The organism is Cryobacterium zhongshanensis, from assembly GCF_022760445.1.
Lineage (GTDB): Bacteria > Actinomycetota > Actinomycetes > Actinomycetales > Microbacteriaceae > Cryobacterium > Cryobacterium algoricola.
Window position 1 is genome coordinate 1,414,803 of sequence record NZ_JALGAR010000001.1, and the last position, 461,373, is coordinate 1,876,175.

The window sequence follows — 461,373 nt, forward strand, 5'->3', positions numbered from 1 at the left end:
CGGCCGGCCGGATGCGCAAGCACCGGCCGGCCGCCGCGTTCCGGTTTCCGGGGCCCGGGCTTCGTGCCCGGTCCCAGAGCGGGGTCCCCGCACGAGGTCTCAGCGGGGGATTGTTACGGGTTTCCACCGATCCGCGTCGCTTGCACCCCAGTGTCACACCCAGAGGCTAGGCTCGGTTCAGCGAAACAAGCGTTACCAGCACGACCGATGGAGGAGGCTGACGGATGGCCCGAATAGGCGAAAGCGCCGACCTGCTGAAGTGTTCCTTCTGTGGGAAGAGTCAGAAGCAGGTCCAGCAGTTGATCGCCGGCCCCGGGGTCTACATCTGCGACGAATGCGTCGAGCTGTGCAACGAGATCATCGAAGAGCGCCTGGCCGAGGCCGGCGCCGAAGAAGCGACGGGCGAGTTCGAACTCCCCAAGCCCAAGGAGATCTTCGGATTCCTTGAGGAATACGTCATCGGCCAGGAAGCCGCCAAGCGCGCGCTGGCCGTCGCCGTCTACAACCACTACAAGCGCGTGCGCTCCCGTGCGACGCTCACCGCTGCGGATGCGATCCACGACGACGTGGAGATCGCCAAGTCCAACATCCTCCTGATTGGTCCGACCGGCTGCGGCAAGACCTATCTCGCCCAGACGCTCGCCAAGCGCCTCAACGTTCCGTTCGCCGTCGCGGACGCGACGGCACTCACCGAGGCCGGGTATGTCGGCGAAGACGTCGAGAACATCCTGCTCAAGCTCATCCAGGCCGCGGACTACGACGTCAAGCGTGCCGAGACGGGCATCATCTACATCGACGAGATCGACAAGATCGCCCGCAAGGCGGAGAACCCCTCCATCACGCGCGACGTCTCCGGTGAGGGCGTGCAGCAGGCACTCCTGAAGATCCTGGAAGGGACCGTCGCGTCGGTTCCCCCGCAGGGCGGGCGCAAGCATCCGCACCAGGAATTCATCCAGATCGACACGACGAACGTGCTGTTCATCGTGGCCGGCGCGTTCGCGGGCCTCGACGACATCATCTCCACCCGCGCGGGCAAGAAGGGCATCGGCTTCGGCGCCCCGCTGCACAGCAAGGGTGACGACGTGAACCTCTTCAGCGAGGTCCTCCCGGAAGACCTGCACAAGTTCGGGCTCATCCCCGAATTCATCGGCCGGCTCCCCGTCGTCACGACGGTCACCCAGCTCGACCAGGTCGCCCTGATGCAGATCCTCACCGTGCCGAAGAACGCCCTCGTGCGCCAGTACCAGCGGATGTTCGAGCTCGACGGCGTCGAACTCGACTTCGAACAGCCCGCTCTCGAGGCCATCGCAGACCTCGCCGTGCTGCGCAAGACCGGCGCCCGTGGCCTCCGCGCGATCATGGAAGAGGTCCTCGGGCCGATCATGTTCGAGGTGCCGTCCTCGAGCGAGGTCGCCCGCGTCATCGTGACCAGGGCAGCCGTGCTCGACAACGCCGCACCGACCATCGTGCTGCACAAGGCCGCGCGCCGCGTCGAGAAGTCCGCCTAGGCTCAGACGTCCACCTGACGACGAGGGGTCGCCATGTTCCAGCCTGCCGGTGCGGGCATCGTCGCGGCCATCACCGGGTTCGCGAGCTCCTTCGTCCTCGTGATCGCCGGGCTTCGCGCGGTCGGGGCGAGCGACGCGGAAGCCGCCTCCGGCCTGCTCGCTCTCTGCCTGCTCGTCGGCGTGACGTGCATCGCGCTGCCGTGGTACTTCCGGATGCCGATCTCCTTCGCCTGGTCGACGCCGGGAGCTGCCCTGCTCGTGGCTGCGGGCCAGACCACGAAGGACTTCGGCGCCGCCGCCGGAGCCTTCCTCGTCTGCGGGGTCCTGATTGCGCTCTGCGGACTCTGGCCCGCCCTCGGACGGCTGATCACGAGCATCCCGAAGCCCATTGCGAGTGCGATGCTCGCCGGAATCCTGTTTCCGATCTGTATCGCCCCGGTCACCGCGACCGTGCAGCAGCCCCTCCTCGCCGTCCCCGTCGTGCTGGTCTGGCTCGTGCTCTTCCGGCTCGCCCGGCGCTGGGCCGTCCCTGCCGCGATGCTCGTCGCGATCGTCGGCATCGTGCTCACCGCGGGCACCGGCTGGCTCACCGCTGCGAGTTCGGCACCGCAGCTCGTGTTCGTGCCGCCGGTCTTCGACCCAGTCGTGATCGTGAGCCTCGGCTTGCCGCTCTTCATTGTCACGATGGCCGGCCAGAACGTGCCGGGCTTCGTCGTGCTGTCGACCTTCGGTTACCGTGCGCCGCCGCGTCCGATCCTGGTCGCCTCCGGGCTGGCCACGGCCGCAGGCTCCGTGTTCGGCGCCCACGGGGTGAACCTCGCCGCGATCACCGCGGCCCTGATGGCGAGCCCGGACGCGCACCCCGACCGTTCGAAGCGGTGGATCGCGACCGTCACGAGCGGCGTGACCTATCTTCTGCTCGGGCTCGCGGCGGGGTTCGCCGCGGCGCTGGTCTCGGCGTCCCCGCCGATCCTGATCGAGGCGGTCGCCGGGCTCGCCCTCCTCGGAGCCTTCGTCACGAGCATCACCGGCGCGCTCGAGGACGCCACCCACGTGATCACCGCGGCGGCCACCTTCATCGTGACCGCGTCCGGAGTCGTCATCCTGGGCATCGGCTCGGCCTTCTGGGGCCTCGTCGTGGGGGCCGTGTTCCTGGCCTGGCTGGGCTGGCGCCGGTCAGGCCCGGCTCTTTCCGCCTGAACTCTGGCCGCCCGTCAGTTCAGGCCGCGCCGGTCGAGCAGGGGCTGGATTATCGCATCGCGTCCCCGGAAGTCCCGGTACGCCTCGAGCGGGTCGACACTGCCCCCGCGCGCGAGCAGGCGCTCCCGGAACCGCTCGCCATTCTCCCGGGTCAGGCCGCCGTGCTCCGCGAACCAGGCGCCCGTGTCCGCGTCCTGCACCTCGCTCCAGATATACGAGTAGTAGCCGGCGTCGTAGCCACCCGAGAAGGTGTGCGCGAAATAGGTGCTCGCGTACCGGGTCGGCACCGCGGGGTTGTCCAGTCCGGCCGCCTCGAGACACGCGGCCTCGAAGGCGGCGACATCCTCGACGCCGGTGCCGGCATCCGCTTCGATGCCGTGCCAGGCCTGGTCGAGCAGTGCGGCGGCGAGGTACTCGCTCGTCGCGAAGCCCTCGTTGAAGGTCTCCGATGCGTGGATGCCCGCGACGACCTCCGGGGGCAGCGGCTCGCCGGTTTCCCGGTGGTGGGCATAGTTCGCGAGTACCTCGGGGTCGAAGCGCCACATCTCGTTGACCTGGCTGGGGAATTCTACGAAGTCCCGGTACACGTTCGTCCCGGAGAACTTCGGGTAGGTGACCCGAGCGAACAGCCCGTGCAGGGCGTGGCCGAATTCGTGGAAGAGCGTCGTCACCTCGTCGAGACTGAGCAGCGTGGCCTCCCCGTCGGCCGGCTGCGGCACGTTGAGGTTGTTGCAGACGATCACGGGAGTGCCGAGCAGGTCCGATTGCGAGACGAGGGCGTTCATCCACGCCCCGCCGCGCTTGGAATCCCGGGTGTACACGTCGAGGATGTACAGGCCGACGGGGGAACCGTCCTCCTCGCACACCTCGAACACGCGCGCGTCGGGGTGCCACCCGGCGAGCGAGGGACGTTCGGTGAAGGTTACCCCGTAGAGGCGCTGGGCGGCGTAGAAGACCCCGTCACGCAGCACGCTCTCGAGCTCGAACCACGGGCGCAGGGCGGCGGTGTCGACCTCGTACCGGGCCCGGCGCAGCCGCTCGGAGTAGAACGCCCAGTCCCAGGCGGCGATCTCGAAACCCTCGGCGAGCGTCCCCGCGGCGACGTCGGCGTCGACGAGCGCCTGCAGCTCTGCCTGCTCCGCCCGGGCGTTGCGGGCCGCCGGAACGGCGAGACGGTGCAACAGGTCCCCGACGGCGGCCGGCGTCCTGGCGGTCTCGTCGGCGGTGACCGCCGCCGCGTGGGTCGCGAACCCGAGCAGGCGGGCCCGCTCGGCGCGGAGTCGGGTGATCGACAACACCAGGGCGCGGTTGTCGTGCTCTCCGCCACGGATGCCCCGGGCGCGGGAGGCGGCGAGCAACCGTTCGCGCACGCCCCGGTTGGTGAGCAGCGCGAGGTAGGGGTGGCCGGTGAAGAGCACCAGGGTGATCACGAAACGGCCGGGCAGGCCCCGGTCGGTCGCGACCTGGGCTGCGGCGGAGAGCTGGCCGGCGGAGAGACCGTCGAGCTCCGCGGCGTCGTCGACGACGAGGGCGAGGTCGTTGGTGTCGGCGAGGAGGTTCTTCTCGAACCGGGTGGTGGCGACCGAGAGGCGCGTGTTGAAATCGCGGAGCAGCGCCTTGTCGGCGTCGGACAACCCGGCCCCGGCGAGGGTGAATTGGGTGAAGTGCCGCTCGAGGAGGTACCGGGTCTCCGGGTCGAGCCCGAGGGCATCCGCTCGCGAGTGCACGGCAGCGATGCGCGCGAAGAGCTCGGGGCGCAGCCGGATCGCGTCGGAGTGCGCCGCGAGCAGGGGAGCGAGCTCCTCCTCGAGGGCGATCGTGAACGGGCTCGAATCGGAGGAGCTCCGGTTGAAGAACACCGCGGCGACCCGGTCCAGCAGCTGGCCGCTCCGTTCGAGCGGCAGCAGCGTGTTGTCGACCGACGGCTCGGCGGGGTCGGAACAGATGGCCTCGACCTTGGCGAGTTGCTCGGCCATGCCGGCGAGGAACGCGGGCCGGTAGTGCTCGTCCCGAATGGCGGCATACGGCGGGAGTTGGAACGGGAGCGTGCTCGGCCGGGCGAAGGGGTTGTGCTGGTCCATGCCTCAAACCTAGTTCCGAATTCAGGAGCCGGCCCCCGACCGGGTGCCAGGGCCCGGACCAGTGCAGCGGATGCCGGCCAGTGGCGCCCTCCGGGAGTCCGGCTCCTGAATTCGGTACAGGTCCTAGGCTGTCTGCATGACCGACGAGCCAGCACGCGAGCCAGTACGTCCCCAGCCGGACATCGCGAACCCCGACCGGGTCGAGATCGCCCCGTCCGGCGAGGCGATCCGCGACACCTACACGCACGGGCACCACGAGAGCGTGCTCCGGTCGCACACGTGGCGCACGGTCGTGAATTCGGCCGCGTACCTGATCCCGCACCTCACCCCAGGGCTGCGGGTCCTCGACGTCGGCTGCGGGCCGGGCACGATCACCGTCGACCTCGCCCGTCGGGTCTCTCCGGGCACGGTGACCGGAGTCGACGCCTCCGCTGCGATCGTCGCCCAGGCGGCCGGGCTCGCCGTCGACGAGGGCATGTCCAACGTCGCCTTCCAGGTCGGCGACGTCTACGCCCTCGACTTCGCCGACGACAGCTTCGACCTCGTGCACGCGCACCAGGTGCTGCAGCACCTCGCGAACCCGGTCGCCGCCCTGAAAGAACTCCGCCGCGTGCTGAAGCCCGGGGGCATCCTCGCCGCCCGCGACGTCGACTACGGCGGCGTGGCCTGGTATCCCAAGCTCCCCGGCCTCCAGTCCTGGATGACCGCCTACCGGGCGGTGCACTACTGGAACGGTGGTGATCCAGACGCCGGCCGCGCGCTCAAGGCCTGGGCCAGGCTCGCCGGCTTCGACGCCGTGTCGAGCAGCGCATCCATCTGGTGCTTCGCCACGGATGCCGAACGCGACTGGTGGGGGGAATCCTGGGCCCTGCGCGCGACCGAGTCCGATTTCGCCGCGCACGCAATCGAATCCGGGGCCGCCGACCTTGCCGACCTGCGCGCCATCGCCGCAGCCTGGCGCCAGTGGGCGGGCGACCCCGACGGCTGGTTCGGCATGCCGCACGGCGAGATCATCGCGCTCAAGTAGCGCTGGTCCGTCGAGGGGGACTTCGGAAAAAGTAGACTCGAGCGTGCCCTTCCTCGACCGCCTCCAGCACTGGGCCGCCCTGCGGCCGGACGCGAACGCGGTCACGATCGGTGCGGAGCGGCTCAGCTACGCCGAACTCGTCGACCGGGCGAGCGTCCGCGCCCGCGAACTCGCGGGGGAGTCGTCCGGCGGCCCCACCGTGCTCTGCCGCCCCAACGGCCTGGCCTTCATCGTGGACTTCGTCGCCGCGGTCGCACGCACCGGCACCGTCGCCGTGCTCGACCCGGGCTGGCCGGCCCTCCAGCGTTCGGCCGTCGAGCGGATGCTCCAGGGCGCCGGCCCCTCGACGCCACCCGCCGCCGCGCCCGCAGACCTCCGCGACGGGCCCTCGGACTCGATCTTCCTCTACGGCTTCACCTCGGGCACCACTGCGCTGCCCAAGGCGTTCACGCGCAGCAGGGACTCCTGGCAGCGCGCCTTCGCCACAAGTGCCGCCTGGTTCGAGCTCGGCGCCGACGACAGGGTCCTCGCCCCCGGACCGCTGTCGGCGAGCCTCACTCTCTACGCCCTCGCCGAGACCCTCTCCGCGGGGGCGGCGTTCCACACCCTGGAGCGTGTCGACGTCGGCGATGCCCTCGACGCCGTCGCCCACGCCGGCGTCACCCGCATCGTCGCCGTCCCGACCGTGCTCCGGCTGCTCGGCGAGCGGGGCCTGACATCCGGGGTGGACGCACACGCGCTCACCGGGATCGTCAGCGCGGGTGCCCGGCTCGACGGCGCCACCCTCGCGAGCGTCCGGAACTGGGCGCCCGGTGCGACCGTCTTCGACTACTACGGCGCCGCGGAACTGAGTTTCGTGAGCGCCAGGCGGCTCCGCCCCGGCGAGCACCGGACCGGGTCGCCGACCGCCGTCGGCCGGCCGTTCCCCGGCGTCGAGGTGCGCGTCCTCGACGACGCGGGTCGGGCATCCGCCCCCGGAACCACCGGGACCATCTTCGTGAGAAGCCGCCTCGTCAGCGCGGGCTACGCCTGGGGCGACGACGGCTCCGCGTTCGCCCGGACGGGCGAGTGGTGCACGGTCGGTGACCGGGGCCACCTCGACGTCGCCGGGGAACTGCACGTCGAGGGACGCCTGGCTGACATGATCGTCACCTCGGGCAGCAACGTCTACCCGCAGGAGGTCGAGGTGACCCTTCTCTCCGGCCTCGGCGGCGCCGCGGCACAGGTCGTCGTGACCGGCCTCGCGGATGCCCGGCGCGGCACGCTGCTCGTCGCCGCCGTCGTCGAGGAGAGCGGCCCAGACGCCCCCGCGGTCACCCGTGCCGACCTGAGGACGGCCGCGGCCGACCTCGCCGCCCCGAAACGACCGCGCGGCTACTACCGGATCACCGAGCTGCCCCTCACCGGCGCGGGAAAGCTCAGCCGGCGGCTGCTCGCCGCCTGGATCACCGAAGGAGACCCTCGTGTCCACCGCCTCGACTAAGCGCAGCGCCTCCACTGCCCCCACCATCCCGACTGCCGCCGACCGTGAGCCCGTCATCCTCTGGGGGCGTCGCACGGCCTTCGGCCGACGCGGCGGCGCCCTGTCCCGCGTCACCGCCGACCGGCTGCTCGCCCCCGTGCTCTCCGCGGTCGTCGCCGACCTCGGCCTCGATCCCGTGGGCATCGACGACGTGATCATCGGGAACGCCACGGGTGGCGGCGGCAACCTCGCCCGCCTCGCGCTGCTCGAGGCCGGAGTTCCCCTGAGCGTGCCCGGCCTGACCGTCGACCGGCAGTGCGGGTCCGGGCTGGAGGCGATCGTGCTCGCCTGCCGGCTCGTCGCGGCGGGCGCCGGCAGTCTCTATCTGGCCGGCGGTGTCGAGAGCTGCAGCACCGCGCCGCTCCGCGCACACCGACTGAGTTCTGCTCCGGGGGCGCCGGACTTCTTCGACCGGGTGCGGTTCGCGCCGGATTCTGTCGGCGACCCCGACATGGGCGTGGCCGCCGAGAATGTCGCCGCGCACTTCGGAATCGGCAGGGAGCGCCAGGACGCCTTCGCCGCCCGCAGCCACCGTCTGGCGGTCGCCGCCGCCGACGCGGGCGCATTCGAGCCGGAGATCGTCGGGATCGCCGGGAACGACGCGAGCGGCGCACCCGTCACGAACGACCAGGGCCCGCGCTCGACGCTCGACGCGGCCCTGCTCCGTCGCTTCCCGCCGGCCTTCCGCCCGGGCGGCACCGTCACCGCCGGCAATTCGTGCGCGGACGCCGACGGGGCCGTCGTCGTGGTCGTCACGAGCAGGGCCCGAGCCCGGGAGCTCGTGGCGAGCGGCGCGCTGCAGACCGGGACGGGGGGCACCGGCGTCCTCGCCTTCGTCGACGCCGTCGTTGCCGGAATCGATCCGAACGTGCTCGGCGCCGGCGGCGGGCAGGCGGCCGGGTCCCTGCTCGCGCGCACCGGCATCCCCGCCGCCGACCTCGCCCTCGTCGAGGTCGTCGAGGCCTTCGCGGCCCAGGTGCTCGCCTCCCTCGACGTGATCGACGTGGCGGAGGACCGTGCCAACCGGCAGGGCGGCGCCCTCGCACTGGGGCACCCGTTCGGGGCATCCGGTGCCCTGGTCGTGCTGCGGCTGCTGGCCCAGGCCCGTACCGAAGCGGTCGACGGGGCGCACGCCCTCGCCATGGTCAGCATCGCCGGCGGCCTCGGCCTCGCCGCGCTCTTCCGCTGGGAGGGCACGCCCGTCTCAGCGCCCGTCTAGTCGCCCGTCGGGTGGGCGTGCACTTCCCCTCGGCGGCAGGGCAGGCCAGTATGAACCTGCGGACGCCGGCGACGGGAGGACACATGGGCAGGCTGATCTACTCGGGCATCACGTCGCTCGACGGGTACACCGCGGATGCGGCGGGCGACTTCGACTGGGCGACGCCCGACGACGAAGTGCACGCCTTCATCAACGCCCTCGAACGCAAGATCGGCACCTACCTGTACGGCCGGAGAATGTACGAGACGATGGCGTTCTGGGAGACCGCGCGGGAACTCGTCGATCCGCCGGACGTGGTGCGGGAGTACACCGACATCTGGCAGGCCGCCGAGAAGGTCGTCTACTCGCACAACCTCGCGGCGGCCACGACGATGCGGACGCGCATCGAGCGCTCCTTCGACGCCGCCGAGGTTCGCCGCCTGGTGTCGGAGAGCCGGCTGAGCGTGTCCGTCGGCGGGCCGGGGCTCGCCGCGCACGCGCTCAAGGCGGGCATCGTCGATGAGATCCACCGGTTCGTGACGCCGATCATCGTCGGCGGCGGCACCCGGTTCCTGCCGGAGCACCTGAGGATGCCGCTCGAGCTCAGAGGCGAACGGCGGTTCCGCAACGGAATGGTGTACCTGCGCTATGTGGTGCCGCAGGCCGGATCCGTACCCCCGGTGGCTTAGCCCCTGCCGCCGGGAGCCGGGGTGCCGCCGGGAGCCGAGGACGGAGGGCGGGTCGTGACCCGGCAGAGGCGGCAACGGCTGTTGATCGCGCTGGTCCAGGTCCTGGCCATGTCCGCCTGGTTCTCCGCATCCGCCGTCGTCCCCGCGCTGAGCCTGGACTGGAACATCTCGGCGGTCGACGCGGTCTGGCTGACGGCATCCGTGCAGCTCGGTTTCGTGGTCGGCGCCGTCGTGTCCGCGGTCCTGAACGCGGCGGACCGGATACCGCCCCAGCTGTTGATGGCGGGGTGCGCGCTCGGAACGTCCGGTTGCATCCTCGCCTTCACCGCGACGGCGACGGGCCTCGCGACCGCACTGCTCCCGCGCTTCCTGACCGGTGCGCTCCTGGCCGGCGTGTACCCGGTCGGGATGAAACTCACGGCGTCCTGGGCGCCGCCCCGGGCCAGGGGACGGGCCTTCGGCCTGATGATCGCGGCCCTGACCCTCGGTTCGGCCCTGCCGCACCTCGTCCGTGGCCTGCCGAATCTGGCGTGGCGGGACGTGATGAACGTGTCCGCGGTGCTCGCCGCCGTCGCCGCGGTCGTCGCGGCGCTCCTGATCCGGCCGGGCCCGCACGGCGCGTCCGGCAGCACCCCGATCAACGCCCGGTACGCCGTGGACATGTTCCGGGACCGTCGTTCGCGCCTGGCCAATTTCGGCTACTTCGGCCACATGTGGGAACTCTTCGCCCTCTGGACCTGGCTGCCCGCGTTCGTCCGCGCCGGACGGTCGATGGCGGGCGAGCCCGGTGCGGCCTGGGACACCCTCGTCGTGTTCCTCGTGATGGGGGTCGCCGGTGCGGCGGGTGCGCTGCTGGGCGGGTGGGCGGCCGACCGGTACGGCCGCGGCCCGGCGGCCGCCGGAGCCCTGATCGTCAGCGGCAGCTGTGCCCTCGCGTCGCCCGTGTTCTTCGCGTCGGCACCGGTCACCCTCGTCATCGCGCTGACGGTGTGGGGGGCATCCGTCATCGCCGATTCCGGCGTGTTCTCGACGTCGCTCAGCGAGTCCGCGGATCCGCGCTACGTGGGCACGGCGTTGACGGTTCAGACGGCGATCGGTTTCCTGATCACGGTCATCACGATCCAGGTCGTCCCGGTGCTCGCGGGACTCGTCGGCTGGCAGTTCGCGCTGCTGGTCCTGGTGCCCGGGCCGGTCCTGGGCGCCGCGGCGATGATCCGCCTCGCCCGCTCGGCGAGGACGGACCGGCCGGGCGCGACGAATCCCGCGGTCCCGCGGGATTAGACCCCGCGGAACCGTGGGGACTTAGATCCAGTCCTCGTCGTCCTCGACCTCGATCGACGGCTGCGTGATCGTGGCGCTGTCGTCGACCGGGTTGTAGCGGATCACGGTGCCGTCGTCGAGCTCGATCACGGGCTTGGCCTCCAGCCAGGTCAGTGTCCAGCGCCAGGCATCCGTGCCCTCTTTCGGAGCGACCGTGAGGTCCTCCTCGACCGTGCTGACCGCGAGGAGGACGACCTCGGGCAGCCCGGACGGCGCCGTGCCGCCGAACGGCCAGCGGGTTCCTACCTGCATCGGGCTCAGAGCTCGATCTCGTAGGTGACCCAGTCGGTGCGGGTACCGACGTCGTCGTAGAGGCGCTGGGCGGTCTCGTTGTCCGCTGCGGTGATCCACTGCACCGTGGTGAGCTTGTGCTCGACCGCGTAGCCCTTGGCGAACTCGATCAGCGCACGGCCGACGCCGCCCGTACGGTGCTCCGGCACGACGAACAGGTCGTCGATGAAGAGGCCGCGGGTGGCGCTCAGCGTGTTCGGCACCTCCCGGTAGTGCGCGAAGCCCACGAAGTCACCGTCATCATTGACCGCGACCGCGCCGTTCAGTACGTGGTTCCGATCGATGATCCAGCTCCAGACGCGGAGGGCCTTCTCATCGGTCAGTTCGCTCTTGTAAAACTCGCTGTATCCCTCGAAGAGGCCCAGCCAGGCGAAAAAATCCTTGTCGCCCAATGCTCGTACGTGAATAGCCATCTGGTTCTCCCTAACTCTCCGACACCGTGGCGAGCACGATCTCCGTGACGGCCAATTCGCCGCCTTCTGCAAAAACCAACTCCGAGATCCGGCCGACCGCCTGCAGATCTGCGGCAGCCTGCGCGAGCAGGGCCACCTCTGCAGCCGTACCGCTAATTACAGCAGATGCGACGTCGGTTTTCTGGGACGCTTTTGCATCAGTCTTTCCGCGGCGGATGCCGGTGAGCGCGCGGCTGGACAGCTCGAGCAGTGCGGGGTTCCCGCCTGCACCCGCTGCCAGGTCTGCCGCGACCGGCCAGGAGGCCAGGTGCACGGATCCCTCGTTCGACCAGGACCAGGCCTCTTCGGTCGCGAACGGCACGAACGGGGCGAACAGACGGAGCAGGGTCGACAGCGCGGTGCGGAGCGCCGCGACGGCGGAGGCCTGCCCGGCGCCGGCTTCGCCGTACGCGCGTTCCTTGACGAGCTCGAGGTAGTCGTCGCAGAACGTCCAGAAGAAGCTCTCGGTGACTTCGAGGGCGCGGGCGTGGTCGTAGCCCTCGAAGGCGGTCGTCGCCTGGGCGACGACGCTCGTGAGGCGGGCGAGCATGCTGCGGTCCAGGGGCTCGGTGACCGCGGCATCCGCTGCCCCGTCGAAGCCGAGGATGAACTTCGACGCGTTCAGGATCTTGATCGCGAGGCGACGGCCGATCTTGATCTGGGTCGGGTTCTTGGGGTCGAAGGCCGCGTCGGTGCCGAGGCGCGACGACGCCGCCCAGTAGCGCACGGCATCCGACCCGTGCTGCACGAGCATGTCGGCGGGGGTGACGACGTTGCCCTTGGACTTGGACATCTTCTTGCGGTCGGGGTCGACGATGAAGCCGGACAGGGCCGCGTGCTTCCACGGTGACCGGCCGTCCTCGAGCTCGGCGCGGAGCAGGGTGGAGAACAGCCAGGTGCGGATGATGTCCTGGCCCTGCGGGCGGAGCGAGTACGGGTAGACGAGGTCGAAGAGCTGGGGGTCGCGTTCCCAGCCGCCGGCGAGCTGCGGGGTGAGCGAGGACGTCGCCCAGGTGTCCATCACGTCGACCTCTCCGACGAAACCGTCGGCCTGGCCGCGCTGGGTGCTGTCGTATCCCGGCGCGGTGTCGGACGAGGGGTCGACGGGGAGCTGGTCGCGGGTGGCGACGATCGGCTGGTCGAAGATCGGGTTCGCGTCGGCATCCAGCGGGTACCAGATCGGAAGCGGAACGCCGAAGAAACGCTGACGGGACACGAGCCAGTCGCCGGTGAGGCCGTTGACCCAGTTGTCGTAGCGGACCTTCATGAATTCGGGGTGCCACTGCAGGTCGGCACCGTGCGCGAGCAGGCGGGACCGGAGTGCCTCGTCGCGAGCGCCGTTGCGGATGTACCACTGGCGGGTCGAGACGATCTCGAGGGGCTTGTCGCCCTTTTCGAAGAACTTGACCGGGTGCACGATCGGCTTCGGCTCGCCGATCATGTCGCCGCTCGCCGTGAGGAGCGCGACGACGGCCTGCTTGGCTGAGAACACGGTCTTTCCGGCAAGCTCCGCGTAGGCGGCGATTCCGGCGGCGCTCGTAATGACCTCGGGCGCCTCGGCGATGATGCGGCCGTCGAAGCCCATGATCGCGCGGTTGGGCAGGTCGAGTTCCCGCCACCAGACCACGTCGGTCACGTCGCCGAAGGTGCAGATCATCGCGATGCCGCTGCCCTTGTCCTTCTGGGCGAGGTGGTGGGCGAGGATGGGCACCTCGACGTCGAAGAGCGGCGTGCGCACGGTCGTGCCGAAGAGGTGCTTGTAGCGTTCGTCGTCGGGATGCGCGACGAGGGCGACGCAGGCCGGCAGCAGCTCGGGCCGGGTGGTCTCGATCTCGATCGTGGATCCGTCCGGCTTCCGGAAGGAGACCCGGTGGTACGCGGCCGGCATGTCCTTGTCCTCGAGCTCGGCCTGGGCGACCGCGGTGCGGAAGGTGACGTCCCAGAGGGTCGGGGCCATCGCCTGGTAGGCCTCGCCGCGGGCGACGTTGCCGAGGAAGGCGAGCTGGGAGGAGGCGATCGAGTGCGAACCGATCGTGCGGTAGGTCTGGGTCCAGTCGACGCTCAGGCCGAGGTCGCGCCAGAGCGCTTCGAACTGCTTCTCGTCTTCGAGGGTGAGGCGTTCGCAGAGTTCGATGAAGTTGCGGCGGCTGATCGGCACCTGGTCTGCGGCCTTGGTGCTCTTGCCGTCGCCGCCCTCGAAGGGCGCGGTGAAGTCGGGGGCGTACGGCAGCGACGGGTCGCAGCGCACGCCGTAGTAGTTCTGCACCCGGCGTTCGGTCGGGAGGCCGTTGTCGTCCCAGCCCATCGGGTAGAACACGTCGCGGCCGCGCATCCGCTGGAACCGCGCGACGACGTCGGTGTGCGTGTAGGAGAACACGTGGCCGATGTGCAGCGAGCCGGACGCGGTCGGCGGGGGAGTGTCGATGGAGAAGATGTTCGCCCGGGTCGCGGAGTCGCGGTCGAAGCGGTAGGTGCCCTCGGTGTCCCAGGTGCCGCCCCATTTGTTCTCGAGGCCCTCGAGGGCTGGCTTATCCGGAACGTTCGGGATCGTCATGTTTCTCCGATTCACTGTCTGCGGCACCGTGTCTGCGGTGAGGTGCCTGAATATTGGCCTTACCCAACCTACCCGATGCCCCGTTAACCGGCGATTCGGGGGGTCCCGCCCTGCCACCGGTACGTGGGGTGTGCCGAATTCAGGAGTTGCTGCTGTTGTGCGAGGTCGCACCCCCGGAATTCCGGGCAGCGGCAGGCACCGGGGGTCTGAACTCCTGAATTCGGAACAGGTGGGGTCAGGGGGTGGGCAGGCGCGGCACGGCGTCGAGGAGACGGCGGGTGTACGGATGCGCCGGGTCGGCGAAGACCGGCCCGGTCGCGCCCGATTCGACGACCGATCCTTCCTCGATGACCACGATCCGGTCGCTGACGTGCTGCACGACGCCGAGGTCGTGCGAGATGAACACGAGGCTCAGGCCGAGGTCGCGCTGCAGTTCGTCGAGGAGGTCGAGCACCTGGGCCTGCACGGTCATGTCGAGCGCGGACACCGGTTCGTCGCAGATCAGGATCTGCGGGCGGTTCGCGAGAGCGCGTGCGATGCCGAGTCGCTGCCGTTGGCCGCCGGAGAGCTCGAGCGGTCGCCGGCCGAGCACGGAAGCGGCGAGTCCGACCCGATCGAGGAGTTCAACCGACTGATCAGCGGAGCCGACGACGTCCCGGAGGATGGCGCCGGCGGTGAGCCGGGGGTCGAAGGAGGCGAGCGCATCCTGGTAGACGGCGCCGAGTGCCGCACGCCTGGGGCGTCTGGCGCGCTCGGGGACCCCGCTCCAGGCTTCGCCGAGCACACGGACCTCGCCTGAGTCCGGAGACTCGAGCGCGAGCAGCAGCCGGGCGAGCGTCGTCTTGCCCGAGCCGGACTCGCCGACGATGCCGAGCGTGGTGCCGCGGTCGAGCGTGAAGGAGACGTCGTTCACGGCGAGCAGCCGGCTCCGGTCGGGCATCCGGAAACTCTTGACGAGCCCGGATGCCTCGAGGACGACCCGGCCGGCGGCTGCCGAAACGGACGTTGGGGCGGTCGCCGGAACGGACCCGGAAACGATCGCGGGGAGGACCGAGGGATCGATCTCGGGTTCCGGCCGGTGCGGGCGGTCCTGCGCCGAGAGCCGGGTCCCGCGGGGCCGTCCCGCCGGGACCGCGGCGATCATCCGTTTCGTCTCGGCGTGCTGCGGGTCGGCCAGGAGTGCGCGGGTCGCGCCCGTTTCGACGATCCGGCCGCCGCTCATCACCGCGACCCGGTCGGCGATCCGGCTCACGACGGCGAGGTCGTGGCTGATCAGCACGAGGGCCGTCCCCGCCCGCAGCAGTTCCTCGAACAGGTCGAGGATCCGCGCCTGCACGGTCACGTCGAGAGCCGTCGTCGGCTCGTCCGCGATCAGCAGTGGCGGGCGCAGGGCGATCGCGGCGGCGATCAGCGCGCGTTGCCGCTGGCCGCCGGAGAGCTGCCCGGAACGCTGGCCGGCCCGCAGCTCGCCGTCGGGAAGCCCGACCTCGGCGAGGAGCTCGAGCACCCTCCGTGCCCGGGCGCCTGCCGACAAAGACGTGTGCAGGCGCACGGCGTCGCCGATTTCGCGCCCGATCGGCCGCAGCGGGTCGAGCGAGACGAGCGCGTCCTGCAGCACGAGTCCGACATCGCGGCCTCGCCTGCGCCGCCAGCCTGCCTCGCCGAGACCGAGCACGGATGCCCCGCCGAGGCTCAGCTCGTCGGCGTGCAGCCACGAGCCGGCCCCGGCGAGACCGAGCAGGCTGCGCGCGGTGAGGCTCTTCCCCGAGCCGGATTCGCCGACGATGGCGAGGCATTCCCCGGGAGCGACCTCGAAGGATACGTCGTCGACGAGGGGATTCGTTCCGGGGACGTCGCCGAAACCCACACTCAACCCGCGGACCAGCAGGGCGGGTCCGCGGCCGGGCTTCGCGGCATCCGCTCGGGGGACGGTGCCGGAGAGGGTCCCGGGGTCCGTGCCGGTGGAGCCCGAGCCGGTCGGGATCGGACCGGTCCCGCCTCCGCCGGTCACGCGCGCCCCGCTCATGCGTGCCTCAGTCGTCGTTCGACGGCGCGCCCGAGGACGGTCGCGGAGATCGCGGTGAGCACGACGAAGAGCCCGGGGAAGAAGCTCATCCACACGGCGGTGCTCAGGTAGGTGCGGCCAGCAGAGAGCATCGCGCCCCATTCGCCGGCCGGCGGCTTGGCGCCGAGGCCGAGGTAGCTGAGGGCCGCCGCCCAGATGATGGCCTGGCCGATACCGAGGGTGCCGAGCACGAGAAGCGGCGCGAGGGTGTTGGGCAGGATGTGCCGCAGGAGGATGCGGGGGCGGCTGCGACCGAGAACGGTCGCGGCCTCGACGAAGGCCGAGGAACGCACGGAGACGAGCTGGGCCCGGATGATCCTGGCGTAGCCGGGCGCGGTCGCGAGCCCGACAGCGAGGGTCGCCGTCGCGGGCCCCGGCCCGAAGACCATGATGAACAGCAGGGCGAGCAACAGGCCGGGGAAAGCGAACATGACCTCGAGCAGGCGGTTCACGGTGAAGTCGACGACCGAACCGAGCATGCCGGCCACGGTGCCGAGCACGGCCCCGAGCCCGAGGCCGATCAGGGTCGCCGCCACCCCGATCTGGAGCGAGCTCAAGGTGCCGTGGCTGACCCGGGTGTAGACATCACGCCCGGATTCGTCGGTGCCGAACCAGTGCGCCCACGAGGGGGCCTGGAACGCCGAACGCGGGTCGATCGCGAGCGGGTCTCCCGGCGCCACGAGACCGGGGGCGAGGGCTGCGACGAGCAGGAAGAGCACGAAGACGGCGGCGAGGACCTCGGTGACGCCGATGCGGCCGGTGATCCTTCTGCCGGACCGGCGCCGTGCCGCAGCTCCGGCGAGGCCGGCCTGGATCTCGAGATCGCTCATGCGCTCCGCAGCCTCGGGTCGGCGATCCGCTGGGCGACATCGGTCAGCAGGGTCATCAGGATGTACGCGGCGGCGACGAAGAGCACGACGCCGATCACGACGGGCACGTCCCGCACCGTGACGGCGTTCAGCAGGGTGCGGCCGAGGCCCGGCCTCGCGAAGATCGTCTCGACGACGACGGCCCCGCTGATCAGCGACCCGAACGCCCACCCGGAGAGACTGATCCCCGGCAGGCTCGCGTGGCGCAGCACGTGCACCCGGCGGATGCCCGCCTCGCTTTCCCCGCGTGCCCGCGCGGAGACGACGAACGGAGCCTCGAGCGCCGTCAGCATCGACTCGCGCATGACCTGGCCGAGGAAACCGGCGAGCGGGATGGCGAGGGTGAGCACGGGCAGCACCAGGCCGGCCGGGCCGGGCGTACTCACCGGCGGCAACAGGCCGAGCCAGCTGCTGAACACCACGATGAGTGCGCTCGCGAGCCAGAAGTGCGGCAGGGCCGCGGCACCGATCTCGAGTCCGGAGCCCAGCATCCGCCCCCAGCGCCCCGCACGGGTGGAGAACAGGGCGAGGCCGATCGCGAAGAGCCACGCCAGCAGCAGCGAGAGCACGGCGAGGAGGAGGGTACCGCCGAGTTGCCCGAGCAGGAGCGGCGCGACCGGGACGCGGAGGGCGTATGACCGGCCGAGGTCGCCGGTGGCGAGGCGGCCGAGCTCGGCGAGGTACTGCGTGACGATCGGCTGGTCGAGGCCGTACTGGGCGCGCACCGCAGCGAGCGCCTCCGGCGAGGTCTGCGATCCCGGCCCGCCGAGCACGGCCTCAGCCGGGTCACCGGGGACGAGCCGCATCGCGAAGAACGTCACGGTCGCGACAAGCCAGAGCACGAGAACGGCCCCGCCGATCCGGGCGGCGCCGCGCAGCAGGGCGCGCCGCGGCAGGGCGCGCCGCGGCAGGGCTCGCCGGAGAACGGCCGGCCGCGACGGGTCGGCCGGGTGGGTCGACGTTACCGGTTCAGCCACGCGTCGTAGAACGTGGGCGTCGAGACCGTCGGCATCGCCCGGATACCGGAGACGACGGAGGAGAGCAGGTAGTGGTTCTGCTGGTCGTACAGCGGTAGAACGTAGAAGCCCTCGAGGACACGGTTCTGGGCCTGCGCGTAGAGTGCGGCGCGCCGGGTCGCATCCGCCGTCTGGGAGGCCTCGGTGAGCCAGGCGTCGACCTCCGGGTCATTCACCTGGGCGTGGTTGGCGAAGTACCCGCTCGGCGCGGGCACGATGCCGGCCGAGTCGAAGAGGGTACGGAGCACGTCGGGGCCGACCTTCGTGTACGGCGCGCTCACCGCGTCGTAGGCGTTCGAGCCGAGGGCGGTGTACCAGGCCGACAGGTCGAGCGGCGAGAGCACGACGTCGAAGCCCACGGTCTTCGCGGTCGCCTGCACCTGCTCGAACAGGGACTGCTCCGCCGGGATCGACTGGTTGGTGCTCACCGGGAACACGACGGACAGGCGCACGCCGTCCTTCGTGCGGTACCCCGCTGAGTCCCGGCCGGTCCAGCCTGCCGAGTCGAGCAGGGTGCCGGCCGCCGTCGGGTCGTAGCCGAACAGGTCCGGCCGGGACACCCCGAGCGGCTCGATGCTCGAGAGCGCGGAGAACGACCGGGTCGCCGTGCCCTGGAACAGGCTCGAGACGGCGGAGTCGACGTCGGAGGCGCGGATGAACGCCTCGCGCACGAGCGGGTCGTTGAACGGGGCCCGGCTGGAGTTGAGCTCGATCCGGTTCGACGCACCCGGCCGGGGCGCGTCGAGGTGGCGGATGCTGCCGCTCTTCTCCGCCTGCACGATCGTGTCCGGCTGGGCGTTGTCGATCGCGTCGACGGCTCCCGACTGCAGGGCGGCGTAGCGGGACGCGGAGTCGGGGATGAACCGCCAGACGATCGAGTCGAGGTAGGCGGGCCCGGAGTGCGCGGCATCGGCCGGAGGGGAGCTGTACGCGTCGTTCCTGACGAGCGTGATCGCATCCTGCTTGACCCAGGAGGCGACCTCGAACGGGCCGGTGCCGACCGGGGCGGCGCAATTCTCGTCCTGGCTGCGGGCGAGGGCCTTCGGAGACTCCATTGCGAGCCACGGCTGGCTGAGCGACTCGAGAAGGGCGCTGTCGGGTTCGCTCAGGGTCAGGCGCACGACGGTGGGGGACACGACGGTGGTCGACACCACCTTCCGCACGGCGAGGTACCCGGTCGACGAGCCCGTCTTCGGGTCCTGGACGTGCGCGAGATTCGCCTGCACGGCCGCCGCGTCGAAGGGGGTCCCGTCGGTGAAGGTCACCGTGTCGCGCAGGGTGAAGTCCCAGGCGAGGCCATCGGCGCTCTGCGTCCAGCTCGATGCGAGCCACGGGATGATCGTGCCCGCGCTGTCGCGGGAGACGAGCGATTCGAGGAACTGCGTGCCGACGAGGGCCTGCGGGTAGTTGCCGCCGACGTGCGGGTCGAGGCACGTCGGCTCGGCGTCTCCCGAGGCATAGGTGAGCGTGCCGCCGGAGACCGGAGCGGTGTTCTCCGCGGCCGGTGGCGACGCGGAACACCCGGTCAGGATCAGGGCGATGGCGCCAAGGGCGGAGACGACGGCGAGCGCACGCGGCGCGCGGGAGTGGTGAACCAGAGGGGGCATGGGGGGAAGGAATCTCTCTCGGCGTGGCGGGGCCGTACCGGGTCCCATCGTAAAACATCACGGTCCGGCCCGAAATTCCCGCACCCGGTGCTCCGACGGGATAGAATTACCCTCGCATGACAGTGATCCGGCCATCACCGGTGAGTCTTCGGAAGAACGGGAATCGTCGCAAGGCGGGCCCCTGGTAGAACCGAACGGGTCGGGCCCGTCACAGCCTCTGAACAAGCGGTCGTCACAGCACTAAGACGGCAAGCGAGGTGGTACCGCGTCGAATCTTCCCGGAGCCGGCGTCCTCGTGGAACAGGGCCTGTCGGCCCCTTTTGTCCAGGAGATGCACGTGTACCCCAAAGCCCCGCCCGTCCCGGCAGCAGACGCCCAGCCCGCAGCGCACGATCAGGCCGCGCTCGCCGCAGCCGCTCCCCTCGTTCCCTCGCCGAACTTCCCGGCGATCGAGACCGAGGTGCTCGAATACTGGAAGGCCGACGGCACCTTCCAGGCGTCGATCGACAACCGGGCGGATGCCGAGGAATGGGTCTTCTACGACGGCCCGCCCTTCGCAAACGGCGTGCCGCACTACGGCCACCTGCTCACCGGCTACGCGAAGGACCTGTTCCCGCGCTTCCAGACCATGCGCGGCAAGCTCGTGCACCGCCGCTTCGGCTGGGACACCCACGGGCTCCCCGCAGAGCTCGAAGCCGAACGGCAGCTCGGCATCACCGACAAGGCCGACATCGAGAAGCTCGGTATCGCGGCCTTCAACAAGGTCGCCCGCGACTCCGTGCTCAAGTACACCGACGACTGGCAGCGTTACGTCAACCGCCAGGCCCGCTGGGTCGACTTCGAGAACGACTACAAGACCCTCGACATCACCTTCATGGAATCCGTGATCTGGGCGTTCAAGACCCTGCACGACAAAGGCCTCGCCTACGAGGGCTACCGGGTGCTGCCGTACTGCTGGCGCGACCAGACGCCGCTCTCCAACCACGAGCTCGGCATGGACGCCGACGTCTACAAGATGCGCCAGGACCAGACCGTCACCGTGACGTTCCCGCTCGTCGGCACGAAGGCCGAAGCCCTCGGCCTCACCGCCGTGCGCGCCCTCGCCTGGACGACGACCCCCTGGACCCTGCCGACCAACCTCGCCCTCGCCGTCGGCCCGGACATCGTCTACGCCGTCGTCCCGGCCGGCCCGAACGGCACCCCGGACGCGACCGTGCTCCGCGAGGAGGCCGCCTCCGGCAGCGACGCCGCCCGCGTGGACGTCTCCGTCCTCGGCGCCGAGTACCTGATCGCGATCGACCTCGTCGGCAACTACGCCAAGGACCTCGGCTACGACACGCCCGCGGAGGCCTCCGCTGCCGTGTCCCGTACGGTCACGGGGCGCGAACTCGAGGGCGTCGCCTACGACCGCCTCTTCGACTACTACGCCGACGCATCCGTCTGGAACACCCAGAAGGCGTGGACGATCCTGCTCGCCGACTACGTCACGACCGCGGACGGAACCGGCATCGTGCACCAGGCGCCCGCATACGGCGAGGAAGACCAGAAGGCCTGCGAGGCCGCCGGCATCCCCGTGATCATCTCCCTCGACGAGGGCGGCAAGTTCCTCGCCGACGTGCCGGAGGTCGCCGGCCTGCTCTGGTCGGACGCGAACAAGCCGCTCACCCAGATGCTCAAGGCGGAAGGCCGGCTGCTGCGCCAGGCCAGCTACGAGCACTCCTACCCGCACTGCTGGCGCTGCCGCAACCCGCTGATCTACAAGGCAGTGTCGAGCTGGTTCGTGCGCGTCACCGAGTTCCGCGACCGCATGGTCGAACTCAACCAGGACGTCACCTGGGTGCCGGAGAACGTCAAGGACGGCCAGTTCGGCAAGTGGATCGGCAACGCCCGCGACTGGTCGATCAGCCGCAACCGGTACTGGGGATCACCGATCCCGGTCTGGAAGAGCGACGACCCGAACTACCCCCGCACGGATGTCTACGGCTCGCTCGACGAGCTCGAGGCCGACTTCGGGGTGCGCCCGACCGACCTGCACCGCCCGTACATCGACGAGCTCACCCGGCCGAACCCCGACGACCCGACAGGTAAGTCCACGATGCGCCGGATCACCGACGTGCTCGACGTCTGGTTCGACTCCGGGTCGATGCCCTTCGCGGCCGTGCACTACCCCTTCGAGAACCGCGACTGGTTCGACACCCACAACCCGGCGGACTTCATCGTCGAGTACATCGGCCAGACCCGCGGCTGGTTCTACCTGCTGCACGTGCTCTCGACCGCCCTCTTCGACCGGCCGGCATTCACCAACGTCGTGAGCCACGGCATCGTGCTCGGCAACGACGGCCAGAAGATGTCCAAATCGCTGCGCAACTACCCCGACGTCTTCGAGGTCTTCGACCGCGACGGAAGCGACGCGATGCGCTGGTTCCTGATGAGCTCGTCCGTGCTGCGCGGCGGCAACCTCATCGTCACGGAGGAGGGCATCCGTGAGGCCACCCGCCAGGTGATGCTGCCGCTCTGGAGCACCTGGTACTTCTTCTCGCTCTACGCGAACGCGTCGGGGGAGAACGGCTACGACGCCGTCTGGCGCACCGACTCGACCGACGTGCTCGACCGGTACCTGCTCGCGAAGACCCGCGACCTCATCGTCGACGTCACGAGCGACCTCGAGGCGCTCGACTCGACCCAGGCGACCGCCCGGCTTCGCGACTTCGCCGACGTGCTGACCAACTGGTACGTACGGCGCTCGCGTGACCGGTTCTGGACCGGCGCGGTCGCAGGCGGCACCGCGACGGAAGCCTTCGACACCCTGTACACCGTGCTCGAGACCGTGTGCCGGGTCGCCGCCCCGCTTCTCCCGCTCGTCACCGAGCGGATCTGGCAGGGACTGACCGCCGGCCGCAGCGTGCACCTGACGGACTGGCCGGACGCCGACCTCTTCCCGTCGGACCACGGCCTCGTCACCGCGATGGACCAGGTCCGCACGATCAGCTCCACCGTGCTCTCGCTGCGCAAGCAGGCCGGCCTGCGCGTGCGGCTGCCGCTCGCGCAGCTCACCGTCGTCACGAGCGGAACGGCGGCACTCGCCCCCTTCGAGGCGATCCTGCGCGACGAACTCAACGTGAAGAGCGTGAGCCTCGTCGAGCTCGCCGAGGACAGCGCTGCGGACTACGGCATCACCTCCCGGCTCACCGTCAACGCCCGTGCCGCAGGGCCCCGGATCGGCAAGCAGGTCCAGGTCGCGATCAAGGCCGCGCGCAGCGGAGACTGGAGCGAGACGGACGGCGTCGTGACCGCCGGCGGCATCGCGCTCGAGGCCGGCGAATACGAACTCGTGCTCGAGGCCGGCACAGGAGCGGGGAACACCGACGCGGCATCCGCGGGAGTCACGGAGACCGGACCCGCCCTCGCCCTGCTGCAGGGCGGCGGCTTCGTGCTGCTCGACACCGTGACCACGCCGGAGCTCGAGGCAGAGGGCTTCGCCCGCGACCTGATCCGCGCCGTCCAGGACACCCGCAAGTCGGCCGGATTCTTCGTGGCCGACCGGATCCGCCTCGACCTGGTCTTCTTCGACCAGGCCGACCTCGACACCCTGCGCCTCGCGCCGGGCGTCGACGTGGCCGCGGAAACGCTCACCGTGCGCTTCGCCGCGCACGCCCCGACCGAGGTCGACCCGGCCATCCTCACGGGCGCCGTGCCCTCAGAATGGCTCGAACTGCTCGCCGGCGCGCCCGTCGAGCACTACGTGCGTTTCGAGGCCGGCCGCTACGCCAACCGCGGGCCGGTGCTCGTCGCCGTCGCCCGAGAGAACGGAATCGTGAATGTCTGATTCGATGGACCAGAACCTGCCGGAAGACAACGAGTACCGCGACGCCGGCGAGGCCGTCTTCGCCGCCCTGCTCGACCGGGTCGGCGAAGCCGCCCCGCGCCCCCGCCTCGGCCCGACCCGTCGGGTCGTCGAACTCCTCGGCGACCCGCAGACCACGTACCCGGTGATCCACATCACCGGCACCAACGGCAAGACCAGCACGAGCCGGATCACCGAGAGCATCCTGCGCGCATACGGACTGCGCACCGGCATGATGACGAGCCCGCACCTGGTGCGCCTCAACGAACGGATCGTGATCGACGGGGAACCGATCAGCGACCGGGACCTCGCCGCGAACTGGGAGGACATCCAGCCGTACCTCGCGATCGTCGACGCCGAACTCGGTGCCAAGGACGAAGAGCCGCTCACCTTCTTCGAGGCGCTCACCGTGCTCGCCTTCGCCTGTTTCGCCGACGCACCCGTCGACGTCGCCGTGATCGAGGTCGGCATGGGCGGAGAGTGGGACTCCACCAACGTCGCAGACGGCCTCGTCGCCGTCGTCACCCCGGTCGCGCTCGACCACACCAAACGGCTCGGCGGCACGGTCGCGGAGATCGCCCGGACCAAGGCCGGGATCATCAAGCCCGCGGCATCCGTGGTCAGCGCCCGGCAGGCCGAGACCGTGCAGGCCGAGCTGGAACGCGCCGTCGAACTGACCGACTCGACCCTCGCGAGCGAGGGGGAGGAGTTCGCCCTGCTCGACAGCCAGGTCGGCGTCGGCGGGCAGCTCATCACGGTCCGCGGCCTCGCGGCGACGTACACTGACCTGTTCCTGCCGATGTACGGCACCCACCAGGCCCACAACGCGGCCGTCGCGATCGCCGCCGTCGAGTCCTTCCTCGGCGCGGGCACCCGTCCGCTCGACCACGACATCCTCACGGAGGGGCTCGCGACCGCGACCTCGCCCGGCCGGCTGCAGCTCGTCGGCGTCGAACCGACCGTGCTCGTGGATGCCGCACACAACCCGCACGGGGCCGGCGCCCTGGCCGAGGCCCTCGGCACCTACTTCCACTTCGATGAGGTCGTCGCCGTGATCGGAATCCTCGCCGACAAGGACGCCGCGGGCATCGTCGCGGCGCTCGCCCCCGTCGTCACCCGGTTCCACGTCACCCAGTCCCAGTCCGACCGGGCCATCCCCGTCGACGACCTCGCCGACATCGTCGTAGCCGGAACGAACGAGGATGCCGTCAGCCGCTTCGACGATGTCGCAGACGCCCTCGACGCCGCCAGGACCTGGGCCGCGGACGCCCCGCGCCGCGGAGTGATCGTCACCGGTTCGATCACCCTCGTCGGGGAGGCACTGTCCCTCGCGGCCGCCCGCGAATGGCTCAAGAAGTGACAGACGCCCCGCGCGGGCGGCGACCGCGGTCGGTGCGCGAGTCGCTCGCCTCGATCGTGCTCGGCTTCGAGACGATCATCGTGTTCCTCGCGGCGCTGCTGCTCTTCGGGCTCGGCTCGCTGCCGGCCTGGCTCGCCCTCGGCGGGGGAGCGCTGCTCTGCCTCGTGATGGTCGCGACGATCGGCCTGCTCCGCTACAACTGGTCGTACGCGATCGGCTGGCTCGTCCAGGCCGTCATCGTCCTGACCGGGTTCGTCAACCCGGCCATGTTCATCGTCGGCGCACTGTTCACCGCCATGTGGGCATACTGCATGGTCACCGGCTCGAGATTAGACAACAACAAGGAGAATTCATGAGCACCCCGGTCCAAGAAACCCTCGTCCTGGTGAAGCCAGACGGCGTCGCCCGCAACCTCTCCGGAGAGATCCTGCGACGCATCGAGCAGAAGGGGTACTCCCTCGTCGACATCAAACTCGTCCAGGCCGACCGTTCCCTGCTCGCCGAGCACTACGCCGAGCACGCGGGCAAGCCGTTCTTCGAGCCCCTCGTCGAGTTCATGGAGAGCGGGCCGATCCTCGCCATCCGCATCGCGGGCGAACGCGTCATCGAGGGCTTCCGTTCCCTCGCCGGCACGACGGATCCCACGACCGCGGCGCCGGGCACGATCCGCGGAGACCTCGGCCGCGACTGGGGCTCCAAGGTCCAGCAGAACCTCGTGCACGGCTCGGACTCGCCCGAGTCCGCCGCCCGCGAACTGGCCCTCTGGTTCGACTAGCACCTGCCGCACTGCCGAGTGTCGCCGTTCCCGCCGAGAGTAGTCGGCGGAACGGCGACACTCGACGGTTAAGGCGACAGTCGGCATCCGTTCGACCGAGCGGATGCCGCGGGTGGGGCGGGTGCCTGGGCAGTCCGACTAGAGGCGGTGCAGGAAGTCCATCTTGAGCTGGGCGACCGTCGCGGCCACGAGGTAGCAGCCGATCGTGATGACGACGATCCACGAGGACGCGCCGACGGCGAAGCGCCGAACCCCGGCCGGAACCGGGATCGTGCCCGTCCGGAGGTTGTACAGGGTCACGGCCAGGAACATCGGGATCGTGACGACCCAGGTGACCATGCACCACGGGCACAGCACGTCGAGGACGAAGAAGCTCTGGCCCATCAGCCAGATCACGAAGACGAGCGCGAGCGCCACACCGACGTTGAGTCCGATCCAGAACCAGCGGGCGAACCGGGCGCCGGCGAGGATCGCGGCGCCGATCGTGATGACGACCGTCCACGCGATGAGTCCGATCAGCGGGTTCGGGAAACCGAAGAGCGCACCCTGCCAGGAGCCGAGGTTAGTGCTGCAGCCGACGAGCACGCTGAAGTTGCAGGAGAGCTGCGCCTGCGGATCTTCGAGGATGGCGATCTTGTCGAGGGTGAGCGCGAAGGCCGCGGCAAGGGCGATCGCACCCCCGATGATCATGAAGACGGCGAGCCCGGTGGGGCGCTTGATTTGCTCGGTCTGATGCACCTCAGGATTATGTCATGCGCCTCGCACTCGATCCTGAACAATACATGCGATAATCAACGAGGATGCTCGAGCCGCGCTCGAGCACAGCCAGAGAAGGCTTAATGGGCCGTAACAGCCCAGATTCATTGGTCCCACGACCAAAGGTATTAGCAGCCAGAGCCAAGAGCCGGTTGCGAACGAAAAGGATTCCCGAGGTGAACGCGCAAGCGTTTTTCTCGCACGAGAGAGTAGCCGGATGGGTGGCGCGGTCGCCCAAAACGGTCAAGGAGCGCACCAGCAATGGTGGAAGACAACGAAAACACCAAAAAACGCAAAGGTCTGTTCGGATCCCGCCGTCGGCGTGTAGCCGCTGCGGCGATCGCGCCCGCGGAAGCAACGGCCCCGGCGCCCAGCGCCGCGACCGAAACCGTGGAGGCACCGACAGCACCATTCCTCGAGGGGGAGCCCGCACCCTGGGCCTCCACCGCGACGACCCCAGCCGAACAGGACACCACCGTGGACCAGCCGACTCCGCCAGACGAACCCGCACAGCCGGTTCGCAGGCCCTCGACCTCTCTTCTCTTCCAGGCGCCGAACATCGTGCCGCTCCCGGCCCGCGCCGGGGCCAGGCGCGACGATTCACACCCCTACGACGATCGTCAGGACGGCAACCGCTCAGACGGAGACCGTCAGGACAACCGCTCGGGTAACCGCCAGGACGGCAACCGGTCGGACTCCAACCGCCAGGACAACGGCACGGACAATCGTCACGACCGCAACCGGTCGGACAACCGCTCCGAGCGAGACGAGTACCCCGACGAGACCTCGACGGTCCGCCGCCGTGCCCGCCGCCGCCCGGGCGACGAGAACCGTTCCGGTGCGGACGACCCGGCCAACACCGTCGTCAGGGTCCGCGTTCCGCGCGAACCCGAGCTCATCACCGAGCCGCAGCGCATCAAGGGCTCGACCCGTCTCGAGGCCAAGAAGCAGCGCCGCCGCGACGGCCGCGATGCCGGCCGCCGCCGTCCCGTCATCACGGAGGCCGAGTTCCTCGCCCGCCGTGAATCGGTCGATCGCGTCATGGTCGTGCGCGCCAAGCACAACAAGATCCAGATCGGCGTCCTCGAGGACGGCGTGCTCGTCGAGCACTACGTCGCCAAGAACCAGGACGCATCCCTGATCGGGAATGTGTATCTCGGCCGGGTACAGAATGTGCTCCCGAGCATGGAAGCCGCCTTCGTCGACATCGGACGCGGCCGCAACGCCGTTCTGTACTCCGGTGAGGTCGACTGGGAGGCCGCCGCGGAACACGCCGCCAACAGCAACCAGGCCCGTCGCATCGAGCTCGCGCTCAAGCCCGGTGACAAGGTGCTCGTCCAGGTCACCAAGGACCCGATCGGCCACAAGGGCGCCCGGCTCACCAGCCAGGTCTCGCTGCCCGGCCGGTACCTCGTCTACGTGCCGAACGGATCGATGAACGGCATCAGCCGCAAGCTCCCGGACACCGAGCGCGCCCGTCTGAAGAAGATCCTCAAAGAGGTCCTGCCGGACAACACCGGCGTGATCGTGCGCACCGCCGCAGAAGGCGCCACCGACGAACAGCTGACGCTCGACGTCAACCGCCTTACCGAGCAGTGGGCGTCCATCTCACAGCTCGTCGACACCGTCCAGGCCCCTGCGCTGCTGCACGGCGAGCCCGATCTGCTGATCAAGATCGTGCGCGACGTCTTCAACGAGGACTTCCAGAAGATGGTCATCTCCGGGGACGAAGCCCGCGAGACGATCCAGACCTACCTCGGCCAGGTCGCCCCCGACCTCGTCGACCGGGTCGAGCGCTACGAGGGCGAGAACGACGCCTTCGACGAATACCGCATCTCCGAGCAGATCGAAAAGGCCCTCGACCGCAAGGTGTGGCTGCCCTCCGGCGGCTCCCTCGTGATCGACCGCACCGAGGCCATGACCGTCGTCGACGTCAACACGGGCAAGTTCGTCGGATCCGGCGGCAACCTCGAGGAAACCGTCACGAAGAACAACCTCGAGGCCGCAGAGGAGATCGTGCGCCAGCTCCGGCTGCGCGACATCGGTGGCATCATCGTCGTCGACTTCATCGACATGGTGCTCGAGACCAACCGCGACCTCGTGCTCCGCCGCCTGCTCGAATGCCTGAGCCGCGACCGCACCAAGCACCAGGTCGCCGAGGTCACCTCGCTCGGTCTCGTGCAGATGACCCGCAAGAAGCTCGGACTCGGACTCCTCGAGTCCTTCAGCGAGAACTGCGAGGCCTGTGCGGGCCGCGGAGTCGTCATTCACCACGATCCCGTCACCAAGCACCGCCAGACGGCGCAGCCGCCCCAGGAGCGCCGCCCGCGCAGCAAGTCGGGCAACTCCGGCAACGACAACGGCAACGGTGGCAACGGTAACGGTGGCAACAACGGCCACCGCGGCGGGAATTCCGGCGGCAACGGCTCCCAGGCATCCGCGTCCGAGCAGGCGAAGGCCACATCGGGCACGCACGGGATCACCGAGGACGCCAAGCACGCCCTCGCCCTGATCGCGGCGAGGACCATCCCACGCGCGCTGACCGGGTCCATCCCGATCATCCACGTGCCGGATGCCCCCGCGTCGGTGCCCGTGTCCGCTGTGGTGGACGCGAACGAGGCATCCGCCCCGGTCTCGCCCGTCGCCGAGGCTCCCGTCGCTCCCCTGGAGACGCCGAGCGTCACCCAGGCAGTCGCCGCTGACCCGACCGAGGCCAACACCGGTTCCGTCGAGATCCTCGACATCCCGGTGCGGAAGTCGTCCCGCACCCGCCGCACCGTGAGCAAGCAGGTCACCGACCAGCTGCTCGACTCGGTGCTCGAGTCGCTCCCCGAGCCCAAGCAGCCCGGGCAGGGTCGCTCGCGCAGCCGTCGGGTCACGACCGCCGGAGGTTCGACCTCGAACGCGCAGCCCATCGTGCTGCCGGCACGGGAGACGCAGAACTAGTCCAGCGCATTCCGGTGCACCCCGGATGAACGGCGGTCGACTTCGGTCGGCCGCCGTTTTGTGTACCTGCGGCACCAGCGACACGCCGCAGGACCGCCGGAGTTCAGCGCCCGGAGCGCTCGCGTCCCGAAACGCGGAGCCCGCTCGCGCGTAAGCGCAGCACGAGCTCCCTGTTGCCCACCGGACGTGCCCCAGCAGCCACGAGGGCCTCGTAGCGGTGCTCGGGCACGTCGTAGTGGTCCAGGTCGAAACCGCGCCGGGAAATGCCATTCGCAGCGGCGAAATCATGCAATTCTTCCAGCGACACGTCGCTGACGAGGTGCGACCAGACCGTATCGTGCGCGGGCCATGTAGGCTGATCTATCAACACGGTCATCCCAAGATTGTATGTTCTCCGCGGCCTTGTGCCGGGAGAGCCGACGATCCCCGGTCGATCCCAGCCCCAGTTTGACCGGGGCCGGTTGATCAGCTAAACTCGACTGTTGGTGTGCGTTGGGCCTGAGCCCGCGCTGACACCTAAGGTTTTCTGACAGAGACGGGCCGACTTGGCCCGTTTACGCAGTAACTTTCCATCATAGGAATCGGGGCCTCACGGCTCCCCAGAGATAGGTACGTAACGTGGTTTACGCAGTTGTGCGCGCCGGTGGGCGGCAGGAGAAGGTAGAGGTCGGGACCATCGTAACGATGGACCGAATCAAGGCTGACAAGGACGGCAACGTCGAGCTGGCCGCAGTGCTCCTCGTCGATGGCGACAAGATCACCTCTGACTCGAAGTCTTTGGCCAAAGTCACCGTGACCGCCGAGGTCCTCAACGACCTCCGCGGCCCGAAGATCGTCATCCAGAAGTTCAAGAACAAGACCGGTTACAAGAAGCGTCAGGGGCACCGTCAGGAGCTCACTCGCGTTCAGGTCACCGGCATCGCCTAGGCCCGAGGAGCAGAACAAATGGCACACAAAAAAGGTGCGAGTTCCACTCGCAACGGTCGCGACTCCAACGCCCAGCGCCTCGGCGTGAAGCGCTTCGGTGGTCAGGTTGTCGGAGCGGGCGAGATCATCGTCCGCCAGCGCGGCACCCACTTCCACCCCGGCGTGAACGTCGGCCGCGGTGGCGACGACACGCTGTTCGCCCTCGAGGCTGGCTCGGTCGAGTTCGGCGCGAAGGGTGGCCGCAAGGTCGTCAACATCGTGGTGGCTGCCGCGTAGGCATCCACAATCTGTAAGCGTGAGGGCGGGCTTCGGCTCGCCCTCTGCTTGTTTTACGCCACCTGAAAGGGGCACCCCCATGGCCACATTCGTTGACCAGGTCACGCTGCACCTGCGCGCGGGCAACGGCGGCAACGGCTGTGTGTCCGTCAAGCGGGAGAAGTTCAAGCCTCTCGCCGGCCCCGACGGCGGCAACGGCGGAAACGGTGGCGACATCGTGCTCGTCGCCGATCCCCAGGTGACCACGCTTCTCGGCTACCACCGGTCCCCGCACCGCAGCTCCGTCAACGGCGGCCCCGGCATGGGCGACCACCGCGCCGGCTTCAGCAGCGAAATCATGGAACTTTCCGTGCCTCTCGGCACCGTCGTCAAGGACGTCGACGGCAATGAGCTCGCCGACATGACCGAACCGGGTTTCCGGATCGTCGTCGCCCCCGGCGGCCAGGGCGGGCTCGGCAACGCCGCCCTCGCCTCCTCGAAGCGCAAGGCCCCCGGCTTCGCGCTCCTCGGAACCTACGGCTGGGAAGGCGACGTCCAGCTCGAACTCAAGACCGTTGCGGATGTCGCCTTCGTCGGCTATCCGTCGGCCGGCAAGTCCAGCCTGATCGCGGCCATGTCCGCCGCCAGGCCCAAGATCGCCGACTACCCCTTCACGACCCTGTTCCCGAACCTCGGTGTCGTCGACGCCGGCGAGGTGCGCTACACGGTCGCCGACGTTCCCGGCCTGATCGAGGGCGCGAGCGAGGGCAAGGGCCTCGGCCTCGAATTCCTGCGCCACGTCGAACGCTGCACCGCCCTGCTGCACATCCTCGACTGCGCGACCCTCGACCCGGACCGCGACCCGATCAGCGACCTCGACGTGATCCTCGGAGAACTCGCCGCCTATCCGGTTCCGGAGGGTCAGAAGCCCCTCCTCGAGCGTCCGCAGCTGGTCGCGCTCAACAAGATCGACGTGCCGGAGGCCCGCGAACTCGCGGACTTCGTCAAGGCAGACCTCGAAGGCCGCGGCTACCGCGTCTTCGAGATCTCCACCGTCAGCCACGAAGGCCTCCGCCAGCTGAACTACGCCCTCGCCGAACTCGTCGAAGCGGGACGCGTCGAGGCCGCAGCGGCCCTCGCGGCCAAGCCGCGCATCATCATCCGCCCCAAGGCCGTCGACGACAGCGGTTTCGTCGTCAAGGTCGAGGGCGGCTCGTTCGGCAACATCTACCGCATCATCGGCACCAAGCCGGAGCGCTGGGTGCAGCAGACCGACTTCACCAACGACGAGGCCGTCGGGTTCCTCGCCGACCGCCTGGCCAAGCTCGGCATCGAGAACGAACTCTTCAAGGCCGGAGCCGTCGCGGGCTCGACCGTGATCATCGGTGCCGGCAACGGCGTCGTCTTCGACTGGGAGCCCACGCTCACGTCGACGGCGGAACTCATCACGGCACCTCGCGGTACCGACACCCGACTTGACGACTCGAAGCGCCGCACCAGTAGCGAGCGGCGCGAAGAGTACTTCGGCCGGATGGACGCCAAGGCGGCCGCCCGCGCCGAGCTCATCCGCGAGCGCGACGCCGGAATGTGGACCTCCGGTGAGGTCGAGTACAACGGCGAGAGCGCCCCTGCCGGCTCGGAAGGCACCGAGGACGAGTCCGAGTGAGCGTGCTCGGGCGGGGTGACATCAAGACGGCGGCACGCATCGTCGTGAAGGTCGGGTCCTCCTCGATCAGCGGCGCGAACGTGTCGCAGATCTCCCCGCTCGTCGACGCCCTCGCCGAGGCACACGCCCGAGGCGCCGAAATCGTCCTGGTGTCCTCCGGCGCGATCGCAACCGGGATGCCGTACCTCAACCTCGAAGAACGCCCCACCGACCTCGCAACCCAGCAGGCCGCGGCCTCCGTCGGCCAGAACCTGCTGATCTTCCGCTACCAGGACAGCCTCCGTCGCTACTCGATCATCGCCGGACAGGTTCTGCTCACCGCGGGCGACCTCGAGAATCCGTCGCACCGGTCCAACGCGCGCCGCGCGATGAACCGGCTGCTCGGGCTGCGGATCCTCCCGATCGTGAACGAGAACGACACCGTCGCGACCCATGAGATCCGTTTCGGCGACAACGACCGGCTCGCGGCCCTTGTCGCGACACTCATCAGCGCCGACCTGCTCGTGCTGCTGAGCGACGTCGACGCCCTCTACACCCGTCCGCCGCATCTCCCCGGGGCAGAACGCATTCCGCACATCGCAGCGGGGGACCGGCTTCCCGGCGTGGAATTCGGAGCGAGCGCCTCCGGTGTCGGCACGGGCGGCGCGGGCACCAAGGTGTCAGCGGCCCGGATCGCCGCTGAAGCGGGAACGGCCGTCCTGGTCACCTCGACCGGGCTCGTCGCCCAGGCCCTGCGCGGCGACTACGTCGGCACCTGGTTCGAACCGACGCCGCGGCAGTAGTCCGTCCGGTCCCTGCCCTGCGGAGGCGTGGAACGTGCCGTAAACTACCGGCATGTTGCAGTCACCCGTCGACTCCCTCCGGCTCACCCTGACCCTCGATTCGGCGCGGCGCGCCTCGATCGTCCTCGCGTCCACACCGACGCTGCAGAAGAACAGGGCACTCACCGCGATCGCGGATTCCCTGCGCCGCAACACGGCCGACATCCTGGCGGCGAACCGTGACGACCTCACGGCCGGTGCCGCGAACGGACTCAGCGCGGGTCTCCTCGACCGCCTCACCCTCGACGATGCCCGCGTGGCCGCCCTCGCCGACGCCGTGCTCCAGATCGCACTCCTGACCGACCCCGTCGGCGAGGTCGTCCGCGGCAGCAGCCTGCCGAACGGCGTGAAGATCAGCCAGGTGCGGGTGCCCTTCGGCGTCGTGGGCGTCATCTACGAGGCCCGGCCGAACGTGACCGTCGACATCGCCGCCCTGGCGCTCAAGAGCGGCAACGCCGTCGTCCTCCGCGGCGGGTCCGCCGCCGAGAACACCAACCGCGTCCTGGTCGCCCTCCTCCAGACGGCCATCGAATCCGTCGGCCTGCCGGGGGACATCGTGCAGACCATCGATCCCTTCGGCCGCGAGGGCGCGACCGAACTCATGCAGGCCCGCGGCCAGGTCGACGTGCTCATCCCGCGCGGAAGCGCCGGCCTGATCAATGCCGTCGTCACCCAGTCCACGGTCCCCGTCATCGAGACCGGTGCCGGTGTCGTGCACATCTTCCTCGACGAGAGCGCCAACCGGGACTGGGCCGTCGAGATCGTGCACAACTCGAAGGTGCAGCGCCCGAGCGTCTGCAACGCCGTCGAGACCCTGCTCGTGCACGAGGGCGCCGCGGATCGCGTCCTGCCCGCCGTCCTCGCCCGTCTCGCCGCCTCCGGCGTCACCATCCACGGAGACAGCCGCGTCCAGGCGCTCTTCCCGGACGCCGTCCCCGCCGGCGAATTCGACTGGGAGACGGAATACATGAGCCTCGATCTCGCGGTCGCGGTCGTTGCCGGACTCGACGAAGCGCTCGCGCACATCCGCCGGTATTCGACGGGCCACACCGAGTCGATCATCACCAACGACATCGTCAACTCCGAACGGTTCCTGAACGAGGTCGATTCCGCCGCGGTCATGGTCAACGCGTCCACCCGGTTCACCGACGGCGGCGAATTCGGCTTCGGCGCGGAGGTGGGCATCTCCACGCAGAAGCTGCACGCGCGGGGCCCGATGGGTCTCCCCGAACTCACGAGCACGAAGTGGATCGTGCGCGGCACCGGGCAGGTGCGGGCCTAGCCCGAACGGCCCCACTAGAATGGTGCGGTACTGCACGTCTCGCGTGCCGTCCCGCAGAAATGGAGTGTTTATGCCGACGTTCGTCTATGGCCTGATTGCCCTGGTCACCTTCGGCGCCCTCGGCGCGGTCGTCTGGTCCTACCGCGATGTCGCCAACCGCCACGCCGAGAAGGCGCGCGCATACGCCGCAGCCCACGGCCGCGTCGACGAGCACTAGGGACACCGTCTCTGTGACTGCGCGCCGCCCCCGCATCGGCGTCATGGGCGGTACGTTCGATCCCATCCACCACGGCCACCTCGTCGCCGCGAGTGAGGTGGCGCAGAGCTTCCACCTCGACGAGGTCGTCTTCGTACCCACCGGGCAGCCGTGGCAGAAGAGCGACGTGACCGAGACCGAACACCGCTACCTGATGACCGTCATCGCGACGGCGTCGAACCCCCGCTTCACCGTGAGCCGCGTCGACATCGACAGGGTCGGCCCGACGTACACGATCGACACCCTGCGCGACCTGCACGCGCAACGCCCGGACGCCGAACTCTTCTTCATCACCGGTGCCGACGCCATCCGCCAGATCCTGAGCTGGAAAGACGTTCAGGAGCTGTGGGATCTCGCCCATTTCGTCGCTGTGAGTCGCCCGGGACATGAGCTCACCATTTCGGGATTGCCGAACCAGGACGTAAGCTTGCTGGAAGTTCCGGCATTGTCGATATCGTCCACCGACTGCCGTGCACGCGTGAACCGGGGTTTCCCGGTCTGGTATCTGGTTCCCGACGGGGTCGTCCAGTACATCTCAAAGCATCATCTGTATCGGAGTGTGGCATGACGTTGGGTACCAACCCACCGCCACTGACGCGTCGTCAAGCGCGCGAGTTGGCAAACGGGCACCAGCCCGACGCGCCTTCCGCTGCGCAGAAACATTCCCCGCACCACACGCAGCCGGTGGCCCAGGCAGCGGATGCCTCGACGAGTGCCTCCGAGCCCCTTCTGGTCCTGCCAACGACCGGCGAGCCCGTCGCAGAGTCCGGGCCCGTCATCCTCGGTGAGCTCGTCCCTGAGACCGAGACCGAGACCGAGACCGAAACTGAAGCCACGTCTCCGGCCGCGCCGGAGGCGACACCGGTCCTCATCTCGGTTCCTGCTGAGGCCCCCGCCGACGAACCGGTCCGCGAGCGCACCCTGACCCGGCGCGAACTCCGTGCCCTGCAGGCCGCCGCAGCGCCTCCCGCCGAGGATTCCCTGCTCGCGGCCGTCGCGACGCTCACCGCCTCTCGCCCTCTCTCGGACACCGCCGTGCCCGCCGACGTACCGGACGGCATCCGCCCGCAGACCCGCCCCGTCGAACCCCAGCCCATCGCCTTCATGGTCGACGTCGCACCGAGCCCCCTCGGCGAGACCCGGCCCGGAGCCCTGCACCCTCCGGTCGGTCACTGGTCGCTCGACCGCGGCGAGGAGAACGACCTGCTGCCCGGGTTCGAGACCCTCGCACCGTTCGACCAGCTGATGAACCAGGGCGTGAGCGCCGGCGGCATCCCGACCACGACGAACGCCCTGATCCTGCCCTCGATCCCGCACCAGGGCAACACCTCTGGACCGCTCACGAGCACCGGCGAGATCATGATCACGGGCTCGATCGACCTGCCGCGCAGCCTCGGCGAGACCGGCGTGCACCCCAACGTCTACGACTCCTCCGAGATGGACCGCATGCTCGACCAGCTCGACGAGGGTGGTCACCGCAGCGGAATCGCTCCCGTGAGCGCCAGTCGCGCCGTCAGCACCCATGCGTCGACCCGTGGCGTCATGGCCCCGCCGAAACAGCGCGGGCTCACGCTTCCCACCGTTCTCACCGTGACCGTCGGCGTCCTCGCCGTCGGCGTGCTGGCCCTGTTCGCGGTCGGCTACTTCCTCCACATCTTCTAATGCCATTTCACTCGCTTTCACTAACACAGGGATTCATTCGATGACCGCTTCTGCCCACGCTCTCGAGCTCCTCAAGCTGGCCGCCGCCGCCGCAGACTCGAAAGCGGGGGAGGACCTCGTCGCGATCGACGTTTCCAGCCCTCTCCCGCTGACCGACATCTTCCTCATCGTCACCGGCCGATCCGAGCGCAACGTCGTCGCCATCGCCGGCGAGATCGAGGACCAGCTCACCGCAGCCGGCCACAAGCCGTTGCGCCGCGAAGGCCGCGCCGAGGGCCGCTGGGTGCTCGTCGACTTCGGCGACCTCGTCGTGCACGTCTTCCACGAGGAAGAGCGCGTGTACTATTCCCTCGAGCGGCTCTGGAAAGACTGCCCGGTCATCCCGATCGAACTGCCCGTCCACAAGGTCCAGGACTGAGTGGTCACAACAGGCTTCCGCGTGTAGTAGCCTAGAGAAGTTGTTTCGGGGGAAAACCTGAAACACAATCTGGGTCCGTGGCGCAGCTGGTAGCGCACCTGCATGGCATGCAGGGGGTCAGGGGTTCGAATCCCCTCGGATCCACCAATACAGGAAAAGCCCCGACTTCGGTCGGGGCTTTTCCTGTTTCCGGCCGGTCGTCGGTCCCGCTCGGGTGTCAGCCGGCGGCGTCGATCGGGGCGAACCGGGCAACGGTCTGGCCGTCGATGCTGACGGATTCCAGGAACATCGCCAGGGGGCGCACCCACAGCCCGCGTTCGCCGTAGAGCGCCGTGTACACGACGAGTTCTTCCTCGGTCTCAGAATGCCGGGCGACGCCGATCACGTCATAGAGATTGCCCTTGTAGTGGCGGTATCGCCCCGGTGTGATGCCTGTCATCTTTTCTCCGCTTTCCGCACCCAGTATCCGGCATTTCCAGGAGCGGTGGTATTGTTCCCGGAATCTGTGTCGTGACATAGTGTGTTGTAACACCTTATCCGTCGCGACGAATCGAGCTCCCATCACTCCCGTGAAACGCGTTTCCGTGATCAGCACCGGTTCCGTCCGGATCCGACCCCAGCACGAGAAGTCCAACGGGCTCCCGACGATCTGGTGGTTGCTGACGTCCTGGAGGTGGACACCGCCTCGGCCCATCAACGTCTACGTGATCGAGCACGAGCGGGGTCTCGTCGTCTTCGACACCGGACAAGACCGGCGGTCGGTGACCGATCCCGATTATTTCCCGCTCGGTGTGACAGGGTTCCTCTACCGACGGCTCGCGCGTTTCGTGATCCGCGAGCAGGAGACGCTCACGGAGGGCCTGCGCGCACAGGGCTATCGCGCGAGCGACGTGACCCTGGTGGTGCTCTCGCACCTGCACCAGGACCATATCGGCGGACTCGCCGAACTGTCGGATGCCGAGATCGTCGTGAGCGCGGCAGAGTGGGCAACGCTGTCGCATCCGTTCGCCCCCGTCAACGGACTGCTTCGCGAGCACATTGAGCTGCCGGGACTGCGGTGGAACAGGGTAACGCTCGAGGCGACAGCGGATGCCGCACTCCTGCCGTTCCGGAACGCTCGCGACCTGTTCGGCGACGGCAGCCTCGTGCTCGTGCCGACGTCGGGGCACACGCCGGGTTCCCTCTCGCTTCTGGTCCGCCAGGCCGGACACCCGCCGATCCTGCTCGTGGGAGACCTGACGTATGACGTGCGGAACCTCGAGAAGCTCGCGGTGCCCGGGATCGGCCGGCACGCCGCATTGGTGCGTTCCTCCCGCGATGTGAACGATTTCGTCGAACGATGGCCCGGAACCGTGGTTCTCGCCGCGCACGACCCGGCCGCCGCGGGTCTGCTCGAGTCTGCCTGGGCGAGCGTGATCGAGCCGTGAGGCAGGCAGAGCTGATCCGCTACGCGATTCTCGCGGCGCAGCGCGACGGCAATCTCTGGTTCGCGCGCGAGCTTCGCGCACGCGCCCTGACGCCGTCCCAGGCCGAGGTGCTGCGTGTGATCGGCGACGACCCGAACGGAGTGGGCCTCGTGGATCTCGGCCGCCTTCTGGTGTGCGAGAGCGGCACCAATCCCAGCAGGCTCGTCGATCGACTCGTCGCGGCGGGGCTGGTGCAGCGGCTGCACTCCCCGGCCGATCGTCGCCGACTCGTGCTCACCCTGACGAGCGCGGGGGAGGAGGCCGAACGTTTCGTTCGCGGGGTCGAACTCCGGATGTACGCGCAGATCGACGCGGCCTGCGGGGGTGCAGACGGGCGTTCGCTCGCAGCGGTCCTGCTGGCGCTCAGTGCCGGTCAGCCGGCGGGGAGCGCGCTCGAGCGACGTCTGGCGAAAGACCGAGGATGAGTCCCTCGCCCTCGAACCGGGCGAGAAGGTAAGCCTTGCCTAACTTCGGCTAAGCTGAGGGTGAGCGCTCCGCAGTCGGCGGGGAAGCCGGACGCCGAGGAGAACCTGCAGTGCGACTGTCCCGCCGGGTCGATGGATCGCCTGCGGCCGCGGCACCCCGGGTGCCGGGTCCGTGCAGCCTGGAGGAACTCCCGATCGGGGTTCCTGCCCGCATCGTCGACGTGGGGGACCGCGGAACGGCCCCGTACTCCGGCCGCCTCGGCGACCTGGGCTTCGTGGTGGGTGCCACGATCGAACTCCTCCGTCGCGCGCCGCTGGGCGACCCTGCCGTGTACCGGGTGCGCGGCTACGACATCTGCCTCCGCGTGGCCCAGGCCCGCGGCATCCGTGTGACGACCATGCTGTGACGGACGCATTGAGCGGGGCGGACTGCCACGGCGGTCCGGCCGGAGGCACCGTGGTCGCCGGCGCTCCACGCACGGCGCTCGTCGGCAGCCCGAACGCTGGCAAGACCAGCATCTTCAACGCGCTCACGGGACTCCGTGCGAAGACCGGTAACTATCCCGGCGTGACCGTCGGCCGGTCCGTCGGCGTCTTCCGCTCGGCCGGCCAGGACTTCGTCGTCGAGGACCTCCCCGGCACGTACGGGCTCGAGCCGGTGAGCCCCGACGAGCAGATCGTCACCGACCTGCTTCAGGGCCGGCTCACCGGGGTCGAATCACCCGACGCCCTGGTCGTCGTGATCGACGCGACGACGCTCTGGCGGTCGCTGCGGCTCGTGTCCCAGGTGCTGCGCCTGCACCGGCCGGTGTGCGTCGCCGTGACCCTCACCGACGAGCTCATCACCCGCGGCGGCCGCCTCGACATCCCCGGGCTCGAACGGGCCCTCGGTGTGCCCGTCGTCCGGGTGATCGGCAACCGGCGCGTGGGCATCCCCGAACTCCGGACGAAGATCGCCGGCTGGCGGGGCTGGTCCCGGCCCGCGCTCGATCCACCGACGGCCCCTGACGAGCTCGAGGCCTGGACCGAATCGATCCTTCTGGCGAGCGAGTACCGTCCGGCGCAGCCGGACAAGACCACCCAGCGGATCGACGCGTTGCTCCTGCACCCGGTGTGGGGCACCGCGATCTTCATCGCGGTCATGATTGCCTTCTTCCAGATCATCTTCTCCTTCGCGGCCCCGCTGCAGGGACTCGTGGAGACCTTCTTCGGCTGGCTCGCCGACCTGGTCGACGTCTTCGTGCCGGTACCGTGGCTCGCGGGCCTGCTCGGTGACGCGATCATCGGCGGGGTGGGCGCCGTCGTCGTCTTCATCCCGCAGATCATGCTGATGTTCCTGCTGATCTCCCTGCTCGAGGGCGTCGGCTACATGTGCAGGGCCGCGTTCCTGATGGATCGGATCATGTCGAGGGCCGGGCTCGAGGGCCGGGCGTTCGTGGCGCTGATGAGTTCCTTCGCGTGCGCGGTCCCCGGGATCATGGCGACCCGTACGCTGCCCTCCGCCAAGGACCGCATCGCCACGATGATGGGCGCGCCCCTGATGACGTGCTCGGCACGGCTGCCGGTCTACATCCTCCTGATCGGGATGCTCGTGAGCCCGGAGTCCCGCATCGGCCCGCTGCAGACCCAGGGCGTCATCATGTTCTGCCTGTACTTCCTCGGGGCCGTTTCGGCCATGCTCGCCGCCTGGATCGTGAAGACCGTGCAGGACAGGAACGGCCTCCTGATGCCGTTCTACATGGAGATGCCGCCGTACCGGGTCCCGACCCTGCGTTCCATCTGCCTCACCATGTGGGATTCCTCCCGGGCGTTCCTCCGCAAGTGCGGAACGATCGTGATGCTGACGACGATAGTGCTGTGGATTCTCCTGAACTTCCCGCTGCACTCGGCCGACGAGCTGACGGCATCCGGCGTCGATGTGACCGACGAGGGCGCGGTCACCTCCTTCGTGATGGACCACAGCGCGGCGGCCTCGATCGGACGTGCCGTCGAGCCGGTCTTCGCGCCGCTCGGCTTCGACTGGCGCGTCAACATCGGCGTCGTCGCCTCCCTCTCGGCGCGAGAGACGTTCGTGGCCACGCTCGGCCAGATCGCGGCAGCGGACGACCCGGACAACCCCTCAGCTGCCCTCGCCGCCATGACATACACGGACGGCGCCCATGCGGGGCAACGGGTCTTCACCGCCCCGACGATCGCCGCGCTCCTGCTGTTCTTCGTGTACGCGCTGCAGTGCATGTCCACGGTGAGCGTGATGAAACGGGAAACCGGCACCTGGAAGTGGCCGGCCATCGCCTTCGGATACATGTTCGTGCTGGCCTGGGGCTCGGCGTGGGTCGTCCACGGCGTCGTCGCACTCGCGACCGGGACGGCCTGACATGATCCCGCTGCACCCGGAAGCCGTTGACTCGCGCCCCGAGGCGCTCCGCTGGGTGATGCCGGCCGGTACGCTCGCGTTCACCGGCGAGGTTCGGTCGGCACCGGGTGAGCTCGGTCGCCTGGTCGAGACCGGGGTGCTCACCGCACTCACTGTCGAGGTCGCGGCCGTCACGACGTGCCTCTCCGCGACCGGCAGCTGGGCGTCCCAGGGAGCCTTCGTGAGAAGCGCCCTGCACGCCGCCCTCGCAAATCCCGCGGGCTGGGTTCCCGTCCTTCCAACAACGCCCGGCACGCGTGACGCCGACCTCGCCGCATGCGCCCTGACCGTGCTCGCGGGGCGGGTCGGCGACTTCATCCGCTCCCACGGCGGCGTGGTCGAGCTCGTCTCGGCGCATGACGACGTCGTCACGGTGCGCCTCACCGGTTCCTGTAGCGGATGCCCCGCCGTCGGGTTCACCCTGCACGCGCGCGTCGAGCGCGCCCTGCGTGACCTGCACCCGGGCTTGCGCGCACTCGTCGCGGTCTAAGCAGGCATTCTCCGCAGGCTCTGCCGTGTTATTTCGGTGCAGTACCGGCACATAGGTCATTCCCGTTGCGGCATGCGTCGCCGCCCGGCCGGTCCCTGCCCGGATCGGCCCTGTTGCGATCCGCCGCACCGGACCATGATGGTGAACGAATCTGCAGTCGAGGAGGTGGGGGCATGGTCCTGTTCAGTGATCGGGTGGATGCCGGCCGGCAGCTGGCCGAGCGGCTCGAGTACCTGCGGGGTGCCGACACGATCGTTCTCGGACTGCCGAGGGGAGGGGTGCCCGTCGCCGCAGAGGTCGCCAGGGTACTCGGCGCACCGCTCGACGTGATCCTGGTGCGCAAGCTCGGGGTCCCGTTCCAGCCCGAGCTCGCGATGGGAGCGATCGGAGAGGGCGGCGTCCGGGAACTCAACCCGGACATCCTTTCGATGGCCAGCATCAGCGACGAGGAACTCGCGACCGTCGAACGTCGCGAACGGGCCATTCTCGACGCCCGCGTGGCCGAACTGCGCGCGGGCAGGGAACGGATCGACGTGCGCGGTCGCACCGTCGTCATCGTCGACGACGGCATCGCGACGGGTGCGACGGCGCGTGCGGCCGGAGACGTCGCCCGGCTGCACGGAGCGAACCGGGTGATCCTGGCCGTGCCGGTGGCCTCGGCGGAAGCGCTCGTCGACCTCACCGGCTTCGACGAACTCGTCTGCGTCCATGTCCCGCGGCGGCTCGTGGCCGTCGGCAACCACTTCATCGACTTCGCGGCCACGACCGACGACGAAGTGACCGCCCTGCTGGATGCCGCGGCACGGCGGATCCGTACCGGTCGCCACGCCGGTGGGTCGGGCCTGGACCGGGACGTCGAGATCCCGGTCGGCAGCGTCGTCCTCGAGGGACACCTGTACCTCCCGGAGAATGCCCCCGCGGTCGTCGTGTTCGCCCACGGAAGCGGCAGCAGCCGGCACAGCCCCCGCAACCAGTTCGTCGCCGACGTGCTGCATCGCGCGGGCCTCGGCACCCTCCTCCTCGACCTGCTCACGCCCGGGGAGGAATCGGACCGGGCCAACGTCTTCGACGTCGGGCTCCTCGCCGGGAGACTGGCGGCGGCCACCGAGTGGCTCCTCGAACGGCCGGACACCCGGTCATGCCGGATCGGCTATTTCGGGGCGAGCACCGGTGCGGGTGCGGCGCTCTGGGCCGCGGCCGACGCCGACGACCGCCTCGCGGCCATCGTGAGTCGCGGCGGCCGCCCCGACCTCGCCGGAGACCGGCTACCGGAGGTCACGGCCCCGACGCTCCTGATCGTCGGCGGTGCCGACCCGGGAGTGCTCGACCTCAATCGCCGGGCCAGGACCCGGATGCGGTGCCGCAACCGGCTCGCCGTCATCGAGGGTGCGACCCACCTCTTCGAGGAACCCGGCGCGCTGGCCACGGCGGCGAACCTCGCGAGTGACTGGTTCGTTTCCTACCTGCTTCCCGGGCCCGACTCCGGCGAGGCCGGTGAGTCGGCCGGGCTGGTCGGCGTCGCCGAGGGAGACGACGCGACCGAACTGCGTGCCCAACCGGAGTCGGACGTACAGCACTGACCTGGTACTCACCCGCCGCTGATCCGCCGCTGACCCGTCCCCCTGATCCCGTCGCCCGGACTTCTCCCTCCGGGCGTTCCGGGAGCAGCGATAATGGTGCTGTGCCGAATCCCCGTGACCCCCGCGCCGATCCGGCGGCGCAACGACCGGAACGGTGCCCCTGCCTGAGCGGAGAACGCTACTCCGAGTGCTGCGGCCCGTTGCACGCCGGCGTGACCCCCGCACCGACGGCCGAGCGCCTGATGCGATCGCGGTACTCCGCCTTCGTCCTCGGCGACGTCGACTACCTGCTCGACACCTGGCATCCGAGTACCCGCCCGGGGCAGTTCGAACTCGACGACACCCTCCGCTGGACCCGCCTCGACATCGAACGTGTCGAAAGCGGTGGCCCCTTCGATTCGGCCGGCCTGGTCGAATTCACCGCATACTGCCGCCAGGGCGGGGTGCGGAGCGCCCAGCACGAGGTGAGCCGCTTCACCCGCGTCGCCCATCGCTGGTACTACCTTGACGCAGAGGGTTGACCGGAGCCCGTCCCCGGCCAGGCCGGGCCAGGACGGGACGGATCACGCGTCGCGCGGCGGGAGCTCCTGGAGGGTCCAGGCGTTTCCGTCCGGGTCTGTGAAGGTGACGAAGCGACCCCAGGGCTGCTCATCGACGGGGGTGGCGTCGACGCCGTGGTCGTGCAGGTGCCGCCAGGCTTCGTCGGCGTCCGGCACCACGACCTGCACGCCGCGCTGGGAACCTGGCGTCATCTCGGTGATCCCGGTCCCGAACGCGATCGAGCACGCCGAACCGGGCGGAGTCAGCTGCACGAAACGAAGTTCGTCGCTGACCTGGGAATCGAAATCGGCGTGGAAGCCGACCTGATCGACGTAGAACGCCTTCGCCCTGTCGACATCGGTCACGGGGATGAAGATGAGCTCGATCTTCCAGTCCATGGGTTCTCCTCCTGGCAGACGACGGATGCTGACACGATAATGCACTCTGGGCGGAATACCAGCGCGAGTCCGGGGGTTCGGATAATGGATACATTTGCATGGAAACGACAGAGGAGCATGGCATGGCACAGGAGATTCAACTCGGACTCGACACCTTCGGAGACGTGACCTGGGACGCCGACGGCGCACCCCTGCACCATGCACAGGTACTTCGGAACGTCGTCGCGGAAGGCGTCCTCGCCGAGCAGGTCGGACTCGACTTCTTCGGCATCGGGGAGCACCACCGCACGGACTTCGCCGTGTCGGCGCCCGAGGTCGTGCTCGCGGCGATCGCAGGGCAGACCACGCGCATCCGGCTCGGTTCTGCCGTGACGGTGTTGAGCTCCGATGACCCGGTCCGGGTGTTCGAGCGCTTCGCGACCCTGGACGGCCTGTCGAACGGCCGCGCGGAGGTCATCCTCGGCCGCGGTTCCTTCACCGAATCCTTTCCGCTCTTCGGTCTCGACCTCGGCGACTACGAACAGCTCTTCGAGGAGAAACTCAACCTCTTCTCCGAGCTGCTCAAGGAAGAACCGGTGACCTGGGCGGGGGCGACCCGTGCGGGACTCACCGACCAGAGCGTGTACCCGCCGACAGAGTCCGGGTCCATTCGCACCTGGATCGGGGTCGGTGGCAGCCCGCAGTCCGTCGTCCGCGCCGCCCACTACGGCCTCCCGCTCATGCTCGCCATCATCGGCGGCTCGCCCCTCGCCTTCGCGCCCCTCGTCGAGCTCTACCACCGCGCCCTCGGCGAATTCAAGCGCCCGACCCAGCCCATCGGCGAGCACTCCCCGGGGTACGTCGCCGAGACGGATGCACAGGCTCGCGAGGAGATGTGGCCGCACTATGCCGCCATGCAGGAGCGCATCGGGCGGGAACGCGGCTGGGGTCCCGTGAGCCGCGAGCAGTTCGAGCACGATGCCGGGCCGGACGGCGCCCTGTTCGTCGGATCACCGGAAACCGTCGCCGCGAAGATCGTCGCAACGGCACAGGGTCTCGGCCTCTCCCGATTCGACCTGAAGTACAGCATCGGCACCCTGAGTCACGAGCGACTCATGACGAGCATCGAGCTGTACGGCACCCGGGTCGCTCCGCTGGTGCGGGACGCGCTGGGCTGATCTTCCAGCTAGGGACGATCGTGACGCTGTAGCGTACAAGTGGTGCCGCCCGCCCGTTCGGAGGACGGTATCGATCGGAATACAGCATAAGGAGTCCCTTGGAAACCTGGCCAGGCACCGCTTACCCACTCGGCGCGACGTTCGACGGAACCGGAACGAACTTCGCCATCTTCAGCGAGGCGGCACAACGCGTCGAGCTGTGTCTCTTCGACGACGACGGCGTCGAGACCCGCGTCGAGGTGATCGAGTCGAGTGCGTTCATCTGGCACTGCTACCTCCCGCTCGTGCAGCCGGGGCAGCGGTACGGTTACCGGGTGCACGGGGACTACAACCCCGAGGCGGGCCATCGCCTGAACGAGAACAAGCTCCTGCTCGACCCGTACGCCAAGGCCACTTCGGGAACGATCGACTGGGACCCGTCGCTGTTCTCGTACAACTTCGGCGACCCGGATTCCCGGAACGACGACGACTCCGCCCCGCACATGATGCTCGGCGTCGTCGTCAACCCGTTCTTCGACTGGCTCGGCGACCGCCCGCCGCGCACCCCCTACAGCGAATCCTTCATCTACGAGGCGCACGTGAAGGGCCTGACCGAGCTCATGGAACTCGTGCCCGAGTCCCAACGCGGCACCTACGCGGGGGTCGCGCACCCGGCGGTTATCGACCACCTGCAGAAACTCGGAGTCACCGCCATCGAACTGATGCCGGTGCACCAGTTCGTCAACGACGGCACGCTCGAAGAGAAAGGGCTCCGCAACTACTGGGGCTACAACACCATCGGCTTCTTCGCCCCGCACAACGCGTACTCCTCGACGGGCGATCGCGGCCAGCAGGTGCAGGAGTTCAAGGGAATGGTGCGCAGCCTGCACGACGCCGGCATCGAGGTCATCCTCGACGTCGTCTACAACCACACAGCGGAGGGCAACCACCTCGGCCCGACGATCTCGTTCAAGGGCATCGACAACGAGGCCTACTACAGACTGATGGACGACGACAAGCGGTATTACATGGACTACACGGGCACGGGGAACACCCTCAACGTGCGTCACCCCCACGTCCTCCAGCTCATCATGGACTCGCTGAGGTACTGGGCCATCGAGATGCACGTCGACGGCTTCCGGTTCGACCTCGCCTCGGCCCTCGCCCGTGACCTCTACGACGTCGACAAGCTCTCCACCTTCTTCGAACTCGTCCAGCAGGATCCGATCGTCTCGCAGGTGAAGCTCATCGCCGAGCCGTGGGATGTCGGCCCCGGCGGCTATCAGGTCGGGAACTTCCCGGCCCAGTGGACGGAATGGAACGGGAAGTACCGGGACACCGTCCGCGACTTCTGGCGGGGTGAGCCATCGACGCTCGGAGAGTTCGCCTCGCGGATCACGGGCTCCGCCGATCTCTACGAGCACTCCGGCAGGCGCCCGGTGGCCTCGATCAACTTCGTCACCGCGCACGACGGCTTCACCCTCTCCGACCTGGTCTCCTACAACGAGAAGCACAACGACGCCAACGGCGAGGGCAACAACGACGGCGAGTCCCACAACCGCTCCTGGAATTCCGGCGCAGAGGGGCCGACGGACGACGCGGAGGTCCTCGCCCTGCGCGCCAGGCAGCACCGCAACTTCCTGACCACCCTGCTCCTGTCCCAGGGCGTGCCGATGCTCCTGCACGGCGACGAGCTCGGCCGCACCCAGCAGGGCAACAACAACACCTACGCCCAGGACTCCGAACTCAGCTGGATCCACTGGGACACGGCGGACCAGCCGCTCATCGAATTCACCGCGGCGATCTCCCGGCTGCGCAAGGACCACCCGACCTTCCGCCGCAGCCGCTTCTTCGACGGGCACCCCAACGCCCTCGCCGTCGACGGCGACACCCTGAGCGACATCGTCTGGCTGAACAGCGACGGCGAGGAGATGCGCACGGAGGACTGGGACGAGGGCCGGGCCGGCACGGTCGCCATGTACCTCAACGGTGACGGCATCCGTGAACGCGACTCCCGCGGCCAGCCCGTCGTCGACGTCAACTTCCTGGTCTGCTTCAACACGGATGCCGACGACGTCGAGTTCCGGTTGCCCCCGGCGATCTACGCTCCGCAGTGGGAGATCGTGGTCGACACGGCCGGCGAGGGCGCCGACGCGATCCCACGCCCTGCCGGCGCCATCCAGACCGTCAAGTCCCGGTCCGTGGTCGTGCTGCGCGCGTACACGGCTCCCGAAGTCGCGCCGGACCATTCCGTCGCCGCCTCCCTCGCCGGCCTGGCCGGAACGCCGACCGCGCTCGCGCTCAACCCGGACCACGTGGTCGAGCCATGAGGATCCCGCACTCGACCTACCGGCTGCAGATCACGGCGGCATTCGACCTCGACGCCGCGGCGGGCATCCTCGACTACGTCGTCGGCCTCGGCGCCGACTGGATCTACCTCTCGCCGCTCCTCACCTCCGCCGACGGCTCCGACCACGGCTACGACGTCGTCGACCACGCCGCCATCGACCCCGCTCGGGGCGGGCCGGAGGGGCTCCGCCGGCTCGCGGCCGCGGTGGTGGATGCCGGGCGCGGCATCCTCGTGGACATCGTGCCCAACCACATGGGCGTCGACGACCCGCATCGCAACGATTGGTGGTGGGACCTGCTCCGATTCGGGCAGGTTTCCCGCTACGCGGAGGCGTTCGACGTGGACTGGGCCGCCGGAGACGGAAAGATCCTGCTGCCGGCCCTCGGCGACGACACACCGGGAGAGGGCAGCGAGCTCGACCGGCTCGCCATCGTCGGCGACGAATTGCGCTACTACGACCACCGATTCCCGATCCGTCCCGGAACAGCCGAAGACGGTGCGGACGCCAGGACCGTGTATTCCCGGCAGCACTACAGCCTGGTCAACTGGCGGCGCGCAGACCACGAGCTCAACTACCGGCGGTTCTTCGCCGTGAACAGCCTCGCCGGCATCCGCGTGGAGGTCCCCTGGGTCTTCGAGGAGTCGCATCGCGAGATCGTGCGCTGGGTGCGGGACGGTCTCGTTCAGGGCATCCGGGTCGACCACCCGGACGGCCTCGCCGACCCGGGCGGCTACCTCGACCGGCTTCGGGACGCCACAGACGGAACCTACGTGCTCGTCGAGAAGATCCTCGAGGGCGACGAGACGCTGCCGACGAGCTGGTCGACGCGGGGCACGACGGGCTACGACGCCCTCGCCGACGTCGACCGGATCTTCGTCGACCCGGGGGGCCGGCCCGCCCTCGACGCGCTCGAAAAGCGCCTGCAGGACGACTCCCCGGCGCCGGGGGAGCACGGCCGTCCGCAGTCCTGGGCCGAGCTCGTCTCCGAGCGCAAGCGCGGCATCGCCGACGGAATCCTGGGCTCGGAAGTGCGCCGGATCGCCCGGCTCATCCCGGAGGTTCCCGGGCCGGAGGCGGTCGACGCCCTCGCCGAGCTGCTCACCGCCATGCCCGTGTACCGTTCGTATCTTCCGCTCGGCTTCGAGTTGCTCGACGAGGCCGCGCGTCGCGCGTCCGCCCGCAGGCCGGACCTGGCCGGAACGATCGGCACGCTGCTGTCCGTGCTGGCCGACCCGGCGAATCCCGCAGCGGTCCGCTTCCAGCAGACCTCCGGCATGGTAATGGCCAAGGGCGTCGAGGACACCGCCTACTACCGCTACAGCAGGCTCACCTCGCTCAACGAGGTCGGGGCAGACCCCTCTGAGTTCTCGATCGATGCGGACACCTTCCACGCGCGCCAGCAGGCCAGGGCGGCGACCTTCCCCGACTCGATGACGACGCTCTCCACGCACGACACGAAACGGGGAGAGGACGTCCGCGCCCGCATCTCCGTCATCGCCGAGATCCCGGCGGAGTGGGAGGCGACCCTCGACACGCTCCGCGCGAACGTTTCGCTCGGCGACGGGCCCCTCGAGAACCTGCTCTGGCAGGCGGTCGTCGGGTCGTGGCCGGCCGGTCGCGAACGCCTCGGCGCCTATGCGCTCAAGGCGGCCCGCGAATCGGGAACCTCAACGACCTGGAACGCCCCGGACGCCGCCTTCGAGGTGAAGCTCGAGGCCCTGGTCGCAGCGGCGTTCGACGACCGGACCGTCACGGCGGCCCTCGCGGGCTTCGTCGCACGGGTGCAGCAGGCCGGCTGGAGCAACTCCCTCTCGGCCAAGCTCGTGCAGCTCACCATGCCGGGAGCGCCGGACGTCTACCAGGGCAGCGAGCTCTGGGAGACCTCCCTCGTCGACCCGGACAACCGGCGACCCGTCGACTACACCGTCAGACGGGACATCCTCGCCCGACTCGACGACGGATGGCTGCCGCCCGTCGACGAGACCGGCGCCGCGAAGCTGCTCGTCACGAGTCGCGCCCTGCGCCAGCGCCGCGACGCCCCGGAACGGTTCTTCCGCCACGCCCCCGTTGCGGCCTTCGGCGCCGCCGCCGGACACCTGCTGGCCTTCGACCGCGGCGACGCCGTCACGGTCGCCACCCGGCTGCCGATCGGTCTCGCCGCCGCCGGCGGCTGGCGGGACACGACGGTCGTGCTCGCCGGCATCCCGGTGACCGACGTCCTGACCGGGGAACGGTTCGCCGGAGGGACCCTCTTCGTGCGTGACCTGCTGCGCCGCTATCCGGTCGCCCTCCTCGTTCCGGATGACGGCCGGGGAACCGCAGCACCGATCGGCACAGGGGAGGCCGGCCGATGAACACACCAGAGACCGCTCACGAGTACCGGGATGTCGAGGACCGGGATTTCGAGGTCTGGGCGCCGTACGCGCAGGCGGTCGACCTGTTCCTGCGCAGCACCGTCCCCGGCTCCGCAGGGGAACCGGTCACCCGGTCCATGGACCGGGCAGACGACGGCTGGTGGCGCCTGAGATTGCCCGACGGCGGAGCCGAACCACGCGACTACGGATTCGTGATCGACGGCGCTGGCCCGTTCCCCGATCCGCGCTCCCGCCGCCAGCCCGCAGGCGTGCACGCCCTGTCCCGCACGTTCGACCCCGGCGCGCACGCGTGGCAGGACTCGGCCTGGACCGGCCGCCAACTCGCGGGCGGCACGATCTATGAGCTGCACCTCGGCACCTTCACGCCCGAGGGCACCCTCGATGCCGCGGCGGCACGCCTCGGTCACCTCGTGAGCCTCGGAATCGACTTCGTCGAGCTCCTGCCGGTCAACGCCTTCAACGGAACCCACAACTGGGGCTACGACGGCGTGCTCTGGTACGCCGTGCACGAGGGGTATGGCGGACCCGCCGCCTACCAGCGCTTCGTCGACGCCTGCCACCAGGCCGGCATCGGAGTGATCCAGGACGTCGTCTACAACCATCTCGGACCGAGCGGAAACTACCTGCCCGAGTTCGGACCGTACCTCAGCGAGTCCGCGGGGAACACCTGGGGGTCCTCACTGAACCTCGACGGCCCGGACTCGGACCCGGTCAGGCGGCACATCATCGGGAACGCGCTGATGTGGCTCGACGACTACCACGTCGACGGATTGCGCCTCGACGCGGTGCACGCCCTCCGTGACGACCGGGCCATCCACCTGCTCGAGGACATGGCAGGGGAGGTCGCCGCGCTCAGCGCATTCACCGGTCGCCCGCTGACCCTGATCGCCGAGTCCGACCTCAACGATCCGCGCCTGATCACCCCGGCGGAAGCGGGCGGCTACGGCCTCGACGCCCAGTGGAGTGACGACTTCCATCATGCCGTTCACGTCGCCCTGACGGGGGAGACCACCGGCTACTACGCCGACTTCGCCCCGCTCGGCGCCCTGGCCAAGGTCCTGACGCACGGGTACTTCCACGACGGCACGTTCTCGAGCTTCCGCGGCCGCACGCACGGTCGTCCCATCGACAGGCAGCGGATGCCGGCCTGGCGTCTCGTCGTCGGCAGCCAGAACCATGACCAGATCGGAAACCGGGCCATCGGCGACCGCCTGACCGGCACGCTCGACGCCGGCCAGCTCGCCATTGCCGCGACGCTGACCCTGCTCGGTCCGTTCACCCCGATGCTCTTCATGGGGGAGGAGTGGGGCGCAACCACCCCGTGGCAGTTCTTCACCTCGCATCCGGAACCGGAACTCGGCGAAGCGACCGCAACCGGGCGGATCGGCGAATTCGCCCGGATGGGCTGGGACCCCGCGGTCGTGCCCGACCCGCAGGACCCGGCGACGTTCACGAGGTCGCGGCTCGACTGGGATGAATCCGAACTCCCGGAGCACGCGAGGCTTCTCGGCCTCTACCGGCGGCTCGCGGACCTCCGTCGCGCCGTGCCGGATTTCACCGATCCCCGTCTCGACCGGGTCGGCGTCGACTACGACGCCGACGAGTCCTGGCTGCGCCTCTGCCGTGGTTCAACGGAGATCCTGGTGAATTTCGCAGCCGATGCCCGGACCCTGCCCGCGGGGACCGGTGCCGTGCTCCTCGACTTCGGGACGGACGGGCCTGCGCTCCTCTCCCGCGAGGATGACGGGTCCGTCCTGCTGGCGCCGCACGCCGTCCTCGTCCTCGCAGGGACCACCGCGTGATGAGACACGGTGGCTTCCTCTCCGCGGAGACCGGAGCAGCCCTCGACGCACTCGCGGCCCTCGACGCCGCAGCGGACCCGCTCGACCGCGTGCGCGGCATCCGCCGGCTGCAACTCGCACTCGACGCCGACCCGGCGACCCTTTCCGCGGTGCGGAATGCCCTCGTCTCGGGGATCGGCTGGGATGCCATCTCGGAGGCGGCCGGGCTGAAACCACCGGCGGCCCGGTGGCGGTGGAGCGGCTCCGACTCCGAGATCGCCGCCCGGCTCGAGGCCGGTCGCAAGCGGTCTGCTCGTCCGAGTTCGGTGCCGACCGAACTCCCCGGATACTCGGTCGCCGAGGCCGCGACAAAGCTCGGTCTGACCGTGCAGGCCGTCTATCTCCGGGTCAGCCGGGGTAAGCTGGCCAGCCAGACCATCGAGCTGCCGGACGGCCGCTCGTACAAACGGGTCTTCCTCGACGCAGCGGACGAGGTGAACGGCCCGCCGGACACGTCCGGCCAGGCTGGCTGAACCGGACCGACTGAATCGGATCGACTGAACCGGACCGGGCGGATGCCCACAGCTTCAGACCCACAGATACGCGCCGAAACCACATACGTGCCGAAACCACAGGGATGACGGAGTACCACCATGACTGATTTTCCGACAGAGAACTTCAACCGCACCACACCGTACAACACGGGTGACAACACGGCCGTGACCCCGGTCGTCAGCACGGAGACCGGGTCCCGGGCGATCTCGGCCCCGCCGGAGAAGCAGCCGAGACCGGCATCCGCCGTCTCGGCCAGCGGCGGCGGAGCGTCGCGCACGGCACTCGTCGTGCTGGCCGCGATCGGGATGCTCGGACTCGCATTCGTCGTGATGATCCTCGTCGGCGTCTCGAGCGAGAGCATCAACGCCCTCGCCGTCTTCGCGACTCCGATCGCCTCGATGGTCGCGGCGTACTACGGAATCACCCTGAGCATCCAGCAGGTCAAGAACGAACGCGCCGAGAAGGAGACCGCGATCAAGCGGGCCGACGTCGCGGACGCCTCGAGCCGGGAGACCGAGGTCTGGGCGGCCCAGATGGAATCGGGACTTCGCGTGGCGATGGCCAAGCTCACCGCGGCACACATCGGCACCGACGAGGTGACCAAGGCAGCGGGAACGCCGGACGGTTTCTTCTAGGCGACTGTTTCTCCCCGGCGTCGGTTCCTTCTAGGCGCTGACGAGGCGCCCTGACCTGATCGCGCCGACGAAGCCGGCATAGTCGTTCGTCGCCTGCTGGGCGTATGCGACCGCGAAATCGGCGAAGCCCCGGTCGGCCTTACCGCTCAGGCCCAGGTAGGTGGCGATGGGCACGGGGTCGCCGGAGCGGGCGTGGGCGCGCGCAAGCGTCGTACCGGTCAGCCGGGCGTATGCGAGGAGCCCTGGCGCGGCGAAGGTGGCAGGATCGGGCGACCATTTCATGTCCCGCAGCTGACGCGCGTAGTATTGCCCGCCGAGCGGGGTCGTCGCCCAGCCGAGGAACACGTCTCCGGATGCCTGCATCAGGCGCTGCCCCTCCACGACGCGCTGACCGGCATGGGCTGGCCCACCGGGTGAGCCCGGCTCCGTGGTGGGCCTCTCGATCACCGATTGCTGTGCTTCCTTGAGCTGCAGCACGAGGACGTCGTCCGGCCCGATGCCCTCGAGCAGGGCGACCCAGGAATACAGGCCGACGCTGCCGACCCCGACGACCTTGTGGGCGAAGTCGATGATGTGGAATCGGTCGAGCAGGCGCCTGCGGCTGTCGTTGAGCGATTCACGATACGCGGAGAAGGTCGATTCGACGATCTCGGCCGTCGAGCCGGCGAGCGGGATCCTGGTCAGCAGGGGCGGCTGGTCGAGGAACTGCCGATGCCCGTCCACAACGCGGGTGAGCTTGCGCACGACGGACCACGTGTCGCGGGTCTCCGCCTTGGCGACGCTGTCCCTGACCGCGCGGCGACCCGTCTTCCCCGTCGATGCGGAGATGATGGCCTCGACGTGGCTCGACTCCATCCGGTCGTACCAGACCCGCATGATCGGCATGCTCGAATAATCCTGGATCGTGCTGCGATAGCTGCGCGCGCTCTCCAGGGCGGCGGCCCTGCCGACCTCGGCCGGCAGGCCGGCGTCGGCCGCCGCGAGGACGAACGAGGTCGCCAGACGCTTCACGTCCCATTCGAACGGCCCACGCCACGTTTCGTCGAAATCGTTGACGTCGAAGACGACACGGCGGTCCTCACTGGCGAACAGGCCGAAGTTGGAGAGGTGTGCGTCGCCGCAGAGCTGGGTTTCGAGACCCGTGTCCGGCAGCGCGGCCAGGTCCCTGGCCATCACGAGCGCGGTTCCCCGAAAGAAGGTGAACGGCGAAACGCCCATCCGGGCATGCCGGAGCGGGATCAGGGCCGGGTCCCGCGTCTGGGCCTGGCCCAACAGGAGGTCGACCGGATCGGCGCGATCGGCCGGAGCCTCCCATCGGGCGAGCGACGAGCGCGGCAGCCGCAGCCGCGCGGCACGGCCGAGCTCTTCGTGCCCCGCCGTCGTGGGGCGAACGGTGTCCGTCGTGCTGTCCATTGCGAGAGTGTATCGCTCCGGCAGGCGCAGCGGGCCAGGTCAGCGAACGCGATCCGGAACGGCCGACCTGGCGGGGGAACCGAGGTAGTGGTCGCGCGGCCAGTGCCGCACCCACCTCGGGAGCAGCGGGTAGACGCGCACGACGATGCGCAGCATCCGATCGAAGCGGCGTTGCTGTCGAAGGGACCAGCTCAGCTCGAACAGGTCGCGCACGGCGGGAGGCAGCAGTCCCACGGTGACCGGGCGGGCGAGGGGCATGGCCAGGCGCAGCAGGAACGGCCCACCGCGGGGGTGCAGGAGCCGCCTGGCGACCGCGCGCGTGGTCTCGTCGGTGCGCAGCCCCTCGAGCCGCTGCTGCCAGTACACGGCGAAAGCCGCCCGATCCCGCGGCCAGAGCGCCTCAGGGACTTGCAGCGCCGTGCCGAGCACCGCGTACTCCCGGTACAGGGACTCGGCGGTGGTGTCGTCGAACGCTCCGAACACCCGCTCGTACATGCCGATCGCCGAGTCGTAGAGCGTCGCAGCGACCCAGAGTTGCAGTTCGGGCGTGAAGGCGTTGTACGCGGGCGCTCCGCCCGCCGCAGCACCGACGACGGGAACGTGGGCGCGGTTCACCCTCCGGACCGCGGTCCTTGCCTGATCGGGAGTGCCGCAGGTCACGGCGTATGCGTAGCTCAGGGTGCCGGCCAGCCGGTCGAGGGGCCGGTTCTCGAAATCGCTGTGGTGGGCGACACCGTGCCCGATCGCCGGATCCGCGAGCTGGAGCAGGATGGAGCGGCCGCCCGCGAGCAGCATGACGGCTTCGCCCGCGATGTCCCGAAGCTGTGGCATGTCGGCCTCCCTGTGCTCGCCGAGTGTAGTCCGGACAAAGTATTTCGGGAGATTCTCTCCGATTCGGAATAAACCCGCTCTCTATGCGCTTGCATGTATCCGAGGGCGGCGATCCATCCGTCACGCAGACTTGAGGAGCATCATGACCGAAACCACCGCGACGACCATCCCGGGCTACAAGGCCGGAACCTGGACCATCGACCCGACCCACTCCGAGGTCGGCTTCAGCATCCGCCACATCATGATCAGCAAGGTCAAGGGCACGTTCGACAGCTTCGCGGCGACTTTCGTCACCGGCGAGAACCCCCTCGACTCCGTCGTCACCGCCTCGGCAGACGTCGCTTCGATCAACACCAACGAGGCCAACCGCGACGGTCACCTCCGTACCGGCGACTTCTTCGAGGCCGAGACCTACCCGACGATCGACTTCGTCTCCACCGGTGTCCGTGAAGTCAAGGGCGAGTTCCTCGTCGACGGCAACCTCACGATCAAGGGCGTCACCAAGCCCGTCACCTTCGACTTCGAGTTCGGCGGCTTCGGCACCGACCCGTACGGCAACTACAAGGCCGGTGCAACGGCCAAGGCCGAGATCACCCGCGCCGACTTCGGCCTCAACTACAACGCGGCACTTGAGACCGGCGGCTTCCTCCTCGGCGACAAGGTCACCATCACCATCGAACTGCAGGCCGTCCTCAACCAGGCGTAGTCTTCCCGGTTCGTGAAAGGGGTCCCACTTCGGTGGGGCCCCTTTTTTCGGCTATTCGCCCTTGATCTCCTCGCGTACCCTGCGCAGGTCCTCCATGAGCGAACCGATCAGGATCCAGTGCTGCGGATGCGGCGTCATGATCAGGAGCGGCTCGGTGAGGGCGGGCGGTTCGACCGCGACCGGCAGGTGATCCCGATCGGGATAGTCGGCCTCCGCGGCGAGCAGTCGCAGGTCGTGCGCCGAGCGGCTGAGCTCGACGGTGATCGCGAGCACGGTCGGCTCGAGGTGCAGCGAATGGTCGTAGTGGTCCCTGAGCGACCTGGTCATGCCGATCGTCCGGGTCACGAGAGAGGTCAGCCGGTTGTAGAACTCCTCGTCCACGTCGAGCAGGCGTCGATTCGTGGTGTGGCGTGGATTCAGGGTCAGGCTCTCCTCCGCGGATTTGAGCGCCTTTTCCGCCTTGTTCAGCATCGGCCGCAAGAGCCGCGCCTTGATCATCATTTCCTCGATCTGGGTCTGCGTCTGCGGGAAGCGCAAGGCGTCGACGATACGGTCGAGAGTGTCCGCGACTTCACGCGCGAGGCGGATGACCGTGTCGTGTGCGGGCGCGAGCAACACCGGCGGCACGATGAGCGCGTTCACGAACAGGGCGGCCGCGGCGCCGATCATTGTCTCGATGATGCGGTCCCTGGCGTATTCCGGGGTCGTGGCCCCGATGGAGAGCACCATCATGGCGCTGATCGGGATCTGGCTCGCCGAGCTCGGGGCCAGTCGGAGCGCCCAGGCGAGCAGGATGCAGAACACGATCGCGAGCAGGACGATCCAGCTCGACTTGCCGAACGCGACGCCGACGCCATAGGCGACGAGCACCCCACCGACGACGCCGAGGCTGCGCTCGATCGCCCGGCCGAGGGTCTGGTTGATGTTCGGCTGCACGACGAGGAGGGCTGCGATCGCGGCGAAGATCGGGAGCTCTGTGTGCAGGAGGCCTTGCGACAGCACCCAGCCGAGCATGACGGCGAGTGAGGTCTTCACAGCCTGGAGCAACGGAATCCGGCTCGAGGATCGAACGCGGGCCGATATTCTCACCCGTTCAGGATATCGTGCCCGCTCCGCCGGGGGGAGCAACCGGGGGCGTGACCGTGGTGGGAATCCCGGTGAAGCGGGAATAGTCGCGGATCGCCCTGGCGAAGCCCGTGGATCGCCGCGCGCTGAGGGTACTGAACGGCGCCGCCTCGACCGCGACGGTCGGTCCCGCTGACCTGGTGCGTGTCGTCTGCTTCCGCCAGGTCCCGATCACGCGGCCGTCCGCGACGATGAGCGGCAGGAAGATCCCGTTGAGACCGGGCACGACCCGCGGGAAGTCCTCGTTCGCCACGACGTACGACCGGTCGCGGTAGCCGAGCAGGTACTCATCGAAGCCGGGCAGTGCGAGTACGGGAGAGCGCTGCGCCGGCCTCGATCCGAGGACCCCGCGTTCCGTCGCAACGGGCAGGAGCAGGGACTCCCCGTCCACCTCGAGCTCCTCCAGCCGGTCGCCGGCTTCCGCGAGAGCGACCCGGGCGTCGGAGACGGTGAGCTGGGTCCACGCGACGAAGTCGCGCAGGGTGGCCGGGCCGTGGCCGTCGAGGTAGCGCACCAGGAATTCGGCGAGTCCCTCAGCGCGATCCAGGCGGCGCTGCACGGGTGCCCACTCGTCGAGCAGGGCGAGGGCCGGCTGGCCGTCCTGGTTGGGCCCCCACGCCACGAGCCCCGCGAGCGCGAGGGAGACGATCAGGTGGTAGCCGCGCTGGCCGTCCGGGTCGATCCCCGCGGACCGCAGCCCGGCCAGGAAGGGGGTGCGGCTGAGGTGCCTGCCGCCGGAGAGGAGGTCGGTGGCGGCCACAGCGGCCGAGGCCACGATGGTGGCGTCGAGCCCGAGTTGCCTCTGCCGGGTCTCCAGCGAGGAGAGCACCCTCTCTGCGGTGAGGTCGAGCAGCCACCGGACGTCGGTCGCCGGGACCAGGTGCAGGGTCCCGCGCATCGGATACGAGCGCACGATCGAGCCGGCATCGAGTGCGGCCGTGACGTCGGCGGCGACGGTTCCGGGGGAGCGCACCCCGATCGCCCAGCTGGCCGCGGGGAGATCCTGGGCCTGGACCGCGAGCATCCGCTCGACCACGGCGAGCGGACCGCCGAGGCCAGCGGTCGCCGTCGCGGTCGCGGAGAGCCCGTGGCTCAGCAGGCGGAGGCGCAGGACATCGGAGCGGGAGGCGCGCGTGGACATGCGGCCAGTATGACGCTGAGCGCGGACACTCTCGAATCGGCCGGTCAGTCGAACGTGCGCAGCAGCACCCAGTCGTCGTCCTCCGCAGCGTGCCGCACGTCGAAGACGTGCGTTTCGCCGTCGTCCGACGTCGCCTGGAACCGCCAGCCGGCGATGCAGAGCGGCGGATGGCCCACACCGAAGGTGTATGGGTCGAAGGGGCGCCACCAGTCGGCGGTACCGACGAGAGCCGTCGGCGTATCCGTCACCTGGAATCGTCGCGCGCGCCAGACGATGCGGCGGGGCTCTCCCGCGTTGTCCGTCGTGACCCTGACGGGTTCAGGGTGCTGCGCGTCGATCGGGACCACTGACCACCTCGCCTGTCGCATCGAACGTATGTTCGATAAAACTATAACAACGCGGCGTGCCGAATACCAGCCACTATGGCGAGGCAAGGTTGAGGGTCGGCCACTTATGCGTGCGGCGTGGACGGCAGGGGAGAATTCGGCTGGGGAAAGTCCGGAGGGAGTGAGCGCTCAGGCGAGGTCGTCGTCGGTGCGGGCACCGAAGACAATCTCGTCCCAGCTCGGCATCGATGCACGTCCGCGCTTGCCGAGGTTGCCGGTGTTCCGCGGCTGCCCGGTCGCGGCCTGGGAGGCCCAGGCATTGCGGGTCGGGTCGGTGCGCGGCGCCTCGACCGGGGTGTCGGCGACGGATGCCTGCGCCGGGTCGTCGATGAGTCGCGGGCCGCTCGGTGCCGGCGTTTCGCTCCGCGGTTCCGGGGTGAGCGCACCGGAACCGAGTACGGCGGCTTCACGCTCACCGCGGCGGCGACGCAGTGACTCGAGCAGGTCGGCGGTCTCGCTCAGGCTCTTGGGCGGTTCCGCGGCGCGCTTGATCGCGGCCTTAGACACGGCGTCCGTCGTTCCGGCGGATCGGGAATAGGGGATCGGGTCCAGTTGGGGCGCGGTGTCGTTCATGAGCTCGTCCGCGAGTGATTCCTTGAACGTGAACGCGCCGCTGTCGAAGCGGGACACGTCTGCAGGGCTCGTCTCCGCACCGACCGCACGGAGACGGGGGATGAGGGCGCCCTTGAGCTCGCCCTGCTGGGAGAGGGCGATGGCCTCGTTGCCCAGCGGGGACAGGGCGTTCTTCTTCGGTTCGAAGGACCAGCGGGCATCGTGGTCGATATCGTCGGCGGTGAAGGCGAGCTTGACGATCCAGCCTGCGCCGGGTTCCTTCCAGCTCGCCCAACGCTCGTCCGTCGCTCCCAGGGACGCGAGGCGCTCGCGGATCACTCCGCCGAACGTCGCGGGGCCCTCTCCGGGATCCGGCTCGATCGCGGTGTGGACGGGCACGCCGAGGGCGCACGAGACGATGTACTCGCGTTCGGCGACCACGGGGCCCTCGAAACGGCGCACGAAGTCGATCGGGGCACCCGTCACGGCGGCGACGTCCTCTGCCGACATTCCGGCGCGGATGTGCGCCTGCACGTCCCTCGGGGACAGCTTCGTCTTCGGGGTGTGTTCTATCTGGCTCTGGCGAAGCCGGGACTGGAGAACCTCGTCGATGGGGATCCGAAAACGGTCACCATCCTCGCTCGCTGCAAGCAGCGCGCCGTTCTCTACTCCGATTACCTTCAAATCCTGCATGGCGAAAGCCCTCTCGCGATCACTGATCCGCCAACACTGTCATGGAACGCCCCTCATTCCGGGGAATACGCCGGGCGTGCCGTAAGTTGACCACTCAGCCGAAGTAATCAGCGGCGGCGGTTTGCTATTCCTTCGGGATTGTTGCAAACTGTGCCCGCTGATTTCGTTAATCGGCATTAAATGAATGGATGGGCATGGCAACCGATTACGACGCACCCCGAAAGTCCGAAGACGACTCTGAGTCGATTGAGGCCCTCAAGGAGCGCGTACCGGACAAGATGTCTGGCGTCGTGGATGTAGACGACTCAGACAACCCCGGTGGGTTCGATTTACCCGGTGCCGATCTGTCCGACCTCGACCTCGATGTCGTCGTCCTGCCCCCGCAGGCCGATGAATTCACCTGCGTAGAGTGCTTCCTCGTGAAGCACCGCTCGCAGATGTCGCACGAGACCAAGCTCGGCCCGGTCTGCCTGGAGTGCGACTCCTAAAAGCGCGTTTTAGTTACTTGATGCCGGCCGTCGTGATCCATTGATCGCGGCGGCCAACGTCGTTGGGTGACGTGTCGAGATGAGCCAGTACGGTGCCGGATCCTGGGGATCCTCGATCGGTACCCGAACAACGGGGCCGATCCAGCCCCTGATCAACAACCAGGCCCGCGCGTCGAGCCTGCGCCCGCGTTCGAGCGTCGCTTCCGAAGCCTCGAACGCAACGGCCTCCCCGACGAGCTCCGTTGCTATTCGCGCGCGACCCGCCGTGAAGACACCGTCCGTCACGGACACGACGGGAGCCGTCAGCAGCAGAGTGAGGACAGCGGCGCCGTAGAGCACGATGGCGACGATGATTCCCCAGAACATCGAGATCGGTGCGAAAACGAGGATGCTCGCCGGTATCAGCAGGGCGGTCGCGAGGAATGGGGCTGGTGAGGCCCAGAGTTTTTCACGATATTCAGGCATGGCTCTATTCGATCAGACTTCTGCACTACCCTCGACACGTGGCAGAAAGCGTCGAAGTGTTGATTACCGCATCCATCGTTCCGCGGTACGCGCATCCGGGCGACGCCGGAGCCGATCTGCACTCTGCGGATGAGCTGGTCCTCGCCCCCGGTGAGCGTGCCTTGGTCGGCACCGGCGTGTCGATCGCCCTCCCGGACGGTTACGCGGCGTTCATCGTGCCCCGCAGCGGCCTCGCGGCCAAGCACGGCATCACGATCGTGAACTCGCCGGGTACCGTCGACGCCGGCTACCGCGGCGAAATCAAGGTGTCGCTGCTCAACACCGACCAGACCGAATCTTTTGCGATCGCCGTGGGCGATCGCATTGCCCAGATCATCGTCACCCCCGTCTCCCGGGCCGCCTTCATTCCCGTCGACCGGCTGCCGGACAGCCAGCGCGGCGAGGGCGGTTTCGGATCGACCGGAGTGCGTGAAACGGGAACCGGCCGGCAGCCCGCCGGCTCACCAATGTCAGGAGACACCCCGTGACCGACGTCGCGAATGCGGACCAATTCCCGGAACCACTGCCGAAGTCGGCGCCAGAGGACCGCGAGACAGAGGGACCCCTCGACGAGAGCGAGGCGAACCCGGTTCGACCGTACGTCGACCTCGGCGGCGTCAAGGTGCTCCCGCGTGAGGGCCTGCACCTGCGCCTCGAGATCGAAGAGGGCAGCAAGCGGGTCGTGGCCATCGGCCTCGACTACGCCGGTTCGACCCTGCAGGTGCAGCCGTTCGCCGCACCCCGGTCCAGCGGCCTCTGGCACGAGATCCGCGACCAGATCGCGGACCAGATCGGCAAGCAGGGCGGCACGACGACCCTGCGCGAAGGCCCGTTCGGACCGGAGCTCGTCGCCGAGATCCCCGTCGCGACCGGCCAGGACGCCTCCGAAACCAGCAGGCTCGCCCGCTTCATCGGCGTCGACGGGCCCCGCTGGTTCCTCCGCGGCGTGATCGCGGGCGAAGGCGCCATCAACCCGGACGCCGCCGCCCAGATCGAGGACCTCTTCCGCAGCATCGTCGTCGTGCGGGGGTCCGCACCGATGCCGCCGCGCGACCTGATCCCGCTGCGCATGCCGGTCACGCCCGCCGGCCCCGCAGAGCCCGCAGACGCCTGACCCGACCGCCAGGAAGATCGCCCCGACATGACGGACAACCCAGCCTCCCGCGACGAGCGGGAGACCCCGCACCCGACCGGGCCGGACCCGACGCAGCCGGATCCTGCGGTGGCCGCGCCGAACGCCGTGTTCGCCGAAAGCATGGCGGCCGCGGCCCGGCGTGCCGGTTTCTCGCCAGCGGCGGAGGGGGCGCCGATCAGCGGCCACGCCCTGCTCGCGGCGATGGGCGGCATCCGCGGCCTCGTCGAGGCAGTGGTGCCCGGACTCGTCTTCCTCGTGACGTACACCCTGACCCGCGACCTCATTCCGTCCCTCGTCGCCCCGATCGTGATCGGCGTCGTGATGGCCGGGCTGCGAATCATGGCCAGGCAGACGGTGACGCAGGCGGTCGGCGGGCTCGTCGGCATCGGCATCAGCGCCGTGCTCGCCCTGCTCTCCGGTAAGCCGGAGGACTTCTACCTCTCGGGCTTCTGGATCAACGGAGCGTACGGCGGAGCTCTCGTGATCTCGATCGTCGTGGGGTGGCCGCTCATCGGCCTCGCCGTCGGCTTCCTGGTCGGTGACGGCGTGAACTGGCGGTCCGACCCGTCGAAGCGCCGGGTGCTGACCCTGTTGACCGTCCTCTGGGCCGGTCTGTTCCTCCTGCGCCTCGCCGTGGAACTGCCCCTCTATTACACGGGGAACGTCGCCTGGCTTGGCGCGACGAAGCTCCTGATGGGCATCCCGCTGTACGCGCCGCTCCTCATCGTGTCGTGGCTCATGGTGCGGTCGGTCTACCGTCCGAACCCGCCGGCCGACGGTGGAACCGGGAACTGATCCATGACTGCCGCAGCGGCGTGACCGGCCTCGAGCAATGAGCGAAACAATCCCGCTCGACGGGCTGAGCACTACCCAGGTCGCCGAACGACTCGCCGACGGCAGGGACAACGATGCCGGCCAGCCCACGTCGCGCACCATCGCCGACATCCTGCGCGAGAACGTCTTCACCCTGTTCAACGCGATCCTCACGGTCTGCTTCATCGCGGTCGCCGTGCTCGGTGACTACCGGGACGGCCTGTTCTACATCATCGTCGTCGCCAACGCGCTCATCGGGATCGTGCAGGAGGTACGGGCCAAGGTCGTGCTCGACCGCCTCGCTCTCCTGGCCATCCCCGAAGTCGCGGTCAAGCGTGACGGCCTGGCGCACATCGTCCCGCTCGGACTCGTCGTCCAGGACGACGTGATCATCCTGCGGCCGGGTGACCAGATCCCTGCGGACGCCGTTGTCCTCCAGGGCGACGATCTCGTCGCCGACGAATCCCTGCTGACCGGGGAGTCCGATCCCGTCGTCAAAGTCGTCGGGGACGAGCTCCTGTCCGGCTCGTACGTCTCGGGCGGCTCCGGGTACGCACGGCTGACGCACGTCGGCGCCGCGTCGTACGCGAACCGGCTCACCGCCGAGATCCGGCGGCACTCCCTCGTGCACTCCGAGTTGCGGGCGGCGACCAACCGGATCCTCGTCGTGCTGTCCTGGCTGCTCGGCCCCGTGATCCTGCTCACCCTGATCGGCCGGATCGCGGCATACGGCGGTCTGGACTCACTCTTCACCGGGATCGACGGGCCGTGGCGGAGCGCCCTGCGGGACTCGGTCGCCGGCGTCGTCGGCATGATTCCCGAAGGGCTCGTGCTGCTGATCAGCCTGGCCTTCGGCCTCGCCGCGGTTCAGCTCGCCAGGCACAAGGTCCTCATCGAGGAACTCGCCGCCGTCGAGGTGCTCGCCCGCGTCGACGTGCTCTGCCTCGACAAGACCGGAACCCTGACAAGCGGCAAGCTCGAGTTCGACCGGCTCGTCGTGCAGTCCGCCGCCCACGAAGCGGATGCGCGGCTCGTGCTCGGCGTCTTCGGCACGGATGACGCCGCCAACCTCACCGCGCGGGCGCTCGGTTCCCACTTCGACCCGGGCCAGGCCGTCGTGAGCGCTCGGCTTCCGTTCAGCTCCGCCCGCAAGTTCAGCGGCCTGACCCTCGCAGGCCCGGGCGCCGCGGCATCCTGGCTTCTCGGCGCTCCCGAGCGGCTGCTCGCGGCGCACCCCGAATCGCTCGCCGCGGCATCCGTCATCGCCGCGGAGGGTCGCCGCACCCTCGCACTCGTGCGCCTGGCCGACACGGCGGCCCTGGATGGCGCGGTCGACCCCGAGGAATGCGTTCTCGAGCCGGTCTGCCTCGTCGTGTTCCGGGAATCCGTGCGACCACACGCCGCGGAGACGCTGCGGTACTTTGCGGCGCAGGGGGTGCGCGTGATCGTGATGAGCGGGGACAACCCCGTGACGGTCGCGGCGATCGCACGCCAGCTCGGCGTCGGCGGTGAGACCATCAACGCGGCGGAGCTCGCCGACGATGAGGCCCTCGCCGCGGCGCTGACGACCGCGAGCCTGTTCGGACGCGTGAGCCCGGAACAGAAACGGACGGCCGTCGCCCTGTTGCAGGGAGAGGGGCGCACGGTCGCCATGACCGGAGACGGCGTCAACGACGCGATGGCGATCAAGGATGCCGACCTCGGCATCGCGATGGGTTCCGCGACGCCGGCGACGAAGGCAGCGTCGCGTCTCGTCCTGCTCGACAATCGCTTCGACCGCCTCCCCGAGGTGCTCGGCCTCGGCCGCCGGGTCATCGCAAACGTCGAACGCGTCGCCAACCTGTTCCTCTCCAAGACGGTCTACGGCATCCTGATCGCGCTCACGACGTCGCTGCTCGCCCTGCCGTTCCCCTTCCTGCCGCGGCAGTTGACCCTCGTCTCCGGCCTCGCGATCGGCATCCCCGCATTCGTGCTCGCGCTCGCGCCCAACCGGCGGATCTACACCCCCGGCGTCCTGCGCCGCATCATCCGCTACGCCGTGCCGACCGGCGCCATCGCCGCCGCGACCGCACTCGTGACCTTCATCGTCCTCCACGGCAGGATCCCGCTCCACGAGGCGCGGAGCGTCACGACCATCTCCCTCTTCGTCGTCTCCCTCTGGATCCTCTGCGTGCTCGCCCGGCCGCTCACCGGGCCCCGCCTCGCCCTCGTCACGGGGATGGCCGCCGCCATGGTGCTCGCGTGCACGATCCCGTTCAGCAGGGTGTTCTTCGTCATCGACGTGCGGCTCGACCTCCCCCTGCTCTTCGGGATCGGCGTCGGAGCCCTCGGAGCGGCGGGCATCGAGCTCATGTACCGGTACGCGCGACGCACCGGCCTCGTCTTCGACCGCGAATAGGGCATTCTCGACGAAGACCGGGCATCGGCTCCCTGCTAGAGTTATCTCTACGTCAAGATAGTTTGGCGTTGGCATCGTTCGGTGACGCCGCCGGTTAGGATACCCTTGCTGGCCTGGCGCTGGTCCGTTCGTCAGGATTGGGGACTGCGGACGGATTCCCGTCAGTTTCCACAAAGGAGAGGGCATCGTGTCTGCGTTAAACAGTTTTGGAGCCAAGGACACCCTCCGCGTCGGAGCGACAGACTATGAGGTCTTTCGCCTGGACTCGGTGCAGGGTTACGAATTGCTGCCGTTCAGTCTCAAGGTGCTGCTGGAGAACCTCCTCCGCACCGAAGACGGCGCCAACATCACGGCCGATCACATCCGTGCGCTCGGCGCCTGGGTTCCCACGAGTGAACCCGACACCGAGATCCAGTTCACGCCGGCCCGCGTGATCATGCAGGACTTCACCGGAGTGCCCTGCATCGTCGACCTCGCGACCATGCGGGAGGCCGTCGCCGAACTCGGCGGCGACCCGAACAAGATCAACCCGCTCGCCCCCGCGGAACTGGTCATCGACCACTCGGTCATCGCGGACCTCTTCGGCAGCGAGAACGCCCTCGAGCGCAACGTCGAGATCGAATACGAGCGCAACGGCGAGCGCTACCAGTTCCTCCGCTGGGGCCAGACCGCCTTCGACGACTTCAAGGTCGTCCCGCCGGGAACCGGCATCGTGCACCAGGTCAACATCGAATACCTCGCCCGCGTCACGATGACCCGCGTCGTCAACGGCGTGCTGCAGGCATACCCGGACACCTGCGTCGGCACGGACTCGCACACGACGATGGTCAACGGCCTCGGCGTGCTCGGCTGGGGCGTCGGCGGCATCGAGGCAGAGGCGGCCATGCTCGGCCAGCCCGTCTCCATGCTCATCCCCAAGGTCGTCGGCTTCAAGCTCACCGGCTCCATCCCGACCGGCGTCACCGCGACGGATGTCGTCCTCACGATCACGCAGATGCTCCGCAAGCACGGCGTCGTCGGCAAGTTCGTCGAGTTCTACGGTGAGGGCGTCGCGGAGGTCCCCCTCGCCAACCGGGCGACCATCGGCAACATGAGCCCGGAATTCGGCTCGACCGCCGCAATGTTCCCGATCGACGACGTCACCCTCGGCTACCTGCGCCTCACCGGCCGCAGCGAGGAGCAGGTCGCCCTCGTCGAGGCATACGCGAAGCTGCAGGGCCTCTGGCACGACCCGGCCCGCGAACCCGTCTTCAGCGAGTACCTCGAGATCGACCTCGGAACCGTGGTGCCCTCGATCGCCGGACCCAAGCGCCCCCAGGACCGTGTCGAGCTCAGCCGCGCCAAGGACCAGTTCGAGACCGACCTGCAGAGCTACGCGACCCAGGACCTGTCCCAGGTCGATGCCGCAGTCGAGGCGACGTTCCCCGCATCCGACCCGATCGGGTTCACCGCACAGGACGAGAACAGCGCCCACGCGATCTCGCACACCCACGTCAGCCACCCGCCCAGGACCATCTCCACCCCGGTCGCGATCGAGACCGCCGCGGGAGCCAGCTACACCCTGGACCACGGGGCCGTCGCCGTCGCCGCGATCACGTCCTGCACGAACACCTCCAACCCGAGCGTCATGCTCGCGGCGGGCCTGCTCGCCCGCAACGCCGTGAAAAAGGGCCTGACGAGCAAGCCCTGGGTCAAGACGACCCTCGCGCCCGGCTCCAAGGTCGTCACGGACTACTACGAGAAGGCCGGCCTCACCGGCGACCTCGAGGCCCTCGGCTTCTACACGGTCGGCTACGGCTGCACCGTCTGCATCGGCAACACCGGCCCGCTGATCGACGAGGTCTCCGCGGCCATCAACGAGAACGACCTCGCCGTCACGGCCGTGCTCTCCGGAAACCGCAACTTCGAAGGCCGGATCAGCCCCGACGTCAAGATGAACTACCTCGCGAGCCCGCCGCTCGTAATCGCATACGCCCTCGCCGGTTCGATGAACTTCGACTTCGAGACGGATGCGCTCGGAGACGACACCGAAGGCAACCCGGTCTACCTCAGGGACATCTGGCCGGATTCCGCCGAGGTGCAGTCGACGATCGACAGTTCGATCGACACCGCGATGTTCACCAAGGAATACGGCGCGGTCTTCGAAGGCGACGAGCGCTGGCGTTCCCTGCCGACGCCCGACAGCGAGGTCTTCGAGTGGGACAGCGAGTCGACCTACGTGCGGAAGCCCCCGTACTTCGACGGCATGACCCTCGAGACCACTCCGGTGAGTGACATCGTGGGCGCCCGCGTCCTCGCGAAGCTCGGCGACTCGGTCACGACCGACCACATCAGCCCGGCGGGCAACATCAAGGCGGACAGCCCCGCCGGCGCCTACCTCGTCGAGCACGGCGTCGCCCGCGGCGACTTCAACTCCTACGGATCGCGCCGGGGTAACCACGAGGTCATGATCCGCGGCACCTTCGCCAACATCCGGCTGCGCAACCAGCTCCTCGACGACGTCGAGGGCGGCTACACCCGCGACTTCACCGTCGAGGGCGCCCCGCAGTCGTTCATCTACGACGCCAGCCAGAACTACCAGGCCGCCGGCATCCCGCTGGTGATCTTCGGCGGCAAGGAGTACGGCTCCGGGTCCTCGAGGGACTGGGCGGCCAAGGGAACCAGCCTCCTCGGAGTCAAGGCCGTCATCACCGAGAGCTTCGAGCGGATCCACCGCTCGAACCTGATCGGGATGGGTGTCGTGCCGCTGCAGTTCCCGGCAGGCGAGAGCTGGGCGTCCCTGGGCCTTGACGGCACAGAGGTCGTCTCGATCGCGGGCCTGACGGAGCTCAACGCCGGCGTCACCCCGAAGACGGTGCACGTGACCGCCTCCCCGAGCGAGAACTCGGCCGCCGGCAAGGCCACCGTCGAATTCGACGCGGTCGTGCGCATCGACACGCCCGGTGAGGCCGACTATTACCGGAACGGCGGCATCCTGCAGTACGTTCTTCGATCACTGGTCGCATAACCCTCAGGGTTGCAGTTCGGGACCGGCGCGTAGACTCAACTGTTGTTGAAGCTACGCGCCGGCTCCGTTCTGCCCGCGACGTCGTACTCGAAAGGTGTTGCCGATGAGCCTGCTGGAGACCATCACGGGTCCGCGTGACCTGGACCGCCTCTCGCTCGACGAACTCGTGCAGCTCGCGGCCGAAATCCGCGGCTTCCTCGTCAGCGAAGTCTCCAAGACCGGCGGGCACCTCGGTCCGAACCTCGGCGTGGTCGAGATGACCATCGCCATCCACCGGATCTTCGAATCTCCCCGTGACGCGATCGTGTTCGACACCGGGCACCAGACGTACGTGCACAAGCTCCTGACCGGCCGTCAGGACTTCAGCGGCCTCCGCCAGCAGGACGGCCTCGCCGGGTACCCGCAACGCTCCGAGTCGGTGCACGACATTGTGGAGAGCTCGCACGCCTCGAGCTCGCTGTCCTGGGCGGACGGCATCTCCCGTGCGTTCGAGATGACGGGACAGAGCGACAGGCACGTGATCGCGGTGGTCGGAGACGGCTCGCTCACCGGCGGCATGACCTGGGAAGCGCTCAACAACATCAGCGACGACAACACCCGCCGCCTGATCATCGTGGTCAACGACAACGGCCGTTCCTATGCGCCGACGATCGGCGGCATGGCCAGGTTCCTCAACACGGTGCGCACCCGCAGCAGCTACCACGCGGCATACCTGAGCAGCCGCAGGGCCTTCGACAACATGGGCGCACCTGCCCGCGCGTTCTTCCGCGGCGTGCGCGGCGGGCTGCACGGCTTCCTCGCGCGCTTCTCCAACAACGAGGCGCTCTACTCGAACCTCGACATCAAGTACATCGGCCCGGTCGACGGGCACGACATGGAGGCGATGCTCGAAGCGCTCCAGCAGGCGAAGAACTACGGGGCCCCGGTGATCGTGCACACGATCACCCAGAAGGGCAAGGGCTACGACCCCGCAATGCAGGACACCGCAGACCAGTTCCACGCCGTCGGCCAGATCGACCCGGAGACGGGGGAGTCGACGGAGACGCCCGGCGCGCCGTCGTGGACCTCGGTGTTCTCCGACGAACTCCTGAACCTCGCCACCGAGAACCCGCGGATCGTCGGGATCACGGCGGCCATGCTGCGCCCGACCGGGCTGCACCGGATGGCGGAACGCTTCCCGAACCGGGTGCACGACGTCGGCATCGCCGAACAGCACGCCGTGACGAGCGCGGCCGGCCTCGCCTTCGGCGGGCTGCACCCCGTCGTCGCCCTGTACGCGACCTTCATCAACCGGGCATTCGACCAGGTCCTGATGGACGTGGCACTGCACAAGGCCGGGGTGACCTTCGTCCTCGACCGGGCGGGTGTCACGGGCCCCGACGGGCCGAGCCACCACGGCATCTGGGACCTGGCCATCCTGCAGGTCGTTCCCGGCATCCGCCTCGCAGCACCGCGCGACTCGACCCGGCTCCGTGAGGAGCTCGGCGAGGCGATCGCCGTCGAGGACGGACCGACCGTGCTGCGGTTCCCGAAGGGCAGCACCGGCGTCGAGTTCGACGCCGTGACCCGCCTGGACGACGGCGTCGACGTCTTGCTCGAATCGGCCCAGAAGGACGTGCTCATCGTCACGGTCGGCCCGATGGCCGCGATGGGCCTCGACGTCGCCCAGCGCCTGTCCGCCCAGGGAATCGGCGCGACCGTCGTCGACCCGCGCTGGGTCGTGCCCGTGCCCAGGAGCCTCATCGGGCTCGCAGCGGAGCACCGCCTCGTCGTGAGCATCGAAGACGGCATCCGGGTCGGGGGAATCGGAACGCGCATCCGCCAGGACCTGCGCGCGGCCGGCGTCGACACGGCCGTCACCGAACTCGGGCTGCCCGACGAATTCCTCGCCCACGGCACCCGCGCCGAGATCCTCGAACGGGTCGGCCTCACGCCGCAGCACATCGCCCGCGACGTCGTGGCGATGGTGCTCGGCAGCAAGCTCCCGCACGCACGGCCCCTCCCCGCCGTGCCTGCGGACCCGAACGACCAGACCGACTCGGCCGTTCAGACGGATACTGGCTCACTGCCGGTTCGCCGCGGCCGCGCGGAGTGACCCGCTCAGAATGAGCACGCGCGAGATCCGGCGAGGAGAGCACGGATGACGGTACTGATCGCGGGCTGCGGTGACCTCGGCACCGAGGCCGGCCTGCGGTTCGCGGCTCTCGGCCACCGAGTCGTCGGGCTGCGCCGGTCGCCGGGAGTGCTTCCCGCCGTCATCGAGGGCCAGGCCGTCGATCTCAGCAGGGAACGGCCCGTCATCCCCGTCGGAACCGACATCGTCATCGTCGCCATCGCCGCGGCCGGCGCGACGGCGGATGCCTACCGCAGCTCATACGTCGACGGGCTGCGCAACCTGCTCGACGCCCTCGACGCGACGGACGCGAGCCCGAGCCGCTTCCTGCTCGTGTCTTCGACCGCCGTGTACGGCGTCGACGACGGAAGCCTGGTCGACGAGACCACGCCGGCGCTGCCGGCGTCGGCGACGGGCGCCGTGCTGCTCGAGGCGGAAGACCTGCTGCGGTCGAGGGTTCCCGGCGCCGTCGTGCTGCGCCTCTCCGGAATCTACGGGCCGGGCAGGGAACTCCTGATCCGGCAGGTCAGGGACGGGACGGCCTCCGTCTCCGGCCTGGCGAGGCATACCAACCGGATCCACAGGGACGACGCGGCCGCGGCCATCGTGCACCTCATGACGATGGCGGGAGAGCCGGCATCTCTGTACCTCGGCGTGGACAGCGCACCCGTTCCGCGGGGCGACGTGCTCGGCTTCCTCGCCGCCGAACTGGGAGTTCCGGATCCGGGTGCCGGCGCGAGCGCGAGCGCCACCGCCGCCGACGGTGGCACACCCGCAGCCACCGTGACCGCGCCCGGTCGCGCGGCCGGGCCGCGCGGCGGCGACAAGGTCTGCAGCAACGCCCTCCTGCTCGCGAGCGGATTCTGCTTCGAATACCCGGGCTATCGGGAGGGTTACCGGGCCATCCTCGCCGGAACCGGCATCCGCCACCCCTGACCGCGTAACTCACCGCGAAACCGACCGCGAACCTGGGCGCCGGCTGGATGAAGAAGATCCCGCTTGACGTGGAGCGCGCTCGAGGTTTTAGGGTTGCAGCAGCCTCGACTCGATCGACTACAAAACCTCTCTCTATTCAGAATCGGAAAGGGTTTCCCCAGCATGAAGAACATCACTCTCGGCAGCACCGGCCTCATCGTCTCCCGGCTCGGACTCGGTTGCATGGGCATGTCCGCCTTCTATTCCGGAGCCGGAATGGACGAGGCGGAGTCCATTCGCACCATCCACCGCGCGATCGACCTCGGCGTCACCCTCTTCGACACCGCGGAGATCTACGGGCCGTACCTCAACGAGGAACTCCTCGGAAAAGCACTCGCCGACCGGCGCGACCAGGTCGTCGTCGCGACCAAGTTCGGCACGATCCTGCACCGGGGCGACGGAAGCAGGGGCATGGACGGCAGCCCGGAGAACGTGCGTCTCTCGGTTCAGGGCTCGCTGGCCCGGCTCGGCACCGACCGAATCGACCTGTACTACCAGCACCGAATGGACCCGGGCGTCCCGATCGAGGAGACCGTCGGCGCCCTGGCCGAGCTCATCGAGGAGGGCGTCATCGGCCACTACGGGCTCTCGGAGGCGGCACCGGAGACGATCCGTCGCGCCCACGCCGTGCACCCCGTGACGGCCCTGCAGACCGAGTACTCGCTGTGGAGCCGCGAACCCGAGAAGGAGATCCTCCCGTTGCTGCGCGAGCTCGGCATCGGCTTCGTGCCGTACTCGCCGCTCGGCCGCGGCTTCCTGACCGGGACCGTCCGGTCGCTCGACCAGCTCGACGCGAGCGACTTCCGTCGCTCGAACCCGCGATTCGAGGGGGAGAACCTGGCCGCCAACATCCGCATCGTCGAACAGGTGGCTGCCGTCGCCGCCGAACTCGACGCGACCCCCGCCCAGGTGGCGCTCGCCTGGCTGCTGGCCCAGGGCGACGATATCGCCCCGATCCCCGGCACCAAGCGGGTTGCCCGTCTCGAGGAGAACGTCGCAGCGGGGGACCTGAACCTCACGGATGCGCAGCTCGCCACCCTCGGCGCGCTCGACGCCCCCGTCGGCGACCGCTACGCCGACATGTCTCCGGTCAACCTGTAGCCCCAGGACTGTAACCCCTGGCGCGTCCCGCCCGAGTTTCCGCACAAGGCACCCTCGCCGATTCGACGAGGGTGCCTTGTGCGTGCTTCGGTCCGGTAGGTAACGCTAGAGCGTGACCGGAACCTCCGAGGCGACGCCGCGGATCATCGGCGTGTGGAACGTTCCGCCGAAGACGCGCTCGCTCGCGCCGACCCTGTCGAGGTAGGGAGTCGCGCCACCCATCTGGAACGGCCAGCCTGCGCCGAGGATCACGCACAGGTCGATGTCCTCCGCGGCGTGCACGACCCCGTCGTCGAGCATCCGCTTGATCTCGTCGGCCAGGCCGTCCTCGATGCGCCGGAGGATCTCCTCGCCCGTCATGGGCGTTGTGCCGCCGGCGACGATCTTCTTCGCCGTCTTGTCGAAGCCCGTGACCTTGCCCTTGGCGTCGCGCTCGAGGATCTTGCCGTGCTCCGCGAGTTTGTGCAGGTTGTCGCTTTCGAAGAAGCGGTCGGGGAACGCGGCGTGGTGCGTGTCGAGGACGTGCGCTCCGACCTTGAGCCCGACGAGTTCGAGGAGCTCGAACGGCGTCATCGGGAGCCCGAACGGTGCGATGGCGCCATCGACGACCTCGAAGGGGGTGCCGGTGTCGACAGCGTGCATGGCCTCGCCGAGGAGCTTCGCGAGGATGCGGTTGACCACGAAACCGGGGGTGTCGCGCGTGATTACGGCGTTCTTCCTCAGCTTGCCCGCGATCACCATCGCGGTCGAGAGCGTCGTCTCGTTCGTCTGCGGCGTGTTCACGACCTCGATGAGCGGCATCACGGCGACCGGGTTGAAGAAGTGGAAGCCGACCAGGCGCTCGGGATGGGCGAGCTTCGCGCCGATCTTCTCGACGGAGAGCGACGAGGTGTTCGTGGCGAGGATGGCTTCCGGCGATACGTACTTCTCGATCTCGGCGAAGACATCCTGCTTGACGCCGAGTTCTTCGAAGACGGCCTCGATGACCCAGTCGGCGTCGGAGAAGTTCGACTTGTCCGTCGTCCCCGTCACGAGGGCACTGAGCCGGTTGCCCTCGTCCGCCGTGATGCGGCCCTTGGACTGCAGGGTCGCGATCTCGCCGTGGATGTACGCGACACCCTTGTCGACGCGGGCCTGGTCGAGGTCGGTGATGACGACGGGCACCTGCAGGCGGCGGACAAACAGGAGCGCGAACTGGCTCGCCATCAGGCCTGCGCCGATGACGCCGACCTTCGTGATCGGGCGGGCGAGCTTCTTGTCCGGAGCGCCGGCCGGGCGCTTGGCCCGCTTCTGGACGAGGTTGAACGCATAGATGCTGGCCTGGAGCTGGTCGCCGGCGATGAGGGCGGCGAGGGAGTCGTCCTCGCGCTCGAAGCCCTCCTCGCGCGTCCCGCTCTTCGCGGCCTTGAGCAGGTCGAGAGCAATATAGGGAGAGAGTGCGACCGTCCCGATCCGGCTTTCGAGCATCCGCCTGGCGATGCCGATCGCGGCGTCCCATTTCACGAGGCGCTCGATCTTGCCCGGCTTGTTCGGCCGTGCGACCGTCGTGGTGCCTGCGATCACGCCGTCGGCCCAGGCGATGGAGTGCTCGAGGAAGGCCGCTGACCCGAAGAGCACGTCGGCGATGCCGAGTTCGACGGTGTCCGTTGCCTTGAGCACGCGGTTCTTGAGCGGGTTCGAGATGATCACCGTGAGGGCGTTCTCGATGCCGATCAGGTTCGGCAGCAGGTAGGAGCCGCCCCAGCCGGGAATGAGCCCGAGGGAGACCTCGGGCAGGGCGACGGCGGCGACGGATGCGTCGACCGTGCGGTAGTCGGCGTTCAGCGCGATTTCGAGACCGCCGCCGAGCGCGAGCCCGTTGATGAAGACGAAGGAGGGCACACCGAGCGTGGAGAGCTTCCCGAGGGCGTGGTGGCCGAGCTGGCCGAGCAGCTTGCCGGTCGCGAGCGAGGGGATCTCGCTGACCTTGCCGAGGTCTGCGCCCGCGGCGAGGATGAACGGTTTGCCGGTGACAGCGACCCCATGGATCTCCCCGCGTGCTGCTCGCTCGGCGAGACCGTCGAGGGTCGCTGCGAATTCGAGGAGGGTGACCGGTCCCAGGGTGTTCGGCCGGGTGTGGTCCCTGCCGTTGTCGAGGGTGACGAGCGCGAGGGTGCGCGACCCGGACAGGGGAACGTCGCGCACGAAGGAATGCGTGACGACCTCGTCACCGGAGAGTGCGACGAGTTCGGAGAAATCGAGTGCGGAGTAGTCGGTCATCGCTTACTTTGCCTTCCGATTGAAGTGCGGGTTTTCCCAGATGACGGTGCCGCCCTGCCCGAGGCCGATGCACATGGCGGTCAGGCCGTAGCGTACCTCGGGGTGTTCGGCGAACTGATGCGCGAGCTGGTTCATCAGTCGCACACCGGAGGAGGCGAGCGGATGGCCGATCGCGATCGCGCCGCCGTACTCGTTGACGCGCGGGTCGTCGTCGTCGATGCCGAAGTGGTCGAGGAAGGAGATGACCTGCACCGCGAAAGCCTCGTTGAGCTCGAAGAGCCCGATGTCGGTGATGCTGAGGCCGGCCTTACGGAGGGCCTTCTCCGTCGACGGTACCGGGCCGAGGCCCATGACCTCCGGCTCGACGCCCGCGAAGGCGAAGCTCACGAGCTTCATCTTGACGGTGAGGCCGAGTTCCTTGGCGGCGGCACCGCTCGCGAGCAGGCAGGCGCTTGCGCCGTCGTTGAGCCCGGATGCGTTGCCTGCCGTGATCCGGCCGAACGGACGGAACGGGGTCTTCAGCGCTGAGAGGCCTTCGAGGGTCGTTTCGGGGCGCGGCGCCTCGTCGCGGGTCGCGAGTCCCCAGCCCTGCTCGCTGCGGATGGCGACGGAGACCAGGTCCGGCTGGATCTTGCCGGCGGCGTACGCCGCAGCGACCTTCTGCTGGCTATGGAGCGCATACCGGTCAGACCGGTCCTTCGTGTACTCGGGAAAACGGTCGTGGATGCGCTCGGCGGTCGCACCCATGTTCAGGGCGTCCTCGCTCACGAGCCGCTCCGAGAGGAACCGCGGGTTCGGGTCGACGCCGGAGCCCATCGGGTGCCTGCCCATGTGCTCGACGCCGCCGGCAATGGCGAGGTCGTATGCCCCGAAGCCGATCGCGGCACCGACCGTGGTCACTGCGGTCATCGCGCCTGCGCACATCCGGTCGATCGCGTAACCGGGCACAGACTTCGGCAGTCCGGCCAGGAGTGCCGCCGTGCGCCCGAGGGTCAGTCCCTGGTCGCCGGACTGCGTCGTAGCGGCGATCGCCACCTCGTCGATGCGCTCCCCGGGAACCTTCGGGTTTCGTTCCAACAGGCCGATCATGGCCTTCACCACGAGATCATCTGCCCGGGTGTTCCAGTACATTCCCTTTTCGCCGGCGCGTCCGAACGGGGTACGAACCCCATCCACAAACACGACTTCTGCTCTATCGGCCACGGTGCCTCCATCAATCAGATCAGGTGTCGGTTGATCCTAGGGTGGCACGATTGGCGGGTCGAATCCTTGGACGGATCCTACGAATCGACCTCGACGGATACGGCGATGGTTTGGTTGGCTTCCACAAAGGCATCCGTGATCTGTTGTGCGGTCAGTTCAATTTGCCAGTCGCGGGCGCCCAGGGCGACGAGCGCCTCGCTTACGGACTCCACGTCGATCGGCTCCGGGGGCGTCCAGGCGATCCGGCGCACGAAATCCGGCGTGACGAGGTTCTCGATCGGGATCGCGAAGGCTTCCGAGATCTGGCCGAGAGCCAGCCGCGCGGCCTTGTACCGCAGGTCGGCCTCGGGGTTCCGGTCGGACCACGCCCGGGGCGGAGGCAGCGCGTCTCCGGTCCCGCGCAGGGAGGGCAGGTCCGTCGCACGGATGCCGTCCTGGATCGCCGTCCACCAACGGTCGAGTTCGCTGCGGCTGGCCCGTCCGCTGAATTCGCGGAGCTCGGCGAGCGCCTGCCTGCTTGCGGGCAACACCCGTGCAGCGGCGACGAGGGACGCGTCGGGGACGAGGCGCCCGGGAGACACGTCGAGGTGCCTGGCGAGGTCGTCGCGGGCGAGCCAGAGGGACCTCGCGACGGCGAGGTTGCGCTGGGAACGAATCGAGTGAACTCCGGACAGCCTGCGCCAGGGCTCCGCGCTGACCGGCTTGGGCTCATGGTCGAGCGTCGCCTGGAATTCCTGGGCGGCGATCTGGGTCTTCTCGTCGGTGGCCAGCATCTCGACCATGCGGTCGCGCAGGTCGGGAAGGAGTTCGACATCGAGGGCGCCGTAGACGAGCCAGCTCTCCGGGAGCGGCCTGGTCGACCAGTTCGCCGCGGAATGCTCCTTGGCGAGATGGATGCCGAGGAGTTCCTCGACGACCGTCCCGAGGCCGACTCTCGGCAACCCGAGCAGCCGCGCGGCCAGTTCGGTGTCGAAGATGATGTGCGGGTCGAGGCCGACTTCCCTGAGGCAGGCGAGATCCTGGCTCGCGGCGTGGAAGATCCATTCGTCTCCCGCGATCGCCGCGTTGAGCTCGGAGAAGTCTCCGATCGCAGGCGGGTCGAACAGGAAGGTGCCCGCTCCGCGCCGGTACATCTGGATCAGGTAGGCGCGCTGCGAGTACGTGAAACCGGACGCGCGTTCGGCGTCGATGCCGATCGGTCCCGTTCCCGCGCTGATGGCCGCGGTGGCCGCCAGATAGGCGTCCCGCGTATCGATCACGTGGTGATCAACCACGACCGGTTCGGCGTGCGGACAACATGCTGACTCCTTCGCCAATGGGGGGAAGACCTGCGAGCATGCAGATCAATTCGCCCCAGCCTTCGACGTGGGCGGTGAGATTGTGGTCCACAGGTGTCCACGAAGCACGCAGCTCAATCTGCGCACCGTCGCCTTGCTTCGCAAGTTCACCGAAGCCTGACGAAATGATCTTAGTCGCGGTTCCGGAAGCCGCGGTGTATCGGGCTCCGTGGGAGTCGAGCGCATCGATCAGCCAGGCCCAGGCGACCTCGGCGAGGAACGGGTCAACACCGATCTCCGTTTCGAGGGGCGCCTGCGCGAAACAGACCACCCGGAATGCCCCACCCCAGGCCTCCGGCTCCTCGGGGTCGTACAGGAGGATGAACCGGCCGGTACCCAGTTCTGAGTTGCCGCCATGGCGTGAGGGGGCGACATCCGCGGACAGGGCGACGGCGTGCGGGGCGAGCTTCCCTGGGGCCGGGATTTCGCTGAGGACCAGGTCGGTTCGGGTGTGCGCTCTGCGGATGGCCGCGAGCGCGGCGGCGAACTCCGGGGGGAGTGGTTCTTGTGTTTCGGGCACGTCTGCAGACTAGAGTTTTTTCCGGGCGGGTCGGTGAGGCACGCCGGGCAGCCGGAGGTACGCGTGCGGGAAAAATCGAGGTCAGGCAGGTCGGGCGGGCTGTTCGTCGCCGTCACCGCGCTGTCCATTGCCGGTGCGGCCACGGTCGTGGCCGCGGGCGTGAGCGTGCTGGCCGCCGTGATGGCGCGCCGCATCGTGACGCCGGCCACCACACGTTCCGATGACACCGACGTTCTCGGCGTCGACCTCGAAGCCTCGACGATCACCCTCGCCGTGACGCCGGACTCCGTGCTTCCCGGTGACTACAGCTTCTGGTTCGAGCGCGAGTCCGGGCACGCCCAGCTCGGTGAGATTCTCCGCGTGACGAAGACGGCGGTCACCCGCCGGATACACCGCGTCGACTACGGGGACCTGAGTGAGGCCAGGAGAGGCCGCCTCGGCGGGTATTCCTATCTGGGGCCCTGGGACCTCGGTTTCCCGTTCGAACAGGTGCACGTGCGGACGGAGGTCGGCCAGGCCCCGGCGTGGCTGATCCCCGCCGAGCGGCCGGACGGCCGCTGGGTGATCCAGGTGCACGGGCGCGGGGTGCAACGCCAGGAAACCCTGCGGGCCGTTCCGGTGTTCCACGACAGCGGCTACACCTGTCTCCTGGTGTCGTACCGTAACGACGGCGACGCGCCGGGAAGCGGAGACGGACGGTACGGACTCGGGGACACCGAATGGCACGACATCGATGCGGCGATCGGGTTCGCCGCCGAGCACGGCGCGACGAGCATCGTGCTGATGGGGTGGTCGATGGGCGGAGCCATCGTGCTGCAGACCGCGACCCGCACGGCGTTCCATCAGTTGCTCTCCGGCGTCGTGCTCGATTCTCCCGTGATCGACTGGGCAGACGTCGTCGCGTTCCAGGGCAGCACGCTGCGCCTGCCCGGCCTCGTTGCGACGGGGGCCATGCAGGTCCTCGGCCGGCGCTGGGGCGGCCGCCTCACCGGCCAGGCAAGCCCGATCGACTTCAGCAGGCTCGACTTCGTCACCCGCGCCGACGACCTCGAACTCCCCGTGCTCCTGATGCACAGCGACGACGACGGCTACGTGCCCTCGAGCCCGTCACGCGCCCTCGCTGTGCGCCGCCCCGACATCGTGACCTTCCTGCCGTTCACGGTCGCCAGGCACACCAAACTCTGGAATTACGACAGGGAAGGCTGGAACGCGGCGATCGAGAACTGGCTCGGTGAACTCGGCTCCCCGGCGGAACCGGCCGAACCGGACCACCCCGAGGGGTGACCGAGCTCAGGGTCGCTCGCGCAGCCTCCGCTTGGTGCGGGCGAGCATCGCAGACATCCCACGGATGCGAAGCGGCGAGACCGCCTGAGTGAGCCCGATGGTCTGCGGGTAGTCATCCGGAACCGCGAGCACCTCGGCGACCGAGAGGCCGTCGAGGCCCTGCGCGAGGATCGACGCGAATCCCCGGGTCGTCGGGGACTCCCTGGGCGCCGTCGCGTGCAGGTGCACCGCGTCCTGGTCATCGACGTCGACGAAGATGAAGACGGGCGACTGGCACTCGACGACGCGTTCGAGCAGGTCCGGATGGTCCCGGTACCTGGCCGGGAGCTCGGGGAGTTCATCGGCGAACTCGAGCAGCAGGAGCAAGCGGTCCTTCTGTTCGAGTTCGAGGAAGTCCTCCTGGATCTCGGCAAGCTTGGCGGGCAGCGCGGCAGTAGTCATCGACACGATCCTGTCACGGTTCAGCGCGGTTCGGGGGTCGAGCCGGCCGCGGCGCCCGTGACGATCGGTACCCGCACGGCGTTGCCCCATTCCGTCCAGGAGCCGTCGTAGTTGCGCACGTCCTCGAAGCCCAGCAGATGGGTCAGGACGAACCAGGTGTGGCTCGACCGCTCGCCGATCCGGCAGTATGCGATGACGGCGTCGTTCTCGCGGAGCCCCGCCTCGCCCCGGTAGATCGCCTCGAGCTCGGCGCGGGTCTTGAACGTCGCATCCGGTGCCGCGGCGCGCGCCCAGGGCACGGAGACGGCGGAGGGGATGTGCCCGCCGCGCAGCGCGCCCTCCTCCGGGTATGCCGGCATCGTGGTGCGCTCCCCGGTGTACTCCTCCGGAGAGCGCACGTCGATGAGCGGGCGGCCGAAGTGCGCGAGCACGTCTTCCTTGAAGGCGCGGATCGGAGCGTCGTTACGGGGGACGACGGGGTACTCGGCGGGAGTAACCGTTGTGGCCTCGCGGGTCAGGGCGCCGCCCTCCGCGATCCACTTGTCCCGTCCTCCGTCGAGAAGGCGCACGTCCGGGTGCCCGAAGAGGCTGAACACCCAGAGCGCGTACGCGGCCCACCAGTTGTTCTTGTCGCCGTAGATCACGACGGTGGAGTCGCGCGTGATGCCCTTCGCGCCGAGGACGGCCGCGAAGGCCGCACTGTCGACGAAGTCGCGCTGTATCTGGTCGTTGAGCTCGGTGTGCCAGTCGATCTTGACGGCGCCGGGGATGTGGCCGCTCTCGTAGAGGAGCACGTCCTCGTCCGACTCGAGGACCGTCAGGCCGGCGTCACCCTGGTGTTCCCGCAGCCAGTCGGTGCTGACCAGCCGTTCGGGATGAGCGTATGCGGCGAACTTCGCGTCCGGATCGAGATCGACGGGCATGGGAACCTCCAGTGGGGCCGGGCTGTGCCCCGGGATCATTTGAACGCGGCTTAGGCTGGTCTTCCGGCCCGCGCTTCGAATGTACGCGGTCCGGCCGGGTGGCGCATTTGTGATGAAATACTTCAACACGGACGCCCCGAAAGCAGTCCATAAGGCCAACCGAGACAGAAACGCGGGTATTCCACGATGGTTCCAGAGGCGTCCCGGGCTCCCAGTCGGCTGCACCGGCTGGCGGAACGCTCTCCCGAGATCACGGGGGCGGAAATCGTCGCCGAACTCGTGCCGCCTCCCCAGTTCGAGCACGCCTCATTCGAGTCGTACCGGCCCGATGTGAACTTCCCCTCCCAGCTCGAGGCCGTCGGCCGGCTCACCGCATTCGCGGAGGCCTGGCGCCCGCAGCGGCCGGGCGGATTCTTCTCCCGCACCCGCAAGGCGCCGGCGCAACTCCCGGGAATCTACCTCGACGGCGGATTCGGCGTCGGGAAGACCCACCTGCTCGCCGCGCTGTGGCACTCTGCACCGGGGCCCAAGTACTTCGGCACCTTCATCGAGTACACCGCCCTCGTCGGGGCGCTCGGCTATGCCGCCGCGGTCAGGCAGCTCTCCGGGGCGAAGCTCATCTGCATCGACGAGTTCGAACTCGACGACCCGGGCGACACCATGCTGATGACCCGGTTGCTCGGCGAACTCGTCGCATCGGGCACCCGCGTCGCCGCGACCTCGAACACGCCGCCGAACTCGCTCGGTGAGGGCCGGTTCGCGGCCATCGACTTCCTCCGCGAGATCCGCGCCATGTCCGCGAACTTCGAAATCCTCCGCATCGACGGGCTCGACTACCGTCGCCGCGACATCGAAGGACACTCCGTCGCCGTCGAGGGGCCGGAACTCGACCGTCTCGTCGCGGCGCTCGTCGCGAGGGGAGCGAACGTGACCGAGGACGACTTCGGTTCCCTGATCCGGCATCTCAGCACGGTGCATCCGTCGAAGTACATCAAGCTGATCGCCGGGGTCGAAGTGATCGCCCTCACCGACAGCTACCTGCTGACAGACCAGACGGATGCCTTGCGCCTGGTGGCCTTCATCGATCGCGTCTACGACGCCGAAATCCCGATCATCGCGACCGGGGTGCCCCTCGCGGAGGTCTTCGACGAGGAGATGCTCGCGGGCGGCTACCGGAAGAAGTACCAGCGCTCCCAGTCGCGGATGGTAGCGCTGACGACGGGTGAGCTTCCGCCGCACGACTGACAGTCGGGTGCTGCGCGGCCGAAAACCCCTCTGACAAGCCTGTTTACCGGATCAGACCGAGTGAATCCGTGACAGAGTCAAGCCGGGAAACGCGGGGTCGGGGGATACCGGGCGTTAGGAAACACGATGTTAACACCGCCAACAATCGCGTAACGCGGTCGAAACATCCCTGAGCGTGTGCGGAAACGTGTGCACTCCACACTGTCTCTGTACCTGCCGATACACGCTTCACGCTCACCCTGTGCACGTCGGCGGTCATCCCTGTTAGTTAGAGAGAGGTAACCATATCCATGGTTGAACTGTCGGTCCTGCTGGACGATACGACTGATGCACTTACCACAAACATCAATTCCCTGTGGCTCCTCGTCGCGGCAGCCCTCGTCCTCCTGATGACTCCGGGCGTGGCCTTCTTCTACGGCGGCATGGTCAAGGCGAAGAGCGTCATCTCCATGATGATGATGAGCTTCGGCGCCATGGGCCTGATCGGTGTTCTGTGGGTCCTCTACGGTTACGGACTGTCCTTCGGTCCGCCCCTCATCGGCGGCTGGCTCGGCAACCCGTCCGAGTTGATCGGGCTGAACGGCCTGCTCACGAGCGGCGCCGACGGCGGCCCCAACCTGAACGCCCTCGCCTTCGCGGGCTTCCAGGCCACCTTCGCGATCATCACCGTCGCCCTCATCTCCGGCGCGATCGCCGACCGCGCCAAGTTCGGCGCCTGGATGATCTTCGCCGGCGTCTGGGCCACCCTGGTCTACTTCCCGGTCGCGTACTGGGTGTTCAACCTCACTGACGGCTGGGCTCCCTTCCTCCTCAAGGTCAACGACTTCGCCGGCGGCACCGCGGTGCACATCAACGCCGGTGCGGCGGGCCTCGCCCTCGCCCTGGTCCTCGGCAAGCGCGTCGGCTTCAAGAAGGGCATCTCCAAGCCGCACAACGTGCCGCTGACCCTCCTCGGCGCCGCACTGCTGTGGTTCGGCTGGTTCGGCTTCAACGCCGGCTCCGAAGCCGCCGTCGACGGTATCGCCGCCATCGCCTGGATCAACACCCTCGCCGCACCCGCCGCCGGTATCCTCGGCTGGCTCATCGTCGAGAAGATCAAGGACGGCAAGCCGACCATGATCGGTGCCGCGTCGGGCGCCGTCGCCGGCCTCGTCGCCATCACTCCCGCGTGTAACATCCTGACCCCGATGTGGGGCATGCTCCTCGGCCTCATCGTCGGTGCCGTCTGTGCCGTCGCGATCGACCTGAAGTTCAAGCTCGGCTTCGACGACTCCCTCGACGTCGTGGGCATCCACCTCGTCGGAGGCATCATCGGCACGCTCTACGTCGGCCTCGTCGGCAACAACATCGGCCTCCTCCAGACGGGCAGCTTCAACCAGCTCGGCGTGCAGGCCCTCGCTGCCTTCGGCATCGGCATCTACTCCTTCGTGATGGCATACGCCATCGGCTGGATCATCCAGAAGACGATCGGCTTCCGCATCACGAACGAAGACGAAGTGGCCGGCGTCGACACCATCGTTCACGGCGAAGAGGGCTACGCGCTCGACGCCGTCTAACCGGCACGTGCTGCACCCGGTTGCTCCATGACCGGGTCAGGAACCACCGAATAGGGGCGCATCCGCGGCAAGCGGATGCGCCCCCTTTCGTGCGCATCCGGCGGCCGTGTCCGATGGGGCGCGGGTCGTGAGCCCAGGGGCGGCCCGCCGGCGCCTGGCGAATCCCGTGCGGTACAGTGTGGCTGTGTCAGGCATCCACGGCTTCTTCAGCGCCCTTTTCGGACTCTTCGCGCCTCGCCGGCGAACCGGCGACAGGCCGACGAGCCAGAGTCCCGGACGCACCGGCAGTGGCGCGACCGTCGAAATCGACCCGAGGAGCCTCCGGGGCGTGCGCCTCGGCTACCGTCCGAGCCGGAATGCGAGTCCGGACCCCGGAGAAGTCGTCTGGACCTGGGTGCCGTTCGAGGAACGCGACGGCCGTGGCAAGGACCGCCCGGTCGTGATCGTGGCCGACGCGGGCAAGGGAGCCGTGCTGGCCGTCCAGCTGACGAGCAAGGACCGGACGGGGCACCCCGACTACGTGGCGCTCGGAATCGGCGACTGGGACAAGAACGGCCGTCCCAGCTGGGTCAACATCGACCGGGTGTTCGTCGTGCACCCCGGGGGCATGCGCCGTGAGGCGGCGCGGGTCGACGCGGCGCGGTACGGCCGCATCGCGACGGTCCTGCGCGGCCGCTACGGCTGGAACTGACGCCGTGCCGGAGCCGTACCCGATCTCCGTCGTCGCGCCCCCGCTGGCCGGCCGCTCCGTGGCGAGCCAGCGCTGGTCGAACCTCTGCTTCGTGCACTGGCGGGTGCCGGCGGCCGCTGTGGCGCCGCTCCTGCCCGACGGGCTCATTCCCGACGAATTCGACGGCAGCAGCTGGGTCGGACTGATCCCCTTCGTCCTGGACCGGGCCACCGTCCTCGGCAGCCCGCCCGTGCCGTACTTCGGGAACTTCGTCGAGGTGAATGTGCGTCTCTACGCCGTCGACGCGGCAGGGCGTCGCGGGGTCGTCTTCGTTTCCCTCGAGGCGTCGCGGCTCGCCGCGGTGCTCGCGGCGCGCGCGCTCTTCGCGCTCCCGTACATGTGGTCGCGGACGCGGCTGACGCTCGCGGCGGGGGAGTACCGCTATTCGTCACGACGTCACTTCGCGGCCGGTGCCCGCACGGAAATGGTCGTGCGTCCGCGGGACGAACCCGTGACCGGGGACCCTCTTGCCGACTTCCTGACGGCGCGCTGGGCGCTCTTCACCAGAGCACGGGGTCGCACGGTCTACCTGCGCAACCACCACGAGCCCTGGGAGCTCGTTCAGGCCGATGTCGTGCTCCTGGACGACACCCTGATGGCCAGGGCCGGGTTTCCGTCGCTCACCGGGCGTCAGCCGGATTCGGTGCTCTTCTCACCCGGCGTCACGACTCGGTTCGGAACCGGTTGAGCTCCTGACCGGTCGACGGGTCGACCGGTTGACCGGTCGATTGGTCGAGCGGATGGCCGGGCCGACCTTGCCGTGCGTCGATCGGATCGGCGGGGAAACGACGAAGGAACCCCCCTCTCCGCCGTTGTGCCGGAAGGGAGGTTCCTTCGAGTGCGGTGAGGCGCCGGTCAGGCCCCGCAGGTGACGGTGACGCCGTTGTTATCGAAGACACCGGCGCCGTGCTCGGTGCAGAACGCCGCGAGGTTGACGCCAGCGCTGACCGCGACGGCGATCACGATGCCGACGACGATGATGCCGACGACACTGATGATGATTCCGGCGAGGGCGAAACCGTTGCCGAGTCCTGCTTTCTTCGACTTCACCAGGCCGATGATGCTGACGATGATGCCGAAGGGCTGCAGCGAGACGATGGATAGCACGAGGCCGACGATGCCGAGGGTCTTGCCGGGGTTGACTGCTGAGGCTACTGGTGTCGTCATGGTGACGGCCTTTCTGTGGGCGCCGGAACCGTTCGGGTACGCGGCAGTGGGTAGGGGAAATCGGGCAGGCCACGGTCCGGTGGCGCTCGGGTGGCCATCGGAGTGGGGCTGCTCGGTCCTGTGCGGCAGCGGGGAGGATCGCGTGGCGGCAGCATGCATTGTGTGCACTGGGCCGTTCGATCGATGCCGGACAAGAAAATGCGCTCTGTCGCAGGAATGCGCCGGAGGGTTCGCTGGGTCAGTCTTCGGGAACTGTAGTTCTTGTCTGGCTTGGGTTGAGCATGGCACAGCGGACGTGCGGAGGGCAAGGAGCATATTCCCTGCTCGCGGAGGCGCGCCGTTCGCGGGACTGCGGGGGTTTCCGGCTCAGCCGGCCAGTCCGAGGAGACCGGCGCCCAGCACCGCACACGCAGTCGTGACGATCAGGAAGACGCCGACCCAGAGCAGGCCGGGGATGTGCGTGAGACGGGCGAGCTGGTCGGCATCCGAGGCCGTGCCGGCGCGGCGGGACCGTGACCGCTGCAGCTCGAGCACCGTGCGCACCGCGCCGAGGAGGAGGAACGTCGTCACGAGCAGGGCGAAAATACTCTGCACGAGCGCAGAACCGAACCAGGTGACCGCGAAGATCACCGCGGCCGTCGCGAGAACGGACCAGAGTCCGAACCAGTTGCGCACCTGTACGAGGAGCAGGGCGAGGGCCGCAAGCAGCAGCCAGAGCAGGCCGACCGAATACCCCAGGCTCAGGAGCCAGGCCGCACCGAGCCCCAGCAGGGCGGGTGCGGAGTAGCCGGCGAGCAGGGTCAGCACCATCCCGAGTCCGCGGGGCTTGCCGCGGCTGACGGTGAGACCCGATGTGTCGGAGTGCAGGCGGATGCCGTCGAGCTTTCGGCCGCCGAGGGTTGCCACGAGGGCGTGCCCACCCTCGTGCGCGATCGTGACCACGTTCCGGCACGCCAGCCACAGCACCGGGACGAGCACGATCGTCGCGGCGGCTGCAACGGTCAGCCAGGCGACGGGCAGGGGGAGCGGCGCCTGGCGCGCGGTCAGGTACGCCCAGAGGCCGAGCAGAAGGTCCATGCTCACAGACTAGGCGGCGAGGTCACGCGGACCCTGACCGGTCGGAGCGCCGGACATGGAAACGTCCCGCTCCCCATCGGTCGGAACCGGCCGGGGGAGCGGGACGCGCGGAGTGCGGGTGCTTAGGCGCTGGGCGTCTGGCTGGCGGCCAACGAGAAGGTGACGACGAGGATGACCACGAAGAGCACGAGGAAGACGGCGCTCAGGATGATGCCGGCCTTGGCGAGGCCGTTGGGCAGGCCGGCCTGCTTGGACTTGTTGAAGCCGAGGATGCTCACGATGAGGCCCGGCAGCTGGAGGTAGGGAACGAAGGCGAGGATGAACCCGACGATGCCGAGGATCTTGCCTGGGTTGACCGTTGTGGTTTCTACGGAAGTCATGGGAATGGCCTTTCTGGCTGAGGAACTACTGCGGGGGACTACTGACGGTGTCTGGAACGGACGACTAAGGACGCGCCGAGGGCTGCCGACAGACGTGCTGACGGCAGATCGAACGCAGCCGGCAGTGCGGCGTTCACGAGTTCAGGGACGCGACCGATGGGGGCTCGGATCGTGTCACGGAACAGGACGGGAGTGCAGCGCTCTTTCGTGATGAAGACGAAGGAGGGTTCGCTGGGCCGGAGAACCAATGGGATGGTCCTGAGGCTTGAAGAAGAGCTTGGCACAGGACGCGCCCAGGTTGGCGGCGCGGGACCCCCCAGTGTGAGGGTACAAAAAAACCCCGCCGAGGCGGGGTTTTGCTGGGATAACCGTGGGCGATACCGGACTCGAACCGATGACCTCTTCCGTGTGAAGGAAGCGCGCTACCAACTGCGCCAATCGCCCGCGGCGAACGAATTCTCTTCGACCGCGACTCTCGATACTAGCCCAGACCGGGCGCCTGTCGTGCACCGACGCGCCACCCCGCCGGTAAGTTCCGCTCGGTTTGTATATCCGGAAAACTACCGGTACAGTCTTCAAAGCACGCAGAAATGCGCGCAGTTGCGGATGTGGCGCAGTGGTAGCGCATCACCTTGCCAAGGTGAGGGTCGCGAGTTCGAATCTCGTCATCCGCTCGAATTGAATCGGCCGAAAGGCCGTTTCTCTTTGGTATGAACCCGAATACGGTGGATTGGCCGAGAGGCGAGGCAGCGGCCTGCAAAGCCGTATACACGGGTTCGAATCCCGTATCCACCTCCAGTCTTGGAGAACACAAGTTCTTGAAGCACTAGATTTGGGCGATTGGCGCAGCGGTAGCGCGCTTCCCTGACACGGAAGAGGTCACTGGTTCGATCCCAGTATCGCCCACAGATAAACCCCCGGCTTACGGCCGGGGGTTTTTTCGTTTAAGCGGACACCGGTTCGAGCGTCCACCGGAATGGGGATACCGGTGCGGGGCAGGGTGCAGCACTCTCGAGGGGGAGGTTCGCCATGAATTCGCACACGGTGACGCCGGGCATCCGGTTCGGCAGACGAGCGACGGATGTCTCCGCTGCAGTCACCGCGGACCTCACCGCCCGCCCACTCGCCCATTCCGTTCCCCGCCGCGGGGTACCGGCAAGCCGGTACCTGCCTGCGCAGGACTGGGACCGCCTGCTCGTCGCGGACGCCGCGGGGCTGCCCACCCTGTACCTCGCCGCCGGCGCCGGGGAACTGTGGCTGACGGAGCCGAGCACCGGCCGGGTCGTCGCGCTCGGCAACCGTCACCTGCGCGGCCTCGGCATCTGGAGCTTCTGGCTGCGCAATGTCGACAAGCGCACGATCGTCGCACGCGAGGGGCTCCTCCAGCCGGGATCGGTTGTCCGGCTCGTCCGCGAGCAGGCGGGCGGTCCCGGCCCGCGTCCGATCGCGGTGCACGCGGCGACCGGGCGCCCGGTCGGTCACGTGAGCCCGCGGATCGCCGCCGGACTGGCGTCGCTCCTCGACGACGGAGCCGGACTGCTGGCCGTCACCCTCGCCTCCGACCCGCCCTCCTTCTCGGATCGACCCGGCCTCGTCAAGGCAATCGCCTGCTCACCGGACGTCCTGGGACATCTGTTCCGCCGGTTGCCGCAGGGCCCACCCGTGACGTCGCTCGCGCGTGACACCGTCCTCGTGGCCTGAGCCGGGCATCCACCGGTGTCCGAACGGGGAATCCCGGTCGCGACCGCGCCGCTAAAGTTGGAGGGGTTCGCACAATACTGAGGAGTACTACACGTGGCTGACGGCTTTGAGCTATTCACCGACCGGTCTGTTGTCGCAATGCGCGTCAACGGTGAACTCAAGGATCTCGCCGCGACGCTGACTCCGACGGATGTCGTGGAGCCCGTGACGATCTCGTCCCCGGACGGTCTCAACATCCTTCGCCACTCGGCGGCGCACGTGCTTGCCCAGGCCGTGCAGAACGTCAACCCGGCGGCGCGCCTCGGGATCGGGCCGCCCGTGACGGACGGCTTCTACTACGACTTCGACGTCGAGGTGCCCTTCACCCCCGAGGACATCAAGGCCCTCGAGAAGGCGATGGACCGCATCATCCGCCAGGGCCAGCGATTCGTGCGGCGCGTCGTGACCGACGACGACGCACGCACCGAATTCGCCGCAGAACCGTACAAGCTCGAACTGATCGGGCTCAAGGGCGGCGCGGTCGCGGCCACGGCGGACAACGAATCCGTCGAGGTCGGCGGTGCCGAACTCACCATCTACGACAACGTCGACCCGAAATCGGGCGAGACCGTCTGGAAAGACCTCTGCCGCGGCCCGCACCTGCCGAACACCCGCATGATCGGCAACGGGTACTCCCTGACCCGGCTTGCCGCTGCCTACTGGCGCGGTTCGGAGAAGAACCCGCAGCTGCAGCGCATCTACGGAACGGCCTGGCCGACCAAGGACGAGCTGCGCGCCTTCCAGGCCCGCCAGGAGGAGGCAGCCAAGCGCGATCACCGCAAGCTCGGCCAGGAACTCGACCTGTTCTCGTTCCCCGAGGAAATCGGTTCCGGGCTCCCGGTGTTCCACCCCAAGGGCGGGATCGTCCGGGCGGAGATCGAGAACTATATGCGTGAGCAGCTGCTCGCGAACGGCTACGACCTCGTCAACACGCCGCACATCACCAAGGCGCACCTGTTCGAGACCAGTGGGCACCTGCAGTGGTACAAGGACGGCATGTTCCCGCCGATGCACCTCGACGAAGAGGTCGACGTTGAGGGGAACGTCACCCGGCAGGGTCAGGACTATTACCTGAAGCCGATGAACTGCCCGATGCACAACCTCATCTTCAAGGCACGGGGCCGCAGCTACCGCGAACTGCCGCTGCGCCTCGCCGAATTCGGCACGGTCTACCGCTACGAGAAGAGCGGGACGCTGTCCGGCCTCACCCGGGTGCGCGGGCTCACCCAGGACGACGCCCACATCTATGTCACCGAAGCACAGGTGAAGACCGAGGTCGCCAGCCAGCTCGAGTTCGTCTTCGAAACGCTGCGCGGCTACGGGCTCACCGACTTCTACCTCGAACTCTCCACGAAAGACCCGGTGAAGTTCGTCGGCACCGACGAGCAGTGGGAGGAAGCGACGGAGACCCTCCGGCAGGTCGCCGTCGAATCCGGGCTCGAACTCGTCAGCGATCCGGGTGGAGCGGCGTTCTACGGTCCGAAGATCTCCGTGCAGGCGAGGGACGCGATCGGCAGGACGTGGCAGCTGTCCACCGTCCAGCTCGACTTCAACCAGCCGGAACGCTTCGGGCTCGAATACACCGCGGCCGATGGAACCAGGCAGCAGCCTGTGATGATCCACCGCGCCCTGCTCGGCTCCATCGAGCGCTTCTTCGCGATCCTCCTCGAGCACTACGCCGGCGCCTTCCCGGTCTGGCTGTCCCCGGTGCAGGTCGTCGGCATCCCCGTTGCGGAAGCATACGAGGACTACCTCGGCGACGTCATCCGCCAGCTGAAGGCACTCGGAGTGCGCGCGGAACTCGACACCTCGAGCGACCGGATGCCGAAGAAGATCCGCACCCACACCAAGGCGAAGGTGCCCTTCCAGCTGATCGCGGGGGAAGACGACCGGGCGGCGGGCTCTGTGAGCTTCCGTTTCCGCGACGGCACCCAGGAGAACGGCATCCCCGTCGCGGACGCGATCCTGCGCATCGTCGACGCGATCGCGACCAAGGCGCAGGTGTGACGTGACTGCCGGAGACGAGACGATCGAATTGTCCGGCGACTTCGCCGCCGTACCGGACGCCTTCCAGCGGCTGTGGACGCCGCACCGGATGGTCTACATCCAGGATGGCACCCAGCCGCACGCCGACGCCTGCCCGTTCTGCCTCGCCCCGGCAATGACCGACGAAAAGGCTCTCATTGTCGCCCGAGGCACGCACGCATACGTGCTGCTCAATCTGTTCCCGTACAACAGCGGTCACCTGCTCGTCTGCCCGTACCGTCACATTGCGACCTATGACGAAGCAACGCCGGAGGAAGTCGCCGAGATCGGTAGCCTGACCCAGGTGGCGATGCGCGTGCTCGCGGAGACGTCCAACTGTGACGGCTTCAACATCGGGATGAACCAGGGCCGGGTCGCCGGAGCAGGTATCGCAGAACACCTGCACCAGCACATCGTCCCACGCTGGGCGACCGACTCGAACTTCTTCCCGATCATCGCGAAGACCAAGGCCATTCCGCAGCTGCTCGGCGATGTCCGCCGGATGGTCGCGGACGGCTGGCCGCGCGACGACGCCTAGCCCGACCCCGTTCACCCTTCCCCTCGTACCACCCGCTCTCGCAGCCGCTGCTCGCGGAGTTCCCACCAGACGCAAGGAATAGAATTCACGTTATGACTGAAACAACATCCATCGAGCAGTTTGGTTCGAGCCGTGTCAAGCGCGGTCTCGCCGACATGATGAAGGGCGGCGTCATCATGGACGTCGTCACCGCAGCACAGGCCCGCATCGCGGAAGATGCCGGTGCCGTCGCCGTCATGGCGCTCGAGCGCGTTCCCGCGGACATCCGCTCCCAGGGTGGCGTCGCACGGATGAGCGACCCCGACCTGATCGACAGCATCATCGCCGAGGTGTCCATCCCGGTGATGGCGAAGGCCCGCATCGGCCACTTCGTCGAGGCTCAGGTCCTGCAGGCTCTCGGCGTCGATTACATCGACGAATCCGAAGTGCTCAGCCCCGCCGACTACGTCAACCACATCGACAAGTGGAAGTTCGACGTGCCGTTCGTCTGCGGCGCGACCAACCTCGGTGAGGCGCTCCGTCGCATCAACGAGGGCGCGGCCATGATCCGGTCGAAGGGCGAAGCCGGCACCGGCGACGTCTCGGAGGCCATGAAGCACATCCGGACGATCAAGGGTGAGATCGGCCGCCTGTCCTCGCTCAGCAAGGACGAGCTCTACGTCGCGGCCAAGGACCTGCAGGCCCCGTACGAGCTCGTCGTGGAGATCGCCGCGACCGGCAAGCTCCCCGTTGTCTTGTTCGTCGCCGGTGGCGTGGCCACCCCGGCCGATGCCGCCCTGATGATGCAGCTCGGTGCGGACGGCGTCTTCGTCGGCTCCGGTATCTTCAAGTCGGGCAACCCGCAGGCCCGCGCGAACGCGATCGTCAAGGCCGTCACGTTCTACGACGACCCCAGCGTCATCGCATCCGTATCGCGCGGCCTCGGCGAGGCCATGGTCGGCATCAACGTGTCCGACCTCCCCGCACCGCACCGCCTCTCCGAGCGCGGCTGGTAGCTCGAACAGGTGACGGTAGGAGTACTCGCCCTCCAGGGCGACTTTCGCGAGCATGCGCAGGTATTGCGCACCCTCGGAGCGGACGTCGTCCTGGTGCGCCGCCCTGAGGAACTCGCCCGCGTCGACGGGCTCGTGATTCCGGGCGGCGAGTCCAGCGTGATGGACAAGCTCGCGCGGGCCTTCGGCCTTGCCGATCCCTTGCGGGCCGCCGTCAGGGCCGGTCTCCCGGTCTACGGCACCTGCGCGGGACTGATCATGCTTGCGGACACCGTCGTCGACGGCATCCGCGGCCAGGAGAGCATCGGCGGCCTCGACATCAGCGTCCGGCGCAATGCCTTCGGCTCGCAGACGCAGTCCTTCGAGACCGATCTGGACGTGCCGGTGCTCGGCGAAGCGCCGGTGCACGCCGTGTTCATCCGCGCCCCGGTGGTCGACACGGTCGGCCCGCAGGCGACGGCCCTCGCCCGGCTCGCCGATGGCCGGTGCGTCGCTGTGGAGCAGGGGCGCCTGCTCGGTACCTCGTTCCACCCGGAGATCACGGGGGAGCACCGCTTCCACGAGTATTTCCTCAGCACGGTCGCTGCGGCCCGCTTCCTCGGCTGAGGACCGGCGGGGTTTCCCGCCTGGCGGGTCCGGGACTAGGGTTTGGGCATGAGTCAACGATGATGCGATACGTAGCCCTGCTCAGGGGAATCAATGTCAACGGCATAACCATCGCCATGAATGATCTCGTCGAGACCTTCCAGGGCCTCGGCTACACCGACGTCAGGACTGTGGTCGCGAGCGGCAACGTCGTCTTCAGCGTCGACGATGCGGCCCAGGCCTCGCCAGGCGCGATCAAGAGCCGGATCGAGGCGGCCCTGTCGGAGCGCTTCGACTACGAAGCCTGGATCGTGCTCATCGACGAGGCCGAACTCACCCGCGAGGTGCGTTCCTTCCCGTTCCCGGAGCGAGAAGGCTGGCACGCCTACGTCATGTTCGGTTCGGACCCGACCCACCTTGCAGAGCTCGCCGGCCACGCCAGGGAACTCGACCAGGCGGATGAACGGATCGAACTCGGCCACGGTGTCCTCTACTGGGAGGTCCGGAAGGCCGTCGGCATCAAGAGCGCCTTCAGCAAGAAGAGCGCGAAGGTGAAATACCGCGCGACGACCACAACCCGCAACCTGAACACCCTGCAGAAGATCATCACGCTCTGACCCGCCCTGGAGCATCAGGGGTCCGCCGCGCTTGCCGGAAGGCTCCGGCAGGGCGGATCGGGCACCTCGGGTTAGACTGGCGAACACCGCATTGGTGCGACGAATTCGCTGTTCTGCCACTGGCGGCAGACGGCCGGCACCACAATCAGACAGCCAAGCACGACAACGGGAGATTCATGTCCGGACATTCCAAGTGGGCGACTACCAAGCACCAGAAGGCGGTCACCGACTCACGGAGGGCCAAGGCCTTCGCCAAGCTGATCAAGAACATCGAGGTCGCCGCACGCATGGGCGGCGCCGACCTGTCGGGTAACCCGACTCTCGTCGACGCGATCCAGAAGGCCAAGAAGACCTCGGTCCCCAACGAGAACATCGACCGCGCCGTCAAGCGCGGGGCCGGCCTCGCCGGCGTCGTCGTCGACTACACCACGATCATGTACGAGGGCTACGCCGCCAACGGCGTCGCCATCATGATCGAGTGCCTCACCGACAACAAGAATCGGGCAGCGGCGGAAGTCCGCACGACGGTCAGCCGCAACGGCGGCAACATGGCAGACCCCGGCAGTGTCGCATACAACTTCCACCGCAAGGGCATCGTGGTGGTGTCCAAGGCGAACGGCGTCACCGAAGACGACGTCCTCGGAGCGGTCCTCGACGCCGGAGCCGAAGAGGTCGTCGACGAAGGGGAGACTTTCGAGGTCTTCAGCGAGGTCCAGGACCTCGTGGCAACCCGTACGGCCCTGCAGGCCGCCGGAATCGACTACAACTCGGCCGACATCGCCTTCGTCCCGCAGCTCACGATCGACGTCGACGCCGAGACCGCGCGCAAGGTCTTCAAGCTCATCGACGCCCTCGAGGAACTCGACGACGTGCAGAACATCTACAGCAACTACGCCGTGTCTGCCGCCGTCTCCGCCGAGCTCGAAGCCGAGAACGAGTAGACACCGGTGGCCGTGCGGGTGCTCGGAATCGACCCCGGGCTCACCCGTTGCGGCGTCGGTGTCGTCGACGTCGCGCCGAATCGCACGGCGACGCTCGTCGACGTCACGGTCCTGCGCAGCTCACCCGAGCTTCCGCTCGAGCAGCGCCTGCTCCTGCTGAGCCGCGGGCTCGAGGAGATGATGGACCGGCACAAGCCGGCCTTCGTCGCCATCGAGCGCGTCTTCGCCCAGCACAACGTGCGCACAGTGATGGGTACCGCCCAGATCAGCGGGGTCGCCCTCCTGCTCGCCGCCCAGCGCGGCCTCACGGTCACCCTGCACACCCCGAGCGAGGTCAAGGCGGCGATCACCGGCTACGGCTCGGCGGACAAGGCCCAGGTCGGCGCGATGGTCGCCCGCGTGCTCGGCCTCAGCGAAGTTCCGAAGCCCGCTGACGCCGCCGACGCGCTCGCGCTGGCCATCTGCCACGCCTGGCGGACCGGGGCGTCCGGGGGAACCCTGCCGACGGCGGACGGACTCGCGGGCGGCGCACTCACGCCCGCACAGGCTGCGTGGCGCGCCGCGGAGCGCGGCGCGGCAGCGTCGGCGGTGCCCCGTAGGCTTAAGCGATGATCTCTTCCGTACGTGGACTCGTCCTCTCCGCCGCCGGCTCGACCGCGGTGCTCGAGGTCGGGGGAGTCGGGCTCGCCGTGCAGGTTACGCCCGCCACCGCCCTCGGCCTCAGGCACGGAACCGAGGCGCGCCTGCTCACCACCCTGCTGGTCAGGGAGGACTCGCTCACCCTCTACGGCTTCGCGTCCGCCGACGAACTGTCCGTGTTCGAGCTCCTCGTCGGCGTCACCGGGGTCGGCCCGAAGTCCGCGCTCGGCGTGCTCGCCGTGCTCACTCCGAACCAGATCGCCCAGGCCGTCGCCGGTGAAGACGACGCCGTCTTCCGCAAGGTCAGCGGCATCGGGCCGAAGACTGCGAAGCTCATCATCCTGTCGCTCGCAGGCAAGGTCGTCGTGTCCGCCGTCGACGGCGCGCCCCGCACCAGGCGGCCGGCCGCCGCGAGCCCCTCCGCCAACGTCCAGGCCGCCCTGATCGGCCTCGGCTGGTCGGAACGGGTCGCGGAGGAAGCCGTCAGGGAGACCCTCGCAGAAGCCGCAGACCCCGACCTGATCGGTGTCGCCGCGCTGCTGAGGCTCGTCCTCGCCCGGCTCGGACCGGCGCACCAGGCATCGGAGGACCGACTGTGACCGCCGAACCGTTCGCAGGGACACCGGACCCGGGCGTCGAACTCACCAGCCCGCTGCTCGAGGGCGAGGCGGAGCTCGCGTTCGAGGGCGCGCTCCGTCCCCGCAGCCTCGCGGAATTCGTCGGCCAGCAGAAGGTGCGCGGCCAGTTGCAGCTCATGCTCACCGCCGCGACGATGCAGAACCGCACGCCCGACCACATCCTGCTCGCCGGCCCTCCCGGCCTCGGCAAGACCACGCTCGCGATGATCATCGCCTACGAGGGCAACCGCCCGCTGCGAATGTCGAGCGGCCCCGCCATCCAGCACGCCGGCGACCTCGCAGCCGTGCTGTCCTCCCTCGTGCCCGGCGAGGTGCTCTTCATCGACGAGATCCACCGGATGGCCAGGTCCGCGGAGGAGATGCTCTACCTGGCGATGGAAGACTTCCGGATCGACATCATGGTGGGTAAGGGCGCCGGCGCGACGTCGGTGCCGCTCGACCTCGCCCCGTTCACCCTCGTCGGTGCGACGACCCGGTCCGGGATGCTGCCGAACCCGCTCCGCGACCGATTCGGCTTCACGGCACACCTCGAGTTCTATGCGAGCCAGGAACTGGAGCAGGTCCTTGCCCGGGCCGCGACCATGCTCGACGTCGAGATCGACAGGGAGGCCATCGCGGAGATCGCCGGCCGCTGCCGGGGAACGCCGCGCATCGCGAACCGGCTGCTGCGCCGGGTGCGCGACTATGCCCTCGTGCACGGCGGAGCAGCCGACCTGGCGGCCGTCCATGCGGCCCTCGAACTCTACGATGTCGACCCGATCGGCCTCGACAGGCTCGACCGCGAGGTCATGAACATCATCCTGACCCGTTTTGGGGGTGGGCCGGTCGGACTGAACACCCTCGCCGTTTCGGTGGGGGAGGAATCGGAGACCGTCGAGTCTGTCGTCGAGCCGTTCCTGGTGCGGATAGGCTTCCTCACGCGCACCCCGCGTGGCAGGGTGGCCACCGCGGCCGCGTGGCGGCACTTCGGGCTCGCCGATCCGAACGACGTCGGCCGCCAACCCGCCCTTCCGATTGATGACCTATAATTCGATGTGGTTCGCTCCGAGCCGCATGTACGCACACGCTTCGGCCACCGCGCCGCAACTGGAAGGCTTTGCCGCACTATGGATCCGTTGACTCTTGTCATGCTCGCCGTATTGGCGCTGCTGGTGTTCTTTATGTTCCGCAACGGCCGCAAGCGCCAGAAGGAGCAGGCGTCGCTGCAGTCGCAGATGGTCGCAGGCGCGAACGTCATGACCAACTTCGGTATGTACGGAACCATTCTGTCGATCGACGAGGAAGCAAACAAGGTCGAGCTCGAGATTGCTCCCGGAACCGTCGTGCAGATGCACCGCCAGGCGATCTCCCGGGTCGTCGAGCCGGCCGTCACCGCCGACGATGCGGACGCCGAGCTCGAGTCGTCCGTCGACGACACCCACACCGCACGGCTCAACGAAGACGACGCGATCGTCATGGGCGAACCCGAGTTCGGCGAGCGCATCGCCGACGATGCCCCGTCAACCGATTCGACCAAGAGCGACCCCACCAAGGGCGACGCGTAACCAACCCTCGCCCGGCTCGCGTCCTTGTGGCGCGTGCACGCGTATAGAAAGCTGAGTTCCAAGGTGGCAAAGTCGACTCCGGCCAAGAAGGCCTGGCGTTCCCTGACGTGGCTGGGGGTGATCGTCATCGGCCTGGTCGCAGTCAACCTCATCGGTGTCCTCACCGCCGGAGGGTCCTGGGCGCCCAAGCTGGCCCTCGACCTCGAGGGTGGCACGCAGATCATCCTCGCGCCGAAGCTCGAGTCCGGTCAGTCCGTCTCCCAGGAGCAGCTGAACCAGGCGGTGTCGATCATCCGGCAGCGCATCGACTCCTCCGGTGTCTCCGAGGCGGAGATCAACACGAGCGGCCAGAACATCGTCGTGTCGATCCCGGGAATCCCGGACGACGCCACGATCAACCGGATCGAATCGTCAGCGAAGCTCGAATTCCGCCCCGTCCTGGTCGCCGCAGCGCCCTCGACGGCCGCGATCGGCGCCGACGGCACCGCGACGCCGACTCCGGCCGCGACGGTCGACCCGACCCTGCCGAGCACGCCGACGGCGGTACCCACCAACGGCAGCGACCTCAGCTGGGTGACCCCGGCGCTCCAGGCGCAGTACGCCGCCTTCGACTGCTCGACCATCGACACCTCCAACGTCGCACCGGCCGACCAGCCGCTCGTGACCTGTGAGACGGACGGTTCGGTCAAGTACATCCTCGGCCCGGTGGAGGTCAGCGGCGAGAACGTCTCCGACGCCACCAACGGCCAGAAGACCACCCAGTCCGGTGCCACCACCGGCGAGTGGGTCGTCAACATCAAGTTCGACGAGCAGGGCACCAAGGACTTCGCAACAGTCAGCACCCGGCTGAGCGGACTCACCGGCGTGCAGAACCAGTTCGCGATCGTGCTCGACGGCAAGGTCATCTCCGCGCCGCGCACCCTCGCCGTGATCACGGACGGCAACGCCCAGATCAGCGGCAGCTTCGACCAGGCATCCTCCAAGGTGCTCGCGGACCAGCTGAAGTTCGGCGCCTTGCCGCTGAGCTTCACCGTGCAGAGCCAGGACACGATCTCGGCGACCCTCGGTTCGACCCAGCTCGTGAGCGGCCTCATCGCCGGCCTGATCGGACTCATCCTGGTCGTGCTGTACTCGCTCCTGCAGTACCGGTTGCTCGGCTTCGTTACGGTGGCGTCCCTCGTCGTCGCCGCAGTGATCACCTACCTCCTGATCACGATCCTGTCCTGGCGTGAGGGCTACCGACTCTCCCTCGCCGGTGTCGCGGGGTTGATCGTCGCCATCGGAATCACGGCGGACTCGTTCATCGTGTACTTCGAACGAGTGCGCGACGAGTTGCGCGACGGCCGTGGGCTGGAATCAGCCGTGGAAGCGGGCTGGAAGCGCGCCATCCGCACGGTCCTCGCCTCCGACGCGGTCAACTTCCTCGCCGCAGGCGTGCTCTTCATCGTCGCCGTCGGCAACGTCAAGGGCTTCGCCCTGACGCTCGGGCTCACGACGATCGTCGACGTCGTCGTCGTGGCGCTCTTCACCCACCCGACACTCCAGCTGCTCGCCCAGACCCGGTTCTTCAGCGAGGGCCACCGCTTCAGCGGCCTGGACCCGAGAGCTCTCGGAGCCACCTACCGGGGGAGGGCGAAGTTCCGTCCGTCAGACGAGGTCGCTTCGGCGAAGTTGTCTTCCGCGAGTCGTGAGGCCGCCAAGCGCCAGACCATCGCCGAGCGCAAGGCATCAGAACTCGTCGGATCCTCCACGGATCGGTCGACCGACGGGAAGGATTCCTAATGGCCAGCTTCTCCCAGTTCGGCAACGACCTGCACACCGGCAAGCGCTCCTTCAACATCATCGGGCGTCGCAAGCTCTGGTATTCCCTGGCCGGTATCGCGATCCTGATCGCGCTTGTCGTGCCCCAGCTCCGTGGCGGGTTCGTCTTCGGCATCGAATTCACCGGCGGCTCCGAATTCGTCGTGAGCGACGTCGCGAACCAGGACCAGTCGCTCGCGGTCAAGGCCGTGACGAGCGTCGAGCCCGCTGCGGTTCCGAAGGTCTCGAACGTCAGCACCACCGGCATCCGCATCCAGACGGACCAGCTGTCGAGCGACGCGACCCGGCAGATGCGCACAGCACTCGCCGACGCATACGGGGTGCCCACCGAGCAGGTCACCGCTTCGTTCATCGGCCCGTCGTGGGGCGCGGACATCACGGGGCAGGCACTTCGCGGCCTCGGGATCTTCCTCGTGCTCGCGGCGATCGGGATGGCCCTGTACTTCCGCACCTGGAAGATGTCGCTCGCCGCGATGGTCGCCCTGCTGCACGACCTCATCATCACGGCGGGGTTCTACGGCATCACCGGGTTCGAGATCACTCCGGCCGCCGTGATCGGGTTCCTGACGATTCTCGGCTACTCGCTCTACGACACCGTCGTGGTGTTCGACAAGATCCGCGAGAACACCCGCGAAGACGGTCCCGAATCGCGCAGGACCTTCGCAGACTCGGTCAACCTCGCGGTGAACCAGACGCTGGTGCGCTCGATCAACACCTCCGTCGTCGCGATCCTCCCGGTCGGCTCGATCCTCTTCATCGGAGCGTTCGTGCTCGGTGCGGGTACCCTGCGCGACATTTCCCTCGCGCTCCTGATCGGAATCGTGGCCGGCGCGTACTCGACGATCTTCATCGCGTCTCCGCTCTACGCCCAGCTCCGCACCAGGGAGCCCGCTGTGCGCAAGCGCGACAAGAAGGCGCTCGCCCTGCGCGCCAAGGCGTCGTCCGCGCCGAAGACGGACGTTCGCGTCACCGTCTAGCTCCGCTGGAACATCCTTAACCGTGCCGCTCCTGCCCATTTCGGCGGGAGCGGCGCGGAGTGGTCGGAAAAGGCGCGATAATTGCTGGATGCCCGGGAATGGCCGGGCGCTCGCGAACGAGGTGTGAGATGACGGAAACGACGACACCGCCACCGAACGCGCCGCTGCCCGCCGCCTCCCTCCGGCGTCTTGTCCCGCGGATCTTCTCCCGCGCCCAGCCGGTCGGCGCAGTGGACACCCTGCTCAGGACCGTGCGGATGCACCACCCGAAGGTCGACCTGTCGATCATCGAGCGCGCATACACCGCAGCGGAACACGCTCACGAGGGCCAGGTGCGCCGCAGCGGGGAACCGTACATCACGCATCCGGTCGCCGTCGCCCAGATTCTCGCCGATCTGGGCATCGGTCCGAAGACCGTCGCCGCCGCGCTCCTGCACGACACCGTCGAAGACACCGAGTACACCCTCGACCAGTTGCGCGCGGACTTCGGCGACGAGATCGCCATGCTCGTCGACGGCGTGACGAAGCTCGACAAGGTCAAATACGGCGACAGCACTCAGGCCGAGACCGTGCGCAAGATGATCGTCGCGATGTCCAAGGACATCCGGGTGCTGATCATCAAACTCGCCGACCGGCTGCACAACGCGCGCACCTGGGGTTTCGTTCCCGCGGAGTCCGCGGTGCGCAAGGCGACGGAGACCCTGGAGATCTACGCGCCGCTGGCGCACCGTCTCGGGATCCAGACGATCAAGTGGGAGCTCGAGGACCTGTCCTTCGCGGTCCTGTACCCGAAGCTCTACGCCGAGATCGAAAGCCTCGTCAAGCAGCGCACCCCGCAGCGCGAGGAATTTGTGCAACACGTCATCGACGCGATCGTCGAAGATCTCAAGGCAGCACGCATCCGCGGCAAGGTGGCCGGACGGCCCAAGCAGTACTACTCGATCTATCAGAAGATGGTCGTGCGGGGCCGTGAGTTCGACGAGATCTACGACCTCGTCGGTATCCGTGTCCTGGTGAATTCGGTGCGGGACTGCTACGCCGTGCTCGGAGCGATCCACGCCCGCTGGACGCCGCTGCCCGGCCGGTTCAAGGACTACATCGCCACACCCAAGTTCAACCTCTACCAGTCGCTGCACACGACGGTGCTCGGCCCGAGCGGCCGCGCCGTCGAAATCCAGATCCGCACCCAGGAGATGCACCAGCGCGCCGAGTTCGGTGTCGCCTCGCACTGGAAGTACAAGGAGCAGACCACCGGCAAGAGCTCGGGGCCTGGCCCGCAGAGCGACACCGACATGGCCTGGCTCGCGCACATCTCGGACTGGCAGGCCGAGACAGCCGACCCCGGGGAGTTCCTCGACTCGCTGCGTTATGAAATCGGTGCGAAAGAGGTCTACGTCTTCACGCCGAAGGGCCGGGTGATCGGCCTGCCGACGGGAGCGACTCCGGTCGACTTCGCATACGCGGTGCACACCGAGGTCGGCCACCGCACCATGGGCGCCAAGGTCAACGGGCGACTCGTGCCGCTCGAGAGCCCCCTGGTCACGGGAGACGTCGTCGAGGTCTTCACCTCGAAGAACCCGGACTCCGGGCCGAGCAAGGACTGGCTCAACTTCGTCAAGAGCCCCAGGGCCCGCAATAAGATCCGGCAGTGGTTCACCAAGGAACGCCGCGACGAAGCCATCGAACAGGGCAGGGACGCCATCGCCCGCGCGATGCGCAAGCAGAACCTGCCCCTGCAGAAGCTGATGAACCAGGACTCCTTCGCCGAGGTCGCAGCGGTGATGAAGTACGAGGACGTTTCCGCGCTCTACGCCGCCGTCGGCGAGGGACACATCAGCACGCAGTCCGTGCTCGAGAAGGTCGTCGCGACGCTGCAGAGCGTCGAGGAGAGCGATGCGACCGATCTGCCGTTCGCGCCGAACGGACGCACCCAGACGCTGCGCAATAGCGACTCCGGGATCCTGGTCCGTGGCGCCCCGGACATCCTGGTCAAGCTCGCCCGCTGCTGTACCCCGGTTCCCGGGGACAAGGTCGTCGGCTTCATCACCCGCGGCGCCGGTGTCTCCGTGCACCAGGCGTCCTGCCGCAACGTGCAGTCGCTGCTCAAGGAACCCGAACGGATGATCGAGGTCGACTGGGCCCCGACGTCCAAGAGCCTGTTCCTGGTCCAGATCCAGATCGAGGCCCTCGACCGCTCCGGACTCCTCTCCGATGTGACCAGGGTGCTCTCCGAGCATCACGTCAACATCCTCTCCGCGACCGTGCACACCTCGAGCGACCGGCTGGCGATCAGCCGTTTCGTCTTCGAGATGGGGGACACCACCCATCTCGACCGGGTGCTCAACGCCGTGCGCCGGATCGACGCGGTCTACGACGTCTACCGCGTCAACGACGGCTAGGCTTCCCCGAGCGCCGTCATGGCCGCTTCCGCGGCCTCGAGGTGCCCGAGCGCCCTGTGGGTGAACGGCAGGCTGTCGGCGGCGCAGGCGCGCCTTGCCGCCGTGGCGTCCGGGTGACCGGCCAGGCGGAGCAGGGTCGCGATCAGGGGCGCCGGCTCAGGGAACTCCGGGGGAGGCCAGCGGGCCAGGTCGAGTGCGGTGCGCAGCGGCCGGGTCACGAGCAGGCCGGCCACCCGGACGTGCGCTCTGCTCACGGTGCCGGCACCGAGGCGGACGATGTGCTCGGAGTCGCAGACGACCTCCCGGACTCCGAACCGCGGTGACGGCGGGAAGTACGCGCGCGCCGTTCTGGGCACGCAGAACTGGTGGCGTTGCGGTTCAGGGGCGAGGCCGTAGATCCACGCGGCGGTCAGCCGTTCCGCGATGGCCCTGACCGGTACCAGGAGGGCAAGGGACCGTGCCCGTTGGTCCCGGTCTTCTGCCAGGTCCACCGGGCTCCAGAAGTCGCCGACACGGAAGAGCTCGCCGTCGAGGCACAGGCTCGAGAGTTCGGCGACGGGAAGATCGCTGGAGGAGAGGATGTCGGGGAGCCGGTCGGACACCCGGACAGGATGCGCCGGGAGGGAACACAGAAGCGACGGGGCCCCGGATCTGTGGACAGAAACCGGAGCCCCGTCGCCTGTGGACGGACTCTGCGGGGGTGCCTGCTACTGGCCGATGGCCTTCAGCCACGCCTTGCGGGCCTCGAGCGCCTCGCGGGCGTCCTTGATCGCGCGGGCATCGGTTCCTGCCTCTGCGGCCGCGAGTTCGGCCTCGAGCTTGGCGATCGCGTCGTGCAGCTGTCCGGCAAGGCCCTCCGTGCGGGCCTTGGTCTCCGGGTTGTTCCGCGCCCAGTGGTCGTCGTCGAGCTTGCGGACGGCCGCTTCGACCTTGCGCATGCGATCTTCGACGAGCTTGACGGAGTCGCGGGGAACCTTGCCGATCGCGTCCCAGCGGCGCTGCACGGAGCTGAGCGCGCTGCGCGCCTTGGTGCGGTCGGTCTCGGTGAGGAGCGCTTCGGCTTCGGTGAGGAGCGCGAGCTTCTCGACGAGGTTCCCGGCGAATTCCTCGTCGTCCTGGGCGTCGATCTCCGACTTGACGGAGTAGAGCACGTCGCCGGCGGCCTTGAACTTCGCCCACATGGCGTCGTCCTGCTTCTTGCCGCTGCGTCCGGCGAGCTTCCACTCGTCGAGCAGCGTGCGGTAGGCGGGGATGCCGTCCGCGCCCTTCGGCGCAAGCGCCTCAGCCTGCTCGATGAGCTGCTGCTTGCGGTTGCGGACGTCCTTGTGCGCCGTGTCGAGCTCGGCGAAGAACGCCTTGCGATTCTGCTCGATGGTGGTGCGTGCCGCGCGGAAACGCTTCCAGAGCTCGTTGGCCTCACCCTTGGGGATGCGGGGCGCATCGTGCTGGTGCGCCTGCCACTTGGCGAACAGGGCGTCGAGGGCGGCGCTCGTCTGCTTCCACTGCGTCTTGGCGGGGTCCTCTGCTGCGAGGGCCTCTGCCTCCTCGACGATCGCGGCGCGTTCGGCGACGGCTGCTACAGCGGCGGCCTTCGATTCGGCACCCTGCTGCTCCGTGAGCTCGCTGACGGCGCCACCGAGGGCACCGAGACGCTCCACGAGGGCGGCGAGGTTGCCGACGGCGTTTGCGGTCGCAACCGTCTTCGCGAGGTGCGAGACGGATTTGGCGATGTCAGCAGCCGGGGCACCGCCCTTGGCACGCTGCTCGAGAAGGGTGACCTGTCCGTTGAGTTCGACGTACTTGCGCTCGAAGTAGGCCAGGGCCTCCTCCGGCGTCGCGTCAGGATACTGGCCAACCGCGCGTTCGCCCGACGCTTCGCGCACGAAAACCGTGCCGGATTCGTCTACGCGACCCCATGGTTGCTGATCTGTCGTAGTCAAGAGTCTCACCTTAGATGTCGATGTGTGTGTGCCCACACTGGGCCAATACCCGGTCAAGCCTATTGCAAGGCCCGGACGGCTGGAACTACTGGACGCTGAAGGCGCTGATTAAGGTCGTGACCTTCGGGGCGCCGTCCGTCGAACCGTCGGCGACTCCGGCATCCGTGATCTGCGCCTTCACCTGGTCGAGCCCGCTCGTGACATGGCCGATCACCGTGTAGCCGCCCGCGGCATCCGACGGGATGGTCGAATCCTGGTAGAGGATGAAGAACTGGCTGCCCTGGCTGTATCCGTTGGCGCTCTGGCGCGCCATCGCGATGGAACCGGCCGGGTAGACGTTGTCGGCGGGCGCATTCTCGACGGGACCATAGCTGTAGCCGGGGCCGCCGGAACCGTCGCCGGCCGGGTCGCCGCACTGGAGCACGTAGATCCCCGAGGTCGTCAGCCGGTGACAGGTCAGGTCGGAGTAGAAGTCGGACTGGACGAGGCTGATCGTGGACGAAACCGCCTGGGGGGCCGCGGCACCGTCGAGTTCGATTCCGAGGTTGATGCCGTTGAGGCCGAGGGTTCCGGTCCAGGTGCGGCCCTCTGCGAGCGTGCTCGGCGGGACGGTCCCGGTGTTCGCGCCGGCGGCGGCGGTCGGGGTGGCCGTGGCCGTTGGCGTGGCCGTCGCGGAGGAGCTCGGCGCCGGAGTGCCGGGGCCCCCGTTGAAGAAGTAGACCTGGGCGACGACCGCGAGCACGGCGACGACGACGACGGCGATGCCGGCCACGACGTTGTCCCTGCGACGACGGGTCTGCTGGTGTTCGTGCACCGCCCGGCGTGCCTGGTACGCGCGAACCCGGATGCGGGCCTCGCGCTCGTCGCGATCCTGCTTCTTGTTCGCTGCCACGGCTGTCCTCCAGGATGCTGTGCGGATGTCTTCCGCGACCAGCTTGAACTCTACAACGCGAGCACTGCCGCTCGAACGCCGGTGTCAGCGGTGCGAACTACGCTGGAGGCATGGTCGATGGACAACCCGGACTGCGCAGCGGCGCAACACCTCTCGCAGTACGGATGCGACCGACGACCCTCGCCGAAGTGGCCGGCCAGCGGCACCTGCTCACCCCCGGTTCCCCCCTGGTCAGTTTGGCCAGCGACAAGTCGGGGGAGCGCGGCGCTGTCTCCGTGATCCTCTGGGGTCCGCCGGGCACCGGGAAGACGACCCTCGCCCAGGCGATCGCGCACAGTTCCGGCCGCCGCTTCGTCGAACTCTCCGCGGTCTCCGCGGGGGTGCGCGACGTGCGGCAGGTGATGGAGGAGGCACGCACGAGCCGCGACCTCTACGGGCTGTCGACCGTGCTCTTCCTCGACGAGATCCACCGGTTCAGCAAGGCCCAGCAGGACGCACTGCTGCCCGGCGTCGAAAACGGCGTCATCATTCTCGTCGCAGCGACGACCGAGAATCCGTCGTTCTCCGTGATCGCCCCCCTGCTGTCCCGGTCCCTCCTGCTCACCCTCGAAACGCTCAGCGACGAGGACCTCGGGGTCGTCATCGACAGGGCCGTGACGGATGCGCGCGGACTGGCCGATCGCTTCGTGCTGGAACCCGAGGCCCGCGCCACCATCATCAGGCTCGCCTCCGGCGACGCCCGCCGTGCCCTCACGGCGCTCGAAGCGGCATCCGTCTCTGCGTTGTCATCGGGGACTGATGACGATGACGAGGTCGATGGCGAGGCCGCAGACGTGCCTGACGCCCGCCCCGTCATCACGAGCGACACGGTCGCCCTCGCCGTCGACAGGGCGCTCTTGCGCTACGACCGCAACGGGGATGAGCACTACGACGTGATCAGCGCCTTCATCAAGTCGGTGCGGGGATCGGACGTCGATGCGTCGCTGCACTATCTCGCGAGGATGATCGAGGCGGGGGAGGACCCGCGATTCATCGCGCGCCGCATCATCGTCCTCGCCTCGGAGGACATCGGGATGGCAGACCCCCAGTCCCTCGTGATCGCGGTCGCCGCCGCCGACGCCGTGCAGCTCATCGGGATGCCGGAGGGGCGGATCCCGCTCGCCCAGGCCGTCGTGCACCTCGCGACCGCGCCCAAGTCCAACGCTTCGTACCTCGCGCTCGACGCGGCGATCGCCGATGTGCGCGCGGGCAAGACCGGCCGGGTGCCGAAGCACCTGCGCGACGCCCACTACGCCGGCGCCAAACGACTCGGGCACGGCAAGGGGTATCGCTACCCGCACGACGACACCCTCGGCGTCGTGCAGCAGCAGTACCCGCCGGACGAACTCGCGGCCGTCCGCTACTACGAACCCACCGAACACGGCAATGAGCGAGAGGTCTCGGCACGCCTCGCCAAGCTGCGCCGGATCATCCGCGGCGAGTGACTCCGGGCCCCCGCGCTGGGTCCAGCCCAGGCATGGCCGGCCGGGTCCGGTGTGGTAGTCTGTTCAGGCCTACAACTGGCATCGGCATGCGGCTGCGTCCGATTCCAGGTTGGAGAGGGAGCCCTGTAGCCGGGCACCCCGTGGCACATCCCTCTGATCTCCCATGACGCCGGCCCACACGCTGGCGCCCTGGATTCCACTTTGTCTGTTGCTCGTTCCATTGAAAGGACACCGTGTCTACCAAGTCACGTACCCGCAGTAAGACCCGCCTGTCGCGGGCCCTGGGCATCGCCCTGACCCCGAAGGCCGCCCGCTACCTCGAGAAGCGTCCGTACGCTCCGGGCGAGCACGGTCGCACCAAGCGCAAGACCGACTCTGACTATGCCGTGCGTCTCCGCGAAAAGCAGCGCTTAAGGGCCCAGTACGGCATCCGCGAAGCCCAGCTCAAGATCGCCTTCGAAGAGGCCCGTCGCGCCCAGGGCCTGACCGGTGAAAACCTGGTCGAGATCCTCGAGACCCGTCTCGACGCCCTTCTCGTTCGCGCGGCAATCGCCCGCACGACCGCGCAGGCCCGCCAGATGGTCGTGCACCGTCACATCCTCGTCGACGGCCAGCTCGTCGACCGCCCCTCCTTCCGCGTGAAGCCGGGTCAGCTCATCCACGTCAAGGCTCGCAGCGAGGGCATGGAGCCGTTCCAGGTCGCCGCAGCCGGCGGACACGTCGACGTGCTCCCGAAGCTCCCGCCGTACCTCGAGGTCGAGATCGACAAGCTCCAGGCCCGCCTCGTGCGTCGCCCGAAGCGCATCGAAATCCCCGTGACGTGTGAAGTCCAGCTCGTCGTCGAGTACTACGCAGCCCGCTAGGTTCCCCTGCCCGCCGTCCGGCGGCATCTGAACTACGCTGGAGAGCGGATCACCCCCAGGGGTGGTCCGCTTCGTGCGTTAACCGGTGCTGTCGGCCGGGAGTCAACGTATGAACCTTTCGGAATGGATGGAGTCACCAGTGTCAGGTGGAGATATCGCGGGCCTCGCTGCCGCCGTCGTGTTTGCTGTTCTCGTCGGGCTGCTCGCCGTTCCGCTGCTGAAGCTCGGCCGGGTCTTCGACGAGACGACCCTCGCGATCCACGAGCTGAGCCAGAACGTCACTCCGCTCCTGTCCGAGACGACGACCACCCTGCAGGAGACCAACAAACAGCTGGCCAGGGTCGATACGATCACCGGAAACGTCGCGGATGTGACGGGTAACGTCTCGGCACTCGTCGCGCTGTTCGCCGCGACCGTCGGCGGACCGCTCATCAAACTCGCCGGCTTCTCCGCCGCCGTGAGGGCGGGTTTTCGCGCAGCATCCCCGACGCGCGCAGGTCGTCGGCGCGGGTAGTCGGCTACGCTGGAAAGAGGCTGGTCGAGTCCGGGATAGGCCGACCGCACCACTCGCGCGGCCGTCGCGCATTTCTATCAGGGTCTCCACACCGTTCAGGGAGCATTTGTCATGAAGAATTTCATCTGGTTGGTCATCGGGGTCGGCGTCGGATTCTTGATCGCGCATGAAGCGAACAACACCCGTCAGGGCAAGCTGTTCTTCAGCGACCTCGACACCAAGGCGCGTGAGTTCGGTGAGGCCATCTCCGATGGCTACCGCAAGCGCGAGGCAGAACTGCGCGACGCCCTCGGCGACGTCGCCGACGCCGGAACCGACGCACTCGGCGGCACGACCCGCCCCTGAGCATCCGCTCGGGCTTCTCTACTTTTTCGCCTATTCATTCTTCAACGAACTACGGAACCCATGCAGACTGCTGAAATTCGCGGGCGCTGGCTCGACTTCTTTGCCGACCGCGGACACACCGTCGTACCGTCGGCGTCGCTCGTCAGCGACGACCCCACCCTGTTGTTCACCGTCGCCGGGATGGTGCCCTTTGTGCCCTATCTCACCGGACTCGTCCCCGCACCGTATCCGCGTGCGACGAGCGTGCAGAAATGCATCAGGACAAACGACATCGAAGAAGTGGGCAAGACGCCGCGCCACGGCACGTTCTTCCAGATGAACGGCAATTTTTCCTTCGGAGACTACTTCAAGGAACAGGCGATCGGCTACGCGTGGGAGCTTCTGACGACCTCGGAGGCCGACGGCGGCTACGGGTTCCAGGAGAAGGACCTCTGGGTCACCGTCTACCAGGACGACGACGAGGCGTTCCGCTACTGGCGGGCGCTCGGCCTGCCGGAGGAGCGCATCCAGCGCCTCGGAATGGACAGCAACTACTGGTCGACCGGCCAGCCCGGACCCGCGGGCCCCTGCTCGGAGATCTTCTTCGACCGCGGGCCCGCATACGGCGCAGACGGCGGCCCCGCGACGGACGACGACCGGTACGTCGAAATCTGGAACCTCGTCTTCATGCAGTATCTCAGGGGCGAGGGCACGGGCAAGAACGACTTCGTCATCCTCGGCGACCTGCCGAAGAAGAACATCGACACCGGCATGGGTCTCGAACGCGTCGCGTTCCTCAAGCAGGGCGTCGAGAACATGTACGAGATCGACCAGGTCCGCCCGGTCCTCGACCGGGCTGCCGCGCTCTCCGGACGCCGCTACGGCGCCGTGCACGACGACGACGTGCGGATGCGCATCGTCGCGGATCACGTGCGTTCCTCACTCATGCTGATGAGCGACGGCGTGACGCCGTCCAATGAAGGCCGCGGCTACATCCTCCGTCGTCTGATGCGCCGCTCCGTGCGCGCCATGCGCCTGCTCGGCGTGGACGTGGCGACGTTCCCCGAACTGTTCCCCGCCGCGCGGGACGCCATGATGAGCGCGTACCCGGAGGTCCACGGCGATTACGCCAGGATCAGCCAGGGCGCGTACGCCGAGGAAGAGACCTTCCTCCGTACCCTCGCGAGCGGCAGCACCGTCCTCGACGTCGCGGTCGCGAAGACCATCAAGGCGAAGAAGACCGAGCTTGCGGGAGACACGGCGTTCCTGCTGCACGACACCTACGGGTTCCCGATCGAGATCACCCTCGAGATGGCGGAGGAAGCCGGGCTGAGCGTCAACCGGTCCGCGTTCGACGCCCTGATGGCCAAACAGCGCTCGATGGCGAAGGCGGACGCGAAAGCCAAGAAGACCCATCTCGCCGATCTCTCCGTCTACAGTGCCTTCCGAGCCTCCGGCGAGACCGTCTTCACCGGCTACGAGGAACTGCAGACCGAATCCAGCGTGCTCGGGATCATCGTCGACGGCGCGTCCGTCACGAAGGCGGTCGCGGGTGAGATCGCGGAAGTGATCCTCGCCGAGACGGCGCTCTACGCCGAGTCCGGCGGCCAGGAGGCCGACGCCGGCCTCATCGTCGGCCGCGGCTACGAGCTCGAGGTCCTCGACGTCCAGAAGCCCGTCAAGGGCCTGATCAGCCACAAGGTGCACGTGACAAGCGGAGAGGTCGGCGTCGGAGACCCCGCGACGAGCGTTGTCGATCCGAACTGGCGCCGTGGCGCCCGCCAGGCGCACTCCGGAACCCACGTGCTGCACGCGGCACTGCGCCAGGTCCTCGGCCCGAACGCGCACCAGTCCGGCTCATACAACAAGGCCGGGTTCTTCCGTCTCGACTTCTCCTGGAACCAGGCGCTGTCGGCCGCGACCCGCAGCGAGATCGAGGAGATCTCCAACAACGCGATCCGCGACAACCTGCCTGTCGTCACCCGGGAGCTTCCCCTCGCGGAGGCGAAGGCGCTCGGCGCCATGGCGCTCTTCAGCGAGAAGTACGGTGACCGGGTCCGCGTCGTCGACATCGGCGGACCCTGGTCCAGGGAACTCTGTGCGGGGACCCATGTGGGTTCGAGCGCCGAGATCGGAATGATCAACCTCGTCAGCGAGGCTTCGGTCGGGTCGACCAACCGCCGGGTCGAGTCCCTCGTCGGCCTCGAGGCCTTCCGGGACCTCGCAGCCGAGCGGGCGATCGTCTCCCAGCTGACCGCCAACCTCAAGACGCCGAAGGAACAACTGCCCGAACGCATCGGCGAATTGCTCACGAGCCTCAAGACCGCAGAGAAGAAGATCGCGGCCTTCGAAGCGAAGGCACTCACCGAACGCGTTCCCGCGCTCGTCGCGACTGCCCAGCGCGCAGGGGCCGTGCGTCTCGTCGCCGAGAACCTCGGCACACTGAATTCTCCCGATGACGTGCGGATGATCGTCACCGCCACCCGGGCCCAGCTCGGATCCGACCCTGCAGTCGTCGCACTTGCGGCCGTCGTCGACGACAAGCCCGTCATCATCGTGGCGACCAATGCGGCGGCACGGGACGGCGGCCAGCGCGCCGGGGCCCTTGCGAAGCTCGTCGCCGGCATCCTCGGCGGCGGCGGAGGCGGCAAGGACGACCTTGCCCAGGGCGGCGGAACCGACGTGAACATGATCGCGGGCGCCCTTGCCGCCGTCCGCACCACGATCGCGGGCTGAAGAATGCGGCATGGCGTGCGGGTCGGAGTCGATGTCGGTAAGGCCAGGATCGGCCTCGCGATGAGCGACCCGCACGGCATGCTCGCGACCCCCGTCGAAACCGTGCCCCGGGACTTGAACGGCGTCACCGACGTGGCGCGGATCACCGCCGTCGTCCTGGGCCTCGGCGCCGTGGAGGTTATCGTCGGCCTCCCGCTCGCCCTCTCCGGCAACCACACCGCGTCGACGAACGATGCCGTCGGCTTCGCTGAAACCCTCGCCCTGGCCGTTCCCGTACCGGTGCGCCTCGTCGACGAACGGCTGTCGACCGTCGCAGCGCAAGGCGTCCTCCGCACCGCTGGCCGCAAGGCGAAGACCCAGCGTCCGGTCATCGACCAGGTCGCGGCGACCATCATCCTGCAGCACGCCCTCGACACGGAACGCGGTCTCGGGCATCCGCCCGGGTCGGCCGTCGTGCCTGCCGTCGTGCCGACGGTTCCCTCCGCGACCACGTCGCCCGCAGCTCCGATCGAAGGGTCCTGATCGTGCCCCATCCCTCGCTCGACCCCCGGGACGACCCGGCAGGAACGAGTTCACCGGCGCCGGACGCGCACGGTAGTCACGCGGCCGGAGCACCCGGTGCACCCGGTGCGGAACCCCCGGTCAATCCCTGGGCGGGCCTGCTGACTCCGCACGACGAGACACCGGCTTCCGGCGATCCCGGCCGGTCAGGGGCAGACGCCGACGGTGCCTTCCCCACCCGCAGGTCCCTCCGCACCACGACCGAGGCTCCGCAGACCTCACGGTCGAGCCGCCGCTCCCAGCTCGGCTCCGAGCCACCACGGCCGGCCAAACGGCGCCGCAAGGGCCCGTGGGGTTGCCTGATCGCCCTCGTCGTGCTCGTGGCGCTCGTTGCGGGCGCGGCTGTAGCGCTGCAGGGTCCGATCGATCAGCTTCGGGCGACACTCGCGGGCCCCGCAGACTATTCCGGGTCCGGCGAGGCGAAGATCGTGGTCATGATCCATGAGGGCGAGACCGGATCCGACATCGCGAACACCCTCGTGGCCCAGGACGTCGTCAAGAGCTACGACGCCTTCTACAAGCTCCTGCTGAAGGTCACCCCCGCACCGGTCTTCCAGCCGGGCGCATACCAGCTGATGACGAAGATGAGCGCGAGCGCTGCGCTCACCGCGCTGCAGGACCCCGCCAGCAAGCTCGAACTGACCGTCGTGATCCCGGAAGGCACGGCGGAGGCCGACATCCTGCAACTGGTCAGCGAGGGCACGAGCATCCCGCTCGCCGACCTCCAGGCGGCCTCCACGGACGTCGCGGCCTTCGGCCTTCCCGCAGAGGCCACGACTCTCGAGGGCTTCCTGTTCCCGGCGACGTACACCTTCGTTCCGGGCGTCACCGCGAAGGACGCCCTCAAGACCCTCGTGGACCGGCAGTTCGAGGCCCTCGACTCCGCAGGGGTCGCACCGGCCGACCGATGGAAGACCATCGTGCTCGCCGCGCTGATCCAGAGGGAGGCCGGCCTCGCCGCCGACTACCCCAAGGTCGCCAGGGTGTTCCTGAACCGGCTCGACCACGCACAGTGGGAGAGCGGGCTGCTGCAGTCCGACGCGACGGTGGCATACGGCACCGGGCACACGAACGTCGTCACTACGACGGATGCCGAACGCGCCGACGCGGGCAACCCGTACAACACCTATGTCCACCCCGGACTCCCGGTCGGCCCGATCTCGAACCCGGGGGACATCGCGATCAAGGCGGCCCTGCACCCCGCAGACGGAACCTGGCTGTACTTCGTCACCTGGAACCTCGACACCGGCGAGACCATCTTTTCCACGACCGCAGCCGAACACGAAGCCGGCGTTGCCCAGTGGCAGGCCTGGATGAAGGACCACCCCGAATATGGTTGAGCGCACGTCAATGACACTGACCCGGCCACTGCCTGAGCGCGTGAGCCAGGGAAAGCCTGTGGAAGGATAGTGGGCATGCTTCGTTGGCTCACCGCAGGAGAGTCCCACGGCCCCGAACTCATCGCTATTGTCGAGGGTTTGCCCGCAGGGATCCCCGTCACACTCGATTCGATCCGCCTCGATCTCGCGCGCCGCAAACTCGGCTACGGCCGGGGTGCCCGGATGACGTTCGAGCAGGACGAACTCACCATTTCCGGCGGCGTCCGGCACGGATTCACCCTCGGCGGTCCGGTCGCGCTGCGGATCGGCAACACCGAATGGCCCAAGTGGTCGGAGGTGATGAGTGCGGACCCCGTCGAGACCGCGCCAGGAGAGGTGCAGAGCACCCGCGGCCGGGGCGCCCCGCTGACCCGGCCGAGGCCGGGCCATGCCGACCTCGTCGGCATGCAGAAGTACGGCTTCGACGAAGCCAGGCCGGTCCTCGAGCGCGCCAGTGCCCGCGAGACCGCCGCACGGGTGGCCCTCGGCGCCGTCGCCAGGTCCTTCCTGGCCGAGCTCGGCATCCGCCTGGTCAGCCACACCCTCTCGATCGGGCCCGTGCGCGTGCCGGAGGATGCCATGCTGCCGCACCCGGACGACCTCGAGACCCTCGACGCCGACCCGCTGCGCTGCTTCGACGCGGCGACGAGCGCGCTCATGGTGGCCGAGGTCGACCAGGCCCACAAGGACGGCGACACCCTCGGCGGCGTTGTCGAGGTGCTCGCATACAACCTGCCGCCCGGTCTCGGGTCCTTCGTACACTGGGACCGCCGACTGGACTCCCAGCTCGCCGCTGCGCTGATGGGCATCCAGGCGATCAAGGGCGTCGAGGTCGGAGACGGCTTCCTCACCACGACCCGCCGCGGTTCGCACGCGCACGATGAGCTCGTGCAGTCCGACGGCCGCATCCAGCGGGTCAGCGACCGTGCCGGCGGCACGGAGGGCGGCATGAGCACGGGAACCGTGCTGCGGGTCCGGGCCGGCATGAAGCCGATCGCGACCATCCCCCGGGCACTGCGCACCGTCGACGTCACGACGAGCGAGGCCGCTCCCGCCCACCACCAGCGGTCGGATGTCTGTGCCGTGCCCGCCGCCGGCGTCGTCGCCGAAGCCATGGTCGCGCTCGTCCTCGCCAACTCGGTGCTGGAGAAGTTCGGCGGAGACTCGATCGACGAGACCAGGCGCAACCTCGAGTCCTACCTCGCGCACATCCCCGGCAACCTCAAGACCGGCGCGTCGAGCGACGCCTCGCTGTGACAACGGCGGGACGGTAATGCCGGAACTGCCTCCGACGCAGGCACAGGCGGGGAACGGTGACCTGCCGGACTTCCCGCTCGTGCTGATCGGGCCGATGGCCGCCGGCAAGACCAAGGTCGGCAAGCGGGTGGCGCGGGTACTCGGCGTCCCGTTCGTGGACACCGACGCACTCATCGTCTCAGGGCACGGGTCCGTCGCGAACCTGTTCAGCAGGTACGGCGAGGAGCATTTCCGTGCGCTGGAACGGATTGCCGTCGGCCAGGCCCTGGCCACCCGGTCGGTCGTCTCCCTCGGCGGGGGAGCCGTGCTCGACGCAGGCACCCGCGCCGACCTCGCCCGCTGCCGGGTCGTGTACCTGAGCGTGACGGAGCAGGCCGTCGCCGGCCGGATCAACGGCGGCAAGCGGCCGCTCCTGGCCAATGGCCTCGCCGACTGGATCCGCATCTACGAACTTCGCCGCCCGCTCTACGAAGAGCTCGCCGGCCTCCACATCGACACCTCGAATCGCCAGATGGACTCCATCGCCGACGATGTCGTGGCCTGGATCCAGAGAGGGCAGAACACCTATGACTGACGTTCCCAAGACAACCGAGACCAGCGACACCACCGAGACGACCGAGACCACCGTCATCACGGTGTCCGGGGTCGACAGCTACCCGGTCATCATCGGCCGCGGCCTCCTCGCCGAAGTTGCCGAACAGCTCGGCCCGAAGGTCGGCAAGGTGCTCATCGTGCACACCTCGACCCTCGGCGCACGCGCCGTCGCCCTCAGGGAGGGCCTGCTCGCGCACTACGAGGTGCTCATCGCCGAGGTCCCAGACGCCGAGGCCGCCAAGCGCGTCGAGGTCGCCGCGTTCTGCTGGCAGGTGATGGGCCAGGCGGACTTCAGCAGGACGGACGCCGTGATCGGCTTCGGCGGGGGAGCCGCAACCGACCTCGCGGGTTTCGTCGCCGCGACCTGGCTGCGCGGCGTGCGCCTCGTCCAGCTCCCGACGAGTGTGCTCGGCATGGTCGACGCGGCCGTCGGCGGCAAGAACGGCATCAACACCGCTGAGGGCAAGAACCTCGTCGGCACCTTCTACGCGCCCGCCGCCGTGATCTGCGACCTCGACACCCTCGACGACCTGCCCCGCAACGAGATCCTCGCCGGCTTCGCCGAGATCGTGAAGGCCGGCTTCATCCAGGTGCCCGAGATCCTCGACATCGTCGAGGCGGATGTCGCCGCCGTGACCGACCCGAAGACGCCGCAGTTCCGCCGCGTGCTCGAACTCGCGATCGAGATGAAGGCCCGCGTCGTCGGCGCAGACTTCAAGGAGTCCGGCCTGCGCGAGATCCTCAACTACGGGCACACCCTCGGCCACGCCGTCGAGCACGCCGAACGGTACGGCTGGCGCCACGGCGCCGCCGTCTCGGTGGGCATGATGTTCGCCGCAGAGCTCGCCCGGCTGAGCGGACGGCTGTCCGACGAGGCGGCAGACCGGCACCGCAGCATCCTCGAATCGCTCACCCTGCCGACCAGCTACCCCGTGGGCCGGTGGAGCACCCTGCTCGCGACGATGCAGCGCGACAAGAAGACCCGCAGCGGCATGCTCCGCTTCATCGTGCTCGACGACATCGGCAAGCCGACCGTGCTCGAAGGCCCGGACGCCTCGCTGCTCTTCGCCGCGTACCAGGAAATCGGGTCCTAGCGCCGTCGTGCAGGAATGGGTCCTAGAATGATGCCCTGAGCGGGCAGGGACCCGGTCGCCGACCAGAGTCGATCGGAGGACACACCGTGAACCAGTGGACCGTGGGGTCGACAGGCGAACCCGTTCGGGACGTCGTGCTGAAGCTGGCCAGGGCGCACGAGACCGCAGTCGGCTCGGCACTCGGCACCGCGTGGGGAACCACCCCCGGTCCGGGACCGAGCAGCATCGTGCCCTTCGACGGGGTGAACCCCCGCACCGATTCGGCCCTGCTCGCGGATGCCCGTGGCGGCGTCCGCAGGCTCGTCCAGGAGTCCTGGGAACGGTCCCTGTCGCTGCACATCGATCCCGCCCGACCGGCACCGGAGCCGGAACTGTCGTCAGACGCCCTCAGGGAATTGCGTGACCGGCATCCGCTCTCCGCGGTTCTCCCCGTCGTCCAGAACCTCCTGATCCGGCATTCCCTCGAGTCCGGCCTCATCGTCGCCATCGGGGACGAGTCCGGCAGGCTGCTCTGGATCGACGGCGACCGTGCCGTCCGGCGCCGGGCGGAGGGCATGCTGTTCGTCGAGGGAGCAGACTGGTCGGAACGCCGGGTCGGGACGAGCGCGCCCGGAACGGCCCTCACCCTCGACCACGGTATCCAGATCCAGCGTGCGGAGCATTTCAACTGGCTGGCGCACTCGTGGAGCTGCACGGCCGTGCCGATCCACGACCCGGACTCGGGCAGCATCCTGGGCGTCATCGACGTGACGGGCGGCGACGACGCCGTCGGTCCCCAGACGCTCCCGCTCGTCGAGGCCGCAGCGTGGGCGATGGAGGCCGAACTGCGCATCCAGCGGCTGCGCGGGCGAAACGACGCCGGCTTCGGCCGCGGCGCCCCACGCGATCACGCGGTCATGCGGGTCGCCGGATTCGCGCAGACACCCGCACCGTCGGCCCAGAGGCGCCCGACGAACGCACGGGTGTCTGTTCTCGGGCGCGACACCGGGTTCCTCGAAAACGGGCTCGCGTCCTTCGAGCTCAGCCCGCGGCACGCCGAGATCCTCACCCTGCTCGCCTGGTACCGGGACGGCCTCACCGCGGACAGACTGTCCCAGCTGCTGAGCGACCAGCCGAACTCCGTCGACAACCTCCGCGCCGAGATGGTGCGGTTGCGCAAGGTGCTGGACGGGACGGAGCCGCCCCTCTCGATCGCCTCCCGGCCGTACCGGCTCGGTTCACCGGTCGAGCTCGACGCCCAGCGCGTGCTCGCGCTCCTCGAACGCGGCGCGCACCGGGTCGCCCTCGGCACCTATCGCGGGCCGCTGCTGCCAGCCTCCGTCGCCCCGGGCATCGTCGAGATCCGCTCGGAGATCAGTTCCCGGCTGCGCCAGGCGCTGCTGAGCGACGCGAGCCCCGACCTGCTCCTCGAATACGCCCGCAGCGACGAGGCCGCCTGGGACGAGGAGGTCTGGCGCGCCTGCCTGGAACTGCTGCCGCCCCGGTCGCCGAAACGGGCATCCGTCGTCGCGCGCCTCGGGAAGATCGAGTCGGACCTCGCCGACTCCGGCGCCCCTGGCGCCGGGCGCAACCTCCCGCAACCCTGACGCAACGGTCTCGCCGCGTACGCTCGGCCCAGGTCCGCAGCAGGCGGACCCCACCGACAACGTCGTCGACGAGGAGAGAAATGACCGTCTATGCCAACCCCGGGACCCCGGGCGCCAAAGTCACCTTCAAGCCCCGCTATGAGAACTGGATCAACGGAGGCTGGGTCAAGCCCGTCAAGGGCCAGTACTTCGAAGACATCTCGCCCGTGAACGGAAAGCCGTTCGCCGAGGTCGCCCGCGGAACCGCGGAGGACATCGAACTCGCACTCGACGCCGCCCATCGGGCCGCCCCGGCCTGGGGCAAGACCACGGCGACCGAACGCGCCGCCGTGCTCAACCGGATCGCAGACGTCATCGACGCCAACAAGGAACTGCTCGCCGTCGCAGAGACCTGGGACAACGGCAAGCCGATCCGCGAGCCGCTCAACGCCGACCTCCCGCTCGCGAGCGACCACTTCCGCTACTTCGCCGCGGCGATCCGTTCGCAGGACGGCGACCACGCCGAACTCGACAACGACACCGTCTCGTACCAGTTCCACGAGCCGCTCGGCGTCGTCGGCCAGATCATCCCGTGGAACTTCCCGATCCTGATGGCGGTCTGGAAGCTCGCTCCCGCCCTCGCGGCCGGGAATGCGATCGTGATGAAGCCGGCAGAACAGACCCCGGTGTCGATCATGGTGCTGATCGAACTGATCGGCGACATCCTGCCGCCCGGCGTGCTCAACATCGTCAACGGGTTCGGTCTCGAGGCGGGCAAGCCGCTCGCCTCCTCCCCGCGCATCCGCAAGATCGCCTTCACGGGGGAGACCACCACGGGTCGCCTGATCCTGCAGTATGCGAGCGCCAACATCATCCCGGCCACGGTCGAACTCGGCGGCAAGAGCGCGAACATCTTCTTCAGCGACGTCGCCCAGGAGCAGGACAGCTTCTACGACAAGGCCCAGGAGGGCTTCGTGCTCTTCGCCTTCAACCAGGGCGAGGTCTGCACGGCGCCGAGCCGGGCGCTCCTGCAGAAGCCGATCTACGAGAGCTTCCTCGGCAGCGCCATCGAGCGCACCCGCAAGGCGATCCAGGGCAACCCGCTCGACACCGACACCCAGGTCGGGGCGCAGGCGAGCAACGACCAGCTCGAGAAGATCCTCTCCTACATCGACATCGGCAAGCAGGAGGGTGCCCGGCTGGCCCTCGGCGGAGAGCGCGTCGACCTCGGCGGCGACCTCAGCGGCGGCTACTACGTGCAGCCGACCATCTTCGAGGGCAACAACAAGATGCGCATCTTCCAGGAAGAGATCTTCGGACCCGTCCTCGCGGTGACGAGCTTCTCCGACTACGAAGACGCCATCTCGATCGCCAACGACAACCTCTACGGGCTCGGCGCCGGCGTCTGGTCCCGGAACGGCAACGTCGCCTACCGCGCCGGCCGCGACATCCACGCCGGACGAGTGTGGATCAACAACTACCACCACTACCCCGCCGGGGCCGCGTTCGGCGGCTACAAGAGCTCGGGCATCGGCCGCGAGAACAACAAGCTCGCCCTCGGCCACTACCAGCAGACCAAGAACCTGCTCGTGTCCTACTCGGAGAAGCCGCTCGGCTTCTTCTAAACGGCACCGGTATCGAGAGGGGCCGTCGGCATCGACCGGTGGCCCCTTTCGACCGTCCCGCACCTCGACTACCGTTGGTGCATCCCGCCCGCTGCCCAGCGAGCGGGTATCGAACCCGAAAGGCCAGGCAATGTCGCCAGCAGCGCCCGCAACGTCCACGGTCATCGCCTCCGTCACGGTTCCGGGGGAGACCACGCCGCGCGTCGAATTCACGCCGGCGGCAGTGGATGTCCTCCGTGAACTCCAGACCCAGTTCGGGCCGCTGATGTTCCACCAGTCGGGCGGATGCTGCGACGGCAGTTCCCCGATGTGCTTCCCGGCGGGTGAGTTCATCACTTCAGACCGGGACGTGCTCCTCGGCGTGCTCGACATCGCCCCGGACGACGAGGCTCCGCAGCCGGTCGAGTTCTGGATCTCGGCGGAGCAGTTCGAATACTGGAGTCACACCTTCCTCACGGTGGACGTCGTTCCCGGACGGGGGAGCGGTTTTTCGCTCGAGGCTCCTCGCGGCGTGCGGTTCCTGATCCGGTCCCGGTTGATGGAGACCTTCGGCTGACTCCGTCGGCGGCCCCGTCCTCAACAAGCCCGTTCACGGCATCCGTCTGTGGACAACCGCCGCGGAGCTGGCTCGGCCGGGCATCCTGTCCGGCATGACCCCTTCTTCCCTCTCCATCGAAGACCAGCCACCCGTCACCTCCCTCGACGAAGCCCGGGAGCGTGTCGCCGACCTGGTCGGCCACGCCATCAGCCGCCAGCTCTGGCTGATGCTCTTCGACGCCGCGGGCCGGCAGCTTCCGCTGGTGATCCCGGTGGGCGGCATTCCGCTGCGTCCCGATCCCGGGGACAGCGTGCAGATGGCCTCGGGCATCACCACGATCCTGGCCGATTGTGCACCGGGCGGCAGCGTCGTACTGACGCTCGAACGACCCGGGGGTGCGGCGCTCACCGCTCCGGACCAGGCGTGGGCCCGCGAGCTGAGGGCGTCCTTCGGAAAGGTGCTGCCGATCCTCGGCCTGTTCGTCGCGCACGACACCGGGGTGGCCGACCTCGCGGAGTGACCCTCGGTCAGCCTTTGGCTGTGGGCTCGCGGGCAACTACACTCGTTTGAGGCCGATTCGGCCGCGCACCTTCCTAACTGAACTGACTGAACGGAACCGCTTTCCATGGCATCAACCGCCGATATCCGAAATGGCGTCGTCCTCAACATGGACGGCCAGCTTTGGGCCGTCACCGACTTCCAGCACGTCAAGCCGGGCAAGGGCGGCGCTTTCGTTCGCACCAAACTGAAGAACGTCGTCACGGGCAAGACCGTCGACCGCACCTTCAACGCCGGAGCGAAGATCGAGACCGAGAACGTCGACCGCCAGGACTTCCAGTACCTGTATGCGGACGGCGACTCCTACGTCTTCATGGACGTGTCCGACTTCGACCAGCTCACCGTCTCCAGCGTCGTCGTCGGTGACGCCTCGAACTTCCTGCTCGAGAACCAGAACGTGACCATCGCCCTCCACAACGGCAACCCGCTGTATGTCGAGCTGCCGGCATCCGTCGTGCTCGAAATCACGTACACCGAGCCCGGCCTGCAGGGCGACCGCTCCACCGGCGGCACCAAGCCCGCCACCGTGGAGACCGGCTACCAGATCCAGGTCCCGCTGTTCCTCGAACAGGGCACCAAGGTCAAGGTCGACACCCGCACCGGTGACTACCTCGGCCGCGTCAACTAGTGAGCGCACGCACGAAGGCGCGTAAGCGCGCACTCGACATCCTGTACGCCGCCGACGTGCGGCAGACGACGATCCCCGAGTCTCTCGCCGCCGAGGCACAGCGCGCCGCGAGCGAGCCCGCCCGGATGGCCTCGTGGCTGTACGCGCGAGAGATCGTCGACGGCGTCGTTGATCACCGCGAGGAGATCGACGAACTCATCGAGACCTACTCGCAGGGCTGGACGCTCAAGCGGATGCCGGTCGTCGACCGGGCCATCCTGCGGATCGGGATCTGGGAGATCCTGTTCAACGACGCCGTTCCGCACGCCGTCGCGATCGACGAGGCCGTCGAGGCCGCCAAGATCCTCTCGACGGATGATTCGGCCGGCTTCGTGAACGGACTTCTCGGCAGGATCGCGCAGACCGCTCCACCGGCGCCCACTGCGCCGGCTGCCTCCTAGGCTCGACCCATACCGTTCCGTCAGCCCGGGGGAAGATCATGAGCAACGACACGCCAGAGCCGTATCCGTCCTACCCGGAACAGCCGGGTCTGCCGGCGACACCGCAGCAGGGACTCCCAGCGCCATCCCCGCAGCATCAGGGCTTCCCGCAGGTTCCGCCGACGAACACGCTCGCAATCGTCTCGCTCGTCTCCGCGTTCGCCGTGTCGCTCGTTGCCGTGATCACCGGGCACCTCGCGCTCGGCCAGATCGCCCGCCGCGGTGAGCGGGGGCGCGGCCTCGCCATCGCAGGGCTCGTGCTCGGCTACGTCGGCCTCGCGTCGACCGCGGTCATCGTCGTTCTGTCGATCGTGTTCGCGGCCGCCTTCGGGCACTTCTTCGTGAACCTGGCCCAGCACGGCGGTTTCGGCGGACCGGTCGCCTCGGCGACGAGCGAACCGGATGCCTCGCAGGGGGTCCTCCCGAGCGGAACGCTCGGTGCGGCCCACTTCGACGACGGGTACCTCTCCGTCGGCACCGGGAGCACGATCGTGGATGAGTACATCGATCCGATGTGCCCGTACTGCGGCCAGTTCGAAGCCACCAACGGCGCACTGCTCGCAAGCCGCGTCGACGAGGGGTCGATCACCCTCCGGATTCACGCGCTGACCTTCCTCGACCAGGCCTCGCAGGGCACGTACTACTCGACCCGGGCATCCGCCGCCCTCACGTGCGTGGCGACGGTCAGCCCGGACGCGACCCTCGACTACCTCGCGGCTCTCTTCGCGAACCAGCCGGAGGAGAACAGCCAGGGTCTGACCGATGGCCAGCTCGCAGCGCTCGCGCCCACCGGCACCGACATCTCGGACTGCATCGCGCGAGGCGAGTACCAGCTCTGGTCGGAGGTGAACACCGACGACGCCCTGAACGGGCCGATCCCCGGCGCGGAGATCGACTCGATCCAGGGCACGCCGACCGTGCTCATCGACGGCGCCCAATACCCGGGTGGACTCACCGACAGCCGTGAGTTCGAGGCATTCCTCGACTCCGGCTCGGGTTCCGGCTCCGGCCAGGCGACGACCCAGGGAACGTCGGGCGCCTGAGGGCATTCCGGCCTAAGACGGCCGGACCGCTACAAGACTGCGTAGAGGCCTTCGAGGGCGCTCGGGATCGAGTCGAAGCTGCCGATCCGCTGCCCGTCTTCGTTCACCAGGAGGAAGCCGCGCGGTGTGCGCTCGAGGATACCCGCGAGCTCATCCGTCACGTCGTGACGGACCTCCCACCGGGCGGGGCCGGCGTCCACGACGGAAAACAACTGAACGAGGTCCGTCCGGTTCATCAAAGTCCTTCATCTGTGCGTGCTTTCGCCAGCGGATGCCTGCCGCGGGACAATCCTGACGTGTGACGGGCCCGACCGCAACTGCTGGTCGGTAAACACCATGTGACGGTGCAGTCGTTGGCGTCAGAGCGAGTTGGCCAGGGCCAGGACCCGTTCTTCGGGTTGGGCGGTCCAGGTTCCGGAGAGCTGCTCCGCGCCGCCGCCAGCTGTCCTCCGAGCGGCGAGCACGCTCGTCTCCGCCTTCGGGCTGCCGGGCGCCCGGAGAATGACGAGACGCAGGGAACCAGTGACGACGACGGTCGAATCGGGCTCGTCGCTGGTCGAGATGTCGCCGGTCGTCAGCAGCACGGGAGCGGGGGCATCCGCCGGGCCGCTGCCGGCGACGGTCGCCGTGGACTCGCGGAAGACGAGGTCCCCCTCGACGTCGACGAATTCGTCGGCCTGGGTGCCACCACAGAAGATCACCGTTGCGAGCGCGGCGATGTAGGCGGGATCCCCGACGGCGTCGTACGTCCAGCGACGGCCCAGGACCGAGTGTTCCATCGTTCCGATCAACCAGGCCTCTCCGCCCTCGAGGGGCGCATCGCGATACGTCAGGGGCACCTGCAGCACGGGGCCGTCGCCGGCGCGCACGAGCAGTGTCTCGATGCCGACCTCACCCGCCGGATCGTCGAAACGGTACGCCCCGGCGGAGGTCAGGGGAGCGGTGGGATCGCCGGCGAACCAGGACCGCGTCCGCAGCCACGGTTCGAGGAGTTCAAGCTTGGACGGCCGAAGCTGGGCGCGGTGGATGAGTGCCATGTCCTCGATGCTAGGGCACGGCCGCATCGCAGAAACGGCTGTCAGACTGGGGAGATGTCCAGAGCAGCAGAGAATTCGATATCGGTCCGCACGTCGTCGACGAAGACATCACTACCGCGGACGATCGGCCGGATCGCGCTCGGCGCCTTCCTGCTGTTCGCCGGCATCAGCCACCTCACCTGGAGTCGCGCGGAATTCCTCGCACAGGTGCCCTCGTGGGTGCCTCTCGACCGGGACGCCGTCGTGCTTCTGTCCGGTGTCGCCGAGGTCGGCCTCGGCGGCGCACTCGTCGCCCTGCCCGGCCGCCGGATCACGGTCGGGTGGCTCGTCGCCGTCTTCTTTGTGGCCGTCTTCCCCGGCAACATCGCTCAGTTCGTGACCAGAACGGATGCCTTCGGCCTCGACTCGGACCGGGCCCGCGGCATCCGGCTCCTTTTCCAGCCCCTTCTCGTGGTCTGGGCGCTGTGGTCGGCGGGCGTCCTGCACCGTCGCCGGCGTTGACGCCACTCCCACACTGTCGGCGCGAGCCGTCCGCTGGCAGACTGGGCGTGTGAGTCCAGAGCCGATCCCATCCTCCGCTGCACCAGACGGCGCCCCCGTGGCGTCGCCCGTGTCGTCGCCCGTGTCGCGAGTCGACCACTATGCCAACGGTCAGACCAAGGCAAGCGGGAGCACCCTCGACGGCGAGCTGCACGGTGAGTGGGAGTGGTTCCGCACTGACGGCACGCTGATGCGTACCGGAGAGTTCGACCGCGGCCGTCAGATCGGCGTCTGGCGCACCTGGGCCAGGGACGGCAGCCTCGTCAAGGAGACCCTTTTCCACTGAGTTACTCACCGAGATACCCGCTGACACACTCACGCACACATTGACTCGATTCCGCGCCTTTCTGACCGGGAAGGACGCTCTCGCACGTGAGCTGCGCGCCGCGGCCGTTCAACACGAAGGTGAGCGTCCCGAATTCAGGAGATCCCTGCCAACGGATGGGATCGGCCGCACTGGTCAGCGGGCCGCTGTCGCTCGTCCGGGCGCGTCTCCTGAATTCGGCACCACGAGTGCGGACACACTCGTCTTCAGCTTTGAATCTCGTGATGAGAAGCCCAAAATTAAGTGAGCAAGTCTCGCATTAGTGTTCGATTCGGGGTAGAATCGGGGTATGGCAGGAGCTTCGGATCCACAGTCACACACCCCGCAGACACCCGGTTCCGGGGCTGCGGGGGATCAGCCCACCACGGCGGGCCGCGCCTCCACCGAGGCGCCGGCTGAGTCGCCGCTCGGGCCTTTGGATGGGGAGGTCGAGTCGGCTCATCCGGTTGCGATTGCTGAGGGTTTCGAGGGTGCGGAGGGGCTGGCTGGGGCTATTCCCTCGGTGCATGCGGATGCTGTCGCCCGGCTCGCCGAAGCACGTTCGGCTCTCGCAGAGGCTCTGGCGGCGATCCCGGTCGGGTTGCTCAGCGATGCGGAAGCGGTCACGGCGCTGAAAGAAGTAGAGGCCATCGGGCGGACGGTGGATGCGGCCCGGGTAAACACCGCCACCGATGTGGACCGGCGGGCGCGGGTGCTCGGCCGGGACGGTCTGGCCTGGAAGATGGGCTGCCGGGGCCCGTGGGATGTGCTCACCCGGGTGACCCGGGTCTCGGCCCGGGAAGTGAAGCGCCGCACCAAGCTCGGCGATGTGGTGCTTCCCCGCCGGGCAGGCCTGACTGTATTGCCGCCACTGTTCCCCGTGGTCGGGGCCGCCCTCACCGCGGGGGACATCGGTGTCGAAGCAGCGGAACTGATCACGACGGGGCTCGGGTTGGTCAGCCACCGGGCAGTTCCGGCGGAGGTAGAGGTTGCCGAACGGGCCCTGGTCGCCACGGCGGCCGGGTGGATCACCCCGGAGACCGAGATACTCGCCGGCGCCGGGGTCTCCGCGGCTGCGGATCTGATCCGGGGCATGGTGCTCCAGTGGCAGGCCTTCCTCGACCCGGACGGCGTGCTACCGCAGGAGGATGTGTTCGAGGCGAAGTCGAACATCGGCTTCGGCCAGTTGAAGAATGGGTTGTATCCGGTGAAGGGTGGGGTGACGCCGGAACTGTTCGGGATGATGAATACCCTCTTCGACGCCTTCCTCAGTTTCCACGCGCGGCCCGCGTTTCCCACCGAAGAGGAACAGGCGCTGATGGATTCGGGGCAGATGATCCCCGGCGCCGAGACCGCAGGCGACGACGACAGCGGCGCCGGCACGGGCCCGGAGCTCGACGTGATCGAAGCCGAACTGCGGGAACGCCGCCAGGACACCCGCACGAGCGGGGAGAAGCGCGCGGACATCCTCCGGGCGTTGATCGAACACGCCGCCCGCGACCAGGACACGCCGTCGATGGGAGGGTCGGCACCGACGGTGATGGTGCACGTGAACGCCGCCGACCTCGCGAGCGGGGTCGGGGTCGGGTGGATCGACGGCGTCGAAGCCCCGGTGTCGCTGAAGACCGTGCGCCAGCGGATCTGCGACGGCGGCTTCCAAGGGGTTCTGTTCGGGGAGAACAACCAGGTCCTCAAGCTCGGCCCGGAGCGGCGGTATTTCAACCGGGCGCAGCGGCGGGCGATCACCGCCCGCGATGGCGGGTGCATCATCCCCGGCTGCAAGGCCCCGGCGCACTGGGCCGAGGTACACCATGTGAAGCCCTGGGCAAAGGACGGACCGACGAACGTCGACAACGGCACAAATCGTAAGTAGTACCCCTAAAGGCGATGTCTCTGAGCTAACCGTGTTGGTAACCTATCCACTGTGATCGCAACGGTCATTACGGGGGGTTGATAGTGCCTGATTGGGTGAACATCGTTAATGGGTGGGCAACCATACCCTTGGCGATCGTGGGCTTCCTCATTGCCCTTCAGCAGATTTCGAAGACACGCGACGCAGCGGAGGCCGCAAAGGATGCAGCCGAAGCAGCAACAAAGCACATAGGGTCCAACCTGCTCTTAGTCGTGTTGCCGCAGCTAGTCCAAATCGAAACCAACCTGGAATGGGCGGTCGGTCGAGGGGATCGAAATGCTGCGATCCATTACCTCGGCGCTTGGCGGTGGCAAGCCGGACAGGTAAGAGGACACTTGATGACAAAGAAGAGTCCTCACGCCGAGTTCTTGGCTCAGTTGCAAACGTCGATTGCTATTGCAGCGGACACAAAACTGGCGTTACAGGATCCGGCTGCCGACATTCCACGGCGAACCAAATCAGTGCAAAAAATGATCGCGCTCGTGACCGGAATGGTTGGCGAGTTGACAGCTAGAAATTCTTTGGAAGGGACCCTTCTCGATGCCCACATCTGACAAGTTCGATCAACTACTTAGCAAATTGGCCCAACGCACGTACGAGGGAAAGGCCAACTGGCGTCCTGGCAGTCGGGATGACACCTATGTGTGGTCCGGATCGGCCGCCTCGGTCGTTCTCCTCACGAAGGACAATGATGGTCTTCCGCCCTACTGGGTTCGGCTAGTCGACGCGGACGGACGAGCGATCGAGGAAGAGATCGTCGAACCTGGCGAGGATTCATTCGACCTCGTGACCCAGCTTTATGTAGCGGCCAGATCAGATGCCCTGGACATCACGAGCACGATTGACCAGCTGCTTGAGGATCTCGGGAACTGATCCTGAGTGGGCGCGCGGAGCGCGCGCTTTACTTGAATAAGCAACGTAACTCGGGAGCGCGGTAGCGCGTCCGAGGGCAAGGAATCGGCCGCGCGCAGCGCGGGTGATTCCGCGGCAGCTAGCAGTTGGCTGTGAACGAATCACAGCGGTGTGATTCGCCTGCTAAACATGGTGTGAGGTTTCAATGAGTCAGCACTCCAGGGGCTCGGAACCGAAACTACCTAATTGATTGAGGGACCCATCTGGAGGGGTCGAGCGGCGCTATAAAGGCCAGTGCCCCCGCTCACGCATAACTATTTTGGAGGCCGCACCGGTGGGAGTCCGGTAGCTGAGGCCTGTGCCGTTTTCGGATCCTGTCGACGACTGAGGTTGTCCGGGTTTCAGCGATTCCCTTGTCGGTTTCGCACGGTAGGCCTCCATGTCATCTTCAGCACCTCACCCATCGCTCCATTTCCTCGCGCGTCCAGATGCGGGATGGCGCTTCACCTTGTACCCCGAAGCGGGAGAGGGCGGCGGGTCGTTCCGTTCCTCCATCCGGCGCGCACCGAGCTATGTGTCTCGCGGCTTCGCGAAGGATCCGGAACGCTCCGCGGCTTCAGCTGGACAGCGCGCGTCAGCGACGTTGCGGCGCTATTGCTCGGCGAACCGGCTCAACCGGCTCGGCACGCTCACGTTCAGAGGGTCCGGATGCCACGATCCCGAACTGCTGCGGCTCTACCTCGCGGAGTTCTTCCGTTCGTTGCGCTCGTCCCTCGGCGGGAAGGCGTTCCCGTATGCGTGGGTGCCGGAATGGCACAAGACCGGCCACGGCCTGCACGCCCACTTTGCCGTGGGCCGCTTCATCCATCGCTCCCTCATCGAGGCGGCGTGGGGGCGCGGGTACGTGCACATCAAGCTTCTGGGCGGTCTTCCGGTCGGGTCGAGCAACCTCTCCGAAGCTCGGATAGCCGCGGGTTACCTATCGAAATACGTGGCGAAGTCCTTCGCGGATCCGTCCGTGCGGGTGCTCGGGTTGCACCGGTATGACGTGGCGCAGAATTTTCGGCCGCGCCCGGTGGCGCTGTCGGGTATCTCGTCCGAGGACGTGCTCAGTCAGGCGTCGATGCTGCTGGATTCGCAGCCGTCGGTCGAGTGGTCATCGTCGTCGGTTGAGGACTGGCCGGGGCCGCCGTCCATTTGGGCGCAGTGGGGCCGGTGAATCGTGATCGATAGGAAGGCGTTGCGTGCGTGGTTGGAGGCCACCTGCGCGGTTCAAGGGGTCCCGGTGGCGGTGACTGACGCCGGGGTTGTTTCCCGGGTTGGCGTGCTGCTGAGAGGGCGGGATGTTGCGGGGCAGCCGCGGAGCGGCGACCGCAACGCCCGCCCCTCACAGCTGCCAGCTGGGAACGATCCGGTTGTAGTCCACGCTCCGGGCACCTAGAACGCCCGGGAGAATCGTTGCCGTGTCCAGAACGGCCCGGATGATGGCGACCTGCCGGTCAAGGTTGAGGGTGTCCCAACTGGCGGACAGCTTCTGACCTTGGCCGACGAGGGCCTCGAGCGTGTTCGTTCCCGCAATCTGGTCCAGCTGCTTCTGCGCGGTGCTGATTCTCGCCTCCAGCGGCGTCCGGGCTGCCTTCCACACGGGACCGGCAATCTCTCCCATTGCCCACATCTCCGCAAGCTCGATCATCTTCGACTGGGCGGTCTGTAACTCACTCATGAGGGCGACCTGTCGCTCGTTGACCTCTGCACGCCCAGCGAGGGCGTCATCCATCGCGGGAGTGTCCAGGCGCATGAGCACTGCTGCGGCAATCCACTCTTCGACCGGCTGAGCCACGATCGTCAGGGCACCGCAGCCGCCGTGATCCGGCCCCGAGGCGCACACGTAGCGGCGTCGTTCGCCCCGTATCGAACTGTAGAGGCGGTTTCCGCACTTGCCGCATCGCAGCATCCCCGACAGGAGATAGCTGCGGGGTGCGCGGCGTCCCGAGACCTTCTTCGTCTGGAACATGGCGAGGATCTGGTCGTGCTTGGCCTCGCTGATGAGGGCCGGCCATGCGGCTGCCCCCGCGGCTTTGCCGTGGTGGTCGCGGAGGCCGGCAATGCGACCGGACATCAGAATGTGCCGCAGGGTCGGCGTGCGCCATTCCGTTGCATCCCCGGTCGTGGGGATGCCTTCCGTGGTCATCCATGCGACGAGGGAGCGCACGGACTCACCCGCCAGAAAGCGATCGACGAGGATCCGGATGATTTCGGCCTCGGACTCGCGCACGGTGATCTTGTCGGCCTCGTATCCGAAGGGGCGCTGTGCTCCGCCGTTCGGTTTTCCCTGCTCGACGTTCTGCTGGATCTTGCGCTTGATTCGCTCCGACTTCCGCGCGGACTCGTTGGCGGCGACGGCTGCCGTGATGCGGGCGACGAGCATCCCGTTGTCGTTACCGAAGTTGATATCGGATGTGACCGTGACGAGCTGCTGCACGCCCGCCTTGTCGCAGAGCTCCACGAACTGTTCCCACTCCATCGGGCGGCGCGTCAACCTGTCCTGATGGTAAGCGACAACGGCATCCACGCGCCCGCCCTCAATGTCCTCGAGCATCCGCGCATACTCCGGGCGCGGTTTGCCCTTGAACGCGGAAATATCATTGTCGATGTACTCGCCGACAACGGGCCACCCCTTCTCGGCTGCGAGCTTTCGGCAGTCCTCCAGCTGGCGTTGCACGCCCAAGCGTTCCCCTGTTTGGTCGCTGGAGATGCGGGCGTAAATCGCGGCTGATCTGACGTTTCCCATAGGGGTCAGATTAGCGAAGTATCGACAACGGGGTCCTCCTGTGCTGGTTCCATCACCACACGATCGATACCTCGGGGTGGGAGATCCGCATGGTGAAAGGATCACCACAAGTGCGGGCCCCGGGGCTGATCGACCCGCAACGGCTCTGGCGGCCACCGAACCGGCACCGCGCCCACCAAGTTCTCACCGGGCCACCCAACCGCGACTGACCGGGCGGCTGCTACGATGGATGACGGTAACAGCCATCCTTTAACAACCGTCCGGTGAGGCGGGGAAGGAGGCCTTCGTTTTGTCACGCATCGTGCTCAACCAGGCTGAAATAACCCGGGCTTTGACTCGGATCTCCCACGAGATCCTGGAGTCCAACCGGGGACCGGACAATCTCGTCATCCTCGGCATCCCGACGAGGGGCGTTGCCCTCGCGCGGCGGATCGCCGACATCATCGAGCGGATCGAACCCGCCGCGGCACCCGTGGCTTCCGGGTCCCTCGACGTCACGATGTACCGCGACGACCTCGCCCACACCCGTACCCGCACGCCGTCCCGCACCCTCGTGCCCGCGAGCATCGACGGCGCGACCGTTGTGCTCGTCGACGACGTGCTCTACTCCGGGCGCACCATCCGCGCGGCCCTCGACGCCCTCGGCGACCACGGCCGCCCCGCGATCGTACGTCTGGCGGTCCTCGTCGACCGCGGCCACCGCGCGCTGCCGATCCGCGCCGACTTCGTCGGCAAGAACCTCCCGAGCTCCACAGAGGAACGCATTAACGTGCACCTCCTGGAGGTCGACGGCGACGAATTCGTGAGCATCGACGGCGGGAGCGCGGAATGAAGCACCTCCTCTCCACCAAGGACCTCAGCCGCGACGACGCCATCACGCTCCTCGACATTGCGGAAGACATGGCGGATGTCTCCGCACGCGAGGTCCGCAAGCTCCCGACACTCCGCGGCAAGACCGTGGTGAACCTCTTCTTCGAGGACTCCACCCGCACCCGGATCTCCTTCGAGGCCGCTGCGAAGCGCCTGAGCGCCGACGTGATCAACTTCAGCGCCAAGGGGTCGAGCGTCTCCAAGGGCGAGAGCCTCAAGGACACCGCGCAGACCCTCGCCGCGATCGGCGCGGACGGTGTCGTGATCCGGCACCCGGCATCCGGTGCCCCCCAGGTGCTCGCGACGAGCGGCTGGATCGACGCCGGCATCATCAACGCGGGGGACGGCACCCACGAACACCCGACCCAGGCGCTCCTCGACGCCTTCACCATCCGCCGTCGTCTGCACAAGGCTGCGTCGCGCGGCAAGGGCCTCGACGGCGTGACGGTGACCATCGTCGGCGACGTGCTGCACTCCCGGGTCGCGCGCTCCAACCTGTGGTTGCTGACGACACTCGGCGCCGAAGTCACCATGGTCGCGCCGCCCACCCTGTTCCCGATGGACATGACCGGTTGGCCGGCCGCCGTGAGCTTCGATCTCGACGACGCGATCGACGCCGGCCCTGACGTGATCATGATGCTCAGGATCCAGCAGGAACGCATGAACGCGGCGTTCTTCCCCAACAGCCGCGAGTACTCGCGGCGCTGGGGACTCGACGATGAACGCTTCGCCCGGCTCGCGCCGACTAGCATTGTCATGCACCCCGGCCCGATGAACCGCGGCCTGGAGATTTCCTCAGCCGCCGCAGATTCGGCCGCATCGACCGTCCTCGAGCAGGTCGCGAACGGTGTTTCGATACGTATGGCGGCACTGTACCTGCTCATGTCTGGCGACCGGGAGGAAAGCTAAATGGAAAACACGGCCACCCGGTACCTGATCCGGAACGCACGCCTCGCCGACGGCACCCGCACCGACCTGTTGCTCGCCGACGGCCGGATCCAGGAACTCGGAACCGCCCTCTCGCACGCGGGCGCCACGGTGATCGACGCCGACGGCCTCCTCGCCCTTCCCGGCCTCGTCGACCTGCACACCCACTTGCGCGAACCGGGCTACGAGCAGAGCGAGACCATCCTCACCGGCAGCCAGGCGGCCGCCATCGGCGGCTTCACGAGCGTCTTCGCGATGGCCAACACCTCGCCGGTGCAGGACACCGCCGGCGTCGTCGAACAGGTACTCGCCCTCGGCGAGCGGGCCGGGTACGTCACGGTCCAGCCGATCGGTGCCGTCACCCTCGGGCTCGCGGGGGAGCGCCTCGCCGAACTCGGCGCCATGGCGACGAGCCGTGCCCGTGTCCGGGTCTTCTCCGACGACGGATTCTGCGTCTCCGACCCGCTCCTGATGCGTCGCGCCCTCGAATACGTCAAGGCCTTCGACGGCGTGATCGCCCAGCACTCCCAGGAACCGCGCCTCACCGAGAAGGCCCAGATGAACGAGGGCGCGCTCTCGAGCGAACTCGGCCTCGCCGGCTGGCCCGCGGTCGCGGAGGAATCCATCATCGCGCGAGACGTGCTGCTCGCCGAGCACGTCGGAAGCCGCCTGCACGTCTGCCACGTCTCGACGGCCGGCGCCGTCGACGTGATCCGCTGGGCCAAGGCCCGTGGGATCAACGTGACCGCGGAAGCCACGCCGCACCACCTGCTCCTGACCGAGGACCTGGTCCGCGGCTACGACGCCCGTTACAAGGTCAACCCGCCGTTGCGCCGCCGCGAAGATGTCGACGCGCTCCGCGCCGGACTCGCCGACGGCACGATCGACATCGTCGCGACCGATCACGCGCCGCACCCCGTCGAGTCCAAGGACTGCGAATGGGATGCCGCCGCCAACGGGATGGTCGGGCTCGAATCCGCGCTCTCGGTCGTGCAGGCATCCGTCGTCGACACAGGCCTGCTCGACTGGCGGGACGTGTCCCGGGTGCTCTCGGCCGCCCCGGCACGGATCGGGCGCCTCGCGAGCCAGGGCCGGCCGCTCGAGGTCGGCGCCCCCGCCAACGTCACGCTCTACGACCCGGCCGCGAGCCGGGAGTTCGGCAGGGACGACCTCGCGGGCAAGAGCACCAACTCGCCCTACCTCGCGATGACCCTGCCCGGCCGCGTCGTCGCCGTCTTCCACCGCGGCACGGCGACCGTGCTCGACGGCGTTCTCCGGGCACCCGCGGAACTCGGCGGACGAGAGGAACCCCAGCATGGATAACACCATCCCCGCCGCACTGATCGGCATCGTCCTCCTGGCCGTGCTCGCACTCATGCTGCGCAGCTGGCGCGCGCGCACCCGGCGCGATGCCGCCCTGGCCGCCGGCTACCCGCTGCCAGGACCGGACACGGCCGACACCGTGCTCGCGACCGCCGAAGCGTTCTACGTCGCGACGACACGGGAAGGCCGACAGCTCGAGCGCCTGAACATCCGCGGCCTCGGCTTCCGGGCCCGCGCCCTCATCACCGTGACGAGGAACGGCGTTCTGCTCGACCTCGTCGGCGAGAACCCGGTCTTCATCCCGATGGGGGCCATCACCGGACTCGAAGACGCCACCTGGACCATCGACCGCGCCGTCGAGACCGGCGGACTGCTCCTGCTCCGCTGGCGTGTCCAGCCGCACGCGGATGCCGCGGGCCAGGTCGTCGACAGCTACTTCCGCATCCTTGACCCTACCGACCGCGCCCGCGTGAGCGCGTCGATCCGAACCGAAGCGGCGGGTGCCCTGCACCCGGCCGCGCACGACGAAAGCGAGGCGTAGCGTGAGCGACACCGAGGCCCAGGCCCAGGCGGCACCCGACGAGACGACGACAGCGACGGCAGCACCGGCAGCACCGGCAGCTCCGACGGCGACGACAGCACCGGCGGTGCTCGTCCTCGAGGACGGCAGGCGTTTCGTCGGCCGCGCATACGGCAGCCGGGGACAGACCCTCGGCGAGATCGTCTTCGCCACCGGAATGACCGGCTATCAGGAAACCCTGACCGACCCGTCGTACGCCGGCCAGATCGTCCTGATGACCGCCCCGCACATCGGCAACACCGGCGCCAACGACGAGGACATGGAGTCCTCCCGAATCTGGGTCGCCGGGTTCGTCGTGCGCGAACCGGCCAGGATCGCCTCGAACTTCCGCTCGACGCGCACCCTCGACCAGGACCTCGTGAACAACGAGGTCGTCGGGATCAGCGGCATCGACACCCGGGCGATCACCCGCCACATCCGCTCGGCCGGCTCCATGAAGAGCGGCATCTTCTCCGGCCCCGCCTTCGACCTCTCCGCAGGGGAACAGCTCGAACTCGTCCGCGGTGGCGCCGCGATGCGTGGCCGCAACCTGTCAGACCAGGTGTCGACGGTCGAACCGTTCCAGATTCCGGCGAAGGGCGAGCGGATCGGATCCGTCGCCGTGCTCGACCTCGGCGTCAAGACCTCGACACTGAACTACCTCGCCGAACGCGGCTTCGAAGTGCTCGTGCTGCCCCAGTCGGTCACGGCGGAGCACGTGCTCTCGCTCAATCCGACCGCGCTGTTCTTCTCCAACGGACCCGGCGACCCCGCCGCGTCCGACGCGCACGTCACCCTGCTCCAGGAGGTGCTCCGCGCCGGCGTGCCGTACTTCGGCATCTGCTTCGGCAACCAGCTCCTCGGCAGGGCGCTCGGCTTCCGCACCTACAAGCTGCCCTTCGGCCACCGCGGAATCAACCAGCCGGTGCTCGACAAGACCACGGGCCGCGTCGAGATCACCTCGCAGAACCACGGCTTCGCCGTCGACATGCCGATCGAAGGCGTCAGCGACTCCCGCACCGGCTTCGGTCGCGTCGAGGTCAGCCACTACAGCCTGAACGACCAGGTCGTCGAGGGCATCCGCTGCCTCGACATCCCCGCGTTCTCGGTGCAGTACCACCCAGAGTCTGCGGCAGGCCCGCACGACGCCAACTACCTCTTTGATCGGTTCAGGGACATGGTGACCGCCCACACGGCGGCCGCCGGAGCAGGAGACGCCCAGTAATGCCCAAGCGCGACGATATCAACAGCGTCCTGGTCATCGGAAGCGGGCCGATCGTGATCGGCCAGGCCTGCGAATTCGACTACTCCGGAACCCAGGCCTGCCGCGTGCTCCGCGCAGAGGGCGTCAGGGTCATCCTGGTCAACTCGAACCCGGCCACGATCATGACGGACCCCGACTTCGCTGATGCGACCTACATCGAGCCGATCACTCCGGAGATCCTCGAGACGATCATCGCCAAGGAACGCCCCGACGCGATCCTGCCGACCCTCGGCGGCCAGACCGCGCTCAACGCGGCCATCCAGCTGCACGAGCGCGGCATCCTCGAGAAGTACGACGTCGAACTGATCGGCGCATCCTTCGAGGCGATCCAGAAGGGCGAAGACCGCCAGATCTTCAAGCAGCTCGTGCTCGACGCCGGCGCGGACGTCGCCCGCTCGCACATCGCGCACACGGTCGACGAGGCCATCGGCTTCGCCGAAGACCTCGGCTACCCCCTCGTGGTGCGGCCCTCCTTCACGATGGGCGGCCTCGGTTCCGGATTCGCGTACACCGAAGCGGAATTGCGCCGCATCGTCGGCGACGGCCTGCACCAGAGCCCGACGACCGAGGTCCTCCTCGAGGAATCCATCCTCGGCTGGAAGGAATTCGAGCTCGAAATGATGCGCGACACGGCCGACAACACGGTCGTCGTCTGCTCGATCGAGAATGTCGACCCGGTCGGCGTGCACACCGGGGACTCGATCACCGTCGCCCCCGCGCTCACGCTCACCGACCGCGAGTACCAGAAGCTCCGCGACATCGGTATCGACATCATCCGCGCCGTCGGAGTCGACACCGGCGGCTGCAACATCCAGTTCGCGATCGATCCGGCCAACGGACGCATCATCGTGATCGAGATGAACCCCCGGGTGTCGCGTTCGTCCGCCCTGGCCAGCAAGGCGACCGGCTTCCCGATCGCGAAGATCGCGGCGAAGCTCGCCCTCGGCTACCGGCTCGACGAGATCCCGAACGACATCACCCAGGTCACCCCGGCGAGCTTCGAACCGACCCTCGACTACGTCGTGGTCAAGGTCCCGCGCTTCGCGTTCGAGAAGTTCCCCGCCGCTGACCCGCGCCTCACGACGACCATGAAGTCCGTCGGCGAGGCCATGGCGATCGGCCGCACCTACGCATCCGCCCTCCAGAAAGCCCTCCGTTCGCTCGAGAAGCGCGGATCGTCGTTCCACTGGGGCGAGGAGTCCCGCAAGCTCGAGGAACTGCTCGAGGTCGCGTCGATCCCGACGGACGGCCGCATCGTCACCGTGCAGCAGGCCCTCCGCAAGGGCGCCACGATCGACCAGGTCTTCGAAGCCACCAAGATCGACCCGTGGTTCATCGACCAGATCGTGCTGATCAACGAGATCGCCGCCGAGGTGGCCGCCGCCGAACGACTCGACATGGACATCCTGCGCACCGCGAAGGACCACGGTTTCTCCGACGCCCAGATCGGCGAACTCCGCGGCTTCGGCGAAGCGGATGTCCGCAAGGTGCGCCACATCCTCGGCGTGCGCCCGGTCTACAAGACCGTGGACACCTGCGCGGGGGAGTTCCCCGCCCTGACCCCGTACCACTACTCGAGCTACGACGAGGAGACGGAGGTCGTCCCGAGCGACCGCCGCAAGGTCGTCATCCTCGGCTCAGGCCCGAACCGCATCGGCCAGGGCGTCGAGTTCGACTACTCCTGCGTACACGCCTCGTTCGCCCTCTCCGAGGCCGGCTACGAGACCATCATGATCAACTGCAACCCCGAGACCGTTTCGACGGACTACGACACGAGCGACCGGCTCTACTTCGAGCCGCTCACCCTCGAGGACGTACTCGAGGTCATCCACGCGGAGAGCCAGAGCGGGGAACTCGTCGGCGTCGTCGTTCAGCTCGGCGGCCAGACGGCACTCGGGCTCGCGAAGGGCCTCGAGGCGGAGGGAATCCCGATCCTCGGCACCTCGCCCACCGCGATCGACCTCGCCGAAGAGCGCGGCCTGTTCTCGAAGATCCTCGACGAGGCCGGCCTGCTCGCTCCCCGCAACGGCGTCGCCACCGACTTCACCGGTGCGGTCGTCGTCGCGGAGGAGATCGGCTACCCCGTCCTCGTCCGCCCGAGCTACGTGCTCGGCGGACGCGGCATGGAGATCATCTACGACTCCCTGTCGCTCGCGGACTACTTCGAGCGGATGCAGGGCCAGGGCATCATCGGCCCGTCGCACCCTGTGCTCGTCGACCGGTTCCTGGACGACGCGATCGAGATCGACGTCGACGCGATCTACGACGGAACCGAGCTCTACATCGGCGGCGTCATGGAGCACATCGAGGAAGCCGGCATCCACTCCGGCGACTCGAGCTGCACCCTGCCGCCCGTGACCCTCGGCCGTGCCGAGATCGACCGGGTCCGCGAAGCCACCCTCGGCATCGCGCAGGGCATCGGCGTGCGCGGTCTGCTCAACGTGCAGTTCGCCATCGGCGCCGGCGTGCTCTACGTGCTCGAAGCCAACCCGCGGGCCTCCCGCACGGTGCCCTTCGTCGCCAAGGCACTCGGGATCACCCTCGCCAAGGCCGCCGCGCTCATCATGGTCGGAACAACCATCGCCGAGCTCAAGGAGAGCGGCAAGCTGCCGCTCATCGACGGCTCCCGGGTCCCGATGGAATCGCCGGTCGCCGTGAAGGAGGCCGTGCTGCCCTTCAACCGGTTCCGCACCCCGGAGGGCAACGTCGTCGATTCCGTGCTCGGCCCGGAGATGCGCTCGACCGGCGAGGTCATGGGCATCGACCGCGACTTCCCCCGCGCCTTCGCGAAGAGCCAGCTCGCCGCATACGGCGGAATCCCGCTGAGCGGAACCGTGTTCGTCTCGGTCTCCGACCGTGACAAGCGTGCGATCATCCTGCCGATGCTGCGCCTCCAGCAGCTCGGCTACGAGATCGCCGCGACGGAGGGCACCGCAGAGGTGCTGCAGCGCAATGGCATCCGGGCCAGGGTCGTCACGAAGTTCAGTGAGAAGCACGACGAGAACGACATGTCGATCGTCGAGCTCATCCGCCGGGAGGAGGTGCAGATCGTCATCAACACCCCCGGCGGTCGTACCGCCCGCGCAGACGGCTATGAGATCCGGGCGGCCGCCGTCGCCGCGGATCTGCCGCTGTTCACCACGATCGCCGAGCTCAGTGCCGCCGTCGCCTCCATCGACGCGATCCGAGGCGGGTTCGAGGTGACATCGCTCCAGGAGTATGCACTCACGCGGGAAGCCCTGCTGTGACCGGCGCCGTGCCCGTTTCGACGTTCGGGGACCGTCTCGACGCCGCCTTCAGCCGGTGGGGCCAGCTGTGCGTGGGTATCGACCCCCACGCCTGGCTGCTGTCCGACTGGAACCTGCCGGACACCGCGGACGGCGCAGAGAGCTTCGGACGCCGTGTCGTCGCCGCGTGCGCGGGCCGGGTCGGCCTCATCAAGCCTCAGCTGGCCTTCTACGAGCGTTTCGGGTCGCGGGGCTACCTCGCCTTCGAACGCGTGCTCGCGGACGCACACGCGGCGGAACTGCTCGTGATCGCTGACATCAAGCGCGGCGACCTCGGAACGAGCGTCGCGGCGTACGGGGAGGCCTGGCTCACCCCCGGCTCCCCGCTCGAAGTGGATGCGATCACCGTGAACGCGTACATGGGCGTCGGTTCACTCGAGCCCGTCTTCGAACTGGCCGCCGCTGCGGGCAAGGGACTCTTCGTGCTGTCCGCGACGTCGAATCCTGAGGCGAGTGCCCTGCAACGCGCCAGAGTCCCCGACGGACCGTATGCCGGTGAGACCGTGGCCCGCGCCGTCTTCGACGACGTCGCAGAACGCAACCTGAGAGCGGGGGCGTCGGGCCGGCTCGGCTCCATCGGCGTCGTGCTCGGCGCGACGCTCGACCTCGCAGACTTCGGTCTCGACCTGTCGGTTGCGCCTCCCGGCGGAGCCACTCCGATCCTCGCTCCCGGTTTTGGTCACCAGGGTGCGCATGTCGCTGATCTGGGAAACCTTTTTGGGGGGTACGCTCATTCCGTAATAGTGAGTGAATCTCGTAGCGTGTTGTCGGCCGGCCCGGACCGGATCGGACAGGCGATCGCACGCCGAGTACTTGAAGCAGGAGCGGCCCGTGGCTGAGAATCGCCCTACCCCACCAGACGTCGATCGGGTTGCAGCATCGCGCGCAGCCGTCGCGGCGCGTCGAGCGCGCGCAGCGGTCAAGGCAGAGATTGCAGCAGGGAAGCGCACACCGCTTGCCGTGCTCGCTGCTGCCATCGAGCATCCGGACGGCGTCGAAGGACGCCTGCGCGCGACGGAGTTCCTCGTGAGCATTCCGGCCATCGGCGTCACCAAGATGCGCCGGATCATGACGCAACTCGAGATCTCGCCGTCCAAACGGCTCGGCGGCCTCGGCAAGCACCAGCGCGACCGGCTGCGCCTGTTCCTCGCGAACCGGACCGTCTCCCGCCGCGGATCCTCCGACGCACACCTCGTCGTCCTCGCCGGGCCGACGGCGGTCGGCAAGGGTGCCGTCGCCGGCTACATCCGCGAGAACTACCCCGATGTGCTTCTCTCCGTGTCGGCGACGACCCGCGCACCGCGGCCGGGCGAGGTCGAAGGCACGAGCTACTTCTTCGTCACCGATGCCGAATTCGACCGCATGGTCGCGTCGGGGGAGCTCCTCGAGTGGGCTGTCGTCCACAACGCCTTCCGCTACGGAACCCCGCGCGAACCCGTGGAGCAGGCACTCGCGAGCGGACACAGCGTCCTGCTCGAGATCGACCTTCAGGGCGCGCGCTCCGTGCGTGCGGCCATGCCGGAAGCGCGCATGGTCTTCCTGCTGCCGCCGAGCTGGGACGAACTGGTGCGCCGCCTCATCGGCCGTGGCACCGAAAGCCCCGCGGAACAGGCACGCCGCCTGGAGACCGCGAAGCTCGAACTCGCGGCCCAGGACGAGTTTGATTTCCGGGTGGTCAACCAGGAGGTCAACGTTGCGGCCAGGGAAGTCGTAGACTTGATGAATCTGCGTAAAGCGCCGTCGCTGCTTTAACGCCCTCCGACTTATCCGTCTATTCGCCGCAAACGCTCTGAAGGAGTGCCACCTTGGCCAACAAGCCCACCGGTATCATTGACCCGCCCATCGACGACCTGCTCACCAAGGTCGACTCCAAGTACGCACTCGTGATCTTCGCGTCCAAGCGGGCACGTCAGATCAACGACTACTACGCCGACCTGCACGAAGGCAGCCTCTTCGACAACGTCGGCCCGCTCGTCGACTCGACCGTCGACGACAAGCCGCTCTCCGTGGCACTGCGCGAAATCAACGAAGACAAGCTCGTCTCCCGCCCCATCGTCGAATAACGCCCAGCACACAGCAAAGCGCGCAGGATGTCGCACGGACGCACGATCGTCGTCGGAATCACCGGCGGCATCGCCGCGTACAAAGCGGTCAACATCGTGCGCGCTTTTGTGCTGCTCGGGGACTCCGTGCACGTGGTGGCGACGCCGGCGGCGCTGCGCTTCGTCGGCAGACCGACACTCGAGGCGATCTCGCGGAATCCGGTGCACACCGACCTCTACGAAGGCGTCGCCGAAGTGCGCCACGTCGCCATCGGGCAGTCCGCCGACCTGATCGTAGTGGCGCCTGCGACCGCGAACACGATCGCCAAACTCGCGGCCGGCCTCGCCGATGACCTCCTCGGCAACACGATCCTCGCGAGCACCGCGCCACTCGTGATCGCCCCGGCGATGCACACGGAAATGTGGAACAACCCCGCGACCGTGCACAATGTGCAGACCCTCCGGAACCGCGGCGTCATCGTCGTCGGACCCGGCGTGGGACGCCTGACCGGATCGGATTCCGGTGCGGGCCGGATGGAGGAACCCGACGTCATCGTCGCGGCGGCCCTCGAAGCCCTGCAACCGGACACGGGGATCACGGCCGCCAGGGATCTCTCCGGCACGCGCATCGTCATCACAGCTGGCGGAACCAGGGAACCCCTCGACCCCGTCCGTTTCCTCGGCAACCGCTCGAGCGGCAAGCAGGGCGTCCGTCTTGCCGAGGCGGCCACCGCGCGGGGAGCTTCGGTCGTCCTGATCGCGGCGAACCTCGAGATTCCGGCGCCTGCCGGCATCGAGACCCGCCTCGTCGGCACGGCACTCGAACTCCAGTCCGCCGTGACCGAGGCGGCAGTGGGCGCGGACGTCGTCATCATGGCCGCGGCAGTCGCGGACTACCGCCCGGCGGCGGTTCGCGGCGACAAGATCAAGAAGGACGAGGCAGGGGACACCCTGACCCTCGAACTCGTCAAGAACCCCGACATCCTCGCCGGCCTCGCGGCGGCCAGGGAGCCCGGGCAGCTCGTGATCGGGTTCGCCGCCGAGACGCAAACGGACCCCGACCGGCTCCTCGCGCTCGGCCGCGAGAAGCTCGCGCGGAAGGGCTGCGACTACCTCGTCCTCAACAGGGTCGGCTGGACCGAAGGGTTCGCCGCGGAACGTAACCAGGTTCGGGTCATCGATTCGGCCGGAGTTATAGTGGCGGAGGCCGCAGGGACGAAAATGTCGGTGGCCGGACGCATCCTTGATGTCGTGGTCGCCGGGCTCGGCTGACCCGCGCCAGCCCCGATCAATACTTCTGTTCCACCCATTCCACCCTCGACACAGAGACAGGCCAGATGAGCGATCTTCGCCTCTTCACTTCCGAATCCGTCACCGAAGGCCACCCGGACAAGATTTGTGACCAGATCTCCGACAGCATCCTCGACGCCCTCCTCACGGAGGACCCGAACAGCCGTGTCGCCGTCGAGACCCTCGTCACGACGGGCCTCGTCCACGTTGCGGGCGAAGTCACGACGGAAGCGTATGTCGAGATCCCGTCGATCGTCCGCAAGTGCATCACCGACATCGGCTACGACTCCTCTGACGTCTGGTTCGACGGCCGCTCCTGCGGCGTCGAGATCTCCATCGGCGGCCAGTCTCCCGACATCGCCCAAGGCGTCGACGACGCCTTCGAGCACCGTGAACAGGCCAGCGCCGATGACTTCGACCGCCAGGGCGCCGGCGACCAGGGCATCATGTTCGGTTACGCCACCCGGGAGACCCCCGAGCTCATGCCGATCCCGATCTGGATCGCGCACCGCCTCGCCGAACGGCTCGCAGAGGTCCGCAAGTCCGGCGAACTGGATTACCTGCGCCCCGACGGCAAGACCCAGGTCACGATCGGCTACGACGGCATCATCCCGCGCACCGTCGAGACCGTCGTCCTCTCCACCCAGCACGCCCCCTCCGTCACGACGGAACGCCTCCGCGCCGAGGTTGAAGAGCTCGTGATCCGGCCGGTGCTGTCCCGTGTCGAACTTGATTCCTCGAGCCTGACCATGTTGATCAATCCGACCGGCCGCTTTGAGATCGGCGGGCCCCAGGGCGACGCCGGGCTCACCGGCCGCAAGATCATCATCGACACCTACGGCGGATCCAGCCGGCACGGCGGAGGCGCCTTCAGCGGCAAGGACCCGTCCAAGGTCGACCGCTCGGCCGCGTACGCGATGCGCTGGGTCGCCAAGAACGCCGTCGCAGCCGGGCTCGCCGAACGGCTCGAGATCCAGGTCGCATACGCGATCGGCAAGGCGGCACCGGTCGGACTCTACGTCGAGACCTTCGGCACAGGGGCACTGCCGGACAAGGAGATCACCGCGGCGATCCGCGAGGTCTTCGACCTGCGGCCGGCCGCGATCATCCATCACCTCGACCTGCTCCGCCCGATCTACCAGAAGACGGCGACATACGGTCATTTCGGTCGCGAACTGCCCGAGTTCACCTGGGAGAGGCTGGACCGCGTCGACGAGCTGAGAAGCGCCTCCGGGATCTGATCATGGGACGCACGGGCCTCGTGGCACGCGTCCTGATCGAGTCGACGCTGCCCCAGCTCGACCACCTCTTCGACTACGGAATCCCGGACGACCTCGCCGCGGCCGCGCGGCCAGGCGTCCGGGTCCGGGTACCCCTGCGGTCGGCGGGGCGCGTCGCCGACGGCTACCTGATCGAGGTCCTGGATGCCGGGGGAATCGTCCTCGCGACCCTGAACGCCCCGGTATCCGGCACCGAACCGGCGAAGGACGCCTCCTTTCAGGGGACCCTCAGCCCGATTGAGACTGTCGTGTCCGCGGCTCCCGTGCTCACGGCGGAGGTGTGGCGTCTCGCCCGTCGGGTCGCCGACCGCGCCGCCGGCAACGCGAGCGATGTGCTGCGGCTCGCGATCCCCACCCGCGCGGTGCGGGTCGAGAAGGCCTGGCTCGCCGCGCAGGAGCAGGCGACAGCGGAGCAGGACGAACCGGCTCCGGAACCCGAACCCGTGCCGGAAACCGAACCGGCGGCATCCGCCGGTTTCGCAGACTACCCGGCGGGGCTGCTCGACGCGGCCCTCGCAGAGCGCACACGCCTGAGCGTGGCCGCCGTGCCTGCCCTCGTCGCCCTGCCCGACGGCCGCACCGTCGGTCACTGGGCCACCACGATGGCCGAACTCGCGGCGGCGACGGTGCGGAGCGGGCGAAGCGCCATCCTCTGCGTTCCCGACTACCGGGACCAGGACCAGCTCCAGGCCGCCCTTGACGCCTGCGCGCCAGCAGCCGCCGTGAGCAGGGTCGACGCCCGCCAGCCCAATCCCGAGCGCTACCGGGCCTTCCTCGCGTGCCTGGAACCCACCCCGCGGATCATCCTCGGCAACCGCTCCGCCGTCTATGCGCCTGCACACAACCTCGGGGCGATCCTGCTCTGGGACGACGGCGACCCCCTGCACTCCGAACCGCTCAGTCCGTACGTCCACGCCCGCGACGCCGCACTGGTCCGCCAGAGCCTGAGCGGATGCGCACTGATGTTCTTCGGGCACACCCGAAGCGTCCCCGTGCAGCGGCTCCTCGAACTGGGCTTTCTCGGCGAAGCGCATCCCCTGAGTCCGCGTCATCCCCGGGTGATTCCCACTGAATTCCAGCTCGCCCCCGACCGGCAGGAGCGGACCAACCGGATCCCCTCCGCCGCCTGGCAGGTGGCCAGGGCCGCCCTCGCGGACGGACCGGTCCTCGTGCAGGTCGCGAGCCCCGGCTACGCGCCGACCCTCGCCTGCCAGACCTGCAAGAAGTCGGCACGCTGCACGCACTGCCAGGGACCGCTCGCCCTCGCGAGCGCGAATGCCGTGCCGTCCTGCCGGTGGTGCGGCCAGCTCGCCGCCGGCTGGAGCTGCGTGCACTGCGCGGGCACGTCCCTGCGGGTGATGTCGCTTGGAACCGGGCGAACCGCCGAGGAACTGGGCAGGGCCTTTCCCGGCGCGCTCGTCCTCGTCGCCGACGGGGAGCATCCGCTGCAGCAGATCGGGGCGGCACCGGCGCTCGTCGTCGCGACGCGCGGTGCCGAGCCGATCCCGACCGGCGGGTACCGGGCGATCCTCCTGCTCGACGGCGAAAAGATGCTCGCCCGCGAATCCCTCGGCGTCGCGGAAGACTGCCTCCGGTGGTGGAGCAACGCAGCCGCCCTCGCGGCACCCGGCGCGTCCGTCATGCTCGCCGGCGTCGGCGGGGCACTCGCGACCGCCCTCAACGCGTGGCAGCCCGGTGCCTTCGCAGCGGCGGAACTCGCGGACCGCAGGCAGCTGCGCTTCCCGCCCGCCGTGCGCGTCGCCTCGGTCACGGGAACCGCCGCCGACGTCGCAGCAGCGGTCGAAGACCTCGCGGACCTGCCCGGGCTCGACGTGCTCGGTCCGGTCACCACCGTCGATCCGCTCGTCCGGGCCGTCGTGCGATTCAACTACGTGGACGGCGACGACGTCGCACGGCTCGTGAAGGCCGCGATTGTGCGCAATGCAGCGCGCCGCCGCCGGCCGAAGGGCGCTGCCTTCCGCCCGGCACCTACACTCAAAGTACGATTCGACGACCCGGAGCTGCTCTAAATGAAACTCGTGTTCGCTGGCACGCCCCAGGTGGCGGTGCCCAGTCTCCAGGCCCTCGCCGACTCTCCGCACTCCATCGCCGCGGTCATCACCCGGGCGGATGCCCCCCTCGGCCGGAAGCGGGTGCTCACCCCGTCGCCCCTCGCGCAGGCCGCTGCCGGGCTCGGGCTTCCGCTGCTCAAGACCAATCGTCTCGACGCCGCGGCGACCGACCGGATCGCGGCCCTCGAACCGGACCTCGGCGTCATCGTCGCATACGGCGGGCTCGTGCGTGAACCCCTGCTCTCGGTTCCCCGCCTCGGCTGGATCAACCTGCACTTCTCGCTGCTGCCGCGCTGGCGCGGTGCCGCACCGGTGCAGCGCGCCATCATGGCCGGCGACGAACGGACGGGGGCAGCGGTCTTCCAGCTCGTCGCCGAGCTCGACGCCGGCGCCGTCTTCGCGAGTTTCTCCGAACCGATCTCCCGGCACGCGACCGCCGGCGGGCTCCTCGAGTCCCTGAGCCACAGCGGCGCCGTGCTCCTCAGGAGCGTCGTCGACCGGCTCGAGGCCGGCACGATCGAGGCGGTGCCGCAGGTGGGCGAGCCGACGACGGCCGCCAAACTCGGCCTCGCCGACGCCAGGATCGACTGGACCGCATCCGCTGAGGCCGTCTACAACCGGGTGCGCGGCGTGACGCCGGAACCCGGAGCCTTCACCATGCTCGGCGACGCGCGCCTCAAGGTCCTCGACCTCGCGCCGACCCACGGCGCCCAGCCGCTTCCGGCGGGCGGGATTCGCGAATTCGACAAGAAAGTGCTGGTTGGAACCGGGACGGAGCCGCTTGAGCTCGTCACGGTGCAACCGGCTGGAAAGACACAGATGAAGGCAATCGACTGGTGGCGCGGCATGGCGGCGACGGACGTGGTCGCCTCATGAGCGTCCAACAGCACCAGGGCTTCGTCCAGCCCGCCCGCCGGGTCGCCTACGAGGTCATCGCCGCCGTCCGCGAGTCGGACGCCTACGCGAACCTGTTGCTGCCGACCCGCATCCAGCGCGCGGCACTCAGCACGGCGGATGCCGCCCTCGCCACCGAACTGACCTACGGCACCCTGCGCATGCAGGGCTACTACGACCTCGTGATCGCGGAAGCGGCCGGCCGGCCGGTCACCGCGATCGACCCGGCCATCCTCGACGTGCTGCGTCTCGGCGCCCACCAGCTGCTCGCGACGCGCGTCGCGACCCACGCGGCCGTCAACGAATCCGTCGAACTGGCCCGCCAGGTCGGCTCCCGCGCCGCGACGGGCTTCACCAACGGCGTGCTCCGCACCATCTCCCGCTCGACCCCGGAGGAATGGCGCGAACGGGTCCTCTCCGGGGCAGGCTCAGCGGACGACCGCCTCGCCGCCGAACACTCGCACCCGGTCTGGGTCGTGCGTGCATTCCGGCAGTCGCTGCGCCTCGAGGGCCGTGAGGCCGAACTCGAAGACCTGCTCATCGCCGACAACGCCGCCCCCCGCGTCAACATGGTCGCGCTGCCGGGCATCACGACAGCGGAGGAGACCGCGGGCCTCGGCCGCCCCAACGAATATTCCCCGGTCGGGTTCGTGCTCGCGGGCGGAGACCCCGTGCACCTCGTCACCGACCACGACGGCCGCATCCGGGTGCAGGACGAGGGCTCGCAGCTCGCTGCGCTCACCCTGAGCCGCGCCCGCCCCGTCGCACCAGGCGAACGCTGGCTGGACCTCTGCGCGGGACCCGGAGGCAAGGCCGCCCTGCTCGCCGCCGAAGCGCTCGCGGGCGGCGCCGAACTCGTCGCGAACGAGCTCGTTCCGGCCAGGGCCACGCTCGTGCGCCGCGCCCTCGCGGCGGTTCCCGGCACCGTGCCGGTCTGGGAACTCGACGGGACCCGCATCGCCGTCAACCACGCGGAGGAATTCGACCGCATCCTGCTCGACGCACCGTGCACCGGCCTCGGTGCCCTGCGCCGCCGCCCGGAGGCGCGCTGGCGCAAGCTCCCGCGCGACGTCGCCGAACTCTCCGACCTGCAGTCCGGCCTGATCGACGCGGCCCTCGGCGCACTGAAGCCCGGCGGCATCCTCGCCTACGTCACGTGCTCGCCGCACATCGCGGAGAGCCGGGGCATCGTCGCGACGGCGCTCAAGAAATGGGGCGACCGGGTACGGGCCGTCGACACCGCCGCGGTCGTGCAGGGGTTTAGCGGCACCCCGCTCGACCTGCCGGGCGACGGAACGAGCGTGCAGCTCTGGCCGCACCGGCATGGCACCGACGCGATGTTCATCACCCTGCTCGAACGCACCGCCTGACGGCACTCGTGAGGTGTCGCAGATCGACGTTCGCCGGGCGGATGAAGGTCGATATGCGACACCTCAGGGGTCTGGGCGGGGCCTGCGACGGGCGCCCGCGGCGCTAGGGTGAAGGCATGCCGATCAGGATCAGTCCCAGCATTCTCGCCGCCGACTTCGCGAACCTGGAGCGCGACCTCGGCCGCATCCGCACCGCCGACCTCGTGCACGTCGACGTGATGGACAACCATTTCGTGCCGAACCTGACCTTCGGGCTCCCCGTCGCCGAGCGCATCATGCAGGTTTCCGCGCTCCCCGTCGACGCGCACCTCATGATCGAGGATCCGGAACGCTGGGCCCCGAAATTCGCCGAGGCCGGCGCGTTCTCGGTGACCTTCCACGGCGAGGCGACGACGAACCCTGTCGCGCTCGCCCGCAAGCTCCGCGCGGCAGGTGCGCGTGCGGGCATCGCCCTGAAGCCGGGCACCGCCATCGAGCCGTACCTCGAATTCCTCGCCGAGTTCGACCAGATCCTCGTGATGACCGTCGAGCCCGGTTTCGGCGGCCAGAGCTTCATGCCCTCGACGATGCGCAAGCTCCGCGCCGCAGCGGATGCCGTCAGCGCGAGCGGCAGGGACGTCTGGCTGCAGGTCGACGGCGGCATCACGGAGGAGACCATCGTCGTGGCAGCCGAGGCAGGCGCGGACACCTTCGTCGCCGGCTCGAGCGTGTTCGGCTACCCGGATCCCGCGGCCCGGATCGCGCTCCTGAGGACGGCCGCGACCGCGCACTCGCACGCGCACTAGTACGCGCACTAGTAGCCTAGGGGTGTGAAAACATTCGACGACCTCTTCGCTGAACTGGGCGAAAAAGCACTCAACCGGCCGGAAGGCTCCGGAACCGTCCGTGAACTCGACGCGGGAGTGCATGCCATCGGCAAGAAGATCGTCGAAGAAGCCGCCGAAGTCTGGATGGCCGCTGAGTTCCAGAGCGACGAGGAAACCGCCGCAGAGATGAGCCAGCTGCTCTACCACGTGCAGGTCATGATGCTGGCGAAGGGGCTCACCCTCGCCGACGTCTACAAGCACCTCTGAAGAGTGCAGCGGCCGGCGCCGCAGATACCCCCGAGACGCCACCCCACGAACTGACCTGCTGAGAGTGTTGAGATGCTGAGAATTGCCGTGCCCAACAAGGGCTCCCTGTCCGAAACCGCGGCGCAGATGCTGCACGAGGCCGGGTACACCGGCCGTCGCGACCCGCGCGACCTCGTCGTGTCCGACCCGCGCAACGACGTCGAGTTCTTCTACCTGCGTCCGCGCGACATCGCCACCTACGTCGGCAGCGGCGCGCTCGACGTCGGAATCACCGGCCGCGACCTGCTGCTCGATTCCGGCTCACCGGCACGCGAGATCGCGAGCCTCGACTTCGGAGACTCGACCTTCCGCTTCGCCGGCCCCGCCGGCCGCTTCGCCGAGCTGAGCGACCTCGAAGGGCTCCGCGTCGCGACCAGCTACCCCGGCCTCGTCGAAGCCTTCCTGGCCCGACACTCCGTCACGGTCACCCTCGTGACCCTCGACGGCGCCGTCGAGTCCGCCGTCCAGCTCGGTGTGGCGGATGCCGTCGCCGACGTCGTCTCGACCGGGACGACCCTGCGCAAGGCCGGCCTCGAGATCTTCGGCCCGGTCATCCTCGAATCGACGGCGGTGCTGATCAGCTCCGAGAACGAGAACACCGGCATCCACACGCTGCTCCGCCGGCTGCAGGGTGTGCTCGTCGCCCGCCAGTACGTGCTGATGGACTACGACATCCCGCTCGGGAAACTCGACGCGGCCTGCCTGCTGGCTCCCGGAATCGAGTCGCCGACGGTGTCGAGCCTGCACGACCCGGACTGGGTCGCCGTGCGCGTGATGGTCCCGCGCTACGACTCGAACCACATCATGGATGCCCTCTACGAGCTCGGCGCCAGGGCCATCCTGATCAGCGCCATCCACAACGCCCGCCTCTAGGGCCCGAACGTGGGCAGAATAGCTCCGGAGGTGCAATCGTGAGTCTTGCCGTGCGGGTCATCCCGTGCCTCGACGTGGCCAACGGCCGGGTCGTCAAGGGCGTCAACTTCCAGAACCTCAGGGACGCCGGCGACCCGGTGGAACTGGCCCGCCGGTACTACGAGCAGGGCGCGGACGAACTCACGTTCCTCGACGTCACCGCGACCGTCGACAACCGGGCGACGACGTACGACGTCGTCCGCGCCACCGCGGAGCAGGTCTTCATCCCGCTCACCGTCGGCGGCGGGATCCGGAGCGTCGAGGACGTCTCCCGCCTTCAGGCCAGTGGAGCGGACAAGGTCGGCGTCAACAGCGCCGCGATCCTCCGTCCAGCACTCATCGGCGAGATCGCCGACCGCTTCGGCTCGCAGGTGCTCGTGCTGTCGCTCGACGTGAAGCGCAGCGGCCGCACGGAGTCCGGGTTCGTCGTGACGACTCACGGCGGTCGCACCGAGACCGACCTCGACGCCCTCGCCTGGGCCAGACTCGCGATCGAACTCGGCGCGGGGGAGTTGCTCGTCAACTCCATCGACGCCGACGGCACCAAGGCCGGATTCGATCTCGAGCTCATCGCCCTGATGCGGGAACTCAGCACCGTGCCGGTGATCGCGTCCGGCGGAGCCGGCAAGGTCGAGGACTTTCCGCCCGCGATCCGGGCGGGCGCGGACGCCGTTCTCGCGGCATCCGTTTTCCACAACGGCGAGCTCAGTATCGGAGACGTCAAACACGAACTCGCCAGGGAAGGACTCGTGGTGCGCTGATGACACCCCTGCAGACCATAGACGACGCTCTCGCGATCGCCGTCTTCAATTCGGACGGCCTCCTGCCCGCCGTGATCCAGCAGTGGGACACCCGGGAGGTGCTCATGCTCGGCTGGATGAACGAGGAAGCCCTCCGGCGGACGTTCACAGAGGGCCGCGTGACGTTCTGGTCACGTTCCCGCCAGGAATACTGGCGCAAGGGCGACACGTCCGGGCACGCGCAATACGTGCACGGCGCAGCCTTCGACTGTGACGCTGACACTTTGCTCGTGCAGGTCGACCAGGTCGGCGGGGCCTGCCACACCGGTACCCGCACGTGCTTCGACGGGCGGGACATCGACGTCGCCCACGGCGCAACGCCCGTCGCGACAGACGGAGAACGCGCATGACGACGGATGCCCCCACGACGACAACGGGAACGACAACGGGAACGACCACGGGAACGACCACGGCCGGAACCACCACGGCCGCACAGTTCGACGCCCTCATGGCCGGGCACCGCGTGATCCCCGTGATCCGCGAACTCTTCGCAGACGGCGAGACCCCCGTCGGCATCTACCGCAAGCTCGCGGCCGGCCAACCGGGCAGCTTCCTGCTCGAATCGGCGGAGCAGGGCGGCATCTGGTCGCGGTTCTCCTTCGTCGGGGTATCGTCCTTCGGTGTCCTCACCCAGCAGGGTTCGGAAACCCGGTGGATCCCGTACGGCGTCGATGCCGCACGCGTCCTCGGCCCGGCGGCCGCCCAGCCGCCGCTCGAGGCCCTCGCCACCCTGTACGCCCGCTGGCAGACGCCGCGGCTCCCGGAGCACCCGCCGTTGACCGGTGGTCTCGTCGGCTTCATCGGCTGGGAGGCGGTCCGCCAGCTCGAACGTCTGCCCAACCAGCCGACGGCCGACTATGACGTGCCCGGCCAGGCCTTCAGCTTCGTTGCCGACCTTGTCGCGATCGACCACAAGTTCGGCACCGTCCAACTGATCGCCAACGTCCTCAACGACGGGATCGATGCAGCGGACACGCTCTGGGCCGCAGCGCAGGCCCGGCTCGACTCGATGCAGGCCCGGCTGGCCGTGCCGGCGGAAGCCTGGCTCGCCGAGGTCGACCTGTCCGCCCCCGCGACCATGCGCGCCCGCACCAGCCGCGACGACTTCATCGCCGCCGTCGACACCGCCAAGCAGCACATCGTCGACGGGGACATCTTCCAGGTCGTCATCTCCCAGCGCTTCGACCAGGACTGCACCGCGGACCCGATCGACGTCTACCGGGTGCTCCGCAGCCTCAACCCGAGCCCGTACATGTACCTGCTCGGCCTCGAGTCCCCGTCCGGCGAGCCGTATTGGATCGTCGGTTCCTCGCCTGAGGCCCTCGTCAAGGTGCAGAACGGGCGCGTGTTCACCCACCCGATCGCCGGATCCAAGCCGCGCGGAAGTACCCCAGAGCAGGACGCCGATTTCGAAACCGAGCTCGCAGGCGACCCCAAGGAGGGCGCAGAACACCTCATGCTCGTCGACCTCGCCAGGAACGACCTGCTCAAGGTTTGCGCACCCGGCTCCGTCGAAGTCACCGAATTCAAACGCATCGAGCGTTTCAGCCACATCATGCATCTCGTTTCGTCCGTCGAGGGCAACCTGCTGCCGCGGAAGACGGCCATCGACGTGTTCCGCGCCACGTTCCCGGCAGGGACCCTGTCCGGGGCGCCGAAGCCGCGGGCGCTGGAAATCATCGACGAACTCGAGCCCACCCAGCGCGGCGTCTACGGGGGAGTGGTCGGCTACTTCGGGTTCGCGGGTGACGCGGATCTCGCCATCGCCATCCGCACGGCCACGATCAGCAACGGCGTGGCCAGGGTGCAGGCCGGAGGAGGCCTCGTCGCGGACTCCGATCCCGCGAGCGAGTTCCAGGAATCGGTCAACAAGGCCGCAGCGCCGCTCCGCGCCGTTGCGATCGCCAACGCCATGAAGCGGGTGCACTAGGTGAAGCGGACCGGCCGCACCCTCAAGCTCCGACTGGTGCTCCTCGTGATCGCCGCGAGCGGGCTCGCCCTCCTCGCCTGGAGCCAGGTCTGGATCGACGTGAGCGTCGTCCAGGGTTCCTCGACCGTCCGGCTCCCGATCAGCGGTTCGACCGCGGCAGGGGCGCTGAGCGCCCTCGCCCTCGCCGGGATCGCCCTCGCCGGGGCACTCACGATCGCGGGCCCCGTGATCCGGGTGGTGCTCGGCGTTCTCGAGGTGCTCCTCGGCTTCTCGGTGTCCCTCGGTGCGGGCCTCGCCATCGGGAATCCCGCCGCCGCGAGCGCGGCCGCCATCACCAAGGCGACCGGCATCGCGGGCAATGCCTCGATCCAGGACGGCGTCACGGCTGCGGCCCTGACGCCCTGGGCCTTCACCGGCTTCGCGGCCGGTGTGATCATGGCCGCAGCCGGTGTCGGCATCCTCGTCACGAGTTCCCGCTGGCCCGGGGCGACGAGCAGATACCAGGCCGTGCGCTTCGAGGCGGCCGACGGTGCACCCGGCAGTCAGCTGGCTGCCTCCGCCGGTGCTGACGAGCGGGAGGATGCCGTCATCACCTGGGACGGGTTGACCCGCGGTGACGATCCCACCACGACGGAGGGCGACCGGTGATCGGCGTCGCCGCTAGACTTGAGCCGCACCAGGACCCACAATCCACGCGTCCGCAGCTGACGCCCCTGCGTACGCAGTTGACGCCCCGCGTATGCAGTTGACGCTAATAAGGAGAACCATGAGCTTCGAGTCGGTAGACCCAGGCGAAGGCCACTCGATCGCGGCCTGGACGGCCGTCATCGTCATGCTCGTCGCGATCACGATCGGCACCGTCGCCTTCTTCCTCGTTGTGCCGTGGCTGGTGTGGGCCTCTGTCGTCCTCCTCGTCCTCGGCCCCATCGTCGGATTCATCCTGAGCCGGCTGGGCTACGGCGTCGCCGACGCCGCTCCGCACGAGAGTCACTAGCCGAGTGCTTTCCGAACTTCTCGCCGGTGCCCTGTCGGACGCCGCAGAACGGCGCCTGACCCGTCCATTCGCCGCCGTCGAATCGGCGGCCCTCGATCGTGCCCCCGCCATCGACGCGCTGCACGCCCTCTCGCCGGCCGACCGGGTCAAGATCATCGCGGAGGTGAAGCGGGCGAGTCCCTCCCGGGGCACCCTCGCCGAGATCTCCGACCCTGCGGCCCTCGCCGTCTCCTACGAGTTCGGTGGGGCGAGCGCCATCAGCGTGCTCACAGAGGGACGTCGTTTCCTCGGCTCCCTCGCCGACCTCGAACAGGTGCGGGCGGCCGTCTCGGTGCCCGTGCTCCGCAAAGACTTCATCGGCGAGCCGTACCAGGTCCTCGAGGCCAGGGCGGCGGGAGCCGACCTCGTGCTCCTCATCGTCGCCGCACTCGACCAGGCCACCCTCGGGTCCCTCCAGACCCTCGTCCGCGAACTCGGCATGACCGCCCTCGTGGAGACCCACAGTGCCGAAGAGGTCGACCGTGCACTGGATGTCGGTGCGAGCCTGGTCGGCGTCAATGCCCGCAACCTGTCGACGTTCGAGCTCGACCAGGAGCTCTTCGGCCGCCTCGCCGACCGGATCCCCTCCGGCGTCGTCCGCGTCGCCGAATCTGCGGTCAAGACGGCCGCGGACGTCGCCCACTATCGTGCAGCAGGGGCCGACGTCGTCCTCGTCGGCGAAGCGCTCGTCACGAACGATCCCATCCTCACTCTCACCGAATTTCTGGCGGTCTAGTCTATGTCTTTGCGTTCTGAAACAGGCCCGTACTTCGGCGACTTCGGCGGCCGGTTCGTCCCGGAGTCGCTCGTAGCGGCGCTCGACGAACTGACGAGCGAATATGCGCTGGCCAGGGTCGACCCCGCCTTCTCGGCCGAGCTGATGGAACTGCACAAGACCTACACCGGCCGGCCGTCCATCATCACGGAAGTGCCGCGGTTCGCCGCGCACGCCGGTGGTGCCCGGGTGATCCTCAAGCGCGAAGACCTCAACCACACCGGCTCCCACAAGATCAACAACGCCCTCGGCCAGGCGCTTCTCACCAAGCGCATCGGCAAGACCCGGGTCATCGCCGAGACCGGCGCCGGCCAGCACGGCGTCGCGACCGCGACCGTCGCCGCCCTGTTCGGGCTCGAGTGCGTCGTCTACATGGGCGAGGTCGACACCGAGCGGCAGGCCCTCAACGTCGCACGGATGCGCCTCCTCGGCGCAGAGGTCGTCTCCGTCCGCACCGGGTCACGCACCCTCAAGGACGCCATCAACGACGCCATGCGCGACTGGGTCACGAACGTCGAGACCACCAACTACATCTTCGGCACCGTCGCGGGTCCGCACCCCTTCCCCGCGATGGTGCGCGACTTCCAGAAGATCATCGGAGAAGAAGCCCGCGCCCAGGTGCTCTCCCTCACCGGCCGGCTACCCGACGCCGTCACGGCGTGCGTCGGCGGCGGCTCCAACGCCATCGGCATCTTCGACGCCTTCCTGGACGACCCCACTGTCGCCCTCTACGGGTACGAGGCAGGCGGAGAGGGCGTCGAGACCCCGCGCCACGCCGCGACCCTGACCAAGGGACGCCCGGGGATCCTGCACGGGGCCCGCAGCCTCATGCTCCAGGACGAGGACGGCCAGACCGTCGAATCGCACTCCATCTCGGCCGGGCTCGACTACCCGGGTGTGGGGCCCGAGCACTCCTGGCTCTCGACCATCGGGCGGGCCACGTACCTGCCGGTCACCGACGCCGCGGCCATGGACGCCTTCCGCCTCCTCAGCCGCACGGAGGGCATCATCCCGGCGATCGAATCGGCCCACGCCCTCGCAGGCACCCTCGAGCTCGGCAAACGACTCGGACCGGAGGCGACCATCCTGGTCAGCCTCAGCGGTCGTGGGGACAAGGACATGGAAACGGCGGGCCGATACTTCGACCTGCTCGACGAGGGTGCGCAGCAGCTATGACCGCAACGACGACTGGAACAATGCCCAACCGCACGAGCAGGGTCGAAGCCACGATCGCCCGGCGCAGGGCAGAGGGCGGCGGAGCCCTGATCGGCTACCTTCCCGTCGGATTCCCCACCCTCGACGAGAGCATCGAGGCGGCCGTTGCCCTCGCGGAGAACGGCGTCGACATCATCGAGCTCGGACTGCCGTACTCCGACCCCGTGATGGACGGCCCCGTGATCCAGGCCGCCACGCAGCAGGCCCTCGCCAACGGTTTCCGGCTCCGGCACGGCATCGAGGCGGTGGCGGCGATCACCGCACGCGTCGACGCCCCGGTCCTCGTGATGACGTACTGGAACCCGATCCTGCAGTACGGGGTCGACCGCTTCGCCGACGACCTGCTCGCCGCAGGCGGGGCAGGCCTGATCACCCCCGACCTCATCCCCGACGACGCGGCCGACTGGTTCGCAGCGAGCGACCGCACCGGCCTCGACCGGGTCTTCCTCGCCGCGCCGTCGTCCTCCGACGCGAGGCTCGCCCACGCGGTCGAGGTCAGCCGGGGCTTCGTGTACGCCGTCTCCACCATGGGCATCACCGGAGCGCGTTCCGACGTCGACTCCGCCGCCCGCATCCTGGTCGACCGGCTTCGGCTCGCCGGTGCCACGAGCGCGTGCGTCGGCCTCGGAATCTCGACCCCGGAGCAGGTCCGCGAAATTCTCGGCTACGCGGACGGCGCCATTGTCGGCTCCGCGCTCGTCAAGGCGCTGTCCGACGGGGGAGTCCCGGCACTCGGGGAACTCGCCGCCCGGCTTGCCGCAGGGGCCAGCGGGATTCGCGCCGCCGTTTAGGGTAAGTTGACCGAGGCAAGCTCCCACGCTTCCCCGCTACGAAAGGTAATACCCAGGTGTCTTTTCTGCTGAGCATTCCGAGCCCAGGCCCCGAGTGGAGCTACTTCGACCTCGGCATGTTCCGGATCCACGCGTACGCGCTGTGCATCCTGGCCGGCATCATCGCGGCGACAGTCATGACGAGCAGGCGCCTCAGCAACCGCGGCGCCGAGCCGGGCGTGGTGCTCGACATCATCCTCTGGGCCGTTCCGCTCGGCATCGTCGGCGCCCGGGCGTACCACGTGCTCACCCACCCGGGTGACTACTTCTTCGCCGGTGCGAACCCCTGGGAAGTCTTCGCGATCTGGAACGGCGGAAACGCCATCTTCGGTGCGCTCATCGGCGGGGCCGTCGGCGCGTACATCGGCTGCCGGATCTCCGGCGTGAAATTCTGGTCCTTCGCGGATGCCCTCGCCCCCGGAATGCTGATCGCCCAGGCCATGGGACGCCTCGGCAACTGGTTCAACACGGAGCTCTTCGGCCTGCCGACGACCCTGCCCTGGGGGCTCGAGGTGCCGTCGACGAACGCGGCGTTCCCGGTCGGGCTTCCCGCCGGAACCCTCTTCCACCCGACCTTCCTCTACGAGATGATCTGGAACACCATCGGTGTGATCCTGATCCTCGTGATCGAACGCCGGATCACGCTCCGCTGGGGACGCGCCTTCGGCGTCTACCTGGTCTGGTACGGCCTCGGCCGCACCTTCTTCGAATCGATCCGCATCGACCCGAGCGAGATCTTCTTCGGCATCCGCACCAACGTCTGGGCCGCGATCATCGCCGTGGTCCTCGGCATCATCCTCATCGTGGTGCAGGGCCGCAGGCACCCCGGACTCGAGGTCAGCGTCTACCGCCAGGGTCGGGAGTGGAAGCGCCCCGTCCCTGAGGTAGAATCTGAAGAGTTTGATACGGATTTCGAGGACCACGGTGATGAGGCCGTCGAACCCGCCGCATCGGGCGACGTTGCAGCCACAAGCACCAGCAACCCGCGCCTCCAGGCCTGAGACCGTACACCCGGCTCCCGCCTCCCTCCCGGTACGACGGGTCGGCGCGCAACTGTACGCAGATGATCTCCACCCCCGCGGGCCAGCGTCGTCCCCACTTGCCAGCTACCTCTGAGGACGGTCCCATGCCGCAGTCACCCCTCTTTTCCCGCTTCAGCAGCGTTCCCCAGCCCCAGGGGCTGTACAACCCTGCCGACGAGCGGGACGCCTGTGGGCTCGCCATGGTCGCGACACTGCGGGGAACCGCCGGGCACGACATCATCACGATCGCCCTCGACGCGCTCCGCAACCTCGAACACCGCGGGGCCGTCGGCTCCGACGCCGGAACCGGCGACGGCGCAGGCATCATCACCCAGATCCCGCACGAGTTCCTGAGCGAGGTCGTCGAATTCGAGCTCCCCGCCGCCGGGCGGTATGCCGTCGGCAACGTGTTCCTCCCGACCGACCCGACCGAGCGCAGCTCTGTCAAACGCCAGATCGGCCGGATCGCCCAGGAGGAGTGCCTCGAGATCCTCGGCTGGCGCGAGGTCCCCGTGCGTCCAGACGAGGTCGGGAACCTGGCCAGGGCCGCGATGCCCGCGATCCAGCAGCTCTTCGTCCGCAGCTCACGCACGGACGACGACGGCGAGCCCCTCGCCGACATCGCGCTCGACCGTCAGACCGTCCGGCTGCGTAAGCGCGCCGAGCGGGAACTCGAGACCTACTTCGCGTCGCTCTCCTGCCGCACCCTGGTCTACAAGGGCATGGTCACGACCCTCCAGCTCGAGCCCTTCTACCCGGACCTGTCCGACCCGCGCTTCGTCTCGAAGCTCGCCCTCGTGCACTCCCGGTATTCGACGAACACCTTCCCGTCCTGGCCGCTCGCGCAGCCGTTCCGGATGATCGCGCACAACGGCGAGATCAACACGGTGCAGGGCAACCGCAACTGGATGCGCGCGCGCCAGTCCCAGCTCGAATCCTCGCTGCTCGGCGACCTGGCCCCGCTGCTGCCGATCGTCACCCCGGGCGGCAGCGACTCCGCCTCGTTCGACGAGGTCGTCGAACTGCTCAGCCTGTCCGGCCGCTCGCTGCCGCACGCGGTGATGATGATGGTGCCGGAGGCCTGGGAGAACCAGACCGCGCTCGACGAGGAACGTCGTGCGTTCTACGAGTACCACTCGATGCTCATGGAGCCGTGGGACGGACCCGCGGCGATCGTCTTCACCGACGGATCCCTCGTCGGCGCGACCCTCGACCGCAACGGGCTCCGCCCCGGCCGGTACCTGATCACCGACGACGGCCTCGTCGTGCTCGCGAGCGAGATCGGCGTCCTGGACATCGACCCCGCCCGGGTCGTCCGCAAGGGCCGGCTCCGCCCCGGCAAGATGTTCCTCGTCGACACCGTCGAGGGTCGACTGATCGAGGACGACGAGATCAAGGCGGAACTCGCCGCGATGGAACCGTGGGGGGACTGGCTCGACGCCGGCCGGATCAACCTCAAGGACCTCCCCGAGCGCGAGCACATCGTGCACCCGCCGGCATCCGTCGTACGCCGCCAGCGCACCTTCGGCTACACCGAAGAAGAAGTCCGCATCCTGCTCGCGCCGATGGCGCGCACCGGAGGCGAACCCCTCGGCGCCATGGGCAGCGACACCCCGATTGCCGTGCTGAGCGACCGGCCCCGGCTGATCTTCGACTACTTCACCCAGCAGTTCGCCCAGGTGACCAACCCGCCCCTCGACTCGATCCGCGAGGAGGTCGTCACCTCCCTCAAACTCGGCCTCGGGCCGGAACGGAACCTCCTGTCCGTCGGGCCGGAGCACGCCCGCCAGGTGGTCCTGGACTTCCCGGTCATCGACAACGACGAACTCGCCAAGATCCAGCACATCGACCCTGCCCCCGGCAGCCGGACGACGTCGACGATCCGCGGACTGTACCGTTTCGACGAGGGCCCCGACGCCCTCGCCGACCGCATCGACGCGATGTGCCTCGAGGTCGACGACGCGATCGAGGCCGGCGCCCGCTTCATCGTGCTCTCCGACCGTGATTCCAACAAGGACATGGCGCCGATCCCGTCGCTCCTGATGATCGCGGCCGTGCACCACCACCTGATCCGCACGGAGAACCGGATGAAGGTCGGCATCGTCGTCGAGGCCGGCGACGTGCGCGAGGTGCACCACGTCGCGCTCCTGATCGGCTACGGCGCCTCAGCGGTCAACCCCTACCTCGCGATGGAGACCTGCGAGGACCTGGTCCGCAGCGGGTACATCACGAACGTCTCACCGGAGAAGGCCGTCCGCAACGTCATCAAGGCCCTCGGCAAGGGCGTGCTCAAGATCATGTCCAAGATGGGCATCTCGACGGTCTCGTCCTATGCCGGCGCCCAGACCTTCGAGGCCGTCGGCCTCAGCCAGGCCTTCGTCGCGCAGTACTTCACCGGCACGACGAGCAAGCTCGGCGGCATCGGTATCGACGTGATCGCCGCGGAGAACGAAGCGAGGCACGCCTCCGCCTACCCGGAAGACGCAGCGGTCACCGCGCACGAACGCCTGAGCACCGGCGGCGAGTACCAGTGGCGCCGCGACGGCTCCCCGCACCTGTTCAATCCGGAGACGATCTTCCGGCTGCAGCACGCGACCCGGACCGGCCGGTACGACATCTTCCGCGAGTACACCAAGCTCATCGACGATCAGGCTGAGAGCCTCATGACGCTCCGCGGCATGTTCACCTTCGACAAGCACAAACGGCACCCCGTGCCCCTCGACGAGGTCGAATCGGTCGCGTCGATCGTCACGCGCTTCGCGACCGGTGCGATGAGCTACGGCTCGATCTCCCCGGAGGCCCACGAGACCCTCGCGATCGCCATGAACCGGATCGGCGGCAAGTCGAACACCGGCGAGGGCGGCGAAGACCTGGACCGGCTGATCGACCCGCAGCGCCGCAGCGCCGTCAAGCAGGTCGCCTCCGGGCGGTTCGGCGTGACGAGCATGTACCTGTCCCACGCAGACGACATCCAGATCAAGCTCGCCCAGGGAGCGAAGCCCGGCGAAGGCGGCCAGCTGCCGCCGACCAAGGTGTACCCCTGGATCGCGCGGACCCGGCACGCCACGGCGGGCGTCGGCCTGATTTCGCCGCCCCCGCACCACGACATCTACTCGATCGAAGACCTCAAGCAGCTCATCTTCGACCTCAAACGAGCGAACCCGGATGCGCGCATCCACACGAAGCTCGTGAGCCAGTCCGGCATCGGAGCGGTCGCCGCCGGTGTCGCCAAAGCGCTCTCCGACGTCATCCTGATCTCAGGCCACGACGGCGGCACCGGGGCGAGCCCGCTCAACTCGCTCAAGCACGCGGGGACGCCCTGGGAGCTCGGACTCGCGGAGACCCAGCAGACCCTGATGCTCAACGGTCTGCGTGACCGTGTCGTCCTGCAGGTCGACGGCCAGCTCAAGACCGGCAGGGACGTCATCATCGGCGCACTGCTCGGAGCGGAGGAGTTCGGCTTCGCGACCGCGCCCCTGATCGTCGAGGGCTGCGTCATGATGCGGGTCTGTCACCTCGACACCTGTCCGGTCGGCGTCGCCACCCAGAACCCCGAACTGCGGAAGCGGTTCACCGGCAAGGCGGACCACGTCGTGAACTTCTTCGAGTTCATCGCCCAGGAGGTGCGCGAGTACCTCGCCGAACTCGGCTTCCGCAGCCTCCAGGAGGCCGTCGGCCACCACGAGATCCTCGACGTCGACGGCGCGCTCGAACACTGGAAGACAGCGGGCCTCGACCTCGCGCCGATCCTCGACGGCCCGGACTTCCCCGACTCCGAGCCGAGACAGTCCGGCCGGCCGCAGGAACACGAACTCGACAAGCACTTCGACAACGAGCTCATCCGGCGCGCCGGAAGCGTGCTCGAACACGGAGGTCGCGTCGAAATCGCCCTGCCGATCCGCAACACTGAACGGGCCGTTGGCACGATGCTCGGCCACGAGGTGACGATCCGGCACGGTGAGAACGGACTGCCCGCCGGCTCGATCGACGTGACGCTCACCGGTTCGGCCGGACAGTCCTTCGGGGCCTTCCTGCCCGGCGGGATCACCCTCAGGCTCGAGGGCGACTCGAACGACTACGTCGGCAAGGGCCTGTCCGGCGGCCAGATCGTGGTCCGCCCCGATCGCTCGAGCATCTTCTCCGCCGAAGAGAACGTCATCGCCGGCAACGTGATCGGCTACGGCGCCACCCAGGGCAGCATGTTCATCCGCGGGATCGTCGGAGAACGGTTCCTGGTGCGCAACTCCGGAGCGACCGCGGTCGTCGAAGGAGTCGGCGACCACGCCCTCGAATACATGACGGGCGGGCTCGCCCTGATCCTCGGCCAGACCGGGCGAAACCTCGGTGCGGGAATGAGCGGCGGAACCGCGTATGTCTACGGACTCCGCACGGAGGACGTCAACAGCCAGGCGCTCGAGTCCGGGGAGCTCACGCTCCTCCCGCTCGGCAGCGCCGACAGGGAGATCGTCAGCGATCTCCTCGAGCAGCACCGAGACCAGACGGATTCCGTGCTCGCCGCGGCTCTCCTGTCCGATCTCGAAACAACCATGTCCACTTTCGTCAAGGTGCTGCCGCGGGACTACGCCGCCGTCCTGGCGACCAGGCAGAGCGCCGTCGCCGAGGGTCTCGACCCCGACGGCGACGTCGTCTGGAACCGCATCCTGGAGGTTACCAATGGCTGATCCGAAGGGATTCCTCAAGACGAAGGCGCGCGAACTGCCGCCACGTCGCCCGGTGTCCGTCCGCCTGATGGACTGGAAAGAGGTCTACGAACAGGGAGACGCCGCCGTTCTCAAACGGCAGGCCGGCCGCTGCATGGACTGTGGTGTGCCGTTCTGCCACCAGGGCTGCCCCCTCGGCAACCTGATCCCCGAATGGAACGACCTCACCTGGCGTGAGGAAGGCAGGCAGGCCATCGAGCGCCTGCACTCCACGAACAACTTCCCCGAGTTCACGGGACGGCTCTGCCCGGCCCCGTGCGAATCGGCGTGCGTGCTCGCGATCAGCCAGCCGGCCGTGACGATCAAGCAGGTCGAGGTCTCGATCATCGACCAGGCCTTCTCCAACGGCTGGGTGCAGCCGCAACCGCCGGGGCGCCTGACCGGTAAGACGGTCGCCGTGGTCGGCTCGGGTCCCGCCGGTCTCGCCGCCGCGCAGCAGCTCACCCGTGCCGGGCACACGGTCGCCGTGTTCGAACGCGACGACCGGATCGGCGGCCTGCTCCGCTACGGCATCCCCGACTTCAAGATGGAGAAGAAGCATCTCGACCTGCGCCTCGCCCAGATGACGGCGGAGGGAACCCGGTTCCGGGCCGGCGTCACTATCGGCGTCGACATCACCTGGGACGACCTTCGGGCCCGGTACGACGCCGTCGTCGTGGCGACCGGCGCGCTCGTGCCCCGCGACCTGCCCATCCCCGGCCGCGACCTCCCCGGCGTGCACTTCGCGATGGAGTACCTCGTGCAGCAGAACCGCGCGGGCGCCGGCGACACGGTCGACAGCCAGATCACCGCTGAGGGCAAGCACGTCGTCGTCCTGGGCGGTGGAGACACCGGGGCGGACTGCATCGGCACGGCGCACCGCCAGCTCGCGGCATCCGTGACCAACCTCGCGATCGGCAGGCAGCCGGGAACGGAGCGGCCGGAAAACCAGCCGTGGCCAATGTCCGCGACCCTGTTCGAGGTCTCGAGCGCCCACGAAGAGGGCGGCACCCGCGAATACCTCGCCTCGACGATCGAGTTCCTGTCGAACGAGGCCGGCGAGGTGCGCGCCATCCGCGTCGCGGAAACCGAGTACCTCGATGGCCGTCGCGTGCCCAAGGCGGGTACGGAACGTGAAATCCCGGCGGACCTCGTACTCCTCGCGCTGGGTTTCACCGGCCCGGAATCGGCGGAGCTCACCAGCCAGCTGCACGTGCCGCTCGATGGGCGGAGTAATGTCGTTCGAGACGGTAACTACCAGACCAGCCGTGAAGGTGTGTTCGTCGCCGGTGATGCCGGCCGCGGACAGTCCCTCATTGTGTGGGCGATCGCAGAAGGTCGCGCTGCTGCAGCGGCCGTCGATCGATTCCTCGAAGGTGAGACACAACTACCTGCTCCGGTCAAACCGACCGACCATGCCTTCGCCATCTAACGGTCCCTGCGAAGTGAGCGATTAGCCGGAGGACGCCTACCAAGCGGCCTCCAGAACCACAGATCAAGAATGCGCCTACCCGGCGCGGAAAACGGAGCACTTTCAGAATGAGACGCGCCAAAATTGTCGCTACCCTCGGGCCGGCAGCCGCCAGTTACGATCAAATTCGAGCCCTGATCGACGCGGGTGTCGATGTTTGCCGGATGAACCTGAGCCATGGTGACTACACCGTGCACGAGGCCGTCTACGCGAACATCCGCAAGGCAGCGAATGATTCCGGTCGTGCGGTTGCCGTCCTGGTCGACCTGCAGGGCCCGAAGATCCGGCTCGGCAAGTTCGAGGGCGGCCCTTATGAACTGGCCGTCGGCGACATCTTTAAGATCACCACGGACGAGATCCTCGGCACGAAGGAAATCTGCGGCACCACGTACAAGGGCCTGCCCATGGACGTCAAGCCCGGCGACTTCCTGCTGATCGACGACGGCAAGGTCAAGGTCGAGGTCGTCGCAACCGATGGCGTTCTCGTCACGACCCGCGTCATCGTCGCAGGCCCGGTCTCGAACAACAAGGGCATCAACCTGCCCGGTGTTGCCGTCAACGTTCCCGCACTGTCCGAGAAGGACGAAGCAGACCTGCGCTGGGGCCTCCGCCTCGGTACCGACCTGATCGCCCTCTCCTTCGTGCGCGACGCGGCCGACATCACCCGCGTGCACGAGATCATGGCAGAGGAGGGCCGCAAGGTCCCCGTCATCGCCAAGATCGAGAAGCCGCAGGCCGTCGAGCACCTCGAAGAGATCATCGACGCCTTCGACTCGATCATGGTCGCCCGTGGCGACCTCGGCGTCGAGCTTCCGCTCGAGGCCGTGCCGATCGTGCAGAAGCACGCCGTCGAGCTCGCTCGCCGGATGGCCAAGCCGGTCATCGTCGCGACGCAGATGCTCGAATCGATGATCCACAGCCCGGTCCCGACGCGCGCGGAAACGTCCGACGTCGCAAACGCCGTCCTCGACGGCGCGGACGCGGTCATGCTCAGCGGCGAGACCAGCGTCGGCGAATACCCCGTCGTCACGGTTCAGACCATGGCGCGGATCGTCGCATCCACCGAAGACCACGGCCTGGAGCGCATCGCGCCGCTCACGAACAAGCCGCGCACCCAGGGCGGGGCGATCACCCTCGCCGCGATCGAGGTCGCGGAATTCGTCGACGCGAAGTTCCTCTGCATCTTCACCGAATCCGGAGACTCCGCCCGCCGGATGTCTCGCCTGCGGTCGAAGATCCCGATGCTCGCCTTCACGCCTGAGCCCGGCATCCGCCGCCGCCTCGCGCTCACCTGGGGCGTGCAGACGTACCTCGTGGACCGCGTCACGCACACGGACTCCATGTTCGGCCAGGTCGACGACATCCTGCTCGGCCAGGGCCTGGCCCAGCTCGGTGACAAGGTCGTCGTCATCAGCGGTTCCCCTCCCGGAATCGCCGGCTCGACGAACGACATCCGGGTGCACCGCATCGGCGACGCCCACAACGAGGTTGCTCCGGCATACGTCAAGCAGTAGTCCCGTTGGAAGGAAAGCCCCGTCGACCGTTTCGGTCGGCGGGGCTTTTCCTGTGTCCGGGCGGGATCAGTCCGTCGCACCCAGGAACGCGATGGCCGCGTCGCGGAAGGCCCGGGAGGTCGGGGCGTTGAAGTGGTTGCGGCCAGGGATCTCGAAGAAGGACCCGGCCGGCGTGGCCTCCGCGAGTGCCCGTGACGCCACGAGGATGCGATCCTCGCTGCCGGTGGCGAACAGCAGCGGTTGCGACGGGGCATTGTCGGGGCCCGGCTGGGGACCGCCGCGCATCCCCTCGACGAGCGCGACGAGCGCCTCGAGGTCGTTGCCCGGCAGCGCCCGCGCCATGGTGAGATAGGCACCGGTGAGCCTGTCGCCGACCTCGGTGCCGTGTTCGATGTGCGCCCGGGCGTCGGCGATCTGGAAGCGGGTGAGCGGGTCACCGTCAGGAATGCCGCCGAGCACCGCGCGCGTCACCCGGCCCTCGAGCTCTCTCGCCGCCTGCCAGCCGACCCGCGCTCCCAGCGAGTAGCCCGCGTACGCGACCTCGTCGAGCAGGTAGGCGTCGAGCACCTGTTGCACGTCGGCGACGAGAGTGTCCATCGTGTACGCGGACGGGGAGTGCGGCTTGTCGCTCAGGCCATGGCCGCGTTGGTCGATCGCGATCACGTGGAATCCGGCGCGCAGGAGATCCCTGGTCCAACCGGTTGCGTGCCAGTTCGCCACGGCGCTCGACGCGAAACCGTGGACGGCGAGAACGGTCGGGTCGGCCGGATCGCCGAATTCGTAGGTCGCGAGGTTGACCCCGTCAGGGGAGTAGACGAAGCGGTGGGGCGGCGCTATTCGGGTGTTCGTGTTCATCACTGACCATTTGACCACGATGGCGTGGCACGGACGGTCGCCGCAGCGGAGTCGGTGGGGTCAGACGTAATCTGGCGACATGAAGACGTACACGGCTGCCCAGCAGCGCGAGGCAGAGCAGCCGTACCTCGCCGACGGGATTCCACTGATGCAGCGGGCATCGGCCGCGCTGGCCGCGGAGACGGCGGTGTTGCTCGTGGCGCGCCGGGGCACGGTGCGCGGCGCCGGGATGCTCGTCCTCGCGGGACCGGGAAACAACGGGGGAGATGCGCTCTTCGCGGCCGCGACGCTCGCGGCGGAGGGTGTCCGGGTCACCGTGGCGCCGACCGCGCGGAGGATGCACGAGGAGGGCCTCGCCGCCGCGGTGGCGGCCGGTGCGCGGGTGCTCGGTCCGGAGGAGTCGCCTGCTGTTGTCGCGCGGGCAGCGGCGTCGTGCGACGTGATCCTCGACGGCATCCTCGGAACGGGCACGAGCACGGACCCAGCGCTGCGCGGCAGGGCCAGGGAGGTCGTGGCTGCGATCCTGGCCGTGCTGCACCCCGGTGGCGCGCAGGCGTCTGACGGAACGGGCAGGGAGCCGGTCGTCGTCGCCGTCGACCTGCCGAGCGGCGTCGGCGTGGACGACGGTGCCGTGCCGGATCCGACGGTGCTGCCCGCGACGGTGACGGTGACCTTCGGCGGCTGCAAACCGGGGCTGCTCCGCCGGCCGGCCGCCGGGCTGGCCGGGCGGGTCGTCGTCGCCGATATCGGAATCGCCCCTGAGCTCGAACGAATCGCGGCCAGGGACCGCGCCGCTACTCTAGACGGGTGAGTGAACTGACAGTGAAATCCGATGCCGTGCAGCCCCCCGAATTCGCGGATGCGGTGCGCCCGGCCCGGTCGCAGGCCCTGCTCGACACGATGCGGGAACGGGTCGTCATCGCCGACGGCGCGATGGGGACGATGCTCCAGGAGCACAACCCCACCCTGGACGACTACCAGCAGCTCGAGGGCTGCAACGAGATCCTGAACGTCAGCCGCCCCGACATGATCGAGGCGATCCACGGCGCGTACCTCGACACCGGCATCGACGCCGTCGAAAGCAACACCTTCGGAGCCAACTGGTCGAACCTCTCCGACTACGACATCGAGGACCGCATCGAGGAACTCGCCAGGCTCGGCGCGGCCATCGCCCGGAAGAGTGTCGAGGACTACGAGGCCCGCGACGGCCGCGTGCGCTGGGTGCTCGGCTCGATGGGGCCGGGAACCAAGCTCCCGAGCCTCGGCCACACGACGTACGCGAACCTCAAGGCCACCTTCGCAGAGCAGGCAGTCGGCCTGATCCGGGGAGGCGCCGATGCCTTCCTGATCGAGACCTCCCAGGACCTGCTGCAGACCAAGTCCGCGGTGAACGGCTGCAAGCAGGCGATCGCGGAGACCGGCATCCGCCTGCCGATCTTCGTCGAGGTGACCGTGGAGACCACCGGCACCATGCTGATGGGCAGTGAGATCGGGGCGGCGCTCACGGCGCTCGAACCCCTCGGCATCGACGCGATCGGTCTGAACTGCGCCACTGGTCCGACCGAGATGAGCGAACACCTGCGCCACCTCTCCCGGTACTCGCACGTGCCGGTGATGTGCATGCCGAACGCCGGCCTGCCGATGCTGACCGCGACGGGGGCGAGCTACCCGCTCACGCCCGACCAGCTCGCGACGGCGCACGAGCAGTTCGTCAAAGAGTTCGGGCTCGGCCTCGTCGGCGGATGCTGCGGGACCACTCCCGCGCACATGAAGGCGGTCGTCGACCGCCTGCGCGGCGCCGCCGTCAGCGTGCGTGCCATCGAAGAGGACGCCGGCGTCGCGAGCCTGTACCAGCACGTCAGCTTCGACCAGGACAGCGCCTTCCTCGCCATCGGGGAGCGCACGAACGCCAACGGCTCCCGGGCCTTCCGCGACGCCATGCTCGAGGAACGCTGGGACGACTGCGTCGACATCGCCCGCGCCCAGGTCCGCGACGGCGCCCACCTGCTCGACGTCTGCATCGACTACGTCGGCCGCGACGGCGTCGCGGACATCCGCCAGGTCGTCTCCCGGCTCGCGAGCGCCTCGACCCTGCCGCTCGTCGTCGACTCGACCGAACCGGCGGTGCTGCAGGCGGGCATGGAGCTCATCGGCGGGCGCCCCGTCGTGAACTCGGTCAACTTCGAGGACGGCGAGGGCCCGGGCAGCCGCTTCGGCCGGATCATGCCGCTCGTCAAGGAACACGGGGCCGCCGTGATCGCCCTGACCATCGACGAAGAGGGCCAGGCCCGCACCGCAGAGCACAAGGTGCGGATCGCGACCCGGCTCGTCGAGACCCTCGTGAACGACTGGGGGATGCGCGTCGAGGACATCATCGTCGACGCCCTCACCTTCCCGATCGCCACCGGCCAGGAGGAGACCCGCAGGGACGGCATCGAGACGATCGAGGCGATCCGGCAGATCAAGGCGAAGTATCCCGGCATCCACACCACGCTCGGCGTCTCGAACGTGTCCTTCGGCCTGAACCCCGCGGCCAGGTCGGTGCTCAACTCCGTCTTCCTGCACGAGGCGACGGCGGCAGGGCTCGACTCGGCCATCGTCAACTCGGCCAAGATCGTGCCGCTCGCCTCCGTGCCGGACGACCGGCGCAAGGTGGCGCTCGACCTGGTCTGGGACCGCCGCGAGTACGACGTCGACGGCAACCTGACCTACGACCCGCTCGCCGCTCTCCTGGACCTGTTCGCCGGCGTCGACTCCGCCGCGCTGAAGGACGAGCGCGCCGCGGAGCTCGCCGCCCTTCCCGTCGGCGAACGCCTCGAACGACGCATCATCGACGGCGAGGCCAAGGGCCTCGAGGCCGACCTCGACCTCGCCCGCGCCGGCGGCATGAGCGCCCTCGACATCGTCAACGTGCACTTGCTCGCCGGCATGCAGATCGTCGGGGCCCGGTTCGGCAGCGGAGAGATGCAGCTGCCGTTCGTGCTGCAGTCCGCCGAGGTGATGAAGGCCGCCGTCGCGCTGCTCGAGCCGCACATGGAGAAGTCGGAGGCCGCGGGCAAGGGCACGATGGTGCTCGCGACGGTGCGTGGCGACGTGCACGACATCGGCAAGAACCTCGTCGACATCATCCTGACCAACAACGGCTACGACGTCGTCAACATCGGGATCAAGAAGACGATCAACGAGATCATCGCGGCGGCCGAGGAACACAACGCCGACGTGATCGGGATGAGCGGCCTGCTCGTCAAGTCCACGGTCGTGATGAAGGAGAACCTGCTCGAGCTGAACAACCGGGGGCTCGCCACGAAGTGGCCCGTCATCCTCGGCGGCGCGGCACTTACCCGCGCCTACGTCGAGGAAGACCTCGCCGGGCTCTTCGAGGGGCAGGTCCGGTACGCGCGGGACGCCTTCGAGGGCCTGAAGCTCATGGAGCCGCTCGTGGCCATCGCGCGCGGCGCCGACCCGGCATCCGTCGGCCTGCCACCGCTCAAGCAGCGGATCCACAAGCGCAGCCTGCTCACCGTCACCGAGCCGGACGCCATGCCGGTGCGCAGCGACGTGGCCGCAGACAACCCGGTGCCGGTTCCGCCGTTCTGGGGGACCCGGATCGTCAAGGGCGTCGCCCTCGCCGAGTACTCGGCGTTCCTCGACGAGCGGGCGACCTTCATGGGCCAGTGGGGCCTCAAGCCCAGCCGGGCGGAGGACGGCGCCAGCTACCAGGAACTCGTCGACACCGAGGGCAGGCCGAAGCTGCGCTACTGGCTCGACCGGATCCTCGCGGAGGGCATGCTCGACGCCTCCGTCGCGTACGGCTACTTTCCGGCATACAGCGAGGGCAATGACCTCGTGGTGCTGCATCACGGCGACGACCCGGACGGGAACCTCGGCACGCCGGGCCTGCTCGCGCCGGACGGCGGTTCCGGCGGACCGGTCGGAACCGAACGGCTGCGGTTCTCCTTCCCCCGACAGCGACGGGACCGGCACCTGTGCCTGGCCGACTTCGTGCGCCCGCGCGAGTCCGGCCAGATCGACGTCGTCGCCCTCCAGCTCGTCACGGCAGGTGCCAACGTCGACAGTGTGACCGCGAAGCTCTTCGCCGCGAACAAGTATCGCGACTACCTGGAGCTCAACGGCCTCACCATGCAGCTCACCGAGTCCCTCGCCGAGTACTGGCACGCCCGCGTGCGCGCGGAGCTCGGCCTCGGCGCCGAGGATCCGACCGACGTGGCCGGCATGTTCAAGCTTGAGTACCGCGGTGCCCGCTTCTCGCTCGGCTACCCGGCCTGCCCCGAGATGGAGGACCGCCGCAAGGTCGTCGAGCTGCTCAGGCCCGAGCGGATGGGTGTCGTGCTCTCCGAGGAACTGCAACTTCATCCCGAGCAGTCGACGGATGCCTTCGTCTTCCACCACCCGGAAGCGAAGTACTTCTCGGTCTAGCGGCGCGCGTCTGCCCTGTGCGCCGTGCGGCGTGCGGCGGGCAGTTTGGCGCGGCGCAGGGCGGCGAGGGCGGCCGGCCCGACCAGGCAGATGCCGAGCACCGTCGTGACGGCGCGCACCGTGTCCCAGGTGAGCGTCGAGGTGACGAGCGAGTAGAGGCCGAATGAGGCCAGGTTCGTGCCCAGGGGCGCTCCGGGGGAGTAGGAGATGCCGGTCCCGGTCCCCACCGCGAACGGCCAGAACCACAGGTTCATCACGAGCCCGAACAGGTAGGACGCGACGACGCCGTAGCCCGCAAGCATGGCGATCTCGAGGCGGGCGCTCGCGCGCGGTCCGAGTCGGCCGAGCACACCGGACCCGCCCCCGGCGCGGTGCCGCGGCAGCAGGGCGGCTCCCGCGCCGACCCAGCCGCAGGCGAACATCTGGAACGGGGTCCAGGGCCCGAACCCGCCCCAGAGCACCGAAGACACGGCGATGGTCAGCAGCCCGAGCAACAGCCCGAACCGGGCGCCGTAGACCCGGCCCGCGAGGATCAGCAGGATGAACACGGCCTCGACACCGCCGACACCCGTGCCCGCGATCCGGACGGCTGCTCCCACGGCAGCGAGCACCCCGAGGAGAGCCACCGTCTTCGCGGTGTACATCTCGCGGTCCACCACGAGGGCGAGTGCGACGATCACGGCGGGCACGAGGGCGAACGCGATGAACGGCACGGCGCCCTGGGCGTCCCTGGGCACGGCGGCCGCGAACAGCGGCCAGGCGAATCCCGCGGCGGCGAGCAGGCTTCCGCTCCACAGCACCGCGGATGTCCAGCGGCCGCTTCTGCGCTTCACTGCGTCACCCGCGGGTCCCGGCCGGGGGCCCCGGTAGTCGGGGTGATACCTGTCGCTGTCTCCGCGCCGCCGTACCCGGCGGCGGTCAGTCGCCCATCCTCGAGGTGCAGCGCCCGGGTGGCGAAGGACCGGGCGAAGTCGTGGTCGTGCGTCGCGAGCAGCACCGCGCATTCCCGGTCGGACACGCGCTGCAGCGCCGCGCCCACGAGCGCACGAGCAGCGGCATCGAGGCCGCGGGTGGGCTCGTCGACGAGCAGCACCCGAGGCGCGGCCGCGAGCTGGATCGCGATCGCGAGGCAGAGCCGCTGGCCCGCCGAGAGGTCCCGCGGATGACGCTCGAGAAGCGGTGCTGCCGCGGCGGAATCGTGGCCGAGAAGCCGCGCGAACGTCCCGGCGGTCGCGCCAGGGTCGGACCTCGCGCTCCGCCCGGCACGTCGGCGAGCACGTCGGTCGGCCGTTCGGCCTGCCGTCGACCGGTCGCTGCGGCGGCACTCGTCCGCGACCGTCGTGGCGAAGAACAGGTCGTCGAAATTCTCCGGCACGAGTGCCACGAGCCGGCGCCGGGTCCTCCGGTGCAGCAGAGCGACGTCCTGTCCGCCGACGATCACGGTCCCGGGGGTCGCGGGCAGCGCGAGCGCAGTGAGCAGGCTGCTCTTGCCCGCCCCGTTCCGGCCCTCGAGGGCGACGATCTCGCCGGCCGCGAGTTCGAGGGACACCGCGTCGACGACGGTCCGGTCGCCGTGTCGAACCGTCAGTCCGTGGATGCCGGCGAGCGGCTTTCCAGCGGCAGGCACCTGAGCAGGTGGCTCGGCGCCTGCACGGGGTCTCGCGATGCTGCGGTCGCCGACCCGGTCCGGCGGCGCCTCGCCGGGGTGCAGCATGCGCGCGCGGTGCCCCTCGAGCACGAGCCAGGCATCCGCGATCGAGGCGAACTCGCGGCTGTTGTGCTCGGCGACCACGACGCAGACGCCGGCTTCGTGGGCGAGCCGGTCGAGCACCCCGCAGACCCTGTCCCGCGCGATGCGGTCGAGTTCGGCGAGCGGTTCGTCGACGAGAAGCAGCACGGGACGGCGGATCAGGGCGCCGCCGAGGGAGACCAGGGTGGCCTCTCCGGCGGAGAGCGCCAAGACGGGGCGAGCGAGCAACTGCGTGATGCCGAGTTGCGCGGCGACCTCCCGCACCCGCTGGTCCAGGATCTCCGCGGCAACGCCCCGCACGGTGAGAGCGAAGCCGATCTCCTCGGCCACGGTCTCGGCGACGAAGGAGAGCCGCACGTTCTGGGGCACCAGTCCGACGAAGCCGGCCGTGTCGCGCGGGGGAGTCTCGGCCCGGTCGGCGCCGCCGATCTCGATCCGGCCGCCCTGGTGGCCGTCGTGGAAGTGCTGGAACAGCCCGCTCATCGCCTGGAGCAGGCCGGACTTGCCCGAACCGGTCGGCCCGACGATGACCGTGAGCGTGCCGGGGGCGAGCGCGAGGTCGAGGTGCTCGAGGCGCCAGTCCCCGTCGAAATCGAGCGTGGCATCCGTCATGAGCACGGGTGCCGCACAGTCACCGTCCACTGGCGTGGTCGACGCGAATCCCCGGGTCTCCATCGATGCCGCAAGGGCGAGGGCACGCTCGATGGTCTGCTCGAAAACCGGGACGAGCAGGGCTGCCATGGTCCGCTCGCCACGGAGGGCGGCGGCCAGGCGCACCCGCCTGACTGAGTCGAGGAGCGCCGGAAACGTGGCCCACGCGATCACGAGGGCGCGGGACACCGTGCGCAACGGCCCGCGGCGGGCGCCGCGGGCGAACAGGCGGCTCACGTCGACGACCGCGTTGACTGCCCCGAAGAAGACGATCACCGCGGCGACCGGGAGCGCGCTCAGTGCGGCGTTCCAGAGTCCGACCGTCGTGACCGGCCCGAACAGCGCTACCTGGCTGAACGGCGCGGCGAGCGGGATCCGGGGCAGGTCGAGCAGGACGGCCCCTCCGCCGCCTCCTCCGCCGAAGACCATCCGATAGCCCACCCGCAGACCGATGAATCCGAGCGCGAGCAGCACGGATGCGCGCAGGGGAGCCGGGCGGAAACGGAACACCGGGGTCGGAGCCTTAGCTGCCGGGTGTCGGAGTCTCGGCGCCCGTTGTGAATACGAGGCCGAGGGACTGGCCCGGCGTCACCTGGAGGCTGCCGAGGCCCTCCTGGGCGTATTCCCAGGCCGCACCGGGGGCGGTCTGGATCCACAGCGCCCAGTAGGCGTACGCGGGCGCCATCGACTGGCACGATTCGACGAACGAGGCCTGGCCCGTGACCGTGACGGTCTCGTCGGCGGCGGGGCGCCCGTTCACACGGCAGACGACCTGGTCGCCGTACTGCACGGTTCCCTCTGTCGCGATCGCCGCGGTCTTCATGACCGCGCTTGCAGCGATCGTGGTCGCCGTCGCTACACAATCGGTGATCTTCGGTGCGGCGAGGGTTCCGAAATCGACGACGACCCGCACCCCGGAACAGGCTTCCGGTGAGGCGGACTCCGTGGCGGCGGCCGTGGCGGCGGTTCCGGGCGTGGCGGTCCCGCTGGTCGCGGTGGACGGGCCGGTGGCGCAACCGCTGAGGGCCAGCGCTCCGAGCAGGGTGAGCGTAGCGAGTACTGGCATCTTCATGCCCCCCAGAATACTGAGCGGCAAGCGGGAATCGGAATTCGTCAGACGCGCGAGGTCACCGTGGGTAGTCTTGGCCTCAGACGCTGAACCCAGCGAGCAACGGTATTCGACGAACCAGGCGCACGTCGTCCAGGAGAGACCATGACCACCCGGGGTGCCAGGCTCGTTCGCGGCTGGCTGACGGCTTCGGTCGCGGTCTTCGTGGCGGCGTTCGCGCACGCCGCCGGCGGGGGAAGCCGGCCGGGGGAGCTCGGAACCGTGCTCGCCCTCGTTGTCTCGGGTCTGGTCTGCACGTTCCTGGCTGGAAGGTCCCTGTCACTCTTCCGGATGTCCGCCTCGGTCGTGGTGAGCCAATTCCTGTTCCACATTCTGTTCGGGCTCGGCGGCGGCACCGCCGGCGCACTGACCGTCGTCGGCGGGTCGCACCACGGTTCGGTGACGGTCGTCTCAGACCCGCACGCAGCGATGGGACCGATGGCGATGGGACCGATGCCGATGGTTTCGATGGGTCTCGGCTCGTCGGGGACGGGCGCCGCGGCGTCCAGCCAGATGGACGCGTGGATGTGGCTCGCTCACGTCGGCGCCGCGCTCGTCACGATCATCGCGCTGCGGCACGGTGAGGCGGCCTTCCGGGTGCTGTTCGATCTGGTGGGCCTGCTGGCGTCGTACCTGAACGCTGCCTGGCACCTCCACGACGACCTCGTCATCGTCGTCCGCCGGGGGCTGGGCGACGGCGTTCCCCGCAGCTGCGCCGCTGCGCTGACCGACTTCGGCGTCCTGCGATCCAGCGTCTGGCGCAGGGGACCGCCGCCGGCTCTGCCGTCCTTCTGATCTTTTTCCTGCGGTAATCGCTGCCGGCTCCTGACTCACGGCCGTCCGGGCACAGGTTCCGCAGCGTGCGTCCGATCACGTGGAACCGTCGAACCGGCCTTCCGTGCTGATCCGGCACGCTCCGTACGCGCACGTCAACTCTCGTGATGAGGCAGAACATGATCCCCTTTCCGCGCGCCCGCTGGGCGATGAGCGCACTTGCACTGGTGACCCTGGTCGCCCTGTCCGTCGCGGCCGGGGCCGCTCCGGCTGCCACAGCTCACGATCAGGTGCTGTCGACCTCCCCGACCACCGGGGAGAACGTGGACACGGCGCCGAAGCAGGTCGCCATGGTCTTCTCAGACGACATCCTCAGCGTCGGAGCGATCATGCTCATCGTCGACGACCAGGGACGGAACTGGGCGGACGGGACGCTGAAACTGGACCGCGCCACGGTGACCCAACCGCTCGCACCGGGCCTCCCGAACGGTGCGTACGAGGTGCGGTGGCGCGTGGTGTCTGCTGACGGGCACCCCATCGCCGGAACCTTCCCGTTCTCCGTCGGCACAGTGACCGCCGGGTCCGGGTCCGCATCCGCCGGGCCGGCCTCATCGGGACCCGCCACCGTGTCACCGCAGCCGGGCGCAGCGGATGCCGGACCCGCGCAGGCGCCGACAGGCGCGATCGGTGGGGGACTTCCCCTCGCCGTGGTCGCCCTGCTGGGCGCCGGCGGCGGTATCGCGGTCCTCGTCGTCGTGTTACTGCTCACGAGTCTCTGGAAACGGCGTCGTTCCGCCTGATTCCTTCTTCCCCACAATTCCCCCTCACTTTGCATGGAGACAACACATGATTCAGAACACCAGCACCCGTGCCGGCATCGCCGGCCTTGCCCTCGTCGCCGCACTGGCCCTCGCGGGTTGCGCCGGAACCCCCGCAACGACCCCGGCAGCGACCCCGTCCGCCGCCACCACCGAAGCGAGCGGCCTGAGCATCACCGACCCGTGGGTGAAGGCCGCAGATTCCGGCATGTCGGCAGCGTTCGGCACCCTGGAGAACGCGGGCGCGAGCGACGTGACCATCGTGTCGGCGCAATCAGCGGCATCCAGCATGCTGCAGCTGCATGAAACCGTGTCCAACGCGGCCGGAGAGATGATGATGCAGCAGAAACAGGGCGGCTTCGTCGTCCCGGCCGGCGGCTCACTGGAATTGGCGCCCGGTGGCAACCACATCATGATGATGGACCTCAGCAACCCGATCAAGGCCGGTGACGAGGCGAAGTTCACGCTGACGCTGTCTGACGGCTCGACGATCGATTTCACGGCCGTGGCGAAGGACTACACCGGCGCCAACGAGACCTACACCGGCGACATGAACATGGAGACCCCGAAATAGTGACCGACAGCCCGGAGCCGGCACCGGCTCGCAGACTCAGCAGGCGGCACCTCCTCCTCGGAGGTGCCGCCGCGGGCATCGGCGCCGCGTCCGCCGTCGGCATCCAGCTGGCCGGACAGGCCGGCGAGCCGAGCGCGTCGCGGCCGGCCGGTGACCCGGAGACGGGACTCAACGGCGCCCTCACCGTGCCCTTCCACGGCGTCCACCAGGCGGGGATCGAAACGGTTCCACAGGGCCACGCGACCTTCGTCGCGCTCACCCTGCACGACACGGTCGACCGCGACGCGGTGCGCAGGATGATGGTGGTCCTGAGCGGCGATGCCGCGCGCCTGACCCAGGGCCTGGCCGCGCTGGCCGACTCCGAACCGGAACTCGCCGTGGTTCCCGCCCGGCTGACGATCACTTTCGGCTTCGGACCCGGGCTCGTCGCCCGGGCGGGCGGGGAAGCGCCCACCTGGCTTCGGCCGCTGCCGGCCTTCGGGGTCGACCGGCTCGAACCGGCCTGGGCCGACGGCGACCTGCTCCTCCAGATCGCCGCAGACGATCCGCTGACCGTCGCCCATGCCACCCGGATGCTCCTCAAGGACACGCGCAGCTTCGCGAGTGTGCACTGGGTGCAGTCCGGGTTCCGCAGGGCACCCGGTTCGGAGCGGCCCGGAACGACGATGCGCAACCTGTTCGGGCAGCTCGACGGCACCGTGAACATGGTGCCGGGGAGCGAGGACTTCGAACACCTCGTCTGGCGACAGGCCGATAATCCCGCCTGGCTCGCGGGCGGGACCGGATTCGTGCTCCGGCGCATCAGCATGGACCTCGACAAGTGGGACAAGCTCGACCGGTCCGGCCGTGAGTCGGCCGTCGGGCGCACCCTCGCGACCGGAGCTCCGCTGACCGGGGTCGCCGAACACGACGAGCCGGACTTCGCCGCGACGACTCCGATCGGCTTCCCGGTCATTCCCGAATTCTCACACCTGCGCCGGGCTCGTTCGGAGAACCGGGAGGAGCGCATCCTGCGTCGCGGCTACAACTACGACGACGCGCCGACCGGTGCGAGCGTGTCGGATTCCGGGCTGCTGTTCGTGTCATTCCAGGCGGATGTCGATGCCCAGTTCGTGCCCATCCAACGGCGGATAGACACCCTCGACCTGCTCAACCAGTGGATCACCCCGGTCGGATCGGCCGTGTTCGCCATCCCGCCGGGCTGTCAGGAGGGCGGGTACATCGGGGACACGCTGTTCTAGCGGCCCAGGCTTAGCGGCCCGGGTTTCGTGCCTTCGGTGTCGTGCTCAGAGGGACGGCACGCGCTCGGCCGGGAGGGGAGGTCCCGGCGGAGTGCCGTCGCCGAACGGACGCCCGCCCAGGGCCTCGCGACCGGATGGTTCGAGCCAGCCACGGGCATCCGGCCCCTTGGGGACGATGCCGCTCGGATTGATGTCGCTGTGCGTGACGTAATAGTGCCGCTTGATCTGCTCGAAGTCGATGGTGTCTCCGAATCCCGGCGTCTGGAAGAGGTCCCGCGCGTATGCCCACAGCACGGGCATCTCGGTGAGCTTGTTCCGGTTGCACTTGAAATGCCCGTGGTAGACGGCGTCGAAGCGCGCGAGCGTCGTGAAGAGCCGGATATCGGCCTCGGTGATCGTGTCGCCGACGAGGAAGCGCCGGGTGGCGAGGCGCTCCTCGAGCCAGTCCAGACGGGCGAACAGAGTGTCGTATGCCCGCTCATAGGACTTCTGGCTGCCGGCGAAGCCGCACTTGTAGACGCCGTTGTTCACATCGTGGAAGATCAGCTCGGCGACCTCGTCGATTTCGGCGCGAAGCGCGACCGGATAGAGATCGGGAGCGCCCGCACGGTGATACTCGACCCATTCGGTTTCGAAGTCGATCGTGATCTGCGGGTAGTTGTTGGTGACGACCCGTCCGCTCGGAACGTCGACGATCGCGGGAACGGTAATGCCGCGCGGGTAGTCGGGGAACCTCGCGAAGTAAGCCTGCTGGAGCCGTTCGATGCCGAGCACCGGGTCGACGGCGCCGGGGTCGAGGTCGAAGGTCCAGCTGTTCTTGTCGTGTGTCGGTCCCGGCAGACCCAGGGAGATGACCCCCTCCAGGCCGAGCAGGCGCCGGACGATCGCGGTTCGGTTCGCCCACGGGCACGCCCGGGCGGCCACGAGCCGGTACCGGCCGGGCTCGACCGGCCAGCCGTCACGCGCATCCCGCGTGAGGCGGTCCTCGATGTAGTGAGTGTCGCGATTGAAGGGCTGTCCCGCTTCGATGTAGCTCGGCTTCAGGTCTGCGCCCTCGGGCTCTGGGATGGTCATCCCTCAACGGTAGCGGTGGCGCGAGATCACACAGCGCGAGAATTTACCTCGCGGTAACGGAGTCGCGTCATTGTGGACGCTGTGCAGCGGCTACTCTCCGAGGAAGGCATTCAGAGGAGATACTGCATGATCGGTCGCGTTGACCCGTTTATCGGCACCGAGGTCACGGACCTTCCTCCCCAGACCGGCCTCGCCGCGACCTGGTGGTGGCCGAAGCCGCAGATCGGGAACACGCACCCCGGCGCCACCTACCCGCTCGGGATGGTGTCTGCCTGCGCGTATTCGGGTGCCTATCCGACCGGGTACGGCCGGTACGACCTCTCGCTCGAAGGCATCCCGCCCCTCCTGCACGAGCGTCACCTCGCTTCGGGATTCGCGCACTTCCAGCAGTCCGGTACCGGCGCCATCCGCAAGTACTACAACTACTTCCGCGTCACGCCGATGATCGAACCGCTCGACGTGCTCGGGCGCACCTGGGAGCTCACCGACGAACAGGCCGAGCCGGGCTGGTACTCCGGAACCCTGGACTCCGGCATCACCGCCGAGCTCACCGTCGGGCCGAAGAGCGCGGTGCACCGGTACACCTTCCCCGCACACTCCAAGGCCCGGGTGGTCATCGACTTCTCGCACGGCGGCCTCTCGATTCCGTATGGCGCCACGATCCCGGTGCGTGCCCACCTCGAGTGCCTCGAGCCCGGAGTCGCCAGCGGCGAGATCGTGGTGGAGGGCGCCCCGCTGTCGGTGTACATCGAGTGCGACAACCCCCAGTGGCGTCAGATGCTCTGGTACGACCGACGCCTGATGCCCGGGGGAACCCGGCTCGACTTCGACCACATCCGGCCGACGACCCTGCGCCCGTTCGGACTGATGTGGGCCGGTCCGAGCGAGGAGGGCCAGACGATCGAGCTGCGGATCGGGTTCTCCCTGCGCGGCGTCGAACAGGCCAAGCGCAACCTCGAGGCGGACTGCGGAACCGGGCCGGCGCAGTTCACGCCCCGCCGCGAGCGCACCCAGAAGGTCTGGCGCAAGAAGCTCAAGGGCATCACGGTCAGGACACCGTCCGCCGCCCGCCAGACGGTGTTCTCGACGGCGCTCTACCACGCCCTGATCAAGCCCTGCCTGGCCCCCTCGGAGAGCCCGTTCTGGCCGACGGACGGGCCGTTCGTCTTCGACATCAGCACGATGTGGGACATCTACCGCACCCAGCTGCCCCTGATCACCGCGCTGATGCCGGAACGGGCCGTCGAACTCGCGAACGCGATGATCACCATCTCGGAGGAGGAGGGCAACTTCCCCATCGGGTACCGGATGGCCCGGGGGAGCGACCGCTTCTCCCGGCAGGCGAGTGCCCTGGCCCACACCTTCCTCTCCGACCTGTGCCAGCTCGGCCTCCCCGGCATCGACTGGGACTGGGCCCTCGTGCACATGTCCGACGACCTGCGCCGCACCTACGGCGAGGAGTTCCTGGTGCACGGGGAGGCGCATCCAATCAGCCACACCCTCGACCTGGCGTTCGGCTACTGGTGCACCGCGAAGGTCGCCGGGCATGTCGGTGACAAGGCCCTCGTCGAACAGTTCATCGCACTCGCTGAGCGCTGGGTGAACGCGTACGATCCGGTGACCGGTCTCCTGAAGGACTCCACGTACTACGAGGGCACGCGGCACAACTACTCGTTCCGGCTGGTGCACGACATGGATGCCCGCATCGCCCTGAGTGGAGGGGCCGAGCGGTTCATCGCCCAGCTCGACGAGTTCTTCGGCTACGGGGCAGAGCCGGTGACGCAGCTCGTCCGGGGCTCCGGCCCGGAGGAAGTCCTCGCCGGCTATCGCCTCGGCCGTTTCGAGGGGCTCAACAACGAACCGGACATGGAAGCACCCTGGTCGTACCACTACGTGGGGCGGCCGGACCGCACCGCCGAGATCGTGCACAACATCGTGCACCAGCAGTTCGGCACCGGTCGGGGCGGGCTGCCGGGCAACGACGACTCCGGCGGACTCAGCTCCTGGTTCGTCTGGGCATCCCTCGGGCTGTTCCCGGTCGCCGGCCAGAACATCTTCCTCGTCAATGCGCCCTCGTTCGAGAAATCGGCGTTTTCTGTCGGTAAGCACTCGTTCACCATCCGTACTCGTGGATTCATTGAACCGACACCCGGCGGACCCGTACAGTATGTGCAGGCCATGGAATTCAACGGCGAACCGCTCGGGCGCACCTGGATCAGTGGGAACGAATTCCACGGGGGTGGCGAACTCGTTGTGGAGTTGGGGCCTGAGCCGAGCGGCTGGGGAACGACGGACCTGCCCCCTTCGGCGCCATCATCCTTGTCACACACACGAGCGTCACGATCCACGGGAGAGACACCATGAATTCTGTTGAGAACCGGCTTGTCATCGTGGTCCGGGCCGATCCGGTCATCTGCGGCCACTCCGTCGAAGCACGCAACCTCGCGGAGACCGCACTCGAGCGCGGCTTCGACGAGGTGCGCATCGTCACGTGGCCGATCGACAAGCTCCAGGCCTCCGGTCTGCCGCTCAAGCCGCTCGATTCCGTGCTGCCGTACAGTCCCGGGATCTTCGTCGACCGGCCCGCACCGGTCGGGGACTACAAGGTGCTCGACGGGCGCCACCTCGCCGGGGTCACCGGCCGGCTGATCGAGCTCTTCACCGACGGCGTGCCGACGGTCTGCCTCTCGCTCTACCTCACGCCGCACACGCTCGCGGTCTCTGACGCCGTCCGTGCTGCCTGGGGGACCGGGCTGCCCGTCAACGTCACCACGATTGCGGAAGCCGTCGGTTCGGACGTCACGAACGTCGTGCGGACTGCGGTCAACGAGGGACGATTCGGCGCCGCAGCGCACATCCTGTCGAGCTATCTCAGCCAGGACTATTGCGTCGCCGTGTCCGAGTACACCCGGCAGCTCATCATCACCGAGGCCGAACTCGTCGACCAGCACCACGGCACCCGGTACGCGGCCCAGTGCCGCGAACGGATCACGATCTCCTACCCGGCGATCGACGCCGACTCCTACCTGCACCTCGACGAGAGCGTGACCGACGACGTCCTCACCGCCCGCGGCCTCGAACGCGACGGCTACATCCTGTTCCTGTCCCGCCTCACGGCCGCGAAGGGCGTCGACGACCTCATCGCGGGCTACGCGCTCAGCGCGGCCAGCCAGGACAAGATCCTCGTGATCGCGGGCCGTGGACCGCAGTCCGAGGCGCTGCAGGCCATCGCGGCTGCCTCACCGCTCGCCGACCGCATCCGGTTCCTCGATGATGTCGGGGATGCGGAGAAGCCGTACCTGATGGCCGGATGCGCCGCCTTCGTGCTTCCGAGCAAGCCTCGGCCCGAGTTCGTGGAGACGTTCGGCATCGCACTGGCCGAGAAGATGCTCGCCGGCGGCGGCCCCGTGATCACCACCGTCACGGGCGGCATCGGCGAAGCGGTCGGCGATCACGCCCTCATCATTCCCGTGGAAGACCCGCAGGCGATCGCGGAGGCGATTGACCGCGCAATTCTCGAGACCACGGCCGAGGAGCGCAGAGACTGGGCTGACCGTGCGCGCGAGTACGCGATGCAGTTCGACCGCCGCAACGTCTTCGACCGGATGTTCGCCCCCCTCCGCGACTCCGCGGAGGTCCCGCACCAGTAGACATCAGGCACCGCGGTGCGTCCAGCCGCACTGCGAGCGAGTCGCAGAAGTTCGAGCCCCCGCCCCGTGGATTGCTAGTCGCTGTCGCTGTCGCTGAGTATCGAACTTGTGCTGGTGAGGGGGATGGGTGTCTGGTCGGGGTCGAGTCGGGGTGGCGGGGTGAGCCAGTAGTGGCCCGCATCGTCCCGGGTGATGCGCCAGTGTTCGTTGTGGAGTCTGAGGTGGTCGGCCCGGCAGAGCAGGATGCCGTCGGCCAGGTTGGTTTGCCCGGTGTCGTCTTTCCAGTGCTCGATGTGATGGGTTTCGGTCCAGGAGGGTGGCCGGTCGCAGCCTGGCCACCTGCAGCCGCCGTCGCGGATGGCGAGGGCCGCGCGTTGGGCGGGGGAGAAGGTGCGTTGTTCGCGGCCGAGGTCGAGGCCGTGTCCGTGGTCGTCGAAGGTGACGTCGAGGAGTCCGCTGTCGCAGAGGTTCCGCTCCAGGGTCTCGGCAGACACCGTGACCGCGGTCCCTTCGATGACGCCGGGCTGGAGCTCGGGCGCCGCGGATCCGGCGCCCGACCCGGCCTCGGCCGCGGGTTTCTCCGCGGCGGGAGTCGGGCCGCCCGGTTCAGTCCCACCGGCTGCGGCCCCGATCGACGCGGTCCCGACCTGAGTGGTTTCGGTCGGTGCGGTGTTTGTGGGTGCGGTCCCGGTCGGAACAGCGCTGGTTGACGCTGGCCCGCTGGGCGACGAACCGGTCGATACGACCCCGGTCGATACCGCCCCGGTTGGTGCGGTGCTGCTCGGGGCGGTGCCGGCGGGAGTGGTGATGGTGGGGCGGATGGTGACCATCCGGACGGCGGGGTTGCGGCCGCCGGCGATGCGCTTGGGGTCGGCTTTCACGCCCAGTTTGGTCAGGGCGAGGAATGCGTCCGCGGTGAGCTGCTCGGTCGTGCGCGGGTCGTCCTGCACCCGCTTGGCCCACGCCGCCTGTTCCTTGTCCACGAACCTGACCCCGCCGCGGCGGGGGCTGGTGATGGCGTCGTAGGTGCTCATCAGGTATTCGCCGTCTTCCGGGGCGAACAGGCCGACCATGCGCACCTGCCCGGTGTGGAGGCGGTAGAACCGCAGGGACCGGTCGTCATAGGCGGCCTTCTCGCGGGCGGCGATGCCGGCCTCATCGAGTACGTCCCGAACCCGGCGGGCCCGTTTGAACAGCTGGTCCGCGTTCAGGGTTCGTGCTTCGGTGAGGAGCCGGGCGAGGGCTGTGGCGAGTTTCTCCGGAGTGATCGCTTTGTCCAGGTCGCCCAGACCCTTCCGGAGCGCGTCGGCTTTCTCCACGCTGAGCCAGCCCTCGCCGAGCGCCCGGCCGATCGGGGCGTGCCAGGGCGCCACAGCGGCGGCCGGCACCGGCGGCAGGTGCGGGGCTGTCCCGTCGAGGGGCGGCTGCCCGCCGGTCCCTGGCTGTCCGTCTGGCACTGCCTGACCGTCGTTCCCGTCGTGGGGTGGGGTGCCGTCGTGTAGTTTCTGCGCCTCGGCGGCTTCCCGGGCGGCTTTCTCGGCGGCATCGGCCTCGACGAGCAGCCGGCCCACGCCGAGCAATTTGACCGCGTCGATCTTGCTCGACCCGGAGATGGCCTGGAGCAGGTCTTCCGGGGTCCGGTACCCCTGCCGGGCGGCGAGGCCCTTCCCGCCGAGTTCGGGCCGGGACCGGCGGGCGAGGGTCGCCGCCATCCACGCGGCACACGTCTCCAGCGCCCGCCGGGAATCCGCGATCAACGCGTGCCCGGCGAGCACCTGCTCGTCGCTGAGCGCGTCATAGGCCGCCGATGACCCGCCCAGCGCCGCGACAGCATCCGGCACCAGCACGGTGAGGGATGCCCGGGGAGATGCACCGCCCTGCGGCTGATCCGGTGAAACGGGCGACTCCGGGAGGTTGCTCATGCCCCCACGTTACGACCGACCACCGACACTCTCTGAGAATGGCTCAGGTCTGTGGAAACTCCTTCTGATCAGGCACCTGTTGAGGAGTGGTTGGCCAGACGCGTGCCCAACTGGCTGGCTGCGGCTGGCCAGGTCGTGGCCAATGGGTGCCCGGCGTGCTCGCCCCGCCGCCGACGAGGGCCGTCTGTGCATGAACTGCACAGCAACTGTTGCTCTACTGGTTCTCGGTATCAGGGCACGCGGATGCGTGCTCGGGCGATAGGGGGAAACGCGTGTCGACTAAGAAACAACTCGGGACCGTTGGCGGGATCTTGATCCTCGGAGTGCTTGCGGCGATGGCGCCGGTGGCCGGACAGGCGCTGTCGATGACCGTCAGCAGTCTCGCCGGGTTTCAGCGAAGCGTGCGCACACGTATCTTCCCCCGGCACAACGTTGACAAGCCAACCCGCGAGGGTGACAGCTCGAATCGCTAATCGCTGACTTCTGATCGCTAATCGTTAATCGCTCATCCCTGATCGGTACGCAGAATCGAGCATGTCGTTCGTCGACCGCTCGCCAGAGGTCGTGGATCACATGCTTGTTCACGTCCTCGCGGCCAGAACCGCGTCACGGACGAGTCATTAACGCCGGAACTCCGCGCTGTCGCCATGATCCGCGCTAACGATTTCTTCCTGCAGGGCTACCCGGTGTGGGACCAGCGTGGCTCGTCCAGCCCGAGATCGCGCGCTGGTCCGGCTCGTAGTTCGACGCCTTCGATTGCGATCGGTTGGCGGAGCCGTAGGGCCGGTCCCCAGCTCGTCGCTTCGTGCTGTGGATCGAAATCATCCTTCGTCAGCGGTGGAAACGGGGTGTGATCGGCTTCGGCTCGGTGTGAGATGAGGAGTTCGGCGGTGCGCGCGAGGGAGAGTCGTGCTGAGCGCCCGATTCCCGTGCTGCGCCGGTGGGTGAGCGCGTTGACCGCTGCGGCAGCGGCGAAGTACCCGGTGGCGTGGTCAAGTGCCTGCACGGGGAGGGGAACCGGGCGAGTCGAGCCCGCCTCCCGCATGCCCGCGTCGGAAATGCCGGTACTCATCTGAACGAGACTGTCAAAGCCCCTGCGGTCGGCGTACGGGCCGCTCCAGCCGTAGGCATCGATGGCAATGTCGATGAGCCCGGGACGGATCTGTTGACGTTCGTGTTCGCCGAACCCGAGTCGTTCAAGTGCGCTCGGTCGGTAGCCGTGAACGATGACATCCGCAGTCGCGAGTAACGCCGTGAACGAAGCGCGATCCTCGTCGTCAGTGAGGTTCAACCGGGTGGTGCGCTTACCGAGGGTAACTTCTGGCAATACGCTCTCGTTCCATTCCGGCGGGTCGACTCGGAGGACATCCGCGCCGAGGAGCGCCAAGAAACGGGTCGCGATCGGGCCGGCGAGCACGCGAGTCAGATCAAGGATCCTGACTCCGGTGAGCGGCCGGAGCATCGTTCCCATCTGACGTGGAGCCGGGCCGGATCCGAGATCTTTCCAGGTGATGAGTGGTTCCGCGGCAACGGCGATGCCCTGAGCGCTTGTCGACCATTCGTCGATCGTGCGCATGACTGCCGCGCAGCCGCCCGCCGCGATGACGGCCGCCTCGAGTTCGTCACCGTTCCAGGACAAGACGGCGGCGGTGACACTCTCCGGCGAGTTGTCGGTGTTGAGCACGGCGAGCGCGGCAGCCCGGTGGTGGGGTGCGTTGGTGTGCAGGCGCACCCAGCCGTCGCGTGTTCGGTAGTCGCCCGCGATCGCATCCCAGGCCGGAGGCAGCGTCCACCCCATCGGTCGGATCGATGTGGCGAACCAGGCCGAAGCGAGCCGGCGATCCACGGTCACGTGCGCGGAGCCGGCATAGTCCGCAGCGGCGAGTGCGGCTGAATGTATCGCGGCGCTTGCGAGCTCGGAGACAGGAAAGGCCGAGGCCAATCCGCCGGCGGTTGTGACGCCGGGGTCGAGTCGAGCGACCCCCGGCAGGGATGCGAGTACTTCGGTGAGCAGGGCGTCTTCAGCCGGCATGGCGGTACCTCCGATTCGAGGCTCCCGTGCGGGGTCCCTGTCGTCAAGCTCGACGAGCAAAATCACCGTGCATTGTTGCGACGAGGCTGATCACTCGTGCTGTGGACACTGCTGACTGCATCGCTCTGTGGACATCATGCCGCCGCCGACCTGCGACCTCGACCCTCACTGCACTAGGTTCAAGGACATGACCTCCCGTGGCGCCCAAGTCATCGTCAGTCGTCCAATCTCTGGACACGCAGTGGTCTCTCTGTTGGTGGCCCTGGTCGCTGTTGCGAGTCTCGCAACGCCGGTCGTTTCTCTCGGCTTCGGCATCGTGGGCTTCGTCATGGCATTGATGTCGCGGCGGCGACTGGTACTGGAACCACGTCTCCGCGGTAGTCGCCTGGCGTTGGCTGGTGCGGTGCTTAGTGGTCTTGCAGTCGTGGTTTCAGCGCCTGGCGTGATTGTGGGCTTCCTTGCGTTCGTCGCGCGAGCAATCCGACTTCAGCTCGGCTGAGTCCGAACGCCCAAAGTGTGGTTCCTCGCTGCCATGGGCGCGGGCAACGGGTGTCTCCTGGCGCCTCGTTTTTGCACAACGATGCGGTAAGTGATTCACTTGCCGGCATGGAAACCGAAACCGAAAGCGCAGCCGATGAGGGTGCGGCTTCAGCGCGTGACGCACTGGCGGCGATTGCCGCCGACCGCCAACGGCTCGGGCGCCGACTGAAATCGCAAACGTGGTGGAGCGCACCGGCACAGGCCCTCGCTGTCGCTGCGGTGATCTACTCGCCAGCGGCTGGCATCGCGCTTCCCATGACAATGGTGCTGTCTCTCGCCACCCTGGCCCTCGTGGCTATCGACTACGTCGTGCGTAGGCGAATGCGCATGGTGGCCGTTCCGGGGCCTACGGGACCGATGAGCCTCGCGATCATCGTCGTACTCTCCGCGGCCATGATCGGAGCATTCGCCCTCGCGGTTGTCTTCGAGGTGAACGAGCAACGCCCGTGGCTGATTGTCACTTCCGCCGCTGGCTTCGCAGTCGCCCTCATCTGCTCAGCCCTCTACGATCTGGCCAACGCGCGGGAACTGCTTCGTGTCCGTTGATGCCCGCTTCGACGAGTCGATCCACGCACCAACCCGGCTGAGGCTCTGCGCGCTGCTCCTCGCAACGGGCACTGCAGAATTCAGCTCGATTGCGAGTCTGCTGGAACTGAGCGAGGCGACACTGTCCAAGACCATTCGAAACCTTGCTGATCTCGGCTACGTCCAGACGTCGAAGCAAGCATCGGCCGCACGGGATGATGCCAGAAGGACCACGACAGTCGCGCTCACGCCGCGTGGCAGCGCCGCAACCGACGGTCATTTGGCAGCGCTCCGCGAAATTGCAGCACCACCGGGGTCCCACTGAGGGAAGGAGCGGTGACTACAAGCGTGGAGTTCCAGTAACGCTTCGCGCTGACCGTTTCATGGCTGCCTGGCACCAGTGCGCAGTCTCCCCGGAAGAGCTGAACGCAGAACCGTGTCAGTGGACCGGAAGGTGACGGGTGGTCGGCCACAACGTGCCAAGAATCAATCGCGGAGGAGCGCTCTGATGTCGGGCCGATCAGCTTCGGCTGACTGAGACCTGACGCCGTTCAAGAGGAACTCCCACATTTCCTCGAGTCGGTCCGAGATGTCCGCCCAGTGTGTGCGTGCCTGGGAGAGCGCCTGCACGCCAGAGAAGGTGGCGATCACGAAGGTCGCGACGCGACTCGCGTCGTGCTGTGACGAGATATCGCCCTCGACCATGGCGCGTCTGACGAAGAGTTCGCAGATGGCGATCCAGTCTTCGTAAGGCTGCTTCGCGGTTTCGGCGAAGACATCGGCCGATTCGGTGCTCAGCCGGAGTCCTGCACGCACAAGGGCACTGGTCGTGATCTGCGATGCGAGTTCACGAGAAAGAGCGATCATGGCGGGGATGCCGCGTGCCGGCATATCGAGGAGGCGCTTGCCGGCTTCGAGAAAAAGCTGATGCTGGCGATCTATGACTTCCTGCGCCAACGCTTGCTTGGAATCAAAGTGGAAATAGAGCGCACCTTGCGTGACTCCGGCCTCTCGCAACACCTCTCCCAGGGTCGCCTGTGCATATGTCTGGTTGGAGAAAACGACCGCAGCCGCCTGCACGATTGATTCTCGTGTGGCGTGGGCTCGAGCTTGTTTAGCCATTACTCTCCATCGCTAGCTACTCGAGAAAGGGTATCCGGTTATCGAATGCCGAGGATCAGCCCGCGATCGGAGGCGAGGCGGAACGCACTCTGCGAGTATCTATGCATGGGGGATACATCGGGCACGGCGCAGCGATCGGTCGTGCACTGGGCGGTTGTGAATTCCGGACTTGTCGGGCTCGCACTTGCCGTGGTGTGGCTCGTTCGATCCAAATCGGTGGTCTGCGCCATTTCCAGTTTTTCAGCCTGTCCTTCGGCGGATGCGAGGCTCGTTCCCGCACTGGTCTCATCCGTTGTGCTCGTGTTGCTGTGGGGTGGCGCACTTGTCGCCGGGTATTTCGTTCCGGCCGCTCAACGTTCCCCGGTGCTGAGCGGGGTGAGCCTGGTCCTGGCCATTTCAGGAATTATTGCCAGTCTCGTTGTCCTGTTCTCTGCTGGCTTCGTCGCGTGGCCGGTGTGGGGATAGCTGATCCGCTCCCACACGCGGCAGCGCCGCACCCGGGGCATCGGCGATTGAAGCCAGTGCTCAGCAGCCGTCAGACCGGTGGATGCTCGCAGTCAGTCGGCGGGACCGCCGGAACCCTTCGGCGCTTCGTACGGCGGAAAAGCTGATGCTCTGACCGCTATCTTCAGTGGAATGGAAACACCGAAAGAAGGAGTCGGGCGATGACCCAGTATCGAGCGGTGTTCGACGCGGAGATCACGTTCTCCAACGAGGGTGGGCTACAGGCGCAGGGCTTTCGAGTCGACGTCGCGGATGCCCACGCGACCGACGAGCAAATCGGTCGCCTGTTCGTCACGTCGCTCGACTTACTGATGACGGAGACGGTGTCTCTCCGCAACGTGCGAATCATCGAAGAGCCGCACAAAGGCACACGCGGCGGTCCGAGCGACCCTCCGCGGTAGGGGAGCGGTACTCGTACGCAGCGGGCGCAGGCGCAGGCGGCGTGCCGGCGCCGGCCACGTCGAAGGCTCCGAACGCCGCGGGGTCACGCGGCGGGAAACGTCACCTTCGTCAGGTTCTCTGACGCCGCCCAGATTCGTCGTGCATCCTCCTGGCTCGTGAGGCGGGAGTAGAGCTTCTGCGCCCCGGGTCCGCCACCGAGGTGTCCCGGCCCGCTCGGACCATAGAACCGGGAACCAGGGGCGTCGGGATTCGTCGCCGCGTACAAGGCCGGAAGGCCAGCGGTTTCCACGGTGCCGACCAGGATGCCCCTCCGGGAGAGAGCGCCGATCACGCGCTTGCCGACGGAATCCTCGGCGCGGCCGAGCTCTGGTCGCGCGGCGAGCAGATTCGTCGGCGCGATTCCGGGGTGGCAGAGGTTGCTCGTGATGCCCCAGCCGCCCGTGCGACTGCGACGGTCGAGTTCGAGGCCGAAGAGCCCGAACGCAATCTTCGACTGACTGTATGCGCGCATCCCGTTGTACGACCGCTCCCAATTGAGATCCACCCAGTTGATCGCCTTCTCGTTCGCCGCGACACTGACCTGGGAGGTCACGCGCGCCCTGCCTTCCCGCAGCAAGGGAAGAAGGTGACCGACCAGGGCGAAGTGGCCGAGGTGGTTCGTGCCGAACTGCAACTCGAACCCATCCGCCGTTGTCTGGCGACGAGGCGGAGTCATGACGCCGGCGTTGTTGATGAGGATATGGATCGGCTCGCCTTCCGCGCTCAGCGTCTCGCCGAGGGCAGCGACAGACTCCAGTGAGGAGAGGTCGAGTTCGCGGAGGGACACGAGCGCGTCGGGCACGGAGCGACGGATGGTCGCGAGGGCGGCCGCACCCTTTGCGGCGTTGCGAACGGGCAGCAGGACATCGGCCCCAGCGGCTGCGAGCCGGGCGGCGATCCCGAGTCCGATTCCGTCGCTCGCGCCGGTGATCACGGCACGTGTACCGGTGAGGTCGGGGACGGTGATGTCGATCGATGTGCGTGGCATGGTTGCTCCTGCTGTCTGGGTCCTTCAGTCTGGCGACGATTCCCGCCGTCATTCAGGGACGGACGATCCCCCCATCGAAAGGAAGGGGGGATTGTCGATCCATGGATGGGGACGGCGCGGAGCGAGTAGAAATGACTCATACCGAAGGAGCACATGGAGATCGACAGGGCGGGTTTGGCGGAGTTCCTTCGCCGACGCCGGGAAGCACTCCAGCCCGAAGACGTGGGTCTGCCGCGCGGCCAGCGGCGCCGCACACTGGGGCTGAGGCGTGAGGAAGCAGCATCGCTGAGTTTCATGTCCACTGACTACTACTCGCGACTGGAGCAGGAGCGTGGACCGCAACCATCCGAGCAGATGATCGCGTCGATCGCGCAGGGTCTGCATCTGTCCTTCGACGAGCGGGACCACCTCTTCCGTCTTGCCGGACATAACCCTCCCGCGCGTGGCGGGGGAGGCGATCACATCGGGCCCGGCCTGCTGCGCATCTTCGACCGGCTGCACGACACCCCGGCGGAGATCGTCACGGAGCTCGGCGAGACACTGCGCCAGACCCCGCTGGGCGTTGCCCTCACCGGAGACCTCACCAGCTTCAGCGGACTGGACCGCAGCCTCGGCTACCGGTGGTTCACCGACCCCGCCACGCGAGAGCTCTACGCACCGGAAGAACATGCATTCATGGCCAGGATGTTCGCCTCCGGGCTTCGGGGTACCGTCACGGTGCGCGGCCGCGGCTCCAGGGCGGCCCACCTCGCTGACGTGCTGCTCGATGTGAGCGAGGAGTTCCGTGACGCATGGAATCTCCATGAGATCGGCATCCGGCCGCGCGAGGTGAAGCACTTCGTCCACCACGAACTCGGCAGTCTGGAACTGACGTGCCAGACGCTGCTCGACCCGAACCAGTCGCACTTCCTGCTCGTCTACACCGCCGTGCCAGGCAGCGAGAGCTACGACAAGCTGCAGCTGCTGTCGGTCATCGGTTCTCAGGCGCTCATCTAGATCGGCTTTGGCCGCCAGCGGAGCGTTGGAAGTGCTCTGCTCTATTAGGTATTCGCTGCCGCGTCGACCCACACTCGGACTGGCAGGTCTCAAGTTCCGGTCCGAGTGGGATGTCACAACTTTCAGTGTCTGCGGACGTCGATTCTGCCGGGTCGCAGCTTCACCGGGCCAGATGATTTCAACCGTCAGGGGCCGGTTGACTGCCGAGGTCCAACGCCAGGACGCTTCTGCACAACGGACCTTCCCGTGCAGGATTGCGCACGAGCTCTGATGCGATCGACAGGAAGCGTCGAAGAAGACGACTGCGACGTCTATTCCACAGTCCCGGACCGGTATCGGGTAGGCAATCGCACAGCGACGGCAGGGGATACTTTACTTCGTGACCAACTCACTGCTGACCTTCAACATCGTCGATGGACGGATTGTGGTGGTTTTCAGCGCACTGAGTATCGCAGCGTTGATCTATCTCATCGTGCGACGGGAACCACGATTGGTCGTTGGAAGGAGAGCGCTTCGACGACGTCCTACTTTCCGACGGGTGCGTACCCTTCTTATTGCCGCTGGGCTCGGGGCGATCGCGGCGGTTGTCACTCTGAGCATCACAGAACTTGGCCTCAACGTGTTCGGGACACCGTTGCAATCCGATACGCGGTACTGGGTAACCGGAGCCTTTGCGGCTGTTGGCGTCGCCATCGCGAGCCTGTGGCGTTCACGAGGGTGGAGAAGAGTCATTGCCGCGACCACGATCCCTCTCGTTCTCGTGACGGCGATGTTCGGTATCAATGCTGGGTATGGGCTCAACCCGACACTGGCTTCCTTGTTCAATATTAACGTCGGGCAACCGCTGACGGTGCCGCCTCAGACCGCCCCGATATCCCAGGTTCCGTCCGAGTCCGCGGCGCCGCTCTGGACGACATGGAAAGCGCCGGCCGGAATGCCAGCCAAGGGCCAGTACGGAACCGTGACGATTCCGAATAAGGCGTCGGGGTTCGCGGCGAGGCCGGCATATTTATACTTACCGCCAGCGGCGCTTGTGCCCGATCCTCCAGTTTTGCCGATTCTGATCATGATGATGGGTCAGCCGGGCGGCCCCGATCAGAGTTCCCTGTTTGTCCAGACCCTTGATTCGATGGCGGCTGCCAACCACGGCCTGTCACCGATCGTGCTCACGATTGACCAAATAGGCAGTCCAGAGAAGAATCCCTTGTGCATAGACTCGCCCGCCGGGCGAGTGTACACGTACGTCATGAGCGACGTTCTCGACTACATTCATGCGACCCTGCACGTGGCCAACGGGCGCCAGAACTGGGCGATAGGAGGCTACTCCAACGGTGGCACATGCGCCCTATCCTTCGGGGCAGAACACCCGGAAGTTTTCGGGTCGCTGCTGGACATCTCCGGGGAGATTGCGCCCTCGCTGGGCTCAGAGAGCGCAACCCTTCGCAACGGCTTTGCAGGAAACCAAGCTGCCTACGACGCCGAGAAACCGCTCAACATTATGAAGGCTCATCACTACACCGACATGTATGCAATCTTCACGTCTGGGGAGAAAGACCCCACGTACACCGCCGAGGCAACGACGGCCGAAGCAGCGGCCAAGACAGCCGGTATGACAACGGTCCGGCTAACCGGGCCCGGGGTCACACACGCAGCAGACGCTGTGAAGTTTGGATTCCCCACAGGACTTAACGTGCTCTACCCCCGATTTGGACTTCAGAAACCCTCCTCGTGAACGCATCGCGACAGGCGGTCACCAACTGCGTTCGCCACGGAGGACCCGGCCCCATGTCGCGGGCCCGAAACTGCCTGGCGTGAGAGAGGAATCGTCACGCGGTTCCAATCAACGCTGAAGTCCTAGGCCGCTCTCGGAGGTTCGCCAAGGCCGCTGAAACGAGCCCACGCCCGCAAATTAGCGAACGCCCAACCTGATAGCTCGTTCAAGCAGCACGTTGGTTCATGCAGCGTCGTCATAGTGAACTCTGACGCCGTGGAGTATCGGCACTTTCGTCGGCAGCACTGTGACCACAACGTTCGTCTGCACAAGGTCATCAAGCTTTGGCCGTTGTCAGAGAGTCTCGACCTGATGTCATCGCGCTGGATTTGATGTTGCCCGACATCCACGGACTATAAATGCTCAGTCACCCATAGGCAAACGGGGATACTGCATGCATGTGGACTTTGACCGCGAACGCTTCGTTAGGTGACCGGATCGCCGTTCTAACTCAGATCTGACTGCTGCCTCCTCCTTCTCCAATCAAACGGACCTCCCGCTCGGAGAGACCAGGCCGTCACGTGGTTGTCAGAATTTGGAAGCGCCCGCATCGTTAGCGCTGCTGCTTCTCGAGGCCGAGGCCGAGGCGCGCGGCAAGAATGTCGAAAGCTTTGGTGAGTCCCCCGACGAGAGCCCCGACCGTATGTCCTTCCCCTGGGACTTCGAATAAGCTGGTTTCCATGCCGGCATCCAAGGCGTCCGAGCTGAGCGCCTTCTGCGCAGGGCCGATGAAGGCATCATCCTCACCGAACGTAAATACGGCATCAGTATCTGGAAAATGCGTGACCGACATGATGGTGGCGGGTTTTGTCGCGTCGTAGGCAGCCTGATCCCCGCCAAAGACGCCGGCGAGTACATCGGGCTCGGACTCGATTCCCGCATACGTAGTTCCGGAAACGCTGATTACGTTGCCCCACGTTCCCGGGAACTTGGTCGCTAGAGATATCGCACACTGCCCACCGTTGGAGAAACCAGCGACCGTCCAGGCAGCCCGATCGCTGCGAAGATTCAAATGGGTACGCGCCCACGCGATGACGTCCTGTTCAAGATACGTTTGAACGTTCCCATGTATCGCCGTGTCGAGACAGAGCGAATCGACATTCGGATCGCCGAGCTGGTCGGCAACGACCACAATCGGCGCCAGACCCTGGTGAGTGGCCGCAAAGGAGTCAAGAACCGAACCGATGTAGGTAGCGTCTGGACTTCCTGGCTGGCCCATCATCATGAGCACAAAGGGCAGTTCTGGGGGGTCGGGCGCCAACGCTGCGGGAGGCAGATAAACCTCGGCATCGCGTGCGACGAATCCGGACGCGGTCGCCGGAATGTGCACCGTTTCGATCGACCCAACTGTTGGGACGACGACCTGGTCCTTCCCCGCTGTCCAAGGAAATCCCGTAAGGGAGATGGCGGCAATCAGGGTCGATGTCGTCACAAGCCCGACCACCAGAGCCGACCGGCGGCCATAACGTGAGAGGCGCATCGTTTGGTCCTGCCTTGGCAGCCAGACTTTGGAGTACCGCACTAACAGTATCGGGAACCCTTCCTCCCATAAACCATCGTCTTGGACCTCGAAACCCTGCACAACGATGAGATGTTCTATCGCCGGACATCGCTGACAGTTCTGCATAATTGGATCGGCGAGCGTCTATGGTGTTCGGTTGTGATCCGGACGTCCTCGTTCACAATTGGGGGATGGGTGCGAGGGGATGTCGCCGTCTGCCTCGAGACCAGGCCGCATATACCCCTGGCTTGCGTGGGAGACCGGGCTGGAACGACTCTCTTGGAGCCGACGATGGCTTTCGGACCTTCCCCCCGCGTCAATGAACCTCGCGATGAGGTGAAACTCCTCCCCTCGAGGGTGTTGTCGACCGCGACCATCTTCGTGAATCCGATCGTTGCTCATCGAGACTCACGGTCGCGACGCCTGTGAGCGCGTCGAACATACTCGCGGAATTGCGCTCTCTGATTGCCCGCGTTACGATCAAGTTTCCGGGGGATGTGCAAGTAGGTGCACCGTGTCAGGTTCGATTTCCTGAATCCTCCACTATCGGTGTTGGGGAACGGTGTGCGTGGACCGTGTCGTACGGGCAACGAGTTTGCTCAAGGGCTCAGCAGGCCTGAGGCTTCTTGGCGTCAGTCCGCTTCAGCAACATCGGCTGCTGTGGTCGTGATCCTCGTCCTCTACCTGCTCGTTCCTGAGGTCGAGCTCATCCCACGTTGGCCGGATCCCCAAAGCACGCGTCGCACGTTCGGCGCCGTACCCCAAAACGATCAGCGAGCCGGCGCAACGATGCAAGGGAAAGTGAAAGCCGATCAAGGCATGCGTGGTCACGCCTCCGCGGCCATGACTCTCGACACCTGCGCGGACCGTTTCGACGACGACTGAGACGCCCTGGCAGACCGCCTCGATCACGCAGTCGCTGCTGCACGTGCGGGAGAAATTTGGGCATACGACGCGTGATTTGCCCGAGTTTCGCTTTATACCTGGCCTGTGCTGGTACCGGTGGTGGGACTCGAACCCACACGTCCTCTCGAACAAAGCATTTTGAGTGCTCCGCGTCTGCCATTCCGCCACACCGGCTCACAACACCTGGTTCAGAATACCGTAGGCTTTGACCCGTGACCGACCAAGATTCAACCCCAGTACCTCCTCGCCGTGTTGTCGTGGCCGAGGATGAGTCCCTCATTCGTCTCGACATCGTCGAAATCCTCCGTGACGCCGGATTCGAGGTGGTCGGCGAGGCCGGCGACGGCGAAACCGCTGTCGCCCTGGCGACCGAGCTCCGACCCGACCTGGTGATCATGGACGTCAAGATGCCGCACCTCGACGGCATCTCCGCCGCGGAGCGGATCACCAAGGCGCACATCGCCCCGGTCGTCCTCCTGACCGCCTTCAGCCAGAAGGAACTCGTCGAGCGTGCGACGGAAGCCGGAGCACTCGCATACGTCGTCAAGCCGTTCACCCCGAACGACCTGCTTCCCGCGATCGAGATCGCGCTGTCGCGGTACAGCCAGATCATCACCCTCGAGGCCGAGGTCGCCGACCTCGTCGAGCGCTTCGAGACCCGCAAGCTCGTCGACCGGGCCAAGGGCCTGCTCAACGAGAAGATGGGCCTCACCGAGCCGGAGTCGTTCCGCTGGATCCAGAAGGCGTCGATGGACCGCCGCCTCACGATGCACGATGTCGCCCAGGCGATCATCGAACAGCTTTCCGCAAAGAAGTAACGCACCAGCAGAAACGAAAGGCGGGTCCGGTCAATGGCGACCGGGCCCGCCTTTGTCGTGCGGCGTGTGGCGTGTGGCGTGCGACGAGCGACGTGCGTGCCGATCAGGCGATGCCGGGGCGGTCGGTGATCAGGTTGGTGATCCGGATCGTGGAGCAGCGCCTGCCCTGATCGTCGTCGATCTCGATCGAGTGCGTCGTGAGGGTGCGCCCGAGGTGGATCGGCGTGCAGACGCCGGTGACCCACCCACTCGTGGCCGAGCGCGTGTGCGTCGCGTTGATCTCGATGCCGACGGCGAGCTTGCCCGGTCCCGCGTGCAGGTTCGCGGACATCGACCCGAGGCTCTCGCCGAGCACGACGAACGCGCCGCCGTGCAGGAGCATCGCCGGCTGGGTATTGCCGAGCACGGGCATCCGTGCCACGGCCCGTTCGAGGCTGAACTCGAGGAATTCGATGCCCATCTTGTCGGCGAGGGCTCCTCCGCCGCGCTGCTGCACCCAGCTGAGGGCGTCTTCGGTCGTCTGGGTCATGGTCGCCTTGGATAGGGCCCTGCGCCGTCGGACGACGCTTGTAGGCTGTCTGTGTGTCGGATTCCGAAAAGCCTACCCTGATGATCATCGACGGCCATTCCCTGGCCTACCGGGCGTTCCATGCGCTCCCGGTCGACAGTTTCCAGACCAGGGACGGCCAGCACACCAACGGCATCCACGGGTTCATCTCGATGCTGCTGAGCCTGCTGCGCACCGAGAACCCCTCGCACATCGCCGTCGCCTTCGACATCTCACGGGCCTCCTTCCGCACCCGTGAGTACCCGGAATACAAGGGCACCCGGGCGAGCACCCCGCCGGAGTTCAAGGGTCAGGTGCCGCTCCTGCAGGAGGCCCTCGCCGCGATGAACATCAAGACCCTCACGAAGGAAGACTTCGAGGCGGACGACATTCTCGCGACCCTCTCGGTCAGGGGCACGAAGGAGGGCTTCCACGTCTTCGTGGTCTCCGGCGACCGGGATGCGATCCAGCTCGTGAACGAGAACGTCACGCTGCTCTACCCGGCCAGCCAGGGCGTCTCTGCCCTCACCCGGTACGACCCCGCCCGCGTGCGCGAGAAGTACGGCATCGACCCCGCCCAGTATCCGGATGTCGCGGCCCTCGTCGGCGAGACGAGCGACAACCTGATCGGCATCAGCAAGGTCGGCGAGAAGACCGCGGTCAAGTGGCTGGGCCTCTACGGCAGCCTCGACGGCATCCTCGAGCACGCCGACGAGATCAAGGGCGTCGTCGGCAACAACCTGCGGGAGCAGAAGGAGAACGCAATCCGCAATCGCCGCCTCAACCGCCTCGTGACCGACCTCGAACTTCCCGTCGAACTTCCCGACCTCGTCCGTGCCCCCATCAACGAGGCCGCCGTGCGGGACGTGTTCGGACGGCTCGAGTTCAAGAGCCTGCTCGACCGCGTGATCAAGCTCGAGGGCGGGGGAGCCGAGGCCACCGCGACCGTCGTCCCGATCGAGCGCGACGACGTCCCCACCGCCCCCGTCGCCAAGGACCTCCTCGACGAGGAACTCGGCGCCTGGCTCTCCCGTGCGACCGCCGCCAACCCGGGCGGACTGGGACTCCAGGTCGAGGTCCAGGACGGCAAGGCGATCGGCTTCGGCGTCTCAGGGCCGCTGGAATCGGTGAACCTGCCCTGGCAGCCCGGACGCACCGACTACCTGCCGTTTGAAGACTGGCTGGCGAGCGACGCGCCCAAGATCATGCACGACGCCAAGCACCAGCTCAAGGCCCTGAGCCGCAGCGGCCTCGGCTTCGGCGGTCTTGCGACGGACACTCTCGTCGCCGCGTGGCTGCTGCGCCCGGGCGGACCGGACAAGACCCTCGCCGACCTCGTCACCCGTTACCTCGACGAGACGCTCGCCGTCGCCGACCCCAACCAACTCGTGCCGGACGAGTCCCAGTCCGGCGGCGTGCCTGCCGAGGCCTGGTACGCCTACCGGCTGTCGGCGGTCCTCGCGTCGAAGCTCGATCCGGGCTCCCAGTCGGTGCTCACCGACATCGAGATACCCACCCTGTTGACCCTCGTCGACATGGAACTCACCGGCGTCGCCGTGTCGCACGAGGAGCTCTCCACCCTGTCGGCCCAGCTCGGCGAGCGGGCGGCGGAGTATGCCGCCGGTGCGTATGCCGAGATCGGCAGGGAGGTCAACCTCGGCTCGCCCAAGCAACTCCAGGAAGTGCTCTTCGAGCAGCTCGGCATGCCGAAGACCCGCGCCAACAAGACCGGGTACACGACGGATGCCGGTGCCCTCGCCGATCTCCAGGCGAGCAACCCGCACCCCTTCCTCGGTCTCCTGCTGCAGCACCGCGACGCCACCAAGCTCCGTCAGATCGTCGAGACGCTCGACAAGGCGATCGACGCGACCGGACGCATCCACACCAACTACGTGCAGATCGGCACCGCGACGGGCCGGATCTCCTCTGCCGACCCGAACCTGCAGAACATCCCGGTGCGCACCGAAGAAGGCCGCCGGATCCGCGCGGCCTTCCACGCCGGCCCGGACGCCGAGTGCCTCCTGACGGCGGACTACTCCCAGATCGAGATGCGCATCATGGCGCACCTCTCCGAGGACGCCGGGCTGATCGAAGCCTTCAACGCCGGAGAGGACCTGCACCGCTTCGTCGGCGCATCCGTCTTCGGGGTCACGCCGGAGGACGTCACGAACGAGATGCGCAGCAAGGTCAAGGCCATGTCCTACGGGCTCGCGTACGGCCTGAGTGCCTTCGGCCTCTCCAAGCAGCTGCGCATCGACCAGAAGGAAGCCCGCCAGCTCATCACGGACTACTTCGCCCGGTTCGGCGCCGTGCGCGACTACCTGCGGCACGTCGTCGAACAGGCCAAGGTCGACGGGTACACCGCCACGATCTTCGGCCGTCGTCGCCCGTTCCCCGAACTGCACAGTTCCAACCGGGTGCTCAGGGAGAACGCGGAGCGGGCCGCGCTCAACGCGCCGATCCAGGGCTCTGCCGCCGACATCATGAAGATCGCGATGAACAACATCGCCGAGGACCTGCGCGAGGAAGGCCTCGAGTCCCGGATGATGCTCCAGGTGCACGACGAATTGATCTTCGAAGTCGCCCCCGGCGAGTGGGACGCCCTCCGCACCGTCGTCACCCAGAGGATGGAGACGGCCGCCGCGCTGCTCGTACCGCTGGACGTTCAGGTCGGCAGGGGAGCGAACTGGGACGCCGCGGCGCACTGAGCCCGGTCCTCTCCCGCTGTGTCGCCGTGGGCGCGGTGATCTAGGCTCGGTCCATGAGCCCAGACACCGTGCGCACGCCCACAGCGATTGACGCGATCGCCGAAGACTGGGTCGACACTCTCGTCGACCTCGACCCCACGATCGGCACCTACATCGGCCGCACCGACGGCGGCGACCGCTACGGCGATTATTCTCCGGCCGGCCTCGAACGGCACCGGCTCGCGTCCCTCGCCACGATCGCACGCCTCGATGCCGCCGTCGTCGTCGACGCGGTCGACGAGGTCACCCGCACCGACCTGCGCAGCGAACTCGCCCTCGGAGTCGAGAGCTCCGATGCCGGCCTGCCGCTGCGGGACCTGAACAATCTCGCCTCACCGGCACAGGACATCCGTGCCGCCTTCGACCTGATGCCGACGGACACCGTCGAGGACTGGCGTACCATCTCGACGCGGCTCGGAGCCGTGCCGGAGGCCGTCGCCGGCTACATCGAGACCCTGCGCCTCGGCATCCGCGAAGGCGTCATGCCCGCGAAGCGCCAGGTGCGTGAAGTCGCCGTGCAGGCCCGCCGCCACGCGGCGAAGACGGGCTTCTTCGCAACGCTCGCCGCCGAGGCGAGCCCCGCGACCGGGAGCCTCCCGGCGAGCCTCGCGACCGACCTCGGCGCCGGCGCCCGCGCCGCCGCCGCCGCATACTCCGGACTCGCCGCCTTCCTCGGCGACGAACTCGAGCGGTCAGCGCCCGAGGCGGATGCGGTCGGCCGGGAGATCTATGCGCTCCAGTCCCGCCGGTTCCTCGGGGCCGCGGTCGACCTCGATGAGACCTACGAGTGGGGGATCGAGGAACTCGCCAGGATGGTCGCCGAGCAGGAGGGCATCGCCAGGCAGATCCTGCCCGGCGCGAGCGTGCGGGAGGCCATCGCCCACCTTGACGCCGACCAGAGCCGCACCCTGCACGGCACGGCGGCGCTGCAACGCTGGATGCAGGAGACGAGCGATCGCGCCGTCGCCGAACTGTCCATCAGCCACTTCGACATCCCGCAGGAGATCCGCGCCCTGGAGTGCCTGATCGCCCCGACCCAGGACGGCGGCGTGTACTACACCGGGCCGAGCGACGACTTCTCCAGGCCCGGCCGGATGTGGTGGTCGGTTCCGGCCGGCGTCACCGAGTTCTCCACCTGGCGCGAACTGTCGACCGTCTACCACGAGGGCGTTCCCGGCCACCACCTGCAGATCGGTCAGGCCGTGCACAATCGCGGCATCCTGAACACCTGGCGCCGCCAGCTCGCGGGCACCTCGGGGCACGCGGAGGGCTGGGCGCTCTACGCCGAACGCCTGATGAGCGAGCTCGGCTACCTCGACGACCCGGCCGACCGTCTCGGCATGCTCGACGGCCAGCGGATGCGCGCCGCCCGCGTCGTCATCGACATCGGCGTGCACCTCGGCAAGACCCTGCCGGACGGAAGCGGCCCCTGGACCGCGGAGCACGCCTTCGACTTCTTCCGCCGCAACGCGAACGTCGACGAGAGCACGGTGCAGTTCGAGGTCAACCGGTACCTGGGCTGGCCGGGACAGGCGCCGTCGTACAAGATCGGCCAGCGCATCTGGGAGGAACTCCGCGACGCCAGCAAGGCCAAAGCCGGTGCGGCATTCTCGATCAAGGACTTCCACAGGAGGGCCCTCGACCTCGGCGGCGTCGGCCTCGACACCCTCCGCACGGCGCTGCTGTTCTGACCGCTCTCAGCGCGCTCGCATCGACACGCGGATGTTGCCGGTCGCCCCTGTAAACCGCTAAGCTTGACTGTCACGTTTGTGACGAACTATCCGCTGCCATGCGCGGAGTTCACAATCCCCACCCGTGTCGCGTATGGCCCGACTTATGTCCATCCTGGAGCAACTACTACATGACAATCGCAACGACCGATAGGGCACCTAAGCAGGTCGCCATCAACGACATTGGATCTGCTGAAGATTTTCTTGCCGCGGTCGAAAAGACTCTGAAATTCTTCAACGACGGAGACCTCATCGAGGGCACCGTAGTGAAGATCGACCGCGACGAGGTTCTCCTCGACGTGGGTTACAAGACCGAGGGCGTCATTCCCTCCCGCGAACTTTCCATCAAGCACGACGTTGACCCTTCCGAGGTTGTCAAGGTCGGCGACCTGGTCGAGGCCCTTGTCCTTCAGAAGGAAGACAAAGAAGGCCGCCTCATCCTCTCGAAGAAGCGCGCCCAGTACGAACGTGCGTGGGGCGACGTCGAGAAGATCAAGGAATCCGATGGCGTTGTCACCGGTTCGGTCATCGAGGTCGTCAAGGGCGGGCTCATCGTCGACATCGGCCTCCGTGGCTTCCTGCCGGCCTCGCTCATCGAGCTTCGCCGCGTTCGCGACCTGACCCCGTACCTGGGCCAGGAGATCGAAGCGAAGATCCTCGAGCTCGACAAGAACCGCAACAACGTTGTGCTGTCCCGTCGTGCCCTGCTCGAGCAGACGCAGTCCGAGAGCCGCACCACCTTCCTCAACAACCTCCAGAAGGGACAGGTCCGCAAGGGCGTCGTCTCCTCGATCGTCAACTTCGGTGCGTTCGTCGACCTTGGTGGCGTTGACGGCCTGGTTCACGTCTCCGAACTCAGCTGGAAGCACATCGAGCACGCCAGCGAGGTCGTCGAGGTTGGTCAGGAAGTCACCGTCGAGATCCTCGAGGTCGACCTCGAGCGCGAGCGCGTGTCGCTGTCGCTCAAGGCCACCCAGGAAGACCCGTGGCAGGTCTTCGCCCGCACCCACGCCATCGGCCAGGTTGCACCGGGCAAGGTCACCAAGCTCGTCCCCTTCGGCGCGTTCGTTCGCGTTGCAGAGGGCATCGAGGGCCTGGTCCACATCTCCGAGCTCTCCGGCAAGCACGTCGAGCTCGCCGAGCAGGTTGTTTCGGTCGGTGACGAGGTCTTCGTCAAGGTCATCGACATCGACCTCGAGCGTCGCCGCATCTCGCTGAGCCTCAAGCAGGCCAACGAGGGTGTCGACCCCGAGGGCACCGAGTTCGACCCGGCGCTCTACGGAATGCTCACCGAGTACGACGATCAGGGCAACTACAAGTACCCCGAGGGCTTCGACCCGGAGACCAACGAGTGGCGCGAAGGCTTCGAAAACCAGCGCGAGAAGTGGGAGCAGGACTACGCTGCAGCCCAGGCTCGCTGGGAAGCCCACAAGAAGCAGGTTGCATCCGCGAACGACGAGATCATCGCCGTCGGCGACGTTCCCTCCGCAGCGGGCAACTCGTTCTCGAGCGAGACGGCCGGAGCCGGAACGCTTGCTGACGACGAGGCACTCGCCGCACTGCGCGAGAAGCTCAGCAGCAACAACTAGCACGCAGCTCCACCGCAACACCAGAACCGGCCGGACCCTTCGGGGCCCGGCCGGTTTTTTGCGCCCTGGCCGCATCGGTAGCATTGCCGGGGTGTACCTCATTGGACTGACCGGCGGGATCGCATCCGGCAAGAGCACCGTCGCGAGCGCCCTCGCGGACCACGGCGCCGTCGTCATCGACGCGGATCTCCTCGCGAGGGAAGTCGTGGAACCGGGCGCTCCCACCCTGACCGACATCGCTCGCGTGTTCGGCTCGGCGCTGGTCGGCGCCGACGGCGGACTCGACAGGGCCGCCCTCGGCGCGATCGTCTTCGGAAACCCGGCCGCCCTGGCCCGGCTCAACGCCATCGTGCATCCTGCCGTGCGGGTCCTTTCCAACGAACGAATCCGCGCCGCGGAGCTCGCGGATCCCGACGCGGTCGTCGTGTACGACGTCCCGTTGCTCGTCGAGGCCGCCGTCGACCACCCCTTCGATCTCGTCGTCGTCACCCAGGCGGCCCCGGAGACCCGGATTCGACGGATGATCGACCTGCGCGGGATGAGCAACGAGGCCGCGGCACTGCGCATTCGCTCCCAGGCAGATGATGCCGAACGGAGTGCGATCGCCGACATCGTGATCGATACCGACGGCACCCTCGAGCACACCCTGCGACAGGTCGACGACCTCTGGGAACGCGTGGAAGCGAGTTAGCCTCGTTGAATTCGCCGGTGAGTGGCTGTATCGTGCGTTTCCCTCTTCCACATCGCGAGTAAACTCCAACGAGGGCGGTAGTCGATAGGACTCCCGGAACACTGTTTCACCGGGGGAACGCTATGCCGAATACTGTCATCGAGCACGTCCAGAAGATCAGCGATGCCGATGCTGCGAGGGCCGGATCTATCATCGCCGGCATCATCTCGACGTATTCGGAAAGGGTCGTCGGCCAGGAACGCTTGCGCGAGAACCTGATGATCGCGCTCCTCACGAGCGGACATATTCTTCTCGAAAGCGCCCCGGGGCTGGCTAAGACAACTGCTGCTCAGACTCTCGCCGAATCAGTCGGGGGAGTCTTCAAACGCATCCAATGCACACCGGACCTCTTACCGAGCGATATCACTGGAACCCGGATTTTTGACGCAAGAACTGGTGCCTTTGAAATTGAACTCGGGCCAGTGCATGCAAATTTCGTTCTGCTTGACGAGATCAACCGTTCGAGCGCGAAGACCCAGTCGGCCATGCTCGAGGCCATGCAGGAACGTCAGACGACGATCGGCGGGCGGGTATTCCCGTTGCCGCAACCGTTCGTCGTCATGGCAACCCAGAATCCTATTGAGCAGGAGGGCACGTATCAGCTTCCCGAAGCCCAACTGGACAGATTCCTCCTCAAAGACGTCGTCGACTATCCGACGCCGGCCGAGGAATACGAGATTCTGGCGCGACTTGATCGGGGCCTGCTTGACACGTCTCGCCATACGCTGCCGGTCGCGAGCATCGACGATGTTCTCTTCCTGCAGAACGTGACGAGACAGGTCTATCTCGATGATTCGATTCGACGGTACATAGTCACGATTTCCCACGTCACTCGCAAACCCAACGAGTACATCGGTGCGGAACTCGGTCGGTACATCGAGTACGGCGCAAGTCCCCGGGCCAGTATCGCTTTCGTTCAAGCCGCACGGGCACTTGCCTTGTTGTCCGGGCGGCGTCATGTCATCCCCGAGGACGTCAAGCACCTTCGGCACGCGATCCTCCGCCATCGCGTTCTGCTGGGGTACGAAGCGGATGCCGATGCGATCTCTCCGGAGATGATCATCGATTCCGTTTTCGATTCCGTCAAGACGCCGTAACGGCCCCGTGCCTTCCCTCCTCCGCAAGATCAAATCCCGGCTCTTCATCCGGTCCCGTCGTCATGCATTCCACCAGCTTGATGGACAATACCGGTCCCAGGCTCGTGGACGCGGCATGGATTTCGACGACCTGCGGGAGTATGCGCCTGGGGACGACGTCCGTGACATCGACTGGAACGCCACAGCACGGAGCTCTGCGACGCTGGTCCGACGCTACCGTTCGGAACGGAAGCAGATAGTTACCTTTCTCGTCGATACGGGCCGATCGATGTCAGCGGTGACGCGACGCCTCGAACCGAAGACGCAGATCGTCGTCGATCTGGTCGGCACCATGGCCTACCTTGCGACCAAACACGGCGACGACGTCGGCCTGCTCTACGGCGATGCGCGTGCACCCCGACGTATTGAACCCGGTCGTTCGGACGCTCACCTCGAGCGAATCCTGCGTGCAATCGGCGAGACTCCGGGGCCGATCGCACCTCGTGGAGACGTGGGTGCGCTGCTGGAGCATGCCGCCCGTACCATCCACCGCCGGATGATCCTGATTTGTGTGACCGATGAGGCCCCTCTCGATGAGAGGACGATCTCGCTTGTCCGTTCCCTTCGAGCCCGGCATGAGATTCTGTGGTTGAGTGTCGGCGATACCCGACTCGAGGTCGGCAGGAAATTCAGGAGCCCGATCGCGTACGACGTCAGTACGCGTCGCTCACTGCCGGCATTCCTGTTATCGGCGCACGGCGTCAGCGCCGAAGCAAGCGCATCACGAGAACGAGAATCGGTGGCTCGAACGGACGTGCTCGAGCGGGCAGGGGTGTCCAACGCGACAATCCACAGCCTGGCGGAGGTACTTCCCGAACTCATCGCGATGTTCAGTAGACGAGGCTACGCACGTGGTTGACCAGCTCGCCGGACCGCTCGGTTATAGCGCCATCTGGGCGTGGCTGTTGGGGGCGATGACCGTTGTGCCGCTTGCACTGTTCGCTGCTCCTCGAATACGCGAAATGCTGTCGCGGCGAGCGAACCGGCCCAAGGCCCTCGACCTTATGCGGTCCCGCTGTCTCCGCGTGATCGCGTGCATCGGGAAGGATCATGCTGCAGGGATCGTGACGGCCCGGGAGGCGCATACACTCATCAGCAGTACCGTTCGTAACTTCGTGAGTGAGCGAACCGGGCAGCCGGTAGAGGCTATGACCCTCGCTGAGATCGAGCAATGGGGTACAGACCCCGCGCTCATCGAACTGATCCGTTCCCTGTACGTCGGCGCGTTCAGCGCCGCGCCGACCGGCACCGTTGCCGATTCCGTCGGTCTCGCTCGTGAAGTGGTGACCGCATGGAGCTGACCTGGCCCTGGCTCCCGCCTCTCCTCTTCGGTTCTGCCGGCGCGGCTGCACTCCTTGTCGTTGCCGTCTCCATCCTGCGGGATCGTGCTCGTCGAAGAGAGCCTCACCGAGGCATTCCGGTCGCCAATCTCTCGGTGATTCGTGTGCAACCCCGTTTCCGGCGGGCGCTCATTGCCTACCGGACTCTTCTGGTCGGTGCGATTGTCATTGCGATGGTGGCGCTCAGTGCCGGTGTCATCACTGCCTCCAGAGTCATGGACACGACCACGGAGACGCCAGAGATTAAGAACAGGGACATTGTTCTCTGCCTCGACGTATCCGGGTCGATGCAGAGTTTCGATGCCGCCCTTCTGGCAAATTTCGCCGACCTTGCCCATGACTTTTCCGGCGAGCGCATCGGACTGGTGCTCTTTGACGGCTCGCCGCTTCAGGTCTTCCCCCTCACCACGGACTACGAATTCGTGCGGGCCCAGATCGCGGAAGTGATGGTCGGACTGAGCCATTCTGCGACAGGGTACTCATACCGTTCCGGTACGAGCGTCGACGGCGGATCCTCCCGCGTCGGTGATGGAGTCGCCGGCTGTGTTCTCCAGTTCGATCGTCCAGGCGTAGAACGTTCACGGACCATTGTGCTCGCCACCGATAACCGCTCCGGTTCCGGCTCCATCGTCACGCTTGACGAGGCGGATACCGCGGCGAGTGCGCGCGGGATAAAGGTGTATGGGCTGAATCCCGACCACCGGGTGGGTGGGGTACCCAGCGTGACGTTCCAGGGCGCGGTCGAGAGTACGGGCGGTCGATATTTCCCCACCACCACAGACGCCGACTCCACCGAAGCAATTCACCGCATCGTGAACACCGTCACAGCGGATCCCGCCACGGCCATCACCGGGACGCCGATTCGCACGAGTCTCGACAAGCCGGACCAAGCTATCTGGGTCTTGACGGCGGCAACCGCCCTGTTGTTGCTGCTGATCTGGAGAGTGAAATTGTGACCTTCCATCCTATGATCGATCCGCTCTATCTCGGCGCTGTTCTGGTCTGTGCCCTGGGCCTGGTCGCTTTCAGGCTCATCCGGGCACGTGATCTTCCCGGAGTCCTGGCTTGGTCCGCACGAGGTCTCATGGTCATCCTCGTGTGCGGTGTGCTCCTGCGTCCCGGTGTTCCTGCGCTCACACAGACGTTGCCCGCGCCTCAGACCGATGTGTTCCTGATCGTTGACACCACGGCGAGCAGCGCTGCCGAGGACGGGCCCGATGGAATTACGCGACTCAGTCAGATCCAGACGGATGTCGCCGCTCTCGTCGGACAATTGGCGGGGGCTCGATTCGAGCTCATCACGTTCAGTCGAGGAGCAGCGATCAGCGTGCCCCTGACATCGGACACCGCATCGCTTATGACCGCGATCGGGATCCTTCAGACCGAGGTCTCGGGATACGCGAAGGGGTCCAGCATCGGAATCGCCGCCGAGCTGCTTCGGGACCAACTTCGATCTGCTAACGCGGCGACACCCGACCGGGCACGGGCCGCGTACTATTTCGGAGACGGTGAACAGACCGCCCCGACGACGCCAGAGTCGTTCGCGGATTCGGCCCAATACCTGGGTGGGGGATCAGTCTTCGGGTACGGCACTGCGACAGGCGGTCAGATGATCGCCAACGCGGGTCGAACTGCGGATGGGAATCCCGGGGCCTACATCGTCGATCAAGGCACCGGAGTAGCCGCCCTTTCCCGAATCGATCCGGCGAATCTGGGCACCATCGCTACCGGTCTCGGCGTGCCGCTCGACATCAGGGACAACGGCGCGGACATCGAGGCCGGTGAGATTCATGGAACGACAGTGTCAGGCGATGGGGAGCTGTCCCGAACCGGATTCACCGAGTTCTACTGGATTCCGTCCATCGGACTCGTGGGCCTGCTCGCGGTCGAATGCGGTGTCCTGATCAGTGCGCTTATGGTCAGCGGACCCGGGAGATTTCGATCATGACAGAGCAGAACATACGACCAATCACCCTGACATTTCGAGTCGTCGCGACAGTGCTCTTCGTGCTCGTGTGGGTGAAGCTCGCGACCATGTTCATCTTTGCTGGACTCGCTGGCACCTCGTGGACCCTGGGCGATTTTGCAGGCACCGAGACATACTCCGGTCTTCTGCAACCGGTGAATCTCATCGAAGCGCATCGTGCACCGTTCAATCTCGGCACGGCCCTCGCTGCTCAAGGCGACCTCAGTGGAGCCCGGAGCGAGCTGTCAACGGCCCTCGAGAAGACGAATGCAGCGGACGAATGCGTCATTCGGCTCAACCTCACCCTCGTGATTGAGGCACTCGGTGCCAATGCAACGGCCGCGTCCGATTCCGTGGGGGCGGCGACTGATCTGACCGAGGCACAGGCCGTCGTCGCAGCAGCGCCGATCGCCTGTCGTACCGGGCCGCTCGCTGAGGTCAACGGACGAGTCGGCGCAGAGGGAAGTCAGGCTGCTGCTGCGGCCGCCGCTGTCGCGGCTTCGGCGGCCTCGTCAGGCGATGGCACGGACGGTCAGGGCGAATCAACCGGCCCGGCACCGCAGGATGCTGCGAGCTCGACAGAGCTTTCGGACGTCTCCTCACTAATGGACCGGGGGCAGGCTCGCCAATACAGTGACGGTCAGTCGCAGGGGACTCCAGCCGAAAACTCGGTCAGCAAACCGTGGTGACGCCTAATTGAGCAAGCGTGTTACCACGATGGATGCGAATGCGCCGATCGACTTTTGAGCGTCCGCAGGGTTAGGGGCCTGTGCGTACGCGCCGGTCATGGCAAAGTCGTCGACCTGGTCGGCCGCAATCGGGCCGACGCCCGTAACGGTGACCGATCCCTGCAACTGGGTCAACAACTGCAGGGTCGCAACGTCTACCGTGATCGTCTGCGGCGCCGCAGCGTCCGGGGCCGCTCCCGTTGTCCCGTCCGTGACATCCGTCACAGCGAAACGGCCGCCTGTCGTCGTGGCATGCAAGTAGGCCACGGTTTCGGTTCTGCCACCCTCGCGCGTGCTTGTTATGACCACGGTCCAGGGACCGCTCGGCTCCGCCCCGTTCAGGGAAGGGACCATGACCGCGATCCCACTCAGACCCGAGGAGGCCCGCGCGAAGCGATCGAGGGAATCCCGGACCAGGGTGAAGCCGTCAGAGACGGGGCCGATATTTCCTTCAGTGTCGACCTCGGTGATCCCGTTCGACGCTGACGCCAGGACCGTGTTGACGTTCTGCAGGGGTGCGATTGCTCGGGTGAGTGCGGCGAGGCGTTCCGCTCGGCTGGCCTGGCGGAACGCACCCAGGTCCACCGCCGCCGAGAGGTCCATGAGCGGCCCGATCCCGTCGGTCGCGACGGTGTTGAGGGCGACGACACCCTCTCGGAGCGTCGTCAGGTTGCCTCCAAGCCACGGCACAAACTCAACGGCTCTCCAGACAGGGTCCCCGGTCAGGTCGACGACTTCGGCCGCTTTGTGCTGTACCTGAATCGCTTCAGTCCGGGCTCCGGCGGCATCGTGGTTGGTAAGTGACGTCGCAAGGCGCGTCGCGGCTCCGGCTCCGTCTGCGGAGGCCGCGACGGCAAGGCCACCGCGGACGCCGATCCAGACGACCGCAAAGGCGACGATCAGGCAGAGTGCGAGTAAGACACGACGGATACGGCGGCCGGTCCTGCGGCCAGGAGGAGTGATCTGAGAGGCGGTTCCTGGTGCCGTTTGGGATGCCTGCACACCGGAACGGGGTGTCCGCGTCCCCCCGCGTCGCCCCTTACGTCCCTCCGTCTCGGGAGGGTCGTCGCGCTCAACGGGTGGCAGGAGAATCGTGTCGTCGTTCACGCTTCAGTAAAGCACTGTTGTTCCGCAGGTGAGGCCGGTTTGCCCCGGCACCGAGAGTGTCGGTGGTCGAATCTAGACTGGAGGGATGGAACCCACGCGATCCGTACATCCCTTTGAGGTCGTGAGCGAATACACGCCGAGCGGCGACCAGCCGACCGCGATCAAAGAACTCGCCGAGCGCATCAACGCCGGCGAAACCGACATCGTCCTCCTGGGCGCCACCGGAACCGGCAAGTCGGCGACGACCGCCTGGCTGATCGAACAGGTGCAGCGCCCGACACTGGTGCTCGCGCACAACAAGACCCTCGCCGCGCAACTCGTGAACGAGTTCCGCGAGCTGATGCCGAACAACGCCATCGAGTACTTCGTCTCCTACTACGACTACTACCAGCCGGAGGCCTACGTCCCGCAGACGGACACCTTCATCGAGAAGGACTCCTCGATCAACGCCGAGGTCGAGCGGCTCAGGCACTCCACCACGAACTCCCTCCTGAGTCGGCGCGATGTCGTCGTCGTCTCCACGGTGTCCTGCATCTACGGACTCGGCACGCCGGAAGGCTACATGGAGGCGATGATCGCGCTCCAGATCGGGCAGAAGGTCGACCGCGACTGGCTGATCCGGAAGTTCGTGGCGATGCAGTACCAGCGCAACGACGTCGACTTCTCCCGGGGTCACTTCCGGGTGCGCGGGGACACGATCGAGATCATCCCCATGTACGAGGAACTCGCGATCCGGATCGAGATGTTCGGCGACGAGATCGAGGCGCTGTACAGCCTGCACCCGCTCACCGGCGACATCGTCCGCAAGCTCGAATCCGTGTCCGTCTTCCCCGGCTCGCACTACGTCGCGAGCACCGAGACCATGCAACGGGCCATCGTCACCATCCAGGAAGAACTCGCCGAACGGCTCGGCCAGCTCGAACGGGAGGGCAAACTGCTCGAGGCTCAGCGGCTGCGGATGCGGACGACCTTCGACCTCGAGATGATGGAGCAGATCGGCTTCTGCTCGGGCATTGAAAACTATTCCCGGCACATCGACCAGCGGTCGCCGGGGGAGGCCCCGCACTGTCTCCTCGACTACTTCCCCGATGACTTCCTGATGGTCATCGACGAGTCCCACGTCACCGTCCCCCAGATCGGGGCGATGTACGAGGGCGACTCCTCGCGCAAGCGCACCCTCGTCGAGCACGGCTTCCGGCTTCCGAGCGCGCTCGACAACCGCCCGCTCAAGTTCAACGAGTTCAAGGACCGGGTCGGCCAGACGGTCTACCTGTCCGCAACGCCCGGAAAATACGAGATGGGCATCGCCGACGGCATCGTCGAACAGATCATCCGCCCGACCGGGCTCATCGACCCGCAGATCATCGTCAAGCCCTCCAAGGGGCAGATCGACGACCTCCTCGAAGAGATCCACAAGCGCGTCGAGCTCAACGAGCGGGTGCTCGTCACGACCCTCACCAAGAAAATGGCGGAGGAACTGACCGACTTCCTCACCGAGGCCGGCGTGCGGGTGCGCTACCTGCACTCCGACGTCGACACCCTGCGGCGGGTCGAGCTCCTCACCGAGCTCCGCGCGGGTGTCTACGACGTCCTCGTCGGAATCAACCTCCTGCGGGAAGGGCTCGACCTGCCGGAGGTGTCGCTCGTCGCGATCCTCGACGCGGACAAGGAGGGGTTCCTGCGCTCCGCGACGTCCCTCATCCAGACCATCGGCCGTGCCGCCCGGAACGTCTCGGGCGAGGTGCACATGTACGCCGACCGGGTGACCGCCTCGATGGAACGCGCGATCGACGAGACCGACCGCCGCCGCGAGAAGCAGGTGGCATACAACACCCTGCACGGCATCGACCCCACCCCGCTCCGCAAACGGATCGCCGACATCACCGACATCCTCGCGCGCGAGCAGGCGGACACCGCGGAGCTCCTCTCCGGGCGCGACGCCCGGCGTAAGGTCGCGGCGACCCCGCTCCGCACCGGCATCGCCGCGAACGGCGCCAACGACCTCGAATCGATCATCGCCGACCTCAGCGGGCAGATGCTCGAGGCCGCCGGTGAGCTCAAGTTCGAACTCGCGGCCAGGCTCCGGGACGAGGTCTCCGAGCTCAAGCGCGAACTCCGCCAGATGGAGAAGGCCGGGCACATCTAGCCGGGCACATCTCGTGCACCCGCGACCCCATCTGCTCCGGAATTCGAACGTGTGTTCGCTCAGGGCGTGCCTCGGGGGCACGAGTGTGTCGGTGGCACTCAATAGACTCGAACGGTGTCAATTTCCAAGGTAACGTCCGGGTCCAAGCTCAGTGTCCGCGGTGCGCGCGTGCACAACCTGCACAACGTCGATTTGGAGATCCCCCGGGATTCCCTGGTCGTCTTCACGGGGCTGTCCGGCTCGGGGAAGTCCTCGCTCGCGTTCGACACCATCTTCGCCGAAGGCCAGCGCCGCTACGTCGAGTCGCTCTCGGCGTACGCGCGCCAGTTCCTCGGCCAGGTCGACCGGCCGGACGTCGACTTCATCGAGGGGCTCAGCCCCGCGGTGTCGATCGACCAGAAGTCCACCAACCGCAACCCGCGGTCCACGGTCGGCACCATCACCGAGGTCTACGACTACATGCGCCTGCTCTGGGCTCGCATCGGGGTGCCGCACTGCGCGGTCTGCGGCGAGGTCATCCAGGCCCAGACCGTGCAGCAGATCGCCGACCAGCTGATGGAGCTTCCCCAGGGCACCCGGTACCAGATCCTCAGCCCGGTCGTCTCCCAGAAGAAGGGCGAGTTCGTCGACCTGTTCAAGGAGCTCGCCGCCGGGGGATACTCCCGTGCCATGGTCGACGGCACCCAGATCCAGCTCAGCGAACCGCCGACGCTCAAGAAGCAGATCAAGCACGACATCTCCGTGGTCGTCGACCGCCTCGTCGCGGCGCCGGAGCTCCTCAGCCGCCTGACCGACTCCCTCGAGACCGCCCTCAAGCTCACCGACGGCATCGTCCAGATCAACTACGTCGACGGGGAGGGCGACGCGGCGTGGCAGAGCTACTCCGAGAAGCTCTCCTGCCCGAACAACCACCCCGTTCAGCTCACCGAGATCGAGCCGCGCACCTTCTCGTTCAACGCGCCGTTCGGCGCTTGCCCCGAGTGCTCCGGCCTCGGCACCAGCATGTCCGTCGACCAGGATCTCCTCCTCGGTGACCCTGAGCTGAGCATCGCGGAGGGTGTCGTCCTGCCCTGGACCACCCAGGGCAAGGGCCTCTTCCAGTACTACGAGAAGCTGCTCGACGGCCTCGCCCACGACCTCGACTTCTCCCTCGACACCCCCTGGGGCGACCTCAGTCTCGACGTCCAGAACGCCGTTCTCCGCGGGGACAACTTCGAGGTCAAGGTGAAGTGGAAGAACCGCTACGGCCGCGAGATGAGCTACACCTCCGGCTTCGAAGGCGTCGTGCCCTACATCGAACGCCAGTACCTGCAGGCGGAGTCCGACACCCAGCGTGCCCGCTGGGGCGAGTACCTCCGCGAGATCGACTGCCCGGTCTGCTCGGGAACCCGGCTCAAGCCCGAGGTCCTCGCCGTGCTGATCCACGGCTCGAGCATCGCGGATGTCTGCAACCTGAGCCTCTCCGACGCCCGGTCCTTCATGGATCTGCTCGAACTGACCGACCGCGAGGCCATGATCGCCGCCCAGGTCCTCCGCGAGATCAAGGCGCGCCTGGACTTCCTCATCCGGGTCGGGCTCAACTACCTGAACCTCGCGCGTGCCGCCGCGAGCCTGTCCGGCGGAGAGGCCCAGCGCATCCGCCTGGCCACCCAGATCGGGTCGGGACTGACCGGGGTGCTCTACGTGCTCGACGAACCGAGCATCGGCCTGCACCAGCGCGACAATCGCCGCCTGATCGAGACCCTCGTCGCGCTGCGCGACCTCGGCAACACCCTCATCGTCGTCGAACACGACGAGGACACCATCAAGATGGCCGACTGGATCGTCGACATCGGCCCGGGCGCCGGCGTCAACGGCGGCCACGTCGTGCACTCCGGCTCCTACGCGAGCCTGCTGGAGAACCGCGAGTCGCTCACGGGAGACTACCTCGCCGGCCGCAAGTCGATCGAGACCCCCGAGACCCGCCGTCCGATCGATCCGGACCGCCAGATCAGCGTGATCGGCGCGGAGGCGAACAACCTCAAGAAGGTCTCCGTCACCTTCCCGCTCGGCACCTTCACCGCCGTCACCGGGGTGAGCGGGTCCGGCAAGTCCTCCCTCGTCAACGACATCCTCTACCGGGTGCTCGCCAACCGGCTGAACGGCGCCCGCAAGCTCCCCGGCAAGCACACCAGGGTCACCGGCCTCGACCAGCTCGACAAGGTCATCCACGTCGACCAGGCCCCGATCGGGCGCACCCCGCGCTCCAACCCGGCGACGTACACGGGCGTGTTCGACAAGATCCGTACCCTGTTCTCGGAGACGATCGAGGCGAAGGCGCGCGGCTACCTCCCCGGCCGGTTCAGCTTCAACGTCAAGGGAGGCCGCTGCGAGGCGTGCTCCGGAGACGGCACGATCAAGATCGAGATGAACTTCCTGCCGGACGTGTACGTCGCGTGCGAGGTCTGCGGGGGCGCGCGGTACAACCGCGACACCCTCACGGTGCACTACAAGGGCAAGAACATCGCCGAAGTCCTCGACATGCCGATCAGCGAGGCCGCCGAGTTCTTCGAACCGATCTCCGCGATCCACCGCTTCCTGAAGACCCTCGTCGAGGTCGGACTCGGGTATGTGCGCCTCGGCCAGAGCGCGACGACCCTCTCCGGAGGCGAGGCGCAGCGCGTCAAGCTCGCCACCGAACTCCAGCGGCGCTCGAACGGCCGCAGCGTCTACGTGCTCGACGAACCCACGACCGGGCTGCACTTCGAGGACGTGCGCAAGCTCCTCCTCGTGCTCAACAGTCTTGTCGACAAGGGCAACACCGTGATCGTGATCGAGCACAACCTCGACGTGATCAAGTCCGCGGACTGGGTGATCGACCTCGGGCCGGAGGGCGGGTCCGGCGGTGGCAAGGTGCTCGCGACCGGAACGCCGGAGCACATCGCGACCGTGAAGAAGAGCCACACGGGCACCTTCCTCAAGGAGATCCTGGCGGGGCGGTAAAATTCTCTTCGGCCGGATTCTGTCCGGCCGGAGGCTGTCAGGCAGGTTTCTGCACGGCACGGGGAAGTGACACGGGGAAGTACCAGGAGAGTTCATGTCGGACGCGTTGAGCTATCGACCCAAGGCGGGGGAGATCCCCACCGTTCCTGGCGTGTACCGCTTTCGCGACGAGACAGGGCGGGTGCTGTACGTCGGCAAGGCCAAGAACCTGCGCGCGCGCCTCAGCAACTATTTCGCGCCGCTCAGCAGCCTGCACGAGCGCACCCGGCGCATGGTCACGACCGCGGCATCCGTCGAGTGGACCACTGTCGGCACCGAGGTCGAGGCCCTTCAGCTCGAGTGGACCTGGATCAACGAGTTCGACCCGCCGTTCAACGTGCAGTTCAAGGACGACAAGTCCTACCCCTACCTCGCCGTGACGCTCGCAGACGAGGCGCCGCGCGCTCTCGTCACCCGCACCACCGGCATCCGCGGCGCCCGCTATTTCGGCCCGTACCCCAAGGTGTGGGCAGTGCACGAGACCATCGACCTGATGCTCAAGGCCTTCCCGATCCGCACCTGCAACAACGCCAACTACAAACGTGCGATGCAATCGGGAAAGCCGTGCTTCGCCGGCCAGATCGGCCGCTGCTTCGGCCCGTGCTCGCAGAAGGTGTCCATCGAGGAACATCGGGTCATCGTCGACGAGTTCGTGAGTTTCATGGCGAGCCAGGACCGCACCATGATCAACCGGCTGACCAACGAGATGAAGGCCGCCGCGCTCAGCCAGCAGTACGAGCTCGCGGCCAAACGGCGCGACCAGGTCAAGGCGCTCACGAACGTGCTCGAGAAGAGCGCGGTCGTGCTGCGCGACAACGTCGACATCGACCTGTTCGCCGTCGAGGAGGACGAGCTCGCGGCGGCGGTGCAGCTGTTCATCGTGCGCGGCGGCCGGATCAGGGGTGTCCGCGGCTGGGTCGTCGACAAGGAACTCGACCTGACCACCGGCGAGCTCATCGATTCCCTGTTGCAGACCGCATACTCGGGGGATGCCCTGCCCCCGAGGGAGATCGTCGTCCCGTTGCTCCCTGACGATTCCGCAGCGCTCGAGGAATGGCTCGGCGGCATCGCCGGGCGCAAGGTGCACCTCGTGGCCGCCCAGCGCGGCGAGAAGGCCGCGCTGCTCGCAACGGCGACGCAGAACGCCCGGCAGGCCCTGATGCTCTACAAGACCCGCCGCAGCTCCGACTTCGTCGCACGCTCCAAGGCGCTCGAAGACATCCAGGAGGCGCTCGGCATGGAGTCGGCGCCGCTGCGGATGGAGTGTTACGACGTCTCGCACCTGAGCGGCACGAACATCGTCGCGTCGATGGTCGTCTTCGAAGACGGATTGCCGCGCACCGACGAGTACCGGCGCTTCAGCATCCCGGAGTCCACGGACGACACCGACTCGATCTACCGCACCCTGAGCCGGCGCCTCGCCTACCTCGTGCCGGAGGACGGCCCGGCAGCGGATGCCGGCACGGAGCCCTCCCTGGACCCGCCGAGCGAGCCCGCAGAGGGCCAGGCCAAGCGGAAGAAGTTCCGGTACCAGCCGAACCTCCTGATCGTCGACGGTGGCCAGCCCCAGGTCGCCGCGGCCGCCAGGGCGCTCCGCGAATCCGGGGTCACCGGCATCCAGCTCTGCGGCATCGCAAAACGGCTCGAGGAGATCTGGCTGCCGGACTCGGACTATCCCGTCATCCTGCCGCGCAACAGCGACGCCCTCTTCCTCATCCAGCGGATCCGCGACGAGGCACACCGCTTCGCAATCACCCACCAGCGAGCCCGCCGCAAACGCGACATCGCGACGGTCCTCGGCGAGATCGCCGGACTCGGCCCGGCACGGGTCAAAGTGCTGCTGCAGCATTTCGGATCCGTCTCGCGGCTCAAAGAGGCCCCCATAGAGGCAATCGCGGAGGTCCGCGGCATCGGACCCGGTCTCGCGGCGACGATCCACCAGCACTTTCGCGCCTGAAACCGATCTCGGTCGGTAGGCTGGACTGACAGGCCCACCACCGACAGAAGGCGCACCCCCAGGATGACGGAGAACGACAAGCAGGAAATGCTTATCGTCACGGGAATGTCCGGGGCCGGGCGTTCGACGGTGGCCAATGCTCTCGAAGACCTCGGCTGGTACGTCGTCGACAACCTTCCGCCGCAAATGCTGCGCCCGCTCGTCGAACTCGCGGGCAAGGCAGGGACGAGTCTTCCCAAGATCGCCGCCGTCGTGGACATCCGTGGCCGTGACTTCTTCGCTGACTTCCAGGAGATCGTGCAGTCCCTCCGGAACAGCTCCCAGCTGCGGGTGATCTTTCTCGAGGCGAGGGACGACGTGCTCGTGCGGCGCTTCGAGTCCGTGCGCCGCCCGCACCCGCTCCAGGGAGACGGCACCATCCTCGACGGCATCGACGCCGAACGCACCCGACTGCGCGCCGTCCGTGAATCGTGCGACATGGTCATCGACACGTCGGACCTCAATATCCACCAGCTCGCGACGACGATCAGCGAACGCTTCGCCGCCGAGGATGCCGCAGGCGTGCACGTCACGGTCATGAGCTTCGGTTTCAAGTACGGTCTCCCCACCGACGTCGACATGGTCGCCGATGTCCGCTTCCTGCCGAATCCGTTCTGGGTGCCCGAACTCCGGGCGCACACCGGACAGGACCCCGAGGTGCGGGACTACGTGCTCGCCCAGCAGGGCGCCCTGGAGTTCATCGAGCACTACTCCCTGGCCCTCGCGCCGGTGCTGGCCGGCTATCAGCGCGAGAACAAACGCCACGCCACCATCGCCATCGGCTGCACGGGCGGAAAACATCGCTCCGTCGCGATGGCTCGCGAAATCGCCCGGCGGATCGGCGATCTCCCCGGTGTCGCGATCAGCCTCAAGAATCGCGACCTCGGCCGGGAGTAAGACCCGCCCGGTGCGCCGCCCAGCGAGCTGCGCCGGGCCACACAGACCACAAACCGGCCCATTTGGGGCCAGTACGAAAGAATGGACAAACGATTGGCACTCACGGCCGACGTCAAAGATGAACTTGCACGGGTTGACGTGTCGAAGACCACGGTGCGGGCGGCGGAGCTCGCGACGATCCTGCGGTTCTCCGGCGGCCTGCACATGATCAACAGCCGGATCGCGATCGAATCGGAACTCGATACCGCACTGCTCGCCCGCCGGGTGCGCAAGGACCTCGCCGAACTCTACGGCGTCCGCAGTGAAGTCTCCGTGATCTCGGCCTCCGGGCTGCGCCGCACGAGCCACTTTCTCGTGCGCGTGCTCGACGGGGGAGAGACCCTGGCCAGGCAGACCGGGCTGCTCGACGCACGGCGTCGTCCGATCCGTGGTCTGCCCAACCGTCTGACCACGGGGTCCAAGGAGGAGATCGCCGCCGTCTGGCGTGGCGCGTTCCTCGCGAACGGCTCCCTGACCGACCCTGGCCGCTCGGCGGCCCTCGAAGTGACCTGCCCGGGAAACGAGGCCGCGATGGCTCTCGTCGGCACGGCCGGCCGGCTCGGCGTCGTCGCCAAGGCACGCGAGGTTCGCGGGGTGCATCGGGTCGTGATCCGCGACGGCGATGCGATCGGCGTCATGCTCGTGCACATGGGCGCTGCGGAGACCGTACTCAACTGGGAAGCGCTCCGGCAGCGCCGCGAGGTGCGTGCCACCGCCAACCGGCTCGTCAACTTCGACGACGCGAACCTGCGCCGGAGTGCCCAGGCCGCCGTTGCGGCGTGCGCCCGCGTCCAACGGGCGATGGAGATCCTCGGAACGGACATCCCTGAGCACCTGCGCTACGCGGGCGAGCTCCGGCTGTCCTTCCGCGATTCGAGCCTCGACGAACTCGGTCACCACGCCGACCCGCCTATGACGAAGGACGCCGTCGCGGGACGGATCCGCCGGTTGCTCGCCATGGCGGACAAGAAGGCCGTGGACCTCGGCATTCCCGGGACCGATGCGAATCTTCCCGCAGACCTCGACGATGTCTGAGTCACCCTCGTCAGCGGGGCATGCTGACCTGAGTAGACTTGAAACGTCGCCCACACAACGGTGGCGGAGCATTTCGCGCCAACTCGACAGAGGAGATATACATGGCTGAATACACCTTGCCCGCTCTCGCCTATGACTACTCGGCGCTCGCGCCCAGTATCAGCGGTACCATCATGGAGCTTCACCACAGTAAGCACCACCAGGCCTATGTGACCGGGGCGAACACCGCCCTCGCCCAGTTGGCAGAAGCTCGCGACTCCGGCCAGCTCGCCAACGTCAACAAGCTCGAGAAGGACCTCGCCTTCAACCTCGGCGGCCACGTCAACCACTCCATCTTCTGGACCAACCTCTCCCCGGACGGCGGCGACAAGCCCACCGGTGAGCTTGCCAGTGCGATCGAGGACTTCTTCGGCTCGTTCGACAAGTTCCAGGCGCACTTCACCGCAGCAGCACTCGGTGTGCAGGGCTCGGGCTGGGCGGTACTCGCCTGGGACTCCATCGGCCAGCGCCTGATCATCCAGCAGTTCTTCGACCAGCAGGCGAACTTCGCCGCAGGGACCATTCCCGTGCTGATGCTCGACGTCTGGGAGCACGCGTACTACCTCGACTACCGCAACGTGCGTGCGGACTACGTGAAGGCGTTCTGGAACATCGTCAACTGGGCGAATGTCCAGGAGCGCTTCACGATCGCTCGCGAAAAGACCAACGGGCTCCTGCTGCTCTCATAGTGCAGCACCAGGACGGGCCCCGCGAGGGGCCCGTCCACCCGGCTAGATCACCCATAAGAAACCGCGCTTCGGCGCACAAGATTAGGAGACATTCGTGTCTGTAAAGATCGGTATTAATGGCTTTGGCCGCATTGGCCGCAATTATCTTCGCGCCGCCCTGGCGCAGGGCAGCGACATCGAGATCGTCGCCGTCAACGACCTGACCGACACGAAGACGCTGGCCCACCTTCTTAAATATGACTCCATCACCGGACGCCTGAACGCCACCGTTTCCGTCGAGGGCGACTCCATCCTCGTCAACGGCAAGCCGATTAAGGTTCTCGCCGAGCGCGACCCGGCCAACCTCCCCTGGGGCGCCCTCGGAGTCGACATCGTCATCGAGTCCACCGGTCGTTTCACCAAGGCAGAGGATGCGCGCAAGCACATCACCGCCGGTGCCAAGAAGGTCATCGTCTCCGCTCCCGCCTCAGGCGACGCCGCCACGATCGTCATGGGCGTCAACGAGCAGGACTACGACCCGGCCAAGTTCGACATCATCTCCAACGCGTCGTGCACCACGAACTGCCTCGCGCCCCTCGCGAAGGTCTTCAACGACAACTTCGGCATCAAGTCCGGTCTGATGACGACCATCCACGCGTACACCGCAGACCAGAACCTGCAGGATGGCCCGCACTCCGACCTCCGTCGTGCCCGTGCCGCCGCGATCAACATCATCCCGACCTCCACCGGAGCGGCCAAGGCCCTCGGCATCGTCCTCCCGGAGCTCAAGGGCAAGCTTGACGGCTTCGCACTTCGCGTACCGGTCCCCACCGGTTCCATCACCGACCTCACCGTCATCGCTGAGCGCCCCGTCACGATCGAAGCGATCAAGGCTGCGTACAAGGCTGCTGCAGAGTCCGGTCCCCTCAAGGGCATCCTGATGTACACGGAGGACGAAATCGTCTCCAGCGACATCGTCACGGACCCGCACTCCTCCATCTTCGATGCCGGCCTGCTGCGCGTCATCGGCGACCAGGTCAAGCTGTCCTCCTGGTACGACAACGAGTGGGGCTACTCCAACCGTATGGTTGACCTCACCGCGCTCGTCGCCAAGAGCCTGTAACCGGGGCCCGCAGTGACGCTTCGTACAATCGAATCGCTGGGGCTGCTCACCGGAAAACGCGTCATCGTCCGCTGTGACCTGAATGTGCCGTTGAAAGACGGCCAGATCACGGACGATGGTCGCGTTCGCGCGTCCCTTCCGACCATCAAGGCGCTGCTCGAACAGGGCGCCCGCGTGGTCATCGTCTCGCACCTCGGACGACCGAAGGGTGCGCCGGAGGACAAGTACAGCCTGGCTCCCGTCGCGGTCCGCCTGGCTCAGCTGCTCGGCCACGACGTCGCCTTCGCCGGCGATACCGTCGGTGACGCCGCCAAGGCCGCTGTCGCGGCCCTCACGAACGGCGACGTCGTCGTGCTCGAAAACCTCCGGTTCAACCCGGGGGAGACGAGCAAGGTCGACGCAGAGCGCGTTGTCTTCGCGACCGAGCTCGCCGCCCTCGGCGACGTGCTCGTGTCCGACGGTTTCGGTGTCGTCCACCGCAAGCAGGCAAGCGTGTACGACCTGGCAGCGATCCTGCCGAGCGCTGCCGGCCTGTTGATCGCCGCCGAACTCGACGTGCTCGACCGCCTCACCGAGAAGCCGGAGGCGCCGTACACGGTCGTCCTCGGCGGCTCGAAGGTGTCGGACAAGCTCGGCGTGATCGGTCACCTCCTGCCGCGGGTCAACTCGCTGCTCATCGGTGGCGGAATGCTCTTCACCTTCCTCGCAGCCCAGGGCCACAAGGTGGGCGCAAGCCTGCTCGAGGCCGACCAGATCGAAACCGTCCGCGGTTACCTGGTCGAGGCCGAGCGTCTTGGCGTGAAGATCGTCCTGCCGACGGATGTCGTCGTCGCCTCGAAGTTCGGGGCAGACGCCGAGCACGTGATCACCGCTGCTGACTCGATCGAGGACACCGCGTTCGGTGCCACCGGTCTGGGTCTCGACATCGGACCGGACACGGCCGCGGCATTCGCCGCGATCATCCGCTCGTCGAAGACGGTGTTCTGGAACGGCCCGATGGGCGTGTTCGAGCTCGCACCGTTCGCGGAGGGCACCCGCGTGGTGGCCGCCGCGCTCACAGAGGTTGACGGTCTGAGCGTCGTCGGAGGTGGCGATTCCGCCGCCGCCGTGCGCACGCTCGGCTTCACGGACGACCAGTTCGGACACATTTCTACCGGTGGCGGCGCGAGCCTCGAGTTCCTCGAAGGCAAGCGTCTCCCAGGACTGGAGGTCCTCGGATGGCAGTAAACACTCAGCGCACCCCGCTGATTGCAGGCAATTGGAAGATGAACCTGGACCACCTCCAGGCCATCGCGTTCGTGCAGAAGCTCGCCTGGAACCTCAAGGACGCGAAGCACGATTTCGCGGCCGTCGAGGTTGCGGTGTTCCCGCCGTTCACCGACCTTCGCTCCGTACAGACCCTGGTGTCGGCCGACAAGCTGCCCGTCGTCTTCGGCGCGCAGGATGTCTCCGCCCACGATTCCGGCGCCTTCACGGGTGAGATCTCCGGTGCGTTCCTCGCCCAGCTCGAGTGCACGTACGTGCTCATCGGGCACTCCGAGCGTCGCACGCTGCACGGGGAGAACGACGAGGAGGTGGCCGCCAAGGTCACCGCCGCTGTCAAGCACGGCCTCGTTCCGATCATCTGCGTCGGCGAGACCGCCGCGGACCTGGAACTGCATGGTCCGAGCGCCGTTCCCGTCGCCCAGCTGCGCACTGCACTGTCCGGCATCGACAGTGCGGCGGACATCGTGGTCGCATACGAGCCCGTGTGGGCCATCGGATCCGGCCAGGCGGCAACGCCTGAGCAGGCCGAGCAGGTCGCAGCCCAGCTGCGCCTGGTCCTCAGCGAAACCCTCGGACAGGATGTGGCCGACAAGACCCGCATCCTCTACGGCGGTTCCGTGAAGGGCGTCAACATCGCGGGCTACATGCGCGAGCCCAACGTCGACGGAGCGCTCGTCGGCGGAGCAAGCCTGGACATCGACGAGTTCTCGAGCATCGTCCGATTCCAGAAGCACGTGGGCGTCTAGCCCGAAGTTCCACCTGATATGACCGCTCCAGCCCGCCACCCCGACCAGGGGAGGCGGGCTGGTTCGTCAGTCAGGCTATGATGATCACTGATCCCGGTGGAGAAACTCCACCATTCTGAAAGGTTTCGCGTGCAGATTCTCCAGGTCGTGTTGCAGGTTGTCCTCGGACTGACGAGCCTCCTGCTCACCATGCTCATCCTTCTGCACAAGGGCCGCGGTGGCGGCCTGTCCGACATGTTCGGCGGTGGCGTCACCTCGAACCTCGGTGCCTCCGGCGTCGCGGAACGAAACCTCAATCGCATCACCGTGATCCTCGCAGTGCTCTGGATCGCGTGCATCGTCGTCCTGGGGCTCATCACCAAGTTCGACACGGCGCTCTAACCCCTCACACCCCTTCGCTTTTCCCACAATCGTGGCCGTGCGGCCGCAAGCACAATCGCCTTTCATGGAGGAACACAATGGCATCTGGTGGCAGCGCAATTCGTGGATCCAGGGTCGGAGCCGGCCCCATGGGGGAGCAGGACCGTGGTTTCCAGGCGGACCGGATCCGCGTCTCCTACTGGGACGCTCTCGGCAACGAGACTGTCCGATACTTCGCGGCCAACCTGCCCGATGACGAGATTCCCGAAACGATCGACTGCCCGTCCTCCGGGCTGCCTGCCGGCCGCGACAAGGAGAACCCGCCGTCTGTGATCAAGCTCGAGCCGTACAAGACGCACCTCGCGTATGTGAAGGAACGCCGCACGGAGGAGGAAGCCGACTCGCTTCTCGAGGAAGCACTGCTGCAGTTGCGCATTCGCCGCGGCAAACTGTCGGCCACCAACTAGCTCCGGTCCATTCGTCCACCGGACTCGAAAAAGCCCCGACCTCGGTCGGGGCTTTTTCGCGTGCGAACGGTGTCAGAACGAGGACGCCGTGAGGTTCTCCGGCACCTCGGCGGCCGCTTCCTGGTCCACGAAGAAGTTCGTGTAGCGGCGTCCCTTGATGCCGGCGACCGGCACCTCGTCCCTGCTCGCGCCCGCGAGTGCGAGCCCGAGGGCGGATGCCTTGTCCGGGCCCGCGAGGACCAGCCAGATGCAGCGTGACGAGTTCAGGGCGGGGCGGCTCAGGGTGAGCCGTTCAGCGGGAGGCTTGGGCGAGTTGCGCACCGTGAGCACGCTCGCGGTGTCCTCGCGGATACCCGGCAGGTGCGGGAACAGGGAGGCGATGTGCCCGTCCGGGCCGACGCCGAGGAAGGTGATGTCGAAGCGCGGCAGGACCGTGCCGTCGTTCGACGCAGCCTCGAGTTCGTCAGCATAGGCAGCTGCGGCCGCGTCCAGATCGAGCGGCCCGTCGGAGGACGCGAAGGGGTGGATGTTCTCCGCGGGGATGTCGAGGTGGTCGAGGAGTGCGGTTCGGGCCTGGAGTTCGTTGCGCTCCGGGTCGGAGTACGGCAACCAGCGTTCGTCGCCCCACCAGAAGTTGACGTGTTCCCAGTCGACGGTGTCCCTGGCCGCGGAGGCGTTGACCGCGTCGAGAACCTCGGTCGCGACGCTGCCCCCGGTGAGGACGACATGGATGTCGCCCTCCTCGTGTAGGAGGTCGACCGCGGTCGTGATGAATCGCGCCGCGACCGATGCGGCGAGAGCCGCGCGGTCGGAATGCACTAGTACGCGTCGTTCGTGGGTCACGGTCGTCCTCCGGTTGTTTCGGCAACCGCGTCCAGGTTCGGCAGTCCGCGGGTGATCACTTCACCATACAACTCGTCGGGGTCGAGCCGACGGAGCTCGTCGCTGAGGCAATCCCGGAGGCTGCGGCGCTTGAGGGTGAGGTCCTGAACGGGCTGGCCGGGCTGGGTGAGGGTTGCGATGCCCGGCAGTTCCCGTTCCAGTGAAATGACACCGGAGGCCCGGGTGAAGTGCACTCCGTGGATTCCGGTCGCTTTTGCTCCACCGGTGAACTCGTAGTCGACGTCCACGGCGAGCTGGAGCTGCAGCCAGGCGGCGAGCAGCGTCGTCGAGGGGGAGTCGGCCGCGCCGGAGACCTGGACGGCCGTGACGGCCTCGTACGGCGGCTGGTCGAGAACGGCGGCGAGCTGTGCACGCCAGAGTGTCAGGCGGGTCCAGGCGAAGTCGGTGTCACCGGGGCGGTACGAGGAGCACAGTCGGTGCAGGGCGGCCTGCGGGTCCGGCTGGGCGGAGGAATCCGTGATCCGTCGGTAGGCGAGGCGTCCGAGCGGAGAATCCGCCGGAACGACGGGGGCGACTCCCGGCCACCACGTGACGACGGGGGCGTCGGGCAGCAGGAGGCCGGTGACGAGGCTCTCGGGGTCGCTCGCGGCGTCTCCGTACGCGCGCAGCACGATGACTTCGCTCGCCCCGGCGTCGCCGCCGACGCGGATCTCCGCGTCGACCTTGGCGTCGACGGGGGTCTTCGATTCGGTTGCCTCCTGGGTGGAGACCACGATGACGCGCATCGGATGTTCACGGGACGCGTCGTTGGCGGCCTCGATGGCCTCCTCCTCACGTCCCATGGTCGACGCGATGATCAGGGTCAGGACCCGACCGAGGGCGACGGCGCCGCCCTCTTCCCGGATGCGGACCAGGGCCTTCGAGATCTTCGAGGTGTTCGTGTCTGGCATATCGACGATCATGGGCGCCTCCATTGACGGCCGTCCCTGGCCAAAAGCTCGTCCGCGGACGAGGGGCCCCACGTTCCGGGGCGGTACTGTTCGGGCTGGCCCTGCTCTGACCAGTACTTCTCGACCGGGTCGAGAATCTTCCACGAGAGTTCGACTTCCTCGTGACGAGGGAACAAGGGTGGGTCACCGAGGAGGACGTCGAGGATCAACCTCTCGTATGCCTCCGGGCTCGCCTCGGTGAACGCGTGGCCGTAACCGAAGTCCATCGTGACGTCGCGCACCTGCATGCCGACACCGGGAACCTTGGAGCCGAAACGGATCGTGACGCCTTCGTCCGGCTGCACCCGGATCACGAGCGCGTTCGCGCCGAGCGCTGCCGTGTTCTCCTTCGCGAACAGATGCTGGGGGGCGCGCTTGAACACGACGGCGATCTCGGTCACCCTGCGGCCGAGGCGCTTGCCCGCGCGCAGGTAGAACGGAACGCCGGACCAGCGGCGCGTCTCGATGGTGAGGCGGAGTGCCGCGTAGGTCTCGGTGAGCGACTCGGGGTCCATGCCGTCTTCTTCGAGGAATCCGAGTACCTTCTCGCCGCCCTGCCAGCCGCCGGCGTACTGGCCGCGGGCGGTTCCGGTCGCGAGGTTGTCCGGAAGCCGGACCGAGGCGAGGACCTTCTCCTTCTCGGTGCGCAGGTCTGCCGCGTCGAAGGAAATGGGCTCCTCCATGGCCGTGAGGGCGAGGAGCTGCAGGAGGTGGTTCTGGATGACGTCGCGTGCGGCGCCGATCCCGTCGTAGTAGCCGGCGCGTCCTCCGACACCGATGTCTTCCGCCATGGTGATCTGCACATGGTCGACATTGTTCGAGTTCCAGATCGGTTCGTAGAGCTGGTTCGCGAAGCGCAGCGCGAGAATGTTCTGCACCGTCTCCTTGCCCAGGTAGTGGTCGATCCGGAACACGGAGTCGGGCGGGAACACGGATTCGACGACGTCGTTGAGTTCACGGGCGGTCTTCAGGTCGCTGCCGAAGGGCTTCTCGATGACGACACGACGCCACTGGCCGTCCTTCTGCTCGGCGAGGCCGGACCGCCGCAACTGCCCGACGACCTGAGGGAACGCCTTCGGCGGGATCGACAGGTAGAACGCGTGGTTGCCCATCGTGCCGCGCTCACGGTCGAGGTCTGCGATGGTGTCCTTGAGTCGTTCGAAGGAATCGTCGTCGTCGAAGGTGCCCTGTACGAAGCGGATGCCCTCCGAGAGCTGCGCCCAGACATCTTCGTTGAACTCGGTACGCGCATATTGCTTGACCGAGTCGTGGACGACCTTCGAGAAGTCTTCGTCGTCCCAGTCGCGCCTCGCGAAGCCGACGAGGGCGAAGCCGGGCGGAAGGAGACCGCGGTTGGCGAGGTCGTAGACCGCGGGCATGAGTTTTTTCCGGGACAGGTCGCCGGTTACGCCGAAGATCACAAGGCTCGAGGGCCCCGCGATGCGATTCAGACGGTAATCGGAGGACGACCGTAACGGATTGAACTCCGGGGTGATTTCCACCGGGGACATGCAACTCCTTTTCAGTGGCGATGAGGCCCGCCGAAGCGGGTCCCGCAGCAGGGGATGACTTCTATTTCAGGGCGCCGAACAGGGCGGCGATGTTCGCCGTCGGGTCGGTGAGGGTCAGGGTGAGCACCGGACGGCCGTGCTCGGCGAGCACGCTCGCGTCGCCGCTGGCCTGTGCCTGGATCAGTTCGCCGAAGGTGAACGGACGATCCGGAATCGAGAGGTCCTCCTGCGGAGTCGCGAGGATCTGCAGGAAGACACCGGACGGCCGGCCGCCCTTGTGGAGCTGGCCGGTCGAGTGCAGGAAGCGGGGGCCCCAGCCGAACGTGACGGGGCGCTTGGAGAGCTGTGCGACCAGGTCACGGACACCGGCAAGCTGCGGCAGTTGGAGGCGGTCGACGTACGCCTGGACGGAGACGTACCCGTCGGGTCCGAGTTCCTCGAGGAGGGCGTCGATTGCCGAGGCGAGGTCGCTCGCCGCGCCGATGACGTGTGCGGTGCCGCGCACCTCGATGCCGGCGGAGATGAACGCTGCGGGTGCCGGCTCCGGCCGGGCGTCGAGAAGTGTGCGGGTGGCGATCTTCGCGGCTTCAACGTCCGGCTGATCGAAGGGGTTGATCCCCAGCAGCCGTCCGGCGACGACGGTCGCGTATTCCCAGACCAGGAACTGTGCGCCCAGAGTGCCGCTCACGCGGATCTCATCGGTGCCGTCCGTGGGGAAGATCGTGGTGCCCGCGTCGTCGACGAGGCGCAGAATCTGCAGGTCCGGGAGGTTCTCGGTGAGTTCGGGGGCATCGACGTCGAGAACGACGGGAAGGATGCCGGTGCCGATCTTGCCCGTCGACTCCGCGATGAGCTGTTCGGCCCAGTCGGGGAACCCGAGGATATGGGTGCCGTCGGAGACGAGAGCGAGCTTGTCGCGCCGGGGCACCGTCGCAGCGATCGCGGCGCCGAGGATCAGCCCGGGGTTCTCGGGGCTGTCGACGGCGACGGCGAGCGCCATGGCCTCGGCCTCGTCGAGCAGCTCACCGATGTCGACGCCGGCGAGGCCGGAGGGGACGAGCCCGAACGCGGTGAGCACGGAGAACCGTCCTCCGACGGTCGGGTCCGCGTTGAAGACGTGGTAGCCGGCGGCGCGAGCGGATGCGTCGAGCGGGGAGCCGGGATCGGTCACGACGACGATGCGGCCGACGGGGTCGATGCCCGCTTCCCGGAAGGCGCGCTCGAACACGCGACGCTGACTGTCGGTTTCCACAGTGGACCCGGACTTCGAGGAGACGACGAGCGCCGTCTCCTCGAGGTGGTCGCCGAGGGCAGCGAGGACCTGGCCGGGGTCTGTCGAGTCGAGGACGGTCAGGGCGACACCGGCCGTGCGGGTGATGACCTCCGGTGCGAGCGAGGAACCGCCCATGCCGGCGAGCACGATCCGGGTGACCCCTGCCTCGTCGAGGGTCGCCCGGAGAGCGAGGATCTCCGGGACGAGCGGGCGTGAAACGGCGACGGACTCGGTCCAGCCGAGTCGCTTCGCCGCCTCGGATTCGGCCTCAGGACCCCACAGTGCGGGGTCGAGGGCCGTGATACCCGAGGCGACCAGGTCTGACACCAGGGTGGGCACGGTGCGGCGTGCCGCGTCGGCCGCCGCCCCGGTCACCGCGATGCGGAAACTCACAGTGCCGACGTGGCTTCCGCGCTGTTCTTGGCTGCGTCCAGGGCAACGGTGACGGTGTCGAGGAGTTCGTTCCACGAGATGATGAACTTCGCAACGCCCTCGGCCTCGAGGACCTGGGTGACGTCGACGTAGGAGACGCCCTCGTTCGCCAGAGCGTCGAGAACGGCGTTCGCCTCGTCGTATGCGCCCGTGATCGAGTCCGCCGGGATCACGCCGTGGTCGAAGGTCGCGTCGAGGGTTTTCTCCGGCATGGTGTTGACGACCTCGGGGGCGACGAGGTTCGTCACGTAGAGGGTGTCGGGGAGCGCGGCATCCTTGACGCCCGTGGACGCCCAGAGCGGACGCTGCTTGTTGGCGCCGGCGGCGAGCAGGCCGAGGGCGCGCTCCGTGGAGAACGCCTGCTGGAAGACCTCGTACGCCAGCTGTGCGTTCGCGACGCCGGCCTTGCTCTTCAACGCGATCGCCGTCTCGGTACCGATGGCCTCGAGGCGCTGGTTGATCTCGGTGTCGACGCGGGAGACGAAGAAGGACGCGACGGAGTGGATCGTGCGGAGGTTGATGCCCGCGGCCTTGGCTTTCTCGAGGCCGGACAGGTACGCGTTGATGACCTCACGGTGGCGCTGGAGGCTGAAGATCAGGGTGACGTTGACGCTGATGCCGAGGGCGATCGTCGCGGTGATGGCCTCGAGCCCCTCGATCGTCGCGGGGATCTTGATCATGGCGTTGGGGCGGTTGACCTTGGCCCACAGTTCCTGGGCCTGGGCGACGGTTCCGGCGGCGTCGTGTGCGAGTCCGGGCTCGACCTCGATCGAGACGCGGCCGTCGACGCCGTTCGTGCGGTCGTAGACGGGACGGAAGATGTCGCTCGCCGCGGTGACGTCGTCGGTGGTGATCTCGAAGACGGCCTCCTGGACGGTGGCGCCGGCCGCTGCGAGGGCTGCGACCTGGTCGACGTACGCCTCGCCCTTGCTGAGCGCGCCGGCGAAGATGGTCGGGTTCGTCGTGACGCCGACGACGTTCTTGGTGTCGATGAGGTCCTGCAGGCCGCCGGAGGCGATGCGCTGGCGGGACAGGTCGTCGAGCCAGATGCTGACGCCGGCGGCGGAGAGCTCTGCGAGCGGAGTGGTAGCGGTCATGGGGATGATCTCCTTGAAATGCGTGGGGTGTGAGGTATGTGGGGGAGTCGAGCGGGGAGCGGGCGCGAGGCGCAGGCTCCCCGCTCGACGGTGAGCTCAGTGCTCGGCGAGCGATTCCTTCGCCGCGGCGACGACGGCATCCGTGGTGATTCCGAATTCGCGGAACAGCGTCTTGTAGTCGGCGGAGGCGCCGAAGTGTTCGATCGAGATGCTGCGTCCGCGGTCGCCGACGTAGCTGTCCCAGGTCAGCGAGATGCCGGCCTCGACGGAGACGCGGGCGGTGATCCCGGCGGGCAGGACCGATTCGCGGTATTCCGCGGTCTGTTCCTTGAACCATTCGAGGCTCGGGGCGGACACGACACGGGCGTTGATGCCGTCGGCCTTGAGCGCCGCACGGGCGTCGACGGCGAGCTGGACCTCTGAGCCCGTGGCGATCAGGATGACGTCGGGGGTACCGTTCGGCGCCTCGGCGAGGATGTACGCACCCTTGGCGACGTTGCGGGCGGAGGCGAAGACCTCGCCGCTCGCGTCGCCGTCGCCGCGTTCGAACACGGGGATGTTCTGGCGGGTGAGGACGATGCCCGCGGGGCCTTCGCGGCGCTCGAGGATCGTCTTCCACGCCCAGGAGACCTCGTTCGCGTCGCCGGGGCGCACGACGTCGAGCCCGGGGATGGCGCGGAGAGTCGCGAGCTGCTCGACCGGCTGGTGGGTCGGGCCGTCCTCGCCGAGGGCGACGGAGTCGTGGGTCCAGACGAAGATCGACGGAGCCTTCATCAGCGCGGCGAGGCGAACGGCCGGGCGCATGTAGTCGCTGAAGATCAGGAAGGTGCCGCCGAAGGGGCGGGTGTTGCCGTGCAGCACGATGCCGTTCAGAATTGCGGCCATCGCGTGCTCGCGGATCCCGAAGTGCAGGACGCGACCGTACGGGGTACCTGTCCACTCGTGGGTCGAGTGCTCGGCCGGGATGAAGGAGCGCGCACCGCCGATGGTGGTGTTGTTCGACTCGGCGAGGTCGGCGGAACCGCCCCAGAGCTCGGGGATGACGGCGCCGAGCGCGGTGAGGACCTTGCCGGACGCGGCGCGGGTGGAGACCTCGGTGCCAGCCTCGAAGACGGGCAGCGCGGCATCCACGCCCTCGGGCAGGTCGCCGGCCAGGATCCGGTCGAGGAGGACCTTGCGTTCGGGGTTGGCGGCGGCCCAGGCGTCGAACTGCACCGTCCACCTGGCGTGCTCGTCTGCGCCGCGGGTGAGCGCCTCGCGGGTGTGCTCGATCACGTCGGGGGCGACGAAGAAGCTCTCGGCCGGGTCGAAGCCGAGGACCTCTTTCACGGCGGCGAGCTCGGCGGCGCCGAGCGCGGAGCCGTGGATCTTGCCCGTGTTCTGCTTCTTCGGGCTCGGCCAGCCGATGATCGTCTTGAGGATGATCAGCGAGGGCTTGTCCGTGACGGCCTTGGCCGCGTCGATCGCGTCGTTGAGGGCGTGGAGGTCTTCGACGTAGACGCCGGTCTTCTTCCAGTCGACGGTCTGCACGTGCCAGTGGTACGCCTCGTACCGGGCGGCGACGTCTTCGGTGAAGGCGATGTTGGTGTCGTCTTCGATCGAGATCTGGTTGGAGTCGTAGATGGCGATCAGGTTGCCGAGCTGCTGGTGGCCGGCGAGGGAGGACGCCTCGCTCGTGATGCCCTCCTGCAGGTCGCCGTCGCCGGCGATGACGTAGACGAAGTGGTCGAACGGGCTTTCGCCCGCCGTGGTCTCCGGGTCGAACAGGCCGCGTTCGAAGCGCGACGCGTATGCGAAGCCGACTGCGGATGCGAGACCCTGGCCGAGCGGGCCCGTCGTGATCTCGACACCGTCGGTGTGGCCGTATTCGGGGTGGCCGGGGGTCTTGGAGCCCCACGTGCGGAGCGCCTTGAGGTCGTCGAGCTCGAGCCCATATCCGCCCAGGTAGAGCTGGACGTACTGGGTCAGGGAGCTGTGGCCGACGGAGAGGATGAAGCGGTCGCGACCGATCCATTCGTTGTCAGTGGGATCGCGGCGCATGACCTTCTGGAACAGGAGGTAGGCGACGGGAGCGAGACTCATCGCCGTACCCGGGTGGCCGTTCCCGACCTTCTCAACGGCGTCCGCCGCAAGAATGCGTGCCGTGTCTACCGCCCTGTTGTCAATCGAATCCCACTGCAGTGCTGCCACTTCGTAGTTACCCTTCGTCAAGCTAGGGCAGGTCTTGGAAAACCCGCACCCGTTGGATTGAGCGCGCCCGTGGACATCGACGTCATCCGGCGTGGCAGGCGAGCGTCTTTTTTCAGGACGCGCCGACACGCGCCGAGATTGGCGAGCACCCCCAAGTATAGGCAGTCGGCATGGCCGGGTAAGGCTGACGGGCGCAAAGCTGAACGATCCTCGATGGCCGTCCGTTCAGCCGGGACTGGTTAGACTCAATCCACTATGCAGATCTCCCAGGACGCGACCCCCGCAGGCGTGCAGGCGCCCGGCGGCAGGGGAGCGCGAGGCTTCCGACGGACATTCCTCGCCTACCTGTCCCTGACCAAGCCGCGCGTCGTCGAACTGTTGCTTGTTGTTACGGCGCCGACGATGCTGCTCGCCGAACGCGGCATTCCGAGCCTCTGGCTTGTGCTCGCGACGCTTATCGGCGGGGCACTGAGTGCGGGGTCCGCCGGCGCATTCAATTGCTACATCGACCGTGACATCGATCGCGTGATGAAACGCACGATGAACCGGCCGCTCGTCACCGGCGAGCTGAGCGACCGGGAGGCCCTCGTGTTCGCGTGGGTGCTCGGAGCAGCGTCGATCGCCTGGCTCCTGGTCTTCACGAACTGGGTCGCCGCAGCGCTGTCGCTCGGGGCGATCCTGCTCTACGTCGTCTTCTACACGATCATCCTCAAGCGCCGCACCGCCCAGAACATCGTCTGGGGCGGCATCGCCGGCTGCATGCCCGTGCTGATCGGCTGGGCTGCCGTCACCGGCGACCTATCCTGGCCCCCGCTGATCCTGTTCGCGATCATCTTCCTCTGGACCCCGCCGCACTACTGGCCGCTCTCGATGAAGTACCGCGCCGAGTACCAGGCCGCCGGCGTTCCGATGCTCGCCGTCGTGCGCGGGCGGGCCCAGGTCGGTCTCCAGGTCATCCTGTACGCGTGGGCGACCGTCGCGTGCTCGCTGCTGCTGATCCCGGTCGCTTCGATGGGTCTGCTCTATACCGGAGTCGCACTCGTCACCGGCGGCTGGTTCATCTACGAGACCCACCGCCTGTACAACCTCGCGATCCGCCACGAGGTGGTCTCGCCGATGCGGGTCTTCCACGGTTCGATCACGTACCTGACACTGCTCTTCGTCGCCGTCGGCGTCGACCCGCTGCTGCCCTTCTAGACCGCTCGGAGGCTTCCGAGCGGAGCCGAGCGGAGCCGAGTCCAGCCGAACCGACCCGAGCCGGGTCGGTCAGCGGGCGGCCACCTGCCGAGTCACCGGGGGAGTTCCGTCGGCGGGCAACGCGACCGGTTCCTTGAGGTGCAGGACGACGGCCGTCATCGCGGCCGCGAGCATGCAGGCGAGGACCATGTGGATTCCGACGAGGCCGGCCGGCAGTCCGGTGTTCGCCTGCACGAGTCCGACGGCGACCTGGACGGCCTCGACGGCGAGCAGGGCCAGGGTCCAGGCGCGCAGCGACCGCCCGAGTCCCCAGGCGCCGATGACGAGGGCGATGGTGAGTGCGACGGTCAGATAGGCGGGCCAGCTGTGCACGTGCTGAAGGAACTCGGAGTCGAGCCCGTTTCGCGGCGCGTTCTCGTCACCGGCGTGCGGTCCGGAACCGGTCGTCAGGATGCCGACGACGATCGTGATCGCGACCACGGCGCTCGTCACGTGGGTCAGCACGGCGTACCAGCGGGGCACGACCGTCGCCCGCTCACCGTTACCCGTGTAGACCCGGTAGACGAAGGCGGTGCAGAGCGCGACGAGCACTGCCGAGATGACGAAGTGCAGTCCGACGATGGTGGGGTCGAGCTGGGTGAGCACGCTGATGCCGCCGATGACCGCCTGGGCGGGAATGCCGAGACCGGCGAACAGCGCGAGGCGGAACAGGTCGGGGCGCTCGCGACGCAGCCGCACGACGGCGAGGAACGCGAGGACCGCGACGAGGCCGAGCACGGCGCCTAGCAGGCGGTTGCCGAACTCGATGACTCCGTGGATGCCCATCTCCGGCGTGTTGACGAGCGAGCCGTCCGTGCACTTCGGCCAGGTCGGGCAGCCGAGCCCTGAGCCGGTCAGGCGCACAAGGCCGCCCGTTCCGACCAGCAGGATCTGCGCGGCGAGGTACACCCAGGCGATCACGCGGACCCGTCGGTCGACGCTCGTGGGCAGCCATTCGGAAATCCGTTTCACGGGTTCTGCTTCCTCTCGGGCCCGTGCATGTGAAATCGCCCGGCGGGCCACTTAACGCATCCGGAACCTGTAGAATTAGGTGTTTCTGGGCGGTGATCACGCGGTTGTTCGAACCGCGGTTCGACACCTCGCCGCCTCTAATCATCTTAGGTACGCAACGTAGCCGCCCACGCAACCCGTTCACCGCACGTCTTCGCCTGAAGCCGCGCGGGAATGACCGGACTAATATCCGGGTTGTCGTGGATGGGAGAAGAGGTAAATATGTCTGACGTCCTGCTTGACCGGCCCGAACTCGCGGGCCTGGGAACGTACGAATTCGGCTGGTCCGATTCGGACGCGGCCGGCGCATCCGCCCGCCGTGGCGTCTCGCCCGAGGTCGTGACCGACATCTCGAAGCTCAAGAACGAGCCGGACTGGATGCTGCAGCGCCGGCTCAAGGCCCTTGAACTCTTCGAGCGCAAGCCGATGCCGACCTGGGGCGCCGACCTGTCCGGCATCGACTTCGACAACATCAAGTACTTCGTGCGGTCAACGGAGAAGCAGGCCCAGACCTGGGAAGACCTGCCCGACGACATCAAGAAGACCTACGAGAAGCTCGGCATCCCCGAGGCCGAGCGCCAGCGCCTCGTTTCCGGCGTGGCCGCGCAGTACGAGTCCGAGGTCGTCTACCACCAGATCAACGAGGAACTCGAAGCCCAGGGCGTCATCTTCCTCGACACCGACACCGCGCTCAAGGAATACCCCGAGGTCTTCAAGGAGTACTTCGGCACGGTGATCCCCTCCGGTGACAACAAGTTCGCCGCACTCAACACCTCGGTCTGGTCGGGCGGCTCCTTCGTCTACGTGCCGCCGGGCGTTCACGTCGAGATTCCCCTCCAGGCCTACTTCCGCATCAACACGGAGAACATGGGCCAGTTCGAGCGCACGCTCATCATCGCCGACGAGGGCAGCTACGTGCACTACATCGAGGGCTGCACCGCCCCGATCTACTCGTCTGACTCGCTGCACTCCGCGGTCGTCGAGATCATCGTGAAGAAGAACGCTCGCGTTCGGTACACGACGATCCAGAACTGGTCGAACAACGTCTATAACCTCGTCACGAAGCGCGCAACGGCCGCAGAGGGCGCGACCATGGAATGGATCGACGGCAACATCGGGTCCAAGGTCACCATGAAGTACCCCTCTATCTACCTCATGGGCGAGCACGCCAAGGGCGAGACCCTGTCCGTCGCCTTCGCCGGTCCCGGCCAGCATCAGGATGCCGGCGCCAAGATGATCCACATGGCGCCGTACACGCAGTCCTCGATCGTGTCCAAGTCCATCGCCCGCGGAGGTGGCCGCTCAGGCTACCGCGGTGAAGTGCGGGTGGATGCCGGTGCGCACCACTCCGCGAACACCGTGCGCTGCGACGCGCTCCTCGTCGACACCCAGTCCCGCTCCGACACCTACCCGTCCATCGACATCCGTGTCGACGACGTGCAGCTCGGTCATGAGGCCACCGTCTCCCGCGTCAGCGAGGAGCAGCTGTTCTACCTGATGAGCCGCGGCATGCCGGAGGACGAGGCCATGGCCATGATCGTCAGAGGCTTCATCGAACCGATCGCACGGGAGCTCCCGATGGAGTACGCCCTCGAACTCAACAAGCTCATCGAAATGGGCATGGAAGGATCCGTCGGCTAAATGTCCGCCGCCCCGACTTCAACAACAGCAGCACTGCCCACCAGCGAACAGCACGGCATCAAGGCCCACTCGGACGGACGCTTCGGCTTCGTCCCCGTGCAGACCAGGAACGACCGCTTCAAGAGCGTCGACGTCGCCGACTTCGCCCCCGTCACGGGGCGCGAAGCCGTGTGGAAGCTCTCCCCGGTCGCCAAGTTCACCGACCTCACGGCCGGCGAGCTCGACGGCGCACCCTATGACGTCGCATCGACCCCGACCGACGGTGTCGCGATCGACTGGGTGGGGCGCGACGACGCCCGGATCGGTTCCGTCGGCGCCCCCGAAGAACGCGCAGCCGCCAACGCCTGGACGAGCTTCGAGAAGGCCCTCGCCATCACTGTCACTGGTGAAGAGGACAAGGAGATCACGATCACCCGGGCGCAGCTCGGGACCGGCCCCCGCGGCGCGCACACGATCATCGAGGCCAGGCCGTTCAGCCGGGCCACGATCATCCTCGAGAACACCGGCGATGCCCGCATCACCGAGAACCTCGAGATCATCGTCGGCGAGTCCGCGCACCTCACGGTCGTCTCACTGCAGGAGTGGAACACCGGTGCCGTGCACCTGGCCAACCACTTCGCATCCGTCGGCCGCGACGCCTATCTCAAGCACGTCGTTGTCTCCCTCGGCGGCAGCATCGTGCGGGTTAACCCCTCCGTGCGCCTCGCAGGTCCCGGTTCGGACACGGACCTCTTCGGCCTCTACTTCGCCGATGCCGGCCAGCACCTCGAACAGCAGGTGTACGTCCACCACGACGCGGCGAACAGCCGCAGCCGGGTTACCTACAAGGGCGCCCTCCAGGGCACGGGTGCACGGACGGTCTGGATCGGCGACGTCCTGATCGGGCGCAACGCCCCCGGGACCGACAGCTACGAACAGAACCGCAACCTCGTGCTGACCGAAGGCACCCGCGCGGACTCGATCCCGAACCTCGAGATTGAGACGGGTGACATCAAGGGCGCCGGGCACGCGAGTGCGACCGGCCGCTTCGATGACGAGCAGCTGTTCTACCTGCAGTCCCGCGGAATCACGGAAGACGAGGCCCGGCGCCTCGTCGTGCGCGGCTTCCTGAGCGAGATCGTGCAGCACATCGGATCCAAACCGCTCGAAGACCGCCTCCAGGCGGCCATCGAAGCGGAACTGCGCAGCACCGACGAGGTCCGCGCACCCGCACCAACCGAGGAGAACTGACCATGGCGTCCACGAAGATCTGCGCCTTCGACGAGCTCGAAGAGAACCAGGCCGTCAAGGTCGAGATCGACGGAGTCCCCATCGTCGTGGTGCGGGACAGCGCCGGCGATGTCTTCGCGATCGGCGACACCTGCACGCACGGCGACATCTCCCTCTCCGAGGGATTCGTCGAGGACGACACGGTCGAATGCTGGGCGCACGGCTCCAAGTTCTCCCTGAAGAGCGGTCGCCCGCTCAACCTGCCGGCGTACGAACCCGTTCCCGTCTTCAAGGTCGAGCTGATCGACGGCAACGTCTACATCGACCCGACCCCCATCAGCGTTCCCGCGTAACGGGTCTCCGACCCTTCGCGTTTCGCCCCACCACGTACCGGCGCCCCGGCGCCGATTGAATGAAAGAGACCAGAAAATTCATGTCAGTTCTTGAGATCAAGGACCTGCACGTCAGCGTCGAGACCGATCAGGGCACCAAGCAGATCCTGAAGGGTGTCAACCTCACGATCAACGAGGGCGAGATCCACGCCATCATGGGGCCGAACGGCTCCGGCAAGTCGACCCTCGCGTACACGATCGCCGGCCACCCCAAGTACCACGCCGACAGTGGCTCGATCCTGCTCGACGGTGAGGAAGTCCTCACCATGACCGTCGACCAGCGCGCCCGCGCCGGGCTGTTCCTCGCGATGCAGTACCCGGTCGAGATCCCCGGCGTCACGGTCACCAACTTCCTCCGCACGGCCAAGACCGCGATCGACGGCGAGGCGCCGGCGATCCGCTCCTGGATCAAGGACGTCCGCCAGTCCATGACGAACCTGCGCATGGACAAGAGCTTCGCCGAGCGCAACGTCAACGAGGGCTTCTCCGGCGGCGAGAAGAAGCGCAACGAGATCCTGCAGCTCGAACTGCTCAAGCCCAAGTTCGCGATCCTCGACGAGACCGACTCCGGACTCGACGTCGACGCGCTCAAGATCGTCTCGGAGGGCGTCAACCGCGCCAAGGCCAACACCGGCCTCGGCATCCTCCTGATCACGCACTACACGCGCATCCTCCGCTACATCGAGCCCGACTTCGTGCACGTGTTCGTCAACGGGCGCATCGCAGAGCAGGGCGGGCCTGAGCTCGCCGACCGGCTCGAGGACGAAGGTTACGATCGCTTTCTCGTCGACTCGAACGTAGGCTGACGGCATGGTTTCAACGCTGTCACCCGAGCGATTCGATGAGATCGAAGAGGCGCTCAAAGATGTCATGGACCCCGAGCTCGGCATCAACGTCGTCGACCTCGGCCTCATCTACGACCTGGGCTGGGATGACGAGAACGACGCCCTGATCATCCACATGACCCTGACTTCCGCGGGCTGCCCGCTGACCGACGTGCTCGAAGAACAGACCGCCGAAGCGCTCGACGGCGTCGTGGACCAGTTCCGCATCAACTGGGTCTGGATGCCGCCGTGGGGCCCGGAGAAGATCACCGATGACGGTCGGGACATGATGCGCGCCCTCGGTTTCGCCATCTGACCCTCGCCCCCGCACCACCCGCCCAGTGTCGCCCCGGATTCCGATCCGGGGCGACACTGCGTTAACCGGCGGATGCCTTCGGCCGGCGGAATCCCGGCGCCCACGACCGGATTAGCACGAGCATCCAGTCAGTGGAACGGTATGCTAATGAAATGGATTCTCCCGGAAAGACGCGGTCGAACCGCCGATCGGTGCAGAGCGAAACGACCAGGACGGTGATCCTCGACGCGGCCGAGCACCTCATGCTCGAGCGCGGCTACATCGGGGCGTCCCTCGCGGCGATCGCCGCAGACGCCGGCGTCGTCGTGCAGACCATCTACAACTCGGTGGGAAGCAAGGCGGACGTGCTCGCGGCTGTGCTCGAGCGCGGCGCGACGGAACCGGTGAGCGAGGCCGTGCCCGCTCGCGAGAACCCGAGGTCCGCGCAGCGGGTGCCGGGCGGGCCCCGCTCGGCGACCGACATCATCCGCCTGCTGGTCGACTGGTGCGTCGAGACGAACGTGCGCACCGCGGCCCTGCGGCGGGTGGTCGGGCAGGCCGCGGGGATCGACGCCGATGTCGCGAGGCTCGAGGTGCGCGATTCGGCACGGCTGCTGCACAACTTCAGCGAGACGGCGACCGCCCTGCGCGACCGGAATGCGCTGCGGAGCGGCCTGAGCGACCACGAAGCGGCGGCCGCGATCTGGGCGCTCGCCCACCCGCAGGTCTACCGCTCGCTGGTCCTCGACCTGGACTGGTCGCTCGGGGCCTACCGAGAGTGGCTCGGGAACACGCTTCGGGCCGCACTTTTCTGAGCGTCCCGTCCCGCCGCCGCGCGAGAATATACTAGATAGCTGGCCCGGTCGGGCCGTACCCCTCCCACGAACCTTCCGAACGGACAATTGCTGTGCTCAGTGTGCAAAACCTCGAAATCAGAGTCGGGGCGCGCGTGCTCATGGAAGACGTCAGTTTCCGCGTCTCCGCCGGCGACAAGATCGGCCTCGTCGGCCGCAACGGTGCCGGAAAGACGACCCTCACGAAGACGCTCGCGGGGGAGACGATGCCGACCCACGGCCAGATCGACCGCTCCGGCCAGATCGGCTACCTGCCCCAGGACCCGCGCTCCGGTGAGCCGACCATGCTCGCGCGCACCCGCATCCTCGACGCCCGTGGCCTCGGAACGATCTCTCTCGGCCTCTACCAGGCCGGCCTCGACATGGGCAGCGACGACCCCAAGGTCGCCGCGAAGGCCATGAAGGTCTACGGCAACCTGACCGACCAGTTCAACGCCCTCGGCGGCTACGCGGCGGAGGCGGAGGCAGCCTCGATCGCGAGCAACCTGAACCTGCCGGACCGCATCCTCGACCAGGAGCTGCAGACCCTTTCCGGCGGACAGCGTCGCCGCATCGAGCTCGCCCGCATCCTGTTCTCCGCGGCGGAGACGATGATCCTCGACGAACCGACCAACCACCTCGACGCCGATTCCGTCGTCTGGCTCCGCGAGTTCGTCAAGAACTACCGCGGCGGCGTCATTATCATCTCCCACGACATCGAACTCGTCGGCGAGACCGTCAACCGGGTGTTCTACCTCGATGCGAACCGCATGGTCATCGACATCTACAACATGAACTGGAAGAACTACCAGCGCCAGCGCCTCGCGGACGCCGACCGTCGCAAGAAGGAACGTGCCAACGCCGAGAAGAAGGCATCCACCCTGCAGCTGCAGGCCGCCAAGTTCGGCGCCAAGGCGAGCAAGGCCGCTGCGGCCCACCAGATGGTGGCCCGGGCGGAGAAGCTGCTCTCCGGGCTCGACGCCGTGCGCGCCGTCGACCGCGTGGCCAAGCTGCGCTTCCCCGTGCCTGCCCCGTGCGGTCGCACCCCGCTGATGGCGAACGACCTGTCCAAGAGCTACGGTTCGCTCGAGATCTTCGCGGCGGTCGACCTCGCGATCGACCGTGGGTCGAAGGTCGTCATCCTCGGCCTCAACGGTGCCGGCAAGACCACGCTGCTGCGGATGCTCGCGGGCGTCGACAAGCCGGACACCGGCACCATCGTGCCCGGCCACGGTCTCCGCATCGGCTATTACGCGCAGGAACACGAGACCATCGACGTCAAGCGCAGCGTGTTGCAGAACATGGTGTCCTCCTCGCCGAACATCACCGAGATGGAGGCCCGCCGGGTTCTCGGCTCGTTCCTCTTCACCGGTGACGACTCCGACAAGCCGGCCGGGGTCCTCTCCGGTGGTGAGAAGACCAGGCTCGCCCTCGCGATGATCGTCGTGTCCGGCGCCAACGTTCTGCTCCTGGACGAGCCCACAAACAACCTCGACCCTGCGAGCCGCGACGAGATCCTCGACGCCCTCGCGCACTACGAGGGTGCCGTCGTCCTGGTCAGCCACGACGAGGGCGCCGTCGAGGCGCTCAACCCGGAACGGGTGCTGATCATGCCCGAGGGCACAGAGGACCACTGGAACAAGGACTACCTCGACCTGATCATGCTGGCCTAGCCAGCGCCGCCACCGGTCGGTCCGCGCTTTCGGCAAGCGCGTCCGTCAGTGCGTCCGGCAGTGCGTCCGTTAGTGCGTCCGTCAGTGCGTGCTGTCGATCAGGTCGTCTTCGACCTCGGCGTCCGTGCGCGGCCTTGCGGCGATCCGGCGGGCGCGTTCCTCCGCGCGGGTGCGCTCCTCGGGATCGTCCGCGTTGAGATTGCGGAATTCCTGACGGACCGCCCAGCCGAGCCCGATGAAGCCGAGCAGGGCGAACAGCATCCACTGGAATGCGTAGGACAGGTGCGAGCCCTCGTCAGCGACCGGCCTGGTCACGCCGGCGGGGCGGGTGGCGGGCGCCGGGTCCTCGGAGGCCATCAGGCCGTACGCACCGGTATATGTGGGTGCGCCGACCCGTTCTGCGACGTCGGCGAGATGGATCGTCGCGATCTGGTTTCCGCTCGCCGTGCGCCCGGGAAGGGTCGGCTCTCCGGCCTTGAGCCTGGCGATGACGGTGACTTCACCGGACGGTGCGGCGGGAACCGGGCCGGGGGCATCCGCTGTCTCACCGGTGGGGACCCAGCCGCGATCGACGACGAAGACGGTGCCGTCGGCGAGGAGCAGCGGTGTCAGCACCTCGAAGCCGGGGTGGACATTCATCGGGCGGTTCCGCACGATCAGCTCGTCCGCGATGAGGTACGTTCCGGTCATCGTCACCGGGAGCCACTTCTGTGACTCGGCGAAGGAGTCGAGGGTGGGCAGGGCTTCCGTCAGGCTCACCGGCGTGTGGTCGTAGTTCGCGTCGACCTTGTTGATTTCGACGAGGGCCTCGTTGCGCCTGGCGAACTGCCACATGCCGAGACCCGCGCAGGCGGCGCCGAAGATGATGGTGAGCACGAGGTAGCCGGCCCACCGGCGGCTGAACGCGAACTTCCAGCCGATCACGACGGGTTCGTCCCGACGGGTGCCTGGGCCTGGGCCGTGCCCGGTGCGGCGTCGAGGGCGATGACGGCCACCGGAAAGTCCCGGGCGGCCAGGAATTCACGCAGGTAGTCGACGTGCTCGGTGCAGGCGAGCCAGGTCTTGACCCGGTCTGCGGCATGGATGCGGGGGTTGCGCCAGTCGATGCGCCACTGGGCGTCCTCCCGGCAGCCGGCCCGCGAACACCGGGGTGTGTCGAGGTCGTCGTCGAAACCGATCATGAGTCGGCGCCGGGGTCGCGGGATGCGTCGCGAGTGGAATCCGGTCGCTCAGAGGCCTGCTCGGGCGGCGACTGGGGGAACGATGAGGAATCCGGCGCGGTCGAGGACTGGCCTGAGGACTGGCTCGAGGACTGGCTCGAGGATTGGCCGCGGTACAGCTGAACGGCTCCCGGGCGGACGACGGTGGTTCCCGCGCCGCTTCCATGGACGTTCGCGACGATGACCGCGAAATACGGGAGCAGGATCGCTCCGGCGGCGCAGACCAGAAGCCACCAGCCGTGCACGAAGAGCATCAGGACGATGCACACCATCCGGATGCCCATGGTGACCGAGTATCTGATCATCCGGGCTCGTCGCTCGTCCTCCGGAGACGGAGGCAGGGACGTGATCGACTGCTGTTTCATACTCTCATCGCTTCGGTCAACCGGTGGAGGTTATGCCTGACAAGCCTACGTCCCGCCCGGTCTGTGGGATGACACCGTAAACTGGAATATACGTGCGTACGGCTGGTCGTTCGCTGGGAATAGATTGGAACCGTATGCCCTCCGTCAGGACCGTTCTCGTGACCGGGGGCAACCGTGGGATCGGCTTCGCCATCGCCGAAGAATTCGTACGCCAGGGCCACCGCGTCGCGGTCACGGCCCGCTCGGGCTCAGGCCCCGACGGCACCCTCACGGTGCGCGCCGACGTCACGGATGCCGCATCGATCGATGCCGCGTTCATCGAGATCGAGGCGGCCCTCGGACCGGTCGAGGTCGTCGTGGCCAACGCCGGCATCACGAAGGACACTCTTCTGATGCGGATGACAGAGGACGACTTCACGTCCGTGATCGACACGAACCTGAGCGGCGCCTTCCGCGTCGTCAAGCGTGCGTCCAAGGGCATGCTCAAGGCCAGGTTCGGCCGGATCGTGCTCATCTCGAGCGTGGTCGGCCTCTACGGTTCTGCGGGGCAGGTCAACTACTCCGCCTCCAAGAGCGGGCTGGTCGGGCTCGCCCGCTCGGTCACGCGCGAACTCGGCGCCCGGGGCATCACCGCGAACGTCGTCGCACCCGGCTTCATCGAGACCGAGATGACCGCAGAGCTTTCCGACGCCGTCCAGGCCGAATACAAGAAGAACATCCCGGCCGGACGCTTCGCATCCGCCGCCGAGGTCGCGAAGGTCGTCACCTGGCTCGCGGGCGACGACGCCGGTTATATCTCCGGCGCGGTGATCCCGGTCGACGGCGGCCTCGGCATGGGTCACTGACCAGGTCAGCGACACGCCCACCGGGACGTGGAGCCCGGCGCGAACCGGTGCGAGACCCGGGTCATGCAGTAGCCCCAGGAGACTAGGGCAGTTCTGGTGTCGAATTCAGGAGATCCCTGCCAACGGATGGGATCGGCCGCACTGGTCCGCGGGCCGGTATCGCTCGCCCGGGCGCATCTCCTGAATTCGGCACCACGATCGCGTACACACTCGCTGTCAGGTATGAATCTCGAGATGAGAAGCCCAAAAATAAGGTGAGCAAGCCTCGCATTAGTGTTCGATTCGGGGTAGAATCGGGGTATGGCAGGAGCTTCGGATCCACAGTCACACACCCCGCAGACACCCGGTTCCGGAGCCGCGGGAGACCAGCCCACCACGGTGGGCCGCGCATCCACCGAGTCGTCGGCTGAGTCGTCGGTCGCATCCGCGGAGTCGTCGGTCGAGTCAGCCCATCCGGTCGCGATTGCTGAGGGTTTCGAGGGTGTGGAGGTGCTGGCCGGGGCGGTTCCGTCGATGCATGCGGATGCTGTCGCCCGGCTCGCCGAGATTAAGACGGCCCTCGCAGAGGCCTTGGCGGCGATCCCGGTCGGACTGCTCAACGATGCGGAAGCGGTCACGGCGCTGAAAGAAGTAGAAGCGATTGGCCGGACGGTGGATGCGGCCCGGGTGAACACGGCCACCGATGTGGATCGGCGGGCGCGGGTGCTCGGCCGGGACGGTCTGGCGTGGAAGATGGGCTGCCGCGGACCCTGGGACGTACTCACCCGAGTGACCCGGGTCTCGGCCCGGGAAGTGAAGCGCCGCACGAAACTCGGCGACGCGGTGTTGCCCCGCCGGGCAGGGCTGACGGTGTTGCCGCCGCTCTTCCCGGTCGTCGGGGCCGCTCTGACCGCGGGGGACATCGGGGTCGAGGCGGCCGAGTTGATCACGACGGGGCTCGGGTTGGTCAGTCACCGGGCCGTCCCGGCCGAGGTGGAGGTTGCCGAGCGTGCCCTGGTCGCCACGGCGGCCGGGTGGATCACCCCGGAGACTGAGATCCTCGCCGGCGCGGGGGTGCCGGCGGCTGCGGATCTGATCCGGGGGATGGTTCTCCAGTGGCAGGCCGTCCTCGACCCCGACGGCGTCCTGCCGCAGGAGGATGTGTTCGAGGCGAAGTCGAACATCGGCTTCGGCCAACTCAAGAACGGCCTCTACCCGCTGAAGGGCGGGGTGACGCCCGAACTCTTCGGGATGATGAACACCCTCTTCGACGCGTTCCTGAGCTTCCACGCCCGGCCCGCGTTCCCCACCGAGGAGGAACAGGCGCTGATGGATTCGGGGCAGATGATCCCCGGCGCCGAAACCGCAGGCAACGCCGACAGTGGCGCCGGCACGGGCCCGGAGCTGGACGTGATCGAAGCGGAACTGCGGGAACGCCGCCAGGACACCCGCACCAGCGGGGAGAAGCGCGCGGACATCCTCCGGGCGTTGATCGAACACGCCGCCCGCGACCAGGACACGCCGTCGATGGGCGGGTCCGCTCCCACGGTGATGGTGCACGTGAATGCCGACGACCTCGCCTCCGGGGTCGGGGTCGGGTGGATCGACGGGGTCGAAGCGCCGGTGTCGCTGAAGACGGTGCACCAGCGGATCTGTGACGGCGGTTTCCAGGGGGTGTTGTTTGGCGAGAACAACCAGGTCCTCAAACTGGGTCCGGAACGGCGCTACTTCAACCGGGCGCAGCGCCGGGCGATCACCGCCCGGGACGGCGGGTGCATCATCCCCGGCTGCAAGGCCCCGGCGCACTGGGCCGAGGTCCACCATGTGAAGCCCTGGGCGAAAGACGGCCCCACGAACGTCGACAACGGGGTCCTCCTGTGCTGGTTCCATCACCACACCATCGATACCTCCGGGTGGGAGATCCGCATGGTGAAGGGGTCACCGCAGGTGCGGGCTCCGGGGTTGATCGATCCGCAACGGCTCTGGCGGCCACCGAACCGGCACCGCGCCCATCAGGTCCTGACCGGACCACCCAACCGCGACTGAAGTGCGCCGCACACGGCGCTCCGACAGTGGAAGCGCTAGCCGCGGAGGCCGAGGAGTGGCAGGACCTGGCTGAGATCGCAGATGTCGATCGCGACATCCGCTTGGGCCCGCACGAGGGGCTTCGCGTTGAACGCGATGCCGAGGCCCGCGACGTGCATCATCTTCAGGTCGTTCGCACCGTCGCCGACGGCAACGGTCCGGGGGAGCCCGACGCCGAGTTCGGCCGCCCACTCCTGAAGCGTGTCGGCCTTCGCGGTCGCGTCGATGATTGGCCCGACGAGGTTGCCGGTGAGGTGGCCATCGGCGACCTCGAGCCGGTTGGCCCGCCAGTGGTCGATTCCGAGGCTCTCCGCGAGCGGGTCGAGTACTTCGTGGAACCCTCCGGAGACGACACCGATCCGACTGCCATGAGCGTGCAGGCCCGCGATGAGCTCGTGGACTCCCGGAGTCGGGCGCACCAGGAGACCGACGTCGGCGAAGACGCTCTCCGGCAGCCCGGCGAGCGTCTTCACCCGGGCACGGAGACTCTGGGCGAAGTCGATCTCACCGCGCATGGCCTGATCGGTCACCGCGGCGACGAGTTCGAGCGACCCGGCGGCATCCGCCAGGAGCTCGATCACTTCGTTTTCAATCAGGGTGGAATCGGAATCGAGGACGACCAGGAAACGAGTGGGACGGGTCACGGGTGTACGTGCACGCCCTTGCCGACCACGGTGATGCCGGACTCGGTGACGCTGAAGCCGCGCGCGAGGTCACGGTCCCTGTCGACGCCGACGGAGGCGCCCGCTGCGACGACGACGTTCTTGTCGAGGATGGCCCGACGTACGGTCGCGCCGGGCAGGATCTGCACCCGGTCGAAGAGGATCGAGTCCGCGATGTGGGCCCCGGAATCAATGGACACCCACGGTCCGAGCACGCTGCGCTCGATGTGGGCTCCCGAGATGACACAGCCGAGAGACACGATCGAGTCGATCATTGTGCCGAGCGAGCCGCGGCCGTCCCTGACGAACTTGGCCGGCGGCGAGTTGAGCTGCTGGCTGAAGATCGGCCACTTCTGGTTGTAGAGGTTGAAGACCGGGAGCGCGCTGATCAGGTCCTGGTGCGCCTCGAAGAAGGAGTCGATGGTTCCCACGTCGCGCCAGTAGTACCGGTCGCGATCGGTGGAGCCGGGTACCTCGTTGCGCTGGAGGTCGTAGACGCCGGCCTCGCCGCGGGACACGAAGTCGGGGATGATGTCCCCGCCCATGTCGTGGCTCGAGTCGGTGCGTTCGCCGTCGCGCAGCACGGCTTCGATCAGGGCGTCGGCGTTGAAGACATAGTTGCCCATCGAGGCGAACACCTCGTGCGGAGCATCGGCCAGGCCGATGGCGTCCTTGGGCTTTTCGCGGAACTCCCGGATGTGGTCCGGCGTTGCCCCGTCGACTTCGATGACGCCGAACTGGTCGGCGAGACCGATCGGCTGCCGGATCGCGGCGACCGTCGCCTGCGCGCCGGAGGCGATGTGGGCCGCGATCATCTGGCTGAAGTCCATGCGGTAGACGTGGTCGGCACCGACAACGACGACGATGTCGGGCTTCTCGTCGTGGATCAGGTTCAGGCTCTGCAGGATCGCGTCGGCGGAGCCGGAGAACCAGCGCTTGCCGAGGCGCTGCTGCGCGGGGACTGAGGCGATGTACGAGTTGAACAGCCCACCGGAGACGTGCCAGGTCTGAGAGACGTGACGGTCGAGGCTGTGCGACTTGTACTGGGTCAGGACGACGATCTGGGTCAACCCGGAATTGATCAGGTTGGACAGCGCGAAGTCGATAAGCCGGTAATTGCCTCCGAACGGAACGGCCGGTTTTGCGCGGTCCTCCGTAAGCGGCATCAGGCGTTTGCCTTCACCGCCAGCGAGTACGATTCCAAAGATCTTCTTCGATGCCATGTCTTTACAGTAGGGGCATCCGGGGCCGGGGGCCACCCGAAAAGGTGTGTGTCTGACGGTGCTGCGCTAGTTTTATTGCATGCGAGTCGATCTGTTGACCAAGGAGTATCCACCAGAGGTTTACGGCGGGGCCGGCGTGCATGTCGCCGAGCTCGTCAAGGCCCTCCGCACTGACATTGAGGTCGTCGTGCGCTGTTTCGGAGCGCCCCGTGACGCACCGGAAACGTTCGCATACGGCGTGCCCGCCGAACTCGCCACGGCGAATGCCGCCCTCGCCACCCTCGGCGTCGACCTGCAGATGGCCCAGGACGTGTCCGGCGCCGACGTCGTGCACTCGCACACCTGGTACGCCAACGGTGCCGGGCATCTCGCGAAGCTTCTCCACGGCGTCCCTCACGTCGTCACCGCCCACAGCCTCGAGCCGCTCCGTCCGTGGAAGGCCGAACAGCTCGGCGGCGGCTATCGGGTCTCGAGCTGGATCGAACGAACCGCGTTCGAGGCAGCGGATGCCGTCATCGCCGTGAGCGGTGGCATGCGCGCGGATATCCTCCGCAGCTATCCGGCACTCGACGAGTCCCGGGTGCACGTCGTCTACAACGGCATCGACCTCGAGGCCTGGAAGCCGACCGCGGACACGGACGTTGTCCGTTCACTCGGCATCGACCCCAGCCGACCGTCCGTCGTGTTCGTCGGCCGGATCACCCGGCAGAAAGGACTGCCGTACCTCCTTCGTGCCGCGGCGTCCCTTCCGCCCGAGGTCCAGCTCGTGTTGTGCGCCGGTGCACCCGACACCGCGGAAATCATGGCCGAGGTCACCGCAGGAGTCCGGGCGCTGCAGGCCGAGCGCACCGGGGTCGTCTGGATCCCCGGGCACCTGTCCCAGCACGACCTCTCGGCCGTCCTGACCGCGGGTACCGTCTTCGTCTGCCCCTCGGTCTACGAGCCGCTCGGCATCGTCAACCTCGAGGCGATGGCCTGTGGCCTCCCCGTCGTCGGGTCGGCGACCGGCGGCATCCCCGAGGTCGTCGACGACGGGGTCACCGGGCGCCTCGTTCCCATCGACCAGGTCAGCGACGGAACCGGAACGCCGATCGACCCTGACCGGTTCGTCGCCGACCTCGCGCGCACCCTGCTCGAGGTCCTCGCCGACCCCGATCGTGCCGCAGAGATGGGCAAGGCCGGCCGGATCAGGGCAGAGGAAAAGTTCAGCTGGAGCCAGATCGCCACGAGCACACGGGAGATCTACGCCGGGTTGCTCTGAGCCCCGCCCGGCGTGCCGACGCCTCGGCGTCGGCAGATAACATGGATGCATGGTCAACGTTCTTCAATTCACCGACGTCTCCGTCGTCCGGGCTGGCACAACCATCCTCGACTCAGTGAACTGGAGTGTTGATGACGATCAGCGCTGGGTGATCCTCGGCCCGAACGGCGCAGGAAAGACCACGCTCCTCCAGATCGCCGCCGCGATGCTGCACCCCACCAGGGGCACCGCCGAGGTGCTCGAGGAGCCCATCGGCGGCACCGACCTGTTCGAGCTGCGTCCGCGCATCGGCTTCGCGTCGACCGCGCTTGCCCGCAAGGTTCCGGCAGGCGAAAAGGTCCTCGACGTCGTCATGACCGCCGCATACTCGGTGACCGGCCGCTGGACCGAGGAATACGAGACCATCGACGAGCGCCGCGCCCAGCGGGTGCTCCAGGAATGGCGACTCGACCACCTCGCCGATCGCACCTTCGGAACCCTGAGCGACGGCGAACAGAAGCGGGTGCAGATCGCCCGCTCGATCATGACCGACCCCGAACTGCTCCTGCTTGACGAGCCGGCGGCGAGCCTCGACCTCGGCGCCCGCGAAGAGCTCCTGCGCCTGCTCGGCGGTTATGCCCTTGAGTCGAGCTCACCGGCCATCATCATGGTCACCCATCACGTCGAAGAGATCCCCCTGGGCTTCACCCACGCCCTCCTCCTCTCGGGCGGCCGCGTCGTCTCGGCCGGCCCGTTCGCGGAGTCGCTGACGGCGGACACCCTGACCGAAACGTTCGGCCTGCCGATCGACCTGAGCGAGGTCGCCGGTCGCTTCACGGCCCGTGCGGCCTGACGCTCGCTTCTGCTAGACTCGACAGTCGGTCCTCGGGCCGTGTAACTTTTTCCTGCCGCCGTTCCCCGGTCCACCCGGTCCGGACCGGCGCACCTCATATAAGGAAGTTTTCATGAAGTCTGACATCCACCCCACCTACACCCCCGTGGTCTTCCGCGACCTCGCCTCGGGTGCGACCTTCCTGACCCGTTCGACGGTCTCGAGCGCCAAGACGATCGAGTGGGAAGACGGCACCACCTACCCCGTCATCGACGTGGAAATCTCCTCCGAGTCGCACCCGTTCTACACGGGCAAGCAGCGCATCATGGACTCCGCCGGACGCGTGGAGAAGTTCAACTCCCGCTACAAGGGCTTCGGCAAATAAGTCCGAACCACCGCACGCGCGTTACACAGAAAAGGCGAGCAGCCACGGCTGCTCGCCTTTTTCGTTGTCTGCTGCGCGCGTTACCGCTCCGGCCATGCACCGCTCGCGACGAACTTCGGGTCGCGTTCGCGGCGCATGTAGTCCTGGAAACGCTCGGCCTGCTGCATCGACCACTGCACCTGCAGGTCGTGCAGCTCGGCGACGGTGCCCGGCAGCACGGCGGCGTGTGCCTTGGCGATGGCCTGGGCGACCCTGCCCGCGGCGATCGCGTCCGCTCCGGCGTCATGGGCGTCGTCGAGGGACACCCCGTAGTACGCGCTCGTGACCTCGAGCGTGCGCTTGCCCTTGCGGTAGCGGTCCACCTGCTTGTCGATGACCAGCGGGTCGACGACGGGCGCGGGGGAGACGAGCGGTGCGACCCCGTAGCGCAGCGCCTCGCGGTTGAGCAGGGAGAGGTCGTACGGCGCGTTGTACGCCACGATCGGAAGGCCCCTGCCGAGCAGGTCGCGGATCGTCGCAACGATCTCGGTGACGCCTTCCCCCGCGACGCGGCCGTTCGCAACGGCCTGGGCGGTCGTGATGCCGTGCACGTTGGTCGCCTGCTCCGGGATGTCAATGCCCGGGTCGAGAAGCCAGTCGACGCGCTCGACGACCGCCCCAGAGACGTCGATCACGGCGACCGTCGCCGACACGATGCGACTCGTCTCCACGTCGATTCCGGTCGTTTCAAGGTCGAAGACGGCGAGGGTGTCACTCCAGTTGCTCATGGGGCCAGCCTAGGGCCGACCGACGACATCCCCGGGAGCCACCGCCGCCTGCCCCGCGCGTCCCCGTAAGCTGGAACGGATGATTGTTCCTTCGCCATACGACGCCCAGCTCGCCCGGATCCCGGTGAGCGTCCACACCGTCCCGGTGCTCGGGACCGACACCCGCTACTGGGAGTACGGTGATCCGGCCGCGACGACGACGATCGTGATGGTGCACGGCTTCCGTGGCGACCACCACGGCCTCGAGCCCGTCGTGGCCCAGCTCGCGGGGTACCGCATCCTCTCACCCGACCTCCCCGGCTTCGGCGAGTCGGCACCTCTCACGACCCTGGCGCACGACGTGCCGGGCTACTCGGAATGGCTCAGGGGTTTCGTCGCAGCGGTCGCCCCGACCGGGCGCACCGTGATCCTCGGGCACTCGTTCGGCTCGATCATCGCGGCGTCCGCCGTCGCGGGCGGGCTGCCCGCCGACGTCGTCGTCCTCGTCAACCCGATCGCGGCTCCCGCCCTGTCCGGTCCCCGCGGCATCCTCACCCGGCTCGCCGTGTTCTACTACTGGGCGGCCGCCGCGCTGCCCGAACGGCTCGGCTTCGCCCTGCTCCGCAACCGCGTGATCGTCCGCGTGATGAGCATCGCGATGGCCAAGACCCGTGACCCCGCCCTCCGCCGCTGGATCCACAACCAGCACGACCGGTACTTCTCCGCGTTCTCCGATCGCCGGGTCGTCCTCGAGGCCTTCCGTGCCTCCGTCGGAAGCGACGTGAGCGAATTCGCCGCGCGCATCCCGCAACGCACCCTGCTGATCGCGGCGGACAAGGACGACATCACCCCCGTCGAGGCCCAGTACCGCCTGCGCACGCTGTTCCCGGACGCCCGCCTCTATGTCATCCCCAACGTCGGGCACCTCATCCACTACGAAGTCCCCGTCGAAGCGGCGGAACAGTTGCGCCGCTTCCTGGACGAAACGCCACCAGCATGAGGATCGTGTTCGACTGCCGGTACACCCGGTTCGACCGGCACGACGGCATCAGCCGGTACACCTCAGAACTCGTCACCGAGCTGAGCCGGCTGCACCCCGTGACGATGCTCATCAGCGACCACCGGCAACTCGCGATGCTGCCCGCACTCCCGTGGCAGCTCGTGAGCGCGCCCACGAGCATCCGTGAGCCCCTCGTCGCCCTCCAGGTCAACCGGCTGCACCCCGACGTCGTCTTCAGCCCGATGCAGACCATGGGGTCCTGGGGCCGCAACTACCGACTGCTGCTCACCGTGCACGACCTGATCTACTATCGCAACCGCACGCCCCCGCGCGACCTGCCCGCCTTCATCCGGCTGCTCTGGCGGCTCTACCACCTCTCCTGGTGGCCGCAGCGGATGCTGCTGAACCGCGCAGACGGCATCGTCACGGTCTCGGAGACGACCAGGGCCCTCATGCTGAAGCACCGTCTCACCCGCAGGCCCATCACGGTCGTCCCCAATGCCGCAGGCGCTCTCGCCGGCGCGGCGGGCGCCGAGACGGGCGTCCGGCGCACCGGCCCGGCCACGGGCAGCCTCATCTACATGGGCTCGTTCATGCCGTACAAGAACGTCGACACGCTCGTGCGCTCCCTCGCCGACCTGCCTGGCCACGACCTGCACCTGCTCAGCAGGATCGGCGACGCCGAGAAGACCCGCCTCCAGACGCTCGTGCCCGGCGCGCGGATCGTGTTCCACGACGGCGTCTCCGACGAGGAGTACGTCGCCCTGCTCGATTCGGCGACGGCCCTCGTGACCGCGTCCCTCGACGAGGGCTTCGGGATCCCCCTCGTCGAAGCGATGAGCCTCGGGATCCCCGTCGTCGTGAGCGACATCCCGATCTTCCGCGAGATCGGCGGGGAGGCCGCGCTCTACTTCGAGCCGCGCGACGCCGCGGGTCTCGCCGCTGCTGTCCACCGGCTCGACGAACCGGGGGAGTGGGCGAAACGGTCGGGGCTCGCCATCGAGCAGGCCGCCCGCTACAACTGGGCCGATTCCGCCGGAATCCTGCTCCGGGTGCTCCGTCAGACGGCGGAGCGGCCCGCTCAGCCCGAGTAGTGCGTGTTCTCCGCGAAGCCGCGGATCGTCGCGTCGAAGTGCTCGAGCTCGAGGCGGCCGTCTCTCCAGAGGAAGTCGTGGACGGAACCGTTCGCGATGATCTCATCGGGGTGCGGGCGCACTCCGTCGGTCAGGTAGCGGATCAGCGTCCCGATCACACCGCCGTGGCAGACCACGAGCACCGCGTCACCGGGGAATTCCTCGGCCACGCGGCCGAGAGCCGGCAGCACCCTGTCGAGAACCTGCTGGCGCGACTCGAGGCCAGGCACCGGCATCCCGTTCGGAAACTGGCGCTGCCGTTCGGCGAAGGTGAGCCCTTCGATGTGACCGTGGTGGCGCTCGGTGAGATCGTCGATGATCTCCGGCCGCGGCAAGCCGAGTTCTCCCGCGATGATGCGGGCCGTCTCCGCCGCCCGGTCGAGGGGGCTCGAGACGATCTTCTCCCAGCCGGACGCACTCGGGGTCAGGCCGCCGTCGAGGCTCGGCGCTGACCCCGCGCGACTCCGCGTGAGCAGCCGCAGGCCGGTCTCGGCCGCCTGGGCCCGTCCGGTCGAGTTCAGCGGGATGTCGGTGCGCCCCTGGATGCGGGTGGCGAGGTTCCAGTCGGTCTGGCCGTGGCGGACGATGGAAAGCCTGGTCTGCAACCGGTGCATGGTCTCGCGTGGCTCCTGTCTGGTGCTGCCTGTTCCGGGCCGGTCCAGCCGTTCGCTGCCCCAGACCGGCGACCCGGACGCCGCTACCCCGCGAGGCGCTCGGCGAGCCCGGCCAGCACCTCGGAGGTGCCGGCTTCCAGCTTAACCAGTGCGCGCCCGTCTCCCTTGGTCACACCCCGATTGATGACGATAATCGGCAGCTTGCGGCGCCGGGCCTGTTCGAGCAGGCGGATGCCCGAATTGACCGCAAGGGACGACCCGGCGATGATGAGCGCCTGGGCCCCCGCGACGAGGGCCGTGGCCTCGATGAACTTGACCGTCGGCACGAGTTCGCCGAAGAACACCACGTTGGGCTTGAGCATGCCGCCGCAGACGGTGCACGCGGGGATGACGAAGTCCGTGAGGTCCGTGACGTCGGCGTCACCGTCCGGCGCGAGGCGGGCGGAGTCCGGCCGCCGGAGCGAGGGGTTGTCTGCCTCGAGCCGGGCCGCGATGCTCTCCCGGTCGAAGGCCTGGCCGCAGCCGAGGCAGACCACGAGGTCCATCGACCCGTGCAGGTCGACGACGTGCCGGGAGCCGGCCCTGGTGTGCAACCCGTCCACGTTCTGGGTGATCACGCCGGAGATGACTCCTCCGGCCTCGAGGGCGACGAGGGAACGGTGCCCGAGGTTCGGCTCTGCGGCGCGGAACCGGCGCCAGCCGAGGTGGCTGCCCGCCCAGTACCGCACCCGGGCCCTGGGGTCGTCGATGAAGGTCTGGTAGTTCATCGGAGTGCGGACGGGGGCACCCTTGCCCCGATAGTCCGGGATGCCCGAATCGGTGCTGAGCCCGGCGCCGGTCAGCACCGCAGCACGCTTTCCCCGCAGGAGATCGGCGACCGAATCAAGGGTGCCGGCCGACACCTCACTGGCGACCGGAATCGTCTCGGTGGTCATAACGCTCCGTCCTGTCCTGTCCGAGTCTAGGCGGGTCAGTTTTCGTCCTTGTTACAGAACCCGGGATGCCGGACCCCGGTTACAGGACCGGGCGGTCCAACTGGCAGGCTGGACCTGTTCTCCCTCGAAAGGCAAATCCCCGTGCAGATCATCCACATCGACTCCCTCGACCTCCCCGGTCTTGCCGATTACTCGCAGCTCACCGACGTCGCACTCCGGCGCAAGTCCGAACCGGCGGGCGGCCTGTACATCGCAGAGTCGACCAAGGTCATCGCGCGGGCCCTCGACGCCGGGCATCGCCCCCGCTCGGTGCTCCTGCAGGAACAATGGCTGCCGGACGCCCTCGAGTTGCTCGCAGACTGGCCGGACGTGCCGATCTACGTCGGCGCGGCATCCGTGCTCGAAGAACTCACCGGGTACAACCTGCACCGGGGGGCACTCGCGGCGATGCACCGGCCCGTGCTCGCGCCGGTGGCCGACCTGATCCGGGGTGCACGCCGGATCGTCATTCTCGAGAACATCGTCGACCACACCAACGTCGGCGCGATCTTCCGCTCGGTCGCGGGTCTCGGCGCAGACGCCGTGCTGATCACCCCGCGCTGCGCCGACCCTCTCTACCGGCGCAGCGTGCGCGTGAGCATGGGAACGGTGCTGCAGGTGCCGTGGACTCGGCTGCCCGAATGGGACGAGGCCGTCCCGCTGCTGCACGACGCCGGCTTCCACCTCGCGGCACTCGCCCTCGCCGACAACGCGGTGAGCCTCGACGACTTCGCGATCGACCCGCCGGAGCGGCTCGCCATCGTGCTCGGCGCGGAGGGCGACGGCCTCAGCAGGCAGGCGCTCGCGGTCGCGGACACGGTCGTCACGATCCCGATGCTGCACGGCGTCGACTCGCTCAACGTCGCATCGGCGAGCGCGGTCGCACTGTACGCACTGCGCTGACCCGCGCGTCCAGCGTTTCCCTGTCCTTGGATCGGTAAGGTGAACGGATGCCTTCCGCGAGTCGTTCCACCATCCTGCGTCGCCGATTCGCCGTCCTCGGGGGACTGCTCGTCGTGATCCTGCTCGGCGGCTACTTCGCGACAACGAGTGCCGCGGCTCTTCCCGCGTCCGCGGCGACGCTCACCCAGCCCGCCGCGCTCACCCAGCCGGCGACGGCGATGGTGTGGCCGGGAATCGGGGAGGGCGCGATCGGCGCCGTCGGTTACGACGGGGTGCTCGGCTCCAGCGGCAGCCAGGCCGCCGTGCCGATCGCGAGCATCACCAAGATGATCACCTCGCTCGTGTTGCTCGACGCGAAGCCGCTCGCGGCCACCGAGGCCGGCCCGGACGTGAAATTCACCGACGCCGATGTGCAGATCTACTACGACGTGCTCGCCCAGGACGGCTCTGTCGCCCCCGTCGTGTCCGGGATGGTGCTGAGCCAGCGCCAGGCCCTCGAGGGCATGCTGCTGCCCTCCGCGAACAACTACAGCATCACTCTCGCGAACTGGGCGTTCGGGAGTGTCGACGCGTATCTGAAGGTCGCCAGGGCCTGGCTTACCGATCATGGCCTTACGGGGACCACGATCGCGGACACGAGCGGACTGTCACCCGGGAGCGCCAGCACACCGGCCGACCTCGTGGAGATCGGCAAGCTCGTGCTGAAGAACCCGGCGCTCGCCTCGATTGTGTCGGAGAAGACGACAGTGCTGCCGACGATCGGAACGGTGACGAACACCAACGAGATGCTCGGTGACCACGGCGTCGACGGCATCAAGACCGGGACGACGGACGAGGCAGGGGCCTGCCTGCTGTTCTCCGCGGACTTCACCGTCGGCGAGACAACCGTGACCCTCGTCGGGGTCCTGCTCGGCGGGACCACCCACGACACCCTCGACGCCGACATCGGGCGCCTGATCGAGAGCGTCAAGCCCGGTTTCCGTGAGGTCACCCTGACCGAGGCCGGTGCTTCCTACGGAGCGTACGCGAGCGTCTGGGGACAGAGCGGGACCGCCGTGGCCGCCGGGCCGGCATCCGCTCTCGTCTGGTCTGACACGGCCGTCACGGGCGTCGCCACGGCCCGTCCGGTCGGGGTCGGTGCCGACGGGGACACCGTCGGGTCTCTCGACTTCACGGTCGGCACGAAGACGGTCAGTGTTCCGCTCGTCCTGGACGGAACGCTCAGCGACCCCGGGCCGGGGTGGCGCTTCACGCACCCCGGCGAACTGTTCGCGTCCCGCTGACCTCCCCTGCTACTTGACCGCCTGGCGGAACGGACCGGCTTCCGGGCGCTTGGGCAGCACGTGGTCGCCGGACGACTGGTGCCGGATGCGGCGCAGCACCCACGGCACGAGATACTCCCGCGCCCAGACCATGTCCTCGCTGCGGGCCTGGCGCCAGGTCTGCGCGGGCAACGGCTCCGGCTCCGAGGGTTCGAGGCTGTTCGGCACGTTGAGCACGTCGAGCACCATCCGGGCGACCGTGTGATGTCCGAGGGCGTTCAGGTGCAGCCGGTCGGGCGCCCACATCCTGGCATCCTGGATCTCGGTGAGTGCCCACAGGTCGGCGACGACACAGTCGTACCGGGCCGCGACCGCGCGGATGTTCTCGTTGTAGATCGCGATCTTGCCGCGAATCCCGCGGAAGACCGGGGCGAACCCGACGTCGGCACCAGTGAAGAGCACGATCGTGGCTCCGTCGCGGCTGAGCAGCCGCACGGCCTCATCGCACCGGGCGGCGATCTCGTCGGGGTCGGACCCCGGACGGATCACGTCGTTGCCGCCCGCGGAGAACGTGATCAGGTCGGGGCGCAGGTCGAGGGCCGGCTCGAGCTGCTCGTCCATGACCTGCCGAATCAGCTTGCCGCGCACCGCGAGATTCGCATATGCGAAGTCCGCAGAACCCTGGCTGAGCACCTCGGCGACCCGGTCGGACCAGCCCCGGAACCCGCCCGGGCACGCGGGCTCGGGATCGCCGACGCCCTCCGTGAAGGAATCGCCGACGGCTACGTACCGTGACCAAGGATGCAATGCGGTTGTCATCAGTCCATTCTCCTCGTTTGCACGAAACTGTCTGTTCACCTTGCTAGGTTCTATTGAAGTGACTATCTCAGCAGCGTTCGAACCGAACCAGGGAACGAGTGCAGCCGAACACCTGTCCCCGTCGTTCCCCGGCCGGGCCGCCTGGGGCACCGCGACCAAGCTGCGCGCCTGGCAGGAAGAGGCCCTCGCCGCCTACTTCGTTCACCAGCCCCGTGATTTCCTCGCCGCCGCGACACCGGGAGCAGGCAAGACCACCTTCGCTCTCCGGCTCGCCGCCGAGCTCCGTGCGCGGCACCTGATCGACCGCATCACCGTCGTCGCCCCGACCGAACATCTCAAGCGCCAGTGGGCGGATGCCGCCGCTCGCGCGGGCATCCGCCTCGACCCCTCGTTCAAGAACGCGGACGGCCGGTACGGCAACCACTTCCACGGGGTCGCCGTCACGTACGCGCAGGTCGCCAGCCGGGCCGCGCTGCACCGCGAACTCACCCAGTCCAGCCGTACCCTCGTCATCCTCGACGAGGTGCACCACGGCGGCGACGCCCTCAGCTGGGGCGACGCGATCCGGGAGGCCTTCGAGCCGGCGACCCGCCGCCTCTCGCTGACCGGGACCCCGTTCCGATCCGATACCTCGCCGATCCCGTTCGTCAGCTACCTGCCGGACGAGCACGGCATCCGCCTGTCGCAGAGCGACTACAACTACGGCTACGGTCGGGCCCTCGCCGACGGCGTCGTGCGACCGGTGATGTTCATGGTCTACGCCGGGCACATGAAATGGCGCACGCGCGCCGGCGACGAAATGGAAGCCAAGCTCGGCGAGGGCAACACCAAGGACATCACGAGTCAGGCCTGGCGCACGGCGCTGGAGCCGACCGGACAGTGGATCCCCGCCGTGCTGCGCGCGGCAGACTCACGGCTCACCCAGGTTCGGCAGGGTATCCCGGATGCCGGTGGCCTCGTGATCGCCACGGACCAGTCGGCGGCCCGCGCTTACGCGACCATCCTCGAGGAGATTTCCGGCGAGCCCGTGACCGTCGTGCTCTCGGACGAGAAGGAGTCGAGCGACCGGATCGACGAATTCTCGAAGAACACCCGCCGGTGGATGGTCGCCGTGCGGATGGTGTCCGAAGGCGTCGACGTCCCGAGGCTCGCCGTGGGAGTGTATGCAACGAGCGCATCGACGCCCCTGTTCTTCGCGCAGGCGATCGGTCGTTTCGTGCGCGCCAGGCGGCGCGGTGAGACGGCCTCGATCTTCCTGCCCAACGTGCCGAGCCTGCTGAGCCTCGCCAACGCGCTCGAACTCGAACGCGACCACGCGCTCGACCGCAGCAACCGGGATGACGGCGACGACGGGATGTACAACCCGGAAGACGCCATGGTCGCGGCGGCGAACCGCGACGAGAAGGGGTCCGACGGTCTCGGCGAGGACGAGTTCACCTGGCAGGCCATCGACTCCCAGGCGACCTTCGACATGGTCATGTTCGACGGCGACGAATTCGGTCAGCTCGCCGAGCCGGGCACCGACGAGGAGTTCGACTTCATCGGCATTCCCGGGCTGCTCGAACCGGAACAGGTGTCAGAGCTGCTCAGGCAGCGGCAGTCGCGCCAGGCCAAACGATCCACCGACCGGCGCAAGAATCCGGTCACAGGGGAGATCGCCCCGGAGGAACCGCCGCCGCTGTACCGCACCCTGAAGGAACAGCGCACCCTGCTCGCGAGTCTCGTGGGCATGTGGTCGAAGCTTGCAAACGAGCCGCACGGAATCGTGCACGCCGAACTTCGGCGGGTGTGCGGGGGGCCGGCGGTCGCCCAGGCGAGCGTGACCCAGCTGCAGAACAGGATCGACCTGCTGCGCCGCCGCCTCGGCCGCAGCTGACGCCGACTTCGACGCCGACTTCGACGCCGACTTCGACGCTGAGGACGACGCTGCCGAACGCGATCGATCATCGATCGTTACCCGTTCAGGACGCAGACCCTTGCGTCATCGAGTGTTCTGTCGCATAAACTCTCAGTGACGAAAGAGTGTGGCTGATGGAACCGAAGAAAGCCGAAATCGACAGGGTCGACCGGGCATTACTGAAGGCCCTTTCGGTCAACGCGCGGGCCTCCGGCGCCGCACTCGCGGCCGAGATCGGCGTCGCCGAGTCGACGGTGTCGCTGCGGCTGCGCCGGTTGCAACAACTCGGGCACATCCGTGGCTACCGCGCGAACATCGACCTTGCCGCCCTCGGTGCGTCCCTGCAGGCGCTCATCTCGGTGCGGCTGGCCAAGCACGCCCGGGTGCAGATCGACGACTTCCGTAACGCCGCCCCGCACTGGCCCGGCGTGATCGGCCTGTTCCACACCGCGGGGGCGGACGACTACCTTCTGCACGTCGCGGCGGCGAACGCGTCCGCGCTCCGGGACTTCGTGCTCGAGCATCTCGCAGAGCATCCGGCGGTCGCCCATACCGAGACCAACCTGATCTTCGAGTACGTCGATGGTGACGGCTGGCAGGACCTCGTCAACTAGGCGCCCTGGCTTCAGCCGTGTCCGAGGCGGTGCCGGAGGTCCTCAGGCGGTCGCCCAGTGGCCAGGACCACGGTGGGCCGCTCTCCGGCCTCCGACCATGGCCCGGTGAAGCTCAGCACGGCGAGGGTGCTCGTCGGCATCGGCGTCCACTGTCCGGTCAGGAGTTCGGCCAGGTCTGCGATCCCGGGATTGTGCACGACGAGCACGACGGTGTGAGCCTCATCGGGGAGTTCCCGGACGACGTCCAGAAGTTCGTCCGCCGAGGCGGCATAGCCGCGGCTGTCGACGCGGGTGGGCGGTGGTTCGGTGAGTTCGGCCTCGGCGATTTCCCAGGTGCTCCTGGCCCGGTGCGCGGGGGAGACGACGGCGAGGTCGATGTGCCCGATATTGCGGGCCAGCCACGCTCCCGCGAGCGGCGCCTGCCGCAGCCCCCGGTCGGCGAGCGGTCGCTCGAGGTCTGACACCTCGCCGGACCAGTCCGACTTGGCGTGCCGAAGCAGGATCAGCGTGCGCTCACTCATACCCAGAGTCTGCCACCGAAGGCGGCACGGGTGACACACCCCGCTCCTGACAGGGCGCGCGGAATCTGGGATGATGCCCTCAGCCCGCGGTGATCGGATGACAGGGACGTGGAGGCACGGTGACCAAGAACAGGCTCGAGGCGTTCAGCGATGGTGTGCTCGCCATCATCATCACGATCATGGTGCTCGAGATCCGGGTGCCGGAGGAACCCACCTGGCACGGGCTCCTGACCGTCCTGCCGACGCTGTTCAGCTACCTGCTGAGCTTCGTCTACATCGGGATCTACTGGAACAATCACCACCACCTGCTGCGCCTCGCCTCCGGCGTGAACGGCGGCATCCTGTGGGCGAACCTGCATCTCTTGTTCTGGCTCTCCCTGTTCCCGTTCGTCACGAGGTGGAGTGACGAGTCGGGGTTCGCCGAGGTCCCGGTCATGGTCTACGGGATCACCCTGCTGCTGGCTGCACTGGCGTTCTACATCCTGGAGCGGGCCCTGATCCGGTATCAGGGCGCCGACGGAGCCCTTGCAACGGCCCTCGGACGAGACTGGAAGGGCAAGGGCTCGCCCTTCATCTACCTCGCCGGGACTCTGGTTGCCGTGGTGCAACCGCTCGCGGCCATGGGCGTGTTCGCGATCGCAGCGCTCATCTGGCTGGTACCGGACCGGCGGGTCGAGCGCTTCGTGGGGGACGGCCGCGGCGAGTGATTCGGCGAGTATTTCGGCGAGTAGTTCGGTACGTGGTGTGGCTTAACGAAGTAATGCCCCCGCCGAAGCGGGGGCATTACTGGAGCTCTCTGGGCGAGTGACCTCAGTCAGTCGCAGTTCAAGCAGTGTGCTGATTCAGCACTGAGCAGAATCAGAGGGCGCGGATGTTCTCGGCCTGGGGACCCTTGGGGCCCTGGGTTACCTCGAACTCGACCTTCTGGTTCTCGTCGAGGGACTTGTAGCCATTGGAAGCGATCGCGGAGTAGTGCGCGAACACGTCGGCGCTTCCGTCGTCGGGAGCAATGAATCCGAAGCCCTTTTCAGCGTTGAACCATTTCACGGTACCTGTTGCCATTTTTGAAACTCCTCCAGGAGTGTTAGACCGACCCCGACTGTCGGGGCCGTTCGTCGCGGTATTCGTCGTCCGCTTCCGAAAGGAATACGCCGCATGGACCGAAGTCCGTGCGTTTTAAGACGTGCAAGCACTACAACTACTGGGACAAGACTAGACCACTTCGCTCGGTAAGAAGCGGATTCAAGACGAATTCGAGTCGTAACCGTTACGTTTTATGAATATTTCGCCCGAACAGGGCTGATTTCGAGTCGTTGGTGCTGGTCAGGCGACTGGGTCAGTCGACGGTGGCGAAGTCGATGAGCTGTTCGACCCTGCCGAGGAAGGCGGCCTCGAGGTCGGCATACGACCGGACCCGGCCCAGGATGCGTTGCCAGGCCCTGGCGATATCGGCCTGGTCCTCGTGCGGCCAGCCCAGGTGCTGGCAGATTCCGTGTTTCCATTCGACCGAGCGGGGAATCGTCGGCCAGCCCGTCATGCCGAGCCGCTCCGGTTTGACGGCCTGCCAGACGTCGACGTACGGGTGCCCGACCACGAGCACGTGTCGTCCGTGCGGACCGCGCGCGACCTGGTCTGCGATGCGGCTCTCCTTGGACCCCGCCACGAGGTGGTCGACGAGGACGCCGACCTTGCGTCCCGGTCCCGGTTTGAATTCGCGGAGGAGTTCCTCGAGGTTGTCGACGCCCTCGAGGTATTCGACCACGACGCCCTCGATGCGCAGGTCGGCTCCCCACACCTTCTCGACGAGCTCCGCATCGTGCCGGCCCTCGACGAAGATCCGGCTGCCGCGGGCGACCCGGGCGGGTGTCGCGGCAACGGCCAGGGACCCGGATGCCGTCCGTGCGCGTTGCTGGGGGGCCCTGGCGGGGACGACGAGGCGGACGGCCTCGCCGTCGATCAGGAACGCTGAGCCGAGCGGGAAGAGCCGGAGTGCGCCGTGACGGTCCTCGAGGGTGACGATCTGCTTCTCGAGGCGCACGATGGCCCCGCAGAACCCGGTCGCGACCTCTTCGACGACGAGGTCGCGGACGGCCTCCTGGGTCGGGATGACCTTCCGTCCCACCTCGCGCCAGCCGGGCCTCAGGGCGTCCTGTCCGTATCGATCGTCATTCACCCGTTCGACGTTAGCCGAACATCAGCGGGAGCGGAGCGGGAGACGACGGGGAGACGAGCGGGCCCTCAGCGGAAGTCCCGGGACGTCGTCGGTGCAGCGAGGGTGAGGGTGTCGAACTTGTCGGCGAGGAGGTTCGTGACGCCTTCCGGTGAACGCTCCAGGATGCCGCGCACGACGAGAGCGGGGGACTCCCGGGCGATCCGACGGTACCGGTTCCAGACGCCGGTCCCGGCGATGACGTTCAGGGTCCCGGTCTCGTCCTCGAGGTTGAGGAAGGTCACCCCACCGGCGGTCGAAGGTCGCTGCCGATGCGTGACGACGCCGCCGACCTGGATCCGGCGTCCGGACTCGACCGTGGCCAGTCGGTCGATCGGCACGGCGCCCCGTGCGTCCAGCCCCGCGCGCGCGTGACCGATCGGATGGTCGTCCGGCGAAATGCCGGTCGCCCAGAGATCGTAGACGACCTGTTCGACGGGGCTGAGGAGGTCGAGCAACGGCGGCTGCACGGTGACCGCTGTGCCGCTGAGGTGGTCGGGTCGCTCGGTCGCCGCCTCCCCGGCCGTCCAGAGGGCAGTCCGCGGTTCGAGCCCGAGACCGGAGAAGGCGCCGGCGGCGGCGAGCGCCTCGAGCTGCTCCGTGTTGAGTCCGACCCTGCCGGCGGCATCCGCCATGGACAGGTACGGTCCGTTCAGGTCGCGCTCGGCGACGATGCGGGGGGCGAGGTCGCCGCCGATGCCGGAGACCTCGGAGAGGCCGAGGCGGACGGCGAAGTCGCCGTCCCTGCGGTGGTCGGCCCAGTCCGGCGGAACCGCGCGGTCGAAGGGCGGCACCGGCGGCTGCTCGGCGCACAGGCAGGCCGCCCTGCGGACCGTCGCGGGAGCCCCGGTGGGCTCGAGGCCGGCGTCGGCACCCGAGCGCAGGATGTCCGGGCGGAGTACGGTAACGCCGTGACGGCGCGCGTCCGCGACGAGAGACTGCGGAGAGTAGAAGCCCATGGGCTGGGCGCGGAGGAGGGCCGCCAGGAAGGCGCCGGGGTAGTGCAGGCGCAACCAGGCGCTCGCATAGACGAGCAGCGCGAAGCTGATCGAGTGGCTCTCCGCGAAGCCGAAGTTGGCGAAGGCCTCGATCTTGGCGTAGATCGTGTCCGCCACGTCCCCGGTGATGCCGTTGCCTGCCATCCCGGCATACAGCCGGCCGCGGAGGGTGGAGATCTTCTCGATGCCGCGCTTGGACCCCATCGCGCGCCGGAGCAGGTCGGCGTCCTCGCCGGAGCACCCGCCGACGGCCATCGCCATCTGCATGAGCTGCTCCTGGAAGAGCGGGATGCCGAGGGTGCGCTCGAGCACGGGCTCGAGTTTCGGGTGCAGGTACGTCACCGGTTCCTGGCCGAGCTTGCGGCGGATGTACGGATGCACGGCACCGCCCTGGATGGGCCCCGGCCGGATCAGGGCGATCTCGACGACGAGGTCATAGAACCGGCGCGGCTGCAACCGGGGCAGGGTCCCCATCTGGGCGCGGCTTTCGACCTGGAAGACGCCGACGGAGTCCGCTCGGCAGAGCTGGTCGTAGACGCCGGCCTCCTCGCGAGGGATGGTCGCGAGGGTCCACGTCTCGCCGAGGTGCAGGGTCGTGAGGTCGAAGGCGTACTGGATGGCCGCGAGCATGCCGAGTCCGAGCAGGTCGAACTTCACCAGGCCCATCCAGGCGCAGTCGTCCTTGTCCCACTGCAGCACGGTCCGGTTGTCCATCCTCGCCGGCTCGATCGGGCAGACCTCGCCGACGGGCCGGTCGGTCAGGACCATGCCGCCGGAGTGGATTCCGAGGTGCCGGGGCGAGCCGAGGATCTGTTCGGCGAGGTCGGTCACGAGCGGGGGGATGTCGTGCTCCGGGCTCGACACGGCCTCGCCCCAGCGCTCGACCTGCTTGGACCAGGCGTCCTGCTGCCCGGTGCTGAAACCGAGAGCCTTGGACATGTCCCTCACGGCGATCTTCGGCCGGTAGGTGATGACGTTCGCGACCTGCGCGGCGTTGAGCCTGCCATAGCGGCCGTAGACGTACTGGATGACCTCCTCGCGCCGGTCGGAGTCGAAGTCGACGTCGATGTCCGGTTCCTCGTCCCGGAGGCTCGACAGGAAGCGTTCGAAGGGAAGCCGGTAGAAGATCGAGTCGACGGCGGTGATGCCGAGCACGAAGCAGACAGCGGAGTTCGCCGCGGAGCCGCGGCCCTGGCAGAGGATGCCGCGACTGCGCGCGAACCGGACGATGTCGTGCACGATCAGGAAGTAGCCGGGGAAATCCTTGGCCTCGATGACCGCGAGCTCCTTCTCGATGCGCTCGAGCACCGACGGGGAGGCGCCCGGGTACTTCTCGGCCACGCCGTCCATCACGAGAGAGCGCAGCCACGTCATCGGCGTGTGCCCGGCAGGGACGTCCTGACGCGGCAGGCGAGGGCGGGCCCTGCGGAGCGAGAAGGCGAGCTCGGCCGCGAGCGGAACCGTGTTCGCGACCGCGCCGGGATAGCGCGCGAATCGGGCGGCCATCTCGGCTCCACTGCGCAGGTGCGCCCCGTCGGAGCCGGCGAGCCAGCCGTCCATCTGATCGAGGCTGCGCCGGGCGCGCACGGACGCGAGCGCCGCTGCGAGCCGGGAGCCCGCCGGGGTGGCGTAGTGCACGGCATTCGTGGCGAGCACCGGCAGAACGGCTTCACCGGCGAGTCCCGCGAGGACGTCGTTGGCGGCACTGTCCGCCGGGTAGCCGTGATCGTACAGTTCCACGAAAACGTTGTCCCTGCCGAAGAGGCGCACGAGCGCGCCCAGTTCCCGTGCCGCGGCAGCGGGGCCCCCCGCGGCGAGCGCCCGGCGGACGGCGCCCTTGCGGCATCCGGTCAGCACGGCCCAGGTACCGTCGGCCCGGGCCGCGAGCTCCTCCAGGTCGTACACCGGGCGGCCCTTCTCCCCGCCGGCGAGATGCGCGTTCGTGAGGGCACCGGAGAGGCGGTGGTAGCCGGCCTGGCCGCGGGCCAGCACGAGCAGGTGGGTGCCGGCCGGGTCCGCGCTGCCGTTCTGGGGCTCGGTGAGGCCGAGGGAGAGCTCGGCGCCGAAGACCGTGGCGATGCCTGGGAAGCTCTCGGCCGTCTCGGCGAGGCGAACGGCGCCGTAGAGCCCGTCGTGGTCGGCCAGGGCGAGAGCGGAGAGTCCGAGTCTCGAAGCTTCCTCGAGCAGGGCCTCCGGGGAACTCGCACCATCGAGGAAGCTGAAGTTGGAGTGCGCGTGCAGCTCGGCGTACGGCACGACGGCAGCCTCGGCGGCAGGGCCCGCGGGCGGCATCGGCGGGGCAGGGGCGTATGGTCGGCGCTTGCTCGACCACGCCGGGCTGTCGCCGCCGTCGGCTCCTGGTGGCGGTCCGCCGGGACGGCGCCGGTCCGAGAGGGCGCGCTCGAGTTCGGACCACGGGATCGGGGGATTGCTCCAGCCCATCAGCCGGCGACCTCAGCCATCGGGTCGCCGGTCATCGCATTCTCAGTCATCGCATCCTTGGTCATCGCATCCTCAGTCATCGGGTTCTCAGTCATACCGGGCCTCCGCGACCCAGCCGGCTGCCTCGAGGAGCAGCAACCACGCCGTTCCCGACGCGTCCACGAGCTGGAGGCGCTGCGAGTGGTGCGCCCTGACGGGATCCCACCAGTGCTCGACGAGAGGCCACGGTCCGGCCCAGGCCGTGACGGCGCCGAGGTCCTCCTGCCGGAGGCCGGGCGAGAAGGACGCCGGGGCTCCGGAGAGGACGCCGCGGTCGTCGACCCCGACGGAGGCGCCGTCCGGCGCGAGGAGCAGGACCGGGGGCGGGTCGGTGAAGACCGTCGCAGGGGAGAGCCCGGGAAGCCGGCCGGGCCAGGGTGCCGCGGCTGCGCGTTCGCGCGCGGCCGCGGGCTGGACCTGGCCGGCCGGGGGCGCGTCGCCCCAGGGAACGAGCACCCGGCGGTCCCTGAGCAGCCGTCCGCCGCCGGGGACCGCGGTGAGCACACCGTCGTGCCCGAGCAGGCCCTGCACGCGGGTGAGCGCGTGGTGGATTCTTTCGTCGGGCCCGGAATCCCAGAGCCCCTGCTCGTGATCGGCGGTCGAGTCCACCCGCTCGGGGATGACCCGGACCCGCGTGATGGCGGCCTCGAGCTCGCTCGCACCGGGGCCAGCGCCCTGCAACTGCCAGCGCACCCGGTCCGCGATGTCGGCGCCGGTGAACCAGCGCGGATGTCGCCACGACCGGGTCTGGACGGCTCCGACTCCCGCTGCGGAGTCGGTGCAGACCTCGATAGTGACCTCCGTGCAGACGAGGCGCGAAGCGGCGAGGGCCCTGACGAAGTCGTCGAGTCCGGCGCGGATGGCGAAGGTGACCTGGTCGACGCGGTCGAGCGGGGGTTCCCAGTCGAAGGCCACCTCCCGGTGCCGGGGCGGGACGCGGGGTACGACCCTGCTGTCATCGGTCGCCCCGGCGATCCGGTGGGCGCGTGCGGCTGCCGCCCCGAAGCGGTGCCGGACCCGGTCGGCGGGGAGCGCCGCGAAGTCCCGCAGGGTGTGCACCCCGAGTCGACGGAGCAGGGTCGCGAGTTCCCCGTCGATGAGACCTGCGTCGACGAGCGTGGTCACCGGACGGACGGCGAGGAAGGCCGCGGAGCCGCCGGGCGGGACGACCCTCACGGGGGCGGTGCCCGCGTCCCTGGCGACCTGTTCCGCGGCGAAGGCGCCATCGGCGATGCCGGCCCGGGCGCCGGGAATCCCGAGTGCGGCGACGCAGGCGATCAGCGTCTCAGCGGCAGCCCATTCGCTCCCGTAGAAGCGGGCCGGCCCGCGGGAGCGGACGGCGCACAGGCCTGGCCGGAGTACCTGCACCCCGGGCGTCATGTCCTCGAGGCGTTCGATGACCGGCTCGAACGCCCGATCGTCGAGCACGCGGTCGTAGCCGAGCGCGATGAGGTCAGGGCAGCGGAACTGGGCCTCACGAACGGTGAGTCCTCGCCGCACCCCGGCCCCGCGGGCGGCCGTCGAGCACGCGAACACGGTTCCCCTGTCGAGGAGCGCGACCGGGGCATCCGCGGGGAGTCCCGCCCGCGCCCGGGCCGCCGTGACCGGCCAGTCCGGGCACCACAGCACGATGGTCCGATCGGGTCCGGATGTTCGCCCGACACCCGGGTCGTTGGCGGGGCCGGTGAGCGAGCCGGTGAGCGAGCCGGTGAGCGCGGTCATCGTCATACCGCCTCGCCGTACCGCAGTGCGGGGAGCTCGACATCGGGTCGGGAGTCCTGGTCGGCCGGGGCATCCGACGACAGGCCGGCCAGCGACATCCGTGCGGTGCGGGGGAGGCCCGAGCGCGCGGATGCGGCGACGAGGACCTCTCGTCCGGTCAGGTGGCCGTGGCCGAACCCGAGCCCGGACCAGGTGTTCGTGCGCAGGGAGAGCCGCGCCTCCGCCTGCGGCCACTCTCCGGCGACGAGGAGCGTGCACCCGCGCTGCCGGAGCCTGGCGCCGAGGCGGGAGGCCTCGGTCTCCGACACGCGCCGCGGCGGCCGGACCGCGACGACGGGAAGCACGTCGGCGAGGGCAGCCGTGACCGTGAGCCAGTGGTCGCCGGGTGCAGGCACCAGGACGAGACGCGCCAGGTCGATTCCCAGGCTCGTCGCCGCCTCGGGACCGAGATCGGGCAGGCCGATGATCCCGCACCACGACCCGGCGACGGACGGCCCGGCGAGCAGGGCGAGGAGGAGGGAGATGGAGCTGTCCACGGCGTAGACCGCGCCGGGCCTGAGCGCCCCTCCGGGCAGGAGGCCCTCGAATCCCGCAGCGGCCGGCCGTGTCTCGAGCCCGAGCCTCGTGGATTCCATCCCGCGGATGCGCGACTGGAGCCCGGCCGCGACCTCTCGCGAGCCGGCTCCGGTGCGGGGGACGGGAAGACGGGACACCTCACTATATTCGAACAGACTTTCGATTAAGTCAAGGGGGTCGGGTGCGGGCGCAGCACCTGGGGGAGCCCCGGGCGAGGGATGTCGGTGGGTCGCGCTAGCCTGAAGTCATGTGCGGTCGATTCATCATCACGGACACGGCGCCGGACCTCGCCGCGATGTTCGACGTCGAGCACGAGGGCGAGAACCTCCCGGAGCCGTCGTGGAACATCGCGCCGACCGAGCGGATTCCGATCGTGCTCGAGTCGGCGAAATCCGGCAGTGTCGTGCGCAGGCTCGAGTCTGCACGCTGGTCGCTCGTGCCCTCGTTCGCAACGGCACTCGTGTCGAAGTTCCCGACCTTCAACGCCCGGTCGGAGACCGTGGGGGAGAAGGCCACGTTCCAGCCGTCGCTTGCGTCCAGGCGCGCCCTCGTTCCGGCCACCGGCTACTATGAATGGCGCACAGAGGGCACCGTCAAGACCCCGTATTTCGTGCATTCGGAAGACGGGCTGCCCCTCGCCCTCGCCGGTCTCTATGCCTGGTGGCGCAACCCGGACCTCGCGGAAGACGACCCGGCGCGCTGGGTGCTGAGCGCGACGATCCTGACCCAGGAGGCGACCGGCCGCCTGAGGGGACTTCACGAGCGGATGCCCGTCGTGCTCCCGGAGGAGACCTGGGACCAATGGCTCGACCCGCACACCGTCGGCGATCAGGAGTTCGTGGACGCTGCTGTCGGCGCCTCTGCGGAGTCGGTGGAGGGACTGCGGTTCCATGAGGTCGCACCGCTCAGCGGCAACGGTCCGGAACTGATCGAACCAGTGGCCTGATCCGGCCGCCGGCCCTCCGGCCGGTGACGATCCGGCCCCCGCGCCCGTACCGCGACCGGTTACGCTCGTGGTGGCGCGGAACGGCCGGGCCGCTCTGGAAAGGACTCTTCCCATGAATGTTGTCGCCTTCATCTTCGCGATGGCCGTGTTCGTCTTCGGACTGTGGCTCTTCGGGTTCGCCTTCACCGTCACCGCCGGCCAGCTGCCGATCTTCTTCGGCGGGATCCTCTGCGTGGCCCTCGCCGTGGCGATTCCCGTCCAGATCCTGCGCGACTGAGCACGAGCCATGCAGGCCGAACAGCGTACCGATCCGCTCGCCTTCCACGGCGAGGGCCCCGTGTGGTCCCCCTCGTGGGGCGGCCTGCGCTGGCTCGATATGTTCGCGGGAGACATCCTCTCGCTCGACGGCGACACCGTGCACCGCAGGCACGTCGGCAGCATGGTCGTGACCGTGCGGCCACGCCGGGCGGGCGGTGCCGTCCTGGCCCTGCAGCGCGGTTTCGCCCTCGAGGACACCGACGGCACGATCACCGAGCTCGGGGAGCTCTGGAGCGACCAGCTCCTGCGACTCAATGAAGGCGGATGCGATCCGGACGGCCGGTTCTACTGCGGATCCATGGCATTCGACCAGCACCCGGGCGCCGGTTCGCTTCGCCGCCTCGATCCGGACGGCTCCGTCGACGTCGTCCTGACGGGACTGACGATCTCCAACGGACTGGACTGGAGCCCCGACGGTTCCCTCGCCTACTACAACGACACCGCGACCGGCCGGATCGCCGTGTTCGACTACAGCGCCGAGACGGGCCTGACCGGCCTCCGCAGCTTCGTCGAGATCCCCGCGGAAACCGGCTTTCCCGACGGCCTCACGGTGGACAGCCAGGGCGGGGTCTGGGTGGCCCTGTACGGCGGGAGTGCCGTGCACCGCTATACGCCGGATGGCAGGCTCGACGCAGTCGTCGAGGTCGCCGCGAGCCGCGTCACCGCATGCACCTTCGGCGGACCGAACCTCGACGAGCTCTTCATCACGACCTCCCGGGAGGGCCTCGACGAGGGAGAAGAGGCCCTCGCCGGATCGCTGTTCCGGGTGGATGCCGGGATCACCGGTCTGCCCGTGCGGGAGTTCGCCGGCTGAACGGCCAGGTCCCCGCTCAGTGCAGCAGCCCGGCGACGAGATTGATCATCGTCGCGAGGATGACGGATCCGAAGAGGTAGGACAGCAGTCCGTGGCGGAGCGCCGTCATCCGGATGGCGTGCGTCTGCAGGTTGGTGTCCGACACCTGGAAGGTCATCCCCAGGGTGAATGCGAGATAGGCGAAGTCCCCGTAGCTCGGCGGTTCGTTCTGGTTGAACTCGATCCCGCCATCCGCTCCCTCGTAGTAGAGCCGGGCATAGCGCAGGGTGAACAAGGTGTGCAGCAGCGTCCAGGACAGGACGACGCTCAGCACGGACACCAGGGCGAGCACGACCTGCGCTGCCCCCGTCGTGGAATGCGTCTCGATGAGGAGGAGGCCGAGGGCGCCGAGGCTTGCGAGGCTGATCAGGAGCACGAGCAGGTCCGATACGCCGCGGGACGGGTCCTCGCGCGTCGCGTGGCTCGCGGTCGTCGCGGCGTCCATCGGCGCGATCACGAGCCAGACCCAGCCGATGAAGGTGACGCACGCGGCCGCCCAGCCCACGATCGGGGTGAGCACCCAGTCGCCCCAGATCGACGTGACGAGTGCCGCGGTTATGCCGATCACGGCCATCACGATCAGGCGGGTGCTCGAGCGACGCACCCGCAGGGTTTCCCAGGTCTTCATGGCCCGATCGTCCCACAGATCCTCCCGGAGTCCGTGAGCGGCACGGGTGGGGCGAGATGCCAGAATCGCTCGATAAGGTGAAGAGAACGTCAGACACAGGTCTGACCGGGTCAGACCTGTGTCTGACCAAGTACAGACCCAGGACTACTGTGGCGTACCGCACCCGATCGAACGAAAGAGACCGCGAGGATGTCAGAGAGCCCGGCCGCGGCATCGCCATACGAGGTGCTGGGCGTGAGCCCGGAGGCGACCAGCGAGGAACTGCGGCGCGCCTATCGCAAACGACTGCGTCTCACGCACCCGGATGTCGGGGGTCGCGCCGCCGACTTCCAGGCCGTCCAGGTGGCCTGGGAACGGATCGGCAACCCCGAGAGCCGGGCGGACTACGACCGGCGCCGGTACCCGGACAACGATCCCGGGACCGTGCACGCCGGTTCCGCCTCATCGCCAGGGTCGCCCCGTGCGTCGTCCGCGGCGACGGGCCCCCGAGCGCGGATGTACGGACATCCGGGCGGGCACGCCAGGCAGCGGTACCTCGAGCTCCTGCGCGAGTGGGTCGGCCGCGGCACCGTCATCGAGGACCCATACGCTCCCCAGCTCGTCCGCTCTGCACCCCGGGAGATCCGGCACTGCCTGGCCCGCGCCCTTGCCCAGGAATCGACGGCCCACCTCGTCTCCCTGCTCGGCATCGGCTACACGGCGTGGCACGACGTGCTCGCGGGTTCGCACCCTGACCCGATCGACCACGTCGTCCTCGGCCCGGCCGGCCTGTTCGCGATCCTCTCCGAGGACTGGGGCGCCCCCGTCGAACTCCGGCGCGGCGAGCTCATCGCGGAGACCCTGCGGCCGGAGGACCGTCCCGTGCACGAATTCGAGGACGCCGCGCGGGCGCTCCACCGTGCCCTTGGCGTGCGCTTCACCGCCCTCGTCGTCGTACTACCCGACGACGCCCTGTCCGAGCCCCTTGCGGTGCCCGGCCGCGGCCGCCGTCCGACGGTCGTCGTGATTCCGCGGTCGCGGCTCGTCGGGCTGCTCCGCGAGGGGTTGCCGGGGATGGATCGCGGCAGCTTCGAGAAGGTGTTCGACCTGCGCAGCCGCCTTCAGGACGGCATCCGCTTCGTCACGGACTAGTCGTTCGGCCTAGCGGAGGCCGAGCTTGGTGACCCAGTAGGCCAGGAACGCCGCACCGGCGGCGTCGTGGATCAGGTCACCCTCGATGATCACGGGGTACGGCCGGTCGAGGACCCCGTCGGACGGGCGCACGTCCACGTGGGCGACCTCGTACCCTGCTGTGTGCAGGTGGTCCGCCATCAGGTAGTCACTGCGGGAGTCGCCGACGGAGCGCCAGACCCGGGGGAGCGGCCCGGACTCGGCGAAGAAGGCGAGGGCCCGTTCGGCGCCGTGGTCCTTGTCGAGCGTGACGGACTCGATGTCCGTCGAGATGATCGTCGGATCGATCCGGAACGGCACGGCGCCGGACGTATCCGGTGCGACCCGGTCGCCGAAGCGGACCCCGAGCCCGAGGCCCGTGAGGATCGTGAAGGATGCCTCGTTGAAGTCGACCGCGGCCGCTGCGTAGTCCGCGTCAGCGGCATCCGTGCGCTGTTCGACGGACACCATGGCCTCCTTGGTCTCGTCGAAGAACATCGTGTCGGCGAAACGGTCGTGCACGAGCGAACGGATCGCGTCGACGGCGGCCGCCGGCAGTGCGACACTCGGGTCGACGACCACCGGGCCCATGCCCGCTGCGGTGATCGGGAACCACACGGCGCCCTTCTCGCAGACACCGTACATGCGCATGGTCTCCGGCAGGCCGGCGGCGAGGAGGGGGGTGATGACCTGCTCGCGGATGAAGAGCGCCGACCGACCTGTGATGAAGGCGATCGGTACGTTCGCGGCGGCGAGCGTGATCAGGTCGGCGATGATGCTGTCCCGCCGGATGGTTCGGGTGACCGGACTGGCGATCGGCCCGTCGACGTCGAGGAGGAGGCCGAGGGAAGGGAGGCTGTCTGGCATGGGTCCATTCTTCCATGGCCCGCTGCCGGTGCCGGCTGCCGCTGCCGCAGCCGGGTCAGCCGGTCGTGACCGTCACGTCTCCGTTGGTGGTCTGGGCGATGACGGTGCGGCGCGCGGAGGGATCGCTCGGGACGGAGCCGGTGTCGACGTTCCCGTTCGTCGTCCGCGCGTCGACGAGGTAGGCGAGTCCGGCTGCCGGCATGCGGACCGTGACCGAACCGTTGGTGCTGCGCGCCTCGACGGCCTCAGGGGCATCCCGGAAGTCGACCTCGACGGCTCCGTTCGTGGTCGTGGCCACCACTCGGCGGGAACCGGTATCGCGCACCCTGACCGCGCCGTTGGTGGTGTGGACCTCCACCCGGCCCAGGGACCCCGTCGTCTCGATGGCTCCGTTCGTGGTCGTCAGCCTGAGCGCGCCGGTGAGCCCGGACACTTCGATCTGCCCGTTCACCCCGTCAGCCGTGAGGGAGAGCCCCGCGGGCAGGGACACCGTCATGTTCAGGGAGCACAGGCCGAACCACTGGCTCGGGCAGCCCCCGGTCACCTCGGTCACGCCGTTCGCCGTGCCGATCGCCAGCGTCGGTGTCGCGCCGAGCGAACTGCCGTCTGCCCGAACGTGCACCTGGGAATCGGGGCTGGGCTCGAAGCGGAGGGCGGCGTTCGGGACCCGGACGTCCACGCTCGACCCGGCTTCGGCATCCGCTGCGAGATGGACGGGTGCGCCGAGCGAGCCGCCGGTGAACAGGGCGATGAGCAGTCCCGCCCCGGTCAGGATGACGAGGCCGAGCACGACGACGGCCACGATGAGGCCTGCCCGGCCCCGGCGGTGCGGGGCCGGCTGCTGCGATGCGGTGGGCCGGGGTGGTCCTGCGGGCTGGGGCGGTACTGGTGGTCGTGCCGGCGGTGTCGCACTCGCGCTCATGGAGCCGACACTAGCCGGGTCCCGCTCTCCCGGTATAGCACCCGCGCAAGTCAGGTCAGCTGACGTGCACCGCCGGCCGGCGCTTGACGTCGCGCTCAGCGACACGGAGCACCTCGCGGGTCACCGGTGCGACCTCGCCGTTTCCGAAGAACAGGAACCTGGCCATGTTGGAAATCGGGCTGCCCTCTGTCCACTCGAAGTAGATCGTGGGGACGACGCCGGTCACGTCGCGGATCTCGAGGAGCACGGAGGCCAGGGTGTTGGGGATGTTCCCGCTGTAGACCTCGAGGACGCGGTAGCCGTGCTTGACCACTCCGCGCACGAGGAGGTCTTCCTCGAATTCGGAGGAGTCTGTCCCGTGTACCTCGAGGAAGATCGTCTGCGAGTCGCGGGGAATGTGCGAGTACCGGCGTTCGTCGAGGTCCTTGTGCCGGTACTCGTGTTCGCTGCCGTCGTCCGGTTCGTTGGCGATGACCCGGACGGCGCCGTCCGCTGCATCCGCCTTGACGAACGCGAGGGCCGTCTCGTCGAGGGCAACGGATGTCGCCCGCAGCTGGAAGGAACGGCGCACCCGGGAGATCAGCGAGATCAGCAGGATCCCGGCGATGAACAGCCCGGCGATGCGCAGGCCGTCCGGGCGTTCGATGACGTTGAGCACGGTCGTGTACGCGAAGACGAGGGCGATGATTCCGAAGCCGATCGTGCGCTTGCGCTGGCCCTGCCGGCGGGCCGACAGAGTCACCGCGGCGGACGCCGAGGTGATCAGCACGAGAACGCCCGTTGCGTATGCGCCGCCCTGGGCGTCGACGCTGGCCTGGAAGACGACCGTGATGATGAACGCGATCGCGGTGAAGACGAGCACGAGCGGCCGCACGGCGCGCGCCCACTGCGGTGCCATGCCGTATCGCGGCAGGTACCGGGGCACGAGGTTGAGCAGGCCGGCCATGGCGGATGCCCCGGCGAACCAGAGGATGCAGATCGTGCTGATGTCGTACACGGTTCCGAACACCGGGCCGAGGAACTCGTGGGCGAGGTACGCGAGCGCGCGTCCGTTCGCCTGGCCGCCGGGCTGGAATTCGGCCTGGGGGATCAGGAACGTCGTCATGAAGCTCGTCAGGATCAGGAAACCGCTCATGATCACGGCGGCCGTGGTCAGCAGGCGGCCGGCCCCTCTGATCCGCCCGGCGGGGCGCTCGGGGGTGTCGGTCGGGTCCCCGGTGATCTGCGGCATCACGGCGACGCCGGTCTCGAAGCCGGAGAGGCCGAGCGCGAGCTTCGGGAAGACGATCAGGGCGATCCCGACCATGATCAGCGGATCACCGTGCTGGGCGTTCAGTGCGCTCCACCAGTCGGTGATCATCACCGGCTGGCTCGCGATCTGAGCCAGGGAGACGAACACCACCACGAGGTTGAGCGCGAGGTAGACGCCGACGAGCACGACGGCGATGCCGATCGCCTCCTTGAACCCCTTGAGGAAGACGATCGCGAGGAGTGAGATCAGGGCGAGGGTGATGCCGATCTCATTGCCGTGGAACCACTCGGGGGCGAACGGATTCTCGATGGCGTGCGCCGTGGCATCCGCAGCGGAGAGGGTGATCGTGATCATGAAGTCGGTCGCCGCGAAGCCGAGCAGGGCGAGGACGAAGAGCTTGCCCGCCCACCAGGGCAGGAGGTGTTCGAGCATGTGGATGGACCCGGAGCCGTTGAAGCTCTCGCGGGCGACCCTGCGGTAGACCGGGAGCGCGCCGAGCAGGGTCAGCAGGACGAGGACGATCGTCGCGAACGGGGACAGCAGGCCCGCCGCGAGTGCGGCGATGGCGGGCTGGTAGCCGAGCGTGGAGAAGTAGTCGACGCCGGTAAGGCACATGACGCGCCACCAGCTGTGCGTCTTCTCCGCGGTGCGGGCGTGCGGACCCTGGTGCGGACGCTCGCTGTCCTGCAGGAGCCAGTGCGACAGGCGGTCCCGCCGGGTGGGAACGGGTCGGGGAGCAGCGGTGGAGCCGGCCTCCGTCGAGGAGTGAGGCATACGAGGGGCCCTTACTGGTCTGGAGGTCGCGCAGTGCAGGGATCAGCATACGCGCACGAGAGGCCCGGCGGCGATTATCCTTGAACACGATGATTACGAGAAGAATGGCCGCACTGCGTCTGGATATTCCGCTCGAGATGGCGCAACGACACGACCTCCCCGCGCGCCTGACCGAGGCCGAACTGGCCGCGATCGAAAGCAACCCGCCGGACTGGCTGGTGCAGTCGCGGGCCAACCGCACGGGCAAGAAGCCGGTCTGGGTCGAACTCCGTTGCGACGTCTGCGGCTTCTCGGAGGCGGCCCGCCCGAAGAAATGGTGGCCGGCCTTCACCTACCTGACCTGCGATGACCACGGCGCGGACGAACTTCCGGACCCCGCTGCCGGTCTCAGCCGCACAGAGGTCGACGGCATCGGTACCCGCTTCATCGGAATCGTCGACGAAACTCCCTGACCTGTCCCCGCCTCACCCGGCGGTGCGCCGGGGCATCGAGACCGCGGCGACCACGGTCAGGGCGGCTGTGATGGCGACCGCGACGAAGACGGCAGCGGATGCCGCCTGCACGCTCGCGGCATCCCGGACGCCCGAAGCCGACGCACCGATGATGGCGTTCGCAACGGCCCCGAAGATTGCCACGCCGACGGCGCTGCCGATGGACCGGGAGAACAGGTTCGCGCCGGTCACGACCCCGCGCTCGTCCCATTCGACGCTCGACTGCGCGGCGATCAGCGTCGGAGTCGCGACGAGGCCGAGACCCAGGCCCACCACGAAACAACTGAGCGCCGTCACGCCGAGAAGCGGCGTACCGGCCGTGCCCACGAGGATCAGCGCGCCGATCAGCACGATCGTGACGCCGATCAGCGCCGTGTTCCGGAATCCGATCCTGAGGTAGAACCGGCCGGACAGTGCCGCGGAGATGGGCCAGCCGACCGTGAGCGCGGCGAGTGCGAGCCCGGCGACGAGGGGCGGAGTGCCGAGCACACCTTCGAGGTAGGTCGGCACGAACGAGGTCAGCCCGATCAGGATGGCTCCGACGCCGACCGAGATGAGCGCGGTGCTGAGCAGCAGGCGTCGGCTGAACGCCCAGAGCGGCAGCACGGGTTCTGCGGCTCGACGCTCCGCGAACCCGAACAGCACGAGGAGCACGGCCCCGGTCGAGAAGGCCGCGATGCTCGGTACGGAGTCCCAGGCCCATGCCTGCCCGCCCTCGAGAACCGCGAGGATGAGGAGCGTGAGCGCGGACGTCAGGAGGATCGCGCCGAGGTAGTCGACCCGGTGGCGCCGGACCGTGACGGTCTCGTGGAAGGTGCGCTGCAGCATCCACGCCGCGATGAGGCACAGCGGGATGTTCACGAAGAAAATCCACCGCCAGGACAGGAACTGCGAGAAAATCCCGCCCAGGCTCGGGCCCACCACGGAGGAGATCGCCCAGACGCTCGCGAGGTAGCCCTGCACCTTCGCCCGTTCGACGACGGTATAGATGTCGCCCGCGATCGTGATCGCCATCGGCTGAACGGCTCCGGCTCCGAGGCCCTGGATCGCCCGGAAAGCGATCAGGGCCGGCATGCTCCACGCCAGGCCGCAGAGCACGGAACCGAGCAGGAACAGGCCGATGCCGATCATCACGATCGGTTTCCGGCCGAGCGTGTCCGAGAGCTTCGCGTACACGGGCACGGAGACGGCCTGGGCGAGCAGGTAGATCGAGAACAGCCAGGGGAACTGGGCGAAGCCGCCGAGGTCGCCGACGATCGTCGGCACGGCTGTCGCGAGGATCGTCGCGTCGATCGCCACGAGCCCCGTCGTCAGCATCAGGGCGATCAGGATCGGGCCGCGCGCGGACCGGAAACCCACTTCAGTCGTGCTCATTCGGCCTCCGTCGTCTTTCGCTACGAGGGATGTAATCGGCGATGCCCGTCCGGCATTCCCATTCCGGCAGAACGGCTCCGGAATGAGAGACGGCCCCCGGACGAATCCGGGGGCCGTCCTGCACTGTCTCAACCAGTGCTCGTCCGGTCGCTTTGGTTATCTGCGAACGGAAGTCTGAGCCGAGTCTAGCCGACGCCAGGCAGAAGGCAGGTGAAACGGATGCGCGGGCTCACGCCCTCCGCAATGCCTCCCCGTCGAGGCGGTAGGTCGTCCACCCATCGAGGGGCCGCGCCCCGAGGGCCTCATAGAAGCCGATGGCGGGCGCGTTCCAGTCGAGGACGTCCCATTCCAGGCGCGCGTACCCGCGCTCGACGCAGAGCGCCGCGAGGCTGGTCAAGAGTGCCGTGCCGTACCCGCCGCCGCGATAGGCCGGGCGCACGTACAGGTCCTCGAGATGGATACCGTGCACGCCCTCCCAGGTCGAGAAGGTGAGGAACCACACGGCCATCCCGGCCAGGGTCCCGGCCTCCTCGCCGTCGACGACGAGCGCATGGACCGCGGGGTCGTCGCCGAAGAGCGCGGCGAGGAATCCGTCCTCCGTCGCCGCGACCGCGTCGGGTTCGCGTTCGTACTCGGCGAGCTCGACGACGAGCCGGAGAATCTCGGGGACATCGGCGGGCACGGCGGGACGGATCGGCTGCATCCGAACAGCGTACGGGACCGTCTCAGGTGACAGGGCCCGTCACTTCCAGGTCCAGCTCTTCGCGAGTTCCTGGATGATCGCGTCGCCGTTGTCCTGGGGGATGACGAAGGAGATGGAGAACACCTGAACGTCGCCCGTCGACGTCGAGTACGGGCTCGCGGCCTGGGTGACGAGGAGCGCCTTCGTCTTCGTGAGCGCCTTCGTGCTCTGCACGCGGGTGAGGTTGGCCGGGGTGCCGTCGAGGGTGACAGGTTCCTTCAGACTGATGACGGTGCCGAGTTGGGGAATATAGCTCTGGTTCAGATAGTCGACGATCCCGTCGACCGAGCCATCGGTGCCCCACCCGGTCGATGTACTGGTGTGGATCGGTTCGATGGTGACGGTGCCGAGGATCTCGCCGACCCCGGTCACCGTCACGGTGCCGTCGGCGTTGTCATCACCCCAGAGCTCGAGCTCGGTGGAGCAGTCGGCGATGGCGGCCGTGCCGATGTCGTTGATATAGGCGCCCGGGCCGGTGAACGAGTAGCAGGGCGTGTCGATCGCCTGGGTGGCGGTACTCGCAGCCCCGGGCGTCGACTGCGCCTGCTGGGCCTCCAGATTCCGGGCCGCGGATTCGGCCGCACGGGTGACCGCCGGTCCGAGGACGACGAGGAGCACAATCACAACGATGTTGGTGAGGGTCGCGAGGGCAGAGAGGATGAGCCCGGTCAGGCTGAATCCCCGGCTCGTGCCCTGGCGGAGTGCGAAGATCGCCAGGCCCAGTCCCGCGAGTCCGAGCACCAGACCGACTCCGACCACGAGTCCGGTGAGGAAGGCGGCGATGCCGACGATGAACGCGGCGATCGCGAGGCCGCTCGCCGAGCGGCGTGGAGGGAGCAGGGGTGGCTGCTGCGGCAGGGGACTCGGGTAGGGCTGGCCGTTCTGGCCGTTCTGGCCGTTCTGGCCGTTCTGGCCGGCGGGCGGGGAGACGAAGGTCATGGTTGGTCCTCTCAGAGAGCTGTGCCAACCCCCGGAACACAATGTACATGTCCAACGACTGCCGTGGGGGCCGGAAAGCGCATGTTGCGAAACTCTTTGCTGACCAGGGTTATTCGTCTGATGGTCGCTGGCGCTGCCGTTTCGTCGCGGCCCGCTGTTCCTTGGCTGCGAGACGGCGTCGGTTCGAGCCTCTCGTGGGTCGGGTGGCGCGGCGGCGGGCCGCATCGGGAGCGAGCGCGGCCGACACGAGGTCGGCGAGCTTGGCCAGGGCGATCTCCCGGTTCCGGAGCTGGGAGCGTTGCTCCGACGCGGCGACGGTGACCACCCCGCCGACGAGTCGGCGGTCGAGTCGCGCGAGGAGCCGGGCCCGCTGGTCGTCGGACAGGGACGGGGACGTCGCGACGTTCCAGGAGAGTTCCACACGACTGTCCGAGGTGTTCACGTGCTGGCCGCCCGGTCCCGGTGACCGCGAGAACCGCCAGCCCAGTTCCGATGCGGGAAGCGTGAGCGCGGGCGACACCTCCAGATCCATGGTCCCAGCGTGTCACAGTGCGGCGGGGAACATACGGTGTGGCACCCCGGGGTCTTCCTTTGCTAGAGTAGCCGCGGGCGCCAATGAGAGCGCTCTCACAAAGTTTGGGTCTGGTTCGTCGATGGCTTCCGATAATTTCGGAGCCCGTCGCCATCCGGTCCTCCGCATATCGCAAAGGTGCACACATGAGGTTCGGTCATTTCGACGACGAGGCCAGGGAATACGTGATCGAGACCCCGCTCACGCCATACCCGTGGATCAACTACCTGGGCAGCGAAGATTTCTTTTCCCTGATTTCTCACACGGCCGGCGGGTACACGTTCTATAAGGACGCGAAGATGCGTCGCCTGACGCGGTATCGCTACAACGACATTCCCACCGACTCCGGCGGACGCTATTTCTTCATCAACGACGGCGGCGACGTCTGGACGCCGAGCTGGCTACCGATGAAGAAGGACCTCGACTTCTTCGAGACCCGCCACGGCATGGGGTACACCCGGATCACCGGTGAGCGCGGCGGACTGCGCGTCTCCACGCTGTACTTCGTTCCGCTCGGCGAGACGGCGGAGGTGCAGAAGGTGACGATCACCAACACCTCGGACCAGGTCAAGACTTTCTCCCTCTTCTCCTACCTCGAGTTCTGCCTCTGGAACGCCCAGGATGACCAGACCAACTACCAGCGCAACCTCTCCCTCGCCGAGGTCGAGGTCGAGGGCAGCACGATCTACCACAAGACCGAATACCGGGAACGGCGTGACCACTACGCCGTGTACTCGGTGAACGCCGAGATCGCCGGTTTCGACACCGACAGGGAGACCTTCGTCGGCCTCTACGAGACGCTCGCGGAGGCCAAGGTTCCGAACGCCGGGAAGGCGCAGAACTCAATGGCGTCCGGCTGGTACCCGATCGGTTCGCACCAGGTCGACTCGACTCTCCAGCCCGGCGAAACCCGCGAGCTCGTCTTCGTGGTCGGCTACGTCGAGAACACCGTCGAGAACGGCCAGGACAAGTGGGCCGACGACGCGAAGCAGATCATCAACAAGACGCGTGCGCACGAACTGCTGGCGCGCCTCTCCACGACAGAGGCAGCGGATGCCGCGTTCGCGGCCCTGGGGGAGTACTGGACCACCCTGCTCTCCGCGTACACCGTGACCTCTCCCGACGACAAGCTCAACCGGATGGTGAACATCTGGAACCAGTACCAGTGCATGGTCACCTTCAACATGTCCCGCTCGGCGTCGTACTTCGAAACCGGAATCGGGCGCGGGATGGGCTTCCGAGACTCGACCCAGGACCTGCTCGGCTTCGTGCATCTGATCCCCGACCGCGCGCGCGAACGCATCCTCGACATCGCCGCCACCCAGCTTCCCGACGGATCGGCGTACCACCAGTACCAGCCGCTCACCAAGCGTGGGAACAACGAGCTCGGGAGCGGCTTCAACGACGACCCGGCCTGGCTGATCATCGGGGTGGATGCCTACCTCAAGGAGACCGGGGACTTCAGCATCCTCGACGAGGTCGTCCCGTTCGACAACAACGACGCGCTCGCGCAGACGCTGTACACCCACCTCACCCGCTCCTTCGAGTTCACCCTCAACAACCTCGGCCCGCACGGTCTGCCCCTGATCGGGCGCGCCGACTGGAACGACTGCCTGAACCTGAACTGCTTCTCGACGACACCGGGCGAATCCTTCCAGACCACGGAGAACCAGGCGGGCGTCGTCGCGGAGTCGACCTTCATCGCGGCGCAGTTCGTGCTCGCGGCGGGACAGTACGCGACCATCGCCGAACGTGGCGGCGACACCCAGCAGGCCGACCGCGCGCGCAAGGCCGCCGCGACCATGAGTCAGGTGCTGCTCACCGACGGCTGGGACGGCGAGTGGTTCCTGCGCGCCTACGACGCCTACGGCAACAAGGTCGGCACCCACGAAGACACCGAGGGCAGGATCTGGATCGAGCCCCAGGGCTTCGCCGTCCTCGCCGGCGTCGGCGTCGAGCACAATGCCGACGGAACCCCGTCCGCCACGAGCCCCGCATTCCGTGCCCTCGACTCCGTGGACCGCCTGCTCGGCTCCGAACACGGGCTCGTGCTGCAGTACCCGGCGTACAAGAGCTACCGGATCGAACTCGGCGAGGTCTCGACGTACCCGCCGGGCTACAAGGAGAACGGCGGAATCTTCTGCCACAACAACCCGTGGGTCATCATCGGCGAGACGGTCCTCGGCCGCGGCGCCAAGGCGTTCGACCACTACCGCAAGATCGCGCCCGCCTACCGGGAGGACATCTCCGAGGTGCACCGCCTCGAGCCGTACGTGTACGCGCAGATGATCGCGGGCAAGGAGGCCTCCCGGCACGGTGAGGCCAAGAACTCCTGGCTCACCGGAACCGCGGCGTGGAACTTCGTGACGGTGTCCCAGTACCTCCTGGGCGTGCGCACCGATTACGACGGCCTTGTCGTCGACCCGCAGATCGGGCCGGACGTCGCGGAATTCACCGTGACCCGGCAGGCCCGCGGTGCGACCTACGTCATCACGGTGGCCAACTCGGGCCGTGAGGGTTCCCGCGCGAGCCTCGAGGTCGACGGAGTGGCCATCGACGGCCGCACTGTTCCGTACGCCCCGGTCGGCAGCGTCGTGCAGGTGCGCGCCACCCTGTAATCCGATTGGAACAGCACGAGCCCGGTGCGCCCGAGACAATCTCCGGCACACCGGGCAGTGCACGCCACCGGGAAATAAACCGTGTCCGACCTCGGAAATTGCCTGACAATCCGTGCCAGGGGTGGTTATATGAGCACGTGAACGAATGGACCGGGGGACTGCCGCCCGCCGCACACGCTCGCATCGCGGCACAGCGGGCCAGTCGAACCTCCGGGTCGCTGCTCTCGGTCGCCGCGGCCGCGAGCCTCCAGAGCGTCGGTCTGACCGCCGTCGGCGAGGTCTTCGGCTGCGCGGTGATGAATCTGGGGTGGACGGGCAGCGGTTGCGCCTGGTGGACGTCGGGGGCGCAAATGGGGAAATCGTCGATCGGCCGGGTTTCGCCCGTGACGACCTCGGGCGGCGGGTCCACGTGGGGCAGCTTCGCCCCATACGTCGGCGCATATGAACGCGGCTGGTACGGCGCACTCAAGCGGATGCGCGTCGAGGCGCAGGCTCTCGGGGCGCACGGAGTGGTGGACATCCGCATCCACCGCACCCGCGTTGAGGGAACGGCCTGGGAGTTCAGCGCCCTTGGCACGGCCGTGCGCTCGACAGATTCCTCTCACTTTCCTTTTCCCGAAGCCGGTGCCGATCCCTGGTACACCAACCTCAGCGGAGAAGACTGCGCGGCGGCCCTCCTGGCCGGATATCTCCCGCACAGTGTCGTTCTCGGAATGTCCGTGTCAACGAAGCACGAGGACTGGCAACTCCAACAGCAGCGCACCAGTTGGATCAACGGGGAAGTGACCGGGATGACCCGACTGGTCCAGGCTGCCCGGCGCGAGGCCAGGGAGCGGCTCGCGCGCCGGGTCACTCACACCGGTGCGGCAGATCTCGTCGTGACCGGTACGACCCTGTCCGAGTTCGACACCCGGTGCGGCGGATCGGATGCCCGCGACCTGCACGCCGAGTTCGTGGTCGTCGGCACGACTCTGGTGGCACTGCCCCGGGCGAACAGGCCGCCCGCCGCACCCCCGCCGCTGACCGTGATGCCCCTCCGCGATTCGCACCACCGCCCCCGAACGCCTGAACATTGATGCCGGCCTCACCCTCGACGAGCGAACGGAGCACCACCCCATGACGGACCCACTCACCGGCGTCTCCCTCTCGGCGAGCGCCCGGGCGCGCCTGGCCGACGGCAAGAAGCATCTGTTCACGTCCGACCTGTCCGTCAACGAGTTCCTCCTGGTGCGGCAGGCCGGATTCCGCCCGGTCGGACTGGTGCTCGGCTCGAGCGTCTACCACGTCGGTATCCAGACACGGCGCTGGGGCCAGAACATGGAGCTCGACAAGCTCAGCGCGGCGATGTATCACGCTCGCGAACTCGCGATGACCCGCATGGAGGCGGAGGCAGACGCCCTGGGGGCCGACGGCATCGTGGGCGTTCGGCTCGAAATCGAGTTCAAGGACTACGGCAACAACCTGGCCGAATTCGTGGCCATCGGAACAGCCGTCGTGGCCGACCACGCTCCCGCGAGTGGTACCTGGCGCAACAACAAGGGTCTTCCGTTCACCTCGGACCTCTCCGGCCAGGACTTCTGGACCCTGATCCAGTCGGGATACGCCCCGCTCGGCCTCGTGATGGGAACCTGCGTGTATCACATCGCCCACCGGGGAGCGATCTCCGCCCTCAGCAACCTCGGGGCGAACATCGAGATCACCCAGTTCACGGAGGCGCTGTATGACGCGCGCGAACTGGCCATGGGGAGAATGCAGACGGAGGCCGAAACCCTTGCGGCCGACGGTATCGTCGGGGTGCAACTCCTGTCGCTGCCGCACCGGTGGGGCGGCCACACCACGGAATTCTTTGCGATCGGGAGTGCGGTCCGCGAGCTGCGCGAGGATCACGTCATCGCCACTCCGAGCCTGGTGCTTCCCCTGACCGATGGTGGCCGCTGGTGACCCTGGCGGACGCCGCGGACGACCCTCAGTCGTTTCTGGCGAGCCTCGTCGACGGGGCCACTCGTGCGCTGTCCGCGCCGGTGGCCGCGAGCGTCCTGACGGTACTGCGGGACCGCTCGCTGGCGGACCGCCTTGCCCGCCGGCCCGGGAATATCAGCGAGATTCGACTTGCCTCGAACGGTGAGACCATCACCCTCACGCTCCTCGCGGGGCCCCGATTCCTCGCCCAGGCCCAGCGGGTTTCCGGCGGCGTCGTGATCTCACGGCGTACCCTGACCCTCGGCGAATGGCTCAGCGAGTTCGCCGGCCGTATCGCCGCCGCCGCGGGGGACGCCGCGGGCGAGGCTTCCGCGTCGGCGCACGCACTCCAGACCCTCGGCCTCGAGTCTGCCGGGTCGGATGTACGGGTTGCCGAGGCGACCCTCGACGGCGATCTGAGACGCCTTCCGGCGCAGGTGGAGTCCCGGCTCCCGCCGGAGGCCGTCGCGGCCGTGCGTCGGATCACGGCCCTGCTGCTGGGGACCCTGCCTAGGCTGGCCGGCAACGTGGAAGCCGAGATGACGGCCAGTCGAACGGCGACCTCGTATCTCCCCGAGACTCTGCGCACGTATCTCGCCCTCCCGGCCGAGTGGGCGCACGACCACGTGTTCGCCGACGGCACCACCCCAGACGCTGTCCTGGTCGCGCAGCTGGCCGTCCTGGAGACCGCCGTCAGAAGAATGCACGAGGCGGCCGTCGTCAATGATGCCGAGGCTCTGCTGGTCAACGGCAGGTTCCTCTCCGCCCGTTTCGCGAGGTCCAGTCTCGATCTCTCCTAGCGCGATGCGTGCGGGCAGGGCGATCGAGGACTAGCTTGGCGGCGTGACCACTCGCGCGAACGACGCACGCACCGCACACGCCGCCGGCGTCGAGCGGCTCCTCGCGAGCTACCGGGCGGTCCCGCCGACGGCATCCGTGCGTCTCGCGAAGCCCACCTCGAACCTGTTCCGGTCACGCGCGAAGCCGGACGCCCCGGGCCTTGACACGTCGGGATTGACCGGCGTGATCGCGGTCGACCCGGATGCGCGCACGGTCGATGTGGCCGGCATGTGCACCTACGACGATCTCGTCGCCGCGACCCTGCCGCACGGGTTGGCGCCACTCGTCGTGCCGCAACTGAAGACGATCACCCTCGGCGGTGCGGTCACGGGCCTCGGCATCGAATCGACGTCCTTCCGCAACGGCCTCCCACACGAGTCGGTACTGGAGCTGGACATCTTGACCGGAACGGGCGAGGTCATCACGGCGTCGCCGACGGAGCACGAGGACCTCTATCGCGCCTTCCCCAACTCCTACGGCACCCTCGGGTACGCGGTGCGGCTGCGCATCGAGCTGGAGCCGGTGGAACCCTTCGTCGAGCTCCGGCAACTGCGGTTCCACTCGCTCCCCGACCTCGTCGCGGCGATGGGCCGCATCGTCGCGACCGGGAGCCTGGACGGCGCCCGTGTCGACTACCTCGACGGCGTCGTGTTCAGCGCCACTGAGAGCTACCTCTGCCTGGGCACGCAGACCGCGGCATCCGGCCCCGTGAGCGACTACACCGGCCAGAAGATCTACTACCGCTCAATCCAGCACGATGAGGGCACCACGGTCGACCGGCTCACGATCCACGACTACCTGTGGCGATGGGACACGGACTGGTTCTGGTGCTCCGAGGCATTCGGTGCACAGCGTCCGCTCGTTCGTCGGCTCTGGCCCAGAGCGCTCCGGCGCAGCAGCTTTTACGGAAAGCTGATGCGTTACGAGCAGCGATTCCACATCGGCGATCGCATCGAGCGACTCCGGAATCGACCTCCTCGGGAACGGGTCGTGCAGGACGTCGAAATACCGATATCGCGATGTGCGGAGTTCCTGAACTGGTTCCTGGCCACCGTTCCGATCGAACCGATCTGGCTCTGTCCGCTGCGGGTGCGGGACGCTGAGGGCTGGCCCCTTTACCCGCTCCGGCCGCTCGAGACGTATGTCAACGTCGGCTTCTGGTCGACGGTGCCGGTGGGGTCCGTCGAGGGGGCGACGAACCGTCTGATCGAGGCTGCGGTCAGCGAGTTCGACGGGCACAAGTCGCTCTACTCCGACTCGTACTACTCTCCGGAGAAATTCGACGAACTCTATGGCGGAGACACCTATCGGAGCGTCAAGAAGCGCTACGACCCCGATTCACGTCTGCTCGATCTCTACGCAAAGGCGGTGCAACGACGATGACCACGTTCCAGCAGCGAACCTCGGAAGACACGCACAACAGGGAAGGGGCTCGCAGCGCAGAGCCGCAGGGGAAACTCACCCTCGCCGAGATCCTCGAGATCCTGGCCGGTGGGCGGCTCCCGCTGCGCTTCACCGCCTACGACGGCAGTGCGACCGGCCCGGTGGATGCGCAGCTCGGACTGCACCTGAAGACACCGCGAGGCACCACTTACCTGGCCACGGGACGCGGCGACCTGGGCCTGGCCCGGGCCTACATCGCCGGTGACCTCGAGATTCACGGGGTTCACCCCGGCGACCCGTACGACCTCCTGAAGGCGCTCACCGGCGACCTCGTCTTCACGCTGCCGTCACCCCGGGTGCTGGCCACCATCATCCGCTCCATCGGGATCGGGAACCTGCGCCCAATCAAGCCTCCTGCGCAGGAGGCGCCGCCGCGCTGGCGGCGCATCGCCGGGGGACTCCGGCACAGCAAGAGCCGGGACGCCGAGGCGATCCACCACCACTACGACGTCTCGAACACCTTCTACGAGTGGGTGCTCGGGCCGTCGATGACCTACACCTGCGCGTGTTACCCGCGCCAGGACGCCTCCCTCGACGAGGCGCAGGAGAACAAGTACCGGCTGGTGTTCGAGAAGCTGCGACTAAAGCCCGGGGACCGGTTGCTCGATGTCGGCTGCGGCTGGGGCGGCATGGTGCGCTACGCCGCCCGACGCGGTGTCCGGGCGACCGGCGTGACGCTGTCGGAACAGCAGGCCGCCTGGGCGCAGCGCGCGATCGCCGACGAGGGGCTGGCCGGACTGGCCGAGGTGCGTTTCGGCGACTACCGCGACATCGCCGAGACCGGTTTCGATGCGGTGTCCTCGATCGGGCTGCTCGAGCACATCGGCGTGCGCAACTATCCCGCCTACTTCGAGTTCCTGCAGTCCAGGCTGCGCCAGGGCGGGCTGCTGCTCAACCACTGCATCACCCGTCCGGACAACCACTCCGAGGCGTCCACACGAGGGTTCATCGACCGGTACGTCTTCCCCGACGGCGAGTTGACCGGCTCCGGCCGCATCATCAGCGCCGCCCAGGACACCGGCCTCGAGGTCCTCCACGAGGAGAACCTGCGCCAGCACTACGCCCTGACCCTGCGCGACTGGTGCGCCAACCTCGTCGAGCATTGGGATGACGCGGTCGCCGAGGTCGGGCTGGAGACCGCGAAGGTGTGGGGCCTCTACATGGCCGGCTCACGGCTCGCCTTCGAGACCGGGGGTATCCAGCTGCACCAGGTCCTTGCGGTGAAGCCGTCGGGCGCTGACAGCCTCGCCGAGCTGCCCCTGCGGCCGTGGTGGACGCCCTGAGCTCGTGAAGCGGGTCCAGTCCCCGAATTGGGGCGCGGAGCATTCTGGCGGGGAACCGTCGACTCGGGAAGAGTGATGTCATGACGCTCGCACAGGAGCTGCGCCGCACATAGTCGGACTTGGAGCGGGGGAGTGCTACCCGTTCAACCCCTCGTATACGTCGCGCCGGTGAGCGACCCGAACCATCAGGATGACGATCTCGTCATCGTTGATATGGGCCAGAATCCGGTAGTCGCCGACGCGGTAGCGCCAGAAGTCTTCATTGACCAGTCGTTTGCCGAGAGCGCGTGGATTGTCCAAGTGGGCCAGTCGGTCTTCCAGGAACGATCGAATGCGCCGTGCAGAGGTCGTGTCGAGTTTCCGTACTTCCTTGGCCGCCTGTGGTGTCAGCCGGATGAGATAGCTCAATCCGGCCAATCGATGTCGGCAAGGTCTATCGCGTTGTCGTCGGACTGGCGGAACTCAGCGAGGGCATCCTTCGCGAGGAAGTAGTCTTCGTACTCCTCGATGTGTTCCTCAAGCGCCTCGACGGCGTAGAAGGTTTTCGAACGACCCGTCCTGGCGGCGAGCGCGTCCAACCGGGCGGACAGGGCATCCGGGACTCGAACGTTGATCTGCTTCATGGCGATCCCCTTTGGACTTTACAAGTATAGAAGTCGGGATGGTCGACCCTCAAGGCCAGCCGCGGCATCCGTGCAGATACGGAAACAGGCACAGATGCTGCCGGGGCAGCCGCAGGATGAGGCCACGACTCCTGCGTCGGATGTCCCCAATTTTCGACAAAAAAACAGGCCGGACATCCGGTGGATGTCTCGACCTATTTCATTTCACAGCGAAGAACCTGAACTACCGGTTCTTCATTCTGTGCCCGAGGGGGGACTTGAACCCCCACGCCCATAAGGGCACTAGCACCTCAAGCTAGCGCGTCTGCCATTCCGCCACCCGGGCTGGTGCTGGCCAGCCGGTGACCGGCTGACGAGTCAATAATCTAGCACGGATTTCGAGGCCCTCCAGCACACCCCGGCCACGCGCCCGACACATGACGGTCATTGACCGCCCACGACCCCCCTCGACGACGACTACCGATAGCGTGAAGTCATGGCTTCCTGGGCAGACGACACCGATCCGGCAACACCCCTCGATCTGACCGCGGAACTCGCCCGCGACCTCATCCGGTTCGACACCACGAACTACGGCGAGGGCCGATCCAACGGCGAAACGGATGCCGCGGAGTACGTCGCCGAGCACCTCAGGGGCCTCGGGCTCGCCCCCGAACTCTTCGACTCCGAGCCGGGCCGCACGAGCGTCGTCGTGCGCGTGCCGGGCCGCAATCGCGAGAGCGGCGCCCTCGTCGTCCACGGCCACCTCGACGTCGTCCCCGCCGATCCGGAGACCTGGTCGGTCGACCCCTTCGCCGGCGTCATCAAGGACGGCCTGCTCTGGGGCCGAGGCGCCGTCGACATGAAGAACATGGATGCGATGATCCTCGCGGCCCTGGGCGACATCCTCGGCGCGGGAGAGGCGCCGGCACGTGACCTCGTCGTGGCGTTCTTCGCCGACGAGGAGGCCGGGGGAGTCCTCGGCTCGCACTACCTCGTCGACACCCGCCCCAAACTCTTCGAGGGTGCCACCGAGGCGATCAGCGAGGTCGGCGGCTACTCGATCACCCTCGGCGGCCAGCGTGCCTACCTGTTGCAGACCGGGGAGAAGGCCCTAATCTGGATCAAGCTCGTCGCACGCGGCGACGCCGCCCACGGTTCCCGGCTGATCAGGAACAACGCCGTCACGAAACTCGCGACGGCTGTCGCGGCGGTCGGAAGCCAGGACTGGCCGATCCGGCTGACCGACACGACGACCCAGTTGCTCGCCGAAATCGCCCGGATCCTCGACGTCGATCCGCAGCGCGTCGGCCCGGACGAACTGGCCCTCGCGACGGGGACCGCGTCCGGCTTCATCCAGGCGAGCCTGCGCACGACGACCAACCCGACGCTCCTCAAGGCCGGGTACAAGCACAACGTGATCCCCGACCGCGCAGAGGCGCTCATCGACATCCGCACCCTGCCCGGCGAGGAGGACGCGGTGCTCGCCGAAGTGGCGAGCCTGGTCGGCCCGGACATCGAGATCATCGTGATGCACAGGGACATCGGCCTCGAGACCGATTTCGGCGGCCCGCTCGTCGACGCCGTCGTCGGCAGCCTGCACCGGCACGACCCGGGCGCCCCCGTGCTCCCGTACCTCCTCTCCGCGGGAACCGACAATAAAGCCCTGTCCAAGCTCGGAATCCGCGGATACGGATTCGCCCCGCTCCGGCTCCCCGCCGAGCTGGATTTCCCGGGCATGTTCCACGGGGTCGATGAGCGGGTTCCGCTCGACGCGCTAGTCTTTGGCAGGCGGGTCCTTACCGACCTGTTGTCGACCTACTAGCAAAGCGAGCCTCCGGTGAACTTCCTCAACGCCATCATCCTGGGACTCGTGCAGGGTCTCACCGAGTTCCTCCCGGTGTCGTCCAGCGCCCACATCCGCATCGTCGGCGAACTGCTCGGCATGGGCGGGGACCCGGGCGCCCGGTTCACCGCGATCATCCAGATCGGCACAGAGGCTGCCGTTGTGCTGTTCTTCTGGCGGGACATCTCGCGCATCGTGACGCACTGGGTCAAGGCCCTGTTTGGCAAGATTCCGCGCAGCGATCCCGACGCGCGCATGGGCTGGCTCATCATCTTCGGATCGCTCCCGATCATCGTGCTCGGCCTGCTCTTCCAGAACCAGATCGAGTCCACCCTCCGCAACCTGTGGATCACGGCGACGGTGCTCATCGTCTTCGGCGTGCTGCTTGGCGTCGCCGATGCGGTCGGGGCCCACCGGCGCCGCCTGAAAGACATGACGGTCCCGCACGGCGTCATCTACGGCTTCGCCCAGGCGCTCGCGCTGATTCCCGGCGTCTCCCGCTCCGGTGGAACGATCACCGCCGGCCTGTTCATGGGCTACGAGCGCCGCGCCGCCGCCCGCTACGCGTTCCTGCTCGCCATCCCTGCTGTGCTCGGCAGCGGCTTCTACGAGATGTACAAGGCCATCGCACACCCGTGCCTCGAAGGTGCCACCAACTGCACCCCGGAGATCTTCGGTCCGGCCGAGACCGTGGTCGCGACCGTCGTCGCCTTCATCGTCGCCCTGTTCGTGATCGGATTCTTCATGAACTACATCTCCAAGCGCAGCTTCCTGCCCTTCGTGATCTACCGGATCGTGCTCGGCTTCGCACTGATGGCCTTGCTCGCGACCAACACCATCGCGGCTTAGGGGTCCCCGAATGCGCGCCTGGCGACACCCCGACATCCCCGTCCTCCCGGGAAACTCCGAAGCACCTCGCCTGTACGACACCGCGACGGAAGCCCTCGTGCTCGCCGAACCGGTCGACGTCGCCCGGCTCTACGTCTGTGGGATCACCCCGTACGACGCGACGCACATCGGCCACGCGAACACCTACCTCGCCTTCGACACCCTGCAGCGGGTCTGGCTCGATGCCGGCTACCGCGTGCACTACGCCCAGAACGTGACGGATGTCGACGACCCGCTCCTGGAGCGGGCGACGGCCACGGGCGTCGACTGGCGCGACCTCGCAGCATCCCAGGTCGACCTGTTCCGCGCCGACATGGAAGCGCTCGACATCCTTCCCCCTGACAATTACGTCGCCGTGACCGAGGTCATCGAGGAGGTCGCCGACGCGGTCGCCCAGCTCTGGGATGACGGCCTCGCCTACGCCGTCGCCGTCGACGCCGCCGAGCTCTCCGACACCGCCGGCCCGGCCGAGTCGGCCGGCTCCGACATCTACTTCGACATCGCTGCCGCTGAACGCGTCGCGCCCTGGCGTCTCGGCGACGAGAGCAACCTCGACCGCGCCCAGATGCTGGCTCTCTTCGCCGAGCGCGGCGGCGACCCCGACCGCGCGGGAAAGCGCGACGCCCTTGACCCGCTGCTCTGGCGTGCCGCCCGGGTGGGGGAACCGGCCTGGGACTCCCGTGTCGGCGCCGGCCGCCCCGGCTGGCACATCGAATGTTCCGTGATCGCGCTCAAAGAACTGGGCACGGACTTCACCGTCCAAGGCGGCGGCTCCGACCTGATCTTCCCGCACCACGACATGAGCGGTGGCCATGCGGCCGCCCTCTCGGGGCATCCGCTCGCCGGCGTGTACAGCCACACCGGCATGGTCGCCTACCAGGGCGAGAAGATGAGCAAGTCGCTCGGAAACCTCGTGCTCGTGTCCGCCCTGCGCGCCGGGGGCACCGACCCTCGGGCCATCCGCCTGGCCCTGCTCGCGCAGCACTATCGCAGCGACTGGGAGTGGACCGCCGCCGCGCTCTCCGCCGCCGAGGCGCGCCTCGAAGCCTGGACGCGTGCGTTCGGCCGCGCAACCGACGATTCGAACGGTGAACCGGATGCCGCCGCCAAGGCGGACGAGGTCGTCGCCGCGCTGCGTGCGGCCCTCGTCAACGACCTGGACACTCCGGCCGTTCTGCGGATTCTCGACGCTGCCGCCGAGGCCGGCTCGGCTGAGCCCGAGCTCGTGGCCCTCGCGATCGACGCTCTGCTGGGTATCACGCTCTAGGGGCCTGCTGAGTTATCTGGTCGTTTAAGGCGGGGTCTGTCAAGTTTTCGGTGTAACTGGGTTTGGTTTTTTAGTTGTCGCGGATGGAGAGTCGGCCGTTGAAGGTGATGTCGAAGGCGTTGAGGGCTGCCTTCCATCGTTGGGTCCAGCGAGCTCGTCCTTAGCCGGTGGAGTCCAGGCTCATCACGGCCAGGTACACGCATTTCAGGGCGGCTAGCTCGTTGGGGAAGTGGCCGCGGGCGCGGACGGCTTTGCGGATCCTCGCGTTGACGGACTCGATCGCGTTCGTCGTGCAGATGACCCGCCGGATCTCGGCGTCGAACTGTAGGAAGGGTACGAACTCGGCCCAGCTCGATTCCCACATCCGAACGATCGCGCGGTATTTCTTCCCCCAGACCTCGCCGAACTCGAGGAAGCGTTCCTCGGCCGCGTCGACGGTCGCGGCGGTATAGACCGGCTTCAGGGCTTTCGCGATCTTGTCCCAGTCCTGCCGTGCGGCGTAACGGAAACTGGCCCGCAACAAGTGCACGACGCAGGTCTGGGTGATCGCTTCGGGCCACACGGCCCCGATCGAGTCCGGGAGGCCTTTCAGCCCGTCGCAGACGACCATGCACACGTCCCGGACGCCCCGGTTCTTGATCTCGGTCAACACCTGCAGCCAGTACTTCGCTCCCTCGCCACCATCCCCGGCCCAGAGCCCGAGGATGTCGCGGTTACCCTCGATCGTCACGGCCAGGGCCACGTAGATCGGCCGGTTCGCGACCTGCCCGTCGCGGACCTTGACGTGGATCGCGTCGATGAAAATCACCGGATACACCGGGTCAAGAGGCCGGTTCTGCCATTCCGTCATGCCCTCGAGCACCCGATCGGTGATCGTGGAGATCGTCGTCTTGGACACCTCGGCCCCATACACCTCGGCCAGGTGAGCGCTGATATCACCGTGAGTCAGCCCGCGCGCGGACAGCGACAAGACGAGCTCGTCCACCCCGGTCAGGCGCCGCTGGTGCTTGCGCACGATCTGCGGCTCGAACGAACCGTCCCGTTCGCGAGGCACCTCGATCGGGACCGGGCCGATATCCGTCAGGACCGTTTTCGTCCGGGATCCGTTCCGTGCGTTCGAGGCTGACCCGGACCTCTCGTGCTTCTCGTCGCCGAGGTGATCGGTGATCTCGCCCTCGAGCGCGGATTCCAGGACCATCTTCGTCAGCTGGCCCAGCAACCCTTTCTCGCCCGTCAGCGCGAGACCCTGTTCCCGGGCCCGCCCGACCAGCTGGTCAACGAGTCGGCCGTCCACCACGTCCTCATGCTTCACCGTCGCCACGGCCTCGTCCTCCACCACGTCAAGAATCACATCAGTCATCAGGCACCTCCATTGTTAGGAGTTACACTGAAAATCGTATAGTCCCGGCCGAGCGTGACCGTGAGCAGCTGCGAAAGTCTGGTGTGGGCGGCCGGGCTAGCACGGCTGAGGAATTGAAAAAGGCCAACGATCGGCCGGCTACGGAGAACCGGGATCGCGACCGCGGTCGCGATCGTGACGGGCACGAGCGCTGACCCCGACACCAAGAACAGTTACCGGGGATACGCGGTACCACCTGTTAAGTGCGTGTGGTGCTTTCTCTATCGAGATACCTTTGGACGGCTTGAGCCACCTGAACGGGGGCATTTCCGTTTACCAGATCTTGTCGACATTTGCCGTTAGCACCTCGAGAGTGAGAACAAGCTGGCTCGCAGCATTGGTCATGACTACCTAGTTGTTTCGTGAGAAGCGTCTCTACCGCTAGGAGCTATTTCTTCTCAATTTGATGTGTTTTCTGCGAAGAAGAATGGCACGCAATAGTCAATCGTTCGATCAGCGCGAGAACGTGCAATGGGGTCAGCACGGTGATGCACAATCATTTATTGGGGGAACAATGAAGCTTTCACGCAAGATTCAAGCAATCGGAATCGCTTGCCTGACGTTGGTGGGAATGGGGTTCGTCGGAGCGGCACCCGCCCAGGCAGCGACGGGGCCCGGCGGTTCGGTCATCACATGCCATCTGGCGGTTCACTACCCGCACAATTCCGGCCATGTGAACGGGACCATCAACGTGTCTTCGGACATTCTCTGCACTTCGTCAGTCGACAAGATCTACTCCGAAACCGGGCTCCGAGGAACCAAGTCTGCAAACGGGTGGGCACAAGCGGTGAACGCGGTCTACAAGGACTCGAATGCGAACACGTCATGCGCGAACGGTACGTATTGGGGCGTGGGTTACGGCACCATCACATTCCCTTCCGGCTACAGTCCCCGCGTTCAGAGCGTGGAAGCTACCGGTGCCACTAAACCCATCAATTGCTCGACTCAGAGCAGGATGAGCCAAGAATCTGACGATGAGTACGTTGTGATCAAGGAATTCTCGGCCACGTGGACTGGCTGAGACCTTGAAGCACTGACCTGGAATCCAATGGCCGAAAGACGATGAGAGAAGCAATGGAGTGAACACGTGAAACCTTCATCGACTTCACGGCCTGCGGAGTGGGTGGTGGCGGGAATGAGTACCTTCGGATCCACGGTGAAGAACCTCGTACCCGCCGCCTACCCCGCGTACGCGAGGATATTTCACCCTCTCCGGACGACCAATGGCGACGATGAGCCGCCGGTGCTCTGGAGTGACATCGCCGCGAGATTTGGGCGAATCTCACATCCCGCTATGCAATGGGAGAGCATTTCCCGGTCTGCTGTCAGCGAGTCCTGGGATCGCCCTGATGAGCCGATGGTTGGATCCTTGCCCTCTGAACCCGCCCGACGCCTCACACAAATCTTGGCGGACCATACAGGCACACCTAGCGACTGTTTCTATGGGTTGTGGGAAGGTTGGGGTGGGGCTCCGTTGGGATCCAAGATCCCAACGTTTGAGATACCGAATCGTGTGATGGGACTCTTTCAAGGTTCAATCGAAGACGCCAACCAGTCGTTCGAGCCCTGGCCAGCGGACCGGCGTGCCAACCTTTGGTGGCCTGCGGACCATGCCTGGTTTGTGGTCTCGGAAATTGACTATGACAGCACGATTGTCGCGGCGTCTCGTGATTGTGTAGATGAGATACTGCGAGCCCGGGGAATAGAAGCGCTCGAAGTCTCGCCATCTACTGACCTTTCAAATCTGGGTGACACTGTCAATATCTAGCGTCTTACGGGTGCGCCGTCCTAGGAGCCTGCTGATTTATCTGGGCGTTTAAGGCGTGCCTGCGAGCGGATTCCATCTGCGTGTTTAAGACTTGATTTATGCAGGGTCGTGATGATGGTCAGCGTCAGTTGTTTGATGTTGGGGCGTTCGCGGGGCATATGTTGCCGGTCGGGTCGGTGTTCGCGTTCCTCGCGGAGCACCGGCACGAGTTGTTCCCCGATGAGGCGTTCGCGGATTTGTTTCCCTCGGGCAGGGGCCGCCCATCGGTCCCGGCGGATGTGATCGCGTCCGTTCTCGTGTTGCAGACGTTGCACTCGTTATCGGACCGGGAAACGGCCGAAGCGGTCACGTTCGATCTGCGGTGGAAAGCGGCGTGCGGGTTCGGATTGACGGAGGCCTCGTTCCATCCGACGGTGTTGACGTATTGGCGGCGACGCCTGGCGGCCAGCACCCGCCCGCACCGTATTTTCGAGGCCGTGTCCGAAGTCATTAACCAGTCCGGCGCTCTCGGGCAGGAAGCGGCGGGCGTTGGACTCGACGATCCTGGACGACGCGGTCGCCCGCCAGGACACGGTCACGCAGTTGGTCGCGCAGGTCGGCCGGGAGGTCCCGGGCGCCGACGTGATCGTGGCCGGCCTGCCCGGCCATGACTATCAGAAGCCGGGCAAACCCGACATCGCGTGGGACGATAAAGCGGCCCGGGATGATCTCGTCTCCCGCCTCGTGACCGACGCCCTGACACTGCTCGCGGGCCTCGACACGGCGTCGTTGTCCGAGCCGCAGCAAGAAACGGTCGCGTTATTGGCCCTGGTCGCGGGGCAGGACGTGGAACCGGCTGAGGGCTCCGATGGCACCGACGGGCGGTGGCGGATCGCCCGGAAGGTCGCCCCGGACCGGGTGATCTCGACCGTTGACCCCGACACCCGGCACGCGCATAAGAGCCGGGAGAAGAAGCAAGACGGGTTCAAAGCCCACGTCGCGATCGAGCCCGACACCGGTCTGGTGACCGCGGCCGCGTTAACGAAAGCCTCCGGGGCTGAGAACAGTGACGCGGCCCGCGGCGCGGAGCTGATCACCGCGGACACGAGTATCGGGTCCGACCCGGTCGAGGTCCTCGCGGATTCTGCCTATGGCAGTGGTGATCTTCTGGCTGAAGTCACCGCGGCAGGGCACGTTCCGATCATCAAGCCGATGCCGTTGAGCCGGGCGGTCCCGGGCGGCTTCACGATCGATGACTACACCGTTGACGAAGCCGCGGGAACGGTCACCTGCCCGGCCGGACTCACCCGGCCAATCAGCCCCAAACGACGCGTCACGTTCGGTGCCGCCTGCACCGGCTGCGCGCTCCGGGCCCAGTGCACGACAGCCGTCGGCGGCCGCAAACTCGAGTTGCACCCGCAACACCAGATCCAACGCGAGCACCGGGCCCGCGCCCAGGACCCGGGCTTCCAAGCCGTTTATCGGCAGCACCGGCCCATGGTTGAACGCTCGATCGCGTGGATGACCCGCGGCGCGAGACGAGTTCCCTACCGCGGCGTTACCAAGAACCACGCCTGGTGGACGCTCCGCGCAGCCTCAGTAAACCTGAAACGGCTCCTGAGCCTCGGACTCACCACAGAGAACGGCAGTTGGGCCCTGGCCTGACGGCCAGAGCCCAACCAACCGGGCCCCTCACGGCGCACGCCCGACCCACGATCGGCCGCCGGACCGCATCGAATCACCGCGACAACGATCCGCCACGCTCGCCCCTCGACGAACGACTGAAATTCAAACTCCTCAGTGCCGCTGAACAACAACTATTCAGCAGGCTCCTAGCCCCGAAGGGTTACGGCTGACGTGGCCCGTCCGGTCCCGGACGACCGTCTGCGCGCCCGGCCTGACCGTCGCGGCCGTCTCCGCGCTTGCGGAGATACTTCTCGAACTCCTGCGCGATCGCCTCGCCGCTCGCCTCCGGCGAGTCGACCGTATCCCTCGCCTGTTCGAGCTGGTTGATGTACGCCGCCATCTCCTCGTCGTCTGCCGCGAGGGTGTCGATGCCGGTCTGCCATTCGTCGGCCTCGGTGACGAGGTCGCCGCGCGGGATGACCACGTCGATGATCTCCTCGAGCTTGTCGATCAGGGCGAGCATCGCCTTCGGTGACGGCGCGTTGTGTACATAGTGGGGGACCGACGCCCAAATCGAGAGGGTCGGGATGCCGACCAGTTCGGCCGCGTGCGAGAGAACGCTGAGGATGCCGACCGGGCCTTCGTAGCTGCTGCGCTCGATCTGCAGCTCGCTGCGCACCTCGGGGTTCTCGCTGGAGACGAAAATGGAGATCGGACGGGTGTGCGGCACGTCTGCGAGCATGGCGCCGAGGAAGACGATCCCGCCGATGTCCGCCGCGAGGGCCGCGTCGAGCACCTCTGCGGTGAACCCCTTCCAGCTGCGGCTCGGCTCCGTGCCGAGCAGGAGGTAAATGTTGCCGGCGTTGCTGCCGCTCACGCGCAGCTGCGCGTCATCGGCGAGTGGCTCTCCGACGACACCCGGCTCCGCGGGGCCGAACAGGGTCGCGCCGGGCCATTCGAGCTGGCGGTGACCCTCGTCATCCGTGGAGATCGTCGGCCGGTTGAACTGGTAATCGAAGTAGACCTCGGGGTCCACTTCGAAGAGGGAGGAGACGTCGAGGAGGTCCCTGAGGATGCCCACGGCACCGGTCGCAGCCTCACCCGCGTCGTTCCAGCCCGCAAACGCCACCACGAGGAGGCGTCCGCCCAGGAATCCATTGCCATCTGTCACTGCGTGAAACCTCGATCTGCCGGGGCGCCCGGAAAAGCACCGTCAGTCAAGGATAAGCGGTGCCCCTTACACTTGGACCCTGTGAACCCGTTCCGTCCGAATTCGCCCCTGCCCGCGGCCGTGCTGTGGGATATGGACGGCACGATCGTCGACTCGGAACCGTACTGGATGCGCGCCGAAACCGAGCTCGTCGAGAGCTTCGGCGGGGTCTGGACGCACAGCGATTGCATGCTTCTCGTCGGCAGTGGCCTGCTGAACTCCGCGGCCATCCTGCAGGACCGCGGCGTCCGCCTTGGCGCCGAGGCGATCGTCGACCGGCTGACCACGCGGGTCCAGGGCCTCCTCGGTGAGTTCGGCGCCCCCTGGCGTCCCGGCGCCCTCGAGCTCATGACCGAGGTCAAGGCCGCGGGCATCCCCATGGCCCTCGTGACCATGTCGGAGCACCGGATGGCGCAGCAGGTGTCCGACCAGGTTGGATTCGCCGCCTTCGACGCGATCGTCGCCGGTGACATGGTCGTCCAGAGCAAGCCGCACCCCGAGGCCTACCTGTCGGCCGCCCGGTTGCTCGGCGTCACGCCCGCCGATTGTGTCGCCGTCGAAGACTCCCTGCCCGGCATTGCGGCGGCCGTCGCCTCCGGCGCCGTGGTCATCGCGGTTCCGCACATGATCGAAATCGAGGCGAGCGCCCGGTACGAGCTGTGGCCGACCCTGAACGGACGCACGCTCGCCGGCGTCCACACTGTCTTTGCCGAACGGCGCGCTGGCGCCGCCGCGGCACCCGCGCGGCCCGGTTCCGGCCCGCATCCGAACGAGGACGACACCCACGCATGAACGACACTGACAGCACGAGCGACACCGGAACCGGCATCACCCCGAACGGCGAGTACACCCAGGTGATCCAGAGCAGCGGACCCTTCCGGGTCGGCGACCGGGTGCAGCTGACCGGCCCCAAGAACAAGCTCAACACGATCACCCTCGAGCCGGGCAAGGTCTTCCACACCCACAGGGGAATCCTTGCGCACGACGACATCATCGGCCTGCCCGATGCATCCGTCGTCGTGAACAACGTCGGCGTCGAGCACCTCGCGCTGCGCCCGCTGCTCAACGACTTCGTGATGTCGATGCCGCGGGGAGCCGCGATCATCTACCCCAAGGATGCGGCCCAGATCCTCGCCCAGGCGGACATCTTCCCCGGTGCGACGGTCGTCGAAGCCGGGGTGGGCTCCGGAGCGCTGTCCCTCTGGCTGCTCCGCGCGATCGGGCCGGCCGGCCACCTCGCATCCTTCGAACGCCGGGCCGAGTTCGCCGACGTCGCGAGGGACAACGTCGCCACGTTCCTCGGCGCCGACCCCACGAACTGGACGATCACCCTCGGCGACCTTGCGGACGCACTGCCGTCCGCGGTCCCGGATCAGACGGCCGACCGGGTCGTGCTCGACATGCTCGCCCCCTGGGAATGCCTCGAGGCCGTCTCCGCCGCCCTCAAGCCCGGCGGCGTGCTCCTCTGCTACGTCGCGACCGTGACCCAGCTCTCCCGGGTGGCCGAGGCCATCCGGGGAACCGGGTTCTACACGAACCCGGATTCGAACGAGACCATGGTGCGCGGCTGGCACGTCGAGGGTCTCGCGGTCCGCCCGGACCACCGCATGATCGGCCACACCGGGTTCCTGATCACGGCACGGCGTCTCGCCCCCGACACGATCCTGCCCGAGCTCAAGCGCCGACCCTCCAAGACCGACTTCTCGGATGCGGATGTCGAGGCCTGGACCCCGGGCGCACTCGGCGAACGCAGCGTGAGCGGCAAGGTCATGCGCAAGCGGGTCAGGATCGCGGAGACCGGTGCGGCCATCTCCAAGGCCAGAGGCCTCGACGGGCGCGGCCCGGTCGTCGCCGCACCCGCTGAGTTGCCCGGAACCGCCCAGACTGCGACCGACGCCGCGATCAGCGGTGCTGCCGACAGCGCAGCCGACGCCGGTTAGGATAGGCTCCGGCCGTGTTCGGCCTCTCGACTCCCGGCGACCAGACGGCGCCGCACGCTGAATTTCCCACACTGAAATGAGATCCTGTGCGTAGAGCTTCTGCCCTCATCGCGACTGCCAGCCTGCTGCTTGCCGCCCTCACCGGGTGCAGCAGCAGCGCGGATGCCGCGTCGAGCTGCGTCGCCCCCATCAGCGATGGCGCCGCCTCGAAGCTCGTCTCCGTCAGCGACAACTTCGGAGCCGTCCCGAAGGTCGACATCCCGACGCCACTCATGACGACGTCGACCCAGGGCCGGGTCATCGTGCCCGGGTCCGGAGACAAGCTCGTCACCGGGCAGCAGGCGAAAATCGAACTGAACGTCTACAACGGGACGACAGGCTCGCCGATCCAGGTCAGCAAGTACGACAGCACGAGCGCGAACGTGCTCACGCTCAACGACCAGACCATCAAGGGCATCACGGACGGGCTCGCCTGCGCCCAGGCCGGCTCGCGTGTCGCCGTCGTCGTCTCCCCGGATGACGCGTTCGGACCGCAGGGCGGCAACCCCACCCTCGGGATCTCCGCGACGGACTCGCTGGTCTTCGTTATCGACGTCGTGAAGACCTACCTGCTCCGGGCCAACGGTGCCGACCAGACCCCGGTGAACGGCCTTCCCGCGGTCGTCCTCGACGCCAACGGCACCCCCGGCATCACGATTCCGGGCGGCACGCCGCCGGCAGACCTCCAGCTCGCCGTCCTGAAGAAGGGAACCGGCGACACTGTCAAGGAGGGCGACAAGGTCACCGTGCACTACACCGGCGTCCTCTGGGCGGACAAGAAAGTCTTCGACTCCAGCTGGACGAAGGGTGCGCCCGCGCAACTGCTCGCGGTCGACGGCTCGAAGACCCAGGGCGGCGTCGTCCCCGGGTTCGCGACGGCGATCATCGGCCAGACCGTGGGTTCGCAGATCCTCACCGTGATCCCGCCGGCGAAGGGCTACGGAGACTCAGCGCAGGGAACCATCCCCGCCGGCTCGACCCTCGTCTTCGTCATCGACATCCTCGGCATCGGCTAACCCCGCCCTCAACTGCTGCACACGTCACCCTCCGTTCTCGAGAGCGGGGGGTGACGCGTGTTTTCGGGCGCCTGTCCCGTATTCTCGCCGCATCGGCACGGTGCGGTTCGGATGCCCCACGAATCTCGGGCCATGACCCCGCGGTGCGTCTGGCCGCGTCAGTGTGCCGAATTCAGGAGATGCCTGCTGCAGGTCGGGATCGGCCGCACTGGTCCGCGGGCCGCTGTTGCTCGCCCGGGCGCATCTCCTGAATTCGGCACCACGAGTGCGGACACACTCGCTGTCAGGTATGAATCTCGAGATGAGAAGCCCAAAAGTAAGTGAGCAAGCCTCGCATTCGTGTTCGATTCGGGGTAGAATCGGGGTATGGCAGGAGCTTCGGACCCACAGTCACACACCCCGCAGACACCCGATTCCGGGGCCGCGGGGGATCACCCCACCACGGTGGGCGGCCAGCAGGTCGAGTCGGCTCATCCGGTTGGGTCTTCGGTCGGGCAGGTCGAGTCGGCCCATCCGGTCGCGGTCGCCGAGGGTTTCGAGGGCGCCGAGGGGCTGGCCGGCTCGGTTGCGTCGGTGCATGCGGATGCTGTCGCCCGGCTCGCTGCAGCGCGTTCGGTTCTCGCGGAGGCCCTGGCCGCGATCCCCGTTGGGTTGCTCAGTGATGCGGAAGCGGTCACGGCGTTGAAGGAAGTGGAGGCGATTGGGCGGACGGTGGACGCCGCCCGGGTCAACACGGCGACGGACGTGGATCGGCGGGCGCGGGTGCTCGGCCGGGACGGGCTGGCCTGGAGGATGGGCTGCACGGGCCCCTGGGACGTCCTGACCCGGGTGACGCGGGTGTCGGCCAGGGAAGTGAAGCGGAGGACGAAGCTCGGGGACGCGGTGTTGCCGCGGCCGTGCGGTGGGAGCAGCTGGTTGCCGCCGTTGTTCCCGGCCGTTGGCGCCGCGCTGACGGCGGGGGAGATCGGGGTGGAGACCGCGGAGCTGATCGTCACGGGGCTGCAGACGATCAGTCACCGGGTGGCGCCGGATGACTTGCTGACGGCGGAGCGGGCTTTGGTCGCCACGGCGGCCGGTTTGATCACCCCGGAAACCGAGAACCTCGCCGGCGCCGGGGTCCCCGCGGCTGCGGATCTGATCCGCGGCATGGTGCTCCAGTGGCAGGCGGCCCTGGACCCGGACGGGGTGCTCCCGCAGGAGGATGTGTTCGAGGCGAAGTCGAACATCGGCTTCGGACAGCTCAAGAACGGGTTGTATCCGGTGAAGGGTGGGGTGACGCCGGAACTGTTCGGAATGATGAACACCCTCTTCGACGCCTTCCTCAGCTTCCACGCCCGGCCCGCATTCCCGACCGAGGAGGAACAGGCGCTGATGGATTCGGGGCAGATGATCCCCGGCGCCGAAACCGCAGGCGACGCCGGCACGGGCCCGGAGCTGGACGTGATCGAGGCCGAGCTGCGGGAACGCCGCCAGGACACCCGCACCAGCGGGGAGAAACGCGCGGACATCCTCCGGGCGTTGATCGAACACGCCGCCCGCGACCAGGACACGCCCAGCATGGGCGGGTCGGCTCCCACGGTGATGGTGCACGTGAACGCCGCCGACCTCGCGAGCGGGGTCGGGGTGGGGTGGATCGACGGCGTCGAAGCCCCGGTGTCGCTGAAGACGGTGCACCAGCGCATCTGCGACGGCGGCTTCCAAGGGGTGCTGTTCGGGGCCAACAACCAGGTCCTCAAGCTCGGCCCGGAACGGCGGTATTTCAACCGGGCGCAGCGGCGGGCGATCACCGCCCGGGACGGCGGGTGCATCATCCCCGGCTGCAAGGCCCCCGCGCACTGGGCCGAGGTACACCATGTGAAGCCGTGGGCGAAAGACGGCCCGACGAATGTCGACAACGGGGTCCTGTTGTGTTGGTTCCATCACCACACGATCGACACCTCGGGGTGGGAAATCCGGATGGTGAAGGGCTCACCACAAGTGCGGGCCCCCGGACTGATCGACCCGCAACGACTCTGGCGGCCACCGAACCGGCACCGCGCCCATCAGGTCCTCACCGGACCACCCAACCGCGACTGACCGGGGACACGGGCAACGTGGCGCATCCGCTTCTCACTGCTCGACACGGGGGTGCTACCGGGGCTCGGTTAGACTCACAGCGTGTCGACCACCCCCGAACCGATCAACCGCATCACGGTTGAAGAACGCCTGTTCAGCCTCGTGCTGGCACTGATAGCGACCGAAATCGGCCTGACGAAGGCCGACATCCTGTCGACTGTTCAGGGCTACCGGCAGCGTTACGTGCACAGCGGCGACAATGCGAGCCTAGAACGGCAGTTCGAGCGGGACAAGGACGACATCCGCGAACTCGGGATCCCGCTCGAGACCGTCGAACAGCCCGAGGATCCAGGGAACAACCGCAATCTGCGCTACCGGATCCCCAAGGGCCTCTACGAACTTCCGACGGACGTATCGTTCTCCGGCGACGAACTGATGCTGCTCAAACTTGCCGCAACCGTGTGGAAGGAGGGCTCGCTCTCGGCGGAGTCCCGGCGCGCCCTGACCAAGCTCAACGCGCTCGGGGGAGCGGACGGCGACCCCGTGCTCGGGTATGCCCCGACCCTCCGGGTCCGCGACGCCTCCTTCGAGCCGCTCAGCAAGGCCATGGACCGCGCGCACGTGGTCTCGTTCCTGTACCTCAAGCCGGGCGAGGCGGCCCCGCGGCGCCGGAAGGTGGCGCCGCGCGCCGTCGTCCAGCACGAGAGCCGCTGGCACCTGTTCGGCACCGACCTCGACGCCGGTGCCACCCGTACCTTCCTGCTCTCCCGCATCGTCGGACCGGTCACGGTCGTCCCGGACCTGATCGCACCCGAATCCGGGCCGGATGCCGGCCAGGCCGCCCTCGCTGAACTCGACGCCCTTTTCACGGCCAACGTCGCTGAGATCGAGGTCCTCCCGGGCACCGATGCCGCCGTCCGCCTCGGCAAGCGGGCAGCGGATGCCCTCGGCGCCGAGCCGACCGGAGCGCTCGTCCTGCACTACACCGACCTGAACATCCTCGCGGACGAACTCGCCGGGTTCGGGCCAGAGGTGCTCGTGCTCTCCCCGCCGGCCCTCCGGGACGCCGTGCTCGACCGACTCCTCCTCGTCCGCGACGCCCACGAACACCACGAACTCCTCGAGCCGCTCGAGGCTCGCTCATGAGCCCCCGCGTGCCGCTCGGCGCCCCAGACAAGCTCACCTTCCTGCTCTCGCTCGTCCCGTATCTCATCGACCACGACGGCATCAGCGTCACCGACGTCGCCGCGCACTTCGGTGTCACGCCCGAGCGGGTACGCGACGCGGTCACCCTGATCGCCGTCTCCGGGGTGCCCGGCGACACGAGCCAGTACCTGCCCGGGGATCTCTTCGACATCGAGTGGGGCCAGTTCGAGTCCGACGACACGATCGTGTTGACCCATCTCGTCGCGATCGAGGATTCCCCCCGGTTCTCCGCACGCGAGGCGGCCGCGCTCATCGCCGGCCTGCAGTACCTCTCCTCGCTTCCCGAGAACGCAGACCGGGATGCGATCGCATCACTGATGGCCAAGCTCACCCGGAGCGCTACCGCCGCGCCGAGCCAGCTCGCCGTGTCCGCGAGCGCCTCGGGAACGGCGATCTCCGTCATCCAGTCCGCCCTGCAGACCGGCGTCCAGGTCCGGTTCGACTACCTGAACGCCCGCGGCGGTCAGGAAGAACGCTACGTCGACCCGCTCCGCGTCGAATCCGTCGACCGGGACTGGTACCTGCGCGGCTGGTGCCACCTGCGCGGCGCCGTCCGGACCTTCCGGCTCGACCGGATGAGTACGCTCACCGCCACCGACCGCCCCGTGACGAGCCGCACCGAAGACCTGATCCTGCCCGACGCCCTGTTCCAGGGCTCCGAATCCGACCTCGACGTGGTCGTCGAGCTCGCGGCCGGCGCGCTGCCGCTCCTGGGCGACTACCTGTCTGGCCGCCCGGTCCAGCAACTCGCCGGTGACCGGGTCAGGGCGACGCTGCGTGTCTCGCACTATCACGCGCTCAAACGCCTCGTCGCGGGTCTCTCCGGGGTCGTCACCGTCGTCGAGCCCGCTGCCGCTCGCGAGATCGTGCGCGCGTGGGCGGATGCCGGTGCGGCGCGCTATCCGGAGCCTGCGGCATCCGCCGCAGCGGCAGGGCCGGGGGAGTAGCCGATGCCGTGGTGGAGCTGGGTGCTGATCTGGACCGGGCTGGTGCTTGTCCTGCTCGGAATGCTGGCCTGGTTCGCCGTGCTGCTGTTCCGGAAGCTCATGGTGCTCGCGGATGCCGTCGGTGCGCTCGGTGACCTCGTGGGAGCGCTCGACGCGGACCCGGAGGAGGAGACGGAGCCGCCGCGGCGTCCCGCGATCTTCGCGGACTGGAACGAGCTCGCCAGGACCGTCGACCTGCAACGCACCGCTCGGGAACGTCGAAGGCAGGAACGGCGGGATCGTCGGATTGCCAGAGGTAAGCTATTGCAACACGGTCCGATCGTCAGACCTGACCCACCGATGAAGAGGACACACCCTCATGCTTAACAACCTGACCGGATGGCACTTCCTGATCATCCTTGTCATCGTTCTGTTGCTCTTCGGTGCGCCCAAGCTTCCCGCGCTCGCGCGCAGCCTTGGCCAGTCGATGAAGATCTTCAAGAGCGAGATCCGCAGCGACGAGCCCGCTGAGACGAAGAGCGCACCGGGGACGGACTCCGCCCCGGGAGCCGACGCGCCCGATCCGACGACAAAGCCGTAACCTCCGTGCCTGGGCGCACTCCTCGGCGCACGACTCGGCGCACGGCCCCTGACGGGAAGATGTCCCTCGGACAGCACCTTCTCGAGCTGCGGAAACGCCTGTTCCTTGCCGCCGCCGGAATCCTCGTCGGCGCCGTGATCGGCTATTTCCTGTCCGATTTCGTCTGGAACGCCCTCAGGGAGCCGATCTACACGATCGCGTCCGCACAGGGGCGTAGCGCACAGCTGAACTACCCGGACATCACGAGCGCCTTCGACCTCAAGCTCAAGATCTCCGTCTACGTGGGAATCGTCATCTCGAGCCCGATGTGGCTGTACCAGGTCTTCGCCTTCCTGATGCCGGGATTGACCCGCACCGAGAAGCGCTACACCTTCGGCTTCTTCTTCACTGCGGTACCGCTGTTCCTGGCGGGCTGCGCCGCCGGCTTCTACGTGCTTCCGCACGTCGTCGAGCTCATGACGGGCTTCGCACCGTCACAGGATGCCGCGCTCATCACCGCCCAGAGCTACTTCGACTTCGTGCTCAAGCTCGTCGTCGCGATCGGGATCGCGTTCGTCCTGCCCGTCTTCATCGTGCTGCTGAACTTCGCGGGGGTGATCAGCGCGACGTCGATCATCAAGTCCTGGCGGGTCGCCATCCTCGTCATCATCCTCTTCACCGCGATCGCGACCCCCGCAGCCGACGTCGTGTCGATGTTCCTCCTCGCCATTCCGATGGTGGTGCTGTACTTCGCCGCGTACGGGGTCGCCCTCCTGCATGACCGGCGTGCCGCCCGGCGCGCCCTCGCCTTCGAACAGGAGCTGGCGCTCTAGGCGTCTCCCATGACCTCTCTCCAGACCCCGGCCGAGCCGACGCCCGCCGAACGCTTCGCAGCGGCACGTGACCGGGCGAGCCGCCCGCGGCTCTCCGCTTTCCGCGCCGGCCTCCGGTTCGACCTCGACCCCTTCCAAATCGCCGCCTGCGCCTCGCTCGAGGACGGCAACAGCGTCCTCGTCGCGGCCCCGACCGGCGCGGGCAAGACCCTGATCGCGGAGTTCGCGATCTACCTCGCGATGAAGCAGTCGACCAAGAAGGTCTTCTACACCGCGCCGATGAAGGCGCTCAGCAACCAGAAGTTCCAGGAACTCGTCGCCGAGTACGGGGCAGACGAAGTCGGACTCCTCACCGGCGACACCAACGTGAACCCGCAGGCCCGCATCGTCGTCATGACGACAGAGGTACTGCGCAACATGCTCTACGCGGACTCGGACCTCCTCACCAACCTCGCCTTCGTGGTCCTCGACGAAGTGCACTTCCTCGCCGACCGGTTCCGCGGCGCCGTCTGGGAAGAAGTCATCATCCACCTGCCCCAGAACGTGCGGATGGTGTCGCTGAGCGCGACCGTGTCCAACGCGGAGGAGTTCGGCGACTGGCTGCAGGCCGTCCGCGGCGAGACCGACGTCATCGTTTCCGAGGAACGCCCGGTGCCCCTCGAACAGCACGTACTCGTCAAGAGCAAGATGCTCGACCTGTTCGACTCCGCGGGAGCCGCGGGAACCCACCGGGTGAACCCGGAACTGGTCCGCCTGGCCCAGGGCGCCGGCCGTGGCGTCACTGACCGCCAGGGAGACCGGCGCGGGGGCAACCGCGGTCGGTCGCAACCCCCACGGTCGACCTTCGAGCCGGGCAGGATGGACCGCGCCGAGATCGTCCGCCTCCTCGGCGGCAAGCACCTCCTCCCGGCGATCTTCTTCATCTTCAGCCGGGTCGGCTGCGACCAGGCGGTCAACCAGGTCCTGCGGGCGGGTGTCCGCCTGACCGATGCCGCCGAACGCGCCGAGATCCGCGCGATCGTGGACGAACGCTGCCGCACCCTGCTCGACGAGGACCTCGGCGTGCTCGGCTACTTCGAGTGGCTCGATGGCCTCGAACGCGGCGTCGCCGCCCACCACGCCGGCATGCTGCCCGCCTTCAAGGAGGTCGTCGAGGAGCTCTTCCAGAAGAAGCTCGTCAAGGCGGTCTTCGCGACGGAGACGCTCGCCCTCGGCATCAACATGCCCGCGCGAACCGTCGTCCTCGACAAGCTCGAAAAGTTCAACGGCGAGGCCCGCGTGCCGATCACGCCGGGGGAGTACACCCAGCTCACCGGACGCGCCGGCCGGCGCGGCATCGACGTCGAAGGCCACTCGGTGATCCAGTGGGCCTCCGGGCTCGACCCTCAGACCGTCGCCTCACTCGCGTCCCGCCGCACGTACCCGCTCAACTCGAGCTTCAAGCCGACATACAACATGGCCGTGAACCTGATCGACCAGTTCGGCCGTGACCGCACCCGCACGGTCTTGGAATCCTCGTTCGCCCAGTTCCAGGCCGACCGCGCCGTCGTCGACATGGCCAGGGCCGTGCGCCAGCAGGAGGAATCCCTCACGGGCTTCGCCGCCTCGATGGTCTGCCACCTCGGCGACTTCACCGAGTACTCGGCGATCCGTCGCCGGCTCACCGAGGTCGAGCGCGAGACGCTCACGGGGGAGACCGGCGCCCGCGCTGCGAAGGAACGTCGCCAGCGCGAACTTGCGAGCCTTCGCAAGCGGCTCCGCGCGCATCCGTGCCACAACTGTCCCGAACGCGAGTCGCACGCCCGCTGGGCGCAGCGCTGGTGGAAACTGCGTCGAGAGACGGATGCGCTCACGAAACAGATCACGACCCGCACCGGTGCCGTCGCGCGCGTCTTCGACCGTGTCACCGAGGTCCTGCTCGGTTACGGCTACCTGCTCGAAGACCAGGCCGGCGCGGTGACGCTGAGCGAGAGCGGCCTCATCCTTCGGCGGATCTACGCCGACAGGGACCTGCTCGTCGCCGAGTCCCTCCGCCGCGGGCTGTGGAACGACCTCGACCCGGCCGGACTCGCCGCGATGGCCTGCGCCCTCGTCTTCGAGCCGCGGCGCGAGGAAGGGCTCATCGACGAGCGGTACCTGCCCCGGGGACCGTTCCGGGCCGCCCTGCACGACACCCAGGAGCTCTGGAGCCGCCTCGACGACCTCGAACGCGACCACCAGCTGCCGGGCAGCAACCCGCTCGCGGTCGGGCTCTCCCTCGCCATGTGGAAGTGGGCCAGGGACGGTTCGCTCATCGACGTCCTCGACGAGGCCGAGATGGCCGCGGGGGACTTCGTGCGCTGGACCAAGCAGACCATCGATCTCCTCGACCAGCTGTCCGTCGTCGCCGATGCTCCGGTCGGCACGACCGCCCGGATCGCGCTCGACGCCATTCGGCGCGGCATCGTCGCCTACTCCTCGTTCGCCTAGGCCGTGCGAGTGACTGGTGTGCCGATGAACAACGTCGAGACGGCTAGGGATCGAGAGGAATTCCGGTTGCCCCTCCCGGCGGCCGTTGTGCTCGCCGCCGCCGCGGGAGCGATCCTCGACGGCGGTTTCCCCGACCGTTCGTGGTGGGTCCTGGCGCCTATTGGGGTCGTGCTGATGTTCCTCGCCCTGCTCGGTCGCCGCCCGGCGCCTGCCCTTCTCGTCGGTATGGTCGCCGGACTATCGTTCTGGCTGATCCACATCAGCTGGATCACCCTCTACCTGGGCCCGGTGCCCTGGCTCGCACTCGGAGGGCTCGAGGCGATCTTCTTCGGCGTCGGCCTCTGGCTCGTCGCCGTCGTCCTGAACCGCGGCCCGCGGGCGTGGCCCACGCGCTGGGGACGCCTGGGCATGGTCCCGTTGGTCGTTGCCGGCCTCTGGACGGCGCGTGAGGCGATTTCCGCCGTCTGGCCGTACGGCGGCTTCGCCTGGGGGCGCGTGGCTATCTCGCAGTCGGAGAGCCCGTTCGCGGGCCTCGTGGCCTGGGTCGGGATGTCCGGACTCAGCTTCCTGATGGTCTGGCTCAGTGCGCTCGCGCTGCAGTTGCTGCGGGAGGTCGGCTGGGGAGTGCTCGCCCGGTGGACGGTGCTCACGGCATCCGTCGCCCTGCTGCTCGTCGTGCCCGCCGTCTCCATCGCCCAGTCGGGGGAGACCAGGATCGCCGCCGTCCAGGGCGCTTCCGATGCCGGGCTGTTCGCACAGTATTCGCCGGGGCAGATCCTCTCCGACCACACCTCGGCGACCCTGCCGCTGGTCGGGGATCCGGTCGACTTCGTCGTGTGGCCGGAAAACGGCAGTGACATCGACCCGACCCGGTCGCAGGACGCCGCACACGTCCTCGACTACGTGAGCCGCGCGATGATGGCCCCGCTCATCACGGGCACGATCACCTACCGGGACGGCAAGTACTACAACACGAGCGTGCTCTGGAAGGCGGGGGAGGGGGCCACGGCCCTCTACGACAAAGTGCACCCGGTTCCTTTCGCGGAATACATGCCTGATCGGGTTTTCTGGCGTCCTTTTGCCCCGGAGTTGATCGACCTGATCTCTCGGGACTACCAGCTCGGCACCCAACCGAACGTCTTCGACGTCAACGGGATACTGGCCGGCATCGCGATCTGCTTCGACATCGCCGACGACCAGCTCGTGCACCAGATGATCGACTCCGGGGCGACGGTCATCCTCGCCCAGACCAACAACGCCGACTTCGGGCACACGGACGAGAGCGTCCAGCAGCTGGCGATCGCCCGGCTGCGCGCGATCGAGGCCGGGCGCACCGTCGTCAATATCTCGACGGTCGGCTCGAGCGCCATCATCGCGCCGGACGGCTACACGATCGACAGCCTGCCGACCTGGGTCCCCGGCTCCATGGTGCAGACCGTTCCACTCAGCACGACGGTGACCCCGGCGATGGCGGCCGGCCGGGGAATCGAGTGGCTCGTCTCCGGACTCGGCCTCGCGGGGCTCGTCTTCTGCCTGGTCTTCGCGCCGTCCACACGACGGCACGCGCGCTGGCGTGCGACCGCGGTGCCGGTTCGACCGGTTCGCCCGGTTAACGCAGAACGCACCCGACAGAATCGGGTGCGTGCGTAGTGTCTGCTCGGCGTCAGGCGCCGATCTTCTGCTGTCCGCGACGTGCGCGCAGGAACGCCAGGCGCTCCTCGAGCAGTTCCTCGAGCTCGGGACGGGTGCGACGTTCCAGGAGCATGTCCCAGTGCGTGCGCGGTACCTTCTCGGCCGAGTGATCGACGATGACGGGCTTGGAATCGACGAGCCGGGTGGCCGTCTGGGAACAGAACCTGCATTCCCACTCGTCGGGGGCTTCCGCCTCCGCCGAAAAGATCATCACCGTCTCTCGTGAGCACGTTGCACACAGATATGTGTGACTAACTCGTGGTGAAAAGGTTACGCCCTCTTCGCTTTGAAGGCTTTGTGCGCCCAACCTCATGCCACGCAAACTGCGATCCGCCATTGTGTGGTCTCCTCTCGCGATGCAACTCTCAGTTATAAACCGTCAAGCTGGGCGTTATCTTTCCGTTATGCCCGTACTCGGTGATAACTCTCAGTTTCGGAAGCGGGATTTATGGCAGCCCGGGCGTGTCGCGCTCGGACCTGCGACCGATCAGCGCAGCGGCGAGGTCCGTCCGGTCGGTCACGAGGCCGTCGATGCCGGTGTCCAGCAGGCGTTCCATGGCCGCGGGGTCGTTGACTGTCCAGACATGCACCTCAACGCCGACCGAATGGACGGCTCGCACGAAGTGGGGGGTCACGACACGCAGCACGGACGCCGTCTCGGGTACCTGAACAGCGACGCATCCGCTGAGAACACGCCGGAGGAGTGCCGCATTCCCGAGCCGGGCGGCGACGACAACCTGCGCGACGATGGCCGCCGAGGCACTCGAGGCCACGCCAGGCAGGAGCCGGACCGTCCGTCTGCGGCGTTCCTCGGAGAAGGAAGTCACGAGGACCCGGTCGGTCGCGCCCGCCGCGAGCACGGCGGCGGCCGTCGCGGCGACGGCGTCCTCTGACTTCACGTCGAGGTTGAATCGCGCCTCCGGGAAGGCGTCGAGCGCTTCCGTGAGAGTGGAGAAGGACTGGCCGAAGCCGAGATCGATCCGTTGCAGTTCGGTGACGCGCAGCTCTTCGAGATGGATGTCCAGCTCGGGCAGGGCAAGGCGGGCGTCATGGCTGAGCACCGCGACCCCGTCCCTGGACGAGTGAACGTCTGTCTCCAGATGGGTCGCACCGTTGTCCAGAGCGTGCCGGAACGCGAGGACCGTGTTCTCCGGTGCGTTCAGCGCGAACCCGCGGTGGGCGAAAATGCGCGGGGGCGGCCCGGCCAGGAACGAGGAGGGGCCGCCCGAGACCACGGGACTACCCCTCTGCGGCGTGCGAGGGTGCGGGCGTCGTGGGTGCAGCCATAGTCGATGCGGCTGCAGGGGGAGTGGCGACCGGGGGAGTGGCGACTTGAGCGGTGGCCTCCGGGGAAACGGCGGACCCGGCGACGGGCCGATCGCCGAACGCGCGGCCGATGCCCTTCATCGCCTCGGTGAGTTCACTCGGCACGATCCAGAGCTTGTTCGCGCTGCCCTCTGCGAGCTTCGGGAGAGTCATCAGGTACTGGTACGCGAGGAGCTTCGGGTCGGGGTCGCCCTCGTGGATCGCCCGGAACACGGTCGTGATCGCCTCGGCTTCACCCTGTGCGCGGAGGACGGCCGCCTTCGCGTCGCCCTCTGCGGAGAGGATGGCCGCCTGGCGGGCGCCTTCCGCGGTGAGAATGGCGGACTGCTTGGTGCCCTCCGCGGTCAGGATCAGCGCACGACGGTCACGCTCGGCACGCATCTGCTTCTCCATCGAGTCCTGGATGGAGTGCGGCGGATCGATGGCCTTGAGCTCGACCCTGCCGACCCGGATGCCCCACTTGCCCGTGGCCTCGTCGAGCACGATGCGGAGCTGGCCGTTGATGTTGTCGCGGCTCGTGAGCGCTTCCTCGAGGTTCAGCCCGCCGACGACGTTACGGAGGGTCGTCGTGGTGAGCAGTTCGACCGCGCCGAGGTAGTTGGCGATCTCGTAGGTCGCCGCCCGGGCATCCGTCACCTGGAAGTACACGACCGTGTCGATCGACACGACGAGGTTGTCCTCGGTGATCACCGGCTGGGGCGGAAAGGATACGACCTGCTCGCGCAGGTCGATGAGGGGACGCAGTCGATCGACGAACGGGATCAGGATGTTGAGGCCGGGCATGAGCGTCTTGTGGTACCGGCCCAGCCTCTCCACGACCCCGGCCCTGGCCTGGGGGATGATGCGGATGGACTTCGCGAGGGTGACGATCACGAAGATGACGAGCGCCGCGACGAAAGCGACGACGATCACCTGCACGACAACCTGGGTCGGATCACTCATGAAATGTTCCTTTCTGCCGGGATGACCACTGCGGTCGCCCCGTCGATGGCGATGACGATGACACGTTCGCCCGGCGCGAAGACGGCCGGTTCGACCAGCGGGGAGAAGCGCGCGGTCCAGGTCTCGCCGTTCGCGAGGCGAACCTGGGCCAACGGCCCGGTCGAGCTCACGATATGACCGTCCTGGCCGAGGAGCGCGTCGACGTTGCTGAGGGTCGGGTCGCCGCCGCGTTTGAGTACCCGGAGCAGGGGTGGGCGGATGCCGAGCAGCAGCACCATGGACAGAAGGGCGGCGATCACGAGCTGGCCCCACCACGGCACACCGAAGAGGCCGGAAACCAGGCCGCCGAGGCTGCCGAGCGAGATCATCAGGAACGTGAGGTCCAGAGTGACCATCTCGATGGTGATGAAGATCAGTATGAGCACCAGCCAGACAACCCACGCGTAATTTGCAGCGAATACGTCCATCGTGACCCTCCCCATTGTGTTCCCCTTCTCAAACTAGCAGGTGTGCCGACACGGGCGGGGGGCGGGGTTCTTGGTAAGGTCTTCTGCTAGACCCAGTTCGTTATTTGAGGAGTTCGTGTGACCAACCCACTTGCCGCAGGTTCACTGAACGGACAGCGTGTCCTTGTCACCGGTTCTTCCCGGGGCGTGGGAGCCGCAACCGTCGGAATCTTCGCGGAGGCCGGAGCGAGCGTCGTCATCAACTTCCGCAACAAGGAGGCGCGGGCGATCAAGGTCGCCGACGCCATCCGCGCGGCCGGCGGAACGGCCATCACCGCGGGCGCCGACCTCACCGATGAGGCCTCCGTTGCGGCCATGATCGAGACGATCCGTGCTGAATACGGCGGACTCGACATCCTCGTGATGAATGCCTCCGGTGGCATGGAAACCGGGATGGCGCCCGACTATGCGATGAAGCTCAACCGGGATGCCCAGCTCAACCTCCTCGCGGCCGTCCGCCCCCTGCTGGGCGCCGGAGCCAGGGTCGTGTTTGTCACGAGCCACCAGGCGCACTTCTTCGAGACCGCCCCGACGATGCCGGAGTACGTGCCGGTCGCACGGAGCAAGCGCGCCGGTGAAGACGCCCTGCGCGCGCTCATCCCCGAACTCGAGTCCGACGGCATCGGCTTCGTCGTGGTCTCCGGCGACATCATCGAGGGCACCGTCACCGCGACCCTCCTCGAGCGTTCGAGCCCCGGAACGATGAGCGCCCGCAAGGTCGCCGCCGGTCGTCTCTACAACGTGAGCGAATTCGCCGCGGAAGTCGCCCTGGCCGCCGTCGAGCCGGTTCCCGCGGGCAACACTCGGTACGTCGGCGACACGACGGACATGGTCACGGACTAGAAAGCGCTACTGGCAAGCGGCGACGCGCACGCGGGCCGGAACGTCAGTCGGTGACGGTGCTCTGCGCTCCACGGCCGAGGGTGAAGGACATCACCAGCTGCACGAGGCCGGAGACGATCAGGAAGACGCCGCCGACGACGACGAGCACCCCCAGTGAATCGACGGGGGAGAGCAGCACCACGATGCCGGCGACGATGCTGATCACCGCGAAGAGGATTCCGAACCATCGGCTGGAATCCGACGCAGTCTCGACGAGCGCCGCGACGCCTTCGATCAGCCACGAGATCCCGATGACCATGCCGAGCACGGCAAGGGACCCGATCGGATTCCGGATCGCGACGATGCCCGCGACCAGCAGCAGGACGCCCAGCAGGATGTTCAGCACGCGGACTCCGGCGCTTCCCCCGGCCATCGCGATGCCGCGAACGATGCGCGCGATCCCGCCGACCAGGAAGTAGAGCCCGAAGAGCACCGCAATGACGTTGAGGGTCGCGCCTGGCCAGACCAGGATCATCACTCCGAGGATCACGGCGACCACACCGCCGATGGCCATGGCCGTTCGGATGGTGGTCACTTCCGACTTGCTCAGGGTCCGTGGATCGATCGTGAGATCGAATACGGCGACGGGGTTCGACATGGCTGCGCTCCTCGGACTCGGGAACCCCGCGAATGAGGGGTTCGGTCACCGAGACTGTAGCGAAGAGGGCACCTCTGGCGCAATGGCCGAGTGGGGGAGTTCCGGGGTTTCTGCACGAGGCCGCCCAAGCGAGCGATGCTGCTTGAATGGAGCCATGACGAGCATCTCCCCGACACCGAACCTCCCGTTGCCGCGTGCGCACGCCGCAGACGTCCACGACCTGATCCGAGTGCAGGGTGCCAGGGAGAACAACCTCAAGAACGTCACCGTCGACATCCCCAAACGTCGACTGACGGTGTTCACCGGCGTCTCCGGTTCCGGCAAGAGCTCCCTCGTGTTCGGCACGATCGCCGCGGAGTCCCAGCGGATGATCAACGAGACGTACAGCGCCTTCCTGCAGGGCTTCATGCCGACCCTGGCCCGGCCGGACGTGGACGTGCTCGAGGGACTCACGACGGCGATCATCGTCGACCAGGAACGGATGGGCGCCAATTCCCGGTCGACCGTCGGAACCGCGACCGACGCGAACTCGCTGCTGCGCATCCTCTTCAGCAGGCTGGGACAGCCGCACATCGGCTCGCCTCAGGCCTATTCCTTCAACGTCGCCTCCATCAGCGGAGCGGGCGCCGTGACGATGGAACGGGCGGGGAAGACCGTGAAGGAACGGCGGAGCTTCACGGTCACCGGAGGCATGTGCCCGCGCTGCGAAGGCATGGGAACGATCAACGACATCGATCTGACGCAGCTCTTTGACGCGGCCAAGTCGCTCAACCAGGGGGCGCTCACCATCCCCGGCTACACGCCGGACGGCTGGGGCGTGCGGATCTTCACCGGGTCCGGTTTCCTCGACGCCGACAAGCCGATCCGCGACTACAGCGCGCAGGAACTGGAGGACTTCCTCTACCGGGAACCGGTCAAGGTGAAGGTGGGGGACATCAACATGACGTACGAGGGCCTCGTGCCCAAGGTGCAGAAGGCATTCCTCTCCAAGGACCGTGAGGCGATGCAGCCGCACATCCGCGTGTTCGTCGACCGCGCGGTCACGTTTACGACCTGCCCGGAGTGCCGGGGGACCCGCCTCAGCGCGGCCGCCCGGTCCTCAATGGTCTCCGGGATCAGTATCGCGGATGCCTGTTCCCTGCAGATCAGCGATCTGGCCAGCTGGGTGCGCGGCCTCGATGAACCGTCCGTTTCGCCGCTCCTGAGCGTGCTGCGCCAGCTCCTGGACTCCTTCGTGGAGATCGGACTGGGGTATCTGTCTCTCGATCGGCCCGCCGGAACGCTGTCCGGTGGTGAAGCGCAGCGCACCAAGATGATCCGGCACCTGGGCTCCTCGCTGACCGACGTCACCTACGTCTTCGACGAACCCACCATCGGCCTGCACCCCCACGACATCGAACGCATGAACACGCTCCTGCTGCAGCTGCGCGACAAGGGGAACACCGTCCTCGTGGTCGAACACAAACCGGAGACGATCGTGATCGCCGACCACGTCGTCGACCTCGGCCCTGGCGCGGGAACGGCAGGCGGAACCGTCTGCTTCGAGGGCACCGTCGAGGAGCTACGGACGAGTGGAACTCTCACGGGTCGCCATTTCGACGACCGCTCCGTCCTCAAAGACACCGTACGCACACCCACGGGGGCACTGGAGATCCGCGGTGCGACGAAGAACAACCTGCAGAACGTCGACGTCGACATCCCGCTCGGCGTGCTCGTCGTGCTGACCGGGGTCGCCGGGTCGGGAAAGAGTTCGCTCGTGCACGGGTCGATCCCGGCAGGGGCCGACGTCGTGTCGATCGACCAGGGCGGTATCCGGGGTTCCCGGCGTAGCAACCCGGCGACATACACCGGAATGCTCGAGCCGATCCGCAAGGCCTTCGCCAAGGCCAACGGCGTCAAGCCGGCCCTGTTCAGTTCCAATTCGGAGGGTGCCTGCGCCAATTGCAACGGGGCGGGCGTCATCTACACCGACCTCGGCGTTCTGGCCACCGTCGCGACGACCTGCGAGGTGTGCGAAGGGAAGCGGTTCGAGGCATCCGTGCTCGAGTACCACCTCGGCGGACGCGACATCAGCGAGGTCCTCGCAATGTCGGTCACCGAAGCCGAGAAATTCTTCGGCGCGGGGGAGTCACGAACGCCGGCCGCTCACGCCATCCTGGTCCGGCTGGCGGATGTCGGGCTCGGCTACCTGAGCCTCGGCCAGCCGCTGACGACCCTCTCGGGGGGTGAACGCCAGCGGCTCAAGCTCGCGAGCCAGATGGCCGAGAAGGGCGATGTCTACGTTCTCGACGAGCCGACCACCGGCCTGCACCTCGCCGATGTCGAGCAGCTCCTGGGCCTGCTGGATCGCTTGGTCGATTCGGGCAAGTCCGTGATCGTCGTCGAACACCACCAGGCGGTCATGGCACACGCCGACTGGATCATCGACCTCGGCCCTGGCGCCGGACACGACGGCGGACGCATCGTCTTCGAAGGAACGCCCGCCGAACTCGTCGCCGCGCGGTCGACCCTCACCGGTCAGTTCCTCGCGGCGTACGTCGGCGCCTGACCGGGATCCCGGTGTTGGCGGTTGCCGTCGAACCGCCTTCGATATCCGGGATCGGTAATGACCGATAATGCACATTATGTCAGTTGGAGTTGCCACAGGCCATGACAGTGGTCAGCCGCGAGCTCAGGTCGGTGGCTCCCACAGCTCGATCGGAAGCCCCTCGGGATCGTGGATGCGCGCGAATCGGCCGTAGTCGGTCGTGTCCCACTCCGGTCGACGCTCGACAGGGACGCCCGCCGCCGTGAGCTCTGCGGCGAGTGCATCGAGGTCCGTGACACGGAGGTTGAGCATGAACGATTGCTTCTCCGAGAAATAGTCACTTTCGGAGGGAAAGGGCGCGAACACAGTCGGGCCCGCCTGCTGCTGCCAGACACCGGCCTGGCCCGCTTCGATACCGAGGTGCTCCCGGTACCAGGCGGCCCGGGCCTCCGGATCAGTGCTGCGGAAGAAGAGTCCTCCGATTCCCGTCACGGCCACTGTTCGCTCCCCTACTCGGTTCCTCGGATGAGACGTGTCAGCAGAGTCGCGGCGACCTCGTTGCCCTCGTCGGCGAGATGGCTCAGTTCGTCGAAGTCCTCCCGCGCGGCGGCGAACTGGGCCAGCTTGTCCGCCGCCAGTTCGTTGCCCTCGTCGACCAGACGGCGCAACTCGTCGATGTCACCGCGCTCCCCCGCGAGCCGCGCGAGCTGTTCTCCGGCGAGTTCACTGCCGGAATCCACCAGGGCGCGCAGTTCGACAAGGTCGCCGCGCTCCGCCGCCAGTTCGACGAGCCGGTTCGAGGCCTCTTCATTGCCCTCACCGGCCAGGCGTCGGAGAGTAGCCAGATCCATTGCGGTCATGCTGCAACGGTAGCGCGCGAGCCGCCCGGTTTCCAGAGTCCCCTTCAGCCGTACAGGCCGTCGAGCCACGCTGTCCATTCGGGCGGAAGGCCCGCAGCATCGTCATCGCCGAACCGGTGCACGGTCAGCCCGACGACCGCGCCGAAGGCGTTTCGGCCGAAGAACCGGTAGAGGGCGTCGTCCGTGCGGAGCCCGATGAAGTGCTCGGCGTTCCAGTCGACGGTGGCCGCGCTGGCAGGCACCCCCGGCAGCGCGACAGTGACCGTCTCCCCCACGACAGAAGCGGGCGTCAACCCGAGGGCGCTCCGGAGCGTCTCGAATCCCTCGGGACCGCCAGAGGCCGCCGGACCCTGTACGTCGGTGAAGACGGCACTGCGGCCCGCGAAATGCTCGAGGTACTCGGACAGGGTGTGCAGGTAGAACACGGTGTGCCTGCTCGCAGCGTCGTACTGGTTGTCCCAGTCGTCCTGGATGACGCCACTGTGCACCCAGCGGAGGAACGAACGGCCTCCGGGACGCGGTTCGATGACCTGTTCGAGCTGGTTGAACCATCCGTCGGTTCCCTCCATGCGGTTCACGTGGTGGGTCGGGCGCTCCGAGACCACGTCGACGCCGGGCATGCCGTCCGTCGGGAACAGCCACGCCGCCGTGTTGTGGGTGACGGCGTCCCACATCTGCTCAGGATCGCCGGGGTACTCCCCCTCGACGACGATCTCGAAGTCCGTGCTCATGTCAGTTCTCCCTGTCTGCTGGCGTGATGGTGTCTGCTGGCGTGGCGGTCTCCGCGGGCCGGGTGATGCTCGGGTGCAGCGCGAGGACGAGCCGGTGGGCGCGGCCACCCTCCGATTGCGGTGAATCGTAACGGGCGACGAGGGTCGCGACCGCGAGGGCGAGTTCGGTACTGAATCCGGCGCGATCGGCCGCGGACGCGAAGCGCAGTTCGCTGTCGATCGTGAATGTCGCGAGCGGACGGTGGGCGCGTGCGGACCGGTCGAGCAGGGTACCGACCTCCTGGACCAGGCGGGCGGCGACGGCGAGCATCCAGCGCGCCGAGAATTCGTTCACCCCGCGCCGCGGGTCCGGAGCCACTCCCCCGAGCGCGGATGGCGAGATCACGAATGACTGAGCCGTCGCCCGCATCACGCGCTCGGTCATGTTCCCCCTGCGGCGCTCGGTGACAAGCTCGATCAGGCCGTGACGTTCCAGTTCGCGCAGGTGGTAGTTGATCTTCTGCCGGGGCAGGCCGAGCCTGGCCGCGAGCGACGTGGCCGAACCGGGCGTGCCGAGCTCGGCGAGCAGTCGGCTGCGCGTGGGTTCGAGCGAGGCAGCCGCCGCGGCCGCGGTGTCGATGACGGCGACTTCAAGCATGTGCCCATGCTTTCACCGACAGTATTTTTTGTCAACAGATCGGATCGCCGGAAAGCGCGGGCGCGATCTCAGTCCCCCGAATTAGCAGATCCGACGCCGGGCAGTAAGTTTGCAGACGGAGGAAAGGAGTTTCGATGAGCAGAATCGTGGTTACCAACAGCGTGACCCTCGACGGCGTGATGCAGGCGCCCGGCCGGGCAAACGAGGATCGCAGGGATGGCTTCGACCTCGGCGGCTGGGCTCAGCCCTATGCCGACTCGGTGATGGGCAGCGTCATGGCCGCGGGAATCGGCGACGCAGGCGCCCTGCTCTTCGGACGCAAGACCTACGCGGACTTCGCATCGATCTGGCCGGCGATGACCGTCGAAAACCCGTACACCGAGGTGATCAACAACATCCCGAAGTACGTGACGTCGAAAACGCTTCCCGGCCCCCTGAGCTGGAACAACTCGATCCTGTTGAGCGGTGAGGCGACGACCACCGTCGCGGAACTCCGCGAGCAGCCCGGCAAGGACATCGTCATCCTGGGCAGCGGCGAGCTCGTGCGGGCGCTGATGCGCTGGGGCCTGATCGACCAGTACACGCTCCTGATCCACCCGTTGGTGCTCGGCACCGGTCGACGCCTCTTCCCGGACGGCGGCCCATCCGCTTCGCTCGACCTCGTCGACAGCCGGACGACGAGCACTGGCGTCATCATCGCGACCTATCGCCCCGCGGCCCCCGTCGCACCGGCACCGCCGGTGCCGCTTCCCGGACTCGCGTGACCGGACTCGCGTGACCGGACTCGCGTGACCGGACTCGTCTGACCGGACTCGTCTGACCTAGAGGTCGAGTTCCGATCGGCCGAACTTCTCGCGCAGGAAGCGGCTCTGGTCTTCGAGCGCTGCGAGATCCTTCGCGTAGAGCGCGGTGCGGATGCGATCGCTCTCGGTTTCGAGGATGTCGAGCTGTTCGATGAGTTCGTCCTGGGCCGTCTTCTTCCCTTCGACCCGGCTCGCGATCGCAAAGCTCCGTGGCAGGTTCACGAACCGTTGGATCGACGTCGGCAGGTAGTCGAGGATCATCTGCTCGACGGTATGGGCCTGGTCCGCCGCTTCGGACAGGTCCGTCCAGCGGGCGACGACCTGATCGAGGGCGTCCAGGATCCGGGCGATCCTGACGCTCGCTTCCTCGGGCAGGCGGCGGTTCTCCGACGTCATCGAACGCCTCAGCACGGCCAACTGGGCTGTTAGGTCTGCCGCTGACGCCACTCCCCCGTTTCCGTGCAGCGGCCCCGGCCGCAGGTCGACACGGTCGCGCGGCGCGACGAGCGCGCCGACCGCGTACATCGCGACGACGAGAACGGGCCACAGCGGGCCGAGACCGACCGCGACATGCGCGCCGAGTGTCGCGAGGCCCAGTGCCGAACCCGCGATGTTCTTGGTCGAGGCAAGCCATCGCGACACGCTACTGGTACCCACGAATGTCCTGGAATGCGCTCGACAGGTCGCCGTTCAGTGCATCGAACGCCTGGCCGCCGGTGAGCTTCGCCACGCTCGTGAGCTCGTCGACGTTGCCATTGCCGAAGAGCACGACGTAGGTCGCGATCGACCGGGTATCCTCGCCCTGCGCCGTGTAGTACGCCGCGAAGTCCTTCGACGTTGGCCCGTCGGTGTTCTCTCCGTCGGTCATGAGCACGATCGAGACGAAGGTGTCAGGTCGCTCGGCCTTCTGCTGCCGGGCGAGTGCATACGCGCGCTCCAGCGAGGCGTAGATCGCCGTGCCGCCGTCCGCGGAGAGCCCGTCCGCGACATCGCGGATCCGTTGCAGGGCCTCGGTCTTGTCCGCCTGCGGCACGTCGACGATCGTCGGGGTATCCGGGGCGGTACTGAACGGGATCAGGGTCACGCGCTCACGGTTGCGGAATGCGGCAAAACCGCCCGTCGTCGAGGAGTCCGCCCCGGCGAGGTTCTTGAGCGCCTGTTGGAGCGCGGTCAGCCGCTCCCCCGCCATCGACCCGGAGGTGTCGAGCACAAAGAGCGTCTGCGCGGGTGCCCTCACCGTGTCGAGGTACGTCCCGATCAGGGTGTTTGCGACCTCCAGGGTGTTCGGGAATGGCGTCTCGAAGAGGATGCCGGCCGGGAAGGCCGAGCCGGTGTCGATCCCGGGGACGCCGGGTCGCCGGTGGGTCTCCGACACGATTCTCCGCTGCACGGCGTCCGTGGTCAGCCAGGCCGTGAGGGTGTCGAAGAGCGGACGCTTGCCCGTGTCGGCCGAGGCCAGCAGGGTGAGCGGATAGTCGCTCGTGACGACTCCGTCGGTCGGCCGGACAATCGTGAGCGGCGCACCCTTGTCGGCGAGACCGAGGAGGACGGACTCGTAGTTGATGACGCCGTCGACGAGGGTGGGGTCTGCGACGAACTTGTCCGCGAGGAACCCCGAGGACCCGGCGGTGAGCTTCTGCCCGGAGAAGAACCGGGTCAGTTCCGGGCTGACCGCGGTCACGTCCGCATCGGTGAGAGCGGTTCCGGTGCCGGACAGCGCCGTTGCGACGGCGACGAGGGCACTGAACCCGGAGTTGGAGGCAGCGGGATTGGTCATGCCATAGGTGAATTCGCCGCCGGCGGCTGCGGCGGCGAGGTCCGCCCAGGTCGGCGGGGTGGAATCCCAGCCCAGCCGGGTTGCAACCTCTGGCCGGAGACCGAGGACGACCGGCGAACTCATGATCTTGACGCTCGAGGAGACGGCCTTGGCGGCCCCGGGAAGCAGCGACAGGTATCGGTTGTTCGGGAACCACGTCGCGTCATAGCGGCCGGCGGCGCGGCCGGAGGCCACGAGTTCCGTGCCGGCCAGGGTGCCGGTGTAGTCGAAGACCACCCGGATTCCCTTGTCCGCTGCGGCGGACTCCAGGATCGGAGCCATGTCCTTGACCTCGCTGCCCGCCAGGACCCGCAGGGTGCTGGCGTCGTTGGGCAGGCCGTCCTGCTCGTTCGGCTGCGCAACCGTGCAGCCGGCCAGCACGAGCGCCGTGACCGTGGCCAGGCCGAGGGTCTTCAGGAGGCGGCGCATGCTCAGTGCGCTTCCGGCCGGGCTCGCTCGAGGTATGCGGTGGCCTCGGCGAGGCGGGTCTGCAGGGTGTCGACCGTCTGGGCCATTGTCGCGACAGCCTTGAGCTTGTAGCTGTCCAGGGCGTCCATGGTCTCGTAGATGTTCTGGAAGGCCGTTTCCAACGATTCGAGACTGATGGTGGCGGATGCCGACTGCTCGCTGATGGCGACGGACTGGGTCTTGAGCATCTGCGAGGTCGACACGATCAGGTTCGAGGTCGTCGTGTTGAGGGCGGTGATCTGGTCGAGGACGAGCTTCTGGTTGGCGAGTGCCTGTGCGACGATCACGGCGGTGCGCAGGGCGGAGATCGTCGTCGTCGTCGCCCGTTCGACGCCCTTGATGAGTTCGACGTTGTTCTTCCGCACGACGTCGAGGGCGAGGTAGCCCTGGGCGCTCACGGCGAGCTGGGTGAGCAGGTCCTGGTGCTTCTGGCGGATCGTGAAGAGGAGGTCGCTCGTGAGCGCATCGGCCCTCGCCGGGTCGGTCGTCCTGACCGTGTCGATCTGTTCCACGAGCTGGGTGTCGAGTGCGCTCGTGAGGACGGCGTACTCCTGGAGCCGGCTCATCGTCTCCCAGAGCCGCACCTTCTCGCCTTCGACCGCTGCATTGTCCTTGAGCAGGGCGTCCTGCCCGTTCTGGAGCGAATGGATGATCTTGTTGAGCTGGCTTTGCGCGGAGGCGTACCGGGCGAAATAGCTGCGCAGCTTGTCCCGGAACGGGATCAGATTGAGGAGGAACTGTGCGACCCCGCCGTCGGCCCTCGACGGGTCGAGGTCCTCGATCGTTCCGCGGAGTTCGACGAGGGTGCTGGCGACCCGCCGCTGCGCGTCGGCCTCGTCACCCTTCCCGCGCGCGGCGGCAAGGGCTGCGACGGGGCGCTGAAGCATCCGGTTGCTGACCTCGGATGCGGCCCGGATCTCGTCACGGCCCATCTGGGCGACGTCGGTGATCTTCTTCTGGAATTCCGGCGCGGACGGGTCACGGTCGATGAGGTCCGCGACGAAGGCGCGCGCGCGTCCCTCGAGTTCCTGAGCGCGGGAGTCGTTGATCGGCATCATCGCGCTGGCCTGGGTGCCACCGATGTCCGGGACCGCGTTCGGCGGCACGAGCACGAGGCCGGTGTCGACGCTCGGGGCCGTTGTCGCACCGGCGGCCGGCCTCTCGCCCGGTGTGGGAGTGCTCAGGTCGAGGGATGCGTCTGCCATGGTGCTCCTTGGTCTCCGGATGAACGTTCAGCGGGAATGGTTCGGGTCATTTGTCGACGTTTGCGTCCGGGGACGCCAGCGGGGTGTCGTACCGCCCGCTGATGGTCGTGATCATCGCCTCGAGCGTCTCGTAGCTGGGCGGGTCGATGACGTTGACCGGACTTGCGGGCACCGTGAGGCCGTTATCGGCGAGGGCTGCCGTGAACACGGCAGGGTCGGCCGGACGGAACCCGTACTGCGCGGCGAGACGGGCGAGGCGAGGATCGGACTGGAGCAGCTCGCCGACCTGGGATCCCTGCTCGGACAGCGGAACCACCGTGTGCTTCGAGAGCACGGTCGGGTCCGGATACATCAGGACCATGTCGGGGGTGATGGCGCTGCGTCCGGTGGCGCTCATCTGCCGGCCGAGGAACTGGGCCTCATAGATCATCACGAGGGGCTTCGATCCGATTCCCTGGGAGAGGTAGTCCTCGAAGGGCGCCTCCGACGAGGAGGCTGAAAAGCCCTGCTGGAGGAAGAGCGCAGCCATCGGATCGATCACGGCGGCCTCCGCGTCCGCTGAACTGATGACGCTCTCCCCGTTGGCGACGTAGGACGCGATCGCGAGGTACATGGCCGCGGAATTCGACTGGCGGATGTCCGTGCTCGAGATCAGGATCGAGCGGGAGCTGTTGTAGCTCGCCGCGGCACCGGGGAGCTGATTCCAGCGGGTTCCTGCGGCGACGGCCTTGAGGTACTCGGCGACGTTCAGGTGCCAGGTGCCCGCGGCATCCTGGTTCGCGATTCCCGCGGATTGCAGGAGCGTCACGATCGGCAGGAAGGTCGCGATCGCGAGCGGCGAGTAGAACGGCGAGAACACGCTCCGCGCCCCGGCTTCACGCCGGATCTTCTCGGCGGCGGGCGCGGACGACGGGAACACGAAATCGACGCCGGTGAGATCGACGGAGGTGGCGATCTGGCGTGATCCCGCCGTGACGACCGCGACGTCGAGCCCCTTCTCGGCGAAGACCGCCCGGACGGCCGGATCGTCGAAGAACGGCTTCTTCTCCGAGCCGATGACCCCGTGTACGACGCGGAGGTCTGTGGCCGCCGGAGCGGTGCCGGTCGTTCCTCCGAACAGGCGTCCGCCGACCACGACGATGACGACGCCCACGATGAGCAGACCCGCGAGGACGAGCCCGATCACTCGCTTGGCTGTGGCGTTCATTCGATGGATACCGTCTGGATTCGGTGGTATGGCGTTGTGCAGGAGATCTGCACTGCAGACAATAGGGCATCCAGGGAAATTTCTGGTGAACTCATGCGCTGATCAGCGGTTGCTGGTACGGGGCTGGAGATTTCAGAGATTTCAGCCGCGGTCGGGCGGGTCCTCCTCGGGGTGCTGGTGGGTGACCATGCCGAATTCGTTCACCGGTTCGAATGCGTCCCTGTCCCACGCGCCCGGATGGGGCACCGGACAGTTCAGGATCGTGTCGTGGGCGCCGTGCACGATCGTGTGTTCGCTCATGGGATGGCCGCACACGGGGCACGGCGCTGTGTTGACCTGGCTCATGCGGCCAGCATAGAACCATTCGGGTTGTGCGGGGCCGAATCTCTCAGAGGCGAAATCCGCCGGCGACACGCCCGCCCCGGAAAGGTCACGCCTCGCCGAACCCCGATTCGATGAGCGTGGCGAGAGCGTCGACCGCCGCGGCCGCGCCGTCACCGGTCGCCGAGAGTTCGACCCGCGCGCCACGGGTCAGCCCGAGGCCCATGATGGCCAGGAGGCTCGCCGCATCGCGACCGTTGACCGTGACGGGAACGCCGAGGGTGGCGGCGAGGGTCACGAACTCCGCGGCGGGCCTGGCGTGCAGTCCGTCCGCGTTGATCAGGGTCACCGTCCGTGTCACTGTCGTGTCGACACCCGCATGACCGGGCCCGGCATCGGCGGCAGGGACCGGCACCTCGCCAGCTGGGGCACCGGAGTGCGATGCCCTCGCCGACCGGGCCGCCGACTCCACGGCAGGCAGATCGCCGCCGATCTGTGCGGCGACGGCGGCTGCGACGGCGCCTTCGACGAGGGGTGCGTCGGCGATGACGACCCGGGATCGGGTTTCATCATCGAGGAAGTCCAATGCCGATTCCGCGGTCAGGATTGCGGAGCCGAGGTCGCAGAGCACGACCACTCCCTTCCCTGCGTCCGCTGCCTCGATACCGGCCGCCACCTTGGCGAAGCTCGTTCCGATCCGGTCGTCGTCGGTGCCGCCTGCCGGCAGCATGCGCACGCTCGGTGCCATCTGGCGGGCGAGATCGACGAGGCCCTTGGCGATCAGCGAGCTGTGGGACACGAAGACGAGGCCGACGAGGGCGACGGTGGCGACAGGCGCCGGATCACTCATCGGCAACCCGCTCGGCGGTCTCGGCTGCGGCACGCAGAAGCAGGGCGCTGGACTGGGCGCCCGGATCGCGGTGTCCGATGGCTCGTTCGCCGAGATAGCTCGCGCGTCCCTTCCGTGCGACGAGCGGCTCGGTTGCAACCGCGCCTGCTTCCGCCGCATCCGCGGCCTCGACGAGGATGGCGACCGGCGTCGCTCCGGCACGTTCGGCAGCCGCCGCGGCGTCCACCGCAGGAGTCCAGGCGTCGACCATGGTCTTGTCGCCGCTCTCCGCCTTGCCCCTGAGCACGATTCCGTCCCGTGCCGCCGTCAACAGTGCGACGACCGCGGCACCGTCCAGGTCAGGCTTCCCCGCCACGGCAACGGCCGCCTTCAGGAAAGCCGTTCCGTAGAGCGGCCCTGCCGCGCCGCCCACCGTGGAGATGAGTGTCGTCGCAACGAGTTTGAGGACGTCGCCGGGGACGGACTCGGCCGGGAGGGTGTCGAGTTTCCCCAGCACAGCCTGGAAGCCACGGTCCATGTTCTCGCCGTGGTCGCCGTCGCCGATGTCCCTGTCGAGGGTGATCAGCTCCACGCGATGGTCGGCGATAACGTCCACACACTGCCGGATCCAGGCTTCAGCCCAGGTGACACTCAGATTCATGGAATCTCCTTCTACCGTCCCCACCGTAGCGCCGCAGTCTGCACCGGCGCATCCCAGAGCGCCGTGAGCTCGTCATCGAGTTTGAGAACGGTGATGGACATGCCCTGCATTTCGAGGGACGTGGTGAAATTCCCGACCAGCGTGCGGGTCACCGTGATCCCCTTGGCGGCAAGGACTTCTGCGGCCCTCCGGAAGACGATGTAGAGCTCGATCTGCGGGGTTCCGCCCATCCCGTTGACGAGGAGGAGCACCGAATCCCCGCTCACGAACGGAATGTCCTCGAGAATCGGGCCGAGGAGACGGTCGACGATGGCGTCTGCGGGCTCGAGCTTGATCCGCTCCCTTCCCGGCTCTCCGTGGATGCCGATGCCGATCTCGATCTCGTCCTCTGCCAGGGTGAAGCTCGGCTCCCCCGCGTGCGGAACGACGCACGGTGTCAGCGCAACGCCCATCGTGCGCACCTGTCCGATGACCTTCTCCGCGACGGCGGCGACGGCCGCGAGGTCGTCACCGCGTTCGGCCGCCGCTCCGGCGATCTTCTCGACGAGGACCGTTCCTGCGACTCCGCGACGTCCGGCGGTGTACAGCGAGTCCTTCACGGCGACGTCGTCATTGACGATGACGGTGCGGACCTCGATGCCGTCCGCGAGGGCGAGGTCTGCAGCCGTCTCGAAATTGAGCACGTCACCGGTGTAGTTCTTGACGATGTGCAGAACTCCGGCACCGCCGTTGACCGCCTGCGTCGCGGCGAGGATGGGATCGGGGGTCGGCGAGGTGAAGACGGCACCGGGTACGGCGGCGTCGAGCATGCCGACGCCGACGAATCCGCCGTGCATCGGTTCATGGCCGCTTCCCCCTCCGCTGACCAGGCCGACTTTGCCGGTCACCGGGGCGTCGGCGCGGACGATGAAAGTGGGATCGCTGGACACGCGCACGATGTCTCCGTGCGCGGCGGCGAACCCGGCCACTGCCTCATCGACAACGTTCTTGGGATCATTGACGAGCTTCTTCATGACTCTTCCTTCGGTCGGACGGGGATGATCGGTCGGCGTCGCATCTTTCCAGTCGATACGGAGCTGTCCTTAACCTACGCGCAGGACGGCGAGGAGGTAAGGGACGAACCAGCCCTCCACCTGCCCATTTCGCTCGGGATATCAGCGCGCTATGGTGTTGCCAGTCGCTCACCGCGACCAGACTGTTCAGCGCTCGAGCCCTACCTAGGAAGGTCAACGTGGACAATATTGGAGTCGTTTTCTTGTCGGAGGTCGTGGGCACCGCGATGCTCGTCCTCCTCGGTACCGGTGTCGTAGCCAACGTCGCCCTGGCCAAGAACAAAGGCCTCGGTGGCGGCTTCCTGATGGTCACCATCGGGTGGGGTTTCGCCGTCTTCTCCGGCGTCATCGTGGCGTACAACTCCGGTGCGCACCTCAACCCCGCCGTCACCCTCGGCCTCGTCGCTTCCGGTGCGACCGAGTTCGGCTCCGGGGTTCCGGTGAACTTCCTGTCGGTGCTCGTCTACATCGCGGCCCAGCTCCTCGGCGCCATCATCGGGGCCGTGTTCTGCTGGCTCGCGTACAAGCAGCACTTCGACCAGGAACCGAACCCGGCCAACAAGCTCGGCGTCTTCTCGACCGGTCCGGCCATCCGCTCCTACGGCTGGAACCTCGTCACCGAGATCATCGGCACCTTCGTGCTGGTCTTCGTCGTGATCGCCTTCGGCGGCGGCCGCCAGGGCACCTCAGGCGGCCTCGCCGCCCTGGGCGCCCTTCCGGTGGCCCTGCTCGTCATTGTGATCGGCACCTCGCTCGGTGGCCCGACCGGGTACGCGATCAACCCGGCCCGTGACCTCGGCCCGCGCATCGCGCACTTCATCCTGCCGATCAAGGGCAAGGGGTCCTCCGACTGGGCGTACTCCTGGGTTCCGGTCGTCGGGCCGATCATCGGCGGCGTCCTCGCGGGATGGGCCTCGTACGCTCTCCTGCCCATCCTCACCTAGCGCGTTGGCCGACCGGCCGGTTCCCCAACCCGGGCCGGCCGGTCGGCTTCTGCATGTCCATCCGTAGCTTCTGAAAGTGAACCACCGGTCAGTCAGTATCAGCACCAGTCAGTATCAGCACGAGTCAGAACAATACAAGGAGGTATTCCATGGCCCAATACGTCATCGCCATCGACCAGGGCACCACGAGTTCCCGGGCGATCATCTTCGACAAGGCCGGTTCGATCGTCTCGACCGGCCAGCTCGAGCACGAGCAGATCTTCCCGCAGGCCGGCTGGGTCGAGCACGACCCGATGGAGATCTGGAACAACACCCGTGAGGTCATCGGGCAGGCGCTGTCCAAGGCGAACCTGACCCGGCACGACATCGTCGCGGTCGGCATCACCAACCAGCGTGAGACCGCCGTGGTCTGGGACCGCACCACCGGGCTCCCGATCTACAACGCCATCGTCTGGCAGGACACTCGCACCCAGTCCATCGTCGACCGCCTCGCCGCCGACGGCGGTGTCGAGCGCTTCAAGAAGCAGGTCGGCCTGCCGCTCGCCACGTACTTCTCCGGCACGAAGATCGTCTGGATCCTCGAGAACGTCGAGGGCGCCCGGGCCAAGGCGGATGCCGGCGAGCTGATGTTCGGCACGACGGACTCCTGGGTGCTCTGGAACCTCACCGGCGGGCTCGAGGGCGGCGTGCACGCGACCGACGTCACCAACGCGAGCCGCACCCTGTTCATGGACCTCGAGACCCTGCAGTGGGACGACGACATCCTCGCCGCGTTCGACGTGCCCCGGTCGATGCTGCCCGAGATCCGCTCCTCCTCCGAGGTCTACGGCACGGTCAACGAGCACAGCCTGCTTCGCGAAGTCCCGATTTCGGGAATCCTCGGCGACCAGCAGGCGGCGACGTTCGGCCAGGCCGCGTTCGACCAGGGCGAGGCGAAGAACACCTACGGCACCGGTAACTTCCTGATCTTCAACACCGGTACCGAGATCGTGCACTCCAAGAACGGGCTCCTCACGACCCTGGGCTACAAGCTCGGCGACGCCGAACCGCACTACGCGCTCGAGGGATCGATCGCCGTCACCGGTGCGCTCGTGCAGTGGCTGCGCGACAACCTCGGCATGATCAGCTCGTCCGAAGAAGTCGAGACACTCGCGAAGTCCGTCGACGACAACGGCGGCGCCTACTTCGTGCCGGCGTTCTCGGGGCTGTTCGCGCCGTACTGGCGTTCGGATGCCCGGGGCGCGCTGGTCGGGCTGACCCGCTTCGTGAACAAGGGCCACATCGCCAGGGCGGCTCTCGAGGCCACCGCGTTCCAGACCAGGGAGGTGATCGACGCGGTCAACGCCGACTCCGGGGTTCCGCTCACCGAGATCAAGGTCGACGGCGGCATGATCGCCAACAACACCCTCATGCAGTTCCAGGCCGACATCCTCGGCGTGCCGGTCGTCCGGCCCGTCGTCGCGGAGACGACGGCGCTCGGCGCGGCATACGCCGCCGGGCTCGCGGTCGGTTTCTGGAGCGGCCTCGACGAGCTCCGCGCCAACTGGCAGGAGGACAGTCGCTGGACGCCGCAGATGAGCGTGGCCGAGCGCGACCGGCAGCTGCGCAACTGGAAGAAGGCCGTCACGAAGACCTTCGGCTGGGTAGACGAGGACGTCCTCTAGCAACACCGCACTGATTCGACGGAGACTCTGGGTCTGCAACACCGGGGAGCGTGTCTTAAGCTCTTTCCACCAGAATCTCCGTCGAATCGGTTCGGGGTACGCTGCTCCGGCCTGGTGACTAGGCGCGGCTGGCCGCGACCCACTCTGCGAGTTTGGCCGCGGCGGCGCCGGAGTCGATGGACTCCGCTGCCACGGTGAGCTTGTCGCGGAATCGGTCGAGGATGCTCGACTGTGCTGACGCCGGATTCTTCGCGAGATCGAAGGCGACCAGACCGGCCGCTGCGTTGAGGAGCACGATGTCCCGCACGGCGCCCGTCTCTCCGGCGAGCGTCTGATGCACGACCGCGGCGTTGTGCGCCGGGTCGCCGCCGAGGAGTTCGCCCATCGTGGCGCGGCGGATGCCGAGATCGCGTGGGTCGATGTCGTGCTCGGTCACGAGCCCCCGGGACACCTCCCAGACGTGACTGTGGCCCGTCGTCGTGAGTTCGTCGAGTCCGTCGTCCCCGCGGAAGACCAGGGCTGCCGCTCCCCGGGTCTGGAAGACCCCGACGATGAGGGGAACGCGGTCGAGGCTCGCCACGCCCACGGCGGATGCCTCCGGACGTGCGGGGTTGCAGAGCGGCCCGAGGTAGTTGAAGACGGTCGGGATTCCCAGTTCGGCCCTGACCGCTCCGGCGTGCCGGAAGCCGGGGTGGAAGGCGGCGGCGTATGCGAAGGTGATTCCTGTCGCCTCGAGGATCGCCGCGACCTTCTCCGCGGAGAGAGTCAGGTCGATGCCGAGGGCGGACAGCACGTCGGAGGCCCCCGATGCCGAGCTCGCTGCCCGGTTCCCGTGCTTGATCACCGGAACGCCCGCGCCGGCACAGACGATCGAAGCCATTGTCGAGATGTTGACGGTGCCGAAGCGGTCGCCACCCGTGCCGACGATATCGAGCGCCATCGGGTCGACCGGGAGGTGCACGGCATGTTCGAGGATGGCGTCGCGGAAACCGACGATTTCGTCGACCGTCTCGCCCTTTGCGCGCAGCGCAACGACGAATCCGGCGATCTGGGCCGGTGTCGCGTGACCCTGCATCACCTGCTCCATGCTCCACGCAGCGTCGGACACGCTCAGGTCCTCCCCATTGAGCAGGGCACTGAGGACATTGGGCCAGGACTGGATTTCGAGCATGGAACCGATCTTAAGCGCATCGGCTCCCGCGTTCCGAATCTGGCCCAACGGCGCTTTCGTTCCAATCTGGTCACCTTTTGGACAAATGCGGGACCCGGATCAGCATGGTGCGCACCCCCGCGATGAAATCGGCCATAATGGACGAGTGACGAGCCCTTCGATAACTTATTCAGCCACAGCGCCCGTGGTAAATCGGCCCAACAGCGTTGCTGTCGGCACCATTGTGTGGCTGGGCAGCGAAGTCATGTTCTTCGCAGGCCTGTTCGCCATCTATTTCACGCTGCGTTCGACGTCGCCGGAACTCTGGCAGTTCGAAGCTGAGAAGCACAATTTCCCCTACGCGCTCGTGAACACCCTGATCCTCGTGTCTTCGTCGATCACGTGCCAGTTCGGCGTGTTCGCCGCGGAGCGTCTCCAGGCCCGCTCAACGGGCTGGAAACCCAGCCAGTGGGGCATGGTCGAGTGGTTCTTCCTCACGTATGCCCTCGGCGCCGTCTTCGTGTCCGGGCAGATCTGGGAGTACGCCACCCTGGTCTCCGAGGGCGTTTCGCTCCAGAGCAACGCATACGGTTCGGCGTTCTACCTCACCACCGGCTTCCACGGCATTCACGTCACGGCCGGACTGATCGCCTTCCTTCTGGTCATCGGCCGCGGATTCGCGGTCAAGAACTTCGGTCACAAGGAGGCGACGAGCGCCATCGTCGTCTCGTACTACTGGCACTTCGTCGATGTCGTCTGGATCGGCCTCTTCCTCGTCATTTACGTCCTCAAATAGAGATCCGGAGCGGACACCTCAGAATGACCAAGACCAACACCCCCAAGCCGGCCCGCGCGCGCAAATCCGGCCGCCGCAGCCCACTTGCCAGTGTCGCGCTGATCGCCATCGGACTGCTCTTCACCGGCGGTGCGTATGCGCTGTTCAGTACGAGCACCGCGAGTGCCCAGACGGATGCATCGTCTCAGCAGACCATCGGAGAAGGCAAGAAGCTCTTCGCCAGCAACTGCGCAACCTGCCACGGACTCTCCGCCGCCGGCACCGGATCCGGACCCAGCCTCATCGGCGTCGGCGCGGCATCCGTGGACTTCCAGGTCGGCACCGGCCGGATGCCCATGCAGATGGATGGTCCGCAGGCCGAGAAGAAGGCCGTCGTGTTCACCGAGGAACAGATTGCCTCCCTCGCCGCCTACGTCGCCTCCCTCGCCCCCGGTCCCGCCGTCCCCGACGCCCGGTACCTCGACGCGCAGGGCGACTCGGCAAACGGCGCCGAGCTGTTCCGCATCAACTGCGCGATGTGCCACAACGTCGCCGGCGCCGGCGGAGCCCTCACCCAGGGTAAGTTCGCACCCGCTCTCGACGGTGTCTCGGCACAGCACATCTACGAGGCCATGATCACGGGACCGCAGAGCATGCCGGTCTTCAACGACATGAACATCTCGCCGGAGAGCAAGCGCGACATCATCACGTACCTCAAGTACCTGGAGAACAACCCCTCCCCTGGCGGCTACGCACTCGGCTCACTCGGACCGGTTTCCGAGGGCCTCTTCCTCTGGATCTTCGGCCTCGGCGCGATCGTCGGTCTCACGGTGTGGATCACCGCAAAATCGAACTGACCCGCATCCGAAGAGGGCGCGGAATCAGAAGAATGCAGCAGACACAACTGCATATGACACAACTGCACGACACACAGCAGACGAAGGAGCACAATGGCCACGGACGATAACAGCGGGAAGGACCTCACCGCTGCTGACTCCGGCACCGGGCACGACCCCGCGAAGGCCGGCACAGCCGTCGTCGTGCGGGACGCAGTTGACAACCCCGGATTCCCGCCGCACCGCCCCCGCGTCACCGACCTGAACCCGAGCGCCGAACGTCGTGCCGAGCGCACGGTCTACACGCTCTTCTACCTGTCGATCGTCGGCAGCGTCTTCGCGATCGCCGCGTACATGGCGTTCCCGATCGTGGAGACCGACCCGGGTTCCGTCCGGCTGAACAACCTCTTCATCGGCCTCGGCCTGGCACTCGCGCTCCTGGCGATCGGCATCGGCGCCGTGCACTGGGGCAAGGCACTGATGAGCGACCACGAAGGCATCGACATCCGCCACCCCGTTCGCGGGTCGGATGAGACCAGGGCCAGGGCCGTCGAGATCTTCGCCGAAGCCAACGAGGAGTCCGGGATCGGACGCCGCAGCCTCATCCGCAACAGCCTCATCGGCGCGCTCATCGCCTTCCCCCTTCCCGCGGTCGTTCTCTTCCGCGGCCTGGGTCCGATGAACGAGAACCCGTCAGCGCTGCTCGAGCACACGATGTGGACGAAGGGGACCCGGCTGGCGATCGACCCGACCGGCACCCCGATCAAGGCATCCGACGTCACCCTCGGCTCCGCGTTCCACGTCATCCCGGAGGGTCTCCAGGACCTCCCGAGCGGTCGTCTGGAAGAAAAGGCCAAGGCGGCCGTGCTGCTGATGCGCCTCAAGCCCGAGGACCTCAACGAACTCCCCGAGCGTGCAGGCTGGTCGTACGACGGCATCGTCGCATATTCCAAGATCTGCACCCATGTCGGCTGCCCTGTCGCCCTCTACGAACAGCAGACCCACCATCTGCTCTGCCCGTGCCACCAGTCACAGTTCGACGTGTCGAACCACTGCGAGGTCATCTTCGGGCCGGCCAAGCGGCCGCTCCCCCAGCTGCCCATCGCCGTAGACTCCGAGGGCTACCTCATTGCGCAGAGCGATTTCACTGAACCCGTCGGACCGAGTTTCTGGGAGCGGCATTGAGTATCACGAAAACGACCACAGGCGTGGTCGAAACGACGAAGACCAGCGGCGGCTTCACGGGCGCGGCGGCGAACTATATCGACGAGCGCACGAGCATCTCCACCGCGGTGAAGGAACTCGGCCGGAAGATCTTCCCCGATCACTGGTCCTTCCTCCTCGGTGAGGTTGCCCTGTACAGCTTTGTCATCATCCTGCTGTCCGGAACGTTCCTGACGTTCTTCTTCAGCGCCTCGATGGCACCCGTCCACTATGAGGGCTCCTACGTGCCGCTCAAGGGCGTCGAGATGTCGGCGGCGATGTCCTCGTCGCTCAACATCTCCTTTGACATCCGCGGCGGACTCCTGATGCGCCAGGTACACCACTGGGCGGCCCTGCTGTTCGTGGCGTCCATCGGCCTGCACATGCTGCGGATCTACTTCACGGGTGCATTCCGCAAGCCCCGCGAACTGAACTGGGTCATCGGCTTCATCCTCTTCATCCTCGCGATGGCCGAGGGCTTCACCGGCTACTCGCTCCCCGATGACCTGCTGTCCGGCAACGGCCTGCGCATCATCGATGGAATGGTCAAGGGCATCCCGCTGATCGGCACCTGGATCTCGTTCCTGCTCTTCGGTGGCGAGTTCCCCGGCGAGGCGATCGTGGGGCGGCTGTACTCGCTCCACATCCTGTTGCTGCCCGCGATCATCATCGCCCTGATCGCGATGCACCTGCTCTTCGTCGTCGTGCACAAGCACACCCAGTACCCCGGCGCCGGGCGCACGAACAAGAACGTCGTCGGCTACCCGGTCCTCCCGGTGTACGCCGCCAAGGCCGGCGGATTCTTCTTCATCGTCTTCGGTGTCGTGATGCTGATGGCGTCGTTGTTCACGATCAACCCGATCTGGAACTACGGCCCGTACGATCCTTCTCCGGTGTCCGCCGGTACCCAGCCGGACTGGTACATCGGTTTTGCCGACGGGGCGCTGCGCCTGATTCCGCCGGGGCTCGAGTTCGTCTGGCTCGACCGCACCTGGTCGTTCAACATCCTGATTCCTCTGGTCAGCCTCGGACTCTTCATCCTCGTCGTGCTGATCTATCCCTTCATCGAGGCCTGGGTGACCGGCGATAAGCGCGAGCACCACATCCTCGACCGCCCGCGCAACGCCCCGACGCGCACGGCAATCGGCGCCGCCGGCGTGACGTTCTACGCCGCCCTGTGGTCGACCGCTTCCTCGGACATCATCGCCACGCACTTCCACGTGACGATGGAGGGTGTCATCCACGCCTGCCAGTTCGCCACGATCGTCGGACCGTTCATCGCGTTCTTCGTCGCCAAGCGGGTCTGCCTTGCGCTCCAGAAGAAGGATCGCGAGATCGTCCTGCACGGCTACGAATCCGGCCGGATCGTGCGTCTGCCCGGTGGTGAGTACATCGAGGTGCACCAGCCCGTCGACGAGTACGAGCGCTGGAAGCTCGTGAGCTACTCGGACTACAAGCCGCTGATGATCCGCCCGAACGACCAGGGCAAGATCACGACGGGACAGCGCCTGCGTGGCGGACTCTCCCGCTGGTTCTTCGAGGACCGGATCGTACCGGTCACGACGACGGAGCTCGAGCAGAGCCACGGAGACCACCACTAACCAGCGGTCGTTCCACCCCCACCACAACACAACATGAACAGATCGGGCATCGATGTCCCTCCAGACCCTGTCGGAGTGGCTTCGGTGCCCGAACTGTTTGTCGCCGCTCACGCCGGCAGGCGGCCTCGTGCTGCGCTGCACTGCGGGGCACTCGTTCGATGCCAACCGGCGCGGCTACGTGTCGCTCCTGGGCGGGCGCAGCCATGTGGTCGGTGACAACGCCGCGATGCTCGACGCGCGCACGGCCTTCCTCGAAGCAGGCTGGTACGACGACCTCCGCACGGCCCTCACCACCCTCGTCGCGGCGGAGGACCCGACCCGAGTCCTCGATATCGGTTGCGGCACGGGCTTCTACCTCCGCGGCGTGACCGACGCGTGCCCCGAGGCCGCGGCTCTGGGCATGGATCTCTCCCCCGTCGCCGTCGCCCGCACCGTGGCCGGCTCGCGACAGGGACACGCTGCCGTCGCAGACGTCAGCCTCCCCGAGCCGGCACAGGCTGTGCACGTCGCGCAGGTGGACGGGCTCGTCGCCGACGTCTGGGCCGACCTTCCGGTCCGGACCGGCGTCGCCGATGTTCTCCTGAACGTCTTCGCTCCCCGAAATCCCGCGGAGTTCCATCGCGTGCTCCGCGACGACGGTCTCCTCGCGGTCGTCGTGCCCCACGACGACCATCTGCGTGAGCTGCGGGATGCGGGCCTGGCCCTCGACATCCCACCGAACAAGGCCGAAGACCTGCGCGTGGCCCTGGAGCCCTGGTTCGCCCTCGAGACCCTGATCGGGGTCTCCGGCCGTCACCGGCTCGGAGCGGGCGACGTGGCCGCTGTGATCGGCATGGGCCCGTCGGCACACCACACGGGCACGGAGACGATCGCGGACCGCTGGCCGGAGACCCGTCCCGTCACCTTCTCCTTCGACGTCCTCGGCTTCCGCCGCCGCGCTGTCCCCCTTCTCCCCCGTTAACGCGAAAGCGGGTGAATCGTCGTTCTCAGGAACTGAGACCGACGATTCACCCGCTTTCGCGAACCAGGATGCTTAGCGCGCGAAGTTACCGCGGTAGTACTCGTATACCCAGCCGATGAGGCAGATCACACCGACACCGACAGCGATGATCGAGATCCAGAACCCGACCGCGAGGCCGAGGAACAGCAACGCCGCACTCGCAGCGAGGAGGATGGGCCACCAGCTCCACGGGCTGAAGAAGCCGACCTCCGGGTCGCCGTCGTCGACGTTGGCGTCGAGGCGGTCTTCCGGCAGCTCCCCGCCCTGGGCGCCGTGCACCCGGGAGAGGTAGAACGCGACGAAGCTCACGAACACCGAGCTCAGCGCCAGGGCGAAGGTGCCCGCCCATTCGATGCTGTGCTGGTGCGGGTCGACGAGGCCCCAGATGATGTACGCGACCGTCACAAGGGCGAAGAAGCCCGCGAGCAGCCAGAGCAGGTTGGTGTTTGCCCTCATTTATTTGACCTCGTTCGTTCCGGCGTCGTAGACGGGTGCATCGGGCGCATCCTTGCCCGGTCCGATTCCGACCGGCATCGCGACCTCGGGGTGGTTGAGGTCGAATGCAGGGCGCTCCGAGCGGATGCGCGGAATCGACGTGAAGTTGTGCCTGGGCGGCGGGCACGACGTGGCCCACTCGAGCGATGCGCCGAAGCCCCACGGGTCGTTGACGGTCACCCTCGGCGCCTTGCGGGCCGTGATGTAGACGTTCAGGAAGAACGGGATCATCGAGACGGCGAGGATCATCGAGCCGATCGTCGACAGCTGGTTCATCCAGGTGAAGCCGTCCTCCGGAGAGTACGAGGCGTAGCGGCGCGGCATACCGACGACACCGAGCCAGTGCTGCACGAGGAAGGTCGTGTGGAAACCGATGAACAGGATCCAGAAGTGCCACTTGCCGAGGCTCTCGTTGAGCATCTTGCCCGTCCACTTCGGCCACCAGAAGTAGAAGCCGCTGAACATGGCGAACACGACGGTGCCGAAGATGACGTAGTGGAAGTGCGCCACGACGAAGTAGGTGTCCGAGACGTGGAAGTCGAGCGGCGGCGAGGCCAGGATGACTCCGGTGAGCCCGCCGAAGGTGAACGTCACGAGGAAGCCGAGCGCCCACAGCATCGGTGTTTCGAAGGTCAGCGACCCTCGCCACATCGTGCCGATCCAGTTGAAGATCTTCACACCCGTCGGAACGGCGATGAGCATCGTCATGAGCGAGAAGAACGGCAGCAGCACCGAACCGGTCACATACATGTGGTGTGCCCAGACCGCGACCGACAGGGCGGCGATCGAGATGGTCGCGTAGATGAGCGTCTTGTAGCCGAAGATCGGCTTACGACTGAAGACCGGGAACACCTCGGAGACGATGCCGAAGAACGGCAGCGCGATGATGTACACCTCGGGGTGGCCGAAGAACCAGAACAGGTGCTGCCAGAGGATGGCACCGCCGTTGGCCGGGTCGTAGATATGCGAGAGGAAGATGCGGTCGGAGGCCGCTGCGAGCAGTGCTGCGGCGAGCACGGGGAACGCCATCAGGACCAGCAGCGACGTGACGAGCGTGTTCCAGGTGAAGATCGGCATCCGGAACATGGTCATGCCCGGGGCGCGCATGGTGATGATCGTCGTGATGAAGTTGACCGCGCCGAGGATGGTGCCGAACCCGGACAGTCCCAGGCCGACCATCCACAGGTTTCCGCCGACGCCGGGCGAGAACGTCGTGCTCGCGAGCGGTTGGTAGGCGAACCAGCCGAAGGATGCTGCTCCCTGCGGGGTCAGGAACCCGCCGACGGCGATGAGGCTGCCGAAGAAGAAGGCCCAGAACGAGAAGGCGTTGAGGCGGGGGAAGGCAACGTCGGGGGCACCGATCTGAAGCGGCATCAGCGAGTTCGCGAAGCCGAAGAACAGCGGCGTCGCGAACATCAGCAGCATGATCGTGCCGTGCATCGTGAAGAGCTGGTTGTACTGCTCCTTCGTCTGCACGACTTCGAGTCCGGGCTCGAAGAGCTGTGCGCGGATGACGAGCGCCATCACGCCGGCGAGGCAGAAGTAGACGAACGACGTGATGAGGTACATGTACCCGATCACCTTGTGGTCGGTGGAGGTGATCCAGCGAACGAGGACGTTGCCCTTGCGCTCGACGCCCGTGGGACGACGGTCAGCGGTCGGGGCGGCCGGCGTCGCAGCTGCTGCGGGTGCGGTTGTGGTCATGGCCTACTTGCCTTCCTCTACCGCCGGGGCGGATGTGCCCGGAAGATTCTGGTTGCGGTTGTACCCGTTGTCGAGCTGGCCCGTGTTCCCGGCCGCCTTGAGCGAGGCCGTGTACGCCTCGTAGTCGGCCTCGGACACGACCTTGACGTTGAAGAGCATGAGCGAGTGGTATTCACCGCACAGCTCGGCGCACTTGCCGGAATACGTGCCGATCCGCTCGGGGATGACCGACATGTAGTTGGTCTTGCCCGGGATCATGTCCTTCTTGTAGAGGAAGTCGATGACCCAGAAGGAGTGGATGACGTCGCGGGACTCGAGCGCGAGTTCGACCTTCTTGCCGACGGGGAGGACGAGGGTGGGCAGCTCGGATTCGACGAGGGAGCCCTTGGGGCCGTCGAGGTTCGGCTGGCCCTGGATCCCGGCGGAGTAGACGTCTTCGTTGACGTAGTTGAAGTCCCAGGCCCACTGCTTGCCGATGACCTCGATCTTGACGTCCGGCGAGTCGAAGCGAGCCTCGATGGCCGCCTGGTCCCGCGCGGTGAACGCGAAGAAGCCGATGACGAGGATGAGCGGAACGATCGTGTAGAAGATCTCGATCGGCATGTTGTACCGCAGCTGGACCGGGAGTCCGGTCTGGCCCTTGCGGCGCCGGTAGACGACCACGGCCCAGATCGTGAGGCCCCAGGTGATCAGCCCGACGATCAGGAGCACGATCCAGGATGTCGTCCAGAGTCCGGCGACACGGTCGGTCTGGTTCGTCACCGCCGGTTCGCCCTCGACGAAGCCGGGCAGGAAGCCGTGGAGCTGGGCTTGGGTGCACCCCGCTAGAACAATGACCAACGACGCTGCGATCGGAATTGCAGCCCATCGGAGACGGTGGTTTTTGCGCACCAGTAACCTTTCGGGGAGTCTCGACATCACTTCATCGGAAGTGCCTCTGTGTGAATGACAGCCTACTGCTCGGGATGGGCTCCGGGGTGCAGCGCAGGCGCTGATCCGGTAACGAATACACCCCGAGGTGCCAGGCGGCTCGCCCGGCACCGTCCGTGATTCCCTAGCTGAACGAATCCCCGCAGGCGCAACTGCCGCCGGCATTGGGGTTGTCGATGGTGAAGCCCTGCTTCTGGATGGTGTCCTCGAAGTCGATGGATGCCCCGTCCAGGTACGGAACGCTCATCTTGTCGACGACGACCTCGACCCCGTCGAAATCGACGAGAGCGTCACCGTCGAGCACGCGCTCGTCGAAGTAGAGCTGGTAGATGAGGCCGGAGCAGCCGCCGGGCTGGACGGCGACGCGGAGGCGCAGGTCCTCGCGGCCTTCCTGGGCGAGCAGGCTTCGTACCTTCAGTGCTGCGGCCTCGCTCAGGCCCACTCCGTGGGCGGCGGTGCTGGTTGTGATGGTGTCGGTCATGACGCTCCTTGCGCTGTGCTCGAATTCTGACAGATTCTACCTGCAGCAACGGTGAGTCCGCCGCAGTAATTCCCGCCTCGCGGATGCTGACCCAGGCGGGTGCTGACCCAGGCGGATGCTCTCACCGCGCGGGAGCGGCCGGAGTGCCGGTGCGGCGGTTGAGCCGGTCGAGCAGGAAGGCCTCGGCGAGGACCGCCCGTTTGAACACGCCCAGGTGCAGGGACTCGTTGGGGCTGTGCGCGCGGGAGTCCGGGTCTTCGACCCCGGTGACGAGGATCTGGGCCTCCGGGAACACCCGGACGAGATCCGAGATGAACGGGATGGAGCCGCCGATGCCGACGTTGACCGGGGGCTTGCCCCAGGCATCCGTCATCGCCCCGAGCGCGAGCGGTACCGCCCAGCCGCTGTCGTCGACGAGGAACGCCTCTCCGGTGTCGACGTCGTCGATCTCGATGCTCGCCCCGTAGGGGACGTGGGCGCGCAGGTGCGCCTCGAGGGCCTGGAACGCCTCCGCGGCGGGCTGGCCGGGAGCGATCCGGGTACTCAACCGCACGCTCACGACCGGCGACAGCGTGTTCGAGGCGTTCGCAACGCTCGGGGCGTCGATGCCCGTGATGGTGATGGCGGGCTGGGACCAGAGCCGGCTGAGCAGCGGACCGTGGCCGATGGGCGTCGCACCGTCGAGGAGACCGGTCTCCAGGCGCAGCTGTTCCTCGGTGTATTCGGGAGCAGGGACGTCCCTGCTCGTGAGACCGTCGACGGCAACGGAGCCGTCTTCGGCGTAGAGGCTCGCGAGGAGGCGCACGGTCGCCATCATGGCGTCCGGCACCGCTCCCCCGTACATGCCGGAGTGGGACGCGTGGTCGAGGGTGCGCACGGTCAGGCGGAACGTCACGTTGCCGCGCAGGGCGACCGTGAGGGCGGGGGTGTCCACATCCCAGTTGTTCGAGTCGGCGACGACGATGACGTCGGCACGGAGCGACTCGCGGTTGTCTTCGAGGAAGGCTGCGAACGAACGACTGCCGAATTCCTCTTCACCCTCGATGAACACGGCGATTCCGAGGTCGAAGTCGGGGCCGGCCGTCTCGGCCAGTGCCCGGATCGATGCGACGTGTGCCATCACGCCGGCTTTGTCGTCCGCCGCGCCTCTGCCGTAGAGGCGGTCTCCGCGAACGGTCGGCTCGAACGGGGTGGATTCCCAGTCGATGTCCTGGCCGGGGGGCTGCACGTCGTGGTGCGCATACAGCAGCACGGTCGGGCGGCCGTTGCGGGCCGGCCGGTGCGCGAGGACGGCAGGCTGGCCCAGTTCCGCGGTGCCGGGGATTCCCGAGCGGGTCACGACGACCTCGTCGAAGACGTCGAGTCCACGCACGAGGGCGGCGACGGCCTCAGCGCTTTCCGCCACCCTGGCCGGATCGAACGCGTCCCAGGACACGGACGGGATGCGCACGAGGGCGCACAGGTCTGCGATGGTCGCGGGGAGGGCGGCCTCGACTGCGGCGCGCACAGGGGCGTCCGCGTTCGCGGCTTCGGGTGCAGTATCTCGAGTAACGGTCATCAGGTAATCTTAAGCCAACTAATTGCAAGGAACTGATGTGGCCAAGCCAGTGAACCCAGACGCACAACCGCCGATTGAATCGATCGACGAGACGAGGGCGCGCCTCGCCGCCGCCCACCCCGCCGGCCACCCGGAAGGGAAGGGCCAGCCGACGCCGAGTCGTAAGGAGCAGGAGGCCGCCAACCGGCGCCCCCTCGTGCCGGACGACCGCAAGCTCGCCGCGCGTCAGGCGCGTGCGAAGTCCGCGGAGACCCGCGACAGGGCCAGGATCGGAATGGCCGCCGGTGAGGACAAGTTCCTCCCCGTTCGCGAACGCGGTCCGCAGAAGCGCTACGTGCGCGACTACGTGGACGCCCGCGTCAACATCGGCGAGTTCATGATCCCGGTGATGTTCCTCGTCATCCTGCTCACCTTCTTCCCCGACCGGAATGTGCAGACCTACGGGATCCTCGCTCTCTGGGCCTTCTTCCTGATCGCCGTCGTGGACTGCACGATTCTCGGTTTCACCCTCACCCGTAAGGTGAAGGCGAAGTTCGGCGATGCCAAGGCGGAGCGCGTGCGCTGGTACGCGGCCATGCGCGCCCTCCAGCTGCGGGCGATGCGCCTTCCGAAGCCTCAGGTCAAGCGCGGGCAGTACCCCGCCTGAGCCTCGATCGGCTGGTCTCAGGCCCGTTCCCCTCTGGGGTGCGGGCCTGAAGTCTTTTCCCCGCGGATGCCGCGGTCAGGCGCCGAAGGCGCCGTCGCGGATCACGGGGACGCGCAGTTCCTCGTCCGTGAGCGAACCGTGCTGGCCGATCATCGACCGGGCAGACTGGTTCGGCTCGCGGGAGTCGTAGTAGGCGACGGCCTTTCGTGCGGCGACGATCACGTCACCGATCCTGGGCAGCACCTCGTCGTCGACGGTCCCGAACAGTCCGGCCGTGACGGCCTCCGCCCGCGTGAAGATCCAGGCGCGGTCGCCCTCGACCTCGCGCCAGGTCTCGGCCAGCGCGGTCGCGGCCTCTGCCTCGGAGTCCCCGGGGGTCTCGTCGAGGTACAGGTAGACGCAGCGCGGGTCTCCCCCGATGTGCCGCACCGGCGCGACGAGTTCCGGAACACTGTCGAAGAGCACGTGTTTCGTGGCGGGCACGTCGAGGACGCCGTGGTCTGCGGTGACGATGAGCCCCTCGTCCCGGCGCAACCCGGAAGCGAAGCGCCCGGCGGCGGAGTCGAGGGCCTCGAGGGCTGCGAGCCACTTCGCGGATTCCCAGCCGTGCGCGTGTGCGGCGACGTCGAGTTCCGGCACGTACAGGTAGACGAGGGCGCGCGGCTCGGTGTCGAGCAGGGCGCGGGCCGCCGCGAACCGATCGGAGATGCTCTCCGCCGGCACGTAGAGCGCACCGCGGAGGGACGCGAGGGTGAATCCGGAGTGGGCGTAGCGCTTGGGGCCGATGGTGAAACTCGGCACACCGTCGGCGGCGGCGCGCTCGAAGACGGTACGCGACCTCTGCCAGGTCTCCGGCGGCATCCCGTCGTCCCAGCCGCTCAGCTGGTTGACGACCCTGTCGTTGGCGGTGTCGAGCGCCCGGTAGCCGACGAGCCCGTGCCGACCCGGTTCGACCCCGGTGGTCAGGGTCGTGATCGCGGCAGCGGTCGTCGCAGGGAAGACGGTGTCGACGACGCCGGCCCTCGTCAGTTTCGACGTGAGGTAGCGGGCATGGCCGGCCCGTGCCCGCAGTGAGCTGACGCCGAGGCCGTCGACGAGCACGACGACGGCCTTGGCGACGACCGCGAGGGCGAGCGCATTCTCCCGGCCGAGGACCGCAGCGTGGCAACTTGACAGGACGTCGGCAAGGCGCAGCGCACTGAATTGGCGGGCCGGTAGCATGGGGGGCATTGGGTCAAGTCTGTCACGGACCGGGCCCTGCACTGGCGCGCAGCCTGCGTGCCCACCCGAACGTGCCGCTGGTCCTGCCACCGGAGCACCCCGAGCAGAATTCACGAATGAGCCGCACACCCGTTACCCCGCCCGCAGCCTTCACCGAACGCATCGAGGACGTCGATGTCTCCACGGAGATGCAGGGATCGTTCCTGGAGTACGCGTACTCGGTGATCTATTCCCGCGCCCTCCCCGATGCGAGGGACGGTCTCAAGCCCGTGCAGCGGCGGATTCTGTACCAGATGGCCGAGATGGGCCTGCGGCCGGACAAGGGCCACGTGAAGTCCGCACGCGTCGTCGGCGAGGTGATGGGGAAGCTGCACCCGCACGGCGACACCGCCATCTACGACGCGCTCGTGCGGATGGCCCAAGCCTTCACCCTCAGGGTGCCCCTCATCGACGGCCACGGCAACTTCGGGTCGCTCGACGACGGCCCCGCCGCACCGCGGTACACCGAGGCACGCCTCGCCGCCCCCGCGCTCGCGATGACGGAGAACCTCGACGAGGACGTCGTCGACTTCGTCCCGAACTACGACAACCAGCTGACCCAGCCGGACGTGCTCCCCGCCGCGTACCCGAACCTGCTCGTCAACGGGGCGGCGGGCATCGCCGTCGGCATGGCGACGAACATGGCGCCGCACAACCTCATCGAGGTCGTGGGCGCGGCCAGGCATCTGCTCGCCCACCCCGACGCGACGCTCGACGAGCTGATGGAGTACGTGCCGGGTCCCGACCTGCCGACCGGCGGCACGATCGTCGGCCTCGCCGGGATCAAGGACGCCTACCTCACCGGCCGTGGCAGTTTCAAGACCCGCGCCAAGGTCAGCGTCGAGGCCATCACGGCCCGGAAATCGGGCCTCGTCGTCACCGAGCTTCCGTATCTCGTCGGCCCGGAGCGGGTCATCGAAAAGATCAAGGACGGCGTCACCTCCAAGAAGCTCAGCGGCATCTCCGACGTCACGGACCTCACGGACCGCACCCACGGCCTGCGGCTCGTGATCGGCATCAAGACCGGCTTCAGTCCCCTCGCAGTCCTCGAGCAGCTCTACCGGTACACCCCCCTCGAGGATTCCTTCAACATCAACGCGGTCGCCCTCGTCGACGGCGGACCGCAGACCCTGGGCCTGCGCGAACTCCTGTCGGTCTATGTCGGCCACCGGATCGAGGTCGTCACCCGGCGCAGCGCCTACCGTCTGGCCAGGCGCACGGAGCGCCTGCACCTCGTGGAGGGCCTCCTCGTCGCCATCGTCGACATCGACGAAGTCATCCAGGTGATCCGCACGAGCGACGACACCGAGCAGGCCCGCACCCGCCTGATCGACGTCTTCGAGCTGAGCCAGATCCAGGCCGAGTACATCCTCGAACTCCGGCTGCGCCGCCTCACCCGCTTCTCCCAGATCGAACTCGAGGCAGAGCGCGACCAGCTCCTCGCCGAGATCGCCGCCCTCGAAAAACTCCTCGGGAGCAAGCAGGCTATCCGCACCCTCGTCTCCGACGAGCTCGCCGCCGTCGCGGAGAAGTTCGGCACCCCGCGCCGCACCCTCCTCACCGAGGCCAAGCCGAGCATCGCCGGCGCCGTCGCCAAGCGCAACGCCCCGGCGCTCGAACTCACCGACACACCCACCCGGGTCTACCTGAGTGCGACCGGCCGCATCGCCAGGGTCGACCTCGCGGCCATCGAGCCCGCCGGTGACATCCCCTTCGATCTCGATCCCCTCCCGGCGGACGACGCCGTGACCGAGACCGGGGATGCGGCATCCGCGCCCCGGACCAGGACCGTGCCCGCCCAGCGCCGCAGCAAGCACGACGCCGTGCTCTCCACCCTGGACACGACGAGCCGTGCCGAGGTCGGCGCCGTCACGAGCCACGGCAGGCTGATCCGGTTCACGCCGGTCGACCTGCCCGTGATGCCTCCCACGTCGATCCAACTCGGGGCCGGCGTGCGTGTGGCCGACTACCTCGGCCTGACCGACAGGTCCGAAACCGTGCTCGCACTCGTGTCCCTCGAGTCGGACCGCTCCATCGCGCTCGGAACGAAGTTCGGCACGGTCAAGCGCGTCGTCCCGGGCGACTGGGCCAACCGGCCGGACTTCGAGATCATCCAGCTCAAGCCGAAGGACGCCGTCGTCGGTGCCGTGCAGGGTGCGGAAGACGACGAACTCATCTTCGTCACGTCCGACGCCCAGCTCCTGCGCTTCCCGGCATCGTCGGTGCGGCCGCAGGGCCGGCTGGCCGGCGGCATGGCCGGCATCAAGCTCGCAGCGGATGCCCGGGCCCTGTTCTTCACGAGCCTCGCGCCCGTTGAAGCGGAGGCCGCCGTCGTCGTCACCGTCGCGGCATCCAGCCACACCCTCGCCGGAACGGACCCCGGCAGTGCCAAGGTCTCCGACTTCACCGAATTCCCCGCCAAGGGCCGGGCGACGTCCGGGGTGCGCGCCCATCGGTTCCTCAAGGGGGAAGACGCCATCGCCGTCGCCTGGGTGGGTCCAACGCCCGCCCGCGCGGTCGGTCCGGACGGAGCCCCGCGCACCCTCCCGGAGACCGGGGCCAGACGTGACGCCTCAGGCACGATGCTCGAGGCCCTGGTCGGCACGATCGGCTCCCGGATCGCCTGAACGGCCCGCACACCCCGCTACAGTGTCGGAATGACTACACTTCCCGGCTCGGTCATTCTGGTCGTCGGCGCAACCGGCGGCATCGGTCGCGAAATCGCTCGGCAGCTCTCCGCGGCCGGCGCGACACTCGTCCTGGCCGGACGTGACGCGGCCAGGCTCGAAGCCCTCGGGATCCCTGGCAGCATCGTCACGGGCGACCTCACCGACGCCGCGGCGGTCGACGCGCTGGTCGCGCGCGCGGTCCAGTCCTCCGGAGGACTCGACGGGGTCGTCAACGCGGCCGGTGTCGTCGCCTTCGGACCGGCTCGTACGCTCCCGGACGACGCCCTCGAGAAGCTCTTCGCCGTGAACGCCCTCGCGCCGATCCGGCTGCTCCGCGCCGCGACGGACAGCCTCACGGCATCCGCCGCTGCAGGCCGGGAGCCGTTCTTCCTGACGATCAGCGGCGTCGTGAGCGAGAGCCCGACCGCAGGCCTCGCGGCGTACTCGGCGTCCAAGGCCGCCCTCGCCGCATTCGGCCAGGCCGCGGGGCGCGAACTCCGGCGCAGCGGCATCCGCCTGATCGACGCCCGCCCCGGGCATACCGAAACGGGCCTCGCCGACCGTCCGATCTCCGGCGTCGCGCCGAGCTTCCCTGCCGGTCTGCAGCCAGGGGACGTCGCCGCGCGGATCGTCGCCGCCCTCGCCGCCGGGGAGCGCGACCTGCCCAGTTCCGCCTTCGCCCCACCGGTCTGATCCCGACAGCGCGGAGCTCTCTAGATCGTCGACCAGCCGCCGTCGGACATCAGGACGGCGCCGTTGACGTTGGGCGAGTCCTCGCTCAGCAGCCAGCAAATCGAGGCGGCGAGATCCTCCGGCTCCGCGGGCGCCGGAATGGTCGTCTGCATGATGGGTCCCAGGCGTTCCGCCGCCCACGCCGAGAGGAACGGAGCCTCGATGTTGGTCTTGACCGCGCCGGGGGCGACCGCGTTGCAGCGCACTCCCTTCGGCCCGTAGAACAGGGCGGTGCTCTTGGTCAGCCCGATCACGGCATGCTTGGACGCGCTGTACGTCGTGCCGGACGCCCCGGCTCGGATCCCCGCCTCGCTCGCGATGTTCACGATCCGGCCGAAACCGGCCGAGACCATGCCGGGCAGCACGGCGCGCATCAGCCGCATCTGCGAGGTCACGTTGACCCGGAAGACCCGTTCCCAGACCTCGTCCGTGATCTCCGCGGTCGGCAGGAACGCATCCATGATCCCGGCATTGTTGACCAGCCCGTCGACAGTCGGCCCAGCGGCGAGGACGAGTGCGTCGACATCGGCCTGCAGGCTCACGTCGCCGGCAACCCCGACGAGCCGCTCGCTGCCGTTCTCGAGCTGCATCGCCGCGAGCCGCTCGGCGGAGATGTCCGCGGCGATGACGCGGGCCCCCTCGCCGAGGAGCCGGAGCGCCGTCGCCTTCCCGATGCCGCTGCCCGCCCCGGTCACGATGATGGTCCGGCCGGTGAATCGTGCCTGCTGGAACGGTGCCTGTTCCGCCTGAGTGCTCATCTCGACTGCCCTCCGCCTGTGCCGGCGCCAGTGCCGGCAGTGTGCGGTGACCATATCACCGTGAACAGGCTCTACACGTCGATGCGGTCCCTGCTGAGCTTGTCGGAGCTGTCGATGATGAATTCCTTGCGCGGGGCGACATCGTTGCCCATCAGGAGTTCGAAGACCTTCCCGGCCTGCTCGGCGTCGGCGACCCGCACCCGGCGCAACATCCGGTGCGATCGCTCCATCGTCGTCGTCGCCAGCTGGTCCGCGTCCATCTCGCCGAGCCCCTTGTACCGCTGGATCGGATCCTGGTAACGCTTGCCGCTCTTCTTCAGGCCCGCGAGCACGCTGTGCAGCTCGGGCTCCGAGTAGGTGTAGATGGTCTCGTTGGGCTTCGACCCCGGATTCATCACGACCACTCTGTGCAGCGGTGGCACGGCGGCGAACACCCGCCCCTCGGTGATCATCGGGCGCATGTACCGGAAGAACAGCGTCAGCAGCAGGGTGCGGATGTGCGCGCCGTCGACGTCGGCATCGCTCATGATGATGACCTTGCCGTAGCGTGCCGCGGAGAGATCGAAGCTCCGGCCGGAGCCGGCGCCGATCACCTGGATGATCGAGGCGCACTCGAGGTTGGAGAGCATGTCGGCGACGGATGCCTTCTGCACGTTCAGGATCTTGCCCCGGATGGGCAGAAGGGCCTGGTGCTCGCTGTCCCGCGCGAGCTTGGCGGTGCCGAGCGCCGAATCGCCCTCGACGATGAACAGCTCGCTGTTGAGCACGTCGTTGCTGCGGCAGTCGACGAGCTTGGCGGGCAGCGAGGAGCTTTCCAGGGCGTTCTTCCGCCGTTGCGTCTCCTTGTGGGCGCGCGCGGAAATGCGCGACTTCATCTCGGCGACGATCTTGTCGAGCAGTACGGCCGCCTGGGCCTTGTCGTCGCGCCGGGTGGACACGAAGCGTTCGTTCATCGCCTGGGCGACGACGTTCGCGACGATCGCGCGTACGGCGGGGGTCCCGAGAACTTCCTTGGTCTGTCCTTCGAACTGCGGCTCGGGCAGGCGCACGGTGAGGACGGCGGTGAGCCCCGCCATCACGTCGTCCTTCTCGAGCTTGTCCGAGCCCATCTTGAGCCTGCGTGCGTTGAGCTCGACCTGGGCCCTGAGGAACTTGATCAGGCCGGCGTCGAATCCGGCCTGGTGGGTGCCGCCCTTGGGCGTCGCGATGATGTTGACGAAGCTGCGCACGATCGTGTCGTAGCCGGTCCCCCAGCGGAGAGCGATATCGACGGCGCAGTCCCTGACCAGCTCGGTAGGAACCATGGCGCCCGTGGGCATCAGCACCGGAACGGTCTCGGTGAAAGTACCCTGGCCGGTGAGGCGCCAGGTGTCCGTGATGGCGGCATCCGTGGAGAGGTGCTCGACGAACTCGGAGATGCCGCCCTCGAACCGGAACACCTCGACAACGGGCTCATCGCCACGGCGGTCGTCGATCGACAGGGCGAGCCCCGGCACGAGGAACGCCGTCTGCCTGGCCCGCTCGAGCAGTTCCTCGGTCTGGAAGGTCGCGCCCTTGGTGAAGATCTGACGGTCGGCCCAATAGCGGATGCGGGTTCCCGTGACACCGCGACGGACCTTGCCGACCACACGGAGTTCGCTCTGGTGCTCGAAGGGCGTGAAGGGGGCGTCGGGGCTCTTCTCCCCCGTGTCGGCGAACATCCCGGGTTCACCGCGGTGGAACGACATCGCCCAGGTCTTGCCGTCCCTGTCGACCTCGACGTCGAGGCGCTCGGACAGTGCGTTGACGACGGATGCGCCGACTCCGTGCAGTCCGCCGGACGCCGCGTATGAACCGCCGCCGAACTTGCCGCCGGCGTGCAGCTTGGTGAAGACGACCTCGACGCCGGTCAGCCCCGTTTTCGGTTCGATGTCGACGGGGATGCCGCGGGCGGTGTCGCTCACCTCGACGCTCGCGTCCGGGTGCAGCACGATGTCGATCCCGGCACCGAATCCGCCGAGCGCCTCGTCGACGGAGTTGTCGATGATCTCCCAGAGGCAGTGCATCAACCCCCGGGAGTCTGTCGAGCCGATGTACATGCCAGGGCGCTTGCGCACGGCCTCGAGGCCTTCGAGGACCGAGAGGTGGCGGGCGGAATAGTCAGAAGAACTCACCATCCCAAGAATACTGGGCCCGGACCGGGGACTACGCTCATGTGCATGAACACGGTCATCGCGTCGTCCCCGAACACCCGCTGAGGCCCACCGGTGCAGGATATCGAAACCGTCACGCTGGTCCTGATCGCGGTGCACGTCGTCGTCGGCTTCACGGCGACCGTGCTGGTGTCGGCGAACCGGTCCCCGTCGAGCGCGATCGCCTGGGTGCTCACGATCGTCTTCATCCCGTACCTCGGAGCGATTGCCTTCCTGCTCGTGGGATTCGGGCGGCTCCCCGCGCGCAGGAGGGAGAAACAACGCGCGGTCAACGAGCTGATCCTGTCCCGAACGGAGGGCTTCCACCAGGTCAGCCACCGCGACCAGTGGCCGCCGTGGCTGCCGTCCGCGGTGCGGCTGAACCTCAACCTGGGTGCGCTCCCCATGGTCGGCGGCAACCGGGCCGAACTGCTGCCGGACTACGACGGATCCCTTGCGGCCATGACGGCGGCCGTCGACACCGCGACGGAGTACGTGCACGTCCAGTTCTACATCCTCGTGCTCGACAGTGTCACGGAGCCGTTCTTCGACGCGCTGCGCCGCGCCATCGCCCGCGGGGTCGCCGTCCGGGTGCTCTCCGACCATCTGTCGGGGTTCCTCCTGCCGCGGCGGGCGGAGACGCTCGCCGCCCTGACGGAGATGGGCGCAGAATGGCACGCAATGCTCCCGCTCCGGCCGTTGCGCGGGCAGTGGCAGCGTCCCGACCTGCGCAACCACCGCAAGCTCGTCGTCGTCGACGGCCGGATCGGGTTCACCGGTTCGCAGAACCTGATCGACCCGACCTACCTGAAGAAGAAGAACCTCGCACGAGGCCTGCGCTGGCACGAGCTGATGGTGCGACTCGACGGGCCGGTCGTGCGCGAGCTCGACGCGGTGTTCGTCACCGACTGGTACAGCGAGACGGATGCCCTGCTTCCGCTCGACACGACGCCGGTCGTCGTTGACTCCCGGGTGGAGAACGTGGACGCGCAGGTCGTTCCGAGCGGGCCGAGCTTCGAGAACGACAACAACCTCAAGCTGTATGCCCTGCTGATCCACAAGGCCGAAAGCCGGGTGAGCATCACGAGCCCGTACTTCGTGCCGGAGGAGTCCACACTCCTCGCGATCCTGACCGCGGCGTCCCGCGGCGTCGACGTCGAACTGTTCGTCTCGGCCATCGGAGACCAGGCCCTCGTCTACCACGCCCAGCGGTCGTACTACGAGGCACTGCTGCGGGCCGGCGTCGCCATCTACCTGTACCGCGCACCGACGGTGCTGCACGCCAAGCACTTCACGATCGACGATGACATCGCCGTGATCGGGTCGAGCAACATGGACATCCGCTCGTTCTCCCTCAACATGGAGATTTCCGTGCTCGTCCACGGACGGGACTTCACCGACCGGATGCGGCTCGTCGAGGACGACTACCGGGCGAACAGCGTCAGGCTCGACCTGGCCGACTGGCTCGCCCGGCCGGTCATTCAGAAAATCGGGGACAGCCTGGCGAGGCTCACCTCGTCCCTGCAGTGAACAATCCGCTACGCGGTAAGCGAAATGTAACCGAATCGACTCCTTATCGGGCGTCGGCCGTGTTTGTATAGGACCAAGTTCAATTGGTATCGCTTGGTATCAGTCTGGAGGAGGAAAATAATGTCCCAGATCGCAGCACATGGTGCCATCGACAACCAGAGCGCCACTCACCAGCTCACGGCCGCCGACAGGTGTGACGCGTGTGGCGCGCAGGCGTACATCCGCGTCAGCGTCAACAACAGCGAACTGATGTTCTGCGCCCACCACGGTCGCAAGCACCAGGAGAAGCTCTCCGCCATCGCGGACAGCTGGCACGACGAGTCCAGCCGGCTCCTCGAAGACCAGCGTTCGTAGCACGGAGAAGTACGACCCGGAAACGGCGTCGACGCGACTGAGGTCGCGGCGGCGCCGTTTTTCTGGTCCGCGCGCCGGTCAGGCGTCTGCGGCGAGGCTGAGGGACGAGACGACGACGGCGGTCGCGGCGTCCGCGATCGCGTCGACGGCTGCCGCGCGCTCCGAACGCACGTACACGCCACCCGCCCTCGTGACGGCCGCCGACAGGATGTGGTCGGCAAGACCGGGGTTCCTGGCGAGGACCGGACCGTGCAGGTGCGTGCCGAGGAAACTCCCCATTCGGAGTCCCTCCGTCTTGGCCCCGTTGCCCACTCCGGTGAGCACCCGGCCGAGAGTGGATGCCTCCGCGCCGACGTAGCCGCGGGCGTGGTTCTCGAAGCCCACGAGTCTGCCGAACCCGGATTCGACGACGAGGTCGTCCGTCGCGCGCTCGGCCAGCGGGACGGCACGACCCGCGACGAGGCCCAGACCGTCGACGACACTGCCGTCAGCGAGCTCGACACCCCAGCTCAGCAGTTCCCAGCCGGTTCCGACCGCGAGCACGGGGACACCGGCCGTCGTCCAGCCGCGCAACGCATTGACGAGAGGCGCGAGGAGATCACGGGCGGCGACGAGGTCGGAGTCGTTTCCGGAACCGATCACGATCGCGTCGACCCGGCTCGGGAGATCGTCGAGGGAGCTGACCGGCACGATGGTCGCCTCGAAGCCGGCCCAGCGGGCGCGCTGTGCGAGCACGCGGGCGTTGGCCGCGTCCCCGTTGGTGTCGAGGAGTTCGGGAAGGACGGACAGGATCGTGAGTGCGCGCATGGCTCAACCCTCCCGGTTCGAGGCGAGGCCGAGGTGAGCGCGGGTACGCCTCATCGAGTCCGCCGAGAAGATGATTGTCTTGATACCGTGCTCCGGATCGGGCAGCGCCAGGAAGTCTTCGAGCGCGCGGCCGAGGTCCGGTTCGATCCGGTCGACCACCACCCCGTCGTACGCGAGCTGCAACGCGATGTCGTGGGCCTTCGAACCGGACGCGATGAGGACCCGGCCTAGGCCGGACGTGTCCACCGGCCAGAAATACGAGGGATCGCGGACGTCGGACCCGATCGCGACCAGGACCTGGTCGAGGCCGGGCTCGAGGCTGTCGACGTTGAGCTGGAAGCTCGCCGGGTTCTGCACGAGCACGAACTCGACGCGGTGGCCGCGGACGGTGACGATCTCCCCCCTGCCGAATACGGGCGGAATCGTGGAGACCGCGGCGCACGCCGTCGCCGCGTCGAAGCGGTCGCCGAGGGCCGCACGCGCCGCCGCGATGGCCGTGAGGGCGTCCACGGCGTAGTGCACGCCGCGCGCAGGCAGGTCGAGGTCGAAGCTCGCGCCGCCGATGAGCACCGAGGCCGAGCGCCCGGAGACGGTCGTGAGCAGGATGCCGTCGGCCGGCGGCATCCGCTCGGACGCCGTCACGCTGTAGCCGAGGCCGCGCGGGTTCTGCGCGAGAATCTCGGCGGTCACGCCGTAACGGGCGACGGCGGCCGGGCCGTCGAGGTGGTCGGCGAGCCCGGTGAGAGACGCGTCGTCCGCGTTGATCACGACGGTTCCGCTCGCTCGGTTCGCGATCCTGGCCAGCATCGCCACGACCATGTCCGAGTCGTGGAAACGGTCGATCTGGTCGACCATGACGTTCGTCAGGGCGACGACGCGCGGATTCAGCGTCGCCGAAATGAGGGCGCCGTGGCCTTCATCCATCTCGAGAACGGCCATGTCGCCGCGGATCCTGCCGGACAGGCTGACCTCTTCGAGCAGGGCGGAGGTCAGGCCCTGGCTGATGTTCGCGGTCGACTGGTTCGTGAACACCGCGACGCCGTGTGCGCGGAGCGCCGCGACGAGCATCTTGGTGGTCGTGGACTTGCCGCTCGACCCGGACACGATCACGAGTCCGTCGGGAAAGCCGTTCAGGACGCTGGACAGGAACCCGGGGGCCAACCTGTTGACGACGAGCCCGGGAACGGCGGATCCCCCGCCCGGCTTTCGCCAGCGCGCGAGGACCCGCACGATTCGTCCGACCAGGATCACCGGTGCATAGCGCACGGGATTCTATTCGAGGTAGTCGCGTAGTGACTGCGACCGCGACGGGTGACGCAGCTTGGCCATCGTCTTGGATTCGATCTGGCGGATGCGCTCGCGCGTCACTCCGAAGGTGTCGCCGATCTGGTCCAGGGTCTTCGGCATGCCGTCGCCCAGGCCGAAGCGCATTCGGATCACGCCGGCCTCGCGCTCGGAGAGCGAGTCGAGCAGGCTCTCGAGCTGCTTCTGCAGCATCGTGAATCCCACGGCGTCGGCGGGGACGACGGCCTCGGTGTCCTCGATGAGGTCACCGAATTCGCTGTCGCCGTCTTCGCCGAGCGGGGTGTGCAGGGAGATCGGTTCGCGGCCGTACTTCTGCACCTCGACGACCTTTTCCGGCGTCATGTCGAGTTCGCGGCTGAGCTCTTCCGGCGTGGGTTCGCGGCCGAGGTCCTGGAGCATCTGGCGCTGCACGCGTGCGAGCTTGTTGATGACCTCGACCATGTGCACGGGAATGCGGATGGTGCGGGCCTGGTCGGCCATGGCGCGCGTGATCGCCTGGCGGATCCACCAGGTGGCGTAGGTGGAGAACTTGAAGCCCTTGGTGTAGTCGAACTTCTCCACGGCGCGGATGAGGCCGAGGTTGCCTTCCTGGATCAGGTCGAGGAACTGCATTCCACGACCCGTGTAGCGCTTGGCGAGCGAGACGACGAGGCGCAGGTTCGCACCGAGCAGGTGGCTCTTGGCCCGCGCGCCGTCCTTGGCGACCCAGAGAAGTTCGCGCCCGAGCGCACTCTTCTTCTCGGCGTCGGTCATCTGGGACATCTTGTCCTCTGCGAACAACCCGGCCTCGATGCGCATCGCGAGCTCGACCTCTTCGGCCGCGTTCAGCAGGGCGACCTTACCGATCTGCTTCAGGTAGTCCTTGACCGGGTCGGCGGTGGCGCCGGTGATGGCGCTCGAGTAGACGGGGACCTCGTCCTCGTCGTCGACGAGGGACAGGACGAGTGCGCCGCTCGGGAGCGGCTCGGTCGGCGTCTTCTTACCGTGGTCGTCATCGTTGTGGTCGTCTTCGACCTCGTCGTGACCGTTCAGGTCGTCGTGGTCGTCGGCGCCGGCCTTGGACTTCGCACCGGCCCGCTTGCGCGGCGAACGGTGCTCGTCTTCGTCATCGTCGTCGTCATGGCCTGAGCCGGCAGCGGCGACGGCTGCGGCGTCGGATGCCGCAGCGGCAGCTGCCGCCTTCGCGACGGCAGCCTTGGTGGGGGCACGCTTGATGGCGGGAGCCTTGGCCGCTGCCTTGCGGGCCGGTGCCTTGGCGGGAGTCTTCGTCGCGGCATCCGTCTCGGCAACGGTGGTCTCTTCGGTTGGCTCGGTCTTTGTGCGGGTTGCCATTCGAACACCTCTCATGCCGTCGGGTGTGCACCGGCGGCGCCGCCCGCCGGTGCGGAGAACCGGGGGAAACGGTTCGTGCGCCAAGCCGGGCAGATATGGATTTTGGGCAGTACTAGGACCCATGTCAAGTCCCGGGCCGCGCACCATCAACTGGTAACGGTGCACCCAGGACCAGAACGGGCCCTATTGACAATTATTGCATGCTTTGTGTATATACCGAGCCAGTGCACGGCCCATTACACACGCTCAGCGCGAACGCGGGCGCCGCAGCGCCCGTGCGGCCGCGATCCAGAGCGGAGCCACTTCGACACCCTCGTCGCGCGACAACAGGAAGCGGGTGCGACGCCGGGCCCGGAGCAGGAACACGACACCGATCCCGACGACCAAGAACTGCACGAGGAAGGCGACCCGGAAGGATTCCAGCGAGTACAGGTTGCTCGGCGCTCCCCCGGCCATCCGCCAGCCGTTCTGCAGGTCGAGCAGGACCCCGATCAGGTACACCATCACGAAGCTCGCGGTGAATCCGCCGACGTTCACGACGCCGTTGGCCGAGCCATGGCTGCGCTTCGGATTGAAGCTCCGGGCGAAGTCGAACCCGATCAGGGAGCCGGGCCCGCCGATGCCGAGGGTTACGAGGAGTACCACGATGAGCCAGAACGGCGGGGTTCCCGGCCAGGCGAGGACGACGGTCCAGGCCGCTGCCATCAGGATCACGACGGCGAGCACGATGTTGCTGCGGCGTTGCGGGAACCGGGCGGTGAGGATGCCCAGGATCGGGCCGAACACCATCCCGGCGGCGACGAGCACCATGAGCATCGAAGCGGCAAGAGCGGGGTCGTAGCCGAGGCCGTAGACCATGAAGGGGAAACCCCAGAGCATGCTGAAGACGGTTCCCGGCGACTGCGTCACGTAGTGCGACCAGAAACCGAGCTGCGTCCCCGGCCTGCGGAAGCTCTTCTTGAGCAGCACGAGCGCCTCCCGCAGGCTCGTCGGCCGCGCTTCGTCCGTCGATCCCACCGGCCGGTCCTCGATGACGACGACCACGACGACGAGCGCAACGACGGCGACGGATGCCGCGGACAGGAAGGCGGGCGTCCAGCCGAAGGTGTGCAGCACCCAGGCGAGCGGAACCGCGGAGAGGACCTGACCGAGCTGGCCGATGTTGCCGAGCCACTGCGACAGCTGCGGTACCAGCGGGCCGTCGAACCAGGATCCGATCAGGCGGATCATCGAGATGAAGATGGCGGCGTCTCCCGCACCGACGAGCATCCGGCCGGCGACGGCGGCGGCGATGTCGGTCGAGAACGCGAGGGTGACCTGGCCGCCGATCATGAGCGTGGTCCCGACGATCACGAGGATTCGGGGTCCGAACCGGTCGATGAGCACTCCGACGGGGACCTGGGCCGCGGCGTAGACCACGAGTTGCACGACGGCGAGGCTCGAGAGCAGGGCGGCGGTGCCGCCGAAGCGCTCAGACGCCGCGACACCGGCTACGCCCAGCGACGTGCGCTGCAGGACGGCCGAAAGGTACGCGAACGACCCGATGGAGAAGATGAGCCAGGAGCGACGGGAGTTCATTGCTCCCAATCTATCCGGTCGGGGCCGTCGGCAGGCCCAGGCTCCCCGGCCGCGCACGGTCGGGTGACAGCGATCCGGAGCTTAGAGGGCGGTGCCGTCGTCGCGGCTGCGGCGGGTTGCGAGGAAATTCTCCAGCTCGGCCGCGATCTCGTCGGCGCTCGGAAGTTCACCGTCCTCATCGGTCAGCGGCGACCGCACGCTGCTGCCTTCCATGTACGTGTCGTAGCGTTCCTCGAGGGTTCCGACGAGTTTCGCGAGTTCCGGGTTCTCCCGCACCTGTTCGTCGATCCGGTTGATGAACTCGCGATTCTGCTCGCGCAGCTGGTCGGTCGGGAAGATCAGGCCCGTTGCGGCGCTCGTGCTCTCGAGGGCGGACAGCGCCGCTGCCGGGAACTCCGTGTCCGCGAGGTAGTGCGGAACCAGGAGGACGAAGCCGGCGACTGCCGCGCCGCTCTCGTGCAGGCGTAACTCCACGAGGTGCAGGACATTGGAGGGGACCTGGGTGTGCGGACGCCAGACGGACATGCTCTCGATCAGGTCGGAGCGGGTGCCGCTCACGGTGACGCCGATCGGGCGGGTGTGCGGAACCGGCATCGGGATCGCGTGCACCCACGTCGTCGCTGCGACGCGGAAACGCTTGCCGATCTCGAGAACGGCGGCGGTGAACTGCTCCCAGCGGAAGTCCGGTTCGAAACCGGACAGCAGCAGGAACGGCTGGCCGATCTCGTCGTGCGCGAGGTAGAGACTCAGCACCGGCGGCTGGTAGCCGGTCAGATGGTCGCGATCGAAGTAGATGATCGGACGCCGGGCCCGGTAGTCGAGAAGGACATCCGCATCGAAGGACGCGATCATCGTGTGGGTCAGGTTTCCGAGCAGGTATTCGCTGAATTGCGCGACCGCTCCCCCGGCATCGGCGAACCCGGTCAGGCCCGCGACGAGGTTCAGGCCCTCGGGCACGGATGCCGCGTCGGCCGTCAGCTCGTAGATGTCACCAGGATCGCGCATGCCGTTAACTCTAGGCTGCGTCATCGCGGGCGGGTGGGAATCCGTGGCACCCCGAGTGGTGCCGTAAGCGAACAGGGGTCACAGCCTGGACGGCCCGCACGGGCCGCACAGGGGCGGCCAGTACCATCGAAGGATGACCGCACCCGTTCTCTCCGTGTCCGCACAACCCGCCATCGAATCAACCGCCGACGTCCTGATCGTGGGCGCGCTCCAGTCCGCGGACTCCGCGGTGCTCTTCGCCGACCCGGCGTTCTCCGCCCTGTCGGCCGTCCTCGCCGACCTCGGCGTCACGGGCGCACGGGACCAGGTGGTCCGCATTCCGGCATCCGTCGGCGGGGCGCGCACGATCGCGATCGTCGGGCTCGGCAAGGACGCCGGTGTCGACGCCCTGCGCGCCGCCGCCGGTTCCGCCGTGCGCCAGCTCACCGGCGTCGAGAGCGTTGCCTTCGCGTTCCCGCTCGAGGGCGCCGCGGAACTCACCGCCGTCGTCGAAGGCGCCGCGCTCGGCGGCTATTCGTACACGGAATACCGCCAGGCCTCCCTCGCCGGCACCCGGTTGCCCGCCGGACACGTGACCGTGCACAGCACGCTCGACGGCGCGGACGCCGTCGCCCACGCCGTCGTCGTCTCGGAGGCCGTCGCACTGGTCAAAGACCTCGTGAACATGCCGGCGTCCGATCTCTACCCGGAGGCCCTCGCCGACCGCGCGGTCGCCGCCGCCGCCGATCTGCCCGTCTCGGTCAGGGTCTGGGACGAGGCGGAACTCGCCGCGGACGGTTTCGGCGGCATCGCCGGCGTCGGCCAGGGTTCGACGCGCCCGCCGCGCCTGGTCAAGGTCAGCTACGCCCCTGGGACGGCAACCCGTCACATCGCGCTTGTCGGAAAGGGCATCACCTTCGACACCGGCGGACTCTCCCTCAAGCCGGCCGGCTCCATGGTCGGCATGAAGTACGACATGACCGGCGCCGCAACGGTGCTCGCCGTCGTGCTCGCCGCTGCCCGGCTGTCGCTCGACGTGCGCATCACGGCGTGGCTCTGCATCGCGGAGAACATGCCGTCCGGGAACGCGATCCGACCGAACGACGTCCTGCGCATCCGCGGCGGCCGCACGGTCGAAGTGCTGAACACGGATGCCGAGGGTCGACTCGTCCTCGCCGACGGGCTTGTCGCGGCGGGTGAGGAAGAACCCGACGCCATCATCGACGTCGCCACCCTCACGGGGGCGGCCATCGTCGCCCTCGGAAGCCGCTACTACGGCGTCATGGGTGAAGACGCCCTCGTCGCCCGCGTGCTCGCCGCCGGTTCCGGTGTCGGCGAACAGCTCTGGGCGATGCCGCTCCCCGACGAGCTCCGCGCCACGCTCAACTCCGACGTCGCAGACATCGCGAACGCCAAGATGGGCTCGAGCGCCGGCGGCATGCTCCTCGCCGCCGTCTTCCTGCGCGAGTTCATCGGAACCCGCGGCACGGGGGACGACGCCGTGACCATCCCCTGGGCGCACCTGGACATCGCCGGACCCGCGCACAACACCGGAGGCGCCTGGGGCTTCACCAACGCGGGTCCCACCGGCGTTTCGGTGCGCGCTTTGCTGCGTCTGGCCGAGGACTTTTCGCGCCCGTAGTACAGTCGAGGTGGCATGGGGAAGAAAGCGCCCGGCTCACGGGCGTCATCGATTCCCGTCCCGCAGACTTTTTGTGCATTTCCGCTTGTGATTACGCGCTTGTGACCAGCGCCCGTATGTGAATAAAAGGGAGTCCCTGAGTGTCGGAACAGAATTTTGACCTTGTCGTTCTCGGTGGAGGAAGCGGTGGCTACGCAGCAGCACTGCGGGCCGTCCAGCTCGGCATGACCGTCGGCCTGATCGAGAAGGGCAAACTCGGCGGCACCTGCCTGCACGTCGGGTGCATCCCGACGAAGGCCCTGCTGCACTCGGCCGAGGTGGCCGATGTGAGCCGCGAGGCCGCCAAATACGGCGTGAAGACCCAGTTCGAGGGCATCGACATGGCGGCCGTCACGGCCTTCCGTGAGGGAATCGTCGCGTCGAAGTACAAGGGCCTCCAAGGCCTGATCAAGGCACGCGGCATCACCGTCATCGAGGGCGAAGGCCGCCTCGTGGCGCCGAACACCGTCCAGGTCGGCGACGACCGCATCGTCGGCAAGAACGTCGTTCTCGCCACGGGCTCGTACTCGCGATCCCTCCCGGGCCTCGAGATCGGCGGCCGCGTCATCACGAGCGAGCAGGCCCTCGATCTGAACTTCGTGCCGAACAAGGTCGCCATCCTCGGCGGCGGCGTCATCGGAGTCGAGTTCGCGAGCGTCTGGAAGTCCTTCGGAGCCGACGTCACCATCATCGAGGCGCTGCCGCACCTCGTCCCGAACGAAGAAGAGTCCGTCTCCAAGCAGCTCGAGCGCGCGTTCCGCAAGCGCGGGATCGAGTACTCGCTCGGCATCCGCTTCCAGAGCGTGACCCAGCACGAGAACGGCGTGGTCATCACCCTCGAGAACGGTTCGACCGTCGAGGCCGAGATCCTTCTCGTCGCCGTCGGACGCGGCCCCGTCACGGCCGGTCTCGGCTTCGACGAGGTCGGCGTGGCCATGGATCGCGGTTTCGTCCTCACCGACGAACGCCTCGCGACGAACATCCCCGGCGTCTACGCCGTCGGAGACATCGTTCCCGGCCTCCAGCTCGCGCACCGTGGCTTCCAGCAGGGCATCTTCGTCGCCGAGGAGATCGCGGGCCTCAACCCGATCATCGTCGAGGACCTGAACATCCCGAAGGTCACATACTCTGACCCCGAGATCGCGTCCGTCGGGTACTCCGAGGCGAAGGCATCCGAGAAGTTCGGCGCCGACCAGGTCTCGTCCTACGAGTACAACCTCGGCGGCAACGGCAAGAGCTCGATCCTCGGCACGAGCGGCTCGATCAAGGTCGTCCGGGTCAAGGACGGACCCATCGTCGGCATCCACATGATCGGCGCGCGCGTCGGCGAGCTCATCGGCGAAGGCCAGCTCGTTGTGAACTGGGAGGCGTACCCGGAGGACATCGCCCCGTTCCTGCACGCGCACCCGACCCAGAACGAAGCCCTCGGCGAGGCATTCCTGGCCATTGCCGGGAAGCCCCTCCACGCGATGTAGCCGATTCCCGGCTACTGACCGTCTATAAGCTAAGAACAGAGCACACAATGGTTTCAAAGGAGACAAACGCATGAGCGAATCCGTTAGCCTTCCGGCACTCGGTGAGAGTGTCACAGAGGGTACGGTTACCCGCTGGCTGAAGAACGTGGGCGACCGCGTCGAGGTCGACGAACCCCTCTTGGAAGTATCGACTGACAAGGTGGACACGGAGATCCCGTCCCCCGTTGCCGGCATCATCGAAGCGATCCTGGTCCAGGAGGACGAAACCGTCGAGGTGGGTACCGCCCTGGTACTGATCGGTGACGGTTCCGCCGCCGCCGCGCCGGCTCCGGCCGCTGCTCCCGTCGTCGAGGCCCCTGCTGTCGTCGAGGCCCCGGCAGCCCCTGCGCCCGTCGCCGCCCCGGTCTACGCACCCGCACCGGTTGCGGCGCCCGTCGCAGCTCCGGTCTACCCACCCGCCCCCGTCGCAGCACCGGCCCCGGTCTTCGCACCGGTTCCCGTTGCGGCACCGGCACCGGCACCGGTCGCAGCACCGGCCCCCGTCGCAGCCCCCGTCGCAGCAGAGCCCGCCGTCTCCCGTGGCTCCCACGCGGGCACCTCCGGCTACGTGACGCCGATCGTCCGCAAGCTCGCGAACGAGGCCGGCGTCGACCTGTCCAGCGTCACCGGAACCGGTGTCGGCGGACGGATCCGCAAGCAGGACATCACGGCAGCCATCCCGGCCGCCGGAGCCGCGGCATCCGCCCCGGCGTTCGAGGTCTCGCCGCTGCGCGGCACCTCGAAGCCGATGTCCCGCCTCCGCAAGGTCGTCGCCGAGCGCGCCGTCATCTCGATGCAGTCGTCGGCCCAGCTGACGACCGTCGTCGAGGTCGATGTCACCCGCGTCGCGATCTTCCGCGACAAGGTCAAGGCGTCGTTCTTCGAGAAGACCGGCAACAAGCTGTCCTTCCTGCCGTTCTTCGCCCTCGCCGCCGCCGAAGCACTCCAGGCGAACCCGATCATCAACGCCACGATCGACGGCGACACGATCGTGTACCCGGCACAGGAGAACATCAGCATCGCTGTCGACACCGAGCGCGGTCTGCTGACCCCGGTCGTGCGCAACGCCGGAGAACTCGACCTCGCCGGATTCGCAGCGGAGATCGCCGACCTCGCCCAGCGCACGAGGGACAACAAGCTCAAGCCCGACGAGCTGTCCGGTGGCACCTTCACGCTGACCAACACGGGTTCGCGTGGGGCGCTGTTCGACACCCCCGTCGTGTTCCTGCCGCAGAGCGCGATCCTCGGAACGGGCGTCGTCTACAAGAAGCCGCTCGTCGTGTCCAGCGGCGGCCTCGACGCCATCGCGATCCGCTCGTCGGTCTACCTGGCGCTGTCCTACGACCACCGCATCATCGATGGCGCGGATGCCTCGCGCTTCCTCGTCACGATGAAGCAGCGTCTCGAGGCCGGCGACTTCGAAGCCAACCTCGGGATCTGAGCCGGCGGCCGGCTCGTCCGGCCAGGCGGCTCGTTCCGCTAACCAGCACGTGCCGCTAACCAGCACTGAAGAACTCGCGTAACCGCCAACCGGCCTCGCCCTTGACCACAAGGACCGAGGCCGGTTTGTCGTTTCCGGGTGCGACTCCCCCGCCGCTCGCTGAGAGGGCGATGAGCGCCAGATTCCCGATCCGGTCGACGACCGTCGGTTCGGAACCGTCGACCGTGACGCTCCCCGGCGCACGCCCCTGCCCGCCGTCCGGCGCTTGTCCGATCAGTGCGCCATCCCCGGCAAGGACCGGAGAACCCGGTTGCGCGAGGTCCGCAAGGCAGTCCCGATCGGCGGCGGCGAGGCAGAGGGCCCTCAGGCGCAGCAGCACCATGGTGGCGGCAGCGGGGTCCTCGCCCTGCAGGGCGTCCTGGTCGGCCGTGGTCGCCGGCGCGGCGGCGGGCGGGTCCGGTGCGGACACCTCTCCGCTCCCGCCGGAGGGCCGGGGAGAAGCCGAGCGGTGCGACGACGGCTCCGGGGCCGGACCGGCTGCCGGCGGGGCGAGCGCCGTCCAGGCTCCGACGAGCAGGACGACGACGAGGAACGTGCCGGACAGGATCAGGCCGCGGCGCCGCCAGCGCGCGGGATCCTCCGCGGCTCTCCACGTTCCCCGCCGCGTCGAGGCCCCTGCCGTCCGCTCACGACCCGGCTTCGGTCGAGGGGGAAGTGCGTGCGCCGCCCGGCCGCGCTTCGCCCGGCCAGCCGGCCCCTCGCGTCGGCGTGCCGTCAGCCGTGCTCCGATGGTTCCGGCGACACGAACCGCCCACCCCCGCAGCAGCGGTCCGGCGCGCGTGTCCAGCGCCGCCTCGAGGCGGGTCAGCGCGTCGGGGCCGGGAGGAAGCCTTCTGGGCGCCGTCGGCTCCGCGTCGCCGGGACCGACCTCGTGCTCGCCGAGCCGGACGGGCGCGGCGGGAGACCACTCGAACAGCGCTCGCTCGAGCCCGGCAAGTGCTTCCCGGTAGGAGCCGGACCGCCAGGCGGCGAACAGCGCCGTTGACGCCGGCTGTCCGCGGTCCGCGACCCGGTCGAGAACGGCCTGCACCAGGTCACCGCAGGCGCACCGGGCCTCCTCGAGCAGTTCTTCCCGGGCCCGGCCCGGCGGCGGCAGATCCCGCAGGCCGCCCAGACCCCCTACGACGGGTCGCCCCGCGCCGTCGAAACGAATCCGTCCGGCACCGATTCCCGGATGCACCCAGCCCCGGTCGTACAGGCGCGCCACCGCCGCGAGCACGGGAGCCAGGATCGTGACCGCCTCCCCCGGGTCCAGCAATCGCTCGCCGGCCAGGATCTGCCCGAGGGATCCACCGCGGTCCTCGGCCAGGACGAGGCAGATCCGCCCGTCCGGCAGCGTCGCAACGTCCAGCAACCGGCCCACCCCGCCGTCCGGGATAGCCTCGAGAGCGCGCACCTCCCTGTCGATGGCCGCGTCGTCGATGGCGGCGTCGTCTGTGCTGCGGCTCCCAGTGCCGTCACCGGTGCCATCACCGGTTCCGACGCCGGGTGCGGAGCGGAACACCTTGAGAACGACGACGTCCCGGTGACCGTCCGTCCCGGCCGCGGCCGACGCCCCGAGGTAGACGTCGCACCGGGCCCCAGCGGCGATGCGCCTCAGGACCCGGAAGCCGGCGACGCTTCCGCCGGCATCCGCTGCCTGCGCCTCCGTGGCTGTCGCCCCGACACCGGACTCCCTGCCGGACGACCTGCGCTTCCGACCTTCCGCACGTCTCATCACGCGCCGATGATCGTCCCGTGGGAGGCGCGGACGGCCCGCTCCGGGCCGGCTGTGCACAGTCCGGCGGATCCGGTCGCTGGTGAGGACGGGCTGACCTAGACTGGCCCCATGCTCGACTTTCTCGTCGCGGGGCTAAGCGCCAACTCCGTGCCGTATCTCGTGGGCCTTGAGCTCCAGCGCACCGTCCATCGTGCCGTTGTTTCCGGGGAACGCCCGGACACCGTCATCTTCCTCGAACACCCCGCCGTATACACCGCGGGCAGACGCACGTCGGCCGAGGAACGGCCGACGGACGGAACCCCGGTCATCGACACCGACAGGGGCGGCAAGATCACCTGGCACGGCCCCGGTCAACTCGTCGGGTACCCGATCCTCCGCCTCGCCGAACCCATCGACGTCGTCGGCTATGTGCGACGCCTCGAAGGCATCCTCATCGACGTCCTCGCCGGGCTCGGGGTCGACGGCCGCCGCGTCGCCGGACGGTCCGGGGTGTGGGTCGGCCAGCCGGGCTTCGAGGACAAGATCGCCGCCATCGGAATCCGAGTCGCCGAAGGGGTGACCATGCACGGCTTCGCGCTCAATTGCAACAACTCCCTCGAACCGTACGAGCACATCATCGCCTGCGGGATCCGCGACGCCGGAGTCACCACGATCTCCCGCGTCCTCGGCAGGGAAGTGACGCCCGCACAGCTGGTGGAACCGATCCGGGCCCGTTTCGCCGCGGAACTGGTGGCCGCCTCATGAGCGCCGTGCCCGAGGGCCGCAAGATGCTCCGGCTTGAGATCCGCAACATGGAATCGCCCATCGAACGCAAACCGGCCTGGATCAAGACGGTCGCCAAGATGGGACCGGAGTACCGCAAGCTCCAGGACCTCGTCAAGGGCGAGAACCTGCACACCGTGTGCCAGGAGGCCGGCTGCCCGAACATCTTCGAGTGCTGGGAGGACCGCGAGGCGACCTTCCTCATCGGTGGTTCCCAGTGCACCCGGCGCTGCGACTTCTGCCAGATCGACACGGGCAAGCCCGCTGACTACGACACCGACGAACCGAGAAGGGTCGCGGAGTCCGTCGTCGCGATGAACCTGCGGTACGCGACCGTGACGGGCGTCGCCCGCGACGACCTTCCCGACGAAGGCGCCTGGCTGTACGCCGAGACCATCCGGCAAATCCACGCCCAGAGCCCCGGTACCGGCGTCGAAATCCTCGTCCCCGACTTCTCGGGCAACCCCGACCTCCTGGGCGAGGTGTTCTCCGCGAAGCCGGAGGTCTTCGCGCACAATGTCGAGACGGTTCCGCGCATCTTCAAGCGCATCCGCCCGGCCTTCCGCTACGACCGTTCCCTCGACGTCATCACGCAGGGCCGCAACGCCGGCCTCATCACCAAGTCGAACCTGATCCTCGGCATGGGCGAGGAACGCGCCGAGGTCAGCCAGGCGCTCCAGGACCTCCACGACGCAGGCACCGACATCATCACCATCACCCAGTACCTGCGGCCGAGCGCCCGGCACCTGCCCGTCGCACGCTGGGTCAGGCCGGAGGAATTCGTCGAGCTCAATGAGGAGGCGGAGGCCATCGGATTCCTCGGCGTGCTCTCCGGACCGCTCGTGCGGTCGTCCTACCGGGCAGGACGCCTCTGGGCTCAATCGATGCTCAAGACGAACCGTGAGGTGCCCGCCGAACTCCGTCACCTGGCGGATGCCTCGCTCGGGTTCGCCCAGGCCGTCGCCCGCCCAGGCGGTATCGTCGCTGACTCGACCGAAAATCGGTCATCGGAGATTCTGGCGACTCGGTAAACTCGACACCATGGCACGCAGCAAGGACAAGACTCCCAAACCCCACAAGGAACCCGGCCGCATCAAGCAGATGTGGCAGGTGTTCCAGATGACCCGGCGGTACGATTCCAAAATCGTCCCGCTCCTCCTCGTGGGCTTCTTCGTGCCGCTCGTGGCCTCGATCGTCGTCGCGATCCTTGCGACGGACGGCAACGTCCTCACGCTCGTGCTCTGGATCATCGCCGGGCTCCTCGCCGGGGTGCTCGCCGTGCTGATCATTCTCGGCCGCCGCGCGGAGAAAGCCGCCTACTCCCAGATCGAAGGCCAGCCCGGCGCCGTCGGCGCCGTGCTGCGCAGTTCCCTCAAGGGCGGCTGGGTCGGCAGCGAGATGCCCATCGCCGTCAACGGCAAGACCCAGGACGCGGTCTACCGTGCCGTCGGTCGCGGCGGTGTCGTCCTGATCAGCGAGGGCCCGCGCACCCGGACCGCGCGCATGCTCGACGAGGAACGCCGCACGGTCACCCGCCTCGGCGGCCACGTTCCCGTCACGGTGATTTCCGTCGGCCCCGATTCCGACGCCGTGCCGCTGCACAAGCTCGCGAGTCGCCTGCGCAAGATCAAGCCGAGCCTGACCAAGGCAGAGGTGCTCGCCGTCAACAACCGGCTGAGCTCGATCACGAAGAAGCTTCCGATCCCGAAGGGCGTCGATCCGACCAAGGCCCGCCCGCAGCGCGGCAACTAGGCTCGTTCCCCCGTCCATTCCGCACGTCCGCAACCCCTCGTCGTCACGACGAGGGGTTCTTGCGTTAAACGGAGCCCGCTCCGCCGAGCGCGCGGCTCAGCCCCGGACGAGGACGGTTCCGGCCACCTTGTCGTGGAAGCCGCGCTGGTCGGAGTCCCAGACCAGCGCGGGGAAGGCCAGGCCGAGCAGCACGGAACGCACGATGGGCCGCCACGGCCCGACCCAGCCGCCCGCGAGAGGGATGACGCGGAGCCCGACGAGGCGGTGGCCGATGCTGCCGCCGATCGTCGGGATGAACAGGACCTGGAGCAGGACATAGGTCCCCGTCACGACGAAGCCGTTGTAGTTGAGGAACGTGTAGCGGAACACCGCGAAGGCCAGCGCCATCGCGAGGGCGTAGTCGATCAGGAGTCCCAGCATCCGGCGCCCGGCACGGCCCACCGACAGCGGGCCCTCATCGGGAAGCCCGAGCCGCTCCCCCGGCCATCTGCTCGGCGGGAGCTGTCCGAAGGTGGTCGGCGGGGAGGCAGAGGGAGGCACGGGACGATCCTAGCCAAGGGCACCGCCTGTAACATGTGAGAAACAAAGTCGTCACAGTTGAGTAATGCCGCCGTAATACTCTCTGGGTAGCCGCCGTGCGCGACTTTCTGTCATTAACGCCCTCGTCGTTTGGAGTAAAACCGCATGTTCCGCGATTCGTCAGAAGTACTCAAGTTCATCAAGGACACTGACGTCAAGTTTCTTGACATTCGCTTCACCGATCTTCCCGGTGTGCAGCAGCACTTCAACATCCCCGCGTCGACCGTCGATGAGGAATTCTTCACGGTCGGGCAGATGTTCGACGGTTCGTCGATCCGCGGCTTCGCGTCCATCCACGAGTCGGACATGCAGCTCATCCCGGACGTGACGACGGCATACGTCGATGCTTTCCGCGCCGAGCGCACGCTGATTATGCTCTTCGACATCTACAACCCGCGTAACGGCGAGATCTACTCCAAGGATCCCCGCCAGGTCGCGAAGAAGGCCGAGAAGTACCTCGAGTCGACCGGCATCGCCGACACCGCGTTCTTCGCCCCCGAAGCCGAGTTCTACATCTTCGACGACGTGCGCTACGAAGTGAACCAGTACTCGAGCTTCTACGCCGTGGACTCCAGCGAAGGCGCCTGGAACTCCGGCAAGAAGGAAGAGGGCGGCAACCTCGCCAACAAGACCCCGTACAAGGGCGGCTACTTCCCCGTCAGCCCCGTCGACCAGCACGTCGACATGCGTGACGACATCTGCCTCAAGCTCATCGACGCAGGCCTGATCCTCGAGCGCAGCCACCACGAGGTCGGCACCGGCGGACAGGGCGAGATCAACTACCGCTTCGACACGATGGTCCACGCGGCGGACGACCTGCTCAAGTTCAAGTACATCGTGAAGAACACGGCGCACGAATGGGGCAAGACGGCGACGTTCATGCCCAAGCCGCTCTTCGGCGACAACGGCTCCGGCATGCACACCCACCAGTCCCTCTGGGCCGGCGGCAAGCCGCTCTTCTACGACGAGGCCGGCTACGGCGGACTCTCCGACATCGCCCGGTGGTACATCGGCGGCCTACTCAAGCACGCCCCGGCCGTCCTCGCGTTCACCAACCCCTCGGTGAACTCCTACCACCGTCTCGTCCCCGGCTTCGAAGCCCCGGTCAACCTGGTCTACTCCGCCGGTAACCGCTCGGCCTCGATCCGCATCCCGATCACGGGCACCAACCCGAAGGCCAAGCGCATCGAATTCCGTGCGCCCGACGCCTCCGGCAACCCGTACCTCGCCTTCGCCGCCCAGCTGATGGCCGGCCTCGACGGGATCAAGAACCGGATCGAACCGCACGAGCCCGTCGACAAGGACCTCTACGAGCTCCCGCCCGAAGAAGCCAAGAACATCCCCCAGGTTCCCGCTTCCCTCGAGGAGGCGCTGCTGGCCCTCGAAGCCGACCACGACTTCCTCCTCGCCGGCAACGTGTTCACGCCGGAACTGATCGAAACCTGGGTCAGCTTCAAGCGCGAGCAGGAGATCAAGCCCCTCGCGCAGCGTCCGCACCCGTTCGAGTACGAACTGTACTACGGGGTCTAGACCGCACCGCGCCTGACCATGACGGGTCGTACCTTCCGGGGTGCGACCCGTTCGTCGTTGCAGCGGTCAGCCGGCGAAAGGCCCCGCGTGCTCGACAGGACCGTAGAAGCGACGCTCGAAGACGGCGCGGGCACGCCGGGTGACGGCGAGGTAGTCGTCCTCAAGCCGGTTGGCGGAGCCCGGCGGGTATTCGAGGATCCGGGCGATGCCCTCGAGCTGGATGCGGTCGGTCGGGAGGGTGTCCGCGGTCCGGTTCATCCACAGGGTCATCGCGGAACGACAGCGGGAGGCGAAGACCCACGCCGCCCGGAGGGTCTCGGCGTCCGCGTCGCTCACGAGCCCGGCGCGCGCGGCCGCGTGCAGGGCGCCGAGGGTCGAGTGCGTGCGCAGCTCCGGGATCGCGGCGGCGTGCTGCAACTGCAGCAGCTGCACGAACCACTCCACGTCGCTGAGCGAGCCGCGGCCGAGCTTGAGGTGCCGGTTCGGGTCCGCGCCCTGCGGTAACCGTTCCTTCTCGACGCGCGCCTTCATCCGCTTGATCTCGCGGACGGCCTGGTCATCGATCGCCAGCGGGAAACGCACGGAGTCGGCGAGGGTCTCGAAGTCGGCGAGCAGCCGGGCATCGCCGGCGACGCCCCTGCCCCTGAGCAGCGCCTGCGCCTCCCAGGTCAGCGACCAGCGCCGGTAGTACGCCTCGTACGAGTCGAGGGACCGGGCGACGGCTCCGTTCTTGCCCTCCGGGCGCAGCCCGAGGTCGAGGTCGAGCGGCAGTCGGCTGTCCTCGGTGAGACGTTTGAGCTCCCGGGCGATGAACATCGCGCGGGCGTGAGCGGCCTCGCCCGTGACGGCTCCCGCCCGGAACACGTACATCACGTCGGCGTCTGAGCCGAAGCCGAGCTCCGCTCCCCCGAACCGGCCCATGCCGATCACCGCGAACTCGATGCCGTCGGCGTCCCCGTCCGGCTCGCCCCGGAGGCCGGTGCCGCGGATCGCCGCGGTGACACCCTCGATCACGGTCGCGGTGACGTCGGTCAGGCCCGTCGCGAGCTGATCGATGCTGATCCGGCCGAGGATGGACGAGAACGCCAGGCGCAGGATCTCGCGACGCCGGGCCGTACGGAGGACGGATGCCGCGGCATCCGGCGTCTGGTGACGCGCCAGGACCGCCCGGGTCTCTTCGCGCAGCACGGCAAGGGGCCGCGGGCGCAGGTCGTTCTCGTTCTCGAGCCACGCGACCGACTCCGGAATCGTCTCGAGCAGTTCGCCGACGAACCGGGACGAGGACAGCACCCGGGTGAGTCGTTCGGCGGCGCCGGAGGAGTCGCGGAGCATCCGCAGGAACCAGTATGTCGAGCCGAGGCTGTCGCTGAGGCGCCGGAAGGCCAGCAGCCCGTAGTCGGGGTCCGCTCCTTCCGAGAACCACTTCAGGAGCACGGGAAGGAGGTGGCGCTGGATCGCCGCCCGCCGGGACACGCCCCCGGTGAGCGCCGCGATATGGGCGAAGGCACCCTTGGTGTCGCGGAACCCGATCGCCGCGAGCCTGGCCTCCGCCTGCGCGCTCGTGAGGACCAGTTCTCCGTCGGGGAGAGCGGCAACGGCGGAGAGCAACGGCCGGTAGAAGAGCCGCTCGTGCAGCCCGCGCACCCGGCGTTTCGTGTCCGCCCAGCGTGTGCTGAGCTGGGCGGCACCCGAGGCGAGCCCGGTCGCACGGGCGAGGATGCGCAGGCTCGCCTCGTCGCGCGGCACAAGGTGGGTGCGGCGCAGCCGGTACAGCTGCAGGCGGTGTTCCATCAACCGGAGGACCCGGTAGTCCTGGGAGAATTCCGCCGCTTCCGCACGCCCGACATAGCCGGACTCGGCGAGGGCGGCGAGTGCGGGGAGCGTCCCGGCCTGTCGCACCCCCTCGTCGGCCTGTCCGTGAACGAGCTGGAGAAGCTGGACGGTGAATTCGATGTCGCGCAGCCCGCCAGGGCCGAGCTTCAGCTGAATGTCGACCTCGTCATCGGGGATGTTGTCGGTCACCCGCTCACGCATCCGCTGCACCGACTCGACGAAGTTCTCCCGGCTGGCGCTCGTCCACACCTTCGGTCCGACCGCGGCGAGGTACCGTTCGCCGAGCCCGGCATGGCCGGCGAGCGGCCTCGCCTTGAGCAGGGCCTGGAACTCCCAGCTCTTCGCCCACCGCTCGTAGTACGCGATGTGAGAGTCCAGGGACCGCACGAGCGCCCCCGACTTTCCCTCCGGCCGCAGGTTCGGGTCGACCTCCCAGAGCTCCGGCTCGAGCGTCGGCTGGTTGAGGCCGCGCATCAGCAGGATCGCAAGCCGGGTCGCGATGTCGACGGCACGGCCGGATTCGAGCCCCGTGTCGGGGTCGGCCTCCGCGACGAAGATGACGTCGACGTCGCTGACGTAGTTGAGCTCCCTGGCGCCGGCCTTGCCCATGCCGATCACGGCAAGCCGGGTGGAGCGTACCTGCTCGACGGGGAAGACACCGGGGGCGGCGACGGGTGCGGACACCATCGTGCGCGCAACGGCGAGGGACCCCTCCAGCGCGGCGGCGGCGAGATCGGACAGCGCCCTGGCGACGCCGTCGAGGCCGGCGACCGGGTCGGCCTGTTCGAGATCGAACGCCGCCACCTCCGCGAGCCTTCGCCGATACCGCACCCGCAGCGCAACCCAGCCGGCGTCGTCGACGAGAGACGCGAAGCCGTCGACGGCCCCGACCGCGGCGAGCAGGTCGGTCGTGAGTTCCTCGGGTCCGGGAAGGGCCGGCGACCGGGCGGCCAGGACCCCGAGCTCCTCCGGGTGGCGCAGGAAGAATTCGGTCAGGCCACGGGACGCGCCGAGCACGAGGAGGAGGCGCACCGGCGCACCCGGGCAGGCCAGGAGCTCCAGGACCTCCGCCGGTGCCTGCCGGAGCAGATTGATCAGGCCGGAGAGCGCTGCGTCCGGGCTCGCCGTGCGGGCGAGCAACGGCAACAGTTCCGCCGAATCCGGCCCACCGCGGCTCGCGACCTCGTCGAGGCACGCCCGGACCTCACCGAGTTCAGCGAAGCCGACCCTCGCGAGTTCGGTGAGGGTCAGCGCCTCTCGCGCCACCGTGCCCTACAACATCTCGAGGTTCTTTTGCAGCTCGAACGGAGTCACCTGGGAGCGGTATTCCTTCCACTCCTGTCGTTTGTTGAGCAGCACATAGTTGAAGACGTGCTCGCCCAGGGTCTCGGCGACGAGTTCGGACTCTTCCATGAACTGGATGGCGTGGTCGAGGCTCGCCGGCAACTGGCGGTACCCGAGGGCGCGGCGCTCGGTGTCGCTGAGACCCCAGACGTTGTCCTCGGCCTCCGGCGGCAGTTCGTAGCCCTCTTCGATGCCCTTGAGACCGGCGGCGAGCATCAGCGAGTAGGCCAGGTACGGGTTCGCGGCGGAGTCGATGGCGCGGTACTCGATGCGGGAGCTGTTGCCCTTGTTGGGCTTGTACAGCGGCACGCGGATGAGGGCGGACCGGTTGTTGTGGCCCCAGCAGACGAAGCTCGGTGCCTCGTCGCCGCCCCAGAGCCGCTTGTACGAGTTCACGAACTGGTTCGTGACGGCGGTGATCTCCGGTGCGTGCTTGAGCAGGCCCGCGATGAACTGGCGCCCGGTGCGGGACAGCTGGTACTGCGCGCCCGCCTCGTAGAAGGCGTTCGTCTCGCCCTCGAACAGGGAGAGGTGGGTGTGCATGCCTGAGCCCGGCTGGTCGGACATCGGCTTCGGCATGAACGTCGCGTAGACGCCCTGCTCGATGGCGACCTCCTTGATGACCGTGCGGAACGTCATGATGTTGTCCGCCGTGGAGAGGGCGTCCGCGTACCGCAGGTCGATCTCGTTCTGGCCGGGGCCGGCCTCGTGGTGGCTGAACTCCACCGAGATGCCGAGTTCCTCGAGCATCCGCACGGAGCGGCGCCGGAAGTCGTGCGCGGTTCCGCCGGGAACGTTGTCGAAGTATCCGGCCGAGTCGACGGGCACGGGCCCGTCCTTGCCGAACTTCGACGACTTCAGCAGGTAGAACTCGATCTCCGGATGCGTGTAGAACGTGAAGCCGCGATCCGCCGCTTTCGCAAGGGTGCGCTTGAGCACGTTGCGCGGGTCGGCGACCGCAGGCTGCCCGTCGGGGGTCGTGATATCGCAGAACATGCGCGCGGTCGGGTCGACTTCGCCCCGCCACGGCAGAATCTGGAACGTTGTGGGATCCGGATGCGCGAGGACATCCGCTTCGAAGGACCGGGTCAGGCCCTCGATGGCGGAGCCGTCAAAGCCGAGACCCTCCGCGAATGCGCCCTCGACCTCGGCCGGTGCGATCGCAACCGATTTCAGGGTGCCGACGACGTCCGTGAACCAGAGACGAATGAACTTGATGCCCCGTTCCTCGATGGTACGAAGAACGAAGTCGCGCTGCTTGTCCATCCACGCCCTTTCTTGTTGATCACTAGGTTACTGGCTGTCGTGACCTCGCGTGCGAAAAGGGCCCCGGTGAGGGGAATCGGTCGCTGGCTACACTGGAGACATGCCAGAGTCGACCGCGTCAGACGCTCCCCGTTCCGTCAATGATCTGAACCCCTTCGTTCCCGCCCCCTCCGGACCCAAGCGGGTGCGCACCAGGCACTTCTCGAACGCGAAACAGCATGGAATCCCGATTACGGGACTCACCAGCTACGACATGCTCACGGCGCAGATCTTCGACCAGGCAGGGATCGATTTCCTTCTGGTCGGCGACTCGGCGGGCAACAACGTCTTCGGCTACGAGACCACCCTTCCCGTCACGGTCGACGAACTGATTCCGCTCACCCGCGCGGTCGCCCGCGCCGTCACCCGCGCCCTCGTCGTCGCGGACATGCCCTTCGGCTCCTACGAGACCGGCCAGACGGAAGCGCTGCACACCGCGGTGCGCTTCATGAAGGAAGCGCAGGCCCACGCGGTCAAGCTCGAGGGCGGGGTGCGCAGCCACAAGCAGATCAAGAGGATCGTGACGAGCGGAATCCCCGTGATGGCCCACATCGGTTTCACGCCGCAGAGCGAACACGGCCTCGGCGGCCACATCATCCAGGGCCGCGGCGACGCAGCGGCGCAGCTTCTCGAAGACGCCCTCGCCGTGCAGGACGCCGGCGCATTCGCCGTCGTCCTCGAAATGGTGCCGGCCACCGTGGCCGCCGAGGTCACCAGCAAGCTCGAGATTCCCACGATCGGAGTGGGGGCCGGACCGGACGTCGACGGCCAGCTGCTGGTCTGGACGGACTTCGCCGGCATGACAGAGGGCCGGGTCCCGCGTTTCGTGCGGCAGTACGCCAACGTGCGCAGCGTCCTCACGGATGCCGTGCACCAGTTCAAGTCGGACGTCGAGTCCGGCGTGTACCCGGGTCCTGAGCACAGCTACGAATAGCGGTCAGCGGTCCTCCGCCGCGTCCTCTGCCGCCCATTTCGCGCTGTTCGCGCGGAGCTTCTCGAGGGCATGGGCTGCCTCCTCGCGGGTTGCGAACGGTCCGACACGATCGACGGCGAGAGAGACCATTCCCTCTTCGACGGCGCCCGTGCGCAGGTTGTACCAGAAGCGGTGCTCAGTATCTTCGGCCATAAGCTAGATCCTATGCCTAAGGATTCCGCCGGTCACCTGCTGCCAGGCCCGGTCTCCCCCACTCGTCCCGTCCCTGCGCGGATCCCCCGTCCGGAATACGTCGGCCGCCCCGCTCCCGCGCGGTTCACCGGCTCCGACATCTACCCCGCCGCCAAGATCGAACTGATCCGTGAGGCCGGCCGGATCGCCGCGGAGGCGATCGAAGCCGTCGGCCGCGGCATCCGCCCTGGCGTCACCACCGAAGAACTCGACCGGATCGGCCACCAGTTCCTGATCGAGAATGACGCGTACCCGTCCACGCTTGGCTACCGGGGCTATCCCAAGTCGCTGTGCAGCTCGGTCAACGAGGTCATCTGCCACGGCATCCCCGACACGACGGTCCTCGAAAACGGCGACATCGTCAATATCGACATCACCGCCTTCAAGAACGGCGTCCACGGCGACACGAACGTCACGTTCATCGTCGGCGAGGCCAGCGAAGCCGTGACGCTCCTCGTCGAACGCACGAAGGAAGCGCTCGCCCGCGGCATCAAGGCCGTCGCCCCCGGACGCCAGGTCAACGTGATCGGCCGGACCATCGAGTCATACGCCAAACGGTTCGGCTACGGCGTCGTGCGCGACTTCACCGGCCACGGCGTCGGCGAGGCGTTCCACTCCGGCCTCATCGTCCCCCACTACGACTCCGCTCCGCAGTACGACACCGTGATGGAGGTCGGCATGGTCTTCACGATCGAACCGATGCTCACCCTCGGCAGCACCGACTGGGACATGTGGGCGGATGACTGGACCGTGACGACCAGGGACAAGAGCATCACGGCCCAGTTCGAGCACACCCTCGTCGTGACCGAACGCGGCGCAGAGGTCCTGACCCTCCCCTAGACGGTAGGTTTTCTACTATGAGTTCTCAGACGGCCATCGGCATTGACATCGGCGGGACCGGAATCAAGGGGGCCCTCGTCGATCTTGCGACGGGAACCTTACTGACCGATCGGGTCAAACTCCCCACGCCCAAGGGCGGCCGGCCTGCCGACATCGTCGAGACGACCCGCGTCATCCTCGAAAGGGTCGGCGCCGCCGCCGGCGTGACGGATGTCCCCGTCGGCATCTGCTTCCCCGCCATCGTCAGGCATGGGCGCACGATGTCGGCCGCCAACGTCTCCAAGAAGTGGATCGGCCTCGAGGCGGCCGCCCTGTTCGCGAGAAGCCTCGGCGCTCCCATCACCTTTGTGAACGACGCGGATGCCGCCGGATACGCCGAATCCCAGTTCGGGGCCGCGCAGGGTGTTGAAGGTGTCGTGATCCTGACCACCCTGGGCACCGGGATCGGCACCGCACTCCTCAACGACGGGGTTCTCGTGCCCAACACGGAGCTCGGCCACCTGCAGATCGACGGCGTCGACTACGAGACCCGCGCCTCGTACTCCGCGCGGGAACGGGAGAACCTCTCCTGGTCGGCCTGGGCGGCACGCCTGCAGAAGTACTACTCGACGCTCGAGGCGCTCTTCTCCCCCGACCTGTTCGTGGTCGGCGGTGGCGTCTCCAAGCACCACGAGGACTTCCTGCCGCTCCTCGCCCTGCACACGCCGATCGTGCCCGCCGTGCACAAGAACAACGCCGGCATCCTCGGCGCGGCAGCCCTCGCGGTGAAGGACCTCGGCTGAACCGAGCTGAGCCGAGCCCGCTCCGAACCGTCGGGTGGCTCCGGTCTCCCCGGAGGGAGACGGGAGAATGGGCCGGCTGGTACGCCGGGTTCTGTCCCGGTTCTCACCGGGGACGGCCATCTATCTCGGGACTACGTTGCCGCAGCCCTCTAGCGGTCTACCCGGAAACTCGGCGAGCCGCCTTAGCGTTTCCTGTGTGACCTTGCTCCGGACGAGGTTTACCGAGCCGACCAGGTCACCCTGGCCTCTGGTGGTCTCTTACACCACCGTTTCACCCTTACCACCGAACGAACGGTGGCGGTCTACTTTCTGTGGCACTGTCTCGCGGGTTACCCCGGGTGGGTGTTACCCACCGCCCTGCTCTGTGGAGCCCGGACGTTCCTCGGCAGCCGATTCCCCGAAGGGAACCGGCTGACGCGGCCGTCTTGCCGACCCATTCTTCTCCTCAGACTACAGGATCAGATTCCGGACTCCTCCGTGCGCACCAGGATCGCGCCGCAATCCGGGCAGAACAGCACCTCGTCGGCCGCGGAAGACCGGACGGACTCGAGATCGCTGCCGGTGAGGGTGATGGTGCAGCCGCTGCAGGTGCGCTGGCGGAGCAGGGCAGCGGCGTTGCCGTGGCCGCTCACGAAGAGCTTCTCGTAGAGGCTCGCCAGATCCGGCGCGATCGTGCCCGCGATCACGGCCCGGTCGCGGCGGAGCTCCTCGAGCTGGCGGTGCAGGGTGGCGAGGTCGGCGTCGCGCGAGATCTCGGTCTCCTCGACCCGGGCGGCGAGAGCGTCCCGTTCGGCCTCGACGACCGCGACGGCCGCTTCCCGTTCCTCGAGGCGTTCCATCACGGCGATCTCGATCTCTTCGAGAGCCAGCAGCCGTTTGCGCAGGGCGGCGAGTTCGGTGTCGAGCGCCTGGACGTCCTTGACCGAACTCGTCGTCTGCAGACGCTCATCGTCCCGCTTGATGCGCTTCTCGACGACCTCGACGTCGGATTCGATCCGGTTCAGCTCGAGGCGGACATCCTCGACCTCTCCGTGCAGGGTCGTGAGACTCATCCGGGTCTTGTCCGCGGTCCCGGCGAGTGCGGTGAGTTCAGCGTGCTGGGCGAGCGCCCTGGTCTGGTGGTCGACCTGCTGGAGCCTGATGTCGAGAGCCTGGAGCCGGAGAAGTTCCTTCTGCTCGATGGGGGATGCCTTCACTTGTGTCCTGACCTTCACGGGTATTGAGTTTGACCGGCCCGGTGGCCGGATACTGTCGGTGGGGTTGTGCAGGCTACTGCACGATGACGAAGTCCCACGGGTCCGTGCGCAGATCGCTCACGTCCACCCGCAGTCCCGGAAAAGCGTTCCGCAGGGCGTCGGCGGCGGTGTCAAGCCACAACCACTCGCTCGCCCAGTGTGACACGTCGATCAGCGCCGGTGTGTTTCCGTCCAGCAGTGCCTGTTCCCGGGCTTCCGAGGCTGGGTGGTGCCGGAGGTCGGCGGTGATGTAGACATCCGCTGCCAGAACGGCCGGATCCTTGAGCAGCGAGTCGCCGGCTCCCCCGCACAGCGCAACCGAGCGCACCGGGGAGTTGTACTCCCCCGAGACACGGATCCCGGACGCCGTCGCAGGCAGGATCGCCGCGAGGCGCCTCGCGAGCTGGCCGAGGGTGGTGGGAGTCGCAAGCAGGCCGACCCGGCCGATACCGGTCCCTGGCACGGTCCCCGCGGTGATCGGCCGCGCGTCGACGAGTCCGAGCCGCGTCGCGAGCACGTCGGAGACGCCGTCGACGACGACGTCCGCGTTCGTGTGCGCGGCGATCAGTGCGCAGTCGGACCGGATCAGCCGAGCCAGAAGGGCACCCTTGTACCGGTCTTCCGCGACGGAGGTGACTCCGCGAAGAAGGAGCGGGTGGTGCACGAGCAGCAGTCCGGCACCGGACTCGATCGCCTCATCGACGGTCGCGGAGACGGCGTCGACGGCAAGGAGCACGGAACCAACCAGGCTCGACGGGTCACCGCTCAGCAGTCCGGGTGCATCCCACGTCTCTGCACCGGACAACGGCCACAGCTCGTGGACGGTCCGGGTTATCTCGGAGAGCGGATAGGACACCCAGCCAGCCTACCCGTGCGCTCATCTCGCGGACGCCGGGGCCAGGAGTCTCTCCTGCCGACGGATCGCCGGGATGCCCGCGAGCAGGGGTGTCGCGAGACCCAAAGTGAACGCGACCAGCACGCCGGGATTCGTCGCCGCGAATTCCCCGCCCGGGTCGATGCCGAGCGGAACAAAGAGGTAGCCCTGCCACGCCGACCAGCCGGCACCGGGAACGAGGAGCCCCCAGCCGATCGCGCTGAAGACGACGAAGGCGGTCAGATTGACCCAGCGCACATCCGCGTACGCTCCCCCACGCTTCAGGAGGCTGTGGGTGTCGAAGCGACTGGCCCGCACCAGGGTCTCGGCGGAGAACAGCCCCGACCATGCCGCGACGGGAATCGCAAGCGTCAACGGAACGGTGAGGAACGCCGCCCGCACCCCGAGTCCGCCGAACGGCAGGAGGAGCACGGCCGCACCGACCGCAGTGAGTACGACCCCGGCGGCCCGTGGCAGCCCTGCCGACAGCGCGGCGGCCGCGAGCCCGCCCGAATAGAGGGTGAGGATCAGTGCGGAGAGCACGGTGACCGTTCCGAGCAGAAGCAACGGCCATTCCAGACCCTCCGGCAGGAGCGCCGCCAGCGCGCCGACCGGGTCGACGGAGAGGTCGGCACCCCGCTGCCGCTGGGACGAGACGAGCACCGCCCCCCAGACGGCGAGGACGAGCGCAGGCACTCCGACCCCCGCGAGGAGCCAAAGCAGCGAGGCCGATCCCTTACCGGACCTGCCCTGGTACCGCGCAAGGTCGGCGCCGCTCGAGGCCCAAGCCAATCCGAGATAGGCGAAGACGAGAGTGACCCCGCCGAATACGGTGAACCCACTGCCGTCGGGCGCCGCGAGTGCCGAATCGAGGTCCACGAGCCCGGCCGAGAGCACCATCATCGCGATCACGAGAGTGGCACCCGCGACGGCGAGCACGGCCTGGACCGACCGGATGAGCGCATAGCCGAAGAGTGCGATCACGGTCGCCACCGCGAGGACACCGAGTGCGGCGAGCGGAACCGACCCGTCGCGCGCGCCTGCTGCGCCCGGCGCCGTCGGGCCCGTTGCCGCGGTCACCGCGCGCCCCAGGATCGCGAGCAGCAGCGCACCCCAGGCCATCCGCACCAGCAGGGCGAACACGGCGGGGACGAGGTTCCCGATCACGCCGAAGGTCGCCCGCGACAGCATCACCGTCGACTGCCCGTTGCGCCGCCCGGCGAGCGTGCCGAGGCCGAGCGGAACAAGGGAGAGCACGATGCCGAGCACGGTGACGAGCACGACCTGGCGGAGACTGAGCCCGAGAGAGGCGAGCCGGGCACCGACCGCGACACTGACAACGGATGCCGTCACCGCGAACCACAGGCCGAAGACCCGGCTCGCCCGCCCGACTCGGTTCACCACCGGGGTCGGCGCCTGCGCATAGCGTTCGATCACGAGCCGCGGCTCGTCGGCGAGGGCGGCATCGACGAGCACGATCTCGTCGTCGGCGACCCGGGGACTCGCAACGGGAGCGGCCACCCCCGTCGGCACGTCGTCGGCATCGTCCGGCAGGTCGTCGTCGATTCCGAAGCCGATGATCTCGGTCGCGGCCGTTCTCGGGGCGCTTCCGTCCAGTGGGCTGATGCCGAGTTCGATCACGGCAGGAGACTCCGCGGTGAGCGCGTCGTCGTCACCGGGGGCGGGTTCGGGTGGGACGGGGCCACCCTGCCCCCTCATGTTCCTGTCGGACATGCCCCGAGTGTAGCCAGATGCCCGAAATCCCGGCAGGCCTACCAGCCGAGGGTGCCCGGCTCCCCTTTGAACGGCCCGACCACCCGCGAGGTGATCCACCCACCGTAGAAAGATCCGGCCTGCGGGAGGACCTCTTCGCCGTCGACAGTGCATCGATCCATGCGCCCCGGGTAGAGTGCGATCCGGCCGGCGAGTGCTTCGAACCCGGGCTCGGGATCAGGGTAGGACCAGGCGGCGCCGACGGACCGGGCAGAACCGGACACGACGGTCAGGTACACGGCGGTCCCCTTGTATTCGCACACGGATACGCCGGGTGCCGGCACGAGGGACCCCGGGAGGAAGGCCTCGGGCGGAAGATAGTACGCGGGCGGATGGCTCGTCTCGAGCACCCGGACTGCGCGTGCGGTGCGCGCGATCTCGCGCCCACCGAACCGGATCACCACTTCCTCGGAGACGGGCTCGACTCTGGGCGGGCGCGGGTAGTCCCACACCGATTCCTGGCCGGGACCAGGAACGATCCTGCCGATGCGTGACGATGTCATCGGGCCATGATAGCCGGGCCGTCCGGCGGCGGGCCCCAGAAGCCCCGAGAGTACACTGCGGGGCATGACGGAGAACGTGATCGTTGCCATTGACGGCGGACCGGCCAGTGCAGCGGCCCTCGATTGGGCGATAACCCGGGGGGTCGAGCGATCGTCCGGCGATTCGACCGCGGAACCGGTCGAACTCGAGCTCACGACCGTTGTCGAACTGGGGTGGTCGCCCCGCGACGTCGCGGTGACCTTTCAGCCGGTCTACGAACGCGCGCTCGCGGCAGCCACCCATGAGGTGGAGCGCCGGGCGCCGGGGTGCCGCAGGACGAGCTATATCCGGCACGGTGCCCCCGTCGAGGAGCTGGTCAGGGCATCCGCTGCTGCGGACCTGTTGGTGATCGGCTCGAACAAGACCGGACTCCTGGCCGGCGCCGTCTACGGGACACTCCCCCTGCGCCTCGCTGCGCACGCGCACTGCCCGGTCGTCGTGGTTCCGGCGACGTGGCGGCCTCGGACCGGCCCGGTCGTCGTGGGGTTCGACAATGACCTCGCCGGCACCGAAGCGCTCGACTGGGCGGCCGGCGAAGCGGTCAGGCTGGGGCGCGGCCTCCGGATCGTGCACTCCTGGTCGATCCCGATGACGATTGCGATCGACCTCGGCGCGGTGGTGCCTGTAGACGCGCTGCGTGAAGCCAATGCCGAAGTTCTCGCAACCGCGGCCCAACGGGTCCGGGACGCGCATCCGGGACTCGACGTCGTTGAGGTCCTCGACACCGGGCCGGCCGCCCTCGTGCTCGTTGATGCGTCCCGCGAGGCGGAGCTGCTCGTTGTCGGCACTCATGGGCGCGGCTCCGTCGGAAGCCTCATCCTGGGCTCAGTGAGCCACGATGTTCTGCTGAACCTGCCCTGCCCGATCGCGGTCATTCCGCGCCGAACCGGCGGGGACCGGCCCGCGGGGACGGAGCATCCGGGACGGGTTCAGTAGTCGAATTCGTCGAACTGGGGCGAATCGAGCCCGTCGCCGGTCCAACCGCCCTGTGGCACCGCCATCGGAGCGAGTGCTTTCCTGCGCAGGCCCGCGGTGATGTCGAGGTCGACGAGTTCGCGGAAACCGGCCGGAGACGTGACGCTCGTCAGCTGGCTCGCCGCACCGATCAGGAACTGGGCGCGCCCCACCTGACCGCTGTCGCCGAGGACGGGAATGTCCACCACCTCGACCTGGCCGCGGGTGCTGAGTCTTTCGGCATACTGCATGACCGCATCGGCAAGGTCACTCCCGGTTACGACGGATCCCCCGGCGTGGAATATGCGCTTCATCGTCTTCCCTCACTGGCTCAGTGAAATGTCCGTGTGCAGCCAGGGTCCGGGGCGCAATCCCAGTATATGCAGATCGGGTTCAGAGGCGAAGGGTTCGATCGACCACGGCTGCGGCGACTTCTGCGAGCGGCCGGCTGTGGTTCCTGGCGTGCCCTCGAAGCATCGTGAACGCCTCGTCCATGTCGACGTTGTGCATGAACGCGATGACGCCTTTGGCCTGTTCGATCACGATGCGGCTGTTGAGCGCGTGCTGCAGTTGCGCTCGCGCGATGTCGCTCTCGCGAATCGCGCGTTCCTGGAGAATTCCGATCGTCGCCGTGTCCGCGAGGGCCTGGACCGTGCGCAGGTCGTGGGCGCCGAGGCCGCCGAGGCGGTCCCAGAAGAGATTGAGTGATCCGATGGTCGTTGCCCGCAGGTGCAGGGGAACGGCGTGCATCGAGAGGAATCCCTGTTCGAGTGCGCCCGCCCGGAAGCTCGGCCACTTCGGGGCCACGACGTCGAGGTCGGGAATGGCGACAGCGGCCCCGGTCATCACGCATTCGACGCAGGGACCGGCGCCCGCTCGCAGCTGGAGGATTTCGACCAGTCGCGTGCGCTCGTTGGTGGAGGCGACAACCTCGAAGTCGCCGTCTCCGGCCGAGAGGATGATACCCACGGCCGATGCCCCGAACAGGAGCGCGCAACGCTCGACGAGGGTCTGCAGGAGGTCGACGACGTCATAGCCGACGACGAGCGTGTCGGCCAGCGTGACGAAGGTCTCGACGAGCTGACCCTCCCGGGATTGTGTGACCATAATGTAATCCTAAGGTGAGAGAACCGTCGAGAAATCTAATTTCCGGGCGACCACATCGTGCGCGACAGACCGCACCGATCGTCCGTTCGAGAAAGCGTAACCGCGGAGCAGCAGCAGCGCATCCGTAGCGGACAGATCGAGCTGGGCGAGGATCATGCCCGTCGCCTGGTGGATCACGCGGCGCGAGAAACCCTCCGCCTCCTCCTCCGTCGGGACGGCCGGATTCGGTCCCGCGATGCCCGTCCCGTATGGATCGTGCTCGGCGGAGACGTTGTCTCGGAGCGCCCTGCGCAACACCACCCGTGCCACGATATCCGCCAGGTACATCGCATCGTCGACGGCCTCTGGCGGCAACGGGCCGGCGGTGGACGAGTAGAGGTCGACGGCGCCGATCTCGAGCGTCCCGATGGCGAGGGGGAAGGCGAACAGTCCCCCGACATCCGTCTCGTCGAGCGCCGCGCGGAACATCGGCCAGGCCGGATTCGGCTCGATCCGGATATTCGGAGAGAGGACGGGGAGCCGGGTCGCCAGCGCCCTCCAGCACGGCCCCTCGCCGAGATCGAACTGGAGCTCGTCGATGCGCGCGGCGAACGCGTCGCTCGCGCTGATCGTCTCAGTGCCGAACGGGGCTCCCAGGGTGGAGATCGAGGCACCGTCGATGGGGAGAACCCTGAGGAAAGGGGCGCAGAGCTCGGTGCCAGAGTCGTCCCACGCCTCGAGTTCCCGGGCGGCCGTGTCGAATACCTCGCGACTAACGGGAAACACGGGACAGGTCCTTCGCACCCGGAATCGGTTCGTACGGGGTGGCCAGCGTGTCCCGGTGCAGATCACTCCACAAGAAGAACACGGGTACACACGACCTTTCGGCTCTGGAAGGAGCGACCGGTTCACACGGGAGTACCGGCATGACCGGCATGACCGGCCGAATCACTCCCAGCGTAGCCCGTGCAGCCAAATGCTGTCCCCACCGGGATTTCGCTCTCACGCCCACCCACGAGCTGATGAGTGCACCTCGTCGTACGTGCTGGTGGGCCCTACCGGGCTCGAACCGATGAAGTCCACGGTGTGAACGCGGCGCGAACTCTGCTTCTGGCCAGACGAATAGCTGCGGATGAGAAAAGTCCAACGACCCGCCTCACCGTGACGGGACGTCCTGCTGGCGGGCCCGATTGAGGGCAGCCGCGTCCCCGGGCACGCACGGCGTGCTGCCGTCCAGGGTCGAGGCCCGGTCATTCACGGTGAACTCGAGACCGAAGCCATCGGCATCGTCCGGAGAAAGTAAACGGATGGCGTTGCTGTCGATCACCGATCTGGTCACGGGGTGGCCACGATCTGTCCAGAGCGCTGCGACCTGATCCGCTGCCGACCCCGGGTCTGCAGACCCCGGCCCGAGACCGACCTGATCGAAGACGACTCCGACCTGACCGGCTTGAGTGGTGCAGTCCCGCGCGCCGTTGAATTCGAGATTCCAGTCACCGACCACAAGCGCCGACGTGGTCGAGAACAACTCGGTCAACTGCTGTTGGGCTTGCTCGGGGGTCATCGTGTGGTCCATCTCTTTGGGGCTGCTCGCACAACCGGACAAAAACAGCACCGGCAGCATGAGGACGGCTGTCAGGATCGAGTGCCGGTACGATTTCGGTGTTCTGCTCGTCACAACGGATGTAGCTCCCCCGGAGTGACGTCCTGCTGGCGGGCCCGATTGAGGGCAGCAGCGTCCCCGGGTACGCACGGTGTGCTGCCGTCCAGGGTCGAGCCACTCCGGTTCGTCCAAAACTGGAGACCGAAGCCGTCGGCGTCGTCGGGATACAACAGCTGAATGACATCCCCATCGATCACCGACCGGTGAGCCGGGTACCCACGATCCGCCCACAGTGCGGCAACCTGATCGGCTGCCGATTCTGGGTCGGCGGACGCCGGCCCGAAACCGACCATCGGAAAGGTAACACCGACCTGACCGGATTGCGTGGTGCAGTCTCTAGGCCCACGCTTTTGGATGTCCCAGTCACCATCCACAAGCGTCGATGTGGCGGTGAATAACTCCATCAACTGCTGTTGGGCTTGTTCCGGGGTCATCGTGGGGTCCGTACCGTCGGGGCTGCTCGTGCAACCGGTGAGCAGAATCAGGGGTAGAAGAACAATGGCCAGCATCTTGGGCCTCGACGGGGTGGGACATGTGCTACTCAAGACCGATGTACCCTTCGTTGTTTCTGGCGACTGTCGGGAAGTAGACAGGAACGTCGGCGTCCCGGCCAGTGGTAAGTAGCGCAATATTATGCAGGGACTCGGTCCGGACATCGAGGTAGCCGTAGCCGCCGGGATGCTCCGCACTCTGCTGGGTGGAATGGTCGGTGACGCCGTGAAGTATCTCACGGGAGCCAGGGTCGATCGTGGTTTCGGAGCTGAACTGACGGGCTCCGAAAGTCCCACCGAGCGGGTCTGCACGCCCGCTGGCCAATTGCCCAGGCCCAGCCCACTGGTCTTGGGCTCCTTGGCTGGCGAAGACTTGCCCGGCCGGAACGTTCAGGGCCGCTGCGTTCGGAATGCTTCTTTCGACGCCGGCGGATCCAATCATGGTCAGCGATCCAGCGGACGCTTCCACAAGCGCATTCGTCGCAACCGTCGACCCGAAAGAATGCGCAACCAGTGCCAGCCGGGCATCCTCGGGCGACCAGCCATGCACCGCGCTGGTTCCTCCCAGCGCAGCAGCCAGCCGGTGGCCGCCCACTCGTGCGAGGTCGCCATTGGCCACCTCGAGCACACCATCCTCATTTAGCCCGACGACCGGCGCCTGATATCCGATCCAGGCAACTGTTGCCAGCTGCGCAGTTTGACCGTGCATAGTCGCCAATTTCTGTTGCTCGTCGTATAAATTTTCGGCGGCGGTCGTCCAAAAATTCATTTGTCCGGCCACCGTCGTACCCATTCCGGGGATCAGATATGTGATCCGCTCGGCCGTGTCGAGGTCGCCGATCGAAATCGACGCTGTGGGGTGCTCGCCCAAGTCCAGTGATAACAACATTCGTGGCGCTCCCGATTCTGCGCGTTCGAGAGTCTCCCGGATCGCCGTCACAGACGATACGGCTTCGCCGAAAGTCACGAAGGAGTACCCCTTTTCGGCCAGCAGACGTCCTGCCGCCGGGGCGTGGCCATCCGCGAGCATTCCGGCGACCGTACGTTTAAGGTTGGTGAGTTCTGTGGCCCGAGCGTTCAAGAGCGACCGGTTGGCCTGATCGCGAGCCCAATATGCGACGCCCTCGAGCGCACCGATGAGGGCAGGCGCGCCGGTTATCAAAGCGAGCTGCGCGGGCGAAGGAACCGCTCCGTCAGGTCCGCTCAGGCTGCGCCACCAGGCGGCCGTCCTGACGGGGTCAGCCTGCAACGCCTGCGTCGTGAGCAACGGATACTGGGCAAGGAGAACAGCTAAATCGATCGCAGACAGGGTTGCCAAGCGGGCTAGTAACTCATCAGCGGGCAGTCCGGTTATCCGCGTCGGGGTGAACGCGTTCAGGACGCCCAGCACCTCGACCGAGCCGAACTGTTGCCCGCACGCCGAGTCTGCGGCCCGCCGACGCGAGACGAGCTCATCCCAACGGATGTCGATCGATTGGAGCACGCGTTTCTCGTCGGACATTGCTTCTTCGAGGTGTGCTCGCTCAGCCCGGCCGGGAGGGTCGGGAAGCAATTCTTCATTCGGAAAGCTCACGGCCAATTCCCGGAAGCGGCGATGGTAGCCGTCCAGGGTCGCCTGCGCATCCGTTCGTTCACGTTCCAACGCACGCTGCTCGTCCTGGATCTGTTCGACCTCGGCCGCGTAGCGGTTCAAGCTCCTCGCTTGGGCGTTCAGGCTCTGGACCAGATACGCCAACTCGGGGGCAAGCGAGTCCAGCTTGGCCACGAACGAATCCCGGGACTTCCCAACCCAAGCGGCGGCGTCCGCCTGTGACCGCGCGGTCACGAGCGTGCTCGACACCGTCTGCATGGACGCCGAACGCATCGTGCGCGCGGTGGCCTGATGACGGATGCCCGACGGCTCACCCGCGCCCGGGTCTTCTCGCGTCCAGACCACAGTCAGCCCACCTTGGCTGCCAGGCGCGCGTCGGCATCCTGCAATGCGGCTGCCGCGTCACTTGGAAAGGACGCGACGGCGGCCAGGCTTTCCTGGACTAGCGACTCCCGGGACACTAACTGTCCAGTCGCCGCGGCGACCGTGTCCGAAACGGCGTCAGACTGGATGACTGGGGCCGCGGAACCGAAACCGGGATCACCGCGCAGCAACCCGACCGCAGTCTCAACCAGGGTAGCCAGATCGAGCAGCTGTGGCACGTTAGCCCGCAGATCAGGCACGACGTTGCCATCCGTTGATGTTCTGAACAAGAACCCTGAGTCCGGCCACGACCAATTCCTCCCCCCAAAGAACTCCGATCACACTTCCGAGCCATAGGCTAGCAGGTGTACAGCGAGGCGTTAAACGGATCTGATCAGGACTTTTACTGGTGGGCCCTACCGGGCTCGAACCGATGACATCCACGGTGTAAACGTGGCGCTCTACCAACTGAGCTAAAGGCCCCTGGGAATCGACTCCCGCCGGGGTGGAACCGACACCACTATACCGGTGGCATCGCCGATCCCGTCACGCAGGCTGCAGTTCACCGATCGCGGCGCGGTAGGCCTCGAGCGAACGAGCCTCGCCGGGGGCCGTGATGAAGCTCGCCCGGATGATGCCGTTCGGGTCGATCAGGAAGGTGGCGCGGTTGGAGAAGCCCTTCTCATCGAGGAAGACGCCGTATTCCTTGGCGACGGCCCCGTGCGGCCAGAAGTCGGCGAGGAGGTTGAAGCCGTAGTTCTCCTGCTCACCCCACGCGCGCAGGGCATGGCGAGAGTCCACCGAGATACCGAGGAGTTCGACACCGCTGTTCTCGAACAGGCTCAGGTTGTCGCGAAGGGTGCACAACTCTCCGCTGCAGATTCCCGAGAACGCGAGAGGGAAGAAGACCAGTGCCACCGATTTGTCACCGCGGTACTGGCTGAGCTGGATGTGCTCGCCGTACTGGTTGACCAGTTCGAAGTCGGGTGCCTGGGTGTCGTTCTCCAGAGCCATAGTGCGTCCTTTCCTGCGTCAACCACCAGTGGCAAGCGCCGGAACAGCCTAGCCCCGGAGAGGGGGGAAACCTAGACAAATCTTTCGCTGACAGCGTTGGCCCAGAAGCTGCCGAGCGTGCGCGGCGCACAGCTGGAATCTGTAGGCTGGCGTGGTGCCAGCGGTCCACAGGGACCGCTTTGCGGCACGCCTAACCAGGCACAGTCGCGTATCACACGACCGTGCCCGATAGAGAGAGGTCGACTGTGACTGTCAACGACCAGGACCCATACTCGGTGAACAGCACGGATGCGGATCCGGAAGAGACGAAAGAGTGGTCCGAATCTCTGGACGCCCTCGTGGCCGCCCAGGGACACGAGCGCGGCCGCGAGATCATGCTGAGCCTGCTCAAACGATCCAAGGAACTGCACCTGGGCGTCCCCATGGTGCCCACCACGGACTACATCAACACGATCGCGGCCGGAAACGAGCCGGACTTCCCCGGCGATGAAGACATCGAGCGCCGCTACCGCGCCTGGATCCGTTGGAACGCAGCCGTGCTCGTGCACCGAGCTCAGCGCCCCGGGATCTCCGTCGGCGGACACATCTCGACCTACGCGTCATCCGCTGCCCTGTACGAGGTCGGCTTCAACCACTTCTTCCGCGGCCAGGACCACCCGGGCGGCGGCGACCAGATCTTCATCCAGGGCCACGCCTCCCCCGGCACCTACGCGCGTGCCTTCCTCGAGGGCCGGCTGAGCGCGAACCAGCTCGACGGCTTCCGCCAGGAGAAGTCGCACGCGCCGCAGGGGCTGTCCTCCTACCCGCACCCGCGCCTGATGCCGGAGTTCTGGCAGTTCCCGACGGTGTCGATGGGCCTCGGCCCGATCAACGCCATCTACCAGGCGCAGACCAACCGGTACCTCACCAACCGGGGGATCAAGGACGCCAGCGACCAGCAGGTCTGGGCGTTCCTCGGCGACGGCGAGATGGACGAGGTCGAAAGCCGCGGCCAGCTCCAGGTCGCCGCGAACGAGGGCCTCGACAACCTCAACTTCATCATCAACTGCAACCTGCAGCGCCTCGACGGACCGGTCCGCGGAAACGGAAAGATCATCCAGGAGCTCGAGAGCTTCTTCCGCGGCGCAGGCTGGAACGTCATCAAGGTCGTCTGGGGCCGCGAGTGGGACGACCTGCTCTCCCGCGACGTCGACGGCGCCCTGCTCAACCTGATGAACGTCACCCCCGACGGCGACTACCAGACCTACAAGGCCGAGAGCGGCGCATACGTGCGCGAGCACTTCTTCGGCCGCGACCCGCGCGCCCTGAAGCTCGTCGAAGGCTACACCGACGACGAGATCTGGAACCTCAAGCGTGGCGGCCACGACTACCGCAAGGTGTACGCCGCGTTCAAGGCCGCATCGGAGCACAAGGGCCAGCCGACCGTCATCCTCGCGAAGACCGTCAAGGGTTACGCCCTCGGCCCGAGCTTCGAGGGCCGCAACGCGACCCACCAGATGAAGAAGTTCACCCTCGAGAACCTGAAGACCTTCCGTGACAGCACCCACATGCCGATCACGGATGCCCAGCTCGAGGAGAACCCCTACCTCCCGCCGTACTACCGTCCGGACGAGAACGACGAGGCGATCCAGTACCTGCACGAACGTCGCCGCGCCCTCGGCGGCTACGTTCCGGAACGCCGGAGCAAGTACACCCAGGTGAACCTGCCGCAGGACTCGACATACGCGCCGACCCTGAAGGGCTCCGGAACGCAGGAGATCGCCACGACGATGGCGTTCGTCCGCCTGCTCAAGGAGTTGCTGCGCGCCAAGGACTTCGGAAACCGCATCGTCCCGATCATCCCGGACGAGGCCCGCACCTTCGGAATCGACGCGTTCTTCCCGAACGCGAAGATCTACAACCCGAACGGCCAGCAGTACACGTCCGTCGACCACGCCCAGCTGCTCGCGTACAAGGAGAGCCCGCAGGGCCAGATCCTGCACGTCGGCATCAACGAGGCCGGCGCGATGGCCGCGTTCACGAACGTCGGAACGTCCTACGCCACGCAGGGTGAGCCGCTCATCCCGATCTACGTGTTCTACTCGATGTTCGGATTCCAGCGCACCGGAGACGCCATGTGGGCCGCCGGGGACCAGATGGCCCGCGGCTTCATGATCGGAGCGACCGCCGGTCGCACGACCCTGACCGGTGAGGGACTGCAGCACGCCGACGGCCACTCGCCCCTCCTCGCATCCACCAACCCCGCCGTCGTGTCCTACGACCCGGCGTACGGGTACGAGATCGCGCACATCGTGCGTTCCGGTCTCGAGCGGATGTACGGCGGACTTCACGACGACCCGAACGTCATGTACTACATCACCGTGTACAACGAGCCGGCCGTGCAGCCGGCCGAGCCCGAAGAGGTCGACGTCGACGGCATCGTGCACGGCATCCACCGGATCAACCACTCGCAGGTCACCGGACCGAAGGCGCAGCTCCTGGCGTCCGGCGTCGCGGTGCCGTGGGCGCTCGAGGCGCAGGCCCTGCTCGCGTCCGACTGGGGAGTCTCGGCCGATGTCTGGTCCGTCACGTCCTGGGCCGAACTGCGCAGGGACGGCATGCGGGCTGAGGAGCACAACTTCCTCAACCCCGACCAGGGCCCCCTCGTGCCGTACGTCACGAAGAAGCTCGCAGGAGCCGCCGGCCCGTTCATCGCGGTCAGCGACTTCATGCACGCCGTGCCCGACCAGATCCGCCAGTTCATTCCCGGCGATTTCGCCACCCTCGGAGCGGACGGCTTCGGCTTCTCGGACACCCGTCCTGCCGCTCGTCGGTTCTTCAAGATCGACGGACCGTCCATGGTCGTCCGCACCCTCGAGATGCTCGCCCGCCGTGGCGAGATCGACAGGGCGGTCGTCGGCCAGGCCATCGAGAAGTACCAGCTGCACGACGTGACCGCGGGCACAACGGGCTCCGCCGGGGGCGAGAGCTAACCCGACTGTGGCCCCGGCACCGAAGACGAAGGAACAGACGCTCGCCTGGTTGCGCACCATCTCTGGGGAGCTGTCCACAGCGACCCTGAAACGACTCGAGGACACGCTGCCCTGGTATGGCGACATGCCGCCAGGGCGGCGATCCTCGGTCGGGCTGGTCGCCCAGGCGGGAATCACGTCCTTCATCGCGTGGTTCGACGACCCGAAATCCACTCCGTGGATCGCGGCCGACGTCTTCGGTGCCGCCCCGAGGGAGCTGTTGCGCTCGGTGAGCCTGCAGCAAACCCTCCAGCTCATCCGGGTGTCGGTCGAGGTCGTCGAGGAACGCGTCAAGGACGGCGGCGAGATCCTCCGCGAGGCGATCCTGCTCTACTCCCGCGAGATCGCCTTCGGGGCGGCGGATGTCTACGCGCGCGCCGCCGAGGCCCGCGGCCTCTGGGACGTTCGCCTCGAGGCCCTCGTCGTGGATTCGATTCTCAGCGGCGAATACGACGACGAACTGCCGAGCCGGATCGCGGCACTCGGCTGGCACGGCCACGGCGAGGTCTGCGTGCTCGTCGGCACCACCCCGAAGATGCTCGACGTCGACCAGTTGCGCCGCTCCGCGCGGCACATGGCCGCCGACGTGCTGATCGGTGTGCAGGGAAACCGGCTCGTCCTCGTGATCGGTCGCGCGCACCCCGCCTCGGCGGACGCCGAGGACACCGTCGGGACGGCATCCGCCCTGACGTTCATGGAGATCGCGGTGCAACTGGAGCCGAGCTTCGGCGCCGGGCACCTCGTGCTCGGACACGAAGTTCCCAACCTCGTCGATGCCTCCAAGAGCGCGAAGGCGGCCCTGGCCGGCTTCGCGGTCGCCCGGTCGTGGCGCAACGCCCCGCGTCCGGTCCAGGCGGACGACCTGCTCCCCGAACGCGCCCTCGCGGGCGACCCCCTCGCCCGCGCCACCCTGATCCACCGCATCTACCGGCCGCTCCAGGCTCACTCGACCGAACTGCTCACGACGCTGTGGTGCTACCTCGACAACGGCCGCTCTCTCGAGGCGACGGCACGGGAGCTCTTCGTGCACCCGAACACCGTGCGCTATCGCCTGAAGCGCGTCTCAGAGGTCATCGGCTACGACGCGACGGGCGCGCGTGAGGCGCTGATCCTGCAATCCGCACTCATCCTCGGCTCGATCAGCGACCACGACGGCTCCACCCGGCGACGCTGACGCCCCTCGTTTCCCCTGTTTCTGCGTTAAGACACAAACGTTTTCCGGATACTTGGTAGATCATCGACACCGCGCGCGGAAATGAGCTTGGGAGACTAGGGGAATGATTGTTGTCGTCTGTCCCGGTCAGGGCTCCCAAACCCCCGGTTTCCTCGTCCCCTGGCTTGAAGACCCCGCGTTTGCGGCCGGACTCGACGCGATGTCCGCCGCGAGTGGCCTCGACCTCGTGAGATACGGGACGGTCAGCGACGCAGACACCATTCGCGACACGGCCGTCGCTCAGCCGCTGATCGTCGCTGCCGGCATCCTCACCCTCCGCGCCCTCTTCGCCGACGGCCGCCGTGACCGCGTCGCGGGAATCGCGGGCCACTCCGTCGGCGAGATCACCGCGGCGGCCGGGGCAGGCATCCTGAGCGATGCCGACGCCCTCGGGTTCGTCCGCGAACGCGGCGCGGCGATGGCCGAGGCCGCAGCCCTCGAACCGTCCGGGATGAGTGCCGTGCTCGGCGGCGACGAAGCCGAACTGCTCACGCTCCTGGCCGAACTCGGCCTCGAACCGGCCAACTTCAACGGTGGCGGCCAGGTCGTCGTCGCCGGAGCGATCGACGCGCTCGCCCGGCTCGCCGCCGCTCCCCCCGCCCGGTCCCGCGTCATTCCCCTGCAGGTCGCCGGCGCCTTCCACACCCGGTACATGCAGCCCGCCGTTGCGTCGCTTTCCACGGTCGCCGCGCGCCTCGCCCCGTCGGATCCGACCCTGCCGATCTGGACGAACCGGGACGGCAGCCAGGTCGCCGACGGCGCGCGGTTCGTCGGATATCTCGTCGACCAGGTCTCCTCGCCGGTACGGTGGGACATGTGCATGCAGTCTTTCGAGGCCGCCGGCGTGACCGGAATCATCGAGGTCGCGCCAGCCGGCGCCCTCGTCGGCCTTGCGAAGCGTGCACTCAAAGGCGTACCCAGCGTCGCGATCAAGACCCCGGACGATCTGCCCGCCGCGTTTGCACTGATCGACCAGCAGTAAGCCCGACGGAAAGAGACCATGACCAAGCCCACACTCAAGCAGTCCCACGGCCCCGCGTTCACGCGCATCCTGTCGGTCGGAGCCGCCCGCGGTGACCTGACCGTTCCCAACGAGGACCTGGTCGGTCCGATCGATTCCTCCGACGAGTGGATCCAGCAGCGCACCGGCATCATCAGCCGCACCCGCGCGAGCCGGGACGTGAACGCCATCGACCTCGCCGTCGTCGCGGCCACCGAGGCCATCGAGAAGTCCGGCATCGACCCGAAGCTGATCGACGCCGTCATCGTCGCCACCATCAGCAACGGCCGCCAGACCCCGTCCATGGCCGCCGTCCTCGCGGACAAGGTCGGCGCCAACCCGGCAGCCGCCTACGACATCAACGCCGCCTGCGCGGGTTACGCGTACGCGGTCGCCCAGGCAGACTCCCTCATCCGCACCGGCGTCGCGCACTACGCGCTCGTCGTCGGTGCCGAGAAGCTCTCTGACCTCGTGGACCCGACCGACCGCAGTATCTCCTTCCTGCTCGGTGACGGCGCAGGAGCCGTCGTGATCGGCCCGAGCGACTACCCCGGAATCTCGAGCACCGTCTGGGGGTCCGACGGCTCCAAGGCCGGTGCGATCCAGATGAACCACACCCTGCAGGAATATCACCGCGGCGAATCCGAGTGGCCCACCCTCCGCCAGGAGGGCCAGACGGTCTTCCGTTGGGCGGTCTGGGACATGGCCAAGGTCGCCAAGCAGGCCCTCGAGGCCGCCGGCGTGACGAGTGAGGACCTCGCTGCCTTCATCCCGCACCAGGCCAACATGCGCATCATCGACGAGTTCGCGAAGCTTCTGAAGCTGCCCGAATCCGTCGTCATCGCGCGCGATATCGCGACGACGGGAAACACCTCGTCGGCATCCATCCCGCTCGCCACGCACACCCTGCTTGCCGAACACCCTGAGCTCAGTGGCGGCCTCGCCCTGCAGATCGGCTTCGGCGCCGGACTGGTGTTCGGCGCGCAGGTCGTCGTGCTCCCGTAGTTTTCCCGTACCGCCTCTAAACTGAATCTCGGTCATACGAGACACCCCAAGGAGAAAAAAATGGCATTGTCCACCGAAGAAGTACTGTCCGGCCTCGCTGAGCTCATCAATGATGAGACCGGCATTGCTGCTGACACGGTTGAGATGGGTAAGTCGTTCACGGACGACCTCGACATCGATTCCATCTCGATGATGACCATTGTCGTCAACGCAGAAGAGAAGTTCGACGTGAAGATCCCCGACGAAGAGGTCAAGAACCTTAAGACCGTCGGCGACGCCGTCGACTTCATCGTCAAGGCCCAGGACTAAAACCACCGAGAACGGGCCGGCCGGCATTGCCGACCGGCCTGGTCTGTGGGCTTCGCCCGCCGTTTTGATGTACCACGGAGAGTTGCATATGACCAAGAAGATCGTTATCACCGGAATCGGTGCGACCTCCCCTCTCGGAGGCACCGCCGCTGAGACCTGGGCTGCGCTGTTGAACGGCGAGTCCGGCGCCACCACCCTCGAGCAGGAGTGGGTCGCCCGCACGTCGCTGCCGATCACCTTCGCCGCACAGGCGAAGGTTCCCGCAAGCGAGGTCCTCGCCCGGCACGAGATCAAGCGCCTCGACCCCTCAAGCCAGTTCGCGCTGATCGCCGGCCGTGAGGCCTGGGCGGATGCCGGGTCCCCCGGAGTCGAACCCGACCGGCTCGCCGTCGACTGGGCCACCGGCATCGGCGGCGTGTGGACGCTCCTCGACGCCTGGGACACGCTGCGCGAACGCGGTCCCCGCCGCGTGTTGCCGATGACCGTCCCGATGCTCATGCCGAACGGCCCCGCCGCTGCGATCGGCATGGACCTCCACGCCCGCGCCGGCATCACGACCGTCGTGTCCGCCTGCGCCTCGAGCACGGAATCCCTCGTCAACGCCTACGACCGGCTTCAGGCCGGCCGCGCGGACGTCGTGATCGCCGGTGGCTCGGAAGCCGCGATCCACCCGCTGCCGATCGCATCCTTCGCGGCCATGCAGGCGCTGTCCAAGCGCAACGACGACCCGGCCCATGCCTCACGCCCGTACGACGTGTCGCGCGACGGCTTCGTGCTCGGCGAGGGCGCAGCAGCCCTCGTCGTCGAAACCGAAGAGCATGCCAAGGCCCGCGGTGCGCACATCTACGCCGAGCTGCTCGGCGGCGCCATCACCAGTGACGCGTACCACATCACGGCTCCCGACCCGGAGGGCTCAGCGGCCGCCCGGGCCATGATCACCGCCATCCGGAACGCCGGAGCCGACCTCAGCGACGTCGCTCACATCAACGCGCACGCGACAAGCACTCCGGTGGGCGACATCGCGGAGTTCAATGCGCTCCGTCGGGTGTTCGGCGACCTGCTCGAGGGCATCCCCGTTTCGGCGACGAAGGCATCCACTGGGCATCTGCTCGGTGGCGCCGGAGCGATCGAGGCGTTCTTCACAGTGATGGCGCTCTCGACGCGGACCGCCCCGCCGACGATCAACCTCGTCGAACAGGACCCGGCCATCCCGCTCGACGTCGTGACCTCGCCGCGCACCCTGCCCGGCGGCAACCTGCTCGCGATCAGCAACTCGTTCGGGTTCGGCGGCCACAACGCCGTCGTCGCGTTCCGCTCGGTCTAGTCGACACTCTCGATCCGACCGGACGTTCGTCCCGGAATCAGGCTCGGCCCCTCGGGGTCGGGCCTGTTCTCGTTTCCGCCCCGGTCTCGTATCAACCCTGACCCGTGTCAGCCCGGCCTCGTGTCAATCCGGATCGGTGTCCATCCGGACCGGTCAGCCGACCTTGTGCAACCAGACCACGGAATTGAAGTCGCTGGCGTGGCGGAATGGCTCGAGTTCGTCGTCCCAGGCCTGGCCGAGGGCCAGTCGCAGTTCCCGGTGGAGTTCGAGGGCGTTCGCGCCCGCGGCTTCCATGGCGTAGCGAATCCTGTCCTCCGGGATCACGATGTTCCCGACGGTGTCGGTCTGGGCGAAGAAGATGCCGAGCTCCGGCGTGTGCAGCCAGCGCCCCCCGTCGACGCCGAACCCGGCGTCCTCGGTCACTTCGAAACGCAGGTGCTCCCAACCGAGCAGGGCGGATGCGAGGCGCGCTCCGGTTCCCGGGGCACCCTCCCAGTAGTACTCGGCGCGCTGGGAGCCGGTCAGCACCGGCTGATCGGACCAGTCGAAGTTCACGGCCTCGCCGAGGGCGCGACCGACCGCCCACTCCACATGCGGGCTGAGCGCCCGTGGCGACGAATGCACCAGGAGCACCCCTCGCGCAGTTGGTGGCTGGCGCGCAGGTATTGCTGTCATCGATTGTCTCCGTTCTGTGAGGTGCGTCTTCCCCAACGACCTCAGAACTGCGGACTCAATACAATGCAAGCGAGTGTGAACTTGTCGATGCGACGGAATTGCTGCCGTCCCTTGGATTATGCCTCAGCCGCCTGTGGGTATTCAAGGAAGATCGGGATATTTGATCACGCGATTCGTCCCCGTTCCCCTGGGCCTTCCGAGGAAGACGTTCGCTATACTCGGTATAGTTATCTTTCGCTTCGGAGGCCCGGTGTCGGTACGCAGTTGTCTGCTCGTGATCCTGTCGATCGGTCCGGCGTACGGATTCCAGCTCCACGCCGAGCTCAGCTCCCGCACGGCCGGACGCCGCGTCGTGAACGCCGGGCAGGTGTATGGCACCCTCGAGCGGCTCGTGAAACAGGGTGCGGTGGAATCGGCCGGAACCACTGACGACGGACTCCCCCTGTACCGGGCGACAGCGACCGGACTGAGCGAAGCATCCGTCTGGCTCACGGCGACCGACAGTGTCGTCGGCGAGGAATGGAACGATCTCGTCGATCGGGTGCTGCTCGCGTCTTCACACCCCGACGCGGATGTTCTCGGCATCATTGCCCGCTATCGACAGCGCTGGCAAGCGGACTTCGCGGGCGCGGGTCCCTCCTCAGGACACGACCCCGCGCTCGCCGGCGCGAACGGCGGCGGGCGCGGGCCCGGGCCTGGCGCCGGACAGGACCTGCTCGGCGCTGCTGCTCGGCGGGCCCTCGCGACCGCGGCACTGGACTGGCTCGACAGCACTGAGCGCGCTCTGGTCGCCGCCGGGCCTGGGCAATTCGGGCACGGCCTCAATCTTCAGAAGCCACGGCGCGGCCGGCGGCCGGCCGTAGCGGCGTAGCTCGACCGGCGTGACGATTCCCGAAAAAGTTGTCCACAGAAACGCTCTTTGATCGGGTTTTCCACAGGTGATTTGTGGGCATGCGGATGCCGGTGGAATGTCGGTGGTGCTCCGTAGAGTGACCGGCATGACAGCTGAAGAACCCTCAGAATCTCATCTGGACAGCCCAATGGACAGCAGTGTGGACAGCAATGTGGACAGCAGTGCGGACAGCACTGCGGAACCCCCTCCCAGGACCCCTCCCGATAACCCTCCCGCCATCCCTCTTGACGTCATTCCTGACGTCCCTCCCGATAGCTACCTGAACGCCTGCCACCTCGGCCTGGTGGAGCCGTCCCTGGCCGAGGTGTATGACGCGATCATGGAGGCGGACCGGGAGATGAACCGGGCCCCTGCTCGCCGGGCTGATGCGATCTATACCGCGCAGCGGGTACTGGCCGACGTCGGCCGGGCCCGCGCGGAGGCCGCCGTGCAGGCCCGGCGGGCGACGCCCGCCGTGGTCGCCGGAGGAGGCCACGAAGGAAGAGTTCACCTGCGAGGTCGGCGCCCTGCTCCGGCTCCCGCGGCGCACGACGGAGACCCTGATCGAAGCCAGCCGCACCCTCGCCGAAGAACTCCCCGCGACCCGGGAAGCCCTTGCAACCGGGGCGATCAGTTACCGGCACGCGCAAGTGATCATGGACCAGGCCTGGGGCATCCGTATGGGGGATGACCCCGTTGCGGCCGCCCGGGCCCGGGCCGTGTTCGAAGACGTCCTCGTGCCCGACGCGGAGTTCCTGACCGTGGCGAAGCTCGCCGACCGGGCCCGCAGGGTCCGGGAACGCACCCACCCGAAAACCATCACCGCCCGACACCAGAAAAGCGTCGAGGACCGACACCTGGTCTTCCAGGCCCTCAACGACAGCATGGCGTCCCTGTATGTGACCGGCGACGCCGAGAAGATCCAGGCCGCCTACCACCGCACCCTCGACACCGCCCTCACCCTGCAACGCCCGGACGAGGAACGCACGCTGACCCAGCTCGCCGCAGACGTACTCACCGACGTGTTGATCGGCGGGGTCACCCCGGACGGGACCGGTGCCGGGGTGGCCGCGCAGGTGAATGTGACCGTCCCCGTGCTGACTCTCCTCGGGAAGAGTGAGGAACCGGGCTATCTGGCCGGGTACGGGCCGATCGACCCGGATACCGCGAGGCGGCTGGCGGCGGGGGCGCCAAGTTTCACCCGGCTACTCACCCACCCCGAGACCGGGGTCGTGCTCTCCATGGGCCGCGACACATACAAAGTCCCCGCCGCGCTCAAGAAGTGGCTCGAGGTCCGGGATGAAACCTGCACCTTCCCCGGCTGCCGCCGCTCCGCCAAACGCTCCGACGTGGACCACAGCGTCGAATGGCAACACGGCGGGCAGACCGACGCGATGAACCTCGCCCACCTGTGCCCGTATCACCACGCGGTGAAGAGCTACACGAGATGGACACCCCGGCACCTGGGTGACGGTCGCATCGAGTGGACCTCCCCGGCCGGGTATCGCTACATCGTCGAACCCTCCGCCGACATGCGACCACCCCGGACACCCAAACCCGCACCCAGACCGCCGGCCCCCGTCGTGGACGTCTGGAACCTCGACCCCAAACCCGACGACCCCGACAACCCGACACCGTTCTGACCGGAGAAGACAACCACAGTTCGTCGGCCCTCGACGCGGGCGCCCCGACAGTCGAGCGGTGGACCCGTCCGCCGACATGCGACCACCCCGGAATCCCCAACCCGCACCAATACCGCCGGCCCCGATCGTCGACGTCTGGAACGTCAACCCCGAAACCAACGACCCCGACAACCCGACACCGTTCTGACCGGAGAGGACAGGCACTGTTCGTCGGACCTCGACGCGGGCGCCCCGACAGCCAGTCGGTGGACCCCTCCACCGACATTCGACCACCTCGGAAGGCCAACCCGGAATCCAGACCAGCGGTCCCGGTCGTCGATGTCTGGAACCTCGACCCCACACCCGACAACCCCGATAACACGTCACCGTTCTGAACAGCGCAAGGACGGGAACTCCTCATCGAACGTCGACGCGGTCGACCCTGAACAGGTAGCCCGTTGGGAGACGCGGCCTGTAACCCACGCAGCCCGTGGACGACGCGGCCAGTAGTCGACGCAGCCCGTGCCTGACGCCGCCCGTTGGAAAATGCGACCCGTGGACGACCTCGCCGAAAGTCGAGTCGACCGCGTCAGTCGTGCAGCGGTGTACCGTCTGCGGCCAGGACCATCCGCTCGCCGGCCTCGATCGGGATGGCGAGACGATTCTGGGCCGGTGCGATGGGGCAGTTGAAGCTATAACTGAAGGCGCACGGCGGCAGGTAGGCCCGGTTGAAGTCGAGGCGAATCGTGCCGTCGCCCTCCGGTGAAACGCGCAGGAACCGGCCGACACTGTAGGTGCTGACCCCGTTGGTCGCATCGGCGAAGACGAGCAGCAGGCTCGGCCCGTCCTCGAAGGCCGCGAGGCTGTAGTCGACACCGTCCCTGGTGAAGGTGATTTCGCCGGGCAGGGCACGCTGGCGGGTGCGCCCCTCGTCCTGCAGGTGCGCGATGCTGACCTCTCCCCGTCCCGGGATCGGCGTGAACGTCGCCTCGACCACCCAGTCCGGATCAAAGGGAAACGCATCGATGCGGCCGAAGTCGCGGATTCCTTCGGAAGCGGCGTCCCAGACCCGGAGGGCATAACCGCCGTCTTCCCCGGCGATCACCGTTCCCGTCAACGTCTCGCTGAAGCGGATGCTCGACGGCTGCATCGCATCGAGTCCGGCGACCAGGACCGAACCATCGACCACGTCACCGTCGACGATGATTCCCTCGCTCGCCGTGGCGGTGAGGGAGAGACCGGATACGCCGGCCGGGAGCGGCGCCCACACTCCGGGGACACCCCAGACCGGCTGCCCGACCGCGGGGTCCCCGGTGATCCACTGGGTGTTCACCAGAGCGAGATTGCCGCGCGGCCCGACGACAGCTCGGGCACGACCGTCCCGGAACTCGGCGAGCTGTGCGCGTGCGGTGTCGATGTCGCCGTGGGCAGCACTGCGGTCGGCTCCGCCGTCCTGCTCTGCCCGCTTGGCCTGCTCTGCGTGCTCTGTCATGCCTGCGCCGTCCCGTCGTGTCGGTGTCTTCGGTACAACCGTCATCGGCCGGGGTTTATTGCCGCAGCGGGCTGCTATTTCGCGTCACCGTAGTTGTCGACGGTGGCAACGGTCAACAGGAAGTCGACAGGGAAGCTGCCGAACAAGTGCCTCCCCGCCGTGGCCGCGGCCTCTTCGATGATGGTCGCAACCCGGGTCGCGAGGTACTCGGGCGTGTGCACGATCACTTCGTCATGGAGGAAGAAGACCAGGTGCGGCACGTCGGCGAACACGGAACCGCCGTCCCCGCTAGGAGAGCCCGACGCAATTGCGGAACCGGCCACAGGCCCAGCACCAACACCAGCATCGGCCCCGGCCCCGGCCCCCGCCTCGACCTCGGCCGTAAGCTTCCGGAGTTCCCTCCGGATCTCCGCCATCCAGCACAACGCCCACTCTGCTGCGCTGCCCTGCACCACGAAATTGCGCGTGAACCGACCCCAGTCCCTGGCCTGGGTGCGCGCCCTGCGCTCATCGGCGTCGCCGGCTCCCTCCGAGGAAGCCAGGGACTGGGCGGCGTACCACGCCTCTCCGGGAGGCGGCGAGGATCGGCCCAGCCTGGTCGTGACCTGGTCACCGCGCTCCCCCGCGCGCGCGGCGGTCTCGGTCAGGGCGAGTGCCCGCGGATACGCTCGCGCGAGCCGCGGCAGCAGCCGGCCGCTCTCCCCTGTCGTCGCGCCGTACATCGCGCCGAGCATGGCGACCTTGGCATGGGCCCGGGTTTCGACGACGCCGCTGGCGACGATGCCGGCGTAGAGGTCTGTGCCGCGCCCGGCATCCGCCATGGCCGTATCGCTCGAGAGCGCCGCGAGGATGCGCGGTTCCAGTTGGGCGGCATCCGCGACCACGAGCTTCCAGCCGGAGTCTGCGACAACCGCGCCGCGCACCTGCTTCGGCAGTTGCAGAGCTCCCCCGCCGCGGGTCGCCCACCGGCCGGTCACGACCCCACCCGGCAGGTACTCCGGGTGAAAGCGGCCGTCGACGATCCAGGTGTCCATCCAGTACCAGCCGTTGGCGCTCAGCAACCGGGCGAGCTTCTTGTACTCGAGCAGTGGCTCGATCACGGGATGGTCGAGTTCCTTGAGCTCCCAGGCCCGCGTCGAGGTCACGGCGAGACCGGCCCGCCGGAGGGCCCGGGTGAGTTCGGGCGGCGAGTCCGGGTTGACGAGGGGGTCGTCGAGTTCGAGGCGGATGCGTCCGACGAGCTTTTCGAGGAGCACCGGGCGGACCCCGGGGCCGACCCTCGGCCCGAGCACCCTGGTCAGCAGCTCGTCGTGCACGTCGGTGCGCCAGGGCAGCCCGGCGAAGCGCATCTCGGCGGCGATGAGCGCACCGGCGGATTCCGCCGCGAGCAAGAGGCGGAGCCGCCCCGGCTCTTCGGTCTCCGCGACGGCCGCGAGCTGGCGCCGGAACTCGGCACCGAGGTCCGCGAACCCCGCGTCCCCGTCCACGTCGGCGTCGATATCGTCTCCGAGCAGCTCGAAAAGGGTCGCGCCGGGATCGCGGCTCTCCGCCACGAAGGCGAGGGCGGCGTCCCACCGGCTCGGCTCGGACCTCGCGAGCTCGCTCGCGGCGGTGAGGACGGAGTGGCGCAGGATCGCGTGGCAGAGCCGCAGGTCGTGGGCACGCTCGACACGCACGCCGGCCTCGAGAAGGACGGGGTAGATGCTCGCGGTGTCCTCCCAGACCCAGCGCGGCGACCCGAGTTCCTCGTGGCGCACCAGACCGGGGAAGTCGCGCGCCGACACCGGGCGGACGGGACCCAGCGTCACGCCCGAGTCGTTGAGGACCTCGACGAGGAACTCCCCGTTGCCCCGTCGACCGACCAGTATGTACACGCTTTCCATTCTGCCAGCGCGCACCGACGGCCTTCGCTGCGACCAGCGACGGTCGGCACCAAGGTGGAGCGCACCGCGCGCAGAGAAACCGTTAGGGTCCGTCGGTGCGCCGTATGGATACCGTGAGGACCCCGTTTTCCGGCCCGAATCGGGCGTAATCCTGTGGAGTACCCCGGTTCCGACCCCGGGGAATCCGCGCCTGCACCGGCGCGGTCACCGTGTGGATGGAGTTCTCCTGTGCCCGACCTCGTGCTTGACATCGTCTACGTTCTCGGCATCATCGCCGTGTTCGCCCTGATCGGCCTCGTGGCCAAGGGAGTCGAGAAACTGTGATCGTCTTCGACCTGCTCGGCGCCCTGCTCGCCGTCGCGGCCCTCGCTTACCTCGTGCTCGCCCTCGTGAAGCCGGAAAGGTTCTGATGGACCTCTGGTTCGCCGTTCTTCAAGCGCTCACCCTCGCGCTCGTTCTCGCCCTCATCTATCGCCCCCTGGGCGACTACATGGCGGCGTTCTACCAGTCGTCGCGTGACCTCCGAATCGAGCGCGGCTTCTATCGCCTCATCGGAGTCAACCCCCGGTCGCAGCAGACCTGGCAGTCCTACCTGCGCAGTGTGCTCGCCTTCTCCCTCCTCGGCGTGCTCTTCGTCTACGCCATCCAGCGCGCCCAGGCGGTATTGCCCTATTCCCTGGGCTTTCCGGCCATCCCCTCGGGCCTGTCGTTCAACACGGCCGTCTCGTTCGTGACCAACACGAACTGGCAGTCATACTCCCCCGACGTGACGATGGGCTACTCGGTGCAGATGCTCGGCCTCGCCGTGCAGAACTTCGTCTCCGCCGCGGTCGGCATCGCCGTGGCAATCGCCCTGGTCCGCGGTTTCGCCCAGCGTCGGACCGGCACGATCGGAAATTTCTGGGTCGACCTGACCCGCGGGGTGCTGCGACTGCTGCTCCCGGGTGCTGTCCTCGCCGCGGTCGTCCTCCTAGCCGGCGGCGTCATCCAGAACCTCACCGGGTTCACGGACGTCACCACCATCACGGGCGCCACCCAGTCCATACCGGGCGGGCCGGTGGCGTCGCAGGAGGCGATCAAGATGCTCGGCACGAACGGCGGCGGATTCTTCAACGCCAACTCGGCGCATCCGTTCGAGAACCCGACCGCGTGGACGAGCATGTTCCAGATCATTCTGATGCTCGCGATCCCGTTCAGCCTGCCCCGCACCTTCGGCACGATCGTCGGCGACAAACGACAGGGCTACGCCATTCTCGGAGCGATGGCCGCGATCTTCGTGGTCTCCCTCACCGCGCTCACGCTCTTCGAACTCGGCGGCGCCGGCACGGCCCCGCTCGCGGCGGGCGGCGCCATGGAGGGCAAGGAACAACGCTTCGGAATTATCGGGTCCGCCCTCTTCGGAACGACCTCGACCCTCACCTCGACCGGCGCCGTGAACTCCATGCACGATTCCTTCACGTCGCTCGGCGGCATGATGCCGATGCTCAACATGATGCTCGGCGAGGTCGCCCCCGGCGGCACGGGGTCCGGGCTGTATGGCATGCTGATTCTCGCGGTGATCACGGTGTTCATCGCCGGCCTGCTGGTCGGCCGCACACCGGAGTACCTCGGCAAGAAAATCGGCCCGCGCGAGATCAAGATCGCGAGCCTCTATATTCTCGTCACCCCGACCCTGGTCCTCGCCGGCACCGCGCTGAGCTTCGCGATTCCTGCCGTGCGAGCGGATGTCGAGAGCACCTCGATCTGGAATCCCGGCCTGCACGGTCTCTCCGAAGTGCTCTACGCCTTCACCTCTGCGGCCAACAACAACGGTTCCGCCTTCGCCGGATTGACCGCCAACACTCCGTGGTTCAACACGGCGCTGGGCGTTGCCATGCTCCTCGGCCGCTTCCTGCCGATCGTCCTCGTGCTCGCCCTCGCCGGTGCGCTCTCCGCCCAGGACACCGTTCCGGCGACACGCGGCACCCTGCCGACCCACCGCACGCAGTTCGTCGGTCTGCTCGTCGGCGTGACGGTCATCATCACCGCGCTCACGTACTTCCCGGTGCTCGCTCTGGGTCCGCTCGCGGAAGGACTGCAGTAGCCATGACCGCAGCAACCCTGGCCGCGGCCTCGGCCACGCCGGCTCCCCCGTTCGTCTCCTCGTCACCACTCACGCCGGACTCCCCGACGGAAGGGCAGCAGTAATCATGTCAACAGTCACCGAAGCATCCACGTCGCCACGGGGCGAGGGGCCGGCGCCCACCCCGGTACGTCAGCCGAAACGCGCGTCGAGCGCGATCAACCTCGCGCAGCTCGTCGCGGCGCTCCCGATGGCCGTGCGCAAGCTCGACCCCCGGCTGATGTGGCGAAACCCCGTCATGTTCATCGTCGAGGTCGGCGCCGCGCTCACCACGCTGCTCGCGATCGTCGAGCCCTTCCTCGGCGGACCCGCCCGTTCGGGCGGCGGCGACGTGCCGGCGAGCTTCACCGTCGGCATCGCCTTCTGGCTCTGGCTCACCGTGATCTTCGCCAACCTGGCCGAGGCCGTCGCCGAGGGTCGCGGCAAGGCTCAGGCCGACAGCCTCCGCCAGACCCGGACCAGCACGAACGCCAACCTCGTGGCCGGCTACGACGAGGCAGCGGATGCCGCGGCCGAACGGGCCAGCGTCTCCGCGGTCTCCTCCGCCGACCTGACCCTGGGCGACACCGTGGTCGTGACCGCAGGGGAGCTCGTCCCCGGAGACGGCGACATCATCTGGGGCATCGCGTCGATCGACGAATCCGCGATCACCGGAGAGTCGGCGCCCGTCGTGCGTGAGTCCGGCGGCGACCGGAGCGCCGTCACGGGCGGCACCCGGGTGCTCTCCGACCGGATCGTCGTCCGCATCACGAGCAAGCCGGGCGAGACCTTCGTCGACCGCATGATCGCCCTCGTCGAGGGGGCATCCCGGCAGAAGACGCCGAACGAGCTCGCGCTCAACATCCTGCTCGCGAGCCTGTCGATCGTGTTCCTCGTCGTGACCCTCACGCTCAACCCCATCGCCGGATACTCCGCCGCCGCCGTGAGCCTGCCCGTCCTCGTCGCCCTGCTCGTCTGCCTGATCCCCACCACGATCGGCGCCCTGCTCTCCGCGATCGGCATCGCCGGGATGGACCGGCTCGTGCAGCGCAATGTGCTCGCCATGTCGGGACGCGCGGTCGAGGCCGCCGGCGACGTCACGATCCTCCTCCTCGACAAGACCGGCACGATCACGTATGGCAACCGGCAGGCACGGGAGTTCACCCCGCTTGCCGGAGTCGACAGCGACGAACTCATCGACGCAGCCGCGCTCTCGTCCCTGAGCGACCCGACCCCGGAGGGCAAGTCGATCGTCGACCTCGCGATCGAAACCGGATTCCGGAATACGGGTACCCTCGACGCCGTCGTCGTGCCCTTCACGGCACAGACCCGGATGAGCGGGATCGACCTGCCCGACGGTTCCTTCGTTCGCAAGGGCGCGGGCTCCGCGGTGCTCGCCTGGGTCCGCGAGACCACACCCGTCGAGCCGGCGGTCCTCGACGACCTGAATGCGACCGTGGAACGGATCTCCGAGCTCGGCGGCACCCCGCTCGTGGTCGCCGCAGGCAGCACAGCGGGCGCGCGACGGATCCTGGGTGTCGTGTACCTCAAGGACATCGTGAAGGAGGGAATCGCCGAACGGTTCGCCGAGCTGCGCAGCATGGGCATCCGCACCATCATGGTGACCGGTGACAACCCGCTCACCGCGAAGACGATCGCGGCGGAAGCCGGCGTCGACGACTTCCTCGCCGAGGCCACCCCCGAGGACAAGCTCGCCCTCATCCGGCGCGAGCAGGAGGGCGGGAATCTCGTCGCGATGACGGGCGACGGCACGAACGACGCACCGGCACTCGCCCAGGCCGACGTCGGGGTCGCGATGAACACGGGCACGAGCGCCGCGAAGGAGGCCGGCAACATGGTCGACCTCGACTCCGACCCGACGAAGCTCATCGATATCGTGCGCATCGGCAAACAGCTGCTGATCACCCGCGGCGCCCTGACGACCTTCTCGATCGCCAACGACATCGCCAAGTACTTCGCGATCATCCCGGCCATGTTCGCGGGCGTGTTCCCCGGCCTCGCCGTGTTGAACGTGATGCAGCTGCACTCGCCCGCCTCGGCGATCCTGTCCGCCATCATCTTCAACGCGATCATCATCGTCGTCCTGATCCCGCTCGCGCTCCGCGGCGTCACCTACCGCCCGGCCGCCGCGGCGAGCGTCCTCAGCCGCAACCTGCTGATCTACGGCCTTGGCGGCGTGATCGCGCCGTTCCTCGGCATCAAACTCGTCGACCTCGTCGTCGCACTGCTCCCCGGTTTCTGACCCCGCCGCACCCCTCTCCACGCTCACTTTCTACGGAACGGACACTTTCATCATGAGTTCCCCTCGCAACTCGGCCCGCCAGTACGGCGTCGCCCTGCGCGCCATGCTCGTCTTCACCGTCATCCTCGGTGTCGCATACCCCCTCGCGATCACGGCCTTCGGGCAACTCGCCCTGCCGAACCAGGCCAACGGTTCACTCATCCACGGCAGTTCCGGAGTGGTCGGCTCCTCGCTGATCGGACAGTCCTTCACGGATGCCGACGGAGCCGCTCGTCCGGAGTGGTTCCAGTCCCGGCCATCCGCAGCGGGCAACGGCTACGATGCGACGGCCTCCAGCGGCAGCAACCTCGGTCCGGAGAACGCCGACCTGATCGCCGCGATCGCCGACCGGAAGTCCGCGATCGAGGAATCCGACGGCGTGACCGCCGCCCAGATCCCCGCCGACGCGCTCACGGCATCCGCTTCGGGTCTTGATCCCCAGATCAGCGCGGAGTACGCCCGAATCCAGGTGAACAGGGTCTCAGCGGCCCGCGGCCTGCCCGTCGCAACGGTCAGCGCGCTGGTCGAGTCTAGGATTCAGGGACGGGACCTTGGTTTCCTGGGCGAACCCACCGTGAACGTTCTCCAACTCAACCTCGCCCTCGAGTCGCTTCCTGACCAGGGCTGAAAGGCGTGACATGAAACGCGGCCGACTGCGGGTGCTGCTCGGTGCCGCACCGGGCGTCGGCAAGACCTACGCCATGCTCGAAGAGGGCAGGCGCCTGCACGCAGAGGGCAAGGACGTCGTCGTCGCGGTCGTGGAGACCCACGACCGCGCTGCGACGGCCGCGATGCTCGAGGGGCTCGAGGTCGTGCCGCGCCTCGTCCGGCGGCACCGCGGGATCGAACTCACCGACCTCGACCTGGACGCCGTCCTCGAGCGCGCGCCCGCGATCGCTCTCGTCGACGAACTCGCCCACACCAACGCCCCCGGCCTCGCCCACGATAAGCGGTGGCAGGACGTCCAGGCCCTTCTCGACGCGGGCATCGACGTCATCTCGACGGTCAACATCCAGCACATCGAGTCGCTCAACGACGTGGTGCAGCAGATCACGGGCGTCCCCCAGCGCGAAACCCTGCCGGACAGCGTGCTGCGGGCCGCGGATCAGGTCGAGGTGATCGACCTCGCCCCGCAGTCCCTGCGTGACCGGCTCGCCGAGGGCCATGTCTATCCCGCCGCCCGGATCGACGCTGCCCTGTCGAACTACTTCCGACTCGGCAACCTCACCGCCCTGCGCGAGCTCGCGCTGCTCTGGCTCGCCGACGAGGTCGACACCGCACTCAAGACCTACCGGGCCGAACACGGCATCGACAGCAAATGGGAAGCCCGCGAACGTGTCGTGGTCGCGCTCACCGGCGGGCCGGAGGGTGAAACGCTGCTGCGCCGCGGGGCACGCATCGCCGGGCGCGCGGCCGGGGGCGAACTCCTCGCCGTGCACGTGATCAGCCAGGACGGACTTCGCTCCGCGCACCCCGGCGCACTCGCCGCCCAACGGGCCCTCGTCGAGAAGCTCGGCGGCAGCTACCACCAACTCGTCGGAGACGACGTCCCGACCGCCCTCGTCGAATTCGCCAGGGCCTCGAATGCGACCCAGCTCGTGATCGGTGTGAGCAGGCGCACCCGCCTCAAGGCGGCCTTCAGCGGGCCGGGCATCGGCACGACGGTCGTCCGGGAGTCCGGGGATATCGACGTGCACGTCGTCACACACTCCGCCGCGGGCGAGCGGATGCGCCTCCCCCGGATCGCCGGTGCGCTCAGCCTCCGCAGGCGCCTGGCCGGCCTCGGCCTCGCCGTCGTCGGCGGACCGTTGCTCACAGCGCTCCTCGTGGCGACCCACAGTGCGGAATCGATCACGAGCGAGGTGCTCAGCTACCAACTCCTCGTCATCGTCGTCGCCCTCGTCGGCGGACTCTGGCCGGCCCTGTTCGCCGCGCTGCTCTCCGGACTCACCCTCGACTACTTCTTCGTGAACCCGCTCTACACCGTCACGATCGCCGAACCCGCGCACGCCCTCGCGCTCGTCCTGTACCTGGCCAACGCGGGCGTCGTGAGCTATGTCGTCGACCTCGCCGCCCGGCGGAGCCGCAGTGCCCAGCGCGCCGCCGGCGAATCGGAACTCCTCGCCACCGTTGCCGGCAGCGTGCTCCGCGGCGAGGACGCCGTTCCTGCGCTCGTCGCCAGGACCCGCGAGGCGTTCAACCTCACCGGGGTGCGCCTGTTCGCGGACGGGAAGCTGTTGTACTCGGACGGCTCGCCCGCCGAGGCCGGTCCGGACACCCCCCTCGCAACGGTCCCGGTCGGAACCCGGGGCACCCTCGAGCTCTCCGGACGCGACCTCGCCGCGTCCGAGCGACGACTTCTCGGCGTGATCGCGACCCAGCTCGACGCCGCGCTCGAACACAGCGACCTCGCGGAGACGGCCAGTGCGATCGGTCCGCTCGCCGAGGCTGACCGGATGCGCAGCGCTCTGCTCGCCGCGGTCGGACACGACCTGCGCAGGCCGCTCTCCGCAGCGACCGCTGCCGTCAGCGGGCTGCGGTCGACAGAGGTTACGCTGTCCCCCGCCGATCGAGAGGAGCTCTTCGCGACCGCCGAGGAGAGCCTTGAGTCCCTGGCCGCGCTCATCACCAACCTTCTCGATGTGAGCCGGGTGCAGGCGGGCGCCCTCGCGGTCTCCCTCGGTCCCGTCGACGCCGCAGAGGTCGTGCTGCCCGCCCTCGACGAACTCGGGGACGGCCCCGACACCGTCGAACTCGATTTCCCGGCCGGGCTGCCGCCGATGCTCGCCGACGCCGGGCTCCTGCAGCGGGTCGTGGTGAACGTGCTCGCCAACGGCATCCGCTTCTCGCCGCCGGGCGAGCGGGTGCTCGTCACGGCGAGCGAATTCGGCGGCGTCGTCGAACTGCGGATCATGGACCGCGGCCCCGGCATTCCCGCCGACCGGCGCGACGAGGTCTTCCTTCCCTTCCAGCGCCTCGGCGACACGGACAACCTGACCGGCCTCGGCCTCGGCCTCGCGCTCGCGAAGGGCTTCACCGAAGGCATGGGCGGTCGGCTCGAGGCCGAGGACACCCCCGGCGGCGGGCTCACGATGGTCATCGCCCTGCCGGCATTCGACCCCGCAGCGGGCGAGACGGTCGCCACCGGCACCGCCGCTGGCACCGCCGCGGGCACTGACGAGGAGACCTGAGTGAAGATCCTGATCGCAGACGACGATCCGCAGATCCTGCGTGCACTGCGGGTCACCCTCGGCGCGCGCGGCTACGACGTCGTGACCGCCAGGGACGGCGCAGAGGCCCTGGCCGCCGCCGCGCACGAGCATCCCGACCTCGTGATGCTCGACCTCGGGATGCCGCACCTCGACGGAATCGAGGTCATCACGGGGCTGCGGGGCTGGACCCAGGTGCCGATCCTCGTCGTCTCCGGTCGCAGCGGGGCCGCCGACAAGGTCGACGCCCTCGACGCGGGAGCGGATGACTATGTCACGAAGCCCTTCTCCATCGACGAGTTGCTCGCCAGGATCCGCGCGCTCACCCGCCGCCTCGGCCCCGTCGATGCCGGCGCCGAACCGGTGATCATGCTCGGCGCGATCGCCGTCGATCTTTCGGCCCGCAGCGTCGTCCGCACGGGCACCGGTTCCGGTTCCGGCGACGAGGCCGGAAAGCCGGAGTCGATCCGGCTCACCCCCACCGAGTGGCGCATCCTCGAGTTCCTGCTGCGCAACCCGGGGAAGCTCGTCTCCCGGCAGTCCCTGCTGACCGACATCTGGGGCCCGCACCACACGACGGACTCCGGCTACCTGCGCCTCTACCTCGCCCAGCTGCGCAAGAAGCTCGAACCCGACCCGGCGCATCCGCGCTACTTGCTCACGGAGGCCGGGATGGGGTATCGCTTCACCCCCGATCCCTGATTACTCCCAGGACGAGGGTGGGCACCACGAGCGTCAGTCTGTCGTGTCGTCGAGGGAGTCGCTCGCGGCGTGCCCACCCGTCAGCGGAATGCGCACGAGCTTCCCGACCGGGGTCGGAGCCCCGTTCGCGTCCGGAGTGATCGCATCCGTCGTGAGGTAGAGCGCACCGTGGCGCAGCTCGATCGCTGCCGGCTGTGACACCGCCACGAGCGCACTCGGCGTGTCCGAACCGGAGTCGAGCACCGACACCTGGCCGGTGCCGCCCGAACCGCCGAAGAGCTCTGCGACGTAGATCGTACCGTCGTCCTGCGAGACCGCGAGTCCCGTCGCACCGACGAAGCCGGTCGCGACGAGTTCGACGTCACCGGAGTCCGGATCGACCCGGTAGACCGAGCCGCGCGCGCCGAGGCTGGCGTCCTCCGGCCCTCCGGGCAGCGACGTGACGTAGAGCCAGCCGTCCGGGCCGAGCTCGACATCCGTCGGAACCGGTTCGAAGCGGTACTCGTGACCGGCGGCGCAGGCCGGGAACCCGATGTCGGCGATCATCGCCGCGTCGATCGTGACCGGGTCGCTCGGCGGCAGCACCGCGGTCGTGGACACCGTGCCGTCCCAGTCGACGTGCAGGATCGCGTTGCCGCCGGCATCCGCGACGTAGACCCCGTTCCAGAGGGCGAGCGAGGCGTACGGGTGCGTGTCGACGACTCCCGTGTACGTCGCCGGGACGAACGGCGGCTGGGTGGGATCGAACTGGGCCGCACACGTGGGGTCGAGGTCGACGAAACCGTAGCTGTTGTCCTGGTCCGGGTTCGCCGACTTCTCGTAGGCAGCGATGTCGGCGAGCTCGGCGTCGGTGCCGTCCGGCGCGATGGACCTGAGGGTGGCCGCACTGTGGTCCTGGGCGACCCTGGCGTAGTACACGGTGCCCTTGCGCGCGGTGACCGCAGAGATCTCCTCTCCCGGAGCGCTCGCAAGGGTCGATGTTGTCCCGTCCCTCGCGACCTTGGTGAGTTCACCCGCGAAATTCTGCGTGACGTAGACGGTGTTGTGCCGGCCGACCTCGAGGCTGAGTGGGCCGAGCAGGCCCTCCGCGAGGGTCACCGGTGTGCCCGCTCCACTCCCGTCCCCGGCGCCGTCGTCGTCTCCGGATTTCTGTCCGGCCGTGGCCGGGGTCGCGCCGAACAGCGCCACCGCGAGGGAGGCACACGCGATACCCGCGACGAGCCCTCTGCGTAGTCCTGTGGAGTGCAGTCCTGTTCCGTGCGATCCGGTTCCGGGCTGTCGTGTTCCGTGCAGTCCTGTTCCTTGCCTTGTCCTGGTCATGATCTCTGTTCTCTTCACGATCGGCTCTCGCTACGACCGAAGAGACAGGGGCGCCGGTGGACAAGCGCCGGCAGCTGCGCCGAGAGCAGATGACGGATACGTGTTGTCAAGCACCGCGGAGAGAACGTGTGGTGGACAGCGTCTCCCGGGGAGGACGGCACACACGAGTGCCGACGGTGGCAGATTAATCCGAAGCCTGTGCGTTGTCTAGGTCTTTGCCATGAATCGACAGGAAATGCCCGATGGGCGGCTCATTGACTTCATCGGGGCCCGGGGCCACTATGTGTGCAACCAGTGCCCCCATTCCGCCGGGCATGTCTCAATGGGGAGGGTCCGTGCAAATTCCGGCACCGTTCGAATACGCCCGCGCCGACACTGTCGACGACGCCATCGCCCTGTTGTCCCGTCATGGGCCGGAGGCCCGGATCATCGCGGGCGGTCACAGCCTGCTGCCGATGATGAAGCTCCGGTTGGCGAGGCCGGAATGGCTCATCGATATCAACGACCTGTTCGAGCTCGACTTCGTGCTCCGCGACGGCGACCGGTTGCGGATCGGCGCCCTCACCCGGCACACCACCCTGCTCGAGTCCGCCGAAATCGCCGCGCTCTTCCCGATCGTCGGCGACGCCGAGCGGGTGATCGCAGATCCGATCGTCCGCAATCGCGGCACGATCGGAGGTTCGCTCTGCCAGGCCGATCCGGCGGAGGACCTCGCGACCGTCTGCGATGTGCTCGGCGCCGAAGCGATCGTCCGCGGCCCTTCCGGCGAGCGGAAGCTGACAATGACCGAGTTCCATCGTGGAGCCTATGAAACGGCGGTCGCACCGGATGAGCTGCTCTGCGAGGTACGCATCCCGATCCGGCCGCGCTCGGGAAGCGCATACGAGAAGGTCGAGCGCCGGGTCGGCGACTGGGCCGTCGCCGCGGCCGGTGCCGCGCTCTCGTTCGCAGAGGACGGCACGATCGCGGAGGCATCCGTCGGACTGACCGCCGTGGGGCTCGACGGCACGGTCGGCGCCGTCACGGAGCTGCTCCGCGGCGAACGCCCCGAGGAGCCCCTCTTCATCGAGGCGGGCCGCCTCGCAGCGCTCGCCGCGGACCCCGTCGCCGACCAGCGCGGACCGATCGACTACAAACGACACCTCGCCGACGAGCTCACCCGGCGCGTCCTGCGCCGCGCGTCGGACCGGGCCGCGCAGTCCGCCGGCGCGACCGGGCACCCCACCACACCGCAGGAAGGCTGAGTCCATGCAGATCACCATGACGGTCAACGGGACCGACGTCACGAACGAGATCGAACCGCGCGTCCTGCTCGTGCACTACATCCGTGACGTGCTCCGGCTGACCGGCACGCACTGGGGCTGCGACACCTCCAACTGCGGCACCTGCGTCGTGCTCATGGACGGGCAACCGGTGAAGTCGTGCACCGTGCTCGCGGCGATGGCCGACGGGCACGCCATCACGACCGTCGAGGGCCTCGCCACCGGTGGAACCCTCGACCCCGTGCAGCAGGGCTTCATGGAGGAACACGGCCTGCAGTGCGGTTTCTGCACGCCGGGCATGATGCTCACCGCCCGTGCTCTCCTCGACGTGAACCCGCACCCGAGCGACACGGAGATCCGCCGGGCGATCTCCGGGCAGATCTGCCGCTGCACCGGTTACGCGACCATCGTGCGGTCGGTGCACTGGGCGGCGGACCACCCGGCGGGCCTGACCGAAGCGGATGCCGCCGGCGGAGACCCCTCCGCCCTCGACGATTCCGCAGGCACAACCACGGAGCCGGGCGCCGCCGCGGCGGAGGCAGCGCAGGCGATCCCGGCCGCGCAGACGGAACCGGAAGAGGTGACCGCATGACCATTCTGCAGGAACACGCGCCCAACCCCGCGGCGGACGACGCCGGCCGCCCGATCGGCTACGGCCGGCTGCAACGCAAGGAAGACCCCCGGTTCGTCCGGGGCCGTGGCCACTACGTCGACGACATCACCCTGCCCGGCATGCTGCACGGAGCGATCCTGCGCTCCCCGGTCGCGCACGCCCGGCTCGTCTCGATCGACACGAGCGCCGCGCTCGCCCACCCGGGCGTCGTCGCCGTTATCACGGGGGCGGACCTGCTCGGCCTCGGCCTCGCGTGGGCGCCAACCCTGTCCGCCGACGTGCAGGCTGTGCTCGTGACCGACAAGGTGCGGTTCCAGGGCCAGGAGGTCGCCTTCGTCGTCGCGGAGGACCGCTACGCCGCCCGCGACGCACTCGAACTCATCGAGGTGGACTACGACGTGCTGCCACCCCTCGTCGACGCCAGGAAAGCGCTCGACCCCGACGCGCCGGTCGTGCGCGACGAGATGGAGGGGCGCACCGACAACCACATCTTCGACTGGGAGGCCGGAAACAAGGCCGAGACGGATGCCGTCTTCGCCGCCGCCGACGTCGTCGTCAGCCAGGAGATCGTCTACCCGCGTTCGCACCCGGCTCCGATGGAGACCTGCGGCGCCGTCGCCGACTTCGACGCGGTGACCGGCAAGCTCACCCTCTACGAGACGAGCCAGGCCCCGCACGCCCACCGCACCCTCTTCGCGATGGTCGCGGGCATCCCGGAGCACAAAATCCGGATCGTCTCCCCCGACATCGGCGGCGGCTTCGGCAACAAGGTCGGCATCTACCCGGGCTATATCCTCGCGGTCGTCGGCTCGATCGTGACCGGCAAGCCGGTGAAATGGATGGAGGACCGCTCGGAGAACCTGATGTCGACCTCCTTCGCCCGCGACTACATCATGCAGGGTGAGATCGCGGCGACGAAGGACGGCAAGATCCTCGCCGTGCGCACGAGCGTCCTCGCCGACCACGGCGCCTTCAACGCCACGGCGCAGCCCACGAAATACCCGGCCGGCTTCTTCCACATCTTCACCGGAAGCTACGACCTCCAGGCGGCCCATTGCTCTGTGACCGGGGTGTACACGAACAAGGCGCCCGGCGGTGTCGCATACGCGTGTTCGTTCCGGGTCACCGAGGCGGTGTACCTCATCGAACGGCTCGTCGACATCCTCGCCGCCAAGCTCGAGGTGGACCCGGCGGAACTGCGGCTGAAGAACCTGATCAAGCCGGAGCAGTTCCCCTATCCGAACAAGACGGGCTGGGAGTACGACTCCGGCAACTACGAGCGGGCGTTGCGACTCTCGATGTCGATGGCCGGGTACGACGACCTGCGCCGCGAGCAGCGGGCCAAGCGTGACCGCGGCGAACTGATGGGCATCGGGATCTCGTTCTTCACCGAAACCGTCGGGGCCGGCCCCCGCAAACACATGGACATCGTCGGCCTCGGCATGAACGACGGCGCAGAGCTGCGCGTGCACCCGACCGGCAAGGCGGTGGTACGCATCTCGGTGCAGAGCCAGGGCCAGGGCCACGAGACGACCTTCGCCCAGATCGTCGCCGAGGAGATCGGCATCCCGCCCGAGGACATCGATGTCGTGCACGGCGACACCGACCAGACGCCGTTCGGCCTCGGCACCTACGGCAGCCGGTCGACCCCGGTCAGCGGCGCAGCCGTGGCCCTCGTGGCCCGCAAGGTGCGCGAGAAGGCCCGGTTCATCGCCGCCGCCATGCTCGAGACCCGCCCGGAGGACCTCGAATGGGAGAAGGGGCGCTGGTTCGTGAAGGGCGACCCGAGTGTCGGCAAGACCATCGCCGAGATCGCGATGGGCGCATACGGCACCGTCGCCCTGCCGGAGGGCATCGACGGCAACCTCGACGCCGAGGTGACCTATGACCCGCCGAACCTGACCTTCCCCTTCGGCGCGTACATCTGCGTCGTGGACGTGGACCCCGGCACCGGGCACGTCGCCGTGCGCCGGTTCGTCGCCGTCGACGACTGCGGCACCCGGATCAACCCGATGATCATCGAGGGCCAGGTGCACGGCGGCCTGACCGACGGCGTCGGCATGGCGCTCATGCAGTTCATCGAATTCGACGAGTCGGGCAACAACCTCGGCGGCTCCTTCATGGACTACCTGATCCCGACGGCGATGGAGGTCCCGGACTGGGAAACCGGGTACACCGTGACCCCCTCGCCGCACCACCCGATCGGCGCCAAGGGCATCGGGGAGTCCGCGACGGTCGGCTCGCCCCCCGCGATCGTGAACGCGGTCGTCGATGCGCTCTCCCCCTTCGGAATCACGCACATGGACATGCCGTGCACGCCGGCCCGGGTGTGGGCGGCCATCCAGGGCCGTCCGCGGCCGCCGATCTGAGTGCCGCACCGATGCCACCGATTCCGGACGCCCTCGCCCGCAGGGCGCACGAGCTGACCGAACGCCGCGAGCCGTTCGTCCGAGCCACCGTCGTGCGTGCGCAGCGTCCGACGAGCGCGCACGCCGGTGACACCGCAGTGGTGGATGCCGCGGGCCGGATCGACGGGTTCGTCGGCGGTGCCTGCGTGGAGGCATCCGTGCGCTACTTCGGGCTCAGGCAGCTCGCCGCACGTGAACCCCTCCTGCTGCGGGTCGTGCCGGAGGAACCGTCCGGCGTGGCCGAGGAAGGCGCTGTCGAGGTGCGGAACCCGTGCCTCAGCGGGGGCGCCATCGAGATCTTCCTCGAGCCGTGGCATCCATCGCCCCGGGTCGTCGTGGTCGGTGCGACACCGGTCGCGCGGGCCCTCGCCGCGATCGGCGTCGACCTCGGCTTCGACGTGGACCTCACCGAGACGATCGACCCGGCGACGGGCACCCCGGCCGGTGGAACCGCACTCACGCTGCGCGCGGACGATGCCGCTCTGATCGTCGCCTCCCATGGTCGGGAGGAGGAACCCGCCCTCGAAGCCGCCCTCCGCGCGGGGGTGCCCTACGTCGCGCTCGTCGCGAGTCCCACCCGCGGCGCGGCGGTACTCGCCTCCCTCAACGTCGACGCAGAGCAACGCGCCCGGGTGTTCAACCCGGCGGGACTCGACCTCGGCGGCAGGACCCCCGGCGAGATCGCGGTGTCGGTCTTTGCGCAACTCGTCGCCGAACGGGCCAGGCTGCGAGGCGCGGGGCTCACCGGAGCAGACCGGCCCGTGCCGCGGGCGGAGATGCCACGGCAGGACGGCACGACTCCGGAGCCGCCGAGCGCCATCGACCCGGTCTGCGGAATGACCGTCGCCGCCGTGCCCACGAGCCTGCACTACGAGTACGCCGGGACAACGAGCTACTTCTGCTCCCCCGGGTGTCGCGCCGCATTCGTCGCTGAGCCCGAACGCTTCGCCCTCGCCCAGACCCACCCCCACACCTCCACCGTGGAACACTGAGCATGGCGCCCGGTGGGGTGGGCCTCCCGTCGAGCCCGGCCAGGGGCGGAGCGACGGCCGAAGTCCGTGCGCTGATCCCCGACGTGGCTGCGCTGCAGGCGGCGCTCGCCGCGGAGGACTACCTTGCCGACGAAGGCCTTGCGACGGCCCTCTTCCTCGCGGTGCGCCTGCCGCAGCCGATCCTGCTCGAAGGCGAACCGGGCGTCGGCAAGACCGAGGCCGCCAAGGCCCTCGCCAGGGCGCTCGACACTCCCCTTTTCCGGCTTCAGTGCTACGAGGGCATCGATGCGGGCGAGGCCCTGTACGAGTGGAACTACCCGCGCCAGCTCCTCGCGATCCGGCTCGCGGAGGCCAGCGGATCGGGAATCGACGAGGATGCGCTGTTCGGGCCGGAGTACCTGCTGCGGCGCCCGCTCCTGCAGGCCATCGAACACCCCGGTCCCCGGCCGGCCGTGCTGCTGCTCGACGAGATCGATCGTGCGGACGCCGAGTTCGAAGCCTTCACCCTCGAACTCCTCGCCGAGGCCGCCGTCACGATTCCCGAGCTGGGCACGATCCGGGCCGCGGTGCCGCCGATCGTGATTCTGACCTCGAACCGCACCCGCGACCTGCACGACGCCCTCACCCGGCGGTGCCTCTACCATTGGATCGATTACCCGAGCCCCGAAGGGATCGCCGGGATCGTTCGCCGCCGGGTGCCGGGCAGCAGCGAGCGGCTCGCCGTCGACACTGCGTCGGCGATCATTCGGTTGCGCTCCCTCGACCTCGTCAAACCACCCGGCATCGCCGAGGCCATCGACTGGGCGGCCGCGCTCGCCGTTCTCGGCGCCGACCGCCTCGATCCACAGCACGTCGTCCAGACCTGGGGGTCCCTGCTCAAGAACCGGGATGACCTCGATCTCGCACTCGCCCGCGGCGCCGACTGGGTAGCCGGGAGCTGACATGGCGGAGCTGACCGAGCGCCCACCGGCGGATGCTGCACCGGCGGATGCTGCCCCACGGGTCGAACCGGCCGCGTTCGCCGCGGGGTTCGTCGCCGCGCTCCGCCGTGCGGGCCTCCCGGTCTCGGTCGATGGGGCCGCGCGGCTCGCCGAGTCGCTCCAGGTGTTGCCCCCTTCCCAGCGGTCGGTGCTCTACTGGACCTGCCGGATCGTGCTGCTCTCGTCGAGGAACCAGCTGCCGGTGTTCGACGCGGTCTTCTCCGCAGTCTTCGACGGGCTGCTCGACCCGGCGGACCAGCGCGGTGACCCGAACGCACCGCCGGCGATCGGCTCGGAGGCGATCACGCGTCCGGCACCGCGCGACGACCTCGCCGGAAGACGGCAGGAACCGCAGGGCGAATCCGGCGCCCGGGCGCCGGCGCCGGCTCCCGCGGCGGGGCCCGCAGACCCCGGCGCCGTCGAACGCGAGACGATCCTGATGTTCGCCTCGCTGGAACGACGACTGCACACCACCTCGTTTGCGCTCCTGAGCGCCGAGGAGACCGAGCAGGTGCGGCACCTCGTGCGCCGGATCTCCCTCTCGACCCCGCTTCGGCGCAGCAGGCGGGTACGGCCGACCCACGCGGACGGCGCCCGGCTCGACCTCAGGCGCACCGTCCGGGCTGCGCATCGCACCGGCGAGGAGCCGATCCTACTGGTCTCCTCCCGCCGCAGGGAACGACCGCGCAGGCTCGTCCTGCTCTGTGACGTGTCGGCGTCGATGGAGCCGTACACGCGGGTGTTCCTCACCCTGCTGCAGGGCGCCGTGGCGGGTGCGAACGCCGAGGCCTTCGTCTTCTCGGCCGGACTGACCCGGCTGACCCGGCAGCTCGCGATCAGGGATGCGGACGCGGCGCTCGCGAGCGCTGCGGCGAGCACCGCGGACTGGGCGGGCGGCACCCGGCTCGGCGACAGCATCCGCCGGTTCATCGACGACCACGGTCGGCGCGGACTGGCCAGGGGTGCCGTGATCGTGGTGCTCTCCGACGGCTGGGCCCTCGACGATCCCGCTGTCGTCGCCGCCCAGATGGCGCGGCTGCGCCGGCTCGCGCACCGGCTCGTCTGGGTCAACCCGCGCACCGTCGCACCCGGATTCCAGCCGCTCGTCGGGGGGATGAATGCCGCCCTGCCCTATCTCGACGCCATCGTAAGCGGCCACAGTTATGCGGCCCTCGGCGAACTCGCCGACCTGATCCGCGCCGAACGGCTCGACCTCCGCAGCCGACCCGGCACCACAACCAGCACCGTACCCGAACCCGAACCGCCGACCAAAGGACATGACCATGCAGCTTGACAGCACCTTTTCCGTCACCGCTCCGATCGACGAGGTCTGGGCGACCCTGATGGACTTCGAACGTGTCGCCGGGTGCGTACCGGGAGCGCAGATCCTGAACCGGCTCTCCGACGACGCGTACCAGGTGGGCATGAAGGTGAAGCTCGGACCGGTGGCCATGCAGTACAAAGGAATGATGAACGTGATCGAGCGGGATGCGGGCGCCCACCGGGCGGTCTTCGAGGGGCGCGCCCAGGAGGCGCGCGGCCAGGGTACCGCGCAGGGCACCGCGACGCTCGTCCTGACCGAGGCGGACGGCACGACCCACGGCACCGTGAACGCCGACGTCGACCTCTCCGGGAAGGTGGCCGTGATGGGCAAGAGCATCATCGGCAGCGTCACCGACCAGATGATGGTCCTCTTCGCCGAGAATCTGCAGGCGATGCTGAGCGAGACCACAGCGCCCGCGGACACCGGAGCCGCCGCCGCAGGTGCCGCGGATGCCCCGGATACCGCCGATGTCGAGACGGTCGAGACTGCGCCGGTCGACGTCGTCCGGGCGGCGGGTGCCGTGACCCGGACGGTTCCCCGGACCCCGCCGCCTCCGGCCGCCGCCGAATCGAGCCTCGACGCCCTCACCTTCGCCAGGACGATGATCATGGAGCGGCTCAGTAACCCGGCCGCGCTCCTCGGGCTGCTCGCCGTCGTCGGTTTCGTGGGCTACCGGCTCGGCAGGCGCGGCGGACACCGCCGGGACGTCGACCCCCGTCAGGGGCGACGACGGTGAAGGCCCGTCGTGCGTGACGTCATCGCTGAACTGATTCCCGGCTGGGACGCCGGCCAGACGGCTGCCCTCGCGACGGTCGTTCGCACGTTCCATTCCGCACCCCGGCCGGCGGGTGCGTCGATGCTCGTCACCAGCGACGGTGCCGTCGTCGGCTCCGTGTCGGGCGGATGCGTCGAGGGCGCCGTCTACGAACTCGCGCAGCAGGTGATCCGGGATGGCCGTCCGGCCCTCGTCCGCTACGGCATCAGCGACGACGACGCCTTCGCGGTCGGCCTCACCTGCGGCGGGATCCTCGACGTGTTCGTCGAACCGGTGTCCCAGGAGACCTTCGCGGACCTCGACTCGGTCAGGACCGACCTCGACGCCTCCGTTCCGATCGGCGTCGTGACCATCATCGAGCACCCGGACGCGCGCCTTCTCGGCCGGCACCTCGTCATCCGCGCCGACGGAGTCACCGGAGACCTGGGGTCCGAGCGGCTCACCCACGTCGTGGGCGACGACGCCCGCGGCCTCCTCGCCGCCGGCCGCACGGCGACGATCGGCTACGGGCCGGACGGCGAACGCGACGGCGAGGGCCTGCGTGTCTTCGTCGCGAGCTTCGCCCCGCGGCCACGGATGCTCGTGTTCGGCGCCGTCGACTTCGCGGCGGCCCTGACCCGGCTGGCCGACTTCCTCGGCTACCGGGTCACCGTATGCGACGCCCGCGCCGTGTTCGCGACCCCGGCCAGGTTCCCCGGCGCCGACGAGGTCGTCGTGGCGTGGCCGCACCGCTACTTCGCCGAGCAGAGCGCTGCCGGCCTCCTCGACGCGCGCACCGTCGTCTGCGTGCTCACCCACGACCCGAAGTTCGACGTCCCGCTCCTCGAGCTGGCCCTCGCCGACGGGACCCTCGCCTACGTCGGCGCGATGGGTTCGCTGCGGACCCACGACGACCGGATGGACCGGCTGCGCGCCGCCGCCGTGCCGGAGGCCGCACTGGCGCGGCTGCACAGCCCGATCGGGCTGGACCTCGGCGCCCGCACGCCGGAGGAGACCGCGGTCTCGATCATGGCCGAGGTGATCGCCGGGATGTGGGGCGGCACCGGTGAATCGCTCGGCGATCGCCGCACCCCGATCCACCACAGCGTCGACGTCCGCGACGACGTCGACTCCGGGGAGCTCGTCTGACCATGGACCAGACACCGGGCCGTGGCGTTCGTCCCGAGATCCCCGCAAGCGTTCCGAGTCCGATCCGGAAGACGGCGACATACGGGCCGCTGGGCCGGTGGCTCCTGGCCAACCGGGTGCAACCGGTGGGCCTGGAAAGCGCGGAGGGGACGACATCCACTCACCCCTGGTGGCAGGTGATGTGCCTCACCGGCGTCGACTACTTCTCGACGCTCTCCTACCTGCCCGGCATCGCGGCGCTCGCCGCCGGCGCGCTCTCACCCGTGGCCACCCTGCTCATCGTCGCGCTCACCCTCCTCGGCATGCTGCCGATGTATCGCCGCGTCGCGAAGGAGAGCCCGCACGGTCAGGGCTCCGTCGCGATGCTCGAGCGACTGCTGCCGTTCTGGCGCGGAAAGGTGTTCGTGCTCATCCTGCTCGGCTTCGTGGCGACGAGCTGGATCATCACCATCACGCTGTCTTCGGCGGATGCGACGGTGCACATCCTCGAGAACCCGTTCGTGCCGGGATTCCTCGCGGGCCAGGCCGTGCCGATCACGGTCGTGCTGCTGCTCATCCTCGGCGGGGTCTTCCTGCTCGGTTTCAGCGAGGCCGTCTCGGTCGCCATTCCCCTCGTCGCGGTGTACCTGCTGCTCAACGGAGTCGTGATCGGCGTCGGCCTCTACGACGCGTTCACCGAACCCGGGGTGATCGCGAACTGGACGGACGCCCTCACCGAGCGCGGCAGTGGCTTCGGCGACATCCTGGGCCCGGCCGTGATCGCCTTCCCGCTCCTGGTCCTCGGACTCTCGGGGTTCGAGACAGGGGTCAGCATGATGCCGCTCGTCGCCGCGGACGGCAGGAGCACGGAGGAGCGACTCGCCTCCCGGATCCGGAACACCCGCAGGCTCCTCACCACCGCCGCCCTGATCATGAGTGTCTACCTCCTCTCCAGCAGCTTCGTCACGACCGTCCTCATTCCGCCCGCCGAGTTCCAGGACGGCGGAGCCGCGAGCGGACGCGCGCTCGCGTTCCTCGCCCATGAGCGGGTCGGGGAGGTCTTCGGCACCGCCTACGACATCAGCAGCATCCTGATCCTCTGGTTCGCGGGTGCGTCCGCGATGGCCGGACTGATCAACATCGTGCCCCGGTACCTGCCGTCCTACGGGATGGCGCCGGACTGGAGCCGCGCCATCCGCCCGGTCGTTCTCGTGTACACCGGAGTGAGTGTGCTGATCACGATCGGTTTCCGGGCGGACGTGAACGCCCAGGCCGGGGCGTACGCGACGGGGATCCTCGCCATGATGGTGTCCGGCGCCGTCGCCGTGACCATCTCGGCCGTCCGCCGCAGGCAGCGCCTCGCAAGCCTCGGCTTCAGTGTCCTGTCGCTCGCGCTCCTCTATGCCCTCGGCGCGAACATCATCGAGAAACCGGACGGGATCACCATTTCGGTGTTCTTCATCGCGGCCATCATCGCCGTGTCCCTGATCTCCCGTGTGTCACGGACGACCGAGCTCCGGGTGGACAGCGTTGAGTTCGATGAGACGGCCCGGACGTTCATTTCCGATTCCCTCGTCTATGACGGTGCCCTGAACATCATCGCGAACAAGCCCCAGACCGGCGCCCGTGCCGAGTACGCGGCGAAGGAGGCGGACCAGCGCGGGATGAATCCGGTTCCCGGCACCGCGGACGTGCTCTTCCTCGAGGTCGAGGTCATCGATCCCTCCGGCTTCAGCAAGATCGTGCACGTCCAGGGCGTCGAGATCGAGGGCTACCGGGTGCTGCGCGCGCAGAGCCCGGCCGCGCCGAACGCCATCGCGGCGGTCCTGCTCGCCCTGCGCGATGCCTCAGGGGTGCGCCCGCACGTCTACTTCGAATGGTCAGAGGGCAATCCGCTCTTCCACCTGATGCGCTACCTGCTGCTCGGCCAGGGCGATACCGCCCCCGTCGTTCGGGAGATCATGCGCGAGGTCGAGCCGGACCCGACGCGCCGCCCGGGCACCCACGTCGGCGGTGGTTGAGGGAGCTGAGGAATCCGACGAGTCCGGAGCCGCCTACGTCGCCGCGAGGATGTCGATCAAGCTGATGTCGGGGTCCCTCACGAGCAGAGCCGGCCCGTGTTCGGCGAGGGCTGCCGGGATTGCCCCGGTGAGGTGCGCCTGACGGTCCTCCTCGGTGTCGAAGGTGTCGAAAATGCCGAACACCTCGTCGTTGACCCGGAAGGCGTACCAGGTTCGCGTTCCGGGCTCGGCGGCGGCGAGATCCTGAGCGCCGGCAAGGAAGTCCGCGACGGCCTGTTCCTGCCCGGCCTTGGCTTCGACAAGGGCCAGCACACCGTATTTGAGTGTCATCGCAGTCTCCTTTGTACGTCGGCTCGCCGGACGGCGACCCTGTCGTGAGCATAGAAAGGGCAGACCGAACCGGCAAGGGGCATCCGCCGGGAGTCAGTGGGTGAACCCCGGATGCTGTCCTTCGACGGGCATGGGCCCTTCCAGCCTGTCGAGGTACTCCGTCTCCTGCTCAATCACCGTGAGCAGGCGCGCGGCGAGGTCCAGGCTCAGCCCATTGCGGACCACGATCCGCTGGACCGTCATATCGGACAGGTCGTCGGGCATCGAGTACGCCGGAACGAGCCAGCCGTGGGCACGCAGCCGGTCCGACAGATGGAAGAGGTTCCAGTTCCGGGTATGGCCGGGGGTGAGTCGCCATGCGAAGACCGGGATGTCCGAACCGTCGTTCCACAGGGTGAAGGCGCCGATCTTCTCGATTCCGCGCGCGAGGTACCGCGCCACGTCCTGGGACGACTGCTGCACAGCACGGTAGCCTTCGAAGCCGAGGCGGAGGAAGAGATAGTACTGCAGCAGCACCTGCGCGCCGGGACGGGAGAAGTTGAGGGCGAACGTCGGCATGCTTCCGCCGAGGTAGCTGACCTGGAAGACCAGATCCTCCGGCAGCAGGTCCTTCGCGCGCCAGACGATCCAGCCCAGTCCGGGGTACACCAGACCGTACTTGTGGGCGGACGTGTTGATCGAATGCACCCGTTCCAACCGGAAGTCCCACTCCAGCTCGGGCTGCAGGAAGGGAGCGATCATGCCCCCGGAAGCCGCGTCCACGTGGATCGGAACGGACACTCCGGTGCGCTCCTGGATCTCGTCGAGGGCAGCGCTGATCGCGGCGACCGGCTCGTAGGCTCCTGTGTATGTCACGCCCATGATCGCCACCACACCGATGGTGTTCTCGTCGACATAGTTCGCGAGGTCGTGCCCGTCCAGGCTGCGGTGCTCCTCACTGATGGGCACGAAGCGCGCCTCGACGTCCCAGTAGTTGCAGAACTTCTCCCAGCACACCTGCACAGCCGAACTCATCACGAGGTTGGGCTGCGCGGTCGGCTTTCCGGCCGCGCGCCTGGCCTGCTGCCAGCGCCGTTTCAACGCGAGTCCGCCGAGCATGCAGGCCTCAGAGGACCCGATCGTCGATGTGCCGATGGTCTCCATCGGCTCGGGCGCGTGCCACAGGCCGGCGATCATCCGCCAGCAGTACTCCTCGATCGCGGCGGTCTGCGGATACTCGTCCTTGTCGACGATGTTCTTATCGAAGGCCTCTGAGTAGAGACGCCCGGCGTGGTCGTCCATCCAGGTACCCACGAAGGTCGCGAGATTGAGCCGGGCGTTTCCGTCGAGCATGATCTCGTCGTGGATGACCTGGTACGCCGTTTCCGGCTCCATCGGGTCCGCGCCGAGGACGTACCGCGGCGCGGCGGTCGCCTCCCCTGGGCGCGCGAAAAGCGGGTTGATGTCGAAGAACTCCGGATCGAACTGTCGGTTGGCCTGCATGGGGTCCATGCTGCCGCATGAACCCGGGATTCGACGGCAATCCCGCCAGCGCAACCCGCTGGTGCTGCTCTAGGCGCCACCAAACGAACCCAGGCCCGCCTGAGCATTCTCTGATAGTCGTTGCAACGGACTATTCAGCGATATATCTTTAAGCCATCGCCGAGCCTCTTGACCGGCGACCACCCACTTTCTCGATTGGATTTCACCATGCACAACGATTTTCGCGAACCCCACACCCACGACTCCGGTGACCGGCACGAGCGCCGCGGCTTCGGCCGGGGCGCCGGACCCGGTTTCGGTGCCGGCTTCGGACCCGGTTTCGGACCCGGCTTCGGCGGCTTCGGCCCGCGCGGCTTCATGCCGCCCGGGGCCCAACGCAAGCTCAAGGGCGACGTCCGCCTCGCCATCCTCTCGCTGCTCTCCGAGGCTCCCTTCAACGGCTACGGCCTGATCAAGGAGATCACCGAGCGCTCGGGCGGCACCTGGCGCCCGAGTCCCGGATCGGTGTACCCGACCCTGCAGCAACTCGTCGACGAGGGCCTCATCGCGCCGACCGGCGACGGCACCGGTACCGAATTCCAGCTCAGCGAGCCCGGCCGCGCCTACGTCGCCGAGAACGCGGACGCCCTCGCCCGAGTCTGGGACAGCTCGACCGCCCGGGTGGAAGCCGAAGCGAACCTGCATGAGAGCGTCGCCAAGCTCATGGGCGTCATCCACCAGCTGCGCTTCGCCGCGACCCCCGAGCAGCGGGCCAAGGCGGTCACCCAGATCGACGACCTCCGCCGTTCGCTCTACGGGATCCTCGCCGACTGACGACGGTATGCACTGCCGGAAGCAGCCACTGACGACAGCGTTCAGTGGCGACAGTGTTCGGTGACGACAGCGTTCAGTCGAGGTACTCCGCGGCCGCGGCACGGATCGCCTCGTAGATCGTCGCGAGCACCGGCGTGTGCAGCGTCCACTGCTGCCAGTAGAGCACCACATCGATGTGCCGACCCGGCGCGAGATCGACGAGCAGCCCGTCGGTCTCGCCGCTGAGGATCTGCTGGTTCGGCACCATGCCCCAGCCCAGCCCGAGCCGCACGGCCTCCGCGAAGTCCGCGGAGCCCGGGATCGAATGCCGGGGTGGGGAAAGCGGCCGACGACTCCGACCCCGGAGGAACCGGTCCTGCAGATCGTCTTTTGCGTCGAAGACCACCATGGGCGCGCGTGCGAGCGCGTCCGCCGTGGGTCCGTCGGCGAACCACCGTGCGGCGAAGCGCGGGTTGGCCATCGGCCGGTAGCGCATGCTGCCGAGCCGGGTCACGGAGCAGCCGTGCACCGGACGCGCATCGGTCGTGATCGCCGCCATCACCGTTCCCGCGCGCAGCAATTCGGCCGAGTGATCCTGATCCTCCCGGCGCACGTCGAAGGTGATCGAGTCGGGCAGGCCGGCGAGGGCCGGCAGCACCCAGGTCGCGAGCGAGTCGCTGTTGACGGCAAGGGGCACGCCCGCACGCGCCCCTGACTCCGATCCGGAGACGACGTCCTGCACGAGCGCGTCGATCTGCCGGGCCAGCCTCAGGTACGGCAGGCCGGCATCCGTGATCTCGGTCGGTTTCGTCCGCCGCACGAGCACCCGGCCCGCGGAGGTCTCGAGGGACTTGATCCGCTGGCTGACCGCGGACGGCGTGATGTGCAGCTGCGCAGCGGCGAGGTCGAAGGAGCCGCGATCGATCGTCGCCGCGAGCGCCCTCAGCTGGGCATTGTCAATCGTCATGATTAGCCAGACTAATGCCTGCTAAGAAAGTTTCGTTGTACTCATCCCACACCGTCGAGGTACGGTCGGAGGATGCTCCTCACCACCCTTGCCGGTCTCGGCTTCGGCCTGTCCCTCATCGTTGCGATCGGCGCCCAGAACGCGTACGTGCTCCGGCAGGGACTGCGCAGGGAACACGTGCTCGCCGTAGTGATCGTCTGCGCGGCCTCCGACGCCGTTCTCATCCTGGTCGGGGTCGCCGGGTTCGGGGCGCTGATCCGCACCGTGCCGTGGCTGCTCATCGTGGTCCGGATCGTCGGTGCCGCATTCCTGCTCGGCTACGCAGCACTCGCTGCTCGCCGGGCGGTGCTGCCGCGGCCGCTCGACACCTCGGTCGTCGGCACGGCCGCGAGCCTCGCGCAGGTACTCGCGACGACCGCGGCGCTCACCTGGCTCAACCCGCACGTCTACCTCGACACCGTGGTGTTCCTCGGCTCGGTTGCCGCCGCCCACGGCGACGAACGCTGGTACTTCGGCCTCGGGGCCGTGCTCGGCAGCATCCTCTGGTTCACGGCCCTCGGCTTCGGCGCCCGGCTGCTGCGCCCGGTCTTCAGCCGGCCCGTCTCATGGCGGATCCTCGACATCGGGATCGCGGTGATCATGACCGTGATCGCGGTGAGCCTGCTGTTCGGGATCGGAAGCTGACGCCCCGAGCAGAAGGCTCCCACGCTCATCCGCTTCACATCGGGTCCCAAGGCAACGGACAGGAACCAGACTTACGGTCGGTTCAGGTCGACGAAAGGACCCATCATGATCGCAGGCACGCTCCAGTCCCGTTCGCCCGGCGACGTCCAGGTGCGCGCGCTGTCGAGAAGGGAATGGCGGGTCAGCGACTCCCGAATCGCGAAGGACAATGCGCTGAGCGTGATCGGCTTCATCGCCAGAAACCGCGACGGCTACGAGGTCATTGAATTCGGCACCCCTGTCGCGCGAATGATCCGGCCGGATCTTGCGAGTGCGATTTCCTGCTTTGTCAGTGAGGCCCCGCCCGCCTAGACCGGCGCCCTCCAGGGGTGTCACGGCCGTCCGGTGACCGCAGCCGCGAAAGCGGGACAGGATAGGGAGATGACTTTTTCCCGCGCGGACCCGGCAACGCTCGTGGAATACGAGCGAACCAGTGCTGGCGGCCGGTCAGAGGTCGAGTCCGGTGCGCTGATCGCCGCCGCTGTGGCCGCACTCGCTGGCCTCCTCGGCGCAGTGGTCATCTTCGGCGGCAACGCCGTCGGGCTCGCCGGCACCGTGTCCGTCGGCGGACTGTCGGCCCAGATCGCCGGCCTGATCGGGTTCCCGGTCTTCGGCTGGTCCTATGTCCGTTTCACCCGGCACTCCGCGAGCTGGAGGAGTCGCGCCCGAGTCCGGCGCATTCTCGACACCCTCGGCCTGTCCCTGACCGGCGCCGCAATGGCCGGCCTCCTGATCAGCTCGGTCTACGCGGTGTTCCAGCTTGCGTTCCGCGAGCTATTGCTCGACCCGTTCGCTGCAACCCTCTTCGTCACGCTCACGGTCGCCGCGAGCACCTTCGCCTTGTTCCTTCTCGCCGCGGAGATCACGACGACCCGGCTCGCCTCCCTGCTGGGGCTGTTCCTCGCCGCCGGCGTCTTCTCGAGCATGCTCACGGCGGCCGACCCACGCTGGTGGCAGGCGAACTTCAGCGCGCTCGGGATGGGCGGAGCCTCCTCCGCGTATGCATTCAACCTGACCATCCTGCTCGCCGGACTCGTGATGACGACGCTTGCGGACTACCTCACCCTGGACCTGCGCTCGCGGCAGAGCGCCGCCGGCAGCGACCTCCGCGGCGTGCCGCTCGTGCGGATCATCATCATCATCGTCGGCGTGGCGCTCATCGGCGTCGGCCTGGTGCCCGTCGACGTCAGCTTCGTCGTGCACAACACCTTTGCCACCTCCGCCGTCGTAGGCTTCGTCGCACTCATCGTGCTGGTCCCGCTGGTGCTGAAGGACCTCCCCCGCAGCTTCGTCGTCACGACGACGGTCTTCGTGCTCGCGATCGGCGGTGCGGTGCTGCTCTGGTACCCGATCGGGTACTACAACCTGACTGCCCTCGAGCTCGTCGCCGTGCTGATCGTGTTCGCGTGGTTCGTGCTCTTCGTGCGGAACGCATCCGTCGTCGACCCGACACCGGATGCCGCGGCGCCGGTGTCGCAGGCGGCTCCGGTGGCCGCGCTGTCGACGGCGGCCTCGGCGGCGCAGCCGTTGCCCGGCATGGGACGCGGAGGACGCGCAGCAGGCTGGGTCGCCGTCGGCGGACTCATCGGTTTCGTCGGGTTCGCCATCGGCCGACTGGGCCGCCGCTGAGGCAGCGCGGTCAGATGGCTGGTGCACGACGAGGAACCCCGCGGGCGCCCCTCGTGCCCCTCGTGGCGATATCAGGCCAGTGTCTGCGGAAAGTCTCCGACCGTGGGTGACGGTGCTGCGGGTGACGGCGCTGCGGGTGGCATCGCTACCGTCACGGCCCGGGTACGCCACGGACGCTGACCGTAGATGGCCAGAAGCTGTGCACCGAGACCGAAGAGCACCATGGCGACCCACACAACGATGTTGAGCCATGGAATGTTCAGGGCGACGATGAGGATCAGGCCACCAACGAGTGCCGTGACGACGGGATGCTGGTTGCCGCGGAAGAGGAGCCGCCCGATGTAGTACGCACCGTACACGAACGTCGCGAGCGTCAGCACGATCCACACCAACAGGACTGCCAGCGCCAGAGGCGCGCCGATGACGGAGACCAGGAGAGCCACAATGGCACCTGGTGCGGCGATGGATGCCACGAACCCCACGAGCAAGGCCTTCCACGGTGACGGCACGAGGTAGTCGGTCACCCGGTGGAGCACGCGCGGAACGAGCAGGGCCGCGGCGATGGTGATGAGACTCAAAGCGACCAGCGCGTAGAGCAACCCGAGGAGCCAGCCGATGAACACTGCCCCGGGTGAGGGCTTCACCTCGGGCGTTTGCTGCCGTTGCACGTGCTCGACGGTGCCGCTGACCGCCCCCGGTGCAATCCGGGCGGCCTTGTCGCTCTCGTAGGTGACGTCGCCCCCGACCGTTCCGTCAATGCTGAGCTGACCGGTGCTGAGGAGCAGGTCCCGACCGACGTCCCCCACGATCGCGACGTCTCCCCCGGCACTGACCAGGTCCTTGCCGATCGATCCGGTGTCGGTGACGTTGACCGTGCCCGCGAAGACTGTTCCGCTGCGCAGGACGTCACCGCTGATGATGATCGTGCCCCCAACGAGTCGCACATTACCGTCAACTTTCCCGGTGATGGTGACGGTCTGGGCCGCGGCGATCACGTCACCGGTGACGGTTCCGCTGATGGTGACACTCTGGCCTGCGGCATACACGTCACCGTCGACCTGGCCCGAGACATCGATGGCGAGACCGCTGTAGAACTGCGGTCCCCGAGTGTCCTGTGCTGCCGGAGCCGGCGTCGACGCGGCAGGCACGTTCGACGAAGCGGCCACTGCGGCCGTTCCTGCCGGGAGAATCAGTAGCCCCGCAGCGATGACAGCTGCGGCGAACCGCCAGGTGTGCGCCAGAACTCTCATGGGAATTCCTCTCTCCAGCCTCGCGTGCGTCCCGGTGACGACGCTCGTCGGTTGTCGTCGTCGGAAGCCCTCGTAGCGGGTCGATTCCTGGATTTGGACCTGGCGGGCCTCGGTCAGCGAGCACGATACACCCGATGCCGACGGTGCCGCGCGACGACGCCGCCCTGTGAGCGGACTCCGCCGACCTGTTCCCGACTCACTTCCACATCAATGGTGGCTCAGGTGATCGTTGTCCTTCCAGATGCCGTCGCCGGGCATGTCGAGCCGGTCGGTGAGCGGCACGCGCCAGAGGGGTGTGTCGGTGGGTTCGCCCCAGTAGTCGGTGACGCGCACGGCCTCCCCGTTCTCGAGTTCGCCGATGGTCACGTTGCGATACAGGCGTCCGTCGCCGTAGTTGCAGGTCCACTCGACGACCAGGACATCTCCGAGGCGCAGGCGTCTGCCGACTTCAAGGGTCAGTTCCGCGAAGTTGCCCTCGATACTGCCGATGAGTGTGCGGGTGCGCACGATTTCTCCCATTTGCGGCCATTGGCGCACGACGCTCGCGGCCAGGGGGACACCAAGAATATAGGCCAGGCGGGTCTCGCCATTGGCCTCCTGATTCGCATTCATTCAGCTACTTTCCTTCCGTGGTTGAGTTCAGTCGGCGCCTCTCACCGCGCCACTTTCCGGTTGTCCGATTAAAGCTCGACCGGGACTGTGAGGGAACGCCACAACAGCGCTGCAGCATATGTGCGGAATGGCCGCCAGCGGCGGCCCGTCTCGTGTGCCGCCGCCACAGCCGGGATCTCTGCGCTCCCGTAGAGACGCTTCAGGGCGTTTCGCAGTCCCACGTCACCGGCAGGGAAGATGTCCGGGCGATGCAGTTGGTGGATCAGGAACATTTCCGCAGACCAGACTCCAATGCCGGTGACCGCCACCAGGGCCTGTATCGCGTCGTCGTCCGAGAGACCACCCATGTTCTCGATGTCCAGGACACCCGAAGCGACGTGGTCGGCGAGATTGATCAGATAGCCCGCCTTCGATCGAGAGGTACCGAGCGCCTTGATCGAGTCCTGACCGAGAGTGAGCACATCTTTCGCCGTCGGGGTATCACCGATCGCATCCCTCAGGCGGTCATAGAGAAGGAAGGCCACGGTGGTGGAGATCTGCTGTCCGAGGATGTGCAGGCTCATGGCGGCGAAGTTGCTGCCGGACGCGCGACCCCCGTCGTGGAACTCGAACGGGTCGGGTGTGCCGTACCGGTCGACGAGGCGACCGAGATCGCGGTCCATCCGGGCAAGGGCGGCGTATGCCTGCTGCCGGGATTCGGTCACCGGAACCGTCCTTGTCGATCGGTCAGCGCGGGGTTGCGTGGAGAGGGTGTGTGAGTGATTTCCCGGGCCGGAAGAATTCGGCCGGCCACAAGTCGTTGCAGTGCGAAGTGAGCAATTCGACCCGTGCGTCCGTCATCTCCAGGCCGACCGGGTTCGCCCCACTCGATCTGGACCGTGCCGGATAGCTGTAGCGACCGACCAGTCGCGAATTCAATGAACAACAGGGAGGCTTCGGGGTTGACGGCGATGTTGCCGAAACTGTTGAAGAGATTATTGCCCGTGAAGTCGGGCCACCACAGCCCGCGCTCGTCTATGCGGACGAACCCGGAGGGACCGCCACGATGGGACGCGTCAGACCCCCGCTCGGGGTTCGCGGTGCCGAGGAAGAACGTGTCTGCGGCACGGATCAGCTCACGGTCATCCGTCGAGAGCGTGCTGCCTTGTCTGACGTAGTCGCCGCCCGCCCCATCGATTTCGCGGGGTACGAGGACACGTGGCTGGATGTACTGCGGGCAGTTGCCGTAGGCCTGCTCGACCTCCACGACGAGGAGATCGCCGTCGCTCACGGTCAGGATGCCGTTGATGCGCACCCGGCGCCGGGTGGCGAATTCGACCGTGACCATCCCGATCTTCTGACTGGCCTTCAGCCCGCGGAGGGGGTCGCCCGCGGGGAGCGCGGCATGAACCGCAACGGAGGTGTCCGACAGCACCTCCAAAAACCCGGGACGTCCGACCAACGGAGACGTCCAGAGACGTCCGGAAGGATCCCTCCCGGAGATGACGAGGAACGTGCGATCCCTGAGGAACCCGGCCATCCCGGCGGTCAGAGCAACGGGCCCGAGCATCCCCGACAATCGGGCTGCGTCCTGCGTCACACCCGCCCTGCGCTGCACGGCCAACTCGCCGGCGTGAAAGCCCACATCAGCGAGCCAGGGTGTTCCAATCATCATTGTGTCCTCTCGCGTGCTAATGCATGAACTCGAGTTCTTCCGTGACAATTACTAGCACGTTCTTCTAACGCATTCAAGTGAATTCATCCGTGATAGTTTGTGCACATGGGAAACAAGAGCTCAGACCGCAGCTGGGTGCTCGCCGACGAGCCGAGGTCGGTCCGCCTGATGGCGACTATCTGGGCAGACACAGACGGGCTGCACGACGACTTCGCGACACCGGTCGCTGTAGACGCCTGGCTGGATGCCGTCGGCATCGATCGGGCAAGCGCCGCAACGACTCGGGACGAGTTCCTGGCAGCGCGGAATCTGCGAGACGCCGTTCGGCGGCTGGCAGCCCACCTCACGGACGATGATCGCCGGAGTGCCGACTCGCCCGTGGCGAGCGTTGAGGAGGCGCTGCTCACTGTCAACGCCGCCGCCAGCCAGCGTTCGATCCCGCACCTGCGACTGAGCGGAGCGACTCTCAGGCTCTCCCCCGCATCCGCTGTGTCTCCGGTGGTTGCCGGCCTGGCCGACGTCGCCTATGAAGCACAGCACCTTCTGGGTGAAAACGGTTCAGCGCTGCGGGCGTGCCATGCACCCGGATGCGTGCTCTACTTCGTGAAGACACACCCCAGGCGGGAATGGTGCTCGGTCGCCTGCGGCAACCGCGCTCGAGCCGCGCGACATTACCAATCAGTACGCTCTGCGCGCACGGCACGTGAATTCACGGCTCGCTGAGGCGTCTGAGCCGAAGACGGCCTTCGACGTGACGAACCTTCCAACTCCCTCCCCTCCTGTGTCCTGAATGGGAAATACGAACATGAGACTCCTCCTCATTTCGGGCAGCACCCGGCGATCTTCAACCAACGGCGCGGCACTGACCACGGTGCGCGACCTGGCTCCCACAGGTTCCAGTGCACTCGTGTACGGGGGTTTGTCATCATTGCCCGCCTTCAATCCGGACGATGATCGCGACCCCATTCCGGGCCCGGTCGCGGAGTTGCGGCAACAGATCAGGACCGCAGACGCGGTGGTGTTCAGCACGCCGGAATATGCCGGGACGCTTCCCGGCAGCTTCAAGAACCTTCTGGATTGGACTATCGGTAGCAGCGTTCTGGCCCAGAAGCCGGTCGCGTGGATCAACGTGGCGACCCCGGGGCGCGGCCACGGTGCACTCGCCACGCTGAGATCCGTACTCGGCTATGTCGATGCACGCATTCTCGACGAGGCGTGCATGGACCTCCCGATCGGCCGGGACCTGGTTTCATCTGGTGCTGTTGCGACACAGCCCGAACGCGAGGCCCTGGCCCGCTGGTGGGCAACAGTGCATGAGCTGTGGCTCGCGAAGGAACCCGACGAGACTCGGTAAGGTTCGGTCCGGCTTGCGCGCTCGACTCCCGCTAGTACGCTGACGAGTGCTCATCGATTCGGCTGGAGCGGGACGGGAACAATGATGTCAACTTTTCGGCAACTCCACTACCGTGAGTCTCCCCTCGTGCTGCCGAACGCCTGGGACGTTGGCTCTGCCCTCGCGTTCGCGGATGCCGGATTCCCGGCCGTCGGCACGACCAGCTTCGGCATCGCGGCCAGCGCCGGAATGCCGGATGGCGGTGGGTCGAGCAAGGCGGCAACCATCGCACTTGCGGCGCGACTGCGCCACCTTTCGGTCCACCTCACAGCGGACGTCGAAGACGGCTACTCCGACGACCCAGCGGAGGTCGCGGAGTTTGTAGCAGAACTGCGGGCGCTCGGGGTCGCTGGCATCAACCTTGAGGACAGCCGGGACTGCCACCTCGTGGCCACATCGACGGCTTCCGGCAAGATCACCGCAGTCAAACGTCTGAGTCCGGACATCTTCGTCAATGCGCGGGTAGACAATTTCTGGTTCGCCGAGCAGGCCACAGTCGAGGAAGTACTGCTCCGTGCACGCGCATATGCCGACGCCGGGGCCGACGGAATCTTTGTGCCCGGCCTTGTGAATCCTGAGGACATCCGGAGGATCGCGGCGGATGTCGCGCTGCCGGTCAACGTGCTCGTACACCCTTCCCTGACTGTGGCCGAACTCGGCGATCTGGGGGTGAGGCGCGTAAGTTCGGGCTCCCTTCCCTACCGAGCAGCCATAGACAGGGCCGTGGACACTGTCACGGCCCTCCGCGACAACCGTCAGACACCGACCGCGACGTCCTACTGGGACCTGCAGGCGCGACTCGTGACTTTCAGTCGGCTGTAGCAGGAACTGATCGGGAATTCAGGTCTTGCTGGCCGTGGCAGGTGCACGAAGCACCTTTTCTAACGACTTTCCCCGTGCAAGCTCATCGACAAGCTTGTCGAGATAGCGAATCTTCTGCATGAGCGGGTCCTCGATGGCCTCCACACGGATGCCGCACACCACACCGGTGATCAGCGACGCGCTGGGATTCATGGGCGCCTCGGCGAAGAACTCCTCGAACGTTGTTCCACCCTGGGCATGACGGCGTAGCGTCGTGTCGTCGAATCCGGTCAGCCACATGATCACCTGATCGAGCTCCGTCGTCGTCCTGCCTTTGCGCTCCACTTTCGCAACGTAGAGCGGATAGACCGCTGCGAACTCGGTACCGAAGATCCTGGTCACGTTGTCAGCGTACGCGCGCGGCCGGTCAGTGCCAATCGCGCACATATTCGTCACCGGGCATTGCCTCAGCGTCGCGGCGTCGGACGTGCACGGACTACAGTCTGTTTTCCGGCTTCTGGAAGGAAGGCAGCGATGACGACGCAGACTAGTGCCACGGTCGAGACCGTCGACCGGTTCGTCGAGGATGAGGGTGGCCGGGTCGCCGAGGAGTGCCACGGCGAGCCCGAGTCGCTGGCCCATGCCGAGTGAGAAGCCACCCACGCGCTTACGCGCCACGGATTCGAGACCGGGGATTCCGATGACTTCGTCGACCCGCCTGGTGCCGATGCGATGGGTCGCCGCGATGGAGAGCAGGTGGTTACGGGCGCTTCGGCCGGCGCGCACGGTTGTGGCGTCGAGCAGTGCCCCCACCTGGTGCCGGGGCGCGCGGTGCTGGGTGTACGGTTTGCCGTTCACCGTCACCGTCCCGCCGGTGGGGCGGTCAAGCCCCACGATCATCCGCATCGTCGTTGATTTGCCGGCGCCGTTGGACCCGAGGAAACCGGTGACCAAACCTGGACGCGCGGTGAAATCGATGGCGTCGACGGCGGTCTTTGCGCCGTACGTCACCCCCGGGCAGGGTCAAGCGCACGGCCGATATCGCCACTATCGGTCAGTCCACAGAGGGGATGATCCCGAATCGTGGGACCCCGTGAACGAACAAACGACCTTGAGGAGACAGACGCGGGGCTCGATATCGTTGATGCATGCAGACAACGCGCGGCCTTGACCGGCTTATCTTCTTCACGGATGCGATCGCGGCCATCGCGATCACGTTGCTGATCCTTCCGCTCGCAGAGCTCGTCCCCGTGACGCCAACGAACGTATTGCCAGGGGACTTCCTTCTCGACCACCTGTCCGAACTCCTCGCATTCTTGCTGAGCTTCGCCGTGATTGCGCGGCTCTGGATTTCGCATCATGCGCTGTTCGAACACGTCTCGACGTACTCACCCGCGCTGCGCAACTTGAGCCTCCTGTGGGCTTTCACGATTGTGGTGCTGCCGCTGCCTACGGCCATGGTCGCGCACTGGTCTACTGATTCGATCGTGGTCGGTTTTTACATCGGGACGATGTTCGTGTCCAGCCTGCTCCTGACGTCCATGACGATACTCACGCACCGCTCCGCGGCCCTCCAAGAGCCGGCTAACCCACTGCCGTCGCGCGCCATCATCGCGAGCACGCTGTCAACTACCGAGTTCCTTCTGGCGTTCATCCTGGGCACGGTCTTTCAGGAGATCAACTATTGGGCACTCTTCGCTCTGTTCCTCTCCGCGCCGGTCTTTCTGATTCTGCGTCGGCACGACCGTCAAATCTTGATGCGAATGGTTCCTCGGTAACTGCCCTTGTCATTGTCGCCGGGCAAGGGGGCCGGCGCGGGCAAGATCGTCTGGCGGTCCATCTCTACCTGCGATTCGTAACGTGTCGGATTGAATACTTCATCGGCGATTGTCATTGACCCGCCTCGACGCTTCTGCTTCCAGGAGAAGTCCACCCACCCCGTACGCTGCCCGACAATGGCTGCAACCGCGATCACGGTTGCGATACCTGTAACAATCATCCAGTTCACCCGTCAAATCTAGTTCGAGAGCATTCCGTCGTCCAGGTGCGATCGGCTGACGTGCACCTGCGTGACACTCAGCACTGCGAACAAGCCGCTACCAGGCCGCTACCAGGCCGCTACCAGGCCGCCAGTGCAGTCGTCACATCCAACGGACCCCGGCCATCCAGCCAGGCCATAAACCGGTGGGCGTTCGACGATCGGACACCGTGAGTTCTGCACGATTGTGAACGTCGCCGTGGGATGCTGATTCCGTGGAGTTGAACACGAGTGTCGATGGGTCGGTCGTTGTCATTCGGCCCTATGGTCACGGAGATGCCGCGGACACGTTGGCCATTTTTCTTGCCGCAGTGACCGAAACCGCCGCAGCCGACTACTCGCCGGAGCAGATTCAGGCGTGGGCTCGGCCAGAATCACGCGAGCTGTCCGCTTGGCATACGGCGATGCAGGCACGGAACAGTTACGTGGCAACCGTAGATGGTGTGCCGGCGGGTTTCTCCGACGTGGACTCTGAGGGTCATATCGACATGATGTTCGTCGCCCCTCGCTACCTACGACGCGGCGTGGCACGTCAACTGATCGGCCATGTGGAAGCCCGCGCGCGCCGGGAGCAGCTGAGGGAGCTGACCGCCAATGTCAGCATCACAGCCCGCCCCTTCTTTGAGCGCTCCGGATTCACCGTCGTGGCTGAACAACATCCGCTGACGGCCGGCGTACAGCTGACCAATTTCAGGATGAAGAAGAAGCTAGTCGGCGGCGAGGAATCCGTGAGAGTCCCGGCAGGCACCCTTCTGCCTGACGCGTGACCATCGGTCCGCGTTTGATGCGGCATCGGAGACGCATGCCTCCGGCCTGGGTCGGGTTTATTAGTTCTGTCGTGGGTCCGCATCAACACGCGACGTCGGTTTTGTGGGTGGGCGGAACACGATAGCGACGATCAAAATGGCAATTAGAGGCAGCAATGCAGCAGAGGAAATGATGATTCCAGACGGTTGACCCCTGACACAATCGCTTTCAACACCAGCCTCACTAGGCGGATACGCGCCCACGACCACGAATGGCAGCAGACAGACCACGAGTGCCGGCACGGTGAAGTAGGTGGCGATCGATATTCCCTGAGCAGCGGCCTGGCCACGAGCGACGATCCTGGCAGCAATCCAGAGCAGGCATCCCCCAATCCCCAGAACGACAGCGACGAACACTGAAGTCGGAGCATCCTCAAGCTGTACCCAGCACGTCGCTGCCCGCGAAACAGGCGAAAGCAATAACCAGCACGCGAAATAGGAAGATACGAACGCGGCACCAACGAGGATTCCGGCGACGACATTGAGTCGCGAGCGAGCGCCCACCTTTGAGTCCATTAGTGTGCGCCGTCAGGTGTCGAAGCTCGAACTGACGCCGAGAGGTTCATGGTGATCCCCGGCGTGCCCGGCGTGAGTAGCGTGAGTGCGATGACCCATGCGTGCATTGGTTGGACTCCTGCCAGGGTTTCGATCCGGACTCTGGTGTGTTGGTTCCACGCAGTGACCAGGGCGGCTCAGGCGCGCCGGGAGCCGTTGCAAACAGCCTGCACTAGGCGGCGGTCAGAGCGGGAAACACGAAGTCAATCAGCAACGGCGCAAGTGGAAACTCCGGTTCGGACGTGGCGGTGGGATCTGCCCATCGCAGTTCCACAATTTCCGCTGACGCTACCGGCGCGATGACAACAGTGCTGAGATAGACGGTCGCGTCGACGAGTGTGTCCAGCTCGTTTGCGGCGGTTCCCGTCCAGCTACCCAGCAAGGCGAGGTCTTCCGACTTGACCGTCACGCCCAGTTCTTCATGAACTTCTCGGAGAGCGGCTGCTTCAGGACCTTCCCCGGGCTCGGATTTGCCGCCGGGCAGCATGAAATAGCTGGTGCCGCGCTTTCGGACGGTGAGTATCCTGTCGGCGTCGTCGCGAAAGCAGACCGCAGCGACAATGAGCGTTTGAGTAGCCATCCGGCCACGCTACCAACCCTCCATCACCCTGGACGCGTCCCGCAGAGGGTTCCCCGTGACTTCGGAACTCCAGCGGATGGGCGCCGGATGTGCGTCCGGGAACCGGCCCTGCGTGCTGAACGTCACCCTCACCTCACCGAACCGGATTCCGGTCAGGGAAAATAGACGGGGTACCCGCGGCGCGGCGCCGCTAAGATCCCTCACAGGGGGTGCGCTATGGGCAGAATCGCAACGGTGTGCGGCGCGGCGGGGGTGCTGGTGCTCCTGGCCGGCTGCACGGCAGGGGTCGACGGCGCCGGGCCTCCCGCTCCGACGCCGGATTCGTCGCACGTTGCCACCGCAACGGACCGTTTGACACCCACGGCACCGATCGGCACCATCGGCAGCGGAAAGTTCACCTCCGACGACGGCGTGACGGGCACGGTGCGCTTCGACTCCGACGGTCAGCTCCTCACGCTGTCACTACACGATCTGGTTCTGCCCAGGCAGACCCAGGTGGAGGCGATGGCGGCGGTTCAGCCGGTCCCGGCCGGGCAGACCTGCTTTGACAGCGGCCCGCGCATGAACTTCGGTCCCGCCGGGGCCGGCACCAGCGCCCAGGATGGGCAAGAGCTGCGCTTCGTCGGGGGCGACCCCACCGCCATTGATCAGGTTATTCTCACGACACCGTACGGCTTGGCCGTCGATGGGGATTGCCTGGCCACCATCGTTGCCCGTGCCGACATCGAGTGGACGTTCGCGCCGCTGCGTCCTAACCTCCGCGCCACCGATTCCGGCGAAACCGGCGGTGCTCGCGGTATCGTCGAGACGCGCGACGGTGCATCCGTTGCCTACGTCGTCGCTCCGGGCGATCTCATCGAGGAAGTCGCCGCCCGGTTGGGCATCACGGTCGACGACATCGGCTACCTCAACACGGTTCGGCTGCCCGAACCCCAACAAGCCGTCCTGCACGACGGCGAACGGCTCAATCTCCTCGTCGCCGACCGCTGAGCCGCAACTCGTCCGCCCGCGTGTCGGACGAGGTAGAGACGACCCGCGCATCGACTTTGACGGCGCAACCGGCGCAGGTCCACCTGCCGCTCTTCTGGTCCGCGATACCCGCACCCGACTCGCCCGCAGCAATGCTGGTCTTAAGGTGAAGCCATGGCTCGCATCCAAAGCACCGCATTCGTTCTCTCAACGATCTCGCTTTTCTTATTGGGCGTTACCGGCTGCGCTTCCCAGTCCACCGATGCCCATGCGTCAGCGGCCGCTGCGTCCGGCGGAACGCTCACTGCGTGGTCGAGCATCAGCGACACGATCTCGGGCTCCGTCCAGCCCACCTTCGCTGCGTTCGAAGGAACGTGGGACGTGCAGCGCGCCGCGCCACGGGAGTCCACCTGCTGGACCGAGTCCGAGGACTTGAGTGGTACCCCGCACTGGGAGAAAAGGTCAGACGGCTACGAAGTCGCCTTTTCCGCAAAGAACTCCTGGTTCGATAGGGACGAGGACCCGTGGACTACCGCTGAACGCTATGCGCGGGTCTGGACGTCGACCTTCCCCGCCACCAGCTTCGACCCGGATCACAACTCGTTCGCCTATGGGGCCCAGCTCGCTGGACTGGTTGACAGCGACCAGCTGCGAGTGACGGGTGGGTTCGACGGCGACAACTGGATCTACCTCGTGGAGGTGTCCTGCGACACCCCCGGGTTCCGGGCTCCAGCGCCGGGGGTATCGATCGAGCCCTTCGCACACCCGTAGGCAGCTGCGTCAGGTCGGAGCGTGGATGGCAACGGGAAGAACCGAGATGCCAGCGATGCGCCGCGACCACAGAGTCCCCGCAGTTGTCCGGCCGGCCGAGGCAATACCGAGAGCGACCAGCAGAATCACGACGTACACACCGAACTTTCGGCGTCACCGACCCAAAGCGATGCGGGTGTGCCCCGTGCTCGGGTCTGACATCCGGCGGCGCGTGGGACGCATCGGGCCGGCCGCGATTGGGATTGCGGCGATCTGCTCCGTCGTGAGCGCCTTGGGTGGGTGAGGGGGTTTCTTCCCAGACGGGCTCGCTACCCACGCGACATACACGGGCGTCTCACACCTCGTCTGAGCCGCAAAACGTTTAGTCGATCCCGAGGAACCGTCGTCGCCCGAGAAGGTATTCCACGACAACAGCACCCGCAACAGCAAGCGTCATCGGGATCAGGATCGCCGGTCCCTGCCCGGTGAATTCGAGTACCAGGACCAGTGCGGTCAGGGGCGCGCGCATGGAAGCGCCGAGGAATGCCGCCGCGCCGACCAGAGCAAAGGCCGCGACCGGTGTACCGGGCCAGAGCAGGTCCCAGAGTCCGCCCGTAACGACGCCGAACGCGGCCCCAATCGCGAGCGAGGGAGTCAGAGTACCTCCGGCAGCACCGCTGCCGATCGTACCGATCGTGGCCGCCACCTTGGCTACGAGGAGCACCGCCACGAGTCCGATCGGCAGCATCGCGTTGAACGCGGTCTGGCCGAGGGAGCGTCCATTGCCGAGGATTTCCGGGAACAGCAGTGCGAGCAGTCCGATGGCGGTGAAGGCGAGCGGCATCACGACGAGGATGCGCCAGCCCTGTGGCCGCCGTTTCTCGGCCGTGTCGGCCAGGCGCACGAAGCCGGCTGCGGCAAATCCGATTACTGGTCCGGCAACAAGGGACCAGACTATGAGCGATGGGGTCTGAGTGAACTGCGGCACGGAGTACAGCGGGGTCGTGGGCACGACGATTTGCGCAACCAGTGTCGCGATCGCGGACGTGGCCAGGGCCGGGAGCACGGTGGCCAGACTGACCTCGGCGAGCAGGATCTCGACGGTGAAAAGCGCGCCCCCGAGCGGGACATTGTAGACGGCAGCGAGTCCTGCGCCTGCGCCGCATGCGACGAGGACACGACGTTCGCGGGTATTGACACCTGCTTTCTCACTGAGCCAGCCCGCACACAGTGCGCCCAGCTCGCGAGGGGCCATTTCGCGGCCGATGGATGCGCCGAGACCGACGATCACGATCTGCAAGCCCGAGTTCACCAGGGTCGCGAGCACGGGCATCCGCTCCCCGGCAACGCTTCGATCCACCGCGACGATGGGTCTCCCCCATCGGCGGAGCGCCCACCAGCCCACTGCACCGATCACGCCCGCAGCGCATAAGGCGATCACCCGCGTTTGCGGCGACGAGTGCGCCAGGCCGTCGAGGTAGGTGCCTTCCGAATAGCCGTAGGCGAGGTGCTGGATCGTTCGAAGGAGCACGCTCACCGCGAGCCCGCCGATTCCTGCCCCGATGCCGACGAGCGCCGTGACCACGACGATTCGGGCGACCCACGACGGAGTAACCGAATTCGACACGGGTCTCACGTTTCGATCGTAGCGTTCGAGATTGCCCCGCTGGGTGCGCCGGCCGTCCAGCAGTCGCAACTTCATGAGAACCCTCCCAGCATCCGCTCTCGAGTGCTGCGCTGGTGCGGTGATTCAAGCGGGCCAGCATAAGCTTTTGGCGGTTCGAGACATCGGACTTCTCCGGGACCTCTGGGAGACCCACGTCTGCCCGCTGCGCACATGCGCACGATCGAAAGGTGAACGCGGTGGTTCACACCAGCATTCCGAGCCCATCCATCAGCTATTTCGATCTGGGGCCCCTGCGCGTTCACTTCTATGCGCTGTGCATCCTGACCGGAATCGTCATCGCCGTCTGGTTATCCTCGGCGCGGTTGACCACTCGCGGCGGCAAGCCGGGCATGGTGATGGACATCGCCATGTGGACGGTCCCGATCGGAATCGTCGGCGGCCGCCTGTACCACGTCGTCACGCATCCGACCGACTACTTCTTCCCCGGTGCGGACCTGTGGAAGGTGTTGTTCGTCTGGGAGGGCGGACTCGCGATCTTCGGCTCGATCCTGTTCGGCAGCATCGGGGCCTACATCGGCTGCCGCCGGGCCGGCATCCGGTTCTTCTCCTTCGCCGATGCCCTCGCTCCCGGTCTGCTCCTGGCGCAGGCGTTCGGCCGCTTCGGCAACTACTTCAACCACGAGCTCTACGGCGGTCCGACGACCCTCCCCTGGGGTCTCGAGATCGAATCGACGAACGTCGCCTTCCCCGCCGGGTTGCCGGCCGGGACGCTCTTCCAGCCGCTGTTCCTCTACGAGATGATCTGGAACACGATCGGTGTCGTCCTGATCATCGTCGTGCTCGAACGCCGGTTTACCCTCCGCTGGGGCAAGGCCCTCGGCTTCTACCTGCTCTGGTACGGCGCAGGACGGGCGTTCCTCGAGTCGCTCCGCCTGGACCCGACCGAGTATTTCCTCTTCGGCCTCAAGATCAACGTGGACATCGCGCTCCTCGCCGCCATCGCCGGGATCGTCCTCATCATCGTCCAGACCCGACGCCACCCCGGACCGGAACTGTCGATCTATCGAAATCCGGAGGAGCCCGCGATCGACGACCTGCCCACGACGGATGCCTCGTCCGGCTCACACGCGGATGTACGCCCAGCCCTTGAACTGCCGAACGGTCAGATGAGCGACAGCCGCAGGGACGACTGACACACTCGGAAGCAGATCAGCAGCATCCAGCCCGACAGACCGCATGCTGTTCTGGCAGGACAGCACCCGCACGGGCGTTGCAGCGAGCTCGGTCAGGGCTGGTTCCAGGACCGATCCCGCGCGCAGGAACAACACGACCGGGCCCTGGACCACGATCTCGATCGCGAGCGTCGGGAGTTGGGCGCGGGCGTTGAGCGCGGATCGGATGCCGCCCTGGATCAGGGTCGCATCGGCGCCGCTGACGTCCAGGACGAGCCCGGTACTGGTCACTGCTTGACCGTGGCCGCCACCGTTAGGCTCCATGTCGTCGGCTGTCCCCGCCTCCGTCACGGACGGCCGCCGGCTCTCGGGAACAACGGGCGGCATGTGGTGCATACTTCGCCATCTTCGGTGCCGTCGATGTCGCCTGGCGCACCTGACCGGCGCTGGCTACGTGTTGCCTTGTGTTCGCTGTTCAGCCGTGCCAGCAAAGCCCAGACCAACAACGCGATCGCCGCGACGCTGACGACAGGACGAATGCCCGGCTCGAGCAAAGGCACGGCGGTGCGCAGATCGGTCGACAGATATAGCGAGATCAGGCCGAGCGCCGGCCAACGCAGGTCGCACAAGGTGGCATCCGCACCGATGGGCGCATCGACGTAACTGGCCACGACCAGACCGATCAGTCCGGCACCCAGGACCGTGACCGCATCCGCCCACCAGGTACCCGGGAACACCAGGGACCCGTCGACGAAAGCCACGGTTCCCGCTGCGAGCGCCAGTCCGACCAGCACCATCCCGGCGACGGCGGCGACGATCAGTCGACGACGGGCCGACCAGCGGCGGAGGGACCTGCCCGCAATCATGACGGAATCGACCAGCCGTCTCGCTGTCCCCCGCTTCGGGTCTGCGCCGACCGTTCGTCTGTTCTGCATAGCTGGCCTCATCACAGTTAGTAAGGGAGATCCGAGAGAACTTCTCTAATACCCTATGGGGTATTTCTATTCGGTACTGGGTATTCTTGTGAGGGGTGTCTTTTTGCAAGGGCGGGCTCCTCCGGAGGCACGCGCGTGGAGCGCTTGACTCCCTTGCAGGCAATACCCTATGGGGTATATTCTCGGTGCATGGCTACCACTGACATCAACGAAAAGACTTTCGACGAGACCATCACCGACAACAGCATCGTGTTCGTGGATTTCTGGGCCGGCTGGTGCGGCCCGTGTCGCATGTTCGCGCCGACCTTTGCCGCAGCTTCGGACAAGCACCCCGAGATCGTCTTCGGGAAGGTCGATACTGAAGCAGAACAGGGCCTGGCCGCTGCTGCCGGCATCCGCTCCATTCCCACCCTGATGGCGTTCCGGGACAAGGTCCTTGTTTTCTCCCAGCCCGGAGCGCTCAACGCCTCGTCGTTGGACGAGGTGATCGCCGGCGTGGAGGCTTTGGACATGGAGGCCGTGCGCGCCAGCATTGCCGCCCGGCAAACCTCGGCGTGAGCTGACGAACGGGGCACTGTTCAACCGCGCCGGCCCTAGCCTGGGGTAGCACCCGTGGCAGGCAGCCGGATGGTGATGGTGGTTCCCCCGCCGGGCTCGGATGCCGCGTGGATGGTCCCGCCGTGGCTGCTGACGATTTCGCGCACCACAGCCAGGCCGATGCCGGAGCCGGTGACCTGCTCCGCCGCACGGCCCCGCCAGAGACGGTCGAAGATGTGCGGGAGTTCGTCCGGCGGGATGCCCGGGCCGGTGTCAGCGACCTGGAGCACCGCGTGACCGTTTTCGACCGCGCTCGTGACGGTCACGGTGTCGCCCGGCCGGCAATATCGGGCGGCGTTGGCCAGGAGATTTCCGATGGCTTGGTGCAGTCGGTCGGCATCCGCTCGCACGAATGCTGGCTCGCCCGACTTGACGGTCACGTTCAGTTCCGCTGCCCGCAGTTGCGGTTCCCGGAGGGCGCATTCGTCGCGGGCGATCTGCGCCAGGTCGATGGAGGCGAGGCGCAGGGAGAGTCCAGCGCTTTCCACCGCCGAGAGTTCGGCCAGATCGGCCACCACCCGGCCCAGGCGCAGCGACTGGTCGTGCAGTCCGGCGAGGCCTTCCGGAGTTGGCTGCACCAGTCCGTCGCGCAGTTCCTCCAGCCCGGCCTGCAAGGCCGCCAACGGGGTCCGCAGTTCGTGAGCCACGTCGGCCGTCAGGTTGCGCCGATCCAGATCGGACCGCACGACAGCATCCGCCATGCCGTTGAATGCAACGGCGAGCTCACCGAGCTCCCCCGGGCCGGGGCCCGTGGCACGCGATTTCCGTTCGCCCGCCGTGAAAGACCGTGCCGCCTCGGTGATCGCCTGGATGGGGCGAACGAGGAGTCGCGTGACCAGGAAGCTCGCGCCGAGTGCCATGACAAGGGCGACGATGGCGGCTACGGCGATCCAGGGCCAGGCCACGTCGATGACCTGCGTTGCGACCATGGCGCCGAAGTTCATCCGGACGGTGCCGACCTGGCTGCCGTCGCTGATGATCGGGGTCGATACGACTGTCTGGCCCATTCCGGAGCCTTGACCCATTCCCTGGCCCATACCCTGGCCCATTCCCGGGCTGTTGGGGTTCCCGCTGTTATCAGCGCTGGACTGCACCGTGGTTCCGTTAGCGTCGAGAATGGCCAGCCGGGCCGATGCCGCTTCGCCGATCGCGAAGGCACGGCCCAGGTCGGCCTGTTCCCATCCGGCTGCCTGCCGGTAGGCGTCGGCGGCCGCCGCGGCCGCGGCCGCAACCACCCGTTCACGGTCGGCCTGCTGGGAGACCTGCACTCCGCGATCGACCCCAACCAGTGCGGCGCCGGTGAGCACGGCCACCGATGACACCGCGACCAGGATGAAGGCGACCAGAAAGCGACGCCCGAGCGGGCCGAGGCCGAAACCGCGGGTCGTCATGACGCATCGTCCCGACGGAGCCCGAGGCGGTAGCCGACGCCGAGAACCGTCTCCAGGACGTCCGCCCCCGATGCACCGAGCTTGCGCCGGAGGTTCTTGATGTGGGAGTCGATGGTGCGTTCATACCCTGCGTACTCGTAGCCGCGCACCCGGTTGACCAGTTCGTATCGCGAGTACGCCCGTCCCGGTGCGGCCGCGACTGCGGCCAGGAGTGCCCATTCGGTCGGGGTCAGGTCGAGCAGGGTTCCGTCCAGCCAGGCTTTGTGGGAGCCCTCATCGATGCGGAGCCGCCGGTTGCCGTAGGTGATCGGGCCGGACTCTCCGGGGAGTCCGGTGTAACGGTGCAGGACGGCCTGAACCCGAAGGACCACCTCGGCAGGGCTGAAGGGCTTGGTCACGTAATCGTCCGCTCCCAGCTCGAGCCCGTGGATTCGATCCTCGGTGGCGCTTCGGGCAGTGAGGACGATCACGGGAAGATTCTGCATTCCGTGGACCTCGCGGAGAATGTCGGTGCCGTCGATGTCGGGCAGGCCCAGGTCGAGGAGTACCAGGTCAGCCGAGTCGAGCAAACTGAGCGCCTCCGCTCCCGACCCGGTCGTGAGCACAGACAATCCGGCTCGTTCCAGATACCGACGAAGCACGTCCCTGATATCACGTTCGTCCTCGACGACCAGCACTGTTGACATGACTTCACACTAAGCGTCAGGACGGCTCCGGAAGCCGTCGCCAAGACTTCTCCACGGGATCTCCACACGCCCGGCAGACCCCCTGCACACCCGGGCGAGAACGTGTACGTAGCAACGATCCACAATTCGAAGGAGCACATCATGCGCAGGAGAAGCATTATCACCACGGCGATCGCCAGCGGAGTGGTCATCACCGCACTGATCGCCACACCGAGCATCGCCGCCATGAACCGCGGCGGCGACGCGCAGGGCACCGGGCCCACCGCATCCAGTAGCCAGCCCTCCACCCACACCGGGAACATGAACCGGATGGGCACCGGAACGGGCACCGTCACCGGAATGGGCGACGGAATGGGCGCAGGCAGCGGTACCGGCATGCAGGGCGGTCCCCGTGCCGGCGAGGGCATGGGTCTGGGCATGGGCAGCGGCCTCGCCGACGTGGCCAGCGGCACGATCACCGATGAGCAGAAGGCCAGCCTCACCGCGATGGCGGCGGAGGAGAAGCTGGCCCATGACCTGTACGTCGCTTTCGCCGAGAAGTACGACACGACGGTCTTCAGCCGCATCGCCCGGTCGGAGACGATGCACCTGGAAGCCGTTCGCACGCTTCTGGAGCGCTACAGCATCACCGACCCTACCGTCGGCCTCGAGGTCGGAAAGTTCCCGACCGACGCCAGCCAGAAGCTCTACGACACCCTGCTCGCACAAGGCTCGGCGAGCCTGGACACTGCCAGGGAAGCGGCCCGCACGGTCGAGACGACCGACATCGCCGACCTGACGACGGCCAAGACCGGAGTGACCGCTCCCGACGTGCTCGCGGTCTACGAGCACCTGCTCACCGCCTCGCAGCACCACCTGACCGCCTTCGGTGGCTGACACAGACAGACGATGGAGGGGCGCCCACGAACCGTGGGCGCCCCTCTCTCCTGCCTGCGATGGGCCGATGGTTTTACTACGGGGTCGTCACGATCGCGAGGCCCGTCGAAGCTGCCGCTGCCGACATGGCACCGGCATCCGTCACCTGCGAATAGCCCAGTTGCTTGAGGCGCGCGGCGGCAGCGGCCGATCGATTGCCCGAGTGGCAGTAGACGACGTAAGCGCCCGACTTCGACAGCGCACCGACCCTGTTGTCGAAGTCGGGTGTCTGCACGTCGATATTGATCGCGCCCGCAAGATGGCCGGCCGCATACTCCCCCGGGGTGCGCACGTCGATGACCACGGAATCCCCGGGAACGGCTGCGGGTGCAGCCGACGAACACGCAGTCAGGCCGAAGAGGGCAGTCAGGACAAGAGCCAGGGTTGTGATCACTGTTTTCATGGTGCCACTTTATACCCCCATGGGTATTTTCTTCGCGTCAAACCAAATACCCCCTGAGGTATAGGAGTATGGTTCAGATCAACAGCATCGAAGCTGGGATTGAGGGGTCTGACATGGCACGAGTCGTCATTCTGGGAGCCGGGGTTTCCGGACACACCGCAGCACTATTCCTGAAGCGGCGCCTGGGCAGGAACCATGAGGTCGTGGTGGTGTCACCGAACTCGAACTGGAACTGGATCCCCTCGAATATCTGGGTCGGTGTCGGCAAAATGAGCCCCGACAAGGTGGTCTTCCCGCTCGCCCCGATCTACCGGCGGAAGAAGATCGTCTTCCGCCAGGCCAAGGCAGTCGCACTGCGGCCGGACGGGGATGCCGACAGTCCCCGCGGAGCCGTGGATGTCGTATACACCGACCCGAAGCGGGCCGGCCAGACCGAGCACATCCGCTATGACTACCTTATTAACGCGACGGGCCCCCGGCTGAACTTCGAGGCGACCCCGGGGCTCGGCCCGGATGCCGGTCACACCGTGTCGGTCTGCACGCCCAGCCACGCGGTCGACGCGGCGAAGCACCTGGCCACCGTCATCGAGACGCTGAAGACCGGCCGCCGGCAAACCCTGGTGATCGGAGTGGGCCACGGCACCTGTACCTGCGAGGGAGCGGCGTTCGAGTACGCCTTCAATGTCGAGCACGAACTCCGCGCGGCAGGCGTCCGGGAACGGGCCGAGGTCATCTACCTGACCAACGAGCACGAGCTGGGCGATTTCGGCGTCGGCGGCATGACCTTCAACCAGGGCGACCACAGGATCACGAGCGAGGCCTGGATGGAATCGCTCTTCCGCGAACGGAAGATGAAGGCGATCACCCAGGCCGCGGTCACCGAGATCGAACCCGGCCTCATCCACTACCGACAAATCGACGGTACGGACAACACCCAACCGTTCGATTTCGCCATGCTTCTCCCCCCGTTCCGCGGCGTGAACCTTGAGGCCTTCGACCGGGACGGAACCGACATCACGGATTCGATCTTCGCCCCCAGCGGGTTCATGCGGGTGGACGCGAACTACGAAGCAAAACCCTTCGACCAGTGGACGGCGCAGGACTGGCCCAGGACCTACCAGACCCCGCTGCACCACAACGTGTTCGGAATCGGGATCGCGTTTGCCCCGCCGCACGCGATTTCCCGGCCGTATGCGACCCCCGACGGCGTACTGGTCGCCCCGGCGCCGCCCCGCACCGGCATGCCCTCAGGCTCGATGGGCAAGGCAGTGGCAATGACCATTTCCGACATGATCCTGCACGGCTCCCCCGAACCGACCCACACGGCCTCGATGGGCGAGATGGCCGCGGCGTGCATCGCCTCGACGGGCACGGGCATGCTCTCTGGCACTGCGGCGGCCATGTCGATGTCGCCCATCGTGCCGGACTACTCCCGGCACCCGGACACGGCCGGCCGGGATCCCCAGGAGACGACCGGTGACATCGGGCTCGCAGCGCACTGGGTGAAACGGATGCTGCACACCCTGTTCATCTACAAGGCCAAGGCCTACCCGCTCTGGTACCTCATCCCCGAATAACCGGCCTCAACGACACGATCAACGGAGACCAGCATGGATAACGCCCAGGCTCGAATCGATATGGCACCGCTTCCGGGAATGCGCGAGCTGCGACGCCGGAGCAACCTCGTTCAGCAGTTCGTTCGCTTCCTGAGCCTGAACTGGACGATGTACCGACTCGCCAAACATCACGGTTAACGAGCCCTGACCCCGGCGGCCCGCGTCGGCAGGGCAACCCTGCTTTCAGCGCGACCGCTCGGGACATTCGGCGAGCAGGCGCTCGACCGCGTCGACCCCGCCGGCAAAGGCGCAGCGGTGTAGCGGCCACGAGAACGAAGGCCCGACCACGGTGGGCTTTTTCGCCCGGTTGTTCTCCGCCCGCTGATTTCGCCGGATTCTGTCTCGAGGCTCTCGGACACAAAGCCCACTCAACGATTGGGGGCGGCGTTCCACTCTGGCTGCATTCCCAGCGAGACAGGAGCCGGGTCGCCGCCGCCCGCGACGTGGTCCGAAGCAGTTGTCGAACCGCGCTCAGAGTCGCTCATCTGTACCGAGTTCCGCCCCGCATCCTTTGCGGCGTACATTGCGTCGTCGGCCTCGGCCAGGAGTGCGGCGAGGTTGGCCTCGGTGCTGCCGTCTCCGATACTGCAGCCCACGCTTACCGTAACTGCCATGCCGCGCTGCGTCTTCTCGACGATGGTCCTGACGTGCTCAGCGAGGGCTGCTAGCTGCTGCCGGTCGGGAACGACGGCGAACAGGGCGAATTCTTCTCCGCCCAGCCGAACGAGCAGGTCGCTTGTGCGCGTGCCCCGCTGGATGGCGCTCACGACGTCCATCAGAACCTGGTCGCCACGTTGGTGCCCGTAAGTGTCGTTCACGGTCTTGAAATGGTCCAGATCGAAAACGAGACAACCGAATTCCTGACCGGTTCGCTGTGCGAGTTCGCTGAGCGAGGGCACCCGATCGGCCATCCCGCGGCGATTGACCGCTCCGGTGAGAGGGTCGGTCAGTGCGAGGTCGATAGCGCTGTCACGCTCGGCCTTCAGGAAACGTCGGAGCATCATCACGACGAGCGTGGCGGCAGCAGTCATACCCAAGAAAGTCACGGCAACCATGACAGCCTCTGACGACCTCAGGAAGATGATCACGATACCCAGTGTCGTCGCCACCGCGCTGTGGATGCACGCAGGAAGTACATCTACCACCGCCGCAACTGCGACGGACAGGATCAGGAAAGTGAATCCGCTCACTGTGGCCAGCGCCACGGATTTCACTGCGAGCCCGGAGATCAAGGAACCCGCCAGCGACAATACGAGCACGGCCGCGATGCTTGGACGGCTCAGAGCGCGCTGTCGAAAGGACAAAAACAGGAGGACGAGAAGTGCGCCAGCGATGATCATCAAGAGCAGCGTGGCGGGCTGAGAGTGTCCGACGAAGAGCCCGGCAATGATCACCGCGCGCACGGCCACTATCACCATCAGCGTGCGCAACACCGTGGCGCGGAATCTCTGGAATGAGGGAGTCTGCTGCATCGGATTGCCTGTCTTCCCTCGCCTCACTGACAAGGTCGTGGTTCAGCTTAGCGATCCACCTCGGAGCGCGGCTCGAGGGCCGCGGCCTAGCCCTCCTCGAGATCACGCTTCTTGATCGCGTAAAAGGTCTTCCGCGAGATCCCGTGCTCAGCACAGAACGTACTGACCGCGCCTCGCGGAGCACCAGGCGGCCTCTGAGTTATGGCGAGACGAACACGGGGATCAACGGGTTCGACACGAGTCATCCCTCAAGTGTGGACGAGGAAGAAGTGTCACCATCAAACACGGCCGAATGGTCACCGATCTATTTGTGGAGTTGATCGCTTCATGGCGGCGTTCTTGAAACGCCTAGTGGCCGCACCGCTGCCTAACGAGTGACCGCCCGCCGGTACAACTGAGGGTTCCAATTGCGGATCCTCGGCGTGCTGACATATGGGCCCGAGGTGTGTGACTCGACCGCGCCCGGTCTAAAGTGATTTGAATGCTCATTCGTTGCGTTGCCTAACCAGCATCCACTCTCGCCGCAGTAGTCCGCTACGCCGTCCAGGGATGGAGATTTTGTGCGCCTTCGAACGGGAACCCCCCTTCGGGTTCCCGCTCGATTCGACCCACACAAAATCTCTCATCTGGAGTATTTAATGACTGTTTTTCTTGTAACTGGAGTAACCGGCAACCTCGGCAGCGCTGCACTGCGCAGCCTGCTCCAACGCGTTCCCGCGTCACAAGTGCGAGTCCTCGTGCGCACTGACCGAGCCGCGGCTCAGTTCGTGGCCCAAGGCCTCACCGCTTGCGTCGCGGACTATTCGGAATCGGCTTCCTTGGACGCCGCCTTCACCGGAGTGGACCGTGCGATCTTCGTTTCGAGCCCTGTTCTAGACCCTGCGGTACGGACAGAGCAGCACCGCACTGTTGTCGAGTCGGCCGTAACCGCCGGGGTGCGTCACGTGGTCTACACGAGCGGAATGGGAGCGCGGCACGATCCGGGCCACTCAGCCGCCGAAGACGCACTCACCGAAAGCCGCGTCCATCATGCAATTCTGCGGAATGCGCTCTACACGGATGCCTTCGTCGACCGCGCAATTACCCAGGCCAGCACTGACGGATTTATTACGTCGGCGAGCAGCGGACAGGGCCTGGCAACCGCAGCGATCGCTGACCTGGGCGAAGCTGCCGCAACTGCCTCTCTCACCGCGCCGGAAAAGACGTTGTGGGAGCTTCGCGGCCCCCGGTGGGATTTCAGCGACATGGCAGCGGCACTGACGGTAGCTCTCGGGAGGCGGATTAGCCACGAGGAAGTCAGCGATGCAGACACCGGACCGTTCGCCATACTCTTTCCGCTTGTTCGGCGCGGCGTGTTCTCGTTCGAGAGCCCAGATCTCGCTGAGCTCTTAGGCCACACACCGGCGAACATCGGAGTCGTTGTGAACGAACTAATAGGCCTGCTTAACAAACACCAGTCCGGGGATGAAGGTCTTATCCCGCAAGAACGGTAGTTGGGCGGAGGCCGGGCTGTGGACCTCGCGGCCCCCACTCTGGGCTCTCCAAAACCCGTTGACCGTTAGCGCGACAACCGGAGAACGATCGAGTTCTCTCGCACTATCGCTGCCTTCGCCGCGTTCAACAATCCCGAATGTCGCGTGCCTCGCCGGACAATATGCCCGATGAGCGGGATTCATGCTGACAGTTGGCGTGTTCAGCTGCGCCACCCTCGATTCCGCTATTTCGGCTCCACCTCGCGAGGCTCGCCCTCTGGACGGTTCGCCGGCGCCCCGACGCTGGAGCAACTGCGCGAAGCGATCGCTGCAGCATAGGCGGCATCCGTCCGGAATGTGGCCTTTTCGTCTTCGGTGGCGAATTGGCCGGCTCCTTGCTTCCTGGATCTGCGGTCGATGACGGACTATCCACGGAGGAAGGCCTGTGCGCGCTGGATCGTAATGTTGCGTCGGGTATCGGCAACCGGGAGCTTCGTGCAGATCCGCACGAGGGAGACGGGATCGATGAGCCCGGCTTCGACGAGCGCATCCACAAACTCCAGGTCCTTTTCGTCACCGCGAACCAGCTTCGCGGCACACAGGTCGTGTGGATCGAGGCATCGGGCCAGTGCGCCGTTGGGACCGTCTGGTGCCAGCTGAACGGTGCGGGTTTCCCAGCCATTCGGGAGCACCGCGGTCGTGACGTTGACACGCGCAGGTTTCACGGAGACTAGGCTCCTGGCGGCGATGGTGGTGGCAGAATCGCTGCAGACGAGCCTGTTTGGCACCACGCCTCGATGGAACAAAGAAAGATTCAAAGCACTCCGCGCAATTGTCGACCGCATCCCTGACGCTCAGCAGCGCGCGTGGGTCCGTGCACGAATCAAGAACGAAACGAGCTTCAGGGAGCGGCTGATTGAACTGGCCTCATTCCCAAATCAACTCGCCGTAGAACTACTAGTCGGCGACGCCGAGGTGTGGGCGAAGAGAGTAGTTGACGCCCGTAACGGCCTAGCTCACAACGGCGCGGATCCGCAGACGAGTGGTGACATCTTCGAGCTCACCGAAGTCACACTCTTCCTCGCGGCCCCGGCACTCATGCAAGAGATTGGGCTGTCCGGGGAAGTTCAGTTGGAGGCGCTCAGGCGATGAGTACCTTTCCGTCATCCGGCACACGTCGCCGGCCGCCACTGGCCAACGCTGACTGACGTCCGAGCAGGTAGAGGGCGACACATTCCGCGGTCTCGTCTGTCGTCAGCGACCCTGCATCAGCCAGAGCAGCCGGAGCCCACCGAGTCCTGGAGGCTCGTATATACAGGTGCTCGGTATCGACGGCAACGCAAGCGGTGGCGGCGTCAGGGTGCTGCGGAGGGCACCGGGACCGACGTCGGTGTAGGCGCCGGGAATGTTCCCGGACCGGTGTCACCGTTGCGGATGCACGATGTGCTGGCACTCACGGCGACTCTGGGCCTTGTGCTGCTTTCAGCATTGAGGAAGACAACGATCGTCATATCGGGCGCGTCGTAGATCAGGTACATTGTGCGGGACTTCTCGATGCTGGGCTTCTTCGTACTGCCAGCGATCGACTGCTCGGGGCGCAGTACCCACTGGTCGCCTGACGGGGTCAGGAGTTTCAGAAGTTCTGCATTGGACATCGGTTCGACCAGATCGAACCCGAGACCATACGTCCACGCCGCGCTTCCCGAGGGACCGGTATCAATGACGCTCTCGCAATACGAGTAGTCGTTGGTCGGGACGTCCGTGGCGTCACTTTTCAGCCACGCCAAAGGGAGGTTCGCGAGAAGAGACGTCACTTCCTGCTGAGTCTGCACGGCCCCGTCCCGCAGTGTCCGGTTGGCGGCGCCGCTCGGAAGCGAACAGCCAAAGAGCCCAACAAGTGACAGCACTCCGATGACCACAACGACCGAAGTACGGACCCCGGAGCGCCTCGTGTTCTTCGAAATGGCCATCACCGCGTTCCTTGTGCATCCGTGATGACGTTGAACATGGCAAACCACCCCGTTGAATTTTCGCTGAATATGCCATCGTGTTCGCCGAAATTCACGAATCCCGTGTCTGGATAACCCGATTCTAAGGGCTTGATACCGGCTAGCCCGTCTGGGTCGGCACCGAGGACCTTTAACGCTTGGACCTTCTGTATCGGATCACCTGGGGCAGTAATTGCGAAACGTTCTGTCTCGGGATGGGCATAGTCCGCGATTGTCTGCACCCCCGGACCGGCACCAGCACTCTCGACGTGCATGACATATGCAGCCGGCATTCCGGTGACTTCTGCACTTCCGACGATTGCCCCGCCCGCGCTATGTCCGACCACTCCAATGGGCGCGGGAGAAAGCTCGTCAATTCCAGCGACAAACCTTGCCAGTCGTGGACCACCTTCAATCGCAAACCGGTCCAGGTCGGGTTGGGCATACGTTTCCCAACCAGGGAAGTCCGTACCCATCCAGGTGATCGTCACTAAGCCATCCGGATCGCTCTTCTCTGAAAGGTCGTAGAACGACTTGGCGCGAAGATCATATTTGAGGACGCTGTCCATGTTCAGTGTGGTTCCGTTCACAATCACACGGATGTTCTCGGTTTTCGCAGACAGTGTGCCGTGGACTTCTGCATAGCGCCCGTTCCCGGCCGGATCGAACAGCAGCACCTGATGATCGTCCCCGGCCATCACCTGATAGGTCAACTCCCGTTTGAGCGCAGCAGCGAGAGCGTTTTGGAGATCCACCCTTTGGGGAGCAAACGACTTGCCTTGCGGAACCGCGGCGATCTGTTCGCGCAGACTCGCGATGGTGGCCGCCTGGTCCTTCCGCGCTTGGGCAATGTTGGTCTTGTTCGCGGTGAACCGTGCCGGCCACGGCACGCCGTCGAGCGCACCGATGATGGCGGGCGCGCCCGCAAGGGCAGCCGGAACACGCTGAGGTCTGGAGGTTGGCATTTACAGGTGCTCGGTATCGTCGGCAACACCGGCGGGTGGCAGCGTCAGGGCGCTGCAGAGGGCCCCGGGACCGACGTAGGCGCCTCGAATGTCTCAGGACCGGTGTCACCGTTGGGGATACACCACGTGGTGGCGTCCACAGCAATTCTGGGCATCGTTTCATTTTCAGCGTTGAGACGAATATGGACCGTCATATCAGGCCCGTCATAGTCGAGGTCAACGATGCTTGGGTCTTTCTCGATGCCTGCGACCGACTGCTCGGGGCGGAGGACCCACTGGTCGCCCGACGGCGCCAGTAATTTCAAGACCTCAGCGTTGGACATCGGCTTGGCTAGGTTGTGCCCGAGACCATACGACCACGCCGCACTTCCCGACGGCCCGGTATCAATAACGCTCCCGCAATAGGAATAGTCGTTCATTGGGACGTCAGTTGCGTCGCCTTGCAACCACTCCGCTGGGATGTTTGAGAGAAGAGATTTCACTTCCTGCTGAGTCTGCACGGCTCCCTCGAGCAATGTGCGGCTAGCTCGCCCACCCGACACTGCGCAGCCTGAGAGGGCAGAAACTAAGATCACCCCGCCGACAACCACCGCAAATCCGCGCACCCCTAGGCGACGGCGGGCTGTGCCAATGGCCATCAGCGCGCTCCTTCTGCAGCCGTAATGACTGCGAACATGGACTTCCACCCCATTGCTCTTTCCCTAAATACGTCCTCGTGTTCATCCAGCCTCACGATCCCCGAGTATCGATACCCCGAGTCTAAATGCCAGATCCCGACCAGCCCGTCCGGATCAGCACCGAGCGCTTGGACGAATTGGACGCCCTGAATCGGATCTTCAGGGGCAGTCATCGAGAATCGTTCCGTTCCAGGATTGGCATAGTCTTCGATGGAACTCACTCCCGGCCCGGCACCAGCGCTCTCGACGTGCATGACGTATTCAGCCGGCATTCCGGTGACTTCAGCGCTTCCGACAATGGCGCCACCCGCGCTGTGTCCGATCACTCCAATGGGTGCTGGGGATTGTGCATCGATCCCGGAAACAAACCTTGCCAACCGTGGCCCGCCGTCAATCGCGAACTGGTCTATGTCCGGATGAAAATACGTTCCCCAGCCGGGGAAGTCCGTACCCATCCAGGTAATCGTCACCAAGGTCCCCGCCTTGTCGTACTCCGCAGCATCGAAGAATGACCGTGCGCGCCGGTCGTATTCCAAGACAGTGTCCATGTTCAGTGTCGTTCCATTGACGATAACTGCGATGTTCGCGGTTTTCGCAGACAGGACGCCGTGGACTTCCGCATAGCGCCCGTTCCCGGCGGGGTCGAAGAGCAGAACCTGATGATCATCGCCGGCCATCTTCTGATACGTCAGGTCCCGGGCAAGCGCCGCAGCCAGAGCATTCTGCAGCTCGGACTTTTTCGGAGCAAACGACTTGCCTTGCGGAACCGCGGCGATCTGTTCGCGCAGACTCGCGATGGTGGCCGCCTGGTCCTTCCGCGCTTGGGCAATGTTGGTCTTGTTCGCGGTGAACCGTGCCGGCCACGGCACGCCGTCGAGCGCACCGATGATGGCGGGCGCGCCGACAAGGAGCGCAGCCTGTTGGCCGGCATCAAGCTCGTCCCACCATTCCTTGACCACAGAAGGCGCGGGCTCCGTGTCTTGGAAGCCGCGCATCAGGTCCGGGTGGGTCCGGAGGAACACCTGCATGTCCTCGGCACTCAGACCAGCGAGTCTGACCAGTATCTCCGTGGTCGAGGCACCTCGGCCGACGGCAGCCGTCACGGCCGACAGGCGACCCAAAGCCGCGACGGAACCCAACTGTTGGGCGCAGAACGAGTCCGCGGCACGGCGGCGCGCGACCAACTCATCCCACTGGGCATCAAGGTTGGTGAGAATCGACCGTTCAGAGTCCATGTGGGCACCCAAGCGCGCACGCTCGACAGGGATGGAGGCGTCTACCGTGAACACAGGATCGTCCATCGGCAGCGCCTGGAGCTGCCTCTGAAAGGCCCAATACCGGGAGTGAGCCTCGCCTCGTCGATACTCCAACGACCGCTGCTCGTCTTGGACCTGTTCGACGTCGGCGCTGTACCGGCGGAGAGCAGTCGCTTGCTCATCCAGGCCTTGAATGAGCAGCGACAGTCCCGGAACCAGACCATTGACCGTCTCGACGAACGCGTCCCGCGACTGCGCCGTCCAATCCGCACTCCCCGCGTCAGCCAGAACGGAAGCCAGCATGCTCTGAACGGTTCGGAGGTCATCCGCCCGTCGTTCACGGATGCTCGCCTCATGACGGATGCCCCATGGCTCTCCAGCGCCGGGTCGTTCCCGCGTCCACACCATTCAGAAGACCGTGCCCGACGCGATGCGCGCATCCGCAGCCTGTAATGCATGCGCTGCCGTCGACGGGAACAACGCGACGTCCGAGGAGACATCGGCTAGAAGCTGACCACGCGCCGAGTACTGGGCCGAACCACCGGCAAGCGCATCCGAAACGACGGCGGATTGCAACACGGCATCCCCGGATCCAAACCTCGGGTCGGCCCGCATCACATCGGCGGCCCGCGACATTGACGTCGTCAAACCTTCCAGCAATGCGACGCTCACCTGCAGATCTGCCATCGACTCCCCCAGTCTCGCGTTCAGCCTAGTGAGAATATGCCAGCGTCTGCAGGAGTTCGGCACCCCCAAGCAAGGGTGCAAGCAGGTCCGAGCACGAGCCACTCTTCCAAAGATGCTCTGGTACCGGTCTGGACTGCCGTGCCGAAGGGATGCACGACCAGCTCAGCCGCGATGCTCGATGTGACCAGTCAATAGGTTCACGACACACTACCCAGCGATCGTCCTCTATGACGCATTCAGCCGAACCTCGACAACGTCGACACTGAATGCGCGGACGTGCAATTGGTCATCGAGTCGTTGACCAGGTCCCATGGGGCGTCTACTCCGCTCGGCGCAGGCCGTCAGGTGAACCTAGAACGGTGGTCGACTACCTGGTCCTTCAGTAAGCAACCCATCAGCGACTGATATCCGCGCTGTCCGGCGGCAGCTGGGTCCGACGCGTCATTGATCACCTAGTCGAGGTTGACATCCGCGTAAATAGCGGCGTGGTCGGAACCCGCCTGCGCAGCGTTCTTCATTGTGGCGTAGTGCTCGAATAGGTCTCCGTTGACGCCGCCCCACGCACCCTTCCGAAAAATGCCACCGCCCGTCACTCGTTGAAACAAGGCAGGCGAGAGCAGGACATAGTCAATCTCTCCGCTCTTCGTGCCATTGCTGTATGTGCCCGGACGCTTCGGATCTGAGGTAAAAAGGGGGTGCGCAGAGATGTCCATGAGGTCGGTGCCGTCCAGGAGCGGTGCCAACGGATCGCTGTCTGGTGTGTCATTGAGGTCTCCGACAAGCACGATCCATTCGTTACCCCGCTCGCGGACATTCTGGTAGATCTCCGCTGCTCGGGTGGCTTGCGCCTTGCGGGTCGCATTGCTGACGCTCTGTTTGCCATAGCCCGTGCTTGTGAAGTGGTTCACAAGCACGACGAGATGCTGGCCAGCCGGCAACTCTGCGGTGTACTCGGCACAGTCGCGACTGAAGACAGGATTACCCTTTTCGTTCAGATCATCGACGTGCGAACGGATCTCAACGATGGGGAAGCCAAGCTGGGTCATGAGTCCAACGTCGATCCCCCGGTCATCGTTGCCGTCGATCACCATGATGTGGGGATAGAGGGGCTGCTCCCTTCGTTGAGAATGCCGGCGTCCGTGAAGTGCTTGAGGGCCACCCGACTTTCAGCTTCGATGACGCCAAGCACGTCCGCGCCGACGTCCCTGATCACACGGGCCGTGTGTTCAGTCGCGAGCTCATTGACGCGTTCTTTCTTAAGGTCCACCCAGCCGATCCAGTCTTCGCGGCCCGAAGCGACAACCTCGATCACAGAGTTCTTATTTGCATCCTTGCTCCGCCTGACGAACGGACCGCGGATCCGGCGGAGAATTGCCTACGGGCCCTCATCAGAGTTCACCATCTCGAGGACGATGAGCTGTGCGATCATGTCAACCTTCATTACCGGCGTATAGATCGGCTCATCGATGACCGAATTGAGACGAGAATGCGCCTCAAGGATCGGATTCCCCGCTGCGGAGATCCCCCGAAGGTGGCCGCTCATAGCCTTGGGACGGTCGAATAGACTCGTTCGCCGGTACAGGAACAACCCTTGAGGCTTGCGCTCGAGCTGGAGTGAGATCGATCGGATTCGAAAAGGATGCCGCTTATTTACCTCTTATCGAACAGCGACTGAGCCACCTAGCTCGATAGAACGGCGACACTTAGGACCCGAGGCAAGGTCTCTGACCCAAAGGGTATTTCCGCCGTTTCAGGTGCCGAATCACTGTGCAAAATACAGCTAGGTAGCTGCGTAGGTAGCTGGATCGAACCGAGAGAAACGTGGCGAGTCAAATTTAGCCCTGACCACCACTAACAGTAGGGCGGCCGGGACTTGAACCCGGGACCGACGGATCCGGTCGGAGTGATACTCGCGTTCGCGATCGACTGGAGCAATATAGATTGATGTCGTTTCGATCAGGGTTTCTTGTTCTTGCTGGGTTTCATTTTATCGCCAGGTCTCGATTGGTCTGGGCCGATCTGGAGTCGATAAACGGTGAATAAACGTGAGCGCATCAAGTCGTCAACAACGCTTTCACAGTAGGTCGGGGCCTCGGATCCCCCAGCGTCAGGATCGTCGCAGTCGGCCAGTGCGCTGGCGTAGACCGCTCGGCGGCGCGACAATATGCAGCCGTCTGGATGACCGCCGAGGAGCTTGGCGTGATCTTGTCTAGTGCTCCGTACTCATTCCGTCGTCAACTCCGCCCGACGGTATGCCGAGCACCTTCAGTTGGGCCCGATATTGTTCTGCGGTCACATCGCCGGCGGCGAAGCGCTCGTCCAGAATCTGACGAGCCTTGCTCGGCTGCACGACTCCTGCACGGGGCAATTGTGCCACCTGCTGGTCGTTGCGCTGTGTCGAGGCGCCGGTAGATCGGACTGCCCAAATGATCAGTAGAACTATGCCAGCGATGACCAGGATTCCAAACGGCCAACCCCACGCCATGTTCATTCCGTTGCCCCACATCATTTTGTCTCCTTCGTTTGGTTGGTTTCGATTGCTTGGGAATTGCTTGGGATCCTTCTGGACCCGTCGCCGTCAGGTCACGATGAGTTCCCGGTACATCCCGGCGGCGTAGTGGCCCGGCAAGTTGCAGACGACTTCGTAGCGTCCCGGTGCGAGGTCGAGGGTCACCCAGCCGGCGCTGCCCGGTGCGATACCGGCACCTTCACCGGCGTTGCAGGTGGCCGAGGCCTCGCCAAGGCTGGCGGTTTCGTCGACTCTGTACTCGCCGGAGATCGACCGGCTGCCCGCGACTTGCGAAGCCGCGAGCGGAAGTATGACGAGCTCGTGGCTGATGCTGCCGTCGTTGATGGCGAGGAAGGAGACGGTTCCTGAACTGACGCTGGACCGGTCGAGGCTCAGATTCATGGCCCCGCGGGGCATGATTCCGTTCCCGTTGTTGCCGCCCAT

At 67.5% G+C, this 461,373-nt stretch carries 427 protein-coding genes, 8 tRNA genes, 1 other RNA gene and 4 pseudogenes (1 of these 440 cut by a window edge); 273 read left to right on the forward strand and 167 right to left on the reverse strand.

All coding sequences use genetic code 11. The features are described 5' to 3' along the window. Positions 1-224: 224 nt before the first annotated feature. Together clpX and MQH31_RS06400 are read left to right on the forward strand one after the other, a co-directional pair. Positions 225-1,508, forward strand: coding sequence for an ATP-dependent Clp protease ATP-binding subunit ClpX (gene clpX / locus MQH31_RS06395; RefSeq protein WP_134532154.1), 1,284 nt, complete (start codon positions 225-227; stop codon positions 1,506-1,508). A 33-nt stretch (positions 1,509-1,541) separates the two neighbouring features. Next, the gene (locus tag MQH31_RS06400) at positions 1,542-2,708 is read left to right on the forward strand and encodes a benzoate/H(+) symporter BenE family transporter (RefSeq protein WP_243011354.1); all 1,167 of its coding nucleotides are present in this window, start codon (positions 1,542-1,544) and stop codon (positions 2,706-2,708) included. 14 nt (positions 2,709-2,722) lie between these two features. On the opposite strand, the gene MQH31_RS06405 is transcribed toward MQH31_RS06400, so the two are convergent. Continuing rightward, a complete protein-coding gene (locus MQH31_RS06405; protein ID WP_243011355.1) occupies positions 2,723-4,789 on the reverse strand; it encodes a M3 family metallopeptidase in 2,067 nt (688 codons plus the stop codon). A gap of 136 nt (positions 4,790-4,925) precedes the next feature. On the opposite strand from MQH31_RS06405, the gene MQH31_RS06410 reads away from it, so the two are divergent. The 5 genes from MQH31_RS06410 to MQH31_RS06430 all read left to right on the forward strand — a co-directional run bounded on the left by MQH31_RS06410 (position 4,926) and on the right by MQH31_RS06430 (position 10,506). Beyond that, positions 4,926-5,816 (forward strand): methyltransferase domain-containing protein, encoded by an 891-nt coding sequence (locus MQH31_RS06410; RefSeq protein WP_243011356.1) that lies wholly within the window; start codon positions 4,926-4,928, stop codon positions 5,814-5,816. Between the two features lie 43 nt (positions 5,817-5,859). Beyond that, complete coding sequence (locus MQH31_RS06415; RefSeq protein WP_243011357.1) at positions 5,860-7,299, forward strand: class I adenylate-forming enzyme family protein; 1,440 nt, start codon at positions 5,860-5,862, stop codon at positions 7,297-7,299. After that, positions 7,280-8,557 carry a thiolase family protein gene (locus MQH31_RS06420; RefSeq protein ID WP_243011358.1) on the forward strand — a complete coding sequence of 426 codons (1,278 nt, stop codon included), beginning with the start codon at positions 7,280-7,282 and terminating at the stop codon, positions 8,555-8,557. The genes MQH31_RS06415 and MQH31_RS06420 overlap by 20 nt, the downstream gene beginning before the upstream one ends. Before the next feature lie 83 nt (positions 8,558-8,640). Further along, entirely contained in the window at positions 8,641-9,225 is a 585-nt protein-coding gene (locus tag MQH31_RS06425; RefSeq protein WP_243011359.1) for a dihydrofolate reductase family protein, read from the forward strand. A gap of 54 nt (positions 9,226-9,279) precedes the next feature. Continuing rightward, on the forward strand, positions 9,280-10,506 hold the full coding sequence (locus MQH31_RS06430) for an MFS transporter (RefSeq protein ID WP_243011360.1): 1,227 nt from the start codon (positions 9,280-9,282) through the stop codon (positions 10,504-10,506). A 21-nt stretch (positions 10,507-10,527) separates the two neighbouring features. Here the strand turns inward: MQH31_RS06430 and MQH31_RS06435 are convergent, their stop codons facing one another. The 7 genes from MQH31_RS06435 to MQH31_RS06465 all read right to left on the reverse strand — a co-directional run bounded on the left by MQH31_RS06435 (position 10,528) and on the right by MQH31_RS06465 (position 19,399). Next, complete coding sequence (locus tag MQH31_RS06435) at positions 10,528-10,797, reverse strand: hypothetical protein (RefSeq protein ID WP_134532144.1); 270 nt, start codon at positions 10,795-10,797, stop codon at positions 10,528-10,530. A gap of 5 nt (positions 10,798-10,802) precedes the next feature. Next, a complete protein-coding gene (locus tag MQH31_RS06440) occupies positions 10,803-11,249 on the reverse strand; it encodes a GNAT family N-acetyltransferase (protein WP_134532142.1) in 447 nt (148 codons plus the stop codon). Between the two features lie 10 nt (positions 11,250-11,259). Further along, complete coding sequence (valS, locus tag MQH31_RS06445; protein WP_243011361.1) at positions 11,260-13,842, reverse strand: valine--tRNA ligase; 2,583 nt, start codon at positions 13,840-13,842, stop codon at positions 11,260-11,262. Positions 13,843-14,077: 235 nt separating this feature from the next. Then, positions 14,078-15,868, reverse strand: coding sequence for a dipeptide ABC transporter ATP-binding protein (locus MQH31_RS06450; RefSeq protein ID WP_243011362.1), 1,791 nt, complete (start codon positions 15,866-15,868; stop codon positions 14,078-14,080). Beyond that, complete coding sequence (locus MQH31_RS06455) at positions 15,865-16,737, reverse strand: ABC transporter permease (protein ID WP_243011363.1); 873 nt, start codon at positions 16,735-16,737, stop codon at positions 15,865-15,867. Before MQH31_RS06455 ends, MQH31_RS06450 begins: the two co-directional genes overlap by 4 nt. Next, positions 16,734-17,687 (reverse strand): ABC transporter permease, encoded by a 954-nt coding sequence (locus tag MQH31_RS06460; protein WP_243011688.1) that lies wholly within the window; start codon positions 17,685-17,687, stop codon positions 16,734-16,736. The genes MQH31_RS06455 and MQH31_RS06460 overlap by 4 nt, the downstream gene beginning before the upstream one ends. A gap of 50 nt (positions 17,688-17,737) precedes the next feature. Continuing rightward, on the reverse strand, positions 17,738-19,399 hold the full coding sequence (locus MQH31_RS06465) for an ABC transporter substrate-binding protein (protein ID WP_243011364.1): 1,662 nt from the start codon (positions 19,397-19,399) through the stop codon (positions 17,738-17,740). 331 nt (positions 19,400-19,730) lie between these two features. Between MQH31_RS06465 and ileS the strand changes: the two genes are divergently transcribed. The 4 genes from ileS to ndk are packed head-to-tail and all read left to right on the forward strand — an operon-like array spanning position 19,731 to position 25,378. Beyond that, positions 19,731-23,225, forward strand: a complete 3,495-nt coding sequence (gene ileS, locus MQH31_RS06470) for an isoleucine--tRNA ligase (protein ID WP_279238338.1) — start codon at positions 19,731-19,733, stop codon at positions 23,223-23,225. Beyond that, positions 23,218-24,603 (forward strand): bifunctional folylpolyglutamate synthase/dihydrofolate synthase, encoded by a 1,386-nt coding sequence (locus MQH31_RS06475; protein WP_243011365.1) that lies wholly within the window; start codon positions 23,218-23,220, stop codon positions 24,601-24,603. The genes ileS and MQH31_RS06475 overlap by 8 nt, the downstream gene beginning before the upstream one ends. Next, positions 24,600-24,959, forward strand: a complete 360-nt coding sequence (locus MQH31_RS06480) for a DUF4233 domain-containing protein (protein WP_241975965.1) — start codon at positions 24,600-24,602, stop codon at positions 24,957-24,959. The genes MQH31_RS06475 and MQH31_RS06480 overlap by 4 nt, the downstream gene beginning before the upstream one ends. Next, positions 24,956-25,378, forward strand: a complete 423-nt coding sequence (gene ndk / locus MQH31_RS06485; RefSeq protein WP_134532129.1) for a nucleoside-diphosphate kinase — start codon at positions 24,956-24,958, stop codon at positions 25,376-25,378. The genes MQH31_RS06480 and ndk overlap by 4 nt, the downstream gene beginning before the upstream one ends. Positions 25,379-25,516: 138 nt before the next feature. Here ndk and MQH31_RS06490 read toward each other — a convergent pair whose 3' ends face one another. Further along, complete coding sequence (locus MQH31_RS06490) at positions 25,517-26,116, reverse strand: vitamin K epoxide reductase family protein (RefSeq protein WP_241975963.1); 600 nt, start codon at positions 26,114-26,116, stop codon at positions 25,517-25,519. 279 nt (positions 26,117-26,395) lie between these two features. Between MQH31_RS06490 and MQH31_RS06495 the strand changes: the two genes are divergently transcribed. Further along, the gene (locus tag MQH31_RS06495; protein ID WP_243011366.1) at positions 26,396-29,080 is read left to right on the forward strand and encodes an Rne/Rng family ribonuclease; all 2,685 of its coding nucleotides are present in this window, start codon (positions 26,396-26,398) and stop codon (positions 29,078-29,080) included. 103 nt (positions 29,081-29,183) lie between these two features. Here the strand turns inward: MQH31_RS06495 and MQH31_RS06500 are convergent, their stop codons facing one another. Further along, positions 29,184-29,456, reverse strand: coding sequence for a DUF4031 domain-containing protein (locus tag MQH31_RS06500; RefSeq protein ID WP_243011367.1), 273 nt, complete (start codon positions 29,454-29,456; stop codon positions 29,184-29,186). Between the two features lie 242 nt (positions 29,457-29,698). On the opposite strand from MQH31_RS06500, the gene rplU reads away from it, so the two are divergent. The 10 genes from rplU to MQH31_RS06550 all read left to right on the forward strand — a co-directional run bounded on the left by rplU (position 29,699) and on the right by MQH31_RS06550 (position 36,514). Beyond that, positions 29,699-30,007: a 50S ribosomal protein L21 gene (gene rplU, locus MQH31_RS06505; protein WP_134447928.1), complete on the forward strand. Its 309-nt coding sequence runs from the start codon at positions 29,699-29,701 to the stop codon at positions 30,005-30,007. Positions 30,008-30,025: 18 nt separating this feature from the next. Continuing rightward, positions 30,026-30,283 carry a 50S ribosomal protein L27 gene (gene rpmA / locus MQH31_RS06510; protein WP_066595878.1) on the forward strand — a complete coding sequence of 86 codons (258 nt, stop codon included), beginning with the start codon at positions 30,026-30,028 and terminating at the stop codon, positions 30,281-30,283. Between the two features lie 79 nt (positions 30,284-30,362). Continuing rightward, the gene (gene obgE, locus MQH31_RS06515) at positions 30,363-31,928 is read left to right on the forward strand and encodes a GTPase ObgE (protein ID WP_134532123.1); all 1,566 of its coding nucleotides are present in this window, start codon (positions 30,363-30,365) and stop codon (positions 31,926-31,928) included. Beyond that, complete coding sequence (gene proB, locus MQH31_RS06520; RefSeq protein ID WP_243011368.1) at positions 31,925-32,710, forward strand: glutamate 5-kinase; 786 nt, start codon at positions 31,925-31,927, stop codon at positions 32,708-32,710. Before obgE ends, proB begins: the two co-directional genes overlap by 4 nt. A 52-nt stretch (positions 32,711-32,762) precedes the next feature. Next, on the forward strand, positions 32,763-34,031 hold the full coding sequence (locus MQH31_RS06525; protein WP_243011369.1) for a glutamate-5-semialdehyde dehydrogenase: 1,269 nt from the start codon (positions 32,763-32,765) through the stop codon (positions 34,029-34,031). Between the two features lie 70 nt (positions 34,032-34,101). Beyond that, on the forward strand, positions 34,102-34,248 hold the full coding sequence (locus MQH31_RS06530; RefSeq protein ID WP_241975962.1) for a hypothetical protein: 147 nt from the start codon (positions 34,102-34,104) through the stop codon (positions 34,246-34,248). A 13-nt stretch (positions 34,249-34,261) separates the two neighbouring features. Then, complete coding sequence (gene nadD, locus MQH31_RS06535; protein WP_255454315.1) at positions 34,262-34,855, forward strand: nicotinate-nucleotide adenylyltransferase; 594 nt, start codon at positions 34,262-34,264, stop codon at positions 34,853-34,855. Positions 34,856-34,971: 116 nt separating this feature from the next. Continuing rightward, positions 34,972-35,949: a hypothetical protein gene (locus tag MQH31_RS06540; RefSeq protein ID WP_243011370.1), complete on the forward strand. Its 978-nt coding sequence runs from the start codon at positions 34,972-34,974 to the stop codon at positions 35,947-35,949. A 40-nt stretch (positions 35,950-35,989) separates the two neighbouring features. Beyond that, positions 35,990-36,367 (forward strand): ribosome silencing factor, encoded by a 378-nt coding sequence (rsfS, locus tag MQH31_RS06545; protein WP_134447942.1) that lies wholly within the window; start codon positions 35,990-35,992, stop codon positions 36,365-36,367. 71 nt (positions 36,368-36,438) lie between these two features. Further along, positions 36,439-36,514 (forward strand) — tRNA-Ala (locus MQH31_RS06550). A 70-nt stretch (positions 36,515-36,584) separates the two neighbouring features. Here MQH31_RS06550 and MQH31_RS06555 read toward each other — a convergent pair. Further along, complete coding sequence (locus MQH31_RS06555) at positions 36,585-36,806, reverse strand: DUF1653 domain-containing protein (RefSeq protein ID WP_134532111.1); 222 nt, start codon at positions 36,804-36,806, stop codon at positions 36,585-36,587. A gap of 130 nt (positions 36,807-36,936) precedes the next feature. Here MQH31_RS06555 and MQH31_RS06560 point away from each other — a divergent pair, with 130 nt between their 5' ends. From MQH31_RS06560 to MQH31_RS06590, 7 genes are all read left to right on the forward strand, one after another. Then, a complete protein-coding gene (locus tag MQH31_RS06560) occupies positions 36,937-37,794 on the forward strand; it encodes an N-acyl homoserine lactonase family protein (protein ID WP_243011371.1) in 858 nt (285 codons plus the stop codon). Then, positions 37,791-38,258, forward strand: coding sequence for a MarR family winged helix-turn-helix transcriptional regulator (locus MQH31_RS06565; protein WP_243011372.1), 468 nt, complete (start codon positions 37,791-37,793; stop codon positions 38,256-38,258). Before MQH31_RS06560 ends, MQH31_RS06565 begins: the two co-directional genes overlap by 4 nt. A 110-nt stretch (positions 38,259-38,368) precedes the next feature. Beyond that, positions 38,369-38,665 carry a FeoA family protein gene (locus tag MQH31_RS06570; RefSeq protein ID WP_243011373.1) on the forward strand — a complete coding sequence of 99 codons (297 nt, stop codon included), beginning with the start codon at positions 38,369-38,371 and terminating at the stop codon, positions 38,663-38,665. Then, a complete protein-coding gene (gene feoB / locus MQH31_RS06575; protein WP_243011374.1) occupies positions 38,662-40,632 on the forward strand; it encodes a ferrous iron transporter B in 1,971 nt (656 codons plus the stop codon). Before MQH31_RS06570 ends, feoB begins: the two co-directional genes overlap by 4 nt. 1 nt (position 40,633) lies before the next feature. Continuing rightward, positions 40,634-41,161, forward strand: a complete 528-nt coding sequence (locus MQH31_RS06580; RefSeq protein WP_243011375.1) for a NifU family protein — start codon at positions 40,634-40,636, stop codon at positions 41,159-41,161. Between the two features lie 173 nt (positions 41,162-41,334). Then, positions 41,335-42,741: a phosphoribosyltransferase family protein gene (locus tag MQH31_RS06585; protein WP_243011376.1), complete on the forward strand. Its 1,407-nt coding sequence runs from the start codon at positions 41,335-41,337 to the stop codon at positions 42,739-42,741. Positions 42,742-42,842: 101 nt separating this feature from the next. Further along, on the forward strand, positions 42,843-43,262 hold the full coding sequence (locus tag MQH31_RS06590) for a YchJ family protein (RefSeq protein WP_243011377.1): 420 nt from the start codon (positions 42,843-42,845) through the stop codon (positions 43,260-43,262). A 42-nt stretch (positions 43,263-43,304) separates the two neighbouring features. Here the strand turns inward: MQH31_RS06590 and MQH31_RS06595 are convergent, their stop codons facing one another. Then, on the reverse strand, positions 43,305-43,679 hold the full coding sequence (locus MQH31_RS06595) for a glyoxalase superfamily protein (RefSeq protein WP_243011378.1): 375 nt from the start codon (positions 43,677-43,679) through the stop codon (positions 43,305-43,307). A gap of 122 nt (positions 43,680-43,801) precedes the next feature. On the opposite strand from MQH31_RS06595, the gene MQH31_RS06600 reads away from it, so the two are divergent. The 6 genes from MQH31_RS06600 to MQH31_RS06625 all read left to right on the forward strand — a co-directional run bounded on the left by MQH31_RS06600 (position 43,802) and on the right by MQH31_RS06625 (position 52,512). Further along, positions 43,802-44,836 carry an LLM class flavin-dependent oxidoreductase gene (locus MQH31_RS06600; protein ID WP_243011379.1) on the forward strand — a complete coding sequence of 345 codons (1,035 nt, stop codon included), beginning with the start codon at positions 43,802-43,804 and terminating at the stop codon, positions 44,834-44,836. Between the two features lie 98 nt (positions 44,837-44,934). After that, positions 44,935-47,145, forward strand: coding sequence for a glycogen debranching protein GlgX (gene glgX / locus MQH31_RS06605; protein WP_243011380.1), 2,211 nt, complete (start codon positions 44,935-44,937; stop codon positions 47,143-47,145). Beyond that, positions 47,142-49,520, forward strand: a complete 2,379-nt coding sequence (gene treY, locus MQH31_RS06610; RefSeq protein ID WP_243011381.1) for a malto-oligosyltrehalose synthase — start codon at positions 47,142-47,144, stop codon at positions 49,518-49,520. The genes glgX and treY overlap by 4 nt, the downstream gene beginning before the upstream one ends. After that, the gene (gene treZ / locus MQH31_RS06615) at positions 49,517-51,343 is read left to right on the forward strand and encodes a malto-oligosyltrehalose trehalohydrolase (RefSeq protein WP_243011382.1); all 1,827 of its coding nucleotides are present in this window, start codon (positions 49,517-49,519) and stop codon (positions 51,341-51,343) included. The genes treY and treZ overlap by 4 nt, the downstream gene beginning before the upstream one ends. Next, on the forward strand, positions 51,340-51,855 hold the full coding sequence (locus MQH31_RS06620; RefSeq protein ID WP_243011383.1) for a hypothetical protein: 516 nt from the start codon (positions 51,340-51,342) through the stop codon (positions 51,853-51,855). The genes treZ and MQH31_RS06620 overlap by 4 nt, the downstream gene beginning before the upstream one ends. 120 nt (positions 51,856-51,975) lie before the next feature. Continuing rightward, positions 51,976-52,512, forward strand: a complete 537-nt coding sequence (locus tag MQH31_RS06625) for a hypothetical protein (RefSeq protein WP_134532082.1) — start codon at positions 51,976-51,978, stop codon at positions 52,510-52,512. Positions 52,513-52,542: 30 nt separating this feature from the next. Here MQH31_RS06625 and MQH31_RS06630 read toward each other — a convergent pair whose 3' ends face one another. Both MQH31_RS06630 and MQH31_RS06635 read right to left on the reverse strand, forming a co-directional pair. Beyond that, entirely contained in the window at positions 52,543-53,925 is a 1,383-nt protein-coding gene (locus MQH31_RS06630) for a DUF2252 domain-containing protein (RefSeq protein WP_243011384.1), read from the reverse strand. 39 nt (positions 53,926-53,964) lie between these two features. Beyond that, entirely contained in the window at positions 53,965-54,756 is a 792-nt protein-coding gene (locus tag MQH31_RS06635; protein ID WP_243011385.1) for an oxygenase MpaB family protein, read from the reverse strand. A 142-nt stretch (positions 54,757-54,898) separates the two neighbouring features. On the opposite strand from MQH31_RS06635, the gene MQH31_RS06640 reads away from it, so the two are divergent. After that, on the forward strand, positions 54,899-55,462 hold the full coding sequence (locus MQH31_RS06640) for a YceI family protein (protein WP_134532076.1): 564 nt from the start codon (positions 54,899-54,901) through the stop codon (positions 55,460-55,462). A gap of 51 nt (positions 55,463-55,513) precedes the next feature. Here MQH31_RS06640 and MQH31_RS06645 read toward each other — a convergent pair whose 3' ends face one another. From MQH31_RS06645 to sepH, 4 genes are all read right to left on the reverse strand, one after another. Beyond that, the gene (locus tag MQH31_RS06645; protein WP_241975958.1) at positions 55,514-56,497 is read right to left on the reverse strand and encodes an FUSC family protein; all 984 of its coding nucleotides are present in this window, start codon (positions 56,495-56,497) and stop codon (positions 55,514-55,516) included. A gap of 58 nt (positions 56,498-56,555) precedes the next feature. After that, positions 56,556-57,728, reverse strand: a complete 1,173-nt coding sequence (locus MQH31_RS06650; protein WP_243011386.1) for a winged helix DNA-binding domain-containing protein — start codon at positions 57,726-57,728, stop codon at positions 56,556-56,558. 44 nt (positions 57,729-57,772) lie between these two features. Then, the gene (locus tag MQH31_RS06655) at positions 57,773-58,075 is read right to left on the reverse strand and encodes a hypothetical protein (protein WP_243011387.1); all 303 of its coding nucleotides are present in this window, start codon (positions 58,073-58,075) and stop codon (positions 57,773-57,775) included. Positions 58,076-58,243: 168 nt separating this feature from the next. Continuing rightward, on the reverse strand, positions 58,244-59,359 hold the full coding sequence (gene sepH, locus MQH31_RS06660; protein ID WP_134532069.1) for a septation protein SepH: 1,116 nt from the start codon (positions 59,357-59,359) through the stop codon (positions 58,244-58,246). A gap of 194 nt (positions 59,360-59,553) precedes the next feature. Between sepH and MQH31_RS06665 the strand changes: the two genes are divergently transcribed. Beyond that, entirely contained in the window at positions 59,554-59,847 is a 294-nt protein-coding gene (locus MQH31_RS06665) for a DUF4193 domain-containing protein (protein ID WP_134447980.1), read from the forward strand. 9 nt (positions 59,848-59,856) lie between these two features. Here MQH31_RS06665 and MQH31_RS06670 read toward each other — a convergent pair whose 3' ends face one another. After that, positions 59,857-60,312 carry a DUF3093 domain-containing protein gene (locus tag MQH31_RS06670; protein ID WP_243011388.1) on the reverse strand — a complete coding sequence of 152 codons (456 nt, stop codon included), beginning with the start codon at positions 60,310-60,312 and terminating at the stop codon, positions 59,857-59,859. A gap of 38 nt (positions 60,313-60,350) precedes the next feature. Between MQH31_RS06670 and dut the strand changes: the two genes are divergently transcribed. The 8 genes from dut (at position 60,351) to MQH31_RS06710 (ending at position 71,893) form a co-directional block, all read left to right on the forward strand. Further along, the gene (gene dut / locus MQH31_RS06675; RefSeq protein WP_241975954.1) at positions 60,351-60,839 is read left to right on the forward strand and encodes a dUTP diphosphatase; all 489 of its coding nucleotides are present in this window, start codon (positions 60,351-60,353) and stop codon (positions 60,837-60,839) included. After that, positions 60,836-61,465 carry a DUF3710 domain-containing protein gene (locus MQH31_RS06680; protein WP_134532064.1) on the forward strand — a complete coding sequence of 210 codons (630 nt, stop codon included), beginning with the start codon at positions 60,836-60,838 and terminating at the stop codon, positions 61,463-61,465. Before dut ends, MQH31_RS06680 begins: the two co-directional genes overlap by 4 nt. A 27-nt stretch (positions 61,466-61,492) precedes the next feature. Further along, entirely contained in the window at positions 61,493-62,281 is a 789-nt protein-coding gene (locus tag MQH31_RS06685) for a DUF3159 domain-containing protein (protein WP_134532062.1), read from the forward strand. A gap of 37 nt (positions 62,282-62,318) precedes the next feature. After that, positions 62,319-64,697, forward strand: coding sequence for an HAD-IC family P-type ATPase (locus tag MQH31_RS06690; protein ID WP_243011389.1), 2,379 nt, complete (start codon positions 62,319-62,321; stop codon positions 64,695-64,697). A gap of 187 nt (positions 64,698-64,884) precedes the next feature. Next, a complete protein-coding gene (gene acnA / locus MQH31_RS06695) occupies positions 64,885-67,704 on the forward strand; it encodes an aconitate hydratase AcnA (protein WP_308196427.1) in 2,820 nt (939 codons plus the stop codon). A gap of 103 nt (positions 67,705-67,807) precedes the next feature. Continuing rightward, positions 67,808-69,799, forward strand: coding sequence for a 1-deoxy-D-xylulose-5-phosphate synthase (gene dxs, locus MQH31_RS06700; RefSeq protein WP_243011390.1), 1,992 nt, complete (start codon positions 67,808-67,810; stop codon positions 69,797-69,799). Positions 69,800-69,844: 45 nt separating this feature from the next. Continuing rightward, the gene (locus MQH31_RS06705) at positions 69,845-70,753 is read left to right on the forward strand and encodes an NAD-dependent epimerase/dehydratase family protein (RefSeq protein WP_243011391.1); all 909 of its coding nucleotides are present in this window, start codon (positions 69,845-69,847) and stop codon (positions 70,751-70,753) included. 162 nt (positions 70,754-70,915) lie between these two features. After that, positions 70,916-71,893, forward strand: coding sequence for an aldo/keto reductase (locus MQH31_RS06710; RefSeq protein WP_243011392.1), 978 nt, complete (start codon positions 70,916-70,918; stop codon positions 71,891-71,893). A gap of 105 nt (positions 71,894-71,998) precedes the next feature. Here the strand turns inward: MQH31_RS06710 and MQH31_RS06715 are convergent, their stop codons facing one another. The 4 genes from MQH31_RS06715 to MQH31_RS06730 all read right to left on the reverse strand — a co-directional run bounded on the left by MQH31_RS06715 (position 71,999) and on the right by MQH31_RS06730 (position 77,212). Next, entirely contained in the window at positions 71,999-74,152 is a 2,154-nt protein-coding gene (locus MQH31_RS06715) for a 3-hydroxyacyl-CoA dehydrogenase NAD-binding domain-containing protein (protein WP_243011393.1), read from the reverse strand. Positions 74,153-74,155: 3 nt separating this feature from the next. Continuing rightward, positions 74,156-75,355 carry a thiolase family protein gene (locus MQH31_RS06720; RefSeq protein WP_134532048.1) on the reverse strand — a complete coding sequence of 400 codons (1,200 nt, stop codon included), beginning with the start codon at positions 75,353-75,355 and terminating at the stop codon, positions 74,156-74,158. A 77-nt stretch (positions 75,356-75,432) separates the two neighbouring features. Next, the gene (locus MQH31_RS06725) at positions 75,433-76,629 is read right to left on the reverse strand and encodes an HRDC domain-containing protein (protein WP_243011394.1); all 1,197 of its coding nucleotides are present in this window, start codon (positions 76,627-76,629) and stop codon (positions 75,433-75,435) included. After that, positions 76,622-77,212, reverse strand: a complete 591-nt coding sequence (locus MQH31_RS06730) for a DUF3000 domain-containing protein (RefSeq protein WP_134532044.1) — start codon at positions 77,210-77,212, stop codon at positions 76,622-76,624. Before MQH31_RS06730 ends, MQH31_RS06725 begins: the two co-directional genes overlap by 8 nt. A 63-nt stretch (positions 77,213-77,275) precedes the next feature. On the opposite strand from MQH31_RS06730, the gene MQH31_RS06735 reads away from it, so the two are divergent. Continuing rightward, positions 77,276-78,496 (forward strand): alpha/beta hydrolase family protein, encoded by a 1,221-nt coding sequence (locus tag MQH31_RS06735; protein WP_243011395.1) that lies wholly within the window; start codon positions 77,276-77,278, stop codon positions 78,494-78,496. Positions 78,497-78,502: 6 nt separating this feature from the next. Here the strand turns inward: MQH31_RS06735 and MQH31_RS06740 are convergent, their stop codons facing one another. Both MQH31_RS06740 and MQH31_RS06745 read right to left on the reverse strand, forming a co-directional pair. Continuing rightward, positions 78,503-78,937, reverse strand: coding sequence for a SufE family protein (locus MQH31_RS06740; RefSeq protein WP_134532041.1), 435 nt, complete (start codon positions 78,935-78,937; stop codon positions 78,503-78,505). Between the two features lie 20 nt (positions 78,938-78,957). Beyond that, a complete protein-coding gene (locus tag MQH31_RS06745) occupies positions 78,958-79,860 on the reverse strand; it encodes a sulfurtransferase (RefSeq protein ID WP_243011396.1) in 903 nt (300 codons plus the stop codon). A 186-nt stretch (positions 79,861-80,046) separates the two neighbouring features. Here MQH31_RS06745 and zapE point away from each other — a divergent pair, with 186 nt between their 5' ends. The 4 genes from zapE (at position 80,047) to MQH31_RS06765 (ending at position 84,079) form a co-directional block, all read left to right on the forward strand. After that, positions 80,047-81,105, forward strand: coding sequence for a cell division protein ZapE (zapE, locus tag MQH31_RS06750; RefSeq protein WP_134532037.1), 1,059 nt, complete (start codon positions 80,047-80,049; stop codon positions 81,103-81,105). A gap of 290 nt (positions 81,106-81,395) precedes the next feature. Continuing rightward, a complete protein-coding gene (locus tag MQH31_RS06755) occupies positions 81,396-82,661 on the forward strand; it encodes an ammonium transporter (protein WP_134532035.1) in 1,266 nt (421 codons plus the stop codon). Between the two features lie 184 nt (positions 82,662-82,845). Beyond that, positions 82,846-83,352 carry a type II toxin-antitoxin system PemK/MazF family toxin gene (locus tag MQH31_RS06760; RefSeq protein ID WP_241975952.1) on the forward strand — a complete coding sequence of 169 codons (507 nt, stop codon included), beginning with the start codon at positions 82,846-82,848 and terminating at the stop codon, positions 83,350-83,352. A 4-nt stretch (positions 83,353-83,356) separates the two neighbouring features. Next, positions 83,357-84,079 carry a YqjF family protein gene (locus MQH31_RS06765; protein WP_243011397.1) on the forward strand — a complete coding sequence of 241 codons (723 nt, stop codon included), beginning with the start codon at positions 83,357-83,359 and terminating at the stop codon, positions 84,077-84,079. A gap of 167 nt (positions 84,080-84,246) precedes the next feature. Here the strand turns inward: MQH31_RS06765 and MQH31_RS06770 are convergent, their stop codons facing one another. The 4 genes from MQH31_RS06770 to MQH31_RS06785 form a co-directional block, all read right to left on the reverse strand. Beyond that, positions 84,247-84,558 (reverse strand): hypothetical protein, encoded by a 312-nt coding sequence (locus tag MQH31_RS06770; RefSeq protein ID WP_134532031.1) that lies wholly within the window; start codon positions 84,556-84,558, stop codon positions 84,247-84,249. A 366-nt stretch (positions 84,559-84,924) separates the two neighbouring features. Continuing rightward, the gene (locus MQH31_RS06775; protein WP_243011398.1) at positions 84,925-85,635 is read right to left on the reverse strand and encodes a M50 family metallopeptidase; all 711 of its coding nucleotides are present in this window, start codon (positions 85,633-85,635) and stop codon (positions 84,925-84,927) included. A gap of 122 nt (positions 85,636-85,757) precedes the next feature. Further along, positions 85,758-86,015: a hypothetical protein gene (locus tag MQH31_RS06780; RefSeq protein WP_243011399.1), complete on the reverse strand. Its 258-nt coding sequence runs from the start codon at positions 86,013-86,015 to the stop codon at positions 85,758-85,760. Between the two features lie 371 nt (positions 86,016-86,386). Beyond that, positions 86,387-86,459 (reverse strand) — tRNA-Val (locus tag MQH31_RS06785). A 158-nt stretch (positions 86,460-86,617) separates the two neighbouring features. Between MQH31_RS06785 and MQH31_RS06790 the strand changes: the two genes are divergently transcribed. The 17 genes from MQH31_RS06790 (at position 86,618) to MQH31_RS06870 (ending at position 101,471) form a co-directional block, all read left to right on the forward strand. After that, positions 86,618-86,689: transfer RNA gene (locus MQH31_RS06790), tRNA-Gly, on the forward strand. Between the two features lie 50 nt (positions 86,690-86,739). Further along, positions 86,740-86,813 (forward strand) — tRNA-Cys (locus MQH31_RS06795). Positions 86,814-86,849: 36 nt separating this feature from the next. Further along, a tRNA-Val gene (locus MQH31_RS06800) sits at positions 86,850-86,921 on the forward strand. 123 nt (positions 86,922-87,044) lie between these two features. Further along, complete coding sequence (locus tag MQH31_RS06805; RefSeq protein ID WP_243011400.1) at positions 87,045-87,716, forward strand: HIRAN domain-containing protein; 672 nt, start codon at positions 87,045-87,047, stop codon at positions 87,714-87,716. 93 nt (positions 87,717-87,809) lie between these two features. Further along, positions 87,810-89,762, forward strand: a complete 1,953-nt coding sequence (gene thrS, locus MQH31_RS06810; RefSeq protein WP_243011401.1) for a threonine--tRNA ligase — start codon at positions 87,810-87,812, stop codon at positions 89,760-89,762. A gap of 1 nt (position 89,763) precedes the next feature. After that, entirely contained in the window at positions 89,764-90,318 is a 555-nt protein-coding gene (locus MQH31_RS06815; RefSeq protein WP_134532021.1) for an HIT family protein, read from the forward strand. Between the two features lie 92 nt (positions 90,319-90,410). Continuing rightward, entirely contained in the window at positions 90,411-91,313 is a 903-nt protein-coding gene (gene pdxS / locus MQH31_RS06820; protein WP_134532019.1) for a pyridoxal 5'-phosphate synthase lyase subunit PdxS, read from the forward strand. 9 nt (positions 91,314-91,322) lie between these two features. Beyond that, positions 91,323-91,916 carry a pyridoxal 5'-phosphate synthase glutaminase subunit PdxT gene (pdxT, locus tag MQH31_RS06825; protein ID WP_134532017.1) on the forward strand — a complete coding sequence of 198 codons (594 nt, stop codon included), beginning with the start codon at positions 91,323-91,325 and terminating at the stop codon, positions 91,914-91,916. Between the two features lie 59 nt (positions 91,917-91,975). Beyond that, entirely contained in the window at positions 91,976-92,512 is a 537-nt protein-coding gene (locus MQH31_RS06830) for a DUF1697 domain-containing protein (protein ID WP_243011402.1), read from the forward strand. 176 nt (positions 92,513-92,688) lie between these two features. After that, positions 92,689-93,453, forward strand: a complete 765-nt coding sequence (locus MQH31_RS06835) for a YebC/PmpR family DNA-binding transcriptional regulator (protein WP_134449445.1) — start codon at positions 92,689-92,691, stop codon at positions 93,451-93,453. Between the two features lie 12 nt (positions 93,454-93,465). After that, positions 93,466-94,065: a crossover junction endodeoxyribonuclease RuvC gene (gene ruvC / locus MQH31_RS06840; protein ID WP_174775017.1), complete on the forward strand. Its 600-nt coding sequence runs from the start codon at positions 93,466-93,468 to the stop codon at positions 94,063-94,065. Then, positions 94,062-94,691, forward strand: a complete 630-nt coding sequence (gene ruvA / locus MQH31_RS06845) for a Holliday junction branch migration protein RuvA (protein ID WP_243011403.1) — start codon at positions 94,062-94,064, stop codon at positions 94,689-94,691. Before ruvC ends, ruvA begins: the two co-directional genes overlap by 4 nt. Positions 94,692-94,744: 53 nt before the next feature. Then, a complete protein-coding gene (gene ruvB, locus MQH31_RS06850) occupies positions 94,745-95,758 on the forward strand; it encodes a Holliday junction branch migration DNA helicase RuvB (protein WP_243011691.1) in 1,014 nt (337 codons plus the stop codon). Between the two features lie 99 nt (positions 95,759-95,857). Continuing rightward, positions 95,858-96,274: a preprotein translocase subunit YajC gene (gene yajC / locus MQH31_RS06855; RefSeq protein ID WP_243011404.1), complete on the forward strand. Its 417-nt coding sequence runs from the start codon at positions 95,858-95,860 to the stop codon at positions 96,272-96,274. 63 nt (positions 96,275-96,337) lie between these two features. After that, positions 96,338-98,056 carry a protein translocase subunit SecD gene (secD, locus tag MQH31_RS06860; protein WP_134532005.1) on the forward strand — a complete coding sequence of 573 codons (1,719 nt, stop codon included), beginning with the start codon at positions 96,338-96,340 and terminating at the stop codon, positions 98,054-98,056. Then, the gene (gene secF, locus MQH31_RS06865; RefSeq protein ID WP_243011405.1) at positions 98,056-99,072 is read left to right on the forward strand and encodes a protein translocase subunit SecF; all 1,017 of its coding nucleotides are present in this window, start codon (positions 98,056-98,058) and stop codon (positions 99,070-99,072) included. Before secD ends, secF begins: the two co-directional genes overlap by 1 nt. A gap of 128 nt (positions 99,073-99,200) precedes the next feature. Next, positions 99,201-101,471 (forward strand): RelA/SpoT family protein, encoded by a 2,271-nt coding sequence (locus tag MQH31_RS06870; RefSeq protein ID WP_134532002.1) that lies wholly within the window; start codon positions 99,201-99,203, stop codon positions 101,469-101,471. On the opposite strand, the gene MQH31_RS06875 is transcribed toward MQH31_RS06870, so the two are convergent. From MQH31_RS06875 to MQH31_RS06885, 3 genes are all read right to left on the reverse strand, one after another. Then, a complete protein-coding gene (locus MQH31_RS06875) occupies positions 101,468-102,073 on the reverse strand; it encodes a hypothetical protein (RefSeq protein ID WP_243011406.1) in 606 nt (201 codons plus the stop codon). The genes MQH31_RS06870 and MQH31_RS06875 overlap by 4 nt on opposite strands. A gap of 105 nt (positions 102,074-102,178) precedes the next feature. Beyond that, positions 102,179-103,411, reverse strand: coding sequence for a DUF349 domain-containing protein (locus tag MQH31_RS06880; RefSeq protein WP_243011407.1), 1,233 nt, complete (start codon positions 103,409-103,411; stop codon positions 102,179-102,181). 85 nt (positions 103,412-103,496) lie between these two features. Continuing rightward, complete coding sequence (locus MQH31_RS06885) at positions 103,497-104,303, reverse strand: peptidylprolyl isomerase (RefSeq protein WP_243011408.1); 807 nt, start codon at positions 104,301-104,303, stop codon at positions 103,497-103,499. Between the two features lie 110 nt (positions 104,304-104,413). On the opposite strand from MQH31_RS06885, the gene MQH31_RS06890 reads away from it, so the two are divergent. From MQH31_RS06890 to MQH31_RS06970, 17 genes are all read left to right on the forward strand, one after another. Beyond that, on the forward strand, positions 104,414-105,787 hold the full coding sequence (locus MQH31_RS06890) for a replication-associated recombination protein A (protein WP_243011409.1): 1,374 nt from the start codon (positions 104,414-104,416) through the stop codon (positions 105,785-105,787). Between the two features lie 233 nt (positions 105,788-106,020). Further along, positions 106,021-106,650: a 30S ribosomal protein S4 gene (rpsD, locus tag MQH31_RS06895; protein WP_134449457.1), complete on the forward strand. Its 630-nt coding sequence runs from the start codon at positions 106,021-106,023 to the stop codon at positions 106,648-106,650. A gap of 139 nt (positions 106,651-106,789) precedes the next feature. Further along, positions 106,790-107,164, forward strand: a complete 375-nt coding sequence (locus MQH31_RS06900; protein ID WP_134449458.1) for a DUF948 domain-containing protein — start codon at positions 106,790-106,792, stop codon at positions 107,162-107,164. Positions 107,165-107,275: 111 nt separating this feature from the next. Then, positions 107,276-107,509 carry a hypothetical protein gene (locus MQH31_RS06905; RefSeq protein ID WP_134531993.1) on the forward strand — a complete coding sequence of 78 codons (234 nt, stop codon included), beginning with the start codon at positions 107,276-107,278 and terminating at the stop codon, positions 107,507-107,509. Positions 107,510-107,569: 60 nt separating this feature from the next. Further along, positions 107,570-110,224 carry an alanine--tRNA ligase gene (gene alaS, locus MQH31_RS06910; RefSeq protein ID WP_243011410.1) on the forward strand — a complete coding sequence of 885 codons (2,655 nt, stop codon included), beginning with the start codon at positions 107,570-107,572 and terminating at the stop codon, positions 110,222-110,224. Positions 110,225-110,227: 3 nt separating this feature from the next. Next, positions 110,228-110,746 (forward strand): Holliday junction resolvase RuvX, encoded by a 519-nt coding sequence (ruvX, locus tag MQH31_RS06915; RefSeq protein ID WP_243011411.1) that lies wholly within the window; start codon positions 110,228-110,230, stop codon positions 110,744-110,746. Positions 110,747-110,748: 2 nt separating this feature from the next. Then, positions 110,749-112,125 carry an endolytic transglycosylase MltG gene (mltG, locus tag MQH31_RS06920; protein WP_243011412.1) on the forward strand — a complete coding sequence of 459 codons (1,377 nt, stop codon included), beginning with the start codon at positions 110,749-110,751 and terminating at the stop codon, positions 112,123-112,125. A gap of 75 nt (positions 112,126-112,200) precedes the next feature. Further along, positions 112,201-113,421: a chorismate synthase gene (aroC, locus tag MQH31_RS06925; RefSeq protein WP_243011413.1), complete on the forward strand. Its 1,221-nt coding sequence runs from the start codon at positions 112,201-112,203 to the stop codon at positions 113,419-113,421. A 16-nt stretch (positions 113,422-113,437) separates the two neighbouring features. Next, entirely contained in the window at positions 113,438-113,995 is a 558-nt protein-coding gene (locus MQH31_RS06930) for a shikimate kinase (RefSeq protein WP_243011414.1), read from the forward strand. Continuing rightward, positions 113,988-115,109: a 3-dehydroquinate synthase gene (gene aroB, locus MQH31_RS06935; protein ID WP_243011415.1), complete on the forward strand. Its 1,122-nt coding sequence runs from the start codon at positions 113,988-113,990 to the stop codon at positions 115,107-115,109. Before MQH31_RS06930 ends, aroB begins: the two co-directional genes overlap by 8 nt. A gap of 86 nt (positions 115,110-115,195) precedes the next feature. After that, positions 115,196-116,695, forward strand: coding sequence for a GAF domain-containing protein (locus MQH31_RS06940; protein ID WP_243011416.1), 1,500 nt, complete (start codon positions 115,196-115,198; stop codon positions 116,693-116,695). 80 nt (positions 116,696-116,775) lie between these two features. Then, entirely contained in the window at positions 116,776-118,299 is a 1,524-nt protein-coding gene (gene exaC / locus MQH31_RS06945; protein WP_134531979.1) for an acetaldehyde dehydrogenase ExaC, read from the forward strand. Positions 118,300-118,429: 130 nt separating this feature from the next. After that, the gene (locus tag MQH31_RS06950) at positions 118,430-118,855 is read left to right on the forward strand and encodes a DUF779 domain-containing protein (RefSeq protein ID WP_243011417.1); all 426 of its coding nucleotides are present in this window, start codon (positions 118,430-118,432) and stop codon (positions 118,853-118,855) included. A gap of 94 nt (positions 118,856-118,949) precedes the next feature. Next, positions 118,950-119,357: a hypothetical protein gene (locus tag MQH31_RS06955; protein ID WP_243011418.1), complete on the forward strand. Its 408-nt coding sequence runs from the start codon at positions 118,950-118,952 to the stop codon at positions 119,355-119,357. A 105-nt stretch (positions 119,358-119,462) separates the two neighbouring features. Further along, positions 119,463-120,023, forward strand: a complete 561-nt coding sequence (gene efp, locus MQH31_RS06960) for an elongation factor P (protein WP_134531973.1) — start codon at positions 119,463-119,465, stop codon at positions 120,021-120,023. Further along, the gene (nusB, locus tag MQH31_RS06965; protein WP_243011419.1) at positions 120,023-120,463 is read left to right on the forward strand and encodes a transcription antitermination factor NusB; all 441 of its coding nucleotides are present in this window, start codon (positions 120,023-120,025) and stop codon (positions 120,461-120,463) included. Before efp ends, nusB begins: the two co-directional genes overlap by 1 nt. 38 nt (positions 120,464-120,501) lie before the next feature. Next, positions 120,502-121,545, forward strand: a complete 1,044-nt coding sequence (locus MQH31_RS06970; RefSeq protein WP_243011420.1) for a thioredoxin domain-containing protein — start codon at positions 120,502-120,504, stop codon at positions 121,543-121,545. Positions 121,546-121,574: 29 nt separating this feature from the next. Here the strand turns inward: MQH31_RS06970 and MQH31_RS06975 are convergent, their stop codons facing one another. Together MQH31_RS06975 and MQH31_RS06980 are read right to left on the reverse strand one after the other, a co-directional pair. Further along, on the reverse strand, positions 121,575-121,781 hold the full coding sequence (locus MQH31_RS06975; RefSeq protein ID WP_134531968.1) for a hypothetical protein: 207 nt from the start codon (positions 121,779-121,781) through the stop codon (positions 121,575-121,577). A gap of 123 nt (positions 121,782-121,904) precedes the next feature. Further along, entirely contained in the window at positions 121,905-122,582 is a 678-nt protein-coding gene (locus MQH31_RS06980; RefSeq protein ID WP_243011421.1) for a CG0192-related protein, read from the reverse strand. Positions 122,583-122,636: 54 nt separating this feature from the next. Between MQH31_RS06980 and MQH31_RS06985 the strand changes: the two genes are divergently transcribed. The 6 genes from MQH31_RS06985 (at position 122,637) to MQH31_RS07010 (ending at position 127,409) form a co-directional block, all read left to right on the forward strand. Next, positions 122,637-123,083: a DoxX family protein gene (locus MQH31_RS06985; protein WP_243011422.1), complete on the forward strand. Its 447-nt coding sequence runs from the start codon at positions 122,637-122,639 to the stop codon at positions 123,081-123,083. 49 nt (positions 123,084-123,132) lie between these two features. Continuing rightward, a complete protein-coding gene (locus MQH31_RS06990; protein ID WP_243011423.1) occupies positions 123,133-123,408 on the forward strand; it encodes a toxin-antitoxin system YwqK family antitoxin in 276 nt (91 codons plus the stop codon). A gap of 328 nt (positions 123,409-123,736) precedes the next feature. After that, the gene (locus MQH31_RS06995) at positions 123,737-125,299 is read left to right on the forward strand and encodes an HNH endonuclease signature motif containing protein (RefSeq protein WP_243011424.1); all 1,563 of its coding nucleotides are present in this window, start codon (positions 123,737-123,739) and stop codon (positions 125,297-125,299) included. 95 nt (positions 125,300-125,394) lie between these two features. Next, positions 125,395-125,892, forward strand: coding sequence for a hypothetical protein (locus tag MQH31_RS07000; RefSeq protein ID WP_243011425.1), 498 nt, complete (start codon positions 125,395-125,397; stop codon positions 125,890-125,892). Then, positions 125,879-126,211, forward strand: a complete 333-nt coding sequence (locus MQH31_RS07005) for a hypothetical protein (RefSeq protein ID WP_243011426.1) — start codon at positions 125,879-125,881, stop codon at positions 126,209-126,211. The genes MQH31_RS07000 and MQH31_RS07005 overlap by 14 nt, the downstream gene beginning before the upstream one ends. A 487-nt stretch (positions 126,212-126,698) precedes the next feature. Then, a complete protein-coding gene (locus MQH31_RS07010; protein WP_243011427.1) occupies positions 126,699-127,409 on the forward strand; it encodes a rolling circle replication-associated protein in 711 nt (236 codons plus the stop codon). Between the two features lie 168 nt (positions 127,410-127,577). On the opposite strand, the gene MQH31_RS07015 is transcribed toward MQH31_RS07010, so the two are convergent. After that, positions 127,578-128,981 carry a recombinase family protein gene (locus MQH31_RS07015; protein ID WP_279238342.1) on the reverse strand — a complete coding sequence of 468 codons (1,404 nt, stop codon included), beginning with the start codon at positions 128,979-128,981 and terminating at the stop codon, positions 127,578-127,580. Between the two features lie 289 nt (positions 128,982-129,270). Here MQH31_RS07015 and pyrR point away from each other — a divergent pair, with 289 nt between their 5' ends. The 29 genes from pyrR (at position 129,271) to pyk (ending at position 163,473) form a co-directional block, all read left to right on the forward strand. After that, positions 129,271-129,813, forward strand: coding sequence for a bifunctional pyr operon transcriptional regulator/uracil phosphoribosyltransferase PyrR (pyrR, locus tag MQH31_RS07020; protein WP_134531959.1), 543 nt, complete (start codon positions 129,271-129,273; stop codon positions 129,811-129,813). Then, positions 129,810-130,760, forward strand: coding sequence for an aspartate carbamoyltransferase catalytic subunit (locus MQH31_RS07025; RefSeq protein WP_243011428.1), 951 nt, complete (start codon positions 129,810-129,812; stop codon positions 130,758-130,760). Before pyrR ends, MQH31_RS07025 begins: the two co-directional genes overlap by 4 nt. Continuing rightward, on the forward strand, positions 130,761-132,101 hold the full coding sequence (locus MQH31_RS07030) for a dihydroorotase (RefSeq protein ID WP_243011429.1): 1,341 nt from the start codon (positions 130,761-130,763) through the stop codon (positions 132,099-132,101). Beyond that, positions 132,094-132,642, forward strand: coding sequence for a PH-like domain-containing protein (locus tag MQH31_RS07035; RefSeq protein ID WP_243011430.1), 549 nt, complete (start codon positions 132,094-132,096; stop codon positions 132,640-132,642). The genes MQH31_RS07030 and MQH31_RS07035 overlap by 8 nt, the downstream gene beginning before the upstream one ends. Before the next feature lie 106 nt (positions 132,643-132,748). Beyond that, positions 132,749-133,885, forward strand: coding sequence for a glutamine-hydrolyzing carbamoyl-phosphate synthase small subunit (gene carA, locus MQH31_RS07040; RefSeq protein WP_134532946.1), 1,137 nt, complete (start codon positions 132,749-132,751; stop codon positions 133,883-133,885). Beyond that, complete coding sequence (gene carB / locus MQH31_RS07045; RefSeq protein WP_243011431.1) at positions 133,885-137,172, forward strand: carbamoyl-phosphate synthase large subunit; 3,288 nt, start codon at positions 133,885-133,887, stop codon at positions 137,170-137,172. The genes carA and carB overlap by 1 nt, the downstream gene beginning before the upstream one ends. Beyond that, positions 137,169-138,050: an orotidine-5'-phosphate decarboxylase gene (gene pyrF, locus MQH31_RS07050; RefSeq protein ID WP_243011432.1), complete on the forward strand. Its 882-nt coding sequence runs from the start codon at positions 137,169-137,171 to the stop codon at positions 138,048-138,050. Before carB ends, pyrF begins: the two co-directional genes overlap by 4 nt. After that, complete coding sequence (gene gmk, locus MQH31_RS07055) at positions 138,043-138,963, forward strand: guanylate kinase (RefSeq protein WP_134531954.1); 921 nt, start codon at positions 138,043-138,045, stop codon at positions 138,961-138,963. The genes pyrF and gmk overlap by 8 nt, the downstream gene beginning before the upstream one ends. 53 nt (positions 138,964-139,016) lie before the next feature. Further along, positions 139,017-139,274 (forward strand): DNA-directed RNA polymerase subunit omega, encoded by a 258-nt coding sequence (gene rpoZ / locus MQH31_RS07060; protein WP_134448746.1) that lies wholly within the window; start codon positions 139,017-139,019, stop codon positions 139,272-139,274. Positions 139,275-139,301: 27 nt separating this feature from the next. Further along, positions 139,302-140,525, forward strand: coding sequence for a bifunctional phosphopantothenoylcysteine decarboxylase/phosphopantothenate--cysteine ligase CoaBC (gene coaBC / locus MQH31_RS07065; RefSeq protein WP_243011433.1), 1,224 nt, complete (start codon positions 139,302-139,304; stop codon positions 140,523-140,525). 65 nt (positions 140,526-140,590) lie between these two features. Continuing rightward, a complete protein-coding gene (gene metK / locus MQH31_RS07070) occupies positions 140,591-141,784 on the forward strand; it encodes a methionine adenosyltransferase (RefSeq protein WP_243011434.1) in 1,194 nt (397 codons plus the stop codon). 2 nt (positions 141,785-141,786) lie between these two features. Next, entirely contained in the window at positions 141,787-143,853 is a 2,067-nt protein-coding gene (locus MQH31_RS07075) for a primosomal protein N' family DNA-binding protein (protein ID WP_243011435.1), read from the forward strand. Next, a complete protein-coding gene (gene fmt, locus MQH31_RS07080; RefSeq protein ID WP_243011436.1) occupies positions 143,854-144,771 on the forward strand; it encodes a methionyl-tRNA formyltransferase in 918 nt (305 codons plus the stop codon). Then, positions 144,768-146,159 (forward strand): RsmB/NOP family class I SAM-dependent RNA methyltransferase, encoded by a 1,392-nt coding sequence (locus MQH31_RS07085; protein ID WP_134531949.1) that lies wholly within the window; start codon positions 144,768-144,770, stop codon positions 146,157-146,159. Before fmt ends, MQH31_RS07085 begins: the two co-directional genes overlap by 4 nt. 116 nt (positions 146,160-146,275) lie before the next feature. Next, positions 146,276-146,944, forward strand: coding sequence for a ribulose-phosphate 3-epimerase (gene rpe / locus MQH31_RS07090; protein WP_243011437.1), 669 nt, complete (start codon positions 146,276-146,278; stop codon positions 146,942-146,944). A 24-nt stretch (positions 146,945-146,968) separates the two neighbouring features. Next, on the forward strand, positions 146,969-147,232 hold the full coding sequence (locus MQH31_RS07095) for a phosphoribosyl-ATP diphosphatase (protein ID WP_134531947.1): 264 nt from the start codon (positions 146,969-146,971) through the stop codon (positions 147,230-147,232). A 72-nt stretch (positions 147,233-147,304) separates the two neighbouring features. After that, complete coding sequence (gene hisG, locus MQH31_RS07100) at positions 147,305-148,144, forward strand: ATP phosphoribosyltransferase (protein ID WP_243011438.1); 840 nt, start codon at positions 147,305-147,307, stop codon at positions 148,142-148,144. A gap of 38 nt (positions 148,145-148,182) precedes the next feature. Further along, complete coding sequence (gene hisF, locus MQH31_RS07105) at positions 148,183-148,944, forward strand: imidazole glycerol phosphate synthase subunit HisF (RefSeq protein WP_243011439.1); 762 nt, start codon at positions 148,183-148,185, stop codon at positions 148,942-148,944. After that, the gene (gene hisI, locus MQH31_RS07110; protein ID WP_243011440.1) at positions 148,944-149,333 is read left to right on the forward strand and encodes a phosphoribosyl-AMP cyclohydrolase; all 390 of its coding nucleotides are present in this window, start codon (positions 148,944-148,946) and stop codon (positions 149,331-149,333) included. Before hisF ends, hisI begins: the two co-directional genes overlap by 1 nt. Continuing rightward, the gene (locus MQH31_RS07115; RefSeq protein WP_279238344.1) at positions 149,330-150,913 is read left to right on the forward strand and encodes an anthranilate synthase component I; all 1,584 of its coding nucleotides are present in this window, start codon (positions 149,330-149,332) and stop codon (positions 150,911-150,913) included. Before hisI ends, MQH31_RS07115 begins: the two co-directional genes overlap by 4 nt. Further along, entirely contained in the window at positions 150,914-151,561 is a 648-nt protein-coding gene (locus MQH31_RS07120) for a Trp biosynthesis-associated membrane protein (protein ID WP_243011441.1), read from the forward strand. A 118-nt stretch (positions 151,562-151,679) separates the two neighbouring features. Beyond that, a complete protein-coding gene (locus MQH31_RS07125) occupies positions 151,680-151,907 on the forward strand; it encodes a DUF6704 family protein (protein WP_134531941.1) in 228 nt (75 codons plus the stop codon). Positions 151,908-151,911: 4 nt separating this feature from the next. Then, positions 151,912-152,682 (forward strand): indole-3-glycerol phosphate synthase TrpC, encoded by a 771-nt coding sequence (gene trpC / locus MQH31_RS07130; RefSeq protein WP_243011442.1) that lies wholly within the window; start codon positions 151,912-151,914, stop codon positions 152,680-152,682. 3 nt (positions 152,683-152,685) lie between these two features. Further along, entirely contained in the window at positions 152,686-153,897 is a 1,212-nt protein-coding gene (gene trpB / locus MQH31_RS07135; RefSeq protein ID WP_243011443.1) for a tryptophan synthase subunit beta, read from the forward strand. Between the two features lie 20 nt (positions 153,898-153,917). Beyond that, positions 153,918-154,727: a tryptophan synthase subunit alpha gene (trpA, locus tag MQH31_RS07140; RefSeq protein WP_134531938.1), complete on the forward strand. Its 810-nt coding sequence runs from the start codon at positions 153,918-153,920 to the stop codon at positions 154,725-154,727. Between the two features lie 56 nt (positions 154,728-154,783). Beyond that, positions 154,784-155,767, forward strand: coding sequence for a prolipoprotein diacylglyceryl transferase (gene lgt, locus MQH31_RS07145; RefSeq protein WP_255454313.1), 984 nt, complete (start codon positions 154,784-154,786; stop codon positions 155,765-155,767). A gap of 125 nt (positions 155,768-155,892) precedes the next feature. Then, on the forward strand, positions 155,893-160,470 hold the full coding sequence (gene gltB / locus MQH31_RS07150; protein ID WP_243011444.1) for a glutamate synthase large subunit: 4,578 nt from the start codon (positions 155,893-155,895) through the stop codon (positions 160,468-160,470). After that, entirely contained in the window at positions 160,463-161,920 is a 1,458-nt protein-coding gene (locus MQH31_RS07155; protein ID WP_243011445.1) for a glutamate synthase subunit beta, read from the forward strand. Before gltB ends, MQH31_RS07155 begins: the two co-directional genes overlap by 8 nt. A 107-nt stretch (positions 161,921-162,027) precedes the next feature. Continuing rightward, on the forward strand, positions 162,028-163,473 hold the full coding sequence (pyk, locus tag MQH31_RS07160; protein WP_134531935.1) for a pyruvate kinase: 1,446 nt from the start codon (positions 162,028-162,030) through the stop codon (positions 163,471-163,473). Between the two features lie 66 nt (positions 163,474-163,539). Here pyk and MQH31_RS07165 read toward each other — a convergent pair whose 3' ends face one another. Next, on the reverse strand, positions 163,540-164,328 hold the full coding sequence (locus MQH31_RS07165; RefSeq protein ID WP_243011446.1) for an alpha/beta fold hydrolase: 789 nt from the start codon (positions 164,326-164,328) through the stop codon (positions 163,540-163,542). 79 nt (positions 164,329-164,407) lie between these two features. Here MQH31_RS07165 and MQH31_RS07170 point away from each other — a divergent pair, with 79 nt between their 5' ends. Together MQH31_RS07170 and metH are read left to right on the forward strand one after the other, a co-directional pair. Then, positions 164,408-165,139, forward strand: coding sequence for an NAD(P)H-hydrate epimerase (locus tag MQH31_RS07170; protein ID WP_243011447.1), 732 nt, complete (start codon positions 164,408-164,410; stop codon positions 165,137-165,139). A gap of 89 nt (positions 165,140-165,228) precedes the next feature. Next, entirely contained in the window at positions 165,229-168,765 is a 3,537-nt protein-coding gene (gene metH, locus MQH31_RS07175) for a methionine synthase (RefSeq protein ID WP_243011694.1), read from the forward strand. Here the strand turns inward: metH and MQH31_RS07180 are convergent. From MQH31_RS07180 to MQH31_RS07190, 3 genes are read right to left on the reverse strand one after another with little or no spacing between them, the layout of a single operon-like run. After that, positions 168,762-169,598 (reverse strand): ECF transporter S component, encoded by an 837-nt coding sequence (locus MQH31_RS07180; RefSeq protein WP_243011448.1) that lies wholly within the window; start codon positions 169,596-169,598, stop codon positions 168,762-168,764. The two genes, metH and MQH31_RS07180, sit on opposite strands and share 4 nt — an antisense overlap. After that, positions 169,595-171,676 (reverse strand): ATP-binding cassette domain-containing protein, encoded by a 2,082-nt coding sequence (locus tag MQH31_RS07185; protein ID WP_243011449.1) that lies wholly within the window; start codon positions 171,674-171,676, stop codon positions 169,595-169,597. The genes MQH31_RS07180 and MQH31_RS07185 overlap by 4 nt, the downstream gene beginning before the upstream one ends. Positions 171,677-171,689: 13 nt before the next feature. After that, a complete protein-coding gene (locus MQH31_RS07190; RefSeq protein ID WP_243011450.1) occupies positions 171,690-172,238 on the reverse strand; it encodes a hypothetical protein in 549 nt (182 codons plus the stop codon). A 141-nt stretch (positions 172,239-172,379) separates the two neighbouring features. On the opposite strand from MQH31_RS07190, the gene MQH31_RS07195 reads away from it, so the two are divergent. From MQH31_RS07195 to MQH31_RS07210, 4 genes are all read left to right on the forward strand, one after another. Beyond that, entirely contained in the window at positions 172,380-173,069 is a 690-nt protein-coding gene (locus tag MQH31_RS07195) for a hypothetical protein (protein ID WP_243011451.1), read from the forward strand. Positions 173,070-173,215: 146 nt separating this feature from the next. After that, the gene (locus MQH31_RS07200) at positions 173,216-173,848 is read left to right on the forward strand and encodes a copper resistance CopC family protein (protein ID WP_243011452.1); all 633 of its coding nucleotides are present in this window, start codon (positions 173,216-173,218) and stop codon (positions 173,846-173,848) included. 46 nt (positions 173,849-173,894) lie between these two features. Next, positions 173,895-174,440 carry a copper chaperone PCu(A)C gene (locus MQH31_RS07205; protein WP_243011453.1) on the forward strand — a complete coding sequence of 182 codons (546 nt, stop codon included), beginning with the start codon at positions 173,895-173,897 and terminating at the stop codon, positions 174,438-174,440. Beyond that, entirely contained in the window at positions 174,440-175,681 is a 1,242-nt protein-coding gene (locus MQH31_RS07210) for a Dyp-type peroxidase (protein ID WP_243011454.1), read from the forward strand. The genes MQH31_RS07205 and MQH31_RS07210 overlap by 1 nt, the downstream gene beginning before the upstream one ends. Before the next feature lie 45 nt (positions 175,682-175,726). On the opposite strand, the gene MQH31_RS07215 is transcribed toward MQH31_RS07210, so the two are convergent. Then, positions 175,727-176,755 (reverse strand): glutathione S-transferase family protein, encoded by a 1,029-nt coding sequence (locus MQH31_RS07215; RefSeq protein ID WP_243011455.1) that lies wholly within the window; start codon positions 176,753-176,755, stop codon positions 175,727-175,729. 126 nt (positions 176,756-176,881) lie between these two features. Between MQH31_RS07215 and MQH31_RS07220 the strand changes: the two genes are divergently transcribed. Continuing rightward, on the forward strand, positions 176,882-179,119 hold the full coding sequence (locus MQH31_RS07220) for a glycoside hydrolase domain-containing protein (RefSeq protein ID WP_243011456.1): 2,238 nt from the start codon (positions 176,882-176,884) through the stop codon (positions 179,117-179,119). Further along, the gene (locus MQH31_RS07225) at positions 179,116-180,405 is read left to right on the forward strand and encodes a glycosyltransferase (RefSeq protein ID WP_243011457.1); all 1,290 of its coding nucleotides are present in this window, start codon (positions 179,116-179,118) and stop codon (positions 180,403-180,405) included. Before MQH31_RS07220 ends, MQH31_RS07225 begins: the two co-directional genes overlap by 4 nt. 74 nt (positions 180,406-180,479) lie before the next feature. On the opposite strand, the gene MQH31_RS07230 is transcribed toward MQH31_RS07225, so the two are convergent. Both MQH31_RS07230 and MQH31_RS07235 read right to left on the reverse strand, forming a co-directional pair. Then, a complete protein-coding gene (locus MQH31_RS07230; protein WP_243011458.1) occupies positions 180,480-182,327 on the reverse strand; it encodes a DUF222 domain-containing protein in 1,848 nt (615 codons plus the stop codon). Between the two features lie 679 nt (positions 182,328-183,006). After that, the gene (locus MQH31_RS07235) at positions 183,007-184,359 is read right to left on the reverse strand and encodes a CoA transferase (RefSeq protein WP_243011459.1); all 1,353 of its coding nucleotides are present in this window, start codon (positions 184,357-184,359) and stop codon (positions 183,007-183,009) included. A gap of 187 nt (positions 184,360-184,546) precedes the next feature. On the opposite strand from MQH31_RS07235, the gene MQH31_RS07240 reads away from it, so the two are divergent. From MQH31_RS07240 to MQH31_RS07250, 3 genes are all read left to right on the forward strand, one after another. After that, positions 184,547-184,858, forward strand: coding sequence for a hypothetical protein (locus MQH31_RS07240; protein WP_243011460.1), 312 nt, complete (start codon positions 184,547-184,549; stop codon positions 184,856-184,858). A 107-nt stretch (positions 184,859-184,965) separates the two neighbouring features. Next, entirely contained in the window at positions 184,966-185,445 is a 480-nt protein-coding gene (locus tag MQH31_RS07245; protein ID WP_243011461.1) for a hypothetical protein, read from the forward strand. Further along, on the forward strand, positions 185,435-185,749 hold the full coding sequence (locus tag MQH31_RS07250) for a transcriptional regulator (RefSeq protein ID WP_243011462.1): 315 nt from the start codon (positions 185,435-185,437) through the stop codon (positions 185,747-185,749). Before MQH31_RS07245 ends, MQH31_RS07250 begins: the two co-directional genes overlap by 11 nt. A gap of 161 nt (positions 185,750-185,910) precedes the next feature. Here MQH31_RS07250 and MQH31_RS07255 read toward each other — a convergent pair whose 3' ends face one another. Then, on the reverse strand, positions 185,911-186,546 hold the full coding sequence (locus MQH31_RS07255) for a ScbR family autoregulator-binding transcription factor (protein WP_134531916.1): 636 nt from the start codon (positions 186,544-186,546) through the stop codon (positions 185,911-185,913). Positions 186,547-186,651: 105 nt separating this feature from the next. Here MQH31_RS07255 and MQH31_RS07260 point away from each other — a divergent pair, with 105 nt between their 5' ends. Both MQH31_RS07260 and MQH31_RS07265 read left to right on the forward strand, forming a co-directional pair. Next, on the forward strand, positions 186,652-187,011 hold the full coding sequence (locus tag MQH31_RS07260) for a hypothetical protein (RefSeq protein ID WP_243011463.1): 360 nt from the start codon (positions 186,652-186,654) through the stop codon (positions 187,009-187,011). A gap of 200 nt (positions 187,012-187,211) precedes the next feature. Further along, entirely contained in the window at positions 187,212-187,451 is a 240-nt protein-coding gene (locus MQH31_RS07265; protein WP_134531915.1) for a hypothetical protein, read from the forward strand. An 83-nt stretch (positions 187,452-187,534) separates the two neighbouring features. On the opposite strand, the gene MQH31_RS07270 is transcribed toward MQH31_RS07265, so the two are convergent. Next, entirely contained in the window at positions 187,535-188,479 is a 945-nt protein-coding gene (locus tag MQH31_RS07270; RefSeq protein WP_243011464.1) for an SDR family oxidoreductase, read from the reverse strand. Positions 188,480-188,632: 153 nt separating this feature from the next. Here MQH31_RS07270 and MQH31_RS07275 point away from each other — a divergent pair, with 153 nt between their 5' ends. Both MQH31_RS07275 and MQH31_RS20855 read left to right on the forward strand, forming a co-directional pair. Continuing rightward, a complete protein-coding gene (locus tag MQH31_RS07275; RefSeq protein ID WP_243011465.1) occupies positions 188,633-189,475 on the forward strand; it encodes a helix-turn-helix transcriptional regulator in 843 nt (280 codons plus the stop codon). Positions 189,476-189,854: 379 nt separating this feature from the next. Beyond that, positions 189,855-191,207, forward strand: a complete 1,353-nt coding sequence (locus MQH31_RS20855) for an alpha/beta hydrolase (protein WP_243011466.1) — start codon at positions 189,855-189,857, stop codon at positions 191,205-191,207. Between the two features lie 592 nt (positions 191,208-191,799). On the opposite strand, the gene MQH31_RS07285 is transcribed toward MQH31_RS20855, so the two are convergent. Continuing rightward, positions 191,800-192,726, reverse strand: coding sequence for an alpha/beta hydrolase (locus MQH31_RS07285; protein ID WP_243011467.1), 927 nt, complete (start codon positions 192,724-192,726; stop codon positions 191,800-191,802). 681 nt (positions 192,727-193,407) lie between these two features. Here MQH31_RS07285 and MQH31_RS20985 point away from each other — a divergent pair. Then, positions 193,408-193,632, forward strand: coding sequence for a hypothetical protein (locus MQH31_RS20985; protein WP_372488121.1), 225 nt, complete (start codon positions 193,408-193,410; stop codon positions 193,630-193,632). A 109-nt stretch (positions 193,633-193,741) separates the two neighbouring features. Here MQH31_RS20985 and MQH31_RS07295 read toward each other — a convergent pair. Then, positions 193,742-193,827 (reverse strand) — tRNA-Leu (locus MQH31_RS07295). A gap of 38 nt (positions 193,828-193,865) precedes the next feature. Here MQH31_RS07295 and MQH31_RS07300 point away from each other — a divergent pair. Next, positions 193,866-194,471 (forward strand): ANTAR domain-containing response regulator, encoded by a 606-nt coding sequence (locus MQH31_RS07300; protein WP_134366651.1) that lies wholly within the window; start codon positions 193,866-193,868, stop codon positions 194,469-194,471. Between the two features lie 103 nt (positions 194,472-194,574). Here MQH31_RS07300 and MQH31_RS07305 read toward each other — a convergent pair whose 3' ends face one another. After that, a complete protein-coding gene (locus MQH31_RS07305; RefSeq protein WP_134531912.1) occupies positions 194,575-195,000 on the reverse strand; it encodes a hotdog fold thioesterase in 426 nt (141 codons plus the stop codon). Between the two features lie 53 nt (positions 195,001-195,053). On the opposite strand from MQH31_RS07305, the gene polA reads away from it, so the two are divergent. The 10 genes from polA to MQH31_RS07355 all read left to right on the forward strand — a co-directional run bounded on the left by polA (position 195,054) and on the right by MQH31_RS07355 (position 206,945). Beyond that, positions 195,054-197,726, forward strand: coding sequence for a DNA polymerase I (polA, locus tag MQH31_RS07310; protein ID WP_243011468.1), 2,673 nt, complete (start codon positions 195,054-195,056; stop codon positions 197,724-197,726). A 53-nt stretch (positions 197,727-197,779) separates the two neighbouring features. Beyond that, the gene (locus MQH31_RS07315; protein ID WP_243011469.1) at positions 197,780-199,456 is read left to right on the forward strand and encodes a DUF885 domain-containing protein; all 1,677 of its coding nucleotides are present in this window, start codon (positions 197,780-197,782) and stop codon (positions 199,454-199,456) included. Between the two features lie 170 nt (positions 199,457-199,626). After that, entirely contained in the window at positions 199,627-201,084 is a 1,458-nt protein-coding gene (gene rpsA, locus MQH31_RS07320; RefSeq protein WP_134448701.1) for a 30S ribosomal protein S1, read from the forward strand. Between the two features lie 91 nt (positions 201,085-201,175). Then, complete coding sequence (gene coaE / locus MQH31_RS07325; RefSeq protein ID WP_243011470.1) at positions 201,176-201,775, forward strand: dephospho-CoA kinase; 600 nt, start codon at positions 201,176-201,178, stop codon at positions 201,773-201,775. 122 nt (positions 201,776-201,897) lie between these two features. After that, entirely contained in the window at positions 201,898-202,911 is a 1,014-nt protein-coding gene (locus tag MQH31_RS07330; RefSeq protein ID WP_243011471.1) for an AAA family ATPase, read from the forward strand. Between the two features lie 115 nt (positions 202,912-203,026). Beyond that, entirely contained in the window at positions 203,027-203,809 is a 783-nt protein-coding gene (locus tag MQH31_RS07335; protein ID WP_243011472.1) for a DUF58 domain-containing protein, read from the forward strand. Next, positions 203,802-204,251: a hypothetical protein gene (locus MQH31_RS07340; RefSeq protein ID WP_243011473.1), complete on the forward strand. Its 450-nt coding sequence runs from the start codon at positions 203,802-203,804 to the stop codon at positions 204,249-204,251. The genes MQH31_RS07335 and MQH31_RS07340 overlap by 8 nt, the downstream gene beginning before the upstream one ends. Then, positions 204,242-205,246 (forward strand): VWA domain-containing protein, encoded by a 1,005-nt coding sequence (locus tag MQH31_RS07345; protein WP_243011474.1) that lies wholly within the window; start codon positions 204,242-204,244, stop codon positions 205,244-205,246. The genes MQH31_RS07340 and MQH31_RS07345 overlap by 10 nt, the downstream gene beginning before the upstream one ends. Beyond that, on the forward strand, positions 205,243-206,238 hold the full coding sequence (locus MQH31_RS07350; protein WP_243011475.1) for a vWA domain-containing protein: 996 nt from the start codon (positions 205,243-205,245) through the stop codon (positions 206,236-206,238). The genes MQH31_RS07345 and MQH31_RS07350 overlap by 4 nt, the downstream gene beginning before the upstream one ends. Further along, complete coding sequence (locus MQH31_RS07355; protein WP_243011476.1) at positions 206,235-206,945, forward strand: hypothetical protein; 711 nt, start codon at positions 206,235-206,237, stop codon at positions 206,943-206,945. The genes MQH31_RS07350 and MQH31_RS07355 overlap by 4 nt, the downstream gene beginning before the upstream one ends. A gap of 3 nt (positions 206,946-206,948) precedes the next feature. Here the strand turns inward: MQH31_RS07355 and MQH31_RS07360 are convergent, their stop codons facing one another. Further along, the gene (locus MQH31_RS07360) at positions 206,949-207,674 is read right to left on the reverse strand and encodes a hypothetical protein (RefSeq protein ID WP_243011477.1); all 726 of its coding nucleotides are present in this window, start codon (positions 207,672-207,674) and stop codon (positions 206,949-206,951) included. Positions 207,675-208,176: 502 nt separating this feature from the next. Here MQH31_RS07360 and uvrB point away from each other — a divergent pair. From uvrB to MQH31_RS07415, 11 genes are all read left to right on the forward strand, one after another. Next, the gene (gene uvrB / locus MQH31_RS07365) at positions 208,177-210,237 is read left to right on the forward strand and encodes an excinuclease ABC subunit UvrB (protein WP_134531908.1); all 2,061 of its coding nucleotides are present in this window, start codon (positions 208,177-208,179) and stop codon (positions 210,235-210,237) included. Between the two features lie 114 nt (positions 210,238-210,351). Beyond that, positions 210,352-213,219 (forward strand): excinuclease ABC subunit UvrA, encoded by a 2,868-nt coding sequence (gene uvrA, locus MQH31_RS07370; RefSeq protein ID WP_243011478.1) that lies wholly within the window; start codon positions 210,352-210,354, stop codon positions 213,217-213,219. 94 nt (positions 213,220-213,313) lie between these two features. After that, the gene (gene uvrC, locus MQH31_RS07375; RefSeq protein ID WP_243011479.1) at positions 213,314-215,215 is read left to right on the forward strand and encodes an excinuclease ABC subunit UvrC; all 1,902 of its coding nucleotides are present in this window, start codon (positions 213,314-213,316) and stop codon (positions 215,213-215,215) included. Positions 215,216-215,278: 63 nt separating this feature from the next. Beyond that, positions 215,279-216,151: an RNase adapter RapZ gene (gene rapZ, locus MQH31_RS07380; protein WP_134531905.1), complete on the forward strand. Its 873-nt coding sequence runs from the start codon at positions 215,279-215,281 to the stop codon at positions 216,149-216,151. 93 nt (positions 216,152-216,244) lie between these two features. Continuing rightward, positions 216,245-217,225, forward strand: coding sequence for a DNA-binding protein WhiA (whiA, locus tag MQH31_RS07385; RefSeq protein ID WP_134532938.1), 981 nt, complete (start codon positions 216,245-216,247; stop codon positions 217,223-217,225). Positions 217,226-217,326: 101 nt separating this feature from the next. After that, positions 217,327-217,953 (forward strand): superoxide dismutase, encoded by a 627-nt coding sequence (locus MQH31_RS07390; RefSeq protein ID WP_134531904.1) that lies wholly within the window; start codon positions 217,327-217,329, stop codon positions 217,951-217,953. A gap of 94 nt (positions 217,954-218,047) precedes the next feature. Next, entirely contained in the window at positions 218,048-219,055 is a 1,008-nt protein-coding gene (gap, locus tag MQH31_RS07395; RefSeq protein WP_134448694.1) for a type I glyceraldehyde-3-phosphate dehydrogenase, read from the forward strand. A gap of 12 nt (positions 219,056-219,067) precedes the next feature. Then, positions 219,068-220,282, forward strand: coding sequence for a phosphoglycerate kinase (locus MQH31_RS07400; RefSeq protein ID WP_243011480.1), 1,215 nt, complete (start codon positions 219,068-219,070; stop codon positions 220,280-220,282). Continuing rightward, complete coding sequence (tpiA, locus tag MQH31_RS07405; protein WP_134448692.1) at positions 220,273-221,067, forward strand: triose-phosphate isomerase; 795 nt, start codon at positions 220,273-220,275, stop codon at positions 221,065-221,067. Before MQH31_RS07400 ends, tpiA begins: the two co-directional genes overlap by 10 nt. A 129-nt stretch (positions 221,068-221,196) precedes the next feature. Further along, positions 221,197-221,448, forward strand: coding sequence for a preprotein translocase subunit SecG (gene secG, locus MQH31_RS07410; RefSeq protein ID WP_134448691.1), 252 nt, complete (start codon positions 221,197-221,199; stop codon positions 221,446-221,448). Between the two features lie 77 nt (positions 221,449-221,525). Beyond that, positions 221,526-221,894 (forward strand): RNA polymerase-binding protein RbpA, encoded by a 369-nt coding sequence (locus MQH31_RS07415; RefSeq protein WP_134531902.1) that lies wholly within the window; start codon positions 221,526-221,528, stop codon positions 221,892-221,894. Positions 221,895-221,966: 72 nt separating this feature from the next. Here MQH31_RS07415 and pgl read toward each other — a convergent pair whose 3' ends face one another. From pgl to tkt, 6 genes are all read right to left on the reverse strand, one after another. Beyond that, positions 221,967-222,737, reverse strand: a complete 771-nt coding sequence (pgl, locus tag MQH31_RS07420; protein ID WP_243011481.1) for a 6-phosphogluconolactonase — start codon at positions 222,735-222,737, stop codon at positions 221,967-221,969. After that, entirely contained in the window at positions 222,734-223,699 is a 966-nt protein-coding gene (locus MQH31_RS07425) for a glucose-6-phosphate dehydrogenase assembly protein OpcA (protein ID WP_134531900.1), read from the reverse strand. Before MQH31_RS07425 ends, pgl begins: the two co-directional genes overlap by 4 nt. Next, positions 223,696-225,237 (reverse strand): glucose-6-phosphate dehydrogenase, encoded by a 1,542-nt coding sequence (gene zwf, locus MQH31_RS07430; RefSeq protein ID WP_134531899.1) that lies wholly within the window; start codon positions 225,235-225,237, stop codon positions 223,696-223,698. The genes MQH31_RS07425 and zwf overlap by 4 nt, the downstream gene beginning before the upstream one ends. 61 nt (positions 225,238-225,298) lie before the next feature. After that, positions 225,299-226,903 carry a glucose-6-phosphate isomerase gene (locus MQH31_RS07435; RefSeq protein ID WP_243011482.1) on the reverse strand — a complete coding sequence of 535 codons (1,605 nt, stop codon included), beginning with the start codon at positions 226,901-226,903 and terminating at the stop codon, positions 225,299-225,301. Then, complete coding sequence (gene tal, locus MQH31_RS07440; RefSeq protein WP_243011483.1) at positions 226,900-228,039, reverse strand: transaldolase; 1,140 nt, start codon at positions 228,037-228,039, stop codon at positions 226,900-226,902. The genes MQH31_RS07435 and tal overlap by 4 nt, the downstream gene beginning before the upstream one ends. A gap of 96 nt (positions 228,040-228,135) precedes the next feature. After that, a complete protein-coding gene (gene tkt / locus MQH31_RS07445; protein WP_243011484.1) occupies positions 228,136-230,229 on the reverse strand; it encodes a transketolase in 2,094 nt (697 codons plus the stop codon). Positions 230,230-230,484: 255 nt separating this feature from the next. Between tkt and MQH31_RS07450 the strand changes: the two genes are divergently transcribed. Further along, entirely contained in the window at positions 230,485-231,426 is a 942-nt protein-coding gene (locus MQH31_RS07450; RefSeq protein ID WP_134531895.1) for a heme o synthase, read from the forward strand. A 69-nt stretch (positions 231,427-231,495) separates the two neighbouring features. Here MQH31_RS07450 and MQH31_RS07455 read toward each other — a convergent pair whose 3' ends face one another. After that, positions 231,496-232,437, reverse strand: coding sequence for a COX15/CtaA family protein (locus tag MQH31_RS07455; protein ID WP_243011485.1), 942 nt, complete (start codon positions 232,435-232,437; stop codon positions 231,496-231,498). A gap of 261 nt (positions 232,438-232,698) precedes the next feature. Here MQH31_RS07455 and sufB point away from each other — a divergent pair, with 261 nt between their 5' ends. The 7 genes from sufB (at position 232,699) to MQH31_RS07490 (ending at position 239,343) form a co-directional block, all read left to right on the forward strand. Continuing rightward, a complete protein-coding gene (sufB, locus tag MQH31_RS07460; RefSeq protein ID WP_134531893.1) occupies positions 232,699-234,117 on the forward strand; it encodes a Fe-S cluster assembly protein SufB in 1,419 nt (472 codons plus the stop codon). Continuing rightward, a complete protein-coding gene (sufD, locus tag MQH31_RS07465; RefSeq protein WP_243011486.1) occupies positions 234,118-235,347 on the forward strand; it encodes a Fe-S cluster assembly protein SufD in 1,230 nt (409 codons plus the stop codon). 2 nt (positions 235,348-235,349) lie between these two features. Further along, positions 235,350-235,679, forward strand: coding sequence for a non-heme iron oxygenase ferredoxin subunit (locus MQH31_RS07470; RefSeq protein ID WP_134531891.1), 330 nt, complete (start codon positions 235,350-235,352; stop codon positions 235,677-235,679). A gap of 80 nt (positions 235,680-235,759) precedes the next feature. Continuing rightward, complete coding sequence (gene sufC / locus MQH31_RS07475; RefSeq protein WP_134448678.1) at positions 235,760-236,524, forward strand: Fe-S cluster assembly ATPase SufC; 765 nt, start codon at positions 235,760-235,762, stop codon at positions 236,522-236,524. Positions 236,525-236,528: 4 nt separating this feature from the next. After that, positions 236,529-236,858 carry a metal-sulfur cluster assembly factor gene (locus MQH31_RS07480; protein ID WP_134448677.1) on the forward strand — a complete coding sequence of 110 codons (330 nt, stop codon included), beginning with the start codon at positions 236,529-236,531 and terminating at the stop codon, positions 236,856-236,858. Positions 236,859-237,010: 152 nt separating this feature from the next. After that, positions 237,011-237,652: a TetR/AcrR family transcriptional regulator gene (locus MQH31_RS07485; protein ID WP_243011487.1), complete on the forward strand. Its 642-nt coding sequence runs from the start codon at positions 237,011-237,013 to the stop codon at positions 237,650-237,652. A 92-nt stretch (positions 237,653-237,744) separates the two neighbouring features. Beyond that, positions 237,745-239,343: an ABC-F family ATP-binding cassette domain-containing protein gene (locus MQH31_RS07490; RefSeq protein ID WP_134448675.1), complete on the forward strand. Its 1,599-nt coding sequence runs from the start codon at positions 237,745-237,747 to the stop codon at positions 239,341-239,343. Positions 239,344-239,424: 81 nt separating this feature from the next. On the opposite strand, the gene MQH31_RS07495 is transcribed toward MQH31_RS07490, so the two are convergent. From MQH31_RS07495 to MQH31_RS07505, 3 genes are read right to left on the reverse strand one after another with little or no spacing between them, the layout of a single operon-like run. Further along, positions 239,425-240,267 (reverse strand): SURF1 family cytochrome oxidase biogenesis protein, encoded by an 843-nt coding sequence (locus MQH31_RS07495; protein ID WP_243011488.1) that lies wholly within the window; start codon positions 240,265-240,267, stop codon positions 239,425-239,427. After that, positions 240,264-240,524 (reverse strand): hypothetical protein, encoded by a 261-nt coding sequence (locus tag MQH31_RS07500; RefSeq protein WP_243011489.1) that lies wholly within the window; start codon positions 240,522-240,524, stop codon positions 240,264-240,266. Before MQH31_RS07500 ends, MQH31_RS07495 begins: the two co-directional genes overlap by 4 nt. After that, complete coding sequence (locus MQH31_RS07505; RefSeq protein ID WP_279238345.1) at positions 240,521-240,928, reverse strand: DUF3099 domain-containing protein; 408 nt, start codon at positions 240,926-240,928, stop codon at positions 240,521-240,523. The genes MQH31_RS07500 and MQH31_RS07505 overlap by 4 nt, the downstream gene beginning before the upstream one ends. Before the next feature lie 134 nt (positions 240,929-241,062). Here MQH31_RS07505 and fabG point away from each other — a divergent pair, with 134 nt between their 5' ends. Together fabG and MQH31_RS07515 are read left to right on the forward strand one after the other, a co-directional pair. Continuing rightward, positions 241,063-241,773, forward strand: a complete 711-nt coding sequence (gene fabG, locus MQH31_RS07510; protein WP_243011491.1) for a 3-oxoacyl-ACP reductase FabG — start codon at positions 241,063-241,065, stop codon at positions 241,771-241,773. Positions 241,774-242,073: 300 nt separating this feature from the next. After that, positions 242,074-243,798 carry an HNH endonuclease signature motif containing protein gene (locus MQH31_RS07515; RefSeq protein WP_243011492.1) on the forward strand — a complete coding sequence of 575 codons (1,725 nt, stop codon included), beginning with the start codon at positions 242,074-242,076 and terminating at the stop codon, positions 243,796-243,798. A 35-nt stretch (positions 243,799-243,833) separates the two neighbouring features. On the opposite strand, the gene serB is transcribed toward MQH31_RS07515, so the two are convergent. Next, complete coding sequence (serB, locus tag MQH31_RS07520) at positions 243,834-244,481, reverse strand: phosphoserine phosphatase SerB (protein ID WP_134531884.1); 648 nt, start codon at positions 244,479-244,481, stop codon at positions 243,834-243,836. Continuing rightward, on the reverse strand, positions 244,478-245,722 hold the full coding sequence (locus MQH31_RS07525; protein ID WP_243011493.1) for a glucose-1-phosphate adenylyltransferase: 1,245 nt from the start codon (positions 245,720-245,722) through the stop codon (positions 244,478-244,480). The genes serB and MQH31_RS07525 overlap by 4 nt, the downstream gene beginning before the upstream one ends. A gap of 79 nt (positions 245,723-245,801) precedes the next feature. Between MQH31_RS07525 and glgA the strand changes: the two genes are divergently transcribed. The 3 genes from glgA (at position 245,802) to MQH31_RS07540 (ending at position 248,179) form a co-directional block, all read left to right on the forward strand. Next, positions 245,802-246,983: a glycogen synthase gene (gene glgA / locus MQH31_RS07530; RefSeq protein WP_243011494.1), complete on the forward strand. Its 1,182-nt coding sequence runs from the start codon at positions 245,802-245,804 to the stop codon at positions 246,981-246,983. Positions 246,984-247,032: 49 nt separating this feature from the next. Then, positions 247,033-247,815: an ABC transporter ATP-binding protein gene (locus MQH31_RS07535; protein ID WP_134531881.1), complete on the forward strand. Its 783-nt coding sequence runs from the start codon at positions 247,033-247,035 to the stop codon at positions 247,813-247,815. Positions 247,816-247,927: 112 nt separating this feature from the next. Next, positions 247,928-248,179 (forward strand): type B 50S ribosomal protein L31, encoded by a 252-nt coding sequence (locus MQH31_RS07540; protein ID WP_134531880.1) that lies wholly within the window; start codon positions 247,928-247,930, stop codon positions 248,177-248,179. Between the two features lie 80 nt (positions 248,180-248,259). Here the strand turns inward: MQH31_RS07540 and MQH31_RS07545 are convergent, their stop codons facing one another. Next, complete coding sequence (locus MQH31_RS07545; protein ID WP_134531879.1) at positions 248,260-248,946, reverse strand: exonuclease domain-containing protein; 687 nt, start codon at positions 248,944-248,946, stop codon at positions 248,260-248,262. Positions 248,947-249,025: 79 nt separating this feature from the next. Between MQH31_RS07545 and MQH31_RS07550 the strand changes: the two genes are divergently transcribed. Together MQH31_RS07550 and MQH31_RS07555 are read left to right on the forward strand one after the other, a co-directional pair. Next, positions 249,026-249,925: an alpha/beta fold hydrolase gene (locus MQH31_RS07550; RefSeq protein ID WP_243011495.1), complete on the forward strand. Its 900-nt coding sequence runs from the start codon at positions 249,026-249,028 to the stop codon at positions 249,923-249,925. Next, positions 249,922-251,019 (forward strand): glycosyltransferase family 4 protein, encoded by a 1,098-nt coding sequence (locus MQH31_RS07555; protein WP_243011496.1) that lies wholly within the window; start codon positions 249,922-249,924, stop codon positions 251,017-251,019. The genes MQH31_RS07550 and MQH31_RS07555 overlap by 4 nt, the downstream gene beginning before the upstream one ends. Here MQH31_RS07555 and MQH31_RS07560 read toward each other — a convergent pair. Together MQH31_RS07560 and MQH31_RS07565 are read right to left on the reverse strand one after the other, a co-directional pair. Beyond that, positions 251,007-251,663, reverse strand: a complete 657-nt coding sequence (locus MQH31_RS07560; RefSeq protein ID WP_243011497.1) for a histidine phosphatase family protein — start codon at positions 251,661-251,663, stop codon at positions 251,007-251,009. The genes MQH31_RS07555 and MQH31_RS07560 overlap by 13 nt on opposite strands. Positions 251,664-251,755: 92 nt before the next feature. Continuing rightward, complete coding sequence (locus MQH31_RS07565; RefSeq protein ID WP_134531875.1) at positions 251,756-252,607, reverse strand: Sir2 family NAD-dependent protein deacetylase; 852 nt, start codon at positions 252,605-252,607, stop codon at positions 251,756-251,758. Positions 252,608-252,748: 141 nt separating this feature from the next. Between MQH31_RS07565 and MQH31_RS07570 the strand changes: the two genes are divergently transcribed. Together MQH31_RS07570 and MQH31_RS07575 are read left to right on the forward strand one after the other, a co-directional pair. Then, a complete protein-coding gene (locus MQH31_RS07570; RefSeq protein ID WP_134531874.1) occupies positions 252,749-253,549 on the forward strand; it encodes a TrmH family RNA methyltransferase in 801 nt (266 codons plus the stop codon). 47 nt (positions 253,550-253,596) lie between these two features. Then, the gene (locus MQH31_RS07575; protein WP_243011498.1) at positions 253,597-254,832 is read left to right on the forward strand and encodes a D-alanyl-D-alanine carboxypeptidase family protein; all 1,236 of its coding nucleotides are present in this window, start codon (positions 253,597-253,599) and stop codon (positions 254,830-254,832) included. Positions 254,833-254,841: 9 nt separating this feature from the next. On the opposite strand, the gene MQH31_RS07580 is transcribed toward MQH31_RS07575, so the two are convergent. Next, positions 254,842-255,630: an SGNH/GDSL hydrolase family protein gene (locus MQH31_RS07580; protein WP_243011499.1), complete on the reverse strand. Its 789-nt coding sequence runs from the start codon at positions 255,628-255,630 to the stop codon at positions 254,842-254,844. Positions 255,631-255,688: 58 nt separating this feature from the next. Here MQH31_RS07580 and MQH31_RS07585 point away from each other — a divergent pair, with 58 nt between their 5' ends. Further along, entirely contained in the window at positions 255,689-257,506 is a 1,818-nt protein-coding gene (locus MQH31_RS07585) for a DEAD/DEAH box helicase (protein WP_134531872.1), read from the forward strand. A gap of 155 nt (positions 257,507-257,661) precedes the next feature. Then, positions 257,662-258,141 (forward strand): Lrp/AsnC family transcriptional regulator, encoded by a 480-nt coding sequence (locus tag MQH31_RS07590; RefSeq protein ID WP_134531871.1) that lies wholly within the window; start codon positions 257,662-257,664, stop codon positions 258,139-258,141. Between the two features lie 11 nt (positions 258,142-258,152). Here the strand turns inward: MQH31_RS07590 and MQH31_RS07595 are convergent, their stop codons facing one another. After that, positions 258,153-258,662 (reverse strand): SixA phosphatase family protein, encoded by a 510-nt coding sequence (locus MQH31_RS07595; RefSeq protein ID WP_243011500.1) that lies wholly within the window; start codon positions 258,660-258,662, stop codon positions 258,153-258,155. Positions 258,663-258,781: 119 nt separating this feature from the next. On the opposite strand from MQH31_RS07595, the gene MQH31_RS07600 reads away from it, so the two are divergent. Further along, positions 258,782-259,369 carry a TMEM175 family protein gene (locus tag MQH31_RS07600; RefSeq protein WP_243011501.1) on the forward strand — a complete coding sequence of 196 codons (588 nt, stop codon included), beginning with the start codon at positions 258,782-258,784 and terminating at the stop codon, positions 259,367-259,369. A gap of 151 nt (positions 259,370-259,520) precedes the next feature. Here MQH31_RS07600 and cspE read toward each other — a convergent pair whose 3' ends face one another. The 5 genes from cspE to imuA' all read right to left on the reverse strand — a co-directional run bounded on the left by cspE (position 259,521) and on the right by imuA' (position 266,785). Continuing rightward, entirely contained in the window at positions 259,521-259,724 is a 204-nt protein-coding gene (gene cspE / locus MQH31_RS07605) for a transcription antiterminator/RNA stability regulator CspE (protein ID WP_035840308.1), read from the reverse strand. Between the two features lie 274 nt (positions 259,725-259,998). Continuing rightward, the gene (locus tag MQH31_RS07610; RefSeq protein ID WP_134531868.1) at positions 259,999-260,835 is read right to left on the reverse strand and encodes a DUF3097 domain-containing protein; all 837 of its coding nucleotides are present in this window, start codon (positions 260,833-260,835) and stop codon (positions 259,999-260,001) included. A 65-nt stretch (positions 260,836-260,900) separates the two neighbouring features. Next, positions 260,901-264,311, reverse strand: a complete 3,411-nt coding sequence (locus MQH31_RS07615) for an error-prone DNA polymerase (protein WP_243011502.1) — start codon at positions 264,309-264,311, stop codon at positions 260,901-260,903. Between the two features lie 87 nt (positions 264,312-264,398). Continuing rightward, complete coding sequence (locus tag MQH31_RS07620) at positions 264,399-266,072, reverse strand: DNA polymerase Y family protein (RefSeq protein ID WP_243011503.1); 1,674 nt, start codon at positions 266,070-266,072, stop codon at positions 264,399-264,401. Between the two features lie 2 nt (positions 266,073-266,074). After that, on the reverse strand, positions 266,075-266,785 hold the full coding sequence (imuA', locus tag MQH31_RS07625; protein WP_243011504.1) for a DnaE2-dependent mutagenesis accessory factor ImuA': 711 nt from the start codon (positions 266,783-266,785) through the stop codon (positions 266,075-266,077). 110 nt (positions 266,786-266,895) lie between these two features. Between imuA' and MQH31_RS07630 the strand changes: the two genes are divergently transcribed. The 3 genes from MQH31_RS07630 (at position 266,896) to MQH31_RS07640 (ending at position 268,726) form a co-directional block, all read left to right on the forward strand. Next, the gene (locus tag MQH31_RS07630) at positions 266,896-267,594 is read left to right on the forward strand and encodes an SOS response-associated peptidase (RefSeq protein ID WP_243011505.1); all 699 of its coding nucleotides are present in this window, start codon (positions 266,896-266,898) and stop codon (positions 267,592-267,594) included. 112 nt (positions 267,595-267,706) lie between these two features. Next, positions 267,707-267,871, forward strand: coding sequence for a hypothetical protein (locus MQH31_RS07635; protein WP_166792511.1), 165 nt, complete (start codon positions 267,707-267,709; stop codon positions 267,869-267,871). 9 nt (positions 267,872-267,880) lie between these two features. Then, entirely contained in the window at positions 267,881-268,726 is an 846-nt protein-coding gene (locus MQH31_RS07640) for an SMP-30/gluconolactonase/LRE family protein (RefSeq protein ID WP_243011506.1), read from the forward strand. A gap of 16 nt (positions 268,727-268,742) precedes the next feature. Here MQH31_RS07640 and MQH31_RS07645 read toward each other — a convergent pair whose 3' ends face one another. Then, positions 268,743-269,393, reverse strand: coding sequence for a DUF1345 domain-containing protein (locus MQH31_RS07645; protein ID WP_134531862.1), 651 nt, complete (start codon positions 269,391-269,393; stop codon positions 268,743-268,745). A gap of 189 nt (positions 269,394-269,582) precedes the next feature. Here MQH31_RS07645 and MQH31_RS07650 point away from each other — a divergent pair, with 189 nt between their 5' ends. Continuing rightward, positions 269,583-270,524, forward strand: coding sequence for a J domain-containing protein (locus MQH31_RS07650; protein ID WP_243011507.1), 942 nt, complete (start codon positions 269,583-269,585; stop codon positions 270,522-270,524). 9 nt (positions 270,525-270,533) lie between these two features. On the opposite strand, the gene MQH31_RS07655 is transcribed toward MQH31_RS07650, so the two are convergent. Genes MQH31_RS07655 through MQH31_RS07665 form a run of 3 tightly spaced genes read right to left on the reverse strand, consistent with a single transcriptional unit; the run spans position 270,534 to position 274,357 of the window. Then, a complete protein-coding gene (locus MQH31_RS07655) occupies positions 270,534-271,409 on the reverse strand; it encodes a hypothetical protein (RefSeq protein WP_243011508.1) in 876 nt (291 codons plus the stop codon). 55 nt (positions 271,410-271,464) lie between these two features. Further along, positions 271,465-272,331, reverse strand: a complete 867-nt coding sequence (locus MQH31_RS07660; RefSeq protein WP_243011509.1) for a DUF4097 family beta strand repeat-containing protein — start codon at positions 272,329-272,331, stop codon at positions 271,465-271,467. 55 nt (positions 272,332-272,386) lie between these two features. Continuing rightward, a complete protein-coding gene (locus MQH31_RS07665; RefSeq protein ID WP_166792510.1) occupies positions 272,387-274,357 on the reverse strand; it encodes an APC family permease in 1,971 nt (656 codons plus the stop codon). Between the two features lie 89 nt (positions 274,358-274,446). Between MQH31_RS07665 and MQH31_RS07670 the strand changes: the two genes are divergently transcribed. Beyond that, entirely contained in the window at positions 274,447-274,809 is a 363-nt protein-coding gene (locus MQH31_RS07670) for a hypothetical protein (RefSeq protein ID WP_134531858.1), read from the forward strand. 12 nt (positions 274,810-274,821) lie between these two features. Here MQH31_RS07670 and MQH31_RS07675 read toward each other — a convergent pair whose 3' ends face one another. From MQH31_RS07675 to arfB, 4 genes are all read right to left on the reverse strand, one after another. Then, positions 274,822-276,222, reverse strand: coding sequence for an MFS transporter (locus MQH31_RS07675; protein ID WP_243011510.1), 1,401 nt, complete (start codon positions 276,220-276,222; stop codon positions 274,822-274,824). 229 nt (positions 276,223-276,451) lie between these two features. After that, a complete protein-coding gene (locus MQH31_RS07680) occupies positions 276,452-276,925 on the reverse strand; it encodes a GNAT family N-acetyltransferase (protein ID WP_243011511.1) in 474 nt (157 codons plus the stop codon). Positions 276,926-276,964: 39 nt separating this feature from the next. After that, positions 276,965-277,903: a hypothetical protein gene (locus MQH31_RS07685; protein WP_243011512.1), complete on the reverse strand. Its 939-nt coding sequence runs from the start codon at positions 277,901-277,903 to the stop codon at positions 276,965-276,967. 109 nt (positions 277,904-278,012) lie between these two features. Continuing rightward, positions 278,013-278,435: an alternative ribosome rescue aminoacyl-tRNA hydrolase ArfB gene (gene arfB, locus MQH31_RS07690; protein WP_134531854.1), complete on the reverse strand. Its 423-nt coding sequence runs from the start codon at positions 278,433-278,435 to the stop codon at positions 278,013-278,015. A gap of 185 nt (positions 278,436-278,620) precedes the next feature. Here arfB and MQH31_RS07695 point away from each other — a divergent pair, with 185 nt between their 5' ends. The 6 genes from MQH31_RS07695 to MQH31_RS07720 all read left to right on the forward strand — a co-directional run bounded on the left by MQH31_RS07695 (position 278,621) and on the right by MQH31_RS07720 (position 286,617). Then, positions 278,621-281,092, forward strand: coding sequence for a glycoside hydrolase family 94 protein (locus tag MQH31_RS07695; protein WP_243011513.1), 2,472 nt, complete (start codon positions 278,621-278,623; stop codon positions 281,090-281,092). A gap of 137 nt (positions 281,093-281,229) precedes the next feature. Continuing rightward, positions 281,230-282,168: a heavy metal-binding domain-containing protein gene (locus tag MQH31_RS07700; protein ID WP_243011514.1), complete on the forward strand. Its 939-nt coding sequence runs from the start codon at positions 281,230-281,232 to the stop codon at positions 282,166-282,168. Positions 282,169-282,208: 40 nt separating this feature from the next. Next, complete coding sequence (locus MQH31_RS07705) at positions 282,209-283,033, forward strand: heavy metal-binding domain-containing protein (RefSeq protein WP_243011515.1); 825 nt, start codon at positions 282,209-282,211, stop codon at positions 283,031-283,033. Further along, on the forward strand, positions 283,030-283,851 hold the full coding sequence (locus MQH31_RS07710; protein ID WP_243011516.1) for a hypothetical protein: 822 nt from the start codon (positions 283,030-283,032) through the stop codon (positions 283,849-283,851). The genes MQH31_RS07705 and MQH31_RS07710 overlap by 4 nt, the downstream gene beginning before the upstream one ends. Before the next feature lie 43 nt (positions 283,852-283,894). After that, a complete protein-coding gene (locus MQH31_RS07715) occupies positions 283,895-285,274 on the forward strand; it encodes an FAD-binding oxidoreductase (RefSeq protein ID WP_243011517.1) in 1,380 nt (459 codons plus the stop codon). Continuing rightward, positions 285,271-286,617 carry a class I SAM-dependent methyltransferase gene (locus MQH31_RS07720; protein WP_243011518.1) on the forward strand — a complete coding sequence of 449 codons (1,347 nt, stop codon included), beginning with the start codon at positions 285,271-285,273 and terminating at the stop codon, positions 286,615-286,617. Before MQH31_RS07715 ends, MQH31_RS07720 begins: the two co-directional genes overlap by 4 nt. Positions 286,618-286,752: 135 nt before the next feature. On the opposite strand, the gene MQH31_RS07725 is transcribed toward MQH31_RS07720, so the two are convergent. The 3 genes from MQH31_RS07725 to MQH31_RS07735 all read right to left on the reverse strand — a co-directional run bounded on the left by MQH31_RS07725 (position 286,753) and on the right by MQH31_RS07735 (position 287,565). Beyond that, the gene (locus MQH31_RS07725; protein ID WP_243011519.1) at positions 286,753-287,025 is read right to left on the reverse strand and encodes a type II toxin-antitoxin system RelE family toxin; all 273 of its coding nucleotides are present in this window, start codon (positions 287,023-287,025) and stop codon (positions 286,753-286,755) included. After that, positions 287,022-287,240, reverse strand: coding sequence for a type II toxin-antitoxin system RelB family antitoxin (relB, locus tag MQH31_RS07730; protein ID WP_134531849.1), 219 nt, complete (start codon positions 287,238-287,240; stop codon positions 287,022-287,024). The genes MQH31_RS07725 and relB overlap by 4 nt, the downstream gene beginning before the upstream one ends. Before the next feature lie 242 nt (positions 287,241-287,482). Next, a tRNA-Leu gene (locus tag MQH31_RS07735) sits at positions 287,483-287,565 on the reverse strand. Positions 287,566-287,715: 150 nt separating this feature from the next. Between MQH31_RS07735 and MQH31_RS07740 the strand changes: the two genes are divergently transcribed. The 3 genes from MQH31_RS07740 to mshC are packed head-to-tail and all read left to right on the forward strand — an operon-like array spanning position 287,716 to position 291,217. Beyond that, positions 287,716-289,041 carry a M20/M25/M40 family metallo-hydrolase gene (locus tag MQH31_RS07740; protein ID WP_243011520.1) on the forward strand — a complete coding sequence of 442 codons (1,326 nt, stop codon included), beginning with the start codon at positions 287,716-287,718 and terminating at the stop codon, positions 289,039-289,041. 15 nt (positions 289,042-289,056) lie between these two features. Continuing rightward, on the forward strand, positions 289,057-289,911 hold the full coding sequence (locus MQH31_RS07745; protein ID WP_134531847.1) for an undecaprenyl-diphosphate phosphatase: 855 nt from the start codon (positions 289,057-289,059) through the stop codon (positions 289,909-289,911). Between the two features lie 10 nt (positions 289,912-289,921). Beyond that, positions 289,922-291,217, forward strand: a complete 1,296-nt coding sequence (gene mshC, locus MQH31_RS07750) for a cysteine--1-D-myo-inosityl 2-amino-2-deoxy-alpha-D-glucopyranoside ligase (protein ID WP_243011521.1) — start codon at positions 289,922-289,924, stop codon at positions 291,215-291,217. A 70-nt stretch (positions 291,218-291,287) separates the two neighbouring features. Here the strand turns inward: mshC and MQH31_RS07755 are convergent. Further along, a pseudogene (locus tag MQH31_RS07755) lies at positions 291,288-292,577 on the reverse strand (IS256 family transposase). Positions 292,578-293,043: 466 nt separating this feature from the next. Here MQH31_RS07755 and MQH31_RS07760 point away from each other — a divergent pair. After that, a complete protein-coding gene (locus tag MQH31_RS07760) occupies positions 293,044-293,637 on the forward strand; it encodes a hypothetical protein (protein ID WP_243011522.1) in 594 nt (197 codons plus the stop codon). Between the two features lie 845 nt (positions 293,638-294,482). Continuing rightward, positions 294,483-296,028, forward strand: a pseudogene (locus MQH31_RS07765) (IS1182 family transposase). Between the two features lie 181 nt (positions 296,029-296,209). Here MQH31_RS07765 and MQH31_RS07770 read toward each other — a convergent pair. Then, positions 296,210-297,160 carry a PAC2 family protein gene (locus tag MQH31_RS07770; protein WP_134531845.1) on the reverse strand — a complete coding sequence of 317 codons (951 nt, stop codon included), beginning with the start codon at positions 297,158-297,160 and terminating at the stop codon, positions 296,210-296,212. 81 nt (positions 297,161-297,241) lie between these two features. On the opposite strand from MQH31_RS07770, the gene MQH31_RS07775 reads away from it, so the two are divergent. The 11 genes from MQH31_RS07775 (at position 297,242) to lnt (ending at position 309,913) form a co-directional block, all read left to right on the forward strand. Beyond that, positions 297,242-297,991: an HAD family hydrolase gene (locus MQH31_RS07775; protein WP_308196432.1), complete on the forward strand. Its 750-nt coding sequence runs from the start codon at positions 297,242-297,244 to the stop codon at positions 297,989-297,991. Further along, entirely contained in the window at positions 297,988-299,139 is a 1,152-nt protein-coding gene (locus MQH31_RS07780; RefSeq protein ID WP_243011523.1) for a tRNA (adenine-N1)-methyltransferase, read from the forward strand. Before MQH31_RS07775 ends, MQH31_RS07780 begins: the two co-directional genes overlap by 4 nt. 86 nt (positions 299,140-299,225) lie before the next feature. Continuing rightward, positions 299,226-300,194 carry an FKBP-type peptidyl-prolyl cis-trans isomerase gene (locus MQH31_RS07785; protein WP_243011524.1) on the forward strand — a complete coding sequence of 323 codons (969 nt, stop codon included), beginning with the start codon at positions 299,226-299,228 and terminating at the stop codon, positions 300,192-300,194. A gap of 366 nt (positions 300,195-300,560) precedes the next feature. Beyond that, positions 300,561-302,270 (forward strand): HNH endonuclease signature motif containing protein, encoded by a 1,710-nt coding sequence (locus MQH31_RS07790; RefSeq protein WP_243011525.1) that lies wholly within the window; start codon positions 300,561-300,563, stop codon positions 302,268-302,270. Positions 302,271-302,351: 81 nt separating this feature from the next. Next, positions 302,352-303,395: a helix-turn-helix transcriptional regulator gene (locus MQH31_RS07795; protein ID WP_243011526.1), complete on the forward strand. Its 1,044-nt coding sequence runs from the start codon at positions 302,352-302,354 to the stop codon at positions 303,393-303,395. Then, positions 303,392-304,402 carry a helix-turn-helix transcriptional regulator gene (locus tag MQH31_RS07800; protein WP_243011527.1) on the forward strand — a complete coding sequence of 337 codons (1,011 nt, stop codon included), beginning with the start codon at positions 303,392-303,394 and terminating at the stop codon, positions 304,400-304,402. Before MQH31_RS07795 ends, MQH31_RS07800 begins: the two co-directional genes overlap by 4 nt. A 3-nt stretch (positions 304,403-304,405) precedes the next feature. Next, positions 304,406-304,768, forward strand: a complete 363-nt coding sequence (locus tag MQH31_RS07805; RefSeq protein ID WP_134531840.1) for a hypothetical protein — start codon at positions 304,406-304,408, stop codon at positions 304,766-304,768. Then, positions 304,761-304,982, forward strand: a complete 222-nt coding sequence (tatA, locus tag MQH31_RS20615) for a twin-arginine translocase TatA/TatE family subunit (RefSeq protein ID WP_134446564.1) — start codon at positions 304,761-304,763, stop codon at positions 304,980-304,982. Before MQH31_RS07805 ends, tatA begins: the two co-directional genes overlap by 8 nt. Positions 304,983-305,041: 59 nt before the next feature. Further along, positions 305,042-305,794: a twin-arginine translocase subunit TatC gene (tatC, locus tag MQH31_RS07815; protein WP_134531839.1), complete on the forward strand. Its 753-nt coding sequence runs from the start codon at positions 305,042-305,044 to the stop codon at positions 305,792-305,794. 9 nt (positions 305,795-305,803) lie between these two features. Further along, the gene (locus MQH31_RS07820; protein ID WP_243011528.1) at positions 305,804-308,263 is read left to right on the forward strand and encodes a DEAD/DEAH box helicase; all 2,460 of its coding nucleotides are present in this window, start codon (positions 305,804-305,806) and stop codon (positions 308,261-308,263) included. 66 nt (positions 308,264-308,329) lie between these two features. Then, a complete protein-coding gene (gene lnt, locus MQH31_RS07825) occupies positions 308,330-309,913 on the forward strand; it encodes an apolipoprotein N-acyltransferase (protein ID WP_243011529.1) in 1,584 nt (527 codons plus the stop codon). A gap of 13 nt (positions 309,914-309,926) precedes the next feature. Here the strand turns inward: lnt and MQH31_RS07830 are convergent, their stop codons facing one another. The 4 genes from MQH31_RS07830 to MQH31_RS07845 form a co-directional block, all read right to left on the reverse strand. Beyond that, positions 309,927-310,292 carry an RNA polymerase-binding protein RbpA gene (locus tag MQH31_RS07830; protein WP_134531837.1) on the reverse strand — a complete coding sequence of 122 codons (366 nt, stop codon included), beginning with the start codon at positions 310,290-310,292 and terminating at the stop codon, positions 309,927-309,929. Positions 310,293-310,401: 109 nt separating this feature from the next. Continuing rightward, positions 310,402-311,190 carry a glycerophosphodiester phosphodiesterase family protein gene (locus tag MQH31_RS07835; protein WP_243011530.1) on the reverse strand — a complete coding sequence of 263 codons (789 nt, stop codon included), beginning with the start codon at positions 311,188-311,190 and terminating at the stop codon, positions 310,402-310,404. Between the two features lie 4 nt (positions 311,191-311,194). After that, the gene (locus MQH31_RS07840; protein ID WP_243011531.1) at positions 311,195-312,223 is read right to left on the reverse strand and encodes an SPFH domain-containing protein; all 1,029 of its coding nucleotides are present in this window, start codon (positions 312,221-312,223) and stop codon (positions 311,195-311,197) included. Next, positions 312,220-312,690, reverse strand: coding sequence for an NfeD family protein (locus MQH31_RS07845; protein WP_134531834.1), 471 nt, complete (start codon positions 312,688-312,690; stop codon positions 312,220-312,222). Before MQH31_RS07845 ends, MQH31_RS07840 begins: the two co-directional genes overlap by 4 nt. 117 nt (positions 312,691-312,807) lie before the next feature. Here MQH31_RS07845 and MQH31_RS07850 point away from each other — a divergent pair, with 117 nt between their 5' ends. Beyond that, complete coding sequence (locus tag MQH31_RS07850; RefSeq protein WP_243011532.1) at positions 312,808-313,572, forward strand: SDR family oxidoreductase; 765 nt, start codon at positions 312,808-312,810, stop codon at positions 313,570-313,572. A 43-nt stretch (positions 313,573-313,615) separates the two neighbouring features. Here MQH31_RS07850 and MQH31_RS07855 read toward each other — a convergent pair whose 3' ends face one another. After that, a complete protein-coding gene (locus tag MQH31_RS07855; protein ID WP_243011533.1) occupies positions 313,616-314,209 on the reverse strand; it encodes an HdeD family acid-resistance protein in 594 nt (197 codons plus the stop codon). A 154-nt stretch (positions 314,210-314,363) separates the two neighbouring features. Between MQH31_RS07855 and MQH31_RS07860 the strand changes: the two genes are divergently transcribed. Continuing rightward, entirely contained in the window at positions 314,364-316,757 is a 2,394-nt protein-coding gene (locus tag MQH31_RS07860) for an ATP-binding cassette domain-containing protein (protein ID WP_243011534.1), read from the forward strand. A gap of 123 nt (positions 316,758-316,880) precedes the next feature. Here MQH31_RS07860 and MQH31_RS07865 read toward each other — a convergent pair whose 3' ends face one another. Genes MQH31_RS07865 through MQH31_RS07880 form a run of 4 tightly spaced genes read right to left on the reverse strand, consistent with a single transcriptional unit; the run spans position 316,881 to position 318,964 of the window. Continuing rightward, positions 316,881-317,234 carry a VOC family protein gene (locus MQH31_RS07865; RefSeq protein ID WP_243011535.1) on the reverse strand — a complete coding sequence of 118 codons (354 nt, stop codon included), beginning with the start codon at positions 317,232-317,234 and terminating at the stop codon, positions 316,881-316,883. A gap of 11 nt (positions 317,235-317,245) precedes the next feature. Next, positions 317,246-317,596 carry a hypothetical protein gene (locus MQH31_RS07870; RefSeq protein WP_243011536.1) on the reverse strand — a complete coding sequence of 117 codons (351 nt, stop codon included), beginning with the start codon at positions 317,594-317,596 and terminating at the stop codon, positions 317,246-317,248. Between the two features lie 44 nt (positions 317,597-317,640). Further along, on the reverse strand, positions 317,641-318,327 hold the full coding sequence (locus MQH31_RS07875; RefSeq protein WP_243011537.1) for an SRPBCC domain-containing protein: 687 nt from the start codon (positions 318,325-318,327) through the stop codon (positions 317,641-317,643). 1 nt (position 318,328) lies between these two features. Next, positions 318,329-318,964: an ArsR/SmtB family transcription factor gene (locus tag MQH31_RS07880; protein ID WP_243011538.1), complete on the reverse strand. Its 636-nt coding sequence runs from the start codon at positions 318,962-318,964 to the stop codon at positions 318,329-318,331. 134 nt (positions 318,965-319,098) lie between these two features. Between MQH31_RS07880 and MQH31_RS07885 the strand changes: the two genes are divergently transcribed. Further along, the gene (locus MQH31_RS07885) at positions 319,099-319,728 is read left to right on the forward strand and encodes a dihydrofolate reductase family protein (RefSeq protein ID WP_134531827.1); all 630 of its coding nucleotides are present in this window, start codon (positions 319,099-319,101) and stop codon (positions 319,726-319,728) included. Between the two features lie 57 nt (positions 319,729-319,785). On the opposite strand, the gene MQH31_RS07890 is transcribed toward MQH31_RS07885, so the two are convergent. The 8 genes from MQH31_RS07890 to dhaK all read right to left on the reverse strand — a co-directional run bounded on the left by MQH31_RS07890 (position 319,786) and on the right by dhaK (position 327,287). Next, positions 319,786-320,424 carry a hypothetical protein gene (locus MQH31_RS07890; protein WP_243011539.1) on the reverse strand — a complete coding sequence of 213 codons (639 nt, stop codon included), beginning with the start codon at positions 320,422-320,424 and terminating at the stop codon, positions 319,786-319,788. Next, positions 320,411-322,012 (reverse strand): vWA domain-containing protein, encoded by a 1,602-nt coding sequence (locus MQH31_RS07895; protein WP_243011540.1) that lies wholly within the window; start codon positions 322,010-322,012, stop codon positions 320,411-320,413. The genes MQH31_RS07890 and MQH31_RS07895 overlap by 14 nt, the downstream gene beginning before the upstream one ends. Before the next feature lie 2 nt (positions 322,013-322,014). Continuing rightward, positions 322,015-323,256 carry a toxic anion resistance protein gene (locus MQH31_RS07900; protein ID WP_134531824.1) on the reverse strand — a complete coding sequence of 414 codons (1,242 nt, stop codon included), beginning with the start codon at positions 323,254-323,256 and terminating at the stop codon, positions 322,015-322,017. A 46-nt stretch (positions 323,257-323,302) separates the two neighbouring features. Beyond that, on the reverse strand, positions 323,303-324,463 hold the full coding sequence (locus tag MQH31_RS07905; protein WP_243011541.1) for a hypothetical protein: 1,161 nt from the start codon (positions 324,461-324,463) through the stop codon (positions 323,303-323,305). 141 nt (positions 324,464-324,604) lie between these two features. Then, complete coding sequence (locus MQH31_RS07910; protein WP_166792509.1) at positions 324,605-324,763, reverse strand: hypothetical protein; 159 nt, start codon at positions 324,761-324,763, stop codon at positions 324,605-324,607. Positions 324,764-324,893: 130 nt separating this feature from the next. After that, positions 324,894-325,634: a dihydroxyacetone kinase phosphoryl donor subunit DhaM gene (dhaM, locus tag MQH31_RS07915; protein WP_243011542.1), complete on the reverse strand. Its 741-nt coding sequence runs from the start codon at positions 325,632-325,634 to the stop codon at positions 324,894-324,896. Beyond that, positions 325,627-326,274, reverse strand: a complete 648-nt coding sequence (dhaL, locus tag MQH31_RS07920; RefSeq protein WP_134531821.1) for a dihydroxyacetone kinase subunit DhaL — start codon at positions 326,272-326,274, stop codon at positions 325,627-325,629. The genes dhaM and dhaL overlap by 8 nt, the downstream gene beginning before the upstream one ends. 11 nt (positions 326,275-326,285) lie before the next feature. Then, entirely contained in the window at positions 326,286-327,287 is a 1,002-nt protein-coding gene (gene dhaK, locus MQH31_RS07925; RefSeq protein WP_134531820.1) for a dihydroxyacetone kinase subunit DhaK, read from the reverse strand. Between the two features lie 218 nt (positions 327,288-327,505). Here dhaK and MQH31_RS07930 point away from each other — a divergent pair, with 218 nt between their 5' ends. Further along, positions 327,506-328,270 carry an MIP/aquaporin family protein gene (locus MQH31_RS07930; RefSeq protein ID WP_134531819.1) on the forward strand — a complete coding sequence of 255 codons (765 nt, stop codon included), beginning with the start codon at positions 327,506-327,508 and terminating at the stop codon, positions 328,268-328,270. A 149-nt stretch (positions 328,271-328,419) separates the two neighbouring features. Next, the gene (glpK, locus tag MQH31_RS07935) at positions 328,420-329,934 is read left to right on the forward strand and encodes a glycerol kinase GlpK (RefSeq protein ID WP_243011543.1); all 1,515 of its coding nucleotides are present in this window, start codon (positions 328,420-328,422) and stop codon (positions 329,932-329,934) included. A gap of 118 nt (positions 329,935-330,052) precedes the next feature. On the opposite strand, the gene trpD is transcribed toward glpK, so the two are convergent. Then, positions 330,053-331,105: an anthranilate phosphoribosyltransferase gene (trpD, locus tag MQH31_RS07940; RefSeq protein ID WP_134531817.1), complete on the reverse strand. Its 1,053-nt coding sequence runs from the start codon at positions 331,103-331,105 to the stop codon at positions 330,053-330,055. A gap of 85 nt (positions 331,106-331,190) precedes the next feature. Between trpD and ctaE the strand changes: the two genes are divergently transcribed. The 5 genes from ctaE to MQH31_RS07965 all read left to right on the forward strand — a co-directional run bounded on the left by ctaE (position 331,191) and on the right by MQH31_RS07965 (position 336,460). Beyond that, the gene (ctaE, locus tag MQH31_RS07945; protein WP_134532927.1) at positions 331,191-331,880 is read left to right on the forward strand and encodes an aa3-type cytochrome oxidase subunit III; all 690 of its coding nucleotides are present in this window, start codon (positions 331,191-331,193) and stop codon (positions 331,878-331,880) included. Between the two features lie 23 nt (positions 331,881-331,903). After that, positions 331,904-332,716 (forward strand): cytochrome bc1 complex diheme cytochrome c subunit, encoded by an 813-nt coding sequence (gene qcrC, locus MQH31_RS07950; protein WP_243011544.1) that lies wholly within the window; start codon positions 331,904-331,906, stop codon positions 332,714-332,716. Between the two features lie 93 nt (positions 332,717-332,809). After that, positions 332,810-333,880, forward strand: a complete 1,071-nt coding sequence (qcrA, locus tag MQH31_RS07955; RefSeq protein WP_243011545.1) for a cytochrome bc1 complex Rieske iron-sulfur subunit — start codon at positions 332,810-332,812, stop codon at positions 333,878-333,880. Continuing rightward, positions 333,877-335,499 carry a cytochrome bc1 complex cytochrome b subunit gene (qcrB, locus tag MQH31_RS07960; protein WP_279238346.1) on the forward strand — a complete coding sequence of 541 codons (1,623 nt, stop codon included), beginning with the start codon at positions 333,877-333,879 and terminating at the stop codon, positions 335,497-335,499. Before qcrA ends, qcrB begins: the two co-directional genes overlap by 4 nt. Before the next feature lie 52 nt (positions 335,500-335,551). Continuing rightward, on the forward strand, positions 335,552-336,460 hold the full coding sequence (locus MQH31_RS07965) for a putative RNA methyltransferase (RefSeq protein WP_243011546.1): 909 nt from the start codon (positions 335,552-335,554) through the stop codon (positions 336,458-336,460). Between the two features lie 72 nt (positions 336,461-336,532). On the opposite strand, the gene ctaF is transcribed toward MQH31_RS07965, so the two are convergent. The 5 genes from ctaF to MQH31_RS07990 form a co-directional block, all read right to left on the reverse strand. Continuing rightward, the gene (ctaF, locus tag MQH31_RS07970) at positions 336,533-336,955 is read right to left on the reverse strand and encodes an aa3-type cytochrome oxidase subunit IV (RefSeq protein ID WP_134531813.1); all 423 of its coding nucleotides are present in this window, start codon (positions 336,953-336,955) and stop codon (positions 336,533-336,535) included. Beyond that, positions 336,956-338,698, reverse strand: coding sequence for an aa3-type cytochrome oxidase subunit I (gene ctaD, locus MQH31_RS07975; protein WP_243011547.1), 1,743 nt, complete (start codon positions 338,696-338,698; stop codon positions 336,956-336,958). A 3-nt stretch (positions 338,699-338,701) separates the two neighbouring features. Beyond that, complete coding sequence (ctaC, locus tag MQH31_RS07980; RefSeq protein WP_166792508.1) at positions 338,702-339,589, reverse strand: aa3-type cytochrome oxidase subunit II; 888 nt, start codon at positions 339,587-339,589, stop codon at positions 338,702-338,704. A gap of 163 nt (positions 339,590-339,752) precedes the next feature. Next, positions 339,753-340,109: an iron-sulfur cluster insertion protein ErpA gene (gene erpA / locus MQH31_RS07985; RefSeq protein WP_134446531.1), complete on the reverse strand. Its 357-nt coding sequence runs from the start codon at positions 340,107-340,109 to the stop codon at positions 339,753-339,755. A gap of 121 nt (positions 340,110-340,230) precedes the next feature. Then, positions 340,231-341,667: a dipeptidase gene (locus MQH31_RS07990; protein ID WP_134531810.1), complete on the reverse strand. Its 1,437-nt coding sequence runs from the start codon at positions 341,665-341,667 to the stop codon at positions 340,231-340,233. A 37-nt stretch (positions 341,668-341,704) separates the two neighbouring features. Here MQH31_RS07990 and MQH31_RS07995 point away from each other — a divergent pair, with 37 nt between their 5' ends. After that, on the forward strand, positions 341,705-342,313 hold the full coding sequence (locus tag MQH31_RS07995; RefSeq protein ID WP_134531809.1) for a DUF3043 domain-containing protein: 609 nt from the start codon (positions 341,705-341,707) through the stop codon (positions 342,311-342,313). A gap of 75 nt (positions 342,314-342,388) precedes the next feature. On the opposite strand, the gene MQH31_RS08000 is transcribed toward MQH31_RS07995, so the two are convergent. Beyond that, on the reverse strand, positions 342,389-343,543 hold the full coding sequence (locus tag MQH31_RS08000) for an alkaline phosphatase family protein (RefSeq protein WP_243011548.1): 1,155 nt from the start codon (positions 343,541-343,543) through the stop codon (positions 342,389-342,391). Positions 343,544-343,650: 107 nt separating this feature from the next. On the opposite strand from MQH31_RS08000, the gene MQH31_RS08005 reads away from it, so the two are divergent. Then, positions 343,651-346,200 carry a DNA gyrase/topoisomerase IV subunit A gene (locus MQH31_RS08005; RefSeq protein ID WP_243011549.1) on the forward strand — a complete coding sequence of 850 codons (2,550 nt, stop codon included), beginning with the start codon at positions 343,651-343,653 and terminating at the stop codon, positions 346,198-346,200. Positions 346,201-346,230: 30 nt separating this feature from the next. Beyond that, positions 346,231-346,935, forward strand: a complete 705-nt coding sequence (locus tag MQH31_RS08010) for an SDR family NAD(P)-dependent oxidoreductase (RefSeq protein ID WP_243011550.1) — start codon at positions 346,231-346,233, stop codon at positions 346,933-346,935. A 20-nt stretch (positions 346,936-346,955) separates the two neighbouring features. On the opposite strand, the gene MQH31_RS08015 is transcribed toward MQH31_RS08010, so the two are convergent. Both MQH31_RS08015 and MQH31_RS08020 read right to left on the reverse strand, forming a co-directional pair. Continuing rightward, positions 346,956-347,732, reverse strand: coding sequence for an SDR family NAD(P)-dependent oxidoreductase (locus MQH31_RS08015; protein WP_243011551.1), 777 nt, complete (start codon positions 347,730-347,732; stop codon positions 346,956-346,958). Positions 347,733-347,803: 71 nt separating this feature from the next. Further along, positions 347,804-349,885 carry a DNA gyrase/topoisomerase IV subunit B gene (locus tag MQH31_RS08020; protein WP_243011696.1) on the reverse strand — a complete coding sequence of 694 codons (2,082 nt, stop codon included), beginning with the start codon at positions 349,883-349,885 and terminating at the stop codon, positions 347,804-347,806. A gap of 93 nt (positions 349,886-349,978) precedes the next feature. Here MQH31_RS08020 and cls point away from each other — a divergent pair, with 93 nt between their 5' ends. Further along, positions 349,979-351,433 carry a cardiolipin synthase gene (gene cls / locus MQH31_RS08025; RefSeq protein ID WP_243011552.1) on the forward strand — a complete coding sequence of 485 codons (1,455 nt, stop codon included), beginning with the start codon at positions 349,979-349,981 and terminating at the stop codon, positions 351,431-351,433. A gap of 120 nt (positions 351,434-351,553) precedes the next feature. Beyond that, positions 351,554-351,787 carry a DUF7455 domain-containing protein gene (locus MQH31_RS08030; RefSeq protein WP_134531803.1) on the forward strand — a complete coding sequence of 78 codons (234 nt, stop codon included), beginning with the start codon at positions 351,554-351,556 and terminating at the stop codon, positions 351,785-351,787. Positions 351,788-351,865: 78 nt separating this feature from the next. Here MQH31_RS08030 and MQH31_RS08035 read toward each other — a convergent pair whose 3' ends face one another. The 5 genes from MQH31_RS08035 to MQH31_RS08055 form a co-directional block, all read right to left on the reverse strand. After that, on the reverse strand, positions 351,866-352,594 hold the full coding sequence (locus MQH31_RS08035; protein WP_243011553.1) for a type 1 glutamine amidotransferase: 729 nt from the start codon (positions 352,592-352,594) through the stop codon (positions 351,866-351,868). A gap of 3 nt (positions 352,595-352,597) precedes the next feature. Next, a complete protein-coding gene (locus tag MQH31_RS08040) occupies positions 352,598-353,860 on the reverse strand; it encodes a MurT ligase domain-containing protein (RefSeq protein WP_243011554.1) in 1,263 nt (420 codons plus the stop codon). Positions 353,861-353,866: 6 nt separating this feature from the next. Further along, entirely contained in the window at positions 353,867-355,231 is a 1,365-nt protein-coding gene (locus MQH31_RS08045; RefSeq protein ID WP_174775013.1) for an RNA polymerase sigma factor, read from the reverse strand. A 246-nt stretch (positions 355,232-355,477) separates the two neighbouring features. After that, positions 355,478-356,809: an MFS transporter gene (locus MQH31_RS08050; RefSeq protein ID WP_243011555.1), complete on the reverse strand. Its 1,332-nt coding sequence runs from the start codon at positions 356,807-356,809 to the stop codon at positions 355,478-355,480. Between the two features lie 81 nt (positions 356,810-356,890). Continuing rightward, positions 356,891-357,814, reverse strand: a complete 924-nt coding sequence (locus MQH31_RS08055; RefSeq protein ID WP_243011556.1) for a proteasome assembly chaperone family protein — start codon at positions 357,812-357,814, stop codon at positions 356,891-356,893. A gap of 133 nt (positions 357,815-357,947) precedes the next feature. Here MQH31_RS08055 and MQH31_RS08060 point away from each other — a divergent pair, with 133 nt between their 5' ends. From MQH31_RS08060 to MQH31_RS08070, 3 genes are all read left to right on the forward strand, one after another. Continuing rightward, on the forward strand, positions 357,948-359,435 hold the full coding sequence (locus MQH31_RS08060) for a leucyl aminopeptidase (protein WP_134531797.1): 1,488 nt from the start codon (positions 357,948-357,950) through the stop codon (positions 359,433-359,435). Positions 359,436-359,575: 140 nt separating this feature from the next. Next, a complete protein-coding gene (gene lpdA / locus MQH31_RS08065; RefSeq protein ID WP_243011557.1) occupies positions 359,576-360,949 on the forward strand; it encodes a dihydrolipoyl dehydrogenase in 1,374 nt (457 codons plus the stop codon). A gap of 70 nt (positions 360,950-361,019) precedes the next feature. Beyond that, entirely contained in the window at positions 361,020-362,429 is a 1,410-nt protein-coding gene (locus tag MQH31_RS08070; protein WP_243011558.1) for a 2-oxo acid dehydrogenase subunit E2, read from the forward strand. A gap of 55 nt (positions 362,430-362,484) precedes the next feature. Here MQH31_RS08070 and MQH31_RS08075 read toward each other — a convergent pair whose 3' ends face one another. Then, positions 362,485-364,209, reverse strand: coding sequence for a serine/threonine-protein kinase (locus tag MQH31_RS08075; protein WP_243011559.1), 1,725 nt, complete (start codon positions 364,207-364,209; stop codon positions 362,485-362,487). A gap of 108 nt (positions 364,210-364,317) precedes the next feature. On the opposite strand from MQH31_RS08075, the gene lipB reads away from it, so the two are divergent. The 3 genes and pseudogenes from lipB (at position 364,318) to MQH31_RS08090 (ending at position 366,723) form a co-directional block, all read left to right on the forward strand. Then, on the forward strand, positions 364,318-364,953 hold the full coding sequence (gene lipB / locus MQH31_RS08080; RefSeq protein WP_243011560.1) for a lipoyl(octanoyl) transferase LipB: 636 nt from the start codon (positions 364,318-364,320) through the stop codon (positions 364,951-364,953). Beyond that, a pseudogene (lipA, locus tag MQH31_RS08085) lies at positions 364,950-365,933 on the forward strand (lipoyl synthase); the annotation flags it as partial. The gene lipB and the pseudogene lipA, both read left to right, overlap by 4 nt. 79 nt (positions 365,934-366,012) lie before the next feature. Further along, positions 366,013-366,723 (forward strand): DUF4191 domain-containing protein, encoded by a 711-nt coding sequence (locus tag MQH31_RS08090; protein ID WP_134531791.1) that lies wholly within the window; start codon positions 366,013-366,015, stop codon positions 366,721-366,723. A gap of 96 nt (positions 366,724-366,819) precedes the next feature. On the opposite strand, the gene MQH31_RS08095 is transcribed toward MQH31_RS08090, so the two are convergent. Continuing rightward, the gene (locus MQH31_RS08095) at positions 366,820-367,263 is read right to left on the reverse strand and encodes an RDD family protein (RefSeq protein ID WP_243011561.1); all 444 of its coding nucleotides are present in this window, start codon (positions 367,261-367,263) and stop codon (positions 366,820-366,822) included. Positions 367,264-367,407: 144 nt separating this feature from the next. Here MQH31_RS08095 and glnA (MQH31_RS08100) point away from each other — a divergent pair, with 144 nt between their 5' ends. After that, positions 367,408-368,832 carry a type I glutamate--ammonia ligase gene (gene glnA, locus MQH31_RS08100; protein WP_134531790.1) on the forward strand — a complete coding sequence of 475 codons (1,425 nt, stop codon included), beginning with the start codon at positions 367,408-367,410 and terminating at the stop codon, positions 368,830-368,832. Positions 368,833-368,898: 66 nt separating this feature from the next. Here the strand turns inward: glnA (MQH31_RS08100) and MQH31_RS08105 are convergent, their stop codons facing one another. Both MQH31_RS08105 and glnA (MQH31_RS08110) read right to left on the reverse strand, forming a co-directional pair. Beyond that, the gene (locus MQH31_RS08105; protein ID WP_243011562.1) at positions 368,899-371,931 is read right to left on the reverse strand and encodes a bifunctional [glutamine synthetase] adenylyltransferase/[glutamine synthetase]-adenylyl-L-tyrosine phosphorylase; all 3,033 of its coding nucleotides are present in this window, start codon (positions 371,929-371,931) and stop codon (positions 368,899-368,901) included. A gap of 6 nt (positions 371,932-371,937) precedes the next feature. Then, positions 371,938-373,275, reverse strand: coding sequence for a type I glutamate--ammonia ligase (gene glnA / locus MQH31_RS08110; protein ID WP_134446491.1), 1,338 nt, complete (start codon positions 373,273-373,275; stop codon positions 371,938-371,940). A gap of 100 nt (positions 373,276-373,375) precedes the next feature. Between glnA (MQH31_RS08110) and panB the strand changes: the two genes are divergently transcribed. Further along, on the forward strand, positions 373,376-374,248 hold the full coding sequence (gene panB / locus MQH31_RS08115) for a 3-methyl-2-oxobutanoate hydroxymethyltransferase (RefSeq protein ID WP_134531788.1): 873 nt from the start codon (positions 373,376-373,378) through the stop codon (positions 374,246-374,248). 3 nt (positions 374,249-374,251) lie between these two features. Here the strand turns inward: panB and MQH31_RS08120 are convergent, their stop codons facing one another. After that, positions 374,252-374,440: an SPOR domain-containing protein gene (locus MQH31_RS08120; RefSeq protein ID WP_134531787.1), complete on the reverse strand. Its 189-nt coding sequence runs from the start codon at positions 374,438-374,440 to the stop codon at positions 374,252-374,254. Between the two features lie 12 nt (positions 374,441-374,452). On the opposite strand from MQH31_RS08120, the gene map reads away from it, so the two are divergent. Both map and ppgK read left to right on the forward strand, forming a co-directional pair. Continuing rightward, positions 374,453-375,319 (forward strand): type I methionyl aminopeptidase, encoded by an 867-nt coding sequence (gene map, locus MQH31_RS08125; RefSeq protein ID WP_134531786.1) that lies wholly within the window; start codon positions 374,453-374,455, stop codon positions 375,317-375,319. 17 nt (positions 375,320-375,336) lie between these two features. Further along, positions 375,337-376,101, forward strand: a complete 765-nt coding sequence (ppgK, locus tag MQH31_RS08130) for a polyphosphate--glucose phosphotransferase (protein WP_134531785.1) — start codon at positions 375,337-375,339, stop codon at positions 376,099-376,101. Positions 376,102-376,165: 64 nt separating this feature from the next. Here ppgK and rnpB read toward each other — a convergent pair. From rnpB to MQH31_RS08155, 5 genes are all read right to left on the reverse strand, one after another. Further along, an RNA gene (gene rnpB, locus MQH31_RS08135) (RNase P RNA component class A) lies at positions 376,166-376,537 on the reverse strand. Positions 376,538-376,559: 22 nt separating this feature from the next. Next, entirely contained in the window at positions 376,560-377,297 is a 738-nt protein-coding gene (locus MQH31_RS20860; protein WP_134531784.1) for a zinc ribbon domain-containing protein, read from the reverse strand. Between the two features lie 73 nt (positions 377,298-377,370). After that, entirely contained in the window at positions 377,371-378,192 is an 822-nt protein-coding gene (locus MQH31_RS08145; protein WP_243011563.1) for a Nif3-like dinuclear metal center hexameric protein, read from the reverse strand. Positions 378,193-378,213: 21 nt separating this feature from the next. Next, complete coding sequence (locus MQH31_RS08150) at positions 378,214-379,944, reverse strand: purine-cytosine permease family protein (protein WP_243011564.1); 1,731 nt, start codon at positions 379,942-379,944, stop codon at positions 378,214-378,216. 38 nt (positions 379,945-379,982) lie between these two features. Continuing rightward, complete coding sequence (locus MQH31_RS08155) at positions 379,983-380,486, reverse strand: DUF427 domain-containing protein (RefSeq protein WP_134531781.1); 504 nt, start codon at positions 380,484-380,486, stop codon at positions 379,983-379,985. Positions 380,487-380,550: 64 nt separating this feature from the next. On the opposite strand from MQH31_RS08155, the gene MQH31_RS08160 reads away from it, so the two are divergent. Then, positions 380,551-381,462, forward strand: coding sequence for a universal stress protein (locus MQH31_RS08160; protein WP_243011565.1), 912 nt, complete (start codon positions 380,551-380,553; stop codon positions 381,460-381,462). Here the strand turns inward: MQH31_RS08160 and MQH31_RS08165 are convergent. From MQH31_RS08165 to MQH31_RS08190, 6 genes are all read right to left on the reverse strand, one after another. Further along, positions 381,456-381,794 (reverse strand): hypothetical protein, encoded by a 339-nt coding sequence (locus MQH31_RS08165; RefSeq protein WP_243011566.1) that lies wholly within the window; start codon positions 381,792-381,794, stop codon positions 381,456-381,458. The genes MQH31_RS08160 and MQH31_RS08165 overlap by 7 nt on opposite strands. Before the next feature lie 79 nt (positions 381,795-381,873). Continuing rightward, complete coding sequence (locus MQH31_RS08170; protein ID WP_243011567.1) at positions 381,874-382,587, reverse strand: GAF and ANTAR domain-containing protein; 714 nt, start codon at positions 382,585-382,587, stop codon at positions 381,874-381,876. A gap of 9 nt (positions 382,588-382,596) precedes the next feature. After that, on the reverse strand, positions 382,597-383,352 hold the full coding sequence (locus tag MQH31_RS20865) for a GAF and ANTAR domain-containing protein (protein WP_243011568.1): 756 nt from the start codon (positions 383,350-383,352) through the stop codon (positions 382,597-382,599). A gap of 370 nt (positions 383,353-383,722) precedes the next feature. Then, the gene (locus tag MQH31_RS08180; protein WP_243011569.1) at positions 383,723-384,190 is read right to left on the reverse strand and encodes a hypothetical protein; all 468 of its coding nucleotides are present in this window, start codon (positions 384,188-384,190) and stop codon (positions 383,723-383,725) included. Between the two features lie 50 nt (positions 384,191-384,240). Further along, complete coding sequence (locus MQH31_RS08185; RefSeq protein ID WP_243011570.1) at positions 384,241-384,738, reverse strand: hypothetical protein; 498 nt, start codon at positions 384,736-384,738, stop codon at positions 384,241-384,243. Positions 384,739-384,766: 28 nt separating this feature from the next. Next, positions 384,767-386,485 (reverse strand): alpha/beta hydrolase, encoded by a 1,719-nt coding sequence (locus tag MQH31_RS08190; RefSeq protein WP_243011571.1) that lies wholly within the window; start codon positions 386,483-386,485, stop codon positions 384,767-384,769. Here MQH31_RS08190 and MQH31_RS20630 point away from each other — a divergent pair. Next, entirely contained in the window at positions 386,478-386,603 is a 126-nt protein-coding gene (locus MQH31_RS20630; RefSeq protein WP_279238349.1) for a hypothetical protein, read from the forward strand. The two genes, MQH31_RS08190 and MQH31_RS20630, sit on opposite strands and share 8 nt — an antisense overlap. 55 nt (positions 386,604-386,658) lie before the next feature. On the opposite strand, the gene MQH31_RS08195 is transcribed toward MQH31_RS20630, so the two are convergent. The 3 genes from MQH31_RS08195 to MQH31_RS08205 all read right to left on the reverse strand — a co-directional run bounded on the left by MQH31_RS08195 (position 386,659) and on the right by MQH31_RS08205 (position 387,688). Next, on the reverse strand, positions 386,659-386,934 hold the full coding sequence (locus MQH31_RS08195) for a hypothetical protein (RefSeq protein ID WP_243011572.1): 276 nt from the start codon (positions 386,932-386,934) through the stop codon (positions 386,659-386,661). Between the two features lie 147 nt (positions 386,935-387,081). Next, positions 387,082-387,157, reverse strand: a tRNA-Val gene (locus MQH31_RS08200). 63 nt (positions 387,158-387,220) lie between these two features. Continuing rightward, on the reverse strand, positions 387,221-387,688 hold the full coding sequence (locus tag MQH31_RS08205; protein WP_243011573.1) for a peroxiredoxin: 468 nt from the start codon (positions 387,686-387,688) through the stop codon (positions 387,221-387,223). Positions 387,689-387,933: 245 nt separating this feature from the next. Between MQH31_RS08205 and aceE the strand changes: the two genes are divergently transcribed. From aceE to MQH31_RS08235, 6 genes are all read left to right on the forward strand, one after another. Then, entirely contained in the window at positions 387,934-390,660 is a 2,727-nt protein-coding gene (gene aceE / locus MQH31_RS08210; RefSeq protein WP_134531775.1) for a pyruvate dehydrogenase (acetyl-transferring), homodimeric type, read from the forward strand. Between the two features lie 7 nt (positions 390,661-390,667). Continuing rightward, positions 390,668-391,873 carry a PucR family transcriptional regulator gene (locus MQH31_RS08215; protein WP_134531774.1) on the forward strand — a complete coding sequence of 402 codons (1,206 nt, stop codon included), beginning with the start codon at positions 390,668-390,670 and terminating at the stop codon, positions 391,871-391,873. 103 nt (positions 391,874-391,976) lie between these two features. Next, positions 391,977-392,894 carry an ACP S-malonyltransferase gene (locus tag MQH31_RS08220; RefSeq protein WP_243011574.1) on the forward strand — a complete coding sequence of 306 codons (918 nt, stop codon included), beginning with the start codon at positions 391,977-391,979 and terminating at the stop codon, positions 392,892-392,894. Between the two features lie 18 nt (positions 392,895-392,912). Continuing rightward, positions 392,913-393,917 carry a beta-ketoacyl-ACP synthase III gene (locus tag MQH31_RS08225; protein ID WP_134531772.1) on the forward strand — a complete coding sequence of 335 codons (1,005 nt, stop codon included), beginning with the start codon at positions 392,913-392,915 and terminating at the stop codon, positions 393,915-393,917. A 60-nt stretch (positions 393,918-393,977) separates the two neighbouring features. Next, complete coding sequence (locus MQH31_RS08230) at positions 393,978-394,226, forward strand: acyl carrier protein (protein ID WP_134446473.1); 249 nt, start codon at positions 393,978-393,980, stop codon at positions 394,224-394,226. A gap of 88 nt (positions 394,227-394,314) precedes the next feature. After that, complete coding sequence (locus tag MQH31_RS08235) at positions 394,315-395,550, forward strand: beta-ketoacyl-[acyl-carrier-protein] synthase family protein (RefSeq protein WP_243011575.1); 1,236 nt, start codon at positions 394,315-394,317, stop codon at positions 395,548-395,550. Between the two features lie 153 nt (positions 395,551-395,703). On the opposite strand, the gene MQH31_RS08240 is transcribed toward MQH31_RS08235, so the two are convergent. Beyond that, entirely contained in the window at positions 395,704-396,225 is a 522-nt protein-coding gene (locus MQH31_RS08240) for a DUF3145 domain-containing protein (protein ID WP_243011576.1), read from the reverse strand. A 250-nt stretch (positions 396,226-396,475) separates the two neighbouring features. Here MQH31_RS08240 and MQH31_RS08245 point away from each other — a divergent pair, with 250 nt between their 5' ends. The 3 genes from MQH31_RS08245 to MQH31_RS20635 all read left to right on the forward strand — a co-directional run bounded on the left by MQH31_RS08245 (position 396,476) and on the right by MQH31_RS20635 (position 398,947). Next, a complete protein-coding gene (locus tag MQH31_RS08245) occupies positions 396,476-397,096 on the forward strand; it encodes a PadR family transcriptional regulator (RefSeq protein WP_243011577.1) in 621 nt (206 codons plus the stop codon). 407 nt (positions 397,097-397,503) lie between these two features. After that, the gene (locus MQH31_RS08250; protein WP_243011578.1) at positions 397,504-398,760 is read left to right on the forward strand and encodes an HNH endonuclease signature motif containing protein; all 1,257 of its coding nucleotides are present in this window, start codon (positions 397,504-397,506) and stop codon (positions 398,758-398,760) included. Between the two features lie 58 nt (positions 398,761-398,818). Further along, the gene (locus MQH31_RS20635) at positions 398,819-398,947 is read left to right on the forward strand and encodes a hypothetical protein (protein WP_279238351.1); all 129 of its coding nucleotides are present in this window, start codon (positions 398,819-398,821) and stop codon (positions 398,945-398,947) included. A gap of 381 nt (positions 398,948-399,328) precedes the next feature. Here MQH31_RS20635 and MQH31_RS08255 read toward each other — a convergent pair whose 3' ends face one another. Together MQH31_RS08255 and MQH31_RS08260 are read right to left on the reverse strand one after the other, a co-directional pair. Further along, positions 399,329-400,231, reverse strand: a complete 903-nt coding sequence (locus tag MQH31_RS08255; protein WP_243011579.1) for a DUF1684 domain-containing protein — start codon at positions 400,229-400,231, stop codon at positions 399,329-399,331. Positions 400,232-400,305: 74 nt separating this feature from the next. Next, positions 400,306-402,114 (reverse strand): bifunctional 3'-5' exonuclease/DNA polymerase, encoded by a 1,809-nt coding sequence (locus MQH31_RS08260; protein ID WP_279238352.1) that lies wholly within the window; start codon positions 402,112-402,114, stop codon positions 400,306-400,308. 320 nt (positions 402,115-402,434) lie between these two features. On the opposite strand from MQH31_RS08260, the gene MQH31_RS08265 reads away from it, so the two are divergent. From MQH31_RS08265 to MQH31_RS08290, 6 genes are all read left to right on the forward strand, one after another. Next, complete coding sequence (locus MQH31_RS08265; protein ID WP_134446468.1) at positions 402,435-402,524, forward strand: potassium-transporting ATPase subunit F; 90 nt, start codon at positions 402,435-402,437, stop codon at positions 402,522-402,524. After that, a complete protein-coding gene (gene kdpA, locus MQH31_RS08270) occupies positions 402,524-404,197 on the forward strand; it encodes a potassium-transporting ATPase subunit KdpA (RefSeq protein ID WP_134531765.1) in 1,674 nt (557 codons plus the stop codon). Before MQH31_RS08265 ends, kdpA begins: the two co-directional genes overlap by 1 nt. Positions 404,198-404,303: 106 nt before the next feature. After that, entirely contained in the window at positions 404,304-406,478 is a 2,175-nt protein-coding gene (gene kdpB / locus MQH31_RS08275; RefSeq protein ID WP_243011581.1) for a potassium-transporting ATPase subunit KdpB, read from the forward strand. A gap of 52 nt (positions 406,479-406,530) precedes the next feature. Next, positions 406,531-407,145, forward strand: coding sequence for a potassium-transporting ATPase subunit KdpC (kdpC, locus tag MQH31_RS08280; RefSeq protein WP_134531763.1), 615 nt, complete (start codon positions 406,531-406,533; stop codon positions 407,143-407,145). Positions 407,146-407,155: 10 nt separating this feature from the next. After that, positions 407,156-409,708, forward strand: coding sequence for a DUF4118 domain-containing protein (locus MQH31_RS08285; RefSeq protein WP_243011582.1), 2,553 nt, complete (start codon positions 407,156-407,158; stop codon positions 409,706-409,708). Beyond that, a complete protein-coding gene (locus tag MQH31_RS08290) occupies positions 409,709-410,428 on the forward strand; it encodes a response regulator (protein ID WP_134531761.1) in 720 nt (239 codons plus the stop codon). A 33-nt stretch (positions 410,429-410,461) separates the two neighbouring features. Here MQH31_RS08290 and MQH31_RS08295 read toward each other — a convergent pair whose 3' ends face one another. Continuing rightward, positions 410,462-411,748, reverse strand: coding sequence for a ScyD/ScyE family protein (locus MQH31_RS08295; protein WP_243011583.1), 1,287 nt, complete (start codon positions 411,746-411,748; stop codon positions 410,462-410,464). Positions 411,749-412,083: 335 nt separating this feature from the next. On the opposite strand from MQH31_RS08295, the gene MQH31_RS08300 reads away from it, so the two are divergent. From MQH31_RS08300 to MQH31_RS08340, 9 genes are read left to right on the forward strand one after another with little or no spacing between them, the layout of a single operon-like run. Further along, positions 412,084-412,992, forward strand: a complete 909-nt coding sequence (locus MQH31_RS08300) for an FAD binding domain-containing protein (RefSeq protein WP_243011584.1) — start codon at positions 412,084-412,086, stop codon at positions 412,990-412,992. 4 nt (positions 412,993-412,996) lie between these two features. After that, a complete protein-coding gene (locus MQH31_RS08305) occupies positions 412,997-413,602 on the forward strand; it encodes a (2Fe-2S)-binding protein (protein WP_243011585.1) in 606 nt (201 codons plus the stop codon). Beyond that, positions 413,599-415,992 carry an aerobic carbon-monoxide dehydrogenase large subunit gene (locus MQH31_RS08310; protein ID WP_134531757.1) on the forward strand — a complete coding sequence of 798 codons (2,394 nt, stop codon included), beginning with the start codon at positions 413,599-413,601 and terminating at the stop codon, positions 415,990-415,992. Before MQH31_RS08305 ends, MQH31_RS08310 begins: the two co-directional genes overlap by 4 nt. Before the next feature lie 11 nt (positions 415,993-416,003). Beyond that, the gene (locus MQH31_RS08315) at positions 416,004-417,023 is read left to right on the forward strand and encodes an XdhC family protein (protein ID WP_243011586.1); all 1,020 of its coding nucleotides are present in this window, start codon (positions 416,004-416,006) and stop codon (positions 417,021-417,023) included. 2 nt (positions 417,024-417,025) lie between these two features. Beyond that, positions 417,026-417,964 carry an AAA family ATPase gene (locus MQH31_RS08320; protein ID WP_243011587.1) on the forward strand — a complete coding sequence of 313 codons (939 nt, stop codon included), beginning with the start codon at positions 417,026-417,028 and terminating at the stop codon, positions 417,962-417,964. 1 nt (position 417,965) lies between these two features. Then, complete coding sequence (locus tag MQH31_RS08325; RefSeq protein ID WP_243011588.1) at positions 417,966-419,297, forward strand: vWA domain-containing protein; 1,332 nt, start codon at positions 417,966-417,968, stop codon at positions 419,295-419,297. After that, positions 419,287-420,063: an SRPBCC family protein gene (locus MQH31_RS08330; RefSeq protein ID WP_243011589.1), complete on the forward strand. Its 777-nt coding sequence runs from the start codon at positions 419,287-419,289 to the stop codon at positions 420,061-420,063. Before MQH31_RS08325 ends, MQH31_RS08330 begins: the two co-directional genes overlap by 11 nt. A gap of 9 nt (positions 420,064-420,072) precedes the next feature. Beyond that, on the forward strand, positions 420,073-421,230 hold the full coding sequence (locus MQH31_RS08335; RefSeq protein ID WP_243011590.1) for an XdhC family protein: 1,158 nt from the start codon (positions 420,073-420,075) through the stop codon (positions 421,228-421,230). 2 nt (positions 421,231-421,232) lie between these two features. Beyond that, on the forward strand, positions 421,233-423,230 hold the full coding sequence (locus tag MQH31_RS08340) for an APC family permease (RefSeq protein WP_243011591.1): 1,998 nt from the start codon (positions 421,233-421,235) through the stop codon (positions 423,228-423,230). A gap of 33 nt (positions 423,231-423,263) precedes the next feature. Here MQH31_RS08340 and MQH31_RS08345 read toward each other — a convergent pair whose 3' ends face one another. Together MQH31_RS08345 and gad are read right to left on the reverse strand one after the other, a co-directional pair. Further along, the gene (locus tag MQH31_RS08345) at positions 423,264-423,560 is read right to left on the reverse strand and encodes a putative quinol monooxygenase (RefSeq protein ID WP_134531750.1); all 297 of its coding nucleotides are present in this window, start codon (positions 423,558-423,560) and stop codon (positions 423,264-423,266) included. Between the two features lie 93 nt (positions 423,561-423,653). Beyond that, positions 423,654-425,042 carry a glutamate decarboxylase gene (gad, locus tag MQH31_RS08350; protein WP_243011592.1) on the reverse strand — a complete coding sequence of 463 codons (1,389 nt, stop codon included), beginning with the start codon at positions 425,040-425,042 and terminating at the stop codon, positions 423,654-423,656. A gap of 207 nt (positions 425,043-425,249) precedes the next feature. Between gad and MQH31_RS08355 the strand changes: the two genes are divergently transcribed. Then, positions 425,250-425,855: a PadR family transcriptional regulator gene (locus MQH31_RS08355; RefSeq protein ID WP_243011593.1), complete on the forward strand. Its 606-nt coding sequence runs from the start codon at positions 425,250-425,252 to the stop codon at positions 425,853-425,855. Positions 425,856-425,928: 73 nt separating this feature from the next. On the opposite strand, the gene MQH31_RS08360 is transcribed toward MQH31_RS08355, so the two are convergent. After that, a complete protein-coding gene (locus MQH31_RS08360) occupies positions 425,929-426,801 on the reverse strand; it encodes a LysR family transcriptional regulator ArgP (RefSeq protein ID WP_243011594.1) in 873 nt (290 codons plus the stop codon). A 72-nt stretch (positions 426,802-426,873) separates the two neighbouring features. On the opposite strand from MQH31_RS08360, the gene MQH31_RS08365 reads away from it, so the two are divergent. The 3 genes from MQH31_RS08365 to MQH31_RS08375 all read left to right on the forward strand — a co-directional run bounded on the left by MQH31_RS08365 (position 426,874) and on the right by MQH31_RS08375 (position 429,153). Further along, positions 426,874-427,485, forward strand: coding sequence for a LysE/ArgO family amino acid transporter (locus MQH31_RS08365; RefSeq protein ID WP_243011595.1), 612 nt, complete (start codon positions 426,874-426,876; stop codon positions 427,483-427,485). A 105-nt stretch (positions 427,486-427,590) separates the two neighbouring features. Next, a complete protein-coding gene (locus MQH31_RS08370; protein ID WP_134531745.1) occupies positions 427,591-427,836 on the forward strand; it encodes a hypothetical protein in 246 nt (81 codons plus the stop codon). A gap of 69 nt (positions 427,837-427,905) precedes the next feature. Further along, positions 427,906-429,153 (forward strand): hypothetical protein, encoded by a 1,248-nt coding sequence (locus tag MQH31_RS08375; RefSeq protein WP_243011596.1) that lies wholly within the window; start codon positions 427,906-427,908, stop codon positions 429,151-429,153. 71 nt (positions 429,154-429,224) lie between these two features. Here the strand turns inward: MQH31_RS08375 and MQH31_RS08380 are convergent, their stop codons facing one another. The 4 genes from MQH31_RS08380 to MQH31_RS08395 all read right to left on the reverse strand — a co-directional run bounded on the left by MQH31_RS08380 (position 429,225) and on the right by MQH31_RS08395 (position 432,669). Then, entirely contained in the window at positions 429,225-430,403 is a 1,179-nt protein-coding gene (locus MQH31_RS08380) for a bactofilin family protein (protein WP_243011597.1), read from the reverse strand. 207 nt (positions 430,404-430,610) lie between these two features. Continuing rightward, the gene (locus MQH31_RS08385) at positions 430,611-431,015 is read right to left on the reverse strand and encodes a nuclear transport factor 2-like protein (RefSeq protein WP_243011598.1); all 405 of its coding nucleotides are present in this window, start codon (positions 431,013-431,015) and stop codon (positions 430,611-430,613) included. A gap of 68 nt (positions 431,016-431,083) precedes the next feature. Next, entirely contained in the window at positions 431,084-431,719 is a 636-nt protein-coding gene (locus tag MQH31_RS08390) for a DNA-3-methyladenine glycosylase family protein (RefSeq protein ID WP_243011599.1), read from the reverse strand. Then, positions 431,716-432,669, reverse strand: a complete 954-nt coding sequence (locus tag MQH31_RS08395; RefSeq protein WP_243011600.1) for a pyridoxamine 5'-phosphate oxidase family protein — start codon at positions 432,667-432,669, stop codon at positions 431,716-431,718. The genes MQH31_RS08390 and MQH31_RS08395 overlap by 4 nt, the downstream gene beginning before the upstream one ends. Before the next feature lie 105 nt (positions 432,670-432,774). On the opposite strand from MQH31_RS08395, the gene MQH31_RS08400 reads away from it, so the two are divergent. From MQH31_RS08400 to MQH31_RS08410, 3 genes are all read left to right on the forward strand, one after another. Next, positions 432,775-433,392, forward strand: coding sequence for a CGNR zinc finger domain-containing protein (locus MQH31_RS08400; protein ID WP_243011601.1), 618 nt, complete (start codon positions 432,775-432,777; stop codon positions 433,390-433,392). A gap of 82 nt (positions 433,393-433,474) precedes the next feature. After that, entirely contained in the window at positions 433,475-434,023 is a 549-nt protein-coding gene (locus tag MQH31_RS08405; protein ID WP_243011602.1) for an NADPH-dependent FMN reductase, read from the forward strand. 81 nt (positions 434,024-434,104) lie between these two features. After that, positions 434,105-434,884: an isocitrate lyase/PEP mutase family protein gene (locus MQH31_RS08410; RefSeq protein WP_243011603.1), complete on the forward strand. Its 780-nt coding sequence runs from the start codon at positions 434,105-434,107 to the stop codon at positions 434,882-434,884. An 18-nt stretch (positions 434,885-434,902) separates the two neighbouring features. Here the strand turns inward: MQH31_RS08410 and MQH31_RS08415 are convergent, their stop codons facing one another. Beyond that, positions 434,903-435,874 (reverse strand): DUF2200 family protein, encoded by a 972-nt coding sequence (locus MQH31_RS08415; RefSeq protein WP_243011604.1) that lies wholly within the window; start codon positions 435,872-435,874, stop codon positions 434,903-434,905. 137 nt (positions 435,875-436,011) lie between these two features. Between MQH31_RS08415 and MQH31_RS08420 the strand changes: the two genes are divergently transcribed. Further along, on the forward strand, positions 436,012-436,641 hold the full coding sequence (locus MQH31_RS08420) for a TMEM175 family protein (RefSeq protein WP_243011605.1): 630 nt from the start codon (positions 436,012-436,014) through the stop codon (positions 436,639-436,641). Here MQH31_RS08420 and MQH31_RS08425 read toward each other — a convergent pair. Beyond that, positions 436,611-436,871, reverse strand: coding sequence for a hypothetical protein (locus MQH31_RS08425; protein WP_243011606.1), 261 nt, complete (start codon positions 436,869-436,871; stop codon positions 436,611-436,613). The two genes, MQH31_RS08420 and MQH31_RS08425, sit on opposite strands and share 31 nt — an antisense overlap. A 245-nt stretch (positions 436,872-437,116) precedes the next feature. On the opposite strand from MQH31_RS08425, the gene MQH31_RS08430 reads away from it, so the two are divergent. Further along, the gene (locus MQH31_RS08430) at positions 437,117-437,668 is read left to right on the forward strand and encodes a GNAT family N-acetyltransferase (protein ID WP_243011607.1); all 552 of its coding nucleotides are present in this window, start codon (positions 437,117-437,119) and stop codon (positions 437,666-437,668) included. A 60-nt stretch (positions 437,669-437,728) separates the two neighbouring features. On the opposite strand, the gene MQH31_RS08435 is transcribed toward MQH31_RS08430, so the two are convergent. Further along, positions 437,729-438,223 (reverse strand): hypothetical protein, encoded by a 495-nt coding sequence (locus MQH31_RS08435; RefSeq protein WP_243011608.1) that lies wholly within the window; start codon positions 438,221-438,223, stop codon positions 437,729-437,731. A 211-nt stretch (positions 438,224-438,434) separates the two neighbouring features. Then, positions 438,435-438,842, reverse strand: a complete 408-nt coding sequence (locus tag MQH31_RS08440; RefSeq protein WP_243011609.1) for an NUDIX hydrolase — start codon at positions 438,840-438,842, stop codon at positions 438,435-438,437. Between the two features lie 216 nt (positions 438,843-439,058). On the opposite strand from MQH31_RS08440, the gene MQH31_RS08445 reads away from it, so the two are divergent. Continuing rightward, the gene (locus tag MQH31_RS08445) at positions 439,059-439,832 is read left to right on the forward strand and encodes a hypothetical protein (RefSeq protein ID WP_243011610.1); all 774 of its coding nucleotides are present in this window, start codon (positions 439,059-439,061) and stop codon (positions 439,830-439,832) included. Positions 439,833-439,985: 153 nt separating this feature from the next. Then, positions 439,986-440,582 carry a hypothetical protein gene (locus tag MQH31_RS08450; RefSeq protein WP_243011611.1) on the forward strand — a complete coding sequence of 199 codons (597 nt, stop codon included), beginning with the start codon at positions 439,986-439,988 and terminating at the stop codon, positions 440,580-440,582. A 361-nt stretch (positions 440,583-440,943) separates the two neighbouring features. Here the strand turns inward: MQH31_RS08450 and MQH31_RS08455 are convergent, their stop codons facing one another. After that, positions 440,944-442,263 carry a chloride channel protein gene (locus MQH31_RS08455; protein ID WP_243011612.1) on the reverse strand — a complete coding sequence of 440 codons (1,320 nt, stop codon included), beginning with the start codon at positions 442,261-442,263 and terminating at the stop codon, positions 440,944-440,946. A 161-nt stretch (positions 442,264-442,424) separates the two neighbouring features. Between MQH31_RS08455 and lgt (MQH31_RS08460) the strand changes: the two genes are divergently transcribed. Then, complete coding sequence (gene lgt / locus MQH31_RS08460) at positions 442,425-443,381, forward strand: prolipoprotein diacylglyceryl transferase (protein WP_134531729.1); 957 nt, start codon at positions 442,425-442,427, stop codon at positions 443,379-443,381. Here the strand turns inward: lgt (MQH31_RS08460) and MQH31_RS08465 are convergent. Both MQH31_RS08465 and MQH31_RS08470 read right to left on the reverse strand, forming a co-directional pair. Next, positions 443,310-443,651, reverse strand: a complete 342-nt coding sequence (locus MQH31_RS08465) for a DsrE family protein (RefSeq protein ID WP_243011613.1) — start codon at positions 443,649-443,651, stop codon at positions 443,310-443,312. The two genes, lgt (MQH31_RS08460) and MQH31_RS08465, sit on opposite strands and share 72 nt — an antisense overlap. 56 nt (positions 443,652-443,707) lie before the next feature. Then, a complete protein-coding gene (locus tag MQH31_RS08470; protein WP_243011614.1) occupies positions 443,708-444,295 on the reverse strand; it encodes a hypothetical protein in 588 nt (195 codons plus the stop codon). 189 nt (positions 444,296-444,484) lie between these two features. Between MQH31_RS08470 and MQH31_RS08475 the strand changes: the two genes are divergently transcribed. Continuing rightward, positions 444,485-444,853 carry a thioredoxin family protein gene (locus MQH31_RS08475; RefSeq protein WP_243011615.1) on the forward strand — a complete coding sequence of 123 codons (369 nt, stop codon included), beginning with the start codon at positions 444,485-444,487 and terminating at the stop codon, positions 444,851-444,853. Between the two features lie 35 nt (positions 444,854-444,888). On the opposite strand, the gene MQH31_RS08480 is transcribed toward MQH31_RS08475, so the two are convergent. Together MQH31_RS08480 and MQH31_RS08485 are read right to left on the reverse strand one after the other, a co-directional pair. Beyond that, positions 444,889-446,283, reverse strand: coding sequence for a sensor histidine kinase (locus MQH31_RS08480; RefSeq protein WP_243011616.1), 1,395 nt, complete (start codon positions 446,281-446,283; stop codon positions 444,889-444,891). Then, the gene (locus MQH31_RS08485) at positions 446,280-446,969 is read right to left on the reverse strand and encodes a response regulator transcription factor (protein ID WP_243011617.1); all 690 of its coding nucleotides are present in this window, start codon (positions 446,967-446,969) and stop codon (positions 446,280-446,282) included. Before MQH31_RS08485 ends, MQH31_RS08480 begins: the two co-directional genes overlap by 4 nt. A 141-nt stretch (positions 446,970-447,110) precedes the next feature. Between MQH31_RS08485 and MQH31_RS08490 the strand changes: the two genes are divergently transcribed. After that, entirely contained in the window at positions 447,111-447,845 is a 735-nt protein-coding gene (locus tag MQH31_RS08490; protein ID WP_243011618.1) for a ferritin-like domain-containing protein, read from the forward strand. Between the two features lie 76 nt (positions 447,846-447,921). Here the strand turns inward: MQH31_RS08490 and MQH31_RS08495 are convergent, their stop codons facing one another. After that, positions 447,922-448,287, reverse strand: a complete 366-nt coding sequence (locus MQH31_RS08495; RefSeq protein ID WP_243011619.1) for a rhodanese-like domain-containing protein — start codon at positions 448,285-448,287, stop codon at positions 447,922-447,924. 113 nt (positions 448,288-448,400) lie between these two features. On the opposite strand from MQH31_RS08495, the gene MQH31_RS08500 reads away from it, so the two are divergent. Beyond that, complete coding sequence (locus tag MQH31_RS08500) at positions 448,401-449,864, forward strand: NAD(P)/FAD-dependent oxidoreductase (protein WP_243011620.1); 1,464 nt, start codon at positions 448,401-448,403, stop codon at positions 449,862-449,864. 407 nt (positions 449,865-450,271) lie between these two features. Here the strand turns inward: MQH31_RS08500 and MQH31_RS08505 are convergent, their stop codons facing one another. Beyond that, entirely contained in the window at positions 450,272-451,375 is a 1,104-nt protein-coding gene (locus tag MQH31_RS08505) for a GGDEF domain-containing protein (protein WP_243011621.1), read from the reverse strand. 89 nt (positions 451,376-451,464) lie between these two features. Beyond that, positions 451,465-451,620: pseudogene (locus MQH31_RS08510) on the reverse strand (IS481 family transposase); the annotation flags it as partial. A 393-nt stretch (positions 451,621-452,013) separates the two neighbouring features. Between MQH31_RS08510 and MQH31_RS08515 the strand changes: the two are divergent. Further along, positions 452,014-452,868, forward strand: coding sequence for an NAD(P)H-binding protein (locus MQH31_RS08515; protein ID WP_243011622.1), 855 nt, complete (start codon positions 452,014-452,016; stop codon positions 452,866-452,868). A 404-nt stretch (positions 452,869-453,272) separates the two neighbouring features. On the opposite strand, the gene MQH31_RS08520 is transcribed toward MQH31_RS08515, so the two are convergent. After that, positions 453,273-453,572, reverse strand: a complete 300-nt coding sequence (locus tag MQH31_RS08520) for a hypothetical protein (protein ID WP_243011623.1) — start codon at positions 453,570-453,572, stop codon at positions 453,273-453,275. Between the two features lie 22 nt (positions 453,573-453,594). Between MQH31_RS08520 and MQH31_RS08525 the strand changes: the two genes are divergently transcribed. Continuing rightward, on the forward strand, positions 453,595-453,999 hold the full coding sequence (locus MQH31_RS08525) for a HEPN domain-containing protein (protein WP_243011624.1): 405 nt from the start codon (positions 453,595-453,597) through the stop codon (positions 453,997-453,999). 203 nt (positions 454,000-454,202) lie between these two features. Here MQH31_RS08525 and MQH31_RS08530 read toward each other — a convergent pair whose 3' ends face one another. The 8 genes from MQH31_RS08530 to MQH31_RS08565 form a co-directional block, all read right to left on the reverse strand. Continuing rightward, a complete protein-coding gene (locus MQH31_RS08530) occupies positions 454,203-454,817 on the reverse strand; it encodes a hypothetical protein (RefSeq protein ID WP_243011625.1) in 615 nt (204 codons plus the stop codon). Beyond that, a complete protein-coding gene (locus MQH31_RS08535; RefSeq protein WP_243011626.1) occupies positions 454,817-455,800 on the reverse strand; it encodes an alpha/beta hydrolase in 984 nt (327 codons plus the stop codon). Before MQH31_RS08535 ends, MQH31_RS08530 begins: the two co-directional genes overlap by 1 nt. Before the next feature lie 44 nt (positions 455,801-455,844). Continuing rightward, complete coding sequence (locus tag MQH31_RS08540) at positions 455,845-456,438, reverse strand: hypothetical protein (protein WP_243011627.1); 594 nt, start codon at positions 456,436-456,438, stop codon at positions 455,845-455,847. Continuing rightward, complete coding sequence (locus MQH31_RS08545; RefSeq protein ID WP_243011628.1) at positions 456,438-458,036, reverse strand: hypothetical protein; 1,599 nt, start codon at positions 458,034-458,036, stop codon at positions 456,438-456,440. Before MQH31_RS08545 ends, MQH31_RS08540 begins: the two co-directional genes overlap by 1 nt. A gap of 105 nt (positions 458,037-458,141) precedes the next feature. After that, positions 458,142-458,420, reverse strand: a complete 279-nt coding sequence (locus tag MQH31_RS08550; protein WP_243011629.1) for a hypothetical protein — start codon at positions 458,418-458,420, stop codon at positions 458,142-458,144. A gap of 452 nt (positions 458,421-458,872) precedes the next feature. Next, positions 458,873-459,511, reverse strand: coding sequence for an endonuclease/exonuclease/phosphatase family protein (locus MQH31_RS08555; protein ID WP_243011630.1), 639 nt, complete (start codon positions 459,509-459,511; stop codon positions 458,873-458,875). Beyond that, positions 459,505-459,732 carry a hypothetical protein gene (locus MQH31_RS08560; protein WP_243011631.1) on the reverse strand — a complete coding sequence of 76 codons (228 nt, stop codon included), beginning with the start codon at positions 459,730-459,732 and terminating at the stop codon, positions 459,505-459,507. The genes MQH31_RS08555 and MQH31_RS08560 overlap by 7 nt, the downstream gene beginning before the upstream one ends. Before the next feature lie 63 nt (positions 459,733-459,795). Further along, complete coding sequence (locus MQH31_RS08565) at positions 459,796-459,963, reverse strand: hypothetical protein (protein ID WP_243011632.1); 168 nt, start codon at positions 459,961-459,963, stop codon at positions 459,796-459,798. Positions 459,964-459,980: 17 nt separating this feature from the next. On the opposite strand from MQH31_RS08565, the gene MQH31_RS20990 reads away from it, so the two are divergent. Further along, on the forward strand, positions 459,981-460,112 hold the full coding sequence (locus tag MQH31_RS20990) for a DNA methyltransferase (RefSeq protein WP_372488132.1): 132 nt from the start codon (positions 459,981-459,983) through the stop codon (positions 460,110-460,112). A gap of 517 nt (positions 460,113-460,629) precedes the next feature. Here the strand turns inward: MQH31_RS20990 and MQH31_RS08570 are convergent. Continuing rightward, positions 460,630-460,929, reverse strand: a complete 300-nt coding sequence (locus MQH31_RS08570) for an SHOCT domain-containing protein (protein ID WP_243011633.1) — start codon at positions 460,927-460,929, stop codon at positions 460,630-460,632. A 69-nt stretch (positions 460,930-460,998) separates the two neighbouring features. Beyond that, positions 460,999-461,373, reverse strand: partial view of a sulfocyanin-like copper-binding protein gene (locus tag MQH31_RS08575; protein ID WP_243011634.1) — the 3' portion only. The gene runs 225 nt beyond the window's last position; only the last 375 of its 600 coding nucleotides appear in the window; its start codon lies beyond the right edge, outside the window; it ends in the stop codon at positions 460,999-461,001.

Coding starts and splice junctions, on each gene's coding strand:
- MQH31_RS06640 (WP_134532076.1), top strand. CDS start 54,899: ATGACCGAAACCACCGCGACGACCATCCCGGGCTACAAGGCCGGAACC.
- MQH31_RS08120 (WP_134531787.1), bottom strand. CDS start 374,440: ATGGCCGAAGATACTGAGCACCGCTTCTGGTACAACCTGCGCACGGGC.
- MQH31_RS06830 (WP_243011402.1), top strand. CDS start 91,976: ATGATGCGATACGTAGCCCTGCTCAGGGGAATCAATGTCAACGGCATA.
- dhaL (WP_134531821.1), bottom strand. CDS start 326,274: ATGAATCTGAGTGTCACCTGGGCTGAAGCCTGGATCCGGCAGTGTGTG.
- MQH31_RS07485 (WP_243011487.1), top strand. CDS start 237,011: ATGGATTCTCCCGGAAAGACGCGGTCGAACCGCCGATCGGTGCAGAGC.
- MQH31_RS07450 (WP_134531895.1), top strand. CDS start 230,485: ATGCAGATCTCCCAGGACGCGACCCCCGCAGGCGTGCAGGCGCCCGGC.
- MQH31_RS06980 (WP_243011421.1), bottom strand. CDS start 122,582: ATGGCACTCATCCACCGCGCCCAGCTTCGGCCGTCCAAGCTTGAACTC.
- MQH31_RS07220 (WP_243011456.1), top strand. CDS start 176,882: ATGATCGGTCGCGTTGACCCGTTTATCGGCACCGAGGTCACGGACCTT.
- MQH31_RS06555 (WP_134532111.1), bottom strand. CDS start 36,806: ATGACAGGCATCACACCGGGGCGATACCGCCACTACAAGGGCAATCTC.
- MQH31_RS07740 (WP_243011520.1), top strand. CDS start 287,716: ATGGCTTCCTGGGCAGACGACACCGATCCGGCAACACCCCTCGATCTG.
- MQH31_RS06405 (WP_243011355.1), bottom strand. CDS start 4,789: ATGGACCAGCACAACCCCTTCGCCCGGCCGAGCACGCTCCCGTTCCAA.
- MQH31_RS06975 (WP_134531968.1), bottom strand. CDS start 121,781: ATGAACCGGACGGACCTCGTTCAGTTGTTTTCCGTCGTGGACGCCGGC.
- gad (WP_243011592.1), bottom strand. CDS start 425,042: ATGCAGGCCAACCGACAGTTCGATCCGGAGTTCTTCGACATCAACCCG.
- MQH31_RS07575 (WP_243011498.1), top strand. CDS start 253,597: ATGCCTTCCGCGAGTCGTTCCACCATCCTGCGTCGCCGATTCGCCGTC.
- efp (WP_134531973.1), top strand. CDS start 119,463: ATGGCATCAACCGCCGATATCCGAAATGGCGTCGTCCTCAACATGGAC.
- dxs (WP_243011390.1), top strand. CDS start 67,808: ATGAGCCTGCTGGAGACCATCACGGGTCCGCGTGACCTGGACCGCCTC.
- MQH31_RS07265 (WP_134531915.1), top strand. CDS start 187,212: ATGACCCAGTATCGAGCGGTGTTCGACGCGGAGATCACGTTCTCCAAC.
- MQH31_RS08470 (WP_243011614.1), bottom strand. CDS start 444,295: ATGCAGAACAGACGAACGGTCGGCGCAGACCCGAAGCGGGGGACAGCG.
- sufC (WP_134448678.1), top strand. CDS start 235,760: ATGTCAGTTCTTGAGATCAAGGACCTGCACGTCAGCGTCGAGACCGAT.
- MQH31_RS06890 (WP_243011409.1), top strand. CDS start 104,414: ATGGTCGATGGACAACCCGGACTGCGCAGCGGCGCAACACCTCTCGCA.
- MQH31_RS07630 (WP_243011505.1), top strand. CDS start 266,896: ATGTGCGGTCGATTCATCATCACGGACACGGCGCCGGACCTCGCCGCG.
- MQH31_RS07225 (WP_243011457.1), top strand. CDS start 179,116: ATGAATTCTGTTGAGAACCGGCTTGTCATCGTGGTCCGGGCCGATCCG.
- MQH31_RS07505 (WP_279238345.1), bottom strand. CDS start 240,928: ATGAAACAGCAGTCGATCACGTCCCTGCCTCCGTCTCCGGAGGACGAG.
- MQH31_RS06770 (WP_134532031.1), bottom strand. CDS start 84,558: ATGACGACACCAGTAGCCTCAGCAGTCAACCCCGGCAAGACCCTCGGC.
- tatC (WP_134531839.1), top strand. CDS start 305,042: ATGTCCCTCGGACAGCACCTTCTCGAGCTGCGGAAACGCCTGTTCCTT.
- MQH31_RS07190 (WP_243011450.1), bottom strand. CDS start 172,238: ATGAAGATGCCAGTACTCGCTACGCTCACCCTGCTCGGAGCGCTGGCC.
- MQH31_RS08315 (WP_243011586.1), top strand. CDS start 416,004: ATGCCACCGATTCCGGACGCCCTCGCCCGCAGGGCGCACGAGCTGACC.
- MQH31_RS07005 (WP_243011426.1), top strand. CDS start 125,879: ATGCCCACATCTGACAAGTTCGATCAACTACTTAGCAAATTGGCCCAA.
- MQH31_RS08045 (WP_174775013.1), bottom strand. CDS start 355,231: ATGGCAACCCGCACAAAGACCGAGCCAACCGAAGAGACCACCGTTGCC.
- MQH31_RS08305 (WP_243011585.1), top strand. CDS start 412,997: ATGCAGATCACCATGACGGTCAACGGGACCGACGTCACGAACGAGATC.
- hisG (WP_243011438.1), top strand. CDS start 147,305: ATGCTGAGAATTGCCGTGCCCAACAAGGGCTCCCTGTCCGAAACCGCG.
- MQH31_RS08165 (WP_243011566.1), bottom strand. CDS start 381,794: ATGAAGCGCATATTCCACGCCGGGGGATCCGTCGTAACCGGGAGTGAC.
- aroC (WP_243011413.1), top strand. CDS start 112,201: ATGCTTCGTTGGCTCACCGCAGGAGAGTCCCACGGCCCCGAACTCATC.
- MQH31_RS07965 (WP_243011546.1), top strand. CDS start 335,552: ATGTCCCTCCAGACCCTGTCGGAGTGGCTTCGGTGCCCGAACTGTTTG.
- hisI (WP_243011440.1), top strand. CDS start 148,944: ATGACACCCCTGCAGACCATAGACGACGCTCTCGCGATCGCCGTCTTC.
- MQH31_RS07390 (WP_134531904.1), top strand. CDS start 217,327: ATGGCTGAATACACCTTGCCCGCTCTCGCCTATGACTACTCGGCGCTC.
- MQH31_RS08340 (WP_243011591.1), top strand. CDS start 421,233: ATGGACCAGACACCGGGCCGTGGCGTTCGTCCCGAGATCCCCGCAAGC.
- MQH31_RS06745 (WP_243011396.1), bottom strand. CDS start 79,860: ATGCCCGTCGATCTCGATCCGGACGCGAAGTTCGCCGCATACGCTCAT.
- MQH31_RS08015 (WP_243011551.1), bottom strand. CDS start 347,732: ATGAGCACTCAGGCGGAACAGGCACCGTTCCAGCAGGCACGATTCACC.
- tal (WP_243011483.1), bottom strand. CDS start 228,039: ATGACCGCTACCACTCCGCTCGCAGAGCTCTCCGCCGCCGGCGTCAGC.
- MQH31_RS07760 (WP_243011522.1), top strand. CDS start 293,044: ATGGCACGCAATAGTCAATCGTTCGATCAGCGCGAGAACGTGCAATGG.
- glnA (WP_134531790.1), top strand. CDS start 367,408: ATGTTCCGCGATTCGTCAGAAGTACTCAAGTTCATCAAGGACACTGAC.
- MQH31_RS08505 (WP_243011621.1), bottom strand. CDS start 451,375: ATGCAGCAGACTCCCTCATTCCAGAGATTCCGCGCCACGGTGTTGCGC.
- MQH31_RS07635 (WP_166792511.1), top strand. CDS start 267,707: ATGAATGTTGTCGCCTTCATCTTCGCGATGGCCGTGTTCGTCTTCGGA.
- MQH31_RS06805 (WP_243011400.1), top strand. CDS start 87,045: ATGAATTCGCACACGGTGACGCCGGGCATCCGGTTCGGCAGACGAGCG.
- MQH31_RS07990 (WP_134531810.1), bottom strand. CDS start 341,667: ATGACCGTTACTCGAGATACTGCACCCGAAGCCGCGAACGCGGACGCC.
- arfB (WP_134531854.1), bottom strand. CDS start 278,435: ATGGATCTGGAGGTGTCGCCCGCGCTCACGCTTCCCGCATCGGAACTG.
- cspE (WP_035840308.1), bottom strand. CDS start 259,724: ATGGCAACAGGTACCGTGAAATGGTTCAACGCTGAAAAGGGCTTCGGA.
- MQH31_RS08000 (WP_243011548.1), bottom strand. CDS start 343,543: ATGCCCCCCATGCTACCGGCCCGCCAATTCAGTGCGCTGCGCCTTGCC.
- alaS (WP_243011410.1), top strand. CDS start 107,570: ATGCAGACTGCTGAAATTCGCGGGCGCTGGCTCGACTTCTTTGCCGAC.
- MQH31_RS06500 (WP_243011367.1), bottom strand. CDS start 29,456: ATGACCGTGTTGATAGATCAGCCTACATGGCCCGCGCACGATACGGTC.
- MQH31_RS08160 (WP_243011565.1), top strand. CDS start 380,551: ATGACGGAGAACGTGATCGTTGCCATTGACGGCGGACCGGCCAGTGCA.
- MQH31_RS07875 (WP_243011537.1), bottom strand. CDS start 318,327: ATGAGCACGGACTTCGAGATCGTCGTCGAGGGGGAGTACCCCGGCGAT.
- MQH31_RS06670 (WP_243011388.1), bottom strand. CDS start 60,312: ATGCCTGAATATCGTGAAAAACTCTGGGCCTCACCAGCCCCATTCCTC.
- carB (WP_243011431.1), top strand. CDS start 133,885: ATGCCCAAGCGCGACGATATCAACAGCGTCCTGGTCATCGGAAGCGGG.
- MQH31_RS06740 (WP_134532041.1), bottom strand. CDS start 78,937: ATGACTACTGCCGCGCTGCCCGCCAAGCTTGCCGAGATCCAGGAGGAC.
- MQH31_RS07515 (WP_243011492.1), top strand. CDS start 242,074: ATGGCAGGAGCTTCGGATCCACAGTCACACACCCCGCAGACACCCGGT.
- trpB (WP_243011443.1), top strand. CDS start 152,686: ATGTCTTTGCGTTCTGAAACAGGCCCGTACTTCGGCGACTTCGGCGGC.
- MQH31_RS08515 (WP_243011622.1), top strand. CDS start 452,014: ATGACTGTTTTTCTTGTAACTGGAGTAACCGGCAACCTCGGCAGCGCT.
- MQH31_RS08455 (WP_243011612.1), bottom strand. CDS start 442,263: ATGAAGTTGCGACTGCTGGACGGCCGGCGCACCCAGCGGGGCAATCTC.
- dhaM (WP_243011542.1), bottom strand. CDS start 325,634: ATGAGTGATCCGGCGCCTGTCGCCACCGTCGCCCTCGTCGGCCTCGTC.
- relB (WP_134531849.1), bottom strand. CDS start 287,240: ATGAAGCAGATCAACGTTCGAGTCCCGGATGCCCTGTCCGCCCGGTTG.
- MQH31_RS08255 (WP_243011579.1), bottom strand. CDS start 400,231: ATGACAGAGCACGCAGAGCAGGCCAAGCGGGCAGAGCAGGACGGCGGA.
- metK (WP_243011434.1), top strand. CDS start 140,591: ATGAGCGATCTTCGCCTCTTCACTTCCGAATCCGTCACCGAAGGCCAC.
- MQH31_RS06525 (WP_243011369.1), top strand. CDS start 32,763: ATGTTGCAGTCACCCGTCGACTCCCTCCGGCTCACCCTGACCCTCGAT.
- MQH31_RS08260 (WP_279238352.1), bottom strand. CDS start 402,114: ATGGAAAGCGTGTACATACTGGTCGGTCGACGGGGCAACGGGGAGTTC.
- MQH31_RS06630 (WP_243011384.1), bottom strand. CDS start 53,925: ATGGACAGCACGACGGACACCGTTCGCCCCACGACGGCGGGGCACGAA.
- MQH31_RS06715 (WP_243011393.1), bottom strand. CDS start 74,152: ATGACCGACTACTCCGCACTCGATTTCTCCGAACTCGTCGCACTCTCC.
- MQH31_RS07565 (WP_134531875.1), bottom strand. CDS start 252,607: ATGACCACCGAGACGATTCCGGTCGCCAGTGAGGTGTCGGCCGGCACC.
- MQH31_RS07705 (WP_243011515.1), top strand. CDS start 282,209: ATGACGGACCCACTCACCGGCGTCTCCCTCTCGGCGAGCGCCCGGGCG.
- MQH31_RS08405 (WP_243011602.1), top strand. CDS start 433,475: ATGAGACTCCTCCTCATTTCGGGCAGCACCCGGCGATCTTCAACCAAC.
- trpA (WP_134531938.1), top strand. CDS start 153,918: ATGCCCAACCGCACGAGCAGGGTCGAAGCCACGATCGCCCGGCGCAGG.
- MQH31_RS07615 (WP_243011502.1), bottom strand. CDS start 264,311: ATGGGCTGGAGCAATCCCCCGATCCCGTGGTCCGAACTCGAGCGCGCC.
- metH (WP_243011694.1), top strand. CDS start 165,229: ATGCGGGAACGGGTCGTCATCGCCGACGGCGCGATGGGGACGATGCTC.
- MQH31_RS08540 (WP_243011627.1), bottom strand. CDS start 456,438: ATGGCCATTGGCACAGCCCGCCGTCGCCTAGGGGTGCGCGGATTTGCG.
- ndk (WP_134532129.1), top strand. CDS start 24,956: ATGAGCACCCCGGTCCAAGAAACCCTCGTCCTGGTGAAGCCAGACGGC.
- MQH31_RS06530 (WP_241975962.1), top strand. CDS start 34,102: ATGCCGACGTTCGTCTATGGCCTGATTGCCCTGGTCACCTTCGGCGCC.
- tatA (WP_134446564.1), top strand. CDS start 304,761: ATGCTTAACAACCTGACCGGATGGCACTTCCTGATCATCCTTGTCATC.
- MQH31_RS07555 (WP_243011496.1), top strand. CDS start 249,922: ATGAGGATCGTGTTCGACTGCCGGTACACCCGGTTCGACCGGCACGAC.
- MQH31_RS08345 (WP_134531750.1), bottom strand. CDS start 423,560: ATGACACTCAAATACGGTGTGCTGGCCCTTGTCGAAGCCAAGGCCGGG.
- MQH31_RS08330 (WP_243011589.1), top strand. CDS start 419,287: ATGCAGCTTGACAGCACCTTTTCCGTCACCGCTCCGATCGACGAGGTC.
- MQH31_RS06835 (WP_134449445.1), top strand. CDS start 92,689: ATGTCCGGACATTCCAAGTGGGCGACTACCAAGCACCAGAAGGCGGTC.
- MQH31_RS07125 (WP_134531941.1), top strand. CDS start 151,680: ATGAGCTTCGAGTCGGTAGACCCAGGCGAAGGCCACTCGATCGCGGCC.
- aroB (WP_243011415.1), top strand. CDS start 113,988: ATGACTGACGTTCCCAAGACAACCGAGACCAGCGACACCACCGAGACG.
- MQH31_RS06710 (WP_243011392.1), top strand. CDS start 70,916: ATGAAGAACATCACTCTCGGCAGCACCGGCCTCATCGTCTCCCGGCTC.
- rpsA (WP_134448701.1), top strand. CDS start 199,627: ATGACAATCGCAACGACCGATAGGGCACCTAAGCAGGTCGCCATCAAC.
- MQH31_RS06705 (WP_243011391.1), top strand. CDS start 69,845: ATGACGGTACTGATCGCGGGCTGCGGTGACCTCGGCACCGAGGCCGGC.
- MQH31_RS08230 (WP_134446473.1), top strand. CDS start 393,978: ATGGCATTGTCCACCGAAGAAGTACTGTCCGGCCTCGCTGAGCTCATC.
- ctaE (WP_134532927.1), top strand. CDS start 331,191: ATGCGGGACCCGGATCAGCATGGTGCGCACCCCCGCGATGAAATCGGC.
- MQH31_RS07245 (WP_243011461.1), top strand. CDS start 184,966: ATGGAAACCGAAACCGAAAGCGCAGCCGATGAGGGTGCGGCTTCAGCG.
- MQH31_RS06995 (WP_243011424.1), top strand. CDS start 123,737: ATGGCAGGAGCTTCGGATCCACAGTCACACACCCCGCAGACACCCGGT.
- MQH31_RS08060 (WP_134531797.1), top strand. CDS start 357,948: ATGACCGCACCCGTTCTCTCCGTGTCCGCACAACCCGCCATCGAATCA.
- MQH31_RS08435 (WP_243011608.1), bottom strand. CDS start 438,223: ATGGACTCAAAGGTGGGCGCTCGCTCGCGACTCAATGTCGTCGCCGGA.
- MQH31_RS08035 (WP_243011553.1), bottom strand. CDS start 352,594: ATGCGCGCACTCACGATCCTGTCCGTCCTTCCCGAACTCCTCGACACC.
- MQH31_RS08240 (WP_243011576.1), bottom strand. CDS start 396,225: ATGACAGCAATACCTGCGCGCCAGCCACCAACTGCGCGAGGGGTGCTC.
- erpA (WP_134446531.1), bottom strand. CDS start 340,109: ATGACCGACACCATCACAACCAGCACCGCCGCCCACGGAGTGGGCCTG.
- fmt (WP_243011436.1), top strand. CDS start 143,854: ATGAAACTCGTGTTCGCTGGCACGCCCCAGGTGGCGGTGCCCAGTCTC.
- kdpC (WP_134531763.1), top strand. CDS start 406,531: ATGAGTTCCCCTCGCAACTCGGCCCGCCAGTACGGCGTCGCCCTGCGC.
- treY (WP_243011381.1), top strand. CDS start 47,142: ATGAGGATCCCGCACTCGACCTACCGGCTGCAGATCACGGCGGCATTC.
- MQH31_RS07165 (WP_243011446.1), bottom strand. CDS start 164,328: ATGAACACGAACACCCGAATAGCGCCGCCCCACCGCTTCGTCTACTCC.
- rsfS (WP_134447942.1), top strand. CDS start 35,990: ATGACCGCTTCTGCCCACGCTCTCGAGCTCCTCAAGCTGGCCGCCGCC.
- MQH31_RS06665 (WP_134447980.1), top strand. CDS start 59,554: ATGGCAACCGATTACGACGCACCCCGAAAGTCCGAAGACGACTCTGAG.
- MQH31_RS06585 (WP_243011376.1), top strand. CDS start 41,335: ATGGTCCTGTTCAGTGATCGGGTGGATGCCGGCCGGCAGCTGGCCGAG.
- MQH31_RS07015 (WP_279238342.1), bottom strand. CDS start 128,981: ATGGGAAACGTCAGATCAGCCGCGATTTACGCCCGCATCTCCAGCGAC.
- MQH31_RS07030 (WP_243011429.1), top strand. CDS start 130,761: ATGGAAAACACGGCCACCCGGTACCTGATCCGGAACGCACGCCTCGCC.
- sufB (WP_134531893.1), top strand. CDS start 232,699: ATGTCTGACGTCCTGCTTGACCGGCCCGAACTCGCGGGCCTGGGAACG.
- MQH31_RS08070 (WP_243011558.1), top strand. CDS start 361,020: ATGAGCGAATCCGTTAGCCTTCCGGCACTCGGTGAGAGTGTCACAGAG.
- MQH31_RS07335 (WP_243011472.1), top strand. CDS start 203,027: ATGGATTTCGACGACCTGCGGGAGTATGCGCCTGGGGACGACGTCCGT.
- MQH31_RS07035 (WP_243011430.1), top strand. CDS start 132,094: ATGGATAACACCATCCCCGCCGCACTGATCGGCATCGTCCTCCTGGCC.
- exaC (WP_134531979.1), top strand. CDS start 116,776: ATGACCGTCTATGCCAACCCCGGGACCCCGGGCGCCAAAGTCACCTTC.
- MQH31_RS08545 (WP_243011628.1), bottom strand. CDS start 458,036: ATGCTGGCTTCCGTTCTGGCTGACGCGGGGAGTGCGGATTGGACGGCG.
- MQH31_RS08250 (WP_243011578.1), top strand. CDS start 397,504: ATGCGATCTATACCGCGCAGCGGGTACTGGCCGACGTCGGCCGGGCCC.
- mshC (WP_243011521.1), top strand. CDS start 289,922: ATGCGCGCCTGGCGACACCCCGACATCCCCGTCCTCCCGGGAAACTCC.
- MQH31_RS06475 (WP_243011365.1), top strand. CDS start 23,218: ATGTCTGATTCGATGGACCAGAACCTGCCGGAAGACAACGAGTACCGC.
- MQH31_RS06905 (WP_134531993.1), top strand. CDS start 107,276: ATGAAGAATTTCATCTGGTTGGTCATCGGGGTCGGCGTCGGATTCTTG.
- MQH31_RS06440 (WP_134532142.1), bottom strand. CDS start 11,249: ATGGCTATTCACGTACGAGCATTGGGCGACAAGGATTTTTTCGCCTGG.
- qcrA (WP_243011545.1), top strand. CDS start 332,810: ATGGCCACGGACGATAACAGCGGGAAGGACCTCACCGCTGCTGACTCC.
- MQH31_RS07415 (WP_134531902.1), top strand. CDS start 221,526: ATGGCATCTGGTGGCAGCGCAATTCGTGGATCCAGGGTCGGAGCCGGC.
- MQH31_RS06970 (WP_243011420.1), top strand. CDS start 120,502: ATGAGCAACGACACGCCAGAGCCGTATCCGTCCTACCCGGAACAGCCG.
- MQH31_RS07720 (WP_243011518.1), top strand. CDS start 285,271: ATGACCACGTTCCAGCAGCGAACCTCGGAAGACACGCACAACAGGGAA.
- MQH31_RS07235 (WP_243011459.1), bottom strand. CDS start 184,359: ATGCCGGCTGAAGACGCCCTGCTCACCGAAGTACTCGCATCCCTGCCG.
- sepH (WP_134532069.1), bottom strand. CDS start 59,359: ATGCAGGATTTGAAGGTAATCGGAGTAGAGAACGGCGCGCTGCTTGCA.
- MQH31_RS08030 (WP_134531803.1), top strand. CDS start 351,554: ATGTCCCAGATCGCAGCACATGGTGCCATCGACAACCAGAGCGCCACT.
- MQH31_RS08010 (WP_243011550.1), top strand. CDS start 346,231: ATGACTACACTTCCCGGCTCGGTCATTCTGGTCGTCGGCGCAACCGGC.
- MQH31_RS08530 (WP_243011625.1), bottom strand. CDS start 454,817: ATGGCCATTTCGAAGAACACGAGGCGCTCCGGGGTCCGTACTTCGGTC.
- MQH31_RS07675 (WP_243011510.1), bottom strand. CDS start 276,222: ATGAGCACGACTGAAGTGGGTTTCCGGTCCGCGCGCGGCCCGATCCTG.
- MQH31_RS08550 (WP_243011629.1), bottom strand. CDS start 458,420: ATGGCAGATCTGCAGGTGAGCGTCGCATTGCTGGAAGGTTTGACGACG.
- MQH31_RS07315 (WP_243011469.1), top strand. CDS start 197,780: ATGAGCCCAGACACCGTGCGCACGCCCACAGCGATTGACGCGATCGCC.
- MQH31_RS08570 (WP_243011633.1), bottom strand. CDS start 460,929: ATGATGTGGGGCAACGGAATGAACATGGCGTGGGGTTGGCCGTTTGGA.
- MQH31_RS07200 (WP_243011452.1), top strand. CDS start 173,216: ATGAGGCAGAACATGATCCCCTTTCCGCGCGCCCGCTGGGCGATGAGC.
- MQH31_RS07910 (WP_166792509.1), bottom strand. CDS start 324,763: ATGAGCGAACACACGATCGTGCACGGCGCCCACGACACGATCCTGAAC.
- MQH31_RS08480 (WP_243011616.1), bottom strand. CDS start 446,283: ATGACGACCCGCGGTTTCGGCCTCGGCCCGCTCGGGCGTCGCTTTCTG.
- MQH31_RS07790 (WP_243011525.1), top strand. CDS start 300,561: ATGGCAGGAGCTTCGGACCCACAGTCACACACCCCGCAGACACCCGAT.
- MQH31_RS07305 (WP_134531912.1), bottom strand. CDS start 195,000: ATGACCCAGACGACCGAAGACGCCCTCAGCTGGGTGCAGCAGCGCGGC.
- MQH31_RS07830 (WP_134531837.1), bottom strand. CDS start 310,292: ATGGCGGATCGCAGTTTGCGTGGCATGAGGTTGGGCGCACAAAGCCTT.
- MQH31_RS07840 (WP_243011531.1), bottom strand. CDS start 312,223: ATGAGTGATCCGACCCAGGTTGTCGTGCAGGTGATCGTCGTCGCTTTC.
- MQH31_RS07640 (WP_243011506.1), top strand. CDS start 267,881: ATGCAGGCCGAACAGCGTACCGATCCGCTCGCCTTCCACGGCGAGGGC.
- MQH31_RS08395 (WP_243011600.1), bottom strand. CDS start 432,669: ATGATGATTGGAACACCCTGGCTCGCTGATGTGGGCTTTCACGCCGGC.
- MQH31_RS08310 (WP_134531757.1), top strand. CDS start 413,599: ATGACCATTCTGCAGGAACACGCGCCCAACCCCGCGGCGGACGACGCC.
- MQH31_RS07215 (WP_243011455.1), bottom strand. CDS start 176,755: ATGACCATCCCAGAGCCCGAGGGCGCAGACCTGAAGCCGAGCTACATC.
- MQH31_RS06455 (WP_243011363.1), bottom strand. CDS start 16,737: ATGAGCGATCTCGAGATCCAGGCCGGCCTCGCCGGAGCTGCGGCACGG.
- clpX (WP_134532154.1), top strand. CDS start 225: ATGGCCCGAATAGGCGAAAGCGCCGACCTGCTGAAGTGTTCCTTCTGT.
- MQH31_RS07345 (WP_243011474.1), top strand. CDS start 204,242: ATGGAGCTGACCTGGCCCTGGCTCCCGCCTCTCCTCTTCGGTTCTGCC.
- MQH31_RS06580 (WP_243011375.1), top strand. CDS start 40,634: ATGATCCCGCTGCACCCGGAAGCCGTTGACTCGCGCCCCGAGGCGCTC.
- MQH31_RS08370 (WP_134531745.1), top strand. CDS start 427,591: ATGATCGCAGGCACGCTCCAGTCCCGTTCGCCCGGCGACGTCCAGGTG.
- trpD (WP_134531817.1), bottom strand. CDS start 331,105: ATGCTCGAAATCCAGTCCTGGCCCAATGTCCTCAGTGCCCTGCTCAAT.
- MQH31_RS08420 (WP_243011605.1), top strand. CDS start 436,012: ATGCAGACAACGCGCGGCCTTGACCGGCTTATCTTCTTCACGGATGCG.
- ileS (WP_279238338.1), top strand. CDS start 19,731: ATGCACGTGTACCCCAAAGCCCCGCCCGTCCCGGCAGCAGACGCCCAG.
- valS (WP_243011361.1), bottom strand. CDS start 13,842: ATGACGATCCCGAACGTTCCGGATAAGCCAGCCCTCGAGGGCCTCGAG.
- MQH31_RS07645 (WP_134531862.1), bottom strand. CDS start 269,393: ATGAAGACCTGGGAAACCCTGCGGGTGCGTCGCTCGAGCACCCGCCTG.
- MQH31_RS08475 (WP_243011615.1), top strand. CDS start 444,485: ATGGCTACCACTGACATCAACGAAAAGACTTTCGACGAGACCATCACC.
- ctaD (WP_243011547.1), bottom strand. CDS start 338,698: ATGACCACAACCGCACCCGCAGCAGCTGCGACGCCGGCCGCCCCGACC.
- MQH31_RS07230 (WP_243011458.1), bottom strand. CDS start 182,327: ATGAGCAACCTCCCGGAGTCGCCCGTTTCACCGGATCAGCCGCAGGGC.
- fabG (WP_243011491.1), top strand. CDS start 241,063: ATGCCCTCCGTCAGGACCGTTCTCGTGACCGGGGGCAACCGTGGGATC.
- MQH31_RS07665 (WP_166792510.1), bottom strand. CDS start 274,357: ATGCCTCACTCCTCGACGGAGGCCGGCTCCACCGCTGCTCCCCGACCC.
- MQH31_RS07270 (WP_243011464.1), bottom strand. CDS start 188,479: ATGCCACGCACATCGATCGACATCACCGTCCCCGACCTCACCGGTACA.
- MQH31_RS07680 (WP_243011511.1), bottom strand. CDS start 276,925: ATGCAGCCGATCCGTCCCGCCGTGCCCGCCGATGTCCCCGAGATTCTC.
- MQH31_RS06870 (WP_134532002.1), top strand. CDS start 99,201: ATGACGGAAACGACGACACCGCCACCGAACGCGCCGCTGCCCGCCGCC.
- MQH31_RS07425 (WP_134531900.1), bottom strand. CDS start 223,699: ATGATCGTCGATATGCCAGACACGAACACCTCGAAGATCTCGAAGGCC.
- MQH31_RS08525 (WP_243011624.1), top strand. CDS start 453,595: ATGGTGGTGGCAGAATCGCTGCAGACGAGCCTGTTTGGCACCACGCCT.
- MQH31_RS07900 (WP_134531824.1), bottom strand. CDS start 323,256: ATGGCAGACGCATCCCTCGACCTGAGCACTCCCACACCGGGCGAGAGG.
- uvrC (WP_243011479.1), top strand. CDS start 213,314: ATGTCGGACGCGTTGAGCTATCGACCCAAGGCGGGGGAGATCCCCACC.
- MQH31_RS08375 (WP_243011596.1), top strand. CDS start 427,906: ATGACTTTTTCCCGCGCGGACCCGGCAACGCTCGTGGAATACGAGCGA.
- MQH31_RS07480 (WP_134448677.1), top strand. CDS start 236,529: ATGGTTTCAACGCTGTCACCCGAGCGATTCGATGAGATCGAAGAGGCG.
- MQH31_RS08005 (WP_243011549.1), top strand. CDS start 343,651: ATGAGCCGCACACCCGTTACCCCGCCCGCAGCCTTCACCGAACGCATC.
- MQH31_RS08205 (WP_243011573.1), bottom strand. CDS start 387,688: ATGGCTCTGGAGAACGACACCCAGGCACCCGACTTCGAACTGGTCAAC.
- MQH31_RS08410 (WP_243011603.1), top strand. CDS start 434,105: ATGATGTCAACTTTTCGGCAACTCCACTACCGTGAGTCTCCCCTCGTG.
- MQH31_RS07845 (WP_134531834.1), bottom strand. CDS start 312,690: ATGGACGTATTCGCTGCAAATTACGCGTGGGTTGTCTGGCTGGTGCTC.
- MQH31_RS06930 (WP_243011414.1), top strand. CDS start 113,438: ATGCCGGAACTGCCTCCGACGCAGGCACAGGCGGGGAACGGTGACCTG.
- MQH31_RS06625 (WP_134532082.1), top strand. CDS start 51,976: ATGACTGATTTTCCGACAGAGAACTTCAACCGCACCACACCGTACAAC.
- MQH31_RS08440 (WP_243011609.1), bottom strand. CDS start 438,842: ATGGCTACTCAAACGCTCATTGTCGCTGCGGTCTGCTTTCGCGACGAC.
- MQH31_RS08090 (WP_134531791.1), top strand. CDS start 366,013: ATGGCACGCAGCAAGGACAAGACTCCCAAACCCCACAAGGAACCCGGC.
- MQH31_RS08050 (WP_243011555.1), bottom strand. CDS start 356,809: ATGAACTCCCGTCGCTCCTGGCTCATCTTCTCCATCGGGTCGTTCGCG.
- rpmA (WP_066595878.1), top strand. CDS start 30,026: ATGGCACACAAAAAAGGTGCGAGTTCCACTCGCAACGGTCGCGACTCC.
- coaBC (WP_243011433.1), top strand. CDS start 139,302: ATGTCGCACGGACGCACGATCGTCGTCGGAATCACCGGCGGCATCGCC.
- MQH31_RS08055 (WP_243011556.1), bottom strand. CDS start 357,814: ATGCGCGATCCTGGTGACATCTACGAGCTGACGGCCGACGCGGCATCC.
- MQH31_RS06400 (WP_243011354.1), top strand. CDS start 1,542: ATGTTCCAGCCTGCCGGTGCGGGCATCGTCGCGGCCATCACCGGGTTC.
- MQH31_RS07820 (WP_243011528.1), top strand. CDS start 305,804: ATGACCTCTCTCCAGACCCCGGCCGAGCCGACGCCCGCCGAACGCTTC.
- MQH31_RS07670 (WP_134531858.1), top strand. CDS start 274,447: ATGATTACGAGAAGAATGGCCGCACTGCGTCTGGATATTCCGCTCGAG.
- MQH31_RS08555 (WP_243011630.1), bottom strand. CDS start 459,511: ATGGTGATCGACGGCAACGATGACCGGGGGATCGACGTTGGACTCATG.
- MQH31_RS07650 (WP_243011507.1), top strand. CDS start 269,583: ATGTCAGAGAGCCCGGCCGCGGCATCGCCATACGAGGTGCTGGGCGTG.
- MQH31_RS06775 (WP_243011398.1), bottom strand. CDS start 85,635: ATGGACCTTCTGCTCGGCCTCTGGGCGTACCTGACCGCGCGCCAGGCG.
- MQH31_RS06435 (WP_134532144.1), bottom strand. CDS start 10,797: ATGCAGGTAGGAACCCGCTGGCCGTTCGGCGGCACGGCGCCGTCCGGG.
- MQH31_RS08485 (WP_243011617.1), bottom strand. CDS start 446,969: ATGTCAACAGTGCTGGTCGTCGAGGACGAACGTGATATCAGGGACGTG.
- MQH31_RS07170 (WP_243011447.1), top strand. CDS start 164,408: ATGAAGACGTACACGGCTGCCCAGCAGCGCGAGGCAGAGCAGCCGTAC.
- glnA (WP_134446491.1), bottom strand. CDS start 373,275: ATGGACAAGCAGCGCGACTTCGTTCTTCGTACCATCGAGGAACGGGGC.
- rpe (WP_243011437.1), top strand. CDS start 146,276: ATGCCGATCAGGATCAGTCCCAGCATTCTCGCCGCCGACTTCGCGAAC.
- MQH31_RS06780 (WP_243011399.1), bottom strand. CDS start 86,015: ATGACTTCCGTAGAAACCACAACGGTCAACCCAGGCAAGATCCTCGGC.
- MQH31_RS07885 (WP_134531827.1), top strand. CDS start 319,099: ATGAGCAGAATCGTGGTTACCAACAGCGTGACCCTCGACGGCGTGATG.
- MQH31_RS07330 (WP_243011471.1), top strand. CDS start 201,898: ATGCCGAATACTGTCATCGAGCACGTCCAGAAGATCAGCGATGCCGAT.
- MQH31_RS06985 (WP_243011422.1), top strand. CDS start 122,637: ATGTCCAGAGCAGCAGAGAATTCGATATCGGTCCGCACGTCGTCGACG.
- MQH31_RS08150 (WP_243011564.1), bottom strand. CDS start 379,944: ATGTCCGACAGGAACATGAGGGGGCAGGGTGGCCCCGTCCCACCCGAA.
- ruvX (WP_243011411.1), top strand. CDS start 110,228: ATGCGGCATGGCGTGCGGGTCGGAGTCGATGTCGGTAAGGCCAGGATC.
- kdpA (WP_134531765.1), top strand. CDS start 402,524: ATGGACCTCTGGTTCGCCGTTCTTCAAGCGCTCACCCTCGCGCTCGTT.
- MQH31_RS07260 (WP_243011463.1), top strand. CDS start 186,652: ATGGGGGATACATCGGGCACGGCGCAGCGATCGGTCGTGCACTGGGCG.
- MQH31_RS07275 (WP_243011465.1), top strand. CDS start 188,633: ATGGAGATCGACAGGGCGGGTTTGGCGGAGTTCCTTCGCCGACGCCGG.
- MQH31_RS06755 (WP_134532035.1), top strand. CDS start 81,396: ATGGTTGAACTGTCGGTCCTGCTGGACGATACGACTGATGCACTTACC.
- MQH31_RS08225 (WP_134531772.1), top strand. CDS start 392,913: ATGACCAAGCCCACACTCAAGCAGTCCCACGGCCCCGCGTTCACGCGC.
- MQH31_RS07855 (WP_243011533.1), bottom strand. CDS start 314,209: ATGTCGAACCCCGTCGCCGTATTCGATCTCACGATCGATCCACGGACC.
- pyk (WP_134531935.1), top strand. CDS start 162,028: ATGAGACGCGCCAAAATTGTCGCTACCCTCGGGCCGGCAGCCGCCAGT.
- MQH31_RS07205 (WP_243011453.1), top strand. CDS start 173,895: ATGATTCAGAACACCAGCACCCGTGCCGGCATCGCCGGCCTTGCCCTC.
- MQH31_RS07500 (WP_243011489.1), bottom strand. CDS start 240,524: ATGATCGGTTTCGACGACGACCTCGACACACCCCGGTGTTCGCGGGCC.
- MQH31_RS06595 (WP_243011378.1), bottom strand. CDS start 43,679: ATGGACTGGAAGATCGAGCTCATCTTCATCCCCGTGACCGATGTCGAC.
- MQH31_RS08490 (WP_243011618.1), top strand. CDS start 447,111: ATGCGCAGGAGAAGCATTATCACCACGGCGATCGCCAGCGGAGTGGTC.
- MQH31_RS07655 (WP_243011508.1), bottom strand. CDS start 271,409: ATGCCAGACAGCCTCCCTTCCCTCGGCCTCCTCCTCGACGTCGACGGG.
- MQH31_RS08445 (WP_243011610.1), top strand. CDS start 439,059: ATGGGCAGAATCGCAACGGTGTGCGGCGCGGCGGGGGTGCTGGTGCTC.
- sufD (WP_243011486.1), top strand. CDS start 234,118: ATGTCCGCCGCCCCGACTTCAACAACAGCAGCACTGCCCACCAGCGAA.
- MQH31_RS08385 (WP_243011598.1), bottom strand. CDS start 431,015: ATGAATGCGAATCAGGAGGCCAATGGCGAGACCCGCCTGGCCTATATT.
- MQH31_RS07685 (WP_243011512.1), bottom strand. CDS start 277,903: ATGACCTTCGTCTCCCCGCCCGCCGGCCAGAACGGCCAGAACGGCCAG.
- MQH31_RS07695 (WP_243011513.1), top strand. CDS start 278,621: ATGAGGTTCGGTCATTTCGACGACGAGGCCAGGGAATACGTGATCGAG.
- MQH31_RS07550 (WP_243011495.1), top strand. CDS start 249,026: ATGATTGTTCCTTCGCCATACGACGCCCAGCTCGCCCGGATCCCGGTG.
- MQH31_RS08170 (WP_243011567.1), bottom strand. CDS start 382,587: ATGGTCACACAATCCCGGGAGGGTCAGCTCGTCGAGACCTTCGTCACG.
- glgA (WP_243011494.1), top strand. CDS start 245,802: ATGCGAGTCGATCTGTTGACCAAGGAGTATCCACCAGAGGTTTACGGC.
- treZ (WP_243011382.1), top strand. CDS start 49,517: ATGAACACACCAGAGACCGCTCACGAGTACCGGGATGTCGAGGACCGG.
- zapE (WP_134532037.1), top strand. CDS start 80,047: ATGGTTCCAGAGGCGTCCCGGGCTCCCAGTCGGCTGCACCGGCTGGCG.
- MQH31_RS07155 (WP_243011445.1), top strand. CDS start 160,463: ATGGCTGATCCGAAGGGATTCCTCAAGACGAAGGCGCGCGAACTGCCG.
- MQH31_RS07905 (WP_243011541.1), bottom strand. CDS start 324,463: ATGAACGCCACAGCCAAGCGAGTGATCGGGCTCGTCCTCGCGGGTCTG.
- MQH31_RS07240 (WP_243011460.1), top strand. CDS start 184,547: ATGACCTCCCGTGGCGCCCAAGTCATCGTCAGTCGTCCAATCTCTGGA.
- MQH31_RS08365 (WP_243011595.1), top strand. CDS start 426,874: ATGCTCCTCACCACCCTTGCCGGTCTCGGCTTCGGCCTGTCCCTCATC.
- MQH31_RS08185 (WP_243011570.1), bottom strand. CDS start 384,738: ATGCTGGCCATTGTTCTTCTACCCCTGATTCTGCTCACCGGTTGCACG.
- MQH31_RS08235 (WP_243011575.1), top strand. CDS start 394,315: ATGACCAAGAAGATCGTTATCACCGGAATCGGTGCGACCTCCCCTCTC.
- MQH31_RS07860 (WP_243011534.1), top strand. CDS start 314,364: ATGACGAGCATCTCCCCGACACCGAACCTCCCGTTGCCGCGTGCGCAC.
- MQH31_RS08380 (WP_243011597.1), bottom strand. CDS start 430,403: ATGAGAGTTCTGGCGCACACCTGGCGGTTCGCCGCAGCTGTCATCGCT.
- MQH31_RS07620 (WP_243011503.1), bottom strand. CDS start 266,072: ATGACCGCGCTCACCGGCTCGCTCACCGGCTCGCTCACCGGCCCCGCC.
- MQH31_RS06600 (WP_243011379.1), top strand. CDS start 43,802: ATGGCACAGGAGATTCAACTCGGACTCGACACCTTCGGAGACGTGACC.
- MQH31_RS07470 (WP_134531891.1), top strand. CDS start 235,350: ATGGCGTCCACGAAGATCTGCGCCTTCGACGAGCTCGAAGAGAACCAG.
- MQH31_RS08535 (WP_243011626.1), bottom strand. CDS start 455,800: ATGCCAACCTCCAGACCTCAGCGTGTTCCGGCTGCCCTTGCGGGCGCG.
- MQH31_RS06425 (WP_243011359.1), top strand. CDS start 8,641: ATGGGCAGGCTGATCTACTCGGGCATCACGTCGCTCGACGGGTACACC.
- MQH31_RS07525 (WP_243011493.1), bottom strand. CDS start 245,722: ATGGCATCGAAGAAGATCTTTGGAATCGTACTCGCTGGCGGTGAAGGC.
- panB (WP_134531788.1), top strand. CDS start 373,376: ATGCCAGAGTCGACCGCGTCAGACGCTCCCCGTTCCGTCAATGATCTG.
- MQH31_RS08180 (WP_243011569.1), bottom strand. CDS start 384,190: ATGCTGCCGGTGCTGTTTTTGTCCGGTTGTGCGAGCAGCCCCAAAGAG.
- MQH31_RS07085 (WP_134531949.1), top strand. CDS start 144,768: ATGAGCGTCCAACAGCACCAGGGCTTCGTCCAGCCCGCCCGCCGGGTC.
- kdpB (WP_243011581.1), top strand. CDS start 404,304: ATGTCAACAGTCACCGAAGCATCCACGTCGCCACGGGGCGAGGGGCCG.
- MQH31_RS06950 (WP_243011417.1), top strand. CDS start 118,430: ATGTCGCCAGCAGCGCCCGCAACGTCCACGGTCATCGCCTCCGTCACG.
- MQH31_RS08320 (WP_243011587.1), top strand. CDS start 417,026: ATGGCGCCCGGTGGGGTGGGCCTCCCGTCGAGCCCGGCCAGGGGCGGA.
- MQH31_RS06450 (WP_243011362.1), bottom strand. CDS start 15,868: ATGAGCGGGGCGCGCGTGACCGGCGGAGGCGGGACCGGTCCGATCCCG.
- MQH31_RS07075 (WP_243011435.1), top strand. CDS start 141,787: ATGGGACGCACGGGCCTCGTGGCACGCGTCCTGATCGAGTCGACGCTG.
- MQH31_RS07115 (WP_279238344.1), top strand. CDS start 149,330: ATGACGACGGATGCCCCCACGACGACAACGGGAACGACAACGGGAACG.
- tpiA (WP_134448692.1), top strand. CDS start 220,273: ATGGCAGTAAACACTCAGCGCACCCCGCTGATTGCAGGCAATTGGAAG.
- dhaK (WP_134531820.1), bottom strand. CDS start 327,287: ATGAAGAAGCTCGTCAATGATCCCAAGAACGTTGTCGATGAGGCAGTG.
- MQH31_RS07535 (WP_134531881.1), top strand. CDS start 247,033: ATGGTCAACGTTCTTCAATTCACCGACGTCTCCGTCGTCCGGGCTGGC.
- MQH31_RS08360 (WP_243011594.1), bottom strand. CDS start 426,801: ATGACGATTGACAATGCCCAGCTGAGGGCGCTCGCGGCGACGATCGAT.
- MQH31_RS08155 (WP_134531781.1), bottom strand. CDS start 380,486: ATGACATCGTCACGCATCGGCAGGATCGTTCCTGGTCCCGGCCAGGAA.
- MQH31_RS08400 (WP_243011601.1), top strand. CDS start 432,775: ATGGGAAACAAGAGCTCAGACCGCAGCTGGGTGCTCGCCGACGAGCCG.
- MQH31_RS08220 (WP_243011574.1), top strand. CDS start 391,977: ATGATTGTTGTCGTCTGTCCCGGTCAGGGCTCCCAAACCCCCGGTTTC.
- MQH31_RS08450 (WP_243011611.1), top strand. CDS start 439,986: ATGGCTCGCATCCAAAGCACCGCATTCGTTCTCTCAACGATCTCGCTT.
- MQH31_RS06410 (WP_243011356.1), top strand. CDS start 4,926: ATGACCGACGAGCCAGCACGCGAGCCAGTACGTCCCCAGCCGGACATC.
- ppgK (WP_134531785.1), top strand. CDS start 375,337: ATGAGTTCTCAGACGGCCATCGGCATTGACATCGGCGGGACCGGAATC.
- MQH31_RS06685 (WP_134532062.1), top strand. CDS start 61,493: ATGACGGACAACCCAGCCTCCCGCGACGAGCGGGAGACCCCGCACCCG.
- rapZ (WP_134531905.1), top strand. CDS start 215,279: ATGACGGAGAACGACAAGCAGGAAATGCTTATCGTCACGGGAATGTCC.
- MQH31_RS07880 (WP_243011538.1), bottom strand. CDS start 318,964: ATGCTTGAAGTCGCCGTCATCGACACCGCGGCCGCGGCGGCTGCCTCG.
- MQH31_RS07540 (WP_134531880.1), top strand. CDS start 247,928: ATGAAGTCTGACATCCACCCCACCTACACCCCCGTGGTCTTCCGCGAC.
- MQH31_RS07805 (WP_134531840.1), top strand. CDS start 304,406: ATGCCGTGGTGGAGCTGGGTGCTGATCTGGACCGGGCTGGTGCTTGTC.
- MQH31_RS08355 (WP_243011593.1), top strand. CDS start 425,250: ATGCACAACGATTTTCGCGAACCCCACACCCACGACTCCGGTGACCGG.
- yajC (WP_243011404.1), top strand. CDS start 95,858: ATGCTCGCCGTATTGGCGCTGCTGGTGTTCTTTATGTTCCGCAACGGC.
- MQH31_RS07780 (WP_243011523.1), top strand. CDS start 297,988: ATGAACGACACTGACAGCACGAGCGACACCGGAACCGGCATCACCCCG.
- MQH31_RS07545 (WP_134531879.1), bottom strand. CDS start 248,946: ATGAGCAACTGGAGTGACACCCTCGCCGTCTTCGACCTTGAAACGACC.
- MQH31_RS08285 (WP_243011582.1), top strand. CDS start 407,156: ATGAAACGCGGCCGACTGCGGGTGCTGCTCGGTGCCGCACCGGGCGTC.
- MQH31_RS07595 (WP_243011500.1), bottom strand. CDS start 258,662: ATGAGTGAGCGCACGCTGATCCTGCTTCGGCACGCCAAGTCGGACTGG.
- secF (WP_243011405.1), top strand. CDS start 98,056: ATGGCCAGCTTCTCCCAGTTCGGCAACGACCTGCACACCGGCAAGCGC.
- MQH31_RS07580 (WP_243011499.1), bottom strand. CDS start 255,630: ATGACAACCGCATTGCATCCTTGGTCACGGTACGTAGCCGTCGGCGAT.
- MQH31_RS07285 (WP_243011467.1), bottom strand. CDS start 192,726: ATGCGCCTCTCACGTTATGGCCGCCGGTCGGCTCTGGTGGTCGGGCTT.
- MQH31_RS06690 (WP_243011389.1), top strand. CDS start 62,319: ATGAGCGAAACAATCCCGCTCGACGGGCTGAGCACTACCCAGGTCGCC.
- MQH31_RS07195 (WP_243011451.1), top strand. CDS start 172,380: ATGACCACCCGGGGTGCCAGGCTCGTTCGCGGCTGGCTGACGGCTTCG.
- MQH31_RS08295 (WP_243011583.1), bottom strand. CDS start 411,748: ATGACCAGGACAAGGCAAGGAACAGGACTGCACGGAACACGACAGCCC.
- MQH31_RS06650 (WP_243011386.1), bottom strand. CDS start 57,728: ATGTCCACGCGCGCCTCCCGCTCCGATGTCCTGCGCCTCCGCCTGCTG.
- zwf (WP_134531899.1), bottom strand. CDS start 225,237: ATGTCCCCGGTGGAAATCACCCCGGAGTTCAATCCGTTACGGTCGTCC.
- MQH31_RS08500 (WP_243011620.1), top strand. CDS start 448,401: ATGGCACGAGTCGTCATTCTGGGAGCCGGGGTTTCCGGACACACCGCA.
- MQH31_RS07660 (WP_243011509.1), bottom strand. CDS start 272,331: ATGAGCGCGAGTGCGACACCGCCGGCACGACCACCAGTACCGCCCCAG.
- MQH31_RS08495 (WP_243011619.1), bottom strand. CDS start 448,287: ATGAAAACAGTGATCACAACCCTGGCTCTTGTCCTGACTGCCCTCTTC.
- MQH31_RS07870 (WP_243011536.1), bottom strand. CDS start 317,596: ATGACCGCAATGGATCTGGCTACTCTCCGACGCCTGGCCGGTGAGGGC.
- qcrC (WP_243011544.1), top strand. CDS start 331,904: ATGACCAAGACCAACACCCCCAAGCCGGCCCGCGCGCGCAAATCCGGC.
- MQH31_RS07895 (WP_243011540.1), bottom strand. CDS start 322,012: ATGCGCCGCCTCCTGAAGACCCTCGGCCTGGCCACGGTCACGGCGCTC.
- gltB (WP_243011444.1), top strand. CDS start 155,893: ATGCCGCAGTCACCCCTCTTTTCCCGCTTCAGCAGCGTTCCCCAGCCC.
- MQH31_RS06635 (WP_243011385.1), bottom strand. CDS start 54,756: ATGCCACAGCTTCGGGACATCGCGGGCGAAGCCGTCATGCTGCTCGCG.
- lipB (WP_243011560.1), top strand. CDS start 364,318: ATGCTCGACTTTCTCGTCGCGGGGCTAAGCGCCAACTCCGTGCCGTAT.
- MQH31_RS07590 (WP_134531871.1), top strand. CDS start 257,662: ATGGAACCGAAGAAAGCCGAAATCGACAGGGTCGACCGGGCATTACTG.
- MQH31_RS07025 (WP_243011428.1), top strand. CDS start 129,810: ATGAAGCACCTCCTCTCCACCAAGGACCTCAGCCGCGACGACGCCATC.
- map (WP_134531786.1), top strand. CDS start 374,453: ATGCCTAAGGATTCCGCCGGTCACCTGCTGCCAGGCCCGGTCTCCCCC.
- MQH31_RS06955 (WP_243011418.1), top strand. CDS start 118,950: ATGACCCCTTCTTCCCTCTCCATCGAAGACCAGCCACCCGTCACCTCC.
- MQH31_RS07800 (WP_243011527.1), top strand. CDS start 303,392: ATGAGCCCCCGCGTGCCGCTCGGCGCCCCAGACAAGCTCACCTTCCTG.
- ruvA (WP_243011403.1), top strand. CDS start 94,062: ATGATCTCTTCCGTACGTGGACTCGTCCTCTCCGCCGCCGGCTCGACC.
- glpK (WP_243011543.1), top strand. CDS start 328,420: ATGGCCCAATACGTCATCGCCATCGACCAGGGCACCACGAGTTCCCGG.
- obgE (WP_134532123.1), top strand. CDS start 30,363: ATGGCCACATTCGTTGACCAGGTCACGCTGCACCTGCGCGCGGGCAAC.
- uvrB (WP_134531908.1), top strand. CDS start 208,177: ATGGAACCCACGCGATCCGTACATCCCTTTGAGGTCGTGAGCGAATAC.
- pdxS (WP_134532019.1), top strand. CDS start 90,411: ATGACTGAAACAACATCCATCGAGCAGTTTGGTTCGAGCCGTGTCAAG.
- MQH31_RS08565 (WP_243011632.1), bottom strand. CDS start 459,963: ATGAGCGGCCACCTTCGGGGGATCTCCGCAGCGGGGAATCCGATCCTT.
- MQH31_RS08325 (WP_243011588.1), top strand. CDS start 417,966: ATGGCGGAGCTGACCGAGCGCCCACCGGCGGATGCTGCACCGGCGGAT.
- ctaF (WP_134531813.1), bottom strand. CDS start 336,955: ATGAGGGCAAACACCAACCTGCTCTGGCTGCTCGCGGGCTTCTTCGCC.
- MQH31_RS06465 (WP_243011364.1), bottom strand. CDS start 19,399: ATGCCCCCTCTGGTTCACCACTCCCGCGCGCCGCGTGCGCTCGCCGTC.
- MQH31_RS07255 (WP_134531916.1), bottom strand. CDS start 186,546: ATGGCTAAACAAGCTCGAGCCCACGCCACACGAGAATCAATCGTGCAG.
- MQH31_RS06495 (WP_243011366.1), top strand. CDS start 26,396: ATGGTGGAAGACAACGAAAACACCAAAAAACGCAAAGGTCTGTTCGGA.
- MQH31_RS07355 (WP_243011476.1), top strand. CDS start 206,235: ATGACAGAGCAGAACATACGACCAATCACCCTGACATTTCGAGTCGTC.